General features: G+C 50.5%; 387 protein-coding genes, 8 tRNA genes and 1 other RNA gene (2 of these 396 running past the window's edge). 173 read left to right on the forward strand and 223 right to left on the reverse strand.

What is annotated here, in order from left to right; genetic code table 11:
* Window positions 1-242, reverse strand: the 5' portion of a protein-coding gene (locus tag QWY82_RS14900; protein WP_290263946.1) for a helix-turn-helix domain-containing protein. 160 nt of this gene lie to the left of the window's left edge; only the first 242 of its 402 coding nucleotides appear in the window; it begins with the start codon at window positions 240-242; its stop codon lies beyond the left edge, outside the window.
* Between the two features lie 63 nt (window positions 243-305).
* Between QWY82_RS14900 and QWY82_RS14905 the strand changes: the two genes are divergently transcribed.
* The gene (locus QWY82_RS14905) at window positions 306-1,013 is read left to right on the forward strand and encodes a J domain-containing protein (protein WP_290263948.1); all 708 of its coding nucleotides are present in this window, start codon (window positions 306-308) and stop codon (window positions 1,011-1,013) included.
* Here the strand turns inward: QWY82_RS14905 and QWY82_RS14910 are convergent.
* The 8 genes from QWY82_RS14910 to QWY82_RS14945 all read right to left on the reverse strand — a co-directional run bounded on the left by QWY82_RS14910 (window position 994) and on the right by QWY82_RS14945 (window position 6,436).
* Window positions 994-1,656, reverse strand: a complete 663-nt coding sequence (locus QWY82_RS14910; protein WP_290263951.1) for an HAD family hydrolase — start codon at window positions 1,654-1,656, stop codon at window positions 994-996. The two genes, QWY82_RS14905 and QWY82_RS14910, sit on opposite strands and share 20 nt — an antisense overlap.
* 8 nt (window positions 1,657-1,664) lie before the next feature.
* The gene (locus QWY82_RS14915) at window positions 1,665-3,056 is read right to left on the reverse strand and encodes an ATP-binding protein (protein ID WP_290263954.1); all 1,392 of its coding nucleotides are present in this window, start codon (window positions 3,054-3,056) and stop codon (window positions 1,665-1,667) included.
* A complete protein-coding gene (locus QWY82_RS14920; RefSeq protein WP_290263958.1) occupies window positions 3,049-3,750 on the reverse strand; it encodes a response regulator transcription factor in 702 nt (233 codons plus the stop codon). Before QWY82_RS14920 ends, QWY82_RS14915 begins: the two co-directional genes overlap by 8 nt.
* Window positions 3,751-4,017: a PepSY domain-containing protein gene (locus QWY82_RS14925; protein WP_290263960.1), complete on the reverse strand. Its 267-nt coding sequence runs from the start codon at window positions 4,015-4,017 to the stop codon at window positions 3,751-3,753. It lies immediately after the preceding gene.
* Between the two features lie 52 nt (window positions 4,018-4,069).
* Entirely contained in the window at window positions 4,070-4,531 is a 462-nt protein-coding gene (locus tag QWY82_RS14930; RefSeq protein WP_290263962.1) for a hypothetical protein, read from the reverse strand.
* A 13-nt stretch (window positions 4,532-4,544) separates the two neighbouring features.
* Window positions 4,545-5,066, reverse strand: a complete 522-nt coding sequence (locus QWY82_RS14935) for a glycine zipper 2TM domain-containing protein (RefSeq protein ID WP_290263965.1) — start codon at window positions 5,064-5,066, stop codon at window positions 4,545-4,547.
* 114 nt (window positions 5,067-5,180) lie between these two features.
* Window positions 5,181-5,993, reverse strand: coding sequence for a methyltransferase domain-containing protein (locus QWY82_RS14940; protein WP_290263966.1), 813 nt, complete (start codon window positions 5,991-5,993; stop codon window positions 5,181-5,183).
* 161 nt (window positions 5,994-6,154) lie between these two features.
* The gene (locus QWY82_RS14945) at window positions 6,155-6,436 is read right to left on the reverse strand and encodes a hypothetical protein (RefSeq protein WP_290263968.1); all 282 of its coding nucleotides are present in this window, start codon (window positions 6,434-6,436) and stop codon (window positions 6,155-6,157) included.
* Window positions 6,437-6,591: 155 nt separating this feature from the next.
* Between QWY82_RS14945 and QWY82_RS14950 the strand changes: the two genes are divergently transcribed.
* Together QWY82_RS14950 and QWY82_RS14955 are read left to right on the forward strand one after the other, a co-directional pair.
* Window positions 6,592-8,022: an ATP-binding protein gene (locus QWY82_RS14950; protein ID WP_290263970.1), complete on the forward strand. Its 1,431-nt coding sequence runs from the start codon at window positions 6,592-6,594 to the stop codon at window positions 8,020-8,022.
* A gap of 7 nt (window positions 8,023-8,029) precedes the next feature.
* On the forward strand, window positions 8,030-8,722 hold the full coding sequence (locus tag QWY82_RS14955; RefSeq protein ID WP_290263972.1) for a response regulator: 693 nt from the start codon (window positions 8,030-8,032) through the stop codon (window positions 8,720-8,722).
* A 3-nt stretch (window positions 8,723-8,725) separates the two neighbouring features.
* Here the strand turns inward: QWY82_RS14955 and QWY82_RS14960 are convergent, their stop codons facing one another.
* Window positions 8,726-9,043, reverse strand: a complete 318-nt coding sequence (locus QWY82_RS14960) for a nucleoside triphosphate pyrophosphohydrolase family protein (RefSeq protein WP_290263974.1) — start codon at window positions 9,041-9,043, stop codon at window positions 8,726-8,728.
* On the opposite strand from QWY82_RS14960, the gene QWY82_RS14965 reads away from it, so the two are divergent.
* Complete coding sequence (locus tag QWY82_RS14965) at window positions 9,042-9,320, forward strand: GIY-YIG nuclease family protein (RefSeq protein WP_290263976.1); 279 nt, start codon at window positions 9,042-9,044, stop codon at window positions 9,318-9,320. The two genes, QWY82_RS14960 and QWY82_RS14965, sit on opposite strands and share 2 nt — an antisense overlap.
* Here the strand turns inward: QWY82_RS14965 and QWY82_RS14970 are convergent.
* Window positions 9,298-10,035, reverse strand: a complete 738-nt coding sequence (locus QWY82_RS14970; protein WP_290263978.1) for a DUF599 domain-containing protein — start codon at window positions 10,033-10,035, stop codon at window positions 9,298-9,300. The two genes, QWY82_RS14965 and QWY82_RS14970, sit on opposite strands and share 23 nt — an antisense overlap.
* A gap of 166 nt (window positions 10,036-10,201) precedes the next feature.
* Here QWY82_RS14970 and QWY82_RS14975 point away from each other — a divergent pair, with 166 nt between their 5' ends.
* Window positions 10,202-13,114, forward strand: a complete 2,913-nt coding sequence (locus QWY82_RS14975) for an insulinase family protein (RefSeq protein ID WP_290263981.1) — start codon at window positions 10,202-10,204, stop codon at window positions 13,112-13,114.
* 37 nt (window positions 13,115-13,151) lie between these two features.
* Window positions 13,152-13,550 (forward strand): acyl-CoA thioesterase, encoded by a 399-nt coding sequence (locus QWY82_RS14980; protein ID WP_290263984.1) that lies wholly within the window; start codon window positions 13,152-13,154, stop codon window positions 13,548-13,550.
* Window position 13,551: 1 nt separating this feature from the next.
* On the opposite strand, the gene QWY82_RS14985 is transcribed toward QWY82_RS14980, so the two are convergent.
* Window positions 13,552-14,607, reverse strand: coding sequence for a fibronectin type III domain-containing protein (locus QWY82_RS14985; protein WP_290263986.1), 1,056 nt, complete (start codon window positions 14,605-14,607; stop codon window positions 13,552-13,554).
* A gap of 206 nt (window positions 14,608-14,813) precedes the next feature.
* Here QWY82_RS14985 and QWY82_RS14990 point away from each other — a divergent pair, with 206 nt between their 5' ends.
* The 4 genes from QWY82_RS14990 to QWY82_RS15005 all read left to right on the forward strand — a co-directional run bounded on the left by QWY82_RS14990 (window position 14,814) and on the right by QWY82_RS15005 (window position 17,276).
* Window positions 14,814-15,653 carry a 23S rRNA (adenine(2030)-N(6))-methyltransferase RlmJ gene (locus QWY82_RS14990; RefSeq protein ID WP_290263988.1) on the forward strand — a complete coding sequence of 280 codons (840 nt, stop codon included), beginning with the start codon at window positions 14,814-14,816 and terminating at the stop codon, window positions 15,651-15,653.
* Window positions 15,650-16,306, forward strand: a complete 657-nt coding sequence (locus QWY82_RS14995) for an RluA family pseudouridine synthase (protein WP_290263990.1) — start codon at window positions 15,650-15,652, stop codon at window positions 16,304-16,306. Before QWY82_RS14990 ends, QWY82_RS14995 begins: the two co-directional genes overlap by 4 nt.
* 78 nt (window positions 16,307-16,384) lie before the next feature.
* Window positions 16,385-16,672, forward strand: a complete 288-nt coding sequence (locus QWY82_RS15000) for a YebG family protein (RefSeq protein ID WP_290263992.1) — start codon at window positions 16,385-16,387, stop codon at window positions 16,670-16,672.
* Between the two features lie 100 nt (window positions 16,673-16,772).
* Window positions 16,773-17,276 carry an outer membrane beta-barrel protein gene (locus QWY82_RS15005; RefSeq protein ID WP_290265711.1) on the forward strand — a complete coding sequence of 168 codons (504 nt, stop codon included), beginning with the start codon at window positions 16,773-16,775 and terminating at the stop codon, window positions 17,274-17,276.
* Window positions 17,277-17,374: 98 nt separating this feature from the next.
* On the opposite strand, the gene QWY82_RS15010 is transcribed toward QWY82_RS15005, so the two are convergent.
* Window positions 17,375-19,570, reverse strand: a complete 2,196-nt coding sequence (locus tag QWY82_RS15010) for a TonB-dependent receptor (RefSeq protein WP_290263994.1) — start codon at window positions 19,568-19,570, stop codon at window positions 17,375-17,377.
* Window positions 19,571-19,797: 227 nt separating this feature from the next.
* Between QWY82_RS15010 and QWY82_RS15015 the strand changes: the two genes are divergently transcribed.
* The 3 genes from QWY82_RS15015 to QWY82_RS15025 are packed head-to-tail and all read left to right on the forward strand — an operon-like array spanning window position 19,798 to window position 26,602.
* Window positions 19,798-21,099: a GntP family permease gene (locus QWY82_RS15015; RefSeq protein WP_290263996.1), complete on the forward strand. Its 1,302-nt coding sequence runs from the start codon at window positions 19,798-19,800 to the stop codon at window positions 21,097-21,099.
* Window positions 21,100-21,108: 9 nt separating this feature from the next.
* On the forward strand, window positions 21,109-23,151 hold the full coding sequence (locus QWY82_RS15020) for a 3-hydroxybutyrate oligomer hydrolase family protein (RefSeq protein WP_290263997.1): 2,043 nt from the start codon (window positions 21,109-21,111) through the stop codon (window positions 23,149-23,151).
* Window positions 23,152-23,179: 28 nt separating this feature from the next.
* Entirely contained in the window at window positions 23,180-26,602 is a 3,423-nt protein-coding gene (locus QWY82_RS15025; RefSeq protein WP_290263999.1) for a hybrid sensor histidine kinase/response regulator, read from the forward strand.
* Here QWY82_RS15025 and QWY82_RS15030 read toward each other — a convergent pair.
* The 4 genes from QWY82_RS15030 to QWY82_RS15045 form a co-directional block, all read right to left on the reverse strand.
* Window positions 26,599-27,270: a response regulator gene (locus QWY82_RS15030; RefSeq protein WP_290264001.1), complete on the reverse strand. Its 672-nt coding sequence runs from the start codon at window positions 27,268-27,270 to the stop codon at window positions 26,599-26,601. The genes QWY82_RS15025 and QWY82_RS15030 overlap by 4 nt on opposite strands.
* Complete coding sequence (locus QWY82_RS15035; protein ID WP_290264003.1) at window positions 27,267-28,076, reverse strand: 3-hydroxybutyrate dehydrogenase; 810 nt, start codon at window positions 28,074-28,076, stop codon at window positions 27,267-27,269. Before QWY82_RS15035 ends, QWY82_RS15030 begins: the two co-directional genes overlap by 4 nt.
* Window positions 28,077-28,160: 84 nt before the next feature.
* Window positions 28,161-28,862, reverse strand: coding sequence for a sensor histidine kinase (locus tag QWY82_RS15040; protein WP_290264005.1), 702 nt, complete (start codon window positions 28,860-28,862; stop codon window positions 28,161-28,163).
* A gap of 6 nt (window positions 28,863-28,868) precedes the next feature.
* Entirely contained in the window at window positions 28,869-30,482 is a 1,614-nt protein-coding gene (locus QWY82_RS15045) for a response regulator (RefSeq protein WP_290264006.1), read from the reverse strand.
* Between the two features lie 151 nt (window positions 30,483-30,633).
* Between QWY82_RS15045 and cmoA the strand changes: the two genes are divergently transcribed.
* Both cmoA and cmoB read left to right on the forward strand, forming a co-directional pair.
* Window positions 30,634-31,368 carry a carboxy-S-adenosyl-L-methionine synthase CmoA gene (gene cmoA, locus QWY82_RS15050; protein ID WP_290264008.1) on the forward strand — a complete coding sequence of 245 codons (735 nt, stop codon included), beginning with the start codon at window positions 30,634-30,636 and terminating at the stop codon, window positions 31,366-31,368.
* Complete coding sequence (cmoB, locus tag QWY82_RS15055; protein WP_290264009.1) at window positions 31,365-32,342, forward strand: tRNA 5-methoxyuridine(34)/uridine 5-oxyacetic acid(34) synthase CmoB; 978 nt, start codon at window positions 31,365-31,367, stop codon at window positions 32,340-32,342. Before cmoA ends, cmoB begins: the two co-directional genes overlap by 4 nt.
* A 5-nt stretch (window positions 32,343-32,347) precedes the next feature.
* Here the strand turns inward: cmoB and QWY82_RS15060 are convergent, their stop codons facing one another.
* The 3 genes from QWY82_RS15060 to QWY82_RS15070 form a co-directional block, all read right to left on the reverse strand.
* Entirely contained in the window at window positions 32,348-32,824 is a 477-nt protein-coding gene (locus QWY82_RS15060; protein ID WP_290264012.1) for a methylated-DNA--[protein]-cysteine S-methyltransferase, read from the reverse strand.
* Window positions 32,821-34,179: an Ada metal-binding domain-containing protein gene (locus QWY82_RS15065; RefSeq protein WP_290264014.1), complete on the reverse strand. Its 1,359-nt coding sequence runs from the start codon at window positions 34,177-34,179 to the stop codon at window positions 32,821-32,823. Before QWY82_RS15065 ends, QWY82_RS15060 begins: the two co-directional genes overlap by 4 nt.
* Window positions 34,180-34,325: 146 nt before the next feature.
* On the reverse strand, window positions 34,326-34,868 hold the full coding sequence (locus tag QWY82_RS15070; RefSeq protein ID WP_290264016.1) for a flavodoxin: 543 nt from the start codon (window positions 34,866-34,868) through the stop codon (window positions 34,326-34,328).
* A 373-nt stretch (window positions 34,869-35,241) separates the two neighbouring features.
* Between QWY82_RS15070 and recQ the strand changes: the two genes are divergently transcribed.
* Entirely contained in the window at window positions 35,242-37,365 is a 2,124-nt protein-coding gene (gene recQ / locus QWY82_RS15075) for a DNA helicase RecQ (RefSeq protein ID WP_353958711.1), read from the forward strand.
* A gap of 215 nt (window positions 37,366-37,580) precedes the next feature.
* Here recQ and fghA read toward each other — a convergent pair whose 3' ends face one another.
* Together fghA and QWY82_RS15090 are read right to left on the reverse strand one after the other, a co-directional pair.
* On the reverse strand, window positions 37,581-38,414 hold the full coding sequence (gene fghA, locus QWY82_RS15085) for an S-formylglutathione hydrolase (protein WP_290265715.1): 834 nt from the start codon (window positions 38,412-38,414) through the stop codon (window positions 37,581-37,583).
* Between the two features lie 29 nt (window positions 38,415-38,443).
* Window positions 38,444-39,550 (reverse strand): S-(hydroxymethyl)glutathione dehydrogenase/class III alcohol dehydrogenase, encoded by a 1,107-nt coding sequence (locus QWY82_RS15090; RefSeq protein ID WP_290264018.1) that lies wholly within the window; start codon window positions 39,548-39,550, stop codon window positions 38,444-38,446.
* Between the two features lie 232 nt (window positions 39,551-39,782).
* Between QWY82_RS15090 and QWY82_RS15095 the strand changes: the two genes are divergently transcribed.
* On the forward strand, window positions 39,783-41,243 hold the full coding sequence (locus QWY82_RS15095) for a M28 family peptidase (protein WP_290264020.1): 1,461 nt from the start codon (window positions 39,783-39,785) through the stop codon (window positions 41,241-41,243).
* A 68-nt stretch (window positions 41,244-41,311) separates the two neighbouring features.
* On the opposite strand, the gene ltaE is transcribed toward QWY82_RS15095, so the two are convergent.
* The 7 genes from ltaE to QWY82_RS15130 all read right to left on the reverse strand — a co-directional run bounded on the left by ltaE (window position 41,312) and on the right by QWY82_RS15130 (window position 46,162).
* The gene (ltaE, locus tag QWY82_RS15100; protein ID WP_290264023.1) at window positions 41,312-42,322 is read right to left on the reverse strand and encodes a low-specificity L-threonine aldolase; all 1,011 of its coding nucleotides are present in this window, start codon (window positions 42,320-42,322) and stop codon (window positions 41,312-41,314) included.
* A 231-nt stretch (window positions 42,323-42,553) separates the two neighbouring features.
* The gene (locus QWY82_RS15105; RefSeq protein WP_290264026.1) at window positions 42,554-43,411 is read right to left on the reverse strand and encodes a hypothetical protein; all 858 of its coding nucleotides are present in this window, start codon (window positions 43,409-43,411) and stop codon (window positions 42,554-42,556) included.
* Window positions 43,412-43,462: 51 nt separating this feature from the next.
* Window positions 43,463-43,966 (reverse strand): DUF3106 domain-containing protein, encoded by a 504-nt coding sequence (locus QWY82_RS15110; protein WP_290264028.1) that lies wholly within the window; start codon window positions 43,964-43,966, stop codon window positions 43,463-43,465.
* A gap of 35 nt (window positions 43,967-44,001) precedes the next feature.
* Window positions 44,002-44,325, reverse strand: a complete 324-nt coding sequence (locus tag QWY82_RS15115) for a hypothetical protein (protein WP_290264030.1) — start codon at window positions 44,323-44,325, stop codon at window positions 44,002-44,004.
* Complete coding sequence (locus QWY82_RS15120) at window positions 44,315-44,668, reverse strand: DUF3619 family protein (RefSeq protein ID WP_290264033.1); 354 nt, start codon at window positions 44,666-44,668, stop codon at window positions 44,315-44,317. The genes QWY82_RS15115 and QWY82_RS15120 overlap by 11 nt, the downstream gene beginning before the upstream one ends.
* Entirely contained in the window at window positions 44,668-45,195 is a 528-nt protein-coding gene (locus QWY82_RS15125) for an RNA polymerase sigma factor (RefSeq protein WP_290264036.1), read from the reverse strand. Before QWY82_RS15125 ends, QWY82_RS15120 begins: the two co-directional genes overlap by 1 nt.
* Window positions 45,196-45,280: 85 nt before the next feature.
* Window positions 45,281-46,162, reverse strand: a complete 882-nt coding sequence (locus tag QWY82_RS15130; protein ID WP_290264038.1) for a hypothetical protein — start codon at window positions 46,160-46,162, stop codon at window positions 45,281-45,283.
* Window positions 46,163-46,493: 331 nt separating this feature from the next.
* On the opposite strand from QWY82_RS15130, the gene QWY82_RS15135 reads away from it, so the two are divergent.
* The gene (locus QWY82_RS15135) at window positions 46,494-47,030 is read left to right on the forward strand and encodes a glutathione peroxidase (RefSeq protein ID WP_290264040.1); all 537 of its coding nucleotides are present in this window, start codon (window positions 46,494-46,496) and stop codon (window positions 47,028-47,030) included.
* Window positions 47,031-47,161: 131 nt separating this feature from the next.
* On the opposite strand, the gene ytfE is transcribed toward QWY82_RS15135, so the two are convergent.
* Together ytfE and QWY82_RS15145 are read right to left on the reverse strand one after the other, a co-directional pair.
* Window positions 47,162-47,896, reverse strand: a complete 735-nt coding sequence (ytfE, locus tag QWY82_RS15140) for an iron-sulfur cluster repair protein YtfE (protein WP_290264042.1) — start codon at window positions 47,894-47,896, stop codon at window positions 47,162-47,164.
* Between the two features lie 111 nt (window positions 47,897-48,007).
* Window positions 48,008-50,374 carry a nitric-oxide reductase large subunit gene (locus QWY82_RS15145; protein WP_290264045.1) on the reverse strand — a complete coding sequence of 789 codons (2,367 nt, stop codon included), beginning with the start codon at window positions 50,372-50,374 and terminating at the stop codon, window positions 48,008-48,010.
* Between the two features lie 129 nt (window positions 50,375-50,503).
* On the opposite strand from QWY82_RS15145, the gene QWY82_RS15150 reads away from it, so the two are divergent.
* Complete coding sequence (locus QWY82_RS15150; protein ID WP_290264046.1) at window positions 50,504-50,950, forward strand: RrF2 family transcriptional regulator; 447 nt, start codon at window positions 50,504-50,506, stop codon at window positions 50,948-50,950.
* Between the two features lie 427 nt (window positions 50,951-51,377).
* The gene (locus tag QWY82_RS15155; protein WP_290264049.1) at window positions 51,378-52,829 is read left to right on the forward strand and encodes a pectin acetylesterase-family hydrolase; all 1,452 of its coding nucleotides are present in this window, start codon (window positions 51,378-51,380) and stop codon (window positions 52,827-52,829) included.
* Between the two features lie 30 nt (window positions 52,830-52,859).
* On the opposite strand, the gene QWY82_RS15160 is transcribed toward QWY82_RS15155, so the two are convergent.
* Window positions 52,860-53,489 (reverse strand): hypothetical protein, encoded by a 630-nt coding sequence (locus QWY82_RS15160; RefSeq protein WP_290264052.1) that lies wholly within the window; start codon window positions 53,487-53,489, stop codon window positions 52,860-52,862.
* Window positions 53,490-53,921: 432 nt separating this feature from the next.
* Here QWY82_RS15160 and QWY82_RS15165 point away from each other — a divergent pair, with 432 nt between their 5' ends.
* Window positions 53,922-56,438, forward strand: a complete 2,517-nt coding sequence (locus QWY82_RS15165) for an acyl-CoA dehydrogenase (protein ID WP_290264055.1) — start codon at window positions 53,922-53,924, stop codon at window positions 56,436-56,438.
* A gap of 633 nt (window positions 56,439-57,071) precedes the next feature.
* On the opposite strand, the gene QWY82_RS15170 is transcribed toward QWY82_RS15165, so the two are convergent.
* Window positions 57,072-57,148, reverse strand: a tRNA-Arg gene (locus tag QWY82_RS15170).
* 269 nt (window positions 57,149-57,417) lie between these two features.
* Here QWY82_RS15170 and QWY82_RS15175 point away from each other — a divergent pair.
* From QWY82_RS15175 to QWY82_RS15200, 6 genes are read left to right on the forward strand one after another with little or no spacing between them, the layout of a single operon-like run.
* The gene (locus tag QWY82_RS15175) at window positions 57,418-57,942 is read left to right on the forward strand and encodes a gluconokinase (RefSeq protein WP_290264056.1); all 525 of its coding nucleotides are present in this window, start codon (window positions 57,418-57,420) and stop codon (window positions 57,940-57,942) included.
* A complete protein-coding gene (locus tag QWY82_RS15180) occupies window positions 57,939-59,198 on the forward strand; it encodes an ABC transporter substrate-binding protein (RefSeq protein WP_290264058.1) in 1,260 nt (419 codons plus the stop codon). Before QWY82_RS15175 ends, QWY82_RS15180 begins: the two co-directional genes overlap by 4 nt.
* A 2-nt stretch (window positions 59,199-59,200) precedes the next feature.
* A complete protein-coding gene (locus tag QWY82_RS15185; RefSeq protein ID WP_290264061.1) occupies window positions 59,201-60,082 on the forward strand; it encodes a carbohydrate ABC transporter permease in 882 nt (293 codons plus the stop codon).
* On the forward strand, window positions 60,079-60,951 hold the full coding sequence (locus QWY82_RS15190; protein ID WP_290264063.1) for a carbohydrate ABC transporter permease: 873 nt from the start codon (window positions 60,079-60,081) through the stop codon (window positions 60,949-60,951). Before QWY82_RS15185 ends, QWY82_RS15190 begins: the two co-directional genes overlap by 4 nt.
* Window positions 60,952-60,954: 3 nt before the next feature.
* The gene (locus QWY82_RS15195) at window positions 60,955-62,028 is read left to right on the forward strand and encodes an ABC transporter ATP-binding protein (RefSeq protein WP_290264064.1); all 1,074 of its coding nucleotides are present in this window, start codon (window positions 60,955-60,957) and stop codon (window positions 62,026-62,028) included.
* Window positions 62,029-62,038: 10 nt separating this feature from the next.
* Window positions 62,039-63,367 carry a GH1 family beta-glucosidase gene (locus QWY82_RS15200; protein ID WP_290264066.1) on the forward strand — a complete coding sequence of 443 codons (1,329 nt, stop codon included), beginning with the start codon at window positions 62,039-62,041 and terminating at the stop codon, window positions 63,365-63,367.
* On the opposite strand, the gene QWY82_RS15205 is transcribed toward QWY82_RS15200, so the two are convergent.
* From QWY82_RS15205 to QWY82_RS15215, 3 genes are all read right to left on the reverse strand, one after another.
* Complete coding sequence (locus QWY82_RS15205; protein ID WP_290264067.1) at window positions 63,364-65,748, reverse strand: Lon protease family protein; 2,385 nt, start codon at window positions 65,746-65,748, stop codon at window positions 63,364-63,366. The genes QWY82_RS15200 and QWY82_RS15205 overlap by 4 nt on opposite strands.
* A 197-nt stretch (window positions 65,749-65,945) precedes the next feature.
* A tRNA-Ser gene (locus QWY82_RS15210) sits at window positions 65,946-66,033 on the reverse strand.
* A 176-nt stretch (window positions 66,034-66,209) separates the two neighbouring features.
* The gene (locus tag QWY82_RS15215) at window positions 66,210-66,776 is read right to left on the reverse strand and encodes a nitroreductase family protein (protein WP_290264070.1); all 567 of its coding nucleotides are present in this window, start codon (window positions 66,774-66,776) and stop codon (window positions 66,210-66,212) included.
* Window positions 66,777-66,932: 156 nt separating this feature from the next.
* Here QWY82_RS15215 and QWY82_RS15220 point away from each other — a divergent pair, with 156 nt between their 5' ends.
* Window positions 66,933-68,123 carry a hypothetical protein gene (locus QWY82_RS15220; protein WP_290264074.1) on the forward strand — a complete coding sequence of 397 codons (1,191 nt, stop codon included), beginning with the start codon at window positions 66,933-66,935 and terminating at the stop codon, window positions 68,121-68,123.
* Window positions 68,124-68,296: 173 nt separating this feature from the next.
* On the forward strand, window positions 68,297-69,658 hold the full coding sequence (locus tag QWY82_RS15225; protein WP_290264077.1) for an adenylate/guanylate cyclase domain-containing protein: 1,362 nt from the start codon (window positions 68,297-68,299) through the stop codon (window positions 69,656-69,658).
* Between the two features lie 25 nt (window positions 69,659-69,683).
* On the opposite strand, the gene queF is transcribed toward QWY82_RS15225, so the two are convergent.
* From queF to QWY82_RS15240, 3 genes are all read right to left on the reverse strand, one after another.
* Complete coding sequence (gene queF / locus QWY82_RS15230; protein WP_290264080.1) at window positions 69,684-70,526, reverse strand: NADPH-dependent 7-cyano-7-deazaguanine reductase QueF; 843 nt, start codon at window positions 70,524-70,526, stop codon at window positions 69,684-69,686.
* A 90-nt stretch (window positions 70,527-70,616) separates the two neighbouring features.
* Window positions 70,617-71,390, reverse strand: a complete 774-nt coding sequence (locus tag QWY82_RS15235) for an ABC transporter permease (RefSeq protein WP_290264082.1) — start codon at window positions 71,388-71,390, stop codon at window positions 70,617-70,619.
* A complete protein-coding gene (locus tag QWY82_RS15240; RefSeq protein ID WP_290264085.1) occupies window positions 71,390-72,313 on the reverse strand; it encodes an ABC transporter ATP-binding protein in 924 nt (307 codons plus the stop codon). Before QWY82_RS15240 ends, QWY82_RS15235 begins: the two co-directional genes overlap by 1 nt.
* Before the next feature lie 101 nt (window positions 72,314-72,414).
* Between QWY82_RS15240 and QWY82_RS15245 the strand changes: the two genes are divergently transcribed.
* A complete protein-coding gene (locus tag QWY82_RS15245) occupies window positions 72,415-72,807 on the forward strand; it encodes a PA2817 family protein (RefSeq protein ID WP_290264087.1) in 393 nt (130 codons plus the stop codon).
* 96 nt (window positions 72,808-72,903) lie between these two features.
* On the opposite strand, the gene QWY82_RS15250 is transcribed toward QWY82_RS15245, so the two are convergent.
* The 4 genes from QWY82_RS15250 to QWY82_RS15265 all read right to left on the reverse strand — a co-directional run bounded on the left by QWY82_RS15250 (window position 72,904) and on the right by QWY82_RS15265 (window position 73,366).
* Window positions 72,904-72,979, reverse strand: a tRNA-Gly gene (locus tag QWY82_RS15250).
* 5 nt (window positions 72,980-72,984) lie between these two features.
* Window positions 72,985-73,060 (reverse strand) — tRNA-Glu (locus QWY82_RS15255).
* A 151-nt stretch (window positions 73,061-73,211) separates the two neighbouring features.
* Window positions 73,212-73,287, reverse strand: a tRNA-Gly gene (locus QWY82_RS15260).
* A 3-nt stretch (window positions 73,288-73,290) separates the two neighbouring features.
* Window positions 73,291-73,366: transfer RNA gene (locus QWY82_RS15265), tRNA-Glu, on the reverse strand.
* A 352-nt stretch (window positions 73,367-73,718) separates the two neighbouring features.
* On the opposite strand from QWY82_RS15265, the gene QWY82_RS15270 reads away from it, so the two are divergent.
* Window positions 73,719-74,486 carry a hypothetical protein gene (locus QWY82_RS15270; RefSeq protein WP_290264088.1) on the forward strand — a complete coding sequence of 256 codons (768 nt, stop codon included), beginning with the start codon at window positions 73,719-73,721 and terminating at the stop codon, window positions 74,484-74,486.
* Window positions 74,487-74,534: 48 nt separating this feature from the next.
* Here QWY82_RS15270 and QWY82_RS15275 read toward each other — a convergent pair whose 3' ends face one another.
* Genes QWY82_RS15275 through msrB form a run of 3 tightly spaced genes read right to left on the reverse strand, consistent with a single transcriptional unit; the run spans window position 74,535 to window position 76,378 of the window.
* On the reverse strand, window positions 74,535-75,266 hold the full coding sequence (locus tag QWY82_RS15275) for a DUF1499 domain-containing protein (protein WP_290264090.1): 732 nt from the start codon (window positions 75,264-75,266) through the stop codon (window positions 74,535-74,537).
* 9 nt (window positions 75,267-75,275) lie between these two features.
* A complete protein-coding gene (locus tag QWY82_RS15280) occupies window positions 75,276-75,947 on the reverse strand; it encodes a DNA-3-methyladenine glycosylase I (RefSeq protein WP_290264092.1) in 672 nt (223 codons plus the stop codon).
* Window positions 75,944-76,378 carry a peptide-methionine (R)-S-oxide reductase MsrB gene (gene msrB / locus QWY82_RS15285; RefSeq protein WP_290264094.1) on the reverse strand — a complete coding sequence of 145 codons (435 nt, stop codon included), beginning with the start codon at window positions 76,376-76,378 and terminating at the stop codon, window positions 75,944-75,946. The genes QWY82_RS15280 and msrB overlap by 4 nt, the downstream gene beginning before the upstream one ends.
* A gap of 90 nt (window positions 76,379-76,468) precedes the next feature.
* Here msrB and QWY82_RS15290 point away from each other — a divergent pair, with 90 nt between their 5' ends.
* Both QWY82_RS15290 and QWY82_RS15295 read left to right on the forward strand, forming a co-directional pair.
* Entirely contained in the window at window positions 76,469-77,689 is a 1,221-nt protein-coding gene (locus tag QWY82_RS15290) for a pyridoxal phosphate-dependent aminotransferase (RefSeq protein ID WP_290264095.1), read from the forward strand.
* Window positions 77,686-78,150 carry a hypothetical protein gene (locus QWY82_RS15295; protein ID WP_290264097.1) on the forward strand — a complete coding sequence of 155 codons (465 nt, stop codon included), beginning with the start codon at window positions 77,686-77,688 and terminating at the stop codon, window positions 78,148-78,150. The genes QWY82_RS15290 and QWY82_RS15295 overlap by 4 nt, the downstream gene beginning before the upstream one ends.
* Window positions 78,151-78,173: 23 nt before the next feature.
* On the opposite strand, the gene QWY82_RS15300 is transcribed toward QWY82_RS15295, so the two are convergent.
* The 4 genes from QWY82_RS15300 to QWY82_RS15315 form a co-directional block, all read right to left on the reverse strand.
* On the reverse strand, window positions 78,174-79,121 hold the full coding sequence (locus QWY82_RS15300) for a class I SAM-dependent methyltransferase (RefSeq protein ID WP_290264099.1): 948 nt from the start codon (window positions 79,119-79,121) through the stop codon (window positions 78,174-78,176).
* Window positions 79,114-80,277, reverse strand: coding sequence for an ATP-NAD kinase family protein (locus QWY82_RS15305; protein WP_290264101.1), 1,164 nt, complete (start codon window positions 80,275-80,277; stop codon window positions 79,114-79,116). The genes QWY82_RS15300 and QWY82_RS15305 overlap by 8 nt, the downstream gene beginning before the upstream one ends.
* An 82-nt stretch (window positions 80,278-80,359) precedes the next feature.
* Window positions 80,360-81,496 (reverse strand): 4-phosphoerythronate dehydrogenase, encoded by a 1,137-nt coding sequence (locus tag QWY82_RS15310; RefSeq protein WP_290264102.1) that lies wholly within the window; start codon window positions 81,494-81,496, stop codon window positions 80,360-80,362.
* A 49-nt stretch (window positions 81,497-81,545) separates the two neighbouring features.
* Entirely contained in the window at window positions 81,546-82,421 is an 876-nt protein-coding gene (locus tag QWY82_RS15315; protein ID WP_290264104.1) for a 5'-3' exonuclease, read from the reverse strand.
* Window positions 82,422-82,766: 345 nt separating this feature from the next.
* On the opposite strand from QWY82_RS15315, the gene QWY82_RS15320 reads away from it, so the two are divergent.
* Window positions 82,767-83,465: a hypothetical protein gene (locus QWY82_RS15320; RefSeq protein ID WP_290264106.1), complete on the forward strand. Its 699-nt coding sequence runs from the start codon at window positions 82,767-82,769 to the stop codon at window positions 83,463-83,465.
* Here the strand turns inward: QWY82_RS15320 and tusA are convergent.
* Entirely contained in the window at window positions 83,462-83,722 is a 261-nt protein-coding gene (tusA, locus tag QWY82_RS15325; protein WP_290264108.1) for a sulfurtransferase TusA, read from the reverse strand. The genes QWY82_RS15320 and tusA overlap by 4 nt on opposite strands.
* 102 nt (window positions 83,723-83,824) lie before the next feature.
* Here tusA and QWY82_RS15330 point away from each other — a divergent pair, with 102 nt between their 5' ends.
* On the forward strand, window positions 83,825-84,106 hold the full coding sequence (locus QWY82_RS15330) for an antibiotic biosynthesis monooxygenase family protein (RefSeq protein ID WP_290264110.1): 282 nt from the start codon (window positions 83,825-83,827) through the stop codon (window positions 84,104-84,106).
* A gap of 25 nt (window positions 84,107-84,131) precedes the next feature.
* Here QWY82_RS15330 and rlmM read toward each other — a convergent pair whose 3' ends face one another.
* The 4 genes from rlmM to QWY82_RS15350 are packed head-to-tail and all read right to left on the reverse strand — an operon-like array spanning window position 84,132 to window position 86,982.
* Complete coding sequence (gene rlmM, locus QWY82_RS15335) at window positions 84,132-85,190, reverse strand: 23S rRNA (cytidine(2498)-2'-O)-methyltransferase RlmM (protein ID WP_290264112.1); 1,059 nt, start codon at window positions 85,188-85,190, stop codon at window positions 84,132-84,134.
* Between the two features lie 25 nt (window positions 85,191-85,215).
* Window positions 85,216-85,875, reverse strand: coding sequence for an alpha/beta family hydrolase (locus tag QWY82_RS15340; protein WP_353958712.1), 660 nt, complete (start codon window positions 85,873-85,875; stop codon window positions 85,216-85,218).
* A gap of 48 nt (window positions 85,876-85,923) precedes the next feature.
* Window positions 85,924-86,172 carry a YheU family protein gene (locus QWY82_RS15345; RefSeq protein WP_290264116.1) on the reverse strand — a complete coding sequence of 83 codons (249 nt, stop codon included), beginning with the start codon at window positions 86,170-86,172 and terminating at the stop codon, window positions 85,924-85,926.
* A 3-nt stretch (window positions 86,173-86,175) separates the two neighbouring features.
* The gene (locus QWY82_RS15350; RefSeq protein ID WP_290264119.1) at window positions 86,176-86,982 is read right to left on the reverse strand and encodes a class I SAM-dependent methyltransferase; all 807 of its coding nucleotides are present in this window, start codon (window positions 86,980-86,982) and stop codon (window positions 86,176-86,178) included.
* A gap of 135 nt (window positions 86,983-87,117) precedes the next feature.
* Here QWY82_RS15350 and QWY82_RS15355 point away from each other — a divergent pair, with 135 nt between their 5' ends.
* On the forward strand, window positions 87,118-87,657 hold the full coding sequence (locus QWY82_RS15355; RefSeq protein WP_290264122.1) for a glycine cleavage system transcriptional repressor: 540 nt from the start codon (window positions 87,118-87,120) through the stop codon (window positions 87,655-87,657).
* A gap of 23 nt (window positions 87,658-87,680) precedes the next feature.
* Here QWY82_RS15355 and QWY82_RS15360 read toward each other — a convergent pair whose 3' ends face one another.
* The 16 genes from QWY82_RS15360 to QWY82_RS15435 all read right to left on the reverse strand — a co-directional run bounded on the left by QWY82_RS15360 (window position 87,681) and on the right by QWY82_RS15435 (window position 104,152).
* Window positions 87,681-91,301 carry a LamG domain-containing protein gene (locus QWY82_RS15360; protein WP_290264124.1) on the reverse strand — a complete coding sequence of 1,207 codons (3,621 nt, stop codon included), beginning with the start codon at window positions 91,299-91,301 and terminating at the stop codon, window positions 87,681-87,683.
* Complete coding sequence (locus QWY82_RS15365) at window positions 91,298-91,699, reverse strand: hypothetical protein (protein WP_290264127.1); 402 nt, start codon at window positions 91,697-91,699, stop codon at window positions 91,298-91,300. Before QWY82_RS15365 ends, QWY82_RS15360 begins: the two co-directional genes overlap by 4 nt.
* A 46-nt stretch (window positions 91,700-91,745) precedes the next feature.
* On the reverse strand, window positions 91,746-92,525 hold the full coding sequence (locus QWY82_RS15370) for a PulJ/GspJ family protein (RefSeq protein WP_290264129.1): 780 nt from the start codon (window positions 92,523-92,525) through the stop codon (window positions 91,746-91,748).
* Entirely contained in the window at window positions 92,525-93,007 is a 483-nt protein-coding gene (locus QWY82_RS15375; protein WP_290264131.1) for a type IV pilus modification PilV family protein, read from the reverse strand. Before QWY82_RS15375 ends, QWY82_RS15370 begins: the two co-directional genes overlap by 1 nt.
* Window positions 93,004-93,450: a pilus assembly FimT family protein gene (locus QWY82_RS15380; protein WP_290264133.1), complete on the reverse strand. Its 447-nt coding sequence runs from the start codon at window positions 93,448-93,450 to the stop codon at window positions 93,004-93,006. The genes QWY82_RS15375 and QWY82_RS15380 overlap by 4 nt, the downstream gene beginning before the upstream one ends.
* A 3-nt stretch (window positions 93,451-93,453) precedes the next feature.
* Window positions 93,454-93,867: a type II secretion system protein gene (locus QWY82_RS15385; protein WP_290264134.1), complete on the reverse strand. Its 414-nt coding sequence runs from the start codon at window positions 93,865-93,867 to the stop codon at window positions 93,454-93,456.
* 198 nt (window positions 93,868-94,065) lie between these two features.
* Window positions 94,066-94,614 (reverse strand): type II secretion system protein, encoded by a 549-nt coding sequence (locus QWY82_RS15390; RefSeq protein WP_290264136.1) that lies wholly within the window; start codon window positions 94,612-94,614, stop codon window positions 94,066-94,068.
* Entirely contained in the window at window positions 94,611-95,834 is a 1,224-nt protein-coding gene (locus QWY82_RS15395; RefSeq protein ID WP_290264138.1) for a type II secretion system F family protein, read from the reverse strand. The genes QWY82_RS15390 and QWY82_RS15395 overlap by 4 nt, the downstream gene beginning before the upstream one ends.
* Entirely contained in the window at window positions 95,831-97,570 is a 1,740-nt protein-coding gene (locus QWY82_RS15400; RefSeq protein WP_290264139.1) for a GspE/PulE family protein, read from the reverse strand. Before QWY82_RS15400 ends, QWY82_RS15395 begins: the two co-directional genes overlap by 4 nt.
* A gap of 15 nt (window positions 97,571-97,585) precedes the next feature.
* Window positions 97,586-98,986, reverse strand: coding sequence for a UDP-N-acetylglucosamine--peptide N-acetylglucosaminyltransferase SPINDLY family protein (locus QWY82_RS15405; RefSeq protein ID WP_290264141.1), 1,401 nt, complete (start codon window positions 98,984-98,986; stop codon window positions 97,586-97,588).
* The gene (locus tag QWY82_RS15410; RefSeq protein WP_290264144.1) at window positions 98,983-99,894 is read right to left on the reverse strand and encodes an ExeA family protein; all 912 of its coding nucleotides are present in this window, start codon (window positions 99,892-99,894) and stop codon (window positions 98,983-98,985) included. Before QWY82_RS15410 ends, QWY82_RS15405 begins: the two co-directional genes overlap by 4 nt.
* A gap of 3 nt (window positions 99,895-99,897) precedes the next feature.
* A complete protein-coding gene (gene mshL, locus QWY82_RS15415) occupies window positions 99,898-101,622 on the reverse strand; it encodes a pilus (MSHA type) biogenesis protein MshL (protein ID WP_290264147.1) in 1,725 nt (574 codons plus the stop codon).
* Between the two features lie 9 nt (window positions 101,623-101,631).
* On the reverse strand, window positions 101,632-101,886 hold the full coding sequence (locus tag QWY82_RS15420) for a hypothetical protein (protein WP_290264149.1): 255 nt from the start codon (window positions 101,884-101,886) through the stop codon (window positions 101,632-101,634).
* A 67-nt stretch (window positions 101,887-101,953) separates the two neighbouring features.
* Window positions 101,954-102,616 carry a hypothetical protein gene (locus tag QWY82_RS15425; protein WP_290264152.1) on the reverse strand — a complete coding sequence of 221 codons (663 nt, stop codon included), beginning with the start codon at window positions 102,614-102,616 and terminating at the stop codon, window positions 101,954-101,956.
* Window position 102,617: 1 nt separating this feature from the next.
* Window positions 102,618-103,226: a PilN domain-containing protein gene (locus QWY82_RS15430; RefSeq protein WP_290264154.1), complete on the reverse strand. Its 609-nt coding sequence runs from the start codon at window positions 103,224-103,226 to the stop codon at window positions 102,618-102,620.
* On the reverse strand, window positions 103,223-104,152 hold the full coding sequence (locus tag QWY82_RS15435) for a type IV pilus biogenesis protein PilM (RefSeq protein ID WP_290264156.1): 930 nt from the start codon (window positions 104,150-104,152) through the stop codon (window positions 103,223-103,225). The genes QWY82_RS15430 and QWY82_RS15435 overlap by 4 nt, the downstream gene beginning before the upstream one ends.
* A 271-nt stretch (window positions 104,153-104,423) precedes the next feature.
* On the opposite strand from QWY82_RS15435, the gene trmL reads away from it, so the two are divergent.
* The 3 genes from trmL (at window position 104,424) to fldB (ending at window position 106,153) form a co-directional block, all read left to right on the forward strand.
* Window positions 104,424-104,888: a tRNA (uridine(34)/cytosine(34)/5-carboxymethylaminomethyluridine(34)-2'-O)-methyltransferase TrmL gene (trmL, locus tag QWY82_RS15440; RefSeq protein WP_290264158.1), complete on the forward strand. Its 465-nt coding sequence runs from the start codon at window positions 104,424-104,426 to the stop codon at window positions 104,886-104,888.
* A 300-nt stretch (window positions 104,889-105,188) separates the two neighbouring features.
* Entirely contained in the window at window positions 105,189-105,635 is a 447-nt protein-coding gene (locus tag QWY82_RS15445) for a flavodoxin domain-containing protein (protein ID WP_290264160.1), read from the forward strand.
* Window positions 105,632-106,153: a flavodoxin FldB gene (fldB, locus tag QWY82_RS15450; protein WP_290264163.1), complete on the forward strand. Its 522-nt coding sequence runs from the start codon at window positions 105,632-105,634 to the stop codon at window positions 106,151-106,153. The genes QWY82_RS15445 and fldB overlap by 4 nt, the downstream gene beginning before the upstream one ends.
* 48 nt (window positions 106,154-106,201) lie before the next feature.
* Here fldB and QWY82_RS15455 read toward each other — a convergent pair whose 3' ends face one another.
* Window positions 106,202-106,600 (reverse strand): MAPEG family protein, encoded by a 399-nt coding sequence (locus QWY82_RS15455; RefSeq protein ID WP_290264166.1) that lies wholly within the window; start codon window positions 106,598-106,600, stop codon window positions 106,202-106,204.
* Between the two features lie 132 nt (window positions 106,601-106,732).
* On the opposite strand from QWY82_RS15455, the gene mnmC reads away from it, so the two are divergent.
* Both mnmC and QWY82_RS15465 read left to right on the forward strand, forming a co-directional pair.
* Entirely contained in the window at window positions 106,733-108,805 is a 2,073-nt protein-coding gene (mnmC, locus tag QWY82_RS15460; protein ID WP_290264169.1) for a bifunctional tRNA (5-methylaminomethyl-2-thiouridine)(34)-methyltransferase MnmC2/FAD-dependent 5-carboxymethylaminomethyl-2-thiouridine(34) oxidoreductase MnmC1, read from the forward strand.
* A gap of 55 nt (window positions 108,806-108,860) precedes the next feature.
* Complete coding sequence (locus tag QWY82_RS15465) at window positions 108,861-109,187, forward strand: late competence development ComFB family protein (protein ID WP_380736129.1); 327 nt, start codon at window positions 108,861-108,863, stop codon at window positions 109,185-109,187.
* Here QWY82_RS15465 and QWY82_RS15470 read toward each other — a convergent pair.
* The gene (locus tag QWY82_RS15470; protein WP_290264173.1) at window positions 109,184-109,816 is read right to left on the reverse strand and encodes a DUF502 domain-containing protein; all 633 of its coding nucleotides are present in this window, start codon (window positions 109,814-109,816) and stop codon (window positions 109,184-109,186) included. The two genes, QWY82_RS15465 and QWY82_RS15470, sit on opposite strands and share 4 nt — an antisense overlap.
* Before the next feature lie 26 nt (window positions 109,817-109,842).
* Between QWY82_RS15470 and QWY82_RS15475 the strand changes: the two genes are divergently transcribed.
* Entirely contained in the window at window positions 109,843-110,658 is an 816-nt protein-coding gene (locus QWY82_RS15475; protein ID WP_290264175.1) for a glutaminyl-peptide cyclotransferase, read from the forward strand.
* 22 nt (window positions 110,659-110,680) lie between these two features.
* On the opposite strand, the gene QWY82_RS15480 is transcribed toward QWY82_RS15475, so the two are convergent.
* On the reverse strand, window positions 110,681-111,775 hold the full coding sequence (locus QWY82_RS15480) for a GGDEF domain-containing protein (protein ID WP_290264177.1): 1,095 nt from the start codon (window positions 111,773-111,775) through the stop codon (window positions 110,681-110,683).
* A gap of 153 nt (window positions 111,776-111,928) precedes the next feature.
* On the opposite strand from QWY82_RS15480, the gene trhP reads away from it, so the two are divergent.
* The gene (gene trhP, locus QWY82_RS15485) at window positions 111,929-113,242 is read left to right on the forward strand and encodes a prephenate-dependent tRNA uridine(34) hydroxylase TrhP (protein ID WP_290264179.1); all 1,314 of its coding nucleotides are present in this window, start codon (window positions 111,929-111,931) and stop codon (window positions 113,240-113,242) included.
* Window positions 113,243-113,312: 70 nt separating this feature from the next.
* Here the strand turns inward: trhP and QWY82_RS15490 are convergent, their stop codons facing one another.
* On the reverse strand, window positions 113,313-114,977 hold the full coding sequence (locus QWY82_RS15490) for a phytoene desaturase family protein (protein WP_290264181.1): 1,665 nt from the start codon (window positions 114,975-114,977) through the stop codon (window positions 113,313-113,315).
* 155 nt (window positions 114,978-115,132) lie between these two features.
* Here QWY82_RS15490 and QWY82_RS15495 point away from each other — a divergent pair, with 155 nt between their 5' ends.
* The gene (locus QWY82_RS15495) at window positions 115,133-115,672 is read left to right on the forward strand and encodes a PadR family transcriptional regulator (protein WP_290264183.1); all 540 of its coding nucleotides are present in this window, start codon (window positions 115,133-115,135) and stop codon (window positions 115,670-115,672) included.
* The gene (gene cobB, locus QWY82_RS15500) at window positions 115,659-116,423 is read left to right on the forward strand and encodes a Sir2 family NAD+-dependent deacetylase (RefSeq protein ID WP_290264185.1); all 765 of its coding nucleotides are present in this window, start codon (window positions 115,659-115,661) and stop codon (window positions 116,421-116,423) included. Before QWY82_RS15495 ends, cobB begins: the two co-directional genes overlap by 14 nt.
* On the opposite strand, the gene QWY82_RS15505 is transcribed toward cobB, so the two are convergent.
* The 14 genes from QWY82_RS15505 to QWY82_RS15570 form a co-directional block, all read right to left on the reverse strand.
* Window positions 116,404-117,285 carry a glycerophosphodiester phosphodiesterase family protein gene (locus QWY82_RS15505; RefSeq protein WP_290264186.1) on the reverse strand — a complete coding sequence of 294 codons (882 nt, stop codon included), beginning with the start codon at window positions 117,283-117,285 and terminating at the stop codon, window positions 116,404-116,406. The genes cobB and QWY82_RS15505 overlap by 20 nt on opposite strands.
* 80 nt (window positions 117,286-117,365) lie before the next feature.
* Window positions 117,366-118,439 (reverse strand): acyltransferase family protein, encoded by a 1,074-nt coding sequence (locus QWY82_RS15510; protein ID WP_290264189.1) that lies wholly within the window; start codon window positions 118,437-118,439, stop codon window positions 117,366-117,368.
* Window positions 118,440-118,511: 72 nt separating this feature from the next.
* Window positions 118,512-119,828, reverse strand: a complete 1,317-nt coding sequence (locus QWY82_RS15515) for a sugar MFS transporter (protein ID WP_290264192.1) — start codon at window positions 119,826-119,828, stop codon at window positions 118,512-118,514.
* Window positions 119,829-119,868: 40 nt separating this feature from the next.
* Window positions 119,869-122,226: a beta-N-acetylhexosaminidase gene (locus QWY82_RS15520; protein WP_290264194.1), complete on the reverse strand. Its 2,358-nt coding sequence runs from the start codon at window positions 122,224-122,226 to the stop codon at window positions 119,869-119,871.
* A 25-nt stretch (window positions 122,227-122,251) separates the two neighbouring features.
* Complete coding sequence (gene nagK / locus QWY82_RS15525; RefSeq protein ID WP_290264196.1) at window positions 122,252-123,127, reverse strand: N-acetylglucosamine kinase; 876 nt, start codon at window positions 123,125-123,127, stop codon at window positions 122,252-122,254.
* Window positions 123,128-123,422: 295 nt separating this feature from the next.
* Entirely contained in the window at window positions 123,423-124,922 is a 1,500-nt protein-coding gene (locus QWY82_RS15530) for a tryptophan halogenase family protein (protein ID WP_290264197.1), read from the reverse strand.
* 17 nt (window positions 124,923-124,939) lie between these two features.
* Entirely contained in the window at window positions 124,940-126,496 is a 1,557-nt protein-coding gene (locus QWY82_RS15535; RefSeq protein WP_290264199.1) for a tryptophan halogenase family protein, read from the reverse strand.
* Between the two features lie 20 nt (window positions 126,497-126,516).
* On the reverse strand, window positions 126,517-127,221 hold the full coding sequence (locus QWY82_RS15540) for a SapC family protein (RefSeq protein ID WP_290264201.1): 705 nt from the start codon (window positions 127,219-127,221) through the stop codon (window positions 126,517-126,519).
* An 81-nt stretch (window positions 127,222-127,302) separates the two neighbouring features.
* Complete coding sequence (locus tag QWY82_RS15545; RefSeq protein WP_290264203.1) at window positions 127,303-129,906, reverse strand: TonB-dependent receptor; 2,604 nt, start codon at window positions 129,904-129,906, stop codon at window positions 127,303-127,305.
* Window positions 129,907-130,089: 183 nt separating this feature from the next.
* Window positions 130,090-131,043, reverse strand: a complete 954-nt coding sequence (locus QWY82_RS15550) for a substrate-binding periplasmic protein (protein WP_290264205.1) — start codon at window positions 131,041-131,043, stop codon at window positions 130,090-130,092.
* Window positions 131,044-131,065: 22 nt separating this feature from the next.
* Window positions 131,066-144,199 carry a filamentous hemagglutinin N-terminal domain-containing protein gene (locus QWY82_RS15555; protein ID WP_290264207.1) on the reverse strand — a complete coding sequence of 4,378 codons (13,134 nt, stop codon included), beginning with the start codon at window positions 144,197-144,199 and terminating at the stop codon, window positions 131,066-131,068.
* A gap of 25 nt (window positions 144,200-144,224) precedes the next feature.
* A complete protein-coding gene (locus QWY82_RS15560; protein ID WP_290264209.1) occupies window positions 144,225-145,514 on the reverse strand; it encodes a ShlB/FhaC/HecB family hemolysin secretion/activation protein in 1,290 nt (429 codons plus the stop codon).
* Window positions 145,515-145,528: 14 nt separating this feature from the next.
* The gene (locus tag QWY82_RS15565) at window positions 145,529-146,206 is read right to left on the reverse strand and encodes a POTRA domain-containing protein (RefSeq protein WP_290264210.1); all 678 of its coding nucleotides are present in this window, start codon (window positions 146,204-146,206) and stop codon (window positions 145,529-145,531) included.
* 26 nt (window positions 146,207-146,232) lie between these two features.
* Window positions 146,233-148,809: a bifunctional serine/threonine-protein kinase/formylglycine-generating enzyme family protein gene (locus QWY82_RS15570; RefSeq protein WP_290264212.1), complete on the reverse strand. Its 2,577-nt coding sequence runs from the start codon at window positions 148,807-148,809 to the stop codon at window positions 146,233-146,235.
* Between the two features lie 323 nt (window positions 148,810-149,132).
* On the opposite strand from QWY82_RS15570, the gene tagH reads away from it, so the two are divergent.
* The 14 genes from tagH (at window position 149,133) to tssH (ending at window position 168,892) form a co-directional block, all read left to right on the forward strand.
* Entirely contained in the window at window positions 149,133-150,728 is a 1,596-nt protein-coding gene (gene tagH / locus QWY82_RS15575) for a type VI secretion system-associated FHA domain protein TagH (protein WP_290264214.1), read from the forward strand.
* 9 nt (window positions 150,729-150,737) lie between these two features.
* The gene (gene tssJ, locus QWY82_RS15580; RefSeq protein ID WP_290264215.1) at window positions 150,738-151,226 is read left to right on the forward strand and encodes a type VI secretion system lipoprotein TssJ; all 489 of its coding nucleotides are present in this window, start codon (window positions 150,738-150,740) and stop codon (window positions 151,224-151,226) included.
* Between the two features lie 43 nt (window positions 151,227-151,269).
* The gene (gene tssK, locus QWY82_RS15585; protein WP_290264218.1) at window positions 151,270-152,607 is read left to right on the forward strand and encodes a type VI secretion system baseplate subunit TssK; all 1,338 of its coding nucleotides are present in this window, start codon (window positions 151,270-151,272) and stop codon (window positions 152,605-152,607) included.
* The gene (gene icmH, locus QWY82_RS15590) at window positions 152,607-153,431 is read left to right on the forward strand and encodes a type IVB secretion system protein IcmH/DotU (RefSeq protein ID WP_290264220.1); all 825 of its coding nucleotides are present in this window, start codon (window positions 152,607-152,609) and stop codon (window positions 153,429-153,431) included. The genes tssK and icmH overlap by 1 nt, the downstream gene beginning before the upstream one ends.
* Window positions 153,432-153,493: 62 nt before the next feature.
* Entirely contained in the window at window positions 153,494-157,024 is a 3,531-nt protein-coding gene (gene tssM, locus QWY82_RS15595; protein WP_290264221.1) for a type VI secretion system membrane subunit TssM, read from the forward strand.
* A gap of 10 nt (window positions 157,025-157,034) precedes the next feature.
* A complete protein-coding gene (gene tagF, locus QWY82_RS15600) occupies window positions 157,035-157,724 on the forward strand; it encodes a type VI secretion system-associated protein TagF (protein ID WP_290264223.1) in 690 nt (229 codons plus the stop codon).
* 209 nt (window positions 157,725-157,933) lie between these two features.
* A complete protein-coding gene (tssA, locus tag QWY82_RS15605) occupies window positions 157,934-159,172 on the forward strand; it encodes a type VI secretion system protein TssA (protein ID WP_290264225.1) in 1,239 nt (412 codons plus the stop codon).
* A 39-nt stretch (window positions 159,173-159,211) separates the two neighbouring features.
* Window positions 159,212-159,727, forward strand: coding sequence for a type VI secretion system contractile sheath small subunit (tssB, locus tag QWY82_RS15610; RefSeq protein WP_290264227.1), 516 nt, complete (start codon window positions 159,212-159,214; stop codon window positions 159,725-159,727).
* 3 nt (window positions 159,728-159,730) lie between these two features.
* Window positions 159,731-161,221 (forward strand): type VI secretion system contractile sheath large subunit, encoded by a 1,491-nt coding sequence (gene tssC / locus QWY82_RS15615; RefSeq protein WP_290264229.1) that lies wholly within the window; start codon window positions 159,731-159,733, stop codon window positions 161,219-161,221.
* Between the two features lie 66 nt (window positions 161,222-161,287).
* The gene (gene tssC, locus QWY82_RS15620) at window positions 161,288-162,814 is read left to right on the forward strand and encodes a type VI secretion system contractile sheath large subunit (protein WP_290264231.1); all 1,527 of its coding nucleotides are present in this window, start codon (window positions 161,288-161,290) and stop codon (window positions 162,812-162,814) included.
* Window positions 162,815-162,818: 4 nt separating this feature from the next.
* Complete coding sequence (gene tssE, locus QWY82_RS15625; RefSeq protein WP_290264233.1) at window positions 162,819-163,298, forward strand: type VI secretion system baseplate subunit TssE; 480 nt, start codon at window positions 162,819-162,821, stop codon at window positions 163,296-163,298.
* Entirely contained in the window at window positions 163,298-165,127 is a 1,830-nt protein-coding gene (gene tssF / locus QWY82_RS15630; RefSeq protein ID WP_290264235.1) for a type VI secretion system baseplate subunit TssF, read from the forward strand. The genes tssE and tssF overlap by 1 nt, the downstream gene beginning before the upstream one ends.
* A complete protein-coding gene (gene tssG / locus QWY82_RS15635; protein ID WP_290264237.1) occupies window positions 165,091-166,236 on the forward strand; it encodes a type VI secretion system baseplate subunit TssG in 1,146 nt (381 codons plus the stop codon). The genes tssF and tssG overlap by 37 nt, the downstream gene beginning before the upstream one ends.
* A gap of 10 nt (window positions 166,237-166,246) precedes the next feature.
* Window positions 166,247-168,892 (forward strand): type VI secretion system ATPase TssH, encoded by a 2,646-nt coding sequence (gene tssH / locus QWY82_RS15640; protein ID WP_290264239.1) that lies wholly within the window; start codon window positions 166,247-166,249, stop codon window positions 168,890-168,892.
* 64 nt (window positions 168,893-168,956) lie between these two features.
* On the opposite strand, the gene QWY82_RS15645 is transcribed toward tssH, so the two are convergent.
* The 10 genes from QWY82_RS15645 to QWY82_RS15690 all read right to left on the reverse strand — a co-directional run bounded on the left by QWY82_RS15645 (window position 168,957) and on the right by QWY82_RS15690 (window position 179,059).
* On the reverse strand, window positions 168,957-169,721 hold the full coding sequence (locus QWY82_RS15645; RefSeq protein ID WP_290264241.1) for a hypothetical protein: 765 nt from the start codon (window positions 169,719-169,721) through the stop codon (window positions 168,957-168,959).
* A gap of 153 nt (window positions 169,722-169,874) precedes the next feature.
* Entirely contained in the window at window positions 169,875-170,165 is a 291-nt protein-coding gene (locus QWY82_RS15650) for a PAAR domain-containing protein (RefSeq protein WP_353958713.1), read from the reverse strand.
* Window positions 170,166-170,173: 8 nt separating this feature from the next.
* Window positions 170,174-170,758, reverse strand: coding sequence for a DUF6931 family protein (locus QWY82_RS15655; RefSeq protein WP_290264244.1), 585 nt, complete (start codon window positions 170,756-170,758; stop codon window positions 170,174-170,176).
* Window positions 170,759-170,766: 8 nt separating this feature from the next.
* A complete protein-coding gene (locus tag QWY82_RS15660; RefSeq protein ID WP_290264246.1) occupies window positions 170,767-172,653 on the reverse strand; it encodes a type VI secretion system Vgr family protein in 1,887 nt (628 codons plus the stop codon).
* A gap of 150 nt (window positions 172,654-172,803) precedes the next feature.
* Window positions 172,804-173,292, reverse strand: coding sequence for an Hcp family type VI secretion system effector (locus QWY82_RS15665; RefSeq protein ID WP_290264249.1), 489 nt, complete (start codon window positions 173,290-173,292; stop codon window positions 172,804-172,806).
* A 445-nt stretch (window positions 173,293-173,737) separates the two neighbouring features.
* Window positions 173,738-176,422 (reverse strand): DUF2339 domain-containing protein, encoded by a 2,685-nt coding sequence (locus QWY82_RS15670; protein ID WP_290264252.1) that lies wholly within the window; start codon window positions 176,420-176,422, stop codon window positions 173,738-173,740.
* Window positions 176,423-176,467: 45 nt separating this feature from the next.
* Entirely contained in the window at window positions 176,468-177,037 is a 570-nt protein-coding gene (tadA, locus tag QWY82_RS15675; protein WP_290264254.1) for a tRNA adenosine(34) deaminase TadA, read from the reverse strand.
* Between the two features lie 5 nt (window positions 177,038-177,042).
* Window positions 177,043-177,861: a putative RNA methyltransferase gene (locus QWY82_RS15680; RefSeq protein WP_290264256.1), complete on the reverse strand. Its 819-nt coding sequence runs from the start codon at window positions 177,859-177,861 to the stop codon at window positions 177,043-177,045.
* Entirely contained in the window at window positions 177,861-178,106 is a 246-nt protein-coding gene (locus QWY82_RS15685; protein WP_290264257.1) for a DUF1653 domain-containing protein, read from the reverse strand. The genes QWY82_RS15680 and QWY82_RS15685 overlap by 1 nt, the downstream gene beginning before the upstream one ends.
* Window positions 178,107-178,282: 176 nt before the next feature.
* A complete protein-coding gene (locus QWY82_RS15690; RefSeq protein ID WP_290264259.1) occupies window positions 178,283-179,059 on the reverse strand; it encodes a ferredoxin--NADP reductase in 777 nt (258 codons plus the stop codon).
* Between the two features lie 134 nt (window positions 179,060-179,193).
* Here QWY82_RS15690 and QWY82_RS15695 point away from each other — a divergent pair, with 134 nt between their 5' ends.
* On the forward strand, window positions 179,194-180,081 hold the full coding sequence (locus QWY82_RS15695; RefSeq protein ID WP_290265719.1) for a LysR family transcriptional regulator: 888 nt from the start codon (window positions 179,194-179,196) through the stop codon (window positions 180,079-180,081).
* Here the strand turns inward: QWY82_RS15695 and QWY82_RS15700 are convergent.
* The 5 genes from QWY82_RS15700 to purU all read right to left on the reverse strand — a co-directional run bounded on the left by QWY82_RS15700 (window position 180,066) and on the right by purU (window position 184,910).
* The gene (locus QWY82_RS15700) at window positions 180,066-180,446 is read right to left on the reverse strand and encodes a hypothetical protein (RefSeq protein WP_290264261.1); all 381 of its coding nucleotides are present in this window, start codon (window positions 180,444-180,446) and stop codon (window positions 180,066-180,068) included. The two genes, QWY82_RS15695 and QWY82_RS15700, sit on opposite strands and share 16 nt — an antisense overlap.
* A gap of 117 nt (window positions 180,447-180,563) precedes the next feature.
* On the reverse strand, window positions 180,564-181,046 hold the full coding sequence (locus tag QWY82_RS15705; RefSeq protein WP_290264263.1) for an Lrp/AsnC family transcriptional regulator: 483 nt from the start codon (window positions 181,044-181,046) through the stop codon (window positions 180,564-180,566).
* Between the two features lie 3 nt (window positions 181,047-181,049).
* On the reverse strand, window positions 181,050-182,567 hold the full coding sequence (gene nhaC / locus QWY82_RS15710) for a Na+/H+ antiporter NhaC (protein ID WP_290264264.1): 1,518 nt from the start codon (window positions 182,565-182,567) through the stop codon (window positions 181,050-181,052).
* A gap of 125 nt (window positions 182,568-182,692) precedes the next feature.
* Window positions 182,693-183,898 carry a pyridoxal phosphate-dependent aminotransferase gene (locus QWY82_RS15715; protein ID WP_290264267.1) on the reverse strand — a complete coding sequence of 402 codons (1,206 nt, stop codon included), beginning with the start codon at window positions 183,896-183,898 and terminating at the stop codon, window positions 182,693-182,695.
* A gap of 148 nt (window positions 183,899-184,046) precedes the next feature.
* Window positions 184,047-184,910 (reverse strand): formyltetrahydrofolate deformylase, encoded by an 864-nt coding sequence (purU, locus tag QWY82_RS15720; protein ID WP_290264270.1) that lies wholly within the window; start codon window positions 184,908-184,910, stop codon window positions 184,047-184,049.
* 189 nt (window positions 184,911-185,099) lie between these two features.
* On the opposite strand from purU, the gene QWY82_RS15725 reads away from it, so the two are divergent.
* Entirely contained in the window at window positions 185,100-185,870 is a 771-nt protein-coding gene (locus tag QWY82_RS15725) for a gamma-glutamyl-gamma-aminobutyrate hydrolase family protein (protein WP_290264271.1), read from the forward strand.
* Here QWY82_RS15725 and QWY82_RS15730 read toward each other — a convergent pair.
* Window positions 185,867-186,409: a DUF924 family protein gene (locus QWY82_RS15730; protein WP_290264273.1), complete on the reverse strand. Its 543-nt coding sequence runs from the start codon at window positions 186,407-186,409 to the stop codon at window positions 185,867-185,869. The two genes, QWY82_RS15725 and QWY82_RS15730, sit on opposite strands and share 4 nt — an antisense overlap.
* Before the next feature lie 225 nt (window positions 186,410-186,634).
* Between QWY82_RS15730 and QWY82_RS15735 the strand changes: the two genes are divergently transcribed.
* From QWY82_RS15735 to QWY82_RS15810, 16 genes are all read left to right on the forward strand, one after another.
* Window positions 186,635-187,912: an MFS transporter gene (locus QWY82_RS15735; protein ID WP_290264275.1), complete on the forward strand. Its 1,278-nt coding sequence runs from the start codon at window positions 186,635-186,637 to the stop codon at window positions 187,910-187,912.
* 438 nt (window positions 187,913-188,350) lie between these two features.
* The gene (locus QWY82_RS15740; RefSeq protein WP_290264278.1) at window positions 188,351-189,670 is read left to right on the forward strand and encodes a tetratricopeptide repeat protein; all 1,320 of its coding nucleotides are present in this window, start codon (window positions 188,351-188,353) and stop codon (window positions 189,668-189,670) included.
* A complete protein-coding gene (locus QWY82_RS15745; protein WP_290264280.1) occupies window positions 189,667-190,944 on the forward strand; it encodes a hypothetical protein in 1,278 nt (425 codons plus the stop codon). Before QWY82_RS15740 ends, QWY82_RS15745 begins: the two co-directional genes overlap by 4 nt.
* A 2-nt stretch (window positions 190,945-190,946) precedes the next feature.
* Window positions 190,947-192,119 carry a hypothetical protein gene (locus QWY82_RS15750; RefSeq protein ID WP_290264283.1) on the forward strand — a complete coding sequence of 391 codons (1,173 nt, stop codon included), beginning with the start codon at window positions 190,947-190,949 and terminating at the stop codon, window positions 192,117-192,119.
* 96 nt (window positions 192,120-192,215) lie between these two features.
* Entirely contained in the window at window positions 192,216-193,661 is a 1,446-nt protein-coding gene (locus QWY82_RS15755; RefSeq protein WP_290264285.1) for a tetratricopeptide repeat protein, read from the forward strand.
* Window positions 193,662-193,712: 51 nt separating this feature from the next.
* A complete protein-coding gene (locus QWY82_RS15760) occupies window positions 193,713-195,830 on the forward strand; it encodes a PEGA domain-containing protein (RefSeq protein ID WP_290264286.1) in 2,118 nt (705 codons plus the stop codon).
* Window positions 195,827-196,090: a hypothetical protein gene (locus QWY82_RS15765; RefSeq protein ID WP_290264289.1), complete on the forward strand. Its 264-nt coding sequence runs from the start codon at window positions 195,827-195,829 to the stop codon at window positions 196,088-196,090. The genes QWY82_RS15760 and QWY82_RS15765 overlap by 4 nt, the downstream gene beginning before the upstream one ends.
* A gap of 26 nt (window positions 196,091-196,116) precedes the next feature.
* Window positions 196,117-196,917, forward strand: a complete 801-nt coding sequence (locus QWY82_RS15770; protein ID WP_290264292.1) for a MotA/TolQ/ExbB proton channel family protein — start codon at window positions 196,117-196,119, stop codon at window positions 196,915-196,917.
* 8 nt (window positions 196,918-196,925) lie between these two features.
* Window positions 196,926-198,239: a hypothetical protein gene (locus tag QWY82_RS15775; RefSeq protein ID WP_290264294.1), complete on the forward strand. Its 1,314-nt coding sequence runs from the start codon at window positions 196,926-196,928 to the stop codon at window positions 198,237-198,239.
* A complete protein-coding gene (locus tag QWY82_RS15780) occupies window positions 198,229-199,311 on the forward strand; it encodes a vWA domain-containing protein (RefSeq protein ID WP_290264296.1) in 1,083 nt (360 codons plus the stop codon). The genes QWY82_RS15775 and QWY82_RS15780 overlap by 11 nt, the downstream gene beginning before the upstream one ends.
* Entirely contained in the window at window positions 199,311-200,318 is a 1,008-nt protein-coding gene (locus QWY82_RS15785) for a vWA domain-containing protein (protein WP_290264298.1), read from the forward strand. The genes QWY82_RS15780 and QWY82_RS15785 overlap by 1 nt, the downstream gene beginning before the upstream one ends.
* Window positions 200,319-200,346: 28 nt before the next feature.
* Window positions 200,347-201,036, forward strand: coding sequence for a hypothetical protein (locus tag QWY82_RS15790; protein WP_290264299.1), 690 nt, complete (start codon window positions 200,347-200,349; stop codon window positions 201,034-201,036).
* Window positions 201,033-201,683, forward strand: coding sequence for a hypothetical protein (locus tag QWY82_RS15795; RefSeq protein WP_290264300.1), 651 nt, complete (start codon window positions 201,033-201,035; stop codon window positions 201,681-201,683). The genes QWY82_RS15790 and QWY82_RS15795 overlap by 4 nt, the downstream gene beginning before the upstream one ends.
* A gap of 15 nt (window positions 201,684-201,698) precedes the next feature.
* Entirely contained in the window at window positions 201,699-203,141 is a 1,443-nt protein-coding gene (locus tag QWY82_RS15800; RefSeq protein ID WP_290264301.1) for a M48 family metalloprotease, read from the forward strand.
* A gap of 152 nt (window positions 203,142-203,293) precedes the next feature.
* Window positions 203,294-204,925, forward strand: coding sequence for a long-chain-fatty-acid--CoA ligase (locus QWY82_RS15805; RefSeq protein WP_290264302.1), 1,632 nt, complete (start codon window positions 203,294-203,296; stop codon window positions 204,923-204,925).
* A 98-nt stretch (window positions 204,926-205,023) separates the two neighbouring features.
* Window positions 205,024-205,725, forward strand: a complete 702-nt coding sequence (locus QWY82_RS15810; protein ID WP_290264303.1) for an esterase/lipase family protein — start codon at window positions 205,024-205,026, stop codon at window positions 205,723-205,725.
* Between the two features lie 400 nt (window positions 205,726-206,125).
* Here QWY82_RS15810 and QWY82_RS15815 read toward each other — a convergent pair whose 3' ends face one another.
* Entirely contained in the window at window positions 206,126-206,560 is a 435-nt protein-coding gene (locus QWY82_RS15815; RefSeq protein WP_290264304.1) for a hypothetical protein, read from the reverse strand.
* 583 nt (window positions 206,561-207,143) lie between these two features.
* Between QWY82_RS15815 and QWY82_RS15820 the strand changes: the two genes are divergently transcribed.
* On the forward strand, window positions 207,144-209,969 hold the full coding sequence (locus tag QWY82_RS15820; protein WP_290264306.1) for a collagenase: 2,826 nt from the start codon (window positions 207,144-207,146) through the stop codon (window positions 209,967-209,969).
* 93 nt (window positions 209,970-210,062) lie between these two features.
* Here QWY82_RS15820 and QWY82_RS15825 read toward each other — a convergent pair whose 3' ends face one another.
* Together QWY82_RS15825 and olsF are read right to left on the reverse strand one after the other, a co-directional pair.
* Window positions 210,063-211,412 (reverse strand): DUF4397 domain-containing protein, encoded by a 1,350-nt coding sequence (locus QWY82_RS15825; RefSeq protein WP_290264308.1) that lies wholly within the window; start codon window positions 211,410-211,412, stop codon window positions 210,063-210,065.
* Between the two features lie 278 nt (window positions 211,413-211,690).
* Window positions 211,691-213,403, reverse strand: coding sequence for a bifunctional ornithine lipid synthase OlsF (gene olsF / locus QWY82_RS15830; protein WP_290264310.1), 1,713 nt, complete (start codon window positions 213,401-213,403; stop codon window positions 211,691-211,693).
* A 164-nt stretch (window positions 213,404-213,567) separates the two neighbouring features.
* On the opposite strand from olsF, the gene QWY82_RS15835 reads away from it, so the two are divergent.
* Window positions 213,568-214,614 (forward strand): methyltransferase domain-containing protein, encoded by a 1,047-nt coding sequence (locus tag QWY82_RS15835; protein WP_290264311.1) that lies wholly within the window; start codon window positions 213,568-213,570, stop codon window positions 214,612-214,614.
* A gap of 78 nt (window positions 214,615-214,692) precedes the next feature.
* Here QWY82_RS15835 and QWY82_RS15840 read toward each other — a convergent pair whose 3' ends face one another.
* Window positions 214,693-216,270 (reverse strand): aldehyde dehydrogenase (NADP(+)), encoded by a 1,578-nt coding sequence (locus QWY82_RS15840; RefSeq protein WP_290264313.1) that lies wholly within the window; start codon window positions 216,268-216,270, stop codon window positions 214,693-214,695.
* Between the two features lie 392 nt (window positions 216,271-216,662).
* Between QWY82_RS15840 and QWY82_RS15845 the strand changes: the two genes are divergently transcribed.
* Both QWY82_RS15845 and greB read left to right on the forward strand, forming a co-directional pair.
* Window positions 216,663-217,025, forward strand: a complete 363-nt coding sequence (locus QWY82_RS15845; RefSeq protein ID WP_290264315.1) for a DUF3192 domain-containing protein — start codon at window positions 216,663-216,665, stop codon at window positions 217,023-217,025.
* Window positions 217,026-217,170: 145 nt separating this feature from the next.
* Window positions 217,171-217,677, forward strand: a complete 507-nt coding sequence (gene greB, locus QWY82_RS15850; RefSeq protein WP_290264316.1) for a transcription elongation factor GreB — start codon at window positions 217,171-217,173, stop codon at window positions 217,675-217,677.
* A gap of 105 nt (window positions 217,678-217,782) precedes the next feature.
* Here greB and QWY82_RS15855 read toward each other — a convergent pair whose 3' ends face one another.
* The 8 genes from QWY82_RS15855 to QWY82_RS15890 form a co-directional block, all read right to left on the reverse strand.
* Window positions 217,783-219,984, reverse strand: coding sequence for a xanthine dehydrogenase family protein molybdopterin-binding subunit (locus QWY82_RS15855; protein WP_290264319.1), 2,202 nt, complete (start codon window positions 219,982-219,984; stop codon window positions 217,783-217,785).
* Window positions 219,984-220,499 carry a (2Fe-2S)-binding protein gene (locus QWY82_RS15860; protein WP_290264321.1) on the reverse strand — a complete coding sequence of 172 codons (516 nt, stop codon included), beginning with the start codon at window positions 220,497-220,499 and terminating at the stop codon, window positions 219,984-219,986. The genes QWY82_RS15855 and QWY82_RS15860 overlap by 1 nt, the downstream gene beginning before the upstream one ends.
* Complete coding sequence (locus QWY82_RS15865; protein ID WP_290264323.1) at window positions 220,487-221,119, reverse strand: nucleotidyltransferase family protein; 633 nt, start codon at window positions 221,117-221,119, stop codon at window positions 220,487-220,489. Before QWY82_RS15865 ends, QWY82_RS15860 begins: the two co-directional genes overlap by 13 nt.
* On the reverse strand, window positions 221,116-222,192 hold the full coding sequence (locus QWY82_RS15870) for an XdhC family protein (protein ID WP_290264324.1): 1,077 nt from the start codon (window positions 222,190-222,192) through the stop codon (window positions 221,116-221,118). The genes QWY82_RS15865 and QWY82_RS15870 overlap by 4 nt, the downstream gene beginning before the upstream one ends.
* A 27-nt stretch (window positions 222,193-222,219) precedes the next feature.
* A complete protein-coding gene (locus tag QWY82_RS15875) occupies window positions 222,220-222,477 on the reverse strand; it encodes a Rho-binding antiterminator (protein ID WP_290264326.1) in 258 nt (85 codons plus the stop codon).
* 635 nt (window positions 222,478-223,112) lie between these two features.
* Window positions 223,113-225,845, reverse strand: coding sequence for a polysaccharide lyase 6 family protein (locus tag QWY82_RS15880; protein ID WP_290264329.1), 2,733 nt, complete (start codon window positions 225,843-225,845; stop codon window positions 223,113-223,115).
* Between the two features lie 539 nt (window positions 225,846-226,384).
* A complete protein-coding gene (locus QWY82_RS15885) occupies window positions 226,385-226,804 on the reverse strand; it encodes a hypothetical protein (RefSeq protein WP_290264331.1) in 420 nt (139 codons plus the stop codon).
* A 24-nt stretch (window positions 226,805-226,828) separates the two neighbouring features.
* Window positions 226,829-227,380, reverse strand: a complete 552-nt coding sequence (locus QWY82_RS15890; RefSeq protein ID WP_290264332.1) for a GbsR/MarR family transcriptional regulator — start codon at window positions 227,378-227,380, stop codon at window positions 226,829-226,831.
* Between the two features lie 295 nt (window positions 227,381-227,675).
* Between QWY82_RS15890 and QWY82_RS15895 the strand changes: the two genes are divergently transcribed.
* Window positions 227,676-228,581 (forward strand): class I SAM-dependent methyltransferase, encoded by a 906-nt coding sequence (locus QWY82_RS15895; RefSeq protein ID WP_290264334.1) that lies wholly within the window; start codon window positions 227,676-227,678, stop codon window positions 228,579-228,581.
* 39 nt (window positions 228,582-228,620) lie between these two features.
* On the opposite strand, the gene QWY82_RS15900 is transcribed toward QWY82_RS15895, so the two are convergent.
* The 5 genes from QWY82_RS15900 to QWY82_RS15920 form a co-directional block, all read right to left on the reverse strand.
* Window positions 228,621-229,670, reverse strand: coding sequence for a sensor domain-containing diguanylate cyclase (locus QWY82_RS15900; RefSeq protein ID WP_290264336.1), 1,050 nt, complete (start codon window positions 229,668-229,670; stop codon window positions 228,621-228,623).
* 537 nt (window positions 229,671-230,207) lie between these two features.
* Window positions 230,208-230,564 carry a DP-EP family protein gene (locus QWY82_RS15905; protein WP_290264337.1) on the reverse strand — a complete coding sequence of 119 codons (357 nt, stop codon included), beginning with the start codon at window positions 230,562-230,564 and terminating at the stop codon, window positions 230,208-230,210.
* A gap of 10 nt (window positions 230,565-230,574) precedes the next feature.
* A complete protein-coding gene (locus QWY82_RS15910; protein WP_290264339.1) occupies window positions 230,575-233,724 on the reverse strand; it encodes an nSTAND1 domain-containing NTPase in 3,150 nt (1,049 codons plus the stop codon).
* Window positions 233,725-234,269: 545 nt separating this feature from the next.
* A complete protein-coding gene (locus QWY82_RS15915; RefSeq protein WP_290264340.1) occupies window positions 234,270-235,733 on the reverse strand; it encodes a succinate-semialdehyde dehydrogenase in 1,464 nt (487 codons plus the stop codon).
* A 156-nt stretch (window positions 235,734-235,889) separates the two neighbouring features.
* Window positions 235,890-236,789: a LysR family transcriptional regulator gene (locus QWY82_RS15920; protein WP_290264342.1), complete on the reverse strand. Its 900-nt coding sequence runs from the start codon at window positions 236,787-236,789 to the stop codon at window positions 235,890-235,892.
* A gap of 196 nt (window positions 236,790-236,985) precedes the next feature.
* Between QWY82_RS15920 and QWY82_RS15925 the strand changes: the two genes are divergently transcribed.
* From QWY82_RS15925 to QWY82_RS15960, 8 genes are all read left to right on the forward strand, one after another.
* Window positions 236,986-237,687, forward strand: a complete 702-nt coding sequence (locus tag QWY82_RS15925) for a CoA transferase subunit A (protein ID WP_290264343.1) — start codon at window positions 236,986-236,988, stop codon at window positions 237,685-237,687.
* 11 nt (window positions 237,688-237,698) lie between these two features.
* Window positions 237,699-238,355, forward strand: coding sequence for a 3-oxoacid CoA-transferase subunit B (locus QWY82_RS15930; protein WP_290264345.1), 657 nt, complete (start codon window positions 237,699-237,701; stop codon window positions 238,353-238,355).
* Window positions 238,356-239,514: 1,159 nt separating this feature from the next.
* Window positions 239,515-239,928, forward strand: coding sequence for a hypothetical protein (locus tag QWY82_RS15935; RefSeq protein ID WP_290264347.1), 414 nt, complete (start codon window positions 239,515-239,517; stop codon window positions 239,926-239,928).
* Window positions 239,929-240,019: 91 nt separating this feature from the next.
* Window positions 240,020-240,574: a hypothetical protein gene (locus QWY82_RS15940; protein ID WP_290264351.1), complete on the forward strand. Its 555-nt coding sequence runs from the start codon at window positions 240,020-240,022 to the stop codon at window positions 240,572-240,574.
* Window positions 240,575-240,720: 146 nt separating this feature from the next.
* The gene (locus QWY82_RS15945; RefSeq protein WP_290264352.1) at window positions 240,721-241,326 is read left to right on the forward strand and encodes a DUF998 domain-containing protein; all 606 of its coding nucleotides are present in this window, start codon (window positions 240,721-240,723) and stop codon (window positions 241,324-241,326) included.
* Between the two features lie 19 nt (window positions 241,327-241,345).
* Window positions 241,346-241,807, forward strand: a complete 462-nt coding sequence (locus QWY82_RS15950; RefSeq protein ID WP_290264354.1) for a hypothetical protein — start codon at window positions 241,346-241,348, stop codon at window positions 241,805-241,807.
* A gap of 137 nt (window positions 241,808-241,944) precedes the next feature.
* A complete protein-coding gene (locus QWY82_RS15955) occupies window positions 241,945-243,033 on the forward strand; it encodes a serine hydrolase domain-containing protein (protein ID WP_290264356.1) in 1,089 nt (362 codons plus the stop codon).
* Between the two features lie 177 nt (window positions 243,034-243,210).
* On the forward strand, window positions 243,211-243,729 hold the full coding sequence (locus QWY82_RS15960) for a hypothetical protein (protein ID WP_290264358.1): 519 nt from the start codon (window positions 243,211-243,213) through the stop codon (window positions 243,727-243,729).
* Between the two features lie 336 nt (window positions 243,730-244,065).
* Here the strand turns inward: QWY82_RS15960 and QWY82_RS15965 are convergent, their stop codons facing one another.
* From QWY82_RS15965 to QWY82_RS15975, 3 genes are all read right to left on the reverse strand, one after another.
* Window positions 244,066-244,395, reverse strand: a complete 330-nt coding sequence (locus tag QWY82_RS15965) for a hypothetical protein (RefSeq protein WP_290264360.1) — start codon at window positions 244,393-244,395, stop codon at window positions 244,066-244,068.
* A 75-nt stretch (window positions 244,396-244,470) separates the two neighbouring features.
* Complete coding sequence (locus QWY82_RS15970; RefSeq protein ID WP_290264362.1) at window positions 244,471-245,481, reverse strand: hypothetical protein; 1,011 nt, start codon at window positions 245,479-245,481, stop codon at window positions 244,471-244,473.
* Window positions 245,482-245,637: 156 nt separating this feature from the next.
* Window positions 245,638-246,072 carry a MarR family winged helix-turn-helix transcriptional regulator gene (locus tag QWY82_RS15975; protein ID WP_290264363.1) on the reverse strand — a complete coding sequence of 145 codons (435 nt, stop codon included), beginning with the start codon at window positions 246,070-246,072 and terminating at the stop codon, window positions 245,638-245,640.
* 120 nt (window positions 246,073-246,192) lie between these two features.
* Between QWY82_RS15975 and QWY82_RS15980 the strand changes: the two genes are divergently transcribed.
* Both QWY82_RS15980 and QWY82_RS15985 read left to right on the forward strand, forming a co-directional pair.
* Window positions 246,193-246,903: a siderophore-interacting protein gene (locus QWY82_RS15980; RefSeq protein ID WP_290265721.1), complete on the forward strand. Its 711-nt coding sequence runs from the start codon at window positions 246,193-246,195 to the stop codon at window positions 246,901-246,903.
* Window positions 246,904-247,496: 593 nt separating this feature from the next.
* Complete coding sequence (locus QWY82_RS15985) at window positions 247,497-248,531, forward strand: 2-dehydropantoate 2-reductase (protein ID WP_290264367.1); 1,035 nt, start codon at window positions 247,497-247,499, stop codon at window positions 248,529-248,531.
* Between the two features lie 123 nt (window positions 248,532-248,654).
* Here QWY82_RS15985 and QWY82_RS15990 read toward each other — a convergent pair whose 3' ends face one another.
* Entirely contained in the window at window positions 248,655-251,696 is a 3,042-nt protein-coding gene (locus tag QWY82_RS15990; RefSeq protein WP_290264369.1) for a DUF5060 domain-containing protein, read from the reverse strand.
* 334 nt (window positions 251,697-252,030) lie between these two features.
* Window positions 252,031-253,215 (reverse strand): beta-ketothiolase BktB, encoded by a 1,185-nt coding sequence (bktB, locus tag QWY82_RS15995; RefSeq protein ID WP_290264372.1) that lies wholly within the window; start codon window positions 253,213-253,215, stop codon window positions 252,031-252,033.
* Window positions 253,216-253,360: 145 nt separating this feature from the next.
* On the opposite strand from bktB, the gene QWY82_RS16000 reads away from it, so the two are divergent.
* Entirely contained in the window at window positions 253,361-254,422 is a 1,062-nt protein-coding gene (locus QWY82_RS16000) for a substrate-binding periplasmic protein (protein ID WP_290264375.1), read from the forward strand.
* Window positions 254,423-254,442: 20 nt separating this feature from the next.
* On the opposite strand, the gene QWY82_RS16005 is transcribed toward QWY82_RS16000, so the two are convergent.
* A complete protein-coding gene (locus QWY82_RS16005) occupies window positions 254,443-256,032 on the reverse strand; it encodes an ABC-F family ATPase (RefSeq protein ID WP_290264378.1) in 1,590 nt (529 codons plus the stop codon).
* A gap of 323 nt (window positions 256,033-256,355) precedes the next feature.
* Between QWY82_RS16005 and QWY82_RS16010 the strand changes: the two genes are divergently transcribed.
* From QWY82_RS16010 to QWY82_RS16075, 14 genes are all read left to right on the forward strand, one after another.
* Window positions 256,356-258,893: a cyclic nucleotide-binding domain-containing protein gene (locus QWY82_RS16010; RefSeq protein WP_290264381.1), complete on the forward strand. Its 2,538-nt coding sequence runs from the start codon at window positions 256,356-256,358 to the stop codon at window positions 258,891-258,893.
* 2 nt (window positions 258,894-258,895) lie between these two features.
* On the forward strand, window positions 258,896-259,825 hold the full coding sequence (locus QWY82_RS16015; protein ID WP_290264384.1) for a hypothetical protein: 930 nt from the start codon (window positions 258,896-258,898) through the stop codon (window positions 259,823-259,825).
* A gap of 9 nt (window positions 259,826-259,834) precedes the next feature.
* Window positions 259,835-261,595, forward strand: a complete 1,761-nt coding sequence (locus tag QWY82_RS16020; protein ID WP_290264388.1) for a cytochrome c3 family protein — start codon at window positions 259,835-259,837, stop codon at window positions 261,593-261,595.
* Window positions 261,592-263,616 (forward strand): heme-binding protein, encoded by a 2,025-nt coding sequence (locus QWY82_RS16025; RefSeq protein WP_290264390.1) that lies wholly within the window; start codon window positions 261,592-261,594, stop codon window positions 263,614-263,616. Before QWY82_RS16020 ends, QWY82_RS16025 begins: the two co-directional genes overlap by 4 nt.
* The gene (locus QWY82_RS16030; protein WP_290264393.1) at window positions 263,616-265,505 is read left to right on the forward strand and encodes a hypothetical protein; all 1,890 of its coding nucleotides are present in this window, start codon (window positions 263,616-263,618) and stop codon (window positions 265,503-265,505) included. Before QWY82_RS16025 ends, QWY82_RS16030 begins: the two co-directional genes overlap by 1 nt.
* Before the next feature lie 46 nt (window positions 265,506-265,551).
* A complete protein-coding gene (locus tag QWY82_RS16035; RefSeq protein WP_290264396.1) occupies window positions 265,552-269,388 on the forward strand; it encodes a multiheme c-type cytochrome in 3,837 nt (1,278 codons plus the stop codon).
* The gene (locus QWY82_RS16040; RefSeq protein WP_290264398.1) at window positions 269,385-270,680 is read left to right on the forward strand and encodes a multiheme c-type cytochrome; all 1,296 of its coding nucleotides are present in this window, start codon (window positions 269,385-269,387) and stop codon (window positions 270,678-270,680) included. Before QWY82_RS16035 ends, QWY82_RS16040 begins: the two co-directional genes overlap by 4 nt.
* 135 nt (window positions 270,681-270,815) lie before the next feature.
* A complete protein-coding gene (locus QWY82_RS16045) occupies window positions 270,816-271,754 on the forward strand; it encodes an FHA domain-containing protein (RefSeq protein ID WP_290264401.1) in 939 nt (312 codons plus the stop codon).
* Between the two features lie 140 nt (window positions 271,755-271,894).
* The gene (locus QWY82_RS16050) at window positions 271,895-273,415 is read left to right on the forward strand and encodes a serine/threonine-protein kinase (RefSeq protein WP_290264404.1); all 1,521 of its coding nucleotides are present in this window, start codon (window positions 271,895-271,897) and stop codon (window positions 273,413-273,415) included.
* 32 nt (window positions 273,416-273,447) lie between these two features.
* On the forward strand, window positions 273,448-275,112 hold the full coding sequence (locus tag QWY82_RS16055) for a caspase family protein (protein ID WP_290264407.1): 1,665 nt from the start codon (window positions 273,448-273,450) through the stop codon (window positions 275,110-275,112).
* A 34-nt stretch (window positions 275,113-275,146) separates the two neighbouring features.
* Window positions 275,147-276,616: an autotransporter outer membrane beta-barrel domain-containing protein gene (locus QWY82_RS16060; RefSeq protein ID WP_290264409.1), complete on the forward strand. Its 1,470-nt coding sequence runs from the start codon at window positions 275,147-275,149 to the stop codon at window positions 276,614-276,616.
* A 44-nt stretch (window positions 276,617-276,660) separates the two neighbouring features.
* A complete protein-coding gene (locus QWY82_RS16065; protein ID WP_290264410.1) occupies window positions 276,661-281,850 on the forward strand; it encodes a fibronectin type III domain-containing protein in 5,190 nt (1,729 codons plus the stop codon).
* Between the two features lie 480 nt (window positions 281,851-282,330).
* Window positions 282,331-283,860, forward strand: coding sequence for an autotransporter outer membrane beta-barrel domain-containing protein (locus QWY82_RS16070; RefSeq protein ID WP_290264412.1), 1,530 nt, complete (start codon window positions 282,331-282,333; stop codon window positions 283,858-283,860).
* 65 nt (window positions 283,861-283,925) lie between these two features.
* The gene (locus QWY82_RS16075) at window positions 283,926-284,789 is read left to right on the forward strand and encodes an alpha/beta fold hydrolase (protein ID WP_290264415.1); all 864 of its coding nucleotides are present in this window, start codon (window positions 283,926-283,928) and stop codon (window positions 284,787-284,789) included.
* Between the two features lie 59 nt (window positions 284,790-284,848).
* On the opposite strand, the gene QWY82_RS16080 is transcribed toward QWY82_RS16075, so the two are convergent.
* From QWY82_RS16080 to QWY82_RS16185, 22 genes are all read right to left on the reverse strand, one after another.
* Window positions 284,849-285,607, reverse strand: a complete 759-nt coding sequence (locus tag QWY82_RS16080) for an MBL fold metallo-hydrolase (protein ID WP_290264417.1) — start codon at window positions 285,605-285,607, stop codon at window positions 284,849-284,851.
* The gene (locus QWY82_RS16085; RefSeq protein ID WP_290264418.1) at window positions 285,607-286,776 is read right to left on the reverse strand and encodes an NlpB/DapX family lipoprotein; all 1,170 of its coding nucleotides are present in this window, start codon (window positions 286,774-286,776) and stop codon (window positions 285,607-285,609) included. The genes QWY82_RS16080 and QWY82_RS16085 overlap by 1 nt, the downstream gene beginning before the upstream one ends.
* 50 nt (window positions 286,777-286,826) lie before the next feature.
* Window positions 286,827-287,699, reverse strand: coding sequence for a 4-hydroxy-tetrahydrodipicolinate synthase (gene dapA / locus QWY82_RS16090; RefSeq protein WP_290264419.1), 873 nt, complete (start codon window positions 287,697-287,699; stop codon window positions 286,827-286,829).
* An 86-nt stretch (window positions 287,700-287,785) separates the two neighbouring features.
* The gene (gene nadA, locus QWY82_RS16095; protein WP_290264422.1) at window positions 287,786-288,841 is read right to left on the reverse strand and encodes a quinolinate synthase NadA; all 1,056 of its coding nucleotides are present in this window, start codon (window positions 288,839-288,841) and stop codon (window positions 287,786-287,788) included.
* A 123-nt stretch (window positions 288,842-288,964) separates the two neighbouring features.
* A tRNA-Lys gene (locus QWY82_RS16100) sits at window positions 288,965-289,040 on the reverse strand.
* Window positions 289,041-289,096: 56 nt separating this feature from the next.
* Window positions 289,097-289,172, reverse strand: a tRNA-Lys gene (locus QWY82_RS16105).
* A gap of 106 nt (window positions 289,173-289,278) precedes the next feature.
* Window positions 289,279-289,956, reverse strand: coding sequence for a 7-cyano-7-deazaguanine synthase QueC (gene queC / locus QWY82_RS16110; protein ID WP_290264424.1), 678 nt, complete (start codon window positions 289,954-289,956; stop codon window positions 289,279-289,281).
* A gap of 31 nt (window positions 289,957-289,987) precedes the next feature.
* On the reverse strand, window positions 289,988-290,836 hold the full coding sequence (locus tag QWY82_RS16115; protein ID WP_290264426.1) for a substrate-binding periplasmic protein: 849 nt from the start codon (window positions 290,834-290,836) through the stop codon (window positions 289,988-289,990).
* 26 nt (window positions 290,837-290,862) lie between these two features.
* Window positions 290,863-291,513 carry a 7-carboxy-7-deazaguanine synthase QueE gene (queE, locus tag QWY82_RS16120; protein ID WP_290264429.1) on the reverse strand — a complete coding sequence of 217 codons (651 nt, stop codon included), beginning with the start codon at window positions 291,511-291,513 and terminating at the stop codon, window positions 290,863-290,865.
* Window positions 291,514-291,607: 94 nt separating this feature from the next.
* Window positions 291,608-292,360, reverse strand: a complete 753-nt coding sequence (gene ybgF / locus QWY82_RS16125) for a tol-pal system protein YbgF (protein WP_290264431.1) — start codon at window positions 292,358-292,360, stop codon at window positions 291,608-291,610.
* A 146-nt stretch (window positions 292,361-292,506) separates the two neighbouring features.
* Window positions 292,507-292,989: a peptidoglycan-associated lipoprotein Pal gene (gene pal, locus QWY82_RS16130; RefSeq protein ID WP_290264434.1), complete on the reverse strand. Its 483-nt coding sequence runs from the start codon at window positions 292,987-292,989 to the stop codon at window positions 292,507-292,509.
* A 27-nt stretch (window positions 292,990-293,016) separates the two neighbouring features.
* Window positions 293,017-294,288: a Tol-Pal system beta propeller repeat protein TolB gene (gene tolB, locus QWY82_RS16135; RefSeq protein ID WP_380736097.1), complete on the reverse strand. Its 1,272-nt coding sequence runs from the start codon at window positions 294,286-294,288 to the stop codon at window positions 293,017-293,019.
* 17 nt (window positions 294,289-294,305) lie between these two features.
* Window positions 294,306-295,067 (reverse strand): cell envelope integrity protein TolA, encoded by a 762-nt coding sequence (gene tolA / locus QWY82_RS16140; RefSeq protein ID WP_290264437.1) that lies wholly within the window; start codon window positions 295,065-295,067, stop codon window positions 294,306-294,308.
* 5 nt (window positions 295,068-295,072) lie between these two features.
* Window positions 295,073-295,498 carry a protein TolR gene (tolR, locus tag QWY82_RS16145; RefSeq protein ID WP_290264438.1) on the reverse strand — a complete coding sequence of 142 codons (426 nt, stop codon included), beginning with the start codon at window positions 295,496-295,498 and terminating at the stop codon, window positions 295,073-295,075.
* A 34-nt stretch (window positions 295,499-295,532) separates the two neighbouring features.
* Window positions 295,533-296,219 carry a protein TolQ gene (gene tolQ / locus QWY82_RS16150; RefSeq protein WP_290264440.1) on the reverse strand — a complete coding sequence of 229 codons (687 nt, stop codon included), beginning with the start codon at window positions 296,217-296,219 and terminating at the stop codon, window positions 295,533-295,535.
* Between the two features lie 39 nt (window positions 296,220-296,258).
* Window positions 296,259-296,678 (reverse strand): tol-pal system-associated acyl-CoA thioesterase, encoded by a 420-nt coding sequence (ybgC, locus tag QWY82_RS16155; RefSeq protein ID WP_290264442.1) that lies wholly within the window; start codon window positions 296,676-296,678, stop codon window positions 296,259-296,261.
* On the reverse strand, window positions 296,671-297,681 hold the full coding sequence (ruvB, locus tag QWY82_RS16160) for a Holliday junction branch migration DNA helicase RuvB (RefSeq protein ID WP_290264444.1): 1,011 nt from the start codon (window positions 297,679-297,681) through the stop codon (window positions 296,671-296,673). Before ruvB ends, ybgC begins: the two co-directional genes overlap by 8 nt.
* A 20-nt stretch (window positions 297,682-297,701) precedes the next feature.
* Window positions 297,702-298,322: a Holliday junction branch migration protein RuvA gene (gene ruvA / locus QWY82_RS16165; RefSeq protein ID WP_290264446.1), complete on the reverse strand. Its 621-nt coding sequence runs from the start codon at window positions 298,320-298,322 to the stop codon at window positions 297,702-297,704.
* A 104-nt stretch (window positions 298,323-298,426) separates the two neighbouring features.
* Window positions 298,427-298,942 (reverse strand): crossover junction endodeoxyribonuclease RuvC, encoded by a 516-nt coding sequence (ruvC, locus tag QWY82_RS16170; RefSeq protein ID WP_290264447.1) that lies wholly within the window; start codon window positions 298,940-298,942, stop codon window positions 298,427-298,429.
* A gap of 79 nt (window positions 298,943-299,021) precedes the next feature.
* Entirely contained in the window at window positions 299,022-299,768 is a 747-nt protein-coding gene (locus QWY82_RS16175; protein ID WP_290264450.1) for a YebC/PmpR family DNA-binding transcriptional regulator, read from the reverse strand.
* A gap of 95 nt (window positions 299,769-299,863) precedes the next feature.
* Complete coding sequence (gene aspS, locus QWY82_RS16180) at window positions 299,864-301,645, reverse strand: aspartate--tRNA ligase (RefSeq protein WP_290264453.1); 1,782 nt, start codon at window positions 301,643-301,645, stop codon at window positions 299,864-299,866.
* 94 nt (window positions 301,646-301,739) lie between these two features.
* On the reverse strand, window positions 301,740-301,988 hold the full coding sequence (locus QWY82_RS16185; RefSeq protein ID WP_290264455.1) for an FmdB family zinc ribbon protein: 249 nt from the start codon (window positions 301,986-301,988) through the stop codon (window positions 301,740-301,742).
* A gap of 265 nt (window positions 301,989-302,253) precedes the next feature.
* Here QWY82_RS16185 and QWY82_RS16190 point away from each other — a divergent pair, with 265 nt between their 5' ends.
* Both QWY82_RS16190 and QWY82_RS16195 read left to right on the forward strand, forming a co-directional pair.
* Window positions 302,254-303,345: an HD domain-containing phosphohydrolase gene (locus tag QWY82_RS16190; RefSeq protein ID WP_290264457.1), complete on the forward strand. Its 1,092-nt coding sequence runs from the start codon at window positions 302,254-302,256 to the stop codon at window positions 303,343-303,345.
* A 323-nt stretch (window positions 303,346-303,668) separates the two neighbouring features.
* A complete protein-coding gene (locus tag QWY82_RS16195) occupies window positions 303,669-304,091 on the forward strand; it encodes an HU family DNA-binding protein (protein WP_290264459.1) in 423 nt (140 codons plus the stop codon).
* 150 nt (window positions 304,092-304,241) lie between these two features.
* Here the strand turns inward: QWY82_RS16195 and QWY82_RS16200 are convergent, their stop codons facing one another.
* From QWY82_RS16200 to ffs, 3 genes are all read right to left on the reverse strand, one after another.
* On the reverse strand, window positions 304,242-306,086 hold the full coding sequence (locus tag QWY82_RS16200; protein WP_290264461.1) for a DUF885 domain-containing protein: 1,845 nt from the start codon (window positions 306,084-306,086) through the stop codon (window positions 304,242-304,244).
* A gap of 130 nt (window positions 306,087-306,216) precedes the next feature.
* A complete protein-coding gene (locus QWY82_RS16205; RefSeq protein WP_290264463.1) occupies window positions 306,217-306,951 on the reverse strand; it encodes a FadR/GntR family transcriptional regulator in 735 nt (244 codons plus the stop codon).
* A gap of 296 nt (window positions 306,952-307,247) precedes the next feature.
* Window positions 307,248-307,344: signal recognition particle sRNA small type (gene ffs, locus QWY82_RS16210), an RNA gene on the reverse strand.
* Window positions 307,345-307,869: 525 nt separating this feature from the next.
* Between ffs and QWY82_RS16215 the strand changes: the two genes are divergently transcribed.
* Window positions 307,870-308,817: a hypothetical protein gene (locus tag QWY82_RS16215; protein ID WP_290264465.1), complete on the forward strand. Its 948-nt coding sequence runs from the start codon at window positions 307,870-307,872 to the stop codon at window positions 308,815-308,817.
* A 94-nt stretch (window positions 308,818-308,911) separates the two neighbouring features.
* Here QWY82_RS16215 and QWY82_RS16220 read toward each other — a convergent pair whose 3' ends face one another.
* On the reverse strand, window positions 308,912-309,550 hold the full coding sequence (locus tag QWY82_RS16220; protein WP_290265726.1) for a flagellar brake protein: 639 nt from the start codon (window positions 309,548-309,550) through the stop codon (window positions 308,912-308,914).
* Between the two features lie 197 nt (window positions 309,551-309,747).
* Between QWY82_RS16220 and QWY82_RS16225 the strand changes: the two genes are divergently transcribed.
* Window positions 309,748-310,656 carry an alpha/beta hydrolase gene (locus tag QWY82_RS16225; protein WP_290264467.1) on the forward strand — a complete coding sequence of 303 codons (909 nt, stop codon included), beginning with the start codon at window positions 309,748-309,750 and terminating at the stop codon, window positions 310,654-310,656.
* Between the two features lie 72 nt (window positions 310,657-310,728).
* On the opposite strand, the gene QWY82_RS16230 is transcribed toward QWY82_RS16225, so the two are convergent.
* Window positions 310,729-311,436, reverse strand: a complete 708-nt coding sequence (locus QWY82_RS16230; RefSeq protein ID WP_290264469.1) for a peroxiredoxin family protein — start codon at window positions 311,434-311,436, stop codon at window positions 310,729-310,731.
* A gap of 60 nt (window positions 311,437-311,496) precedes the next feature.
* Window positions 311,497-312,231, reverse strand: a complete 735-nt coding sequence (locus tag QWY82_RS16235; protein ID WP_290264471.1) for a DsbA family oxidoreductase — start codon at window positions 312,229-312,231, stop codon at window positions 311,497-311,499.
* Between the two features lie 418 nt (window positions 312,232-312,649).
* Here QWY82_RS16235 and QWY82_RS16240 point away from each other — a divergent pair, with 418 nt between their 5' ends.
* The 6 genes from QWY82_RS16240 to QWY82_RS16265 all read left to right on the forward strand — a co-directional run bounded on the left by QWY82_RS16240 (window position 312,650) and on the right by QWY82_RS16265 (window position 316,428).
* Complete coding sequence (locus tag QWY82_RS16240) at window positions 312,650-313,588, forward strand: MBL fold metallo-hydrolase (RefSeq protein ID WP_290264473.1); 939 nt, start codon at window positions 312,650-312,652, stop codon at window positions 313,586-313,588.
* Between the two features lie 287 nt (window positions 313,589-313,875).
* Window positions 313,876-314,271, forward strand: coding sequence for an NINE protein (locus tag QWY82_RS16245; protein WP_290264475.1), 396 nt, complete (start codon window positions 313,876-313,878; stop codon window positions 314,269-314,271).
* 52 nt (window positions 314,272-314,323) lie between these two features.
* On the forward strand, window positions 314,324-314,584 hold the full coding sequence (locus QWY82_RS16250; protein ID WP_290264476.1) for a hypothetical protein: 261 nt from the start codon (window positions 314,324-314,326) through the stop codon (window positions 314,582-314,584).
* A gap of 161 nt (window positions 314,585-314,745) precedes the next feature.
* Window positions 314,746-315,057, forward strand: coding sequence for a hypothetical protein (locus QWY82_RS16255; RefSeq protein WP_290264478.1), 312 nt, complete (start codon window positions 314,746-314,748; stop codon window positions 315,055-315,057).
* Window positions 315,058-315,150: 93 nt separating this feature from the next.
* Window positions 315,151-315,840 (forward strand): spermidine synthase family protein, encoded by a 690-nt coding sequence (locus tag QWY82_RS16260; protein ID WP_290264481.1) that lies wholly within the window; start codon window positions 315,151-315,153, stop codon window positions 315,838-315,840.
* Between the two features lie 90 nt (window positions 315,841-315,930).
* Window positions 315,931-316,428, forward strand: coding sequence for a hypothetical protein (locus tag QWY82_RS16265; protein WP_290264483.1), 498 nt, complete (start codon window positions 315,931-315,933; stop codon window positions 316,426-316,428).
* A gap of 65 nt (window positions 316,429-316,493) precedes the next feature.
* On the opposite strand, the gene QWY82_RS16270 is transcribed toward QWY82_RS16265, so the two are convergent.
* Complete coding sequence (locus QWY82_RS16270) at window positions 316,494-317,360, reverse strand: RluA family pseudouridine synthase (protein WP_290264486.1); 867 nt, start codon at window positions 317,358-317,360, stop codon at window positions 316,494-316,496.
* A 181-nt stretch (window positions 317,361-317,541) separates the two neighbouring features.
* Here QWY82_RS16270 and QWY82_RS16275 point away from each other — a divergent pair, with 181 nt between their 5' ends.
* The 6 genes from QWY82_RS16275 (at window position 317,542) to QWY82_RS16300 (ending at window position 323,664) form a co-directional block, all read left to right on the forward strand.
* The gene (locus tag QWY82_RS16275) at window positions 317,542-318,564 is read left to right on the forward strand and encodes a DMT family transporter (protein WP_290264489.1); all 1,023 of its coding nucleotides are present in this window, start codon (window positions 317,542-317,544) and stop codon (window positions 318,562-318,564) included.
* A gap of 214 nt (window positions 318,565-318,778) precedes the next feature.
* Window positions 318,779-319,450, forward strand: coding sequence for a hypothetical protein (locus tag QWY82_RS16280; protein ID WP_290264491.1), 672 nt, complete (start codon window positions 318,779-318,781; stop codon window positions 319,448-319,450).
* Window positions 319,440-320,348: a hypothetical protein gene (locus tag QWY82_RS16285; protein WP_290264494.1), complete on the forward strand. Its 909-nt coding sequence runs from the start codon at window positions 319,440-319,442 to the stop codon at window positions 320,346-320,348. The genes QWY82_RS16280 and QWY82_RS16285 overlap by 11 nt, the downstream gene beginning before the upstream one ends.
* Window positions 320,349-320,384: 36 nt before the next feature.
* Window positions 320,385-320,666 carry a hypothetical protein gene (locus QWY82_RS16290; RefSeq protein ID WP_290264496.1) on the forward strand — a complete coding sequence of 94 codons (282 nt, stop codon included), beginning with the start codon at window positions 320,385-320,387 and terminating at the stop codon, window positions 320,664-320,666.
* 39 nt (window positions 320,667-320,705) lie between these two features.
* A complete protein-coding gene (locus QWY82_RS16295; protein WP_290264499.1) occupies window positions 320,706-322,088 on the forward strand; it encodes a M28 family peptidase in 1,383 nt (460 codons plus the stop codon).
* Between the two features lie 172 nt (window positions 322,089-322,260).
* Entirely contained in the window at window positions 322,261-323,664 is a 1,404-nt protein-coding gene (locus QWY82_RS16300) for a serine/threonine-protein kinase (protein WP_290264501.1), read from the forward strand.
* 355 nt (window positions 323,665-324,019) lie between these two features.
* On the opposite strand, the gene QWY82_RS16305 is transcribed toward QWY82_RS16300, so the two are convergent.
* Complete coding sequence (locus QWY82_RS16305; RefSeq protein WP_290264504.1) at window positions 324,020-324,301, reverse strand: peptidylprolyl isomerase; 282 nt, start codon at window positions 324,299-324,301, stop codon at window positions 324,020-324,022.
* A gap of 87 nt (window positions 324,302-324,388) precedes the next feature.
* On the opposite strand from QWY82_RS16305, the gene QWY82_RS16310 reads away from it, so the two are divergent.
* Complete coding sequence (locus QWY82_RS16310) at window positions 324,389-324,796, forward strand: glutaredoxin family protein (protein ID WP_290264507.1); 408 nt, start codon at window positions 324,389-324,391, stop codon at window positions 324,794-324,796.
* Between the two features lie 142 nt (window positions 324,797-324,938).
* Here the strand turns inward: QWY82_RS16310 and QWY82_RS16315 are convergent, their stop codons facing one another.
* Together QWY82_RS16315 and QWY82_RS16320 are read right to left on the reverse strand one after the other, a co-directional pair.
* The gene (locus QWY82_RS16315; RefSeq protein ID WP_290264509.1) at window positions 324,939-325,589 is read right to left on the reverse strand and encodes a vWA domain-containing protein; all 651 of its coding nucleotides are present in this window, start codon (window positions 325,587-325,589) and stop codon (window positions 324,939-324,941) included.
* Entirely contained in the window at window positions 325,586-327,037 is a 1,452-nt protein-coding gene (locus QWY82_RS16320; protein ID WP_290264512.1) for a hypothetical protein, read from the reverse strand. The genes QWY82_RS16315 and QWY82_RS16320 overlap by 4 nt, the downstream gene beginning before the upstream one ends.
* Before the next feature lie 146 nt (window positions 327,038-327,183).
* Between QWY82_RS16320 and QWY82_RS16325 the strand changes: the two genes are divergently transcribed.
* The 3 genes from QWY82_RS16325 to QWY82_RS16335 all read left to right on the forward strand — a co-directional run bounded on the left by QWY82_RS16325 (window position 327,184) and on the right by QWY82_RS16335 (window position 331,359).
* Window positions 327,184-327,966, forward strand: a complete 783-nt coding sequence (locus QWY82_RS16325) for a response regulator (RefSeq protein ID WP_290264514.1) — start codon at window positions 327,184-327,186, stop codon at window positions 327,964-327,966.
* An 84-nt stretch (window positions 327,967-328,050) separates the two neighbouring features.
* The gene (locus tag QWY82_RS16330) at window positions 328,051-329,739 is read left to right on the forward strand and encodes a sensor histidine kinase (protein ID WP_290264517.1); all 1,689 of its coding nucleotides are present in this window, start codon (window positions 328,051-328,053) and stop codon (window positions 329,737-329,739) included.
* 177 nt (window positions 329,740-329,916) lie between these two features.
* Window positions 329,917-331,359, forward strand: coding sequence for a 2OG-Fe(II) oxygenase (locus QWY82_RS16335; protein WP_290264518.1), 1,443 nt, complete (start codon window positions 329,917-329,919; stop codon window positions 331,357-331,359).
* 142 nt (window positions 331,360-331,501) lie between these two features.
* On the opposite strand, the gene QWY82_RS16340 is transcribed toward QWY82_RS16335, so the two are convergent.
* Both QWY82_RS16340 and QWY82_RS16345 read right to left on the reverse strand, forming a co-directional pair.
* The gene (locus QWY82_RS16340) at window positions 331,502-332,962 is read right to left on the reverse strand and encodes a M23/M56 family metallopeptidase (RefSeq protein WP_290264522.1); all 1,461 of its coding nucleotides are present in this window, start codon (window positions 332,960-332,962) and stop codon (window positions 331,502-331,504) included.
* A complete protein-coding gene (locus QWY82_RS16345; RefSeq protein ID WP_290264525.1) occupies window positions 332,955-333,356 on the reverse strand; it encodes a BlaI/MecI/CopY family transcriptional regulator in 402 nt (133 codons plus the stop codon). Before QWY82_RS16345 ends, QWY82_RS16340 begins: the two co-directional genes overlap by 8 nt.
* Before the next feature lie 456 nt (window positions 333,357-333,812).
* Here QWY82_RS16345 and QWY82_RS16350 point away from each other — a divergent pair, with 456 nt between their 5' ends.
* Both QWY82_RS16350 and QWY82_RS16355 read left to right on the forward strand, forming a co-directional pair.
* Window positions 333,813-334,814 (forward strand): YHYH protein, encoded by a 1,002-nt coding sequence (locus QWY82_RS16350; RefSeq protein WP_290264527.1) that lies wholly within the window; start codon window positions 333,813-333,815, stop codon window positions 334,812-334,814.
* Window positions 334,815-334,852: 38 nt separating this feature from the next.
* Window positions 334,853-335,431, forward strand: a complete 579-nt coding sequence (locus tag QWY82_RS16355; RefSeq protein ID WP_290264529.1) for a hypothetical protein — start codon at window positions 334,853-334,855, stop codon at window positions 335,429-335,431.
* A gap of 78 nt (window positions 335,432-335,509) precedes the next feature.
* Here QWY82_RS16355 and QWY82_RS16360 read toward each other — a convergent pair whose 3' ends face one another.
* The 8 genes from QWY82_RS16360 to rnhB form a co-directional block, all read right to left on the reverse strand.
* Complete coding sequence (locus QWY82_RS16360; protein WP_290264530.1) at window positions 335,510-337,267, reverse strand: TIGR03545 family protein; 1,758 nt, start codon at window positions 337,265-337,267, stop codon at window positions 335,510-335,512.
* A gap of 10 nt (window positions 337,268-337,277) precedes the next feature.
* Complete coding sequence (locus QWY82_RS16365) at window positions 337,278-337,766, reverse strand: TIGR03546 family protein (RefSeq protein ID WP_290264532.1); 489 nt, start codon at window positions 337,764-337,766, stop codon at window positions 337,278-337,280.
* Window positions 337,767-338,773: 1,007 nt separating this feature from the next.
* Window positions 338,774-339,118: a hypothetical protein gene (locus QWY82_RS16370; RefSeq protein ID WP_290264534.1), complete on the reverse strand. Its 345-nt coding sequence runs from the start codon at window positions 339,116-339,118 to the stop codon at window positions 338,774-338,776.
* Between the two features lie 171 nt (window positions 339,119-339,289).
* The gene (locus QWY82_RS16375) at window positions 339,290-339,751 is read right to left on the reverse strand and encodes a hypothetical protein (protein ID WP_290264535.1); all 462 of its coding nucleotides are present in this window, start codon (window positions 339,749-339,751) and stop codon (window positions 339,290-339,292) included.
* 366 nt (window positions 339,752-340,117) lie between these two features.
* Complete coding sequence (locus tag QWY82_RS16380; protein ID WP_290264537.1) at window positions 340,118-340,456, reverse strand: hypothetical protein; 339 nt, start codon at window positions 340,454-340,456, stop codon at window positions 340,118-340,120.
* 553 nt (window positions 340,457-341,009) lie between these two features.
* Complete coding sequence (locus QWY82_RS16385) at window positions 341,010-341,957, reverse strand: acetyl-CoA carboxylase carboxyltransferase subunit alpha (RefSeq protein ID WP_290264539.1); 948 nt, start codon at window positions 341,955-341,957, stop codon at window positions 341,010-341,012.
* 204 nt (window positions 341,958-342,161) lie between these two features.
* On the reverse strand, window positions 342,162-345,776 hold the full coding sequence (dnaE, locus tag QWY82_RS16390; RefSeq protein ID WP_290264542.1) for a DNA polymerase III subunit alpha: 3,615 nt from the start codon (window positions 345,774-345,776) through the stop codon (window positions 342,162-342,164).
* Window positions 345,776-346,396: a ribonuclease HII gene (rnhB, locus tag QWY82_RS16395; RefSeq protein WP_290264544.1), complete on the reverse strand. Its 621-nt coding sequence runs from the start codon at window positions 346,394-346,396 to the stop codon at window positions 345,776-345,778. Before rnhB ends, dnaE begins: the two co-directional genes overlap by 1 nt.
* Window positions 346,397-346,556: 160 nt before the next feature.
* On the opposite strand from rnhB, the gene QWY82_RS16400 reads away from it, so the two are divergent.
* From QWY82_RS16400 to lpxB, 3 genes are read left to right on the forward strand one after another with little or no spacing between them, the layout of a single operon-like run.
* Complete coding sequence (locus tag QWY82_RS16400; RefSeq protein WP_290264546.1) at window positions 346,557-347,495, forward strand: Gfo/Idh/MocA family protein; 939 nt, start codon at window positions 346,557-346,559, stop codon at window positions 347,493-347,495.
* Between the two features lie 25 nt (window positions 347,496-347,520).
* Window positions 347,521-348,615 carry a DegT/DnrJ/EryC1/StrS family aminotransferase gene (locus QWY82_RS16405; protein ID WP_290264547.1) on the forward strand — a complete coding sequence of 365 codons (1,095 nt, stop codon included), beginning with the start codon at window positions 347,521-347,523 and terminating at the stop codon, window positions 348,613-348,615.
* On the forward strand, window positions 348,612-349,763 hold the full coding sequence (lpxB, locus tag QWY82_RS16410; protein ID WP_290264549.1) for a lipid-A-disaccharide synthase: 1,152 nt from the start codon (window positions 348,612-348,614) through the stop codon (window positions 349,761-349,763). The genes QWY82_RS16405 and lpxB overlap by 4 nt, the downstream gene beginning before the upstream one ends.
* Before the next feature lie 84 nt (window positions 349,764-349,847).
* Here the strand turns inward: lpxB and lpxL are convergent, their stop codons facing one another.
* From lpxL to rpsB, 15 genes are all read right to left on the reverse strand, one after another.
* Window positions 349,848-350,765 (reverse strand): LpxL/LpxP family Kdo(2)-lipid IV(A) lauroyl/palmitoleoyl acyltransferase, encoded by a 918-nt coding sequence (lpxL, locus tag QWY82_RS16415; protein WP_290264551.1) that lies wholly within the window; start codon window positions 350,763-350,765, stop codon window positions 349,848-349,850.
* Window positions 350,765-351,532, reverse strand: coding sequence for an acyl-ACP--UDP-N-acetylglucosamine O-acyltransferase (gene lpxA, locus QWY82_RS16420; protein WP_290264552.1), 768 nt, complete (start codon window positions 351,530-351,532; stop codon window positions 350,765-350,767). The genes lpxL and lpxA (QWY82_RS16420) overlap by 1 nt, the downstream gene beginning before the upstream one ends.
* A gap of 14 nt (window positions 351,533-351,546) precedes the next feature.
* Window positions 351,547-352,317 carry an acyl-ACP--UDP-N-acetylglucosamine O-acyltransferase gene (lpxA, locus tag QWY82_RS16425; protein ID WP_290264554.1) on the reverse strand — a complete coding sequence of 257 codons (771 nt, stop codon included), beginning with the start codon at window positions 352,315-352,317 and terminating at the stop codon, window positions 351,547-351,549.
* Between the two features lie 52 nt (window positions 352,318-352,369).
* Window positions 352,370-352,807 carry a 3-hydroxyacyl-ACP dehydratase FabZ gene (gene fabZ / locus QWY82_RS16430; protein ID WP_290264556.1) on the reverse strand — a complete coding sequence of 146 codons (438 nt, stop codon included), beginning with the start codon at window positions 352,805-352,807 and terminating at the stop codon, window positions 352,370-352,372.
* Between the two features lie 31 nt (window positions 352,808-352,838).
* Window positions 352,839-353,861 carry a UDP-3-O-(3-hydroxymyristoyl)glucosamine N-acyltransferase gene (gene lpxD, locus QWY82_RS16435; protein WP_290264559.1) on the reverse strand — a complete coding sequence of 341 codons (1,023 nt, stop codon included), beginning with the start codon at window positions 353,859-353,861 and terminating at the stop codon, window positions 352,839-352,841.
* Window positions 353,862-354,002: 141 nt separating this feature from the next.
* Window positions 354,003-354,518 carry an OmpH/Skp family outer membrane protein gene (locus QWY82_RS16440; RefSeq protein WP_290264561.1) on the reverse strand — a complete coding sequence of 172 codons (516 nt, stop codon included), beginning with the start codon at window positions 354,516-354,518 and terminating at the stop codon, window positions 354,003-354,005.
* A gap of 65 nt (window positions 354,519-354,583) precedes the next feature.
* Window positions 354,584-357,229: an outer membrane protein assembly factor BamA gene (bamA, locus tag QWY82_RS16445; RefSeq protein WP_290264563.1), complete on the reverse strand. Its 2,646-nt coding sequence runs from the start codon at window positions 357,227-357,229 to the stop codon at window positions 354,584-354,586.
* A gap of 50 nt (window positions 357,230-357,279) precedes the next feature.
* Window positions 357,280-358,620, reverse strand: a complete 1,341-nt coding sequence (gene rseP, locus QWY82_RS16450; RefSeq protein WP_290264564.1) for an RIP metalloprotease RseP — start codon at window positions 358,618-358,620, stop codon at window positions 357,280-357,282.
* Between the two features lie 2 nt (window positions 358,621-358,622).
* Window positions 358,623-359,831 carry a 1-deoxy-D-xylulose-5-phosphate reductoisomerase gene (ispC, locus tag QWY82_RS16455; RefSeq protein WP_290264566.1) on the reverse strand — a complete coding sequence of 403 codons (1,209 nt, stop codon included), beginning with the start codon at window positions 359,829-359,831 and terminating at the stop codon, window positions 358,623-358,625.
* Entirely contained in the window at window positions 359,828-360,661 is an 834-nt protein-coding gene (locus QWY82_RS16460) for a phosphatidate cytidylyltransferase (protein ID WP_290264568.1), read from the reverse strand. The genes ispC and QWY82_RS16460 overlap by 4 nt, the downstream gene beginning before the upstream one ends.
* A complete protein-coding gene (gene uppS / locus QWY82_RS16465) occupies window positions 360,654-361,349 on the reverse strand; it encodes a polyprenyl diphosphate synthase (protein WP_380736098.1) in 696 nt (231 codons plus the stop codon). Before uppS ends, QWY82_RS16460 begins: the two co-directional genes overlap by 8 nt.
* Window positions 361,350-361,408: 59 nt before the next feature.
* Window positions 361,409-361,966 carry a ribosome recycling factor gene (frr, locus tag QWY82_RS16470; protein ID WP_290264572.1) on the reverse strand — a complete coding sequence of 186 codons (558 nt, stop codon included), beginning with the start codon at window positions 361,964-361,966 and terminating at the stop codon, window positions 361,409-361,411.
* Window positions 361,963-362,709, reverse strand: a complete 747-nt coding sequence (pyrH, locus tag QWY82_RS16475) for a UMP kinase (RefSeq protein WP_290264574.1) — start codon at window positions 362,707-362,709, stop codon at window positions 361,963-361,965. Before pyrH ends, frr begins: the two co-directional genes overlap by 4 nt.
* Window positions 362,710-362,829: 120 nt before the next feature.
* Window positions 362,830-363,705 (reverse strand): translation elongation factor Ts, encoded by an 876-nt coding sequence (tsf, locus tag QWY82_RS16480; protein WP_290264576.1) that lies wholly within the window; start codon window positions 363,703-363,705, stop codon window positions 362,830-362,832.
* A gap of 105 nt (window positions 363,706-363,810) precedes the next feature.
* Window positions 363,811-364,554, reverse strand: coding sequence for a 30S ribosomal protein S2 (gene rpsB, locus QWY82_RS16485; RefSeq protein WP_290264577.1), 744 nt, complete (start codon window positions 364,552-364,554; stop codon window positions 363,811-363,813).
* 346 nt (window positions 364,555-364,900) lie between these two features.
* On the opposite strand from rpsB, the gene map reads away from it, so the two are divergent.
* The 4 genes from map to nth are packed head-to-tail and all read left to right on the forward strand — an operon-like array spanning window position 364,901 to window position 370,240.
* Window positions 364,901-365,674, forward strand: coding sequence for a type I methionyl aminopeptidase (map, locus tag QWY82_RS16490; RefSeq protein ID WP_290264579.1), 774 nt, complete (start codon window positions 364,901-364,903; stop codon window positions 365,672-365,674).
* On the forward strand, window positions 365,671-368,352 hold the full coding sequence (locus QWY82_RS16495; RefSeq protein WP_290264581.1) for a [protein-PII] uridylyltransferase: 2,682 nt from the start codon (window positions 365,671-365,673) through the stop codon (window positions 368,350-368,352). The genes map and QWY82_RS16495 overlap by 4 nt, the downstream gene beginning before the upstream one ends.
* A 35-nt stretch (window positions 368,353-368,387) precedes the next feature.
* Window positions 368,388-369,578: a succinyldiaminopimelate transaminase gene (gene dapC / locus QWY82_RS16500; protein ID WP_290264583.1), complete on the forward strand. Its 1,191-nt coding sequence runs from the start codon at window positions 368,388-368,390 to the stop codon at window positions 369,576-369,578.
* Window positions 369,578-370,240: an endonuclease III gene (nth, locus tag QWY82_RS16505; protein WP_290264585.1), complete on the forward strand. Its 663-nt coding sequence runs from the start codon at window positions 369,578-369,580 to the stop codon at window positions 370,238-370,240. Before dapC ends, nth begins: the two co-directional genes overlap by 1 nt.
* On the opposite strand, the gene QWY82_RS16510 is transcribed toward nth, so the two are convergent.
* Window positions 370,237-370,677: a hypothetical protein gene (locus QWY82_RS16510; protein ID WP_290264586.1), complete on the reverse strand. Its 441-nt coding sequence runs from the start codon at window positions 370,675-370,677 to the stop codon at window positions 370,237-370,239. The two genes, nth and QWY82_RS16510, sit on opposite strands and share 4 nt — an antisense overlap.
* 282 nt (window positions 370,678-370,959) lie before the next feature.
* On the opposite strand from QWY82_RS16510, the gene QWY82_RS16515 reads away from it, so the two are divergent.
* Complete coding sequence (locus QWY82_RS16515) at window positions 370,960-371,298, forward strand: Spx/MgsR family RNA polymerase-binding regulatory protein (protein WP_290264588.1); 339 nt, start codon at window positions 370,960-370,962, stop codon at window positions 371,296-371,298.
* Window positions 371,299-371,336: 38 nt separating this feature from the next.
* Window positions 371,337-372,353 carry a 2,3,4,5-tetrahydropyridine-2,6-dicarboxylate N-succinyltransferase gene (gene dapD / locus QWY82_RS16520; protein ID WP_290264590.1) on the forward strand — a complete coding sequence of 339 codons (1,017 nt, stop codon included), beginning with the start codon at window positions 371,337-371,339 and terminating at the stop codon, window positions 372,351-372,353.
* Here dapD and QWY82_RS16525 read toward each other — a convergent pair.
* On the reverse strand, window positions 372,350-375,310 hold the full coding sequence (locus tag QWY82_RS16525; protein WP_290264592.1) for a PAS domain-containing protein: 2,961 nt from the start codon (window positions 375,308-375,310) through the stop codon (window positions 372,350-372,352). The genes dapD and QWY82_RS16525 overlap by 4 nt on opposite strands.
* Window positions 375,311-375,410: 100 nt before the next feature.
* Between QWY82_RS16525 and dapE the strand changes: the two genes are divergently transcribed.
* Complete coding sequence (dapE, locus tag QWY82_RS16530; RefSeq protein ID WP_290264593.1) at window positions 375,411-376,544, forward strand: succinyl-diaminopimelate desuccinylase; 1,134 nt, start codon at window positions 375,411-375,413, stop codon at window positions 376,542-376,544.
* Between the two features lie 165 nt (window positions 376,545-376,709).
* Here the strand turns inward: dapE and QWY82_RS16535 are convergent, their stop codons facing one another.
* Genes QWY82_RS16535 through QWY82_RS16545 form a run of 3 tightly spaced genes read right to left on the reverse strand, consistent with a single transcriptional unit; the run spans window position 376,710 to window position 379,393 of the window.
* Window positions 376,710-377,831 carry a DUF2855 family protein gene (locus tag QWY82_RS16535; RefSeq protein ID WP_290264595.1) on the reverse strand — a complete coding sequence of 374 codons (1,122 nt, stop codon included), beginning with the start codon at window positions 377,829-377,831 and terminating at the stop codon, window positions 376,710-376,712.
* A 10-nt stretch (window positions 377,832-377,841) separates the two neighbouring features.
* Window positions 377,842-378,765: a haloalkane dehalogenase gene (locus QWY82_RS16540; protein WP_290264597.1), complete on the reverse strand. Its 924-nt coding sequence runs from the start codon at window positions 378,763-378,765 to the stop codon at window positions 377,842-377,844.
* Window positions 378,766-378,808: 43 nt separating this feature from the next.
* On the reverse strand, window positions 378,809-379,393 hold the full coding sequence (locus QWY82_RS16545) for a TetR/AcrR family transcriptional regulator (RefSeq protein WP_290264600.1): 585 nt from the start codon (window positions 379,391-379,393) through the stop codon (window positions 378,809-378,811).
* 139 nt (window positions 379,394-379,532) lie between these two features.
* Between QWY82_RS16545 and hemN the strand changes: the two genes are divergently transcribed.
* From hemN to moaE, 4 genes are read left to right on the forward strand one after another with little or no spacing between them, the layout of a single operon-like run.
* Window positions 379,533-380,945 carry an oxygen-independent coproporphyrinogen III oxidase gene (gene hemN, locus QWY82_RS16550; protein ID WP_290264602.1) on the forward strand — a complete coding sequence of 471 codons (1,413 nt, stop codon included), beginning with the start codon at window positions 379,533-379,535 and terminating at the stop codon, window positions 380,943-380,945.
* Window positions 380,946-380,990: 45 nt separating this feature from the next.
* On the forward strand, window positions 380,991-381,485 hold the full coding sequence (gene moaC / locus QWY82_RS16555) for a cyclic pyranopterin monophosphate synthase MoaC (protein ID WP_290264604.1): 495 nt from the start codon (window positions 380,991-380,993) through the stop codon (window positions 381,483-381,485).
* 58 nt (window positions 381,486-381,543) lie between these two features.
* Window positions 381,544-381,792 (forward strand): molybdopterin converting factor subunit 1, encoded by a 249-nt coding sequence (gene moaD / locus QWY82_RS16560; RefSeq protein ID WP_290264606.1) that lies wholly within the window; start codon window positions 381,544-381,546, stop codon window positions 381,790-381,792.
* Window positions 381,793-382,245, forward strand: coding sequence for a molybdopterin synthase catalytic subunit MoaE (gene moaE / locus QWY82_RS16565; RefSeq protein WP_290264608.1), 453 nt, complete (start codon window positions 381,793-381,795; stop codon window positions 382,243-382,245).
* Between the two features lie 28 nt (window positions 382,246-382,273).
* Here moaE and QWY82_RS16570 read toward each other — a convergent pair whose 3' ends face one another.
* From QWY82_RS16570 to QWY82_RS16595, 6 genes are all read right to left on the reverse strand, one after another.
* Window positions 382,274-383,764: a tryptophan halogenase family protein gene (locus QWY82_RS16570; RefSeq protein ID WP_290264610.1), complete on the reverse strand. Its 1,491-nt coding sequence runs from the start codon at window positions 383,762-383,764 to the stop codon at window positions 382,274-382,276.
* Window positions 383,765-383,776: 12 nt separating this feature from the next.
* A complete protein-coding gene (locus QWY82_RS16575; protein ID WP_290264612.1) occupies window positions 383,777-384,790 on the reverse strand; it encodes a cupin-like domain-containing protein in 1,014 nt (337 codons plus the stop codon).
* Window positions 384,787-386,316, reverse strand: coding sequence for a tryptophan halogenase family protein (locus tag QWY82_RS16580; protein WP_290264615.1), 1,530 nt, complete (start codon window positions 386,314-386,316; stop codon window positions 384,787-384,789). The genes QWY82_RS16575 and QWY82_RS16580 overlap by 4 nt, the downstream gene beginning before the upstream one ends.
* 118 nt (window positions 386,317-386,434) lie before the next feature.
* Entirely contained in the window at window positions 386,435-389,386 is a 2,952-nt protein-coding gene (locus QWY82_RS16585; protein WP_290264618.1) for a TonB-dependent receptor, read from the reverse strand.
* Window positions 389,387-389,878: 492 nt separating this feature from the next.
* The gene (locus QWY82_RS16590; RefSeq protein WP_290264620.1) at window positions 389,879-390,883 is read right to left on the reverse strand and encodes a LacI family DNA-binding transcriptional regulator; all 1,005 of its coding nucleotides are present in this window, start codon (window positions 390,881-390,883) and stop codon (window positions 389,879-389,881) included.
* A 53-nt stretch (window positions 390,884-390,936) separates the two neighbouring features.
* Window positions 390,937-392,265, reverse strand: coding sequence for a glycoside-pentoside-hexuronide (GPH):cation symporter (locus QWY82_RS16595; RefSeq protein ID WP_290264623.1), 1,329 nt, complete (start codon window positions 392,263-392,265; stop codon window positions 390,937-390,939).
* Between the two features lie 221 nt (window positions 392,266-392,486).
* Here QWY82_RS16595 and QWY82_RS16600 point away from each other — a divergent pair, with 221 nt between their 5' ends.
* Window positions 392,487-393,824 (forward strand): GH1 family beta-glucosidase, encoded by a 1,338-nt coding sequence (locus QWY82_RS16600; protein ID WP_290264626.1) that lies wholly within the window; start codon window positions 392,487-392,489, stop codon window positions 393,822-393,824.
* A gap of 148 nt (window positions 393,825-393,972) precedes the next feature.
* On the opposite strand, the gene QWY82_RS16605 is transcribed toward QWY82_RS16600, so the two are convergent.
* Both QWY82_RS16605 and QWY82_RS16610 read right to left on the reverse strand, forming a co-directional pair.
* Window positions 393,973-395,664 carry a cellulase family glycosylhydrolase gene (locus tag QWY82_RS16605; protein ID WP_290264628.1) on the reverse strand — a complete coding sequence of 564 codons (1,692 nt, stop codon included), beginning with the start codon at window positions 395,662-395,664 and terminating at the stop codon, window positions 393,973-393,975.
* 267 nt (window positions 395,665-395,931) lie between these two features.
* Window positions 395,932-401,319, reverse strand: coding sequence for a di-heme oxidoredictase family protein (locus QWY82_RS16610; protein ID WP_290264630.1), 5,388 nt, complete (start codon window positions 401,317-401,319; stop codon window positions 395,932-395,934).
* A 785-nt stretch (window positions 401,320-402,104) separates the two neighbouring features.
* Between QWY82_RS16610 and QWY82_RS16615 the strand changes: the two genes are divergently transcribed.
* From QWY82_RS16615 to QWY82_RS16635, 5 genes are all read left to right on the forward strand, one after another.
* Window positions 402,105-404,603, forward strand: a complete 2,499-nt coding sequence (locus QWY82_RS16615) for a glycoside hydrolase family 3 protein (RefSeq protein WP_290264633.1) — start codon at window positions 402,105-402,107, stop codon at window positions 404,601-404,603.
* Window positions 404,604-404,676: 73 nt separating this feature from the next.
* Window positions 404,677-406,815, forward strand: coding sequence for a glycoside hydrolase family 16 protein (locus QWY82_RS16620; protein ID WP_290264636.1), 2,139 nt, complete (start codon window positions 404,677-404,679; stop codon window positions 406,813-406,815).
* A gap of 670 nt (window positions 406,816-407,485) precedes the next feature.
* Window positions 407,486-410,485 (forward strand): TonB-dependent receptor, encoded by a 3,000-nt coding sequence (locus QWY82_RS16625; RefSeq protein WP_290264638.1) that lies wholly within the window; start codon window positions 407,486-407,488, stop codon window positions 410,483-410,485.
* 102 nt (window positions 410,486-410,587) lie between these two features.
* Window positions 410,588-412,105: a tryptophan halogenase family protein gene (locus QWY82_RS16630; RefSeq protein WP_290264640.1), complete on the forward strand. Its 1,518-nt coding sequence runs from the start codon at window positions 410,588-410,590 to the stop codon at window positions 412,103-412,105.
* On the forward strand, window positions 412,102-413,616 hold the full coding sequence (locus QWY82_RS16635) for a tryptophan halogenase family protein (protein WP_290264642.1): 1,515 nt from the start codon (window positions 412,102-412,104) through the stop codon (window positions 413,614-413,616). The genes QWY82_RS16630 and QWY82_RS16635 overlap by 4 nt, the downstream gene beginning before the upstream one ends.
* A gap of 22 nt (window positions 413,617-413,638) precedes the next feature.
* On the opposite strand, the gene QWY82_RS16640 is transcribed toward QWY82_RS16635, so the two are convergent.
* A complete protein-coding gene (locus tag QWY82_RS16640; protein WP_290264644.1) occupies window positions 413,639-415,144 on the reverse strand; it encodes a tryptophan halogenase family protein in 1,506 nt (501 codons plus the stop codon).
* Between the two features lie 161 nt (window positions 415,145-415,305).
* Window positions 415,306-415,845, reverse strand: coding sequence for a dihydrofolate reductase family protein (locus QWY82_RS16645; RefSeq protein ID WP_290264647.1), 540 nt, complete (start codon window positions 415,843-415,845; stop codon window positions 415,306-415,308).
* 228 nt (window positions 415,846-416,073) lie between these two features.
* On the opposite strand from QWY82_RS16645, the gene QWY82_RS16650 reads away from it, so the two are divergent.
* Window positions 416,074-417,462 (forward strand): L-serine ammonia-lyase, encoded by a 1,389-nt coding sequence (locus QWY82_RS16650; protein WP_290264651.1) that lies wholly within the window; start codon window positions 416,074-416,076, stop codon window positions 417,460-417,462.
* A 34-nt stretch (window positions 417,463-417,496) separates the two neighbouring features.
* Here the strand turns inward: QWY82_RS16650 and QWY82_RS16655 are convergent, their stop codons facing one another.
* From QWY82_RS16655 to QWY82_RS16665, 3 genes are all read right to left on the reverse strand, one after another.
* A complete protein-coding gene (locus QWY82_RS16655) occupies window positions 417,497-418,078 on the reverse strand; it encodes a hemerythrin domain-containing protein (RefSeq protein WP_290264654.1) in 582 nt (193 codons plus the stop codon).
* Between the two features lie 73 nt (window positions 418,079-418,151).
* The gene (locus QWY82_RS16660) at window positions 418,152-419,585 is read right to left on the reverse strand and encodes a cryptochrome/photolyase family protein (RefSeq protein ID WP_290264656.1); all 1,434 of its coding nucleotides are present in this window, start codon (window positions 419,583-419,585) and stop codon (window positions 418,152-418,154) included.
* A 91-nt stretch (window positions 419,586-419,676) separates the two neighbouring features.
* On the reverse strand, window positions 419,677-420,633 hold the full coding sequence (locus tag QWY82_RS16665) for a YbgA family protein (RefSeq protein WP_290264657.1): 957 nt from the start codon (window positions 420,631-420,633) through the stop codon (window positions 419,677-419,679).
* A gap of 94 nt (window positions 420,634-420,727) precedes the next feature.
* Between QWY82_RS16665 and QWY82_RS16670 the strand changes: the two genes are divergently transcribed.
* Window positions 420,728-421,000, forward strand: a complete 273-nt coding sequence (locus tag QWY82_RS16670) for a hypothetical protein (RefSeq protein ID WP_290264659.1) — start codon at window positions 420,728-420,730, stop codon at window positions 420,998-421,000.
* Here the strand turns inward: QWY82_RS16670 and QWY82_RS16675 are convergent.
* Together QWY82_RS16675 and QWY82_RS16680 are read right to left on the reverse strand one after the other, a co-directional pair.
* On the reverse strand, window positions 420,987-421,808 hold the full coding sequence (locus QWY82_RS16675) for a class I SAM-dependent methyltransferase (protein ID WP_290264661.1): 822 nt from the start codon (window positions 421,806-421,808) through the stop codon (window positions 420,987-420,989). The genes QWY82_RS16670 and QWY82_RS16675 overlap by 14 nt on opposite strands.
* Window positions 421,809-421,890: 82 nt before the next feature.
* Entirely contained in the window at window positions 421,891-423,108 is a 1,218-nt protein-coding gene (locus QWY82_RS16680; protein WP_290264664.1) for a M24 family metallopeptidase, read from the reverse strand.
* A 212-nt stretch (window positions 423,109-423,320) separates the two neighbouring features.
* Between QWY82_RS16680 and QWY82_RS16685 the strand changes: the two genes are divergently transcribed.
* Window positions 423,321-424,667, forward strand: a complete 1,347-nt coding sequence (locus QWY82_RS16685) for a substrate-binding domain-containing protein (RefSeq protein ID WP_290264666.1) — start codon at window positions 423,321-423,323, stop codon at window positions 424,665-424,667.
* 100 nt (window positions 424,668-424,767) lie between these two features.
* On the opposite strand, the gene QWY82_RS16690 is transcribed toward QWY82_RS16685, so the two are convergent.
* Complete coding sequence (locus QWY82_RS16690; RefSeq protein ID WP_290264667.1) at window positions 424,768-425,277, reverse strand: hypothetical protein; 510 nt, start codon at window positions 425,275-425,277, stop codon at window positions 424,768-424,770.
* A 77-nt stretch (window positions 425,278-425,354) separates the two neighbouring features.
* Entirely contained in the window at window positions 425,355-426,005 is a 651-nt protein-coding gene (locus tag QWY82_RS16695; RefSeq protein WP_290264670.1) for a YiaD family glycine zipper/OmpA-like lipoprotein, read from the reverse strand.
* Window positions 426,006-426,213: 208 nt separating this feature from the next.
* Between QWY82_RS16695 and QWY82_RS16700 the strand changes: the two genes are divergently transcribed.
* A complete protein-coding gene (locus QWY82_RS16700) occupies window positions 426,214-426,735 on the forward strand; it encodes a leucine-rich repeat domain-containing protein (RefSeq protein ID WP_290264673.1) in 522 nt (173 codons plus the stop codon).
* A 76-nt stretch (window positions 426,736-426,811) separates the two neighbouring features.
* On the opposite strand, the gene QWY82_RS16705 is transcribed toward QWY82_RS16700, so the two are convergent.
* Together QWY82_RS16705 and QWY82_RS16710 are read right to left on the reverse strand one after the other, a co-directional pair.
* A complete protein-coding gene (locus QWY82_RS16705; RefSeq protein WP_290264676.1) occupies window positions 426,812-427,084 on the reverse strand; it encodes a PilZ domain-containing protein in 273 nt (90 codons plus the stop codon).
* A 728-nt stretch (window positions 427,085-427,812) separates the two neighbouring features.
* Window positions 427,813-428,415 carry a peroxiredoxin gene (locus tag QWY82_RS16710; protein WP_290264678.1) on the reverse strand — a complete coding sequence of 201 codons (603 nt, stop codon included), beginning with the start codon at window positions 428,413-428,415 and terminating at the stop codon, window positions 427,813-427,815.
* A gap of 330 nt (window positions 428,416-428,745) precedes the next feature.
* On the opposite strand from QWY82_RS16710, the gene QWY82_RS16715 reads away from it, so the two are divergent.
* Both QWY82_RS16715 and bfr read left to right on the forward strand, forming a co-directional pair.
* Window positions 428,746-428,952 (forward strand): bacterioferritin-associated ferredoxin, encoded by a 207-nt coding sequence (locus tag QWY82_RS16715; protein ID WP_290264679.1) that lies wholly within the window; start codon window positions 428,746-428,748, stop codon window positions 428,950-428,952.
* A gap of 144 nt (window positions 428,953-429,096) precedes the next feature.
* Window positions 429,097-429,567 (forward strand): bacterioferritin, encoded by a 471-nt coding sequence (gene bfr, locus QWY82_RS16720; protein ID WP_290264681.1) that lies wholly within the window; start codon window positions 429,097-429,099, stop codon window positions 429,565-429,567.
* 87 nt (window positions 429,568-429,654) lie between these two features.
* Here the strand turns inward: bfr and QWY82_RS16725 are convergent, their stop codons facing one another.
* Window positions 429,655-430,080 (reverse strand): HIT domain-containing protein, encoded by a 426-nt coding sequence (locus QWY82_RS16725; protein ID WP_290264682.1) that lies wholly within the window; start codon window positions 430,078-430,080, stop codon window positions 429,655-429,657.
* A 79-nt stretch (window positions 430,081-430,159) separates the two neighbouring features.
* Between QWY82_RS16725 and QWY82_RS16730 the strand changes: the two genes are divergently transcribed.
* Together QWY82_RS16730 and QWY82_RS16735 are read left to right on the forward strand one after the other, a co-directional pair.
* Window positions 430,160-431,884: a proline--tRNA ligase gene (locus tag QWY82_RS16730; protein ID WP_290264683.1), complete on the forward strand. Its 1,725-nt coding sequence runs from the start codon at window positions 430,160-430,162 to the stop codon at window positions 431,882-431,884.
* Between the two features lies 1 nt (window position 431,885).
* Window positions 431,886-432,458, forward strand: coding sequence for a lytic transglycosylase domain-containing protein (locus QWY82_RS16735; RefSeq protein ID WP_380736099.1), 573 nt, complete (start codon window positions 431,886-431,888; stop codon window positions 432,456-432,458).
* Between the two features lie 423 nt (window positions 432,459-432,881).
* Here QWY82_RS16735 and QWY82_RS16740 read toward each other — a convergent pair whose 3' ends face one another.
* The 4 genes from QWY82_RS16740 to QWY82_RS16755 all read right to left on the reverse strand — a co-directional run bounded on the left by QWY82_RS16740 (window position 432,882) and on the right by QWY82_RS16755 (window position 437,961).
* A complete protein-coding gene (locus tag QWY82_RS16740) occupies window positions 432,882-434,171 on the reverse strand; it encodes an NAD(P)/FAD-dependent oxidoreductase (RefSeq protein WP_290264686.1) in 1,290 nt (429 codons plus the stop codon).
* Between the two features lie 76 nt (window positions 434,172-434,247).
* On the reverse strand, window positions 434,248-435,504 hold the full coding sequence (locus tag QWY82_RS16745) for a valine--pyruvate transaminase (protein WP_290264688.1): 1,257 nt from the start codon (window positions 435,502-435,504) through the stop codon (window positions 434,248-434,250).
* An 18-nt stretch (window positions 435,505-435,522) separates the two neighbouring features.
* The gene (locus tag QWY82_RS16750; protein ID WP_290264690.1) at window positions 435,523-437,052 is read right to left on the reverse strand and encodes a phospholipase D family protein; all 1,530 of its coding nucleotides are present in this window, start codon (window positions 437,050-437,052) and stop codon (window positions 435,523-435,525) included.
* 18 nt (window positions 437,053-437,070) lie between these two features.
* The gene (locus QWY82_RS16755; RefSeq protein ID WP_290264692.1) at window positions 437,071-437,961 is read right to left on the reverse strand and encodes a LysR family transcriptional regulator; all 891 of its coding nucleotides are present in this window, start codon (window positions 437,959-437,961) and stop codon (window positions 437,071-437,073) included.
* A 94-nt stretch (window positions 437,962-438,055) separates the two neighbouring features.
* Between QWY82_RS16755 and QWY82_RS16760 the strand changes: the two genes are divergently transcribed.
* Window positions 438,056-438,736: a histidine phosphatase family protein gene (locus QWY82_RS16760; RefSeq protein WP_290264695.1), complete on the forward strand. Its 681-nt coding sequence runs from the start codon at window positions 438,056-438,058 to the stop codon at window positions 438,734-438,736.
* 5 nt (window positions 438,737-438,741) lie between these two features.
* On the opposite strand, the gene QWY82_RS16765 is transcribed toward QWY82_RS16760, so the two are convergent.
* The 4 genes from QWY82_RS16765 to QWY82_RS16780 form a co-directional block, all read right to left on the reverse strand.
* On the reverse strand, window positions 438,742-439,353 hold the full coding sequence (locus QWY82_RS16765; RefSeq protein WP_290264696.1) for a hypothetical protein: 612 nt from the start codon (window positions 439,351-439,353) through the stop codon (window positions 438,742-438,744).
* The gene (locus QWY82_RS16770) at window positions 439,350-439,715 is read right to left on the reverse strand and encodes a response regulator (protein WP_290264699.1); all 366 of its coding nucleotides are present in this window, start codon (window positions 439,713-439,715) and stop codon (window positions 439,350-439,352) included. Before QWY82_RS16770 ends, QWY82_RS16765 begins: the two co-directional genes overlap by 4 nt.
* Window positions 439,716-439,783: 68 nt before the next feature.
* Window positions 439,784-440,233: a TlpA family protein disulfide reductase gene (locus QWY82_RS16775; RefSeq protein WP_290264702.1), complete on the reverse strand. Its 450-nt coding sequence runs from the start codon at window positions 440,231-440,233 to the stop codon at window positions 439,784-439,786.
* A 3-nt stretch (window positions 440,234-440,236) separates the two neighbouring features.
* Entirely contained in the window at window positions 440,237-441,601 is a 1,365-nt protein-coding gene (locus QWY82_RS16780) for a YihY family inner membrane protein (protein WP_290264703.1), read from the reverse strand.
* 144 nt (window positions 441,602-441,745) lie between these two features.
* Here QWY82_RS16780 and arsC point away from each other — a divergent pair, with 144 nt between their 5' ends.
* The 6 genes from arsC (at window position 441,746) to QWY82_RS16810 (ending at window position 446,293) form a co-directional block, all read left to right on the forward strand.
* Window positions 441,746-442,090: an arsenate reductase (glutaredoxin) gene (gene arsC, locus QWY82_RS16785; protein WP_290264706.1), complete on the forward strand. Its 345-nt coding sequence runs from the start codon at window positions 441,746-441,748 to the stop codon at window positions 442,088-442,090.
* Window positions 442,090-442,707 (forward strand): NAD(P)H:quinone oxidoreductase, encoded by a 618-nt coding sequence (gene wrbA / locus QWY82_RS16790; RefSeq protein ID WP_290264708.1) that lies wholly within the window; start codon window positions 442,090-442,092, stop codon window positions 442,705-442,707. The genes arsC and wrbA overlap by 1 nt, the downstream gene beginning before the upstream one ends.
* Window positions 442,700-443,122: a DUF2069 domain-containing protein gene (locus QWY82_RS16795; protein ID WP_290264711.1), complete on the forward strand. Its 423-nt coding sequence runs from the start codon at window positions 442,700-442,702 to the stop codon at window positions 443,120-443,122. The genes wrbA and QWY82_RS16795 overlap by 8 nt, the downstream gene beginning before the upstream one ends.
* Before the next feature lie 18 nt (window positions 443,123-443,140).
* On the forward strand, window positions 443,141-444,985 hold the full coding sequence (sppA, locus tag QWY82_RS16800) for a signal peptide peptidase SppA (protein ID WP_290264714.1): 1,845 nt from the start codon (window positions 443,141-443,143) through the stop codon (window positions 444,983-444,985).
* A 76-nt stretch (window positions 444,986-445,061) separates the two neighbouring features.
* Window positions 445,062-445,766 carry a glutamine amidotransferase-related protein gene (locus tag QWY82_RS16805; protein WP_290264716.1) on the forward strand — a complete coding sequence of 235 codons (705 nt, stop codon included), beginning with the start codon at window positions 445,062-445,064 and terminating at the stop codon, window positions 445,764-445,766.
* A 143-nt stretch (window positions 445,767-445,909) separates the two neighbouring features.
* Window positions 445,910-446,293 carry an MAPEG family protein gene (locus QWY82_RS16810; RefSeq protein ID WP_290264718.1) on the forward strand — a complete coding sequence of 128 codons (384 nt, stop codon included), beginning with the start codon at window positions 445,910-445,912 and terminating at the stop codon, window positions 446,291-446,293.
* Between the two features lie 146 nt (window positions 446,294-446,439).
* Here QWY82_RS16810 and QWY82_RS16815 read toward each other — a convergent pair whose 3' ends face one another.
* Together QWY82_RS16815 and QWY82_RS16820 are read right to left on the reverse strand one after the other, a co-directional pair.
* Window positions 446,440-447,921, reverse strand: coding sequence for an amidase (locus QWY82_RS16815; RefSeq protein ID WP_290264721.1), 1,482 nt, complete (start codon window positions 447,919-447,921; stop codon window positions 446,440-446,442).
* 334 nt (window positions 447,922-448,255) lie between these two features.
* Window positions 448,256-449,020: an enoyl-CoA hydratase gene (locus QWY82_RS16820; protein ID WP_290264723.1), complete on the reverse strand. Its 765-nt coding sequence runs from the start codon at window positions 449,018-449,020 to the stop codon at window positions 448,256-448,258.
* A 212-nt stretch (window positions 449,021-449,232) separates the two neighbouring features.
* Between QWY82_RS16820 and QWY82_RS16825 the strand changes: the two genes are divergently transcribed.
* The 5 genes from QWY82_RS16825 (at window position 449,233) to QWY82_RS16845 (ending at window position 455,399) form a co-directional block, all read left to right on the forward strand.
* Window positions 449,233-449,730 (forward strand): GNAT family N-acetyltransferase, encoded by a 498-nt coding sequence (locus QWY82_RS16825; protein ID WP_290264725.1) that lies wholly within the window; start codon window positions 449,233-449,235, stop codon window positions 449,728-449,730.
* Window positions 449,731-449,830: 100 nt separating this feature from the next.
* On the forward strand, window positions 449,831-451,903 hold the full coding sequence (locus tag QWY82_RS16830) for a S9 family peptidase (protein ID WP_290264727.1): 2,073 nt from the start codon (window positions 449,831-449,833) through the stop codon (window positions 451,901-451,903).
* A gap of 188 nt (window positions 451,904-452,091) precedes the next feature.
* Complete coding sequence (locus tag QWY82_RS16835; RefSeq protein ID WP_290264729.1) at window positions 452,092-452,499, forward strand: hypothetical protein; 408 nt, start codon at window positions 452,092-452,094, stop codon at window positions 452,497-452,499.
* Window positions 452,500-452,576: 77 nt separating this feature from the next.
* Complete coding sequence (locus tag QWY82_RS16840; RefSeq protein WP_290264731.1) at window positions 452,577-454,292, forward strand: amidohydrolase; 1,716 nt, start codon at window positions 452,577-452,579, stop codon at window positions 454,290-454,292.
* 63 nt (window positions 454,293-454,355) lie between these two features.
* Window positions 454,356-455,399: a COX15/CtaA family protein gene (locus QWY82_RS16845; RefSeq protein ID WP_290264733.1), complete on the forward strand. Its 1,044-nt coding sequence runs from the start codon at window positions 454,356-454,358 to the stop codon at window positions 455,397-455,399.
* A 278-nt stretch (window positions 455,400-455,677) separates the two neighbouring features.
* On the opposite strand, the gene QWY82_RS16850 is transcribed toward QWY82_RS16845, so the two are convergent.
* The 3 genes from QWY82_RS16850 to QWY82_RS16860 are packed head-to-tail and all read right to left on the reverse strand — an operon-like array spanning window position 455,678 to window position 456,994.
* Entirely contained in the window at window positions 455,678-455,920 is a 243-nt protein-coding gene (locus tag QWY82_RS16850; protein WP_290264735.1) for a DUF6868 family protein, read from the reverse strand.
* Window positions 455,921-455,960: 40 nt separating this feature from the next.
* On the reverse strand, window positions 455,961-456,620 hold the full coding sequence (locus tag QWY82_RS16855) for an SDR family oxidoreductase (RefSeq protein ID WP_290264737.1): 660 nt from the start codon (window positions 456,618-456,620) through the stop codon (window positions 455,961-455,963).
* 38 nt (window positions 456,621-456,658) lie between these two features.
* The gene (locus tag QWY82_RS16860; protein WP_290264740.1) at window positions 456,659-456,994 is read right to left on the reverse strand and encodes a DUF3088 family protein; all 336 of its coding nucleotides are present in this window, start codon (window positions 456,992-456,994) and stop codon (window positions 456,659-456,661) included.
* Between the two features lie 93 nt (window positions 456,995-457,087).
* On the opposite strand from QWY82_RS16860, the gene QWY82_RS16865 reads away from it, so the two are divergent.
* The 4 genes from QWY82_RS16865 to QWY82_RS16880 all read left to right on the forward strand — a co-directional run.
* Window positions 457,088-457,651 carry a hypothetical protein gene (locus tag QWY82_RS16865; RefSeq protein ID WP_290264743.1) on the forward strand — a complete coding sequence of 188 codons (564 nt, stop codon included), beginning with the start codon at window positions 457,088-457,090 and terminating at the stop codon, window positions 457,649-457,651.
* Window positions 457,652-457,660: 9 nt separating this feature from the next.
* The gene (locus tag QWY82_RS16870) at window positions 457,661-458,572 is read left to right on the forward strand and encodes a hypothetical protein (protein WP_290264747.1); all 912 of its coding nucleotides are present in this window, start codon (window positions 457,661-457,663) and stop codon (window positions 458,570-458,572) included.
* 25 nt (window positions 458,573-458,597) lie between these two features.
* Window positions 458,598-459,290 carry an aspartate/glutamate racemase family protein gene (locus QWY82_RS16875; protein ID WP_290264749.1) on the forward strand — a complete coding sequence of 231 codons (693 nt, stop codon included), beginning with the start codon at window positions 458,598-458,600 and terminating at the stop codon, window positions 459,288-459,290.
* Window positions 459,291-459,468: 178 nt separating this feature from the next.
* Window positions 459,469-461,373: the 5' portion of an extracellular catalytic domain type 1 short-chain-length polyhydroxyalkanoate depolymerase gene (locus tag QWY82_RS16880; protein ID WP_290264750.1), read on the forward strand. The gene runs 240 nt beyond the window's last position; the window shows 1,905 of its 2,145 coding nt (coding positions 1-1,905); its start codon is at window positions 459,469-459,471; the stop codon falls past the right edge of the window.

Below are 461,373 nucleotides of genomic sequence, written 5' to 3' on the forward strand. Positions count from 1 at the left end.
TTGACGGCAGAAAATTTTTCCGCATTAAATTTGGCATTGCTGTTATCGGTGGATTTCATCCCAGCGAAAAAAGAGTTGGTCTTGGCCGCAGCGCTAGGCGCTGGAGCTACTGCGGTTGGCGTTGGCGCCCGTGCTGTATCGGCGGGCATTTGCCCGGCGGCAGCCAATAGTGCCTCGTACTGGGCGTAGGGTATCACCGCCCATTCAGGCCGCCCGTCCTTCATGATAACCTGTACACTCATCATCTTTCTCGATATCAATAAAAGCGCAATTGTACGCAATCCTAAAGGCAGACCCAACACCTCATGTCACGCTTAATCCCTTTACTCCTCATTCTTCTGCTTGCCTACTTAGCCTATCGAAAGTATCAGCGCTTAACCCCTAGCGAAGGCAAAAAGTGGCTCTGGCAACTCGGCGTTGGCGCATTTTTGGGACTGGTGCTTTTCGCCCTGTTTACCGGGCGGCTCAATTGGTTGGGCGCTTTCATCATGGGCTTATTGCCCTTTGTCAAAAACATCGGTGCACTGGTTTTGCGCGGCATGGCGCTCATGGGTTGGTGGAAAAAAATGCAAAACGCCAAACCCATGGATTCGAGTAGCTTAGTGCTGACCCTAAAAGACGGTGTATTTGATGGCGATATTCGCAAGGGAACAAGAGCTGGGCAAAAATTATCCGATTTGAACGCCGAGCAGTTGGCGCAGTTGTTTGAAGAGTTTAAACACCAAGATGCGAGTGCGGCTGCCCTCCTTCAAATCTATATTAAGAATCGGTTTGGCGAGAGCTGGCAAGGCGGCCCACTGAATCAACAAAGTCCAAATGGCGACTTAAGCATCGCGGAGGCCTGTGCGCTGTTGGGCGTGGAGGCCAACGCCGATAAAAAAGCTATCATTGCCGCGCACCGGAAATTAATTCAAAAATTTCACCCAGACAGAGGCGGCAACGATTACTTAGCGGCGCGCCTCAATACCGCGAAAGACCTGTTACTCAAACACGTTAACAGCAGTGACGCCTAAACCACAGGAGAAATTCCAGTAAGTTTTCGACCCGGTGGCTTGCGCCCGAAAAATCATGGTGCGCCGAATAGTCGTTGGGGATCACACAGGTTCGTATACCCGCCGCCACCGCCGCACGCAAACCGGAAGCGGTATCTTCAACGGCAATACACGCATCCGCCTTAAGCCCCATAACCGTTAACGCCTGTTGGTACACATCCGGTGCAGGTTTATTATTGGCCACCTCTTCACCGCTGGCGATGCACTCGAAAAACTGCCCCAACCCTAAGCCGGTCAAATTCGCCTCCAAGGCAAAGCGCGCAGAACCGCTAACCACTGCCATACGTATCCCCAGCCCCTGCAACGCCAGCAGCACTTCCTCAACGCCTGGCATCAGCGGGTAAACCTGAGTTGCGTGAAACTGCTTAGCCTGGGCGCGCTTAGCTGCCACTAAATTTTCAACACTGTCGGTCAGGCCAAATCGCGTTTTGATGGCAATGGCCGTGTTCAATTCGCTCACCCCGGTAAAATGCAACCGGTAATCATCTTCAAGAAAACCAACGCCGCGATCGGCTAGCACGTCTCGCCAAAATTGGAAGTGCACAACCTCGGAATTTGCCAAGGTGCCATCGTGGTCGAACAGAACTGCTTTTATCGGCGTCATTTGCAAGCCTAAGGTTGAGATGTTTTAGCGGAGGGAAAATGAAACTTAACCTGTAAGCCACCCAGAGCGGAGGTGCCGAGACGTAATTCGCCGCTATAAGCGGACATGATATCTTGCACCAACGCGAGACCTAAACCCTGCCCGGCGTGTTTTTCATCGGCTCGCTGGCCGCGACTAAGAATTTTTTCGCGCAAATGATCCGGCACCCCGGGGCCGTCGTCATCGATGGTAAGAATGCTATATTGCTCACCCCGATATTTGTCAAAAGCAACACCAAGCTCGATCGTTTGGGCGCCGTATTTACACGCATTTTCCAAGGCGTTGCCTAAGAGTTCAAACACATCCTTTTCATCAATACGTAAAAACAATTCAACCTCAGGCACCTTAAATTGCACCCGTGGATACAGTTTACTTAAACTTTTTACGATGCGTTGCACAATCACGACAAGATCGATAGCGGTTAGAAAATCGCTGCGCGCTATTTGAGCACGCTGTAATTGATGGCTAACAATATCTTGCATGCGCTGCATTTGATCCCACAGCAATGGTTTATCTAATTCGGGCTCGCGCAAGGCATTTTGCACAACCGCTAAGGGGGTTTTTATGCTGTGGGCCAAATCTGCTAGGGTATTTCGGTAGCGTTCACGCAAGCCCTTTTCCGACTCGAGCAACGCATTCACATTGCGGGTTAAACCCCTTAACTCCATGGCAAACTCGCCCTGTACTTGGCTAGTTTCACCACGGCTAAACGCCGCAACGGACTGAGCCAGCCGACGCAAGGGCAACAGCCCCCAAACCAACAAGACAGATTGTGCCAACAAAGTAACGATGGCTATGGTTGCCATCCAGTAGATTAATTCGGCGCGAAAGGCGGTTAAGCCGCTATCGAAGCCGGCCTTATCCTGATAAACCGAAAACACCAAGGGTAAATGGGATTGATCATCGAGTTCCCAGCGCACGCGGTAATGTAGAATGAAAAATTGTTCGCTTTCGGAAAATTCTATTAACGCGCTAGAGAGAGTGTGAGCCGATTCTATCTGCAATTGTTGCGCATTCAGCCATTGCGCAGAACTCGAGCGCCAGCGCTCATCTTTACTGCTGAACTTACCGCCATCATCGCGATGAATAAAACCGTAGAGGCCGGAGCCAGGCTGGGAAAATTGTGGCTCGGTAAATACCTTGGGCATATTTATCTGGCCGTCATCAACATCCGCCGCTGCCAACAAAAGATAAACCTGCGAGGTTAAGCGCAACTTTTCAGCGGCTACGAGGCTCTGCTGAAACGCCCTATCTAAACCCAACCCAGTGGCGCCGATTAGCAAGGGCAACAAGAGGAGGCTCGCCAACAACAAGCGGCCCATGATCGATTGCAGCAACCATTGGGTCGAGAGTTTAATCAACGCGCTTACCCGTTCCAGCATCGGCGGCAATGGAGAATTGGTAACCCTGCCCGCGCACGGTACGCAGCGGTTGCAGCTTGCCGTCTGGGTCCATTTTTTTACGCAGGCGCGCGACCAGCACCTCGATAACGTTGCTATCGCGATCGAAATCCTGTTCGTATATGTGTTCTGTCAATTGGCTTTTTGATATTACTTTGCCATTGTGCAGCATTAAAAATTCGATCAAGCGATATTCAAAACTGGTTAAGGTCAAGGCCTGCTTATCTCTTGCCAGAGACTGAGCGCTGGTATCCAACGCAAAAGGCCCGGCGTTTAACACCGACGTCGCCTGCCCTGCAGCGCGCCGGGCCAAGGCATTAACGCGGGCGAGTAACTCTTCCGGCTGAAACGGCTTGGTTAAATAATCATCTGCGCCCGCCTCTAGGCCCTCAACTTTTTGCTGCCAATGATCCCGCGCCGTGAGTATAAGTACCGGCACTTTATTGCCCGCTTGGCGCCACTGCTTAATCACATCCATGCCGTTCAGTTGCGGTAGGCCTAAATCCACAATCGCCACATCGTAGGGGTTCTCGCGGCCTAAATACGCGCCCTCCTTTCCATCGCCGGCGATATCGACACTCCAATGCCGCTGGCTAAACAGTTGCCGAACTTGTGTTTGCAGCGCCGGTTCATCTTCGATAAGTAGCAATCGCATTTATTGCCCCTGAATGGTCACTTCCTTTACCCGACCATCGTCGAGTAAAAGGCGAACTTTGTATTTGCGTTTTTTGCCTTCACCTTGCGCCTGTACTTTCAGCACCTGACCACCAAAACGATCGCGCGCTATTTGCGCCGCTTCGCTGCTCGAACTCGCCTGGCCATCTTGCATAGGCCCCTGGTGCCAAACGGCCGCCTCTACCTGCGGCAGGTAAAGCGACACGCTGGCAAGAGCCAAAATGAAGGTGAATATGATAAAACGCATTGTTTGCTCCCCTAAAGGCGCCGAAGCGCCCAGTATTTAACGGTTTAGCCGATCAATCACCATGGCGACGATCCTTACCACCGCGACCTTTATCGTGCCTATCGCGATCCTGCCCGCCGCGGTGATCACCCTTGCCCCGATGGTCGTCGCGACGGTGGCGGTCATTACCGTGCCTGCCTTTGCCATGGTGGCCATCATACCGATTCTGATGGCCGCTGTGATGCCCCTTTCCATGGTGCTTGCCATGATGGCCATCGCGATAACGGTAACCGTGATGGTAAGGAACTGGCTTACCCCAGTAGCGGCCATTCCAATGGTGGCCGCAATTATGCCCGTGCCTATGGCCATGGCCGCTAATATAAGGGCTGAAATTACGGTAGTGCACATCGGTATAAGGCGTGTGAAACACCACCGACACACTACTGTGGTCGTGGTCTCTATGCCCCGCCATGACCGGCAAGGCCACACCCACCAACAAACCGACACAGAGTATTTGATTGAGTAATCTATTCATGTGACTTTCCTTCTTAGTAGATAGGCGTTACAGAAACCGCAACTTTGATGCGCTTACCAGGGTCCCTGTCCATGCGGGTGGTATAGGTATCACCGTTGTAGCGATAGGTGACGTCATAACCCATTAAGCGATCTTCGTAGTGCTTAACACTGCGTGTTTCACAGCGCTCTTCATCGCGATACTCAACCTGTTTGCTACCCCCATTTTTGCCTACATCGTGACCGATACTGCCACCTAAGACCGCGCCAATGGCGGTGCCGGAGCGGCGATCGTTTTTACCAATGGCGTGGCCTATGGCACCGCCGATCACGGCGCCGAGTAGCATGGGTGTGGCAGACTTACTGCGGCTATCGCGCTCGTAGGCTACCGTCTCTACCCAGCACTCTTGCTGCGGACGGCTATAGGCAACTTGTTCGTAGATGGGTGTAGCCGATACAACCTTGGCAAAATCTTGGCGCTCGTTGTGACCTGCAAACGCAGGTTGCATCAGCAACGCCGAAACACACCCAAGAGACACTAAAAGACGGTTGTTCATGGTACTTCTCCTTAACGGTTTAGAGGTCTTTTCCGACCTTGAAACCAGAATACAGAGGTGAAGCTGAACCGAAGCTGAACCGAAGTGAACAACCTAACTAGGCAAAGAAAAGATTTAACGCTTTTGTAAAATGACGTGTTGATAGCGCCCTAGGCTGCGAAACGGCTCTTCACGCGACAGACGTAACTCGAGATCGAGCAGGGTTTGCGCACTCATAAGGCGGCTTTCGGGGGTCAACTGGTAATCTTGAAACACGCGTATGCCGCTGTGGCAGAGCAACTGCCAATCGGCTTCCAGCCAGGCCAAAACCTGTGCCGGATCGAGCGGCCGGTTCGGCGTGAGGCTACCGCGATGAGGGCGAAATTCGCCCGTGAGAATGGGCGGCGCTTGGCCGCGCAACAAATTCTTCATAACTAAACCGTGCCGATTATAAAAGGTCAACGACAGGTAGCCGCCCGGCTTTAAGAATTGGCCTAGTGCCTTCAATAACCCCTCCTGATCGACAACCCACTCGAGCACGGCGTGGCACAACACCAGGTCGTAACACTGGGTATGCCGAGCCTGCTGGGCAAGGTCTTGGACGCTAGCGTGGATAAATTCAACCTGTGCGGCCGCCATGGCCTCGGCTTGCGCCTTCGCCAATGCCAACATTTCGGCCGATATATCACACAGCGTGAGCTTGTGCCCGGCCTGCGCGAGGCTTAGACCAAACTGGCCCTGGCCACCGCCGGCATCAAAGATATCAACGCCTGTGGCTTGGCCTAACAAGTGATCTAGATGTTGTCCGAAATCGCGCTGCAATACCGCCAAGCGCAGCGCTCCCTTGGCGCCACCGTAAACGTTGCGGGCAAAGCGCGGCGCCAAATCATCGAAATTTCTATCGGAATTTAAAATCGGAGGGCGTTTACTACCAGGTGGCTTGTGCATGGTTTTCGCTAAGACGGGAGACAATCGCCTATGTTAATGACCGAGCGATCCCTTGTCACCCGAGCTAGATGGATATTGCGAGCAAACTGTCTCTGCCACCAAGCCAACGCAAGCGCAACATTAAAAGCCACCCAGCAAGGCTGGGTTGCTACCCATTAATCTTACTGCGTTGCGTCGTCAGGTCGGCCCTTACCGCCTCGCCCTTTATGACCCTCTGGCACCGCGACCAACTGTTCATCGATCAACACACAAGTTGCGTTAAGCGTATCGCCACGCGGGCTGGTAAAGCTGACAGAGGCGCCCTCACTCTGACTCTCGCAGGCCGCAATAGCCTCTTTCGGTGGTTGGCGTTCGCCATTTCCCTTGCTCGACTTTTGCGCGAGAGCCACACCGCTCAAACACAACAGGCTGGCGCATACAGTAACAATCAATAAGCTTTTCATACAGAGATCCTCTTGGTTAGATTGCAACAGGCTAATGAAGCAATACGCACAAATTAGGTAGAAAATGTGCAAAAAATAAGGATTTGCAGCGGCACCATTAGGCGAGCTGCTAGGAAAAAGCTAAACTCCTATAAAATCCAATCAGTGCGCGCCCAGTGTCTATCAGCAGTAAACTTTTTTTAACCTTACTTTTATCCTGCCTCATTGCCACCTCTGGCATGCTGTTGACAATGCGCTGGAGTATTTCCAGCGGCATGGATAGCTTTCAGTTGGCTAAACAACAGCAACAACTGCAGCCCCTGTTACAAGCACTGGGTAACTTTTACGACAAGGTCGAAGGCTGGAACCTTTCGCAAAAAAATGAACGGGAGTTAATGCGGCTGCTGCTTAGCAACATGCCAAACAAAACTGAAATAAAGGCACCAAGGCCGCCACATCCGGGCCCCAATTTCCGAGGCGATTTTCCATCCCGCTTCCCGCTGCGCGATTTAGCGTTGCTAAACAAAGCCAAAGAAACGCTGTTTCCGCCTCGTGGCAGGCCCACAAACGATCAATCCAACTGGGTCGAGTTCCCTATTTACTCGCAACAAGATCCACAGGAATTAGTGGGCTGGATACGATTAAGAAAGCAACCAGCCATTAACGAAGCCTATGAACAAGTTTTTTTTGAATTCTTGCAAACAACCCTTTGGTTAAGCGCTCTTGCGGTATTTATATTAGCGGGGGTTTTAGCGACCTTGTTATCAAGGCATTTTCTAGCACCACTACAACAACTCGCTGAGCGAATTTCACTGCTGGCCCGAGGCGACTATTTAACCACCGTTCAGCACGGCACACGAGCAGATGAACTGGGGCAGCTAGGGCGCGACATAGATGACTTGCGAGCATCCCTAGCCAGCACCGACAATGCGCGAAAGCGCTGGCTAGCAGACACTTCGCACGAGCTTAGAACACCGCTCGCCATCGCTCGAGCACAGCTAGAGGCCATGCAAGACGGAATCAGGCCGCTAAATAAAGAAAATGTCAACGCGGTACACGAAGAAATTCTGCAATTACAGCGTTTAATCGAAGATTTAAGTGAACTGGCCAATAGCGACATTGGCAACCTACGCTATCAAAAAAACGCCATTAACTTTTCGCAACTGTGTCAACACGCCATCGATAAAAATATTGACCTGGCCGAAAGCGCTGGCTTGACATTAATATCCACCATTGCGCCCAACTGTTGGATCTGGGGTGATGCCGCGCGACTAGAGCAACTGCTTGCCAACTTATTCAGCAACAGCCTGAAATACACGGATAAAAACGGCACCGTCCAACTTCAATTGCGAGAAGATAACCAACAGGTGCGATTGAACCTTGAAGACAGTGTGCCGGGCGTTAGTAATGAGGAGTTGCCGCTACTATTCAACCACCTCTACCGGGTAGAAAATTCAAGAAACCGAAAAACCGGCGGCAGCGGCCTAGGCCTCACCATTGCCAAGCGTATCGCACAAGCACATGAGGGCGAACTCATGGCAAAAAATTCATCCTTAGGTGGGCTCAACATTGAGTTAACCCTGCCCACAATAGCCCCTCAGAGCTGATTCAACAATGACGCAATATTGTATTCTAATCGTCGAAGATGAAGAAAAACTTGCCCAGGTTCAGGCCGAATACCTGAACCACGAAGGCTTCAGAACCCATCAAATTCACGATGGCAACTTAGTCCTTGATTGGGTTAAAAACCATCAACCAGATGCCATCACACTGGATATTATGCTACCTAATGTTGATGGTCTCACGCTGCTCAGGGAAATTCGGAAATTCAGTAATATCCCAATTATTATGGTGACCGCGAAGGTGGAGGAAGTCGACAGGCTCATAGGCCTAGAGCTGCAGGCGGACGATTACCTATGTAAGCCTTTTAGCCCGCGAGAGATGGTGGCGCGGGTAAAAACCATATTGCGGCGCACCGCTGTACAAAAAAAGGCCAACATCGAACCTGTGACAAACTCACCGAGTCTAGAATTAAAAGTACGGGAACATAAAGTTAGCTGGAAAAATCAGGTACAAACCTTAACCACCGTGGAGTGCCAGCTGCTAGAGCGGCTAATGAACCACCCAGGGCATATTTTTTCCCGCAGCCAACTGATGGAAAGCATCTATAATGATCATCGCATTGTCAGCGAAAGAACTATCGATAGCCATATTAAAAAATTGCGCAAAAAACTCGCAACAATCAACCCAGGAGTGGAATTCATCCACTCCATTTACGGCGCGGGTTACAAATACGAACCGGAGTAAATACTAGTCCTTGGCCACACCGAACCTTTGTTCATTCAATTTTTGTTTAACCTCAATAGCGTCATCCAAATCTAGCCCGAGAGCTTCGCATAGGGCAAATAGATAGAGTGCAACGTCAGCTACCTCACTACCTACCTTGGCGAGTTTGTCAGCCGTTAATTCGCAGGACTGCTGATCGGTCAACCATTGAAACTCGGCGCATAACTCGGCAGACTCTTGCAACACGGCTTGGGCTAAATTTTTAGGGGTATGCAAATCGGCCCAGCCATTAACCTCAGCAATGGTTTTAAACGCGTTATGATAGGAACGATAATCTAACATGGCTACAACTCCTGTGAACACACAATCAACCTGGGTTGTTTACATCATACTGGCGAGTGATAACAGCCTTTACACGGGAATATGTACGGACTTGGATCGGCGTTTTAACGAGCATGCCAATGGCCAGGGCGCGAAATATTTTCGAGGCAGAACACCACTGCGCGTATGTTTTCAAGAAAACCATCCAGATCGCTCAACGGCCTCTAAACGAGAGTGGCAAATCAAAAGACTCAGCAGAACAGAAAAACTGCGCCTTATTGATCTTCGCGAAGAGTAATTTGATTCGAGTCTTCGGTAACTTGAACGAGCGTTTTTAAGGCCTTGGAATGAAATTCCCGATGATAAAGCACCGCCACCACCAACAGCACCGACAAAGCGAACAGTACCGGGCTCACCAGCCACGCTAAAAAAGACATGGCGAAATAATAACCGCGCAAGCCCGCATTATAACTGTGGCCAGCCTGATCGATTACCCGCGCTGTGTTAATCGCAAAACTATCTCGAACCGATTGTTCGACATTTTCTTCCACCAGCGGAAAGGCACCCACCAACACCGCACAAAAGCCGTATTTGCGCATGGCCCAGGTGAAACTAAAAAAAGCGTAGGCAAAAATGACAAACAACAACATCAACTTAACTTCCGCATCGTGGGGCGACGCAGGCGTGCTAAACGGCAGCGAATTAAGTAAGTTAGTGGCTTGGCCAGCACTGCCTAAGGCAGTCACAATACCGGCCATTACCAGTACGGTGATATTGGCGAAAAAACTGGCATTGCGCTCGAGACTAGCCAGCAGGGAGGAATCGGTCACACGATTATCTCGCCGCATGACCCGCTTCATCCACAAGATTCTAAAGGCGTGCAATTGCGACGCTAAGCAGTGGGTTCTTTTGGCCCGATAGCGCGCAAATTGTGCATAACTTACCCAAACAAAAAACAACCAAAAAGTACAGGCGATAAGCGCTCCGTAAGTCTCAAACCACGCTGGTAACATCGCAAGCCTGCCCTTTAGCACTATTTAGCCTTAACACTAGCGTGAGCCAGCTATTTCTGTCTAGTTTTCTATCATGTCGGTACGTTTTTTAACCAAGTCGTGCCTCGCACAGAAGTCAAAGCGGGGTTACAATGTCGCAAACCCCAACAGGCCTAGTAGCAAACCCATGAATGCCCACTCCACTTTCGAGTTCATCCGTCGCCAGCCCGTCAATTCCTTAAACATCGTGCTTGAAGAGTATCGGCACCGAAAAACTGGCGCACAGCACATACATATCGCCTCCGACAACAACGAAAATGTATTTTTGGTCGCACTGCGAACAGTGCCCAAAGACTCAAGGGGTGTGGCCCATATTTTAGAACACACGGCACTGTGCGGCTCGGAAAAATACCCTGTGCGCGACCCTTTCTTCATGATGATTCGGCGCAGCCTAAATACCTTCATGAACGCGTTCACCAGCTCCGATTGGACCGCCTACCCTTTCGCCAGTCAAAACAGCAAAGACTTCAACAACTTGTTGGATGTCTATCTCGACGCCGTATTTTTTGCGCGCTTAGACCCACTCGACTTTGCCCAGGAAGGTCACCGAGTTGAATTCGAAAAGGCTGACGACGTCGAATCGCCACTGGTTTATAAGGGCGTGGTGTTTAATGAAATGAAAGGGGCAATGAGCTCTGTGCCTTCGCAACTTTGGCACACTCTATGCCACAACCTCTTCCCTACCACCACCTATCACTACAACAGTGGCGGCGACCCTAAAGATATTCCCGATTTAACTTATGAGCAGTTAACCCAATTTTATAAAAGTCACTATCACCCAAGTAACGCGATTTTCATGACCTATGGCGATATGCCCGCCGCTGAACTGCAAAAGCAATTTGAAGACAAGGCACTGAACCGATTTGAAAAACTTGACAGCGTCATTGCCGTCGAAGACGAACAGCGCTTCAGCCAGCCCATTACCGCCGCCCATACCTATCCTTTGCCTGCGGAAGAGGATGTAAAAGATAAAACCCACATCGTAATGGCATGGTTGCTGGGTAAAAGCACCGATTTGGATGACACGCTGGAAGCACAATTGTTATCGAGCTTGCTGTTTGATAACAGCGCAAGCCCCCTGCAGCACTTACTTGAAACTACGAAGCTCGGTAAGTCGCCGTCGCCACTGTGCGGATTGGATGACTCGCAAAAAGAACTCGCCTTTCTCTGTGGCATTGCCGGCAGTGAAGCCGAACATGCCGAAGCATTTGAAGCCGAAGTACTCAATATTTTTACCACCATAGCACGCGACGGCCTAGCACAAGACCAAGTAGAGGCTAGCCTGCATCAGTTGGAACTACAGCAGCGCGAAATTGGAGGCGACGGCTACCCCTATGGCTTGCAGTTGATATTAACGGCGCTCACGTCGGCAACCCATCGCGGCGATCCGATGACGCTATTGAACTTAGAGCCCGCGCTGGCCGAGTTAAGAGAAAAAATTAAGCAACCCAACTATGTGCAGTCGCTGGTAAAAAAATGGTTGCTTGATAACAACCACAGAGTTCGCTTAGTGATGACACCCGATCACGGCCAAGCTGAGGCAGAAGCGGTCGCTGAACGGCAAAAGCTAGCAACCTTAAAAGCCAGCTTAAGCACAGCTGAAAAGCAAAAAATCATCGAACAGACCCACGCCCTGCTAGCAAGGCAAGACCAGGAGGATGACCCCAGCTTACTGCCGAAAGTTGGTTTAGAAGATGTACCCGCACAGATGCATTATGTGGCGCCAAGCGCGGTGGATAAAAGCCAAACACCATTGACACAATACGCTGCTGGGACCAACGGTATTGTTTATCAGCAACTCATTATGCAAATGCCGGCACTCACGCAGGCTGAATTTGACTTACTACCTATTTATACCTTTTGCACCACGGAGCTCGGCGTCGGCGAAGACGACTACCTGGCAACACAGCAGCGCCAGTCGCGAGTACTGGGCACCTTGAGCATGTTTAGCAGCTTGCGCGCCGGCACAGATAACGTCGACGGTATATCGGCAAATATCACCTTGTCCGCTAAGGCCTTAGCCTCTAATCAAGCGGCTACCACGGCACTCATGCACGACACCCTTAACCGCGTGCGCTTTGATGAAAAAGATCGGGTGCGCGAATTGGTTGCGCAAATGCGCGCTAGGCGCGAACAATCCGTGACCGGCCAAGGCCACTCCTTAGCAATGACGGCGGCGAGCAGCGGTCATTGCACCGCCGCGCATTTAACCAATCAACTCTCTGGATTGGTGCGCATCCCGTTCATTAAACAACTCGACGAATCGCTCAGCGACGACCAAGCGATTAACCAATTGCTTACCCAACTAGCGTCCATTCACGAGAAAGTAAAATCCGCACCTAGGCAATTTTTGCTGGTTGCCGATCAACAACATTTACCGCCAATGATCGATGCGCTTAATTCATGGCGACAGGAAAGTGTGCCCACACAATTCGAAAACTTTAGCTGGGGTAGTATCAACGAAACCGTGGCGCAAGCCTGGATCGCCAATAGCCAAGTCAACTTCTGCGCAAAAGCCTATAAAACCGTACCCATGGAGCACCCGGATGCACCGGCGCTCTCCGTTCTAGCCGGTTATTTACGCAACAATTACCTGCACAAGGCCATCCGCGAACAAGGCGGCGCCTACGGCGGCGGCGCTAGCCATGATAGCAACATAGCTTCTTTCCGGTTTTATTCTTATAGAGATCCACGCTTAACGGAAACCTTAAAGGATTTCGATAATTCACTAATTTGGCTCGCCAAGCAAAAAGAAGATCCGCGTTTAATTGAAGAATCTATTTTAGGGGTTATCAGCTCTATCGATAAGCCTGGCTCGCCTGCCGGCGAAGCTCGGCAAACATTTCACGCCGAACTGTTTGGCCGAACACGCGCCATACGGGAAAATTTTCGCAAGCGCATTTTGACGGTGACCTTTAGCGACATCAAGCGCGTGGCCAACACCTATCTCAAACCAGAGCTGGCTAGCACCGCGGTGATATCCCATAAGGCCAAAGAAGATGAACTTAAGCAATTGGGCTTAACGATTCACTCATTATAAGCCCAGAGAAAGGTTCACTTAAGGAGCAACCTAGCCCATGTTCGAGAAAATTATTCAGCCGCGCTTTTCTGAAACCGATGCGCTAGGCCATATCAGTAACACCACCCTTCCCGTGTGGTTCGAGGAGGCGCGGCAACCGGTGTTCAAGATATTTACGCCCACCTTAGCGATTCAAACCTGGCCGCTCATTTTGGCCAGGTTTGAAATCGACTTCACGGCGCAAATTTATTACGGGCAAGAGGTATTAATTAAAACCGGCATTTCAAGAATAGGCACAAGCTCGTTGAATGTTTATCAGGAAGCTTGGCAGAATCAGCAGAGGGTCGCTATAGGCACCACAACATTGGTGCACTTTGACTATGAAACACAAAAGCCAAGCCCAATCAGCGAAAGTCAGCGCGACGCCCTCGCCGCGCACGACTTTCAGCCCGCGTAATTTACGGCTCGTTTACGCGCCCTGGAACAAACTGGCTGTATAGTCCGTTGGTATCGTAGACGGCCACTTGGAACTCGTAGCTACCATAGAGATCACCAATGTACTTTGCGGTTTCGTAACCGTCCTCAATCAGCACGTAAGTAAACTCCGTCTCGCCCGCTAAGCGATAGCGTACTTCGTAACCGCCAAGTTCCGACGCATCTAAGGCATCGCCATTTTCACGCGCCGTTGGCTGATCCCAATTTACCGTCACGGGGCCAGACACAGTAACCGGACCCGTGGGGGTTGGCGTCGGGGTTGGCGTAGGCGTCGGGGTTGGCGTCGGGGTTGGCGTAGGCGTCGGGGTTGGCGTAGGCGTCGGGGTTGGCGTAGGCGTCGGGGTTGGCGTAGGCGTCGGGGTTGGCGTTGGTGTAGGTGTTGGCACAGGCGTCGGTGTAGGCTCGGGAGTTGGTGTTGGCACAGGTGTTGGCGCAGGCGTCGGTGTTGGCACAGGCGTTGGCGCAGGCGTCGGTGTTGGCACAGGCGTTGGTGTCGGCACGGGTGTCGGTGTGGGCCCTGGCGGCACGGGAATTGGTGTTGGCGTAGGTGTCGGCACTGGCGTCGGAGTCGGTGTTGGCCCTGGCGGTATAGGAATAGGGGTTGGCGTTGTTGTCGGCGTCGGTGTTGGCGTCGGTGTTGGAGTCGGTGTTGGAGTCGGCGTTGGTGTATTCGTCGGCGAAGGCACTGGCTGCTGAATAGCAGACTTGCCCGATTCACCCGACCCACCGCCACCACAAGCGGTATTCATTAGCGGTGACGCCAGCACCATGAGCATGGCGGTCTTCCGTAACACCAGCTGCCAGTTCAAATTACGCCTTAACTGCCAGCGGTTAACATAGCCTAACTCGATTAAAATCGAGCCCAACGCGTGGCGCTTATAATCAATGATGCCAGCAGCAACATCTGCTGCCCTGCGCTCTTTCTGCAGGCGCATAGCGGCCTTAAGCTGGCTGCTATTTATATAACCCTTTTCTAATAAAAGGTCGCCCAAACGGACATTTTGCTGGCTGTGTATCATCTTACTTCTACCTCTGCTGACATCTTCAAACAGTCTAGCCCTTTAAATTACACCGCTGGCTACCAGTTAATTATGTCAAACAGCAACAACTAGTCCGCTCAGATATAAGCAGGCAAACCCCTTCACAATTTAGCTAAATACGCTAAAAGTTCTGCAGCGCAAAGGGTTAAGGTAAACTAGCGCCCTAGCCTCTAATTCGAGCCATCATGCTTAGCTACAGACATGCCTTTCATGCCGGCAATTTTGCCGATTTACTCAAACACACCACATTGGTCGCCATTCTCGAACACTTGTGTGAAAAACCCGGTGCCGTGCATTACATCGAAACCCATGCCGGCGCGGGAAAATATCGCCTAGATAGCCAAATGGCCCAAAAAACCGGTGAGTTTAACCAAGGTATCGGCAGGCTCTGGCACGCACCCGCACTGCCTGGGTTGCTGGGTGATTACCTCCGCGCCGTTCAGGCTGTGAACCACGGCGAGCTGCTTTTCTATCCCGGTTCGCCGCTATTTGCCGCCCAAACCCTACGCCAACAAGACCGCTTACACCTGTGCGAACTCCACAACACCGATTTTCCCTTGCTGCAGCAAAGCCTGCAAAACGACCGGCGCGCTACCTGTTACCACGAAGATGGCTATAAAAAGAGCCTCGCACTGGTGCCGCCATTATCCAAACGCGGCCTCGTGATGATTGACCCCTCCTATGAGGTTAAAAGCGAGTATCAGCAGGTTGTCACGCAGCTTAAGCAGCTGCACAAGCGCTTTGCCACCGGCGTTTACGCACTTTGGTACCCGGTCATCGACGCCACCAGAGTCAACGAACTTAGCCGCGCGCTAAAAAACTCGGGCATTAAACGCATCCAACGTTTTGAATTTGGCCTAAGTAAAAACCACGAAACACCCGGCATGAACGCCAGCGGCATGATCGTAATCAACCCACCCTGGCGCCTTAAACAAGAACTCGAGGAGAACTTTACTTGGCTAATCGACAAGGTTTATCGCGATACCCAAGCCTATTGGCTAGCTGAAGAGCTAGTGGGCGAATGATCAAGTTTCACTACACTCCACCACCGGGCCTGCCTGAACTCTTGTTTCAGGACGATCATCTTATCGTGGTCGCCAAGCCTTCCGGCTTGCTGTCCAACCCCGGCATAGCGCCCGAAACCAAAGATTGCCTACTGTCGAGATGCCAAGCGGCCTATGGCGAACTGTACCTAGTGCACCGGCTCGACTGCGACACCTCCGGTATTCTGGTACTGGCAAGAACAAAGGCGGCCGAGCGCCACCTCAAAATCCAGTGGCAAAATCGGCAAGTGAAAAAGCGCTATATCGCCGTAGTCGCGGGGCATATAACGCCAGAACAAGGGCTAATCGATAAACCGCTGGCGGCCAACACCGAGCAGCCGCCCTTGCAAAAGGTGTGTTATTACACCGGCAAACCAGCACAAACCGAGTACCGGCTACAGGCGCATCAAGGACCGAACAGCAAACTTGAACTCTACCCGCTCACCGGCAGAACCCACCAACTACGGGTACATTTGTGCGATCTAGGTCACCCCATTATTGGCGACACTTTTTACGGTCATGATCAAGCCCCAACGAACACGAATAACCGACTGCTACTACACGCCAACCAATTAACCTTCAGCCACCCGGTGAACAACGAAATACACACCTTTTCTTGCCCAGAAGATTTTTAAATCAATAAAATACTGTTTATTTGTACAGCGAAATAGCGTAAGGTGTGGCACACCACCCACCATGGAGAAAACACCAACATGGCTATCGAAATTGTTTATCGTGTGATCAAGCGCAATGGCGAACAGGCAGGAGAGTATATGGACAAGAAATTGGCGGACGCCCACGACCAAAGGCTCGATTGCGTTTACACCATTGTCGACCTCATCAGCGCCGAAGAAACCGGTTTAACGGAGGCGGCCATTGAAGCCATAGCCGAGCGCTTGATTGAAAATCGCCAAGATTTAATGACAGCATTAAAAAAGGTAAAGGATTTACCGGTAGAGGAAGCTGACAGCAATATCACACCGCTGTCTGAGGCGAGTTAGCGCATTATTGCCACCCGTATCCCCACACAGTAGAATCACTGAGAGCGCCCTTAGGGGCGTTTTTTTATTTACACTACTTTTGGAATCGCCTAAAAAGGAATTGAAAATATTATTACGAACTTTCACCGCGCTTGCTATCAGTGTTTGCAGTTCAACAACTATGGCTGAAGACAAAGCCTCCAACTACTACTTGGGGATTTCAACGGGAACGGTAGTGCTAGAAAACTCCACGAAAGACCCCATCAACGCCGCAGTAAATATCGGCTACAACTTTTCAGAAAAATGGGCTTTAGAGGGACAATACACTACCTCCATTCGCGACGGAGAATATGACTCCAAGAAAGTGAATAGCGTCAATGGTGATTTTAATTATCAAATTGAATCCCTGAGTGCCTACGGTGTTTTTCGCTCCGGCGGTAAAGTATATGTTAAGGGCAAAGCCGGGCTCGCAGACGATATTAATTCGGAAGGCAAAAGACTTACTTGGGGCGCGGGTATTGGCTATCGAGCAAGCGAAAACCCTGCAACTAATATAGAACTGGAAGCAACAGCACTTGATAGCGGTGCAACTTACTATTCACTTGGCGTTAATTTCGGTTTTTAATAAGATAAAAAAAGGCCCGCAAAGCGGGCCATCAATTGTACTAGAGAGAGTAACTAAGGGACAAACAAATGGGCTGAATAACCTACAGCCCAGATTCTTTAAAAGCTGTAATTCGCTACTACAGCAACAGTCGCTGGCGCCCCGTAGAAGCCGGTCACGAACGCGCCGCCAAAATTATAGCCAGCAATGCGGTACTCTTCGTCGGTTAAGTTTTTACCCACTAAGCCCACCTGCCATTTGTCATCAGCACTGTAAAACGTCGCGCTGATATCAAGCAATGTGTAGGCTTCTTGATCGATTACGCTGGGCGTTTCGAAAATTTGGGTATCAGAACGGTAAGCAAGCGTTGGGTTAATCACAAACCGAGCACCGCTAGCGAGCGGGTAATCATAATTCAGCTGAAACATTGCTGTAGTGTCTGGCGTGTTCTGCATATCAACGTCATCTGCAACGTCTACACCTGCGGTAATGAATTCTACGAACTCAGTATCGATAATGCCCAAGGTTAAGTTGGCACGTAGGTTTTGTGTCATGGCGAAAGAGCCTTCTAGCTCAAAACCTTGAATCTTCGCTTTTCCCGCGTTCAATACTGCACTTGAGAAACCACCGGTAGTATTAAACTCTTGTACGGTTACCTGCATATCATTGTAATCCGCGTAGAAAGCTGCGGCATTTAAACGCAAACGATTATCGAACACTTCAGTTTTCACACCAAGCTCGTAAGAACTTACAGTTTCCGGATCGAAGCCATCCACCGTTGATGGCAAGGTGCTGGCGTCACCGCGCATATCGAAACCGCCACTTTTGAAGCCAGTACTGTAGGTAGCGTAAAGCATGGTGTCTTCAGTAACGGTGTAGTCTATACCCACATGTGGTGTAAATTCACTCCAGGTATCGTCATTCTCGTAATCGGTCAGCGTATTCAAGTAAGTAGCTGCCGGTTGACCGGAATTATACTTTTCCGCAAATAAAGGACTATATTTCCCAAGGAAGTTTGCCTTATAAACATCGGCGTCCTTCTTATCTTCTGTGTAGCGGCCACCTAAGCTCAAGTTCCAATCAGATGACAATTGCAAATTATAGTGGGCATAGGCCGAAACACTTTTGGTATCGACAGAACCCGCAACCTGTTGCGTTAATCCTGCGCCGGCAAATTGAAAGCCAAGCACTGCATCAAAAGCACCTTCCGCATGACCAGAATAATAATACAACCCAGCCACTAGGTTAGAGTTTTCGCCATCCCATAGGAGCTGAAACTCTTGTGTGGTTTGATCATCTTTATAATAAGCCGGCACATCGAAATCAGGACTGTTAACACTATCAAAATCAATCGCTGTTTCGGTATCGCCCTGGCGGTAAGCCGTGGTTGATTTCAACATTACGCTTTCAGACACTTGCCATTCAGCCGTCAGTGAGGCACCGCTAGATTCCACCAAATTCTCGTGCAACATGTTTGACTCAGTGTCATAGACACTATCAAGTACGGGTGCTGCGGTTAGAGAGGGATTCATGCGGTAGCCATGCTTTGGTGATGACTTATCAACCGTTTGGTCAGCAGCTACGCGAATCCAAAGTGTATCAGTGGGCTCAATTTCTAAGCCAATCCGTGCAGTCAATACATCTTTATCGTACTGGTCTTTGCCGGTTAGTACATTTTCACCGTAACCGTCGCGCTGAAAACTTGCGACCGCACCGCCAAGATAAACGCCGTCCGCAATTTCAGCAGAACCAGCAACTTTTACATCCTGTTGATTATAGCTACCTAAAGCACCACTCATGGTCAGACGATCTTCGTTACCGGCCATTTTCTTCGTCACATATTTAACGGCACCACCGATGGTATTTTTACCATAGAGAGTACCCTGTGGGCCGCGTAACACTTCCACGCGCTCTACATCGAGAATATCCATTACTGCGCCCTGCGGGCGACCGATATAGACATCATCTACATAAATTCCCACACCGGGTTCAAAACCCCACAATGGATCTTGCTGACCAATACCACGAATGAAGGCGGTCAGCGTTGAGTTAGTACCGCGGCTCTGCTGAAGCGTCGTGTTAGGAGACAACTTTTGAATATCTGTTAAGTCACTGATGCCATTTTGCATCAGCTGATCTTCACTAATAGCCGTAACAGCAACCGGCACATCTTGAATAGATTCTGCGCGCTTCTGCGCGGTCACAACGATTTCCTCTAGAGCAAATTCTTCTGCAGAAACGTTCGTATTTAGAAAACCACCGGCAACTGCGATAGTTAACGCAAGAGGGCGGACATGGAATTTATGACTGGACATGTGATTTACCTGTTTATCTATTTTTATGGACTCACGCAATGCTCTAAAACAAAGGGCTAGCCAATGTTTCGATAACAGTCTACCCAGCAATTACCCATTTGACTGCACGACCAAGGTATGACGCTGCACCATACCTTGGTCTACTTTCACTTGGTGGTGTAACCCCGATAATGGCTCGATCTTCAAAATAATGTTAATAAAGCACACATTTAAAGGTGGAATTGCCTATGTTCAGCTTATTGGGTTTGTTGTTTGCCCTGAGCTTACTCATTTACCTCACCATTCGAGGTATGAATTTACTTATTGCAGCGCCACTTACCGCTATTATCGTCGCCCTGTGCGCAGGCTTGCCACTGTTGCCGAGCGAGGGTGAATCTGACTTTATCAACGCCTATATGGGTGGTTTCACCGATTTTATTAGCTCTTGGTTTTTTATGTTCCTGCTCGGCAGTTTGTTCGGCAAACTCATGGAAGCCAGTGGCGCTGCCGATCGCATCGCATCGGATATCGTTGGTCGACTCGGCATGAAACACGCTACGGCCGCGGTGGTACTCGCCTGCGCCCTACTCACCTATGGTGGCGTCAGTGTTTTTGTAGTGGCTTTCTCGGCCTACCCAATGGCGGTGAGTCTGTTTCGCCAAGCGGACTTACCGCGCCGCTTTATTCCGGCAGTCATGGCCTTTGGCTCGGTAACCTTCACCATGACCTCGGCCGGCAGCCCAGAAATTCAAAACTGGATTCCCATTAAATACCTTGGCACTTCGCCTTACGCGGGTTGGCAAGTCAGTTTAATTGTGGCCATTTTTATGGCCAGTTTAGGCTTCGTTTGGCTAAACGCCATGATGCGACGAGCAAAAGCCAACGGCGAAGTTTTTCACCGCCGCAGCGACGACCCAAGCCTAGAAGAAAAAGTACTGCCCTCGCGCTGGGCATCCTTTAGCCCAATCTTAGCGGTGCTGGGCGTTACCTTCTTTTGTCATCAATATTTTTCCCAGTACGCGTTGATTTTAGCGCTACTCGCCGGTTGCTTAGTCACTTGGGCCTTCGCCCTGAAAAAGATAGACGGACTAGAGGCCATCATCAGCGCGGGCACTACCGGTGCCTTATTAGCCATTGCCAACACCGCCGCCGTAGTGGGCTTCGGCTCGGTGGCTAAGGCTTCCCCCGCTTTCGATATCGCCGTGGCCAGCATCACATCCCTACCCGGAAACGAGTTGATCGGCGCCGCCATCGCCGTAACCGTGATCGCCGCCATGACCGGATCTGCCTCTGGCGGCCAATCTATTGCGCTGCCTGAACTTGCGCCGCATTATTTGGACGCCGGCGTCGATCCCGATGCGCTGCACAGGGTGGTCGCTATTTCCTCTGGCGCACTGGATTCCCTGCCGCACAATGGCTACGTGGTTACTACCATTCGCGCCATCTGTGGCGAAACTCATAAAGCCGCATATGCGCCTATGGCCGCCCTCACCGTTGCCGTGCCGCTGCTAGGCACTGTGCTTGCGCTGTTTCTTTTTATCGTTTTTTAAGGTGCCACCATGCAACCGATGATCTCTATCAGTTTACTTAGCCTGGCCGTTGCGCTAGCGGCCTGCACCGATAATGCAAAGAAAGAAATAGATCTACCCTTAGAAGCAAAAAAGCCAAGTTTTGCCATCGATCAGATAAGTGAACTTCAAGTCGATGGCATTAACGACGATCTAGTCAGTGCCGGCTTAACCTTAAATCAATTGCGTACCAAACTCGCACCAGCCGAAGACAGCGCTAACCCGACCGCTTCGGAACTCAGACGCGGCGCCTATCACCAAAACTATCAATCGCTGCTAGCGCTGGCAGAGCAAGATGGCTACGGCCAGGCCTACGCACAGGCAATGCAAACCGATAACTTAGTGGCCGGGAGCGAATATTTGTTACCCGTGCGCTACAGCGATCACAGCATTGCCGCCATGTTAATGGTGCAAGTCCCGACACATTTCGATGGGAAAAATCCTTGTTTGGTGGTGACGGCTTCATCCGGCTCGAGAGGTATTTACGGCGCCGTTGGTGTCGTCGGCGCATGGGCGCTACACCAAGGCTGCGCCGTGGCAAGCACCGACAAGGGAACCGGCACAGGCTTCCACTGGCTGACGGAAAACCTCGCTCAATCGACAACCGGGCAAGTAAAAACTGGCTCTGCCATAGACAGCCACTTCCACGCCAAAGGGTCTAGTAAACTCGACGCACTTATCGACCAGTACCCGCATAGGATCGCCACCAAACACGCTCACAGCGGTAAAAAAATCGAACAGGAATGGGGTCAATTTACCCTGCAAGCGGCGCAATTGGGCTTTTATGTTCTGAATCAATACCATCGAGACAAACAACAGGCTGGCTATTTCACTCGAGCAAACACATTGACCCTTGGCGCCGCTATTTCGAATGGTGGCGCAGCCGTTTTACAGGCAGCGGAACTAGATCAAGACGGTTGGCTAGACGCTATCGTGGTATCCGAACCCAATGTATTTCTGCCCAGTAACTTTTCCTATCGACTTAACGGCGCAACCAAAACTACACGCTCGCTGCCGCACAGAGCAATCGAATACGCCCTCTATGGCGCCTGCGCCAGTCTTGCAGAAACCGTCGACTCACCACTGAGTGCGATGCAACTGCCCTACTTTACCGGCCACTTTGCCAACCGCTGTGAGCAGCTCAAAAACCTCGGGCTCATTCAAGGCGAGGATCAACAGGCACTCGCCCAGGCAGCGCTGGTGAAAATGCAACAAGTGGGATTAGCACCCGAAGCCCACACCTTGCTGATGACCTCCAGCGCCATTGGCTTATGGGAAAGCATTGCCGTCAATTACACTAACAGCTACTTAGGCAGCTCGGTAGAAGATCACCTTTGCCAACTCAGCTACGCCTTTGTCGATCAAACAGGCCAGCCCATTGCCACCCCCGAGGCAGTTCGAAATCATCTATTTGCGAGTAGCAGCGGCATTATTCCGACCAGCGGCTTGCACATCATTAACGATCAATCACAAGAAGGCCCTAGAAGCCTGTACTTTTCAAAAAACCAAGCAGGCCAGTTAGACTACGGCTTAACAAACATGCTTTGCTTGAAACAGGCTATTAACTCCCCAGATTTTGACGCACAGGTGAACCAACTCGCTTTCTCGGGCGATTTGCACGGCAAGCCTGCGTTAATTGTGCAAGGCGGCTCAGATAATTTAATTGACCCGAGTCAGCACAGCCGCGCCTATCTGGATTTGAATTATCACGCCGAGGGCAACAAGAGCCAGTTGCGTTACATAGAGGTAGACAGAGGCCAACACTTTGACGCATTTCTCAACTATCCCCCACTGCGCACTTACTACACGCCCTTACATGGTTTCTTCGAGCAGGCGCTCGATATCATGCTCGCGCACCTCAACAGCGCCAAGCCGCTGCCGCCCAGCCAGCGTATCCTGACCGAGCCTTTAGACGATATGAACCAAAGCCTTGCTAAGCAGCCCGACATTGCATTAAATGGTGCTAGCCTTAACGGTCTCAGGTCACACCGCGCCATAACAATCGATAAGTCCGGTGTGACAATTTCCGAATAGATTCGGCTACTCATAAAACCGACAAGCGATGCTCAGTTATCTAGAACTGCTTCTAATTTCCTTAGCCTATTTGTTGATACTCTTCGCCATCGCTTGGTGGGGGGATCGACTGGCCGAGCGCACGGTTCAAAAATTCAAGCCCTACATCATCGCGCTGGCGACCACGATTTACTGCAGCGCCTGGAGCTTCTACGGAACCACGGCACAGGCGGCTTATAACGGCTGGTATTTTCCGCCCACCTTTCTCGGCTCCATCATACTGCTCATTTTTTTTGCTAAGCCGTTAAAAAAATTAATTGACTCGGCAAAGCAAGGCAACGCAACCTCAATTGCCGATTACCTGGCCATGCACTTTAATCGGTCGCGACCACTTGCGGTGATTGTCGCCGTCATCTGCCTCATCTTATTGATTCCCTATATTGCGCTCCAGCTCAAAGCGATTACCGAAAGTTTTCATGTACTCACCGACAACCTCGTACACTCCCATTATTTACTCGATCAACCGCTGATTCAGGACACGGCTTTTTATATTGCGCTTATTCTCGGCCTATTCTCCATCGCCTTTGGCACCCGCCACTTAGACGCGCGCGAGCACCACAACGGCCTCATGCTCGCCATCGCCTTCGAAGCCATGATAAAAATTACGGCTTTTGTGGCTATCGCTTGGTTTGTGACCTACACGCTGTTCGATGGTTTTAATGACATCGCACTACAAGCAGCGCGCAATGATGCCGTCGCGCAAATTCTACAAAGTCACGATGCCGATCAAGGCTTCCTTGCCGCCACGGTGTTGGGTTTTATCGCCATCTTATGTTTGCCGCGGCAATTTCATGTGCTCATTGTCGAAAGCGAATCCTCTAAAGACCTCGATACCGTGCGCTGGGTACTGCCCGTCTACCTGATCCTTTTTGGCATTTGTATTTTACCCATCGCCTATGGCGGACTACTAAGTTTTCACCACCTTGATATCAGCGCCGAACATTTTGTCCTGCGCCTGCCCTTGGCGAACGGCCGCACTGATCTTGCCCTACTCGCCTACCTAGGCGGGCTGTCGGCGGGCTCGAGCATGGTGATAGTCGCCTGCGTTGCCATGGCGACCATGATCAGTAACGAGCTTGTTGTGCCGCACCTACTCAACAGTCGCTGGCTAAAGCAACACCCGCAACTGGATGTGAGCACACAATTGCGCACAGTGCGACGCATTATTATTTTAATGATCATGGGCTTCGCCTATGGCTACTACCATTTATTCGCCAATAACAATGCTCTCGGCGCTATAGGTCTACTATCCTTCGCACTGGTCGCACAATTTGCACCGGCCCTGTGGCTCACACTGCACCAATCCCACCGCGATGTTACCGCTGTCATTAGCGGCATAGGCGTCGGCTTTCTGTTTTGGTGTTACACACTTTTACTGCCTATGCTGGCGCGCGCCGGCTGGATAAGCCTTACCTTTGTCGACCAGGGATTTGCCGGCATTGAATGGTTAAGGCCCACGGCACTATTCGGCCTTGAGGGCTTATCGAGCATTAGTCACGGCGTATTGTGGAGTTTAATAGCCAACATCCTGACGGTATTTGTGGTTATTCGAATTCGCCACCAAGACCCGGCGCCGCCAACAGTTGAAAGTAAAAGTTTGCCTGTGCATCAACTGCAAGCACTGGCCAGCCGGTTTCTTGGTGTTGAACAAGCCCGGTTAGCACTTAGGCAATACAGTGAACATCAATTTCCGCAATCCCAAGCGGAGCCCGACTATATTGAATTTGTCGAAACCCTATTAGCCGGCGTTATTGGCTCGGTGTCGGCGCGCCATGTTATTGAACACGCTTCCAGTTCAGAGCCGGCGCCCTTGCTGGACGAAACATCGGAAATTTACCATTTTTCCCGGGAACTGCTACAGGCCAGCATTGATAACATTAGCCAGGGCATTAGCGTTGTCGATAAAAATTTACGCTTAGTGGCGTGGAACCGGCCCTACCTCGAAATTTTCGACTACCCAACCAACCTGGTTCACGTTGGCCGACATGTTGCCGACCTACTGCGCCACAATGCGATCAATTTAGAAGCTACCGAAACATCCGATGTCGAAGCCTTCGTCGAAAAACGCCTGCAGTATATGGCCGAAGGCAGCCCTTATGTGGTTAAAAGAACGCACAACAAGCGCGTGCTCGAACTGCGTGGCAGCCCAATGCCCGGCGGCGGCTTTGTCACCACCTTTACCGATATCACCGATTACCAAAAAAACCTGGAGGATTTACAAGAACATCGTAACCTCTTAGAACAGCGGGTAAATACCCGCACCGCTGAATTGCAAGAGTCTAATCAGCGCCTTGAAATAGCCAACTCCAGTAAAACACGTTTCTTAGCCGCAGCCGGTCACGATTTAGTTCAGCCACTCAATGCCGCAAAACTGTTTACCAATGCCCTATTACAACAGGCCTCGGCCGAGCCAGCCCTACCGCAAAATATCCAAAAGACACTGATGCAGTTAGATGCATCTTTGCATGCCGCAGACAATATTATTAGCGAGTTACTCGCCATCGCCAAACTCGATGCCGGGGCTATAACGCCAAACCCAGAGGCCTTTAAAATTGGCGAGCTACTGCAAAGTCTACAACAGGACTTTCAGCTACAAGCTACCCTCAAGGGCTTGGCACTCAACAGCCGCTACCGCAATGACGCGGTGTTAACCGACTTCAAATTACTCAGGCGGATATTACAGAACCTGTTGTCAAACGCGATTCGCTATACCGATAAAGGCCGCATTTTAATTAGCGCACGAAAAATAGCTAACCAATTAAACGTCCAAGTTTGGGATACCGGTGCTGGCATTGCGCCCGAACATCAGCAATCTATTTTTGTGGAGTTCAAGCGCATAAACCCCGACCAAAACGACGGTGGTTTAGGCCTAGGTTTGGCAACGGTAGAGCGCCTATGCCGGCTACTCAATATTACCATCGCACTGACATCACATCCCGGTAAAGGCAGCTGCTTCACTCTAACTCTACCTATTACGTCGCAGCCGACGAAAGTGATTACCCCTAGCTCGCACACTAAACAACAGCGCCTTTTCAACAATATCCGGGTGCTATGTCTAGACAATGAACCGGCCATACTCGCGGCCATGGGTGCACTACTAAAGCCTTGGGGCTGTGAGGTAATAGAAGTATCTAACAACGCGCAGGCGATAGAGTCTGCAATAGCACAGGCGCCAGACTTGATTCTCGCAGACTATCACCTAAACAATGACGAGCGCGGCATTGACACAGCGGCAAGCATTCACAAGCGACTTGAAAGGAAGATCCCAACGATCATCATATCCGCAGACTATGACGACAAAGTGAAAGCGGAGGCAACTAAGCTGGGCTACTACTTTTTGAAAAAACCCGTGAAAATTCCCGCCTTGCGCGCCCTGATGAACCGGCTATTAAAACAGAGCGGCAAATTTTAATTGGCCAACTTCTGCGCCAGCAATATAACTTCCGTGCGCTTGCGCACACCGAGCTTTCGCATAATGGCGGTGACATGAGATTTAACTGTGGGCTCGGCGATTTCCAACTCGAAGGCAATTTGTTTATTTAACATGCCTTCGCAGAGCATGGAAAAAACGCGAAATTGATGCGGTGTCAAATTGGCGATACGCTCGGCCACTTCATCCACCTCAGGCGAGTCTTGTGCCGCAACCTTATCGAACCACAAATCCCCCGCCAACAAACGGCTAATAGCCAAGGCAAGTTCGGCCGGCGCCAAAGATTTTGAAATAAAGCCAGATGCTCCAAGTTGCTCGGCTCGAGTCACTCGAGCCATACTGTCATCACCGGACACAATCGCGACGGGTGTCTCAGGAAAACAACCACGCAAACTGGCTAAGCCGGCAAAACCCAAGGTGCCGGGCATATGCAAATCCAACAAAATTAAATCCGGCTCAAGCCCCTCTTCCAACAACTTTTGTACTGCGGAAAGACTCTCACACTCAACGCACTCGGCATCAATCACGAGGTTTGATTGCACCAAAGTCTGCTTTAGCGCTGCGCGAAATAAAGGGTGATCGTCGGCAAGTAACAGTAATGGCATAGCGTTACCGGGTAAGGTATTGGATAACGACATCATAACTGTCATTGCGCGGTCCAGCCACCATCCATTGGAATCGCCGAACCGGTCATGGTGGCCGCACTATCGCTAGCTAAAAAGGCCACCAGGTCAGCAATCGCTTGAACGGAGGTCATGTGGGACATAGGTTGTTTTTCGGCTACCAGCTCGCGACGCGCCTGCTCGTCACTGATGCCCTGCATCTTGGCTTTTGCCTCAATTTGCTTGGCGACGATAGCCGTATCCACCCAACCAGGGCAAATGGCATTACAGGTAATGCCTTGCTCGGCGTTTTCTAGCGCCACAACTTTGGTTAAACCAACCAGCCCATGTTTAGCGGCCACATAAGCGGACTTTTCCTTAGACGCCACCAAGCCGTGAACAGAGGCGATATTTATAATGCGGCCAAATTTTGCGCTTTGCATAAAGGGCAAGGCCGCCTTAATGGCGGTAAAACAAGCCGTTAGATTAACCTCTATCACTTGACGCCATCTATCAATCGGGAAATTTTCAACCCGAGCGGTGAATTGAATGCCGGCATTATTCACTAGGATATCCAACCGCCCCAATAGAGCCTGAGCCCGAGTCACAAGCGCAATAACAGCCTCTTCGTCAGCGAGATTACCCGCGACAAAATAACAATCCACATTAAATTTAGCCGCCAAGTTCGCAGCTAGTTGGTTGCCCTCCTCGTCGCTCACCAGCCCGTGAATAACAAGGCTCGCGCCTTTAGCCGCCAAGGTTTGGGCACAGGCCAAGCCGATACCGGACGTACTGCCAGTAACAAGGGCGGACTTTCCAGATAATGGCAAAGAAGATATTTGGGCTGACTGCATGGGAAACCTTATCACTGTGAAAAAAGCAAGGTTAGCAAGTCAAGTAACCGCTGGCACTAGTACCTTAGTCGCATGACAGCCACATTAGGGCAAATAAAGATGAAATTCGCCACCGCCGAGGTCACCGCCATTTGAGAGTGAAATTGACCCACAAGCGAGTTTAGTTTTATGTAAAGCGGCAACGGTTTGCGCAAAATATAAGCCCAAATTCGTACTACCAGATTCAAAGGAAACACGGTTTTTCATATTAACCGGTTGATCCAACATCAGCTTAGGGTAACCGCCGCCATCATCGGAAATTTTGATATGCAGGCCATTATCTTCATAGGCCACTACTTGCAACTGACTGCGCGTATAACGAGCGCAGTTGACCAGTACATTATGGATCACACCACCCACGAGTTCAGTGTCAAAGTACCACATTAAATCATCGCTACACTGGTAATCGACATTGAGCCTACGACTAACAAACAAAGCATCGTTGCGCGCCAATTGTTCATCGAGCATATCGCGCACGTAATTTTCCTCCACCATAATGGGCATCGCCTGATGATCCATGCGATACAGCGATAACAACTGAATCAATTCGCCATTAATACGTGAGGCTTCGTATTGCAAGGTCGCAAAGCGTTGTTGCTGGGCGGGGGTTTTGGCGGGCATTTCCTGCATGGTTTCTTCGAGTGAATTTAATAACATGCCCAAGGAGTTTTTCATATCGTGTACGCTAGAGGCCAACACCAAGGAAAAATCCACAACCTTATCATCTCGATCTTGCTTGTTATTCATAAGTGTTTAACTCTTTTTCAATTTCTTGGTTTTACGGTCTAGCTCCACCTGACGCACCATATCCTGTAACTGGCGATAGCGTTGAAATTGGGCATGAGTTGCATTAATGGATGACTCGACGCCTTTTAAACAGACAAGGGCAACATTCATCCACTCATCGGAATCGTCGCCGGTGTTCATCTGCCCAACCAACGCCTGCACTAAATTTAATTGAACCCCCAAATGCATGGGAAATAATCGCTTGGCGCGCTGGAAGCATTCAATCGCCTTTAAATAGGCTTTCTGTTCATACAGGCGAATGCCTTCTTTGTTGATTTTCGCCACCTGCTGCCGGCTTTCTTCACTCACAGGCTCATCTAATAAACGATCTATTTTACGCAGCGCCGCCTCGTCATCTTTAAAGGCGACAATTAATCCTTTTAAGCTATCCCTGGCCTTGTCAAACTGCTCGAGTGCCTGCATGGTAAGCACGCGATCTAGCTCGGTGTCGATATCGCGCAAGCCGGCAGCATCCATTTCCTGGCTGGACGCCAGGAACAATTCCGTTGCACGCTTTTTATTGCCCTGCTTTATCTGTAGTTGCGCCTCGATAAGTTGCAATTGCAAATGCCGAGTGTCGTCTTTGCCAAATTTGTGTTCCATTTGATCGACCACAGCTAAGGCATCGCGCAACACATCGCGGCCGACACTTTCGTCTTCGCTAAATACCGCTGCCGCCGCGCGGCTAAAGGCCAAATGATTTTCGACCTTATCATGCACAGAGTTTTCGGAAAGTTTGATTACTTTTCTATAGGTTTGTGCGGCGATAACTTTATCGTTGTTGTTAACCGCAACTTCCGCTAAGGCCTGTTGACGCAAGAGTGCCACGGGTGATACTGCAACGGCGTGTTCCAACACCGATTGTCTTAGATCATCCTTATTCTGGCGCTGATGGCAGTCGGCAAGTTCGTCGTAGGCCAACATACAAAGCGGGTGCTGTTGCACAATTTGCGTTAACCATTCAACCGCTGTATCCAAGTCGCCCTGCGCCTTTTTGATTTGCGCCATGCCCACCTGCGCCCAATCCATCTCCCGCACTTCCAAAACCTGTCGGTATACGGCCTCGGCTAAATCGTATTGCTCGGTTTTCAAATACAAAGCGCCGAGCATTTTTTGGCATAGGGTTGTGTAGCGGCTACCTTCATCGAGTTGCACCAAGCACAGTACAATGGCCCGGTCGATATAATTATCTTCAATAGCGCGAAAAATAGGCTTCATGGTTTGGCGCTGATGTAGCAGCCGGTCTAAGCGCTGGCGCAAGGTTTTAGCAGTAAAAGGCTTGGTCAAATAACCGTCGGGCTCGTAGTCGGATGCCGCTAGCACGATATTGCGGCTGGACTCAGCACTCACCAGCAAAAAGAGATTGCTGCGCCGCAATAATTGCTTAAAGCGCAATTCCTCTAAAACCTGCAAGCCATTGCGACCTTTGCCCAAATTGAAATCGCACAGAATCAGATCGTAGTCTGTCTCCACGCACAGTCTCATTGCCTCGGCACCGTTGACAACGGTATCCACCTGCTTGCAACCAAAATCGAGCAGCATTCGGCTAACCGCCATACGAAAGCTATCGAAGTCGTCCACAACCAGCACTTTAATTGATTTGTAGTTAACCAGCGCCTTGCTCCTCGCCTTTATAGTAATGGGGATTTTAATCGCTAAAGCTTAGTTCAGTTTTATTGCCTGTGTAGCCCTAGGCCGCTAGAATTGGCGGTTTTTACGGCTGTAGTTCGCGATGACCCAACCCAAAGATGATTTGTATGCTAATCCGCTTCAAGATTTAGCCAGCTTTCGCTTCGATCAGGGCGTAGTGAACGTATTTCCCGATATGATTAAGCGCTCGGTGCCGGGCTACACCACCATCATTAGCATGATCGGCGACCTAGCTGAACGCTACGCTCAGGCAGACTCCACCTGCTATGACTTGGGCTGCTCTCTTGGTGCCGCCACCTTGGCTATGCGGCACCGCATTCGCAGCGCCAACTGTCGCATCGTTGCCATCGACAACTCGCCAGCCATGATCGAGCGCTGTCAGCTGGTGGTACAGGCCGATAGCGGCGAGGTGCCGGTTAGCCTGCTCTGTGGCAACCTGCAAGAGCTGCAACTCGAACCCGCCTCAGTGGTGGTATTGAACTTCACCCTGCAATTTATCGACCTAGCCGAACGCGAACAGATACTGGCGAAAATTTATCGAGCCCTGCTGCCCGGCGGCGTACTCATACTGTCAGAAAAAGTCGCCTTTAACGACACGCCCCACCAGGATTTAATGATTGAGCTGCACCACAATTTTAAGCGAGCCAATGGCTATAGCGACCTCGAAATTGCCCAGAAACGCACCGCTTTGGAAAATGTACTGATTCCAGAAACCTTGGAAGTGCACCGAAACCGCTTAAAGCGCGCCGGTTTCGGCAGCAGTGATGTTTGGTTTCAGTGTTTTAATTTCGCCTCCTTGATTGCCATAAAAGCATGAATTATCTAGATCTATACCAACCTCTGCTCAGCTTTCTAGCGAGCGATACTCGGTTCGAACACTGGGCAAAAAAATTACCCACTGACATAACCGAAGGCCTATCGGAAACGCGCTTTGGCGATCTGGCCCAGTGGCGCGATAGCTTTTTAAAATTGCCAAACCTAAAAGCTAAGACAACAGTATTTGATAGTGAATTTTTGATCGACGCCGATATTGCTCAAACGGAAAAAGATCGCATAACCCAAGCACTAAGAGAATTAATTCCCTGGCGCAAAGGTCCTTTTTCAGTCTTTGGCACGCACATCAATACCGAGTGGCGCTCCGATTGGAAGTGGGACAGAGTTAAACCGTTTATCGACGACTTAACTGGCCGACATGTATTGGATGTAGGTTGCGGCAATGGCTACCACTGTTGGCGCATGTACGGTGCCGGCGCGCGACGGGTTATCGGCATAGATCCATCACCGCGATTTGTCATGCAATTTTACAGTCTGAAAAAATTTATTGGCGACGCGCCGGTAGACGTACTGCCCATTGGTATTGAACATCTTCCCGCCAACCTAGGCTGTTTCGACACCACCTTCTCCATGGGCGTTTTTTACCATCGCCGCTCACCGATGGACCATCTGCGCGAACTTAAAGAAACCTTGCGCCCCGGCGGTCAGCTGGTGTTGGAAACGCTAGTGATTGAAGGCAAACTGGGCGAGGTGTTAGTGCCCGAGGGCCGCTATGCCAAAATGAACAACGTATGGTTTTTACCCAGCGCGCCCACCATGCTGTCTTGGTTAACAAAATGCGGCTTTAAAAATCCACGGCTGGTGGAAATGAACATCACATCGTTAGCCGAGCAACGCACCACCGATTGGATGCTCTACCATTCACTCAATGATTTTTTAGATCCCGTGGATAAAACCAAAACCGCCGAGGGTCACCCAGCGCCCATTCGCGCCACCTTTATTGCCGAAGCGCCCTAATTCGATTATCCCCTGCGAATGTTTGCTTCGTGCGCCAGCAGCCACTGTTTACGGTGCAAACCGCCGTTGTAACCGGTCAGGCTACCGTTGGCGCCGATAACGCGATGGCAAGGCACCACAATGGCGATGGGGTTGCGGCCATTTGCCGCACCCACGGCACGCACCGCCTTCGGATTCTTAATAGCACTGGCAATATCGCTGTAACTGCAGGTGTCAGCGTATTGAACATCGAGTAACGCACGCCACACGGCGCGTTGAAAATCTGTACCCACGGGTGCCATTGGAAAATGAAATTGTGTTAGCTTACCGGCAAAATATCCCTGCAGCTGATCGATTGCCTCGCACAATAGGGGCGAGTTAACCGCTTCGCTTGCGCCGTCGCGAAAAACGATTTCAGCAACCCCGTCATCCTGCGCACCAACCCATAAATTACCAATGGGTGTGGCCAAATGGTTATACGCTAAGGGCGATTCATTTTTCATAATTGACTCCACATTTGCACCGTTAGATAACTTCGCCAAGGTTGGGCTAGGCTGTCGTTAACAGCGCCGAGCTTAGCCAAGCTATGTTTCACACCTAGGTCACCACTCAACCAAATATCCGTGTCGCCTTGGCCACGCATACAGGCATAATCCACTGTCCAAGGGCCAATCCCCTTAAGCGCCAACCAGTCGCGCGCATTGGCGCTGGGCTGCTCAACACAAAACTGCGCCAGCCGGCGCAACGTATCGCGCCGCTGCCCCGGCATTTTTAGAAAATCCAAGCTGTGTTCGGCTAAACGTTCGGGCAATGGAAACCAATGCAGCTCGCCATCGCGCTCGCCCAAGTTAGCCACCACCTGCGCCACTAAATTTCGCGCGGCCGCAACAGAGACCTGCTGCCCTAACACCGCCCGCACACCCGCTTCGAAACAACTCGGGAACTGGGGAATGCGCAGACCTGCGTTTAGTACAATAGTCGGCGCTGCGCTGGCAAGCGCTTGATCGATAAAAAAGCTGTTGGCGTTTAAGTCTAACATCCTGCGAATTTTATCTACGGCTGCAATTAACAAACGCCAATTGCTCAACTGAATTGTCACCTGAAACTGACACTGCTCGGTCTGATGCAGTGCCACAAAGGACACTTTTTCTGCACCGAGATAAAATTGCCGCCCGTAGTGTTCAGCGCTCACAGTTTCTAATCCAACGATCGCTCTGGCGCGTAAAAAGTCGCACACCCAGGGCCAATTGTAGGGCGGCCTATAACTCAAATTTAACGTCAAACTTGGCTGGTTTTTTGCGGCCGTTTGACCTGAATCTTGCGCGCGCACAGCAGACGGCGTCAGCTTTAGTTGCTGGGCAAAACAATCGTTAAAACGCCGCACACTCTCAAAGCCGCTGGCAAAGGCAATTTGCGTGATCGGCAAGGCGGTTTGATGCAACAGTTGTTTCGCCAGCAAACAGCGCTGATACAGCTGGTACTGTTTAGGCGCAACGCCAAGCTCAGTGACAAACAGCTTGCGTAAATAGCGATCCGAAATCGCTAATTGCTGGGCCACTTGTACAACAGACGCACCGGCATTTAGCTGCCCCATGGCCGTGGTTAAGGTCGCGCTCGACGCCGGCGCCGGTGCTGCGTCCGGCTTGCAGCGCAAACAAGGCCGATAACCTTGCTGAGCGCAGGCGGCGGCCGAGGGGAAATAACGAACATTGGCCTCTTTCGGCGGCCGGGCTGGGCAAATAGGCCGGCAGTAAATGCCGGTGGTTAGCACCGCGGTATAAAAAACGCCGTCAAAGCGGCCGTCGCGGGCGAGCCGTGCGGCTTGGCATTGTTGTGGCGTCAGGGGCATAACCGACATGAAATGACCTGTGCAGTGCTATGTAAAGAAGCTGCAATCTTAACCCATAGGCGGCCGAGTACTAGCCAGAATCGGAACTGACCAAAAACAGCGGAATTTGAGGCTGGGTAGAAGCCGGTGTTGGGTAAGCCGGCCTCGCGTGGGCGTCAGTCGTCCAGCGGGCTTAGCGCACCGTCAAAACCAAGGGCGGTATGAACTTGCTGGCACCAACGGTTCAAACGCTCACACGTGAGATTCTCTTGCTGGTCTTGATCGATGGCCAAACCCACAAATTTCGCCTGCCCTGGCACCAGGGCTTTAGAAGCGTCGAAATCATACCCAGTGGTAGGCCAGTGGCCGACGATGTTGGCACCATTTTCCACAACGACGTCGTGCAACATACCCATGGCATCGAGAAAGAAGTCGCCATAGCCGAACTGATCACCGAGACCAAATAGCGCCACTGTCTTACCGGTAAAGTCTACCGCTGAAATATCGCCCCAGAAATCTTCCCAATCCGACTGGATTTGACCAAAGTCCCAAGTGGAAATACCGAGCATAATTACGTCATAGTCTTCGAAATCGAGCACCGTCACGTCGGCCACATCGTGCACATCTAGGCGGTCTGCACCAAACCGCGCTTGAATGCGATAGGCAACAGCTTCCGTATTGCCTTCGTCGCTGCCAAAAAACAAACCAATCTGTGCCACAAAAAACCTCAATTTACCGACGTTAGGCGTTTAGTGCCCATTTTTATCGCTGATTAAAACCAATAGCCGCCATCGCGGTAACCTTGAACATCGAGCCGCGCAACCAGCCTACCGCGCGCCACAATGCGGTGATTTCGAATCACCCAACCTACTGCTAATCTCACAACTACCTCTACCTATTGACCCTTAAGCTACAGAGCAAACCGCGCCAACCTAGGGGCATACACACCTAAAACCGACTTTCCGCGGCCGCGCATTATACCTAGTTCCGCTCAAAGATTAAGCGCCAATCAGCAATTCGGCTGACTCTCTAGTCGTACCACTTTGACTAACTAAGTGCGGCAATTTAATCGCCGTTACGTATAATGCCCGCATGAACCAAGCAGCCCTTAGCATACTCAATACTACCTTCGGTTATGCCAGCTTCAGGCCACCGCAGGATGCCATCATCGATGCCCTGATAGACGGCCAAGACGCCCTAGTCATCATGCCCACGGGCGGTGGCAAATCGCTTTGCTACCAAATTCCCGCCATGGCGCGCCCAGGTTGCGGGGTGGTGATTTCGCCCTTGATCGCCTTGATGCAAGATCAAGTCAGCGCCCTAGAGCAACTCGGCGTTAAGGCCGGCTTTCTCAACTCAACCCTGTCCGCTGCCGATACGCAAAAGATCGAGCAACAGCTCATGTCCGGCGAGCTCGATCTGCTTTATATAGCACCGGAACGCCTAAACCAAGCGCGCACCATTAATTTACTGCACCAAGTGCCGCTAGCACTCTTCGCCATTGACGAGGCCCACTGTGTTTCCCAGTGGGGCCACGATTTTCGCTCGGATTATCTACAACTCGGCTTGCTCGCCGATCAGTTTCCCGACGTACCACGCATCGCCCTAACTGCCACGGCCGATAGCCGAACCCAAGCGGAAATTATTCAGCGCTTACACCTGCAAAACGCTAAGCAATTTGTGGTCGGCTTTGACCGCCCTAATATTCAATATCGCATCACGCCAAAAAATAACCCGCGCAAACAAGTGTTGGCTTTTATTCGCGCGGAGCACAGCGGCGACTCGGGCATTATCTATTGTCTATCGCGCAAAAAAACCGAAGAAACCGCAGCCTTCTTATGCGCCGAAGGCATGACCGCACTGCCCTACCACGCCGGCCTACCGGCTGAAACTCGAGCGGCAAATCAACGTCGTTTTTTGCGCGAAGACAACATCATCATGGTTGCCACCGTCGCCTTTGGCATGGGTATCGATAAACCCGACGTTCGCTTTGTTGCGCATTTAGACCTACCCAAAAGCATAGAGGCCTACTACCAGGAAACCGGTCGCGCCGGGCGCGATGGCGCACCGGCCACCGCATGGATGGCCTACGGTTACCAAGACGTGATTCTACTCAGCCAAATGATGAGCCAGTCTGAAGGCTCGGCCGAACACAAGCACGCCGAGCGGCAAAAGCTCGATGCGATGCTCGGCCTGTGTGAAATTACCAGCTGCCGCCGACAAACCTTGTTGCGCTATTTCGGCGAGCAAAATCACGAGGCCTGCGGCAATTGCGATACTTGCATCAACCCCGTCGCAACCTGGGATGGAACCGACGCCGCGCGCAAGGCCCTCTCCTGTGTTTATCGCTCGGGTCAACGTTTTGGTGTATCGCATCTCGTCGATATTTTGCTGGGTAAGGAAAATCAGAAAATACAGCAGTTCGATCACCAGCAGTTGAGCACCTTTGGCATTGGTAAAGACCTGGACGCCAACCAATGGCGCTCTGTCTTCCGGCAGTTAGTGGCGCGCGGCTACCTCGCTGTGGATAGCACGGGTTTTGGCGGTTTACGGCTGGAGGAAAGTTGCCGCGATTTACTCAAAGGCGATGAACGCATTCAATTGCGGCGCGATGTGAAAGATGTAAAAACCAGCAAATCAAAACACAGCCAAGCACTTGCCCAAGCCGATACAGCGCTCTGGGATGCCTTGCGCGCGTGCAGAAAACAACTTGCCGAAGAACACGGCGTACCACCCTATGTGGTGTTTCACGATGCCACGCTAATGGAAATGGTGCGCTATCGCCCCACGTCGGAACAAGCCATGCTCGCCATTAGCGGCGTGGGCCAGTCCAAGTGGGACAAGTTCGGCGAGGCGTTTATCGACGTTATTTTGCGCTTCGACAGCGAAGCGACAAACAACCAAGATAGCGCAACCTTAGACACGACGGCACAATTGCTACAAGCGCAAATGACCGTGGAGCAAATTGCCAGCCATCGCGGTCTCACCGTCGACACCGTGTACAACCACGTGGCCAATCTGCTGCAGGATAAACGCATTGCCTTATTAGACGCCATCGACCTAGACGAGCGCGAGCTTGGTCAAATTCAAGATGAGATTTTGCAATACGATGGCGGTGAAGACGGCTTTCGCTTTAAGCCCGTGTTTGAAGCCTTGGCTGGCAACTACCCCTATGGCCTTTTGAAATGCGTGCGCGTGGCGATGCTTAATCAATAAACTTCGCTACGCTACATCAACATCACTGGTCACTGCTGTCCCGTTAACTTTAATACAATACTTCCGGACCTAAGTATTTATTGGGATTAGGATGACCAAAGTGCCAGACATGAATTGCGCACTTATGCTGAAGACGCGCCGTATATACGTCCTTGTAGGCTCGTCACCAGCACAAGCACCCAATTCATGCTTGCAGAGTTAACGGGGCACAGTGATCACTGGTTTAAAAATTCTGCGTGAAACCTAATATGCGCCTCGATAAAACTGGCGATAAAAAAGTAGCTGTGATCATAGCCCTTGTGTTGAAGCACCTGTAGCGGGTAATTTTGTGGCGCAGCCGCTATCAGTTTTTCAGGCATCAACTGCGTCGTTAAAAAGTTATCCGCCAAACCTTGGTCAACCCGAATGGGGATCGATTTTTTGGCCGATGCCAAGAGCACACTGGCATCGTAATCTTGCCAAGTAGATCTGTCTTGCCCCAAATAATAACCCAAGGTTTTTTCACCCCACGGGCATTGGCTTGGCGCACAAATAGGCGCGAAGGCCGAGATGGATTGATAGGTGTCGACGTTACGCAAACCAATCACCAGCGCGCCGTGGCCACCCATGGAGTGCCCCATAATACTCATGCGTTTGAGATCTAACGCTTGCACCTCGCGCGCCAGCAGTGCCGGCAACTCCTGCACAATATAATCGTACATTTGATAGTGTTCAGCCCAAGGCGCTTGTGTCGCATTGACATAAAAACCTGCGCCCATACCCGCATCGTAAGCCTCGTCATCGGCCACACCTTCGCCGCGTGGGCTGGTATCGGGCGCGAGCAACGCTATGCCTAACTCGGCTGCCACTCTTTGGGCACCGGCTTTAGTGACGAAGTTTTCATCTGTGCAGGTTAAACCCGACAACCAAACCAACACTGGCACCTTGGCGTTTTTTGCTTGCGGCGGCAAAAATAACGAAAAATGCATGTCGCAATTAAGCACCAGCGAAACGTGTTTAAAGCGCTGTTGCTGGCCGCCAAAGCACTGCACATCCGCAACTTTTTCTATCGATAAATTTGTCATCTCACCGCTTTCCATTAGTAGAGGACGACCGAGCGAATACTCTCGCCACTGTGCATCAAGTCAAACGCTTTATTGATGTCATTGAGCGGCATGGTGTGGGTAATTAAATCATCAATTTTTATCTTGCCCTCCATGTACCAATCGACAATTTTCGGCACATCGGTGCGCCCACGGGCGCCACCAAAGGCAGTACCGCGCCAGCTTCTACCGGTCACTAACTGAAACGGCCGAGTGGAAATTTCTTGCCCCGCCCCTGCGACACCCACAATACAACTTTGGCCCCAGCCTTTGTGACAACACTCTAACGCGTCGCGCATCACTTTAACGTTACCAATACATTCAAAACTGTAATCCACACCACCACCGGTCATTTGCACAATGGCATCCACCAAGTTCGGGTGATCTTTCGGGTTGACGAAATCCGTCATGCCAAATTGCTTGGCAAGGGCAACCTTGGCAGGATTGGTGTCGACACCAATGATGCGCGTCGCGCCGACCATTTTCGCGCCTTGAATCACATTCAAGCCGATACCGCCTAAACCGAATACCGCAACCGTAGAACCCGGCTCTACTTTCATCGTGAAGGCCACGGCACCGATCCCGGTAGTGACGCCACAACCGATGTAACAAACTTTATCAAAAGGTGCATCTGCGCGGATTTTTGCCAAAGCGATTTCAGGCAGTACGGTGTAATTGGAGAAGGTCGAGCAGCCCATGTAATGCAATATAGGCTGGCCATCTAGGGAAAAGCGACTGGTGCCGTCGGGCATTACGCCCTTGCCTTGGGTGGAGCGAATGGCTTGGCACAAATTTGTTTTCGGGTGCAAACAGTAATCGCACTCGCGGCACTCAGGCGTGTACAGCGGAATCACATGGTCGCCTTTTTTAAGGGATTTTACACCCGGCCCCACGTCGACCACCACACCGGCGCCCTCGTGGCCGAGAATGGCGGGAAAGGCGCCCTCCGGGTCATCACCCGACAAGGTAAATGCATCGGTGTGACACACGCCCGTGGCTTTAATTTCCACCAACACTTCGCCCGCCTTAGGGCCTTGTAAATCAACCTCGTGAATCTCAAGTGGCTTTCCAGCACCAAATGCAACAGCGGCACGTGTTTTCATGGGTATTTCCTTTAAATATAACGAAATGAGGCAGCTACCAAGAGCGCAAATCTAACGCCCACCCTAACCAATAGAGACAACAAAATAAAGTTTAATGGGCTGCGTAAACTCGGCGCTGAAATTTATCTGTTTAATTCGGTTAATTATTCGTCAATCATACGAGCCGGCATTACGCCATTTGGCACTAGCTTAGCTCAACCACATTCTGCCAACTAAAAAAATGGATACCCCTATGATTCGCGCCACATCCATCCAGCCGCTTGGCTGGTTGCTCGCAACCTCCTTTGCCGTCATCTTGCCACTGCGTGCCCTGGCCGCCGAAGCGGTGCCAAGCTTTAGCAAAGCCACCCTTGCCCATGCAGAAACCATTCGCCTCGACGCGCCCGAAAACAATCACGCCATGAAAATATTGGAGTCATTAACCACCGAAGTAGGCCCGCGCCTGGCTGGCGGCCCAAATGACGCCCGCGCCGTGGCTTGGGCCAAGGCCAAATTTACCGAGCTTGGCTTTGATCAAGTCTGGCTAGAGCCGGTTAGCTTTCCAACTTGGCAGCGCGGCGTCGAGACAGCCGAAGTGCTTAGCCCCTACCCGCAACCGCTGTCCATCACTGCCCTCGGTAACAGCATTGCGACTCCAATAGATGGATTGACCGCCAACATCATTGAATTCGCCACCCTGGCCGATTTAGAGGCAGCAACAAAAGCCGACGTGACCGGCAAAATTGTTTTCATCAACAAGGCCATGAGCGCCCATATTGACGGCGCCGACTATGGCCCCACCGTGGGCGCACGTAGCCGTGGCGCGAGTGCAGCAGCCAAACTAGGCGCGGTCGGTTTGCTGATTCGATCCATAGGCACCGATCACAACCGTTTAGCACACACAGGCTACAACGGCTATGAAGACGGCGTAGAAAAAATTCCTGCCGCTGCCTTGTCGGTACCCGATGCCATTCTGCTCAGCAATATGCTAAAACGCAGTAAACCTGTGTCGGTAAAAATGAACCTAGGTTCAGGCCCTGGCCCGGAGTACACGTCCTACAACGTCATCGGGCAAATTAATGCCAAAAGGAAAACCAATAAATACGTATTGATTGGTGGCCATTTAGATTCTTGGGATCTCGGCACCGGCGCTATTGATGATGGCGCCGGCTGCGCCGTTACCATGGCGGCAGCGGAATACATTGCCCGTAAAAAATTACCCATCGAGCACAATATTCGCGTGGTGTTATTTGCCAACGAAGAGCAAGGTCTATTTGGCGGCAATCAGTATCGGGATGCCCATAAGGGCGATGTGAAAAACATTATTGCCGCCGCCGAATCAGACTTTGGCCAAGGCCCAGTGTATGCACTCAACTCGCGGGTCAAACCCGAGGCGCTGCCACTGGTGCAGCAAATGCAAAAAGCCATGAGTGGCTTAAATATCCAAGCCGGCCACAACGACGGCAACGGCGGGCCAGATTTAATCGCGCTCGGCGCTGAAGGCGTTGCCCTGTTCGGCCTAGCGCTGGATGGAACCGACTATTTCGACCTGCACCACACCGCCAACGACACCTTCGATAAAGTTGAAGCCAAGCGCTTAAATCAAACCGCAACAAGCTTCGCCATGTTCGCCTTTTTAGCTGCGAACGCACCGAGCGGCTTTGGTTCGGGTGAGTCCTATTTAGTCGAAAAAGCAAAAAGCACAAAACATTAAAACTAACCCGGGCCTTTAGTTAAAAGGCTCGCAATACTCTCCGCGACGGGTATTGATAAAAACGGAGATTATAAACAAGCACGCCAGGCGGAAATGAGCCGGTCGATACTCGACCGGCTCACATCTAAATGCGTCACCAAGCGCATACCTTGATAGCCCGGCGAAATTAAAATGCCCTGGGCTTTTAATGTCGACGCCAGCGCTTGAATAGCCACCGTCTGATCGACATTCAAAAACACAATATTGGTTTGCACGCTGGCCTCATCGCAGCTAACACCCGGCAGGGTATTTAACTGCGCGGCGAGATAGCGCGCGTTGGCGTGATCTTCAACTAGCCGAGACACATTTTCCGCCAGCGCCAATTTACCGGCCGCGGCTAAAATACCGGCCTGGCGCATACCGCCACCTACCATCTTGCGCAAGCGTCGAGCCCGCGCAATAAATTCCTGGCTACCAAACAACAGTGAGCCCACCGGCGCACCCAAGCCCTTCGACAAACATACTGTCATGGAATCAAAGTGCTGGGCAATCTGTGTAACATCAACATCTAATGCCACCGCTGCGTTATACACCCGAGCGCCATCGAGATGCATCGCCAAACCCTGGCGCTCTGCAAAACCGCGCGCCTGCGCTAAATAAGCCATGGGCAACACCTTGCCACCCATGGTATTTTCCAAACTGAGCAACCGGGTTTTGGCAAAGTGGTTGTCGTCGGGCTTAACAGCTTTTGCTAACTTTGCTAGATCCAGACTACCGTCGGCCGAGTTTTCGATCGGCTGTGGCTGAACCGAGCCCAATACGGCCGCACCGCCGGCTTCATATTTATAATTGTGCGCGTCTTGACCACACAGGTATTCATCGCCGCGACCACAATGGCTTAAAATACCGAGTAAATTCGCCTGAGTGCCGGAACTGGTAAACAGCGCGCTGGCAAAGCCATGCCGTTCCGCCGCCCAGGTTTCCAAGTCATTTACCGTTGGATCGTCGCCATAGACATCATCGCCTACTTCTGCCTGCGCCATTACTGTTCGCATTTTTTCACTCGGCCGAGTCACGGTATCTGAGCGGAAGTCGATCATCTAAATTCTCCTTAGGCAAGAAAGCCTCATGCTAACCCAACATCGGAAATTTAGAAAACAAAGCCTTCGCGTATCTGCCAACTTCCAAGCAACAACCAACCGCCAACCAACCACCAAGAACCAAGAGCCAAGAGCCAAGAGCCAAGAGCCAACAACGAACTTCTGAGCCAGACGTAGAGCAAATATCACGATAGGCCAAGTCCAGCCGGCACTCCGAATACAGGAAGCGGATTAAAAACTCAACAACACCGATGCATCAACGGAGGAATTTGGATAGTAAACGGAATCTTCATAGCCCTTTACTTGCACCTTAAACAGCAACGCATCTTTTGCTCGCCACTGGCCAAAGGCTCTTGCACTGGCAATAGGCTCCAAGCTGTCATATTGGTAATCAACACCCAGCCCAAATACCCAGGGTTTATCTTTTGGGCTGGAAATTTCCGAGCCCACATAGCTGTAGCTATCGTATAAATCAGCGTTCACGCCGCCCAGTAAATAGTTATAACCGACGAGAAATAACAGCGATAAGCTTTCGTAATCCTTAATCGCCACAAAATCTAGATACATGTCGCGGGTACCGCTGCCTAGTTGCCGCGCTTCGTCGGCGTTATCGCCATCGTAACCCAAGGTCCACATCCAATAGCCGTTCGTATTAGCGAAAGCGCGCCCATAGCTGGCATAAACATTGACGTCGCCTACGCCTTCTTCGGTATTGTTTTCTTGGCTTAGCGTGGCACAGCGTGCCACCAACCTATCCCGATAAGGCTCCAATCTTGGAGGTAACTCTGTACCGCTCGCAATCAACTCACAATTGCGCTCTTGCTGGGCACTACCGCGAAAATTAAACACACCTTCAACCCGCTGATAAGGCAAGTCAACACCTAGAACCCAATTATCATAAAGCACATAAGGTGATAGCGTTGTCGACCACAAACTCGCGTCGCTGCCACTGTATGTTTGCGTTTGGTAACGAAAACTTAGATCGATGGCAACCTCGGCCGGCCCGCTTTCTGCGCCATGAAGCGCAACAGGCGCAAAAAGCAACACGATCGGAAGCACGCTTCGTGTCAACAAGCGAAATAAAACCATAAATTAAATCCTTGAGCTTACAAAACAGTGATTAACGGGAAAAAGCAAGCATTAACGCCGTTGCCGCGCCCTTTTCTGCATAAGCCGATCGCGCAAAGCCTGGCGCTGCTCAGGCGTGGCCGAGCGCAATCGCTCGCGTAAAGCTGCTCTTTCTTCTGGGCTCATGTCTCTAAGGTTGGATTTCAAATTTTCGCGCTCCGCTTCGGGTAATTGCTGGAACCACTCAAAGCGTTTACGCAAAGCGTCTTGCTCTTCCTGCGGAAGTTGTCGAAAGCGCTCATAGCGTTGTTTTAGCACTTCCCGCCTTTCCGGTGCTAAGCTTTGCCAGCGCTGAAATCTAGCTATCACTCTTTGGCGTTGCTCGCTCGTCATCCCTTGAAATTTTTCCGCCCTATTCAGCAATTGCTGACGCTGTTTTTCATCCAAATTGGACCACTGTTGCGCAAACGGCTGCAACAGCGCCTGTTGTTCAGCGCTTAAAGTTTCAAACCTTTGCGCGCTAGAAAAGGCGCTCATTAACAATAGCCAGGTTAGCAATAGCATCTTAGCAATCACTCGGGCCCCTAAAACACATGGATAGACACTGCGCCTCATAACTCCTCCTCTCCGACTTGAAAGCTAGAGCTATCGCGCCCTTGATCGGCCTTTTCAGTTTCATCATTCATCGTTGTTACATCTTCCGTCGATCCTTCCTGCACCACAGCATCTTGTCGCTGCATCAGTTGATCGAGATCCTCTGGGTCAAAAACGCTACCGTTACTGTCGCCATACTGGCTAAACCACAACCAAAATTCAGCTTGCTGAATCACCGGGTTAACATCTGGCTCGATGGTTTCGGCATTCAAGCGCACCAGCGGTAAAACACTCACCGCACTCAACAAAGCTACCCAGCGATTCATCGATTTAGAGCGCACGCATTTCTCGCTCTGCCAAGTCCTCGACCGCCCACAATAAGTCCATGGTTTCCAGCAGCTCGGGCTCAACATCGTACAGACTATGGGCGTCCAAGCTCGGCTCTATAGGCGCGTGAGTAGGTACTGTTAAACTCGGCAAAATAACAATCGCCAAGAGTGCGGCCGCCAAGGCCGGCCAATAAACTACAGGGCTAAACACACGCCAAGTGGGCCGCTTGGGCTCCGGTTGCGGCGCCAAGGCCGCACGCCGCGCGGCGGCAAGTTTCGCACTGAGCTCGGGCTCTAACTGCTCGACATTTTTATCTAATTGTTTGCAAACTTGATGGGTAAACTTTTCAGCCATCACCCTAGCTCCTGTAAATTCGAACGCAGCGTTTGTAGTGCACGAAAATAATGGGTTTTAATACTGCCTTCACTGCAACCCATGATGTCCGCCGTACTGGCCACATCATAGCCCTCCCAAGCGCGCAGCAAAAACGTTTGCTGTTGGCGTAAAGGCAAGCTTTCGATCGCCGCCATCACCTTTTCCATGTTCATCGCCAGCACCCAACTATCTTCGGGCTCCTCAATACTCGGCGCCGCAAGGGTTAAACTGATATCTTCTTCATCCAGCGCCGTCGGCTGCCAAAACCAACGTCGTTGTTTTGATTGATCCCTGTGCCATTGGGCAATTTTGTGTTGCAAAATCCGATGAAACAAAGGCCCCCACTCACCCGATGGCTTACCTCGGTAGTACTGCACCAGTTTCAGCATGCTGTCTTGTACAATATCGAGCGCGTCGCTCTCTTGTTTAGTGGCGAAAAGCGCCATGCGAAAGGCACGGCGCTCCACGCTCGCTAAAAAGCTATCCAAGTTCTGCGGCTCAACCAACCCTAACTCCCTACCTCGAGATATCTCGGTACACTAAACGCCGCCGCAACTTGGTGCAAGTGCATCGCGCTACCCAACGCGTTTGTTATTGGCCAGACCTATCAGTACTCACCTCAACCGTACGCGTGGTCGATTCACCCTCCGCGTTTACGCGGGTAATTTCTTTGCTCACTACACCTTCGTCCCTATCTACCGTTGCCACCACAGAGCGAGATTGGGTTTCGCCTGCACCGTTGGTGCGCTCACTGCTTCTGATGTAACCCGTCTCGGTTTTTTGTTTAACGCTAGAGGAAGAAAAACTGTCGCCGGCAAAGTTTTGACCCGAGCTGATTCGCGTGACCGATTGATTTTCCGCATCGCGAGTAACCTGCACATCCCGATTCGCCATCTGTCCATCGGCGTTGATACGGCTACTGCTACTGGTAAAACCATTGTCAGTTTTCTGCTTGACCGAACTAGCGCTGTAGCTGCCGCCATCAAAATTTTGCCCTGTGGTTGTACGGCTTATGGTTTGCGATTCGATATCGCGGCTGACTTCAGTGCTGCGCGATGCAACCTCGCCATCGGCATTGGTGCGCGTCGCGTTTCGGGTATAGCCTGAATCGGTCTTTTGCACCACGGCGCTGCCACTGTAATTTGAGCCATCGAAACGCTGGCCGGTGGTGTCACGCGTAAGACTTTGCGACTCCGCATCTCTCGTCACCACCGTGTCGCGGCCCGCCACCTGACCTTGCGCATTAGTCGCCCTGGTGCTGCGGGTAAAACCAGTGTCCGTTTTCGCTCTGCTGATCTCCCGGCTAACTGCGCGCGACTCGCCATTGGCGCGCATCGCACTTTGGCGCTGCACCCTATCAACCCGATGTTGCTGACTGCTAGCCCGCTCGGTAACGGACGACGCGTTTCTATCGGCTAAACTCAGTGCGGGAACAAGTGTTAACATTGCCAAGGTTAAGAGCTTCATCTTCATTGTTATATCCTTTAGTAGACTCGGTGTTAATGTATTTACACTGTCTACAACGGGCCTGTAGCCATTTGGTTGACACGGCCTAGAATATTTTTTTGCCCGAATGGGCCAAACGCGGCCTATGCTATAGCGCTAGGCATCATGAGCGCTTGCAGCTTGTAGGGGGCGGCCATCCGCCTTGCAGCTTGCAGCTTGTAGGGGGCGGCCATCCGCCTTGCAGCTTGCAGCGATCATAACCCCACCTAGCCTCTTGGCAACCCAGCCAATACTCGCCATTATCATCCAACCTGCCCGGCGACACGTAGAATCGCCACTAACCATCAGGAAACCCACTATGACAGCAAAACTATTGGCCAGCGCCACATTATTGATCTCAGCCGCCACGCACGGCGCCTGCCCAGACTTCCTCAACCAAGACTATCGCAAGCTGCACAGTACGGAATCTATTAATTTATGCGAGGCATTCGAAGGTAAAAACCTGTTGATTGTGAATACCGCAAGTCACTGTGGTTTTACACCCCAATTCAAGGCACTCGAAGCCGTGTATCAACAATACAAAGATCAAAATTTTGCGGTGATTGGCTTTGCCAGTGATGACTTTAAACAAGAAGACGCCAAAGAGGCCAAAGCCGCCGAAATTTGCTACATCAACTACGGTGTTACCTTTACCATGCTCGCGCCCACAGCGGTAACAGGCGCCGATGCCAACCCGACCTTCAAAGCCTTGGCGGCTGCAACGGAAGCGCCGGGCTGGAACTTCAATAAGTATGTGGTCAGCGCTGACGGCAAACAGATCAGCTACTTTGGTAGTCGCGTGAAGCCCGATGATGTAAAACTCACTCGGGCCATTGATGCCTTGGCAGCACCGTAGACGATAAAATAGTTTACTAATCAGGAACGCAGCTTTACGTGTATTGAAAAGCTGCGTTTATCATGATGACTGGGCCAGCATTGCGCCGAACCATTTTACAGTACTTCCATCTTTTCAAAGAGCAGCCAACATTAAGCGCCGCCACAGGAACCACAGCACACGTCCACACCATGGGCTTGTTTCGCGCCTACATCGTCAAACTGGGCACTAGATTCTGGTGTTTCGAACAGAATATTATTTTCAAGATGAATGTGCTGCTTTAAATCGTCGACAAAAGCTTGCAAACCCGCAAATAGCGCGCGCCAGGTATTGCAGGCGCCCTTGGGCAAGGTTATGTTATCAGTTAGCGCATAAAGCTTATCCAAAGCGCGAGCGTGATCGTCATGTTCGTGGCGCATCACACGAATGGGCCCCTGTGCCACGACGCGCTGGCCGGTCTTAAGCATAGGAAACAAAATTTGTTCTTCTTTTTGCATGTGACTGTTAAGCTCTTCGTCCATCAGCATTAAGTGCAACGCTAAACCATTTGGACATTCGGGCTTATCGCCGTGCACATGCTCAACGCGATTAGCCAAGCGAATAAGTTCGGTGAGCTGCTCGCGGTGTACGTCGTGGTAACGGGTGAGAATATGATCAATCAGCTCTGCTTCTGATGCGCTCGACCAATCCTTTTCATCGCTGCCGCGCGCAGCCAAGCTATCTAAGGCCGTGATAACTTGCACCTGATCGAGATTGTGTTCAGCTAGCGCTTGCTTAAGCTTAATGTTACCACCGCAGCAAAAATCTAAACCTAGTTGATTAAACAGAGCGGTTGCACCGGGAATTTGGCGAGCTAATTGGCCGACAGTTTTTTCGAGTAAGGGCATGGCATTTACCTGCTGAGTGTTTTACAAAGATGTAAATTAAAAGAATCTTTTAGACCAGTGTACGCCCGCTTTGCGCGGGCGACATCTAGCCAAGGGGGTTAGGCTTTCTACCTATTTATCAGTAGTCGTGGCGCTATCGCATTGACCGCAACAAATACCTTCCCGTGCCAAGGAATCAGGGCTAGCTTCACACCAAGCTTCGGTTAATCCGTGCGCTGCTGTAGGGCGAGGCCAGAGAGCAATCCACACCTGCCACGCCAAGGCTAAAGCGCCAACAATAAACACCACGTCGCCAAAGGTGCGAACCCAACGCAAGGTCACCAAAAGATCTGACTGCATAAAAGATTCACTGCGGGCATACCAAAACCCTTCTTGCGCGCTGGCGATAAACTGGATGATGCCAACCGGTAATAAGCTGGTAAACAACATCAACGCCAAGCCCACATTTAGCCACCAGAAAGCGGTTTTCATGAGCCTTTCACTAAACATCAAGCTGGGCCGAATATAGCGCAAAATCAACAAACAGAACCCAAGTGCAAGGAAGCCATAAACGCCGAATAACGCTGCGTGTGCATGAGTCGCCGTGGTGTTAAGGCCTTGAATATAATAGAGCGCAACGGGCGGATTAATAGAAAAGCCCAACACCCCTGCGCCCAACATATTCCAAAAGGCTACAGCCACGAAAAACATCACAGGCCATTTTAAATTGGCCATCCACGGTGCACGCTGTTGCAACTTCCAATGTTCCCACGCTTCGTGCCCAAGCAATATTAAAGGCACCACTTCAAGCGCTGAAAAGACCGCACCTACTGCCATAACCGGTGTTGTTGTGCCAGAAAAATACAAGTGGTGAAACGTTCCCGGCACACCACCTAACATGAACAAGGATGCCGAACCTAAAGAGGCCACAGTCGCTAAACGTTTAGAAACTAATCCTAGTGAACAAAAAATAAAAGCGAGCGCTGTAGTGGCAAACACCTCGAAGAAGCCTTCCACCCACAGGTGTACAATCCACCAACGCCAGTATTCCATGACCGAAAGGTGTGTGCGTTCGCCATAGAAAAACCCAGCGCCATAAAACAAGCCAATAGCGGCTACAGATGCCGTCAGTAAGGCCAGTAAGTTTTTGTCACCGGGCTGACGGAGAGCCGGAATTACGCCACGCAACATCAACACCAACCACAGGACAATGCCGGTAAATTTTCCTATCTGCCATAGACGGCCTAAGTCCACGTATTCATAACCTTGATGACCGAGCCAGAAATTAAGCTCTGGTGGTAACCATTGGGCTATAGCCAGATAGCTGCCTATAAAAGTACCGCCCACAACCACAACCAACGCCCAGAATAAAATATCGACACCGAGTTTTTGATATTTGGGATCGCGACCGCCATTAATAATGGGCGCGAGAAACAGCCCTGCGGCTAAGAAGCCCGTGGCAATCCAAAACATGGCGGCTTGGATATGCCAGGTACGAGTCAAGCTGTAAGGTAGCCACTTGGACGTCTCTATGCCATAAAAGCTTTGCCCTTCAACGGTGTAGTGAGCGGTAAACCCACCAAGAAATACTTGCAAAACAAACAGCCCCATCACCACCAGCACATATTTGCCTAAGGCCTTTTGTGAAGGTGTGAGTTGAATGAGGCTCAAAGGGTCGTCCGCTGGCGCCGCTGGCTCGACCTCGTCTTCACGTTTCATAAACGCCCAAGCCCACACCAAACTGCCAATACCAGCGATCAGCAAAACCACACTCACCACCGACCAAACGATATTTTCCGCGGTAGGTTTATTGCCAATGAGCGGTTCATGTGGCCAGTTATTAGTATAGGTAGCGCCACTAGGTTCGCGTTCGGTTGCGGCGGCCCAAGCGGTCCAGAAAAAGAATTCCGTCATTCGTTTGCGCCGCTCTGGATCGGGCAACGTTTGCTCTTTCATGGCATAGCTAGCGCGGGTTTGCTGTAACTCAGGGCTGCCGCCGAAAAGACGGTGATAATAATCAGCCGTTTGCTTCATGGCCGCCAAGCGTCTAGCGGAGATGATGAGGGTGCCGGTTGCGACGTCATAGCTATTGTGGCGATAAGCCTTTTGCAACCAGCTGCTCACCAACGCTTTCTGGTCGTCATTCAGCTCTTGATAAGCCATGCCCCACTCATCTAACGCGGCAAGTTCACGCCACGCCACGAGCTCGCGATGTAGCCAGTCTGCTGTCCAATCTGGCGCTTGGTAGGCGCCGTGCCCCCAAATGGAACCTAACTGCATACCGCCAACGGATTGCCAAGCACTCTGGCCATCCAATATGTGTTCTCGGTTGCTGAATAGCTCGCCACTAGCCGTCATGACCTGCTCAGGAATTGGCGGAGCGGCCCGATACACTTCTCGGCCAAAATAGCCAAGAACTCCGAAAGTAAGCGCCAGAATGCCAATAAGCGTCCACCATAGTCGGTAGTAGCTCGCCGTATTTCCTGTCGTTGTGTGCATAGTTAATATCTCCAAGGTCATCGCATACCGTTCATTCTTTAAGATGCATTAAATATGCATCTTTTAAAATACTAGCGCATCCCCCATAAACATGTAAACTAAATACATCTTTATTAATGTAAATATTTAATGCCTATGCACGTAACCCGATTTACCGACTATGCCTTGCGCGTGCTCATGTACCTCGCAGCGCGCGAAAACAGGATGTGTACCATTGGCGAAATTGCTGGTGCCTATGGCATATCTAAAAATCATTTGATGAAGGTGGTGCAAGAGTTGAGCGCCCAGAACCTTGTTGAAGCCACCCGCGGGAAGAATGGCGGCCTAATGCTCGGTAAGCCCAGTAGTGAAATTTCAGTGGGTGCCCTAGTGCGAAGCATGGAACAAGGCATTGCCTTGGTGGAATGTTTTGGCGATAGCAATGCTTGTGTGATTACCCCCGCTTGCCAACTAAAACACGCCTTCAATGAGGCGCTCGAGGCGTTTTTTCAGTCTTTGGATAGATACACATTGACCGATTTGGTACCCAACAAGCGTTACACGGAGCTGCAACAGTTATTAGCAATTCCGGTCTAGTGTGCACTTAAAAAAATTAACCCTAGGCAGCCATTGGGATGACTCAGTACGGCTGCTAGATACACCTCAGTAGCCGCCAAACTTTTTAGCTATAGTAAGCCATAAATCGATGGAATGAAGTTAAGTGCGGCTCAGTATTCGGCATGAGAAAGCCATAAAGAAACGCTCCTAAACTCTCCCGCGGCATTCACGCTAAGGTTTGATATTTCACAATGCAAGGATGACCGACCAGTCGTATAAGTAATTGATTCTGGACGGATCAGCCAAGCCTGACTAGCCTGCTATCTCATAATTGTCGATGGATGTCGTGCAATTCGCGCCGTAGATTTCAGCCGCCGGCTGTGCCTTAACTCCCCTGCGACGCCCCATTGTTCAGTAGTCTTCCTGCAGTTTCGACGGCCTAATAACTTAGCGCATGGGGAAGACAATGAGAGCATTCTTAATCGCTGCTTTATGCAATTTATTTCTATTAATGTTACCAATACACCAAGCCGCTGCAGAACCGGGTGACTACGGGTTTTGGACGACATTAGGAAACTTGATCAAACCGGAAAAGGCCAATGACCCCGTCTCATTTGCCGAAACCCAAGGCATGTACCCACTCAATCAACCCGTGTCCGGATTTAATGATGGTTTCTCGCCAGGTAGTTACGATAAATGGCAAAAGGTCGACGTACCCATCAGCACCGGCGCCATGTGCGGCAACGGCTCGCCGTTTAAATTTTTCGTTTATCGTGTGCCAGATACCAACAATACGATTTTCTATTTTGAAGGTGGTGGCGCCTGCTGGGATTATGCCAGTTGTTCAGGTCAAACCGGCATTCGAGGCGCGCGCAACCCCAACGGCATTCCCAATAACTATGTGCAAAACATAAACTTATTGGATTTCCAAAACTCCGCCAATTTAGGTACAGCGGCGGCAACACCGCTTATCTATACCCATCACCCCTACAACCAATTTAAAACCGGCGAGTGGAACATTGTTTATGTGCCCTACTGCACCGGCGACATCTACGTGGGCGACAAAACGGCAGTCTATGAAGATCCCGCCGGTGAAAACCCGCCCTTGGTTTGGCATCATAATGGTTTACGCAATGTTCAAGCCGTGACCTCGTGGGTGAAAAACAATTTAAAAAAGCCGACACAACTAGCGATAGCTGGATGTAGCGCCGGCAGCATTGGTGCCCTACTCAACTACTCTAAAATGCGCGCCCATTTCGACAGTAACTACGGTTATTTGGTGGATGATTCAGGCCCCATTTTTAACGCCCCGCTGTCCAGCAACGACACCAACAGCTACCCGTCACAACCACTACACCGAGAGGTACTTAACTCCTGGACCATGTTCAGCGCAGGCGGTGATCCCGCAGCGGAAAACCCCATCAATATGTTAGATCAGATCACACCAGGGTTCGAGTCTGACCGGCTGGCGAGTTTGTACGCTGGCTTATCGGCAAAATTTCCCAGCGATAGATTGGGTATGACGCATTTTTTAGCCGATGGAAATTTCAGCTCCTATTCCTACGAACGCTTTTATAGCGATATTGAAAATGACCCGAACGCGGCATCGAAACTGGCGAAACTACGCGCCAAATGGCAGCAAGATACCGCCGACAACTTGATTCCACTCTTGGCCAGCACGGGTAATTGGAGTTACTACTTCCCCATGTATCGGGATTTTAACGAGAGCCACTGCACCTCGGTGCTCGATTTCCGCTACGGCGAAATCGAAGAGTTGGGTTTATCCTTGTACGACTTTATGAACAACGTGGTCAATTATCGAGGCGGTGCTCCGCTGCGCGCGGTGGAAACCGATGCGAGTTCCGACTTTATCAACAATCACGATTGGTTTTACGATTTGATCGACGGTCTATTGTAGAAAGCAAGGGCTGGCGGTATCCCGCTGGCCCTAGTTTTCAGCTCCTTCGCCATAGGCAGCCATGCGTGCGGCCAACAGTTTTTCTCTTAAGTAGGCTTCGCGAGTTAAACCCCTTGGAAAAGTTTCCATCTGGTTAACGGCCCGAATTATATCAAGCTCCTGCGCCTTGTAGCTTTTAAATTCTGGCGTATTTTCAGGATTGTATTGCGCGGCAGCTACTTGTGACTTTTCTTGATACTGCGCCAACAGGTCTTTTGCTTTTGCCTCAAACGCAGCGCGGTCGGTGCTATTTTTCTCCAGCCAGGCCATTTTCAGATGCAGTGCTTCAAAGCCAAGCACCCCACCCTCGGCTTCTAACGCCTCTATCTGCAACCAAACAGCCTTGGCCTCGTTCGTATCATTATCAGGGTTGTTAAAATAGTCTTGCAGCGCTTGTTTATCTGTTTGACGTTTTAGATACTGCTGAACCCTGTCATGGTTTAACAACAATTGCTGTTGTAAATTTTCCTGGTCAGACGTAGGGGCATCATCTGCTGTATGCCTGCTATTACTTGCGACAGGCTCATGGTGCGCAACGGGTGAATAGGAGGGTTTAAACAAGAACCAAGTGCCGGCGATTAAAGCCAAAAACAAACCTATTCCAAACCCTATTTTGTACATAGTACTTTTCCCCAGCGGCGGCTAACAAGCAACTATTATAGTTCACTAAATGCAGACAGGTACTCTCTGACAGCGCGCTACAGCCGACAATTCAGCATTAACCAATACTCAATAAACCACAGCATTGGCCATTTAAACATTAATTAAAGCAACAACTAACGATAAAGTATGAGCTCTACCTACTAAACTAACAAATTCTATTTAGTACTGCTAAGATGATGACCACCGCCTCTGACTTATAGAACGACCTAACCACCCAGATTGCTGCGCGTGCACTTACAAAACGCATCATTTTAAAACACATTAAACGCCCCTTAACTATCCATTACATAGCGCGAATTAAGACATACTTAACATCAATAACCGCGCGGTACTTTACAGTTATTTTTTACGATTACGCTTACAAACACTCCAACTCGAAGGACAAGAAAAATGATATGCGTACTTTTCTTCATCAGCGTTTTCTTGCTTATCTATATTGGTGTCAGCACCCTAACTGCCGCCGCGCTCTTAACCTGTGCCACCCTGCTGGGCCTATACCTGGGCGGCTGGCAATTTTCCAGTGTTTTGGCGGGCGGGCTAATGTTAGCGATAGCCTACACCCTCCTGTTTCCGAACCCCTGGCGAAAAAGAATACTCAGTGCGCCGTTACTCGCTTGGCTTAAAGGTCGGCTGCCCAAACTTTCAGACACAGAATCCGAGGCATTAAAATCTGGCAATGTCGATTGGGACGGCGAATTATTTTCCGGCCGGCCAAACTGGAACAAACTTTTGGCATCAGTGCCAGCTCGCTTGTCCGCAGAAGAGCGGGCATTTATTGATGGCCCGGTTGAAGAACTGTGCGCCATGCTAGATGACTGGAAAATTACCCAGGAAATATTTGACCTACCTGAAAACGTTTGGGCGTTCATTCGCGACAAGGGTTTTTTTGGGCTAATGATCCCAACAGAAAGAGGCGGCAAAGGCTTTTCCCATTCAGCACACTCCGAAATTGTCATGAAGATTTCGACCCGAAGCGTATCCGCCGCCGTAACCGTTATGGTACCCAACTCACTCGGCCCCGGTGAACTGTTGATGGAGTACGGAACAGATCAACAAAAAGAATTTTACCTGCCCCGTCTTGCACAGGGTAAAGAGACCCCCTGCTTTGCACTCACCTCGCCGGTGGCAGGCTCGGATGCGGGCGCGATTCCGGATAAAGGCATCATTTGTCGCGGCACCTGGCAAGGCAAAGAAGTTCTGGGGTTGAACGTTACCTGGAATAAACGCTACATCACACTCGCACCCGTGGCCACGTTGATTGGCTTAGCCATCAAAGTTTACGACCCGGACAAAATATTAGGTAACGCAACTGACATTGGCGTGACCTGCGTACTTATTCCCCGCACTACCGAAGGTGTCAACAGCGGCGCCCGCCATCTGCCGATGAATACGGTATTTATGAATGGGCCTACTTGGGGCACAAACGTATTTATACCAATGGATCAAGTCATCGGCGGCCAAGCCATGCTCGGTAAGGGCTGGACCATGCTGTTGGAATGCCTGTCTATTGGGCGCTCCATCTCCTTGCCGGCACTAGGCGCTGGCGCCGGTAAACTCGCGTGCTTGGCAAGCGGTTCATACGCCTTCACCCGAGAGCAGTTTGGTCGCTCGATCAGCCAATTCGAAGGCGTACAGGAAGCACTGGAACCCATGGCCGGCTTCACCTATATGATGGATGCCGCGCGACTACTAACAGCGGGTATGCTCGATCGCGGCATTCGACCCGCCGTACCCTCGGCGTTGCTTAAATACCGCAACACAGATCTCATGCGCAAGGTCATCAACCACGCCATGGACGTAACCGCCGGCCGCGGTGTCATTACCGGGCCGCGTAACTTTCTGGCAAACGCCTATCAGGCTGTGCCCATCGCCATCACCGTCGAAGGCGCAAATATTTTAACCCGCAGCTTAATGGTATTTGGCCAAGGCGCGATACGTTGCCACCCGTTTATCGGCGCAGAAATTGAAGCCGCGGGCTTAGAAGATAAAACCGCAGCCGTTGAAAAATTTGACGCCCTCTTCTATCGACACCTCGCACACACCAGTCGAAATGCTCTGCGAACCTTTGCTCTGGGTCTTACTAACGGCTTGCTACAACCGGCAATTAGAAAAGGCGGAATTGGCAAATACTACCGACAACTCAGTCGATTTTCGTCGGCCTTTGCTGTCATAACGGATATTACACTCATCTCCATTGGCGGCGGCCTAAAGGCACGGCAACGGCTGTCCGGCAGAATGGCAGACTGCTTAACCCACCTCTACTATGCCTCTGCAGTGATTAAATTTTGGCACGAAGAAAATTATGCCGAAGATCAGCGCCCACTTGTTGAATGGTGTTTGCAAACCTGCCTTAGCGATCTTCAAAAATCACTTTACTCGGTGGCCTGCAACTTTCCGGTTTCGGCTTTGCGCTGGCCGATGCGTGCACTTATTTTTCCGTGGGGTGCGCCAAACCTGCGCGGACCAGATGATAAGCTGGCTGCGCAAGTAGCCATGACTATCGTCAACGACTCGCCGATACGAGAGCGCCTCAGTAGAGGCTGCTACATAAACCCCGCACCGAAAGACGTTTTAGGGCGCGTGTTAAATGCCTATCGTCTGGCGAATGAAACCCAAGCAATGCGCGACCGCCTACACCAGGCGCTAGCCAAATCAGACGCTGAAAACCTAGGCGACATCTCCCTACGCATGGGCCATGAGCAGCAAGCTTTAGTCGATTGGGCCTGCGCCCAAAAGGTCATCACGCAAGCCGAATCCGAAAAACTATTGGAAGCCTTAACAGCCCTCTATGACGCACTCAGGGTTGATGCCTTTGATCAAGACGAACTTAGAAAAATGGCCGAATGTTCGGTTGGCACACGAAAAGTGGTGGAGCGCCCGGCGGATAAAAAGGGGGCGGAGGGATAAAAAGAAATTATCGCCCGAAGCATGGTGCGCTCTGCTAACAAACAAAGGCCCAAGGATGGGCTATGTCCAGTTTAACCAGGACAGCCACGCTAATAAAACACTACCATCCGCCACAATGCAATTCATGCTAACTGGCTGTAAGCGACATGCTATTTTGCGCGTGTAACTAATTCAAAACCGCTACCGGTGATCAGGGATGACTCAAGCTAACCGGACACCCACACTAATAACTTATTATTAGATCAAGGGCTAGATGACGACATCCAAATTATATGGTTTTACGATGGATGCCTCTGTAATTTCCGTAAGGCTGGACGCCACACCCCATCCGCGACCGCAAAAAAGGCGCGGCCAGCGAGGCCCCTAGGTTTTCACATGTGCAAGCTTTTACATCGCAAAGAGCTTCAAACTTAGTAGCTGGATGGACTTGTAGCAGCCTAGGGGCTGAAACAACCCTGCGGGCGCCTGCCGGCGGTCTAAAATGCTGGCGCATTTTGTCGAACCCGAGGGGCTCTTGATGCACAGGGACGTGCGAATGTCGCGAAGGCAGGACGCCGAGAGCGACCATCCCCATCCGCGGCCATACAAAACAAAAAGGCCCCATGCTTTCACATGGGGCCTTTTTGTTTTGTATGGCGCGCTTGAAGGGATTCGAACCCCTGACCGCCTGGTTCGTAGCCAGGTACTCTATCCAGCTGAGCTACAAGCGCGTGTTCCGACGTGTCGTCTGGAGGCGCGTATAATATGGATGCCCCCCAATTGAGTCAAGCCCTTTATTACGAAAAATAGTAATTTTATTCAAAGGCTTAGCGCTCGGCACTGGGTTGCTTAATAAAGCATCCATTTGCCGTTTATTTGTCTGACCCTTGCGCCCTTATGGTCTTTGTGACACTATCGTGCATACACCAGTCTAGGGGCTGCAGCGCAGTTCAGAAACAGGTAGCATCCCAATAACGATAATTAAAACAGAAGCGAGTGCATGGATAAGCCGAGCATCTTTATAGTGATGGGCGTCTCGGGCTGTGGCAAGTCTAGCCTTGGCGCAGCATTAGCTGAGGCCCTAGCTATCCCCTTCTATGAAGGCGATGAGTTCCACCCTCAGAGCAACATCAATAAGATGGCCGAAGGCATCCCGCTACAAGACGCGGATAGATGGCCGTGGTTAATGGCACTTCGAGACGTCATTAAATCCCACTTAAAACAAAAACACGCCATGGTACTCAGCTGCTCGGCATTGAAACGTAGTTACCGCGATTTGCTAGGCCGCGAACCTGCCGTTATCTACATCTGCTTACAACTAGACCAAAATGCTTTGCATAACCGCGTTGACACCCGCACAAACCATTTCATGCCATCGAGTTTAGTGCTCTCCCAACTGCAGGCGCTTGAGCTGCCACAGCAGGACGAACGCTCAATCACATTGGATGCCACCCAGCCACTCGCTAAGCTCGTGCAAACAATATTCGAATCGCTGGAAACCAAGATGTGTGGGGCCTCCGCATGAATCCGCTAATTTCCGGCCTTATTATCGCGATAGCTTGTGGCACCTTAGCGCTTGCTGCTGGCCCGGCCAAAAATACCGAGCAAAAGCCCTTAACCGCAGAAGTTGTGCACTGGTGGACCTCCGGCGGAGAGTCGGCGGCTATTCGTATCGTCGCCGATGATTTCAATCGCCGTGGCGGGCATTGGGTAGATACCGCCATTGCCGGCGGCTCAGCGGCGAGAACCACCGTTATCAACCGAATCTTAGGCGGCTCGCCTCCGACGGCCATGCAGTTCATTACCGGCAAAGAATTGGATGACCTAATTCATGCGCGCATGGTTAATCACATCGACGGCGTCGCCAAGCGCAATCACTGGGATAAGGTATTACCACCGCTTTTGGTTAGCAGCGTCACAAGAGAAGGTAAGTTTTATGCCATTCCGGTTAACATTCACGGCGCCAATTGGCTTTTTTACAATAAAAAGCTGTTCAACAAGCTAGGGCTTTCCGAGCCCCGCTCTTGGGATGATTTTTTTCACGCCGCCCGCGTATTAAGAAAGAATGGCTATATCCCGCTAGCCTTTGGCGGCCAAGCTTGGCAAGAGCGAACCACCTTCCTAAACGTGCTACTCAGTTACGGTGGTAAGGAGCTCTATCTCGATGCCCTCTCCAATCAACGCCCCGGTGCCATCACCAGCCCGGAAATGGAGAACGTGTTTAGAGCCTTCGCCCGGCTTAGAGATTTCGTCGACGCAGGCAGCCCAGGCAGAAACTGGAATGACGCCACCAACATGGTGATTACTGGCAGAGCCGGCATGCAATTCATGGGCGACTGGGCCAAAGGTGAATTTCTCGCCGCGGGCATGGTGGCCGAGCGCGATTACGGGTGTGTGTTAAATTTAGGCAATCAACCGCTGTTGATGGTGGGTGGCGACGCCTTTGGCTTTTCCCGCTCGGACGACCCCAACGTTATCGCCGCGCAGGAACTGTTGGCGGAAACACTCATGAACCGCAACACCCAATTGGCCTTTAATCAAGCGAAAGGTTCACTGCCCTCGCGAACCGATGTGGACCCCCAACAGTTAGATGCCTGCAGCCAAAAAGGCCTCAAGGCGCTGCGCGATCCGGCCAAGCAGGTGCCCGATGTTGTTATGCTCATGACGCCAGACCAAAAAGGCTTACTCACAGATATTGTGACTGAGTTTTGGAACAGGCCCTCCATGACACCCGAAGAGGCGACCGAAAAATTAGCCGCCGCGCTAGCTGCGGTCATTTAGCCATGGGAAAAATACGACCGAGAAGAATTAACCCCGGCGCTGCCGCCCTCTCCCCCGCCATGCTAATTGTGCTAGTGGTATTCGTTTTCTGTGTTCTCTATTCACTAGCGCTGTCGCTAACGGACTCGAAGCTCGTACCTACCTACAATTTTGTCGAATTTAAACAGTATGCGCGGCTATTCGTCTCCTCGCGCTGGATGACTTCGCTGCAAAATTTAATGGTTTTCGGCGTGGTCTACATTTTGGGTTGCCTAACGTTAGGGCTGTTACTTGCTATAGCGCTCGATCAAAAAATCCGCGGCGAAAATGTTTTCCGAACCATCTTTCTATACCCTCACGCACTGTCCTATGTGGTGACAGGGCTAGCCTGGCAATGGTTTATGAACCCAACCTTTGGCTTGCAGGAAATTGTCCGAAGCTTCGGCTTTGCCTCATTCACCTTTGATTGGCTAGTCAATAGCGACACAGTCATTTTTGCCATTATCATCGCGGCGCTTTGGCAAGGCAGTGGTTTCATCATGGCGTTATTGCTCGCTAGCCTAAGAGGCGTAGATCAGGAAATATGGAAAGCAGCAAAGATTGATGGCATTCCAACTTGGCGCACCTATTTACATATTGTACTGCCCTCGATAACACCGATGATTACCTTCTGCGTCGTGCTGCTAGCAGTTTCCGTGGTGAAAAGCTACGACCTAGTGGTTGCCATGACCGCAGGCGGCCCTGGCATAGCCAGTGAGCTACCAGCCAAGTTCGTGGTCGACAACTTATTCGAACGCAACAACATTGGTCTGGCCATGGCCGGTGCCGGCATGCTGTTAGTGTCGGTAATTTGCGCGGCTACCCCGCTATTGGTTTTACAGCTGTTGCGGAGTAAAAATCCGTGAGAAATAATAACTCGCTTATCTTTCCAAATGTAGGTCGCATCGGCCTCTATTTTTTTCTATTTATTGCCGCCTTATATTTTTTGATTCCGCTGTATCTCATTTTGGTAACGTCCTTTAAATCTATGGCGGAAATACGTTGGGCTAACATCTTAAGCCTGCCACAAGAAATCAATTTCGAGTACTGGCAACACGCCTGGTCGGCAAGCTGTACCGGCTTAGACTGCCAAGGCTTACAGGTTGGCTTTTGGAACTCCGTGCGCATACTCATTCCTAGCGTGGTCATCTCGGTTTTATTTGGCGCGTTAAATGGTTACGCCATGAGTTTTTGGCGGCCGAAAGGCGCTAACCTACTGATGATAGCGCTTATTTGCGGCGCGTTCATTCCCTATCAAGTCATGCTCTACCCGCTGGTGAGAATCACCAACACACTGAATATCTATGGTTCACTTACGGGCATAGTTACCATTCATGTCATATTCAGCCTACCCATGACCACACTCATATTCCGCAACTACTACTTAACACTGCCAATGGAACTCTTCAAAGCAGCACGCGTAGATGGAGCGGGTTTTTGCCGAATATTTATATCCATTGTATTGCCGCTCTCGGTACCGATTATCGCCGTAGCAACTATTCTACAGGTCACAAATATTTGGAACGACTTTCTCTTAGGCATGATTTTCGCCGGTAAAGAAAATTTACCTATGACGGTACAATTAAATAACATCGTCAACTCTCAGCTTAGCGAGCGCACCTATAACATCGACATGGCGGCAACCCTATTAACCGCTGCCGTCCCGCTAGCGGTCTACTTTTTATCCGGAAAATATTTTGTTCGCGGCATTGCCTCCGGCGCCGTGAAAGGTTAACTCATGAATAATACTGTTATCGTCAAAAACTTAAAAATAGAACGCGATCACACCACCGTTATCAAAGACTTATCACTAACCGTTGATAATGGTGAATTCGTTGTATTACTTGGCCCTTCCGGGTGTGGAAAATCCACCTTATTAAATGCGATAGCAGGCCTGCTCAATGTGAGTTCTGGCAGCATTAGTATCAGCGATCGGGACGTCACCCACGCCGAACCAAAAGACCGCGGCTTAGCCATGGTTTTTCAGTCTTATGCACTCTACCCGACCATGACAGCATACGAAAACCTAGCCTTTGCTCTGAAGGTCGCTGGCGCGAAGAAAGCCGAAATAACGGCACGTGTAAAAGAAACGGCGAACACCTTACAGATAGAATCACTGCTTGATAGAAAGCCCCATCAGCTTTCCGGCGGCCAGCGACAGCGGGTCGCCATAGGCCGTGCACTGGTGCGACAAAAAGGTGTTTTACTGTTTGATGAACCGCTCTCAAACCTAGATACAAAACTTAGAACCGAATTGCGGCTAGAAATAAAACGCCTGCATCATAAGTTCAATAACACGCTTATCTATGTCACCCACGATCAAGTGGAAGCCATGACACTGGCCGATCGAATTGCCGTGATGCACGCAGGCGACATAGAACAAATTGGCAGCCCGATGGATATTTATCACAACCCACAAACTCGATTTGTGGCTGAGTTTATCGGATCGCCAGCAATGAATTTTATCCAGGGTCATATTGAGCTAGGCGACGCTAAAATCGAGTTTGTGTGCGAAACATTGCGCTTGGACATTAGTAACTACCAAGCAAAACAACCGTTAACACAAGGCCAAGCCGTTTGCTTTGGCATCCGCCCTGAGGCATTAACGGTAGGTAAAAAAAGCGGTCCTTACGAACTCGATCTGATCGAACAAATGGGCGCCGACTGCGTGGTTTGGTGCCATGGCTTAAATCACCACTGGGTGGCCAAGGCTCACGGTGACTTCACTGCCGAGGTTGGAGCGGCTTTAGACATAGATTTCGACTGCCAACAAATTTCACTATTCGACCCAGTAAACGGTCAACGCCTGTAATGGAGTAACTATGCGTTCGCAATTTGAAGACAATTTTTTATTTGGTGCGGCAACATCGGCCTATCAGATTGAAGGAGCCACTGACGCCGACGGTAGAGGGCCAAGCATCTGGGACAGTTTCTGCGCCAAACAAGGTACCATTGTCGATCGCTCTAACGGTGACATTGCCTGCGATCATTACAATCGCCTAGGTGCAGACGTACACCTCATGAAAGAGTTGGGCCTGAGCGCCTATCGGTTTTCAATCGCATGGCCGCGCATTCAAGCGAGCGGCCGAGGCAGCGCAAACCCGAAGGGCTTGGCCTTTTATGACCGCCTGCTAGACCAATTATTGGCGCACGGTATTACGCCTTACGCCACACTTTACCATTGGGATCTTCCTCTCGCGCTGGGTGAAAAAGGTGGCTGGGAAAATCGCGACACCGCGGAACTTTTTGCAGATTACGCCCATTGCGTGAGCAAACATTTTGGCGACCGCATTGCCAACTGGGCAACTTTTAACGAACCTCGTTGCGCGGCGTTCGTGGGTCACTTAGAAGGCCGGCACGCGCCAGGCTTAACCTCTCTGAAAGCGACACTAGCAGCGGCCCACCATATGCTGGTGGCGCACGGGCTAGGCATTCAAGCCATGCGCAGCAACACCAAATCGAAACTCGGCATCGTGCTGGACATGAAGCCTTACCATCCGATCGACGACGATCCAGCGAACGAAATTGCCGCGCGCCATGGCGACACTATATTCAACCACTGGTTTGCCGACCCGCTGTTTGGCAAGGGTTATCCTGCCGATGTTGTCGAGGCGTTTGGCGAAGCTATGCCGACCATTCAAGATAATGATTTAAAAACCATTGCCCAGCCCATCGATAGTTTGGGGATTAATTATTACACCCGCAACCTAACGCGCGCCAATCACAAGCTACCATTCCCCCATGCCGAAGAGGTAAAAAATCCAGCGGCTCGCTATTCCGATATGGGTTGGGAAGTTTTTCCTTCGGGCCTAACAGAAATCTTAACGCGCTTGCATCAGCGCTATAACGTGCCCGACTACTACATAGCGGAAAATGGCGGCGCCTTCCCCGACAAGGCCAACGACCATAACTTCGTTAACGATGCCGATAGAATTTATTACATGGAACAACACCTACAGGCTGTCGCGAAAGCAAAAGCGCAAGGTGTGCCGGTGAGCGCCTATATGGCTTGGTCGCTATTAGATAACTTCGAATGGGGTTTAGGTTATACCAAGCGCTTCGGTATTGTACGGGTTGACTATCAAAATCAAACCCGCACACCAAAAGCCAGTGCCCATTGGTACAGAGATTTTATTCACGGTAAAGCTTAAATCCTAGCCAGTGCCGATAGCGCTTTCAATCGTGTAAGCGCTTGCCCGTGCACTGAGCCACTGGGGTAACCCGCAGCGGCATCGAGCTCGCCTGCGGGAACACCTAACAATATTTCCAGCGCCTGATCGATATCGTCCACTGCATAAATAGTAAATTTACCATCGGCCACTGCGTGCACCACATCGTCGTCCAACATTAAGTTAACTTGATTCGTTTTGGGAATGATAACGCCCTGAGTGCCGGTTAAACCACGCTCTTGGCAGAGCCGAAAAAAGCCCTCAATTTTTTCATTAACACCACCAATGGACTGCACCTCACCGTGCTGATTGATAGAACCAGTTACCGCAAGCGACTGATCAATGGGTAATTGTGTCACCGCAGAGATAAGCGAGCAGACCTCAGCCAAAGACGCGCTATCGCCATCAACTTGCCCATAAGATTGCTCAATCGCAATATTTGCCGAAATCGATAACTGAAACTGTTGGCCATAGGTGTGCCCGAGGTATCCGGTTAATAACATCACACCCTTGGAGTGAATGGCGCGGCCCAGCTCTGCCTCGCGTTCAATATCGGTTACACCTTGCTTGCCCGCATACACGGTCGCGGTAATTCTGGCAGGCGTCCCGAAACTATTATCTCCCACCGAAAACACTGTCAAACCGTTTATTTTACCAATAGCTTGCCCTTCAGTACTGATTAAAACCTGACGCTCCTTAATTTCCTCCAGCATAATTTCGCTGATACGCCCGGTCCGATTTTTTTTGTTATTGCGCGCCCCGGTAATGTGACGGCCAAGTAAACTGCCACTACTGCCTTCTTTACGCCATAAGTAGCATGCCTCATCTAACAGCTCATTCCACTGCTGAATATTGGCCGATATTTTGTGTTGATGCTCGGCGTGACGCATCGCCATCTTGGCAAGCAGAGCTACCGCCTCATCGCTGATATCCGGATAGCCATGGCGCTTACCGCGCTCGCGAATAAGTGCGGCAAAGGATTGCACGTTGGCATCAGAGGGCTGAATGTAGCGATCAAAATCCGCCAACACTCTAAACAGCTCGGCAAACTCCTCATCATACTGCTGCAAGGTGTAATAAATTTCGGGCGAACCCAAAAGCACAACTTTTACGCTCAGCGGGATTTTTTCAGGTTGCAAATTATAGCTACCACCCGGTGTCAATTCAGACATTGGATGATCAATTTGAATCTGCTGGGTTTTCAACACCAACTTGAATTGCTGCCAAATAGCTGGCTGCGTAAGCAACTTTTCCGCATCGAGCAACAAATACCCACCATTGGCTCGATGAAAGGCCCCAGCTCTTATCATACGGTAGTTGGTTTGCAAAACACCCTGGGCCATATTGTAGTCAACGGCTCCAAATAAATTTTGAAACGTTGGGTTTTGCTCATAGACGACGGGTGCGCCCTTTGAGGCATCGCGAGATTCCAAAAAATTCGGTAGAAACTTCCGCTCAAGCTGGTGACGAAACTTTCGATCATCGGGATTCTCCTCGTCTTCATTGGCCAATATATCCAACAAAGTATCGGCAATATGATCGCGAATTTCCCGCAAAAATTTCTGCACACCAAGATTATTGCTGTATTCACGCCCAAGCTCTTTTAATAATGGCCGCACCACCTGCTCGATCGTTTCATACTTCAACTTACGCAGTTGATCAACAGCCTCCCGCTTCCACACCGGCAACTCCAAAAGCTGCTCGGACAACATTTCTTCTAAATTAGCTAAGAGTTGATAGTAGTGGTTACGCTGCTCATCAGTCAGTGCGGCAAACTGCGCATCGTCGATAGCCTGCCCTTCAACCAAGGGCGCAAAAGTGACCGAGCCATCTTCCTCATACAAGCCAACATTGTTTGCCAGCGCATCTTGCTCCACCGAGGCAATAGCTTGTTCGTATTTTTGTGCGAAATTCCGATCAATGATTTTCTTTTTGCGCTGATAGGATGGGTTTTCAAAAACTTCTGGGAATAACACCAACAGTTCATCAATAAATTTATTCATGCGCGAGGTAAGAACTTTGCCCTCGCCTGGGTTAAGCCACAGGGCCTGTGGCGCATGGCTATTTTCAAAATTGTTAATGTAGCACCATTCCTGACCAGCGGGTTCTTGCGCCGCGTGTGCAGCTAAGGATTGGCTAATAAGGGTTCGACGACCAGTACCAGTATCGCCTACTGCAAAAATATTAAAGCCCGGTATTGCCATAGACAAACCAAACTCAATTGCATCGCGCGCGCGCTGGTGGCCGATGACGCGCAAGTCCGCGGAAGCCTGTGAGTTTGCAACCTCGCCACATAGTGCAGCATTAATTGATGTGGTCAGTTGATCTGGGGTCAAAGCGCTGGAGTGTTTGGCCGTGGGCATGGAAAATCCCTTGATGCATGCAATTGGGTTTAGCATACACCCAAAAACAACCAAGGCTAAAGCGCTGATTTTGGACAAGTTCGGCACAACAATAGGCGAGCAAAAAGCGCACACACAGGGTGCTTTTTAAGCAAGGCGGCCTAGTGTTGAAAGTTTTGAACAAAAAAAAGCCTGTCTTTAAGACAGGCTTTTTATTATGGCGGTGAGGGAGGGATTTGAACCCTCGATACCTTTCGATATACACACTTTCCAGGCGTGCTCCTTCGACCACTCGGACACCTCACCATAAAACTGATCACGGATTGTTCGTTTGCGTATTGCCAACGTCAGGGCCGCAGCCTGTATGCTCTTGGTCAAAGCATTATGGCTTTCATAATCTCAAAATCAGAAACCAGCGATTTTTAATGACGTCTAATTTTGAGGGCGCAACTGTACACAATGCCCCTAGCAAAAACAAGAACTCAAATAGGCTTTGGCCAGACTTCAAAAAAATCAGTAGGATTCAATTCAGGGGCTTGCTTGATGGGACCATCAACATGACCTAAATAGAGAAACCCGACAATCTCCTCCCCCGCATTCAAGCCAAGGCCTGTTGCCACTTGGCGATCAAGAGCCATCTCTCCAGTGCGCCAAAAAGCACCGAGCTCCATCGCAAAGGCCGCGTTAAGCATATTTTGTACCGCACAAGCTGCGGATAACAATTGCTCTTCTCGCGGCACCTTTGGATGTGCCTGGGTCTTTGCAATAGCCACAACAATCATCGGCGCACGCAAAGGTAAACTTCTAAGACGAAGCTGCTGCGCATCATTTAAGTCTGGGTTAACAAGAAGCCCGGCGTCCAAATACAAGGCGCCTAGCGCCTCCAAGCCAGGCCCTGCCACTTCGAGAAAGCGCCAGGGCCGCAAGTTGCCGTGATCTGCGGCCCGAAGTGCCGCCCTGCGAATGCTGTCCAACTGATCTGCTGAAGGCGCAGGCTCAATCAACTTAGGTGCGGATACCCGTTGAGTTAGCGCTGTAATCGCGTCCATAAATAGATACCTTGCTATAAAAACGTCCATTCTACAGACACTTACACCATTAAAAAGACGTAAAAGTCGCCTAAATGCACCTTGTCGCCCATAATGTAAGCAATCAAAAGGCATAAATTCAAATAGGCTTATTTCAAATTTTCTCGAGAGCGCTTGATGGAATTTTCAGAGTGGGTCGTATACACCGTTGCCGAAGTGCTTTTAGTGCTCACCATCGCCTGCCTGCTATTATTTCTGCAAACCAAAGGATTGAAGGCTCTTATCAGTAGCTTGCAAGGCAAGCTAACGAAAGCCATAGGAGAACTGCGGGAAGCAAAGGGCAAGCAGGCTTCGACCCCTGAGGGTCCGAGCTATACCGAGCAAATTGCGGTGCAGATTCAGGCCACTGAAAAATACCATGCCGAGCAAGATTCGGATCTATCCATAGAGCAGGACATCACGGCGAAAACACCTAAAGAGCGACTCGTGGCCGCCATGAGGTATCGTTTTTTACGAGCTGAGCAAGATGGGCTAGCCGAACACGCCGACTTACCGGATTGGCCCCGTATTGCCCTGCACTATGACCAGCTCCCCGCCCCCCAATCACAAATCGATCCCCAGCCGCCAAGCACACCAGAAACGGCACTAAAACTCTCTTACGATGAGCAAAGAGACGAAATTGAGCGGTTTAAACGGCTTTTCACAACAATGGAGCGCCAATGGCAAATAGCAAAAGCCAAGGCTCAAGACTACTACAACCAACTGCTCAGCCTAATTGGCGACTCCTCGGACCCAACCCACCTAACCTTGAAGAAATTGGCGCAAGAACAGATTGCCCATATCGATAAAGCCGCCGCCAGCATTAACGCCCCGCCAAGTAATTCAGCCAACCGTCAGGACGTCGACAAGCTCAAAGCAATTAACGAGCGTCAAAAAAATGAAATTGCGGCCCTTCAAGACAAGCTGGCAAACGCGTCGACAGACCAGCAACGCTTAGCCATTACAGCCGACTTTGAACGGCAGCTGGCGCAACAACAGCAATTCATGAAGGAATCTGAAGTCTGTATCGACCTTCTTGAGCGCGAGCTTGAAGCCGCCAGCCGGCGCATTGAGCAACTGGAAGCGCAAAAGCCCGTGGCGGGCTCGTCAGAACAAAATGCCCTATTAAAAGACAAACACACCCTGAATAAGCAAATCCAACAACTTCGAAGCGAGAATGAGCAACTGGTCAACCTTGCCGAACACGCAGAAGCAGAACAAAGGCGGCTTATCGCCGTCAAGAACAAAGAAGTTGAAGCCATCAAGGGTAAATTTGCCGAGCTGGCAAAGCGCTACAAAGCCTTGGCCAACACGCACAAACGAACCTAATTACTTGAATATCTTATAAAAAAACCATTATATTGCACCACCCAATAGACAAAAGGGCGCGAAACTCATTTAATGGCCCACATAACCATGGAATGTCGCGCAGCTAGGGATCAGCTTATCAACAGGGAATGCAGCGCAAACAACAATAAATAGGATCAACGACTAGGCAGTCCATGACCAGTTCAGAATCAACCCCCTTATTTCAATACTACTTTCGCGCACTGATCTGCTTTGCGGCTGCAGGCACCTTAGCCGCTGATATCGACTGGGATCACCTGCGCTTAATACAACCCCTGTTCATTATCGTACTACTCGGCTATACCTACGCCGCCTATTACTTATCCAAACGCCTAGGCGGCGATCAGCTCATTCTGCTGACCAAGATTCTCGCTTGGACAGATGCGGGCTTGATCGGCGTGTCCTTAAGCTTAATCGACTTCAGCCTACTGCCCTGCATCCTGTTTTTGACCATGATCCAATTCAATGCCCTATTGAATGGCGGACTTAGAAAGTGGGGCGAAGACAACGCTGCTTTTTTAGTGGGTATATTACTCAGCTTTTTAATTTACGAACCCAAGTGGATGCTTTCCGGCCGCCTAGAAATCAGCGCCGCGAGCTTGATCGGCGTTATTACCTATTTTTGCGCCTACGCCCTTTTCACCCACGCGCGCATGAGCAAGCTCAACTTAGAAGCTAAACGCCTCGACCAAGAACAACAACTGCACAAAATGCGTACCTATAAGCTGTCCCGCTACCTGCCACCACCGGTTTGGAAAGCTATCAACGAAGGTCGCGATAAATCGCTGCAAACCGAGCGCAAACGCCTCACCGTCTTTTTTTCCGATATTAAAGATTTCAGTGAGCTGGCTGAGGAGATGGAAGCCGAGGCGCTGACGGACCTACTCAACACCTACTTAACCGAAATGACTAAAATAGTGCACCAATATGGCGGCACTATCGATAAATTTATGGGTGATGGCATCATGGTCATCTTTGGTGACAGCAGCTCTAAGGGCGTGAAACACGACGCCTTGCGCTGTTTGTCCATGGCCTTAGCCATGCGCAAGCGCATGAAAACCCTCCAGCAACACTGGCACCATCAAGGCATCAAGCGCCTACTGCAAATACGCATGGGCATCAACACAGGCTATTGCACCGTTGGCACTTTCGGCACCGCTAATCATTTAGATTACACGGCCCTAGGTGCGCACGTGAATCTGGCCAGCCGCTTAGAGTCAGCCGCTGAACCAGGTGAAATTTTGGTTTCTCATGAGACCTGGGGCCTAGTGAAAGACACCATTATGTGCCGCGATAAAGGCAACATCCTAGTGAAGGGATTCAGTCACCCCATTAAGGTTTATCAGGTGGTTGATTTGCGTAAAAACCTCGGTGCCAATCAAAGCTACTTCGAGCAAAACCTCGATGGTTTTACCATGTACCTCGATATGGACAAAATTCGCAACTACGACAAAGAGAAAGTACTGCAGTCGTTAGCGGAGATTTCTGAAAAGCTCAGAGATAAAGTAATCCAATAAAAAATACCGCCGAAAGGCGGTTTTTTTATTGGCGCACTAAGCGAAGTCTTGGCGGCTTATCGGCACAATTTGTGCGGAAGGGGTTGATATCTAGCCCGCCTCTTCGCGTATAACGGGCATACACAGTCAACGTCTTGGGCTGACAGCGCTGCATGATATCGATGAAAATGGACTCTACACAGTGCTCGTGAAAATCTCGGTGATGGCGATAAGAAACGATATAGCGCAAAAGCGCCTCTCTATCCATGGCCGGCCCGGTGTAACGAATCGATAAACTCGCCCAATCGGGCTGACCAGTCACTGGGCAATTAGATTTCAACAGATCGGAACAGAGGTGCTCAGAAACATTCACACCGCCCGATTTTAGTTGGAGTATATTGGCATCTGGCTCATAGGCCGTACAGGGCGCCGCCAGAGCATCAATATTTTCGCCGCCAAACGCTGCAACAGTAAGTGCTAAACCTTCCTGCAACGTCATCAACCGGACCACGACAGCGGCCTGCGTCAAGACAGATAGGTCGCGAACTAACACAGCCTGCACCTCGGTCCAGCTGGCAAAAACACTTTGATTAAAGGAGTTCAGATAAAGCTTGAAGGATTTCGACTCGACAATCGCTTGCGAGTTATAGGGGAATTCAAATTCGGCCATCGCCACTATCGGCTTGCCTAGAACATCGAGCCAAGAAATTTCGTAGGCCGTCCACACATCCACACCACTGAAAGGCAACGCCTGCCCTGCCGTGGTTAAAGATGCCCGCGCTAGGGATCGGGGAATAGGATCGAGCAATCCGGCATCGTATTGATCGGCATACAGCGTTGCCTTACCTAAGTGCACAGGCCCATGTGTTTCGACGCTATTTTTTGACATACTTAACACCTTCACCCTTGTCCATTTACACTTTCGCCTTTATTTTCTCATCTTCAATACAGGCACTAGCACTAGCAGCGCAATGTTACGCTAGCTTCTTAAGCGCTTACCGTGATTCAACAGCCATAAACTCAAGCTAAACAAGGCAATAATAAATACCATAACACCCACAAGTGCGACACCCACATCGATATCGCTGACACCCAACACGCCATAGCGAAAGGTATTAACCACATACAAAATAGGGTTCAACTTTGAAACGCCTTGCCAAAACTCAGACAGTAAGTCTATAGAGTAAAAAACGCCCCCCAAGTAAGTTAACGGCGTTAATACAAAAGTCGGCACGATGGAAATATCATCGAAACTGTTGGCAAAAACAGCGTTAATCAACCCCATCAAACTGAATAAAATGCTGGTCAGCAACACGATCAACAAGGTCACGGACAAATCGTGTATGTGCAATTTAGTAAAAAATAGCGACAACAAGGTGACGATGAAGCCAACGGCTAGCCCTCGGCACACCCCGCCCGATATGTAACCGGCCAGGATAATGTAATTAGGTGTGGGCGACACCAATAACTCTTCAATACTGTGTTGAAACTTTGCCGAGTAGAAAGACGACACCACGTTCGAGTAAGAGTTGGTTAAGACTGACATCATAATGAGGCCTGGCACTACAAATTCCATATAGGAAAAGCCGCCCATGTCACCAATTCGACTACCGATTAACGCGCCAAAAATAACAAAGTACAGCGCCATGGTGATCGCCGGTGGCACCAGCGTCTGCACCCAAATCCGAGTGAAGCGCTGAATCTCTTTGCGCACGATGGTTTGGTAAGATATCCATTGAGCCATCAGTTCCATTATCTTCCCGCCTCGCTATTTTGTATGAGAGAGACGAACATCTCTTCGAGTCGATTAGCCTTATTGCGCATACTCACCACCTGAATACTGGCAGACTCCAAAGCATTAAATACCGCGTTTAAAGACTGGCCTTTTTCCACCTCCACCTCAAGCGTATGATCATCAGTCTGGGCCACTTGATACGACCTGATATCAGGTAGCGACGCAATTGGCTCCAAGGTATCAATCACAAACACCTCTTTGTTTAGCTGCTTCAGAAGCGCCTTAACACTGGTCTTCTGGATGATTTCACCATGATTAATAATGGCAATATTACGACAAAGACTTTCAGCTTCTTCAAGGTAATGGGTCGTCAGAATGATGGTCGTACCGGCGGCGTTAATCTCTTTAAGAAAATCCCACATCGACCGCCTCAATTCGATATCCACGCCCGCCGTTGGCTCATCGAGAATCAATAAACGCGGCTCGTGTACAAGCGCTCGAGCAATCATTAAACGACGCTTCATACCACCCGAAAGGTTGCGCGAAGGCTGCTCTCTTTTATCCCACAGGCCCAACTTAATTAGATATTTTTTTGCCCGCTCTTTTGCCAGCGCTTTTGGAATACCGTAATAACCCGCTTGATTGACAACAATATCTTCAACCTTTTCGAACTGGCTAAAGTTAAACTCTTGCGGAACAATACCTATTTCACGCTTAGCGGCTGAGAAATCCACATCGATATCAATACCAAATATGTGAACGCTGCCCGAGGTCTTTCGCACCAATGACGAAAGAATACCGATAGTGGTCGATTTTCCGGCACCATTAGGCCCTAGCAACGCAAAGAAGTCGCCCGGCTCGATACTTAAACTCACGCCTTTCAGCGCCTGAAAGCCGCCTGCATAGGTTTTTGCGAGATTTTCAATCTGTAATGCTTTCATAGGCTCCAGACATTTTAGTGGATAACAATAACCATACATTTCTCAGACAGAATCCGTAGGTTACAATTGCAGTTTACAGGTATATCAGTCTTGGAATTAACATGAGCACCAGCAGCCACCTCGAATATCACCTCGCGCTACTGAAGGAGCTAACCGACACAGCATCGAAATTACATGTCATGGATGCATTTGTTGAAGAGCAACACGACATCATTCACGACGCTTTGCGCAACCTTTGCGAGATGCCAGCAGACCAACAATTTTACGAATTAGGCCAAGATACCCTCTGTAAAATTGTCGCCGCCTGGCCTCAATTAACACCGATGATTGCGCGCGACTTGTTTTGGTTCTTCGGCGGCGACTGCCTTCAGTACATGCCAGACCATGAAATCGCAAACTATCAAAGGCTCGACGAAGCGCGATATGAGGCCGAATCACAGGGTCAGCACTTTGATTTTGCCGCCGCGAAAGGTCAAATATTTGGGCTACATTAATTAAATCAAGGCAAAACCCATTTTTTCGTGCGAGAAAACGGTAGAGACAAAAAATGATCGAAAAAAAAGGCCCGTGTAAGCACGGGCCTTTTAATTTGGAGCGGGAAACGAGGTTCGAACTCGCGACCTCAACCTTGGCAAGGTTGCGCTCTACCAGCTGAGCTATTCCCGCAAAAATGGCGTCCCCTAGGGAAGTCGAATCCCTGTTACCGCCGTGAAAGGGCGGTGTCCTAGGCCTCTAGACGAAGGGGACGGAAACTTTGCTTCCTATCCTAGGAAATAAAAAACGCAGCTTACAGTCTGCTGCGCCTTTACATCTATCTCGGTAAAATAACCGAATAAAGCCCTCATGTACATTCGCTACGCGATTCAGATGCCACTCTGATGTACCTGAGATCATAATTTGGAGCGGGAAACGAGGTTCGAACTCGCGACCTCAACCTTGGCAAGGTTGCGCTCTACCAGCTGAGCTATTCCCGCAAATGGCGTCCCCTAGGGGAGTCGAACCCCTGTTACCGCCGTGAAAGGGCGGTGTCCTAGGCCTCTAGACGAAGGGGACCCGGACCCTCATCAGCAGTTGTGCTGCCGTTGAAGTGGGGCGCATTCTAAGTAGAGGCAGGTGGAGTGTCAACACCTTTCTAGTGTTTTTTACACTTGCTGAAACAATGACTTAGCGACATCGAGCCACTCCCCCGCCGGCCCATTCTCTGGCCAAGATCTGGCCCTGAAAACGCCACTTCCACAAGGGCCAGTTTGGCACAGTTTTTGTGGTACCAAGCGCCACAAGCGCTATACTGCCTAAATACGCTATGCCAACAAGCGTCGCATGATAAAAGCCAGCCTAAGTACGATTGGTGTGCGAGCAATATAAGCGATGACATATTCCTATAAATGAGGCCAGCCCCGACTCTATGTCTGCCATATACACAGTTGCCACGATCATAGCCCTACTGGGCGCATTCATCTGTTATGTGTTTATCACTCAATCACTTGAGAAGAAGCGCAAGCAAAAGCAGCGCCTCACCCAGGCGCTCAACCAAAGAGCCAAAGTGTTTCGCTACATTCTCAGCGGCTTTCCTCCTAACTTTCTCACCCGAGAACTGACACTACTGGTTCAGCGCTGCCTGACTGACGTACTGCAACAATTGGCGCGGCTAAACCCTAGCGATAAATCACATGTTGAAGAGCTAGCACTCGTCGCGGGCCAAATACAGGCCACCCAGCAACGGGACGATGGGCACAAACGCCCATCGCTGCAAAGCCCTCAGCAAGTTAAAGATGTCAAAACCCATCTGCAGGAACTGTTTAAATTCTTAACCCACCTGCAGCGAAAAGGCACGATAAAAAAAGTTGAAGCCGATGACTTTGGCCAGCAAATTAAACAATTGGTTTTACAAATTTCCATAGACTCTTACGTTTTACAGGCCAAACAAGCCCGCCAAGCAGAAAAGCCTAAGCTCGCCATTCACTACTTTAGCCTCGCCCAAAAACTCATTGAAAAAGATGAATCAGGGCAATACGCTAAACAATCAGCGAAGCTGAGCCAGATTATTCAAGCACTCGAAGCCGACGCTGGCGAGCCGGCGAAAGCGCCAGAACCTGATGAAGCTGCGCAAGATAAAGAGTGGGAGGAAATGGAAAAACCCGATAGCTGGAAAAAGAAAAACATCTACGATTAACTCTCGCCACATCCATGTGGCATATTGGCCTCAATAGCTCTCAGGCTGCTATTGAGCACTGGATTTAATGGCCGCTAAAATGCGCTCGATACGCTTGGCGTTCGCACCCAAATCACTGCGCCCAACCCGCGACACAGAGCGCAAATCAATTTGACTGCCAGCCTCCACGGGCATAACCCGAATCACCACATCATCTTTAAATCCAAAAAACAGCGTTTCTTCTATGGCCTCTATGTGGCCCGTGGATTGATCTGAATGGGTAACCTCCAGACCAAGGCCTTTGCAAGCGGCCAATGCCAGTTCAAAAGACTGCGCCGGTGTATGCGCCAAGGTTAGGCTGCCAAGCTGAGGGTAATAATCACGCTGCATGTCGCGCACCGCGTCGCTCGGCGCATCCAAACTGTTCAAGCCTTCAGCACGGTTTTCATAGGCCAAAACAAATTCAGGCGGGTTTTGTAGATCCGTGGTGATGTTGTGTATCGCTGGTACCTTGAGCCCCTGCCCTACTATCGCCAACACCATAAGTACCGGCGCCAGCCCCAACAAAACGGTGAACAAAGCTGGGCGAATGGAGGCAGTTTGTTTTCGCCACCAAGCAACGATCAAACCCACCAGACCTAGCGCACTGACTAGGATGACCACTTGAATAGCTTTGTAAAAGGTGAGAAATGCCAGCTTAAATTCCACCAAGGCAAATTTGTTAGCCAACATACTCAGCAAGAGCACAACCAACAACCCGACTTGTATCCACAACAACCAACGCATCCAAGGCTTATTCATTTAATACTCCTAATCGAAAACAGTGAGAGATAAGGTTTTACTGATAAACGCCAGTGGCAAGCCGCTTTCTCGCTGCCAGTGGTTAAACGCTTCCTGTACCCGCGCTAAATCTTTTTTTGCGGTTGGCATTTTGTTGACGATGCCATCGTGCTTAAGTGCCGCAACCACATCATCGGTTAAGATAAAGGTGTCTTTTCCCACCATGCGTAAAAACCTTGCCCCCGAGTGGCCACCCATTTGATTGCCCTGCTTCTTAAGCCACGCCCATAGACCAATAATGTCTTCGCCCGGCCAATCCGCGATAAATCGGCCGAAACTGCCGTGCAGCTTAGCCGTTTGCACCACCATCGCCGCATTGGCCCGCACCGAGCGAATTTTGCCCAGATGGCGAATAATGGCGGGGTTGCTGGCCAAGCGTTCGAGCTGCTCGTCTGACATTAATTGCACTTTTTCCGGCACAAAACCCCAAAAGGCCTGCTCAAAAGCCGGCCACTTAGCATCGACCATGGCATGCTTCAGACCCGCCCGAAACACACGACGGGCTAGTTCAGACAAATACCGGTCATCACTCAGCCCAGCCAGCACTGCTGGGCTGCTGACCTCGGGCATTAACGCCGCCACGGCCCGGCGGCCGCCCTTGTGCAGTTCGGCGATGGCACTAATCTCTTTGAAAGACCTCACGCCTCGCCCTCTCCGTCTGGCGTATCAAGCTTGGACAGATCTTTCTCATGGGTAATGGACGCCGAGTTAATGCAATAGCGTTCGCCGGTGGGCTGTGGGCCATCTGGAAACACATGCCCCAAATGACAGCCGCAATGACGACAGGTGACTTCGGTACGCACCATGCCATGGCTTGAGTCCATCACCTCTTTGATATTGCCCTTGTGTAAAGGCGCGTAAAAGCTGGGCCAACCGCAACCGGCATCAAACTTAGTGGCCGCATCAAATAGGGGCTCGCCGCAGCACTTACAGGTATAAAGACCCGGGCGCTTTTCATCCCAGTAACGGCCGGTAAACGGCCGCTCGGTGCCCTTTTCTCGGCACACATAATATTCCTCTGGCGTTAAATTGGATCGCCAAAAGCCGTCGTTATTTTTACTGTCATCTGACATAATCGCCCCCCTAAAACAACAAATGCGCTAAATTTGCGCTTTTTTATTACATTCGTTCCACAGAAACCTGATACGGGCAGTCTACTGCATATGGACCACATCTATAAATCCAACAAATTGCACGGCGTTTGCTACGAAATTCGCGGCCCAGTGCTCGAGCATGCGCATCGCCTTGAAGAAGAAGGCCACCGCATTTTAAAACTCAATATCGGCAACCCAGCGCCCTTTGGCTTTGAAGCGCCCGATGAAATCATCTTGGATGTGATTTACAACCTGCGCAACGCCCAAGGCTATACCGAATCGAAAGGCCTATTCGCCGCCCGTAAGGCTATCATGCAAGAGTGCCAAACACTCGGCATACCGAATGTCGACATCGACGATATTTACCTCGGCAACGGCGTGTCTGAGCTGATAGTGATGGCCATGCAAGCGCTACTCAATAACGGCGATGAAATTCTAGTGCCGGCGCCAGACTACCCGCTGTGGACAGCGTCCGTGAAGCTCGCCGGTGGCAACCCTGTACATTACTTATGCGACGAGCAAGCCGATTGGTATCCAGACATCGAGGATATCAAGGCCAAAATCACCAATAAAACCCGCGGCATTGTCATCATTAACCCAAACAACCCAACCGGTGCTGTGTACAGCAAAGACATGTTGGAGCAATTGGTAAAACTTGCCAGCGAACACAAGCTGATTATTTTTGCCGATGAAATTTACAGCAAAATCTTATACGAGGATGCCGAGTTCATTCCCGTCGGGCGGTTAGTTGAAGACGTGCTGTGCTTAAGTTTTAACGGCCTATCAAAAAACTACCGGCTAGCCGGATTCAGAGCTGGCTGGATGGTACTGAACGGCGCAAAACACAAAGCTAAGGGCTATATCGAAGGCTTGAACATGCTCGCGTCCATGCGTTTATGCGCCAATGTACCGGCGATGTATGCTATTCAAACAGCGCTGGGTGGCTATCAAAGTATCAAAGAGCTCATCGCTCCCGGTGGTCGCTTATACGAACAGCGCGAAGCGGCCTATAACACCCTAGCAAAAATCCCTGGTATCAGTTGCGTGAAACCCAAGGGCGCTCTCTACATGTTTCCCAAAATCGATCTGAGCCAGTGCAGCATTAAAGATGATCAACAGATGGTATTGGATTTCCTATTGCAGGAAAAAATACTGATTGTACAGGGCACCGCCTTCAACTGGCCGACGCCCGATCACTTCCGCGTGGTATTCTTACCCCGCCAAGATGAGATCACTAACGCCTTAACGCGTTTTGGAAAATTCATTGGACGCTACAGCCAAGACACATGAGTGATATCCATATCGATGACTTCTACAAGGACAGCGCCCTCGTTTTGAGTCAGCTGTTCGCGTTCTTTCCACGTCCAAACGCCGTGTATGTGGAAGATATTGCCGGGGCCGATCACACAGATGATTTTGGTCTACATAGCCAAAGACACATGGCCTGTTTGGGCGCCATGCTCTGGCTAGCGCAGGCCGGTTACCTGCATTATGCCGACACCATTCGGCAGGAAGCCATAGACCAAGCCGTACTCAGCCATAAAGGCTTCACGCTGCTATCCTCACCCTGTGAAGATGCCGCGAGTCTTGCCCTCGTGGCAAAACTGGCACCCGCGGCAGATCTACCGCCCTCCGTTATTCAGGAACGCTACTCCAATATTAATGTCATGCGAACTTTGGTCGCCCAAGCTACATCGGGGGATATTCGCCAGTTTATGACTTACCTGATGAATTGCTCGCGCAACCATTAATCAACCGTTCACAAGAAACACGGCTAGAGCGAAAAATGCAGCAGCTTGAGCGCTTTTTCGGCATCGGTATCGGGAAAATCACCACTAGCAGGCAATCTTTCAACAAAGTTTGCCTGCGGGCAATAGGCATCAAACTGTTGGCGTAAAAAACTAACTTCTAATTCCGGCGCATTCAAACACGCCAACACATCCCCACCCGGCACCAACAACTCCGGCAACCGGCGCAGTAGCTTCGCATAATCTTTTTCTGCCACAAAACTGCCGCGCTGAAAGGACGGAGGGTCGAGAATCACAATATCGTAGGGGCCCGATTTTTTGATGCGGCCCCAAGACTTCAGTATATTTTCGGCCAGAAATGACACGCCGCGCAGCGGCAAATTATTCAACCTATGATTTTTACGGCCACGGTTAAGCGCGCTACTACTCATATCGACATTAAGCACAAAAGCGGCGCCCGCAGCCTCAGCAACCACCGAAAATGCGCAGGTGAAGGCAAATAAATTTAACACGCGCTTACCGGCGCAGCGCCGCTCTAACCACAAACGCCCCGGCTCCATATCGAGAAAAAAGCCAACATTTTGCCGATCGCCCAAGCTCAGTTCAAATTTGAGGCCCTGGCGCTGGGCGTAACAACTTTCTGGTAATTCACCACGCACAACTTGCGTTGGCGTGTCGTGTAGGTAGCGGTGCTGAAGTAAAACGCTTGCAATATTGTCCCCTTTCGCGCTTGCGGCTAGAACCAAAAGCAGATTATTGAGCCAATCTTGCGCTGGCTCTTTAAACAAGGTCACCAATAAAACCGGTGCGTACCAATCCACCGTTACCATATTAAGATCTGGATATAAATTGCCCCGGCCGTGAAACACACGGTAGCTATCTGTAAATGAACACGTCGACGAATCTTTCGATGGTTTTGGCGCACTTAACTTATCTGTCAGCAGACTAAGCTTTTCACGTAAAGGTTCAAACATCTTGCGCCCCATAACCCAAGGGATAGAGCACAGAGTCGCGATAACCGGTGATCACGGGAATATAGCCTTGCCACTGTGCATCTAACTCTGGATCATTACTATCGATCAACAAAGGCCGGCCCGCCAAGGCTTCGAGTTTTGTTTTGGTCGCCACAACGATCACATTATCCCTACCAATTTTTTTCAACAATGCCGGTGATAGCTGCTGATTGCCGCGGCCAATGATGTGCCCTTGGCCGCCAATGGCCGTGATGATTAATTTAACTGGGCCAGCATGGGATAATATCGCTTCTTGTAGCGCTTTCGCCCCGAGATCCTTAGCCATTAACTGCTTATCGAGCACTATATCCACGCCCAACAAACTTGCCTCCAAGCCCAGCGCCTCGGTAATCGCAAAGGTCGTAGAACCCGGTGCGAATAGATACAGGGTGTCGGCTTCCATAGCCTCTATGACGTCGGCAGCTATGTCGTCGAGCACTAAGGCTTCGACTTCTCGCCCACCCTGCTTTACCGCTTGCACATAGCGCGGCTCCGAGGGCACCAATAGCTCACCAAAATATTTCGATTGCACCTGGCCTTGGCGAAACAGCGCCTCGTCAATATCGCGCACTTCACACAAAGCTAAGGAAACCAATTCACCGCGATTAAGCTGGATAATAACTTGCGCTGCAGCCTCGGGTGCAATGGCATAAACCCCCGAATGCATTTTCACCCCACTCGGCAAACCCAACACCGCTTGGCTCGAACCAACGGCCTCGAAAATATTGCGGGCTGTGCCATCGCCACCCACAAAAAGAATCAGATCGACACCTAGCTCATGTAACCTCATGGCCGCCGCGATCGTATCTGCTGCCGTTGAAGGCGTTGACGACGGCTGGCCAACCACCACTGGGGTTAAGCCAGCAGAAATGGCAGCATCTTGCCCCAACTCCCCGGCAAAACAAAAAATCTCAATGGGTAAACCTTGGAGTAGTTGTAAGGTTCGTTTAGCACGGGCCGGCGCGCGAAACTCTGCCCCCCGCTCAAACGCGGCTTCAACTGTCGCGCTGCCATCACTGCCTTTTAAACCAACTGAACCACCAAGGCCTGCATAGCTGTTGACAATGAGCCCTAATCTAAATTTTCGGTTCAATATCAGCGGAAATTGAGATTGCATCAATACCTACTTTCTATCTGAATAATTAATGACTGGCGCTTAAGCCGGAATGCTTGAGAGCTATAGGTTGATATCGCGAGCATTATAAAAAGGAGAAGCCTAAGGTTTCTAAACAGCGAATAGCCGCCGGGTCTGCGGGCTTAACAATCGGCTGCGAAAAACGAAACTCCCGGCGTTCGGGATAATGTCGACGCAATACATCAAAGCCACGTTCAATCTCTTCTTTACCCTGAGCTTTGGCAACCATGGCACGTAAACGTTGATCATCGCCGGCGATATTGTAACTTTGCAAAATCGCTTCTCGCACTTGCTGCCAAGCGTCCGATGACATTGGCAGGGGCATGAGCTGATTGGATACAGCCGCGCCCAACTCAGCTTCGCTTGGCACAGTGCCGCCCCAAAAGTGAGCCAGCGCCTCGGCGATCATACGCGTACCGGTGACCTTGCCATCCCAAGAGTAACCGGCAATATGCGGTGTTCCAATTATCACTTGCGCCAACAGCGCTGGGCAAACCCATGGTTCGTGCGCCCACACGTCCAACACAAGCTTTACATCGGGGCGTAGCTTTTTCACGGTCAGTAGAGCTTCATTGTCAACCACAGCACCGCGCCCCGCGCTGATCAATAATGCCCCAGGTTTCAACTGCATCAACTCAGCTTCAGCAATCACATGATGAGTTGGAAACTCGCCGACGCGGGTTAAAGGTGCATGAATACAAATAACATCACGCGTTAGTACTTGGCTTAAACTGCCCATGTTGGGAAAGGCCTGTTGGTCAATCAGCGGATCGTAAGCCATGACATCAGCGCCTAAGCTGGACAAGGCCCGATATACGCTGCCACCCACATTGCCACAACCAATAATACCGAAACTGAGATTTTGCCAATCCACCTCGGCATAGGCCAAGGCCGCTATAACATACTCCACCACCGAATTTGCATTGCAACCTGGAGCACTGGAAAAGCCGAGGCCCTGGCTTACTAGCCATTGCTGATCAACGTGATCAGTACCAATAGTGCAGGTACCCACAAACTCAACTTGACTGGCAGACAACAGCGAGGCATCTACCTTAGTCACAGAGCGAACGATTAACGCCTTGGCATCACCGATATCCCGCGCTGATAAATTGCGACCAGCAAAGCGTTGCACCCGTCCTAAAGGGCCAAAATACAACTCCGCCTCAGGGATATTTTCATCGACAAGGATTAGGGGTTTCATCGCGTGACAGCTTCCAGACGTTAGTTAACAATAATGTTGATCAAGCGGCTCATTCAGACCCTAGCTTATGAGCGCGCATTAATTTTTTGTTCAAATTTTTAATTCCCAGCTGCTCAAACAGCGCTTGCGCCAAGTCAATATCCATAGGTTTGAGCTCTAACGCCGTAGCGCTAGCCACCAAGGGGATATCGCAAACAATCTTGGCTAAACGTTGTGCCAGTGAAATTTGCTCAGCATATGCGCTTATTTTCGCAGCGAGTTGCTTTGCGCCTCGAACATTCACACACGCCAACTCAATCGGGTTTAACTGCCAATAGCTGAGTGCTCGGCCATTGGCTAACAGAGTTGCGGCGGTTTTTTTGCCAACCCCAGGCACACCGGGAATATCATCGCTGGCATCGCCAACAAGCGCGAGATAATCAACCAACTGTTCGGGCCAGACGCCAAATTTTTCAGCAACATCGGGTCGAAAGCCTCGAATATTCGCGGCATAATCCCAAAGGTAGTCTTGCTCGCGAAGCAATAATTGACTGAGGTCCTTATCCCGGCTGAGTATTGCCACCGGCTCAAGATCGGCATGCAAGCTGGTTAACAAAGACCCGATCAAATCATCTGCTTCATATTCGGTGCTAGAAAAGATCGAAAAGCCAAGTGCTGCCGCCACCTCTTGGCACATCAATAATTGAAAGCCCAGAGCTTCATCGGGTAGCGCACGACTGGACTTATATTCCGGGTAAATTCTATGCCTAAAGCCCGTTTCCAAACTTTCATCGAAACAAACGGCCACATGGCTAGGCTGGCCAATGCGTAGATCTAATAAAAAGTTAGTAAAGCCATAAACCGCTTCGGTATCGTAGCCACTTTTGCTTTGCCAATTCGGCGGTAGGGAGAAATAAGCTCTGAAGATGTAGATAGACGCATCCACTAACCATCGCCGAGAGAACGGCTTAGAATTATTTGTTATATTCATGAAAGTTATAGTGTGCAGCTGTTACCGCAGAGTAAGAGGCTGAACACCTCTCCCGCTAGAGTGTTAAAACCGAGTCAAATATCCACCAGAGCGCTCGAATTTTAACCTAATATTCTCCGAACTCTGCTTGCTTAGACAAAGTTGGAATATTGAGAGTATGGCGCAAACTTCCCCTCTTGTGTACCCGCCCGATAGGATTTAACGTATGGGCAGATATAAGGTGCTTTGCAACGTTCTACTGACTCGGTTTCAGTAGCCCATATCGCGCCCGAAGGGCTTATTGTCTCAGGAGGTCATTTTATGCGTTCCTCATCTGACCAGAGCAACCACAACGTTTTCGACTTCTTCACTGGCAAACGCCTCGACGATGCGCGGCGCGAACGCTTTATCCGTATATCCCCAGAACTCGATGGCCTCGAAATACTCTATGCCAACGATTCCGATAGCAATAAATTATTTAGTTTGAAAATCCTCTGCTGGGCACTGCGAGAAAACGGCGAAGTTGTCGGGCTAGTCCCCTGGCTTAACAATATTGTCGCCTGCCCCGAAATTAACGACCCCCTGAACGGCAAATTCGAAGGTTACTATGACCCAGGTTTGGAGGAGATTTTCCATCACGCCCCCATTCATAAAATTGTAGAGTTAGAATCGGCGGCAGAGTATTACGAAAGTAGCGCCGACAGCCCCGATGCCATAGTGCAAGAAATACCCGATACCATCGGTACCCACGCGGTATTATCTAAGCGCGGTTCACACAGCCTCACCCTGTCAGAGGTAGTGAGCTGGCGTCTACATTTTGACGGCAGTATCAGCGGTATGTTGGTCGACCCGGAGCAAGTTGCCAGCACCCCAGTATTACCCGGCGACAGCTGTTTATTTGCCGCCGACACCTGCGATAGCTTTCGCTATTATTTTCAACACCAAATTGCCAATAAAATTAAATCCCAAGACCCTGAAGCCATGGCCGCAATATCGGCGTTGGTTGACGAAGGCAGTTAACTCGCCTTCGCTAGGAGATAGCAATATTTTCCATCGTGCTCACCGCTGGCGATGAGCAGATGGCTAAGGAACTGGCAAAATTTAGGAATGTCCCTCACTGTGGAGGGATCTGTTGCTAGCACCAGAATCTTGTCGCCCGGTGCGGCATCTCGCACCACATTGTGTAACAACATGACGGGCTCTGGGCAAAACAGCCCGCTCGCATCAAGCGTATGCTTTGCCTGCGCCTGTAATTCAGCCCAATCTAGCTCTGACATAAATAATTCCCTGAAATCAATTCTCATTAATCGTTAGATCTTGATATATCTTAGCAATCGCCGTTAAATTGACGACTTTGCTATTGCTGAGAAATATTTACCATGATTCATGTATTAATTGAACGCTTAATCGCACACGACATGCCGGAAACCTATGAGTTGGCTGCACGAAGTACCTTACATCAAGCGTTTCAAGCGCAGGGTTTTATCCGCGGTGAAACCTTCACCGACATTGAAAACCCCTTGCGCCGCTTCGTCATGTGTAAATTTCGCACCTTGCGCGACTGGCAAACTTGGGCCGAAAGCGACGCGCGTCGCGATATGATGAACCATATCAACCCCACCTTGGCCGAGCCAGAAAAAGTCACACTACTGGAAAACTAACAGGCCAAAATCTCGCCGGCACGACTTAATGCGATACTCTTCGCGCAATCACTGTTATCTCTTCGCGATCGTGATAGAGCTGCCGCGCGCGTATCGCAACCGGCGTGGCCGCGGCTTCGCACTCAGATTCAATACGCAACAATAATTTTTGCACTTCTTGGTAGCGCTGCTTCATCGGTAGCTTCAAATTAAATATGGCCTTGTGGCAGTTACCTTGCACGAACCAGCGCACAATCATCGCCGCCACGCGCGCCGGCTTATCGACGATATCACACACCAACCAATCCACTGGCTTTCGAGGCTCGAACTGAAAGCCGTCGACCTGATGGTGGGTTACCTGGCCTGTTTCCATCAGTTCATGTTGCATAGGGCCGTTGTCCACCGCCTCCACGAACATACCGCGCTGCACCAACAGCCAAGTCCATCCACCGGGGGCAGCACCTAAATCCACGGCTTTCATACTGCCTTGCAATTCCTTATCCCAATTATCGCGAGGAATAAATTGGTGCCACGCCTCCTCAAGTTTTAAGGTGGCGCGGCTGGGTGACTCCTTAGGTAATTTCAACCGCGGTATGCCCATAGACCAGGGTGATCTATTCGTTTTAGGACTAACCCCTAAATAAGCCGATCCGGTTGAGGTAAACAGTAAATGCAGGCAGTATTTCCCCTTGCGCTGAATCATATTTTTCTTTTCAAGCGCGCGCGCAAGCGGCGTCGAAAACTTTTTTGCCAAACCGGAAAGCTCTTTGCCTTCATTGGTATCAACAGTTTCGACCAACCACTCGCTACACAAAGGCAATTCACGTGTTGCAGCTAAAATTGGCGTGAGACGATCCTCGACTGGCAGCTGAGTTAACTCACCCCGTGTAACGAACCACTGCCGAGTAAAAATCAGCCGGTCAAAGGCCAAACTATCAATAAGCTGCAAAGCGCCTTCGGGTTCGTTGGTCACAAAAATCACACAGGCGCTATGAGCCTTCGCTTTGGCGTAGCCAAATATGCCTAATTCGCTTGCCTGCTCAGAAATCTCTGCAGCGCACTCACCTTCAAATCCACCGCGACAATGTAAAAACAAATGATTCATTCTAAATCTCTATTGGATTAAGGCTTTAATGGGCGATCAAATCTGAGGTGAAATTGGCGATAAGCTGGGCCGCTCGTTGCATGTGGTCGATATGGCTAAGGCCGGATTTCACTCGGGGCTTCAAATCGTGATCGCCATCCGCCAGCCAGTGCAGCACAACACTTTCAGGCAATGCTAAGGCCTCGAATTCAGCTCTATTTCCCAGTAAATCTCTATCGCCCTGAACGACTAGCAGTGGACACCTGCGCACCAGCAGCGGCTCAAGCCTGAGCTTCTCTGGCTTGCCCGCAGGGTGAAGCGGGTAACCTAAGGCAATAACAGCGCGAACCTCGGGCAAGTCTAACATGGCCGCGACGCGGCCTCCCATTGACTTGCCGGCAACAAACAAAGGTAAGTGATCAAAGGCTGACCAGGCCCGCACCTGTTGCGCTAAGAATTCTAATAATTGCGGCATGGGGTTAGGCGGACGGCGCTTACCGGTTTGCCGGCGCTCGGCCATATAGGGGAACTCAATACGCACCACATCCAGACTGTAGCCACACAACAGTTCAGTCATGGTATTCATAAACGCGCTGTCCATGGGCGCGCCGGCCCCGTGGCAAAAAAGCACACGTGCCACTGGTTGTTTAGGGCTATTGCGCAACGCGCCCGTAGGTACTTTATTCGACATCAACCAACCACACATAAAAAGAGGGGCATTATAGCCCCTCTTCCCTCACCAACCCCAACATATCTAGTCTACGGCCTGCACCTGCCTTTGCAGCTCCTCGTACTGTTGCCGGGTGAGGATATTGGCCTGCTCGTCTGCTAGGTTATACACAATCAAAACCTCTCGCCGCTGCAATTGAGACTTCACTTGGCTGACCTTTTGGGCAAGATTCATCTCCTCCTGACCATAGTCTGTGCCGTCGCGGGTGACAAACTCCTCGATTAAGCCTTGCAATGCGTCTGCTGGTAGTTGATCAACAGGGATGACGATCATAGATTACTCAGGCTTACGAAAGCGCAAGGTCATGCGATCGCTCTCGCCAATCGCGAGGTACTTATCTTTATCTTCGTCCTGCAGAGCCAAGGATGGCGGCAAAGTCCAAACACCTTTAGGGTGATTGGCCGTATCCTTGGCATTGGCGTTCACCTCACTTTTAGCGTCCAAGACAAAGCCGGCTTTTTCAGCCAGACGAATCACTTCAGCCTCGGTCACATAACCCGACACTTTCATGGCTTCGAGCGTAGTGCCCGCTTTCGCGCGATGCTCTACCACACCTAAAACGCCGCCTTTAGCTAACATGGCGTAAAAGTCGACAAACGCCTGCTCGCCGCTGCCGGCCTTTATCCAATTATGCACATTACGAAATGTTAGCACCTTGTCTGCGCCGCCCAAGGGGCCTGCAGCCGCTGGGTTGCCAGGGATAAATTCTGTCACCTTGACCTTGTCATAAACGCTAGGCTCGGCGGCCAACTTCTCCAAAAAGGCCTGCCTGGAACGCTGGTAGTAAGGGACGTCTGTTTGCGCAGGAAAATGCGCCGCGTAAAGTTCACCATTTTGATACAAGGCCGGCGCCAAAATTTCCGTGTACCAACCGCCACCTGGCGAAATTTCGATCACCTTATCCGTCGGTTTGAAACCAAAAAACGCAAGGGTTTCAGCTGGATGACGCGCTTCATCACGCGCACTGGATGCCTCGCTGCGATGTTCGCCCGCAATAGCAGCCTGTATTGACTCGGCCGAGCCAAACATAGGCAAAGTAGCCAATAGGATAACCGAACCCATTTTAATAATCCGAGACAGCATGGTATTCCCTCTTTATTTAATAAATGACGTTATGAGAATCGTCGACTAGTTAAACCGACTCACTCCAACAAGTCAAAGCCCTGAAATGTAACACAGCTTAGGTTACACTCGATCTATCTACTGTAGGAGCCCATTATGAAGCAGCACTTAATCGTCACTATTATTGCCAAAGACAAACCAGGCATCATCGAAACCCTGGCTCAGGTTGTCAGCGCCCACGATGGTAACTGGGAAGAAAGTCGCATGGTAAACCTGTGTGGCAAATTCAGTGGCCTAGTACTTGTGACCGTAGACGACGAAAACTTAGAAGACCTTAAGGCTGACTTAGCCGCTCTTACCGCTAAGGGCATCCGAACCTTAGTCGATGTCGCCGACACTGAAGAAGAGCCTCAGAGTTATAAAGAAATTCGTTTTAATCTCATTGGTAACGACAGGCCCGGTATCGTTAAGGAAGTGGCTCAAGCGCTAAGTGCTCGAAATATAAATGTCGAAGAATTGGCAACAGATTTTAGCAGTATGCCTTGGTCTGGCGAACCTTTATTCGAAGCCAATGGTATTTTACAAATTCCCATGGACAGTGACGTGGACGAGCTTGCCGAAAAGCTCGATCAAATTGCCGATGAGCTGGCCGTCGATATCGAACTAGAAATTCCAACGCCCACCACTACCCACTGATGGCAAACAAAATGAACGGCTAATCACAGCCGTTCACGCCAAAATATGATGCGATCATGGCCGCGGTAGCTGGCAAAGTTAATATTGAACTGCGGGTGTGACACATCGCCATAATTCCCGTCGCCATTCCAGTCAAACCGTAAATAGGGATAATTGGCAAGGTTAATTTGCACCGGAAAAGTCACTATTGCATTGGTCGCGCCGTAAAAGCGACCCGCGTAGCCTGCACAAAAGCCCACGCCGGTGGCCGTCATGCAAGTCTGCACCCCTAGCGGATCAGCAAAACTAAAGCTTGAGGTTACGCCGCCCAAGGTCACCGCAACAGATTGCGCCGCCGCATTGATAGCAGTTGTAGCGCCAACAAAATTTATTTGACTGAACGCCAACTCGGTACAACTATCGCTGCCATTGCGCACAAACTGGGTGCCATCGAAATACTCAGCTTGCCAAAACATAGGAATATTAGTGGACTCCGGACCAAAAGCATCCTTGGCATACAATCGGCCAAATAACTGCCGTGTTTGCCCCAGCAACCCATGATCACCTAAGCTATCGCCGTCAACATCTAAATCTAAACTCGCACTACTGAGGCCAACACCATCCGCATCCGTAACCGCGATACCCAATTCAAGATTGTTTAAGGGGCCGTCTGGGGAGCTGTTTGCCTGCCGCATAAACGTAATTGGGTCAACCACCACAGTACCCACGCCATTTACCCAAGAAATGGCATTTGTCGCGCCGGCAACGCGGCTGGATAGATCAACACCTAAACTCTTAGCGGCATAATCAAAACTGCCCAAACCAGTACCTAACTTGGCAAATGTGCCCTGATAGTTTTGCGTTGTTTGCGGGCTTGCTAATCCATTCTGCGCCGTCAGGCGATAGCTCAGATCAAAAGGCTGCTCCATATAGGTAAAACTCGAGCAGGCTTCGTTAACCGAGACGGGCGTTAATGAAAAGGAGGCGGGCGTGAAACGGCCAACGTAGGTAGAACCTAAAATTTTTGCGGTGCGCGCAGCCGAGGCGCCAAGATAACTTGTACCCAACAGGCGTGCATTTAACTCAATGGCCCCGACCTCGGGATAATAAATATTACCGCTTTGTATTGCGCCATTACTAAAACCCGCCACAACTCGGCCATCACCACTGGACTCGCCGTTACCTAAACCCGGGTCATTGCCACCTGAGGGCGCAACCAATACGGCGCTTAGCAAGCTACCTTCACTTGGCGACTCTTGACCAAAGCGAATCGCTGCAGGATTATTTGCCAGGTTGGCGCCGGTCGAAGCATCGCCGTCGGCGTGGCCGTCAGGCATACCGTCGCCATTGTTATCGTCAGCGGCTTGCCATAACACAGCGCGCAGATCTGCCACAAAGTTTTGACCGGCTGCTCCGAATACTGCGCCCGTCGCGGTAACGCCCTTAGGATTTCCCGGAACACTAACATCAAAACCAAATGGCCTGACGATAACCGTGCCACTATCACCAAGAATCGGTTGATCTGAAAAGCCACTGCTATCGTCTTTAAAGTAAATGGTGTATCTACCAACATCCGTCGTCGCTAGGCTGAAGGTCGAAGCGCCGCTGACAAAAGGATAAGTCACATTCGCTGCGCCGGGTTCAGTTAGGGGTAAGGTCACAGCGTTGATATTGGGCGCTGCACCGCTGGGGTCTTGCGCGTGCCGCACCAACCATGTTTTTATACTGCTGGCAGCATAATTCGACGCCACTGCGCAATCGCCGGTTGTGGAATCACGCCGATACATCTGAACGCGGAAGCCGTGATCTCTACCTGCCACAACATCGTCGTTAAGTGAATCATTAAAACTAACCACAAACGCATTGGCCGAAAACGTTAAATTACTGCTGAGCGAAAAAGTACCCGAATTAGGAAAAGTTTCCGTGACTCTAACCCTGAGCGTTTGCGCGTGCTGATTACTTAAATTCAGTTGTACCTGCCCCGCATCACTCGCGTTAAAAGTAAAACTCGCCTGACCACTATCATTAGCTCCCGCGACAAATCGCGGCGCTACAGAGCCATTCACCACGCTCCAATCGCCATGGTTCGTGGTGGTTTGGATATTTACCGTACCTGTATAGCCGGTGAAAACATTATTATTGGAATCGCGGGCCGTAATAGTCACTTGCTTAGGCGAACACACACTTGCGCTGCCGCCACCCACATCAATGTCAAAACTGCCTAAGGTTGGTGTATTTTGACAAGGATGGGTTCTGTTCATGAGGCCGACAACTTGTAAAGCAGTCAGCTTTTCCCGAAACAGATTCACCTCATCTATACGCCCAACAAAGTTTCGACTATCAAAATTCCAATCCGTACCAATGAGTAAGGGGTCGCCATTGGTAGTCATATTGCCATTGTAATTGGTTGCCGCGCGCTCAACGCCGTTAATATATATTTTCTGTTCGCCTAGCTGATAGGTAATGACGACATGGTGCCAAGTATTGAGCGCCAAATTCAATCCACTTGTAGCTAAAGAACGCGAACCGCCACCCCACCACCAAAATATATTGCCACTACTATTTAGGTGAAATTCAAAGTTTTCATCTTTAGAGACAATAGTGTGTAAACCGCCACCAGATGGCAGAGCCGTTGGATAAATCCAAACTCCTACCGTCAAGCTAGTCGGCAAATCCAAAGCATTGCGGTCTTCAATGCGCAGGTGACCACTCGAGGCGCCGTTAAAAATACCATAGCGGCAACTGCCGGGGTCGCCTGAAATTGCCGGCGTCGTATTTGAAGATCCGGGGTAACTACCACCGTAGCTTATTGCCCGCCCGTTAAAGCCACTGGGACTACTATCAATCACTTCATTTGCAGCACCAGCCCAGGTTGTGGCTTCTAGTCGATACTCAGCAAGCGCTGTTGGCAACGTCGCCGTGTTAGTACAAAAAGTTCCGAAGTCAGTGAGCGCTAGTTTATTTAGGTTGTAAGTAACAAAGCTTGAACTGCCCATGCTGATATTACGCCTTGCCGTGATACCACCGAATATTTGCGCCTGATTATTCAGGGAGACATCTCGGTTTGCATAAATAAAAGCATAAACCGTCGACGAGGAAACCAAAGTAACATTTTCTTCACTGTATAAAAAAATGTGACGGCTTAAACTGTTAACACCAATCGATGATTGATTAGCCACACTTATAGTATCTTTAGCCCATATTCTCGCGCTACCATCGGAACTCAATCGAACGGCGCTCAGGTAGCCTGTGCTTACCGTGCCGCTAAAAGTATAATCACCGGGCGACAATAACAAAGTAGATTCGGAGTTCATCAATAAATTACCGTAGGCGCCCGGCGCCAAACTCAGGGTCTGCTGGTAATTTAGGGTAACATTAGACCCGCTAGGTATCGACTTGGGATTACCCGCCGGTACAACATTGTTTGACTTGGTACAAATAACCCCATTACAGCTCAAGTTGTTATAGTTCGGCACAGATAGAGTTCGGGTATCGAGAATATTGTCCGGTGAATTATAAATAGTAGATCCATTGCCAAGCGTAATACCCCCACTATCATTACTGTTCGAAGCGGCATCGGGAAAAATGGACTCACAGGTCTGCGCATCAACTCGCCAAGAAAAGCTCAGCAATAAAATTGATAAAAAAAACAATAATTTTTTCATTTCATGAAGGCCGATAGTTCAACGGTGCGCTGCGCAAAAATAGGCGCATTACCACACGCTGCAGCGCTGGTTATGCGGTAGTAACTAATAGTATTGCTGCTATCGACATCAATAACACATTGAAGTTGCGTGCTACAATTTTTTAGGCCAACCACATCGAAGCTCACGCCTTGACCCGCTAGCGCAGTGCAATTAGCATCCACGGACGCGCGCGATATAGCACCCGAGGTGTTATAAAATAATCTATTCATTCCCCACTGAGCGCCGGTATCTGCCGCGTAAAAGGCTTGAATGGAAATCATAGTTTGTGTCGCACTAGAGTTAGTTTGCGACGTTGTTCTTGCCATACCCAAGGCGAAACCTGCCATGCTAACGATGATAAAAATCGCCAATGGCATTAAAAATCCAGCCTGCCGCTTTAATCCATAAAGCTTGTATCTAGAATTAAGGGACATTGCGCACCTGCACCTGATGCTGAATATTCATAGTCTCACCCTGCCGGCTCAAAGCGAACTGAATAGCGACGAGGGTATTTCGCGATTCGGTGGCGGGAGATAAGGAAAATACCGGCGCTATTGCGCTTACATCATCGCTCATCACTGCGCTATCGCCCATCGGAGCGCTATCGCCAAGTGTGCCCGTATCCAAACCATAATTACTGTAATGCAGCATTTGCCCTGCACTGACGCAAAACCGTTCAGGCGAGTCCATCACGTAAGCTCGGCTATTAATGGAATTGCGCAGAAAAGTATGCGGCTGCGAAAGATTTATTTGGCTGATGGGCGCCCCTGCGAGACTAGCAATGGTGGCACGTGACGCGATAGCAGAGGTCGTATAAATTTCGCTAGCATGCATAGCCCCAACAGCTAGATGTACACCCGCACCTAGCGAAAGCTCAAAAGCTGATACCAGAATACTTGAAGTTGCTGCGGCGCCATTAGAAGAATCAGGTAAAATGCCTTCGTAGTTAGCGCCGCCCGTTAGCTGCATAAACTCAATGCAGTTTCCACTCGCGCTAACTCGCAAAGAATAAGGTAAGGCAATACGGAGCTGGCGCGAGATGCGTTCAACCACCGCCCGGCTTCTCTCCACTAGTTTATTGCGTTCCGCCGCCTGATTGTAGGCCGTTATAGATGTAACAACAAAGCTGCTACCCATGGCAGCAATAATGCCAAAAACCACCAGCACCACAACAAGCTCAATGAGTGTAAAACCTTTACTCATTAGAAATTCACCTTATAGCTGGCCAGCTGTATAGTCTCGCCATTCGGCATGGCAACTGCCACGGTAATTCTTCTCGCCTGGTCAGCCGCCAAACCTAAATCTGCACCGGCATTAACTACGCTCGTGGTCAACGTATAACCAGTAAGTGGCGATTCAACTTGACCATCAAAGTCACCCACATCGTCATATACACCATTGGGTGAAATACCCGCGCAGGCAACGCTACCCGGCTCTGCCGATCCACAGGCAGGCACGCCACCGGTGGGACTAGCGGCATCGAATTTACGCGCCAAGATCTCATCCATTTTGGCTTGTGCTAATTCGATGGCTGATATCTGAACAATGGGGTTCACCGAGTGGTACATCGAACTATTAAATACCGATAAAATGCCCACCAGCGATACACTCACTACAACAATAAATACAATCAACTCAATTAATGAGGCACCTAATTGATAGGGTTGCGGCCCTGCCCTATTCATCGCGCATACCCGGCTGCCGAAACATTTACCACTGCAGTATCACTGCCGCTGGTCAGTGTAATTGCGGAACTAGTGGTTTCGCCCAAACGATTAAAGGAAAAACTAGCACTGGAGACCGCGACCTCTAAAATCAGGGGGTAGGTTACCGATCCAAATGAAGCAGGATTACCGGCAACCAAAACATTAATCGTATTTCCTGAAGTCAAAACCGAGACGCTCTCCGTTTGATCCATGGCCTTCTGCTGGGCAAACTGTAAGGCGGCTAGGATATCGTCGCGGGAGGTTTGCAATTTTCGGCTATTCTCATCGGCAAAGCGCCCGATAAAACCCGCGCTCAATATACCAATTAAAATCATCACCGCGACCAACTCAATCAACGTAAACGCCAATTGAAAACGGCGCTTAAAAGCGCCGTCATTCCTTAACACTGAATCCAAACGCATATATCAATCAACGACGTGAATATTTACAATGACAGTATTGCTGCCAGCAACGGTGCTAATGGTGCAAGAATCGGTTGTTACTGGATCAGAAACCGCAGCAAGAGTCTTAGTTTCTATCGTGTAAGAAGTAGTATCTACCGCTGTTTGCAACAGACCAGTTATAGCCGCCGTACAAGTAGCTCCAGCAGTAACAAATTGCTTAGCCGTTGTACTCAATCCAGCCTGGTCGGTGTAATAAGCCGCCAAATTAATCGCCGACGAGCTCTCAATTCCGCCTTTCAGGCCATTTAATGCCGCGACAGCCGCCTCATCTTGCAAATTGATAAATCTTGGCACAGCGGTTGCCGCCAAAATGCCTAAAATAACGATGACTGCAATTAACTCGATTAGAGTAAAACCCGATTGCATTTTGTTCATGGACGCTCTCCAAAATTTCACTGATTGTCATTGGCACACGGGGCCAACTGATTCCAACACCTAAGGCTATCGGCCTTCCCAGCCCTATTGCACTCAATTCACGCAAGTTTAATAAGCATAGCGTAAGTTACAGCACATTCCATATAACTTAAGAGTTTACATTAACAAGGGCCGCTAACCAATTAGCGAGCCTATAGTTCACTCCAATTTTTGACCGGTCACCACATCAACACTACCGTTGATCACACTATAGTCGAAGTAATGCAGCAGATTGCTTGGCGACAGCATTTCAAAGCGGCAAACAGACCCGTCCACAACGCTGACACTGAGCGTGCCGTCTGGCCTTAACCCTGCGCTATCCTTAATGCGAATATCGCCGGCATTTTGCATGATTAAATCCCACACTTGCTTACAACCCAGCGCCGATAAAGGGCGCCCATGTAAGCTCTTCTGGCTGTGGGTTGGCCAGCCGAACTTATTCACAAATAGTGGCATGGTATCGATAACGACCGCGCCATCAGCCTGATCAGACGCCTGTACAACATTCACACCTTTAACCAACCAGCTCCAATGCACCTGCGCAACAACGGCGGTAAATGCCCTAGCCTGGGTTAACAACGCGACCCTGCGACTGTCATCCATGATTTGGCCATAATATTTTACCCCTGCCGCCGCCAGAACGCCGACGATAGTAACCACCAAAATCATTTCAAATAAGCCAAACCGGCCGGATAAATTAACACTCATCCTTTTTGCACACTGTACATTTCCCACATGGGGAGAAAAATACCTAAGGCCAAAATCAACACAAAACCAGCCATTACAACTATCAATAGCGGCTCTATGCGATCGCCAACTTTCTTTAAGTCGTAATCGACTTCGCGCTCATAGTAAGACGCAACCTCAGCAAGTAACTGATCGACCTGCCCGCTCTCTTCGCCCACCGATATCATTTGCATTACCAAAGGCGAGAATAGCCCGCTGGCATTGTGCGTTCTGGTAAGCGAATCGCCGCGCTCAATCCCCGATCGGATGGCCTTAATTTTTTCTCCAATATAGGGGTTATCGACCGCCCGTGAACACAACTCGATCGCTTGAACAATGGGCACACCGGACTGCAGCATCAAGGCAAAGGCACGACAATAACGTGCAATCGTCGCCCGCTCTAAAATATCACCCACCACCGGCAACTTAAAACTCCACTTACCCCAGTTTTTTGCGCCTTCCGGAGTCTTGAAGTATTGCCGAATACCGACGGCCAACAGGATTGAACACACCAGCAGATAGGGCCAGTAGAGAACGAAAAAGTCCGACACGCCAACTAATATACGCGTCGGCAAAGGTAGCTGTGCCGAGAACTTCGCAAACATGTTTGCAAAGGCGGGAATCACCCAAATGTTGATTACCACCATTGCCACGGCCAGCGCCAGCAAAACAAAGCTTGGGTAACGCAACGCCGACTTCACCGACTTACTGGTTTCTAGGTCTCGCTCTAAATAGAAACTCAACTGATCAAATACTTCCTCAAGTCGACCGCTGGTTTCTCCCACCACAATCATGGCTAGAAAAAGTGAATCGAAAATATCGCCGTGATGACGCATGGCCGCCGACAACTCAACCCCAGATTCCAACCGCGTGACAATATCCTCCAGCGCGCGCTTAAAATGGCGGTGACTCATAGATTTAGACAAACCCTGCACACCCTTAATTAAAGGGATGCCGGCTTTAGTAATGGTATACATTTGCCGGCAGAACATGATCAAATCTGCCGGCTCGACACGTTTGCTCGCAAGAAAGTCATCTATCGTCTCTTGCCAATCCTCCGTCTGAGATGACGCGTGAATCTCTATTGGTGTTAAACCGCGATTAAGCAGAGCCGTAGCCACCGAATCAACAGAAACGCCCTCGAGATTGCCCGTAACCTTGTTGCCCTCGGCATCGCGCCCAATGAACCGGAAAGCTGTCATTGTGCCTCCAGCACAATGTCTGCTACTTCATCTTCAACTTGAGCCGAGACCCGCATAACTTCTTCCAACGTGGTAATGCCTTGCATGGCAAACTCTAGCGCGCTATACATCAACGGCTGGAAAGTCGGATTTTTGTGCACAACATCGTTAAAGGCGCGAACGTTGTTGTCCCTGAGCGCATCTGCCATGGCGTGATTAACCTCGAGCAACTCAAACACACCTATGCGCCCACGGTAGCCGGTATTGAAACAATGTGGGCACCCGGAACCCCTGCGCAGGTTACTACCTTCGAGGCCAAATCGCTTTTTACCAAGCGCAATTAATTGCCGCTCATTAGCGTTGGGCTCATAGGCCTGGCTGCAGCTTTCGCACACTTTCCGAACTAGTCGCTGCGCCACAATAGCTTTTAAAGACGCGGCCACTAAATAAGGATCGACACCCATATCTATCAAACGCAACGCCGAAGTGACCGCATCGTTGGTATGCAAGGTAGATAAAACCAAATGCCCGGTCATCGCTGCACGCAAACCAATTTCCGCCGAACCACTATCTCGAATTTCGCCAACCAAAAGTATATCCGGATCTTGACGCAAAGTTGCCCGCAATACCTTCTCAAAGTTCAAGCCAATTTTTTCATGTACTTGAACTTGCTGTACTCTTGGGAGCCGATATTCCACTGGGTCTTCTACGGTAATGATTTTCTTATCGGGGGTATTTAACTCCGACAAAGCACCGTACAAGGTAGTGGTTTTACCGCTACCCGTTGGGCCGGTAACCAATATCAAACCATTGGGTCTTTGAATCAACTCGCGAAACTTAACAAGTAGATCTGCGGGAAGACCAACTTCGTCTAGGGAACGTACGCCGTCGGTATGATCCAGCAACCGCATAACCACCGACTCGCCAAATTGAACCGGCATAGTTGACAAACGAACATCTATGTTGCGCCGCTTTACGCGCAAGTTAAACCGGCCATCTTGAGGCAAGCGCTTTTCAGAAATATTTAAACTCGACATTAATTTCAAACGAACCACGAGTGCTGCAGCAATACGGCGCTCATTCATCACCTGCTCGCTTAGCACACCATCAATGCGCAAGCGAATACGCAACACCGCTTCGTCTGGCTCAATGTGAATATCCGACGCTTTAGCGTTAATTGCGTCTTCAAAAATCCTTTGCAACAATTTAACAACCGGCGCATCCTCTTGACCTGCATCGGTAATAACATCGGCGAGATCAACAGCAGTATCTTCTAATTCGGTATCCAACTCCTCGGCAAGGGACGCTATTTCCTGCTTATGGCTATAGGCGATATCGAGCACATCCAGCAATTCAGACTCTCGCACAACCGCTGGATGTAGAGGCTTATTAAAGACTTTTTGCAATTCATCAATGGAAAAAATATCGGTCGGATCTGCCATTCCCAACAAAATACCGTCGGCACTTTCCTTTAGCGGCATTACCCGATAACGTCGCGCCTGGGTTTCTGGGAGTGTCTGTATTAAATCGCGATCGAAGCGGAACTGCTTTAATTCCACGAAGGGGATTTTTAGCTGAGTAGATAATAAGGTTAGCATTGCGTTTTCATCCACGTAACCTAAGTCGACCAGCGTTCGACCGAGCTTTCTACCCGAGAGTTTTTGTTCTTTAAGCGCTTGCTCCAATTGAGCTTCGCTAATCATTTGATTGCTAACTAAAAGGTCGCCAATTCTGATTCTTTGCCTTGGTTCGCTCACAACAGTCTCCGCTTATTAACCGCCGCCAAGTTCTCTGACCCGCTGCTCGACATATTGCCGCGCCGCATCTTGAGCAGGCAGAGTTAAGGTCGCCTTTTTAAACGCACCTAATGCCTTAACATTGGCTTGCGCATCTAGCGCCACAGCATAGCCAAGCCAGTAGCTGCCGGTTTCTGGCGCAACAGCTAGTAATTTTTCATAGGCCTGCTCGGCGTCAGCATAGCGTTGCACTCGGTAGTACAAGCCTGCCAACAATCCGTAGTAACTACTATCTTGTTCGTAGCTTGGCAAGTTCTTTTCGAGTACCGCAATGGCCTCTGCAGGCCGACCGGACTGAATAAACTCTGCTGCCTGCATTTTTGCGATGTGGTAACTCGGTAACGTGCCCTGTAAGGTCACCCTTAGCTTCAACGCTTCTGCACTTTGATTGGAGTTCAAATAAGCTTGGTGCAATAGCTCGACAAACTCGCCATCAGTTGCACTCTGGGGCATGAAGCCACTCAGCAGAAGTGCCGCATCGCGAGCCTGCCCTGCCGCGATATATTTTTTAGCAAGAAACTTAGCGTCATCAGCTTTACCATTGGAGGAGCGCACCACACTCGATTTTACTTGCGGCGACTCAATGGCTGCCTGCGTAATATCTCTATCGCGTTCAATAGCGCTGTTCGGTTCTGAGGCATGTGCAGCTGGCATTTGCGCAATTAAATCCCCCAAGCCGATTCTTTGAGGCGCAACTGTTTCAGCTCTTTCCAGCATTTGCGCCGCTGCTGTAATATCACCTTTTTTCGCAAGACTTATCGCAAAGGCTTTATAGCGCTTTGCCACCTGCTGCAAGCCGGCTAGCGCTCTAGGTTCCGTTGCATCAAGATCCAACATGGCCTGAAAGTAATGCACGGCATTATCTGACTCAGGTGTCATCAATCGATCCTTAGACAACGCAATAGCAGCGTTTTTATACAAAAGGTCGATCTGCTGCTGGCGTAACAAACTTAACTCTCGCTCCTGCTCGGCCTGCAGCGCCAGCGCCTTAGTCTGTTCCAACATTGCCTCTTGCGTTAACTGCGGGTCCGATTCTGCTAAAGAGTTTGGCGGAAGCATAATTGGTGATTGACTGGCCGCCACTGCCTGCTCAAGGTTCGAGCCAGCTGATGGCACATTGCCTTGCTCATTCATCGCAAGCGTCTCAACAACGCCAGGTGTTTGATCGGTAAGCTCGCCTAAATCGAACAAATAGAATTGATGGGCAGAAAAAGCAAACAGAAAGGTAAACAACCCGGATAATTTTAACCACCTAGCCAATGGCGTCGCGCTAACGAATTCAACCGAGTGCACATAATCAACGGCTGGCAAAGGATCGCCCGAACTGTCGCTCTGAGCCCTTTGCAGTTGATGTAATGTAGCTTGCGTTTCTGTCATGACATAACACTACCCAAATAAGCCGACAACAAGATACCACCGGCACCACCAGCAACAGGCCAGAGCCAGTTAACGCCCTGAGCAACGAAGCGCCCAAGCCGTCGCGCCTCGGGGGTATTGTTGATTGCAATAGCCAAGTGTTCTGAGTTCACCGACGTATCGCCAGCATTAAACGCAGCGATTAAGGCTTTATGAGCCAACAAATTTACCAGCCGAGGAATGCCACCGGAGCTCCAGTAGAGATACAAAAGCGCGGATTTAGAAAACACCAACCTATCGCAGCCGGCCGAACTCATTCGATACCCCACGTACTCTGCAACGCCCTCGGAGGTTAACGGCTGTAATCGTGCAGTAAATACAATTCGTTGTTTTAATTGTCGCAGATCAGATCTTTCGAGCGTTTCATCCAACTCGGGCTGACCAATCAACACCACCTGTAACAGTTTTCGTTTTTCCGTATCAAGATTAGTCAAAAGGCGCAAAGACTCTAAGGTATCGCGAGGCATGGCCTGCGCCTCATCAACAATTAACACCACCTGAACACTATCTTTTACCAACTGTAAAAGTTTGCGGTAAATCGAACCCATCAGCTGGTAAGCAGGCATATCTGCCGCGAACTCTGCACCTATTTCCGCAGCTACCAGCCCTTTTAGCTCATTGGGTGTTAAATAGGAGTTGGGGATATAAATAACCTTAAATTTGCCGTCTAACAGTGACAATAATTTACGGCAAAGCAAGGTTTTTCCTGTGCCAACCTCACCAACAATCTTGATAAAACCTTCATTATTCTGAACCGCGCCGAGCATAGTGTTAAGCGCGGCCCTATGGCTTTGCTTATTAAAAAAGAACTGGGTATCCGGCGTCAGCGAAAAGGGTTTTTCTTGCAGGCCGAAGAATTCTGTGTACAAGCGTTACTCCTTACCAAAGATTTCGCGATAAGTAACACCTAAGTCCTTAACGCGCTGATTGCTTGATTCAACATCTTTCAGGTAGGTGTTTGCGTCGACGACAGTTGGCCGCAACAGTATTACCAGTTCAGTTTTAACTTTTTTATAATTACGGGTATTGAACATGCCACGCACACCGGGAATATCACCCAACAGCGGGGTTTTTCCGTCAACTTCTTGCAGAATTTCCTGCATCAAACCACCAAGCACAACCACCTGACCACTCTCGGCTCGAACAATACTATCGGTTTCTCTAATATCCCTCACTGCCAAAGGTAGGGAAAACTTCTCATCACCTATTGTCAGGTTCTTTTCCTGATCAGAAACGCTACTGACCACCGGATGAATATGCAAAATAATATCGCCCGTGGCCGCGATCTGCGGAGTGACATCAAGCGCAATACCACTGAAAAAACTCGCCAAATCAATATTTGGCGTACTGGTGGTAGAGGAGGCATTAGAGGTTGTATTGCTCGACAGACCCGTCACGAAAAACTCATCTGTGCCCACGCGAATCACCGCTTTCTGATTATTCACGGTAGAAATTCTTGGACTACTCAACACTTGCACATTGCCCTGCTGCTCTAGCAAGTCTAACAGCTGGCTAATATCATTGACCTTCAATAGCGACGAAAATAGCTCGCCAGTTTCGGCACCTACGGTAATATTATTTGGCAACTCGAATTCAGACACATTGCGCGCCATGATTAATTGACCGCTGATTGCACTCCAGTTAATTCCAGCGGCAAACTCGTCACTTAATTTTACTTCGAGAATTTTGGCCTCGATAACCACCTGACGCTTTACGGTCATGTCTGATCGCTCGAGAAACTCCCGAACCGAAAACAGCTCGGCTGGTAGCGCCTTGACGATAACCATGCCCGCTTGCGGCGATATCATCACGCGACGCTGATCCGATTCACCGCCGATGATTGCGATAAGAGTTTCCCTTAAAGATGACCAAAAATCTGTCTTTGACAAAGTTTGGACTTGAGAACCTGCAGAAATTTGACCGGAGGAGGATTTATTATCTTCAGCGCTGCCAAACATGCCAAGTAAGTTGGGGTTAGAGCCGCTATTTGATCCACCTGAACGTGAGTTTCCACTGCTATTGCTATTACTGTTATTGCTGTTATTTGAATCTAGCCGACCGACCGGAACCGATGTATCGGAAATACCAACGCGCCGAACGTCCAAGTAATCAATCGGGAACATTTCCGTTCGATACTCCAACGGGTAGATCGTATAGATGCCGTTACGCTCTTTAAATTCGTAGCCATAAATATCGCGCGCCACTTCGAGCACCTCAAGCACAGTAACGTTTTTGAGGTTTAACGATAACTGCCCAGCAACCGCTGGGTGCACCACGACATTTGTACCGGTGCCATCAATAAGCCCGAGAAAAAAATCTTTCGCATTAACGTTGTGAACGGATACATCAAACCTAGGCACCACCGCGACAGCTGGCGCAGACTGGCCTAGCAAAGTGTTATTCACGCTATCAGGTACAGCCTTAGGCGCGGCAACCTTTTCTGCCTCAACGACCTGCGCCATTTCCTTTTCAATAGAAAAATCTGCTTCGCGGGTTGAGGATGTGCAACTCACAAGCAACGTCAATAAACACGGTAATAACCAACTTGGCGCAATCGCGCGCTCGCCCCGTAAATGTTGTTTCAACATAAGCTCCATCAAAACATCCTATTGAGTTGCACTATTCTTTTTAATTTGGCCATGCAACGCTAAGCGTTGTACACCGTCTTTGGTTTCTACCGCAACTTCTGCATCGCTAATCGCGAGTATTTTACCGCCGTTAACCCAGTCACCCACTTTAACCAATTTACCATTCACAATGGCTTTAGACTGAGTTGCAGATATAAAAATCGAATTCAAGGTGAAAGGCTGTGCCTTCGCTGACTTTTGGTTAAAACCTAAGGGCGAGGTTGGATCGGACAAGGGAACTTCCGCTCCGGTTCTAGCGGCACAAACCAGCAAAAGTAAACAAGTTAAGATTTTCACAGGTTTAGCCACCGACAGCACCTCGCTCAGTCGACAAGGTATACACCTTCAGCTCAATGTCGGCTTGCGGATACGAACTCACCTTGTAATCCAAGCTATCCCAATAAAAACGCCATGGTAGCGCCTCTAGGGTTTGTAAATATTCATTCAGGGCAAAATAGCCACCTTGAAGCGTTAATTTAACTGTATGACGGTAAACTCCTGTTGTCGGTGTGGTATCGGCTTGATCTTGCTGGGTGCTAAGCTGCAGCTCTTCAATGGGTAAGGTTTGAAGACCAACTAAAGACAGTTTTCCGGTTTTCAATAAGACGCTCTCTAAGATTAGCGGCAATTCGTGCGCGGGTACTAAGCCGACCGACATTGCAGCGAGTGATTGATCCAGCTGTTCGATGTCGCGCGCCAATTGCACTGCTTCTTGGCGCAATAATTTATCGGGATCTTGCTGTTGCCTTAACGCCAAACTGGCTAGCTCTGCCTTTTGGCTAGCAACCTTCGCATCCAAATCAATCTGCGTTCGCTGTAGCAATTTAGTCTCAGCGTCAATTTGCGCGCCAATAGCGAGCGACCAAATTAAATAAACCAAAGCTAAAACAACCAATAATACGAGCGCTCGCTCGCGCGTTTGCAGCTTCTCAAATTTTTCACGGTAATTTTTTATGGCTGACATGTTAACGCCCCGCCTTTGAAACTTGTGCGTCGCGGCTCAAACTAAAGGTAACGGTGCTGCCTTGCGAGCGCTCTAAAACTAAATGGCCGAAGCGACTATTTTTAAATGAAGCCTCAGATTGTAACCGCTGGAGATACTGTGGCACAGCCTGAGCAGATGCGGCGCTACCGCTAAAATTAAACTGTTTACCACCAGCATTGATCTGAAAGGCTTGCACTGAGATATTTTTCTGATGCTGCCTTGCCAAGGCCAATAGCTGGCTGGAAAAACCTTCGCTATTGCCTAAATTTTGCTGATTAATCAGTTGATAAATTCGCTGGCGCCGCTCCAAATCCAAACGCAGCTTGTCCACCTCTTGCTGCACCTGTGCCGCTTGGCTCAATGGTAATGCGGCTTTAATTGCAGTAATTTCCTGCGCTTGCTGGTCGAACTGCTGTTGAATTGCTTGGGTTGAGGTTAACAACTGGCTATTTTCAACCTTGCCAACAACGCTCAACAGGATTAATAACACACAGACAGCAGCGCACAGATATAGCGCCGCATTAAAACTTAACACTTCGTCCTTGGGCTTAAGCTCGGGTAGGTAAAGATTGACCTGCTGCCAACTCATGGCGCAACCTCTTGACGCAAACTGGCGCCGACGGCCGAAGCACACTGTTGCAGAATAGCTTCGTCAAATTGCTCGCTCGGCGCGACTAAATCGGTTAAGGAAAGCACGCCAAAATTGACGCCAAAGAAAGCACCGCGCAGTTCTTCGGTTATTTTATCGGCGCTGACATGTTCACCAAACAACCAAACATGAGCTGGAGGCACCTGCCCGAGTTGCCGCTCGTAGTAGTCAAAGGAACGCTGTAACTCGAGTACCAACGCTTCTACCGGCAGGTCATCTAACAATCCGGCCTGATAATTAATGGAAAAATTGCGGGATAAATACAAACAGTCGTTTTTAACCAGCGACAAACTGCCCTTTCCAGCACTTAAATGCACCAACGCAGCACCTCGGGGTCCACTGGATGCCACTCCGGCGAGGTTGCGGGCAGACATCTCATCGATATCAATGCTTTCTAGGTGCAGCTTAGCGTTTGCAACCGTCTCGATAGTGGCAAGAATGAGATCTTTTTTCGCCACGACGGCATAAACCAATTTTTGCCCAGAGCGGCCACAATCGTCGGCCAATGGTATGACATCGACCACGGCTTGCTCGAGCGGGTAGTTAATCAGGTCTTTCACTTTCCATTTAACGGCATCTCTCAACTCTTCCTCGGGCACCTTAGGCGCATCCATCATAAACAACTGGTATTGATCTTGGTTGAGTACCACGTTGCAACCTACGCCCGAAATACCCAACGCTTTAACGCGCTCGCCCAGTAATTGGCTCCGCTCGGGCCAGCCATCGCTAGACGCCAAAGATTCGCAGGCTTTCAAGTGAATTTGATCTGGGTTTCGCAGTGTGTAGACAAGGTTTATCTCGCCGCCATTAAACTGGAGGCCGCAGCGACCATCAGGTTGGGTGCGAGACCACAATTTTTTCAGCAAACCGCGTTCTCCTTGATAAGGCAGCAGATGGCGTTATTCCCTCTGGCCGACATAGAGGCTATCTGCCAGCGGTGAGGAAACTTAAACCAGTGATTTGACCGTGGCTATGGCCGGCAAAAAACGCAAAACCCCATGAGTTGTGCAAGTAATTACCGTAACATACCCGACTAGTTGTTATAACTGTAGTTTTATCAATAACTTCCCGCAAGGTTATCAGGCAAATACTCAACATTAACAACGCCAGTAAATTTGGCCCTGATCGGACATCAACATGATCAATATTGTACTTTACGAACCTGAAATTCCGCCCAACACGGGCAATATCATCCGCCTGTGTGCCAACATGGGTGCTAATTTGCACCTCATTGAGCCGTTGGGGTTCGAGTTTGACGACAAGAAGCTGAGAAGAGCTGGCTTAGATTACAGCGAGTGGGCTCAGGTAACGCACCATAAACACTGGCAGGCCTTTACCGAGATTGCCAATCACGAGCGACTGTTCGCGCTGAGCACCAAAGGCCAGCGAAGCCACAGTAAGGCGCAATTCCAAGCTGGCGACTGGCTGGTGTTCGGGCCCGAGTCTAGAGGCTTACCGGCCGATATCCGCGAATCGCTGGTGCCCGAGCAGGTATTGCGCATCCCCATGGTGGCCAACTCGCGCAGCCTAAATCTATCCAATGCTGTGGCCATAATGGCCTACGAGGCCTGGCGTCAGCTGGGTTTTATTGGTGCCGCTTAGGCACTAAACTAGGGCCTGCTCACATTTTTTGATTGTCACTGCTGGAACCGCACTTTCGTGTCCAGCAAGACCGGTGTAGCGAGTTACATAAGCGACTGACAACGCAATGGGACGCGAAAAAAGGCCAGCCCTTCGGATTGTGGCTAAAAATTCGCCAGCCATCGTTACTCATCACTTATTTGGAATAACACCATACCGCGCTCTTCGCGCTAAAAATGGCTGTTTTTATACCGCAACAGCGACAGGCAACATAGAGTAGACAGGCCCTAACCCCAAAATTACCAGCAACCGAGTTTAGTCATGGCAAATATTATTATCTTTGTCGGCACTGTCATGGGTACAGCCCAAGGCGTTGCCGAAGCAATCTCGAGGCAACTCAACCAAGATGGCCACACGGCCAGGGTGGAGATGGCTCCGAGAGCGATCGATCTCACTGAAAACAAGTCGGCACTTTGGCTATTTTGCACGTCCAATACCGGCGCCGGCGACTTGCCGGACAATATCCAGCCTTTTTATGATCAACTCACCACTGAATTTCCCGCCATTGCTGGCCAGCATTACCGCATGATTATCTTGGGCGATAGTTGCTACCCCACCTTCGCAGAAGCTGGTCACCGCCTAGATGCAGCCCTGGCCGATATTGGCGCCGTGCGCGACGGCGAACCCCTAGTTATTGATGCCATGGACGGTGACGACCCACAAGCTCAGGGCTTGGCCTGGCTCAAGACTTGGATAGATGACGTATGAGCCACGCACCCATTGGCCTGTTTTACGGTTCGTCTACCTGCTACACAGAAATGACGGCTGAAAAAATCCAACGCTATCTTGGCAGCGACCTTGTGGACAATCTCAACATTGCCGAAGCGCCGCTGAACCTTGCCAATCAATACACCTTTCTGATCCTTGGCATACCCACTTGGGATTACGGCGAGATCCAGGAGGACTGGGAAAACCTATGGCCCGAGCTAGAAGGTATTGATTTTCACGGCAAGCATATAGCCTTGTTCGGCCAAGGCGATCAGGTGGGCTACCCCGAGTGGTTTCTGGACGCCATGGGTTACTTGCACGACAAGCTCGTGGCCGCCGGCGCCCTTCCCACGGGCTATTGGCCTGTAACCGGTTACGAGTTCGAGGCCTCGCAGGCACTAACAGCCGATCAACAGTGGTTTGTTGGCTTAGCGCTAGATGACGAAAATCAATTTGAGCAAAGTGAGGCGCGGATACAACAGTGGTGTGACGGGCTAAGGCGTGACTGGGCGCTGTAGGGTTTGGCACTTCACCGAAGCGCCAAACCCAAGCAGCAAGGAGCGAGGTTAGGGCAATAGCAACTTCCAAAGAATCAAAATGGAGGTTGCTAGCATCACGATCCAGTTGACTAAAATGCCGATTTGACGAGGTTTAGTCGGCCCGGCGCTGTGACCTAGGCCCCAGATATGTAGCAGACGAGCGACAAACAAAGCGCTCCCCGCGGTGTGAATCAACCAAGCGGCGCCGCCGGTGGCTTCCAGCGCAACAATAAGCAATAAGCTCATGGGCACGTATTCAACGGCGTTGCCGTGCACGCGAATTATCCGCTCTAAATCAGCGTGACCGCCCGAGCCAACGCCAACACGGTATTTCAACCGAGCGCGCACCACTAACATGGCGAGCACTAGAATTAATAAACCACACAGTGCGATGTACAAAGGTGAAACAATTAAGGGGTAGGTCATAATGTCCTCAAACGCTTTATAAGTATTATGGCAAGAGCGAGTTAATGGCGTGAATTTACCCCATTAGACGTAAAATTGCAGCTTTACCACAGCAAAACTCCTGAGCTAACCACAAATCCAGTGACCACAACCTTGAACGCAAATCCGCCGATACATACGCCTCACACCTTAAGCTGGTCCGAGGGGCTACCCTTTTCCACCCAATTCGGCGACGTTTATTTTTCCATTGACTCTGGCTTAGAAGAGAGCCGCCACGTGTTTCATCAACACAACAACTTAGCGCCACGCTGGCAAGCGCTTCCAGCCCAAGGCCAGTTTGTTATTGGTGAAACGGGCTTCGGCACTGGGCTCAATTTTCTCGCAGCGGTTGAGCTTTGGTTGCGCACCGCGCCGGAAGATGCCCGCCTCTATTATCTTACGGTGGAAAAATTTCCCCTCAGCAAGATTGAACTGCAACAGGCACTGGCGCTCTGGCCGGATTTATCGGCGTTGAGCCAAGCGTTAATTGCCGCCTACCCAGACCAGCTGGAAACGGAAATTTATCCCCTCAGCCTGTTTAACGGACGAGTGCAATTACTACTGACGATTGATGATGCGACAGCAGGCTTCAATCAACAGATACATCGCCAGCACCCGGACTTCATCGTCGCAAAAACGGCCGTGGATGCATGGTTTCTCGATGGCTTCGCGCCCAGCAAAAACGCCGACATGTGGTCTAGCGAACTTTTCGCGACACTGGCTTTACTGTCCCATCCTGAAACAACCTTCGCCACCTACACCTCTGCAGGGATGGTGCGCCGCGGCCTCGCTCAAGTCGGTTTTGCGGTTGCCAAACAAAAAGGTTTTGGCCGTAAACGGGAGATGTTAAGTGGGCGTTTCCGTGGCCCACCGCCGGCCGAAGATGAGAAAAAAAATACCGCCGATTCTGCTCATATACGGCTAAAGAAAACGACCCCCTGGCAAGCCTTTAAACTCCAACCAAGCGGGCGCCGCGCCTGTGTTATCGGCGCCGGTATTGCCGGTTGCCACACAGCGCGCGCGCTGGCGGAGCTGGGCTGGCAAGTGACGCTGGTGGAAGCCAAGGCGGCACCAGCACTCATGGCTTCAGGCAATGCGCAAGGCATCGTCTACGCAAAGCTCTCGCCAAAACGTCACCCTCAAGGGCGCTTTAACATCACCAGCCTTAGCTATGCGCAAGCCGCCTATCGTGCATTTTGGCAAGCGCGACCCGATCACGGTGACGCCTGTGGGGTTTTGCAATTAGCCGCCAAAGATGAAACCGCGGAACAACAAAGCGCCTCCGCCGCCACCCTAGCGCCCTCCCTTGCCCGCGAAGTAACTGCCGAACAGGCGAGCGAACTGGCTGGCCTTGCATTGAACAACGGCGGATTATATTTACCCAATGCCGGCTGGTTGAATCCGGCCGAACTGTGCGCGTGGCTAATACAGCACCCAAATATAAACAGCCGATTTCACACCAACATAGAAACATTTGAAGCCACGGGTGACGGGCGCTGGCACATAGCCTCGACAACTCATACTCAGGTGACCAGTCAGACAGAGTGTTTTGACACCGACTTACTGGTGCTCTGCTGCGCCGACCAAGCCAAACACTTCGCCCACACCCAACACCTGCCACTTAAGCGCATCCGCGGGCAAGTGACACAACTACCGGCCACCGAAACCAGCCAACAGCTGAAAACAGTGGTCACACAAGAGGGCTATCTCGCGCCCGCCTTTGGCAATAGTCACTGCGTTGGCGCAACCTTTAATTTGAAGCTCGATGACCCAGCACCAAGGCACGAAGATCATCGCGCCAACCTCGCATTTTTAACCAACCTGAAGGATTTTTATGGGCAAGCACTACCCGATGCCTCAACCTTAAGCGGCCGCGTAGGCTTCCGATGCACCTCGCCCGATTACCTGCCACTGGTGGGCCCAGTTGCGAAGGAAGATGAGATGGCTGAGGCTTACGCGCTGCTGGCCAAAAATGCCAAAAGAGTGATACCGAGCGCTCACCACTACTGGCCCAATCTGCTGGTCAACCTCGCCCATGGTTCAAGAGGCCTCGCTTACACGCCCATTTGCGCACAATACATCGCCGCCCTCGCCAACAACCTTCCGGTTCCCATCCGACAAGACCTGTGCGCTGCACTGAACCCGGCGCGCTTTTTAGTCCGCGATATCGCCAGAGGTAAGCGCTAAAGCCAAGGCTCTTCTACACTGTAAGGATTCATCGCGGTCAACCAAAGGTAACCCTATGCTATTGCACGCCGGCAGACGCAGACAACAACTGCAACCTGGAACCGATTCCATACATAACTTTTACGAGGCCCAGGTTATGGACGAAATCATCAATCGTAGCGAGCGAGCCCAAGAGGATGCCGACTTTCTCGCCGACGTCGCCTGTGTCGCACTCAATCACCTACCACCCCGTTACATCAGGCACGATGTCGATATGAGCTTCTTCCTCTCGCCGCAGGAGCAAGAAGAAATGCAAAAGAAAGTACGCAAGGCAGTCAAAGACGCGATCAAATACGTGAAGTCGCGGGAGCAAGAAGCCGAGATAGCAACAGACGCTACTTAAACAGCGCTCGATTGAACATCGACCGGCCGCGTGAGCAACTGAGAGCCAGCACCACAGGCAATCACCGTTTTCATCGCCGCCTCCACAGACACATGGGGCAACAAAATAATGCAAGAAGCAGGCAAGTGGTACACGATACCCGAGGTTGGAATGGGGGCTGTTGGCATGAACACAGAGTAATCACCATTATCGTGTTTAGCCGTCACAATGACGGTCACAGTCACCGGTGATTCAGGGCCATAAATTTTAGCTAATGCCACTTGCCCCGACAGCAGCGAGCTCGAGGAGCCACCGCCTAGGAACTGCCCGACAACATCACTAATAGTCTTATAGCCGGGCGCAATGCGCTTCAGCACGCGCTCTATTTGGCCCAGCAACCAAGCCCCAACGCGGGTTTTAACCAGCAGACCGATTAAACAAAACACCACCAGCAAGCAGCCGATCACCACGGCATCCACTAAGGTTGCCGATAGGCCTAAATGCGGCCGCAGCGCCGCAGTCACTGGCGCGATGAGTGCACTGATAACATCGTAAAACCAGGTAAACACCAGCAGAAAAATGCTGATTGGCAACACCACGGTTAAACCGCCTAGCAGGGTCAACCAGATAAATGATTTAATACGCTCCAATGATTTTCCCCCGAGGAATGATGTGCGTGCGTAATGTAATCGCAATGAGCTCAATTGTCATGGTTATGTTGTTGACCTCAACAACACTCGTGGCGGCCAGTCGCAGCGAATCAACGCCAAGTAACTTAGCATACCAACAGATCGGCACCCGCTCTCACCCTAACCTTGCCTTCACCCAAGGCTTAATCATCGATCAGCAAGCATTCGTTGAATCGAGCGGCTTGTACAAACAAAGCTTTATTCAACGCTACCCCATCAAAGAAGGTTCTAATGCGCCAAGCCTAACAAAATTATTATCGAAGTCAGACTTTGCCGAAGGCTTGGCGTCTATTGGTACGCATCTTTGGCTCATTACTTGGCAACAAGGCATTGCCCGTAAATTTACCAGCGACACGTTAAAACAAGTAGAAATAGCGCGCTACCGGGGCGAAGGCTGGGGACTGAGCTTCGACGGCAAGCACCTGATCATGAGCGACGGCTCAGCCAAGCTACAATTTCGCACACCCGATGATTTTGCCCTGCAGCGCAGTCTCGAGGTAACCCTGAACAACCAACCGCTAAACGCCCTCAATGAACTCGAAGTGGCGCGCGGATTCATCTGGGCCAATGTCTGGTTTGACCCTCGCATTTACGCTATCCACCCGGGCACGGGACAAGTCGTGGCGATGATCGATTTATCCACCATCATCGAGCAGGAAAAAAAACTGCATAGTTTTGGTTTACAAAGGGATTCGGTCGCCAATGGCATTGCCTATGACGCCGAGGCGGACGCGTTGTGGGTAACCGGCAAGCGCTGGCGGAAACTGTATTTGATTCGGCCAATCGAATGGCCGAGACCCTAATCTTTAGGCAATTTGTAGCCGATTAACCCACCACCAAGGGCTGCCAACGCACGCCATTGCGACCTGCCTTCTTTACCAAATACATGGCCGCATCGGCCTGACGCAATAAAGCCGCGCCCAGCTCGACAATAGGAATTTTATGCTTGCGCGGCTCCCAACTGCTGACGCCAATCGACGCCGACAACGGAATGGGTTGTCCGGCGCTGGTTTCAATCGCCATGCCCTCTATGGCGGCTCTCACCCGCTCGGCCGTTTCCATCGCCTGCTCTGCATCGCAAGCCGGCAACAAGGCAACGAACTCTTCGCCGCCAAAGCGCGCCAACACATCGGTTTTACGCAATTGCTCTTGTAAAACGCTCGACACTTCGCGCAACACCATATCGCCATTGGCATGGCCGAAATTGTCATTAATTTTCTTAAAATGATCGAGGTCGACAAAAACGCAACTCACCGGCAAACAACTTCGTTCTGCGCGCGCTAACTCTAGTGCAAGGTCTTGCTCAAACGCCGCCCGGTTGCCCACTTGGGTGAGGGGGTCTTGCCGGCCTTCACGGCGAAGCTGCTCTTGCGCGACACAATGATCAATACACAGCGCTAGGATTGCCGCCATGTGCTGAATAAAATCCACCGCCTTATCAGGGGTAAAGCGCTCGGCCGTTTCGCTGGCCAAATGCAAGCTCCCCTGCAAAATACCTTTAGAGTAAAGCGGAATTAAGGCCGTACTCGCCACCGTGCCAGCGCCTGGGAACAAGCGCCCGTGGGTTAGCGCATCCAGCTCACCCAAAATAGGCTGCGTCGCCTGCCCCAATAACTGGTCAAAGAAATCCTGCCGATGGCGCAGCTGCACTTTGGGCACCCAGTGCTTTAAGTCCAGCGCTTCGAACAGCTGCTCGAACACATAATCTGGGTCGAACAACACCAAACTCATCGCTTTTAGTTTGAAGTGATTTGGCCCCTCCTTAATTAGCACCTCGAACAGCTCAGGTAAACTGGCAGCCTCGAGTAACCTGAACTCGAAGTCATGAAAGCGCCGCGCTATTTGTTGATTTTCATCAATCCGCAGCACCAGCTTTTCGATCAGCCCCTGTAGCCGCTTATTTTCAGCTTCGTGATCCAAAGGTCCTCCTGAGCACAGCCACCTCTCCCACAGCGTGTATACCGGTAAAAACTACCACGTTTAAGTTACCCCAAGGATATCGACCAAATCGCTGCCGACCCAAGGCGATTACGGTAGAATAGCCCGCAATTGGTAATTACGACTGAGACACCCATGACTGAACTACTCTCCCCAGCCGGCACACTCAAAAGTATGCGCTTCGCCTTCGCCTACGGCGCCGACGCAGTCTACGCGGGCCAACCGCGCTACAGCTTGCGCGTGCGCAATAACGAATTCAACAAAATCGAGAATTTGGCCTCCGCCATCGAGGAGGCCCATGCCATGGGCAAACAGTTTTACCTAGCCAGCAATATCGCGCCCCACAACGATAAGGTTAAAACCTACATTAGAGACCTAGAGCCGGTCATCGCCATGGGCCCTGACGCCCTGATCATGTCGGACCCAGGTCTGATCATGATGGTGAAAGAACAGTGGCCTGAGCAAGAAGTGCACTTATCCGTGCAAGCCAACGCCATTAACTGGGCCGCGGTTAAGTTTTGGGCCAAACAAGGCATTTCCCGCGTCATTTTATCGCGCGAACTTTCACTCGATGAAGTGGAAGAAATCCGCCAGCGCTGCCCTGAGGTTGAGCTCGAAGTCTTTGTTCATGGCGCACTTTGCATTGCCTATTCAGGCCGCTGCTTGCTCTCTGGTTATATGACGCACCGCGACCCGAACCAAGGTGCTTGTACCAACTCCTGCCGCTGGGAATACAACAGCCACGAAGCCAAAGAAAATGAACTTGGCGATCTGATCGCGGTAGAAAAACCCCAGCTCTTCGATCCAAACGACGAAGTACAACCCGTGCTGTTACAAGAAAAAAGCCGACCGGGCGAATACATGCCTGCTTACGAAGACGAGCACGGCACTTATATTATGAACTCTAAAGATTTACGCGCCGTGCAACACGTCGAGCGCTTAGTCAACATGGGTGTGCACTCTTTAAAAATTGAAGGTCGCACCAAGAGCCATTACTACGTGGCGCGCACGGCGCAGGTCTATCGCAAAGCCATCGACAATGCCCATGCCGGCATCGCTTTTGATATGAACATGATGCGCGAACTGGAGCACCTGGCAAACCGTGGTTACACAGAGGGATTTTACCGTCGCCACGTACCCAGTGAATTCCAAAATTATACGGCGGGCAATTCAACCAACGTCAATCAACAATTCGTCGCCGAGACCTTATCGGCGCAAGACAATTGGTTAACCGTTGATGTGAAAAACCGCTTCGAAGTGGGCAACACTATGGAGCTGATTACGCCACAAGGTAACCACCGCTTTAACATCGAACACCTCGCTAATAAAAACGGTGCAGCTATCGATTGCGCGCCGGGTAGCGGCCACATTGTAAAAGTAAAAATTCCAGATGAGATTGCACTCGGCGAACAAACCGATTTCGCTATGCTGATGCGCTATATGCCCTAACGACTGAACAAAACACTAGGCAGTGTGCCTAGTGTTTTACCGCGACTCGACAAGGTTCAACAATTGCGCGCTACCGAGATCGTGGCTTCAGAAGTCGGCCAATTTTATAACCCTGCCAACCCAGCATACGGGTAGCTGCCATAACGCCGCCCATTAAAGCCCCACCGACACCGGCGGTGACAACATCCGAGCCGGTGAGGTAGAGGTTTTTGATGGGCGTTTGTGGGTGCAATTTCGTTTGTTTAAAACGTGCCGGCGTGTGATCTAGGCCGTAGATTTCTCCCACTTCGTTCCATTGAAACCACTGAGTCGACAGCGGCGTTGACAGCTCTGAAAAATCGAGCGCGTCGCGCAATTGCGGCCGATGCTGGTACAAAATTTCCAACAAGCGTTCGCTGATCTCCTGTTTTAGGGCATCGTAATTATCGCCCCGCTTACTCCATTGCGTGCCTGTCCAGGCCATAAATTGATCGAGGCTACCGGTGGTCACAATCTCTACCGTACTTTTGTTTGGATAGTTTTCATCCCATTTCGGATCTTTGGTGGAGGGAAAGGAAATATAGATCAATGGAAATTCGCTATTATTGCTCGCCTTCGCCTTTTTCACATTGGTGTCGTGATCGGCATTTGGATAAATCCACAAATTGGTGCTATCCAAACCTAGCGCTTTAGCATCGCCCTTAAAGCCAGCATAAAGGCACAAATGCGCGGAGCTTAAGGGTATCGTCATTTTATCGGCCGCAAATTTTGGCTTTGCCGCCTCGGGCAGCAACTTGTTGACCGTTGGCCAGTAACCCGTATTACTCACCACTTGGCTCGCTAAAATTTCATCGCCATTGTTCAAGCGCACGCCAACTGCTTGGCCGTTTGTCACCAGTACTTGCTCGACGCCGGCGTAGGTAAACACCTCGCCGCCGGCTGCTTGAATCACCGGAATAATGCCCTGCGCTATAGCCCAGCTACCACCCACTGGGTAAGCGGCGCCGGCCAGGTAGTGCTTGGCGACCATGGCGTGCATGAGAAAACTCGACTCACAGGGCGGTAAACCGTAGTCGCCCCACTGGCCCGTTAACACGCCGATTAATTTTTCATTTCGAGTGAAGGTTTCCAACACTTGACGCGTGGTTTGAAAAAAATAGGCCGGGAAAAAACGCGGCCTTAATCTGTTGTAGAGTTTCGCAATACCGAAGGGTAGCGCTTGACCGGCGAAAAACAGCGGTACTTTGCTACTCACCGCTTGCAACAGCGCCACGTAATCTCGAATAGCCTTTTCCTCGTCCGGAAAATGCTGCACCAAGCCGCTAATAAAATTATCTTTACCGGCGACAAAATTAAAAGTTTCGTCACCCAAAATGATGCGGTCATAGCATTTGTTCATCGCCGCCCATTTGATATTGCCATCACTGATAACATCAAAAATACGCCGCAAAATCGACCAGCGCTTATGGACTTCGCCAATGTAGTGGACGCCAACATCCCACTCGTAGCCGGCGTTTTCATAGCTGTGGGTGTAACCACCGGCGGTATAGTGTTGCTCTAACACGCAGACCTTTTTGCCTGCCTTGGCCAATAGAGCCGCCGTGCACAGGCCGCCTATTCCAGAGCCAATCACAATGACATCGTAGTGCGTTGCCGCTCTGCCGGTTCGATAGCGTTTACCTGTTCTCACCGAGCGCTTGGCCGAGCGCTTCGCACCAGGTTCTTGGTTCGATGTCGCCTGAGTGTTAGCTGTCACAGCAAAATCCTTATCCGTTAGAGACCGAAGGGAGGCATAGCCACCACCACGGAACTATGCAACAATTTGCATAATGTACGCCACACCGCCAACATATGCAATAATTTGCATAACCGAACCAAAACGTCACATCAACACCCCGTTTGAGACCAGCCATGTCACTTAAACACAGCCTACTCGTTATGCTCGCGGAACACCCGGCGTCCGGTTACGATTTAAGTCAGCATTTTAAGGGCTCGGTGGGCTTTTTCTGGAACGCCAGCCATCAACAAATCTACCAACAATTAAAGGCCCTTAGCGAGGCTGGCTGGGTGCGCTTTAGCACCGAAACACAAGCCGACAAGCCCGATAAAAAAATCTATGAACTTACCGCCGAAGGTCGGCAAGCCATGACGCAGTGGTTGCGCGAACCCGCGGAAGTCAATAAATACAAAGACGCCCTGCTCATCAAGGTCTACGGTGGAGCACATATTGAAGCCGAGGTGTTACAGGCCGAAATCCAACGCCACCAACAGCTACACCAAAAAGGTCTCGCCAAACTTAAAGCCATAGAAGAAGAATACCTAGGCCTGAACCGAGACCAACAAAAGGCCATGCGCCTGCCCTACCTCACCTTAAAATACGGTATCAGTGCAGAAGAAAATTGGCTGCAGTGGGCCAACCAGTGCCTGGAGGCGATCAATGACAATACCTGAATCGAAAACGCTTAAATCGAAAACACCTAAATTGAAAACACCCAAGGTAGTGGTATTAACGGGTGCAGGCATTTCGGCCGAATCCGGTTTAAAAACCTTCAGGGATAACAATGGCCTATGGGAAGACCACAGGGTTGAAGACGTGGCCACCCCCGAAGCCTTCGCCCAGAATCCCGCCTTGGTGTACCGCTTTTACAACCTTAGGCGGGAAGGATTACTGGATGCAGAGCCCAATGCGGCACATTTAGCCTTGAAGGATCTCGAACACGCACTCGGCCATTCATTTTTATTGATTACCCAAAATGTCGACAACCTGCACGAGAAAGCCGGCAGTCGACAACTACACCATATGCACGGGGAGCTGACCAAGGCGCGCTGCACCCACTGCCATCAAGTTTTTAAATGGCAGCAAAATCTCGATGAAACCGATCACTGCCCGGCCTGTAATAGCCAAGGCAGTCTAAGACCGCACATTGTATGGTTTGGAGAAATGCCGCTATTTATGGATGAAATCTACCAGGCCTTAAGCCAATGCGAGCTCTTTATCGCCATTGGCACCTCGGGTAATGTCTACCCGGCGGCTGGCTTTTTTGACCTTGCCCGTCAAAACGGCGCCAAAACCGTCGAGCTAAATTTAGAACCGTCACTGAATGCCAGCGCCTTTAATGAAGGCCTCTACGGCCCTGCAACACAAGTCGCACCCGATTACGTGCAGCGGCTCATCAACACACTTAGTCCGTCGTATTGCTAATAAGCGTATGCAAGCGATCTGGGTAGTCGGTGATGATACCGTCCACACCCATCTCAATAAGCTCTCGCATTTCATCCAAGCTATTCACAGTCCAAATTTGAACCCGAACGCCGCGCTGTTTCATATCGCGTAAAAAGGATTCGGTAACCACCGTGATAGCGCCCGAGCGCATGGGCACCTGCAAGGCAACACCGGGCAAATCATACAAGTGTGATAAACCCATTTTTTGAAGAATGACGAGCTTCGTCACCTCCTCTTGCGACATAGACGTTGCCACCGAAGGACAATGCTGGCGAAATGTCTCCAAGGGCTCAGTGAAAAAGGAGCCCACTAAAACCTGCCCCTGCATATTGCGCTGCTGAATTAATTCGCACAGAGATTCAGCAATACTCGGGCTCAGCTGCTTAATCTCAATGATGTAGCGAGCGCCCGGCAGCGCTGTGAAAACATCTTGTAGTGCCGGTATTTTTACCCCGGTACCCTGCAGCGGTGAGCCGCTTAGTTTTTTAAAGCCCAACGCCGCGTCTAAACTTTGCAATTCTTCAAAAGTCTTATCTTTTATAAAACCCGTACCGTCGGTCATATCGTCAACGGTTTCATCGTGACTTAGTACCAACACGCCATCGCTACTAGCATGAATATCAATTTCAATAACATCAGCAGCGAGCTTATGGGACAGCAACGCCGCCTCTAGGGTATTCTTTGGCTGCAAGCCTTGGCCAGCGCCGTGTGCTATCACCTCAAAGCCAACATCTTGGTAAAAAGGATGATGAGTGGGTGCCGCCGAAACAAAAAAGCGCAACCCGGCATAAACTGCTAACAGAGCCACTAAAACCAGTGCGATTTTCTTCATAATTCCCATGGGTATCTGCTGTTCAGACTTGAAAGGCGCCCATGCTAACGCCTTAGCTAGCCATTGAACAAGCCTTCACCGGCGCGCATCTAGAGCTTTATGTAGATTTTCCGGCTGTGCAGCCACCAAGCCAACAGCCACAACAGGCCGAGATGCAAGAGGGCAAACACGAGCGAGGCTAGTTTAGCCGGCATGGCTAGGGCCAAGCACAGAAACAGCGAATCATATAAGGTGCCGTCTTCTGTAGCTACCAAACTGTAGCTTCGCACCCAAAGCCAAGACAAGGCGTAGATAAACAAGGGGTTTTGCCCCAGTATGGAAAACGGCTGCATTACCCAAGCGCCTAGCCTACCCCGCTCAAGCACCAATAAACCGGCTAAAAATAGCAACGCCAAACCACCGGTTAACAGCACGTATGCTGATGTCCAGAGGGATTTATTAATGGGCTCGGGTAAGCCATACGCCACAACAACAGAACAGATACCAACCACAACAAGCCCCAACACCAGCCGCCAAAACGACTGCCCCGATCGCAACCAGCGCGCGGCTTCAAAGCCGATTAGCACCGTGGCTGTTGCGGCGACAGTGCCCAATAAATTTTCCGGGTCAAACGCCAAGCCTTTGCCCGCCCACAGATGCGACTCCCCCAAAACCGCGAGATCAAAAGCGCGAAGAATATTGCCCTCTAACCCGTAAGGGTCGCTCGCACACAAAAGTAACGCCGAGTAAAGCACCAATATCGCCGCGATTAACACAAGGTTCCAATGCGGTCGAATGAACACCTGTATATAAGCCGCTAACGCGTATGCAAGACCGATGCGCTGCAAAACGCCGGGCAATCGCAAGCTTTCTAAATTCGTTAAAAACGGGTAGTACTCTAGGAATACACCTAGGGCCACCAACATAAACGCCCTGCGGGTGATTTTTTTACACTGCTCGAAACGCGTTGGCTGTGCGGAAGCCTGCCGGCTAAAAAAAAGAGCCGCACCCACAATAAATAGAAAAAATGGAAACACTAGATCGGTAAACGTCCATCCGTGCCAATCCGCATGCAAGAGTGGCGCATAAACAGCAGACCAAGAACCCGGGGTATTAACCACGATCATCAAAGCCAAGGTTAGGCCTCGCATAGCATCCAAGGCAATATAGCGACCTTTTGACATCAACCACTCCGTTGCAAAATAAAAAAAGGGCACACAAAGCGCCCTAAAGAAAACTGAAAAACATCAACCAAATTACCACTGACGTAGTTTGTGGCCTTTCAATGCATAAAAAAGAATAAAAATATAACAGGGAATCATCACCCAATAGGCCATCTGCGGATTTTCAGACACGGAAGAGAAGTGACCGTAGGCCAAGGGCAATAAAGCGCCACCAGCTATTCCCATGATTAGGAGTGCAGAACCAGTACCGGTGTATTTACCAAGCCCTTCGAGTGCCAGTGGCCAAATGGCAGGCCACACCAACGCGTTGGCGAACCCCAGCAAAGCTAAAAACATCACCGTATTGGGTACTGTGGGAATACCTGCCCAGCCAAATAATACGCCGCTAATTAAATCCGACGACGGGGAGGCAAACATAACACCGGCGGTAAACACAAGACCCAGCAAAGCCGACATCAACAAGGCGCGCTCTTGACTCAAATATTTAGGAATAGCAACAACCCCCAATATATAGCCAAGCACCATAAACGACATGGTATAAGAGGTTAGCGAACCAAAGTGCGCCACACCTAAACTGCGGCCGTAAAGGCCTATAGTATCGCCGGCAATCACTTCCACACCCACGTACATGAATAATGCCAATGCGCCCAAAATAACTTGTGGAAACGCTAAAATGCCAAGCTTATCTTCTACCTGCTCAGCTTCTTCCTCTAAAGTTAATTCCGCCAGGGGTGAAAGCTTCACAAACGCCGCTAAGCCCAACAGCGCAATAGCCATATAAATATAGGGCGGCACTAAACGGGACGACAGCTCTGCGAGGCGGGTTGCGCGCTCAGACTCAGTCAAGGATGCCAATACAGCGTCATCAAACTGATCCATACCAGTTAGAATCCACGCGGTAAACAGTATCGGCACTACGATACCGGCAGCCTTGTTGACCAACCCCATCACGCTGATGCGCATCGCCGCACTCTCACGCGGGCCGATACAAACGATATAAGGGTTGGACGCCGTTTGCAGTAATGTTAGGCCAGTGCCTAAGATAAACAGCGCGGCTAAAAAGAGCGCGTAATGACTCGTTTGGGCCGCCGGAATAAACAACAAAGCCCCAACAGCCATCACGACCAGGCCAATGACCATACCACTTTTGTAACCTGTTTTTTTCAGGATCATGGCACTGGGTAGCGCCATAAAAGTATAGGCTATGTAAAAAGCAAAGGTTACAAACAGCGCTTGAAACTCGTTGAGCTCGCAAACAATTTTTAAAAAGGGAATCAACGAACCGTTAAGCCACGTCACAAACCCAAAGATAAAGAAAAGTATGCCAATGATGAGCATGGGCACAAAGGTACTTTCTTGCTTCTGAGAAACCACAGCTGAGGAGCTCATATTACACCTACTCTTATATTTTTTTAGTTTTTAAACGTTACTATTGAACAATAATTTCATCGATATACAAGGTTACAGGAACCATTTTACTGTCTTCTGTAGAAAATCGCTGCGCTTGATTTTCTGCTTTCACCTTTAAATAGCGCATGCGCGTCGGCTCAAATTTTAAGCTTGCTGAAACCGACTGCTCATCAATTTCTGCAGCTGTGGCACTTGCCAGCGCCGACCAGTTCTCACCATCCTCAGACGACCATAACGCTAAGGCAGTCGGCCCATAAAAATGACGAAACCTGCCAGCATTAAACCCGAGATTAAACAGTGTTGCTTGAATGGTTTCAGGAAATTCTACGATGGCTTCGAAAGATTCACCTGGAAAAGTGGCCCAGTCATCCAACTGAAAAATTTGATCGCGTGCTAAAACACCATCCACTAGCGAAACTTCAGGCTGCGTGTTCCAAGCTCTATCGGCATCAACCTTAAGGGTCACCTTTGCGCCAACCGCCTTATGTGATTGCAGAGTCAATCGACGCTCTAGATACATCTCACCGGTTAGTTTGCTCTGTGCTCTGGCACGAACGATTGCACCCTTAGGTAGCAATAGCGGTTCAATATAGAGCTGAGACTGGGCGTTAGGTAAAGAGCCGTCTAACGTATAAAAAATATTAACCTCAGGCATATCATTCGACAAATGCACCCTAAAGCCCGCTGCCGAATGACTTACCTGTGCATTCACGACATAAGTACTTTTGGCAACATTCAAACCTTTGGTAGAGAAACGCTCCATTAACGCAGGCAAACGTTTAGAAAAGTCTTCCCAGCTGCGCTTAGAAACATCAGTCCAAACAACTTCTGCCAGTGCACTCATACGCGGCAGTACCATGTATTCCGCTTTCGCTGGCGAGCGCACATACTCAGTCCAAAGATGGCCCTGTGCGCCCAATATTCTTTTCGCCGCATCAGTGTTTTGCAATTGTTCAGGGATAACCTCAAAACTATAGGTTTCCCGAATCGGGGTTAATCCATGAATCGCCAAAGGCTCGTCAATTGAGCGCGACTGATAGTGATCAAAATACAAATGCGAGCCAGGCGCCATAATGGCATCATGCCCCTCTTTGGCCGCGTGTATTGCACCTTCGATACCACGCCAGGAGGTGATAGTTGCGCTAGGTGCAACATTGCCTTCGAGAATCTCATCCCAGCCGATAATTTTACGACCCATTTTGTTGATCGAGGCCTCAACGCGGCTTATGAAATAACCCTGCAAGGCTAGATAATCTTTGAGACCTTTTTCCGCCATGATGGCGCTGCAATCTGCACAGCTCTGCCACTGCTCGGTTTTGACTTCATCTCCGCCTACATGAATATAGGGCGACGGGAAAAGCGCTACAACTTCGCTGAAAACATCGTCTAAAAAGGAAAATGTTTTTTCAGTAGGACAAAGTACTTCAGGAAAAACACCAAAATTCTTCTGAACGCTAAATTCCTTACTGACGCACCCGTACTCAGGGTATGCTTTGAGAATCGCCGACGCATGACCCGGCACATCAACCTCAGGAATGATAGTCACCTGACGCTGCTGCGCGTAGGCTACGATATCTCTAATCTCGGCTTGAGAGTAAAAGCCACCGAGTTTCTGGCCGTCATATAACCCATCCCGATCGTAGGTATGTCCCACCACGGTTTCATCTCGCCAAGCGCCAACTTCTGTGAGGCGGGGGTATTTTTTAATCTCAATACGCCAACCCTGATCATCGGTCAAATGCCAATGGAAGTAATTGAGCTTATGCATCGCCAACAAATCGATGTATTGCTTGATAAAAGACACCGGGAAAAATGTGCGGCTCACATCGAGATGCATGCCACGATATGAAAAGGCGGGCTGATCTTGAATATCGACCGCAGGAAGTGGCCAGGCGTGTTTATTTACCGGCGCATTCAGCTCAATATCACTGCCAAATAACTGCCGCAATGACTGTACGCCCCAAAACAAACCAACGGCCGTTGACGCCTTAATTTGTACACCTTGCTCGGTTACAGTTAGCTGATAAGCCTCTTTTGCATAGGTTTTATCGTCCAGTATCAAGGCAATAGCATTATCAGCCGTTTGATTAGAAACAATAGGAAAACGATAGCCCGTAGCAGGCCCAAACTGCGATTGAATATATTGTGCAATCGGTAACGCATCTTCCGTTGCTACAATTACCGTTTGCGCATTGACCGAAAACTGCCCTTCAAGCCGTTTTACCGACGCGGGCAATGGAATAATACGAGGGGGTTGTGGCTCCTCGCTCTGAACAAAATCGCCATTCACAGCCACATTAACTGGCGGCGCAAAAGATTCAGATTTGCCACAGCCAGAGACAAAAACAACAAGTAGTAATACGTAGGCTAACTTCACAAATGACCTCGTCATCAAATTATTATTAGGCGGTTTTGTCTAGACTCAACAGTTCTCGCTTGGCAAATAAAACGGCACCGAATTCAGGCTGCATTTGCGCCTGTGTTAAACGGGAAACCACATCCGGTGACATCCAGCGCTGTAATCGCTCTGAAACACCTCCAATCATGGAAAGCCGTTTTGCACCTTGCGTTAAAAGCTTTGTCGCTACGGCCGAAATATAATCAGCGCCATCTTGTACCATGGCTACACACACAGGATCTCCCTGTTCGGCAAGATCCATCACTAGGGGTGCCAGTTGGGCATATTCCTTCGACGTTGCTCCCACCATTTTTCCCACAAGATCAATGCCTTTTGCCTTAAGGCTGTTTTCAACCTTAGCTTTCAATGGCGAGTCATCGGCCAGCCCGTCCGAGGCGAGTAACGCATACTTTAACGCCTCCAATCCAAACCAGGCACCACTGCCCTTGTCGCCAAAGGGAAAGCCATGTGCACCGACAATGAGTGACTTACCTTTAACTGTTGAGTAACCACAGCTACCAGTACCGGTAATAATGACCGCACCATCCGCGCCAGAATGAGCGCCCAAGCAAGCAATATGCAAATCAGTGGTGAGGAAAAACTGGGCGAAAGGGTGATCCCATTCAGTCATGATCTTGAACAGATCCGGTAAATTCACCCCAGCGAGCCCCGCTCCAACGACCAAGCGAGAGAGCTGACTGCGCGCTATGCCCGCAGACTCCAACGCAAGCTCAGCGGCGAGGGTAATTGAAGTAATGGTTTGCTCTACACCGTGCAGCGGGTTTGCTGCGCCAGCAATACCTTCACCCAGCAGCTGATTTTTCTCATCTACAAGAATGGCTTTGGTTTTACTGCCACCACCGTCAATGCCAAGGTACATCACACCCTCTCCGATTGGCACCTGCCCCATCACTCACCTCAGCTTATTCACTTATTATTAACCGATAAACAGCCGATGCTGCCTGTTCCGAATTCATACCTCAATCGCGCTAAAAAGAAGGGTTGGGACTGACAGGCCACCAACCCGCAAGAGAGCATAGCTACGAGAGGAAAGAGACAAAGGTGTGTGCGGTTGCGAAGCAGCACGCCTTTGAAACCCACGCTAGCAATGGCCTAAGCCAAGGACAACGTTGTCTAACAGTACCCACTTGGGACAACGTTGTCAACGAGTGTTTTTACTTTCTGTATTCTGAAATTAAATCCTTATGGGGAACCGCCTGATGACAGATTTCCGCGACCTTTTTGTCGTGAGCGTCCCGGGTGCGCTCCAATTCGGCGACATCAACATCGAGGCTTAAAGACGGAAAATGTCCCATTCCATATAAGACATATCGATAGTTCTCATCGGTGAAGGTCGTGGTATAGCCACCGGCTAAATCAAGGTACTCGCAAATCTTGGATCGCCATACCCCGAGTTTTTCACCTAAACTTGGGCAACCATTAACTGAGGCCTGAGCCTTGCGCCAAAAGGCATTATCATCGCGATCCGTTAAACAGTAATGCAAAACGATAAACTGCTTTAAGTCCTGATAAACACCCGACATAGCCTTGTTATATGACAATCGGACATTGTTATTCAGGTCTGAACTCGAAAGATGGGTAGACAGTAGTTTTGCGCCAATATTTATAATGTGCAGCCCCGTTGATTCCAAGGGTTCAATAAAACCCCCAGACAATCCCACCGCAATACAATTACCAATCCAGAATTGCTTCCTACAACCTATCTTCATTTCCAGATGCTTAGCTGTACATCCCTTGCTGGCTTCGCCAATATGAGCTCTTAATTCGCGCTCAGCATCCTCTTTAGAGAGCAGCGAACCATCATAGACATAGCCAGTACCACGCCTATTGGCCAAATCGATTTCCCAAGCCCAGCCATAATCCAAGGCAGTGGCAAGCGTATAAGGTTTAATGTCAGTCTGCTCCGTATAACCAACCTGTATCGCCACAGCACGATTACACGGCAACACATCTTCAAATGACTCCCAGTTTTCAGCCTGCAGTTGATCAATTAACAAACCTTTGAAACCGGTGCAATCGATAAAGATATCCGCTTCAAGCATCTTACTGTCGGTAAAAACAGCTGTCACCGAGCCCTTTTCGGTCTTAACCTTGGTGACTGTATCAACAATATGCAAGACACCCGCTTCTGTAGCCTTGCGACGCAGGAAGCGAGCCATCAACACAGCGTCTATGTGGTAACCATATGGGACTAAACCGGAATAAGGCCGAGAGTTTTTCGACTTAGGGCTAAGGTGGGATTTTATCAGATGGGATGAGGCGCAAACCCCTTCATCATAACGTTCAGACTGAAATCGCTCGCCTAGCATCCAATGTGTGGACACATCAAACCGATCTGTTTGATCGTTTGGCTCAAACGGATGAAAATACTCATGCGTCTGACCATTTTCTGGTTTCATCCAATTTTTGAACATTATCCCTGTTTTATAAGTGGCGTTAGTTTCTTCAATGAGCTCTCGTTCATCTAACCCCATAGCAGCAAAAAAGAATCGAATACTATGAACCGTAGCCTCACCAACGCCAAGTATCCCTATATCATCACTCTCTAAAACAGTTATCTCAAAATTACTTCGGTTTTGATTAAAGTATCTATTGAGATAAATAGCTGTCATCCAACCAGACGAACCACCACCAACGATCAATATCTTTTTCATATGTTAAACCAAAAAATTTAGATTTTCTGAATTCCATATCGATGAATTTTGTCTATAAGCTGCCTATGAGGAAGCAAAGTCTTTTTCTTGCTGTCCAGAGTTTTAGACATATAGGCACTAAAATTTAACATGGAAGAAATGTATTCATTTGATATACATTGCCCTTTCAAGCTAGGATTGAAACCCATACCATAAAGAACATACTCAAAATTCTCTCGATGAAAAATGCCGAATTGATCACCAAAATCAAAATCATTTGGTGCACGCTCTGACCAAAGAGAAAGCCGATCTGACAACCTATCAGGAACTGAGCTAATATCTCTATTATCCTGCCAAAATGAAGTATCTGATCGGTTTGAGATACAATAATGCAGTTTCACAAAGTCAATAACCCCCTCCCATGCGAATGCTACACGATCGTTAAATCTATTAGCGGCAGCCGATATAAGAGTGGGATCGCAAGGTAATAAGGCTGCAAGCATTTTTGCCGTCACATCGAACATCAACAAGCCAGTTGCCTCCAACGGCTCAACAAAGCCTTGCGCCAAGCCTATAGCGGCGCAATTTTTAATCCAAAACCTATCTCGATAGCCGATTCTCATATTAATGGTTCGAAAATCGCTAATTAACGCATCATCACCAATGTGCTTAGCGAATACGTCTTCAGCTCGCTCAGAGGAACAGTGCTGAGAGGAGTACACATAACCTAGCCCTCGCCTATTAGATAGACCTATGTCCCAGATCCATCCCTCCGATTGAGCTGTGGCAATAGTTGAACAAGGTATTTCAGAATTAGCCTCAGGGTATTTAGTTTGTGCAACAAGCGCTCTATCAGAAAACAGTATTTGTTTTTTATCAACGAAGCGCGCCCCCATTTCCCCTTCTAAAATGGCTGCAGAAAAACCAGTGCAATCAACAACAAAATCAACGGCAATATCACCTAACGCATCAGTTTTAAGCTTTTCTATGTACCCATCCTCTGATTTAACAACACCCAATACATTGGCTCTGTAATGAACCACATTAAAGCCTTCGATCGCCTTATCTTTCAATAAGGTTGAAAATTTTCCTGCATCAAAATGATACGCATAACTAGCCTCGCCCTCGTACTCCCTATCGGTTACTTTCTTTGGCCCCAGACCCGCGTCACAAAAGCCCGCTTGAATTGACACACTATGCGCAAAGCTTCTACCTTCACAATGCCCGTATAGCCAATACGGCACAGTATCTATTGGGCTTACAATCGGATAATCAAACAAATGATGATAATAATGCGTACCTGCAACATCTGGATTATTCTGCCAATTTACAAACTTAATGCTTTGTTTGAAGGTTGCATCACACTTTAATATCAAGTCAGACTCAGGTATCCCAAAAGACGCCAAGGATTGACGAATAGAGGGCACAGTACCCTCACCTACGCCAACGGTAGGAATATCTGGAGATTCAATTAGGATGACTTTAACACTACCATTACCGTTCGAGCTTTTTTCTTTGGCGATATGACAAGCTGCGAGCCAACCTGCCGTCCCTCCACCAACAATTGCTATGACATTTACTGGCTTAATATTCAAGATAAAAACCCACTAATGATTTAGGAAACTGCCAAATTAAGGCGAGCTAGTTCACGCAACTTTTGCATTGAAAGTAACTGAGCGTAAACAGCCGTTAGAAAACCACGACGCCTCAGCTCAATAAACTTATCATCAGCTAACTGTGATAACCTTTTCATATCTACCTGATAGACGCCACCGATAGAAACACTTTCAGAGCCCACTAGGTCAAGCGTGAGATTCTGCTCCGCCAATAGATCAAACTCTAATAAGGTTTCTAGGTACCGAGCCGTAGTTTCCTGCTTACTTTTATAATCCAGTAACTTTTTTACGATGCTCATAAGATATTCGGTCTGATCACCACTCGCTTCAAATAGCGGCTGCCCAATATGAGCATTAAACTGATCAGAACTCTCATCGACACACAATACGTACTTATCCTCTTCAACGCTTGCCATTACAAAAGGTAAGTTTTGTACACAATATGGAATATGGATACCTCGCCAAACCCCATTATCAAAGAAAACATTGCTATCTACTGAAAAGCCCATGAGTGCAACAAGCTCAAAACTTCCCGTTTCTGAGTTTTTGACGAAAAAAACCGGTAATTCTGCTGCGATACTCGCTAATTCGCTAACAACAACGGTGACCATGTTAGTTTTCATCAAGCTCCTTATTGAGCCTTCTGCATTGACCCTCATGTGGCCGTGTTGCTCGAAACTTAACGGGGTCCAATGACTAGCCATAGAAACAACCTTAATAACATTTACTAGAATGCAAAAAAGGGGGCAAGCCCCCTTTTTCTACTTACCTAACACATATCACGGTTAGAACTTTACGCTTGCACCGAGAACAATGCGACGCGCTTGCTCATACTCATACAATGGGAAGCCTTCGGCAAAACCACTGTAATTAGTTTGGTAGTTATTATTACCATATTGATGTGAAGATTCACCCGTAATATTAATAACATCTAATTTTAAATCAATATTATCGGTCACATGCATTGATGAACTGAAGTCTAGAGAACCAAAGTCATCATGCAGACGATTACCGTACGAACCTACTTCGCGAATCATATACTCAGAACGCCAATTGTACGAAAGGCGAGCTTGGAACATATCATTTTCATAATAACCGGTAAGGTTATAAGCGTGCTCTGAACTATCGCTCAGCTGCTCATTTCTATCGGTGTATGAATCTTCAGACGTAGTCGCATCCGTATAGGTGTAGTTCACAATGGTACCGAAACCGCTATCCCACGATTGCTGGTATTGCAGCTCGAAACCACGGATATCGCCTTTGTTGCCATTTGCTTTACGCTGCACTGTCCACTCGAGTTCATCTGGGCGAAGCGTTCCGCCGAAACCGGGTACAGGCAGATCATCAGTCGCAACATTTTCTTCGTTAGAGAAGGTTACAAAGTTGGCCACATCTTTCTTAAATAGTGCAAATGAAACCATTGCACTGTCATCAAAGTACCACTCCAAACCAACATCATACTGATTAGCAACGTATGGTAACAAGCCAGGGCTACCCAAAACATAGAACTGGTTCGATGGCAAATCGTCATTGGCGCCGCGTACATCTGGATTGTAATACATATCACCATACTGCGGGCGTGCCATAACACGGGCTGCAGAAGTACGTAAGATTAATTCATCCGTTAAATCCATCTTGACGTTTAAGCTTGGCAATACTTCAGAGTAATCACCTGACTCAGTGCGACGCTCGGTACCCACATAATAGATAGATGACGCTTCTGTTTGAACATAGCGAACACCAAAGTCACCGCTGATGCCGTCAGTTTCAAAATTGGCCATTACATAAGCGGCCGCATTATCTTCTTGCACGTTACTATAGGAACCTAGACTCTCTTCACGGCCAGTAATCGAGGCGCGCGCCAAATTTTTCATGGCGCTATCACTCACGTGGAGAATTGAGTAGCCACCTGCGCCTACGTCGAGAGTGCTCGTAATACCACTGGTATCTAGAACCAAGTTCGCCGTTGGGTCTTGAGTGAACTGAAATTGACGACTGGTTGTTTCATGCTCAGCATAACGAGCACCTGTTTTAATAGACGTGATCGGACCAAGGTCTACATCAAACTCGATATCACCTTGCAGGTAATCTTCGCCATCGGTTTTTGGTGTAGCATTAAAGGCCGAACCAGTGCCCATTACGATCGAACCAGGGTTATATTCAGATAAGCTCGCACCCTGAATACCGTTCGGCAGATCCCATGTTTGACCACCGCCGGTAAAATCATAAGTCCCGCCAACAATCGGCGTGCCACCTGTACCATCATCAAAGACGGCTTCGAAGTCTGTACCACCCGTGGAGTTCGTACTTCCAACCTGCGCATGAACTTGGAAGCCGTCACCATGAAAATTCATTTCCAGATCAACCACATCAGAATTCATGGTCGCTTCGCGTGGACGAGCCTGATAATAAGCAACATTCAAAGGCCCAGCGGCTTGAGTTCCGTCGATCCAATCTGTTGTGGTGCCACTTCCCCAGCTTGTATCTGCCTGCGTCAACCACAATGCGTAGTTGGTATTGTTGGCTTCCATCTGCATATCCATTACGTTTAATGCAAATTCAAGCGAATCCGTAGGCTGATACTGAAGTGTCGCGGTTAAAGCCTGACGCTTACGATCATTGGTAAAAGCAACTGGGCCTGCGCCCCACTCCCAAAAGGCCTCATTACCTTGACGCTGCAAAGCGCGCTCTTGGTATACAGCAGAAACCATCACGCCGATTGTTTCTTCGTTGTTTTTGAAGCTATACATGCCAGAAAGCATTGGGTCCCATTGCTCTGAGTCGTCGCCATAGCCCCCTTCTATGGATGCATATGCAGTATTTGCATCGAGATCAAGCGGTTTACGCGTATTAACAACAACGGTACCACCAACGCCGCCCTCAAGAAGATCTGCTCGAGACGATTTGTAAACTTCCAGGTTACCCACGAGCTCAGAAGGGAGCAGCTCGTAATTAAAGGAACGCCGTGCTTGATCGAGCACGAACCAACCGGTTGATGCTACGTTTTGACCATTTAACGTGGTCAGAGTCAAATCCACACCAGCACCGCGGATCGAAACGGCGGCACCCTCGCCAAATTGGCGCTGAATTGTTACACCCGGTACACGCTGAAGCGATTCGGCGACGTTCTTATCGGGAAACTTACCCATATCTTCTGCAGTGATAACGTCAACAATTGACTTGCTATCACGCTTTACATCCATAGATTTTTGGATCGAGGCACGAATACCCAACACCTGCACTTCTTCAATTGAGTCAATCGCGGATTGTTCTTCGGCACTGACCTGCGCCATTGCAGCCGTACTCATAAACGCCATCGCACCCAAAGATCCGCAGGTGATCAGGGCGCGATTGACTGTTTTGATCGCATCGCTAAGTTTTGTAGACATGTATGTCCCCTTCTGTTCTAACTTGTTATTTGAATGACCTAGAACTTCCTAACAACCGCCGTGAGCCTCTTTGAGCCTTGAAGACAACGTTGTCGGTAGGCTGACATTATGACGTTTGGACAACGTTGTCAACAGCTTTTGGTGTTTATTTTAGATAACAAAGAAATGCAACTGGAGATACCGCTAAGGGTATATCAGCAGCCACTGCTGGCTCTGGGCGTTAAAGAAGCCTGAGTCTTTATAGGCTTGCTCGATCTCTCCGCTTTTACGCATCTCTTTAAGGCCAATTTGTAAAGCCGTAAACAGAGCTTGGGAAAAGGGTGTGTTTTTACTCACAGCAAAAGCGCGCTCGGCCGGAAATGCAACCTTCACACCCGGAATAGGCTCTAAGTAACGCCCGTCACCGGCATCTATATTCAGCGAGGGGCCCGAGGGGAATGGCGCCAAGACAAAATCTGCACGACCCGCTAAAACCATCCGCACCATAGAGTCCCAACTGCCGGCATATTGAAGCTGTCGATAACCCATTTGCTCTAAAAGACTCCAGTCCATCTTCCAATTACGGTTGGTCACCGGTGTCAATTTAAGCAATTCAGGCAGTGTCTGCGATTGTAAAACGGCGGTATTGCGTTCCCGCGTATACAGGCCCACCACAAACTCCCCCCGGCGCACCATGGCATCGCTGACCCACATATCCTGAACTGACTCTCTCGCGTCGAAGTCCCACACAGTGGTGCCGGTGACCGTGATTTTGCCTTCAGATAGCTGCTGAAGGATGCGTAAATACCCATCCACAGGCCTTATTTCAATGGCTTGGCTAAACCCGCCGAGCACCAGCGCTCGTTGCAGAAGGAACAACTCGACTACATCGCGGCGAGAGTTTGGGTGAGCATAACTAGGTCTGGTATAGAAGGAAGACGGCTCTACGAGCAGATAATCTTGATAAACGTCTGTTGGAACGCCGATAAGCGCACTACTCACCGCCGGCTCAGCAGATGCAAAAAGGCTATTTGTTAGATAGAAAACAAATAGATAAACGATGAGATGCCTAACCACATAGTTTCTCCCACTCCCACAGTGGAGTTTAGCAGCTAGGGGGAGCTTAACTTGAAAAAGAGCATTTAGACGATCAACCATCGTCTAAATGCTCTTTTCTGCGCTAAATAGCCGGCGCTACGAGGTTGGTATCCAACCCGCCAAACCCAGAGCTCGCCAAGGCTATTACAGGGTCTTTTTGTTCGGGCAGGGGTTCGAACCGAATGGTCAAAAACGCCTTACCGTTAATGATGATCACTTTGATAACGTCCCCCGGGTAAATTAAGTTGGGGTTTTTTACCTTGGGGTTTTGCTGCCAAAGCTCAATCCATTTATAAGGGTCTTTAAGAAACTTCTCTGCGATATCCCAAAGTGTATCGCCTTCTTTAATGTGGTAGCTTTCACTATATCCAGGTTTTAACTCCGGTAATGCCGCTTCTTCCGGAAATAAAATCGGCGTAACCGCATTGCTCTCTGCTTCATCGGCAGGCTTTTTCTTGCCCTCCTCTTCGTCAGTTTCCGCGCCAGCGGCGGTAGCATCAACAGGTAATAAAACCCCGGCAACGAGACGATATTCACCCGTGGCAACCGCATCCGCACTGGCACTATAAGGGCTCACGGCCTCAAAAATAGCCGGGTCGACTTGTGAAAAATCTTCCACCGCCGTTTGCACAGCACTCTTAACCCCCTGCCCCGCCTGCTCGCCATAGACCGACTCAATTCGATCACCGGTAAAGCTAGAGGTTACAGGCACAACACCCACATACAAAGGCTCTACAAAACTCAAGCCAACAAAATTTACACTCTGGCTAACATTCATTGTCACCGGTGCAAATTGATCGCCGATCGCAAGGAAAGGTTCTGTATTGGTACCTAATACTAAATTTGCGGCGGTGAAATTGACTTTGTTTTCAACAACTGACAGGTTGCCAATGCCTTCACTTGCTAAATCTATATCGCCTGAGCCGGCATTAATTGAATTAATTTTTATATCATCTTTAACGACTAAGGCAATATCAATGCCTGTAGATTGGGTATCAATGCTTATCAAATCTACATCCGTATAGATATTGACATCGCCCGCAGACGTGATGCTAACGTCGCTAACGCTCACGTCGCCACTCACCGCACTCTCAGATGACGAATTAACGGTAAGCGCGAGTGTATTAGCGTTGCTAAACTCTAAACTCATACCACCCGTCATCAAGCCAGTGCCCGTCAATTGTGTATCGGCGAGGGATTCAACCTGAAGATTTTCGCTACTATCGAGTAGAGCCTCAAACTGTGCAAAGACGTAATTGCCCAAGCCGCTTTCACCCTCAGCAGTGGCCGCCAAATCCCAACCCAATCCGGCAACGCCGGACGCTAAAGTATCATTGCCTAAGCCACCACTTAAACTCGCTGGAGCAAATTCATGGCTTAGTATATCGAGCCGGTCATCACCAACACCTAAGTCTAAGGTTTGCAATCCACCCGTTTGCAAACTCACGCTGTCATCGCCGCCGCCAGTATGCATCGCCGTTAAGCTTGCGCCATTGACAACAACAGAATCGCTACCGGCTCCAAGCTGTAACGCATCTATTCCAGCAAAAGAAACACTGGATGCTTCGTTACTAAAGCTTGAGCTACCTGAAATGAGGTTCCAGCTTAGGTCTACATCTGCCCCAACCAAGGTGTCAGCAGCGCCATTAGCTTGTAAATAATTTAAGCCATTAAACGTCATGCCTGCATATTGCAATTGGTTTACATCGGTAAATACATATTCACCGCTTAATGCAGCCCCATTGAAGCGACCCGTATTATTGACGCTTTCTAAATTCGTGAATAACACCGACACAGAACCTAAGTTTGCCAACGCAGTTCGCTCAGCCAATTCACCTTCGATAACAAGCGCGCGCCACTCGGCACCCTCGTTCATTACCAAATCGCTACCGCCTGCGCCATCCACCTGAGTTACACCAGTAAAAACCATGCCAGCAGCTGCAATGTCACCGGCAGCACTTAAGTCGAATTGATCAGCGCCAACGGTGCCAATTATCCGATCACTACCGGTACCAGCTAGAATCTCAGAAACACCGGCAAAATTGACACCCGCTACAGCTAACGTATTAGCATTAATACCCAACTGGAATTCATCTTCTACATCAGTACCACTCAGTACCAGAGCCTGTCCGCTAACGTCGCTCATGCCAGTGGCAAGCAAACTAGCGATTTGTACTTGACCAAAGGCATTGGTCAGCGCAAGAGACTGTCCAGCGCTGAGGCTCAATGCGTCTTCACTACCTGCTATTAACCTAGTGACACCAGAAAAATCTACTCCCGCGACAGACAGCAATGCACCCTCAGCACTCACGTCGAATAATTCGGCAACCCCGGTGGCATGGATTAAGCCCGCATCCGTTGCCGTAACCAATTCCACTTGCTTGAAATTTACACCACCAGACTCAAACTCGCCGCTACCGAGTAACTGCCAAACTTGACCGTCAGCGCCGATCAACTGATCTTGCCCAAGCCCTGCATCCAATTCACTCAAGCCCGAAAAGCTTACACCGCCGAGGCGCAGGCTGTTGCCAGCAATCAGTTCATAGGTTTCATCAGAATCGCCGGTAGAAAAGAGTTTCTCAGCGCCGGAAGCGAAGCGCATCCCCGTGAATTCAACGCCGCTATTTGTCAATTTTTCGTTGCCATCAATAAGCCAAGTTGAGTTCACCGGCGCTTGCACCGCATCCTCACCACCACCCGACGCCACGGAGGCTAAACCTGAAAAGGTCAGGCCCGAAACACCAATTTCTCCATTTTCAAAGAGCACATAATTCTCAACGCCAGTGCTACCAATTAATGTATCCGCCTGAATAAACTCTACACTATCTAGGTTATAGTCAGCTGCGGTAAATTGAGTCCCGCCCAGCAAAACAACAGCACCTGCGTTAGCGATGCTATCTTGGCCGCCCGCGCCATTAATAGACACAAGCCCTTCAAACTCTATCAGTCGAGCGGCGATGTTAGAATTTTCTAGCACCGTAAAGCTATCATCGCTCTCCGTTCCGCTTAAATTTGTCGCCAATACTTTGTCAACACCACTTATTAATAGGGTTTCGACCCAGATAGATTGGTCGCTATTCTCAAGCTTGACGTTATCTGCACTAACTTCATTAGCCCCAACACCAAGATTGAGTTGCGAAAATCCACTGACGGCCAGTGACGTGAAGTCAATATCCTGTAATCTGAAATGCGCCGCATCGGTAACCGAAACAGTATTTGAATCGGCAACACTTGAAATGACATTTGCCGACGTTTCAACACGCTCAATAGCGGAAAACTCAATGCCATCTGCAATGGCAACCCCGGGCGTATTGAGTAACTGCCAAGCGCTACCACCAGATACGGAATCGAAAACGTTAGACCCAAAGAATTGAGTTGCGCCAGAAACAGTCATATCGCTAACAGTAATCTGATTGTTACCATTAATTGCAACGGAGGAGCCACTTGCATCAGCCAAAACTGTTTTAGCATCTACCAACTCAATGCGACTAAAAGTAGACTCAGAAACTTTGCCTTGGCCAGACACCGAAGTGAGCTGAAACCCATAAGAATCATCTACAATTAACGTATCTTGACCACCCATACCATCAACGGTGGCGAGCCCAGCGACTGCGCTAGAGCTATACAGCACGCCATTATGCGAAACACCTGCAGCATCGATAGAAAATAGATCGTCATCGACAGTTCCAATTAGCGTATCAAAGTCGCCGCTCACCTTTTCTAAGCCGCTGAATACAATACCCGCGTGTTCGGATTGCGCGGCATTTAAGGTTTCCCATTGCGCACCCGCCAGACTGATAACCTCATCGGCATCCAGCACAGACTCGCCAGCAGTAAGACTAATCAAATTATTGAAATCCATTTGATTAACGCGAACATTGCCCAGACCTTGAACAACAAATATTTCACTCTGTTCACTACCAATTAAATGCCCGCCGTTGATAGTCTCAACGCTGCTAATTGCTAAAGAAAGAGCATCGATAGAAAGCCTACCAACTTCATCCGTCAACGAATATTGGGTTTCCGAGAAGCCGGTGAATACATCGGCACCAGATCCGGCGTGCAGTGCGTGCAATCCATTTTGAAATTTAACGTCCATATTATTTGCACGTAAATTTCCATTTGACAGCAAGCTAAAGGTATCGCCTAACGCACTTCCGAATATTTCTGCCGAACGGCTAACGATATATTCAATATCAGTAAAAATTTGCGCCATATTTCGGGCAGAATTGGAGCCTAAAATAGTCCAAGCTTCATCATTTTCACTGGTCACCGTATCGTAACCACTGCCACCAGAAATACCATTAGCATTGGTTACATCTAATCCGCCTGCAGTAACCTTACCATCCACATCGATAATAAAATTAATACCCGCTTCACCACCTATAATATTGCCATTTTCAACCCGCTCGACGCTTAGGAAAGTAATTCCATCGGTAATAACACTCTTATCTTCGGCTAATAGCTCAAATGTTTGGCCATCTCTCGCGCCAACCACATCGTCCCCGCCCAACATATCCACACGGCTCAAACCAGCGGCTGCGGATGATTCCAGCGTCATGTTATAGGCAGATATCTTATTGGGTGCAATTACGTTAACAATGTCGTCATCAGCAGACATAAAGGCACTCGTTGCAGCACCCGATAAGGCTTCAAAACCAAAGAATTCCGTGGTGTTATAAACAGCGTGCTTATTCCCGATTAATGACCATGAAAAGCCATCGGCTCCACTTGCAGAATCTTCCCCGCCTAAAGCATCGACGGACAAAAAGGATTCACCGCCAACAACCGTAAAATCAATGTCATTAGCTGTGATGATATTGCCATTGATTGAAAAAATATCAGCACCGCCGGAACCAACAAGTACTCGAGAACTACCTTGAGCCGAACCAATATGGCTGAAACGAATATTCTGACTTTCAGCAATTGCTATCGAAGGATCAAGGTCATCCCAATCTAGAGTCCAGCTTGCACCACCAGACACACTATCACCGCCCGCTAAATCCCCACCATCAACTTCACTCACACCAGTAAACTGTATCGATTTCACGACCAGTGCTTGATTGCCAGTAATAATAAATTGATCGACACCCGTCGAACCAAAAATACTGCCCACCTGAACAGCCGCGAGATCTTCAAAAAGGGTGTTACCCCAAAGCACTGCATTTTCATCACTGACTAAAGTAACCGCTGCAGCACCAGCAAATAGCGTGTCACCAGTGGTACTACCACCACCCAAGACCTTTTCAAACTCACCACTATTTTTACTAAATTTAATTCCTTGGAAAGTTACCGAGCTACCACTAACATCCGTAAACTCATCATCGAGCGCCGAACCAGTTAAGATAGCTGCATCGGTATTGGCCGCATCGAGGCCGATAAATTGAATGCCGCTGTTGGTAGCGCTATTGGCTGCAATGTCTGTCCAATCGCTTGCGCCTATACCTGTAACCGTATCACCGGTATCGGTGCCAAGATCAATCGCGCTAAAATTACCGCCACCCGCAACATTGAAGGTAATGTCCCACGCCTCAATACTGTTAGCGGCGAGTACGTCGACAATGTCTGCCGCGGCTGAACCTTTCAGCGTTGTGAGCGCCGAATTCGCAAACTCTATGTCCTCAAAATCAATGCCGTTGTTGTGGGCACTATTGTTACTACCCAGCATTGTCCATTCGCCAATGCCATTAACTGTGTCCGCATCTGAACTGCCGGCCTTAACCTTTGTTAGACCACTGATTTTGATACTGGCCACATCAAGAATATTGACGTCATCAAAGGCATAAGTACGAGCAACACTACCATCGTCTACCAGTGCGGCCGCCGTCATAACATCAATGCCGGTAACATTAAGTGCGTCAAATACCCTTACACTTTTTTCACCTGCATTAAGCGCGACAGATAGGCCCGTTGCACTAAGCGTATCCGTATCAGCACCCGCGTCAATAGTGGTAAAATCACCCCCGCCCGTGCGGGTAAACTCTATGCTGTTAGCCGTTACTTTTGCAGCACTATTTGAAAGGGTGAACACGTCATCAGACGCCGAGCCCGTTAAAACACTCAATGAGCCTACGGCTGTATCCAGTCCAGTAAAAGTAACACCGCGACTCTCGGCTTGCTTAACCGCATTACCACCGATTAACGTCCAACCCGCACCACCGGTCGCTCTATTTACGCCGTTGGCATCGCCGGTTAACACGGTCGATACAGACGTAAAATCGATAGCTTTAACGGTTAATGCGTTATTTTCAGTTAATGCGAAGGTCTCACCGGCATCTGTTCCTTGAATGACCGCGCCATCGATCAGATCCAATCCGTAAAAATCGATGGTTTCAAATACAACATTATTATCGGTGCCCCTTAACGTTACTGTGCCACCCTTCGCATCTAGCTCGTCAAAGGTATCACCACCGGCGTTAACTACCGTAAACTTCGACGCGCCATCAGCTACGGTAAAGCGAATGCCGTTGCCAATAACGGTATTACCCTCGAGTGAAAAACTGTCTGCATCGACGGAGCCGGTAAGTACACTACTGATACCATCGGCAGAGTAGATGTTTTTAAACTCAACCCCACGGCTTTCTGCGGCTGCCGTGGCGTTATTCCAACCCAAGGTCCATGCATCACCGTTTATGACAGTGTCATTTCCACCTTGCCCATCGACCTTGCCGACGTTGGTGAAATTTATTCCATTAACCTTGAGTGCATTATCGTCAGTGGTCGACAGCGTAAAGCTATCAACGGAATTGGTACCGGTAATATCCGCGCCAGCAACGGAAAATAAGTTTTCGAAGCGGGTATTATCCAAAAACACATCGTTTGAGCCGTCGGCAACCAACGTTACATTGACTCCTGCAGCCGTTAAGGTATCTTCTCCGCCTGCGCCGACCACATTAATAAAGTCACTCGCCGACGTTGTAAATTTGATGCCGCTAAAGGTGACTGAATTACGAGAAACGTCAGTGAAATTATCGTTGCCGGCGGTGGCGGTTAAGGTCACTGCATCGGTTTTTGCTATATCTAAGCCAGTGAATTTAATACCCGCGTTAGTGGCGCCCTTGCTTTCGGTAATGTCAATCCAATCCTCAGCGCTCAGACCGGTAACTTCATCTAGAATGAACTTTCCGTCAGAATCTACATGATTACCCAAATCAACCTGAGTAAAATCGTTGCCACCCGTAACATTGAAGGTTATATCCCACGCTTTAACACTGTTAGCGGCAAGTACGTCGACAATGTCTGCGGCGGCTGAACCTTTCAGCGTTGTGAACGCCGAATTCGCAAACTCTATGCCTTCAAAATCAATGCCGTTGTTGTGGGCACTATTGTTACTACCCAGCATTGTCCATTCGCCAATGCCATTTACTGTGTCAGCATCTGAACTGCCGGCCTTAACCTTTGTTAGACCACTGATTTTGATACTGGCCACATCAAGAATATTAGCGTCATCAAGAATATTGGCGTCATCAAAGGCATAAGTACGAGCAACATTACCATCGTCTACCAGTGCGGCCGCCGTCATAACATCAATGCCGGTAATATTAAGTGCGTCAAATACCCTTACACTTTTTTCACCTGCATTAAGCGCGACAGATAGGCCCGTTGCACTAAGCGTATCCGTATCAGCACCCGCGTTAATAGTGGTAAAATCACCCCCGCCCGTGCGGGTAAACTCTATGCCGTTAGCCGTTACTTTTGCAGCACTATTTGAAAGGGTGAACACGTCATCAGACGCCGAGCCCGTTAAAACACTCAATGAGCCTACGGCTGTATCCAGCCCGGTAAAAGTAACACCGCGACTCTCGGCTTGCTTAACCGCATTACCACCGATTAACGTCCAACCCGCACCACCGGTCGCTCTATTTACGCCGTTGGCATCGCCGGTTAACACGGTCGATACAGACGTAAAATCGATAGCTTTAACGGTTAATGCGTTATTTTCAGTTAATGCGAAGGTCTCACCGGCATCTGTTCCTTGAATGACCGCGCCATCGATCAGATCCAATCCGTTAAAATCGATGGTTTCAAATACAACATCATTATCGGTGCCCCTTAACGTTACTGTGCCACCCTTCGCATCTAGCTCGTCAAAGGTATCACCACCGGCGTTAACTACCGTAAACTTCGACGCGCCATCAGCTACGGTAAAGCGAATGCCGTTGCCAATAACGGTATTACCCTCGAGTGAGAAACTGTCTGCATCGACGGAGCCGGTAAGTACACTACTGATACCATCGGCAGAGTAGATGTTTTTAAACTCAACCCCACGGCTTTCTGCGGTCGCCGTGGCGTTATCCCAACCCAAGGTCCATGCATCGCCATCCAAGACAGTGTCATTCCCACCTTGCCCATCAATCTTGCCGACGTTGGTGAAATTTATTCCATTAACCTTGAGTGCATTATCGTCAGTGGTCGACAGCGTAAAGCTTTCAACGGAGTTGGTACCGGTGATATCCGCGCCAGCAACAGAGAATAGATTTTCGAAGCGGGTGTTTTCCAACATTACATCGTTTGAGCCATCGGCAATCAACGTCACATTGGTTCCTGCAGCCGTTAAAGTATCTTCTCCGCCTGCACCGACCACATTGGTAAAGTCACTCGCCGACGTTGTAAATTTGATGCCGCTAAAGGTGACTGAATTACGAGAAACGTCAGTGAAATTATCGTTGCCGGCGGTGGCGGTTAAAGTAACAGCATCGGTTTTTGCTATATCTAAGTCAGTGAATTTAATACCTGCGTTAGTGGCACCTTTACTTTCGGTAATGTCAATCCAATCCTCACCACTCAGGCCGGTAACTTCATCTAGAATGAACTTTCCGTCAGAATCTACATGATTACCCAAATCAACCTGAGTAAAATCGTTGCCACCCGTAACATTGAAGGTTATATCCCACGCTTTAACACTGTTAGCGGCAAGTACGTCGACAATGTCTGCGACGGCTGAACCTTTCAGCGTTGTGAACGCCGAATTCGCAAACTCTATGTCTTCAAAATCAATGCCGTTGTTGTGGGCACTATTGTTACTACCCAGCATTGTCCATTCGCCAATGCCATTTACAATGTCCGCATCTGAACTGCCGGCCTTAACCTTTGTTAGACCACTGATTTTGATACTGGCCACATCAAGAATATTGGCGTCATCAAGAATATTGGCGTCATCAAAGGCATAAGTACGAGCAACATTACCAGCGTCTACCAGTGCGGCCGCCGTCATAACATCAATGCCGGTAACATTAAGTGCGTCAAATACCCTTACACTTTTTTCACCTGCATTAAGCGCGACAGATAGGCCCGTTGCACTAAGCGTATCCGTATCAGCACCCGCGTCAATAGTGGTAAAATCACCCCCGCCCGTGCGGGTAAACTCTATGCTGTTAGCCGTTACTTTTGCAGCACTATTTGAAAGGGTGAACACGTCATCAGACGCCGAGCCCGTTAAAACACTCAATGAGCCTACGGCTGTATCCAGCCCGGTAAAAGTAACACCGCGACTCTCGGCTTGCTTAACCGCATTACCACCGATTAACGTCCAACCCGCACCACCGGTCGCTCTATTTACGCCGTTGGCATCGCCGGTTAACACGGTCGATACAGACGTAAAATCGATAGCTTTAACGGTTAATGCGTTATTTTCAGTTAATGCGAAGGTCTCACCGGCATCTGTTCCTTGAATGACCGCGCCATCGATCAGATCCAATCCGTTAAAATCGATGGTTTCAAATACAACATCATTATCGGTGCCCCTTAACGTTACTGTGCCACCCTTCGCATCTAGCTCGTCAAAGGTATCACCACCGGCGTTAACTACCGTAAACTTCGACGCGCCATCAGCTACGGTAAAGCGAATGCCGTTGCCAATAACGGTATTACCCTCGAGTGAAAAACTGTCTGCATCGACGGAGCCGGTAAGTACACTACTGATACCATCGGCAGAGTAGATGTTTTTAAACTCAACCCCACGGCTTTCTGCGGCTGCCGTGGCGTTATCCCAACCCAAGGTCCATGCATCACCGTTTATGACAGTGTCATTTCCACCTTGCCCATCGACCTTGCCGACGTTGGTGAAATTTATTCCATTAACCTTGAGTGCATTATCGTCAGTGGTCGACAGCGTAAAGCTATCAACGGAATTGGTACCGGTAATATCCGCGCCAGCAACGGAAAATAAGTTTTCGAAGCGGGTATTATCCAAAAACACATCGTTTGAGCCGTCGGCAACCAACGTTACATTGGCTCCTGCAGCCGTTAAGGTATCTTCTCCGCCTGCGCCGACCACATTAATAAAGTCACTCGCCGACGTTGTAAATTTGATGCCGCTAAAGGTGACTGAATTACGAGAAACGTCAGTGAAATTATCGTTGCCGGCGGTGGCGGTTAAGGTCACTGCATCGGTTTTTGCTATATCTAAGCCAGTGAATTTAATACCCGCGTTAGTGGCGCCCTTGCTTTCGGTAATGTCAATCCAATCCTCAGCGCTCAGACCGGTAACTTCATCTAGAATGAACTTTCCGTCAGAATCTACATGATTGCCCAAATCAACCTGAGTAAAATCGTTGCCACCCGTAACACCGAAGGTAATATCCCAAGCTTCAAGTTCTGAACTCGAAACAATAGTCACGCTATCAGCAATTTCAGAGCCTTTAAGAACCGTTGCTTCTGACAAGGCATATTTAATACTGCTAAAATCAATATCGCTATTCCGTGCACTGCCACTAGCACCTAATAACGTCCACTCGCCAATACCTGTTACTGAGTCATCGCCCTCTCCGGCATCAACCTCGCTCAACCCAGTAAATTCGATTGAAGCGGTATGAATCCCGAGACCTGTAGCTAAATCATCCAGCTCTATTGCGTCATCATCGCTAGTTAACACAAGCCTGCGAGTATTATTTACCGCTGCAACGCCCTTGAGATGAAAACCACCAGTACCGCTACCATCACCACTGATAACAATCTGACTATTTTTGGCGCCGGCGCTTCCGCCTGTCTTTTCTACGAGCCCGAAAGCGTAGTTTGAAGGGTCATTTGCATCCGAAACGTCCACACTGACATTTACTTTTTCACCCGTAAAATTGACCGTGCTCTCGCCATGAATCTCTGCATAGACAGACAAGCCTTCTGCGTTAACCTTAAGTGATTGAACATCTTGCCCGCCATCGTTCTTAATGACGTAATCAGCGCTAGGATTTGAACTGTCAGTTTCAAACGAAAAAGTAACTTTTCCACCTAAAGCATAAGCCAGGATAGATGCAGCATTAACCTGACCTAGCTCAGCGAGTATCTCAGCATCACTCAGATCAGTACCGGCGAGCAACTCGTCACCAACTTCAATAGTGACAGTTCCTGCACTGGTAATTACTCCATTATTTTCAAAACCACCACCAGAACGACTACTGAAACTACTTACCTCAATTTCACGATCCTTCGCGACCACCACATCACCAACAGCTGTGGCGTCAAGTGCGCCGGCGCCAAGGTTAATATCGCCATTGAATTCAATATCTTTATTTGAAATAAGTGTTAGATTGACGTTGGCATCTGCTTCACTCGTGATATTTCCATTTAATTCAATGCCGAGAGCATCACTAGAATCCAAGGCGCCATCAGCAATTAACGTCAGCGTGTGACCAGCAGTACTTTCAAAATGTAAATCAGCCGATAACTTTATACCCGTTCGCTGGCTATTTTCGACCGGGGGTAAATAAGTACTTGACTCTATAATTAAATTATTTTCAGATAAATTTTCCTGAACCATGCTAACCGAGATTTTATTTTTATTTTTAGTTGAATCAGCATCTAAAACTGAAACAATCTCTAACCAATCGGGATCAATCAACCAGGCACCAGCAGCTGCGCCACTGGCGCCTCGAGTGGAAACAGTTATTTCATTGAGGTAGATTGAACGCGCAGAGGTTTCGATAAAGCCACCACTGCCAGTGCCCGCGCCGTTCGCTTCAAATCGTCCGGAATAAAAACCTTCAGCATCAGCCCAGGCCACAATGGTGCCGCCGCTACCGTTATCGGTCGCAGAGGCGGCAACCCTAGCACCTTTCTCCACAATTGATTTTTCAGCGTGAACAAGGGTTCTATCTTGACCTTTGTAGCTACCACCAATACGGATATCGCCACCACCAGTCGCACCAAGTGCGTCGACCGAGCTGCCCGAGAGAAGCGCTACTTGCTCGCCCAATATATCGACAGCGCCTGCTTTCCCAGCAGCTGAGTTAGCCCTTACCTGGCCCGTCAACTCAACGTGATCGCCTTCAATATGCACCAAACCACCTTTTAAGGCGTCACCGCTAGCATCCAAGCTGCCGGCAACCTTTACCGCGCCGCCGGAACCAAAAAGCCTAATTTTTCCACCGCTCGTATCTATGCCCTGCGCCTTAATAGAGCCAGTGTTATTCACCGCTGCATCAAATAAATCTTTAGATACAGATGCGTCCAATAAAACCTGCTTGCCTTCGATGGTGCCGGCATTTAATACGGCATTTTCCACCCCGGCCTCTTTCTCGAGAACTGCCTTGGAGATTTGCACACCAATAAGCCCATCGGAATCAAAGGTAACTATCGCCTCGTCCGCCGCTGACAGGGAAACAACATCAGCCTTTATGAGGCCGTGGTTTTCAACACGCTTTCCAAGCAATGCAGCACTAGAGGCGTTAATCGTACCGTAGTTGATAACAGAACCTGACTTCCCCACTTCACCGCTTAACTTATAATCCCCATTCATAAAATCATTGGGATTAATATCTAAACCGGAAACCGCAATACCACCGACGTTTACACTGGCAGATTCAGTGAACAACACACCATTCGGATTCACCAACAAAACATGGCCATTCGCGTCAATCGAGCCGCGAATAGTGCTAGCGTTATCGTCTAAAATCCGATTTAACACCAAAGAGGATGACGACGGCTGAACGAATAGCACTTTTTCATCGGCAGCCAAATTAAAAGATTGCCAATTCACGGCCATCAAATCAGTAAATTGATTGACCTGCGTCACTTTATCGTCATTTGGTGCATCAATAGACCCTGAGCCACCCACCACCACACCACCCTCGGGTGCAGCAGCCACCAAACTTGAAAACCCCATTACCGAGCTGAACAATCCACCCACTAATAACGTATTCAAACTAACTGAACGCGCTAATAACGTAGACACGAACAACGAGCAAGCTTTGCCTTTCACTTCTGTGGTGTTAGCGTTCATAGGTATATCTCTGTAAAATTCGAATCTATTTGAAGAAAAATGTAAAATCCGCAAAAACTTGTGCGGAGTTAGCGTCATCACCCAATCCTTCGATTGAAGACTCAGACATCAAAGGGTGAGAAACAGAAAACTGAGCTGCAAAAACTTCTTCCCAACTAAACTTCATGATCACACCGGCGCCTGCCAGCCGAGCCCAAGAGTTTGATTGATCTTCATTGAAGTTAACAACGCTGCCGTAACCCGCATCCGCTAACAGACCAAATTGCAAGACATCATTAAGACGGGTTCCCGTCGCGATTGTGGGATTCAGCGCTGCAGGAAAATTGAAATACCACTCGCCGCTGATTAGGGCTGCCTGATCGGCGGAGTAATCGCGTACGCTATACGCTCTAACGCCGTTTGCACCGCCTAAAGACAACTGTTCAAACGCTGGCAACAAGCTATCGCTATACTGCCAGCGCGATTTCAACACCAAGCGCGAACTCAAATCGGTAAACGGAAGGGGCACAAAAAACAAACTATTGGTATCGAGAGCAAACTTGTAGAAATCATCCCCACGACCTTCGGCAACCTCATTCTGATGCTGCCCATACTGAAGCTTGACATTGGCGATATTTAACATTTGCGTACTCGTTCCCAGTGCATCGACATAGAACCCGAGCTCTGCACCACGCACATGATCGCCACCACGATAGGTTTCAACCACAGAATCCATATCGGTCTCTTTATCCGTTAGACTGAAGCCGCTGGATAGGTTGAAGTCTCGCGAGCGCCGCCATTTATGATCAACACTCGCGGCATAGGTTTTATTGACCCCGGTTAACTCCAACCTATTGATAATGTCCTCACCGTCATCGGTAAGTTTGAATTGGTTATAGTCGGCTGAAAACTCGAAACGTGTACGAGGACTAAGAGCTGGAAAGCTATATCGAATCTGACCGAGGTTAGAGTTACCTGGAGTATGTGATTTCAAGAAGCCGAGCGTTAGGGTGTCACCGTAACCTAGGGGATTCAAAGCATCGAAAAGCGCATAGGTTCGCTTGTCACCAGTGAAGGTAGAGCCATGATTATCCGCACGCAACGCTAACTTCCAACGCCGCTCCTCACGCACTTTAAGGTTCAAAGCTGTTTCACCGGGGTTATCGCCGGGGGTAAAATAACCGGTAACACCCAACCCCGGAAGGTCATTAAGAAGGTAAAGCCCTTCCTCTACGCTGACATGATCAACCAGTTCGCCAATGTTGTCTTCAAAGGGCGCAGCCAATCTACTTTGGCTGTAGTTTTTTTGGTCATGGGCGACAACTTTGCCTAACACGCCCTCCTGCACCGTCAGCGCAACCACCCCCCCTCAACTTCCTGAGCGGGAATTTGCACCTGCGCCAAAAACAAACCTTTACGTCGATAATAAGCTGTCACTTCTGCAGCAATTTCTTCGATATCCGCATAGCTCATACCTCTATCGGCATTTTGCTGCTTAACGATATTCACCAATCGTTGCAAGTTCTTTGGTGTTACTTGCTCGGGCATTTCCCGCGCCCCAATCTCATTGAGGTAGGCGGCCAGCTCCACCAAATTATCCTGAGTAAAACCGTGAGCGAGCTCCTGATCTTCCTTCATGTATTCACGGCGTAACTTCTCAGTCATTGCCTCAATGTCTGCTTTTGTTATACCCAATTCTGGAAACTCTTCCAATCGAACATAAACAAATTTCTTGACGGAAATGCGCGGGCCTTCCTCGCGCATACTTTGCACGGGAATATCTGTATTCAATTGAGGATCATTAGTTTCGATAGTACGCAACAAAAACTCTTTTGTTACATCCTGCTCCGCTATTGGTGTTACATCATTTTCGAATGCCGATCTAACTGAGCTCCGAAAACTAGACTCCCCGTCGGAAGCCTGGGCTAACACAACACAGGGAGCACTAACACAGCCAATGAATAGCACTGAAGTCATCGCATTGAAAAGCGGCTTCAAACTCGATTTCATATTTTCCATAATATCCATCTATAAATTATTTCTTTGCCTATGCACTACTTCAGTGCTGCATCCCTAACCACACGAAAACCAACCAGCTGCCGTGATGTTTCGCTGTAAAGCCGTTTTGTCGTTGCGAGACAGGCACTCATGGTATCTGAGTGATGACCTCCCACCTCCAATAGCTCGCCGCCATCGCCAATAACTATCTCACTCGCATTACCGACATGATTCACCAAACCAAACTGGTTAGCCTTGCCCAGCTCCGTGGCAATAAAGTCACCACCCTTTTCTATCCCGCCATATTTTAAGTAGCAATTTCTATCTGGCTGTTCGCGCTCGCCATTGGCACTGGCTGCACCGAACCATTCACGATAGGTAGGCAACCGATATTGATACCCAGACTGCTGAGACAACCAAGCTAAATATTGCTGCACCAGCTCAACCGACATACCCACGGCAGGAAGATTCTCACCCGATGAAACCCAGCTACCGCAAGACTTACTGGCCTGACAAAACAAGGAAAACTCTTTACCCGAAACCTCAAAACGACCTATGGCAATCTGCGCTCTAGCCTCGCCATTGACGCGAACCAACGCTGGACCATCCAGCCCATTAAGCAAGCGATCCGAGCAAGAATAACGAGCACCCTTACCACCAGAGCCAGCCTCTAAATGACCGCAATAATCGACTTTAAATTTTGCAATGGTCGCCTGAGCGGGCAGTAGTGATTTGGCGGCATCGACTAAGGGTTGCGCCCTGGAGGGATTTTCCAGCACGAGCGTTTTCAAACAGGTTTCTATTTCCTTGGCCACAATCGGCCGAATCTGCAATGACTTTTTATTATCTAAAGCCTTCAATTCGGCTAAAGAGGCGCTTAACCCAACGCCAATATCCATACTAAAGCCGCAGCGTAATTGACGCTCAATCTTGCTAACGACAAGGTCAATTTTTTTTGCATGCTCTTTTTCTTGTGCTAATTTTTCAGCGCGTCGCTCGGCTTGCTCAAGCGCGGCTAAACGAACCTTCTCGGCATGTTCTTCCTGAGCAATACGCTTCTCTAAATCTGCTTTCTCGGTGAGTAACTGTTGCTTTATCGCCTCGTAATCGTCACCACCTTGCTGCCACGCTTCTGATCTAGCCAGCGCGCGCTCGCCATTACTGAGTTCGGCGGCAGCAATGTACTCTCTTGCCGACGCAAGAAATAACTTAGCGACATCAACACTAACCTGCGACGTAAAATCAGTATCAGCGGGTGCTAAGCCTTGATATTCAGTTAGCTCTAAACGTAAATCCCGCTCCCAATCCACGCTTAGGCTCGCCATAGATAGAAGCCGGGCTATAGACTGCTTTTTATCCGCTATCCGGGACTGTAACAGCTCAGATTGAAGCTTTTGCTCAAGCTCCGCTTTATATACCGCGTCCACAGCCGCTTGCTCTCGATATTGCACAATGAAAGCTGCAGCCAAAGCCGATAAAGACACCACAAGCACCGCGGCGCCGAGCAGCAAAGTTCTTTGACCACCAAAAAATTCGCGCTGAAATGCGGCCGCATCAACCGTGCGCCTTTCCCGAGAAAACTCTAAGGCACGCTCCAACGCCTTCCACTGGCGCCTTGATAGCTGACGAATTTTCCGCGGCCGCATTTTCTGCTGCTGCGCTTTATCTGCAGGCGTCTTGTTAAACGGATGGCGGCCGGTGAACAATTCATAGGCCACACAACCTAAGGCATAGACATCGTCACTCTGGCAAGGCTCCTCACCCTTAAGCATTTCCAGACTGGCATAGGCCGGTGTTAAAGCGCCTAGCGTGCCTGCATCAAACAAGGTTTTTTCGCCTACGGCATCCGTCATGCCGCCAGAGACGGCGCGAGCAATGCCAAAATCAAATACTTTAGAACCTTTCGATTTAGTTACGAAAATATTTCCCGGCTTAAAGTCTGAATGCACAATCCGTTGTGAATGCGCATGCATTAGCGCCGCGGTTACATCTCTTAAGATTTTATGCGCCGTTTCTGGATCTAACCCCTGCCCAGCATTTCGGCGAATTATTTTATCGAGTGGCGCGCCCTCTAAGAACTCCATGGTCATGAAAACCATATCGCCGTCGCGGTCGAAGTCGTAAACCGTCACGATATTTGGGTGCGCTAAGCTCTGAGATTTTCTAGATTCGCGCTGAAGCGAGATAAACGCGTCTGGGTGCTGCTTAAAATCGTCATTCAACAATTTCACAGCCAAATAAGGGTCGCTGTCGCTGGCCTCCACCTTACGCCTATCCAAAGCGCGATATACTGCCCCCATGCCACCCACACCCAGCAAACTAACCAATTCAAAGCGATCTTTAATTAGCGTTTTGCTACTGGGTGGCGCAACCTCCACTGCCGCACCACCAGGGGATGCGAATACAGTTTTATCGAGAGATGTAATAGAGGCAGCGGAATGCTGCTTGGAAGCGGAGGCTTGACGAGATGCAGGCACCCCGACGAACACAGTCGAATCTACACCAGACATAGCCGTGCTGAGGGGCACCCTCGGTGGCATATTGGCTGCGTGCGCCTCGACTTGGGTCGGCTTATCGCCTTTGCGCTTGGCCGCAAGACTAGGAACAACGCGGGTTTTATCTTCAATATCCATATTTTACTCACGCATAACAGCGAGCCCATCCAGGGCGTGACCAGCATCACTCGACAAAGCGCACTAGGTACACTCGTACCCGGTAAGCCAAAGGTTTTTTCGAAAAAAATATGTTACTTGAAATCGAGGGCAACCCCCAAGAAAGTATTAGTAAATTTTCTTCAATAAATACGGATGTACCAAATCATGTCTAATTCAATCCAATTAGCGCGTTTTTTCTCAAAGCGTGAAACAACCAACTACTAAAGAACGAGTAGCTGCGTTAGAATTCGCCGACTCGAACTACTCACCCGAAAATTCTGAACGAGTAAAACGGTATAAAAATGGATTTAATACTGACGGTAATTGCTGAACCCGCCAGCACCAACATGCTAAACCACACCAAGGTCTTTTCCCAAAAAGGCGGTACGCTCGGGCGAGCCGAAAGCAACCAATGGGTGCTTCCCGATCCTAGCCGCGTGGTTTCCTCACAGCACTGCCAAATTAAATTCGACGCATCTAGCTACCTACTGCTAGACGTGAGTACCAACGGCCTGTTCGTCAACGAAAGCGAGCAAGCACTGGGGGCAGACAAGCCTCATGCCCTTAAAGATGGCGATATTTTTACCTTAGGTGACTATAAGTTACGCGCTAATTTGCGCGCCGTGAAAGAGAGCACTAAGTTACCAACGGGTCTCGGGGCGGTGGATTTTCTTGATGCATCAGACAAGACGACCTTTAGCGCAGGCATGGAACCTCAGCTTGAAGCGCAAAAAAATGCTCAACAGTTTGACAGCTGGCTGGACGGCAAAGGCCCTAGCCCAGCGCCTAGCAGCGATGAATGGGGATACAACCACGACAACGCCAGCTCACCCCTAACCAAGCCCGACACCCCAGCTGACCCGCTTGACTACTTTAATCAAGCACCCCAGCCTCATATTGATCCCTTAGCACAGTTCGGAACGCCCTCTGTCTCTCAATCGGCACCAAAGTGGGAAGACGACTGGTGGAAAGAAGGCACAACGGATGATCATGCAGAGCCTCTTAGCCACAACATTTCAACGCCAAAGGCGAAGTCAACGATCCCAGCGCCCTCTAACGAATTTGGCGCACCTAGCATAGCGCCCATCGTTAACCGCACACCGGCAATCCCACCTGCGCCCGTTAACCCAGCACCACAAGAGCATTCGGCGGCAGCAGAGCCAAATCCTTTTGCGGCCTCAGCAGAGTTATTACATGGGTCTACGGCGCCCAATACAGCAGCGCCCAACAACCCAATTCCTGTGCAACAGCCGCGCCCGAGGTCTAATCCAGAACCGCAGGCACCAAGCACCGTACAAACTCCACCGCCTAAAGGCCTAATTGAAGAGCTGGGCCTACAAGAGCTCCCAGCCGCTCAGCAAAGCAAAGCACTCAGCACCTCAATGGGCGTTGTGAAAGAAACTATCGCCCGGTTGATCGATTTATTACGCGCGCGTAACAGCATTAAAAATGAGCTGCGCGTACAGCGCACCATGATACAGTCGGTCGACAATAACCCTCTGAAGTTTTCCGCAACCGCTAACGACGCTATACGCACCATGTTTAGCGGCCAAGGCACAGCCTTTATGGGGCCAATAGAAGCCGTACAAGATAGCTTCGATGACCTGTCAGACCATCAAGTCGCTGTATTGGCCGGCATGAGAGCAGCTTACCAAGCCATGTTTAAACATTTTTCACCGAAAGCGATGGAAGCTAGGTTTGCACAATCAGGTGGCCTTTTAAGTAGTAAACAAGCAAAAAACTGGATTGCTTACAGCGAGTACTACCAATCCCTCACCCGCGATAGCGAGCGCACATACGATGATTTATTCGGTGAAGAGTTTGCTATCGCCTACGAAAAGCAACTTGCTGACCTAAAAAATGCCCGCGCTATGGCAAACAGATCTCGAAAACCGTAATCAGAGGAAATGATGATTTTTTCAAAGCTTAAATTAACTGCCTTTTTGCTACTTTCTGCAGCCGTTATCCTGGGCTGCCAAACAACCCGACGCACGCTGAATTTTGATACCACGGCAAACTTACACTTGCATGCAGCCGGGAAAATCAATCCAGATCAGGATAATCGCTCATCTCCTTTAGTCATTCGAATTTTTAAGCTAGCTGACGCTCGCCAATTCGGCCGAGAAGACTTCTTAAATCTTTACGAAGATGCAGATAACCGCCTAGGTAAAGACCTTATCGACACGATTATCCTGAAGGAACTTGCCCCGGGCGAAACACGCATAGAAAAAATTTCTCTAACCCCAGAGGTCAAATACTTGGGCATCCTTGCGGAGTTCGTGCAATACCAGGACGCCGAAGCCATTGCGCTGGTGGAAATCATTGATCACAAAACAAATGATATCTATTTGGAAATAAAAGGCGCTGAAATAGATGCCTCTAAGCAAAAGCCTTAATGCACTAATAACCCAATAGATACACTGGCTGGAAGGGAAATATATGTCAGCAATGAACAAGGTGGTTTGGTCTGAGGGAATGTTCTTAAGACCGCAACACTTTCAACAGCAAGATCGATACTGGGAGCGATACATCGACGGCCGCCTTGGCGGGTCGAGCGCTTATAGCTGGGGCATTCAAAGCCTAGCGATAGACTCGGAACCACTCGATCTTGGTAAGATTTCCATTACCGAAGTTAAGGCGGTCTTTCCAGATGGCACGCCTTATTGCGCGCCCGATATTGAACTGACGCCTGAGATTCTTGAAATACCTGAAAACACACAAAACCAAATCATCTATTTATGTGTCCCACTAAAACGACCAGGTAACCAAGACTCCATCAGAAATGAGGAAGATTTACCTCAGGCGCGCTACCAAACATTCAACTACGACATTCGCAATAGCACATCGCAATCCAGTGAACCTGCGCGCATACAGATTGGCAAATTGCGCGTCTGCTTGAAATTAGGCTCCGATGATTTAAGTGGCTATGCGGCAATCGGTATCGCTCGGGTCATCGAACGCATGGCTGATAAACCAATTAAATTAGACCGCGAGTTCATTCCACCGATGATGCTTTGCAAAGCATCATCTGGCATAAAAGCCTACTTGGAAGAAGTTATCGGTTTACTCAAGCAACGCGGCGACGCATTAGGGCATAGATTGGCCGACAGTGGCCGAGCCGGGTCCGCCGAAATAGCCGACTATTTATTGCTACAGGTGATTAATCGGGTACAACCTTTGCTGCAACAGTATGCACACCAAGATCAACTACACCCGTTTACGCTATACAGTGAATTGATTCAACTTGCCGGCGAGCTCGCCACCTTTACCGCCGCCTCCAAGCGAGCACCCCAGCTTAACGCCTATCAACACGACAACCTACGAAACACTTACGCAGATCTATTCAATGCCCTGCGGCAATCGCTTAGCACGGTGCTTGAACAATCTGCCGTTTCCCTGTCACTGGTCGAACGAAAATATGGGATTCATGTTGCTCCGATCACTGATCACAGCATGGTGTCCAGCAGTACATTTGTATTGGCGGTAAAAGCCGATGTTCAAACTGAACTGCTGCGCTCTAGGTTTCCCAGCCAGGCAAAACTAGCGCCAGTTGAAACGATACGCGAACTGATAACAACCCAGCTTCCAGGCATACAAATTCGCGCCTTACCTGTTGCGCCAAGGCAAATACCTTACCACGCAGGATTTATCTACTTTGAGTTAGACAGATCCAGCGCACAGTGGAAACACATGCAACAATCTGGCGGTTTCGCTGTTCACTTAGGTGCGAACTTCCCTGGGTTAATTATGGAACTGTGGGCCATTAGGAACCAATAATGAACAATTCTCATCCCCCATCCAATGGCGATAGAACCATTATGATCCCAACGCCTGGGGCTAGACGCGGAAACGCGCCAGCACCCAGCCCCGCACGCGCTTATGCAGCGGCACCGATCACCGATAAAATATCGCTGCGCAAAGGGTTAAACCCCTTAGTTAACAGCGCCATTACGCTGCTAACGTTGGCGATAAAGCTGCGCGTTACGCTGAGTCACGACAAAGCGCCAGAACTGCATAGAAAGCTGACCGAAGAAATACGCAGCTTTGAACAAAAATCACGAGCCGCACATATTCCAGAGGACTCTGTGGTGACCGCGCGCTATTTACTTTGCACCGTGGTCGACGAGATAGTGCTTAATACGCCCTGGGGCGCCGCTAGCGGCTGGAGTCAACACTCGTTGTTAAGCCTATTTCATCACGAAACCTCTGGTGGTGAAAAAAGCTTCACCATTCTGCAGAAGTTGCTGGAAACACCCGGTAAACACGCCGACCTGTTAGAGCTCTTCTATCTCTGCCTGAGCCTTGGCTTCGAAGGCAAATACCGCCTCGAAGCACGAGGACACGAACAGCTAGAAATTATAAGAGACAACCTCTACAAAACCATCGAAAGAATCAGGCCAAATCCGGAACAAGACCTATCGCCACATTGGCAAAGTGACGCTATCCGGCCCAAGCGGCGCATGGATTACTTTCCCACATGGGTTGTAGCTGCCTGCTTCGCCACAGTTCTATTACTGAGCTACAGCACAATGCGCTGGTGGCTCGCGGATACAACTGCACCCATTGCGAATCAAATTCTCGAGCAAGCAGAAAGCAAATAGGCCGAGTGCAACTTATCCACATTTTAATACTCGCGTAAAAATACGTACCTAGGGAGAATGCCGTGAATCGTCTGGCAGCTTTTTTTACCCATAAATGGACTTTGGGAATAATCGGTTTAATTGCTGTATCAATCTTAATTTGGTACGGCGCCGACTACATTAAATTTGGTGCGGACAATCATACGATTGCCTACGGCACGAGAGCCATTTTCATTTCGGCAATATGGCTAATCTGGCTTGTTTGGAATATCAGTAGCTGGCTTGTGGAGCGCAAACAAAACAACGCCTTGGTGGAATCGCTACAACAAGAAAGCGAATCAATATCGCCAGACGAAGAACGCAGTAAAGACGAGCTAGATGCAATAGCAGCGCGTTTTAAAGAGGCTCTTGAAACACTGAAAAAAGCGCGCTTTAAGCGCGGCGGCAGCACAAAATCATTATATCAACTGCCTTGGTATATCATCATAGGCCCACCTGGCGCAGGGAAAACCACGGCCCTACTCAATTCTGGGTTAGAGTTTCCACTGTCTAATGCGCGAGAACAATATTCCCTTGGCGGTGTTGGCGGCACTAGGAATTGTGATTGGTGGTTTACCAACGATGCCGTTTTGATAGACACGGCCGGGCGCTATACAACACAAGACAGCCATCGCACTATCGACAACTCGGCCTGGCACTCTTTCATAAGTCTACTCAGGAAGCACCGCAGAAGGCGCCCAATTAATGGTGCCATACTTGCTATCAGCCTGCAGGACCTTATGGTGCAAACCGCCGAGCAACGGGCGCACCAGGCAAAAACACTGCGGACGAGAATTAACGAACTGCAACAAGAACTGGGTATTCGATTCCCCATCTACCTGACCTTCACTAAATGCGACTTAGTAGCTGGGTTTTCCGAGTTCTTTGCCAATCTATCGCAAGCGGAACGCGAACAAGTTTGGGGCACTAGCTTTCATTTCGACCAAGACAAGGGTTTAAGAGAAGACATTGATAATTACCCTCAAGAGTTTGACAACCTGATAGACCGGCTAAACCACAGATTACTCTGGCGTGTACATCAAGAGCGAAATATAGACAGGCGCTCGGCGTTACACGGTTTTCCCGCACGTATGGAAGCCTTGTCAGAAGTATTAAGTGATTTCATCAAACAAACATTTAGCGAAAACCGCTACGATACACCGCCATTACTAAGAGGCGTGTATTTCACCAGTGCGACCCAAGAAGGCAGCCCTATCGATCGCATGATGGCATCCGTTAGCGCCGACTTTGGCCTCGAGCGGGACATGGGCAAAGCGCAAACAAATACTGGTAAAAGCTTCTTTTTACAGCGCCTTCTAAACGATATTATTTTTCCAGAGTCAGAGCTTGTCGGCGTAAACCGGAAGTTCGAAAACACCTTGATCTGGGGCCGACGCGCGGCATTTGTAACTCTTGCTCTATGCACCTGCGCAACCTTGTTCTTGTGGTTTGGCAGCCTCGCCAACAGTAAGCTCTCAATTGGCGAAGTACAGAATCACATAAAGGATTATCAAGCGCTCGAAGCCACGATCAATACCGAGCCACTCAACCTCGATCAACTAGCCAAAGCTTTTAACGCATTAAAATCGGCCAGTACCGTTTACAACAAGGATGACCACCCCTGGCTTAGTAACCTCGGGCTCTATGATGAATCGATTGACCAAGCGGCCGACCAGCTATACAACAAGAAGCTGAACAACGTTTTTTATCCCTTAATGGTTAGAGCGATTGAGAGTGACTTACAACAGTATCGCAACGATGACGACGCGCTGCTAAAGTCGCTGAAAGCCTACCTTTCGGTATTTGACTCAGCAAAAATGGACCCGCAATTACTGACCAACTACATGGGCGAAAAATGGCAGTTACAACTCAGCGGTAAAGCAGATCTGCAGCAAGATCTAATCAGCCACCTAAGCCAAACATTGGCCCAACCTAAACCAGACAGTCTGACTGCAAACACATCGCTCATTAACGTCAGCCAACAAAACTTACGCCGCATACCGGTTCCGCAGCGACTATTCAATCAACTAAAGGCCAGTGAAACTGGCCAGAAAAAAGTCAACTTAGTCGATGTTTTAGGTGCAGCTAACGCACAAGATATTGGTTTAAGTTATGAGTCAGAAGCGAGCCAAATACCACTTCTTTATACCAAGCAAGGTTACAAAGACATTGACTTTGGCGCCGACTCGGACCTATTAAATAAGCTCGCTGAAGATAGATGGATTTACGGCCAAGATAGCGACAGCGAAAACTTTAGTGACGCAGACAGAAAACAAATTGCCGAGAATGTTAAAAAGCTCTACATGGCCGCTTACGCCAAACAATGGAAGGATTTGATTAACTCGGTACATCTTGCACCTATGAGCTCAACGTCAGCTGGCATTGCACAACTTGAACAACTGTCAGACCCCATTTCCTCTCCGCTACTGGCATTGGTGCAACTGACGGCCGAAAACACAGCGCTAACGCCAAAAATAGAAGTCTCCTTGGATGGTGCGCCTTCAGCCCTAACAAGCGCTGGCGGCCGTACGGCGTCACTCGGAATGAGCGCGGTAAACGCCTTAGGTAGCCAAGTCCAACCAACGCCAGTTGACAGCCAATTTCAGGACATTCAGCACTTAGTGCAGTCTTCAAATAACCGGCCTGCACAAATTCAAGAATACCTCGCCTCTATCCAAGCACTAAAAGAAATGCTCATCGAAATTGACAATGCGCCGGATAGTAATGAGGCTGCTTTTAATATTGCTAAGCAGCGTTTTGATACCGGCGGTGCCGGGCCAATAAAGCAGGTAAGAGTAAAAGCGCAAAGTGCACCCACGCCAATAAATGAATGGCTAAATGATCTAGCTGATGCCACCTGGTCACTCGTGCTCAGAAAGACCAAGCTGCACATTGATCAAGCGTGGAAAGATCAGGTGTACGCGAGCTATATCAACAACTTTAGCAATCGCTACCCCATGGAATCAGCTAACGATTATGAAACTCCCGTGGGAGAATTTAATCGCTACTTCAAACCTGGCGGCACGGAGCAAAGCTTTGTAGCTAGTTATCTCGCCCCGTTTATAGATACGCGCCGCTGGCAAGTACGATCATTGGAAGGCAACAGCGTTGCATTTAACCAAGCAAGCCTGCGCCAATTCCGACGCGCTGACGATATCCGCCGCGCATTTTTTGCAGGCACCTCATCGGCCAGCATTAAATTCAAAATTGAACCCACCAAGCTAGACTCTGGCGTGCGCCTGTTCGCTTTGGAGCTTGGCGATAACAGAGTAAACTACTCACATGGCCCGCGAACGTTAAAAAACATGAATTGGGTTGGCGGCGAAGCCATGCGGGTGCGAATTATTTTTGAAGACTTAAATGAAACGGTACATAGAAAGCACTACGAAGGTGACTGGGCTTGGTTTAGATTGCTAGATGCATCCACCATTGAATCGACGTCTAACGACAGCATTAAAAACATTGTCTTTAAAGAAAATGGCCGCAAAGCTGAATTCAAGTTGATTGCCAATACCGGAGTCAATCCATTCGATCGCAGCTTGCTGTTAAATTACAACTGTCCACAGTACCTGTAGCTAGCCAAGTATGAACAACACCTATGAAATAGGCATTTTTGGAAAGCTGCCTGCCCATGGCGACTTTGTAGAAAGAAACTTGCCGCGGGCATTTGTATCCGTATGGGACGAGTGGTTACAACGCTGCTTGGCAAGCAGCCAAGATAGCGCCGGTGAGCAATGGCTAGACTATTTTCTCACCAGCCCGGTTTGGCGGTTTGGACTGGGCCAGGGTTGCGTCGATAGTAATGCCTGGGTTGGCCTACTTGTACCCAGCGTAGATTCCGTAGGGCGCTACTTCCCCATTACCGTGGTCATTAAGCTGAGCGATCGCGCTGACCCCTTTGACACCCTACTTAACCAAGGTCATATCCTCGATGAAGCAACTGACTTATTAGTGGAGGCGCTTCACACCACTATTGATGTCGATACACTCTGGCAACATTTGAACAGTCTAAAGAACCATTACAACGTAACAAGCTCAGACCAAAGTATGTATTTAGAGCAGCATGGTATTAATCTCTGCCAAACTCATCAGGGTTCAGACGAGAATCGTGCCGCAAAGCTTATCTATCCGCTATCGCGCCTCAACAACGCAAGCTCTAGCTTGTGGATGTGCGATGGCAATGAAGAAATAATGCCCACTATCTTCACAGCGGCAAATCTACCCAATCCTGAGTGCTACCTACCCATGATCACGAACGATTGGAGGCCAATCTAGATTCTCAACGGCAACGGAGAGTCGAATCCAATTTCATACATGAACGAAAGTGCCAAGTACGGAATAATTTCTGTTCTATAGTCGCGAAATGCGGCCAAAAGGCTTCTTAAAAATACGAGACCGGTGTAGTCTAGCGAACCTTACGGAAATTAACTTTTAGCAAACGGTTTCCGACAAGGACGATGGAAAAATCGAGGGAAACGATACAGATGTCATTAGATCACGTTATTGACTTAGATAGCCTCCAAAAGCCAATTTCTGAGGCTAGCCCACAAGGCGCAGACCTACGCACCGATAGATCCCCCACCTCTGCATTCTACGCCATTAAAGACGCCCGCAATGCTGCGCGAGCCGCCGAGAGATCGGCGTTATTTGACGACAATGTAGACTTACTGGCGCCATGGAAAGATGTGGCCCGTCTCGCCCCCGACATTTTAGCCAACATCAGTAAAGACCTAGAAGTCAGCGCTTGGTATACAGAGGCGTTAATTAGATTGCACGGTCTCGCTGGCTTACGGGATGGCTTAGCACTGATTAAGCACTTAGTAACAGAGTACTGGGATGGCCTCTACCCTCAGCCCGATGAAGATGGCATGGAAACAAAAGTTGCGCCTTTAACCGGGCTAAACGGCGATGGCGGCGATGGCACCCTACTGGCCCCGCTTAGAAACATGCCTATTACGCTCGAAGATGCCGGCGGACTCTTCTCCTTCTGGCAGTACCAACAAGCTAGAGATGCTGATCGAATCGTCGACGAAGATGAAAAATCCGAGCGCATCGACGCTATGGGTTATTCACTAAAAAACATAACAGATACGATTTTAAGCACATCTGTAAACGATAGTGTTGCTATTGTCGACACGCTTGAGGAGTGTTTAGATTACTTTAAGTCTACCCAAGCGGCTCTGCGTCAGAACTGTGATAAATTTGCACCGCCGAGCACAAATATTTCTAATCTCCTAGAGGAATTGCTCCGTACCACGCGATTCATGTACAAGGAGAAGCTGGAAGAGAACGAAGCACTCGTTAACGCATCGAATGCAACGGAACAGGAAAACAGCGCCGAGGGAGCCCCTGACATGGACACTGGAACTCCTGGCGTGAAAGTTGTTCAAGGGCCTATCGCCGACAGAGAAGACGCTCTACGTAGGCTCGAAGAGGTTGCCGCCTACTTTAGGCGCTATGAGCCCCACACACCGATAGGCCCAAGCCTAGAGCGCCTAGTCAGCTGGGGCCGAATGACAGTATCCGAGCTCATGATGCAGTTATTACCAGAAGAGTCAGCGCGAGGGTTATTTTCGCAGTTAACCGGTGTAAAGTTAGACGGTAGCGATACCAGCACCTACGTTGCACCACCAAAAGCAAAACCTACAGTCAGCACTGAAAATAAACCCGCGGTACCAGCGTCACAGCCAGCGGAACCTGAAACAGGTAAAATGGGCTGGTAATTTTTTACGAATTTATTTCTTACGGAAAGGAGATCCCAAATGTCCGAAAGCATTCACAGCAAACTAAAACGCGTACGCAAGCCTCGTGTACATATCACTTATGATGTAGAAACCAATGGCGCTGAAGCTAAGAAAGAATTGCCTTTCGTAGTCGGCGTTATGGGTGATTACTCGGGCGACAATGCGGAAAGCCGAAAAGCTTTGAAAGAGCGCAAGTTTGTCCAAATTGACCGCGACAACTTCAACGACGCTATGGCAAAGGTTAATCCAAAGCTTGAGTTACAAGTTGAAAACACACTCGCTGGTGACGGCAGCAAAATGGCGGTAAATCTCGACTTTAAAAACATGGATGCTTTCAGCCCCGAAGCCATCGTCGAGCAAATCGAGCCACTCAAGCAGCTGCTAGAGGCTAGAAATAAATTAAGAGACTTGCTCAGCAAAGCAGACCGCTCTGAAGAGCTGGAGAAAGTACTCGAAGACATACTTAAAAACGCAGATAACGTCACCAATATCTCAAAAGAGCTAGGTATTGGCGACGCTGAGAAGGGAGAATAATCCATGAGTACAGAAGCGGCAGTCGATAGCAATGCAGCAGAAGCCAGCGAATCAACCGTTAGCCTGCTAGAGCAAGCCATAGGCCACACCAAGCAAACCTCACGCGAAGAAGCTCAAGATCTGATCAGTAATTTAACCAAGCAAGTTCTGCAGGGAACTGTATCTTGGGATAAGAACTTAACTCACACTATTAGCTCTGCGGTCAAAGCTATTGACGCCGCAATGTCCAAACAAATCAGTGCAATTTTGCACCAAGAAAAGCTGCAAAAACTAGAGGGCTCATGGCGCGGCCTTAACCACCTAGTTATGAACAGCGAAACAGGTAAAACGCTTAAAATACGCGTATTGAACCTGTCAAAGCGCGAGCTATTTCGCGACCTAGACAAAGCCGTTGAGTTTGATCAAAGCCAGATCTTCAAGAAAATGTACGAAGAAGAATTCGGCACCGCAGGTGGCGAACCTTATGGCGCGATGATTGGTGATTTCGAGTTCAGCAACCACCCAGAAGATATCGAGCTGCTGACTAAAATGTCGAATGTTGCGGCTGCTGGCTTCTGCCCGTTCATCTCTGCCGCGGGCTCAGAAATGATGGGTTTCGATAGTTTTACCGAGCTGTCAAAACCACGCGATTTAGGCGGCATTTTTGAATCAGCAGAATACATTAAATGGCGCAGCTTCCGCGACAGCGATGACTCCCGCTTTGTAACGCTAGTAATGCCTCGCGTGCTATCACGCCTTCCTTATGGGGCCAGCACCAAACCTGTCGAATCATTTAACTATGAAGAGTTCGACCAAGACGACTCGGGCATGTCAAAGTCTGCGAGCCATGACGATTACTGCTGGATGAACGCCTCTTATGTGATGGGCGCAACGCTAACTAAGGCGTTTGCGGAAAACTCTTGGTGTACAGCGATTCGTGGCGCTGAGGGCGGCGGTAAGGTTGAAGGTTTGCCGACCCATTTATTTAAGAGCGATGACGGCGACACAGATATTAAATGCCCCACTGAAATCGGCATTACTGATCGCCGAGAAGCAGAGCTATCTAACCAAGGCTTTTTACCACTTTGCCACTACAAAAATACGGATTACTCGGTATTTTTCGGTGCCCAAACCGCACAAAAGCCCAAGGTTTATGACAATCCAGATGCAACCGCGAATGCATCAATTTCTGCACGCCTGCCCTATCTGATGGCCACCTCGCGTATCGCACATTACCTGAAAGTAATGGCTCGCGATAAGGTCGGTTCATTTATGGAGGCCTCTGACTGTGAGCGTTGGCTGAACAAATGGATTGCTCAGTACACCAACTCCAACCCAGAAGCGAGTGCGGAGATGAAGGCTAAGTACCCGCTAGCCGAAGCGCGCGTTGAAGTTAAAGAAATTCCAGGCCAGCCCGGTTCATATAGCGCGATTGCGTATTTGAAGCCATGGTTACAAATGGAAGAGCTGACAACTTCCATGCGTATGGTTGCAAACATCCCAACACCAAGCTAACTGGTCGCCGGGCCGCCTAGGCGGCCCGGCTGTTCCCCGGTAAAAATCTCATTTAAAGGTGACCTTGTGTCTGCGCTTATTGATTCAATACAGAGCACGGCACTTAATTCCAATACCCAAAAGCCCATGGATCAAAATCACTCACCATCCATGTCAAGCGCGCTAGATTCATTTCTAAACGAATCAAGCCTAACGGAATCATTCAGAATCTGGCTCGGCTCAATCACCCAGATTAAGCCAACGCTCAACCACACTGCCCGACATATCCTGTGTCAACAAATTGCCCAGATTGATGAACTTATCTGCGACCAGCTCAACCAGGTAATTCACGCCGCCCCACTGCAGGCGATGGAAGCACGCTGGACGGGATTATGGCAGTTAATCGATAGCGCGAGCTTGGCGGAAAACGTCAAAATTAAGCTGTTAGATGTATCTTGGAAGGAATTAGTCAAAGATATAGAGCGGGCACCAGATATAGATCAAAGCGCCTTGTTTCATTTAGTGTACAACCTTGAATTTGGCACACCCGGTGGCGAGCCTTTCGGTGTATTGCTCGGCGATTACGAAATTAGCCATAAGTCTTCAAGCAGTCACCCCTATGACGATGTACACACACTTCAAGGAATTAGCAGAACTGCGGCCGCAGCATTTGCTCCGTTTATCTGCGGTGCCGCGCCGGAACTTTTCGGCCTAGACAGTTTTGACACCCTAGGTATGCCGCTACGCTTGCAGGAAGTATTTAGCCAAAAAGAATATATACGTTGGCGAGCATTGAGAAAGCAAGAAGATAGTCGCTTCGTCGGCATCACACTGCCTCGAGTACTGTTGCGAAAGCCTCATAGCACTAAGTTTAGCGCGCTCAATGGCATAAAATTTAAAGAAGAATCAGGTAAAGGCAACGACAACTACCTTTGGGGTAATTGTTGCTTCGCCCTCGGCACTGTCCTCATTCGAGAGTTTACAGAGGTCGGCTGGTTTGCACATATACGCGGCGTGCCCAGAGATTACCTTGGCGGTGGTTTAGTTACTCGCTTTCCATCCTTAAGTTACGCCACCGACACCAAGGCTGGCCGTACAAAAATGATCACCCAAGTACTTGTCACAGATTTCCAGGAGCGAGAGCTGAGCGAACTGGGCCTGATCAGTCTATGTCATAGCTACGACACGCCCTACGCTTGCTTTAACTCAACGCCTTCATTGCAAGCTGCGCGAGAGTATGAAAAAAGCTCTGCCAACGCCAACGCTAGAATCAGCGCTATGTTACAGCAGGTACTTTGCGCGTCTCGATTTGCACAGTATATAAAAGTGATGATTCGCGATAAAGTTGGCGCCTACATCCGCGATAAAGAGTGCGAGCGATTTATTCAAAAATGGCTCGATCAATACACTACCGGAAGAGATGACCTATCTTGGGAGATGCTCGCGCGCTACCCGCTGCGCGAAGCCAGAGTTGAGGTGAATGAGGAACCGGGGAAGCCCGGCGTATACCAAAGCATCATTTATCTGAAAACACACTACACAGTGGATCAATTGGTTTCTGAATTAAAATTAACCACGTCGTTAACGTCGGCGGGTTTTGGGGCAATAGGATAACATCGTGTACTCAGATACCGACAAAAAGCTGCTATCTCCTGTATTAGACCGTTTACTTGGTGGAGAAAGCTCGGCAAACGCCAATCAACCACATCAAATTTTGAAACAGCTCAGAGAGAGCGTGCGCAGAGACCTCGAAACGCTTTTTAATACTCGATATCGCTGCATATCAACCCCTGCAAACTGCGTAGAGCTAGAAACAGCTGTTATAAATTTTGGCTTGCCCGATATATCGACTATCAATCTATCCGCGCAGGAACATCGCTTAAAATTTTGTCGCGATATAGAGAAAACTATACTGGCCTTCGAACCAAGAATTAAATCTGTAAAAGTTCAGTCAAACCATAAAATCGACCCAGAAAACCCCTGCGTAAAATTCAGGGTTGAGGCCATTTTGCACACAAACCCTGCACCTGAGTTAATCATTTTTGATTCAGCTCTCGACCTGGTAACTCAATCCGTCGATGTATCAGAGATAATGTAATGAGCGACGAACTGCTTCTTCAATACGAAAGAGAACTAGCCTTCATTAACCAAACGTCTGGTGAGTTCGCCAAGAAATATCCGTCAACGGCGTCCAGACTTCAGCTTTCAAGTGATACAGTTGACGACCCACTCGTGGGCAAACTCCTGTCTGGCTTTGCCTACCTGAACGCAAGAGTGCAACAGAAGCTCAACGATGATTTTCCTGAGCTAACGGATGCCATGCTAGACACCCTCTACCCTCACTACCTTCGACCCTTCCCTTCAGCCTGTATCGTTCAATTTGAAGCTGAACCTCAGTTAGATGAGATTGTGAGAATTGATAGAGATTTTTTGCTTGAATCCGATAGTTTTCAGGGCAACAGCTGTAAATTCACCACCTGCTATCCTGTTGACGTATCACCCTTTTCTGTCACGAGCGCAAGCTTGATGTCTCGACCATTTATCGCACCCGGCTCAAACGATATATCCGGTGCCGGCGCGGTCATTAAAATCACGCTCAAAACCGATGATAGCTCTATCGCATTTTCAGAGCTGGCACCCGATAAAATACGTTTTTTTCTGAAGGGGCTACCACAACACATCCACCCACTATATGACTTAATTTTCACCAAAGCACTAAGAGTGGTGATAGCAAAGAGTGAGATGGATCCAAAACCCATATTCTGTACGACGTCTATGATAAAGCCAGTTGGGTTTGACAGCACAGATAGTTTAATTCCCTACCCAGATACTTCTTTTACTGGCTATCGCTTGCTGACAGAGTATTTTTGCTTTCCAGAAAAATTTCAATTTATCGAGTTCAGCGGCGTTAACGAATTACTCGGTGATAATTACGGCGATGAGCTATCGCTTTATATCTATTTAACAGAATCAGATTCTGAGTTAGAGCACCAACTTAATGCCGATATGTTTGCACTTGGCTGCACCCCGGCGATCAACCTCTTTAAGCAACCAGCCGACCCAATTCCTCTTACTCAAACCGAATACGCCTACCACATCGTTCCGGATGCTCGCCGTACGGAAGCACTAGAGATATATTCTGTGGACCGTGTTACCGCCATTGACAGCAATGGCCAAAGCACAGAGTTTAAGCGCTTTTACGGAATTGATCACAAACAGTCAAACGCCAATGCTGCCTATTGGTTTAATCGACGCTATCCCGTTGTAGAAGGGGAACATCTAAATGAATCTGCCAGTGAGATGGATATCACCCTTGTGAACTTAGGTTTCTCGCCTTACAGCGCGTCGGATTTAACACTGGATATTGCACTAACCTGCACAAATAGAAACCTACCTAAAAGACTACCCGTTGGTGGCGGTAAACCTTTGCTTACCGTGGTTGAAGGAAGTGCGCCGGCAAAGCAAATATCTTGCGTTGTAACACCAACCCAAACTATTCGTTCAGACCAACGAGAAAGGGCCTATTGGCGCTTAATATCCCACCTAAATTTAAACCACCTTTCCTTAAGTTCAGGCGGTGGGTCTACCGAGGCGCTTAAGGAGATACTAAGGCTATATGACTTCAAAAATTCAGCATCGAGCCGAAAAATTGTTGAGTCAATAAGTCGAGTACGAACGGCACCCATGACAGCACCTATTCAGGTAGAGGGCATGGTGTCACTTTGCCGTGGAATGGCCATTGACTTAGAGCTGGACCCTCAAATGCTACGGGGCGTAAGCAGCGTGATGTTTGCCACTGTATTGGAGAGTTTTTTCGGACTTTATTGCTCGATAAACTCATTCACGCGCTTAAAGGTTTCACACACAGGACAAGATAAGGAGTTTAAGAAGTGGCCACCACGCGCCGGCGAAAAAGCCTTACTCTAGTCGACCAATTAAAAAGCGAGCCCAACCGCTTTGAATTTTTTCAAGCGGTAAGGTTGCTTGAAACCGCGGCTGCTCAAGATCATAGCGGGCAGTATGCACGCGCTCCGGTTGCTATTCTCGCGCAACCGAGTAAAGAGTCTATTCGCTTTAAGAGCAATAACCGATTAGCATTCTCTGGTAGCGATATTTTATCACTCGCGACCGAGCCAAACGGCTTAATTAGCGACAGCGGTGAACAGCAAATACGCTGGGTGATGGACCTAAGCTTTATCGGTCTGACCGGGGCCCAAGGCGTACTCCCTTACCGTTATTCTGAACTTGTATTGCAGGAAATTAAGGACAAAAATTCCGCGCTAGCTGACTTCCTAGATCTTTTCAACCACCGCAGCGCCTCCCTCTATTTCCAAGCATGGCACAAATATCGCCTGCCTGTTAATTACGAAAGAAATAGACAGTCCGATAAAGGTGGCATTGATAAATTCACTGACGCCTTATACTCACTCGCCGGCATTGGCACCTCAGAGCTTCAATATCGCCTGCCTTTTAACGACGAAATTATTGCTGGCTTCTCTGGCGGCTTAGGTCGCAATATAATGTCAGCCGATGTTCTAAAAGGCATGATAAAGCAGCTCTTCCAACTCAACGTCGACATCGAACAATTCAAAGGCCAATGGCAACCGCTCGACCCTGAGGTTGCATGCCGTCTACCGGGCGAAGAGTGTTTGGATGGCGTTAACAACCAGCTAGGCGTCAACAGTATTATCGGTAGTTACTGCTATCACGCTCAAAGTAAATTTAGCGTGGTTGTCGACCCCCTTCCCTACAAACGCTTTATGGAGCTTGCACCAGGGACAAAAAAATTGGAGGCACTCAGATCGTTTATTCGATTTAGCGTAGGCATCGATCTAGAGTTCGACATATCCATCACCACCGCGCAAAATCAAGTTCCGCCCACACGCCTTGCCAACGAATGCGACTATCAACCCGCACTCGGCTGGAATACCCACCTCTACGCTCAAGATGAAGTTGAAATTGAGTCGATGAAAATCAACCTATCACAAGAAACAGAGTCTCCCGAAGAGGGTTTAAAACTCATTACATCGCAATAAGGATATTCATATGATAAACCTAAACTTAAAATCGCTAGTCGATAAAATGGCGCCACAGATGCGCGACTCCTTAGAAGGAGCCGCTGGGTTTTGCCTTGGGCAAAGCCATTACAATGTTGAAATTGAACATTGGATGCTAAAAATCCTTGAGCAACGCGATTCGGATTTAGCCGCCATATTGGAAAAGTTTGAGGTTAATTTAGCTGAGTTTGCAAAAGACTTAGGCACCGCCGTTGCAAAATTTAAATCAGGAAACACCAGGCCCGCATCACTGGCTCCAAACTTGGTAGACGCAGCTAAATACGCGTGGATGCTCGCCTCCGTCGAGTACGGTCACAACGCCATAACGACTGGGCACTTACTTACCGCCGTACTTCTCGATGAAAAGTTGCGCGATCAAGTATTTTCTAGCAGTAAACAAGTTCGCACCATTGCTCCAGAATCAGTGCGAGAAGTTGCACGTGGGTTAATAGGTGCGGGTACTGAGCTTCCGCAAACCAGCGGCTTTAACGCTGAAAGTTCTGTTGCCAACGCAGGTTCTACGTCTAAAACACCGTCTCTCGATAAATACACCGTTAATTTAACGGAACGCGCTAAGCAAGGGACCATCGACCCTGTTTTAGGGCGAGATGAAGAAATTAGACAATGTATTGACATATTGACGCGGCGGCGACAAAACAACCCCATACTGACGGGTGAGGCCGGCGTTGGTAAAACCGCCGTGGTGGAAGGGTTTGCATTGCGAATTGCCAGCGGCGACGTGCCCGAACCGTTACGCAACGTGACTGTGCGCACCCTTGATCTCGGCCTACTTCAGGCTGGCGCCAGCGTAAAAGGCGAATTTGAAAATCGCCTCAAATCTGTTATCGAAGAAGTCCGGGCCTCACTTTCGCCGATTATTCTATTCATTGATGAAGCCCATACAATGATTGGAGCCGGTGGAAAAGAGGGCCAAGGCGACGCCGCCAATCTACTCAAGCCCGCGCTTGCACGCGGGGAGTTACGCACTATTGCGGCGACTACTTGGGCCGAATACAAAAAATATTTTGAGAGAGATCCTGCGCTTACCCGCCGCTTTCAGGTTGTCAAAGTAGAAGAACCTGAAGAAGAGAAAGCAATCGACATGATGCGCGGAATCGCAACCTCCCTCCAAGAGCATCACAAGGTTCGCATACTCGATGAAGCCATTATTGCGTCAGTGCGCCTTTCGCACCGTTATATTCCAGGACGTCAGCTGCCAGATAAATCGGTAAGCCTATTGGATACCGCCTGTGCGCGCGTGGGGTTAAGTCAATCGGCAACGCCTGGAGCCATCGAAGATACAACCCGTATTATTCAGCGCTGCGACACGACTTTATCCCGCCTCAAACGCGAACATGCTGCATCAAACGCACAACAAGACGATATATCGGCAATTGAAGCGGAAAAAGCCGCAGCTGAATCTAAGCTACTGGAGCTCGAACAACAACTGAAAAAAGAAACGCAGTTAGTCGATGAAATTAGAGCAGTTCACCAAAAAATTGACGACAGCTTTTCAAATAATACGGCAATCGACGACGATGCGTTAAGATCATTACAAGAAAATCTAGCAACACTCTCCAGCCAACTTAAGGAAATTCAAGCTGACGCGCCTCTAGTGCAGGCCGCGGTAGACGAACAAGCCATCGCCGAGGTTATATCTAACTGGACCGGCATCCCTGTTGGCAAAATGGTCAGCGATGAAATTAGGAGCGTGCAAGCACTTGCCTCACGTATGGGTGAGCGCGTCATTGGCCAACCACATGCGCTGGAAGCTGTGGCGCAAGCCATTCGCACATCTCGCGCAGGCCTAACAGATCCACGAAAGCCAGTTGGGGTATTTCTGTTTTGCGGCACCAGCGGTGTGGGTAAAACTGAAACCGCACTGGCACTTGCCGACGAACTTTTTGGTGGCGAACAAAATATCACCACAATAAACATGTCGGAGTTTAAAGAAGAGCATAAAGTGTCTATGTTGCTTGGCTCACCTCCGGGTTATGTTGGTTTCGGCGAGGGCGGCGTATTAACAGAAGCCGCACGGCGCAAACCCTATTCAGTAATATTGCTCGATGAAATGGAAAAAGCACACCCTGGAGTTCAAGACATTTTCTATAGTCTTTTCGACAAAGGCACGATAAAAGATGGTGAAGGCCGAGACATTGATTTTAAGAATACGGTCATCATCATGACTTCCAATGCCGGTGAAGAAGCGATAAGCGCAATATTTAATCAAACTGAGGAAAAGCCAGAGCCCGATGTACTACTGGACAATATTCGCCCCTACCTATTAAGGCATTTTAAATCTGCATTTATGGGGCGGGCTAACGTCGTTGCTTACTACCCCTTGGATGATGATGATCTAATGAAGATCTCAGCAATCAACCTTAGGAAAATTGAAAAACGCCTGGCCAGTCATTACGGCGCTAAATTTAGCTACGATGAAGATGTACTGGTACATATTGTTGCTCGCTGCCAAGAATCAGATACCGGTGCACGCAATATCGAAAACATCCTTAACCGCACACTATTACCGTCTATGGCATCAGAATGTTTAGATAAGCTCGCTGACGGCTTAAAAATCAACAATGTGCACGTAGGTGTGACCGAAGAAGGTGAATTCACTTACCAGGTTTCTTAATCAGCTAAAAAGGGCTGCAAACGCAGCCCTTTTTTATTGTATCTATTTTAACTCGGGACATAAGTCACTCAACACAACGCTTGGTCATTACTTGCGAAGGCTGTTCACTGAGCTTAAAGCTGCCGCAGATGGCATTTATAAGGGGTCTTACCGCTTTGTATCGCTCGGCGTTGGTCCAAACATAAACAGTATAAAACTGTTTTTTGCACTCAAAAGTACAAATTTGATACTGTACGTTAGTTACCCCAACCTTACCGGCAATTTCCGCTCGAAAATATCGCCCTACCTCATTGTAAACAGCAGGCATAACCAACTTCGAATGAGCCACCCAACCTAAGGCTGCATTAACAATAGCGCTGGCATAACTCTGTAGCCTTACTACCGCACCAAAGGAATGCTTGGCTTGAGCAATGACTATAAGGTAAGTTTCATCTTGGTCTCGGCCAAGCTGCATTAAGGCATCGGCATTCAAATGGGATTTGAGCTCCCACGTCAGTGGCACACATAATGAAACGGCTCTATTCTCCGAATAAATACGTTTAAGGCTTACCGTTTGATTGCCATTAACTGATTCTCCCACTGAAGTGACGAGCTTACCTAAACCATTCGCGCCTGCAGCAAGCTTCGCTGTTCGAGCGCTGTTATTTGTCCCAGCATTGCTAGAAAACACACGCTTTTTACCTGCGAACAAATCCACATGCCAGCCGGCCGCCAAAAACTTTTTCGCGGTAGCTTCAGCTTGAGATTGGGTCAAATTTTTAGCAACGCGCACAGGTGCTTTTCGATACAGCGAATTTGCTTTTTCAGCAACACCGCCACACAATCTCAATAAGCCGACCGATAGGTCTTTCTTAGACTTTTTCTCGCGACACTGGCCGGTAAAGACAACACTTAGGTCGCACCGTGCACCTAAACCCTCTGAATTCATAGCTTACATCCCTGCGTTAGCTAATGTGACTAGACGTGAAACCTAAAGATAAAACTAACCCATAATCACGGTTGGGCAACCCAACACGATTTTTCCGCCATGTGCTGTGCTATCGCCCATTCGAGCAGCGGGCTTTTTTGAAATCATTACAGTTGTACTACCTGTAACGACAGAATCCGGCGGACCAACGCAAACGCACATACTTCCCACCGTGGCCGACGGCAGCCCACCGATAATGACCGTTGGCCCGCCCGGCGATAATATTGGCCCCCCAACGTGGGGCACAGGCCCGGTAGACATTGGACACACATGCATGTCGGTAATTCTTGACGCTGGCTTTCCCATTATTATTCCTATTGTGTTTCCGCTGAACCGTTTCCACCCTTGGCCAAATCAATACCCTGGGCCAGAAAATGCTGGTAGAGAGCCTCTGGTTCATCGGGATTTCCCAACACAGCGGCCAATGAAACACTGCCCGCTACGGCGTGAGCATAGAGGTATTCAGGTGTTTGAATTTCAGGTTCACCGGGTTCACTCAAACTGCCGGTACTCCAGGATGCCGCCGTGGCAGCCCAACTCGCCGGTGTTTTGTGGCCTGTTTTCACACCCATAGCCCTAGCTCTAAGGCGATTATCTTCTGTTGGCTTTTTTGCCCACGCCTCTGCGGCGATTAACGCATCAATGTTATTTTGATCCGTTTCTGGCGTTTGAATTTTACGTGCAGCCAAACACGACCACCACACAGCTTCACGCTTCGGCAAACAATGCGCCAAAAGTTTCACTGCGTCTAAGAAAAAGCCATGTTCTATTAAGCGCTCAATACTGATACGCGGTGTTGTATCAGCAACAATACATTCAGCAGCACCCTCTTCGCTGAGCTCAAACTGCTCCAGGAGCTCTTGTGCCGTCAAGGCCTTTATTTTTACCCAATCACTCATAATCAATACTAGTTAATTAATGTAATCCCACCTTTCAACGTAAGGCTTGCACCCGCTTTAACTTCGGCCGTTGCATCGCCCTTACACGACAAGGTTGTTCCTTTTATCGTAATTCCCGCTGGGGTCATTTTAATCGATGAACCACCCACTTTTAATTCAATTGAGGTCTTCGAGGTGATCTTAATTGCACCCTGCACATCTACCGTTTGAGTGCCTTTAGAGACTTTAACCGTTTGATTACCCGACTTCACCGTTATGCTCTGATCACCCTTACCAATGGTCTTGGTTTCATTGCCTTCGGTAACATCAATGGTGCGATCTTTAACAACCTCCAAGGTTTGGTTGTTTTCGATTTTACCGGTTTCGTCGTTATGGATGAGATAATTGTGATCTTTCCCTGCCTCGAGATATATTTCTTCCGAGCCCTTCTTGTCATCAAAACGAAATTCGTTAAATTTACTTCCTTCAAATTCTGTTTTCCAGCCGGATTGCGTGGCCGTGTAATTTGGCCCGCCATTTTGGTTGTTATAAACTGCGCCCGTGACAATCGGCCTATCGGGATCGCCATTTATATAGGAAACAACCACTTCTTGGCCAACTCGCGGAACAAAATTTGCCCCCCAGTTTTTGCCTGCAAACACCTGCTGAACACGAACCCAGCATGAATTCTGCGCCGTGTTCCATGGGAACTTAACTTTAACTTGGGTATAAATATCATCAGAACCATCAGCGGTTGTCGCTTTTACTTCTAGCACTTTAGCCAGCTGTGCGTGACTAACCCGCCTCGCAAACGCTGTTGGGTCTGGGCGTGGAATAACGGCCGCAGGTACAGCTATAAATTGATTGGTAAAATGCGTATCAGAACCGTTGCCATCTGCGGCGCTCATTTGCACTCGCGTTACTAAATACTTACCCTTTTCGGTAGCTAAGGTGTGGTCCAACTGGAATCGCCCACCCGCTGTCAACGATGCACAATCACTGCTGGCATTTGCCACATCAAAACCAGACTCGATAGTTTCCATCATACGAGTGGCGATATCTTTATTAGACGCATCGGTAATCTTGTGGGTTTGATCCTTGTCCGGCTCCAAAAGGTACTTTCCAAAATCACGAATTTTATAAGCAGAGGCATCATTCAAGCTGGTTTTCGTTTTAACCTCTTGCTTATGATCCTTGTCGGACGAAAACTCACTGTAATCTTTATGTTCCACACCGCCAGTATGAAAGCAAAAACTTCTCGACCATGCGTGCACCGTACTTTTCGTGGGGTGACTGCCACCGCCATCATATTCAATCGGTTCAGCGCTACAATCAAAAAATCCTTGGGCGTCATCGGTGAGCACCAATTCGAGTTTGCCATCGCCATGGATGAAGTAGTAGGCGATGCCCTCTTCCGCCATTAAGCGGCAGGCAAATGCGAGGTCAGTCTCTTCAAACTGAACACAATATTCTCTTGTTTTATAAGAGGCATTAAGCTTAAGACTGAGCTTTACAACCTTACTGTACTCACCCAATACTTCTTCAATAATTGCCTTAGCCGTTTTCCGGTGAAAGACTCGGTTGTTACTACTTAATTGCGCGAACCAAAGGCCGGGCACAATGACCGCTCGATAGGCACGCAAACCTTCAGCATTGACATCAAACAGCGATAACTGGCTTACATAGCCGTGAATGTGTCTTAACTCTTCCTTACCATCACGATTGATGGTAACGGTGGCGGGCTTACCCACTAGATCTTTCTGGGTAACCTCGTGGTTGGTCGACAGTAAATCCACCTCATAGCGAAACAGTTTAGATACGCTTTCATCACCCGCTAATCGAGTGGCAATAAAGTGATCCTTACCGAGGGCGGTATTGATATGAAGAAGTCGATGCTTTTGATTGATACTAGCCATGACTGAGTACAGATCCTTGTAAATGTCCGCTACGAATAGATTAACACCTTGTCGTTTTTAACAATGTCGCCAAAAAGCCGCTTATTAAAAACGCCAAAAGGCCGGAGCCACTGCAAAGCAGTGACTGCCGACCTGAAGGTCTGTAAAAACTTACAGAGGGGTCGCAGTCGTGAGGTCGTAACCAACACGCATATTCTTGGTGTTCTTGTTGGTTTTGTCCGCGTGGGTCAAATCCGCTTCAACTTTTGCGAAGCTCAAAGAGATAGACTCTTGTGGAGCACCGCCAGCAGATGCACTAACGCTGTAAGAAGAAATGATCACTTCTTCCAAAGTGTAAGTCGCGTACTTCTCTACTTTAGTTGCGCCAGTTTGAACAACGTGGATCTCAACTTTAACACCAGAGTCACCCGTAACTGAGGCTTTGAACAAGCCGCCTGAGGCAGAGTCCATTGGCTTAGTAACGGTAACTTCACTGATGCTTGGACGCGATGCTTCACGGTTAGCCATTGCACCAGCTTCCATGGTGATAGCACGGCCAACACCAAAGTGGAAGTTATCAACTTCAATCCAGTTTGCATAACCTTCTGCCGTTACGTTACCAGCAGGTGAATTGCCATTAAAGTTCATGTAAATCGCCATGATTGAATTCCTATTTCTAAAGTGGTCGATGAAATTTTAATTTACTTTCCAGCAGTCCCTCGTGGAATTAAGCAACTGCATACCTTGCTCTTCAGCAATTGAGATGCATTAAAACAAACCAATATGAAATTGATAACCCCCGAATAACAACTTTAATATCCACTCCGGCACGAATTAACTTATCCACTCCGGTACTAATTTATTTGTCGCACAACAGGTAGTGAACCAGCGCACAGTTTTATCTGACTAGGGGGCCGTGGCGCAGAAATGACATAATTAATAAGGATTTAACCATTTGGCCGCCTGAATGACTCTGACACCATTTAGCCAAAGATTTTTATATGAAATACAGGTAAATCAAAAACGTTAGTACCAAGTAGCCGTAAAACTACTTAACTCAGCCAGCCTAAAGACAATATCTCCCGTCACTAGGCTGGTAAAAACCTTAGTTTGCAGCCTGTTGTATTTTTTGGTGCATAAATGCGACGCCCAACAACGCCAGCCCTAACCCCATGAACGACGCTACACGCCAAAGGCCCTCTAAATCGGCTAGGTCGATTAAAAATATTTTGAGGATCACAAAGGCGAGTAATGCCATGCCGGCTCGGTACACCGATCGACCAAAACGCCAACTGCCTGCCAATAACGCAGTAACGGCACACAAAAGCCAGACAACGCTGTAGGTGTACATTTCACCGGTTTTCACCGCGTGACTCAAACTCAAACTGCCCTGCCATAGATGGCGAATCTCCAGGGTTATGAACAAAAAGCCTGCAACAGCCGTAAACCAGAGCGCCAGCTTTCTAAAGGCGGGTTCGTAATACTTGGCAACCAGTAACGCCATCAATATTGGGGCGCCCAAGGCGAGTAAGGCAAGGTTGAAAATGGGCCGACTACTGACCGACGCCCAAGCCCATGCATTACTCGTCAAAATAGCCAGCACTATGACGAGATAATTTATCAGCGCAAAACTCAGTTGCAGGCGCCCATAAAACTGGTACCAGGCAGCCAAATTGGCGCTCATGCTAGCTTTGTAGTGATACACCAATGCCAACGCTGAAAACAGCAAACTATTAAGCACCGCTTCCACAAACTCAAAACGCTGACTAAACGCATTACCATCGTGCAGCCAGTACCTCGCTTCAGACCATACCGTAAGCACAAAAAGATGAAGCGCCGCCGCCTCGGTCCAGCGCGCAAGCGAGGGGAAGCCGCGCAGAAAGTAGGTACCGACAACACAACACAAGGTTGCGCCGCCGTAAGTCCACAGCGACCAATGGGTATCGTAAGCGTAATCCGCCAACCAAGGGTTTAGCGTCAATCGGATGACCACCAACACGACCACTGTTTTCAACAGCCAGCTAAGCTCAGGTACCTCGAAACGCTTAATAATCCACGCTATGGAGATAATCTGAGCAGCGATTGCCAAGGTTAAGCTGGCCTCGTCGAGTACCCAGGCAGCGGCCAGCGAATAGGCAAAATGCCCAGCCAGCAGCAACCACACCTGCAACGCTTTCTGCCAAGCCTTGGCGCTTGCCACAGCCCCCAACCAAATGTAAATGGCACCCATGCTCACGGCCAAAAGCGCCCAGCGCCACTCCCTTGTGTAGTCAGTTGCCAAGCAGTAACACAGAAGCAAACTCAGCACCGGAACCATCGTCAACAAGGAGGCCCACCAATTAGGGGCAGCGCTCCCTTTGAGATTGCGCAGCGCAAAAAAGCCGTAAAGGCCTGCAGTCATTAAGCTATACAGCAACAGGGCCGGCTGGCTTTCCAGCGCCAACGAATCAACGTTAAATTGCCCCTGCCGCTCATTGACTTGCGCCACGAATATCGCCAGCCATTGGCCTAAAAAGGCCAACCAAGGCAGCACGCTCAAGCGCCCTTGAAAACCACAAGTCCAAAGTAGCAAAGCGGGTAGCAGGCTCCAGTTTAACCACTGCCCCTGCCAACCGAACTGCCAAAGACTCACCGTATTAGCCGCCAAAATCAGTAAAAGACTCGCGGGTAATAACGACGTATCTTTAGTTTTTTCTAAGCTCGACTCAAAAGGCCAGAGTGCGCCTTCAACCTTAAACATTAACAGCCAGTTGCTGGGCACTACCGCGATTAGACCGTAGGCAAAAATCGCTAAATACCAGCCGCGCAAGCCATCGGCTTGATGCCCAGTTAACGAAATTGCCCACCAGAGCAAGCCGCCGGACATAAGCCCCCACCACAACCAGGGCCGGTAAACATAGCGCAACAACCACAAGACGGATGCAGAAATTACGAGGGCGTAAATCATTGCCGCTACAATATTGCCGCTACCTGTAGAAACCAGCAATGGCACGCTGTAAGCGCCAATCATGCCGATCGCCGCTAGCACAGGACCGTGCAACAAGGCCATCCACAAGGTCAAAAGCGCTACTATCGCAAGACACACAAAAACCGTCATAGGGCTAAACATTTGGTAGAAATGTAACGCCGCTAAGAAAGCTGCAAATAAGGTGATACTGCCGCCGCCTGCAAGCGCTGCAAAGGATGGGTGATTACCCTGTTTTGCTCGTAGCCAAAGCGCCGCCAGATGCAAGCCCACACCGGTTAATACGCCACTAATAACACGCGCCGTAGGTCCTAATAAACCTTGCTCTATAGAGTATTTAGCCAAAAAGATACCGGCCAAACCAACGCAGGCACCGCCAAGCCATACCATCCACTGAGCTTGTAATTGATCCCAAAACGTGGATGTTTCAGCCACGGGTTGTGACGCGCCTTTTGACGTTGAATTTGAAGTTGAGATAGACGTTTGATAACGCGCCCGCTCATCGGCCAACAATTGCGCTGCAGCATCGTCAGCGGCTGCTTTTTTCCCAGCGCTACCTAAGCTAGATTCATCCAAATCCAAATCAAGCTTATCGAGTACTGGCTCGGTAGACGCGGGCTGTAGGCTCGCATGCGGGGAAGCTCGTTCGGAAGCGACAGGTGCGGCGGTATTCAACATCGAGCCAGATAGTGCCGCAACTTGTTTTCTCAGGTTATCGACATCAACCGCCAGTGCGCGCACCTGGTTAAACGCCACAATACCCATGACCAAGCCTACGAATACGCCGATTACTATCGCGAAACCTATCAGTGCAAGAACTTCCATGCCACACCTACTCCAGTCGTCAAGGGTGTATTGAACTATCTTTGATTATTCTTCTGCGTCAAAATTTTCTATTAGTTTTTGCTTATCGCTTTTTTTCTGCTCGCGCCGCTGCTGAAAAAAACGACTCAACAATTGCGAAGCCGCTGCAGCGCCAACGCCATTTTCAACAGCAACGCGATGATTTAAATAGCTGCGCTCGAAAAAGGCTTCCTGACTATGGGCCACACCGGCCTTGGGTTCGAAGGCCGCATACACCAACCGCGATACTCGCCCGTGCACCATTGCGCCTGCGCACATAGCGCAAGGTTCCAATGTAACGTAAAGCGTTGCATTGGGTAGCCGGTAATTGTTTAATTTTTCCGCCGCGGCTCTCAAGGCCACAACCTCCGCATGAGCGCTTGGATCATGACTTAAAATAGGTTGGTTAAAGCCTTCGCCGAGCAACACATTATCCTGAACAACAACGGCGCCCACCGGCACTTCACCTAGACTGGCTGCAGTCTCAGCGAGCGCTAAGGCTCTGGCCATCCAGTGCGCATCCCATTGCGGCTGAGACCAATCGGCAGTGTCGGCGTCTAACAAAGTAGGAGCGCTAGGAGGCGTTTCTCTATTCATCAATTTTATTCATCATTAGGCGCCTTTTGATACACAGATATCAAAAACTCGGCCTGCACCGTAAAGCTTTTACGGGCTAATAAACCTTCGCGTACTTTTGCATCCAGCTTATAGACGAAGGGCGTCATAGCGAGGAGATTTTCCAAATCCTTGGCGTTAGCGAACACCATAGGGAACTGAACCGTTTCTTGCTGATAGAGAACAAATCCAAGCGGAGTTTCCGCCAGCTCGTGCAGCTGCGCCTGCTGGTAAATTTCGGCCTTTAATTCATGCAGGTGCTCGGCTCCCGGCGTCACCAAAATAAATTTGCCTTGATCCTTGAGCAGACGATGAATCTCGGCTGCATCTATCGGCGCGAACACCGTAACAATTCGATCAAACAGCCCGCTGATTAACGGGATTCGCTTGCTACTTGCAATACCAAGCTGCGCCCTAGCCATTTTACGCTTACCGGCTAGGCGTAAAGCTTGGCGCGAGATATCGATGCCGGCACCACGCCACTGCGGCAAGTGCTGGAGTAAATAGTCAAGGTAGTAGCCCTCACCGCAGCCGATATCTAACAACAAGCCTTCATCGCCGCCAGCGGCGCATTGCGCCAAGATTTCTTCGGCCAAAGGTTGATAGTAACCTGCCTGCAAGAAGTCGCGCCTCGCGCTCAGCATATCGCGGTTATCGCCCGGGTCTGCACTGCGCTTTTGGTTAGCCAACAATAAGTTAGTGTACCCCTCCTTCGCGCGATCAAATTGATGCCCGGATGAACAACACAGCCCTGTCTCTATAATATCCAACGGCGCTGCGCAAACAGGGCACTGCCAAATCCCCATCACACAGCTCCAACCAACTGATCCAAACTCTGCCCAACCTCGATAAACTCAAACCTCGGAACACTTTCACCAGCTATTTCTACTTGCTCTGCAAACATAGCCGCGGGGCGCGTCCACCAACTGTAATCGCCGTAAAGACAGCGATAGACAACTTGCAACTCCTCGGTTTCACTGTGCGTCACCAAACCAACAACTTGATAATGCTGGCCTTTATAGTGGCGATAAATTCCGGCTTTGATAGACATAGCCCTACCCTGCAATTCGACAAAGCGGGGATTTTATCAAATATCGCGGGGCTATGACGGTTTATTGCGAAGTGAGTAGGCCAAGAACGGCAAATAACCATTGAGCGGTAAAATCAGGCAATGAAATAAAAAAGGCCGGTATCAAACCGGCCCTTGTTGCTGTAAACCTACGCACATCACTGCTCGACAAAAGCGCGCTCGATAACGTAATGGCCAGGGTTTGAACCGCGAACTTCCGCAAAGCCCATGCCATCCAATATCTGACAGGTATCTTTCAGCATACTCGGGCTGCCACAAATCATAAAACGATCATCGTCCACATTAACCGGCGGCAACCCTAAGTCTTGAGCCAGCTTTCCCGAGACCAATAAGTCGGTTAAACGGCCTTGGTTACGGAAGGCCTCCCGGGTCACTGTCGGGTAATAAAGCAGCTTTTGCCTAACCTCTTCGCCGAAAAATTCGTTGTTCGGCAACTCTTCCACGATGTGTTGCTGATAGGCAAGCTCAGACACCTCGCGCACGCCGTGGGTCAATATAACTTTGTCGTATTGGGCATAAACCTCTGGGTCTTTAATGATACTCATAAAAGGCGCCAACCCAGTACCCGTGGCAAACAACCACAGGTGCTTGCCCGGCAGCAGGTTGTCAGTCACCAAGGTACCGGTGGTTTTGCGGTTGATCACGATCTGATCACCGGGCTTTACCCGCTGTAATTGCGAGGTCAGAGGGCCGTCCTGAACCTTAATGGAAAAGAACTCTAGTTGATCTTCATAATTGGCACTGGCAATACTGTAGGCACGCAGCAAGGGCCGCCCACCGTCCTGCTCTAGGCCCATCATCGTAAAGTGGCCATTTCGAAAGCGAAACCCTGCATCGCGGGTGGTTTTAAAGCTAAACAATGTGTCGTTCCAGTGATGCACTTCCAACACCGTTTCTTTAATCAGGTTACTCATTGCCCACTCCTATTAACGATGAGGCGTAGCATAGAGCGAAACTTACTATAGGAAAAACGGGATATTTTGATATAGTTAATCGGTAAAGCAGATATAAAACCTATTCACCTTGTTGAGCCCAGCCAATGAAGCCACTGCACTTCTCTCTCAAACAGCTGCAAGTGTTCCTCGCCGTTGCCCATCACCGCAATGTCAGTCGCGCCGCCGAGCAGCTATCTATGTCGCAATCGGCCTGCAGTAGCGCGCTGAAAGACCTCGAAAGCCAATATGGTTTACAGCTGTTCGACCGCGTCGGCAAGCGCCTACAGGCGAACGAACTCGGCGACTACCTAAGACCGAAAGCCGAAGCTCTTCTCGCGCAGGCCCAGGAGTTTGAACAGGCGCTGAGCCAACAGCCAGATGCCGGCGAACTTCGCGTCGGCGCCACCCTAACCATCGGCAACTACCTCGCCGTTAGTCTTATCAACCGCTACATGCAAGACAACAGCACGGGCAAAGTAAAACTGGAAGTGGCCAACACCGAGCAGATTACCGAGCAGCTACTGAATTTCGATATCGACGTGGGCATGATTGAAGGTGAAGTGCAGCACCCGGCGCTGTCGGTACAACGCTGGCGCTCAGATGAATTGGTTTGCTTTTGCGCCCCAGGCCATCCACTAGCCACTCACCCACAGGTCACTGATGCCGACTTAAAAGAGGCCGTCTGGATTTTACGAGAACAAGGCTCAGGTACTCGACAAACCTTCGATCGAGGTATGCACGGTTTACTCTCCAACCTGCATATCTCTTTAGAGCTGCAACACACTGAGGCGATTAAACGTGCGGTTGAGGCAGGCTTGGGAATTTCTTGCCTCTCGCGTATCTCCCTAGAAGACGCCTTTAAACGGGGCTCACTGGTGCCACTTCAAACGCCACAGCGCGATTTTTCCAGAGATTTATACCTTGCAACCCATACGCAAAAATATCGCGGGGTAGGTTTAAATCGCTGGCTGAGCATCTGTGAGGACTATGCAAACAGCTGAGTTTTTAAAGCTTCAATTTCCACCTGATCGCTTTTAGCTTTGCGTCGATAAGCCGCCAGCTGAGCCTCGAGATCGGCAACGCTGAGCTGCTGCTCCTCGAGCGCTTTTTTGGTCAAGAAATGACTCGCCTGAACCAGCGTTAGCCTTTCCCTAGTAGCGCGCAGTTGCGTTGCCAACTCCTGATTTTCCGAAACAGTTTGACACAGGGTTTGCTCAAGGTTCTCCATACGCTCACGCATGCGTATCAACGCTTCACGAGTCCGTGAACCCACGTTTTTTGCCTGAACCGATAAACGATTCAACGCACTGACAGGACCGAGGTTCGGCTGCGTAGCGGGAAGGCTGGTTTGGCTATTTACGTTCATTTGAAGCCTCAAGTGATTGATTAACACAATGAGGCCAGTTTACGGCAAGCAGATGTGAGTAGAATCCACCAAGAGACCTAACCCGATGGCCTAGGCCAGGCGCTCTATAATAGAAGTCTACTCGTCGTCGAGTTCAAACAACTCATCCAATGGTAAGCCGCCAAACGGCTTCGCATCTTCAATGACTAGCTGTGAGTGCATCTTCTCGATGCCCAAATCTTGCTCCAACAAACCTTCACTCAAGCTATTGAATTGCGCGGCATCAACACATAGAAATTCCAAGATGTAATCGTACTCGCCGGAAATTTTATAGCAGCGGATAATTTGCGGCAGTGCGGCAACGGCGTGTTTAAAGTCCCGATTAACTTTTGGATCTTGGGATATCAGCGATACGTTAACCAAAAAATGCACGTGGCGCAGCTTGGTTAAATTAATGGCAGCGCTATAACCGGCGATCCACTTTTGCGTTTGCAGTTTTTTCACGCGCGACAGGCATGCCGATTCGGATAAACTCACCCGCTCAGCCAAGCGCGCGTTAGAAATTCGCGCATCCAGCTGCAACTCATTCAATATTTTTAAATCCAGTTTATCGAACTTCATAGGTTAACTACGTGCACCTTCGGTTAAGTGGTGGTCGACATCGTCTGGAAAGTGTTGCTGCAACTCTTCTTGCAATTCGGCGCGCTCCTCAGGCGTTATCGGAATAATTTTAAACTGGCTATAGCCATAGATAGCCGAGACCAAAGGGTTAATTAAATTGAAAAAGCAATACGGCAGGTAGGCTAAGGTAGCCACCCCCAAAGTGCCAGCCATGTAGGCGCCGCAGGTATTCCAGGGAATTAACGGCGAGGTGATGGTTGCGGAATCTTCTAGTGTTCTGGATAAATTCAATGGACTGAGACCACGCTTGGCAAACTCCAATCGAAACATTCTACCGGGCAGCACGATGGCAATGTATTGATCAGCGGTGACAATATTGGTGCCGATGCAAGTCAAAATTGTCGACACCACCAAGCCACCGGTGGATTTTGCAAAGCGTAAAATGGCTTTAATTAACGCTTCCAGAATACCCACACGCTCGATCACGGCACCCATAACCATGGCAGTCATAATCAACCACACCGTTGTTAACATCGAACTCATGCCGCCGCGAGATAGCAGACTGTCAATTTGCTCATGGCCGGTGTTCGCGCTATAGCCATCGGAAAAGGCTATCCATACGCCCTTGAACAAGGCCAACGCTGGCGACAAGTCGGGCGAGTTAGCGAACTTAGCCACTGCCTCAGCTTGAAAAATGAGTGCAAAAACGCCACCAGTCATCGCTCCCAAAAAGATACTGACCATGGCGGGTACTTTTTTATAGGCCAGAAAAAACACCAACCCTAGCGGCAGCAGTAACCACAGGTTAACGTTGAAATTATTATCCAGTAAGCTCAGCATCGCCTGCATTTGCGCATCGGATTCTGGCGCCTCCACATTCAAGCCAAGCACCAAAAAAATAATCAAGGCAATCAGAATGGAGGGCGTTGTGGTCCATACCATATGGCGAATGTGAGCGAATAAATCCGCACCCACAACAGCTGGAGCCAAGTTAGTTGTGTCACTTAGTGGCGACATTTTATCGCCAAAATAAGCTCCGGAAATAATGGCACCCGCAGTAATTTCAACCGACAAACCCAAGCCTGCTGCCGTGCCTATTAAACCAATACCGATGGTCCCAGCCGTGGTCCAGGAGCTACCAATGCTGACGCTCACCAAGGCGCAGACTAAACAGGCCGCTGCGTAAAACCAGCTTGGGTCCATAATCTGTAGGCCGTAATAGATCATCGTCGGCACGGTACCGGCTAAAATCCAACTGCCAATCAACATGCCCACCAACAATAAAATCAAGATCGCACCCAGGGCAACAGTAATACCCTTGAAGATAGCCGCCTCTAGCTCCTTCCAACTAATGCCTGCGCGCAAACCCATTAACGCCGCCACAGCAGCACTGAGTGACAAGGCTATCTGGTTAGCACCTTGTGATGAGCTGTCGCCAAAAAGGTAAACGGAAAGTCCAAGCAGGGTAAAAAGCGTGAGGGTTGGGAAGGCAATTTCCCAAGCGGCCAGAGGTCTCGACATAAAAGGATCACTTTTCCAGTTATTATTTTACCGCGCCAGCTTTTGGCCAGCGCGGAGGATTTTAGATGGTCACATGGTAAACATTGATGCAGAGAAGTGCCAGCTCGGCTGGCGGTGATTGGGGCTTAGCGAGCAATTTGCGCCTTGGGCGCACCCAGCATTAGCGCCATTCTATCCATGGCCTTGGTCAACACACTAATCGGTTGAGCCAAGGTGATGCGCACATAATTGGCGGTTACATCGCCAAAACCTGCCCCGGGCACCACAGACACGCCAGCTTCATCGAGCAGACGTTCAGCAAAAGCCTGGCCACCCTCGCTTACCTCGCCGGTGTACATCATGACAAACATGCCGGCATCGGGGCTGACACAGCTGACGCCAGGCATTTGATTGATGCGCTCGACCAGATAATCGCGGCGCTTCTTGTACTCTTCCCGCATTTGCGCGACGTAAAAATCATCGTGACGCAGGGCAAATGCCGCGGCATCCTGAATAAACTGCGGGCAACCAAACACGCTGGCACCGGCTAAATTAGTGAGGTGCGGCACCAGGGTCGAAGGCGCAACCACCCAGCCGATACGCCAGCCGCTCATGGCGTGAGATTTAGACAGCCCATCCACCATAATGACATTATCCAGCTCGGCGGCGGCAGCGCGTAAACTCACGTGCCGCTGCTTAAAGGTAATCATCGAGTAGACTTCATCGGAAATCAGCCAAATACCTTTTTCGCGGGTAAAGGCCGCCAGCTCCGCCAACTCCTCTTTAGACATCATATTGCCGCAAGGATTGCCCGGTGTATTCACAATAACGGCCTTGGTTTTATCGGTTACCGCCGCCTTGATCGCGGCAATATCAACGGCGAAGTTTTCCTGCACCAGTAACGGTACAGGCACGGCGTTAACACCCACCGCATCCAGTACGCCGCAATAACCCACATACATTGGATCGGGTACGATGACCTCGTCACCAAGGTCACAGATACAACTAAACACGCTATACAGCGCATTGGTTCCGCCAGGGAAGATAACGACGTCGTCTGCGCTACAGGGGTGGGGTGAGGTTTTACTCTCCAACTCAGCCACCGCTTGGCGCAGACCCAGCTCGCCTTGAGCCGGTGAATAATGGGTGCGATCGCGCTTCATGGCCGCCAAGGCCTGATAAAAAATCGGCTCAGGCGTGGGAAAATCTGGGTCGCCCACGCACAGTAAAATCACATCTTCGCCAGCCGCTTTCATGTCTAAGGCGCGGTCGTGTACGGCCCACACCTCGCTGGCTTCACCGTCGAGACGCTTAGCTAAGGCACTGATTGATAATGAGGTTGGGCTAGACATAAAACACCGCGCGGCTACAAATTAAAGAGTAACCAGCTTAGCGGCTGTTAGGAGCAGAGATTATTTTTATCGCTTAAGCGGGCAAGCCAGCCTGCGGTAAACACGCTGGCTTTGCGTGGATTCTGCGCCCGCAAGGGCGCGTGCAAGATTAGCGAGAAAAAACCACAGTTTTGTTGCCGTTTAATAAAACCCGGTGCTCCGCATGCCAGCGCAGGGCGCGATTGAGCACTACGGATTCTATATCGCGGCCAATTTCCGTTAACTCTTCCGGCGTATTCACATGGGTAACCCGCTCTACCGCTTGCTCAATGATAGGGCCTTCGTCCAGGTCTGCAGTGACGTAATGGGCCGAGGCGCCAATCAACTTCACGCCGCGTTCAAACGCCTGGTGGTAAGGCTTGGCGCCTTTAAAACCGGGTAAAAAAGAATGGTGTATGTTGATGGCGCGCCCGGCCAGCTTGTCACACAGGTCGTTCGAGAGTATCTGCATATAGCGCGCTAGCACCAAACAATCAGCAGAGGCTTGCTCCATTAACGCCAGTATCTGCGCTTCTTGTTCAGCTTTGTTGGCTTTGGTCACAGGTAAAAAATGAAACGGCAATTGATACCAGTCCACCAAATCTCGCTGTACTTCGTGATTCGATACAACGCCCACAATATCCACCGGTAAACTGCCCTGTTTCCAGGCGTTTAACAAATTGTGCAGGCAATGGCCCCACTGGCTAACGGCCACCAGCACTTTGGGCCGCACATCGGCATCGACTAGCTCCCAGTCCATACCATAGCGCTTGGCCACTGGGTAAAAGGCACCGTGTATTTGCTCAAGGGTGAGCTGCTGATCGGTCGCATCCAGTACCGTGCGCATAAAAAAGCGTTGCGTTTGCACATCCTCAAACTGCTGGGATTCGCGAATATTGAACCCCTGAGCGGCAAACAAAGCGGCCACATTGGCAACGATGCCGGGCTGATCCTCACAACTGAACTTTAAAATTATTTCCCTAACTGCGGTCACGCTACCCCCTAAAACCAGCAACACAAACAATAGTTGTTCATCTTTTAAGCCATTGCGCGACTTAATAGCGCAAAGGCCGGTATTCTACACGAGCCACAAGCATTCATCGCCACTTACCTGCTTGGGTTATGCGCGCACCTCGCGTTTCGGTTTACACTGGCGCCATTAGCCCCCTATTACGAGGTTTTTATGGGTCGCCCTGTCATTGCAATAACCGCCGAAACGCTCGACAAGCACAAAGATCAAGATACCACCCGCTATTACCAAGTCATGGCCAAGTATGTGGCGCCCGTGGTGGAGATCATGGGTGCCCTGCCGCTGATCTTGCCGCCGCTGGCCGATAAGCTAGATGTGGAAACCCTCTTAAACCGTGTAGACGGGGTACTGCTTACCGGTGGCGTGTCGAATATCGAACCAAGTCACTATCAGGGTGGCGCAAGTTATGAAGGCTGCCCGCACGACCCCAATCGCGATGCCACGGTATTGCCATTAATTAAGCAAATTGTTGCCAAGGGCATGCCGCTGTTTGGTATCTGCCGCGGCTTCCAAGAAATGAATGTCGCCTACGGTGGCAGTTTGTACCAACAGCTGTATAAAGAAGGTCAATTCGAGCTGCATTCAACCCAGGTGGATTTCGATAGCCCTGTCGATAGCCTCTATGCCGATGTGCACGATCTTAACCTCAACCCCGATGGCGTGCTCGCGAAGCTGTGTGACGGCTTGGTGCAGCGGGTGAACTCCATTCACGGCCAAGGCATAAAAACCTTGGGCACTGATATTCAAGTAGAGGGCACCAGCCCAGACGGCATTGTCGAAGCCTTTAGCATTAAGGATGCCCCCGGTTTTACCTTGGGCGTGCAGTGGCACCCCGAGTGGAAACCAAGAAATAACCCCATGTACCTAGCCATGTGGCAAGCCTTTGCCCGTGCCGCCCAAGATTACGCCAACAGCAAAGCTTAAAAGGCACTACCCGGCTCCTGTAAAAACGCAAGTTCCTCGGCCGTCGATGGGCGGCCGAGAATTTTATTACGGTGGGGGTAGCGGCCAAATCGATCAATAATAGCCTTGTGCCGCAATTCAAAATCTTCCGGATTATCGCCATCCAAGCTGGCAAATAATTTTACCGCTTCAACATGGATGCTGGCATCTTCGCTGTGCATATAGGGCATATATAAAAAATGTCGCTGGGCATTCACCAAGCGTTGATCAAAACCTCTCGCCACAGCAGATTGCGCTACGGCTAAAGCTTGCCCGTCAGCGGCAAAGGCCTCGGTTTGGTCGCGATAAATATTGCGGCTGAATTGATCTAAAACAATAATCAACGCGAGGCAACCCGCGGCCGACTCACACCAATGATTCAACTCGCCACGGCGTGCGGCTAACAACACAGGTTCAAAACGCTGGCGAATGTCGGCATCAAAATCGGCTGATTTGCGCCACCAATCTTTCGGCGTAATCTCCTCGAACCAAAATTGCAAAATCGTATTTGCCTCAACCATCATCACTCTCCTTTAACGCATGGATAAAAGCTTGCGCATTCCAAATATCGCCAAGGCTAATATGCAGTGGCTATCGCGAGCCGTCAAAAAGCCAAAAAATACAGATTATTTATAGGCAGGGCACGATTTTATCTTATTTCTATCGCTATCTCGGCGCTGAAGGTGGGATAAATCTTGCCGAGCGGCTAGACTGCCAGATTGTGAATCATCCAAGTGGAGAAAGTTGTGCGGAAAAAACTCACCAGTATTTGGCCCCTATTTTTTGGCGTGATGCTAATTGGGCTATGCGTGGGCGCTCAGGGCACCTTAATTAGTTTGCGCGCAGCCCTAGAAGGCTTCCCCAACACCATAACCGGTTTAATTATGTCCGCTTATTACATGGGTTTTTTACTCGGCGCTAGCCGGGGCCAAAAGGTCATTAAGCGTGTCGGCCACGTGCGCACCTTTGCCGCACTCACCGCCTTGTCGTCATTGTGCGTGCTCATGCATTCGCTCTATGTCAACCCTTGGGCATGGGTTGCCACGCGTTTTCTCACCGGCTTCGCCATGTGCGGCATTTATTTAGTGGCAGAGTCTTGGCTCAACCAAGCCGCCGATGACAGCAACCGCGGCAAAATATTGTCCCTTTATATGATCACACTTTTAGGTGGCATTTTAGGCGGCCAGTTTTTATTGAACCTAGCCGACCCACTCAGTTTTGAGTTATTTAGCTTAATCTCAATTCTAATGAGTGCCGCCGCCATTCCCATTCTCGTAACCGCCACACCCACGCCGGTGGTAACGCCAGCGCCGAGTATTAACCCCTTGCAACTGTTCCAGTGGGCGCCGTTCGGTTTATCCGGCATTTTTCTGATTCAAATGTGCAGCGCGATGATATTCGGTATGGCGCCTGTCTACGCCAACATGGTGGGCTTTACGACTCAGCAAGTGGCTTGGCTAATGGCCGCCATAGTGGCCGGCGCTTTGTTATTCCAGTGGCCATTGGGTTTGCTGGCCGATCGTTTCGATCGCCGCTTAGTCGCTACCAGCCTCACCGGCATCGCGGCTACGCTCGGTATTCTAGCCGGTTTGCTTAGCGATTCCGCTTTCGTTTGGCTGCTCTGCTTAGTGGGCTTATTTGGTGGCTTCGCGCTTCCGCTTTACGCCGTTTTTTCAGCGCTGGTAAACGATTTTATGAAACCGGAAAAAATCGTCGCCGCAAGCAGCACGATACTGTTAGTTGGCGGTATTGGCGCCTCGTTGGGCCCGCTTATTATTGCGCCAATTTTGGATCTAGCCGGCCCGAAAGGCTTTTTCTGGGGCTGTTCGACAACGCTGGCCTGTATAAGCCTATATGGCCTGTACCGCATATCGCGCTTCCCCTATTCGGCGCGCGAGGATTTACACGAATTCAGCATGCTAGCCGGCGCCAATATCGGTACGGGCTTGATTGGCATCGAAGACATTGCCCAAGCCCATGCCGTGGCCGCGGAAATCAACCAAAACCCCGAAAATGAAAAGTAAGCATCTAATCACTTGTTTCGATTTTTTTAGAATAGCGCGCGCCTCGCTTATGAACGCGCCCTATATCACCAAGCCTTGAGCAAAAAACAATCAAATGGGAAGCCGCGCAAATACTGGGCTGGCGCAGAACGGCTTGCTGGGAGCGTTGACCCTATCACGAAAATTCGCCTTGGCTAGCCGGGTGAAGCCTACTTTTTGACTATACTGAAGCTAGACGTGCGATAGTTTTCAAAATTGTTCAATTTTGCGATAGTCGCAACACGACGTCTCTTGCGGCCTAAGCCCGCTCCGCGCTAGTCTGAACGTTTGAAAGTGATGGTCAACAGACAACGTTGGACCGTTGATCTCAGCCGAATGTGCTGAAATCCCTTTGGGCAAACTGCCGCTAGGTGTTTTATGAAGTCGCACCAAAGCCCTTCATAGCACACCACCGGGTGAATGTTCGAAGTTCAACTTACTGACATGGGCGGCGCAACTGTGATTAAGTCTTTCCAATGTATTTGCCTCTGTGTGTTCAGCTTGAGTTTTTGCGTCGCAACAACGGCACAAGAACCGGCAAGCGACTACTTAATATCGCCTGACAATTCCGGTGAAGATAACCTCACACCCATTCAACGAACGAGCCCAGAACCTAAACCGTCGGCGCGCAACTACCTCAATGCCATTGAAGATATTGAATCCGATTATGGCGCCTACGATTTACAGTTATCACAACATTTATATAGCTTGGGCGAGCAATATCAGAGCTTGGGTGAACACGAAGAAGCCATCAATGTGTTTACCCGCGCCATGCATGTGCAGCGGATAAACTTGGGCCTGTACGATATGGGCCAAGTGCCAATTTTAGAAAACCTCATTGAAAGTCAGATAGCCCTAGGCGAATGGGAAAGTGCCAACGAGCGCTATCAGTACTTGTATTGGTTACACCGCCGCAATTACGGCAACGATGATCCAAGGCTACTGCCCATCATCAACAAATTGAGCAACTGGCACCTTAATGCCTATGCGTTAAATATCAGCGGCGGTTTGTTTTACCATCTCATCAACGCCCACAATCTTTATCAAATTGCCGCCGATATTGTGTCTAACACCTACGGTAAAAATGATTTACGCATGATTGACCCACTCAAAGGGCTCACCGCATCGAATTATTTTCTCGCCACTTATCAGGTCGAAAATCAAAACAAGCTCTCTGTTGCCAATGGTTCAATGCCAGCTAAGGAAGACGAGCGGGCGCGATTGCAACAGTACATTATGAATAGCTATAACAGCGGGCGTTCAGCCATCAACCGCATGGTGACCGTGTACAGCAATAACCCCGACGCCCCACCGGCTTCCGAATTTCAAGCCCAAGTGGCGCTAGGTGATTGGTATTTATTGTTTGGCAAATGGCACTCTGCGATGGAAATCTATCAAGACACCTATCGAAAGCTGGCCGCAAACGATGAGCACAAGGCGCTACTCGAGGCGCTATTTCATCAACCCGTGCCACTCCCAGATCTTCCCTTAATTGATATGGGCAAAAAAACCTCGATCAACACCGAGCATTTTGTCTTGGCAAAATTTGAAGTCAGCGCCTATGGGCGCGCCACCCATATTGATATTATCGACGCCTTCCCGGAAGATAATAGCCGCATGCAATCACGGGTTCGGAGAACCCTAAAACAGGCAAAATTTCGCCCTCGGTTTGATAACGGTGAAGCAGTAGACACCCAGGGCATAACCCATCGCTACCTTTTTTCGGATGAAAAACCATGAGCCTCGGGAAGCATTCAAGCGCGACACTTTTGGCCATAGGCTTTTCTAGCCTGTTGGCGCTGGCGGGCTGCAAGCAAGAAAGCCAGCAAAGCGAGCAGGAGCCACCACCGCCGTCGCCCAGCAGCTCCAGCGGTCAGCCGAGTTCTAGCTCAAGCTCGCAATCGTCCAGCTCGTCCAGTCAATCATCACCCAGTAGCGCTCCCTCGAGCAGCAGCTCATCCCCAAGCCAAGCTAGCGCCAAGGGCAAGAGTGACTCGGAATCGACTACCAGCCCATCCACTCGCAGCGCCTCTAGCTCCTCTAGCCAACAGGGCAAAGGGCAATCGGGGTCTGAGGTTTTTAGCCAGCCGCAAAACCAAACCGGCCAACAAAGCGGCGACGGCAGTAAGGGCGAATCTCAGGCACAAGCAGACGCTCAGCAATCCCAAGCGCAGTCGCAACAACAAGGTGCTGGCGCCGAGCAGGGTGAGAGCAAGGATATAGATTTCTCAGAAGAACAGGCCGCTGCCTCGGCGTCATCGAGTAGCGCGTCTCAGTCCACCGGTGGCGCTCAGGCCAATGCTCAAGCCCAGGGCCAACAAGGTGGGCAGCAAAGCCAAGGGCAACAAGACGGACAGCAAAGCCAACAAGGTGGCGGCCAAAACCAAGGGCAGCAAGGTACTCAACAGGCGCAGGGTCAAGGTGACAAGTCAGCTGACCAACAAGCGGGCTCCGCAGCCAATGGCGGCGCTCAATCAACAGCGGCAGCAACGGGCACCAGCGCCTCGGGCACAAACAGCAGGCCCAGCGTTGGCGAGCTAGAGGGCCAGCTTGAAACAACCATGGCCAGCTACGATGGCATGATTTTGCGCGAGCGCGACTATGTTGCCAACCGGCGCAACGAACAGGGCAGCCAAGATAAGGTGGCGCAAGTTACCGGCCCTATTTTCGATGAAGGCGATTTATCCGACAGCGGCGAACAAGGCCAAGCCGGCGGCTACGGCCAAGGTGGCAGTGGAAGTGGCGGTTCCGGCCAACAGCAAGGCATCCCCGGTCAAGGCAATGGCAGCGGCAATGAACCCGTGGGCGCTGGCACAGAGCGTCAAGGCGACTATAGCGGCAATACCACCGCTGCCGTCGCTACCCCCGCAGATATCCCCTCGGGTGACGACGATGACGTGGTCGCTCGGCAAATTCGAGAGGCGGCGATGCGCGAAAAAGATCCTAAGCTGAGAGAAAAGCTCTGGGACGAATACCGCAAATACAAAAATCAAGCTGCCAAGGATGCTTCATAAAGATGACCAATGCCCTGAGATACCTAGGCCTGCTTGGGCTTAGTTGCGGACTGCTTTTAGGCTGTAACAGCCACACGGTCAAAACCACCAATCACGTTCCTGTCGAGCGGGTCAGCGATGAAATTCCCGAACACCTACTGCTCGATGTGGGGGTGCAATTGTTTGACCCCGGCATCGATGATGCGGCCGACGCCGACTCGCTAATTTTTCCCGAGGTGCGCAAGGCAGAGTCTCGCTATATGCCAGTACGATTGGTGGAAACCCTGCAGACCTCCGCTGCCTGGGGCGCGGTCAGAGTCGTGCCACCGGCCAATACCAACAGCGATATTTCCGTGCGTGGGAAGATTGTTCAATCCGATGGCGAGGTCTTAGAGCTCGAAATCAGCGTCTCGGATATCTCTGGCGAACCCTGGTTTGAACGCATTTATATCGAGAATGCCAGCCACTATGCCTACAACGAAAGGCTGATCAAAGGCGCCGACCCCTTTCAAGGCATTTACAACCAAATTGCCAACGACATCTTGGCGCATAAAAACAAACTGTCGGACACCGAGATTCGCAACCTGCGCACTATCGCCGAGCTGCGCTTCGCCCGCGACTTCTCCCCCAGCGCCTTTAGCGAGCACTTAAGCCAATCAAAAGATGGCCGCTACAGCGTGCTGCGCCTGCCCTCGGACGATGACCCTATGCTCAACCGCGTGCGCCGCATACGCGAGCGAGATTACCTTTTTGTCGACACCCTACAGGATTATTACGGTACTTTCGTGCGCGATATGGAGGGGCCCTACCAAACCTGGCGCGCCGAAAGTTACGACGCGGTGATAACCCAAAAAGAACTTGAGAGCCAGGCGACCATGCGCACCATTGCTGGTATTGCCGCTATCGTCGGCGGCATTGCCGCCGCGGGAAATAACAGCGGGGCCGGGCGCGCGGCCGGCCAAGTGGCCATAGCCGCCGGTGGCTACATGGTTAAGAGCGGCTTCGACAAGCGCGAAGAGGCAAAAATGCACAGTGAAACGCTGATCGAATTAGGCGACTCGCTGGAAGCGGCAATAGAACCCCAGATAATCGAACTCGAGGACCGCACCATTACCCTCTCCGGAACGGTCGAAGGACAATACGACCAATGGCGAGAGCTATTAAAAGAGATCTATAAGGCCGAAACCGGCTTATAATAAAAACCATGGCTACCCGCAGTTTTTATAATGCGGGTTTATCAAGACCAATGCCCTCAGCGCTTGCGCTGTGGCCGAACTCAAGTAAGTTGTGGCATGAACGACCAAACAAGCTCACCTTGGTGGCAACATTCACGCAATCAAACCATCGCTATTGGGTTATTGGTGGGGGTGATGCTCTTCGTGGTATTTGCCCTACCCAACTTGGTGGAGCCGGTACAGATTGACAGCAAAACGCTGACCAAAGACGCCCCCAGCGCCAGCACAAAAACCCCCGACTCGCCCTTTGCCGACGCCCAATTGGCACGGGAGCGAAAACAAGCCCAGGAAATTTTAGGCCAAGTGCTGCAACTGCAAGATCAGCTCGAGGGTCAACAGATCGACCAATGGGGCGCGCAAGCTTATCAGACCGCGCTGGAAACAGCCGCGAAAGGCGATGAACTCTATCGCCAGCGAGAATTTTCACTGGCGCAAGAAAACTATAAAAGCACGCTCGCGCAACTGCAGAAATTGAAGCAAGACGCCGATATCGCTCTGGAACAGCAGCTACAACTTGGCCAAGCGGCGCTAAACGAAAAAGATGCCAACACCGCAACACAGGCCTTCACCCTCGCCCTCGCCATAGACCCCAATAGCCAAGTCGCTCAGGCGGGCATTGAGAGTGCCAAGGTGCTGGACGACATACTCGCACTCCTGCGCAAAGGTCGGCTGGAAGAGAAAACCAACCATTGGCGCGACGCACTCGAAAGCTACCAACAGGCATTGAACCTCGATAGCCGCTCGGCCATCGCGCAAACGGCGCACTCAACGCTCAAAGCAAAAATTCGCGAACGCGATTTTACCGATGCCATGTCTAGGGGCTACAAAGCCTTAGATCAACAAGACTTCACCGCCGCCAAAAGCGCCTTTATGCGCGCCGGTGAGATTAAACCCGGTGATACCTCCGTAGCTTTGGGTTTACAGCAAGTCGAAAGCCAAAGTATTCACACGAGTATCCAGAATAAAATAATTGCCGCAAGAAAAGCCGAGGCGGACGAGCAATGGCAGCTTGCAAATAACCTTTATATCGACGTGTTAGCGACAGACAGCACCGTGGTTGACGCCTTGGTTGGCAAGCTGCGCACCGATGCCCGCGCCGCGCTAGAAAAAAGGGTGCAAACGATATTGGCAAATAAACTGGCGCTCAATAAACCCGAAAATTTGGCCAACGCACAAACAGCTCTGGCGGAACTCGAGGCGCTTGGCAAGGTCGGCGCGCGCACTGTGAACCAGCGGGAAAATTTGCGCAGCTTGATAGAACAAGTGGAAATTCCACGCCAAGTACTTTTACAGTCCGACAATTTAACCCAGGTAACTATTTACCACGTAGGCCGCATCGGCGCTTTCGACGAACACACCCTAGCGTTAAAACCGGGTAAATACGTGGCCGTTGGCATACGCCCAGGCTATCGCGATGTGCGCGAGGAATTTGTTGTCGAACTGGATGCAAATTCCGTGGTGGTATCCGTGAGGTGTACGGAAAAAATAGCACTTGGCGGCTAGCGGTCAGCGCGCTAACAGCTCAACTCTTTACCGCATGTTAACGAGAACACTATGACTGAAAAGGATCTCAAGCAGGACGATCCCAGCTCGAACCCCAATTCACCACCCGCGCAATCGGTCATCGAACCTATTGCCTTTACCCCCCATAGAACTCAAGTTAACAAACGCCGCTGGCAACCGAGCCGGCAACAATGGCTCATCGGTACACCTCTAGTGCTTGGCTTGCTAATTGTTGTTTTTCTATTGACCTCGCGCTCGGTCAGCATCGTCACCATTCCGGCAAACGCTCAATACGACATTTCCGGCGGTTTACATTTTAAGCTAGCTAATGCTTGGCTGCTGTTTAACGGGCAATACCAACTCGACTTAGAACACCCGGGCTACCAACCACTAAAAACTGCTTTTACCGTTACCGACGATGCCGAGCAACAGTTTGTTTTTGAAATGGACAAAATGCCCGGCCGGCTCGCGATAAAACTTAATAACGCCGATATCAGCGCCGACGTCTTCATCGACGACCAACCCGTCGGTACAACGGATACCGAGATTGGCCAACTCTCTCCTGGCCATCACACGCTCAAGCTGAGCCATCCGCGCTATTTAAGTCACACAGAAAGCCTGACCATTGAAGGCTTAGATAAGCTACAAACTCTGGAAATCACGCTTAACCCCGCATGGGCCAACGTGCAAATCAATACCGAGCCGGCGGGCGCCACACTTGCCATTGGCGAAACAGAACTCGGCACCACGCCGGGTAACTTTGCCATACTAGAGGGCGAGCAGCAGCTGTCCTTGCGCTTAGCGGGCTATAAAATCTGGCAAGACAACTTCGAGTTTCAAGCCGGCGAAGTAATCGACATGCCGCTCATCAAGCTACAGAAATCCGATGGTGTGATCCAATTACAAAGCCAACCCAAGGGTGCCAGCGTCACCGTCAATGGAAGTTTCTTAGGCCAAACACCGCTGGCCTTATCACTGCGGCCAAACCAACAACATACCGTTAAACTTTTCAAAGAAGGTTATGTTGATAAGCAAGCCAATGTGAGCATTGCCTCCGGCGACAGCAAAGCGCTGTTAATCTCACTGGTACCCGCGTTAGGAAAAGTTGCCCTCAGCAGCGACATCGACAACGCCGAGCTGTACGTGGACGGCAGGCTTATGGGGCGCCCCAATCAAACACTCGAACTACCTGCGAGACCCCATGTCATCAGAGTAGAAAAAGCTGGCTTCGAACCCTTTGAAGCCGAGGTAACGCCAAAGCCAGAGCTGGCGCAGCAGCTCAAAATCAGATTGCGCACGCTCGATCAAGCCAAGTGGGATAAAATTCCCGCGCGGATAAAAACGGTTACCGGCCAACAGCTCACACTTTTTAAACCCAATGCACAATTTACCATGGGCTCCTCTCGGCGCGAGCAGGGTCGACGCTCAAATGAGTCGCTTAAATCGGTGTCGCTCACTCGGGCTTTTTATGTATCGCCGCTGTTGGTCAGCAACAGTGATTTTGTCCAATACGAAAAGTTTCACTCGTCCAACCATGTCAACGGCAATAGTTTATTTGGCAATGATCAACCCGTGGTCAACGTCACCTGGGAACAGGCGGCAAAGTACTGTAATTGGCTGTCAGCGAAACAAAAGCTGCCCGCGTTTTACCAAGAGGCGGATGGAAAAATTATTGGCTTTAATGCCGATGCAACGGGCTACCGGCTGCTAACAGAAGCCGAGTGGGCATGGTTGGCGCGGGTGCAGGGCAAAGATGGCCTACGCAAATACCCTTGGGGCGATCAATTACCGCCCCCCAAAAACGCCGGCAATTATGGCGATCGCAGCGCCGCCGCCCTACTCGGCATCGTTTTACTAGACTATAACGACGGCTACCCCGTCACCTCGCCCGTGGGCAAGTTTGCCGCTAACGACAAAGGTCTCTACGACATGGGCGGCAACGCGGCGGAATGGGTGCACGATTTCTACAGCGTCGGAACCGGTCTATCCTTAAAGACAGAAACAGATTCACTCGGCCCAGAAAAGGGTGATTACCATGTTATTCGCGGTTCGAGTTGGGCCCATGGCGGCATTACCGAATTGCGCTTAGCCTTTCGCGATTACAGCGCCGAGAAACGCAATGATGTGGGCTTTAGAGTTGCCCGTTTTGTAGAGGCGAAAAAACCATGATGCGTATCCTTAACAGGTTCCTTTTATTAACTTGCGTGCTCACCCTACAGCTACCTGCGACGGCGCAAGAAAATGCTGAACCAGCCAAGGCGGCTAGTGCCGGTGAAACTGTCGCCGATGACACCACAGCACCTGCACCCACAGCGGTTGAAGACAAAACCCGTAAAAACGCCGAAGCAACGGTAAAGACACCGGCGAGCTACAACCCCACGGAAGAAATTTCCGATGATTTATCCGTATCCTTCCCCGTCGATATTTAATAATTTTTGAGACCTAAGGACAGATTATGAAACGCCACACCGGCTCAGAATTTATTTTCCAACTCTTCGCACTATTGCTCGCCATTATCATCGTGCACGCCGTCTACGTATCGCTCATTCGCCCCACAGCCAATGCGCTGCTGGAAGAGCAAATGGCGCTGCAAGCGTCGGGTCAGGCCTATGTGGCGCAACGCTCTATGTATGTAGTGCTGCGCGACTACGAGCAAGAAGCCTGCTTTATTCTCATGCTGTGGGCCATGGCCATTATGGGTTTAAAAGCGCGCAATGGCTTCGTGGAACAAAAATTATTAGACCAACAACTTTTACCCATAGATAGCAGCACCAGCGTGCTGCCAGAAGACACCCGCGCCCTGTCGCGCAATATCGAAAACTTGCCACCCAGCCAACGCTACCTACTGGTGCCACGGGTACTTTTAGCCGCGCTACAAAGATTCGGCGCCACCCACAATATCGGCGATACGGCGAACGTGGCCAAGGAAGTTTGCGACGCCGAATCCGATCGCCTCGATAGCGAGCTGGCCATGGTGAGATATATTGCTTGGGCTATTCCGTCAATCGGATTTATCGGTACGGTAAGGGGAATCGGCGAAGCCTTGGGTCAAGCTCATCGCGCCGTTGAAGGTGATATTGCCGGTGTTACTGTCAGCCTAGGGGTCGCCTTCAACTCCACCTTTGTCGCCTTGGTAATCAGCATTGTCATTATGTTTTTCACCCATCAACTACAGCTGTTGCAGGAGCGGCTGGTGTTAAATGCACAAAATTATTGCGATGAAAAATTACTTAAACAATTAAAAGCCGACAAATAGATAACCCTATGAGCTACGGTTTACTGAATTTAAACGATCATTGCATTGAATTATTCGAGGGTGAGCGGTGCGCCCTTAAAACCTCAGCGCATGTTCTGTTTCAACCCAGAGACATCATTACCGGCGACAGTGCCCAGGCTCAAATACGCATTAACCCCACACTCGCCTACAGCAAGCACTGGTTGCAGCTAGACCAAGCGCAACGAAAATTACCTAACCCCAACTTTCGCCACCACGCAGACATTGCCTACTTTCAACTCGGTCAATGGCTAGAAGGCTTTCAACAAAAGCCGCTATTGGTTGCCACAAGCTACAACTACAGCACCGAGCAATACGCGCTGCTGGCCGGCTTATTACAGGCACACAATCAAACCCCGCTAGGCTTTTGCGATAGCGGTTTGTTACAGGCAAGCGGTTATATTGCGCTTGAACAAAGCGCAGACACCCTTCTTTACTTCGTCGACTTCTCGCTCCACTCAGCCCGCCTGTTGGCCTTTCACCGGCAGCAACATCAGCTAGTGCTAGCGCAACAGTGGGATTTCCCCAACGCTGGCATTATCGAGCTACAAAACGCTTGGCTCAAAGTCATTGCCCAAACCTGTATTAAACAAACCCGCTACGACCCCTTACACAGCGCCAGTAGTGAACAACGACTTTACGCGCAACTAGCTGCAAGCTTTCAATCGCTAGCCCGCGCAGACGCAGTGGAACTGGATATAGATGGCAAGAAAATCGAGCTACAAAAGATCGACTTACTCCCTTTAACAGACAGTTTTAGGCAGGCCATCGCCGCTCAAATTGGTGCCGCGCCGTTACTGCTTAGCCAATCGGCGCAAATCTACTCAGGTTTATCGGGCATCAACCTTAGCGGCCAGCACCTACAAAGCGCTGTACTCGCCCATGAAGATTTTTTTAAACAACAAACCAGTCTACAACACCACAGCCACTTGCCGATGGCTGGCGCCCACGACATACCAAGCGCGGCACTCAATAAGAGCGATAGAAACGCGAGATCAGAGGTACAGGTCAGCCATCTACTCGATCAACACCTAGCACATCCCTTGGCAGCCCCCGCCTACCTATATCAACAGGGCGAAAAGCTCAGCCTTACAACGCAAAATGTATCGCCAGAAAATTGTGCGGCTGAGCTGGTAAAAACGGCACAGGGCTGGGAGATACGCCCAACAGCCACAGGTGTTACCTTAAACAACGCGGTGCTCACTAGGCCAGTGGCTTTACAGCTAGGCGACAAGATTGGCAGCCCGAACCATCACTACCATTTCACCTGCATCGGCTTAGTGGGTGCAAACAATGGCGCGTAAAAAGCGAGGCTTTTCTACCTTCTCACTTTCGTTCCTCGACATCATGTCCTGCGGATTTGGTGCGGTTGCCCTTATTTTCCTCATCATTAAGCACGATGTCGATACGCGCGCCGACCTACAAACAGAAAACACCAACGCCGAAGTGACCATGCTGGACGAGGAGATTCGCATCGGCAAAGAGGGTCTGGTTGCGCTCCGCAACACCCTATCGGCGCTAGACCAAGAACACGCAGAAGCACAAGGCTTAGCGCGCCGTATTCTCGAAGACGTCAATCTAACCCAAGGTAAACTGGACGAGTTTTCTAGCCGAGACATCGAAGCCGAGATACAGCGTTTAAAAGAAGAAAAAGAACAATTGCAAACCGAGATAGAGAAGCTCAAAGCCGAGGATCAGCAACGCGGTCAAGATGCACTGCGCTATACCGGCGATGGCGACAGACAATACCTGACCGGCCTCAAATTGGGTGGCTCGCGTATTTTAATACTGATCGACAGCTCGGCCAGCATGCTCGATGAAAAGCTCATTAACATTATCCGCACCCGGAATATGAGTGATGAGGTAAAGCGCGAGGCGCCCAAGTGGCGCCGCGCTACCGCGACAGTGAAATGGCTAGCCGCCCAACTACCACAGCAAAGCCAATATCAAATATACCGCTTTAACACCGACGTAAACCCCGTACTGGAGGGCACCTACGGCCAGTGGCTAAAAGTCTCAGATCAAAAGCAATTGGAGCTCGGTATTTTAAATTTGCGAAAAGTAGCGCCGACTGGCGGCACCAGTTTGGAAAAAACCTTTCACGCCGTGAATGGGTTAAACCCCCGCCCTGATAACATCATTCTTATTACCGACGGCCTGCCCACCCAAGGCATGAGCCAGCCGAAGCGCAACACAATTACCGGCCCCGAGCGAGAAAAACTGTTTAAAAGCGCCGTCGATTTGCTGCCCAAGGGCGTGCCCATTAACGTGATTTTAGCGCCCATGGAGGGCGACCCCATGGCAGCGGCGCATTTTTGGTACTTGTCACAGATCACGCAAGGCTCTTTTATTAGCCCCTCGAAGGACTGGCCATAATGAAACGCAACCGCCGCGAAACCGACGAGTTTAACGTCTCATTTTTAGACGTTATTTGCTGTGGCTTTGGCGCGATTGTTTTGTTGCTGATGATTACTAAAACTGTACCGCCAGTGGTGCTCGAACAAACCGATAGCGCGCAGAAAGGCCAAGTGGCAGACCTACAGCGTCAGCTGTTTGAGATTCGCGGTGAAACCGCTATTTTGAACCGCGATCTGAACGCCAAACATGAACAACTCGATGCCGAAACCAAGCGCATCGCCATATTGCGCGGCAAACAGCGAGAGCTAGAAGCGCGCTATGCCTCCCTCGCCCGTCAAGCGAGTAGTGAAGATAACGAACTGGGCAAACTCGCCAGAGCAACCCAAACACTGTCGGCGGAAATGCAGCGTTTGCTCGGCAATCGCTTCGAGCGAAAAAATGACATCATCGGCGGGATTCCCGTCGACAGCGAATACATTATTTTTATCATCGACACCTCCGGCAGTATGTTCAATTACGCCTGGCCGCGAATGATGGATGAGCTGATTTCGGTGCTGGATATTTACCCGCAAGTTAAAGGCATTCAAATCCTAAACGACATGGGCGGCTACATGTACACCAGTTACCGCGACGACTGGATTCCCGATACGCCTTCGCGCCGACAAGCCATTATTTCGCGTTTAAGAACCTGGAACCCTTTTAGTAATTCCAGCCCGGTCGAGGGCATTCAAAAAGCCGTGCGGAGTTTTTACGACCCCAACAAACAAATTAGCATCTACGTATTTGGCGATGAGTTCACCGGCGATTCTATCACCCAGGTGGTGAATATCGTCGACCGGCTCAACCACCACAGCGATGGCGGCGAACCGCGCGTGCGTATTCACGCCGTGGGCTTTCCGGTCCAGTTCGACGCGCGCTCGTCAAACCAAATTACCGGTATTCGCTTTGCCGCCCTGATGCGCGAATTAACCTATCGAAACGGCGGCACCTTTGTTGGACTCAACGACTATAGACGCAGACGCTAACCGGTGGCTGTGAATAAGGAGATGTGCAGTGATAAGAATTAGAATGCATCTACCCATGTTAACCCGGCTAACGGCACTTGGCTTGGCGTTGCTGTTGGGCGCCTGTGCGGGCAAGGTGGAGGTGGAAGGCGATATACCTAAACCGCTGGTGGATCAAAAAAATCTAACTGTGGCAGTGGTCAACAATACGCGCTTCCAAACCTTCCAGTACGAAGAAAAAAGCAAAGACCGATTACAGTGGACCATCGGCACCGGCGGCGCGCAACAGAAATTGCTCACAACACTGCTAGACGCCATGTTTAGCCAAACCACCTACATTGAAAATCTACCCGAAGCCGGCGAAAAGGTTAATGCCGATATTATTTTGCTGCCCAAGGTTATCGATTTCCAATATGCCATGCCCAAGGAAACCAAAGTTAATATTTTTGAGGTATGGATAAAATACAGCATTCAAGTTTATAACAACCAGGGCGCCTTAATTGCCGACTGGGTAATGCCAGCCTACGGCAAAACCCCAACCGCCTTTTTGAAGTCGGAAGACGATGCACTCAACCAAGCGGTTATGATGGCACTGCGCGACGCCGGCGCCAGTTTTATTACCGGTTTTGACCGCGTTCCGGAAATTAAGGCGTGGCTGGAACAACGACCCGCGCCAACCAAGGCAGTGCCTAGCACTGAAGAAAAGCCACTGGATTTCGACGAGGAGGCGGCGCAATGAAAGCCCTTTATTTCTGCTTGCTCTGTTTATTGCTAAACAGCGGTTGCACCTCGGTCACCGTCGACGAGTTCAAGCGCGGCAATGCCAATCTCGACGCCACCGATAGCGTGGTCGTGCTGGGTCGGCGCCATTCCAGCGACTATGAAACCGAGCCAGATTTAGTCGAGTGTATTGGCGAGGAGATCGCCTCGGGCAGTGGCATAAAAGTCATAGGCGAGCGCGAGTTTGTCGACAAACTCTACCCTTGGTTCGAACCCCGTTTAGCACCCATGTCTATTCGCAGCCTACACCGAACAGCGCAAAGAGATGACGTCGCGCACATACTGCGCGACTACGACATTCACTATATTATTTGGATAGACGGCCACACGGAAACCACCAATAGCGCCGGCTCCATTGGCTGCTCTGTGGGCCCTGGTGGCGCTGGTTGCTTCGGTTTCGGCACTTGGGATAAAGAGTCCGCTTACGAAGCCACCATTTGGGACTTCGACAAGGGGCAAGTGGTCGGCAAGATCAGCGCCGATGCCTCTGGCACCTCCTATATGCCAGCGATTATTGTACCCATACCGCTCATTGCGCGAGTGCAAAATGGCGCCTGCGAAGGCCTCGGCACACAATTGCGAAAATTTTTAAAACCCGATAATTAAGTTGAGGAAACCACCATGACACTTCAACGAACCCTACTCGCAGCGCTCGGCTTTATAGGCGTGCTCGGCGCCACCAGCTGCGCCATAAACCCTGCCACTGGCACGCCAGATTTTGTTTTCATGAGCGAAGACAGCGAAATAAGCAAAGGCAAGGAAATACACCAACAAATTATTGCCTCAACACCGGTATACCAAGACCCGGCGTTAAACGCCTATGTCAACGAAGTGGGCCAGCGCTTGGCAAAGGTTGGCGACAGACCTGAACTCACTTACACCTTTACCATCATCGATAGCCCCGATATCAATGCCTTCGCCCTTCCCGGCGGTTATATTTATATCAACCGAGGCTTGATTGGCTACCTCAGCAATGAAGCGCAGCTCGCCGCCGTACTCGCACACGAAATTGCCCACGTCACCGCGCGCCACACCGTGCGCCAAGATGCCGCGCGCAAAGGTGCCGGTGCGGTATCCGTCGCCACAGTCATCACCACCGGCAGCATGGTCGTTGCCGATGCGGCAGACTTGTGGACGGGTGCCGCCGTATCCGGCTACGGCCGCGATATGGAATTGGAAGCCGATAGTTTTGGCGCGCAGTATTTATACCGTGCCCACTACGATCCAGAAGCCATGATCGATGTCATCAGCATATTGAAAGACCAAGAGCGCTACGCCCGCTACCGCGCAAAAGAAGCCGGCAAAAAGCAGCAGAGCTACCACGGTGTTTTCTCCACCCACCCACGCAATGACCAACGCTTGCAAGAAGTGATAGCGACGGCCGGCACATTGCCAGAGGATGCCGATAAACAACTTAACACCGACATCTTTCGCCAAAAGACCAACGGCTTGGTGGTGGGCATTAACTATGACATGGCCTTGCCCGGCCAAGAAAATCGCTACATCCATGCCAAGCTCGGCTTTACTTTTGTTCACCCGGAGGGATGGGCCGTTGAAAATCAACGCAGTGCCTTGGCGGTAAAACCGGCCGATGCTCACACCCAACTCACTCTGGGCATCGCTATGTTAAAAGTGCCCATGGAGCCCAGCGCCTATTTACGCGATGAATTAAACATTGGCTTGCTAACGCAATCGGAACCGTTAAATCAATTTGGCTTGGTGGGTCATATGGGCGTTGTGAGCGCCAAGGAATCACAACCCGCCACCCGTGTCGCCGTGCTCTTTCAAGGCAATCGCGCTTACAATTTTTCCGGTGTCATTACCAAAGATGAGGACGATGATAACTTTAAAAAGATCATCAGCACTTTCCAGCCCGCCAAGGCGCCACCGAAAGGCGCCTCGAAACATTTACGCTATGTTAAGGCGAACGCCAACACCACCTATCAGGCTCTGTCAGACCACGGTCGCCTGGGTCAACATGGCCCAGATCAATTGCGCCTGCTCAATGGCGACTATCCCCGTGGCGAACCCACACCAGGCGAATGGATTAAAATTGTCGAATAACCCAAGCACCTTTGTTGACCTTCAACGCCAATTGATCAAGGCGAGCTTGCCAGTCGGGAACTAAGGCTTTAGGTTGGAGGTCAACACAGGCACGCTTGCCACAGTATCGAATCGGACAAAAACATAAGACTAAGCCAACGAGAGGATTGCGCATGTTAGGGCAAATGATGAACACCCCTTTAACCACCACCAGCATCATGCACTTTGCTGAAAAGGTCTACGCCAACAGCGAAATTGTGAGCGTTACCGCAGACAACCCGAATCATCGCTACACCTATGCCGATGCCTTTAAACGGGTGCGCAAGCTCGCCAACGCGCTGGCAAAACTGGGCGCTAAAAAAGGCGACTGCATCGCGACATTGGCATGGAACGACTATCGCCACTTTGAGCTCTATTACGGTATTTCCTGTTCGAGTATGGTGTGCCACACCATCAATCCGCGTCTGTTTCCCGAACAGCTGCAATACATTATCAATCACGCCGAAGATCAGTTTCTTTTCATCGATGTGATGTTTATTCCGCTGCTGGAAAAGCTGGCACCAAGCCTAACAAAGGTAAAAGGCTTTATCGTGTTAACCACAGCCGAGATGATGCCCAAACAAACAACCTTAAAAAATCTCCATTGTTACGAAACCTTATTGGCGAACGAAGCGGACACCTTTGACTGGCCAGCTATAGACGAAAACGATGCCAGCGCACTGTGTTATACCTCGGGCACTACGGGCAACCCTAAAGGTGTTTTATACTCGCACCGCGCCACCATATTGCACACCTACGCCACCGCCATGCCCGATGTCTTTGGTATTTCAGTGCGCGATGTGGTGTTGCCCATTGTGCCCATGTTTCACGTCAACGGCTGGGGTTTGGTGTACACCTGCCCGATGATTGGCGCAAAGCTGGTTATGCCGGGGCCGAAAATGGGCGACGGTGAAACCCTGTGCAAACTGATCAACCAGGAAGCCGTCACCGTATCCGCGGGTGTACCGACTGTGTGGCTGGCGCTGCTAAATTATTTAGAGCAAAGCCAACAGCAAATTCCCACCCTTACCCGTGTCGTTACCGGTGGTGCGGCTTGCCCGCAGCCTATCTTCGACAACTTTCGCGAGAAGCACGGCGTAGAAGTGCACCAAGCATGGGGTATGACGGAAATGAGCCCGCTCGGCACTTACAACACGTTGAAGCCGCACATGGTCAATTGGTCGGAGCCAGAAAAAACCAAGGTGCGGTTAAAGCAAGGCCGCCCGGCCTACGGTGTCGAATTGAAAATCACAGACGATCACAACAACGAATTACCCTGGGATGGAAAATCGTCCGGCGCCGTAAAAGTGCGCGGGCCGTGGGTTATTCAGCGCTACTTCAAAGCAGAACATGACGCCTGCGACGCCGACGGCTGGTTTGAAACCGGCGACGTTGCCGTGATGGATAGCGAAGGCTATATGAACATCACCGATCGCACAAAAGACGTGATCAAATCCGGTGGCGAATGGATTTCTTCTATCGAGCTCGAGAATTGCGCCATGACCCACCCGCAAGTGCTCGAGGCGGCCGTGATAGGTATTAATCACCCGAAATGGACTGAGCGACCACTGCTCGTTGTAGTCGCTAAACCAAACCAAGTTATCGACAAAGCTGGACTGCTAAAATGGTTCGACGGAAAAGTGGCTAGCTGGTGGATACCGGAAGCGTGCGAACTGGTAGACGAACTGCCCCACACAGCCACAGGTAAAGTCAGCAAAAAAGATTTACGGGTTACCTTCGAAGGCTATGTCTGGCCATCAGTCTAATCAATACGCATAATTTTGACAAAGACGCCGGGTAATACTGGCGTTTTTTATTAAAACTGTTGCAGCAACAACGCTGCTTGGTAATGAATTCTCCTCCCATGATAAAAGTTATTACGCTCTTACTCGTTGGTATGGTGCCAACACTGGCCCAAGCCGCCTGTGTCATTTTACTGCACGGTCTCGCCCGTTCACCCAGCTCTATGGAAAGCCTTGAACAGGCGCTCACCAGCGAGGGGTTTAAGGCCGTAAATCTTGGTTACCCATCGCGCCAATTTGCCATTGATGAACTTGCAGAACTTGCCATTACACCCGCACTTGAACATTGCGCTAAAGAGGATGACATTCATTTTGTCACCCACTCCTTGGGTGGCATTTTGGTGCGCCAATACTTAACCGAATACAAAATAGACAATTTAAAGTATGTGGTGATGCTGGGGCCGCCCAACCAAGGTAGCGAAGTTGTCGATAAACTCGAGGCAGTGCCCGGCTTTCACTTCATCAATGGCGACGCCGGGCTGCAGTTGGGCACCGGCGCGCTCAGCGTGCCAAATAGTCTCGGCCCCGCTAATTTTAATGTGGGTATTATTGCCGGCAGCAAAAGTATCAATTGGATACTCTCAGCCTTAATTCCGGGCACAGACGATGGCAAAGTTGCTGTTGAGCGCACCACACTCGAGGGCATGAACGACCATGTCGAACTGCCCGTAACCCATCCGTTCATGATGAACAATGATCAGGTTATTAGCGAAGTAATTTATTATCTTAAACGTGGGCAGTTTAGTGCGCGGGAGGGGAAGTAGTTTTTAGCGGCAAGCAGGATGGCCTGCCCTTGCAAGCTACAAGCTACAAGCAGGATGGCCTGGCCCTGCAAGCTACAAGCTACAAGCTACAAGCTACAAGCTACAAGCTACAAGCTACAAGCTACAAGCTACAAGCTACAAGCTACAAGCTACAAGCTGCAAGCTGCAAGCTGCAAGCAGGATGGCCTGCCCCTGCAAGCTACAGGCTACAGGCTACAGGCTACAAGTAGGATAGCCTGCTCCTACAAGTAGGAAAGCATGGCCTTTAAAGCGATTAAGATCACCGCCCGCAGCAGTTTCAGGGCTTCAACAATTTAAACGGTAGGACGCACCAAATTAATGCGCACAGAAGCTGTGAGCACCAATTTAATGCAATAGCTCAAGCGTCTTTCTCTACAACTTACTTAGCTTGTGCGAACAGCATTTGGTATTCGCGCATGGAACTTTGCACGATTTTGGCAAAGCTTTCTGCATCCAGATGGGCTATTTTATCGTGTGTTCGCTCACAGATAAGTGCCACATGGTCGGCCTTTTGAACTTCTGGTTTAGGCAGCCCAGCAAGTCCTAAACTGTAGCTAGATTTGGCTCGTTCGATAAACCGGGTAGTCTTAACGGGCGCACTTTCTTGGCGTAACTGCGCCAGCTGACGTAGGGCTTCGTAGAGTTGCTCCATGTTCTTCGCCCCCATGTGTTCGCAGTTATCAACGCTGTTTTCATAGCGCAACAGCACCAAGTCAGCGGTGAGCGACAGCGCCTCCTCCTCGCTTAGCCCCTGCCCAAGGGTGAGCGAAGAAAAACCAATAAGTACAAAAAAAATCGCAGCAGACTTGATCAAAACTCGGCACATATTGTTATATTCCACATCCTCATGTCGCCCTCGTGAACGACTGTAACAAGTTCAATACAAATAACGCGCCAATAGACAGTAGTCGCACGAAAATAGAAACAAGGGTAAATAATCGCCCATTACTTCAACGTCCACTTCGGTTAAATAACCCGTTAACAAATACCCACGCACCAAACTCGCTGCCACAACAGGTATACAACGCCTAGGCGAAACCCATAGCCCCCCCCTACAACACCGCTTCATCAAACAGCTGACGAAATCAAAATCTGGCTAAGACACACCTCAATTTAGAGAAAATACTGCTTAGGCAAATCCAGCTAATAGCAAATTGAAATAAATAACGAAGGGAAACACCACTAGGTTCACGGATTTGTCACATATACGGTAAATTTCACGCCAAGACTATTGTATACAATATATCAATAAACTAGAGTGGCTAGCGGTCGTTTAGGTAACGCGGCCATAACCTATCGATATTTGTTAGCCATTAATGGACAGCTATCCCTTGATAACTCTTCGTCAATAACAAGGCAAAAAGGCAAGTATCGGTCACTTTTAATGAGAGGACCCCATGAAAATTAATAAAAACCGTGGTCTGCTATCGCTATCTCTTGCTCTATCGCTTCTAGCATCCGGCGCGAGTATGAGTAGCAATGCCCAGCAAGCCCCCCTGTCCCAATCTGTACCCATTACCCCGAACAGCCAAACCCATCATGCGCCGGTCGAGCCAATGCCCGATAGACTTTCGCCGCAGACCCTGTCACCGCAAACCCAGACGCTACAAACGCAAACCCAACACAATCAAAAGCTCGCTACGACTATGGCGGCGCTTGCCACCTGCGATACCAACGGCTATGGCACCAAAACTGGCCAGAGTTTGGTGGACCATATCCTGGTGCAAGATATCGGTTGTATTAATGATTTATACACCGCCAACAGCACCAGCTTTGCCGCCTTTCAGAACAGCAAAATGATAACGGTTGCCAACGCTGCAGCAACTATGGCCGCCAGTTATAGCGCCAGTGGCGGTAGCAATAGCATCAACAACTTGTACTATTTTTTGCGCACCGGTTATTACCACGAGTACTACAGCCCGAACGACGTTGGCCCCTACGCCGGCAGCGTGCAAAACGCCGTGCGCAGTGCATTGGATAATTTCGTCAATAATCCAGACTTCTACGCGAATTCCGACCAGCATGGCAAAAACATTAAGGATGCCATTATTCTGATCGACAGCGCCGGAGAAAATGCACGCTATCTGCCCATGATTAAACAATGGCTGAGCCGCTGGAACGCCAGCTATGCCACGTCATTTAATATGCGCTCATCAGTGAACGGCATTTTCACGGTTTTATTTCGCGGTCACTATCAAGCAGATTTCCAAGCCTTGGTAAAAACCGACACACAGCTGGCGCAGCAACTGGGTAGTTTTGCTCGCCAAGATTGGATGCTGGCGACGGATGCACTTTATCTGCAGGAAAACGCTGCCGGAGAATTGGCGCGCTTTCTGCAATACAAAACCTCAGCTGCCTACCCCACCATAAAAGCGGAAGTACAGGCGATTCTCAATCGCTACAGCTTAAATGGTACAGGCAGATCTGTATGGCTACGCACGGCGACGGTGGTTGACTACCAAGGTCAATGCGCAGATTTTAACATCTGTGGTTTCAAAGCTGATTTGGAAGCCCAAGTGCTGCCACTCACGCACACCTGCAGTAGTTCACTGGTTATGCGTGCAGAAGCCATGACCAACGCACAATTCGCGGATTCCTGTGATCAACTTTCAGCACAGGAAAGCTACTTCCACGATAAATTAGCCACCAGCTATAACCCGGTAGCCGACGATTTAAATACCAAATTGGAAATGGTGGTGTTTAATAACAGCGCTAGCTATCAGGAAAACGCCGGTGTGCTATTTGGCATAGACACCAACAACGGCGGCATGTATTTGGAAGGCAACCCAGCCGATGCCAACAACCAAGCACGCTTTATCGCCTACGAGGCCGAGTGGCTACTGCCTGAATTCCACATCTGGAACCTAACCCACGAATACGTGCACTATCTCGATGGCCGGTTTAACCTAAAAGGCGATTTTGGTGCGGCCAGAACGGGCACACACAAAACCGTTTGGTGGATCGAAGGGTTAGCGGAATACATTTCTAAGAAAGACTATAACGATACGGCGATTAATCTCGCCCGCACCAAAGCCTTCACCTTAGGCACCATTTTTTCAAATGATTACAACAGTGGACAAGATCGCGTCTACCGTTGGGGCTACTTAGCGGTGCGCTTTATGTTTGAGCGCCACCCCAGTGAAGTCAATCAAATGCTGCAATATTTCCGCGCCGGCAATTACGATGGCTACCTCAGCTACATCAACAGTATTTCAAACCTTTACCAAAGTGAATGGAACACCTGGCTAGGTACCGTACAAAGTACTAATACACCTACGCCACCGGTAGACGACAAACTGTTAAGCAACGGCCAGTCGCGCACCATTGCTTCGCCAAGCAATAATAGCCCGCTGGAGTTCTACATTGATCTACCCACCAACGCCACCAACCTATCCTTCGTGATATCCGGCGGTACCGGTGACGCCGATATTTACGTCAAACGCGCAACGGCGCCTACTAGCAGCAGTTACGATTGCAGACCCTACCGCACAGGCAATGCCGAAACCTGCAGCTTCGCCACGCCAGCCCCAGGCCGTTGGTATGTGCATGTTTATAGCTACGCAACTTTCGCCAATGTTAAGTTGGTTGCCAGTTACAGCGCCGGCGGCAATAGCAACGCAGCACCGACTGCCGTTGTTAATGGCCCTTACACCGGCACAGCACAGCAAAGCGTGAACTTTAGTAGCAGCGGCTCAGTAGACAGTGATGGCAGCATAGCGAGTTATGCTTGGAGCTTTGGCGACGGCAACACCAGCACCCAGGCTAATCCAACACACACCTATGCCAGCGCGGGAAACTTTACGGTGAAATTAACCGTTACCGACAACCAGGGCGCAAGCCATTCAGCGAGTACCACAGCCACCATCGCACAAGGTGGCGGCAATGGCTTAACCAATAGTTGCCTCACCCAAGCTGCAACGGATTATGTATCCTTGAGTTCGCAACAGCCGGTCTGCGTTACCACCAAAACTAACGGTACCTTGTACTTTTATTTCTACGTCAATAACGCAACGCAACTGACCTTGCGCACAGGTTTCGGCACCGGTAATGCAAACCTGTATTACAGCAACAGCAGCTGGCCTTCTACCACGCAGTTTAGTAAGTCCTCTACAAGCGCCGGCAACAGCGAAACCATTACCGTGAACAACCCCAATACAGGTTGGCACTATGTGATGATTAGCGGCAGCCATGCTGGTTTAACACTACAAATGGATCAACAGTAAACTTTCGTTAACCCATTAACAGGAAAACAAGGGCGCCTAGGCGCCCTTGTTTTTTTGTTCAGTAGCTTATTCACTAAAGCGACTTCAATCTCACTAAATAGGCGCCAAACCGTCGAGCCCAATAACACCCAGAGGCGTGGTCAAGCCAACACCGTCGCGTGCAATTGCCGTGTAAATACCGCCGTTTTCTAAGCTCACTGATACTCGAATGGCCTCTGTCGTTGTTCCTGTAGGCGTAATCACAACATCGTAATCACCAGCGGCTAAGCTCACGTAACCGGTATCAGCTTTAAACGGAATATCAGAGAAAGCTGGCGATGCCATGCTGATATCTGCCAACTGCTCGACCACATAAATATCCACATTACCGGCAAGGCTCGACCCATGAATCAATCGCACACGCGCTTCAGTGGCAACACTGCGTTCGTTATCGGTTAACACCAAAGGTTCAATATTAGCGAGTTGATTCAGCGCAATAACAGTGTATGAAGCTCCATTTGCCAACGCGACACCGTCGGCGTTAATCACCGCCGATGTGGTGTTAGCGGCTGTTACTTCAATGTCGTAGTCACCAGCGGCGAGATTGACATAGCCAACGGCATTAGGAAATTCCAAATCCTCAATGGCCGGCATTGCGGCATCATTCAAGTAGACATCAACCGCCGGGGCATCGGCTGAATCGTGCACCACACGTAAATTTGCACCGTCATTTTGGTCGTGCAGAATGGCTACCGCATCGCCATCAAGTACCGCCAACTTAATCGGCGCATCGTCAGTTCTAAACGTTGGGATAGCACCTACAAGAAGGTCTTTACCGGCGGATAAATTAACGGTGCCAGAATCATATACCAACGTATCGTCAGCGAGCGTGACTCTAATTCGATAATCGCCAGCGGCCACTTCTACCGGTCCTAACACCTCACCGAATGAAAAGGTACCAAGCGGATCTAAACCGGTAATATCATCGGTCGGCGCTGTAACAAATACGTTTACGGCTGGTGCAGTTGCCGTTAAATGAGCGACTCTCACTCGAACTAAGCTGGCATCGCTTAAGCTGCCGCTATCGGAAATTACAATGGGTTCTATGTCGGCTACAGCATTTGCCGCAATAACATCATAATGGGTATCACCCACCAAATCCAAATCTACAGGACCAATAACAGTAACATTGCCTGCGGGCACAATACCCTCCACAGCAACGGTATAGGTACCTTCATCAAGGGTCAACACACCTGTAGATTGTGCATAATCTAAACCGGCTGCGGCTTCGCCACCATTAACCAAAAGGTTTACCGCGGGCGCATCTGGTGATGCATGAAACACTCTCACGCTGGTGGATAAAACTTCCGGCTCAACGATAGGATCATCATCGTCGTCATCAAATGGGCAGCCAGCCAATACCAACGGCAACAAGCCCACTGCAGCAAGGGTTCTAATATTCATCTCAGTCATCCTTTTTTGGCGAAGTGTTTGTTTAAAATTGCACCGGTGTTACGGCGCCAAACAGGCAAAGGACTGGAAAATAGTGATTGAATTTTTAAATGAATCCAATAGCAGTGAAGCGTGCGTATAATGCTGTTTTAGTCAATAAATGAAAGTATATGGATAGCAAAGCACGGAGGCTATTGAAACGCTTGCTATCCCACTGGACAGCAGATAACGAGGCGAAAACGCCCTGGCATCTGCTTTCGGGGAGGTAATTAATTATTAGTTAGGTATTTTTAAGAACCTAAATAACGTTTGCGCTTAGCGGCTTTTAAGGCGTGTAGATCGGCAATGAATAAACCGTCAACACAATGGCCAAACTCAGCGTCCACGCCAAAATCCATGAGGGTAAAACCACCCTCTTCAAACAATGCTGCATACTGCTTAAACAGCACGGGCATCTTACAGTCTTCCGCTGCGAAGGCGGCCTGCAATCGCTTAAAGCTCACCTCTCTGTCGCACTCGCCTAATTCTAAATCCAAAGCCTCTTGAATGTGTGGCTCCAAGACGAAAGGTTGATGGCTTAAGGCCAAGAGCTGCTCACTGGCATGGAAGTTTTGATAATGGTGCACCAGCCTATTGCGTAAATGTTTCGGAATATCGGCACTCATTGACACGGGGCCAACTAAATAGCGAACATCGGGTCGGTGCTTTAAAAACACACCCAAGCCCTGCCATAAATAATCCAAGCTATTTTTACCCCAGTAATAAGGCGAAACGAAGCTACGCCCCAACTCTACAGCTTGGGATAACAATGGCATTGCGGCCGCTTGATAGGTGAACAACTCAGCCGTGTATAAGCCCTCGACGCCCTGCTGCTCAATAATTTGGCGACAGTCGCCTAGGCGATAACCACCGGCAATGGCCAAACGCTGGTTATCCCACAGGATCAAGTGTTGATAGGTGCGATCATAGTTATCCAAATCCCGACGCGAACCAGTGCCCTCGCCCACCTTGCGAAAGGTTGCTTCGCGCAAGCGCCCAAGCTCGCGCATGAGTGGCGAATCTTCCAAATACTGCGCCAGATAGATTTGATTGCTATCGCGTGTTGCACCGAGCAGTGTTTGAAAGCTCAGCTGCTGTTTTAAAGCGTTGGCATTTTCTGGGTGCGCTAAGGTCTTTTCGGTGACGAAGCCATTGGCATTGCCCTTGCCCATTTTGTAGATATACTTTTTTAAGCGCGCCGCCACCGATCTATCGGCAACTTGAAGCGCTTCAAAGCCTTTTGCCGGCAGTGGGTCGCCGACGCGAAACTTTATATCTGTATGGTTTTTATTAAACATCTCGCGCGCTAACCACAGGGTACTGAGCGGCTTGTAAATCATCGACAAGCTGTAAAACAAGGCTGAATTACGGGCTTCGATATGAACAGGTAAAATATTGGCGCCGGTTTTACGGGCAAAATGTAGGAAGCCCGTCTGCCAGCGCCCGTCGCGCACACCCACAGGGCTAACTCGGGACACCTCACCCGCCGGAAACACAATAATCGCACAGTCGTCTTCTAACGCTTCGATTACCGCTCGGTAACTTTTGCGGTAGGACGACTGGCCCATATTATCGATGGGGATCAGAAGCTCGGATAATTGACTGAAAGAAGCCAACAAATCATTGGCGACTATTTTAACATCGGCGCGAATCTCGCCCACGGCGCGCAGTAACGCTAGCCCATCCAATGAGCCTATTGGGTGATTGGCCACTATAACCACGCGCCCCTCTGAGGGAATATTGGCTCGGCTCTTTGACGACAGGCTGTAGCTAAAATTGAAATACTCAAACACTTTATCGATAAAGCTAAAGTTTTTAAGGTCTTTATGCTCGAGTAAGAAATTATTAATTTCGTCTTGGTGTACCAGCTTGCGAAAGACTCCCAATGCTGACTGACGCACAATCGGAGAGCTGGTGCCCAACCAAGGTAACTTCGTAGCGACAGATTGTTCAACATTGATCATCATTTTCACCTTAAATTTGCTATCTTCCTGAGCAAGTTAACGCTCTGGCGTGACAAATTCGTGGCAGAGATGTGACAAAAATAAGACCATTCTGTAACAATAGGCACCCACGTAGCTCAAACTGCCCTACGACAATGGCACACTTCTTTCCTTTGGGGATATTCATGCGCGAAGATGTTAAGACCTACTACGGCGAAACCCTGCAACAATCTTCAGACCTACAAACCAACGCCTGTTGCACCGGCGAACAGCCACCTGAATATTTAAAACCCATATTGGCCGCCATCCACGATGAGGTGCACGCTCGCTACTACGGCTGCGGCCTAGTGCTACCCGAACACATTGAAGGCCTGCGCATATTAGATTTGGGATCAGGCGCCGGGCGAGATTGCTATGCCCTATCGGCGCTGGTGGGGGAACAAGGCTCTGTGATTGGCGTGGACATGACTGAGCCGCAACTGGATGTAGCAAGGCGCCACATCGACTATCACCGCGGAAAATTCGGCTATAAAATCGCCAACGTCACTTTCCTGCAGGGGGAGCTCGAGCATCTCGATCGGCTCGACATTCCCGACAATAGCCTTGATGTTATCGTGTCTAACTGCGTGATCAACCTATGTACCGACAAAGCCGCCGTGCTAAAGCAAGCCTACCGGTTACTTAAGCCAGGTGGCGAAATGTATTTTTCCGACGTTTATGCCGACCGGCGTATGCCCGCGCAGCTAGCGCAAGACCCAGTGCTATTTGGCGAGTGTTTATCGGGCGCTTTTTATTGGAATGATTTTCACAATACGGCCAAAGCCTGCGGCTTCTTAGATCCGCGCTTGGTAAAGGACGCGCCTATCAGCATCGAAAACCAAGCATTAAAGGCGAAGTGTGGCGACATTCAATTTTTTTCCGCCACTTACCGGTTATTTAAGCTTGCCGAGTTAGAGCCCTTCTGTGAAGACTATGGCCAGGCCGTCATCTATAAAGGTAGCATCGAACATCACCCTCACAGTTTCACCCTAGATAAACACCACCACATTGCCACGGGAAAAGTCTTTCCCGTGTGCGGTAACACCTGGCGCATGTTGCACGACACGCGCTTCAACGCGCATTTTGACTTTATTGGTAACTGGGACAAACACTTCGGCATTTTCGATGGTTGCGGAACCGCCCTACCCTACGATACCGAGGCTGCCACCAATAGCGGTAGCGCCTGCTGCTAATCATGTCAGCGAGTTTACCGACGAGCTTGGCACTCACAAGCTCGCCGTAAACATCAATCAATAAAAGCGCCGAAGGTATTAACCCCTCACGCCATCCACAAGGCGCTGTAAATTATCGGGGTTAGCGTCTTGCAATGCCGCGGGTAAAAAGTCATCGGGCAAGGCCTGATAGCAAACCGGCCGCAAGAAGCGCATGATCGCGGCCGTGCCAACTGAGCTGGTGCGGCTATCTGAGGTGGCGGGAAAAGGCCCGCCGTGCACCATGGCGTGACACACTTCGACACCCGTGCCAAATCCATTCCAAATAATACGCCCAACTTTCAACTCCAAGGTCGCAATAAGTTGCCGCACCAATTGGGGATCATCATCGCCGTCTGCATGAATGGCGCCAGTTAATTGACCTTGTAGCTGCGCCAGCACATCAAACAATTGCGCTTCACTATCGCACTCGACCACGAGCGCCAAAGCGCCGAAGACCTCCTCGTGCAATTGAGCATTGGCCATAAAATCTGCACCACTCACCCGGTATAAACCCGCTTGGCACTGATAGGGTTGTGCTGAATTTTTACCGCGCGCCACTTCGCTAACGCCCGGCGCCTGACTTACTCGTTCAAGCCCAGAGAGATAGGCCTGATGAATAGCCGGCGACAACATGGTTTGACTAGCAGCGGACACTAAACATGCGGCCGCGTGATCGAAATAGCGGTTCAGCCCTTCGCCCTTGACGGCAATGACCAAACCTGGGCTGGTACAAAATTGTCCAGCGCCCATAAGCATGGACGCTACATGAGCCTCGGCAATGGTTGCGGCGCGATGGTTCAACGCTTGGGGCAACAGAAAAACCGGATTGATCGAGCTCATCTCCGCATAAACCGGAATGGGTTCTCGGCGCTGCGCGGCGATCGTCATCAACGCCCTACCGCCAGCCTGAGAGCCGGTAAAACCCACAGCTTTGATGCCGGGGTGCGCGACTAAGCTTGCCCCCAACTGCGGGCCAGTGCCAAACAACAAAGAGAATACGCCTTCTGGCAGGCCACAGACTTGCACTGCTGCTCGCACAGCACGACCAACGAGCTCGGAGGTACCGGGATGAGACGAGTGCGCCTTGACGATAACCGGGCAACCGGCCGCCAACGCGGATGCGGTATCGCCCCCCGCCACCGAAAACGCCAAGGGGAAGTTACTGGCGCCAAACACCGCCACAGGGCCCAAGGCAACCTGGCGGTAGCGATGGTCCGCACGGGCCAGCGGCGCGCGCGCCGGTTGCGCCGGATCTATGCGCGCATCTTGGTAATGACCCTCGCGTACCACCTGGGCAAACAAACGCAACTGCCCTACCGTTCGCGCCCGCTCGCCTTCAATACGCGCCTGCGGCAAGCCGGTTTCGGCCATGGCCCGCTGCACTAAGGTGTCGCCCAAGGCCATTATCTGCTCGGCTATAGCATTTAAAAAATCGGCCCGCTGGCGTAAGGGTAAATGGCGATAGGTATCAAAAGCATGGGTCGCCAAGCGACAGGCTTGCGCCACCTGCTGCTCGCCGCCGCAGCCAAAGGCGGGCTGCAGCTGCTCCCCGGTTACGGGGTTCAGCGCAAAGATCGGCGCTTGACTGCCCATGACATCACTGGCACCGATCAACATCTGCCCGCTCACTTTCATATGTCACCTCAAGATTGAATAACTGCGGCAAGCCCGCAACTGGTATTTAAACCATACCAGAAGCTACTGGTACGGTAAATAGACCAGATTTCAGGTGACAATCTTTTAAGACATGGGTGCCGAGCTAGCATTGCCCAGACGCAAAGTTCAGCCTCATAGTACCGGCGATTTGCACAGCGGCTTTACTCGCGCTGGCTCGCGCAAAAGCTGCGCAAAACCCGCACAAGTGTGCGGCAGGCTCCAACCGGAAAAGCCATTCACCTCAGATAAGCATCACGCCATCTCGGCAACACGACACAAGGAATTTTATCTGCGCTCAATTGGGCTTCATAAGATAAAAAATAACGTTAGGATGCAGCCATAACATTTCATCCAAAAAAGGACGCCATCACATGAAGCTTACCTCCCTCCTTCTCGCCACGGTTACCGCAAGCCTGCTTAGCGCGTGTATTTACATCAATAAAGGCGGCGATTCCAACAGTGACTGGGAAAAAACCGAGCGCGAGAACAAAGCGGTTATTTCCAGCTTGCAAATTAATACCGCCGAAATGGACATTCGTAGCCGCTTAGGCGAACCAGACTTTAGCGAAGGCTACACGGATAACGATGCCGATGTTCGCGTTTTGTTTTACCGTACCCAACGACAAAAAGAAGATGGCATCACCAGCAAAAATGAATGTACACCGCTGGTATTTCGCAACGGTAAACTGATCGGCTGGGGCGATAAAGCTTATTCCTCACACCAGAATCATTAACAGACGCACGCCGCCCAGCCGAGGCCGGCGCTAGGTTCGGCAGCCAAACTATTTTTTGACTGCCGAAATTTCATGATCTTTTTACGCCAGCAGATCCATTCCGTGGCAAAATAGCCGCTCTAGAACAATTCTTTTCGGAGCTATCATGGGTCGCTGGCGCCCCCCTACTCGCCGAGGTTCGGCCTATATTACCCCTGCCGGTGCGCGCGCACTGCAAGCAGAGCTCACGCAACTTTGGAAAGTCGAGCGACCCCTGGTCACCAATACCGTGCACGAAGCAGCCAAAAATGGCGACCGCTCGGAAAACGGCGATTACATTTATGGCAAGCGTCGATTACGTGAAATAGATAGCCGCGTACGCTTTCTGAGCAAGCGACTCGATGAGCTAACCGTGGTCGACCGGCTGCCCGACGACCAAGACAAAGTCTTCTTTGGCGCCTGGGTTACGCTAGAAGATGCCGACGGCAAGGAAAAGCGCTATCAAATTGTGGGACCAGATGAATTCGATGTGAGCGCCGGAAAAATCAGCATGGACTCACCGCTGGCCAAGGCTGTACTGGGCAAGCGATTAGATGACGAGGTATGGATTGTAATTGGCGAACAAAAAAATCTTTGTTGTATTACCCAGGTGGAATACACAGCGTATGAGTAGCAGATAACAGCTAAGCGGATGGCCTGATCCGACACTTCGGCCCCCAGCTAACAGCTAAGAATAAAAATATAGCGACGAAAGTCGCTATATTTTTATGTTTTAGGGTTATGGGTTTAACCATCGATTAATCGGCAACTGGCGGATACGCGGGCCACCGGCAGCGACGATGGCGTTGGTGATACTGGGCGCCACAGGCGGTACACCCGGTTCGCCAACACCTGTGTGTTTTTCATCGCTATCAATCAAAGTCACGACGATTTTTGGGCATTTATCCATGCGCAACAGCGGATAATCGTGAAAATTAGACTGCACCACGGCTCCTTGTTTAAACGCAATGTCGCCATAAAGCGCCAGCGATAAAGCAAAAATGACCGCGCCCTCCATTTGCGAATGAACCCGATCCGGATTTACGATTTGACCGCAATCGAGTGCAATGTGCACCTCCTCCACAGACAGCGCCTTATCCTTCAAGGTCACTTTGCTCGCCACCGCCACGTAGCTAAAAAAGCTGTAGTGTTGTGCTAGGCCCCAGCCTTGATTAGGCACGGCCTTGTGCGGCCAACCGCAACTCTTTTTCACCACATCCATCACGGCTAACAGGCGATTACTTTTAAAGGGGTGATCGCTATCTTTGCCAACAATACGGTCTTTCCCAATTAATTTCTGATGGAACACAAACGCATCTTGTTTGGCTTCGCGCGCTAATTCATCGAAAAAACTATTAACGCCGAAGGCATGATTGATATGAAATACCGATCGCATCCAACCAATACGGGTATGGGCCGGAGTATGGGCATTTTCAATCAATTGATTTTCGATGTTATAGGGTAAATTTGAAAAGCCTTGGCCCGCTTCCCACTCCTGTAAATAGCCACTATCGGGACCAAATAAACTCATGATGGTGGGCGAAGCCACACAGGATTTAATGGCCATCAATTGGTTTTTCTTATCCAGCGCTGCCGCGAAAGTTTGCACACTTGAGGCATGATAATAGCCGTGCTTAATGGCGTCCTCGCGCGTCCAGGTTACCTTCACGGGCTTGCCCACGGCCTTCGCAATCAACGCCGCTTCGGCGGCGAAATCCGGCTTAGATTTCCGCCCGAAGCCGCCACCCAATAAAGTCACATTGACGGTGACTTGCTCGGGCTTAAAACCGATGGCGCCGGCAATCACATCTCTTGCCCGCACCGGGCTTTGCACACAAGCCCACACTTCACAGCGATCACCCGAAATACGCGCTACCGCAGCCGGCGGCTCCATGGTGGCGTGCTCCAAATGCGGCACGCTGTAGGTTGCATCGATAACACGGGCGGCCGATGAAAAGGCGGCATCGGTATCACCTTGCGCTAACAAGGTTTTGCGCTGCCCCAGTTTTCCCGCAGCCATATCGCGCAAGTCTTGCGCTGAATCGTAGCTGCGGTGAGCACCTAAATCCCACTCAACCTTCACCAATTTACGTGCCGTTTGCGCGGCCCAGGTATTGGTTGCCACAACGGCAATTCCGGCGTGGGGGTTAAATGCCGCCGGTGTTATACCACCGGCTATTTCCACCACTTGTAACACCCCTTTAACTTTTAACGCCGCGCTGGCATCAAAACTTTTCACCTTGCCGCCCATGACGGGTGTGCGCTCAATGCTGGCGTACACCATGCCGGGCAGCTCGGTATCAATACCAAACTGTGTGGCGCCAGACACCATGGCTGGCAAGTCGACAATGGCGACCGGCTTGCCAATATATTGGTAATCTTTTTTGGCTTTAAAAATCAGGCTATTGGCCGCAGGTGCCGGTAGTGCCGCTGCGGCTGCGGCCAACTCGCCAAAGCGCAGCACCCGACCGCTAGGCGTGTGACGGCAGGTGTGATCGATGGCTACGCACTCCTCTAATTTTACTTGCCAGGTTTGCGCCGCCGCTTGACGCAACATCAATTTTGCCGCCGCGCCAATTTCGCGCATGGTTTGGAAAAATGTACGCACACTGCGCGAACCATCGGTATCTTGATTGCCGTATTTTTCATCGGCAATGGCTTGAACAATATTCACCTTGCGCCAATCCGCTTCCATTTCATCGGCCACAATTTGTGGCAAACTGGTGCGGATACCTTGGCCCATTTCCGAGCGGTGCGCGATGATGTTGACGCTATCGTCCGGTTCAATGGATACAAAAAGATTTAACGCCAAGGCCGCCTTACCTGGGTGCGGGCTGGCGAGTACATCGGTGGCGAGTGTTGCCTGCAACACCAAACCGGTGGACGCTAAGCCTGTGGCTTTAAGAAAGCTGCGCCGGTCGAGAATCGTTAACTTAGCCATTATGCTAAACCTCCCTTCGCGCCCACGCTTTGCTCGACACTAGCTTGTTTTTTTGGCTCGTGTATTTGCACCCCGGCAGCCGATTTTATCGCCGCTTTAATGCGCGGATAGGTACCGCAGCGGCAAATATTACCGGCCATCGCTTTATCGATATCGGCATCGGACGGCTTGGCGGTTTTAGATAACAATGCCGCCGCACTCATTAGCTGGCCCGACTGGCAGTAGCCGCACTGGGGCACATTGTGACTTGCCCACGCCAGCTGCAAGGGATGGCTGGCATCGGCAGACAAGCCCTCAATGGTGGTAATTTTTGCACCTTGCGCCGCTGATACGGGTGTCAGGCAAGAGCGCACCGCCTCGCCATCTACATGCACAGTACAAGCGCCACAAAGGCCCATACCGCAGCCGAATTTGGTGCCGGTTAAATGCAACAAATCTCGTAGTGCCCACAGCAAAGGCATGCTCGGGTCGGCGTCTAGCTTGTGCACTGCGCCGTTAATGGTTAGTTCAAACATGATGGCTCCTTGCGTTCAGTAACATGATGTAGATCTTCCGGTGTATCGATATCAATGGCGGCATTGGGCAAACTCACGCTCACCACCGGTTCAGTCAACAATATTTTTTTCGCACCCTTATCGCCCTGCAGCGCCGCCAACCTAGGAAAATAGCGGCGTGGAAAAATAGCCGGCACGCCCAATTGCCCGGCGTAATGGGCGCAGACAATTTTTTCTTGACCGCTACCTGCAATAGCGCCAGAAGTTTCGCGTTGTTTCGTATAGCGAAGCCACAAATGTTCCAAGTCCGCGTCGCTTACGGCAATTTGATCCGCTAACAAGATCAACACGGCCTCGGCATCTGTCGGTAAATGTTGCACTGCAAAAGCGATACTCGCACCTATGCCCTTCGCCCAGTGCGGATGAACCCGATAGTTAACGCGCTGCAACTGAGGCATGCGCGACACAATGGTCTCGGCATGGGCGCCAAGCAAAAGCAACACACGCCCGGGCGCTAAGGTTTCCGCTAAGGTCAAGCTATGCGCCAATAGGGGCGCACCTTGGTACTGCGCCAACTGCTTGGGCTCGGCGCCAAAGCGCCGGCCTTGGCCTGCGGCTAACACCAGTACCGATAAGGTCATCGATACTGCTCTATGGTTTCAGCACCTACTCGCTGTAGCTGAGCCGCCTCTAATATTTGATGGCACTGCGCGAGTGCCGCAAGTGCGATCGATTCCGGCAGCTCGCCACCGAGATCAAGCCCCATTGGGCCGTGGATGCGGCTATCCGGTTTCAGCCCCGCTTTAATCAGGACGCGGTTTTTACGATGCACAGGACCTAATAGGCCAATGTATTGCACCTGGCTCGGCAACAAGACCGAGAGCGCGTCGGCGTCTAGCTGGACGTTATGAGTCATAACAAATGCCGCATCCACCGTGGATAAAGTTTTTATCACGTCGAGATGAGCGGCCGGTTGCCGAATTATCCTATCGGCGCCACTGAAATGTTGTGCCTGGGCATAGGCCACGCGATGGTCGATAAGCGTTAGCTGCCAGCCTAGGTTTTTTGCCATCTGAACCAAGGGCACGGCATCGACACCGCCACCAAAAATAGCGAGGTGACGGCGCGCCGTGAGTGAAATGGTTAACCAAGGCGGATTTTCAGCCTTGCCACCTTTGCCACCTTTGCCACCTTTGCCACCTTTGCCAACATAAGTATTGATAATCGACCTATTTGACGTTTGGTACGAACACGCCTCGGCAACAATATCGACGCGATTATTGGCAAGATCGGCAGTTTGTGGCAACGCCAAATTCACACAGTAGTGCACTTTCTGCCGCCCATTCAAAGCCGCAAATAACGCACACAAGTGCTGATACTGATTGGCCGCTAACACGGGCTGCAACAGAATGCGTACTTTGCCGCCACAGCCTAAACCAAGCTGCCAGGCCACATCGGTATCGCCGGTGGAATCAAACTCAACTACGCGGGCTTGATTAAAACTGATCACTTTTTTCACATCGTTGAACAGTGCTTTTTCTAAACAACCGCCGCTGAGCAAACCAAAAAATTCACCGCGATCATTAAACATCATCATCGCACCCGCTTTGCGATAACTGGAGCCTTCAGTATCGATAACCGTGCCAAGAACCCAGGTATAGAGATCGCGCTTAGGGTGCCAGTGCTCAAGAATATCTTGAATGTGATTGCCCATTAACTTGCCCTTAGTATTTGCTGTGGCTTATTCGCTACTGAGTTGCACGATAAAGTTGTGCGCGCTAACGAGGTTATCTCGGGCCTCGAGCGTTTTGATCCTTGTGAGATCGACGTTAACAGCACCCGCCTGTGTTTTTACCTGAAGGCACTCAATGCCGCCCACACGAGTAATATCTTCCGCTATACCCATCACTTGCGCTCCGGAATGCAGTAGCAAATGCACCTTTGACGCTCGCATGCATACGATTTCAACATAGTCGTGCGCCTGACAAGAGATTGGCATGAATCTAACACCTCAAGCAAGGGTTCAAACTGAGCCTAACCATAGCGTATAAAGCCGGGAGCAGGGAAACTTTCAGGCATAAAAAAGAGCCTAGGGAAGGCTCTCAGACGGCCGATGAAGTCGCGCATGACACAGATCGCACGCGGCAAAAAGGGCAGATATTTCGGGAACGCGTGAACACCCTTCGGCCCAGACACCAAGCATAATTTGGCGGCGTTTAGTGGCACGCAATAGGTTGTATTGCAAAGGCTTGCCTCACCCATGAAGCTCGACGGCGGCCCTTCAGGGCCAGCCTGCCAACATAGAATAAAGGCGTTTAACCGATGCCAAAGCCTCCTTCGCTCACAAACAGTAAAGCCCAAGCTGCCAACGCCCGGCAATATTTATTCTATCGCCGCGCTCACATTCAACCTTGGATCTTGGTTATTAACTTGAGTGCTTAAAGCAAGCTCTTTGATTGGGCATTCACTGGAACTTAGCATCAGCGGGGATAAAGCGACGGGACAATTGCAGGTTAATGTTAAACCTAACCTTTCATAGGGAGGGCATTGGAAGATTATTTGTCGTCAATGAAAAAGGGCCGGCCATAACGAGCGCCAGCCCAAAGATCTAGGGAGCGAAGCCCCTACAAAGACTCAATGTGAAACCAATCTAAAACTGTCAAACAGGGCAACACTGTCGACCGGAGGCGCACCGAGATAGGTCAAAGCCACATCATCCACGCGCACATCCGAGTTGGAATCACCTTCGACACCGCCGCCGCCATTGTAAATATTATTCACATTGTATTTGGCGAAAATGGTTAAACCAGTGTTGGCACCTGAGTTAAAGGTCAAACTGTCTTTGCGAAAGCTGTCGTCGCCGCTCGGAGCACCCGCGGCAACCAAGGCCTCGTAATCCACCACTTTACTGGCGACAACGGTTGTGCCGTCTTCGCCATACACGCCCATGGTTATGGTGGGAGAAAAGCTCGAGGATTTTTCCAACACATACATGCTTAAGGTGTGCTCTGTGTTGGGCTGAATACCGGTTAGCACCTGATGCACACTCGGCTCACCCACGTCGGCGGCAGTTTTGTAACGCAGCTTGACGGAACCGTCGGCGCCAGAGGCAGAATTGCTGGAACGCTCGGCGCTACCAATACCCGTGCCTTCGGTGTTTATCCAATCCACATCATCGGTATTACCCTGGTAACTGGTAAAATTTGGATCGACGATGGTCACACTATTTACCACACTGCTGGTGTTTTTGGCGCCATAAATCGTCGCACTGGTGGCAGCGCCCGAGTTAAAGCTAACGCTGGTCAACTTGTATTTGTTGGTTGAGTTCATCTCGGTACTGGTCACCACACCACCGACATCCACCGCAAGAACACCATAACCTTTAACGAAAGCGGTTAGGGTGTAGTCGGTATTGGGGGTTAAGGTCACTTGCTGAGACACGCGCGAATCCGCCGCCGTTAACTTAACGCTCTTTTTACGCGAAAAGGTTTCGGCTGCATCTTCCGTGATTTCCGCATTGAGCAAGGTCCAGCTAGACGCCGACGCATCGAAATCGTGATTGGCAATAGCCACTTGCGCCACGTGCAGTTCGGTCACCGGTGGGCGGTAGCTGATGGGGCCAACATCGTCGCGCGTTAATAAACCACGCAAAACGCTATCGCTACTGACATGATCGGCGCCTGCTTGAGTATCAACAGCGCGGGCTTGGCCATCCATATCTGTGTCGACACTAGCAAAACTGCCGATGGTCGACACAATAACCGCGGATAAATCCGGGCTATCAACGCTGGCGCGGTAAATACCCAAACTATCGGGCGCGAGTTTCGCATCGACAAAATCAATGCCGCTGGCACTGGTCAATGCATCGCTGTCGGAAAACGCCTGTCCAAAAACGATATTACCTTCGATGGTAGAGGTCGCCGGTAAACCATCGGCAGCCTGAGTAATTACCGGGCCAATGGCATCGGCAATAATATTATTTAACAGGTATACCGTGTTCGGATTGGTCGATTTACCACCGCCATCTACGTTCAAGCTGTTGACGCTATCGACAATGGTGTTATTGGCCACATACACATTGGTAAGCTGCTGATAACCGTTGGTGGTTGAGCCGTCTGAGCCCATTAAGACGATACCGCCATGGTGGGTTGTATCTTGATAGCGGGCACCGGCAATGTAGTTATTAATCACCGTGTGTCCATCGTCAATAATGCGTAAACCACCGGCATAAGGGTGGTCATCGCCCAATATAAAATTATTGGCGATAATCGTCTTGGCACCGTGGCGGGTTGTCACTGAACCATAACTATTGCGGATAGTGTTGTGCTCAATGCGATTACTGCCGGATTTGTTCGATATAACTTCCGCTTCACCCTGCATTGCTTCGAAAAAGTTATGCTCGACCACGGAAAAGGAATCTGCCATGTGCGAATCACTGGTGCCAATGCGAATACCCTCATTCTCATTGTCGCCACTTTCAGCATAGGCTTTGCCATTAATGGGTGGACGATCGCCAAAATAGTTGTGATCAATTTGCGTGTAATCTGGATCGGTTAACAGCGGGTCGTTACCACTCGCCACATAGCGATCGACAATCAACAGCGCACCAGGCGCGGTTTTGCCCGAGAACCAGTTGTGGTCGATACGGTTGTATTGGCCGTAAATATTGAGCCATTTTCCGCTGTCGGTTTCGCCTTCGTCCATATTAATAATGGCATTCTCGGTGATACGGCAGTGGTTACACGGCGTTGAATCATTACCGCGGGTCTGCAAGAAATCGCTGCTGCCACTGGTGCCGTCCTTAAAGATAAAACCTTGCAGCGTGACGTACTCACCGCTCATGCGAACACTCGATTCGCCGCCGATGACGACTTCGCCAGGATTTTTTGCCGCAACCACAATCGGCGCCGATTCAGTGCCGATGCCGCCAAAGTTCAATTCCAAATTGCTGTAATCGCCATCGTCCAAACACAGGGTAGTGCCGGCAGCTAGGCTCGTCGTGGCGGCGTCTTCTAGCGACGACACACTGGTAAAAGTCTCGGTGCAGACAACCGCGGGTACCGTGTCGTTATCACCTACAGTGCCGCGTGCGAAATTGCCGGCTGGTGTTGGCGTTGGCGTCGGTGTCGGTGTCGGCGTTGGTGTCGGCGTCGGTGTGGGCGTTGGTGTGGGCGTTGGTGTCGGCGTCGGTGTCGGCGTCGGTGTCGGCGTTGGTGTCGGCGTCGGTGTTGGTGTCGGCGTCGGTGTCGGTGTTGGCGTTGGCGTCGGCGTTGGTGTTGGTGTTGGTGTCGATTCGGAACCGCTACCGCCACACGCACTCAACAAGCCGGCAATTAGCATTAAAGCTAATAATTTCTTCTGTGACATCATTGTCTCCTGTCATTATTTTTATAATTTTGCTGAACTTTACCCCAAAAATTGATCAGATCAATTCCAATGAGAAATCGGCATTTATCGCTAAACTGTGTGACTGCAGCTCAATAAATCGCCATTCAAAGTCCGCTTAATGGGTTTTTATACCTAAGGCGGCAGAAAACTTAATCAAGAGAGGCAAGCGTGTCAACCATAAAATCAGATATATTGGGCGCCCAAATTTAGGGGCTAACCCCGAATCTAGCCAAACGACGAGGTACGCACGCAACGCATGCCTACCCGAACCCATTCGAGAAAACTGACGGCCCGGCGCGAAAAATGCCAGAGAAGGTCGATACTTGCGAGGCAACAAGCGCTAGCCAAGGGCTGGCCCAGCACAAACATTGTTCAATAGGTTATGCGTTGCTTGCCAACTTAGGCTGCAGCAACAGCGAGCCGTTATAGCGTTAACCTGGACAACGCGAGGCGCTATCACTTGGGCCGCTAAAACAGGGGGTTATTACAAGGTGGGCATAGTAATTCAGGGCGCAACATTACCAAGATGCAACATTACGAGGGCGCAGTAACAGAAGCGGCAAACCCAGGGCGATTGCCACAAAGCCGTTAATAAACCAGTGCCAATAAAGCCCATGGATACCCGAAATTGTCGAATCCAATAACAGCCAAACAAAAATTGCGGCGAAGCTCAACCACTTAATTTGTGCCTTGCCACTGGTGTAGTAATAATCCACGGCCAAACAAAATAAAATTCCCCAGCTGGCCACGGTTGGGCCAAAGAGTGAAAGCAACACTTTCACGCTAGGCTGATGAACATCCTGGCCAGATACCGTGTACGCCAAGTAATCGAGATAGGGCTTTACCAGCGCGGTATCGACCAAAAAAATCAATAAAACCCCGCCAACAGCGTGGGCCACACCCAGCCCTAACAACCAGGAATAGAACAATCTTTGCATGGCCAGCCTCCAGCGTTTGAACGATTATTTCGCCTTTTTCTTGGGCAAAAAATGAATTACCTTAGTACCCATTTTAATTAATGCCAAAAGCGATGAGCGCGGCAAGGTGGCAATTTGTTCATACCACTGCAACATACCGTCGAGAAAGGTGTGCATCTCGGTGATTTTTTTTCGCACATGGGCCGAGGTTTGCTTGTCCTGCCCCATCTCCACCTCGCATTGCCGCAACATGGTCATAATAGGGTCTAACTCGCGCCGCTTGCGCTGTTCGATGATGGTAAAAAAAGTATCCCAGGTATCGCCCACCACGCTGAAATGATCGCGCCTATCCCCCATCACATGGGTCACCTTAACCAACTCCCAGCTCTGCAGTTCTTTTAAGCTGTTGCTGACATTGGAGCGCGCCACCGATAGCAACTCAGTAATTTGCTCGGCGTTCAATGGCTCGGGCGATAAATACAGCAATGCATGTATTTGCGACACAGTGCGATTCACACCCCAGCGACTGCCCATCTCGCCCCAATGCAAAATATAGCGCTGCATTAGTGGCGTTAATTGAAAGCTTGGGTTGTCCATCGTTATCACCTTGGTTGCTGTTATTGCACCACTGACATCTATTGCAGGAATGACGTCATTAGCACACATTCACTAAATTTCAGGGCATATCGGCGTTAAAACGAACCACCGGTTGCCCCGCGCCACTAGCCAGATCTTTGCTCTAACCCGACCTAAGTTGACCTAAGTCGACTAAGCAAGGCTGCATCACGCTAGCCGAAAATTACAGTAATTTCTGTCTTTACAGAAATTACTGTAATAGCGTACTCTAACTCTGTCAATCACCGAAAGCCGCAAGGCGCGCAAGGAGACGACAATGACCAAGCCCTGCCCCGCAGCCCCCCTAGCACTGCCCGCTATCGACCAAGCGCATAAACCGCAATTAGATATCATTAATTATTATGTCGAAGCCGGTATGGACTACGAGCCCTGGAGCCGAAACTACAATATGCACTTCGGCTACTACCGCTGGGGCTTAAACCCTTTCAATTTAGAAACAATGTTGGAGCAAATGAATCGCGAAGTGCTGAATCGGCTCGAACTCAAGCGCGAGCAGGATAACCACCTGATTGACTTGGGTTGCGGTGTCGGTAGCTGCGCTCGCTACTGCGTAGAAAATCTCGCCCATACCGAAGTCACTGGCATCAGCATTGTGCCCACCCAAGTGGATCAAGCCAAAGCGCGCTGCAGCCTCAGCCCACAAGCGCATAAACTGCATTTCAAACTCATGGACTATCGCCGCCAACAGGTGCCAGACAACCACTTTAACGGTGCCTACGCCATTGAAAGCAGCTGTTATGACAAGGGCAAAGATAAATTAGCCTTTTTAACCGAGGCCTACCGCACCCTGAAACCCGGTGCCCGGTTAGTGGTGGCCGACGGCTTCACTAAAACCAAACAGACCTCGCGCCTGTTCAAGGCTTGCTACCGTAAGGTATGCGACGGTTGGGCACTGGAGGATTTTGCCAATATCGAGGATTTCGTCGCGGCCATGAAAAGCGTCGGCTTTCAGGATATTGTGGTGGAAGACGCCGCTTGGCGAGTGGCGCCCAGTATTGGTTTTGTGCCTTGGATTTCACTGAAATATTTTTTCAACAAAATCTTCCGCAGCACTGGCGATACCCGCATCCAATGGGGCCATTTTCTGGCCCCCATGTACGGCATTATTTTAGGTTTGCACCGCCAGCACTACAGCTACTTCTTAGTGTCCGCTAAAAAATAGCTGCGGGATTTGCGTGGCAGGCAAGTAAACGCTGGGCGATTAGGCGCAATTCACGCCGTCGCGGCCAGCGGATTTAGCGCGGTAGAGCGCCGTATCGGCGGAGCACAACAGCGCCGTGGCGGTGCGAAATTGGTGTTGGTGTTCGCATGCAATACCCTGGCTCACCGTCACCCGCACCAAGCTCGATAAACCTTGGTCGGAAAAATTCAATTGTTTGACTCGCTTTTGAATCTGGCGCGCAATAGTCGCAGCCATCTCGGCGGTGCAGCCAGGTAATATAGCCGCAAACTCCTCGCCACCGTAACGGGCCGCCAAGCAACGGCGCGAGGGCAGCGCCTGCTCAATCACTTCGGCAATTTTACGCAGGCAGTAGTCACCCTGAATATGGCCGTATTGGTCGTTAAAATGCTTGAAGTAATCCACATCGATGATAATCACGCTGAGCGGTAGGTTGTGATTAACGGCGTCGGTCCAGTTGCGCTGCAGTACTTCGTCAAAGGCGCGGCGATTTGCCAAGCCGGTCAGGGAATCGGTTCTGGCAAGGCGCCTAAGCTCCCGGTACTCCGCCTTGTGGGTGGTTAGGTTGTGAATGATACCGATAAACATCGGCTTCTCGCCCGGCAGGCAAGACCAAGACAGGTCGCACTCGATAAACTCGCCGTCCATACGCTTAAAGAGTACCTCCTTCGGCCCGTGGTTGAGCTGAGACTCCTTGCTTTTGCGCCAATCGGCAAACAGCGCTTCGTACTCTGCCTTGTAGGGGCGGCTGAGATGCCGCGTCCAAGTCTGCCCAATCAGCGCTTCACGCGGCGCGCCAATGAGCTGCGCGCCGGCCGGGTTAATCATTTCGATCACGCCACTGGCGTTGACCATCAATATGGCTTCGGTCACATGATTCAGCACCACGCGCAGCGCCTCAAAGTGCTCGTCGCCCACTTGCGCCGCCGGCGCATTGCGATGGCGACTGGGGAAAGCGGCAACCTTTTCTTCGCTTTCATTCAGGTTTTGGTCGCTCGACATGGCCTGCGCCAGCCCGGTTACCAGCGCCAACGGGTGGCTTAATCCAGCTAAGGTGCGTGTGATACTCATACTGTTCATCCCTAATAATTTTATCGTGTGCAAGTCGATGCTCGCTTAGGGTGAACTGTAGAGAGGCCGGCATTTTTAAACCTTCCGGTAACCTTCTGATTCTTAACCTATTGATTTTTATGTGCTTTATTTCAACAAAAAAGATTGCATTGGGTGTGATCAGCAAGCTTTTTGGCGCCTTGAAGGCGGATTCAGGTAGGAGCTAAGCGAGCAAAACGAGGTCAGAGAGGGCCGCGATCAGGCGCTTCGGGTCACATAACGCGATCCATTACCCGGCCGACGCTATCAACGTGAACCCGCAAGATAGCGTTGGAGGAAAGGTAGCGCTTAGGCATGTTGATGGCCGCCGCGTTGGTTACCTCTGAGATAGGTCACCTCTGAGATAGTCTGAGATAGGTCACTTCGGAGATTGGTCACCCCTGAGATTGGTTACCTCTGAGATTGATCACCCCTGAGAAATGGCGCTCGATGAAAGCTAATACGAGGGCGGTACAAGGCAGCCACGCCATCGCGCTTGCGCGGCTGCCATATCAACGATTACTGCGGTTTGGTATCGCGAATTTTTGGGTCTGGGCTGGTGATAACGCTGCCGTCTGAGAGCTGAACCTGCAATTGCATACAAATGGTTTCGGTATGGCTATCCACATCGGTCAGGGTCATAGTCTTACCGCCATTGGTAAAAACCACATTGGTGATATCCAGTGGCGTTGAGCTCGAGGGTGAGGTAACACTCAATAGCGGATGCATAAACACCATCTGTTCCGCGTTCTGCAGGGTGTAAACCAAGCTCGACGCTTCAGTCACGTCGATACTCCCGTCTACACCGACGCCCGGCCCGGCATAGGTAAATCCGCCGCTTAACGAGACGGTAACACTGACATTAATAGTACTCATGGTGTTGCTCCTAAAAAGTTAGACACTGTTGAGATTGTCTAAAGGGTTGTTGAACATTGGGTGAAAGGTTGACGTCACTGATCGCTTTCAAGCGATCAAAGGCCTTGGCACAGCCTTGTGGGTCCCAACCATTGCGTTGAGCCAGCAAGAGCAGTTGGGCCTGAATACCCAGCAGGTATTCATCGCTTTGATTCAATTCGGGCAATAGCGCCGATAACTGCTTGGCGAGCGGCTGCGCTAATTGCGGACTATTCACGCGGTCAAAGAGATCGATTAACTCCCACAGCCGCTCCGCATAAATCTCCTGCTGGCCCGGTGTCTCTTGCGGCATGTCGGGCAAACCCTTGAGCAGGGACGCGAGATCCGTGGGCCAGGTAAACCCAGTGTCGCTCTGCAAACTAATCAGCAAATTAAGCTGGGTATCCTTGGATTGCTGCCAGTGGCTATTTTTCGGATCTTCCAAGGCAATCACGTGGGCAAGCTTATAGGCTCTTTCAGCGTACAAGCGCGCGGCTTCCCTATCGCCCTGCCATTTCAGTAGGCGCGAATAATTGCGCAACGCGATCACAAGATCGTTGCGGCTATTAAAGTTGTAGGAGTTTTGAATGTCCGGTTGATCGAGCAAGGTAAAAATATCTTCGATGTATGTTTTCGCCTGGGCAATATCCCCTTGGGCCAGCGATATTCTGCGCAACCAAGATAGGGTATCGCTGTGATCGGCGATGGTTTGAGGATCTTTGGGTTGCAGACTTAGAAGTTTCGCACTTAAGCTCAAGGCCCGATCAAAACTTTTCTTAGCCGCCACATAGCGATGTTTATTCACCTCTAGGGCACCGAGCGAGCTGTGGGCGTAGAAGACTTCGCGCAAGGCATCGACTGAATCCGGCGCGAGCTCAAATAGCTGCAAGCTGTAAGCTAAATAATCTTCCAAATGGCTACGCGCTTCATCCCATTGATGTTGGTTGTAGGCAATCTGCCCCAGCCAAAACGCATTGGCGCCAACGAGGGTCAATAACTCGCTATTGCTAGGGTGCTGCATCAACAAGGCTTTTGCCACGCGATTGGCCTGCGCAAAGGCTTGACGCGCCTCGTCGATATTATTGCGCGACTGCGCCACCTCGCCCATGGCCGCCAAGGTTTGCGCATGCTGAAAACGCGCTTCAAAACTCAAGCCCTCATCAACATTGCGACTAAAATATTCCAGCGCCTTGTTGCTAATACCGTCTAACAAATCCATGCGACCAACGCTGCGCAATTTATCGGCAAAATCACCCACCATAAAACCCAACAAGCTTTCCGCCTCTGCGCGCTTTTGTTGCGCCAAATTTTGCGCCTGGATACTTTGGTAAGTCATAAAGCCGGCCAGTAAGGTCAAGGCAAGCAGCGACATAACCGTGACGCGCTTAAGCCACGTTTTTAGCATTGAGCGCCGGCTAGATGCGGCGATGAAGGCAAGCTCAGTCGCACTCAGACTAAATACCTTTGTCGCCAACAGGGTTTGCGCTTCGAGCAGCGGCTTGCCATCGGGCAGCAATAGCTCGGCGCTTTTTTGTTCGTCCAACCAGCGCTCGGTTTGTATTTGCAAGCGGCTGCGCACTTTCAGGCTGTCGCGATGGTACTCAATCCACTCGGTAACGCGCGGCCAACGCCGCAACAAGGCTTCGTGCGCAAGACTAAAGCAGGGTTCATTATTTTGTAGGTGCGAGACAAATAAGCGATTTTCCACCATGGCTTGCACCAACGTTCTTTCCGCCTCAGCACTCAACTCGTGCCAGCGCGCGGCGCGGCTGGTGATATTTTTTTCATCCGCACTCAGGGTAACCAAGAGCGATAAAATACTGGGCAGGCACTGGCGTTGAGCTTTCGGTAATTGGCTTAACAGCTGCTCGGCGCTTTTGCCAATCGAGCCTTCAATACCGCCGAGCTGATGAAACACCTCCATCAACAATTCGCCATCGGGGCTGCGCTGTAAATACAGTTCTTGCAAGGTGTATTGCAGCAAGGGCAGCGCATCGAGGTTATCGGCTGCCTCTTGCGCCAGCAAATCATCCAAGCTTAAACCGCTGGCGGCATCTAAACCCCAGGTTAAATTCGCCGCTAACGCAGGTAGGCGAATCATTTGTAGCAATTCAGCGCGGCTGGGCGCAGCCAAATCGAAGTGGGCGCCACTGGCTTTACCCGCCATTAAACTCGGAAACGCCACCAGCGCCGGATAAAAGTCATTGCGGCAAGCACACAAGACTAAAATCACACCGGAGCTCGCGAGTTGCTCCATCAGTGCATTCGCCGCTTTTCGCTCGGCATCGGAAAAAATAGGCGAAGCGAGTAGCACTTCCAAGCGATCGACAAAGAGTGCAAACAGCGGTTTGTCATAGGCGGCTGAAGACAAAGCGGCTTTACAGCGCGCAATAACTTGTTCAGGTTCTGCCACGAGTAACTCGGCCAATGCGCCAGCGCTGAAGCCATCGAATACCGGTTGCTCGTTAACCTCCCAGTCGAGCATGCCGCTGGCGATGTGTAAAAACAAATTGCCACTGGTCACGTCGGCCAAATCGAGCCGCGTGGCCGACACCACACCAATACCTTCGTGGCCGGCCTCGGTCATTAGGTTGGGCAAAATACCGGCGTTGATAAGCGAAGATTTACCGCTGCCGCTGGGGCCCAGCACCAAACAGAAGGCGCGGCCAAACACCACTTGTTGCGTGATGCGATCGAGCAAGGTGGCAATTTGTTGGCTGCGACCGAAAAATACCCGCGCGTCGTCGGCTTCATAAGCGCGTAAACCCGGAAACGGCGAGCCGCCCTGCCAAGCCTCGCTTTGAGCATTGGCTTGGTGACCCACAGGGTGAGTGATAGATGCCAGTGTGCGATAACCGCGCTTGCGAATCGTTTCTATATAGGTGGGGTTGCTCGCATTGTCATCCAGCGCTTTGCGCAACTGGGTGATAACTTTGTGAATGGGGTTATCGCCCATGGGCGTATTGGGCCAGCAGGCTTCAACGATAGCGTCGGCGCTAACCACCTCACCGGCGTTTTGGCACAAAAACCGCAACACATCCATCGCCTTGGGCTCTAGCTGGCGCAGGGTTGCACCATGGCGCAGGCTATTAGCCTTGGGGTTTACCTGCCATTGGCCAAAGTAAAAAAGGTTATCGGTCATATTGATCGCGTAATACTGGTTTATTGTTTTTATGAGCCTCTGCGCCCTGCACTCACTCACGTGCCCGCTAAACCCTATGCGTTGTAGGCAGGGATAATCGTATAAATGTTTTTCTTTATCAATTTATTTCTATTGATCAACAGAATCGCCGCCCAGCGAAAATGGCACTCGCGCTTAACATCTCACACTTAGATCAACACCTCGCGCTTCACATAGCTCTTTATTTAGCACTTCACATAGCACTTCACTTAGATCTTTGACGAGCTCTGTAGCTAAAGACGAAGGCAATGGGAAAATGCCCAATGATCAACTGAACAATAATCAAACAATGAACTCAGCTCGAACGAAATGCCTGCAGGATGACATGAGCGGATACAAGAATTTAACAATTCGGGATGTCAGTCATTACCAAGTGCTTTTACAACAATGAAAACACCGATACAAACACGTCGATCGGAAGCAGAAAGCGCAAGACTTGATTGCACAAAACAGAAAAGGCAGACATAAAAAAAGCCCCTCGCGGGGCTTTAGAATTTCCGGCAGAATTATTTATCTAAACCGCCCATACACATATATTTAATTTCCAAATAATCTTCCATACCGTACTTGGAACCCTCGCGGCCAGAGCCGGATTCTTTAACGCCACCAAAGGGCGCCATTTCATTGGAAATAATGCCTTCGTTTATACCGATGATGCCGTACTCCAAGGCCTCGCCAACGCGCCATACCCGGCCGATATCGCGGGTGTAAAAATAAGCCGCCAAACCAAACTCGGTGTCGTTCGCCATTTGAATGGCTTCGGCTTCGTCTTCGAATTTAAAAATCGGCGCCACCGGGCCAAAAATTTCTTCGCTAAAGACGCGCATATCGATGCTAACGTTGGTCAAAATGGTGGGCTCGTAGAAACAGGCTCCCAAACTCGATTTTTTACCGCCGAGTTTCGCCACCGCGCCTTTGGTTAGTGCATCTTGCACCATGGCATCCACGTCGTTAGCCGCTTTATTGTTAATCATTGGGCCAAGGTTGATGCCGGCCTGTTGGCCATCGCCCATTTTTAATTCTTTTACCGCGGCGGCGAGCTTATCGGTGAAGGCGTCGTAGACACTGGCTTGCACCAACATGCGGTTAGAACACACACAGGTTTGCCCGGCGTTGCGATACTTCGATGCCACAGCGCCCTTCACGGCGGCGTCGAGGTCGGCGTCGTCAAACACGATAAACGGCGCGTTGCCACCCAATTCCATGGAGGTTTTCTTAACGGTTTCCGCACACTGAGCCATCAGCACCTTACCCACGGGGGTGGAACCGGTGAAGGTCACTTTGCGCACGATGGGGTTACTGGTCATTTCACCGCCGATGGCGCGCGAACTCTTACCGCACACCATATTGAACACGCCCGCAGGAATACCGGCTTGCTCGGCCAATACCGCCAGCGCCAAGGCCGACAAGGGCGTTTCAGTGGCAGGCTTGCCGACAAAGGTACAACCAGCGCCCAAGGCCGGCGCCGCTTTGCGGGTGATCATGGCATTGGGAAAGTTCCAAGGGGTAATGGAGGCCACCACACCCACCGGCTGCTTCACTACCACAACGCGCTTGTCGCCAGAGGGCGCGGGAATGATGTCGCCATAAACACGCTTGGCTTCTTCCGCAAACCACTCGATGTAATTGGCGCCGTAAATAATTTCGCCCTTGGCCTCGGCCAGCGGCTTGCCCTGCTCTGCGGTCAAAATCAACGCCAGATCATCGAGATTAGCCAATATCAAGTTGTACCAAGTGCGTAAAATATTGGCCCGCTCTTTGGCCGGCTTACCCGCCCAGGCGGGCATGGCCGCTTCGGCTGCGGCGATGGCACGACGCGTTTCATCGACGCCACAGCTGGCGATATCAATAATGGTGGCGCCCGTGGAGGGGTTCAAAACCGGAACCGTCTCGCCATTATCGCTATCGACCCACTGGCCATTGATGTATGACTGGCCGCGCAACAATGCCGGATTTTTCAACGCTAACATGACGAATTCCTCTATTAAGGCCCACAAAAGACAGAGACTGCCAAAGGGCGACACATCGTAAAATCAGTAAAACCTGAATTATAGGTTAGGTTAGATCAAACTTTAGCGCAGCGGCCAAACCGCCAAGCCATATTCACACCTTCTTTAGCCATTGGTTTAGATCGGCTGCCCCTGGTAGTGCACTTTAAACACCTCAATCATGGCCAGAGCCGCTTGCGACAAAGGCCGCCTCGCATGGGTAATAATGCCCACTTGGCGGGTAATATCCGGCGCCTGCAAAGGCACACACACTAACCCCAATTCGCTCATTTGTTGCACGCAAAGCTGAGGCACGGCGCTAACGCCCAAGCCACTCGCCACCATGCGGCCGATGGTGGCGAGCTGGTTCGCCTCCAATTCAACATTTAAGCTTAAATCCAAGGCGCCGAGATGGCGCTCGATCAGCTCGCGTAAACTCGACGGCCGCTGTAAACCAATAAAAGGATGTGCGCAGAGAGCCGCCCAATGAAGTTTTTTGTTGGCCGCCAAGGGGTGATTGGGCGTAAAAACAGCGACAAAGTGATCATTAAACAAAGGCGTAAAGCTCAAATCAGCTTGATTACCTGGGTCAAAAGAAATCCCCAGCTCAATGCGCCCCTCCTGCACCTGCTCCACCAACTGCTCGGCAATCACCTCCTGCACGCTAATAGTAATAGGTGGAAATTGCGCTCGAAAGGCGAGTAGTACGGCGGGCAACTCGGTGCTGGCAAAAGACGGCATAGCCGCAATAGCCAGGCGCCCGCGCTGCAGCGCAAACCGCTGATGGGCACCGGCCAACACGCACTCCCAATCGGCCAATAAGCGCTGCACTTGGGGCAAGAGATCGGCGCCCTCGGGCGTTAGCGCCACGGCGCGGGTGGTGCGGGCGAACAATTGGCCACCCAGCTCTGCCTCTAGGTTCTTCATGGCTATACTCAAAGCCGGTTGGCTCAAATGCACACTGGCCGCGGCCTCGGCAAAACTTTGCGTTTGCGCCACAGCCAAAAAGCCGCGTAATTGCTTAACCGTGATATTCATGGCTATTATTCAATTTAATTTATCAATTGGTTAATTCTTTAAATTTGATAAATATATGGTAACCGCTCATGCTAGACAAATCCACCGACCAGTGAGTCACTTGGACGCAGCGGCCACCAGCGCGCAATGAAGCGTTAAGCATTGGGCATTGCCAAACCAGATACCAATAACAACAGTCAGGACACAGGAGTTCGCCATGAGCGGGTTTAACAAAGTGGTCAATAGCTATCAAGAAGCTATGGCAGGGTTAACAGACAATATGACCGTTATCGCCGGCGGCTTCGGCCTGTGCGGCATCCCCGAGAATCTGATCGCCGAAATTAAGAAAATGGGCACCAAGGGTTTGACCATCGTGTCGAACAACTGCGGCGTCGACGGCTTCGGCTTGGGCATTTTGCTAGAAGACCGGCAAATCAAAAAAATGATCTCCTCTTATGTGGGCGAAAACGCATTGTTCGAAAAACAACTGCTGGCCGGCGAGCTGGAAGTTGAACTTACGCCACAAGGCACCTTGGCGGAAAAAATGCGCGCCGGCGGCGCCGGCATTCCAGCTTTTTACACTGCAACCGGCTACGGTACACCGGTGGGTGAAGGCAAAGAAGTGCGCGAATTCAACGGCAGAAATTACATTCTGGAAGAATCCATCACCGGCGACTTCGCCATTGTGAAAGCTTGGAAAGCCGATCGCTATGGCAACCTCGTGTTCCGCCATACCGCGCAAAACTTTAACCCACTGGCCGCAACCGCTGGAAAAATCACCGTGGTAGAAGTGGAAGAAATTGTCGAGCCCGGCGATTTAGACCCAGCCCAGGTTCATACGCCCGGCATTTATGTGGATCGCGTGATCAAAGGCAGCTTTGAAAAACGCATCGAACAACGCACCGTGCGCAGCGCATAAGGAGAATAATCATGGCTTTAACTCGCGAACAATTAGCGCAACGTGTAGCGCGTGAATTACAAGACGGTTACTACGTCAATCTCGGCATTGGTATCCCCACCTTAGTGGCCAACTACGTGCCTAAGGGAATGGAAGTGATGCTGCAATCGGAAAACGGTTTACTCGGCATGGGCCCCTTCCCCACCGAGGCCGAAATTGATGCCGACCTAATTAACGCCGGCAAACAAACCGTCACCACCATCAAAGGCGCCTCCATTTTTAACAGCGCCGAGTCCTTCGCGATGATTCGCGGTGGCCATGTAGATTTAACCGTATTAGGCGCGTTCGAAGTAGACGTGGCCGGCAACATCGCCAGCTGGATGATCCCCGGCAAGCTCATCAAGGGCATGGGCGGCGCCATGGATCTGGTGGCCGGTGCCGACAACATCATCGTCACCATGACCCATGCCAGCAAACACGGCGAATCGAAATTACTAACTAACTGCACCCTGCCCCTAACCGGCGCCGGCTGCATCAAAAAAGTTGTTACCGATTTGGCGTATATAGAAATTGCCGACAACAAATTCTGGCTAAAAGAACGCGCACCGGGCGTTAGCGTGGATGAGATTATTAAGCTTACCGCCGGCGAGTTGGTAGTGCCGGAGGTGGTGCCAGAGATGGAGTTTTAGCAGGGTTAGGGAAGCTACAAGCCACAAGCCACAAGCCACAAGCCACAAGCAGGATGGCCTGCCCCTACAAGCTACAAAAAATTTAAAGTTCCGCACATTTGGCAGCCCTAGGGCTGCCTTTTTTGCCTACAGGATGTAGGTACACCCGACGGCCATGGATGGCCTTTGAGGGTGTTGTTCAAATTCACTGCCGAGAAGCAGCAAAGCTCCCATGAACGGCCTAAGAGGGTGTGGCGTTGGGATGTAGTGCATAAAATTGCTCCTGCATTTTATGCACTTCCGCCTTCCATGGCGGTCGTACACCCGGAGGCCATGGATGGCCTAGGAGGGTGTTGCTCAAATTCACTGCCGAGAAGCAACAAAGCTACCACTAGTCAGGACGGCCTAGGAGAGTCTGCCGTTCTGCAGCTACCCAAATAACGACGCATTGTACGAGGCCCTCTTCACCACATCCAAGCCGTTATCGCCCCACCACCAAAAGTAGTCACGCCCCACAAGCCCCCCACCCTATTTTGCACCGCACACCCGAAACATCAAACCGCCTAAGGAAGCCCCGTTGATATATGCCTCCAAGGCGCATTATTTTGCGCCCGATTTTTGAATTTATGGTAACTTCTTGAAATTAAAGGGGGAGTTAGGGCTGGCACGCCGGTTCCGCTCTGGATATATGCCTCGAAGGCGTAATATATTACGCCTCCAAGACACTGAATAATGCTGTTGTAAGGTAATATTTTAGTTTTGTAATCGCACTTGGTTAGTGTTGCGAATAAAAGCGTTTGCAGTTTCTACTACATTACCTGCCGTTCGGTCTAACTTGTGGTCGAGTGCTGAAAATTCACGTAGGTTTCACTACTGTGCTAAATTTATCGCAGTGTTAATAGAAATTGATTTTTACAGAATGGTTTTCGCGCTTGGCTACAGTTCCATCAAGTCCGCGCGTTGAAGTAAAAGTTTAAGTGTGGTTTTCGTAAAAGCTTTCACTTTGTAGCAGCAACTAACGTCCAGCTTACAACAAGGCGTTCAATGTTCGCGCACTGCGTGCGCTGGACAGTTTGTAAGTAGCGCGTTTAGCGAATCGCTGCGCGAAGTTTATCGCAACGCGCAACTTACAAACTGCCCATTAACTTAGCGTTATACGCTATGAGTATCAGGGATAGATATGTTACCTAAAAAACCAAATTACCTTATCGCTACCGAAAAATTAGGGTTTAAATTCCCTTTCGTTTGGTGCATAGCTGCACTTGTTATTGGTGCGGCTACTCAGGAAGTCTCCTCAACGTTATTTATTTCAATAGGTTCACTCTTCATCGTATGGCTGGCTTGCAAACTAGCGAGCTTATTTTTTAGCTTTCAACAACACAGTGGCATTCTCAAAAACAGTGTTTACGACAACGCCATGAAAACTGTTTGGTTTATTTCGCTAATCTGTCTGTTAATAAACGTCTTTAAATCCATATTTTTTCAACAAGGTAGCGCCTCATTTCTTGGTGGCGTATTCTCAATTGTTTACTTCAGCTCTATGCTTGCAGCAGCAAACAAGTGGGGGATGCACTACGTTGAAAAGCGCGTATAACAATCCAATTATTCCGACCTCAACTCGCTGCGCTCGTTTCGTCGGCATATTGGGGCGTTATGGCTTCCCTACATCCAAGGCATGAAGTTAGATGATACCCATAGACTTAGTCCACGAACTCTTACCTAATTTTGGAATTACTAGTCCCAGCAATCTTTATGAAAGACGGGTTAAAGATGATGGATTTGAGGAAGATGATGTGCTTGAACTATTGGAGGAAGGGCCGTTCATTGTATCAATAGATTGGAGGGCATGGTTACAAGATGAGCTCGAGGTGATATCTAAAATACTTTTAAAACTAGGCGCACGTCTAGAATTTTCTCTTAATGGCGATGGTAATGCCGGCCTAGTTAGGATTGGAGACAAAGAAAGTAATATTAAATATGAACCAAATGACGACGATGGGTGTTTTGATAACGCTATGCTGAGTATTTCAAAGGTACTGCCTTCAGACCTAGAAGTTAGATCCTCCGTCCACAATGGCCAAAATGACACTAGTTGTTACGCAATACTGCCAAAGAGTCACTGGGAAAAGGTAGATGAGATAGCTGGAGATCTAATTTCTACATATTTTCAAGCATTTGAAGTTAAGTATCAAAAAGAAAGCCTGCTCTCAATTGTTAGCTCTTTCTTTAGGAAAACTTGAGCAAGTAGTAAAAATACAGCCATAACAAGCGGCTCAATCCGACCTCCACTGCGTCGCTTGTTTTGTGCTTAAATAGCACAAAACAACCAACTCCGTTCCGGCGGCTTAGCCGGGCGTTAGCGACCTTTGAAAGCTCGGAGTAACCGTTGAGAAAAAATAATTTGTTACTGATAAAGCAAGCGATGCTCATTCCAGTATTCGCTTTTTATAATATATTCATTGGGCTATTTGTGTCTGGCTATAGCGTTACATCTCAACATATTAGTGAGTTAGCGCTGGAAGCAGAATTTTTTGCATACTCTCATCGATTGGCTGACATTTTAATAGGTCTGTCCATGTGCTTGTTTGCTTTCGCGTGCTTTTCAACTGCAAAAGCAAAGTTCACTTTTGTAACAATGTTTTCATTCGGAATGACATGGATATTTGCTGGGATCTTCATCCTGCATAACCCCTTGCATGATATTTACGGGTTAACAAACATCTTAATAGTTGTACCTGTGGTGTTCGCACTAGAAATGCGAGACTTCTATACATCAAAGAAATTTCAAGACTTTTCCATTTTAGTTACATTGGTTCATGTAATGTTTTTCTGGTTCTTTAACTACGGTTTTATGCCTGTTGAATATAAAGGCATAACTCAAAGAGTTTGGGTGGCAATTACTTTGGTGTGGTACGGCGTTGCTGCTTATCAAATGTATATAGCCGCTAACAAGCAAAGGCAGCCGACGCTTAACAGCGCGCGGCTGCTTTGAGCGTTAAATAACGATGAGAATGAAGTATTTATTGAGCGCCAAGTGGTTGGCTATTGCTTTGGTGGCAGCTTGCGCAGAGCAAACAGTCGCGCCTGTAGTTTCTCCGTATGAGGACAGCAAGTTGGTTGGAACCTGGTATGGAGAGTCCGGCGTCGAGGGCTATGACCAGAAATGGCTCATTCAGAGAAGGCCATCTGGAAACTATGAAATTGTATTCTTGCGTTGCAAAGAAGGAATCGCGCTTTACGTGCAAAAGGAATACGGACAGTGGGAGCATACAGATTCAGATTACACAACTAGAACTGAATTATTATCTGACGGTATGAGCAGTTGGAAGCCAGAAACCAGCAATGGCATTTACTTAGAGGAATATACCGTTGTCGAGCTTACAGCTTCAGAGTTTAGGTACAGAAATAAAAACAAAGAGAAGACTTACTCAGTTCAAAGGGTCGATGAAGGTTTTAGGATGTCGTGTGAATAATTCATTTAACAATCGCAGGCAGGCGACGCAAAATGCGCGCGCCTGCTGCGAGCGTTATAAGCCAAAGGCAGATTTGGAGTATCATCAGAAATATAAGAAAATTTGTACTTTAGGAAACGAAAGAGTAAAGGATAACAATGAAAAGCATAACTAAAACACTAACAACTTTAACGGTAATGATTTTTCTAACGGCTTGTAACTCCAACGGTAGTAATGAAACTATAAAAATACAACCAAAGCCTACCCTAAAAGAAACATTAGATACCGCGATTAATACTAATATTGCAGAAAGTGAGCCAGGAATGGCAATCATGATTCTGAAAGATAATAACGTAATTTATCAATACTCTAGAGGTCTAGCAAACAAATCCTCAAATATATTAATCAACTCTAGTACTGGATTCAGATTAGCCTCCATCAGTAAAACATTTACCGCATTAGCAATTATGCAACTTTATGAACAAGGAAGTATCAACCTTAATGATAAGATCACAGATTATATTTCTTTTTTACCTCAAGAGTGGAATGAAATTACAATCCACCACCTGTTAAGTCACCAGTCTGGAATACTAGATTATGCAAATGACTTTAATTACGACCAAATTTCTACCAACGAAATCACCAACACTAATATACTAGCGTTCTTGTCTGACCATAAAGAGTTAGAATTTGAGCCAGGGACTAAGGCTGAATACTCGAATAGCGGTTATGTAATACTTGCGGAGATCCTTGAAGTGGTTACTGCTAAATCATTGAATGAATATTTAAAAGAAAATATTTTTGATCCTCAGAGTTTTTCTAATACATATATTCTCGACGAAGGAATAATGATAAAAAATAGTGATGCGCAAAATCACGGGACAACTGATTTAATATTCAATCATAAATACTCTGCAACTGGCGGAGCAGGTCAAGTCAGCTCTCTGGAAGACATGAGGTTATTAAGCCAAGCACTATTAAACGATCAAATAGTTACTCAAGAGACTAAAGCATTAATGATAAAAAATCATAATGAAAACTTACCCGGTGATTTGAATTATGGTTACGGCTTTGTATTGAATTTGGAAGGCCCTGCATACGCTCATTCAGGAAGCCATGACGGATTTAAGACCTATTTCTTAATAAACCCAGAGACAAAAGTTACTGCGATTATTCTTGGTAACGGTGGAGATACCCTTCCAGACTATTTCTACCTACTAGAACTTGCTGGACCGTTTATGAATTAATATAAAAGATCGACTTTGTTTATTTTTTCACGCTGCAACTTACAGATTAGAAGTTGGCTTATAACAAGTCATTTCAGCAGGACAAAAAACAGCTGGTTTTTGCTCGTGCCTCGCTAATTTTAATCAGCTATTTTATTGCCTCTGAATGAGGCGTTAGCCTCAACATGAGTTCGAGGAATGGAAGCAAAAATATTAAATAGACCTCCACTGTCAGGAGATTATGAAGAACGCTCTTTCGTTGAGTCTGGAAACAATACTTTGTGGGTTAAATTTCTGGATTCTGAATATTTGGAATGGGTCGGCGTGTTTAGTCAAAGTGAGTGGAAGTCAACGAATTTAGTTATTCCGCTCGAAGATAAAAAGCTATTTTTGGTTGTCGCTGGCGGTCAGGGATATTTTGTAGATCCAGACGCAAGAGAAATATCGGCAAAAACGGATTGGGATATGATTGAAGAAATTGTATACAACCCCGAAACCAACAGCCTTGTAGCTACGGACGGTCTATGTTTGGCCGTAATCGAAGGTACTAGCATGGTGTGGTCAGGCAATCGCGTCTCTGCTGATGGCATTTCAATTGAAAAGCAAGAGGGCTCTGTTGTGTATGGAAAAGTCAATGATCTAACTGACAAAGGTTGCGAGTATAGTTTTAACATCAAAACTAAAGAATATATCTGTAGCTGGGAATGCTTTTTCTAGCTCCAAAGGCTAAATCGGGTAAGGAGGAGTTTCTAGCTCCCCCTCCCCCCACACCCTGCACAGAGACGTCGGACCGAGAGGTCCGCGCAAGGCGTTTCACTGAGAATGGTGAAGCTTGACGCAACCGCCACCTGTACGTGAACACATAGCCTCATAAGATTCCTTACTTTGGTTACGGATGGCCGCCCCCTCGCATTCGCCACAGTCGCTACGAGCCACAAGCCACAAGCCACAAGCCACAAGCCACAAGCAGGATGACCTGCCCCTACAAGCTACAAAGCAGTACAACCCCACCCTAAAAAATAAAAAACCCTAACCACCCACCTTCCAACCCAACTAAACCCCGTCCACTTTTTCAAAGACAAACGCAAAATACACACCCAAAAAGCCTAGCAGGCATAACGAGTAGAGTATTTCATGGGCATAAAATACATCAGGCAAAATGATACCAAACGTCAATTCCAGAAGAATCGCCACAAACAAAGGCGCAATTAAAACAGCAAACCAAACACCTCTACCACCCAATTTAACCGCCCCGGCACAATAGGGGCAGACTTTCACATTGCGTGAGAATTGATACCATCTTGGTAAAGGCTTTGCTGGCCTTTGGCCTAATTGATGCAGAGTAATTTTTGCCTCACACCATGGACAGACTTTTGAAAACACGCATTACCCCTCTCTTCCTTTGCGGTTAAACTAACACGTCGGCCACTGAACAGTCCAAAGCACTAAACACTGCCCTCAATCCGCCGTTAAAACTATCTCCAAGGTATAACGCCGCTGGCTCGCCGGTGCCGCCATTGCCAAACTTCCACCGTGAGAGAGTAAATTATCACTTTCACTGTGATACTTTAGCGTCAATTGGTTAGGCTCGGAAAGCCAACGCAAACCCGTATGTAAAAACGCACGCGGTTCGAGGTTGGCGCTGATTTTTTGCAATAAGGCGACTCTATCCATCCGCATTTGCTGATTCATTTCGGCAATCTCGGCGGGCAAACCCTCTTCCACCGGATAACTAATTCGCTGTACAACACTCATATCGGGCTCAGGAAAAAAACTTTGGCGCAGTGATTCTCTCTCGCAACATTCGGACTCAAACTCTTGCAAACTGCCACTTTGATGCTTGGCCTTTGTTTTAACAGCGCCTTCCATTTGGTAAGTAAAGGATATATCCAGCTCAAAGCCCTCACCCACCGATGAAGGCTGAATAAAATGCACAACCAGATCATTAAGTTCAGCCTGCGCCGAGACCTCTTCAACCAGAAAAGTGATATCGTTAGCCCGCGGCTTACGCACTTCCATGCGACCACTATAGGAAACCTGTCCCTCAGTAACTGGCGCCACATTGTCCAAAGGAATGTAGAGTTCTTCCTCAAGCGCGATGTGATCGATGGCGTCAGCCGTGTAGTCTGGCAAAGCCCGCGTAAAATCCGGTGGAATCATCACGGGAAAAGTTTGCGTGGCGGTTAATAAATAATCCCACTTGGCACTGGTTTTGGTGCCGCCTTGGCTGCTAGTTTCATCAACGCTGTCGCCGCTTTGGCTAATATTCAAGGTCATCATAAGCGTGCCTGGGCGCCAGCCTTCGGGGTATTGGCTTATAGACTCCGCATCTTCCGATTCGTAACTGCCCTGAGCCGCCTCCACAAAATCATTGCCTTGATCTTCCTCCTGCGAGTCATTGGAACACCCCATTAACGATAGTAATAAAACACCCAACGCCAACACCGTCACATTTCGGTATCTGTTCATTACATGCATCCTTGGCAAATGAAAAAGGTAAGTGCGGCATTTGATATCACTAAATACCTATTCGCGCAACTGGTACCGAGCAAGTGAATAGGAGGCGAGGTCAAGCAATCGTCGTAGATGAAAATGATTTATAGGCTATCGATCACGCCGCCTTGATCACCGATTAAATTTCTCAAGATTTGCGGCCATGAGGTCAGCCGTTTTGCTAAATTCATTCAGTTGTGCGGCCGTTAGGTTTTCCTGCATTTTTTTCATGACTTTAATTTGCGTCTCGGCAATTGACTTAGCTAATGCTCGCCCCTCTTCGGTAAGCGAAAGCAACTGACTTCGTTTGTCCTCGGGGTTAGCAACTTTGGTGAGCCAATTACGCTCAATCATCTCTTTTATCAATCGGGCAATTTGCGCCTTATCCCGTGCCAGCGCTGTAACAATATCGTTGGCGGTGCAAACGTCACTTTTATCAATAAGTGATAAGCACCTGACGTGCATAGCATTCAACCCGATTTCACCTGCATTCAACGATGAGCGCATAGCCAGTCGGTAGGATTGCACGATCCTGAAGACGATTTCGGACATAGAGCGTTTATCCATATAAATACCTTCTGTTAATTTAGTTGACATTATCAACAAACCGAGGATATAGTAGACTTTATCAACCTAACCACTGAAACACAAGATCAGGAGAGCGCCGTGAAACCTAGAAAGCCCAATATGCGATTAACCCATATCTCAAGTATCACCGACCTCTCCCCTCACCTGCGCCGAATAGTTGTTTGTGGCGACAGCTTGAAAGGGTTCCCAATAAAGATGGAGGGCTCCTATGTCAAAGTCGTTTTGCCACACCAGGGTGCAAAAATGCGCTCCTACACAATTCGCTCCTTCGATCCTAGCAGCCATGAACTCGCATTAGATTTTGTTGTTAACCGGCACACTGGGCCCGTCACAAACTGGGCGCAAACAGCAAACGTTGGCGACAGTGTTGGCATTGCCGGTCCAGGCCCCATGAAGATGACACACTATAACCACCACAGTTATTTACTGGTGGGCGATATTACCTCTTTGAATGCAATCAACGGCTATATACCAAGATTTGGGCCCGATGCAAACATAAGGGCCGTCATCGAGGTGCCCACAGAGGCCGATATTATTGCCATGGATTATGATAGCGCGACCAACACTCAGTGGTTTATAGAGCAGGAAAACCCCGCTGCGCTGGAGCAAGCCCTATTCGAAATCGCCGCAAAGATGCCTCTGGACACCCATGTTTTTCTAGGACTGGAAGCGCAAAAGGTACGCTCTCTCCGCGCCTTATTGCAGGACAGGCTGGGTTTCAGCAAACACAATATCTCAGCCGTGGGCTACTGGAAACGCGGCATAGATGCCGATGAATTTTCGCGCCAAAAGCAAGCCGATCCACTTTAAAGCCGGTCTACAGACCTAGACCATTAAAAAAGCTTGAGCCTTTGAGCGGGAACACCTAGATCCTAGCGAACCGCTATAAACTCGCGCACTTAAACTTATCGGCGCCGGAGTTTTCAATTGTCGAGCTCGAATGATGCAAACGGGGATACCGGCGCAAGGATTTAGCTCCGTAGGCATCAATATGAATGGCGTTACACCACCCAATATTCAACGATACCGGCAAACTATTTCTTTCGATGAATACTTCGGCAACGCTTTACTATATTCCCTATGACGTTGCCCAGACCAAACAACATCTCTATTCCATAGCACATCTCAGGCACCACCACTCAAGCACCATCATTCAGGCACCACCATTTACGGGGAATACATCAAGGACAGAACCCCTATAGACCGGCGTCTTGCAGGCTCAAAGCGCTCACCCGTTTGGCCGCTCGGTTTATTTTCACTACTGACAAGCGGCACACTACTATAAAGTAAGCCCATATCTCTCTAAAACATAAGCTTGCTAAAAACAAAACATTATCCGGCCGTGTGCTCGATATACCTAGAAAATGTAAACGTTAATACTATAAATACGATGGATTAGAACAATGGTAAACCCAAACATTGTGATATTTGGTGCAGGCAGTATTGGTTGCTATGTAGGCGGTTGTCTTCTAGCAGCTGGCGGCGATGTGTCTTTTATTGGGCGCTCGCGAATTCAACAACAAATACAACAGCACGGGTTTCACCTCACCGACTGGCGCGGACGAAAAAGCCTCATTAGCGCTGATAAAATTCGCTTTTCTTTATCCAATGAAGCCATCGCCAAGGCGGATTACATTTTGGTAACGGTAAAAAGTGCTAATACCGCCGAGGCAGCAGCGCAAATCGCACAATACGCCAAGCCTTCTGCCGTTATCGTAAGTTTTCAAAATGGCATCCACAATGCCGACACCTTACAGCAGGGGCTAGCTGAACACCGGGTGCTTAAAGGCATGGTGCCCTTTAATGTCATTAGCGCAGGCGGAGGCCATTTTCATTGTGGCACCGAAGGCAATCTGGCACTGGAAATCGACGACGGATCAGCGCAAGCCCTATTAAACGCCCTGCAATTAGCACAACTCCCGGTGCAAACCTACCGCGACTTAACCGGTATTCAATGGAGTAAACTGCTGCTGAACTTGAATAATGCTGTCAATGCTCTATCCGGCATGCCATTGCGCGATCAACTTTATGATCCACAATACCGGCGCCTTATGGCGCTCATCGTGCAAGAGGCACTTGAGGTTGTAAAAGCTGCCGGCATTAAACCCCTGCGCACAGGCAAAGTTGTGCCCGGCCTGCTTCCCACGGTTTTGAGGCTTCCCACCTGGCTATTTAAACGCGTGGCGAGCGCGCTGTTAAAAATCGACCCGGCGGCGAGATCGTCTATGTATGAGGATTTGCAACTCGGTAGAAAAACCGAGGTCGATTACATCAACGGCGAAATTGTTCAGCTCGCCAAACAATGTCGCATTGAGGCACCGATGAACAACGCGATTGTTAGGCTCATTAAAGACACCGAAGCCAAGCAGTCAGGCTCGCCCAAACTAAACGCTGACGCCCTTTTTGCTAAGCTAAAGGCGACTAAGATAGAGCGATAAACCTGAGGTGGCCAAAGATTGTGGCCACCTTAAATTTTATAACTGCCCTTAGATTTTATAACTGCCCTTAGATTCTATTGATGTTCTTTCATTCAATAGTTCTCGCAAGAAAACCATAAAGCATCAGTTTCGCGTTTCTTCATGGGTTAGCGCTTGCGCAACGTTGCTCGCCACACTTTCATGGCGGAAAACAATACGGTCAACTTTAAACAATTTAGATCGCCCTGAAAGCGTGAAGGTATAGATTTCACCCGCTTTTAGACTGTAAACCACTGGCCATTTTTCATGGTCTCGATCTAGCCGATCGCCGGTGGCCCAAACGAAGGCCATGTGATTACCGCCGAAGTATTTCGAATCGGTCATCAAATAATTTAACGGTGTTCGGCTGCCACTCTCATAGTCTCCTTCTAAGCGTATGTAGCCATCGTTGGCTACGTCGGTGCGGCCGTCCACGGTTTCGCGTGCAGCACGCACATGTAAATAGTAATTACCCTGTGTATTCACTTTGAATTGATAGGTTAGCGGCGAGTTTGCTGGGCCAAGCTCTACCTCGTTACCATTAAATTGCAGGTAGCCCGTTCCTGTGTAGCTGCTAATGTCGGTGAGCTTTGTCCACAAACCTAGGGGGCTAGTGGTATTTTCAGCCTCCATAACCACTAGGCCATCGGTTTCTTCATAGCCAGCCCAAGGTAAGCTTGTCTCGTTGCTAGGGGTAATAAGTACAGCCCAATCCTCCGACATCTCATTCGGAGCAGTGCCTATTGGACGCTGGCCAGGCCCTTGAATCAGATCGCCATCGTGGCGTACACCGGTACGCGGGTTGAACCACAAAATTTGGTAAACTTTGTTGTCCGGCAAGGTGATATTCGTCGTACCGCCATCGCGTAAAAATACGATGTACGCCTTACCTGGATCAGCTAAGACCCAATCAGAATCGGTTGATGTTAGCCCGTTATCACTGATTAAATCTTGCAGCTCAACACCCAACTCACGCTGGACTATATCGCGGAAAAATTTAGCAAAATAACCGCTTTGCTCCCAGTACTGATCAAATTCGCGCAAGTTTTCAACCGCTAAATCATAGGCGTGGCCGGCACCGTCATTTTTCAAATACCATTCGTAACCCGCTCCGCCAGACATGGCGCTGGCCCACATCCAAAACACGCGTTGAGTTTTATCCACCGTGGTGTTGGGCCTAGGCGCATTCGCACCCGACGCTTCGGTAAAGGTCACCACCCAAGGTTTGCCCGCCTCGGTGGATTTTTGCAGCCAGGTCTTTGCTGTCTCATAGACGTTATTAAGGTTAGTGGCACTGTTTGGAATATTGCCGAACTGCAGCGTTGGGCCATCGAATGCACCATAGCCGAGTAAGCCCTCGTATAGATTGTGCTCGTTTGGGTAAGTGTGCATGAGTACGGCATGCTTGTATGGGTCAGTTTGCTTGAAAAAATCAGCAAAACTTTTTTGTTGCGCCAAGGTATTGGAGTTTTCTTCACCCAAGTTCCACTGTAGGGCCGGATGATGGGCGAAGCGTGAAATGAGCTCGCGATAGTACAACTTGCGCTCTAGCCCAAGCTCGCCGCCATTAAGCAGCTGATCGTTTTCAGTTTCCTGAGTCACTAAATGAATCAGCATACCTTTATGTTCAATAAAGCGAAGCACGCGCTCCCATTGATCGAGCTTGCTTACGTCAAAAGTTTTTTCACTGCCGTCTTGATTGTACGTGACCCATGGATGCGCATCGCAGCCGTCGCCTTGCACGGTGTTGGCCATAATATAAACGCTGTTAACACCCCTACCGGATAAATAATTGATTAAACCGATAAGGGACTTACCCTTGCCGCTATTCCAGGTTGGATCGCCGGGCAACCAATCAGATTCATGGGGGGCGAAATCGTGTAGTAAGCCTTTACAGCTGCTAGCGGTAAAATACTTGCTGGTGTTATCAAACTCAGAATAACCGAAAATATTTTCGGGGCTATCTAAACCCGCCTGCACAAACACGGTTTTATCGCCACTAAAGCGCAAATAGCGCTCACCCTGCTGATGTGTTAACAGGCCTCTAGCTCGCATATCGGGCAGGGTTGCGGCAATATTTCCCACCGAAAAATTTCCACTTTTACCATCCAATGCCGCAACAGGCGTGCCGGCACTATCATTCGTGCTTACCGCAATATTGCTGCCACTGCGAAAGGAAACCTGATACTGCCAGTCTCCCACTGTAGGCGGCATAAAGTAGGCACGCCATTTATCGCCGGCAACAGCGCCGCTATCGGCAGCGTTGGCGTCGGCTGCAAAGTGGCCAGGCACCCGATAGATTTTAGTGCCTTGGGTGAAGGTCACGTTAAAACGATGATCGGTAAAGGTGCTCGCATCCGCTTCACTCGCGGTCAAGCCTTGGCACAGCAACTCTACCCGACCAAAACGATTGAGCTCACCGGTAATGGTACAACTACCGGTGACAGGCTCTTCAGGCTCAAGTACCAGGGCATCGCCGTCGGTACAAATTTCAAGGCTGTGCCATCGGCCTCTTGAAGTAGCGGTGCTATCACCTTCAACAACCAAGCCGTTACTGGCATTGTTAAATTCAACTTGTATTTCATCACCTGCTTTTAACGCGTAAAAGCGGTTATTCATAAGATGATTTTCAAGGCTATAATCCGCAATGCTCGTGCCATGGATACGACTATTCTGCTGTTCGCCAAGTAATACGCCGTTGACCCTAAGCGCATAGGTCGACTCGCCATCGCGTTCTTGCATCGCATTGATTTTAAAAATCACATTGGCATCAGCTCCCTGGTAAACCTCAATGGCCGCTGCCGTTGCTAGAGGCTGTGCAACTTGCAGCGCACTTTTGCCCAGTTTATTGTCTGTGGTTGCATCGCTAAAACCACTGATACCGCTATAGTAATCAAAGTTCACGGCCGCAAGCGCGGTACAATTTACCGCCAATGCAGCATCATTCGGCTCACTGCCAGAGCCAGCTCCGTCGCCTGAACCTGTGCCACCACCTGAGCCGTTACCCGTGCCATCACCAGAACCACTGCCAGCACCTGAACCCGAATCATCCGCCGCACCGCTGGAGCCTCCGCCGCCACCGCAGCTGACCATCAGCAAGACCAACAAACAGACCCAGACTTTCGATAAACCAGATAGATACTTCACATTCGTCCCCAAGCAGCCGCAGCAGCAGAAAATTTACGCGATTGTAAAAGGGGCGCGAAAACGAAAGCGTGATCTAGCTCACATGCAACGTCGGGCGGCCAAGTGGCCTTACCTTATTTTTATACGTGCTAAGCACAATCTATGGCTGCTGCCAGGCCGAGCAACGGCAACTGACAGATCCCAGAAAAAGAGACATATGACGGAAAATCTAAACGTCTGCGCCCTTTTTATGGGCTGTGTGTAGCAACAGAGGTGGTTTTTTGGGCCTGAGGCCACTCGCCTAGATATAAAAAAGGCCAGCGTGCGCTGGCCTTGATAAAACAATGGTGAAAAATTACATCCGCTCAAACAGGGCTGCAATACCCTGCCCGCCGCCGATACACATAGTTACCACCGCATAGCGGCTTTGGCTGCGCTGTAATTCGTACAGGGCCTTCACGGTAATAACCGCGCCCGTGGCGCCAATGGGGTGACCCAAGGAAATACCGGAGCCGTTCGGGTTTAGCTTTTCAGCGGGTATCTCCAGATCGCGCGCTACGGCAATGGCTTGCGCGGCGAAGGCTTCATTCACCTCCCAAACGTCGATGTCGGCCACTGTTAAGTTATGGGCTGCCAATAACTTTTTCACCGCCGGCACCGGACCTATACCCATGTACTCGGGCTCAACACCGGCGAAACTATAACCGACCAAGCGCGCCATTGGCTTCAAGCCCTGCTTTTCCGCCTCGCCGCGCTCCATTAACACCATGGCCGCGGCGGCATCGTTTAAACCTGAGGCGTTGCCGGCGGTGACTGTGCCATCTTTTTTGAACACCGGGCGCAGCTTTGCCATGCCTTCCAAGGTCGCATCGGCGCGCACGTGCTCATCTTGCTCGAAATTCACCACGCCCTTGCGAGTTTTCAGTTCGATGGGCAGGATTTGCGACACGAAACGACCTTCGGCGGTAGCGCGCGCGGCGCGCTGGTGGCTCTCTACCGCCAGGGCATCTTGGTCTTCACGGCTAACGCCCCACTTCTCGGCGACGTTTTCGGCGGTAATGCCCATGTGTACATCGTTAATGGGGCAAGTCAGAGCGCCGGTCATGGCGTCTACCATGGCGCCATCGCCCATGCGCGCACCGAAGCGCGCCTGCGGTAACCAATAGGGCACGCGACTCATGGACTCGGCACCACCGGTGACCACGGCGTCGCAATCGCCTAAGAGAATTAACTGGCTGGCACTCACCAGCGCTTGTAAGCCAGAACCACATAAACGGTTGACGGTAACCGCTGGCGTGGTTTCGGGTAAGCCACCCTTGATACCGGCGACGCGGCTCATGTACATGTCGCGACGATCAGAATGGGTGACGTTGCCAATCACGCAGTGGCCTATGGCCTCGGGCTTAATGCCGGCGCGCTTGACTGCCTCAGCAACCACTTGACCAGCCAGATCCGTAGGGGCGATATCTTTTAAACTGCCACCAAATGTACCGATTGCGGTGCGAACACCGCTTAACACGACCACTTCACGCTGACTCATATGCGATTCCTCTAGATTAATGACAGGCGCTAATTACGCAGGCTATGCAACATTCTGCCAAATTAAACGACCGTTTGAAACACTTATTCGGCATAATAGTGATATCAGGAAGCTTCACAACATCTGGATGCACACAGCAGAATTGATGCCATATCATCACCGCAATCACATCAGGACGCCACTGGACGAACGTATGAAGCCTGAGCGCCCAAGCCATCAAGCCCTAGACGCGGCTACAAGCAAAATACTCACCAGTCAGCGCGTCGAGCGCCGGTGCGTCCATTGGTGTTATATTCAACAGCGCTTATGGATTACGCTTAAGCCAATAATTTTATTGGGAATATTACCCATCAAAACGACCAGAGGTATGAATTTGGGGCGGCAATTAATAGCAATGTTACTCGGTATCGCACTAACAGCTGCGAGCCATGGGGAAACCCCCAAAGCACCGGTAATCGCAAAAATAGTCGTGCCCACCCGCGATGTGGCAACCACTGCTGACTCTGACTTTTTCTTCCCGTTGCTCAACCTTGCCCTCAGTAAAACCGTGGCAAGTGACGGGCCCTTCGAAACCAGCTACCACCCCTTGGTATTGTCATCGGCGCGGATACTTTCGAAATTAGAAAAAGGCGATGGCATCGATGTGATCTGGACCAGCACCAGCAGTAGCCGCGAACAAAGTTTTCGCCACGTGCCGGTGTCGCTCTTGCGCGAGCTGGCCGATTACAAAGTCTTGTTGATCAACGCCGAGGATCAGCCTAGGTTCAATCGAATAGCGTCGCTAGCAGATTTAAAAACCCTGCGCGCGGGCGTTGGCGGCCATTGGCCGGATGCTAAATTACTCAGCAATAACGGCTTTACTATCGCCACCTCTATTTACTATGAATCGCTATTTAAAATGCTAGCAGCCAAACGCTTCGATTTTTTCTCGCGTGGTTTGTTTGAAGCCTGGTACGACTTAGAGCAGCACCCAGACATGGGTTTCGCCATAGAAAAAACCCTGATGCTTTACTACCCAGCGCCCTTTTATTTCTTCGTGCGCAAAGACAACATAGCACTGGCAGACCGGCTCGAACGCGGTTTGAAAATAGCCCAAGCGGACGGCAGCTTCGACGCGCTACTCAACAGCATTCCCGCCTTTCGGCGCGGTAACGAGGAATTCAATCAACATAAGCGCAAGGTCTTTACCCTAGAAGCAACATACTAGGGTAAAGCCTTGCAAGACCCTTAGTTCATACCTTGGCTGCGCAGGTAATCATCATAGGTGCCGTGGAAATCGACGATACCGTTGGGTGTTAATTCGATAATGCGGGTCGCTAGGGAAGATACAAACTCGCGGTCGTGGCTGACAAACATCAGCGTACCGGCATAGTTATCCAAGGCCAAGTTGAGCGACTCGATAGACTCCATATCCAAGTGGTTGGTGGGCTCATCGAGCAGCATAATATTCGGCTTTTGCAGCATTAATTTACCGAACAACATGCGGCCCTGTTCGCCGCCGGAAATCACATCTACCTTCTTGGCGATATCGTGCTGGGAGAACAATAGCCGACCGAGGGTGCCGCGAATCACTTGTTCGTCATCACCCTCTTGCGCCCATTGGTTCATCCAGTCCACTAAGGTTTTAGGGTCTTTGAAATCGCGCGCATGGTCCTGTGCGTAGTAACCGATGTTGGCATTTTCCGACCATTTAATAGTGCCATCATTTGCCGGCACTTCGCCCACCAAGCACTTCAACAAGGTGGACTTGCCAATCCCGTTCGGCCCGATGATAGCGATGCGCTCGCCCACCTCGACCGTGAGATCTAAATCTCTAAATAATTTCTCATCGTATTCTTTCGCTAAGCCGTGCACCTCGAGCGCCAAGCGGTGCAGTTTCTTTTCTTGCTCGAAGCGAATGTAAGGGCTCTGGCGGCTAGAGGGCTTAACTTCCTCCAGTTTAATTTTATCTATCTGTTTGGCGCGCGAGGTGGCCTGCTTCGATTTCGAGGCGTTGGCCGAGAAGCGGCTGACGAAGGCTTTAAGATCGGCAATTTGCGCTTTCTTCTTAGCGTTATCAGCCTGCAAGCGCTCGGTAGCTTGGGTGGCAGCGGTCATGTATTCGTCGTAGTTGCCGTGGTAAACCCGCAACTCGCCGTAATCCAAATCCGCCATGTGGGTGCACACGCTGTTTAAGAAATGGCGATCGTGGGAAATAATAATCATGGTGCAGTTGCGCTGATTCAACACACCTTCTAACCAGCGAATCGCATTGATATCCAAGTTGTTGGTGGGCTCGTCGAGCAGCATGATATCGGGTTCGGAAAAGAGCGCCTGGGCCAACAGCACGCGCAGCTTCCAACCGGGCGCCACTTCGCTCATCAATCCGTAGTGCTGTTCAACCGCAATGCCCACACCAATTAACAGTTCACCGGCGCGCGACTCGGCAGTATAGCCATCCATCTCGGCAAATTCAGATTCCAGCTCGGCGGCGCGAATGCCGTCGGCTTCGGTCATATCGGGATTAGCGTAGATAGCGTCGCGCTCAGCCTTAATAGCCCACAGCTCGGTGTGCCCCATGATAACCGTGTCGATCACCGAATAGGCTTCATAGGCAAACTGGTCTTGCTTAAGCTTACCGATGCGCTCGTTGGGATCTTTCGACACGCTGCCCGCCGATGGCTCTAGGTCACCGCCGAGGATTTTCATGAAGGTTGACTTGCCACAGCCATTGGCGCCGATTAACCCATAGCGATTACCTTCGCCAAACTTTACAGAAACATCCTCAAAAAGCGGTTTCGCGCCAAATTGCATGGTGATATTTGCGGTCGATAACACAGTCAAGATCCAACGTCAGATAGGTGAAATAATAAGTAAGCTGCTCAGTTCGAGCAAAAAATAAGCGCCGCATTATGCCACAGACCAGCGCCTTACAACACTGAAACCGACCCAAGCTCAACATTGGGAGCTGGCTTCAGGCAAGGGATTGGGTAGATACGAACCAGAATCATTCAACTAGACCGACTAAGGCATGACCAATTACAGGCCTGTCTCAATAGGTTGTTCCCACTAGAACAAGCTATTGTTAGACTAACCCACACAATAATTAAGCTAGTTCATGTGTACCTAAAACTAGCAAAAACGTCAAAAGGACTTTAACAATGGCGCCCCGCTATCACACTGTCATTGTTGGCTCCGGCCCAGCTGGGCTTTCAGCCGCGGCTCGTGCCGCTCACTACGATAACGAAACGGGTTCAACGCAACCCACCCACATCTTGCTAGAAAGCGCGCCAGTACCAGCCAAGACCATTCAAGATTACCAAAAAGGTAAATTTGTTATGGCCGAGCCCAGCGCACTTAATTTGCGCAGTGACTGCCGTTTTGGTGCATCGTCGCGGGAACATATTCTCGACAATTGGCAGCAAGACATTGCCACGCAAAAAATTAATATCCGCTACGGCGCCAACGTTAACGCGATTATTGGAAGCAAAGGCGATTTCACGCTCAGCCTCGGCAATGGCGATACGATTTTGGCCGAACACGTGGTGCTGGCTATTGGCTTGCAAGGCAACCCTCGGCCACTGGGTGTACCAGGCGACAACGCTTCCATCGTGCAATACACCTTAGAAGATCCAGACGAATACAAAAACGAAACGATTTTTGTGGTCGGCGCGGGCGACTCCGCCATTGAAAACGCCTTGGCACTAGCGCGACAAAATACTGTCTATATCGTCAACCGGCGCGACGAATTTTCCCGCGCCAAAGAAGGTAACCTCAATGCAATTCTGAATGCCATTAACAACCCCAAAACCAACCTTGAATGCTTCTACCAAACCAATATAAAAGAACTGCTTGCGCCCGCCGATGACACTAAAAAATACACGCTAGTACTCAACACGCCCGAGGGCGAAAAGGCCATTCAGTGCGATCGCGTTATCGCCCGCTTAGGCGGCGTGCCACCGCGCGGTTTCGTGGAAAAGTGCGGCATCAATTTCAGCAGTGCAGCCGCAGACGCATCGCCCGAATTAACCGGGCAGTACGAAACCTCGGTGCCGGGCATGTATGTTGTGGGCTCACTCGCCGGCTATCCGCTGATCAAACAGGCAATGAACCAAGGTTATGATGTGATCGAGTATATTCTCGGTCACGACATCAAACCGGCTGACTACCCCCTGCTCACCTTCCAGTTTGCATTGCTACCCTACCGTCGCGACGCCGACGACATTCTGCGCTTGTTTCAACAGCGCATCCCCATGTTCAGCCAATTAAACGCCCTTGCTTTTCGAGAGTTAATTTTAGAAAGTAATATTTGGGTGGCCTATGAAGACGGCCCGGCCTACCAAGAAGCAGTAGAGATATCGGCGCGTGTCAGCCAAGAGGCAAGCCTACAAACACCGGCACCGCGCACCGGAAAGCTGCTAAAGATGGGCGACCCGCTTTTTTTACAAGGCGAGTACACCAACACCTTTTACACCATCGTGGAAGGCGAAGTGTATTTGGAATCGAACGACGATCCGGGGCAGCGCACCACCCTCAGGCGCGGCGAGTTTGTGGGTGAAAGTAGCTTAATTTCTGGCCGGCCAAGAGATACCAATGCCTACGTCGGCAAAGATTGTATTTTGGTCGAAACGCCTCGCCGCACCATGCTCAAATTAATGAACACCAACGAGCCGGTAAAAGCCGGTATCGATTGGATTTTCATTGTGCGCGCGATTCAAAAACATTTTGCACCTAAGGTCGAACCCAAGTCGCTCAGGCATATTGCCGATCAAGTAGAGCTAAAGGTCTACCGCGCCGGTGAAACACTGTTTAACCAGGGCGAAGAAGGCGACTGCCTATATCTGGTTCGACGCGGCTCGGTCAGCCTGTCGCGCCAATACGAAGGCAAGGACAGTGTGGTTTCACAACTACAGGCCGATCAGTTGGTGGGTGAAATTGCTTTAATGGGCGACCCCATTCGACGCGAAACCGCACGCGCGAATGTGTTGACAGAAACGATTGTGATCTACCGCGAAAGTTTTCTGGCACTGATTGCGCTCGACCCCTCGCGCGTGGAACAACTGCAGCAATTAGCCAGTGCCAGAGCCATCACCCTAACCACCATGGAAACCCAGCGCGAGTCTGGTCAGCTCATGTCTTTCCTGATGGATAAGGGCTTGGGCGAAGCCACTAACGCCATGGTTATTCACCAAGATTTATGCATCGGTTGCGACAATTGTGAGACCGCTTGTGCTGAAACCCATCAGGGCGTATCGCGGCTAAAACGCGCCGAGGGTTCGAGTTTTGGCAAGCTACACATTCCCGTCGCCTGCCGCCATTGCGAACACCCTTACTGCATGAAAGATTGCCCACCTGACGCGATTCACCGCGCCGCCAGCGGCGAAGTGTTTATCGACGATAAATGCATTGGCTGCGGCAACTGCGAACGCAACTGCCCTTACGACGCTATTAAGCTGGCCTACCCCGCACCGGAAAAACCTTCGCTCTGGCAATGGATGTTATTCGGTAAAGGCCCAGGGCCGGGCGAAGAGTTGGCTTACAAGGCCAGCGATAAAGCTAAAGAGGCGGGTAAAAAAGCCGTCAAGTGCGATGCCTGCATCGGCAGTAAACAAGGGCCAGCTTGTGTTAACGCCTGCCCAACCGGCGCGGCGGCCCGCATTTCGCCCGATGACTTTATCGAATTAATAGCGAAACAATAATCATGCATGAATCACTATTAACCTATCGCAAATCGCGCTTCGCCTATATTGCGCTTGGCGCCGTGTTGTTCAGCGGTTTTTTGTTCATTACCCAGGTCGCCGGCTTGCAAGACACGCTACTGAATATTTTTGGTGGCGCCCAAGTACCCAATGGCGGTAGCTGGCAAGGTTACACCTTGGGCGTCATCGCCTTGGGCTTAGTGATCTGGCTAACCGCGCTGGGAATTCGAAAACGACAATACCAAAGCACTCTGGGTAGCCTACAAGGTTGGACCTCGGCACACATTTACCTAGGTTTGGCCACACTCATTATCACCACCCTGCACAGCGCCGGGCAATTAGGTTGGAACGTGCACAGCTTGGCCTATGTGCTGATGGTTATTGTGATTCTCAGTGGGCTGGTTGGTGTCTACGCTTACATGCGCTACCCGAGGTTACTGGCCAGCAACAAAGCCGGCAGAACCACAGATGCCCTGTTCGCAGAATTAAATGAATTGAACGAGCGCGGTTTAAGCATTGCCAAACTGTGCGACCCAAGTGTCATGAGCGCCGTGGAAACCAGCATTGCCAGAACGGCCTTGGGCGGCAGCGCTTGGGCGCAATTAAGTGGCCAAGACAAGTCGCGCTGCCTGCTACCCATCACCACCAATACGGAGCAAAGCCAAGCTGGGCTAGTGGACAATAAAGACCAGGCCGCCGTCATCCATTTTGTCGCTAATGCGATACCGAGAGCGCGCAAGAAAACGGAAACATCTCATTTACAGCAACTGCTTACGATTACCTGCCGGCGTCAAACCATTCTCCGCCAGTTGCGCAAAGATATTCAACTGCGCGCCGGGCTCAAACTGTGGCTGGTTATTCACATTCCCGCTACGGTAGCACTCCTCATTAGCTTGGCAATTCACATCATTGCCGTTTTCTTTTTCTGGTAACGGCAAACTATGGATATTCTCTTACGTAAAAAAGTTGTCGATGAACAGCAGCAAACGCAGCTCACAGACTACGAATTACAGGCCGAAAGCATTCGCATGGGTAGCGCGCCCGACTCAGAGTTGCAATTACTGGGTCCCAAGATTAAGGGCGTTCATGCGCGCTTAAAAGTTAGCGATGACTGTTTCGAACTGATCGGAGAAAAGAATAGCCTCTTTATCCATAATGGCGAAGCGGTGAAACGCGCGGCGATTAATGTGGGCGATGAAATTATTATCGACCAACATCAACTAGTTATTAGCGAGCCACCACCCGGTTTTGATCTGGCCATTATTTGGCAACCCGCCGCCGTTGGCGGCGGGTTGCTGGCCAACGCCTATAAAACCAAACTTGCCCAAACAGAATTGCGCACGCGGCCCATAGCTTGGATGGCTTTCATTGTGATTTTACTGGTGGCAGGGTTACTGCCATTGGTCGACTACTCCGTTCGTTCTTTACAGCTCGAACCGAGTAACAAACAACCCATAACGCGCTATGTGGCCGATAGTTTTTGGAGCTCAGGCCCACTGCACTCGGCCCATAACGTCGCTATCGGCGAGCGCTGCGAATCCTGCCACGAACAGGCCTTTGTGCCGGTGCAAGATCAAGCCTGCACCCACTGCCACGGCGGCACCACAACCCACACCACCGTAGACAACCAACACGCCGCACTGTTTGCCGATCAGGCTTGCCAAAACTGCCACAAAGAACATAACGAACCACAACAACTCACCAACCGCAACGATGCCCTTTGCCAATCCTGCCACGCCAATTTAACCCCGGTAGCGACAGGCTTCAGCGCCAAGAGCCATCCCGAGTTTCGCGTTAGTTTATTGCAGCCCCGCGTCAGCAAACAATTGGGAAGCCTTTCTACCGAGTGGCAGCTGAACAAGATCGCAATCGCTGACATGGCCCACACGCAAGAAAATAGTCACCTTAAATTTTCCCATCAAGTGCATTTAGACGCGACCAAAGTGCGCGATCAACTAAACGATACGCAATTACAATGCAGTAATTGCCATAGTCTGTCCGCCGATCGGGAACATTTTCAGCCCATCACCATGGAGCAACAATGCATCAGCTGCCATGAACTTAGCTTCGACCCCAACCAACCGAAAAAACAATTACCACACGGCGATATCGCCAATATCTACCCCACCTTGGAAGCGCACTTTTTAGCCCTGGCCTTCGGCGATAACAGCCAAACAACCTTTGAGCGGCGCCGACTGCCCGCCAAAATCGATGCCGCCTCCGATTGCACAGGCGATGTGGTGTGCGCAAAACAAAAAGCAACCGCAGAAAATGATCGGCAATTTTCCCAGAGCGGCTGTGTGACTTGCCATTACATCGAAAAAATCGACGGAGTGGATGCGCAATCGCGCTGGCAACTGTTGCCGGTGCGGTTAACCTCAGACTGGTACCCCGCCGCACAGTTTGATCATCGCAGCCATTTAACCCAAAGCGGTGAAACCGAAAATCTATTGTGCGGCAGCTGCCACGAAGCGCAAAGCTCAACCACCAGCACCGACATCTTGATTCCCGCCATGGCTAACTGCAGCCAATGCCACAGCGATAACAAGCAAGGTAATAAAGTGCCCATGCAGTGCGTGTCTTGCCATCAGTACCATCCAAAAAGTTTACTCAACAGCACCCGCCGTAGTGTTGGCAACCAAGTGCCAACACCGATAACAGCGTTCATGGCAGAAACTGCTGAGCCTGGAGCCAGACCATGAAGCCCACAATCAAAGCCCTGCGTTGCCTGCCATTAGCGTTGTTAATCAGTTGCGGCGGCGGTTCCAATTCGAGCCCTAGTACCTGTGCCGGCGATTGCAATAACGGCGACTTTTTATCGATAACCGATGTCAAAACCGTTCTTGCCCAAGCCGCGCAAGAAGCACAAGCGCACAACAGCGCCGCAACCATTGCGGTGACCGATAGGGTTGGCAATGTGCTGGCGGTGTATCGCATGAATATCGCCGCGGCTCACAGCGTCACCCTTAGCACCAACACCGAAGCCGACGGCAATGCAAGCGGCAACCGCGGTGTGATAGACAGCGGCTTAGAAGGCATTGTGCTGCCAACACTTGCGGCGCCATTAAAAATTGACGACCTAGCGGCCATCAGCAAGGCCTTAACCGGCGCCTATTTATCTACCGAGGGCAATGCCTTTTCCACCCGAACGGCGAATCAAATTGTGCAGGAACATTTCAATCCCGGTGAACTTTTTCAGCCCGCCGGGCCCTTGTTCGGCGTGCAATTTAGTCAGTTAGCCTGCTCAGACTTTATGCGCCAGTTCACCGGCAGCGCCGATCCGGGCCCGAAGCGTTCGCCCTTGGGGTTATCAGCAGACCCTGGCGGTTTTCCGCTGTATAAAAATGGCACGGTGGTGGGCGGTGTTGGGGTGATGGCCGATGGTTTTTATGGGCTTGATGCAAACATCACAGACGACGACAGGAACCTCGACGAATTGATTGCCTTGGCCGCCACTTTTGGCTTTGAGGCACCTATCGATCGGCGCGCCGACCATATCACCGTGGATGGTAAAACTTTGCGCTACAGCGACGTCAGCACTGATCAGTTGTTAGCCGACCCAGCCCAAGCGATTAATTTTGACGCGCTCGACGCGATTAACAACAGCCTGGTCGCCACGCCGGGTTATAGCTTGGCCAACATTATTGCGGGTACGGTGTTCGGGCAAAATAATTCCGGTGTTCGACCGGCCACGGCCGCCAGTTTTACCGGGCTCGATAGCTTTGTCTTGGTGGACGAAAATAATATTGAACGCTTTCCAGTTATTAATGGCAGCGATGGCGTCAATGCCTTGCAAGCCAATGAGGTGGAAACCCTATTGGTAAAGGCGTTAGAAATTGCCAATCGCAGCCGCGCCCAAATTCGCCGGCCGTTAAATACGCCGGCGCGGGTTACCATTAGCATTGTGGACACAGACGGCAATATTCTCGGCGTTATTCGATCCAAAGATGCGCCAATATTCGGCGCCGATGTGTCCGTGCAAAAAGCCCGCACCGCGGCATTCTTTTCTTCGGCAGATGCTGCGGCGACCATTGCGCAATTACCCGATGCCCATTATTTACTGATCGACGACACCCAAGTGGCGATAAAGGCCTCGGTTAATCTCAACAATTATGTCACCGCCTTGCGTGCCTTTTTAAATGCACCCACGGCCTTGGCCGATGGCGCCGTGGCCTTTTCCGATCGCGCCGGCGGCAATCTTTCGCGCCCAACTTTTCCCGATGGCATAGACGGTGCCAACCCCGGTCCGCTAAGCAAAGCGGCCGGCTCTTGGAGCCCCTTCTCCACCGGCTTGCAACTCGACTTGGTTATCAATGGCATATTGCAGCATGTGCTGGCCACCGCCGGTGCCGGCGTACCGGACGTGAGCGCAGGCTGCGGCGGCATCGCCATTGCGGCCGACCTAACGCCAACAGTCTCCGCTTTAACGACAAAAAAATTGGCCAACGGCATTCAAATTTTTCCCGGCTCGGTGCCCATTTATCGCGGCAATCAATTAGTCGGTGGCATTGGCGTGTCGGGCGACGGTGTCGATCAAGACGATATGATTGCCATGCTCGGTTTATATGAAGCGGAACTCGCCCTCGGCGGCGCCATTAACCGGCCACCCATGGCCATGCGCGCCGATCAGCTCACGCCCCAAGGAGTGCGTTTGCGCTTTGTCCAATGCCCACAAGCGCCCTTTTTGGATAGCGCCGAACAAACACCTTGTGAGGGCAAATAATGTTAAAACTTAACGCCCAACCACTAGCCCGTTTAGCCGCCTATTTTACTCGCCCGCTGCTATGCAGTTTTATACTCGGCTTCAGCGCTGAATTATTGGCGCAAGCGGATTGCGAACAACAGACCACGAAACGCCGGCGCACAGGTCAGACCCAATGCATTCCCAGTAATGACGCAGAGCAATCACCAAACGCAACAGAGCAAACAGCGGACAAGCGCAGCGATGCTCGCCGACCTGGCGACGACGAACGCGCTGCTCGACTAGAAGCGCAGCGCCGCACCACCCTGCCGCGCAAAGCGACCACCCTATTGCGCCCTCAAGTTACCGATTTTCCCGATGCCATTCCGGTGCCCGACCGCTGGCGCATTGTCGACAGCCTCGGCTATCAAGAGCGCTGGTGGGACCCATACAACAGAAACCCACTCAAGGGCGACAAACCCTTGCATGACGATTGGTTTTTCGTCACCACGGTCATTTCCGACACGGTATTTGAACAGCGCGACGCTCCGACGCCAGTGGGCGCCATTAGCACCAACCACCCGAATCAATTAGATATATTGGGTAACAGTGCGCAGGATGTGTTGGTCGAAAACTTGGCCATGGAATTTGTCTACTACAAGGGCGACACCACCTTTCGGCCGCCGGATTTTGAATTTCGTTTCACCCCAGTGTTCAACTACAACCGGGTTGAGCTGGAAGAAATTCAAGGCGTCAATGCCGACCCGCGCGATAGCTATAGCCGCTACGATAATCACATCGGCATTCAGAGCGCCTTTGTCGACTACCATATTCGCAATGTGTCAGAGCAATACGACTTCGACAGTATTCGCGTGGGCATTCAGCCCTTCACCAATGATTTCCGCGGTTTTTTGTTTCAAGACAGCCCCTTCGGTATTCGCTTATTCGGCACCCGTGACAACAATATCTACCAATACAATGTGGCCTGGTTTCGGCGCTTAGAAAAAGATACCAATAGCGGTTTAAACGACACTAACCAAGCCTTGCGCGACGACGATATTTTCGCGCTCAACCTCTACCGCCAAGATTTTCCGCGCAAGGGTTTTACCTCGCAGCTGAGCCTGCTATACAACCGCAATCGCGAATCCGACACCTACTACGACAACAATGATTTTATCGCCCGCCCCGCTTCACTCGGGCGCGAAGTTGGGCGCAGTTACGATGTCACCTACTTAGGCTACAGTGGCGACGGCCATCTAGGTCGGCTCAACGCGTCGGTATCAACCTATGCCGCGCTGGGCAAAGAAAATGGCAGCGTGTTTGTCGACACCCACAACGACATTCGCGCATTTTTTGCCGCCACAGAGTTATCCATGGATTTCGACTGGATTCGCGCCCGCACCTCGCTGGTTTACGCCAGTGGCGACAAAGATCCCTTTGACGATGTGTCTACGGGCTACGACGCCGTGTTTGAAAACCCGCTCATTGCTGGCGCCGATAACAGCTACTGGATTCGTCAAGCGCTGCCGTTAATTGGCGGCGGACGCGTGGCGCTATCGGGGCGTAACGGTTTACTGCCGTCATTGCGCTCGTCCAAAGAGCAGGGGCAATCTAACTTTACCAACCCGGGTTTACGGCTGCTGGGTGTGGGTTTTGATCTCGATCTGTTGCCCGAACTGCGCCTTAGCGCCAACTGGAATTACTTGCAGTTCGACAACACCGCCGTGTTGGAAACTGCGCGCAATCAGGGTGATATCGACCGCAACTTGGGCCACGATATTTCCGCCGCGATTATCTATCGGCCGCTGAATAACCAGAATGTGGTGTTGCGTGCGTCGGTGGCAAAACTGATCAGTGGCGATGGCTACAAAGCGTTATATAAAGACGAAAATCCGAATTACGTTTTAGTTAATCTGATACTGACTTACTGAGTCACTGGACGCGAGCGCTATCACGATGACAGGACTTCAAATCGCAATGCCATCAGCCCGCAAGACAGTGCTGATGGCACATAAAAATACAGGCAGCGCCATGGCTATTCCGTTGTTCCATAAATTTTGCCGATCCAATCGGCTCGCCTTTGTGTTGGCGCTGAGTGTTGGCTTATTGGCAGCCCCAGCGAGCTTCGCTAGCAGCAGTAAATACGGCGACGCGGTAGCGCGCGAATACCAGGTGGCGCCGCCTTCACCGCGCTCGCAAACGCAACAACAAGCGCTAGAAAAAAGTACCGGTTGCGTGTCGTGCCACACGGCCAGCGATTCAAAAACCATGCACGTCAGCCAAGCCATCAGTTTAGGTTGCTCCGATTGCCACGGCGGCAATGCCAAAATCAGCTTAAGCCAAGGCGCCCAGTTAATTCGCCCCCTAGCCGGCGAGCAGCTCGCACTCATGCAACAGGCGCACGTGTTACCGCGCTTCCCAGACGCCTGGCCGAGCAGCCGCAACCCTGTGCAAACCTATGCGTTGCTAAACCAAGAGAGCCGCGAATTTGTACGCTTTATTAACCCATCGGATTACCGCGTGGCAGAGCAAGCCTGCGGCGCATGCCACCAAGAAATTATTGAAGCCTCCAAGCGCAGCATGCACACGACAGGTGCCATGTTGTGGGGTGGCGCTAGTTACAACAACGGCATTCTGCCCTATAAAAATTATATTTTAGGCGAGTCTTACGACGACAATGGCCAGGCGCAAGTCATCCTAGGCCCGGTGATTCCCGAGCACCTACAGGAGGCCGCAAAAGCCGCGGGTATTATCGATAAACTTTACCCGCTGCCGGCCTGGGAAACGGTTAAACCCGGCGACAATTTTCGCGTGTTTGAAGATGGCGGCAGAAATTTACTCAACCTATTTCCGGAAACGGGTATTCCCAACAGCCTCGGCTTAATTCAGCGCTTAGAAGAACCCGGCCGGCCCGACATTCGGCAATCCAATCGCGGCCCCGGCACCGGTCAACGCATTTCGGTACCGATACTAAACATCACCAAAACCCGGCTCAATGATCCACTCACTTGGTTTATGGGCACCAATGATCAACCGGGTGATTACCGTCACTCGGGTTGCGCCTCTTGTCATGTGGTGTACGCCAACGATCGCGACGAGCGCCACTCTGGCCCCTATGCAAAATTTGGCCACAGCGGTCAATCGACAACGACTGACCCCACCATCGATAAAACCGAATCGGGTCACCCGCTGACTCACACCTTCACCCGCGCCGTGCCGACCAGCCAATGTATGATTTGCCACATGCACCAACCCAATATGTTTATGAATACTTTTTTGGGTTACACCATGTGGGATTACGAGTCCGACGCGGCAATGATGTGGCCGAAGGAACAGCAGTACCCCAGCGCCGCGGAAATGCGCGAGGTGCTCGATCGCAACCCCGAAGGCGCGGCACCGCGCGGCAACTGGGCGAATTTGGATTTCTTAAAATCCGTATGGGAAAAGAACGATCAAATGCAAGACACCCAGTTCGCCGACTACCATGGCCATGGCTGGAATTTCCGCGCCGTGTTTAAACGCGACCGCAGCGGCAACTTACTCGATGACCAAGGCAGCATCGTCGCCAATGACGATCCGAAAAAATTCGATAAAGCGGTGCACATGTCATCCATTCACGTCGACGTGGGCATGCATTGCGTGGATTGCCACTTTGCCCAAGACAACCACGGCAACGGCTTTATCTATGGCGAAGTTGCCATGGCGGTTGAAGTCAGCTGCGTGGATTGCCACGGCACCGAGTCTGCCTACCCCAGTTTATTTACTTCCGGCCCGGCTGCACTGGAAGGCGGCACCAACATGAGCTTGATGCGCACCCCCGATGGCCGCAAGCGTTTCGAGTGGCAAGGCGATACATTATTCCAGCGCTCCATGCTCTACCCGGACAAAGAGTGGCAGATGAGCTTAGTGAAAGACTCGGTGAATGCGAACCACAACGGTTACAACGAAAAAGCCGCGCGCGCCAAGTTAATGCGCAAAGACACGGAAAAACAACATTGGGGGCCAGCGAACGCGGGCGAAAGCCAAGACTTGGCCCATGGCTACGACAATATGGAGTGCTACGCCTGCCATACCTCCTGGACTAACACCTGCGGCGGTTGTCACCTGCCCATTGAGGCCAACGCGAAAACGGAGCGGCATCACTACGAAGGCGGCGAGTCGCGCAACTTCGCCACCTACAACCCGCAAGTAGCGGGGGATCAAATGTATTTACTCGGCAAGCGCTCGCCGGCCAAAGGCGGCAAGGTGGCACCGGTGCGCTCCTCATCGGCCTTGGTGTTATCGTCCACCAATGCCAACCGCGAAAAAATTTACATTCAACAACCACCCGTTGCAGCCAGCGGCTATAGCTCGCAAGCGTTTAATGCCCACTACCCGCACACGGCGCGAAAAACCGAAACCAAAACCTGCACCGATTGCCATCTCTCTGCCGATAATGACAACAATGCCATCATGGCGCAGCTGTTAATGCAGGGCACCAATGCCGTCAGCTTTTTGGGTTACAACGCCTGGCTCGGTTCGGCCGGCGCCATTGACGCCGTCAAAGTCACCGAGTGGGACGAACCCCAAGCCGTAATAGGCAGCTACTTACAGCGCTACGCCTACCCGGATTACTTTGCCGCGCACCTAGATAACAAGCGGCAATTGCAAGATGCCAAACAGCACAGCGCCAACAACAGCCAGTGCCTACAGCTACGCGGCGAATATCTATTCAGCGCCGAGGCCGATGGCCTGAAGGTTTACGATGCCGCCAACATTGCCAACAAGGGCTTTTCACAGGCCTTAGTGAGCGCACCGGTGAGCCCGCTCGGGCAAGATACGCGCATAAAAAGCCGCGCCGCCACCTGTGTTGCCCTACCCAGCGTGCAACCCATCGCACCCGAGCGCAACCAAGGCGATTTGATGCGTATCGATAACCAAGAGCAACCCTTCCACCCGCTCTACCACTACGCGCTCATTACCGATGCCGAGGAAGGGTTGATTTTAACCAATGTGGATACCTTGGCCGACGGTATACCCACCAATAACTTTTTGGCGCGCGCACTGACCTGGAACGACGGCGGCATTCTAACTGGCGCGCGCCACTTAACGATTGCTGGCCACTTCGTCTACATCACCACACCTTCCTCGGTAGTGATACTAGACCTAGACCAACCCCTAAAGCCGAAACTGGCAGCGGTGCTACCGGTTCAAGATGCACGGGCAACCAGCCTGCAATTCAGGTACTTATTTGTCACCAGCGGCGCAGGCCTAAGCGTGGTTAACATCACCAACCCCTATCAACCCCAGCGGGTAGAGAAAGCATTCTTAGCGCTTAACGATGGCCAAAAAATGAGTATTTCGCGCGCCTACCTATATGTCGCTGCGGGTGAAGAGGGGCTTGTCATTGTCGATATTGAAAGACCCGAAGCGCCAAAGCTGCTGACCCGCTTTAACGCCGGCGGCAGCCTCAACGACAGCCGCGATGTGGTGGTCGCGGCCACCAATGCCTCGCTGTTTGCCTATGTGGCCGACGGCCGCAATGGCCTAAAAGTGATCCAGTTATTTTCACCGGCCAGCCAACCTAACTTCTACGGCTTTAACCCGGAGCCTAAACCCGAACTCATCGCCCACTACCCCACAGACACAGCGGCGCAGGCACTATCGCGCCCACTCCCCAGAGACAGAGGCGTGGATGAAACCGGCGGTCAAATTGCCGTATTTGGCCGCAAGGGCGCCCGGCCCTTTACCGCCGAAGAGGCGAAGAAGTTGTATTTAAATGCCAATGGCAAGCCCTGGACGGTGACCGACAACGCGAAAGGAGGCCAGCAATGACACGCCAACTTAGGCTGCAAATCCATGCTGCCTCCTTTTTCGGCCTGCTTTTAAGTCTATCGAGCTACGGGCAAGCCGCGCCACTCACGCCCGACCAAGCGCCGGCAGTTCATAACGGGGTTGCCAGCTGCGCTACCTCGGCCTGCCACGGCAAGGTGGCCGCCGTTGAGGGCCGCAATGTGTGGCTCAACGAATACCATATTTGGTCGACCCAAGACCGGCACTCGCGCGCCTATCAAACCCTTCTCACCGATAGATCCAAAGCCATGGCCCAGCGCTTGGGCTTGGGCAGCGCCCACACCGCCAAGGCCTGCCTCGATTGCCACGCCGATAATGTCGCCGCAGCGCAGCGCGGCCAGAAGTTTCAGCTCAGTGACGGCGTCAGCTGCGAGGCCTGCCATGGCGGCTCGGAAAAGTGGTTAAAATCCCATACTGAACCGCAGGTGAGCCATGCGGACAATATCGCCAATGGCCTATACCCTACTGAAAACGCCTTGGATAGATCGGCACTTTGCCTGTCTTGCCACAAGGGCACGGGCAGTAAATTTGCCGACCATACTATGATGGCTGCCGGTCACCCGCGCCTTACCTTCGAGCTAGACACCTTTACCGCGAATCAGCCAGGGCACTACAAAATTGATGCAGACTACCAAGCCCGGAAAGGTAAACCTGCGCCCGGCAGCCTTTGGATGCTTGGGCAAATGGAAAGTGGTAAGCGCAGCCTGGCGCTAATACAGCAACATGCCGGCACCCTAGCGGCAGAAAACTTGGCCATCTACGATTGCCATAGTTGCCACAGACCCATGAACCCGGCGCGCGGGCAAGCGCAGGATGACAGCAGGCAGTTGCCCGCGGGCAGCATTCGCCTCGAAGACAGTGCCCTCGATATGATCGCTGTGATCTTTAAGGTACTATGGCCAGAGCAATCTGGCGCCTGGCACAAGGCTGTGGCTGCACTGCATAAGGCCCAAGCCCAACAAGAATTAGCGCTCGCCTTAACCGATTTAGACAATCGCTTGGTCAGCCTCGAAGCCAAACTTCGCCAACAAGCAGCCACAGCAGCAGACCTAGCCAACATACGTCGCCAACTGATTAAACTCGGTGAACAAGGCGCTTACAAAGACTTTACCAGCGCCGAACAAGTGTTTCTGGCGCTAGAAAGCCTGTCCTATGACCTAGGCGACAGACAAACCCTACTACCAGCCTTAGACGCACTTTATAATAGCGTTGCCGATGAATACCGATTCGATCACGGTGCCTTTGTTAAGGCACTGGGTAAAATAAACAATTAAATAACTAATTAAATCGATAGATACAAAGATAGATAATTAGCTCTATCAATAACTCAGAACGAGGCACAGCACAGACTACATCTTCGATGTCGCACCCAAAGGCGATAGGCTGGATGAAGACGCAGAGTGAACACTATGAATACAACAACCTATAACTGCCAGTTGATTTCCGTAGCCGATAAACAAAGCTTTGCCGTCACCCAAGAAATGATAGTGGGCCGAGGCGATCAGTGCGACCTCATCATTAAACTCGGCCAGACCTCGCGTAAGCACGCGCGTTTAAGCCCTGGTGCGGAGGGCTTGTGGGTGGAAGATCTGCAGTCCTCCAACGGTACCTTTGTCGATGGCAAAGCGGTTATTGGCAAAGTACTCGCCAAACACGGCAGCCTGCTAAAGTTCGATACGGTTTGCTACAACGTAGTATTCGAAAGCCAACATGACAATGACATCAGCGGCGATGACACCACCGTTGTGGGCGATAAAAGCGAAGATGAATCGGCTAAACGCGCCAGCACCCTGCCGCCCTCTTGGGCCATGGAGCGCGAACAAGCAGTAGATGGCACGCAAATTTTAGGCGCCTCGGGCATTGCTGGCCTGCAGGCAAACCAGGCCACCAAGGTTGAAAAAGTTAGCATTGCAACGCTGGTCGGCCTGTCGGCACCTATTGAAGGCAAACGCTTCATCCTGAAACCTGACGTCGACGCCGACGCCGCAGAATGGAGTATTGGCCGTGGCGAAGCCTCTTTCGTTTGCATCGATCACCCCAGTGTGTCGAGCAATCACGCGCAACTGATTAGCGACGGCAACCGCTGGAAGCTGGTGGATTTAGTGTCCGCTAACGGCACCTTCGTAAATGGTAATAAAGGCTTAACTACCTTTCTAAAAAGTGGTGATAAAGTTTGTTTTGGTCAAGTAGAGTGCCAGATCCTGTTACCCATCGAAGTACAAGCGCGCCAAAGCACCACGGTCAAACGCGAGGCAACAACGAAAAAAACGTCACCGTTAAAGCCTCTTCTTATCGGCGCTACCCTGCTAGCAGCCATAGCGGTAGTCTTAGCCTTGGCGTTTAAGTAACCGGAAAAAATGGATTGAGTGAAAGCTCAGCAGCCAAACCCGCGCCTCTTGCGCCAAGCCAGCAGTTGCGGTGATACATTCAACAATTACGACCAACAGCGCCCAGTCTTAGTCGTTAAACATGGAAAAGAGCAGAACTAATGCCAAAAGTTGAGCCAATTAACACGCCCGCTGAACCGGATGACGACAAAACCGTCATTTCCCGTCGCCAGCAAGATGAGGCAACCGTGATTGTCGCTCAAAGCAATGACTCGCCCGAGCCAAAAACACAGGAACAAGAAACTGACGATAGAACGGTGGCAAGAAGCGCAACACCCGCCACGACTACCAGCACTGGAGAAACTACCTCTCCGACCCAGAGCGGCAACCGAACCCAAACGCTAAACCCGCTGACCAATACCCTGCACGTGCCCTACGCCGTCGGTGGCGACGTTATTAAAGAACGTTTCATCATTGAAAAAACACTCGGCCAAGGCGGCATGGGCATCGTCTGTAAAGCGGTGGATTTACGCAAAGTAGAAGCCGACGACCAGCAACCTTATGTGGCCATTAAGTTGTTGTCGCACGAGTTTTCCCAGCACGCCGACGCCTTTAAATCGCTGCAGCGCGAAACCAAAAAAACCCAGTCGCTGGCGCACCCGAATATCATCACGGTTTATGATTTTGACCGCGACAACGACACCATCTTCATGACCATGGAGGTGTTAGAAGGCCACCCACTCGACGACATTTTGAAAGGTAAGACCGATGTTGTGTTGGATAAGAAAGCATCCATTAAAGCGGTCAGGGAAATAGCACTGGCGCTCGAATACGCGCACTCAAAAGGTATTGTTCACTCGGATTTAAAACCCGGCAATATTTTCTATACCAACTCTGGCCAAGTAAAAGTCCTAGATTTCGGTATCGCCCGGGCTTTTAACGATGAGCGCAGTAAAGACAGCTTCGATGCCGGCGACCTCAACGCCATCACACCAAAATACGCTAGCCTCGAAATGTTTGAGCGCCAAGCCCCCGACCCACGGGATGACATCTATGCGCTTGGCTTAATTGCCGCCGAGTTACTCACCGGCAAACACCCCTACCAGGGCCGATATGCACCCGAAGTAAAAGAAGAAAAAATCAAACCGAGCTATTTAAAACCACCTGGATTTCTGTATGGCCGCTTACTTAGCAACGCCATAGCATTGCACAAAGAAAGCAGGACTCAAAGCGTAAGCCAATTTTTATCGCAGCTAAACTGGGCCGAAAAAGGAGCGCAGCGACTTTCGATTGCGGGGCTTGTGGTCGCGGCCTTACTGATCGCCAATGCCGTGATTATCGACTCCGTTAGCGATGAAGTCCCCTTATCAGATCTGCCCGAAGCTCAACAGATGATCGTGACATCCAATTTAGCCAATGCAAAGCAGGCTCTCGCCTTTAAAGATTACAATGGTGCGATCATCTATTTAGAAAAAGTATATGCCGTACATCCCAGCAATGACGACGTGGAAGATTATACCGCTGGTATTTTAAATGCACTTGAAAGCACATCAAAGAATATGGCCGCCGGTGAAGAGCGAGACTATCTAATCAGCCAGCTCGAGCAAATTGGCCAATACGAATTTATTCAAAGAAACGATCACTACAAACCCTTGCTGGAAAAGCTCACTAAAAAACTGTAGCGATCAAACGGAAAAATGATATGGAGATTAACGTGAAAAAAACATCGTCCTACCTAAGCTCAACTATTAGCCTCATCACCTATCCACTAATAGCAATCGGTCTTGCTGCCTGCGCCTCATCAGCTGGCGACCAAAGTAATATGTCGGCCACAGAACAGCGCACAGCACGTATCGCTGAACTTCAGGTAGTGGATTGTTCTCTACCAGGACAAACTCGCATGCTAGGCAATACGCCTTACATGACGCCACGCCGCCCCGCTACGCTCACCGCGGCAGAATGTCAGACCCGCGGCGGCGAGTATGTCGCCTATGATCGCGCCGATCTCAAAACAGCCTTAGCCGTTTGGATGCCGGCAGCGGAACAAGGTGACGCCGAGGCGCAAGTCAATGTCGGTGAAATTTTCGAAAAAGGCACAGGTGGTTCACCTAACTACGAAGCGGCCGCCATTTGGTACAAGAAAGCCGCCGACCAAGGCAATAAGCGCGGCCAATTTAATATTGGCACACTCTACGAGCAAGGCTTAGGGGTTGAAAAAGATCAAATTGCCGCCCTCGAATGGTACAGGCAAGCGTGGGGGTTACCGAAAGACGACTTGGTATTTCAATCCAGTGTGACGCGGCAGCAGGCTGAAATCACCGAGACACTAAACAAAGAGATCCGTAGCAAGAACCTTCAAATTAAGGCCATGAAAAACCAAATTGCCGAGCTAAACGCAAGTTTAGTCAAAGCAAATAACAGCGAACTCAAAGGCCAAATACAAGAGCTAAACGCCATCGTTTCACAACTCGAACAAGAAGCGAAAACGGCCCAGCAAAAAGTCGCTCTCTACCCACGCACCGACCAACTGGTTGTGCGCACGCCCACAGCAGCAACGGCGAGCGGGAAAGTGGCTGGCAAAATAGAATCCATGGGCAGCACGTCAGATGTTTCGCTGAAAAACATTAACTTTGGAAAGTTTTATGCACTTGTTATTGGCGTGCAAAACTATGAAAACATTAATAGCCTTGAAACCCCGATCAACGACATTAACGCCATAGCCGAAACGCTGACCGAGCGCTATAACTTTACCGTAACAAAAGTCATAAACGCCGACGATGTTGGCGTGATGGAAGCCATTAACAATATTAATGAAAAACTAACCGAGAATGACAACCTACTTATCTTCTACGCCGGTCACGGCGCGCGCTTAGCCTCAGGCGACTCAGAAGCTGGCTATTGGTTGCCAACCAATGCCGAAGCACCGCCACGCGATACTTACTGGGTAGCCAATGAATTTGTCACCCGCCATCTAGCGCGCTTTAAAGCAAAGCGTGTATTGGTTGTAGCCGACTCTTGTTACTCGGGGCTTTTATCCAGCGCACCAGGTTTCTTGATGATGGGCGAAGACGGCAAATACACCGACGAATACATTGCCTATAAAGCCGACAAACGCTCGAGATTACTGCTCACCTCAGGTGGCGACAATCCGGTATTGGATAGCGTAAACACCGGCCATTCGATCTTCACGCAAGCATTTCTTAAAGCGTTAAATACCAATAAGGAAATATTTTCTGCGCCCGAATTATTTCTGCAGCTAAAAGCTGAGGTAACCAAGTCGGCGAAAGCCGTGAAGTTCAGCCAAACACCTGAATATAAAACCATTAAAGGTGCCGGCCACGAAGTGGGCGATTTCTTTTTTATTCCGAAAAAGTCTTAGGCCAAGGTAACTGCAAAAAATAGGAAAGTCACAGATGAGCACATTTACCTTTAACAAAACGCCCCTTACGCTGGCATTAACGGGCCTGCTGGTTACACCGGTTTTTGCAGACCTCGGCGAACTAGAAGGCCAATTCCAGTCAGAGCTCGAAGAGTTGTCGGCGCAGACCAACCAGGCCACTTACACGCAATTAAAAGAATTAGGCTGCAACGACCAAGATCGCACCCCTACCGACACTTGCAGCGCGGGTGTTTTTATCGTTTGGCAAAACGTGCGTGAATTAGTTCATACCGCCAATGAAATAACTGGCACTGGGCCCACGGAATACAGCCTCGATACAGACTTAGAAGGCCTAGGCTTCGCCCTGCGCTGGACTGCCGGCGAAGAGTTTTCCAGCCAAGAGTCTATGACCAACAGCTTCACCAGTGGCCAACTTTCCAACCTAGCCTCTCGCGTTACCGCCTTGCGTGCGGGTGCACGTGGATTTGCCATCGCTGGCTGGTCTAATCCGGAGGGGAATAAATCGGCTTGGGCCGGCGGCCTAAATGCCGGGGACGACACAAGTGATGCATGGTCGCGCTGGGGTGGTTTTTTAAATGGCAGTTACACTTATGGCAATCAAGACCCAACAGAACGCGAAGATGCCTTTGATTTTGATGGCTCGGAAATCAACGGAGGCTTAGATTACCGTATTAACGAACACTGGATTGCAGGTGGTCTGGTGGGCCACCAAAACCAAGAAATTGATTTCGATTCGTCCTTAAGCATCGTTGATGGCGGCGTTACTATGAATGGCTGGTCAATCATGCCCTTCGTAATGTTTCAAGGTGAACACTGGTACGGCAGCTTATCGGTTGGCTACCAACGTGCAGATTTCGACACCGAACGCAGCATCAAATATCCCTCGCTTAACCCTAATGTGGCCAGTGTAAATACTGTAGCAATCAGCACCAATACCGCCACCACATGGACCGCTAACTGGGCCGGGGGTTATAGCTTTAACATTACCCAAGCGTTCACAATCGAGCCATCTATCGGTGTTAACTACCAAAAGGTTGGCATCAGTGACTACACCGAGCAAGACTTGCAAAACGATGGTTTTAATTTTTTTGTACTCGAACAGAAAATTAAATCGCTCGAAACTACTTTCGCCGTGAAAGCCCAGTATGTCGTCAATACTGCTTACGGGGTGTTTATCCCCTACATAAATTTGCAAGCTTTTGCCCAACATGAAACCGACGATCGCTATATTGATGCCATTTATGCCGATGCACTCTCTACCCTTACCGATAGCGCACGTTTTTCGCTACCCACTAATGCACCCGACAGCGATTACAAAATTTACGGTTTAGGACTTGCTGCGGTGTTACGCGGCGCCAGCCAAAAAACCTTAGATGGGCCAGCCAGCGGTGGCATTCAAGCATTTGTTAATTACCGCGAAGTTTTGGCAGTAGGCAACTACAAACAAATAATTATCGCGGGCGGCTTGCGCTACGAATTTTAATTTAATTTCAAGTTACTGCACACGCAATGGACAGAGTACACACCATGGAATCTACACTTCATAACATGCGTTTAGGCCTTGTAGCACTACCTTTAATCGCCTCTCTCAGTCTGGTCGGTTGTGGCGGCGATAGCAAAGGCAAGGTTGGCTACCAAGAAGACGACCTACCGCCGGTGGCGCAATTGTCCGTACTTGGCGCTATTGCCAAGGGTAGCAGCTACCGTGTGCGCTCAAACAGCGAAGTTGTGCTTACCGGTAAAGACAGTTTTAGCGACTATGCCCCCATATTGGAATACAAGTGGCGACAGGTTTCCGGCACCCCGGTAACCCTCGTGGAAAGAACCTCAAATGCCGTCGCTTTTACCGCACCACCAGTGAAAACCAATAATTTACTGACCTTTGAGCTTACCGCGATTGACGGGAACGACAATTCCGATACGGCGCAAATCCATATCGAAGTGTACGCCATCAACGATGTGGATCACTTTTTGGCAGACCCTGCCACGCCAGACCACAGCCTTCGCTTATTAGCCGCGCTGCAAGCGGGTAGCACCACCGGCAATGAACCAGAGCCAATTGCACTCGAGGTGGAAACTATTGCCCACTGGCAAAACCGCGACGGCGATTTAGATCAAATATCGGTATACACAGAGCAAGTTAACGCCCTATTTCCTGCTAACTTTTCGACGCCGGCTAACTACGACCCGTTAACTGAACCTAAAAACCCGAGTTTCACAATTCAACTAGCACGCCTTAATGCCGATGACATTAACAAAAACTTTGAAACTGAAAACCGCAACAGGCGGCTAGACCCCTACAACATCAGCACCGCCTATTTAGAAATTCAAGTTCGCGTGGTAAGCGCCAATCTGGGCTTCGAATTATTCGCCCTCGACAACGACGGTCAGACCTTAGTTGCCAGTGACCTGGAGCCAAGTTCAGGTGTTAGCTCAGCGCAAGCCACGTTAAAAGCGGCACAAGCTGGTCTAGCCAAAACAATCATTAATGCCAATCAATTGAGCGCACCTAGTAATAGCACAAACAACAATACCAACGGATCGCTACTGCAAACTTGGTTGGGCCAAAACAGCGTAAACCTATTAACCAACAATGTATTAAATCAACTGGGAATAGAAAATAACGTAACGGCCAGTAATTACTACGCCTTAATAGACCCAGAGGGCAATTTTGCCACACTGGACAACTGGCTAATTTACGCTGGCTTTAACGATGCCAACGGCAAAGCCATTTCAGACCCGAGTATTGCGCACGCACTCTATGTCAACAATTACGACCTCGGCTTCGGCCGCGATATGTATTTACGCAAAGCCGACAATGGCAATGTTTACTCTTACGTTACCAACTACCCAACGGTGGAAACAGGTTTAGAACAGCGACAAGAGTTCGCCGTTGTTGCCATGGAATACAGCGAAAACCCTGACCCAGCAGGAGCAAACCCTAAAATTGTAAAGTTCTGGTCCTTTATTCAAGACGAGCGCAGCGGCAAGTTCGTGCGCGTAAACAGCATGAACTTTGACGGCAGGGGCGAACAATTTTTACCGAATGTGTGTACGGCCTGCCACCAGAGCTACCCCGGTGTGGGCAAGCAATTTTTGGATCTAGCCGACGCTGACCTAGGCGCTACTTTTATTCCGTGGGATCTCGATTCCTTCCTTTATACCAAGGCGCAAGACCCAAATTTAGTTGAGCCCAGTTTAAAGGTAACAGAGCTAAACAAGGAAAAAATCGAGCGTTTTAGTCGCGAAAACCAAGAAGCCGAATTTAAAAAGTTAAACCTCGGCGCGCTAGCCACTTATCTTGGCGAACCCGAGCGACACGCGGCGGCCACTGCGCTGATACACGGCTGGTACGGCGATGAAGCGCTGGAATTACCGGTGGATCAACTACCGGAAGACAGCACCTTTAACGGCGCCTATACCCAACCGGGCTGGGCCGCCGAGCCGGAGCTTTACCACAAGGTGTTTGCCCGCAACTGCCGTATATGCCACACCCAGATGGCTAACGAGAAAACTAATTTCGACAGCTATGATGAGCTTTTTAACAACGAAAAACTTGTAGAATACACCTACGTTCAAGGCTTAATGCCCTTGGCGCGTTTGTCCATGGATCGCTTTTGGGTGTCCTATCAAAACGATGCGCAAGCGCCAGCCGACCTGTTGCGCGAACACATCATTGCGCGCGGCGATACCAATCTAACGCTAGACACCTTTCCCGGTACGCCACTGGCACAATTCACTGCAACCCCAGCTAACCCCAACATAGATCAAAGCGTCGTACTCGATGCCAGCGCCAGTAAATTTGCCAAAGATTTTCTTTGGCAAATTACCAACAAGCCAGATAATTCGATGACCAGCTTGGTGAACAGCACAGGCCTCACCAGCTCGTTTAACCCAGACACCCCAGCCGGAGACTACGAAGTCACCTTAACGGTCACCAATGCGGATGGCGAACAAGCCAGCAGCAGCCAAACTATTAGCACCCAAGACAGAACTCCCCTAGCCGATTGCATAGCGGCCAACACGTCAAGTTTAACCAATGAAGGCGCATTGCAAATTCCCGTGGTTGCCCGTATGACCGAGCTCGGCGATGGCCAGGTGCGCATTGCCACCCTCGGTCAAGGCAGTTTAGGTAGCGCAACCCTAAACAGCGACGGCCAAGGCTTTGACTACGCATTAAACGATCCATTTGTGCGCGGTGTGGATCAGGTAACCTTCGCGCTGCAAGACCTGAACGGCACAGCCTCACAACCAGGCGCGGGCTGCAGCGGTTTATCTGTCGTGCAAATAGACACCAGCACAGCGGGGACTTTTGCGCCTAGCACCCTAGCGGCAAGCGTACACCCGAGCCTTGATACCTCAGCGATTCAAGTTAACTGGCAAGCGCCCTCTGCCATTGCGCCAGATAGCTACAAGGTTTTTCGCGATGGAGTTGAAATTGCCGACCTGACCAGCACCAGCTTTACCGATACCGGCCTAACATCGGCAAGTAGTTATAGCTATACCGCGCGCAGTGTCGTGAATGGGTTTGTCTCGAACCCATCCAGTCAAGCGAGCGCCACTACCCTCGCCCTAAGCCCGCGCAATCCGGTGGCAACTGCTACCTCGTCCACCGGCGTTAGCGTGAGTTGGGATCTACCCCTAGGCAACAATGCCAACCTAGCTGATCCAACCCAATATTCGCTGGCACGCAGCCAAGCCAATTATCCCGCCACGCCAGCACTACCCAGTAGCATGGTTCAATCCAACTTAACCAGCACCAGCACTAACGACAGCGGGCTCACCCCCGGCACCAGTTATCGCTACGCAGTGGCGGCGCAAACCAGCCTTGAATCATCAAACCTGGTGGCAACCAGCAGTGTCACTACGCCGCCATTACCAGTCTCCAACCTTGCGGTTAACCCCGGTGATGACGCGCGAACCCAAGTAGTTGTAGATTGGACTGCTCCAACCGGCCATGTAAGCCATTACGTCCTAGCTCGCCGCGAAGGCAGTGGTAATTACGCAGAAATTGCCACACCAGCCACCACTCAATATGTAGATTTAGGTTTAAACGAGAGCAGTACTTACACCTATCAAGTAACCAGTGCGGCAGGCAGTGTTTACTCGAACACACAGAGCTCGTCAGACATCACCACGGCCTCAGCTGGCGACGGCCAACCGAGCGATTTTGCAGCAAATGTCAACGCGGCCAGCTACACCAATGCGTCACAAATTGTTCTAACCTGGACACCGCCGGTAGCCTTTACACCCGACAGCTACATACTGCGCCGAGATAATAACGACGGCAATTTTGTGGTGGTTGCCAGCTGCTGCTTGGGCAGTGCGAACAGCTACACCGATACCGGACTCAATCCGGCATCCACTCACAACTACCAACTCATCGCAGAAATCGGCGGTGTTGAATCGCCACTGGTTACCGACATCGCCAGCACGCTGGCGCTGGCGCCTAACTTTAACTCGGCAATCACAAACAGCAGCACCCAAATTACCTTGAGCTGGGGCTCACCGGCAGCCGAGGTAGAAAGCTACACCCTTTCGCGCACCGGACTTACGGTCAACAATGCCGTGCCGGGCTATGTAGACACGGGTTTGACGCCAGGCAAGTCTTACCTTTATACGGTAACGGCGTTGCAGGGCAGCAGCAGTGCTGCGTCCACACGCAGTGCCGCCACCGCCCCAACAGCGCCCAGCGCCCTGGGCATTAGCGCGATAAGCACCACCAGTTTGCAGCTTAATTGGACTGCGGCAACAGGCAACGACAACGACGGTGCCATTGTTTACGACATCTATCGCAGCGACGATGGCTATAGTTCCGCCATTGCCAGCAACGTTGTAAGCACCAGCTTTCTCAATACCGGTCTCACACCAGCCACTAACTATGGCTACCGCGTATTTGCCAAGGCAAACGCTGAATTATCGAAAACTTACACCAGCGCCAGCCTAAGCACTCTGGCCGCGGCGCCCACGCTAACCAGTGCGGCGGCAGTTAGTGGTAACACCAGCACTATCGTATTGAGCTGGCCAGCGCGAAGCAGTAGCGCCATCACCGGTTTCAATGTCTATCGTAGCGACGACGGCTACACCACCCCAGTATTGAGCAACGTGGCGGGTACTAGCACGGGCGCCACCAACACGGGCCTGAGCGTAGCGACCAGTTATAGCTACCGAATCACGGCCCTTACCAGCGGGGGCGAGTCGGCGGTATCGAACACGGCTTCTGGCGCAACTTACCCCGCCGTACCCACGGGCGTCTCGGCGACGGTAGACAGCACCAGCCAAATCACGGTGAATTGGTCAGCGGCCGGCAATGGCGCCAACGTGCGCTACACGGTGATTCCCTCTTCAGGAAGTCTGGTGAGTAATATCAACGGTGTCAGTCGCGCCATGACCGGTCTGACTAGCCACACCAACTACACCTTTAGGGTAACCGCGAATGCTAATGGCCTTAGTTCAAACGCGTCTAGCCCAAGCGCCAACGTGCGAACATTGACCTCCTATGCAGATGTTCAAACTCAAGTTGTGGATGTGGTTGGATGCACGAGCTGCCACCTGAGCACAGATGCAAATACCAAAACCCGTATTATCAATTTCCAGGCCTGTATCACTAACGATACAGACCTGAGCGATTGTTCAGCGAGTATGGTGGGCGTTTCAATCACCGGAGCACAGCGCCAATTGATTGTTGATTGGTTTACCGACGGCCAACAAAACTAACGAATACCTCTGGCGCCAAAGTCTGTTGGCGCCAGAGGCTTATTTACTGATGCCAAGTTTTTACACCATCTATCGACTAGTGTGTATCGGTTTTGATCAACCCAAGTAAGCCAATATGAAACGCCTCCCTCTCACAGCCTTTCTAAATAAGCTCTCCTTTGACCGCCTAGCTTAGCCTCACGCGCAGCGAAAAAAACCTTACCTGTCGGCACAATGAAAAAACATTGGGGGCATCAAACGACAACGAGCAGGCAAACCCATGTACCTCTTAACACTATCGTACGGTTTTGGCGGATAAAGTTCACAAATAGCCCTTCTGCACCCAAAAGCGCCTAGCCGGCAAGTTCTAGTGCCGGTAAAATGCGCGCTACAAGACTCGTGCCCGCGCCGCGACAACGCCAGACGTTAATAACTTACTAAAATAGAGTTTTTAACTCGGCGGTTAAGGCTCACTTACCAAACACCTCATAAGGAAATGACATGAAACACACATTACCACTCTCTATTTTAATCACCGGGCTCGGTGCCGCCGTAAGCCAAATTGCTAACGCTGATTTCACTAAGCTCGGCAGTCAATTTGAAACAGAACTACAACAGCGCGCTGCCGCCACGACGCAAGCCGTTTACGACCAGTTACTAGCTCAGGGCTGCGAAGAAAGTTTTGGCGAGTTCGAAACAATCCCCGAAGGCAATGGCACCGAGCCAACAGCGAGTTTCACAACAAACAAAAGTTTTATCGCCGGCGTAGGCGCCCAGCCAGTGTTTAGCTGCACAGGCAGTACCCTTGTGGTGTGGGAAAATGTGCGCAAACTGGTTCACACCGCCAATGAACTTACCAACAGCGGCCCGACGGATGCCAGCTTGAGTCTAGACATAGACGGTTTGGCTGCGGCCCTGCAGTGGACCGCCGGCGAGGAATACTCAACCCAAGAGTCCATGACCAAGAGCTTTAACAGCGCCCAACAAGCGAATTTGCAAACCCGCATTGCTGCCTTAAAGGCATCTAGCCCTGCACTCGCGCACCACGCCAGCGTCTCGGCCAGTGGATTGAATGCTGGTGATACCGCCAGTGATCAATGGTCGCCATGGGGTGGTTTTCTAAATGGCAGCTACAACACTGGCGAGCAAAAAATTAGCGCCCTCGAAAATGGCTTCGACCTAGACGGCTCCGAAATAAACGCAGGCCTAGATTATAGGCTCAACAGCAACTGGATAGTGGGTGGCTTAATCGGCTACCGCGAACAAGATATTAAGTTTGACGTCAATAGCGGTGCCGTGGATGGCAAGGTAAATATGCAAGGCTGGTCGATTTTGCCATTCTTACTTTTCCAGAATGATCAGTGGTACTCCAGCCTTTCTGCCGGCTATCAGTGGAATGACTTTAGCACCCGTCGCGACGTGCAATTTGACTCGCAAAATATTAACGTCGAGGGAGCAGACACCCAGGCTAAAAGTACCAATGATAGCAATACCGTCACGGCCAACTGGGCCGGTGGCTATAGCTTTCAGGTCAACGACGCATTCTCTATCGAGCCGTCCATCGGTATTAATTACCAAAAAGTATCCATTGGTGATTACACCGAGTCAGACGCGAATCAAGCCGGCTACAATTTATTTATTGAAGCGCAAACGATCAAATCTTTAGAGTCTTACTTCGCACTAAAAGCGCAATACGTCGTCAACACGGAACACGGTGTTTACATCCCCTACGTCGAGATTCAAACTGTGGGCCAAAAGGAAACGGACACGCGTTATGTCAAAGCGAGCTACGCCGAGATACAAGATTTTATTAGCGGCGATGCGCTTTTCTCTCTGCCCACCAATAGACCGGACAGCGACTACAAAGTGTTTGAATTCGGTGTTGCAGCGGTACTGCGCGGCGCCAGCCAAAGCACGCTTAACGGCCCCGCAGCCGGCGGTATTCAAGCGTTTTTGAACTATCGCGAACTGGCCGATATGGGCATTTACAATCAAAAGACCATCTCGGGCGGCATTCGCTACGAATTCTAAGCCAGCGGCAAAACTGACGACTATCGTGTTATCCTGATGGTCGTCAGTCCTCCCTACACCTATTTATGAACTCGATATTGCGCCGAAGCTTGCCACTCTTTGGATTGATTTCCACCCTACTCGCGAGCATCGCCTGCACCACTACCTCACCCTACGACCCCGAAAAACTCGCTCGACAACACCAATGGCAGCGTGAAATCATTGCCACCGAGCAACTTAATTTCATGGCCTTTTCGGCACCCGAAAAGCCAAGCAAAGCCCGGGAAAAAAACTTATTTATTTATCTTGAGGGTGATGGCCAAGCCTGGGCATCGCGCCACAGTGCATCGAGCAACCCTACACCAGTAAATGCCATAGGATTAGGCTTGGCGATTCAACATCAGGGCGGCAAGGCGGTCTACCTCTCGAGGCCCTGCCAATTTCTCGCGCCGAGCCAACTAAAAAATTGCGACATAAAACGCTGGACCAGCGGACGCTATTCAGAGCAGGTCATCGCGGCGACGCATCTGGCACTCTTGCAACTGAAACAAAAACACAACGCAGATAAATTGATTTTAGTGGGTTATTCAGGTGGCGGAACCTTAGCGGCTTTTGTTGCTGCGCGGGAAAAAAGCGTCAGCCAACTCATCACTGTCGCCGCGCCGGTCGATCACAAGGCCTGGACCAATTTACATCAGGTCAGCAGCCTTAGTGATTCGCTATCTATTCACGATTACAACGCAGCGCTCGCCCAAGTTCCGCAAATTCATTTCTCTGGTGGCCGAGATAACATTGTCCCCAAGCAACTTATCGAACAATGGGTGACGCAATTAAAGCGCAACTTTCCACAAGCGCCGATTACCACCGTGACCCTAGAGGACTTTGATCACCATTGCTGCTGGGTGGAAAAGTGGCCGGAGATAAGCAAACAATATCTACACGGGCTTTAGAAGTAAACGCGGTGCCAGTTTAAGCCGGCCTAAACCAACTTGAACCCTGCTAGCCGAACTTAAACCAGCTCAAGCCAATCAAAACCTTCTTCTTGGCAGGCGTAAATCACTTGTCGAGCGCCCTGACTCACCGCATCCAAAACCGACCTAGCCGCTTCGAGTGAATTATTTTTCTGGCTAATATGGGCAATAACCAAATGCTGCAACCGAGTGACATCGAGTTGAGCGAGGAAACTGGCGCTCTGTTGGTTGCTCAAGTGCCCCCAAGGGCCGCCCACCCGCTGCTTTAACGATTGTGGGTAGGCGCTATAGGCCAACATAACCGGGTCGTGATTGGCTTCTAAAACCAGCGCGTCGCAATGCTGGTAGCTCTCTTCAACATGGGCGGTAATCATGCCTAGATCGGTCAATATGCCCAGGGTTTTTCCGGCCGCGCTAATTACAAACTGCGCTGGCTCGCGAGCATCGTGTGGAACAGCCACAGGTTGAATGGCAAAAGCGCCGATACTGAAGGCTTGATAACCCTCAATAAAATGAATCGCAGGCATCTTACCCAGATCTTTGACTTTAAACGTACCCGGCGTGATATACACCGGCAGATTAAACTTACGCGCTAAGGCAGGCACGCCGCGAATATGATCGCCATGTTCGTGGGTGACAAGAATGGCAGTAATCTGATCCGCGGTTTTACCCAGCTTGGCTAAACGTAAAACCGCTTCCTTGGCGGAGAAACCACAGTCGATAAGCAAGACCTCATCGCCATACTCCACCAGTGTTCCATTCCCCTTGCTACCACTACCAAGGGAGGCGAAGCGCATTAAATAAGATTCCTACGAATAATACTCAGCTTCTCTTTTGCGTCGCGCTTAGTTAAGCGGTTGCCGTAACCATCGCGGATGCGAATATCAACTTGCGTCTCGGTTGCTAGCACAACCACTAAATAACCAGGCACTTCGGTCAACTTTTCTCCGACGGCAAAGCCCTCAACACCCGGGAAAATCGCCCGCGCCTCAGGTGAGTCGGGCACCTGTAAATTGGCCAACAGCTCCGCCAAACTATAAGGTGTGGTGGGAATAACCGCATCACTTGCACCGCCAAACCAACGGGTATACCAACTTTCCTCATCTGGATTTACTGGCTCTTCATAGCCAACGTAAAATACCCCCTCGTCTATCTCTAAATCAAAGGTCGTAAAACCCTGTTGGCGCAAGGCGTGGGCGATGGTGGCTCTGGCGCGCTCGTAAGACAGCGCCATGCGAAGCACCGGCTCACCGGCCAACATTTTTACCGAGATTTTGGGGCCGCCGCCGATACCTTGGGCCAGCAGCGAGGTAGATCCTGTACTCGCTTGGCTGGCTAAGGTCGCTGCTAACTCGTCCAGCATCCAAGCTTCGCGCTCTGGATTGATGGAAAGCTCGGGCCAGTCACCGGCCGCCACGGCATTGGCAACGTTGGCGGCATCGTGACGAATATGAATCTCGGTGGACTCAGGCTGCACGCCTTGCTCCACATAAACTCGGTAGCGGTCGCGAACTTCCGGCGAATCTTTGAACTGCAACCACGCACTATCAATCGTACCGGCGACCGCGTCTGAATCGGCAACCGCCACTTGGTTGGCGGCTAAAAAGTTTCGAATGCGCGGCCAAACTTCGCTCGGCGGCGAATTCACTAGAATCCAGCGCTTGGCGCCCAATTTTTGAATTTTAACGCTTTCCTCAAAGTTTGACGTTGCCAAAGCCTCTGGCCTGGGTGTTTCAAATGCTTCGGTTAGGTCAAAGTCATCGGTTTGAAGTGTCGGCACGACATACAACTCGTCGAGCGAATTAGCGTTATACTTTGATGGCACAACAATGGGTTTAATCGGCTCAGCCAATAAATAGTCGTTGCCGCGATCGCGAAAATCATTACCCATCCAGCTGCAGCTAACAACAAATAATGACAAAGGTAGCAACACAAAGCCGCGCCAGTTTGTTATAGGTTTTATCATGCACATCTCTTTTTGTAGTTCACCACTGAAGCGCTTCAGTGATTATGTATTTACTGTGCGGCTGCTTTTAAGGCGGCCTGCATCTGATCGTGAAATTGCTCGGACAGCGGCGTCAAAGGCAAGCGAATACCGTGCGCCGTAAGCCCGAGCGCAGACACCGCCCACTTAACGGGAATCGGGTTTGACTCAACGAACATCGCCACGTGCAAAGGCATCAACTTTTGATTAATGGCCCGCGCCGCGTCGGCGTCGCCGGCAATCGCCAATTCACACATCTTGGCAACGAGTTTCGGTGCTGCGTTAGCCGTAACGCTAATATCGCCCTTGCCGCCAGCCAACATCAACTCAACCGCTGTCTCATCGTCGCCGGAGTAGATTAAGAAATCTTTCGGTGCCTTGGCAATCAACAAACGCGCTCGCTCCAGATCACCGGTAGCCTCTTTCACGCCGACTATGTTGTTATGACCCGCCAAACGCAAAACAGTTTCAGGTTTCATGTCGACGCCGGTGCGGCCGGGCACGTTGTATAAGATTTGGGGTATATCCACTGCATCGGCAATGGCCATGTGGTGTAGGTACAAACCTTCTTGGGTGGGCTTATTGTAGTATGGCGTCACCAGCAAACAGGCATCGGCGCCGGCGCCTTTGGCGCGCTGGGTAAGCTCGATGGCCTCGCGAGTAGAGTTAGCGCCAGTGCCTGCAATAACAGGAATACGACCCGCTACCTGCTTAACTACAGCGGTGATCACCGCGAGATGTTCATCTACGTCTAATGTGGCCGATTCACCGGTGGTGCCAACGGCGACAAGCGCGTGAGTTCCCTGGGCAATGTGCCATTCGACTAACGTCGCGAGGCTCTGCCAATCTAGCTCGCCACTAGCCGTCATTGGGGTTACCAACGCAACCATACTACCTTGAATCATGACTCCACTCCGTTTGTGAACGCTCGTTTACGCGAGCGTAATGGTACTGATGCACCCTGCTAGGTACAAGGGCAGCAGACTAGGGATTATTGTTGGGTTTTGGTAAAGGCCAGCATCCGATTCAGCGGCAGCATAGCGCGCTCGCCTAAGGCCTTATCGACAAATATCTCATTACTGCCATCGCGCAATGTCTGCTCGAGGTTATCCAGTGCATTCATTGCCATCCAAGGGCAATTGGCACAACTTCGACAAGTCGCACCACTGCCAGCGGTGGGCGCGATGTGAAAGGTTTTATCCGGGCACAGCTGCTGCATCTTATAAAAAATGCCCTGATCGGTCGCGACAATAAACTCGCTATTGGGCAGCGTTTGCGCGGCTTTGATCAGCTGAGAGGTTGAGCCCACCACATCGCCCAGCGCCACCACGGCATCGGGCGACTCAGGGTGCACTAACACGGCCGCACCGGGGTGCCGGCGCTTAAGATCTTCAACACCTTGCGCCTTAAATTCTTCGTGCACGATGCAGGCGCCATCCCAAAGCAAAACATCGGCACCGGTCTGCTTCTGCACATAGCCACCCAAGTGCTTGTCTGGTGCCCACAGGATTTTTTGCCCTTGGGCATCCAAGTGCGCCACTACGTCTAGCGCAATACTGGAGGTAACCACCCAATCGGCGCGGGCTTTAACCGCCGCTGAGGTATTGGCGTAAACCACCACAGCGCGGTCTGGATGCTGATCGCAAAAGGCCGAGAATTCTTCTATAGGGCAGCCGATATCGAGCGAACAGGTGGCCTCGAGCGTTGGCATCAAAACCCGCTTATGGGGGGTCAGTATTTTTGCCGTTTCGCCCATAAATTTAACCCCAGCCACGAGCAGCGTTGTGGCGGGATGCTGGCTGCCGAAGCGCGCCATTTCCAAGGAGTCGGCGACGCAGCCGCCGGTCTCTTCGGCAAGCGCCTGAATCAGCGGATCGGTGTAGTAATGCGCCACCAACACGGCATTTTCGCGCACCAACAGCGCCTTAATCCGCGCTTTTGCCGCGTCGACTTGCTCAGGCGTAAGCGCGCTAGTTGAATCGCTGGCTAAATGGTCTTTCACCCACTGCCTTGGCGTTTGTTCAACGGGGGTATTTAGGTTGGTCATAGTTCTCTCAAGGTGCAACTCGCGGCGCGATTCTACCACATCTTAAGGCCAGTTAGCCCCCAAATGACAGCCATAAAAAAACCGCCCAAAGGCGGTTTTTTATGGCTCGGTAGAGCCTGAATATGGTGGGTCGTGCGCGACTCGAACGCGCGACCAATTGGTTAAAAGCCAACTGCTCTACCGACTGAGCTAACGACCCGAAAAACGGACTTTCGGCACAAACCTAGGTAGCGGGCTTGTACATATTCAATTAAGTGGTGGGTCGTGCGCGACTCGAACGCGCGACCAATTGGTTAAAAGCCAACTGCTCTACCGACTGAGCTAACGACCCCCTTAAGGAGGCGCATATAGTACTGATTTAATTGGAAAAGACAAGCGCTTATTGCGGTTTTTTAGTGGTCAATAAACAGCCAGAAACAGCAGCGATAACGCCCGAATTAACGGTACCGAGTCGGATCTTCTAGCCCAGCCGACTCAAACCCCAAGCGCCGTAAACGGCAGCTATCGCACTTGCCACAGGCGAGCCCCGACTCGGTGGCCTGATAACAAGACACGGTCATCGCATAATCCACACCTAAGCGCGTACCCTCGCGCACAATATCGGCTTTGCTCATAGCGATTAACGGGGTGTGAATGCTGAGTTTGTGGCCTTCAACACCCGCTTTTGTGGCCAGATTTGCCATCGTCTCGAAGGCGGCGATAAACTCGGCTCGGCAGTCGGGATAGCCGCTGTAATCCACGGCATTGACACCAATAAAGATATCCTTAGCCCCTAATACCTCTGCCCAACCCAAGGCAATAGAGAGAAATACCGTGTTGCGCGCCGGCACATATGTGACCGGAATACCCGCCGTTTCCTGCTCGGGTACATCGATAGCAGCATCGGTCAGGGCCGAGCCGCCAATGGTGCGTAAATCCAACTGCACCACTTTATGCGCCTTTACGCCCATAGCCTCTGCAGTTCGCTGTGCCGCCACCAACTCGGCCCTGTGGCGCTGTCCATAGTCAAAGCTAAGCGCGTAGACATCAAACCCGCGCGCCTGGGCCATGGCAATGACCGTGGTTGAATCCAATCCGCCAGACACCAAAACAACAGCGGAATTACCTAAACTCATAATGCACTCTCATATAAACACAGCCAGCGGGCTAGAAATCATTCATCGGCGGCTGCACCGCCTCGAGGCAGCGGCCACCGGCAAAGCAATAGGCCTGGCGCGGCCAAAGGTCGTGTTGGTAAAAAATCGCAGTCGAACTGCCATCGAGATTCATAGATTTTAACGCATCGCGCACCGACGCCACCCAAGCTTGACCCTCGCTGTGGCGGGACAAATAAAGATCTGCCCGGGCATTGCCAAGGGTTAAATGGGCGGCAAATTGCGACGCCGGAATACCGGTGATAAACATCGCATACAGTAGCGCCTGCTCGGTCGCCACTAGCGCATCCAACCTATCAGTGACCAACATACGCAAACCCTGCTCCACATTATTAATGGCGATGTGCTCAAACCCAGGGTACTCATCAAACCGGCGCCCATATTTAGAGCCGCGAATAAACCCGACGCGCTCGCCGTCCAAATCCTCCAATTTAGCGATCGGGTTATTGCGGTTAGCCGGCGCAATCAAAATAACACGCATGGTCACCACATGCCCTAGCGACACGCCAGACTGCTCGGCCAAGGGGCTGACAAACATCACACCCATATCGGCACTACCACTGGCAAGGTCGTGCACCACGCGCGGGTAAGGCCGCAACTCGGCATTGACAGCCAACTTGGCGCGCTTAAAAAGCTCGTTTTGGAAGTTAACTAACAACCCAGACTGCCGATCATCGGCGTCGTAAAACCCCCAGGGCGCGACGATAGGCACGACAATAGCAGGCAATGGCTTTGGCTCACCTGATAGCTCGGCACGCGCGGCAACACAAGAGACAAGAGCAACCAGCGTGAACAGAGCTCTGTAATAGCGGTTAATGCTAGTGTCTTTCGAATCCACCATCTAACCAAAAACTCCCACAGCTAAGCTCATCGTCCGGGCTCATCGCCCCACAAAATTTTATGTAACTGTAGCTGAAACCTAATGGGCAGGCCGCTCTCAATGACCCAGCCAGCCAGCTCTGCAGGGTTTACCTGGCCAAAGGACGGCGAAAACAGCACGTCGCCCACCTTGTCGCATAAATCCAACTCGGAAACCTTAAAGGCAGCCCACTCGAAGTCGGCCTTGCCGCAGATTACAAACTTAATTTGATCGTGCTGAGTTAAATGGGCGATATTGTCCCAGAGGTTGCGATGATTCTCACCGGATGCCGGGGTTTTAAGATCTACTACGCGACTAACCCGGGCATCCACTTGCGAAACATCGAGCGCGCCACTGGTTTCCAGAGACACTTGATAACCCGCGTCACACAAGGCCGACATCAACATCAAACTATTGGCCTGAGCCAGGGGCTCACCCCCGGTAACGCAGACATGAGTACTTTTATAACCCGCCACTTCCGCCAAAATATCCGTTATTTCCCGCCGCTCGCCGCCATGGAAAGCGTAGGCCGAATCACAATTGTGACAGCGCAAAGGGCAGCCGGTGAGGCGCACAAACACCGTGGGCAAGCCAATAGAGCGAGCCTCGCCCTGTAAAGAGTGGAATATTTCGGTAATCTTGAGAGTAGAGTCACTCATGCAGTGGCTTCCGCGGATCAAAAGCGGCGGATGATACCCAATTGCATCACCCAATGCGAACTGATGACCTCAGTTCGCTCCCATGCTGTACAGGCTAGTAGTTTTGCGCCAGAAAATCCTTGGCCAAGCGGGAGGCGTCGGCACTGCTACCGGCAACGGCCTGAAGCAATGTTTTGGCTTTGGCCTTGTCGCCGAGCTGGAACAGCACAGTGCCCAACTTGTACTTGGCATCAGGCGCCTTGCGATCCGAGGGGAACTCTTTGGTTACGCGCTCAAACCAAGACTTGGATTGCTCCAATTTGCCTTCGGCAAGGTATATCTCACCCAGCCAATACTGGCTATTGGCGGCGTATTGGCCCTTTGGATACAGATCCAAATAGGCGGTAAAACCCTTGGCAGCACCGGCCAAATTGCGCTGACGCAAATGCCCATAAGCCGCTTTGTAAGCCGCTTCTTCATCTGCACCTGCTCCGGCACCAGCACTCGCGCCAACAACACTCGAGCTACTATTGGACGAGGCTGCAGCGCTTGAAACACCACCACTTAAAGAGGCCAGGCGACGATCGAGATCCATATAATCATCGTGACGCTGCTGCTTGAGTCTATTCAGCTCGTAAGCTTGCTCCTCCACCAAGCCGCGCAACTCCAACACTTCTTGTTGCAACGCCTGCAAGCGATAAAACAAATCGGCCTGCTGATTGGCATCGGGCGTAACCGGGCCAGAAACTGTTGCCGCCTGCGCCGTGGGGCGAGACTCAACCACGGTAACCTGAGCTTGCGCCTGGGCTAACAAACCACTGATGAACAAGGCTGAAATAACGAAACGCAGCATAAGAAACTCACTCACTTTTTCTACCAACCGGGTAACCATTACCCAGCCTACTGGCTTGTTTTATACCCTCGCGGGTACAGAGGAAGTCAATATAAGCCGTTCTCCCCCCAAAATGCAAAAAGGCCGGTTAGACCGGCCTTTTTGTCGAAACCAAGAAGCGCTTATTTAACTTCGGCGCGACGGTTCTGAGAGTAAGAAGACTCAGTGCTGCCCATCGCTTGTGGACGCTCTTCGCCGTAGCTTACAACTTCAATCATAGATGCATCTACACCTTGAAGTACTAGGAAGTCACGTACCGCATTGGCACGACGCTCACCCAGAGCCATGTTGTATTCACGTGAACCGCGCTCGTCGGTGTGACCGTCGATACGCACGTTACGTGGTGTGGCTTTCAAGTTCATTGCATGCTTGGTCAGCTCGGCGCGAGCACCTGGCTTCAGAGCAGAATCGTCAAAGTCGAAGTAAAACACAGTTTCCAGTACTTCTACTGGCTCTGGCTCTACGGCTTGTACTGGTGCAGTTTCAACTGGCTGTGCATTTGCATTTGCATCTACATCGTCCTGTGAACCTGTTGAGCTACAGCCTGCTAAAACAGCCAGAACCATCGCTAAACCTAAACCACTCTTGAAAGTATTCATTGTCATAACTCACTCCGTTAGGAAATTGATGTTTTAGTCGAAAAAGGGTGACCAAGCAGGTTCCCGAACATCCCCTTGCTTAGACGGCAATCGGAACTTAACACCTGCGTCTAAAGAAACCGCCGCTAAGATGCCTTTGTTCTGAAAGCGAGTCGCATACATCAGCATGGCACCGTTAGGTGAAATGCTTGGCGATTCGTCCAAATAGGTCTCTGTCAAAATACGCAGATCGCCACTTTGAATGTCTTGAGTGGCAATATGAAAAACACCATTTGAACGGTGCACCATAACCAAACTCTTTCCATCAGGGGAAACACGCGCCCTGGCGTTATAATCGCCGGCAAAGGTTAAGCGTTCTACCATGCCAGTTGCAAGTGTTACTTTGTAAATTTGTGGTTTTCCACCACGATTTGACGTAAAAACTAGCGACTTTCCGTCTGGCGTCCAACTTGGCTCGGTATCAATGGCAAAATGTTGCGTCACGCGCGCGAATTGGCGGGTAATTAAATTCAAGGTATAGATTTCTGGATTGCCATCTTTGGATAAAACCAACGCCAATTTAGTACCGTCTGGCGAGAAGGCCGGCGCACCGTTTAAGCCCTTGTAATTTGTTACCTGCTCGCGTTTTGCCGTGGCCAAATCCTGAACGAAAATCGCCGCCCTTCCGGTTTCAAAAGAAACATAAGCCAAACGCTTGCCGTCGGCCGACCAAGTGGGCGACATCAATGGATGCTTAGATTCCAACAACAGGCGTGGACGTGCGCCATCGGCGTCGGCCAGCATCAAACGGAAGCGATCCGTTGGTTTACCTTGTTGGAAAGCTTCCACATAGGCAACCTGAGTGGAGAAGGCGCCGCGAATGCCGGTGATTTTCTCATACACCTCATCGCTAATGTAGTGCGCTAGGTCACGCAACTGCGCCTCGCTCCCCACTATGCTCTTTCTGAACAACTTGCGTTGACCCAAAATATCAAACAACTCAAAGGTCACCGTGTAGCGCCCCTGCACTTCTTTAATATCACCTGTGACCAAAAACTCGGTGCCCAAAATGCGCCAATCGCGATAGATAACTTCGGCCTCGGAGCGCGGGAAGGCGAGCATATCGCTCACCGGGATAGGGCGGAACTGACCGCTGAGCTTTAAATCGGCGCGCACTATGCCGGGAATATCTTCGGGTAAACCGCGCGCACCGGAGTAGCCAAAGGGCACTATGCCAATTACGGTAGGGTTGTCGACACCCTGGGTAATTTCAATCGTTAAATCCGCACGCGCTTGCATACCCAATAGCAGCACCATGCCAAACATCAAGCCTACGATTTTTTTCACTGCCTTAAGTCCCTCGGTTCAAAAACTAATTTTAACTGGCGAAAATTCTGCTCAAAGACGCGTGGGTCCATACCCACCAGCTCTGGGAAGCGCTCAGCCTTCTTCACGGCCTGCTCGGCACTGCGATCGAATGCAGGGTTGCCGCTAGAGGTCACCACTTTTACGTCAATCACCTTACCCGTTGGCACCAGCTGAATCGACAAAACGCATTTCATGCCATTGCGTGCAGACGGCGGGCGACTCCAATTCATTTCCACGCGACTTGAGATGGCGGCAATGTAACTTTGCGCCGCCTCGGCACTGGTTTTCTGGGACATAAATTCGTCCTCCTCTTCCAGCGCATCAAACAGTTCCGACTGGCGCCGGCGCTTGGCCTCTTCCTGCGCCTGTTTTTCCTTGAGTTCCTTATCTTTACGGGCTTTTTCTGCCGCGGCCTTATCCTTAGCCGCCTTCTCTTTTGCAGCTTTATCTTTCGCCGCTTTTTCACGGGCCAATTTCTGCTGCTGAACCTTTTTAGCCTCGGCCTCTTTCGCTTGTTTAGCCCGGCGCTGGGCGGCAACGTCGACTACCTTTTGCGGCTTGGCCTTTTGTTGTTTTGGCGCCTGTGTTTCCAACTTCACCAAGCGAGCCTCAACATAGTTTGGCGGCGCCAATTTTTTAGCCACAGGTGCAGATTCCCAGCCCCAGGACAATACAACCACCAAGGCGAGATGGATGGCAACGCTAAAAACAATGGGAAGGCGATAACCTTGCAACATAGGCGTCAAAGCACCGGTGGTTCAGTAACCAAACCCACAGAGGGCGCACCGGCAGTCTGCAAATCTGACATCAACGACACCACCAAACCGTATTGCGCCTGGTGATCCCCCCACACCAACACCGGCGTATTGGGCTTTTGGCGCAGGATTTTGCCCACGGTTTCGGTAATTTGCTTCAACGGTTTGGCCGTTTTTTGATCTGCACCCAGATTCAAATAATAAGTGCCATCCTGTTTCACCGATACGATCAAAGGCTCTTCGTCATTTTGCTCCATGGGTGTCGATGGCGCCTTTGGCAAATCCACTTTAACGCCCTGCATCAACAAAGGTGCCGTCACCATAAACACCACCAACAAGACCAACATCACATCGATATAGGGAACGACGTTAATTTCCGCCAGCGGCTTCTTTTTCACGCGCTTAGGGTTCATAGACGATCTCCGAATGAAGGATCAACGAAGCTAATCATGACTTGGCATGAACCTGGCGATGTAAAATCGCAATAAACTCATCGGAAAAGGTTTCGTAGGCTGCAGAAAGCGATTCGGCCTTGGCGCTAAATTTGTTGTAAGCCAACACCGCCGGAATAGCCGCAAACAACCCCATGGCTGTGGCCACCAGGGCCTCGGAAATACCCGGCGCCACTGTCGCTAGCGTGGCTTGATGGACGTTGGCCAAGCCGCGAAAGGAATTCATAATACCCCACACGGTGCCGAACAAGCCCACATAAGGACTAACGGATGCCACGCTCGCCAGAAACGGCAAATGCGCTTCTAGCTTTTCTTCTTCCCGCGCTAAGGCTACGCGCATGGCCCGCTGCACGCCTTCCATTACTGCGTCTGGGTCTGCCGACGACTGCTGGCGCAGGCGCGAAAACTCTTTAAAGCCGGCGCGAAAAATATTTTCTACGCCCTCGGTTTGCGTGTCTTTACCGCTACCCTGCCGGTACAGTTGATTCAAATCGCCGCCAGACCAAAAGTGCCGCTCAAATTCCTTCATCGCTTGGGCCGCACTATTTTGATAAATACCGCGCTGAACGATCATAACCCAAGAAACAATAGAGGCTAAAAACAACAGCGCCATCACCATCTGCACAAGTAAACTGGCATCGGCAATAAGGCTCCAAATCGACAATTGTTCAGGCGTATTCATTCAAGCACTTCTCTGTGAACGTTAATAAAGACGGCAGACTCAAATAGTATCCGCACTGTTTAGGTAGCCCTTCAGTTGCGCGTGCACAGCGACCGGCAAAGCAGCGGGGCGCATATCCGCTTGGCGCACACAGGCGACTTTTATATCCGCCTCACACAGCAGCGCCGCACCGCGATAAACACATTGGCGAAACACCACGTAAGTGCGCGCTAATTTACTGATCTCGGCACTAACCTGCAAGGCGTCATCCAGCGTGGCAGGTAATAAATACCGCGTATTCGCCGAGTGCACCACCAAAAGTAGGCCACCTTCGAGAAAAGCGGGCTTATCATAGCCAAGGCAGCGCATCAGTTCTGTGCGCGAGCGCTCCATATACTTCAGGTAATTGACGTAATAAACAATGCCGCCGGCGTCGGTATCTTCGATATAGACGCGTATAGGAATGGAAAAGTCAGTCACGCTTGGGCTCCGGTAAACCAAAGTGCCGATAGGCGTGGTTGGTGACCATGCGCCCGCGCGGCGTGCGCAACATAAAACCTTGCTGAATCAAATAAGGCTCGAGCACATCTTCAATGGTATCGCGCTCTTCGCTGATCGCCGCCGCTAAACTTTCTACGCCCACAGGGCCACCGCCAAATTTATCGATCATGGTCATCAGCAAGCGCCTATCCATATGATCGAAACCCTGCTCATCCACACTCAGCATATTGAGCGCCGCGTCGGCCACCTCGGCGGTGACGCGGCCGTCACATTTCACTTCCGCGTAATCGCGCACCCGGCGCAACAAGCGGTTGGCAATTCGCGGCGTGCCACGGGAGCGCCGCGCCACTTCGAAAGCGCCACTCTCATCCATGGCAATGCCCATCAACCGCGCCGACCGATTCACGATGTGGGTCAGATCCGGTACATCGTAAAACTCTAAGCGCTGCACAATACCAAAGCGATCGCGCAAGGGCGACGTTAAAAGACCCGCCCGGGTGGTGGCGCCCACCAAGGTAAACGGCGGCAAATCCAATTTGATCGAGCGCGCCGCCGGGCCTTCACCAATCATAATATCGAGCTGAAAGTCTTCCATGGCGGGGTAGAGAATTTCTTCCACCGCTGGGCTCAATCGATGAATCTCGTCAATAAATAACACGTCGCCTGGCTCTAAATTGGTCATCAAGGCGGCGAGATCGCCCGCTTTATCTAACACCGGGCCAGAGGTACTTTTCAGCGCCACCCCCATTTCATTGGCGATGATATTGGCCAAGGTCGTTTTGCCTAAACCGGGTGGCCCGAACACCAAGGTGTGATCCAATGCCTCTTTCCGATTCAATGCGGCGGCTATGAAAATTTCCATCTGCTCGCGCACTTTGGCCTGGCCGACATAGTCAGCTAGCTGTTTCGGCCGCACCGTGCGATCCAACAGGTCCTCTCGCTCAACGGCGACTGAACTGATGAGGCGATCTTTCTCTATCATAAAGTCACGTCTTTTCTAAACTAGGCCGGTATCATGGCTTTTAATGCGAGACGAATCAGCTCTTGACTGGGCGCGTCAGCATTCACTTTAACCGCAGCCGCGATAGCCTTGGTGGCCTCTGTGGGCTTATAACCCAAGGCAATCAGCGCCGATTCGGCGTCATCGCGCGCAGCCCTAGCCAATTTAGCCGAGCCACTGGCTTGCTCTAACGCCGCCAAAGGCAAGGTATCGGTGCCAATGCCACCCAGCTTATCGCGCAACTCAATAATTAACCGCTCGGCCGTTTTCTTACCCACGCCCGGCACTTTAACTAGGGCGCCAACATTTTCCTCGGCCACACAGCGAGCAATCACCTTGGCCTCCATACCCGACAAAATACCCAGCGCCATTTTTGGCCCCACACCACTGACTTTAATTAATGTGCGAAACAGGCTGCGATCGGATTTATGGGCAAAGCCAAATAGCTGATGGGCGGTATCGGAAATGGCGAAGTGGGTGTGCAAAACCGTTTGCGCCCCCACCTCTGGCAACACATAAAAGGTGGTCATCGGCGCTTGGATTTCATAGCCCACACCTTGCACATCAACAACCACGTAAGGCGGTTGTTTTTCGACAATAACTCCGGCAATTCGACCTATCATACAAAGCTCTTTGTTGGCATGCGCCGCTATTAAAAGCAGGCGAAATGGTTAACGTAAATACCGCAGCCCAATCCATCAACACCCATCACTAAATCTATTGGCTATCAGACAATCCGCCCGCGCCGAAAACTACCCGCCGCCACATTGCCCAACAGTGTTTTCGAATGGCTGTGGCACAGGGCGATGGCCAAGGCATCGGCGGCATCCTCTTGTGGCGAGGCAGATAATTTTAACAGCGACGTGACCATGTGCTGCACCTGCTCTTTGGTTGCCGCTCCGGTGCCCACCACAGATTGTTTTACTTTGCGCGCCTCGTACTCGGCCACCGGTAAGTTCGCATGCACAGCCGCCACAATGGCAGCACCTCTCGCCTGCCCCAACTTCAACGCCGAACCCGCGCTCTTGGCCATAAACACATGCTCTATGGCAAACTCATCGGGTTGGTATTCACCGATCAATTGCGTGATTGCATCAAAAATAATTTTTAACCGCGCAGGCAAAGCACCCGTGGGTAAGCGAATAACGCCGCTGGTAATGTAGAGGGGGTGTCGACTTCGGGTATCAATGATCCCAAAACCTGTCTTTAAGGAACCCGGGTCTATCCCCAGAATAATCGACATAAGCGAGTCTGTTTTGAAGGCGTTGGTGAAGTGTCACATGACATCCGCAGGAGAGCAAGGGAGCTATGAGGCTTATGACTCAACCCGCCATGGCCGCAAGGGTTTGCTCATCGATATCGGCATTGGTATAGACATTTTGCACATCGTCCAAATCTTCCAGCATATCCACTAAGGCGATAACTTTCTCGGCACTGTCGACATCGGCAATGGGCACTTGAATGGATGGCAGCATGGACAATTCCGCAGAGTCCGGGATAAAACCGGCGGCAACCAAGGCATCTTTTATCGCGTGGAAACTTTCAAACGCCGTGAGCACTTCGATACTGCCGTCACTGCCAACCACCACATCTTCAGCACCGGCATCGATGGCCTCCGCCATGATGGCGTCTTCATCGCCCTGGGCAAAGTGCACAATGCCCGTGCGATTAAACAAATAGGCAACCGAGCCATCTGTGCCTAAATTACCGCCGCGCTTGGTAAAGGCATGGCGAATATCGGCAACCGTGCGATTGCGATTGTCGGTCATGCACTGCACGAGGATGGCAACTCCAGCGACGCCATAACCCTCATAAGTACATTCTTCGTAGTTGTCGCCTTCGCCTGCGCCAGCACCGCGCGCCACCGCCTTATCGATGGTGTCGCGCTTCATATTCGCGCCCAGGGCTTTATCAATGGCGGTGCGCAAGCGGGGGTTATCTTCAGGGTTCGGGCCGGACTTGGCCGCTACAGTTAATTCGCGAATAATTTTGGTAAACACTTTACCGCGCTTAGCGTCTTGTGCCGCCTTGCGGTGTTTAATATTCGCCCACTTACTGTGGCCTGCCATCTTGACTCCTTATCCGTGCCGAGCGAACTCGGCACTTTTCACCCACTGATTGCCCTATCTGTACACAGAGCCTTCGCCACAAGGCTCACACAACCCTAGGCTTTTGGCGCGTCCTGCTTGGCTTCTTTCTCGCGCAAACGAATGTGTAACTCGCGCAGCTGCTTGTTATCAACTGCACCCGGCGCATCGGTCATCACACAGGCCGCTGACTGGGTTTTCGGGAAGGCAATCACATCGCGAATCGAGGAGGAGCCGGTCATCAACATGATTAAACGGTCTAAACCAAAAGCCAAACCGCCGTGTGGTGGCGCGCCGAATTTTAACGCGTCCAGCAAAAAGCCGAACTTCTCGCGCTGCTCTTCAGGGCTAATGCCGAGCAAGCGGAACACGGTTTGCTGCATAGACTGGTTGTGAATACGAATAGAGCCGCCACCCAGCTCAGTGCCGTTTAACACCATATCATAGGCGCGAGACAAAGCCGTTTCTGGGTTTGCTTCCAACGCCTCTGGGGTGCAGCTCGGCGCCGTAAAGGGGTGGTGAATAGCGGCCACGCCTTCGTCGGTTTGCTCGAACATGGGGAAGTCTACAACCCACAATGGCGCCCACTCACAGGTGAACATATTCAGGTCGGCGCCAATTTTGCAGCGCAGCGCGCCCAGCGCCTCGGTCACCACTTTAATGCTGTCGGCACCGAAGAACACAATGTCGCCATTCTTAGCGTCTAAGCGCTGCATCACCTTCATGGTGACATCGTCGCCCAAGAATTTAATGATGGGCGACTGTAAACCTTCAACACCCTTCTCGATTTCATTGACCTTAATCCAGGCCAAACCTTTAGCGCCGTAGATGCCAACAAACTTGGTGTAGTCATCGATTTGTTTGCGCGAAATCTCGGCGCCACCGGGTACCTTTAATGCCGTTACGCGGCATTTAGGGTCGTTGGCCGGGCCGGCAAACACTTTGAATTCAATATCTTTAAGCAGATCTTTAATTTCAACTAACTGCATGGGAATACGCAGGTCGGGCTTATCTGAACCGTATTTGTCCATGGCATCTTGCCAGGTCATATGCGGGAACTGACCGAGGTCGACATCCATCAACTTGCTAAACAGCTGCTGCACCATACCTTCGGCAATGCCCATAATCTGCGCTTCATTCATAAATGAAGTCTCAATATCGATCTGGGTAAATTCGGGCTGGCGATCAGCGCGCAAATCTTCATCGCGGAAGCACTTGGCCACCTGGTAGTAGCGATCAAAGCCCGACACCATCAACAACTGCTTGAACAGTTGCGGCGATTGCGGCAGCGCAAAGAACTTGCCATCGTGAGTGCGCGAAGGCACTAAGTAATCGCGGGCGCCTTCCGGCGTCGCACGGGTCAGAATAGGCGTTTCAATATCCAAGAAGCCTTCGCCGTCGAGATAATTGCGAATAGCGGTGGTTACCTTCGAGCGGAAACGCAGGTTGTGCTGCATTTCATTGCGACGCAAATCGATGTAACGGTACTTTAGCCGCACGTCTTCGCCGACGCTCACATGGGAATCCAACTGGAACGGTGGCGTTTCAGCGGTATTCAATATCTCCAGCTCTAAACCGTAAACTTCCACCTCTCCGGTGGACATCTTGGCATTAACGGTGGCTTCGCTACGGGCGCGAACCCGGCCTTTGACCTTCAACACATACTCGCTGCGGACTTTATCTGCCAAGGCAAAATGCGCGGAATCCGGATCAAACACCACCTGAACAATGCCGTCGCGATCACGCAAATCTAGAAAAATAACCCCACCGTGATCTCGGCGGCGGTCAACCCAACCGCAAAGGCTCACTTCGCGGTCGATGAAAGTTGCGTTTAAGGCGCCACAATATTCAGTGCGCATAATTTAAATCCCGTTATCTAAAATGAATGTCAAAGTCTCTCGCCCACCCTCGGTGGCCGAGCCATGGCCAAACTCACACTGCACGCGATGGCAGTTAGGAGCTGGCACTCGATTCGGATTTCGCCGGTGAGCCCGAGTCGCCGGCTAAATTCTTCTTATTGCCCGATTTATAATCGGTTTCGTACCAGCCACCACCTTTCAGGCGAAAACCGGCGGCAGAGATTTGTTTGGACAAACTGCTCTTGCCACAGGTTGGGCAATCGGTAAGAGGCGCATCGCTCATTTTCTGTAAGGCCTCCATTTGGTGGCCACAGGACCCACACATATATTCATAAATCGGCATATATGACCCTGAACTAGGTTAAAACTAACAACACCTATATACAGAGGCCTCGCGCCCACTCAGCGGAGCCAAGACCTACTGAAACCAAAAAACGGGCGATTATAGCCTGAGCTTGGCGGCGGATAAACCGGTGATCAGCGGAATAAGGTGAAGACTTAGCTAAAAAACCGCTTTAATCGCAAAAAAGCCGACACCCGAGGCATTCAGGTGCCTAGGCATCAACTAGGCTTCACCATCCCTTGCTCAAATAACGGAAAAGAGGTCTATGACAACGGCTCAATTCAGCAGCCCAGACGCGGAAATGGTAGCGGACTTCTTTAACGATTTTGAAGAGGCCTACCAGGCCTCTGAGCACCTGCTACTGAAGCTTGAGAAAGAGCCGAGCAATGACGCTCTACTGAACGACCTTTTTCGTCGGGTTCACACTATTAAGGGCAACCTTATCTACGTGGGGTTAGTGGACATTTGCCCGCTATTGCAGAGCGTTGAAGACGTACTAGAGCCACTCCGCAAAGGCCAGCTCCGCTATGACGACCTACTCAGCGACGTCATTTTACTGGCCATGGACACCACCCACGAACTGGTTGAAAACCGCCTACAGCAACAAGCTAGCAACCTCGGCGAAGCGCAGATGCAGTCTATCTGCGAAAAGATCAGTCGCATTGCCAACTGCGAACCCAGTCAGCGCACCGCTATTATTAGCCAAGCGATTAAAGCGCTAGACGCAGAGGCGGAGCTCGCCGCACCGGATTCAGAATTTTCCAAGCACGGGGTTGTACTAAATAACGACCTGCGCTTTTTTGCGCAGTTGTTACCCGCCATCGACCAGCGCTCGCCTTACTGGGCCGGCCGAACCCAACGCATCGCCGAGTTAGCACTTAATATGAATAGCGCCGCCGGCGCGCCTATTGATGCCAACCAACTGTTAGCGGCAGTTTATATGCACGATTTTGCCATGGCCTTTTTACCCCTCGAGCTGCTGCACAAGCCTGAAAAATATACAGCCGCCGAGCGATTGCGCGTGCAAGCTCACGTCAAAACAAGTGCAACCTTAATGCAGGAGATGGGAAATTGGGCGCAAGCGGCCAACATCATATTGCAGCACCACGAGCAATGTAACGGCGCTGGTTACCCCAACAAATTGACCGAAAGCGAAATTTGCGATGGCGCCAAGATATTGGCCATCGCGGATGCCTTCGATGCCTGCGTCAATAGCAGAGCCCATGTGGACCAACCTCAACGGCCACTGATTCGCGCCATCCTTGAAATTAACCGCTATGCGGGTAGCCAATTTAGCCAAGATTGGGTCAATATATTTAACCAAATTGCGCGACCCAAGCGCACCCAGTCTCATTAAAACATCGCCAAACGCGGTTTGATTAAAACTCAACCGCTGATTGAATTTTATTCAAGCTTATAACCAAAGCGATAATAAAAAGCAGGCAATACCGGTATTATTTCAAATACCCCTGTAAAAACAGGGCTTTTTTGCCTTTTTATCACTTAAGTTATTGCCCAGCTAGAAAGAATGCTTTATATATAGTGCCTAAGCGTTTGAGCGTGCGTTTAAGCCTATAAAACAAGGGCTTTTCAACCTCAAGTTCAGAGCAGGTAGCAACAACCTGCTCCGATCGCTTACCCCTTAAATTTAATAAAATCAACATCCAAAGGATTTTACGCATGGCCGCCAAAAAAGCACCTGCCAAGAAAGCCCCAGCAAAAGCCAAAGCCGCCCCAAAAGCAAAAGCAGCACCAAAAGCTGCCGCCGCTAAAAAGCCAGCTGCTTTGAAAGCCGTTGCCGAGCGTTTCAACAAAACTCAAATGGTTACTCACATTGCTGAGACAACTGAGCTGAGCAAGAAGCAAGTTAGCGCTGTTCTTGAAGAGCTGGGCAACGTCATCGAAGCCCACATCAAGAAAAAGGCCTGTGGTGAATTTGTTCTACCTGGCATGATGAAAATCATGACTGTGAAAAAGCCAGCCAAAAAAGCGCGCAAAGGCATCAACCCCTTCACCGGTGAAGAGACAATGTTCAAGGCCAAGCCTGCAAGCATCTCTGTTAAAATTCGCCCCCTGAAGAAGATGAAGGAAATGGCAGAGTAGTTTTTCTGCCCTCCAAACATAAAAAAAGCACCTATAGGTGCTTTTTTTATGTTTGGCGAAAAACCTACCGTTTACGTATATCTAGCTTGCAGGGCCCGAAGTGTCAGACCAGACCATCCGGGTTGTAGCTTGTAGCTTGTAGCTTAAAGCTTAAAGCTTACTAGCAATCCAACCATCCACCTCTTCGCTCAACAGCGTTAATGGCACAGAGCCGTTGGTGAGTACCACATCGTGAAACTCGCCATAACTAAAGTCATCACCTAACGCCTGCATGGCTTTGTCGCGCAACTCCAAAATGGTTAGCATGCCGATTTTGTAAGAAACCGCCTGACCGGGCCAAACAATGTAACGCCTTACTTCATTTTCTATATCGCCAAAGGTCATAGGCGTGGCGCTCAACATGTAGTCTTGCGCCTGCTTCTCGGTCCAGCGCTTGCTGTGAATACCCGTGTCAACCACTAAACGAGCGGCGCGAAACACTTCGTAGCTCAAGCGCCCAAAGTCTTGGTAAGGGTCGCTGAACTCGCCCATATCTTTACCCAGTTTTTCAGCATACAAGGCCCAGCCTTCACCATAGGCCGAATACCAAGTTAACTTTTGAAACATGGGTACATCTTGCAGCTCCTGCGCGATGGTGCTCTGAAAGTGATGACCTGGCGCACCCTCGTGATAAGCCAAAGACTCCATTTGATACACCGGCAACTCGCGCATCTGACTCAAGTTAACGTAGTAAGCACCCGGGCGCTTTCCGTCCAATGACCCCGGCTCGTAAAACGCGCCTGTGGCAGACTCTATGCGGTAAGCTTCCACTGCGCGAACGTCGAGCTCGGCCTTTGGCAGCGCGCCAAAATATGACGGTGCTTTAAGCATAATGTTATCGATGTAAGCCTTGGCTTCCGATAAATATCTCTGCCGGCCAGCCTCGTCATCTGAATAGTAAAACTCATCGCTCTCGCGTAGGTGTTTAAAAAACGCCTGCAGATCGCCGTTAAAATTAACGCGTTTAATGATGTCTCGCATTTCACCGTGAATACGCTCAACTTCCGCTAAACCCAACTGATGAATTTGCGCCGCTGTCATATCGTCGCGGGTGGTGTAGTTTGCCAACTGAGCTTCATAATAAGCTTTGCCACGGGGCAACTTCCAAATGCCATCTTCGCTGCCGGCCAATTTTTCATGGCTCTCCATCACCGCAATCAAACGTTGATAGGCCGGCTGCACCGACGTCAGCAAAGAATCTTTTGCTCGAGCCAACAGCGCTGTCTTTGCCGCTGAATCAATACCTAACGCATTCACCTTGGTTTTAATATCAGCCCATAAGGGTGAGTCTTTGTCACTGCTATCAAAGGGTTGCCCGGTAATCATGCCCTTACTGGTTTCTATCACCACGGGATAAGCAAAACGCGGTGGCAATACTCCCTTTGCGGCCCGGCTTTGCGCGATATCGATGTGCGTTTGTAGGGTTGGGCCAAAGCCCTCTAAGCGACTTAAGTAAGCTTCGGCCTGCCCGACATTTTCGACTTTTTGATAACCGATCAAGAGCGTGCTCATGTCGGAGTGAGGGCCGAAAAACTGGGTGAAAACATAGCCTTGGTCGTCAAACTCAGCCTGAGCCAGGGCATTAACGGCACTAAACTCTGCGAACTTGAACGACACCTGAGACTGATGAGGCAAGGCATGCACATCAAATAGTTCACGCATATCATTCAAACGCGCCTTGGTTAGGGCAACAGACTCAGCCTGAAAAGCTTCGCTTGGATCATTCCACCGGCCGTAGGCCACCAAATCATCGGTCATACCTAAGTAGGTCTTGTATTCAGGGTAGCGCTGCAGATCGGCTTCAAAGTTAGTTTGAAACCAAGCATTTAAACGCACCGCCTCGGCTGCTTGCGCCTCGCCGTCGGCTGCCTTAGACACACCTGACTCTGGTGCCGCACACGCCCATAACAGCGATGCCAATACCCAATAAATAACCCAACTCACTCGCTGAGGCATGAGAATCTCCATGAAAAATTAATATAGTAGCGCCGTAAGCTTTAGAGCTTAGGCCATAGCCAGACGAGAGAGCGGGATTTACCACCATAGCCTTGAGCCGAAACGACGTAATTTTTGGTCGACCCGACGCTCAAAGAGCGGTTTTGGACAAAGACAATACACTTTGTAGATGAACCAACATAGCCTCAGCCGCAGCATCCCCGTCGCCAGAACAAATGGCCTGGGTAATGTTGACGTGCTCAGCGTAGCTGTCTTCGACCATGCACTGGCCCTCTAACACCTCGCGGCGGAAATACAGACCGTAGCTGTACAGCTCTTGGGCATAGCGGGCCAGAATGGGATTGCCGGCAATGTCGGCAATCTTTTCGTGGAAGTGTTTATCCGCCAATTGAAAGTGGATTTTTTCATCCAGCAACGTGGCTTGTTGATCCAACAACTTATTAAGCGCAGCTTTACCCTTGCTATCAATTTTGTTCGCAGCTAAACGAGCAATGTTGGTTTCAACCACGATACGGCTCTCGAAAACTGACGCTATGGTGTAATGGCGAATATCCAGCGCGTCGAGCTCGGGCATCAACTGCGCACACAGCTGTAACTGCGCCTCAGTGCGCAGCACGCGCGTCTTGGCCCCTTGAGAAACGCTAAGCAAACCCCAACCGGCCAACACAGACAACGCACCGCGCACGGTTTCTCGGCTGACGCTAAACAGCGTAGAAAGCTCGCGCTCGGCTGGCAAAGAGTCGCCATCGCGCAACAGCCCTTGGTAAATCATCTCCAATAGCTTGTGCACCAAGTGGTCGCGCTTGGTGCGCCTTTGCAGGGGCGCCACGTGATTGGCCGAAAGATCAAATACAGGCTGCGTCATAAGGTTTGCGAAAGACCAAAGAGCGCCAAGATTAACAAACCTACTCTGCAAGGAATAGCGAAAAGCCAAGCAGGCAGTAGCGAAAAACTAAGACCTAAAGTGCCAAGCATAATAAAACCTAAGGGCGAAGGCTTAAGCGAGTGAACCGGTGGTACAACAGAATGCTTCAGGTTGCGCTGAATACAAGAGTGACGGAGCGAAAAACGAACTGGCACTTAGCCCAGCATTTAAAAGCTTAGAAATGATAACAAGGACGAATAGGCAAGCGGGGGTGTTCGGTTGTGTTAGGTGGCAACCCCAGTCAGCCGCATCCCGGCACACGAAGATTCTGCTACCGTTGCTCCCTTCCGGGCCTGGCGGGGTTTACAGGGCTTCATTGCGGGAGGACCGAAAGGGGCCGCCATAACAAGCGGCGCATTATGGAGAAGTTGGGTAGTGTTTGCAAGGCGCGAAAACCTAAAGCCTCAATGGAGCTTAACCAGCCTCAACGGAGACAATGTCGCCCTTTTCCCTAGTTGCTTTTAAGTGGCCAAAATTGCGCTTCAACAGCCATACTGTGTAAAAATCAACCAGCGCTTACCGAACCTTAGGGTCAATAAATTGTCTGCCGTTTTAACTGCCCGTGCACGCCCGCGCCTTGTTTACAGAGTGAGTAGCACACCAGTCAATACGAGCTATGACGCGCGCCCTGTGCAGGTACTAGCGCACCACATCAACGCCTATAACGGCCGCCATTTACTCGAACAAATCGCACTTTTACCCAGAGATAAAAGAATTTCACGCCAACTTTAGGCTCATACCGCTTAGTGTATTGGCATTACTCGGCGGGTGCGGTAAAAGTCTTTTTCAGTCGCCCTTCGCACTTTGCGTTAGGCCACCCATGGATATCCCCACGTACATCAGGATGAGGTTTCTAACGTGCCAATTTTCTTCTATCAATCCCTAAACTCCAATTCCAGCAACCAGCATGGCATAAGTGCCTCTAAGGCCCAGCGCTTCACACGCGACACACACGACGCGCAAGCAGCCACCAGTCAAGCGTGGAAGCTTTCCATGCCCACCGCACCGGGCGCGACGCCGGAAACTCCCGTGCACGGGCCTGCACAGTTGGTGAAATCAGCGGCGCAAGGCTACATGGGCAAAGGTCAACACAGCGATCACCAGTTTCTCGCCATGGTCGAGGGCAAAGCGCGGGATACCCACCAACACTTGGTCAGGCAGTTTGGTAGAAGCTGCGACCTCTTGGTCTATGGCGAGCTAGACGGCAATAACGCCGAGTGGAGCTCGATGCAATCTCACGCGGGTAACTTAGTTGTCGCCAGCTCAACCGGCAAAGCCTGCAACAGCTTTAGTGTGCACGCCAGCAATACCAGCAGCCACGAATTTTTAGGTTCAGGCATGGGCTGGATTGCGATAAAAAGCGGCAACGTCAATGCCGTATTTGTTCACGTCCCCAATGCCATTGCCAAATCAGAAGACGCAGCCGTTAGCTTTTATCAAACTATTAATCGCGAGCTGGTGGCTAAGGGGAAGGGGGCAATCGATATTGTTATGGGCGACACCAACCAAGCTAGCCCCGAGTTTACCCCAAGGGTTTTGTCGCGCGCCTTAGGGGCGGTTTGTCGCAATGCGACTAATCCCACCGACCTTACACCTATGGATAGCCACAACAGAAGTTTCAAAGGCACCAACAGCAATGCGACGAAAATGTACGACGTGGCTGTGTACAACAGCGCCAGCGTCAGCATTGGTAAAGAAGCCTATCTGTCGCAGAGCACCGCGGTCAGTAGCAACGAGAAAAATCTAGCTGCCGCGGTCACTGACCATATGGGCATTGCGATTGAGGTGACAAAAACCGCCTCTTAAAAAACACCCAGTGGTGTTAGCCACTGGGTGTCATCATCCAAATTTCGTTAGTAGCGCCTAGACTTAGATAGGCTCGGCGCCCTGCTCAGAGGCCTTAGGCCTGCCGTAGCTGATAATACACATAGGCGTGTAACACCAAACTAACCTCTTCACTTAATGTGTCAAACGCTAAACCGTAGCTACACACATCGGCATCGAGGTTTTCATTGATGACCACCTTAATTTCACAGGGCAGCTGAACAATACGCCGAGTGCCGGCCGCATCAACCTTGGTGACCATCACAAAACGATCGCCGGCAACGCCCAGAGGCTTTGACGACTCAATCCGGCAACCCGACGTACTCAAATCAACAATCGTCACCGAAAGGCTCGCCCCCGCTATTTTTACCGTCGAAATCAACTCCGTGGTCACCCTCACCGCCTTGCGAATTTCACCGGTGGCAACCGAAGCGGGATAGGATAGATAAAGCTGTGGGAAAGGTGACACGGTTACATGGGTTGTCTGGGTACTAAAGGCGACGGCCGAGTTAGCCTCACTGGAAAATAAGCGAATGTTCAATTGCTCGCCTATTTTTACCGGCCTTGAACTGCCATTAATTTGCGGCGTGGTCACCACTATCCCCTTATTCCGCAGGTAGCCAACCAATAGGGAACGCTCGCGAAGATCAGGCGTATGATGAAACTGGAGCTGTAAAGGGATACCGGGTAATAATTTAAGGCCTTCAAATTTCATAACCACCGACTGTTTCCTTCAAGCTTCATAGGCGACAGCAACAAGTCTAGTCGAGATAGCCAAAATACGCCGTCCCCAATACGAGGCCTACAGGCAACGTGGTTTAGGGCTCCAAGCCCTCGCGCACTAAGCTATTGCATAAGCGTAAAACAACGCATTCAATTCAACACACTTAACTAGCAAACACTGAGCTAATCATGAACTTAGATAAACTCTCTCCCCTGCTCGGCCTCCTTGCCCTGATGTTATTAAGCCAGCTGACTCTTGCGGTTAGCCTACAAGAACAAACGGTGGCAATGGATGACGGCCATCGGTTAATGCTGTACAGCAAGAGCGCGCCGCAACCTTGGGGCAGTATATTATTAGTCCACGGTCGCACATGGAGTGCGCTACCGGATTTCGATCTCGTTACGGAAGCTGAAGATCTGTCGATGATGAATGCTTTGGCGGCCAAGGGCCTGGCCGTTTACGCCATTGATTTGCGCGGGTACGGCAAATCCGAGCGCGACAGTAGCGGCTGGAACACCCCAACTCGCGCGGCTAAAGACTTGGCGACCACGCTAGACTTTATTCATAACAAGCACCCCGACCTAGGCGCAACAACGCTTTTTGGCTGGTCGAACGGTTCTTTAGTTGCCATGCTCACCGCCCAGCTCTACCCAAATAAAGTCGAGCGCTTAGTGCTTTACGGTTTCCCGCTCGATACCATTGCAGCCGGTAAAACGCCAACGCAACCGCCGCGCCTAGCCACCACGGCCGCAGCCGCCGCTGAAGATTTCATCTTACCTGGCACCATTTCAAAAAGCGCCGTTGAGGCCTATGTAAAGGCGGCATTAATGGCCGACCCCATTCGCACCGACTGGCGCGCTCTGGAGCAATGGAATCAACTCGACGCCACAAAGCTCACCCGCCCAACGCTGCTATTACAAGCTGAATCAGACCCATACATGAATCTCAATGCTGACGCCGAGCTGTTTAAAAAAATTGCCGCCAAAGACAAACAGTGGCTTATTTTAGGTAACGCCGACCATGCGGCGCTATTGGAGACTAGCCGTTTTAAGCTATATCATGCAGTGGTGAGTTTTATGCAATACAGAGACAACTAAAAATAGTTAACTCGTTCGCAAGGTTGAATCCATTTAGCCTTGCGAAATCGCTAACAGATCGCTCTTTCCATTTTATTTTTGCGCGTCAATAACACCCAACAGCTGAGCCACACTCGGCCGTTGTTTGTAATCTAGCGATGCGTGCGCCCACTTAACCTTACCTTTTGGATCGACAAGGAAGGCAGAGGCAACGGCAAATTGGTGGTGAACTCGACCGGACCACTGCTCAACATCAATACCGTATCCCTTGTAGGTTTCATAGAGCTCAGGCGTTAAGGACATAACCACACGAAACGCTTTGTGCGCCGAAAGGTCCGGATCAGAGAGTACGGGGAAAGGGATTTCGTAGCGGCTCTGGGCCAAGGCTGCAGCGTCAACCTCATCGGCGGAAATTAACACCGGCAATACCTTACGCTGCTTAAACTGACTGTAACTTTCTGTCAGTTGGCGAATCTGTAAATTGCAATAAGGGCACCAGCCGCCGCGATAAAAAATAATCAATAGCGTTTCGCCACCCGCCAGCAGCTCGCTGCTTTTGGCTGGCTCGCCGGTATGGCGTTGCAACACGAAACTTGGCATTGCTTCACCCACTCGCAAACCGTAACCCTCTGCAAGGGTACCCAATTGATCCTGAGTTGGCGCCGTCATTTTAGATGCATCCGGCAGATTCGGCAGAGTTAACTGCGTTTCGGCGGCCACCGCTACACCGGCAAACATCGCCATGCCAAACGTAAGGCAGATGCCACGGTAGAGCATATTTTTCAAACCAAGAGTTATCATGTTGCTTTCCTTTTATGAATTGAATGCATTTACTGAGCGACCATATAGGCCAAAAAACCGTTAATCACAACCATCGACATCACAGGCTGGCGCGTCACTCACTAATGAGCGGGATTTATTCGCCTCCTGCTCAGCGGCCTCTCGATGCACATCGCGAATCGCCTGCATCAAGGTACTGGATTCCTGTGCACCCGATACGCCGTAGCGGCCGATCACAAAAAAAGGCACACCAGAAATACCATACTGCTGCGCAAGCTGTTCATCTTGTCGCACTGCATCGGCAAAATCATCGCTAGACAAAACCCCTGCGGCCCGTGGGGCATCTAAACCAAGAGAATCTACGAGATCGACCATGGCCTGTGCCGAAGACAAATCTAAACCTTCACCAAGATACCCGCGCATCAAGCCGTCCGTTAACCGGTGTTGCGCACCGTCCGTTTCACCAGCTCTATCGGTAGCACCGGCCCACTGAATTAAGCGATGGGCATTAAAGGTATTGGCGATCTGAACCCGGCTAAAATCACAAGGGCCGCCCGCCGTCTGGATAGCAGCAGCCATGGTATCGAGCATTTCCTGCGCTTGGGCAATACTGCGACCGTACTTTTTCGCCAAGCGCTCCACATAAGGCGCGCCGTCCTTCTCCTTTGGCCTAGGGTCTAACTCGAAGGCACGCCAACGAATATCAACCTCAATACCTTCCGCCTTCAATTGATCCACCGCGACCGCTAGGCGCTGTTTGCCAACGAAACACCATGGGCAGGCAATATCCGACCAAACTGAGATATCGATTACCATAAAATTAACCCTCTAAGGCTCGGTGAATACGAGGTTCGCCTCCACCACCTACCCGTTGCTAAATAACTTGAGCCTACATAGAGTCAGGCTAAACGAATTTGTTGCAATAGATAATGCATTTATCCAATGCTTACCCATTCAATACTTACCTATCTACTATCTGCAACCTATGCGCGCAAGGCGGAAATGAATAGATGCCTAGAATAAACCACCCCTTTCTACGCTATTTCGCCCAACCAGATATAACTCAAATATAGGTCGCTTCATCCTACATTTAATACAAGCCGCATCGCGTTCCTTATAGTACCGCTGGCAACCACAAAATAGGCACGCCAAACCCCTATTGACAGCGATAAAAAGCTAAGGAATAAAAAAGGTAAAAGGAAAGCAAAAAATGCGCAGAAGCTATATAACGCCTTTGTTGATCGCACTGACCTACTCTACCCTCTCAACAGCAAAGACTGAGCGCGAGCCAAATACCCACATAGCTGTGCCTGAACCCGTCATTGCCAAAACTCAATGGCTACATGGGTCACCCAATTGCGCAAACAATCTAGACCCTGCCTTCGATATTTATAAACACGACTCGCAAAGTTATATTCTCCGGCAAAATAAATGCCTAACATTTGAAGCGCCTTTTATTTACGTGCTGATAGGGTCAAACCAAATTTTCGTGCTGGATACTGGGGCGCTGGATAGCCCTGAACACTCCTTACGCACACAACTTGAAGGTCTCATAGGTCTGGAGCAGACAACTAGTAAAGAGTGGATTATCGCGCATTCACACGGCCACAAAGACCACTACAAGGGCGACGCGTATTTTGACAACAAACCCAACACCACCCTAGTTCCCACAACAGAAACAGCGGTAAAAGCCTATTTTAAACTAGAAGCTTGGCCTAAAAGCGTGGCTGAAATTGACTTGGGCAACAGAAAATTGAGCATTATTCCCACACCGGGTCACCACAACCAAGGTATAACAATCTATGACCACCAAACGCAATGGTTGCTGACAGGCGACACCCTGTATCCGGGATACATCTATGTAAAGGATTGGAAGGATTACCGAGCAAGTATTAACAGATTAGCCAACTTTTCTAAACAGCATCCCATCTCAGCTCTACTAGGTGCACATATAGAAATGATGGATCAGGCAGGCACCTATTATCCCATCGGCACAAGCTACCAACCTGAAGAAGCTAGGCTTGAACTGAGCACAGCGCATTTACTTGAGTTAAATGAGAGATTAAAAACGGCAGCTAAAGCGCAAGAAATCCAATTCGACAACTTCATCATCAAACCCATGAGCGGGTTTCAAAAGGCGCTGAGTAGGTTGGTCGGGTGGATAGTTCAATAGCAAAATCAACGTCATTATTTTATACGCCCGATACGTCACCCGAACTTTATAGTCGCAGGGCTTTCTATAGCGATTTTGGTTCGCGCAATGAACGGATAACACTCAGGGCTGTGGCGAGTAGGACGTCCTTAATATTCCAGACAGCGAATCTTGGGTTACACCGCAAAATCTAATCACCTTGGCTTGCACTGGGTTTTCCCACCTCGGGCTTGTGATAATGTCAGGTCAAATTTGGTATTGGATTGACCAAATGATACGAATCGATTAACCGCGGAGAAGATCAGCACATGGAATACAAGGCAAATACCCACAGTAAAGCGATTGGCTACCTGCTTTGGATTTTTGGCTTTATGGGTGCCCATCGCTTTTATTATGGCCGCCCGCTATCGGGCACCCTGTACTTTTTTACCCTAGGGTTGTTCTTTATCGGTTGGATTGTCGATCTTTTTCTGATTCCAAGCATGGATGAAGCAGCCGATAGACGCTATGTTTCCGGTGAAATTGACTACAACATCACCTGGATTTTACTCACTTTTCTCGGTATTTTCGGCGCCCATCGCCTCTATATGGGCAAGTGGATTACCGCCATCATCTGGTTCTTCACCTGCGGCTTTTTCCTCTTAGGTTATCTGTACGATTACTGGACGTTGAACGAGCAGATCGATGAGGTAAACGCGAACTAGGCCGTCCTGGCGCAGCTATCGCCATAGCGAGCGCCAAGGCTATAATAGCGCCATGACACGGAATATCTTTCTCACCGCCAGCATCACACTGTCGATCTGGTACATTTTATTAGCCTGGGATTTAGCCGCTGGCCAAGCTCCCGCATGGTTGGCGCCGGCCATTAAAGAATTGGTGGCATTTCAAAACGGGGCGCTGTTACTCATTGCCGCCCTCGTTCCACTTATTCTCTTTTGGGCCTGGATACATAAATGTTTGGACTATTTTGCCTTGAAGAAACTGGCCCAAGAAATTCGCGCGAAACGCAAGCTGTAAAAATGCCGCTAAGATAATAGCCTGTGGGCGGATGAAACATTAACAACCGGCCAGAAAAACCTTGCCGGCCTAGTGCAGAATCTAGGTACTAAACTTTAGGCACTGAACTATAGGTACTAAACTACAGGCGCTAAACTACAGGCACTAAAAGGAATGTCATCATGCAACGCGTTATCGCTTTGGGCCTGATTCTCAACCTCGCTCTGCTAACGGGTTGTATTTCAGCCATCGCGATTCATAATCAGGACAATGAAAATTGTCAGCAAGTCGCGCATTGCAATGATATCAATGAGGCAATAGCAACCGACGTTGCACTGGCCACAGCCATCGCCGAGGAAGTCCTCTCAGCCATCGAAAAGCCCAAAACCCTGCCCCCTCGTCATCACGCCCTTTGCGACATAGATACAGAGCAAAAAGTATGCAGTGCTATTGATGGCTGCCGCTGTGCGCCACTGAAGCCATCTGTGGATTGACAGCCGGCGAGCGATCATTTCAATTAAGTTTTCAGCCATGCACCTAAGCCTGTGTGGTAGCATGCGCCACCCTAATTAAATCGACCTATAGCCATGACGCCTTGGACTCACCTCGACACAGCCATCATCCCCAATGGCGGTGGTGAACTTAAACTCTCCCGCCGGGGCGATGAATTTTCCATTCGCCTATCGGGTATTCGCGGCGAATTGATGAACAGCCGGGTCTTTGGCTCGGAGCAAGCGCTGGCCGACCTGGGTTGCGAAAGGTTTAAAAGCACGGCCAATGCCCGCGTCTTAGTGGGCGGATTGGGTATGGGTTATACCCTCGCCGCGGCGCTCAATACCGTTTCCGAGTCCGCCACCGTCACCGTAGCCGAACTTATCCCTGAAGTAGTTAAGTGGAACCAAGGTGATTTAGGCAACTGCGCCGGTCGACCACTGGACGATAAGCGCTCGCGTGTTTATCTCGGCGATGTCGCCGAACTGTTCGACAACAAGCCGGAATCTTTCGATGCCATTTTGCTCGATGTGGATAACGGTCCCGAGGGTTTAACCCAATCCGATAACCACTGGCTCTACTCGCTCGACGGTTTAAAAGCGATTTACCAAACCTTATCAAGCGAAGGCCGACTGGCCATCTGGTCGGCGGGCCCAGACTCTCTTTTTGTCACTCGCCTAAAAAAGGCTAAATTCAATGTCTCTGTACGCACAGTAAGAGCGCGCGCCGGCAAAGGCAGCCGGCACACAATTTTCCTTGCGCAAAAAGGTTTAGCCATTTTTTAACAGAACCATTTTGTTTTCTTAAGAAAATTATCATGACATAATATTTCGCAACTCATCATCAACGGATTAACCCTACTAAAAGGAATTACTATGAAAACACGTCTAAATGCCTTTTGCTTAAGCCTACTTTTGGTTGCCTCAGTCGGCTTTGCAGATGCTCCCATTCAAGTAAAAAAAACCATTAGTTTCTCAGCGGAATCTAATGCGCCACAAAAAGTTCAAGATGAATGCAATCTACAAACGCAGGTACCATCATACCTTTCTGCCTACGCTAAAAAGGTGGTGACCTTAGTGGATGGTGATTTCGCGGCTGCAGGCAAGCAATTAAAGCTGGAAATTACCAGTGCATTTGCTCCCGGTGGTGGCGCATGGTCTGGCGCTAAAAATGTGGAGGTAACCGGTGAACTCATCGAAAATGGCAACGTTATTGGCAGCTTTATCGGTTCGCGCTACTCAACTGGCGGTATGTTCGGCGGGTTAAAAGGCACCTGCTCAATCACCGCACGCTGTGCCAAGGCGATAGCCAAAGACATCTCCATTTGGTTAAAAAATCCTACCTTGGACGCCCGACTCGGTGACTCCAAATAATAAAACTATCGGGATCACTACACATTGGTGATCCCATCGTTTTTAAGTTTGATGAAAAGCTTGGCTTAATCCATTAGCTTTAAAAAATCCGCCGGCGCCGGGGTTTCAAATTCCAGTTTGATTCGACTGGTGGGGTGCACCAACTTCAGCCGTAGCGCGTGTAATCCTAAGCGATCGCCACCCTGACCGTAGCGCGGGTCGCCGATAACCGGGTGCCCGAGCCACGCTAGGTGGGCGCGAATTTGATGCTGGCGACCAGTTTCCAACTGTACATGCAACAAACTCCGGCCTTTTTGGGTTTTAGCGGTTTGATAGTGAGTAATAGCCGGCTTAGCATCTGGGTGCTCGCCCACGTGCATAAAGTAAAACTGCTCATCGAGTCGCAATGGCTGGTTGATGGTGCCGCTTTTTTGTTCCGGCTGGCCTTGCACCACCGCCAGATAGGTTTTTTCAGCCAAAGACCATTTTGCAATCACGGCCTCGCGTATTTCGCTCGAGGTGGCGAACAACAAAACACCCGAGGTATCTCTATCGAGACGATGCACCGGCCAGAGCTTTATCTCCCGGTCCCGACGCGACAGCTGGTGTCGTAATATGGCCAGCGCATTGTGCTTGTTATCGTCGGCGGTACTGACCGACAAGAGACCGGCGGGTTTGTTAATGGCCACCAAATCCTGATCTTGGTAAAGCACTTCAATGGGCTGGCTGCGCAATTGATGCGCTCTCGCCTCCGGCGATTTCGGCGCCGCATCTATCTCTAGCTGATCGCCACTGTTCACTTGAAAATCATGTTTCTTAACCGTATTACCGTTAACACTGATGCAGCCCGCCTTTAAACGCTGCTTAAGTGTCGTGCGCGACCAATCCGGCAGGCGCTCCACCAAGTAGGGAAGTAGCGCTGCCGTTCGATCGGCCTGAATTTTTTGCGACATAGTAATAACCTAAAGGGGCACGGCCAAGGGTGCCGGTGCGAGAATATGAGCGCTAGTTTACCGTCTGGCGCCCGCTCGACCAATAGATCGATTGGGGTTTTAGTTGTGCCGGTCGTTTCACCCTTAACCCCCGCAGGCTAAACTGGCCCTTTCCCACGATCTTTTTGGTTTTACATTCGCTATGGTTATCCGTTCAAACTCTGTTGCCCTCGCCCTGCTTATTCTTGTTTGCGCCATTTGGGGCATTGGTTTTGTGGTCACTGAGCACGCCCTCGGCAAACTCAGCACGCAGGCCCTAAATGCCCTGCGCTTTGCCATAGCCGCGCTTAGCTTAATTCCACTTTGGCTATCCCTCAGACACAAGGAGCCGGTAGACGATTGGCTCGGCTTGGCGCGCGGCAGTTTGAGTTTGGGCTTTCTGCTGTTCATCGCCTTTTACAGTCAAACCGAAGGTTTGCGCTTTACCAGCGTCTCCAACGCAGGCTTTATCACCGGCATGCTGGTGCCGTTGGTGCCGCTAATCAGTTGGCTCGGCTTTCGCCACAAAATCACCCGCGCCGGCTGGATTGCCGTGTGCCTTTCAACGGTCGGCCTCTATGGCTTGACCGGCGGCGCCGACACGGCGCTCAACAAAGGCGACCTACTGGTGTTACTTGGGGCCATCGCCTTCGCTAGCCACATAGTGCTCACCGGCCATTACGCACAAAAGCTGCCGATCGTTAGCCTCAGCATTTTGCAAATGCTCGCCGTGTCGCTCTATAGCCTGCTCGCCTCCTGGCTATTCGACCAAGACCCGAGCAAAACGCTCTTTTCCTTAGACCCGCAGCACTGGTTAACGCTACTATCGCCGGACATCATCGGCGCCTTTCTCTGGATGGGTTTACTGTCGACGGCTTTTGGGTTTTGGGTCCAAACCAGCTGTCAAAAAACCTTAGAGGCTCACAAGGTGGCCTTGGTATTCGCCTTTGAACCCATCTTCGCGCATGTGGCCGGCGCCATTTGGCTCGATGAACGGCTCGGCCTTCTAGGCTGGTTTGGCGCGGCGGCGATTATTGCAGGTATGCTGATTGCGGAATTAGGCGATAGAAAATCGGCCAAGCTACACCCGGTTGATCTGGTTGCGGCGCCCGATCCTTTACCCTATTCCCCAGCTGATGCCCAAGCCGATGCCCAAGCAACGAAAAATCAGAGCACTAAAACTTGAGCGCTAAAATACCGGCGCTAATAACAGGCAAATTCGCACAACCATCTGCTGAAAAAACAACAGCTTAGGCGGATCAATAGCGGGGGTATCGTTGGTGAAATTTACCGGCAACTAGGATAAAGTGGCTGTTTCCTGGCCCAAGAACTGAACGAATCAGCGCGACTTTCTAACTATTCAGCCGCCGGCTCAACCCATTAAACCACAAGGACGTCACATGTTAATTGGACACTACAGCGCCGCCTTAGCGGCAAAATCCCTCAAGCCCAAGCTGCCCCTGTGGCAACTGTTTATTGCCGCACAACTGGTCGATATTTTTTGGGCAATATTGGTGTTTAGTAATATTGAATTGATGCACATAGACCCTAGCTTGAAATCAAATCCCTTAGATTTGTATTACATGCCCTTCACTCACAGCCTATTGGCAACGGCTGTTTGGACTATCGTCAGCCTACTTTGTGTTTGGCTTGCATTTAAACAACGCTACGGTCACGCGCTCCTGTTGGCTGCTGTGGTGGGGTCGCATTGGTTTTTAGACTTTCTTGTGCACCGCCCAGATCTGTTACTGTATGGCGACATCAAAGTTGGCCTAGCGCTGTGGAACACGCCCCTGCTCGCCCTGTCAGTTGAGCTCGCGCTATTTACCCTTGCCGCGGTTTGGCTGCGCCAAACCCTGAAAAAATCTGAGTTAAAATACACTGGCGCCTTCACCACATTTTTTATTGCCATGGCAATATTTCTGATCGCCAACTATTTTGTTCCCATGCCTACCGACCAAACCATGGTATTAGCCAGCGCACTCGCGATTTATGCTCTATTACCGGCACTGGCCTACTGGTTAGAGATACATCGCTACAAAAATGCAAACGGAGAGCTCGTTGCCAATTAAACATCGCAACCGCAGTAATGGGCGCCGCCAGATAAGTCAGCTGGCGGCGCATACCTTGCTCATATCAAGCCTATTTTTTGCACACGCAAGCCTGGCAGCAGAAAAATCTTTCTGCTTTGCCATGGCTGAATCCTATTACGAACAGCTTTATTGTGAAATTCGAGCTAAGGGCGAAGGTAGCAATTTACCGGCTTTCTACCAGTTTAAAAACAACAACGAACAAACTCAGGCTCTGTTATTAAAGCGGCCGGCCGCAAAAATTGGCGTTGAGGTTAAAGCGCCAACGCTCAACAGTAGCGCCAAAAAATCCAACCACTCACTCAAGCCAAAAAAAGCCCCGAGTGCAACAAACAGCACCAACACGGCTCAACGCCCAACCACCGAGCCAGTGCCGTCAACTAAGAACACAATAGCCAACCTAGCCAACGCACAGGGCTGCAGGCTGAATAGCCAAGAAATTCTGTGTGGCTCGCAACGTTACCGGCTACTCACCAACCTACACAACAAACACTTAAGCGATTCCGCACTGGCACCCACCAGCAAAATGGCCCTACCGCGCTTTACCGGAAATATGCAGAATGAAGAACAGGTGCGAGACTATCTCTACCTAGCTTACGAACAATACCTGAACCAAATGCGCAGCATTGGCCTAGCCGGCGTCACCACCCGGTTCGGTAAGTTCAGCTATTTATTTTACGATTACCACGACAAAGGTTTAGACTTCGCCAATCGCTTTGAAACCCTTTTTCATTATTTGAAAAAAGATAAGGCGGCGCTCGGTGTATCAGAGCAACCAGCCGACAGCCAAGGCATGACGCTGGCGCAGTGCGCATGGCTGTCAAGCCAATACTATGTGTGCGAACACGGCAATAACAACCTTGTTTACGCTATCCAATAACGGCCTAATCAGGCCCAATATTCAAGTTGATCACCTATGAGCAATTTCACCAAACAAGACTTAGAGCGGGAAAGCCAATCCGAACTTGGTCAGGGCCACATGTGCACTAATAATATCCACCCGCACCATTTAAAAATTTACCGCATCAAAAAAATTGACGGCAAAGCGCAGCAACACTGGGAGCTGTTTAGCCTCTGGTTAGCCACCGCAGAAGACGTTGCCAATGGCGATGCCGAGCGCGAAGACGAGGTGCTAAATTTAAGCTCTATTGAAATCGAATTCTGCCCCTTTTGCGGCACTCAGCTAAGCCAGTCATAACTTTTCTACACTTACGTTTGCTCACCAAGGCCCGTAAACATGAAACTTTTTACCCCGTGGAATCTACTCACTTGCTTAACGCTAACGGCCCTACTGCTAGCGGAGGTTAGTGCCGCAACCTGGCAGGCGCCACCGAGTGAGCGCGCCGAACTCTACGCTATAGGCGTTGCCGCAGACGCCGCTCGGATCGAGCGCGACATCACCCAACTGGTTGGCTTTGGCACCCGCCACACCCTATCTGAAACGGCATCCAACAGCCGCGGCATCGGCGCTAGCCGGCGCTGGATAGAAGCCGAGTTTCGCCGAATCAGTTCAGCCTGTGGCGACTGTTTAGAGGTGATTACGGTGGCCGATACGGTTTCCGGTAAACGCATTCCAGAGCCCACTGAAGTGGTCAATGTGATCGCCATCCAAAAAGGCAAACGCGACCCGAAGCGCGTGGTGATGATGGCGGGCGATATCGATTCGCGTGTGACCGACCCCATGAATGCCAGCGCCGATTCACCGGGCGCCAACGATAACGGTTCCGGTGTTGCCGGCGTATTAGAAGCCGCTCGTTTACTGAGCCAATACAGCTTCAATGGCAGCATTGTTTACGCAGCCCTGTCGGGCGAAGAGCAAGGCCTTTATGGCGGCGCCATATTGGCCAAATATGCACAACAACAAGGGTGGAATATCGACGCGGTGCTGAACAACGATATGATCGGTAACATCGAAGGCATCAATGGCGTTATCGACAATCACACCGCTCGCGTGTTTTCTGAAGGCACCCGCTTCGTCGAAACCGCAGAAGAGGCAAACCAGCGGCGCTTCACCGGTGGCGAAGTGGACTCCGCCTCGCGCAACCTCGCACGCTTCATCAAAAAAGTTGGCGAACAGTATGTGCCAAATTTAGACATCATGATGATCTACCGGCTCGATCGCTTCGGTCGCGGCGGTCACCATCGCCCGTTTAATGAAGCCGGCTTTCCCGGTGTGCGCATCATGGAAACCTGGGAGCACTACGATCGCCAGCATCAAGATTTGCGCCGCGAAAACGGCATTAGCTATGGCGACAGCCTCGCCGGCGTTAACTTTCCCTACGCGGCCAAATTAACTGGCTTAAACGCCGTGGTTTTAGCGTCAATGGCTTGGGCGCCAGCGCCGCCAGCTCAGGTAGAAATTAGCGGCCAGGTCAGCGCCAACACCCAGTTGAGCTGGGCCGCAGCCGACCGCGCAAACGCCAAAACACTGGCCGGTTATCGCATCTATTGGCGCCTAACCACCGAAGCAGAGTGGAGCCACAGCCGCTATGTGGGCAAGGTGCAAAGTTTCACGCTGGAAAATATCGTCATCGATAATTACTACTTTGGCGTTGCCGCCGTAGGCCTAGATGGCTCGGAAAGCCCGGTGGTATTTCCCGGCCCCGCTGGCCGCTTTTAGCCGATCGAAGTCAGTTAGATAGCCAATGATCTAGCCGTTCCGGCGCAGCTTAGTTAGCCGCTCGCATTTTTTGCCAGCGGCCTTTAGTTCACCGTTAAAAGCCATTACCATGTCGCCTCCTTAAGCACGCCCTAAAAGCGCGTTAAAAACGACCATTCAAGCCAATGCCCGCATGATCTTCAAGCCCTTTACCGATATTTGCGCAAGCCATTTGCAACAGCTTAAGCTGTTGATACGCAAGCCCCTTGTGTTAAAAATGTGGCTGTTATCGGCACACAAGGCACAGCTAGCAGCGGTCTTGGTGCTGGTATTTATACTTGCTGGCGCACCCAGTGTTTGCGGCGCCTTAGCAGATGCGCTCTACCCGCCACCGGCGCAGTCTTTGGGTAAGCGTATTGTCAAAGTATTCGCACCCGGTGTGAGCCATAAGCACCCGCTCAGAGACGCCCGCTACCACGCTTTCTTAACTGCCTGCTACGGCCTTTTCGGCATACCCCTATGGTTACTGTTTAGCCACCTGGGCCCCTCCTTGCGCGCTGCACAAGCGCAGGCAGAGACCTATAAAAATTTGGCGCTTATTGCCCCTAACACCGCCACCAAACAACAGCATTTACAATCGGCGCTGAACTATAGCGTTACGCCTTTGCCATCGGCACCTCAGGGGCAAGCCACGCTGATGCGCGATACAGACGCCGAACAAACCCAGCACACCACGCTAATTCTCCCCGAAACACAACACCTACAAGCCACCAGCATTGGTGAAGATCAACGCTATCAAGTAGTAAAAGCACTGGCCAGCGGCGGTGCTGGGGTTGTCTATCAAGCGCTCGACACACGCCTCAAAAGACAGGTGGCCATTAAGCAACTGCTCACCCACAACGCCGACAATGCGGCCATGGTGGCGCGCTTTCGCGAGGAAGCGCACGCACTTGCCAACTTGAACCACCCTCATATCATTTCGATTTTTGATCTACTCGAACACAACAACCAGCTGTGGATGGTGATGGAATTAATGTCTGGCGGCACCCTGGCGGACAAAATTAGAGCTAAGGGCTTCTTCAGCTTTTCCGACGCCATTATTTTACTCAGTGATATCGCCGATGGATTAGCGGCAGCCCACAGCAACAACATCGTGCACCGCGACATTAAGCCTGAAAACATTCTGTTTACGGAGAAAGGGGTGGCAAAAATTGGCGACTTCGGCATCGCCAAGTCCGCGGCGCAAATCACCCAAACCCAGCATGGCTTAGTTCTTGGCTCGCCGGGCTATATGAGCCCCGAACAAGCGGCCGGCCAAAGCACCGATAACCGCAGCGACATCTATGCCTTGGGTATTACACTGTACGAAATGTTAACGGGCGAGCTACCTTTCACCGGCAGCACCACCCAAGTATTAACAAAACACATCACCCAAGCGGCGCCTTTGCTGTCTAGCTTGCGCTACGAAACCCCAGTTGCAGTGGATCGCCTGCTGCAAAAAATGCTCGAAAAAGAACCCGCGCAGCGCTATCAAAACGTCACCGAGTTGCTAACCGCAGTTAACACCATTCGATCGGAGCTGGCGCCAAAGGCCTGATAATTTTTAATCGGGACGGTGAAAAATTATTTCACATTGGCGCTAGACATTGCGCCCATAACCTTCTAAGTTATCAACGTGGTCGGCTGCCTCTAACGCCATCTCAGTTAGCCTCTCGCAGCCTTCTTGCCACGTTCGACTGTCAGTTCTTTATGTATGTCCGTTTAATTGTCTGTCCGTTTAAAAAGGCCAAGGCCTAGGAGCAAGTGCAATGAGCAAAGAATTAAAGAGCACCAAAAACACCAAGAAAAAGGCGTTGTTATCACCCAAAGAAAAGAAAGCCGCTAAGGTTGCTAAAAAAGCTAACCGCACCGGCCTGTTTGATTAAGCCCAACGCCCCCACCACGGCGCGCACCTAATCATCGCGATAGATGGTTTGAATGAGGTGAAAGCCAAATTGCGTCTTAATCGGCCCGTGTATTTCTAACACGGGCTTCTTAAACACCACATTGTCGAAGGCCTTAACCATCTGCCCGGGCCTGAATTCGCCCAAATCTCCGCCTTTCTTGCCAGATGGGCACTGCGAATGCTTTTTTGCCAAAACGCCAAAATCCTCACCCTTGGCCAGCTGTTGCTTCAACTTTTCGGCCTCGGCCTTGGTTTTTACTAAGATATGCCGTGCACTCGCGATAGCCATCCTCAATTTCTCCACAAAAAGCATTAATACCGGTTAAAGAATACCCTATAATGCGCGCCATTCTACGCCACCGACCCAGGAAGCCCAATGAAGTTGTTACTGAAGATTGTCCGCGAAGGCCTTGGCCGCGTTATCATCCTCATCGATTTTCTGACTCGTCCAAGCCCGATGAAACGCTCAAAGCCGGAACAAACCAAGGTAATGGCACAACTGGCTCATATGGCCTTATACCAATTCTATGCCTGCCCCTTTTGCATCAAGACCCGCCGAGCCCTGCGCCGCCTAAACCTGCCCATTCAAACCCGCAATGTGAACGAAGGGTCACCTTACCGCAAAGAACTGATTGAGCAAGGTGGCGATTTACAAGTGCCCTGCTTGCGCATTGAGGAAGGTGGCAAAGTGGAATGGCTGTATGACTCAAAGGCCATTATTGCGTATTTAGAGCAGCGCTTTGGCCCCGAGGCCATAGGCCAAGTGAATAGAGCCACGTCCTAAGCCCTGAGTTCTAAGTCCTAAAGCTTTGAATCCCCTAAGTGCATGACTGGCCGTACTTCACGCCGGTCTTTGCATCGGACACCCCACTAAAAAAGCGCTGCCATCCATGGCTGCGCTGGCAGAAACATTGAATCCACGCGACTTATCGCGCGGCAATGAGCGTATCGAGCCGCTCCAAATCGTTCATGACTTGCCACTGACCACCGCCGTCGACTACCCGCCGCTGCCATTGCTCTAGCCGCTTTAGATAATCCCGCGGATCGATATTGTCGCTGCGCAACTTAGTGACATTTAAGGCAACAACGCGAATGTCGGTTAGGGTGATCGGGAAATTTCTCACCTGGCCCTTAACTAAGTCCTCCTCTAAATCCGAAAAAATAAGCACCGTTTTTTCACCAGCGCCGGTTTCCGTTAAAAACTCTGTCGCCTGCAATAAACCACCTGTGATATCCGTGTTGCGACTTCCGGCAGTAACGCTTTTAACGTACTGATCCAAACTCAATTTAAAGCCGCGTTTCTGCTGGTTCGCCACACTCGGGCGCTCGTCAAAAGTCACCTTGGCAACAATGTCCTTCTCGCTAAAACTGCCGCTATCGATGCGCGCAACCGCAATGGAATCACCGCTGTCTAAGGTAGCGAGCAAGTAATTCGCGATGGTCTGCGCTTTCTCGAGTTCCTGGGTGTAGGTGCCAGACGTATCAATAAGAAAGTACACCGCGCGGTTGCTGGGCCGCTGCTCATCGCAACCCATGAGTAGTAGGGAAAATGCCAACAAGAAAATGCTCTGTTTCATAATTCTAATCCTCGGGCTTCATGGATCTCTGGTTCAAATACCGGCTGCGCGCGCGGCTTTGGCTGTTTTAAATTCGCGACCAAGCGCTCAATACTGAGCGGCACCATGATGACGAGGTCATAGAGATGAATAAGAATTTTAAAGCCGTGATTAAACAGCGAGCCGACTAATCGCGCGAGCACGGCGAGCAAGCGCAATAGTCCTTGTGCGATAAGCCCAAACACGGTGCGCGAGGCGTGAATAAACGACTCCAGCGGAATGGCGACAAAGGCCAACGCGAAAGGCAAAATAAAGCCCATGACCATCTGCCCCAGGGAGGGAATCCAGCGGAAATTTGCGTCGACCACGCTGGCCCCCGCTAACGATTGTGTCAAGGCCTCGCGATCCAGTGCTAACAGATCGCGCATATAAGCCAGAGACGCCTCGACAGTTGCAAGAATCGTTAAAATCACCAAGGTAATCACCATCATGCGGCGGCGAACTTTGTCATCCATGGAGCCAATAATGGGAAATAAATGGGTAATGCGCAGGGACTCGAGCAAAAATAAACCCATGGCAATTTCCACCAGAATAATCACCAGCGCGGCAATATCCGAGGTTTTCATAGCGCCAATGTAACTGGTGCCACCGACCATTTCCGACATAGGCATGGCAATTAACTGGAAGTTAATGAGCCCACCCATCACCGCAATAACCAACACTAAACCGGCTATAAAAAATTGCGTTAATGAGGACGACACCAGGGCGGATACAGCCCGAGCTTCCTGTTGATTAATTGCCTCGTAGCGCACCATATGTTGATCGATGACGCGCGCACTGTCTTCCAGGCTATCCACCTTGCCTTTCACTTGCCCCAAATCATCGATCACTTGGCGCCACAAGGGCTGCATCTTGCCGAGAATTTTGTGTGCTTGTTGGCTGCTCTTCAAATAAGCCCGCAATGTTTCTTCGTGTGCGGATTCAACCGTGTCGTGAATTTTATCCAAGATTTTTACGATGGCCGGATCACCGGTGCGTGGAATGGCCGCCACCGTGGCCACCACATCCAACCAAGCCGGCGGTGTCGGCGGCGTATCGATGGTAGCATCATAATCTTTCTCGATTTTGCTGACCGCATCGCTGATTTGCCGATGCAAAGTAGGATAATGACCCAAATCGCGCGAGATAATGCCATTAACGCGGACAAACTCTCGTTCAATCGTGCGCCGCGTACTCGCTTCACCACCGGCCAGCAATATTTCTTTGTTGCGTTTACTTAAACTGGTTTGCCAGCTATTTAAGGATTTAGCACAAAGCCGCATGGCCTGATGAGCGCTGAAGCCGGTTAAACGCAGCAATTGATGGGATTGGTGCCGGCCCAAATACATCACCAACACCAGTACGCCCAGCCAAATAGCCAAAGATATGGCAGGCTGGCTAGACCAAATCAGTAACAGATCATTAGACATAAGGTGTCTCCCGAGCGCTAATATCAAGTGGGTCAGCAGGTGCTACAGTAAGCTTTGCCGACATTGAGTATCAGTTATAAAAAGTCGCTGTGAAAAATCGGTGATAATTTCACTGAGCAAAACAAGAATGTGAACAGGATCACACTATGGCCACCATTTTCTGGGTTGAAGATCAAAGCCACTGGATCGAAAAATTTACCGACATACTGCAAAACACCGACTTCGACGGCCAACCCAACAGCTTACAGGTACACCGCTTAGCCGATGCCGCAAAACAACAAATAGCGCTAACCAATAAAGCCACGCCGCCGGATATTGCGGTATTGGATGCGCGCATGAACGGTAATGATGAAGCGGGGTTTGGTGTTTCTGCAGCGCTGCAAAAAAAATGGCCGAGGTTACCCATTATCTATTTGTCTGAGCACAGCGGCACGGAGATCGAAGCAACGGCGTTTGAGCAGGCGAGCACGCAAGATTTTATCGCCAAGCATCAGCGCAACGTCGAGCAAGTGCTGTGTTGGCGCATCAAGGCCATATTGCGTCAGCAACAGGTGACCGAAAGCCCGAGTGAGAACACCTTGGTATCCGGTGATTTAACCATCGATCTGGTTATGTGGAATGTGTATTGGCGCAGCGTAAAGCTCATGAACCCGAACAACCCAAAACGAGCCCTAGCGCCGACGCCGCGAAAAATATTAAAACATTTGGTGCAACGCTCTCCACGTGCAGTGACCACCTTTAGCATGGCTGAGGCGTTGGATGCCGATCTGGAAAAGTTCTCTTACGCAAATTATCGCCAGCATATTAAAACCTTGCGCCAAGCCTTCGACATCGCCGAGGGCGGAACCGGAAGCTTCTTATCCCGCTGCAAAGCCCAGCAAGGTATTGTTACCGCGGGCGATCAAGGCGCTTACTACTGGCAGCCTTAAAACAGCTAACTCACGCCAACCAAGTGCTAACGGGCGGCGTAGATTTCTTTCATCGTTGGAAAAATAAATAGACTAAGTGGCCCTATGAACAACAAGCTCGAAAGCCCCATGAAAATTCAACGCATCGCCTACCCCTGGCTGGGCAGTCTTCTCTTGCTAACAATGGCCTGTTATTTATTTATCGGCAATAGTCAGCTAACCTCGCATCTAGTTCAAACTCTGCCACAATTTTTTACGCCGCAATTGGAGTTGATTATTGTCGGCGTGGCTATGTTAACGTGGCTGCTAGACTTGCGGCTGTTTTACAACCGGCGCGAGAATTACATCAAGAACTCGCAAGCACTCAAGGCCCAGCTTAACGACTTAATCGAGAACAAACGCCAACTGCAACGCAAAGCCCACACCTACTCCAACCAAACTGAAAAATTAAAAGCGTTTATTGGCGACCGGCTACTCGAATACATTGAGTACGATGAAAAATTTCTACACTTCAAAGGCATTGCCGCCGAAGTTAGGCACAACGGCATCATTTGCTACGATAAGATTTTAAACGCCTTGCAATCTGCCGCTGACACGGAAGCCGACAACCCCATCTACCCCGAGGCACTTACCAGCCTCAGCTACCTATGGGACTTGTTGGACCTATCAACAGCCGACAATATCGCCCTGCACATCAACAACCATATTTGCGAGTGTGAGGAATACTATTATCAAATTCAACTGCAAAAGCAGCACCCCAACAGCCAAGCGGAACCCATCCCCTATACGCCCACTTTTCTCGCCCACAACGCGCTGTTAAGAGCCATTTTACCGCTGATGAAAATGCGCGAAGAGGCGGTGATTAACGAGAATACCGAGTTCCTCTTCCACACCCAAGCGGACAGCCAATTCCAATTATATCTAAGTAAAGATTGCGAGTTGCTTGGCAATGAAAACCACATTGTATTAGTCATCGAGAATTTAGTGAAAAACGCGCTCTACTATACCAATGAGGCAAGTATCGAGCTAAACACTGACGCGCAAATAAGCAGAGCCTATAACAAAGTCTCCCTGTCACTTACACGCGACGCGCAAAGTTTACAGATTGGTGTCTACAACCATGGCCCCCATGTACCGGCAGAGAGTGCCGAGCAAATTTACCAATTAGGCTACACCACGCGCCGCGCCAAAGATGTACACGGCAAAGGTTTAGGGCTCTATTTCGTCAAGCAAATTGTTACCGGCTACGAGGGAAAGATCAGTCATAAAAATATCAGCAACCAAGGAGAGAGCTATTCGCTGCGCTTAGAGCTTGAGGGCATTGGCTTCGAAGGCAATGAAATCCAAACCAAGGTCATTGAGACACGGGTCGATAGCGATAGTATTTTCTGCCAGAATAAAACCCTCGCAGCCAATGACGGCGAAATTCCCCCTCCCTTAGCCTGTATCGACTGGGCCTTTAAGCGGCGGTTGGTGAGCATTGAAATCACAGCCCACAGTAACGGCAAGACCTTCGCCTTTAACCAGCTGGACGCTTCAGATCTGCAAAAATTTATCGAACCTGGCCTGCGCTATGCACCGCGCTGGGCGCTGGAAGTAGAAAACAAAGCGGAATCCAGCCACATTCGCTTCCTGCCTCTGGATATTACCGGTGTAGAGTTTCAAATTACCTTGCCACTGGCCGAATATCAGTTCGAACAAGATGAAGCCCATAGCAACGGGCTAAGTGAAGATTACATCAGCTCGATTGAAGATCGCTTCAAGCCAATTGATCACAATGAGGCCGCGCAATAACCCAGCGCACCTAAACCGACAGTCATAACCCAGCCATAGAATCTATCAGACAGATTTCTATGGCTGCGCTGCCCGAATCTGCACTGAAAAAAGACTATCCAAGCCTATGCACTTCTAGGTACAGTTTACTCAGTGTAAAAATCTAATAAAAATTAACGCTGTATAAGTGGCTATGAGATGAAAACCCAATTTGACGAGAGCTGGCGCAACTGGATCAAAACCAACGTCGACGCTGGGCGCTGCAAAGATGGTATTTTTAAAATATTGCTCGACGAAGGTTACTGTGCTGAGGCCATCAGCCAAGAAATGCAATACCGGCCAGCAGTCGCTTTTAACAAATTGGTAAACCCCTTTAGATCGGCACAGGCGCAAACGGCCGAAGCGGCTCAGCAAAATTACGGCCAAGCCATCGCAGCCAACCATCTTTTTATACCCAATGCACAGCAGGTCGATTCAGACTTTCTCGAGCTCTATCAGCTTGAGAACTTTTTAACGGAGGCCGAGTGCGCACACCTGGTCGCACTCATTAAATCCCAATGCCGCCCCTCTACCCTTTCCAGTTTCGAGCAGGACTCGGCGTTTCGCACCAGTCAAACTTGCGACCTTGGTCAGTTGAATGACGCGCTGGTAAAAGCTATCGACCTGCGTATTTGCAAGCTGCTCGGCATTGCTCAGTCCTTTAGCGAACCACTACAAGGCCAGCACTATGATCCGGGGCAAGAGTTTAAGCCGCACACAGATTATTTTGAAAGCCATGAAATGGCGCAACATGCAGCCGTGATGGGGCAGCGCACCTTTACCGTGATGATTTATCTAAACACCGCGACACAGGGCGGCGAAACCCACTTTCCGAAAATTCAAACTGTGTGTAAGCCCACACAAGGGTTGGCCTTAATTTGGAACAGCTTAAACGCCGATGGTTCACCCAACCCCAATAGCCTACACCACGCTTTACCCCTTGCCAGCGGCTACAAAGCCGTTATCACCAAGTGGTTTCGCACTCGCAGCCACACAGGCGCAAACGCGGGAATGTTTACCAAGGAAGCTAATGAATTTATTCCAAATTACACCCAACAGGGTTTCTATAAAACCCAAATACCGGAAAAACTATTTACTGACATCAGTAGCTTTTACCAAACCGAAAGAGCTAGGGCGCAAGCGGAACATGTGGACGGTGGCTTTATTATTAACGCCAAGCAAGCAAAAAGCCCCAGCAGCCTGATACCACTCAGCACCACCTTGCGAGCACAGATTCACGACGCCATGAAACCCTTGCTAGAGGCCTGGTGTGGCCAAAGCCTGGAGCCAACTTACGTATACGGTATCCGCGAATACCATCGCGACGCATTACTAAAAACCCATCGCGATAGATTAGAGACCCACATCATCAGCGTTATTATTAATGTCGCGCAGCAAGTGGACGAAGATTGGCCGCTCTATATTGAAGACAATTATTATCGCAGCCATCACGTTCTACTAAAACCCGGCGAGGTCATTTTCTACGAAGGCGCCCGACTCACCCACGGCCGTCCAACCGCGCTAAAAGGCGAGAGCTTTGCCAATATTTTTTGCCATTTTAAACCGGTGGGTTATATACCGAAAAAAATGGCGGTCACTTAATATTGGAGCACTAGGCTTGCGCGACTAGCTGCGCAAGGCATTGGATGGGCTAGATCGAGCCTAACCGTGGCTGCGCACGATGCTATTCACATCAAATGCCTAGCCACTTAAATGGCCAATCAAAATTAAACCCCAGACCAGATTAAATCGCGGAGAGGCCGGAGCGGCGGACGAGATTTTTTGGTGTCGGTAAGCCAATAAACTGAGCTGGGTCTAGGCGGTTGTCGCCATCCAATATTTCGAAATGTAGATGCGGGCCCGTCACTTTACCGGTTTCGCCCACGGTGCCAATGAGCTGCCCTGCGGCGACAGTGTCACCTTTTGCTACCACGCGACTATCCAAGTGGGAATAAAGGCTGCGCAAACCATTGGCGTGCTCGATGATGATAATTTTGCCGTAGTTGACCTTATTGTCGTAAACATCGGTAGATACCAACACTCGCCCACCAGCGCTCGCAACGACCTTGGCACCGGTGCCGATGGCGAGATCGATACCGTTATGAAAGCGATCGGTTTTCTGGCCAAAACTCGAACTCACGCGCGCTGCCGGCACAGGGTTTTGAAATACAGTGGGGCTAACTTCCGCGGCAATTACCGCACTCGATTGGGCTAGAACCGCCACGCCGGTCAAGGTTACAAAACCACACAGCATGATTAAGCGCTGAGCCATGCTTAGGGAATAGGAATTCACGGGCTGTAATATAGTGGTAATGCGCATGCGAACACTCCGTTTTTGGTGATGGGTAAAGGTGACAAACTGTGTTTGTTGGCACTGGGAAATAAGCGATAGCACCGACACCATGGCCTTGGCATATTGGTGATTTTGCCTGGGCCTTTTTTGCAACACTTGGCGATCGCAACTTAGCTCGATGGACCAGTGCAGCCGATCGACAAGGCTGCGATAAAAAGGGTTGAACCAGGCCAAACAATTACTGAGCTGCACCAGCAATACCATGGCATAGTCATAGCGACGAATATGGGTGCATTCGTGCCGAACGATCAGTTTCAAGGCTTGCAATGGCAAGGTACGCACGACGTCTGACGTTAACACCAAGCGCGGACGCCACAGACCTAAGACGTAGGGCGAAACAGATTGCTCTGAAATAAGCAATTCAAGCTGCATTTTTTTCTGAACGCGCTCGAAGTAACGTCGGTGTTGGTTTGGCAAACCGAGGTAATTTTCGAGCGCTATGGCCTTTTTGGTTTGATAGTGCAAACCTATAATTTGGAGCAGCAATACGGCCAGCTTGACCATTGCGCCAACGACAAAGCCAAGAAGCAACAACCAAACCAAGAGCGTCACCGAGGACATTGAACTCGATAGTCCGGTCTCGCCAGCAACGCCAACAAGGCCGCCAGGGCCAGCCTCTAAAAGAGGCGGCAACACAATAATCGCCTCGCTAGGCGGAAAGGCGGGAAGAAAAAATAACACCAGGGGTAGCCAACAAATGCCCACTGCAGGCAACCAAAGGCTGCGCCACTGCGGCGAATTAGGCCAACACTTTTCCGCCAGCTGCGCCAGCCCAAAGACCAATCCACTAAAGCCGATAAAAACCACACAACACCAAAAGAAGGGAATAAAGAGACTAGATAATTCATTCATGGTCGCTGGCCTCCCCGCCTTCACTCTTCTCAGCGCTCGACAGTAGGCGCTCGAGATCTTCAATTTCTGACGCGCTCAATAATTCGCTCTGGGCGAACATCGAAACTGGAAGCGGCCCCTTTACCTCTAGCACTCGCTGGGAAAAATCCATCACAAAATTGGCCAGGGTCTGCACCTTACCCAGCTCGGCCCGAAAAACTTTGGTGCCGTGAACCTCTGTGGCACTGACGAAGCCCTTTTCCAACATTCGGTCGAGGGTTTTGCGGGTGGAAGAGAATGACCAAGCCAGCTCCGCCGCCACTTGCTCATGCACTTCTTTCGCGCTCAAGGGGGTTTTACGCCAGAGCGCCTTGAGCAAAATCAACTCTGTGGGAGAAGGTCGTTGCGTATCCATAGAGACATCCGAGATTAGTTAGTTCCGCCGGGGCAGAATCTAGGCCAAGCGATAAAATAAACATCATGTCGCAATAATGCGACACCAGTCGCAAAAATGTCAAGCAGCAGTTTCACGCACGGAAATTAGGACTGTAGTTAATCAAAGGCACTATCCAGAAGAACCTATCGCCGGCATCAACCCCTTGATTCATCATTATGGAAAATACCCAGAAAATCTCGGGCGCGGTCTGGGGCAACCGACTCTAGTCGCTCCTGCTCGCAGCCGAAGTGACCCGCTTTTACTTGACCTTTTTCAGCACAATCTAGTCATCTTTTTTGCACATTTTATCGTCAATCTTCACGGTGGTTACCTAGGTAATTGCTAATGCTTGTTTGCACCTTGATGCCTAGGCCCCGCGTTATTGCTTGAATGCGATCTTCAATGTGACATAAGACATAAATAGGACACACGCCAATGCTAAAGCAAACCCAACCCGCGCAATTTCTCACCCTCGGCGGCGGGCTTTTATTGCTAGCGCTGATGAACGCTTGCGGTGGCAGCAGTAACAGCGCCGACACCGCCACTACGCCTACTGATTCAAGCAGCGCCGATGCCGGCACTGGCACTGGCACTGGCACTGGCACTGAACTCAGTACAGCCGATACCCTGTGCGACTACGATGATACGACCCTTAACACCCAGCCATCGCTCAGCTATACCAGCTACGCCACCTGGACGTGCAGCGCCACAAGCCGCACCTTAACGGCCAATGGCATCCCCGATCACGCCGTCGGGACTTTCCCAAACCCAAACAACCCGAACACTATTTCCGAGCAAGATGTGTCGGCCAGCTACACGCTAACACCCGTTGAAACCGCAGCCAGCACCGAGCTCGGTGGCCCCCGTGGCGCAACCGGTTACGTACTCAATGGGGTAAAAATTGATGCCGGCACCGGCGGCTCTTGCAATGATTCAGGCAGCTACTGCAGCCTCGGCGATAATTCCGGCAGCTGGAGCATCGAAGCATTAGGGCAGTCAAATTTCGACTTTGGCACTGACGACAACAACGCCCATGTACAGCCCGATGGTGCCTACCACTACCACGGCATGCCCGAGGGCTTTATCACAAAGCGTGGCGGCAATAGCAACACCATGACCTTGATCGGCTGGGCGGCAGACGGCTTCCCTATTTATGCCCGCTATGGTTACAGCGATGCAAGCGACGCCAGCTCAACGCTCAAAGCCATGGCGGGAAGTTATCAACTGGTGAGCAGCGTCAGCGCCAATCGTCCATCAACCACAAACTATCCGCTCGGTACCTTTAAACAAGACTGGGAATTCGTAGAGGGCTCGGGTGATTTGGATGCGTGCAATGGCCGCGTCGGCGTCACACCGGAATTCCCCGCGGGTATCTATCACTACTACGCCACCGACAGCTACCCCTACTTTCAGCGCTGTGTAAAAGGCGACCTATAAACCCGGCGCAAGCCTTAAACCCCTATGGAGTTCACGCGATGGCAAACCCGTTCAAGAGGGTAAATAAACTGACCCGAGGTTTATGTTTATGCCTGTTGTTTTCACCCTTAGTCCAAGCCCATTTAATGGTTGCTCAGCACGGCACTCTCAACATTGTCGATGACGGCGCCTTCATGGTGTTATCTCTAGCCATATCTAGTTTTCAGGGGATCGACGACGACAATAGCGGCGACATAAATTTGCTCGAATTTAATCGGCATAGAGCCGAGATTGTGCAGGCGGTAAAGCGAGAAATCACCCTGCAGGATGCAGAGGGCCAATGCGCGCTAGAGGGCGTTATGCTGTCGCCGGTGACAGACCACCAAGCGCTTCAAGATACGACGACTCAAGTCGCTAATACCCAAGTTGCTAGTACCCAAGTAGCTATAACACAGGTAACCATCATGGGTAGATTTAGCCTTGCGGCGCCAACATCACCCCTAACCCTGCGCATCGGCTTGTACGGCAAACACCCGCTAGAGAAATTAATGGAAGTATCGGCGCGGCGTAAAGCAGCCATGGAGGTCAATCAATTTTCGCCCGAAAGCCCGCAAGGTAAGTTTTTTACATCGAATTGAGCAAGCGATTCTGTGAAAACCTAGAAAACACACGAAACCTAACGGGCCTATAGCCCGTAGGTTTCGAGTTATCCTGCATTAATTACCGCCCATCTTTTTCAATAAACTATCTTTAAGTTTATCTTTAGCTTGGCTTTCCACACCGGCGAGCTGGGCCGATAGCAATTCTTCAATGCTTGATTCCACACTGTCAACCTGACTCGATTGCGCCGATATTTGCGCCGCCCAATCGCCTTGGTTCGCAAGTGCAGCTTGGTATTTTTGTTCGAACTTTTCTTTTAGCGAGCTTTGGTATTGGGCAATTTTTTCTTTCGCTTTACCAGACACGGCATCGGCAAATAATTTATCGAGCGATGAGCTAACGCGAACCTTCGGCGCCTCAATACTGCCGCTAGCGGCAATCGCAAAGGGTAAAGTTTGCTGCTTGTTTAATACATCCACCAGCTGCGCCATCGCATCCCCACCCACTTTTTCAAAGGTCGGCTGCAGGAGTGTGAAGTTCGACTTCTGGGTAATTTGATCACCGAGCAAAGCTAAGGAACCCTCACTCGTAAGCGATCCAGCTAACAGCTGCAGACTGGTATTGCCCGACCCCAAAGCCAATTGCTCGAAGCCATAATCACTTAGCGCCCAAGTCAACTTACTTTTCAGCTGGTCGAGAATAGCCAGCTCACCGTTGAGGTTGAATGCCTTTAATTTCGGCAAGTTCGCTGCCTGCATGGTAAAGGTGGTTGGGCTGTTAATCAGCGCGTGCTGAGCGGTAATATTTTTGGCTTTCATGGCCACCTCACCGCCGGCCATTAACCAACTCACATTGGCCTGCTTAATTAAAAAGTCAGGGTAAGGCTGGTGCGGCAGTGGCAATAGTCGGTTGGGTAAAACTTGCTCATCGCCCGCTGTTTCGTCCGCCTGTGTTTTACCTGAGGCACCGCCTTGGTCGAGGTAGGGTTCAACCATCGCATAGAGCGCCTGCACTTGCGCTAACTTGCCCGCCCAAGCTTCGCCCAATAGAATTTGCGCGATACCAGCCAAACCACCGTCACTCAAATTTGCCAACTGCTGCGCTTTGTCCCAATCGCTATCACTGGCCGCTTTGAGTTCCGCCAGTGCCTGCTGCTGCTTGTTTTTACTGGCGACAATCTGCTTGGATAGCTGTTTAAGCTTGGCCTGTTCCTGTTCCAGTTGTGCCTTAATCGCCTTTAGTTCTTCCGTTTTTTTCGCGAGATCATTGGCATCTTTGATTTTGCTATCGGTGAGCGCTTTAATTTGCGCTTCATACTGTTTTAATTGCGCTTCACTCGGTAGCTGATTTTGCAACTGGCCCAAGGCCGCCATCTCTTCACTCGCCACATCCGCCAAAGCCTGCGCCTTAACCGGTGTTTTTAAATCCATGCGCGCAATTAATTCATCTTGATCTGGCAGATCTTGCGCACCAACGGTAAAGCCCTGCTTCGCTTCTTCATCTTTTTCTGCGCGATGATAAACCTCACCCGGCGACTTTCGCGCTAAACCGTAAGCCATGCCATCAACGCTTAACTCATCGACGATCCAATAACCCAGTAATGCAGGCCAAAGCTCAAGACTTGCGGCGGCGCGCGCAAAACTCACGCTATTGTGCGTGGGGTTGGCGCGGTCGGTTATTTGCAAACCCACAATTTCCAAACCCAAGGGGGCGAAGTTGAGGCTGACGCTATCAACATTAACCTCAGCTTGCACCGCCTCCTCTAGCGCACTCACCATGCCGAACTTAATCATTCGACCGGCAAATAAAACCACCGATAAACTCACAACCACTAGCATTGACAACAGCACTAGCCATCCAGATTTGCGTATCATAAATATCTCCTCAGGCCTGACTGTAAAGTTGCGCCAATTTGCTGGCTTTTAATAATTGCACAATGCGAAACTTCTGAACTTTGGTCATCACTTTCACGCGATATTGCCGCACCAACCAAACACTGGTGAATAACAGCGGCACGAACAACACCAAGCCCAAAATCAGGCCGCCAAAAGTTAAGGTGTGGTGTAAGTGTAAGAACTGCAAAAACTCGCTATCCGCTAATACCGCAAGCACGCCGGCATTTTGGCCCAGCCCCCAAGCCCACTGCTCGATCGGCGCCGCCAGTAACCAGACCAAACCTTTACTCAGCGTCCACACCAGTAAAAAGGTCGAGATATTGATGGTGAACAAACACACCAGTAAAAGAATGAGCAAGGTCAAAGCGCCAAAGGGCAACAAACCCGCTAACACCCCTAAGGCGACAGCCCAACCAATTTGGAAGGGCGAGGCCTCTGAATTAAGTACTTTTAATATTTTGGAGAATAGCGATAACATGATTCTTCCTTGGTGAGGGTTCATCGAGTTCTTATGGTGTTGTAATTCTAATCTAAATGCGGCTGTAATTAACTATAAATTGGCCGGTATAGAATGGTACTTACACAAGCTTCTCGACTCACTCCTAGTGGTGGTTAAAGAGGCTGCAGCAATGTTCTCCCAGATCACCTTGAAGGACATCTTTAGATGTCCTTACAGTCCCGGCCTTAACTAGAAAGAAAGACTGAAATTACCGCAAGTCTCAATCAAGACTTCTCTAGTCTTTAAAGCATGAATGGCTTCTTAAAGTCTAAATATTACCCAATCTTCAGATAATAACTGATCAATAGCAGACCTAAATCCTAAAAGATCAATGAAGCAAACTATTCAATCTTCGTAGCTCACAATCTTTCCGCAGCAACGTAATGCCCGTGGCAGTCGAGAGCGCTAGTGAGTCCCGCGCGATAGCTACGAATTGGTCACCGTTGCTAACTTTATTTGGTAAGCGTTTCAATGGCTAGCTTTCGATTCGCATAATGTAGCGGGTCAATTGTCACGATGACTTCGAATTCAGGACTCTTAACTCTGTATACTGTTGCCACTTTGGCTGCATGAACCAAAAACGCTTCATAATCATCCGCTAGCAGGCTACCCCATAACTCACTTCTACTTTCATCATACAAGCTGTACTGATTCAAACCGTGATCTACATAGTATTCAAAAAAACCAATTACACTTTTGAAATCATCGCCATTACTTGAATTAAGTCTCTTTATCTGAGCGACCCTTAACGCAGCAAATACTGTTATCTCAAGTGCTCCCCAATGCTCAACACTCTTCCAAAATCATACCACGCCGCCCCTGATGAGACTGCTAAAATTATTAATATGATAGTTACTAGAGATTTAACGCTCTTATTCACGGCACAGTTCCTTTGTAAAGTTAACGAAGCTGTAGAAAAAGGCTCTTAAGAAAACACCTATCCACAACAAAACTCCTATTATTTCCACCGATCGAAAATCAATCAATTAATTGTAATTTATTGGCTTATTTGTAATTTCGTACAAATAAACCTTGCCGCAATCATTAACCTTACAATTCAGATGGTGAGCCGACTGCCCTTTCAACCTGACTGTAATGTGAAACGGTGCATTTTTGTCAAAGCCTCCATTATGCATGGTTGCAGCGATCGTCCAATTTTTTTCGGTCATTTTGAATAACAGTTCTCTAGCGGCATGTTTACTGTGCCCGCTATGCTGCTTCAACAATTCATATATTCCTTCCGGTGTTAATTTTGCCCACTCACCTTGATATTGCCCTTTGTCTTTATAAAAATTCCGGACTACATACTCTTTTAACTGCGATTCTTGCATATAACGTTCCTTGTATTTGGTTGACGAACTCTGATTTGCACCTTGACACCGCGTTAACCGGCCGGAGTTGTGTTAATGGTTTTGTGGTAGCGTAGCGTGAAACCACGACGCGAGCAACGCAGCGGTGGTCTAGGCAGCGCTAGTTGCTGATGGCTGAACGCATTGTTATGCTTACCCACTATTCTGAGCAATCTTAACTAGTAAAGGGTATTCTTTAGAGTTTTCAATACGCCCCCTGGATATAAGAATCAATTCATTATTGCTAGGAATGAATATTGCCCATTCTTCTGGCGTTTTTTGTGAATCAGCCTTCACATATAAGACATAGCCAGACAAATAAAACCTATAATATCGTCTGCCCCACCACCGCTCCTGATGGGGGTCAAGCATTGTTTTTGACACCGTTCCGGTATCTTGAAATTTTGCTAGAACAAACGAAAACTCATCTACACTACCGATATCTTTATTCCAGACCAACTCTTTAACCTTATTTTCAAGAGGTCCTAATTTTACCTTTTTGTAGTAATAGGAATCGCTTATAGAAGCTCTCCACAACATACTCAATACAAATTGCTTAAGGAGAGAGTAGTCTATATTCCTAATTTTATAACCAACCACCTCACCTAAATGCATAAGTTCTACTATCTGATCATTATCAATTAAAATGGTCGCGGCATAATTATCAACATCCTGAAATTTTTTTCACATACCCCACATAGAATATTTTTATCATAAACCCCTACTGGAGCTCGCTTTGTATATTGACCCTCAACGTTTGTAAGTACTTTAAGCGTATTTTCAGTATTTCTAAGACTCCGGAAAAACGATTCGGGAATTACGTGTGCCTTAACAAGAGAAGCTTTTTTACCGCAACCTTTGCACGTCATCTAAATAGCCCCAATGAATAACGCCCGGTTTAGGCGCGGCTGGAGCGAAGCGTAAGCCGTCGCAGCCGCACGTTTTTTGTGCGGCGAACCTACAACCGCTTATTATGACTTATCAAACCTCGTCTTTGACTACGGTCATTGGCGGTATTACTGGGATACTGAATTGGATTCGGCTTACGTAGCTATTCTCGCCACCACCAGATATGTCTGCTCCTATCCCTATACCCATTACCTTAATAGCACCGCCAGCCTTACCGCCCGTTTTTTCAATCACTGTAACCGCAACGTCAAATTGGACTTCTCGGATATCCGATTTATTGGCTTCGCTAGCGGATTTCCATACTGGATTTATCACACCACTAGTATCGGCCTTCTTAACCAATCTCTGAGCTTCCTGAACCCCCTCTTGAATCTCGAAAAGAGTATTTGAAATGAAATCTTTAAGCTTCATACCATCTCCAATCTATAGAGGTCATAACAGTGTTAATTAGTGGATTATGTCCGTAATATATTTCGGATTAGATCCACAGATCCAGCTTGGCACCTTCGTACAGCACCCATTAGTTTTAATAACGTCAGTAAGTTACCACACTCCATACTAGCTATCCGCAAGGCAATACGCCTTTTATCCACCTATCAAATCGACGAGAGTTTGATCGGGCATTGAAAGCCGATAACTCCAGATCACCACGCATAAAACTCAAGCCAGCCACCCCCGCGGAACCTCGCGCCGCCTCTGCAAAAGCCTTTCCCCAGCCACTTCACAAGCCACAGGGAAGTGGCGAGAGCGAGTCAATATAGGACATATTGATTGAGCGGTGAAGTGGCTGGGGAAAGGGCTCGCGCACTAACCTCAATTATTGTACCCAACCCGCGCAAACCTAAACCTAAACCTAAACCTAAACCTAAACCTAAACCTAAAGCACTTTCCTAAATTAACTCAAAACCACCAGGCAAAAAAAAGGCCGCATTACGCGACCTCTTTTAAACACTTAACTCAAACGCTAATTACCGTAACTCATCAAACGCTTGTAGCGTTTGTCGAGCAGATCATCGAGACTAAGGGCGGAAAGCCTATCCACTTGATCGATCAACTTGCCTTGTAAGTTCATCGCCATCTGTTCGATGTTGCGATGGGCACCGCCTAACGGCTCGGGGATAGTTTCATCGACAATGCCAAGCTCTTCCAGAATGGTTGAGGTTACACCCATGGCCTTGGCCGCATCGGGCGCCTTTTCGACGGTTTTCCAAATGATGTTGGCACAGCCTTCTGGGCTGATGACGAAATAGGTGGAGTATTGCAACATATTGAGCTGATCACCCACACCGATGGCCAAGGCGCCACCAGAGGACCCTTCACCGATAACGGTGCAAATAATCGGCGTGCGCAGGCGCGACATAACGGCCAAATTGCGGGCAATAGCCTCACTGATACCGCGCTCTTCACTGTCGATACCAGGGTAGGCACCGGGCGTGTCGATTAAGGTTAATACCGGCATTTTGAAGCGCTCGGCCATTTCCATTAAGCGCAGGGCTTTGCGGTAGCCTTCGGGCTTCGGCATACCGAAGTTACGCATGACTTTTTCCGGCACCGAGCGGCCTTTTTCTTCGCCAATCACCATAACGGGCTTGCCGTCTAAACGGCCAACGCCGCCGATGATGGCGTGGTCGTCGCCGAAGTGGCGGTCGCCGTGCAACTCATCCCAATCGGTGAAGATGCGCGAAATGTAGTCTGAGCTGTAGGGGCGCTGCGGGTGGCGAGCGACTTTAACTACCTGCCACGGGGTTAAATCCGAGTAGATGCTGGCGGTTAGTTTTTTGCTCTTTTCTTGAAGTTTGCCGATCTCTTCGGTGATGTTTAAGTCGTTATCAGAGCCGACCAAACGGAGTTCCTCGATTTTGGCTTCGAGGACGGCAATGGGCTGTTCAAAATCCAGATAATTCAGGTTCATCTTCGCCTGTCTTTGGTTACGGGGCTCGCACCCTTGAATAATTCTACCCTTTTGAAAGGGCTCAAAATGCCGCTAAAGATACGCGAAAGGCGCACTCGAGTCACCCTTGACGGGCGTGAAAAAGGCCTATATCCATAGGCGTTTTGTCAGAAACGCCTGCCTTTTTAGTACTTTTAGATCAAACATCTGTTCGAAAATTGATTTTTAGTAAACCATACGCACTTTTTCAGCGCCAAAAATATCCCGCAGCGCCTCCAGCAACTCCTCCGAGGCATTTACCTGCCACTCGCTGCCAAAGTGTATGCGACCGCGCGCGCTGGTGTTGCGAAAATCCACCGTTACCGGGCAATTGCCGCCGCGGTGATTATTCAACAGGCCGCGCAATTGCGCTAAATGACCATCTGCAACTTGCTCCGCTTGCCACTCCATATGAATCCCCCGCGCCAAGCCAGACCGCGCCTCAGCCAGCGTGCTGACTGACTCGGCGCGCATTTTCAAGGAGCCGGAATAATCATCGTGGCTCACCTGCCCCTCGATAACCAGCAGCGCATCCTTAACCACCTTATCCCGGTAGTTATTGTAGGTATCGGAAAACAGCGCAATCTCGAGCCGGCCGGAACGATCGTCCAAAGACACAAAGGCCATGGTATCGCCGCGCTTGGTTTTCATCACCCGGAAGGCAACCACCAAGCCGGCAATACGCTGGTTGGATTTTTCCGGCTTCAAATCGGCGATACGGTTGGAGACAAGGTATTTGAGCTCGCGGTGATATTCATCGATGGGGTGACCGGTGAGGTAGAGCCCCAAGGTGTCGCGCTCACCCTCCAAGCGCTCGCGCATAGTGAAGCTGCGCACCTGGCGGAACTCGCTGTAGACATCGCTATTTTCATGACTCGCGGTTGGCACCACTTCGCCAAACAAATCCATCATGCCGGCACTGGCATTGGCGTGACTTTGCTCGGCGGCTTTTACCGCCTCGCCGAGCGCCGCCAACAATACGGCGCGGTCGTAATCTAAATTTTGCTGTGGGCCAATGCTGTCAAAGGCGCCGGAGCGCACCAGCGCCTCGAGCGCACGCTTATTCACTTTACGCGGGTCGACGCGGGCGCAGAAATCGAACAGGCTGGTAAAGGCCCCACCCTCGGCGCGGGCGGCGATAATATTATCCACCGGCCCCTCGCCCAAGCCCTTAATGGCACCTAGGCCGTACACTATCTGGCCTTGGGGGTTGACGTTAAACATGAACTCGCCGCTGTTTACATCGGGCGGCATCAAGGTCAGGCCCATCTCCCGACACTCTTCGATAAAAGTTACCACCTTATCGGTTTTGTCCATGTCGGAAGACATAGTGGCGGCCATAAAGTGGGCCGGATAATGCGCCTTTAACCACGCCGTTTGATAAGACACCAAGGCGTAAGCGGCCGAGTGCGATTTGTTAAAACCGTAGCCGGCAAACTTTTCCACCAGATCGAAAATTTTCATCGCCAGGGTTGGATCGATGCCCTGGCCGGCGGCGCCCTCTTCGAAGGTGGAGCGCTGCTTGGCCATTTCCTCGGGTTTTTTCTTACCCATGGCACGGCGCAACATATCGGCGCCGCCGAGGGTGTAGCCGGCCAACACCTGAGCGATCTGCATGACCTGCTCTTGGTAAACAATAACGCCGTAGGTGGGCTCTAGAATGGGCTTCAGGCTTTCGTGCTGATAGGTGGCATCTGGGTAGGCTACTTTCGCGCGGCCGTGCTTACGGTTAATGAAGTCATCCACCATGCCAGACTGCAAAGGGCCGGGGCGAAACAACGCCACCAAGGCGATCATGTCTTCCAGGTTGTCGGGCTGTAAGCGCTTAATGAGATCTTTCATGCCGCGCGATTCAAGCTGAAACACTGCCGTGGTCTCGGCCCGCTTTAACAACTTAAAGGTGGGCTCATCGCCCAGCGGTAAGGCCGAAATATCGAGCGGCGCTTCACCGGTCAGGCGGCGATCGCGATCGATCATTTTTACCGCCCAATCAATGATGGTGAGCGTGCGCAGGCCGAGGAAGTCGAACTTCACCAAGCCCGCGGATTCCACATCGTTTTTATCGAACTGCGTCACTAGGCCCGCACCAGTTTCATCGCAATACAGAGGCGCGAAATCGGTGAGTTTGGTGGGCGCAATCACCACACCACCGGCGTGCTTGCCAACGTTACGGGTAAGGCCCTCGAGCTTAACCGCGGTTTCCCAAATTTCCTGTGCCTCGCCGTCGGTGGCGAGAAACTCGTTCAACATGGGCTCTTCTTCAAGCGCTTGTTTAAGCGTCATACCCGGCGTGGGCGGAATCATTTTCGATAATTTATCGGCCAAGCCGTAACTCTTGCCTTGAACGCGTGCTACGTCGCGCACCACCGCTTTGGCCGCCATGGTACCGAAGGTAATGATCTGGCTAACGGCGTCGCGGCCGTATTTATCGGCCACGTAGGCAATGACCTTGTCGCGGTTTTCCATGCAGAAATCCACGTCGAAGTCGGGCATAGAAACACGTTCGGGGTTTAGGAAGCGCTCGAACAGCAAATCGTATTCGAGCGGGTCTAGATCGGTAATTTTTTGTGCGTAAGCCACCAGTGAACCGGCACCCGAACCCCGGCCTGGGCCCACCGGAATACCGTTATCTTTGGCCCACTGAATGAAATCCATCACGATAAGAAAGTAGCCGGGAAAGCCCATCTGCATGATGATATCGAGTTCGAATTTGAGTCGATCGATAAACAGCTGGCGGCGCTCGGCATAATCGGCCGCGTTTTTATCGAGAATGCGCGCGAGGCGCCACTCCAAGCCTTCGTAGGTAACTTTTTGAAAGAAAAAGTTTACCCGCAGCGCCTCCGCATATTCAGGCGTTTGCTCGCGCCCGACCCAACTCGAGGCCATGGCGTTAACTGCCTCGGTGCGCATAAAATCTTGTGAATAAATATCGAAAATGGGGCCCTGATCGAAATTATCCGGGATGGGATAGTCCGGTAAAAAATAGGTGCCAAGCTGTATATCCACGGTGCAGCGTTTGGCAATTTCCAAGGTGTTGGCCAAGGCTTCGGGAATATCGGAAAACAAATCCGCCATCTCCTCGGCCGAGCGCAAATATTGCTGCTCGCTGTAGCGCCGCTCGCGCCGGGGGTCGTCGAGCGCCCTGCCCTCGCCGATACACACCCGCGCCTCGTGCACCTCAAACTCATCGGCGTGTAAAAAGCGCACGTCGTTGGTGGCCACCACTGGGCACTGGCATTGGCTTGCCAACGCAATTGCCTGATGCAAATAACCCTCTTCGTTTTCCCGCCCGGTGCGGGTTAGCTCTAGGTAAAAACGGTTGGGGAAATCGCGCTGCCACGCTTGTAACAGTTCAACCGCTTGCGCGGCGCGACCGGCCAATAAGGCTTTACCTATGTCGCCATAGCGCGCGCCCGAAAGCGCAATTACGCCCTCGGCATGCTCGCTCACCCAACTGCGCTGAATTTTGGCAATGCCGTGGTGCTGACCGTGCTGCCAAGCGCGCGAAATCAACTCGGTAATATTTTTATAGCCTTGGCCATTCATGGCCAACAGCGTCAGCAACGTGGGGTTGCCATCTTCATCGGCCAATTGAAAATCGGCGCCGATGATGGGCTTGATGCCGCTGCCTTCACACTTGGTATAAAACTTAATCAAACCGTAAAAGTTGGTGAGATCGGTGACGCCGCAAGCCGGCATATTTAATTCTTTTAGGCGCGCAATTAAACCGCCGATGCGCACCACGCTGTCGGCCAAAGAAAATTCTGTGTGTAAACGCAAATGAACGAATGATGCACCCATTAAAACAAATCCAATTGTTCGATCTTCTTTTTCACCGGGCCAAAAGACTGGCGGTGATGCGGGGTGATACCGTGCTTTTCCAGCGCCGCTAAATGCACGGCCGTGGGGTAGCCTTTATGATCGGCAAAACCGTAATCTGGGTATTGCTCATGCAGCGCCACTAATTCGCGATCCCGGGTTACCTTGGCGAGAATAGATGCGGCACTGATCGCCTGCACGCGGCTGTCGCCCTTGACGATGGCCTCCGCCGCATAGCGCCATTTGGGAATCTTGTTGCCATCCACCCACACGTGCTCAGGCTGGGTGGGCAAGCCTTCTACGGCGCGGGTCATAGCCAGAAGGCTGGCCTGAAGAATATTAATTTTATCAATTTCAGCGACGCTGGCCCGGGCGATGCAAAAGGCCAAGGCCTTGTCCTGAATCTCAGAAAACAGGGCTTCGCGGCGCTTTTCGCTAAGTTTCTTCGAGTCAGCCAAGCCCGCGATCGGCTTGGCTGGGTCGAGAATAACCGCCGCCGCCACAACATCGCCGGCGAGTGGGCCGCGGCCCACTTCATCAACACCTGCGCCTAATGGGCCCTTATAAATACTGACAAAGGGTTCGAGGATTTTTTTGGTCATTATTTGATCAGCGCGTCGCCATAAAAGTGAAGCCCGAATGATAACATTGGCGCCAAGCATTTGCCCAAGGCTTGGGCTACAATAGCGCCCTTAAAAGCCATTGACACAGGTCGCTTGTCGACATCGCGCTTGCGCGGCTCCAACCAGAGGCACCCCTTGGATGAAAAAGCTTAGAACTGCCGTAATTGGCGTTGGTTACCTCGGTAAATTTCACGCCGAAAAATACGCCAGTTTACCCAATAGCGAACTGGTTGCCGTGGTAGATGCCAACCTGGCCAACGGCACCGCCATCGCGGAAAAAAACGGCTGCGAAGCGCTCACCCAATACCAAGATTTATACGGTCGTGTAGATGCCGTTAGCATCGCGGCACCCACGGTGTATCACTACCAGATTGCCAAAGACTGCTTAGAGCACGGCATTCACGTGTTGATCGAAAAGCCCATTACCGTCACGGTAGCGGAAGCCGACGAGTTGATCGCTTTAGCAAAATCCAAGAAGCTACTAATTCAAGTGGGCCACCTCGAGCGCTTCAACGCCGCGCTCTTAGCCTTAGGCGATCGCCTAGGTACACCAAGATTTATTGAATCCCACAGGCTTGCGCCCTTTAACCCGCGCGCCAATGACGTCAATGTGGTGCTGGATTTAATGATCCACGACATCGACATTATCCAGAACATGGTTGGCTCGCCGATTAAAAGCATCGCCGCCTCGGGCACCAAAGTGTTAACCGACTCCACCGACATCGCCAACGCCCGCATCGAATTTGACAGCGGTTGCGTCGCCAATGTTACCGCTAGCCGGGTGAGCTTAAAGACAGAGCGCAAGATGCGTATTTTTCAGGAAGAATCCTGCATCACCATCGACTTTCAGAATCGCTCGCTCAAGCTCTACAGCAAGGGCGAAAAGGAAATGTTCCCTGGCATTCCCGAAATTGAAAGCGAGGAAAGCATTTTTGAAAATAACGATGCCCTGAAAGTCGAAATCATTGCCTTCCTCGACAGCATCGAACAAGGCAAGGCCACTCAGGTGAGCGGTGAAGATGGCCGCCGCGCGCTAGCCACGGCACAAGAAATTTCCCGTCTCATGCAAGACGCTTAATTATTCCGATTTAGAGATAGCAGCTATGAAAGTTCCAATGGTTGATTTAACCGAACAATACCACCGCCTAAAAGATGAAATTGATGCTGGCATGCGCAATGCCATGGAAACGGCTGCCTTTATTCTCGGCCCCAATGTGCAAGCTTTCGAAAAAGAAGCCGCGGACTACTTAGGCGTGAAGCACGCCATAGGCGTGGGCTCAGGCACGGACGCGTTACATTTGGCATTGCTGGCCTTAGGTGTAAAAGCAGGCGATGAAGTGATCACCACGCCCTTCACTTTTGTGGCCACCGCCGAGGCAATTAAATATGTTGGCGCCACACCGGTATTTGTCGACATCAACCCCAACACCTTCAATATTGATTTAACCGAGGTCGAAAAAGCCATTACCGCCAAAACCAAAGCGGTAATTCCCGTGCATTTATTTGGCCAGCCGGTCGACATGCCTGCGCTTAAGGCCCTGTGCGATGCTAAAGGTTTAAAAATTGTTGAAGACTGCGCCCAGTCTTTCGGCGCCAGCATTAACGGCAAACAAACTGGCAGCTTCGGCGACCTAGGCGCCTTTAGTTTTTTCCCGTCAAAAAATTTAGGTTGCTACGGCGACGGCGGCATGGTCACCACTAATTGCGATGAGCTGGCCGCTACCGTTAAACAGTATCGAAATCACGGCAGCAAAGTGCAATACCACCATTCGCTGGTGGGCTACACCTCGCGCTTGGACGAGTTGCAAGCAGTGGTGTTGCGCGCCAAGTTACCGCTCATTGACGAATTTAATAACAACCGTCGTCGCGTCGACCAAACCTACAAGACCATGCTCGCCGGCACGGGCATTCAAATGCCCTTTGAAGACGGCGTGGGTAAACATGTCTTTCATCAATATGTTTGCTTACACCCCAAACGCGATCAAATTTTACAAGCCCTGCGCGACAATCAGATTGCCTGCGCGATTTATTACCCGGTGCCGCTACACAAACAAGAAGTGTTCGCCAAAGAGTGCGACGGGGTTTCTCTGCCGATCACGGAGTCCATCACCAGCCAATGTTTCGCGCTGCCGGTTTACCCGGAGCTGAGTGAAGAAAAAATCAAACTGGTTACCGATACTATTAAGACCGCACTATGAAGTCAGGATTTTCTGTCATGATCAGCGCCGGCGAGGCGTCTGGCGATTTGCACGCCGCCAATTTGGTAAAGGCGCTAAAAGTCTTAGCACCCGATACCCAATTTAATGGCATGGGCTCAGATCAGTTGCGCGAAGCGGGCGTCGATTTATTGGTGGACTGCGCCGATATTGCCGTGGTGGGTATTTGGGAAGTCATTAGAAACTACGGCACCATTAAAAAAGCCTTAAATCAATTGATTCAGGCACTTAAAGATTCGCCGCCCGATTTACTGATTCTGGTGGACTACCAAGAGTTCAACTTCCGCCTAGCGGAAAAAGCTAAGGCCATGGGCATCAAAGTGCTGTTCTATATTGGCCCGCAAGTGTGGGCTTGGCGACCGCACCGCGTCCATAGCATGGCAAAAAAAATCGATCACATGGCGGTACTTTTTCCCTTCGAAGAAAAGTTTTACGAAAATGCCGGCGTGCCCTGCACCTTTGTTGGCCACCCCTTAGTTGACGAAGTGCGCGCAACAAAAAGCCCCGAGCAGAGTTTAACGGATTACGGGCTATCTAAGGATGACGCCATCGTCGGTTTATTTCCCGGCTCGCGCAAAAGCGAAGTGGCACGCGTACTACCCATTCTTTTAGACGCGGCGCGGGAGTTGCGTAAAACCAAGCCCAAGCTACAGTTCGTATTGCCCAAAGCCAGCACCATCAGCGACCAAAATATTGCCCCGCTCTTGGCCCTATACCCAGAGCTAGAAGTGAAGGATGTGCGCGACAAATCCTATAATGTGATGCAGGTTTGCGACGCCATCATGACGGCCTCTGGCACGGCCACGCTGGAGATTGCACTCATGGGCATTCCCAACACCATTGTCTATCGCATTGCGCCACTATCTTATTGGATTCTCAAGCGCATGGTTAAAATCGACGACATTGGATTGGAAAACATTGTCGCGGAAAAACGTATCGTGCAAGAATTTATTCAACACAAGGCTCAACCCAAGCGAATTGCCGCAGAGGTTTCACGTTTATTGGACGACCAAGCCTATCGCGCCCAAATGATCACGGAACTGAATCAAGTAAAAGGTAAGCTCGGCATAGAGGGCGGTTCGGCCAATATTGCCAAATTGGCGCTGGATATGATGCAAGGCAAGGCTTAATCTGCGCCACTCAATTCAACAAAACTAACTACACCATAGTTTTGAGCTCGACGTTAAGCTAATTACTCACGCGAGACATGGATATCAATAGGGCCGCTTTTCACCTTGAGGCCGTGTTTTAAAACGCCGGTGCACCCACAGGTATTGCTCGGGGAATTCCCGTATCTGCGCTTCAAAAATATCATTGATGACTTGCGCGTCGTGCAACTCGTCGTCGCTAGGCACATTCGCCAGCGGTGGCGAGAGGATTATTTTATAGCCTTGCGCATTTGGCAAACGGAAGCAGTTCATGACGATCACCTTGGCTTTGCCTAACTTAGCGAAACCCGTGGTGGCGGTAACGGTTGCAGCCGGCACGCCAAAATAACTGGCCCAGACACCGTTTTTTATGCCGTAATCTTGATCCGGTGCGTACATTACCGATAAACCTTGGCGCAACAAACGCATCATTGTGCGTGTTTCTTTGCGCTCAACCACCGTGCCCTCTGGGCATAGCCGCACTCGGCCACGGGTTTGTAAATACTCTAAGGCGGCATTTTTATGGCGCCGATACATGCCGGCAATGGGCATGAACATCGACAGACCAATGGTGCAAACAGAGATGCAATTGTTGTGCTTGACCACGATCAATGCAGCTTGCTTACCCAAAGCCTGAATATGCTCCAGCCCCTCCACCTCGACGAGCTTGCGATAGCGAGCCTCAGGCATGAACCAACCAATGTTTTGCTCCATCAAGCCCATGCCGGTATCTTGCATGTTTAGCCGAAGTAACCTATCCCGCTCATCGTCTGTGAGGTCAGGAAAACACAAGCGCAAATTGGTGCACGCAATATGCTTGCGTTCTTTAGCGAAGCGATAAAACAACCGACCGATGCCGCGCCCCATGGCCATCTGCCAGGCGTAAGGTAATTGCGCACAGAGATAGAAAATACCCGCCGCCAGCCAAATAAACCAGTAACGTGGGTGTAAAAGGTTGCGGGTAAAGCGCGGGCGCAGCAACATTATTTAACAATACCGCGGGTTGATTGGGCGATAAAATCCACCAACAAATTAACCCCGGCGAAGGCCCGTAGGGGCTCCAATTCCTCGGCTATTTGTTCTGCGGATAAACGCTTGCGCACCATCAACTTATAGACCTTGAAAATGGCATCAATTTCTGTCGGCTCATAGCCCTTTCGCTTAAGACCGACTTTGTTGATACCAAAAGAGCGTGCATAGTTTCCAGAGACAATAACAAATGGCGGCACATCGCGATTGATCGCAGCGGCCATACTGGTAAACGCGTGCGAGCCGACGCGCGTAAATTGGTGCACCAGCGAAAAGCCGCCGAGAATACATTGATCGCCCAATTCAACATGCCCAGCCAATGACGCCGAATTGGCAAACACATTTTTGTTGCCGACGGCACAATCATGGCCCACATGGACATAAGCCATAAATAAATTATCGTTGCCGATAGTGGTGACACCACCACCCTTTGGCGTGCCTCTATTAAAAGAAACATACTCGCGAATAATATTTCTATCGCCAATCACCAAGCGCGTCGGTTCGCCCTTATAGCTTAAATCTTGCGGCTCTTCGCCCAGCGAGGCGAACTGAAAAATGCGGTTGTTTTCGCCGATGGTTACCGGGCCGTGAATAACCACGTGGGAGCCAATACGCGTGCCTTTACCAATCTCAACCTGTTCGCCAATAACGGCATAGGCGCCGATACTGACACCCTCGGCAATGTTTGCGGATGGATCAATAATCGCAGACGGATGAATCATGACGGAAGCCTAATTTAGCGAACGATGCCGCGCTCGGAACTACGCAGGGAATCTATGAGGGTAATGAGTGCAGGTTCAGCGATGGCCATTTCAGATAGAATTGAAAGCGCCTCTTCGAGCCGCAACCCGCGCCGGTAAATCAACTTGAAGGCTTTGTTAATAGCGGCGAGTTGATCCTTAGTGTAACCGCGACGCCTTAAGCCTTCCGTATTAATGCTCTTAGCCTCGGCAGGATTACCCGATACAGTAACAAACGCCGGCACATCTTTACCGATAGCGCTACCCATTGCAGTAAAAGCATGAGCACCAATTTTGCAAAATTGATGCACCAGCGTGTAACCACCAAGAATTGCCCAATCGCCAATGTGAACATGGCCGGCCAAGGCGGCATTGTTCACTAAAACACAGTTATTGCCGACAATGCTATCGTGACCCACATGCACATAAGCCATTAGTAAATTATCATCGCCGATGGTGGTTTCCGAGCGATCTTGTACCGTGCCGCGATGAATGGTGACACCTTCGCGAATCACATTATTATTGCCAATAACCAGACGCGTTGGCTCGCCTTTATATTTTAAATCCGGAGTAGATTCGCCCACCGTGGAAAACTGAAAGATGTGATTATTTTCGCCAATCGAGGTTGGCCCTTTAATCACCACATGGGATTCAACAATGCTTCCTGCACCTATTTCCACATTCGGACCAATTACACTAAAAGGCCCCACCTGCACATCCGCTGCAAGCTTTGCGGTTGGATCTATGACGGCACGAGGATCAATCAATATGTTTCCCTTCTCTAAGCTGGCCGAGGCGAATCATAGCAAGTTGGGGTTGCTATACCTGACGATCAGCGCACAGTATAGTCGCAGATGCCGCGAGCTGACCGTCCACAGAGGCGGTGCAGGCAAACTTCCAGATACCGCGCTTGGCAGACACCACTTTAGACTCTAAGCGCAACTGATCGCCGGGCACCACTTGGCGTTTAAAACGCACATCGTCGATACCGGCAAATAAATAAATTGAGCCATCGGAGGGGCGCTTATCCAAGGTTTTAAAGCCTAATATGCCAGAGGCTTGCGCCAACGCCTCGATAATAAGTACACCGGGGAAGATAGGAGCTTGTGGAAAATGACCATTAAAAACATCTTCATTTGCCGAGACATTTTTAATCGCCACAATATACTCGCCTTCAACTAGCTCGAGCACGCGATCAACCAATAAAAACGGGTAACGGTGCGGCAAGTATTCACGAATTTCTCTTACATCCATCATATCCAGATCCTTATTACCCTTACGACCGCGACTACGACTGTTTTTCCAGTTCGCGTACGCGCTTGGTGAGTTTTTCTAGTTGATTAAACCTAGCCGCTTGGCGTCGCCAATCACTGGTTGGCAACATAGGTGTTCCAGAAGACCAACTGCTGCCTTCCTGGGTAATCGATTTCGTCACCACCGTTGCGCCAGAGACATGCACGCCATCGGCAATCTCTATATGGCCGGTAATCGCCACACAACCGGCAATGGTACAGCGCTGCCCAATGCGGGTAGAGCCAGCTACCGCGGTGTGTGCAGCAATCGCGGTGTGGTCGCCAATCACGACGTTGTGGCCGATTTGAATGAGGTTATCCAGCTTAACATCATTGCCAATAATGGTATCGTCAAGCGCGCCACAGTCGATACAGGTATTTGCGCCAATTTCTACCTTATTCCCGATACGCACGCCGCCCAGCTGATGAATTTTCACCCAGCCGTCTGGACTTGGGGCAAAACCGAAGCCATCGGCACCGATGACGGCGCCGCCGTGTACGATACAATCTTGCCCCAGCGTGACTTGCCCATACAAGGTCACATTAGCAGCAAGGCGTGTGCCTGCACCGACAACACTGCCAGCACCCACCACGGTCGCCGCACCGATGACCACATTGGCTTCAATATGAACACCTTCTTCAATGACAACACGGGCACCAATGCTGGCGCTCGGGTGAATGGTCGCGCATTCTGCAACCACTGCGCTGGGATGAACACCAGCCGGCATGTCTTTCGACGGAGCAAACAATGCGGTGATAGCGGCATAGGCTCGGTAAGGGTCTTTGTGAACCAGTTTATTACCAGCGAATTGGTCGGCCATGTCTGGCCGCAAAATAAGCGCGCCGGCTTGGCAATCGGCCAAATGTTGAGCATAACTAGGGTTGGCCAAAAAACTCAGCTGCCCGGCTGCAGCCTTGGTTAAGGTCGCTAAACTAGAAATTTCGTAATTCGGGTCACCTAGTAATTCGGCACCCGCTTTCTCAGCTAAGACTTCAAGGGTAAAACAACAAGTAACCATCGTCAGACCTCGCCATCGAGTAATAGATTGGAAACCGAAAACAGTTAGCTTATATGGCAAAAAAGGCGCACCAAATAAAGGGTCGCCTTTTTGTCTAGCGCCGCTCTCACTATAACAACAAGAGCGCTTAGCTAAAAAGTATTACTTAGCTTTGTTAAGCTTTTCAGTCACTTTTGCAGTGATGTCCCGTGAAGGCTCAGCGTAATACGCCGTTTGTGTACTCAACACCAAACCAATGCCTTCCGCAGCTATGACATCCTTCAACACGACCTGAGCCTTAGGACCCAACTCTTCGAGAACACGCTGGGCCGTCGCTTTCTGCTCGGCCTGTAACTTTTTGGCAACCAGCTCGGCATCCGCGCGGGCGTATTCCATTTTTTTACGGTGCTCTGCAGCCTGCTCTTGATTCCAAGTTACGGCATTTTTTTCCGCATCTTTGGCCATTTTTTGCAAGTCATTACGCAGTGTTTCAAACTTTGCCTGCAACGCTGCAAATTCTGCATTAGCCTGCATATCCTGTACTTTCTTCTTCGCTAAATCGGTATTGAGAATGGCTGCCTGAAGATCAAAAACCACAACATCATTACCCGCTGCCATTGTCATTGGGGCGGTAACCAGTGCGATCGCTAAGATCATTGCTGTTTTAAGTTTTAACACGTTTTATCTCCACATTATTTTATTCAATCGGCACATTAAATGCCGACGGTTTTTCTATAAATGAATTAGAAAGCCGTTCCAAGAGAGAACTGGAAGGTTTCAATTTCATCTTCTGGGTTGTACTGGAATGGTCTGGACAAACTAAAGGTCAATGGCCCAAAGCCGCTAATCCACGTTAAACCAATACCATAAGAAGCGGACATTCTGCTCAAGTCCACGTCAAAACAGTTTTGCTGGTAAAAGCCACACTCGGTATTAAAAACATTACCGCTATCGATAAAGAAAGCGGTTTGTAACATACGCTGATCTTCGATGAACGGCAGCGGGAACAACAACTCGATACTGCCCTCTATCAATACATTACCACCAAAGGGCAAATCATCGGAACCGAAAACCTGTGCAACAGCTTTATCTTGCAGACACACTTCCGCCCCAGTCTTATAGATGACATCTTTTGATGTTTCGCATAACAGATAACCCGTATCAAACGTATCGTATTTACCGTCGCTATTTGAATCTTGGGCGCCAATAGTCACCGTCCTATAGGACGCTGCAGGCGTGCTTCGAGGCCCTAATGTATTGCGCTTGAAACCACGCACAGATCCGAAACCACCAGAGTAAAAATGCTCAAAGAATGGCAAGCCATTGGTATTACCATAGGCATCTGCATAGCCAAGATCAGCTCGGAAGCGCAGGGTAAAATCTTTATAGACTGGCTGAAAATACTGACCGGAATAGCGCAGTTTATAGAACTCCATATCGCTGCCGGGCACCGAAAACTCCAATGACAAGTTTTGCGAAGCGCCACGGGTCGCCAGCTGACCTCTGTTTAAGGTCGATTTAGCCCATGAGAGCGTAAATGGGAAACTATCAAACTGATCACCATTGGCATCAATAAAACCATCCGGATTATTGAGTGTATTTTCGGGGCTATCTAACAGTTCAGAAAAGTCCAAATCCGGTGCTGGGCCGATACCTGGGTTTAAACCAGCCTGATCGACCAAGCCGGTAAGAATTGCTAGATTTGATTCAGTAATATAGCGTGGAGCCAAACCTTCATACAGGTTTGGACTGCGCTTAATCTCCTGCACCGCACTGCTGCCCGTTTCAATTAGCATGTTGGTATAACCAATACCAAAACCAATACGCTCGACTTCCGAGATAGGATAACCGAAATTTAAATTGGCGCCGTAGGTATTAGTCGAATAGCTGGCGACGTTGATTTTACTAAAGTCGGTGGCGCGATAAAAAACACTGAAGCCACGGCTAACGCCATCAACGGTGAAGTAAGGATCTGTGTAGTTAAAGCTATAAACCTGCTGGTATTGGCTGGTATTCACAGAAAAGCCTACACGTTTTCCTGTACCCAGCCAGTTGTTCTGCTGAATATTGGCACCCAGCACAAGACCTGTACCCTGGGCAAAACCAACACTTGCGCCGATAGAGCCCGACGGCTGCTCTTCAACGGTGTACTCAACATCCACTTGATCTGAAGTACCCGGTACTTCTTTGGTTTCAACCACAACTTCTTTGAAAAAGCCCAAGCGCTCTAGACGAACTTTTGAGTTCTCGATCGCAATAGAAGCCGCAGAGGCGCTTTCCATCTGCCGCATTTCCCGTCTCAGCACTTCGTCCTTGGTTTTGGTATTGCCGCGAAACTCGACCCGACGCACATAGGCGCGCTTTCCGGGATCAATAAAAAAGGTGATGTCTACTAGGCCTGTTTCAGCATTCACTTCGGGAATACCTTTAACTTCGGCAAAGGTATAACCCTCGTTGCCTAGGCGCTTAGTAATATAATCAGACGTTGTGGTCATTAATACTTGGGAGAATGTTTGCCCTTCGCGCATCAAAACTAAACGTCGAATTTGATCCTCTGGCAAGACCGGGTCGCCGGCCAATTCCACTTTGCCAACTTTAAAGACTTCGCCTTCGGCGATATTTATGGTGATGTAAACAGATTCTTTATCGGGGCTCACCGAAACCTGGGTCGAAGGCATAGTGAACTTTAAATAGCCGCGATCCATGTAGAAAGATTCGAGGCGCTCGATATCACCGGTTAACTTTTCACGGGCATATTTGTTATCGCTGGTAATCCAGCTAAGCCACCCAGTGGTTCTCAGCTCGAACAGCTCAAGTAAATCTTCATCGGAAAAGGAGGTATTGCCCACCAGGTTAATGTGTTCGATAGAAGCCACCGAGCCTTCATCAATGGTGATTTGCAACTTCACCTGGTTGCGCGGCAAATCGATGACTTCAGTTTTTACGCTGGCGCTGTATCGGCCTTGAGCCACGTATTGGCGCTGCAGTTCTGAGCCCAAACCTTCAAGGGTGACGCGCTTGAAAATCTGCCCCTCAGATAAACCGTTATCCTGAAGCCCCTTCATCAAGTCTTCAGTTTTGATGGCCTTGTTACCTTCAAGCACTATCTCGCTGATGGCTGGACGCTCGGTCACGGTGATCACTAAGACACCTTCGTCGCGACCAATTTCAATATCGGAAAAATAACCGGTGGTAAAAAGTGCGCGCGACGCGTCTTGAATTTCCACCGTGTCCATATAGTCGCCAATACGCACCGGCAAGGCCGCGAAGACGGAGCCTGCGGATACACGTTGTAAACCATCGACGCGGATATCAGTTACACGGAAACTTTCTGCCATCACCACGGTTGTTAATGCGATGGAAGCGATAAATAAGGCAAGACGCTGCATAATTTCTGTTCTAATTTATTAAATTCGTGCTGCAAAATCGCAACGTAATGCTAATACAAACGCATAATGTCGTTATAAAAGGCCAACACCATAACGCCTAACACAACCAGCAGGCCGACTTGATAACCCGCCATTTGTATTTTTTCAGGGACTGGGCTGCCTTTTACCAGCTCAACCAAGTAATACAAGAGGTGGCCGCCATCGAGTACCGGAATGGGCAAGAGATTAAACACTCCCAAACTGACGCTCAATAATGCCAGAAACCCGACATAGTATGCCCAGCCAGCCCGCGCTGAATCGCCCGCCACTTTAGCAATGGTTATGGGGCCGCTCAAGTTTTTAGTAGAGATTTCCCCGACCAACAATTTTTTCAACGAAAGCAAGACAAAACCCGAGGTTTCCCAGGTTTTCTCCACCCCGACGACCAAACCTTGCAGTAGCGTAAATTGCTGCCTGCGCAGATGCGGCTGTAACGGCGACACGCCAATTCGCCCGATGGTGCGATCATCTATCTCAAACGCAGCAGGTGTCACCCAGAGCGTGAGCACTTCGACATCCCGCTCAAGCGTTAGTTCAATGGCCTGATCGTGCCTCGGTTCTATGTAGGCAACCAAATCACGCCAGCTGTCAATCAATTGACCATCGGCGGCGAGAATAAGGTCGCCGGTTTGTAGCCCAGCCTCGGCTGCCGGCGAGTCTTCTACAATCTGATCCAGCTGTGCTTTCAGCTGCACCCGCAGAGGCTTGATACCGATGCCCTCAAATACATCTGGCTCCTCAACACCCACTAACCACTGCTCGAGCTGAGCTTCAGATTCATAAGTGAGGGTCGAATCGGGGTAGCGCACTGTAAAGCCAATTGAGCCAGTCTCGCCCAAGCGCTCTAACAGACGCTGGTGCACCGCTTGCCAGGAATCCGTGCTTCTGCCGTCTACAGCAACAATTTCCTGACCTGCTTCAAGGCCTGCGCGCGCGGCGATTGAGCCTTCGGCCACCTCGCCCACCACCGGCACAACTTGCACCACGCCGGGCATGACCATGATCCAGAACAACAGGATGGCGAGCAGGAAATTCGCCACAGGGCCTGCAGCCACCACCGCGATGCGCGCCCAGACAGATTTGCGGGTAAAGGCTTGATCTAGTAAATGCGCAGGCACCTCGCCTTCGCGCTCATCCAGCATCTTAACGTAGCCACCTAAGGGGATGGCCGCGATGGCAAACTCAGTACCCTGCTTGTCATACCAGCTAACTAGCGGCTTGCCAAAACCCACAGAGAAGCGCAAAACCTTGATGCCGCAGCGCCGCGCCACCCAAAAGTGGCCAAATTCATGGATGGTCACCAAAATGCCCAGAGCCAAGACAAAAGAAATCAACGTTTGAAGCAATGCCATAATTACCTCTTGGCCGCCGTGTGCTGTAAGTCGCCGCGCAGCCTACCATGATCTAGCCATTGATGGGCGATTCGGCGCGCCTCCCGGTCGATTCGCAACACCTGATCGAGACTGCTCGGCGTTGTATCCACCAGTTGCTGCATAGCGTGCTCATTGAGCACGGCAATGCGGTCAAAGCCCAGTTTTCCGGCTAAGAACGCTTCTACGGCCACCTCGTTGGCAGCGTTCAAAACCGTAGAGGCGCAGCCGTTGCCGGCGGCCTCAAAGGCCAGACGCAAACAGGGGAAGCGGGCCAGATCTGGCGCTTCAAAATCCAATCGCGCCGTGGCAATGATATCGAGCGGCGCCACACCAGAAGCGATGCGCTCTGGCCATGCTAGGGCGTGGGCAATGGGGGTTCGCATATCCGGGTTGCCCAGCTGCGCCAACACCGAGCCATCCACATATTGAACCATGGAGTGGATAACGCTTTGCGGATGAATGACCACATCCACCTGAGCGGGCGTGAGGTTAAACAGCCAGCAGGCTTCGATCAGCTCCAGCCCCTTGTTCATCATTGACGCCGAATCGACGGAGATCTTGCGACCCATACGCCAATTTGGATGGGCGCAGGCTTGATCCGGGGTCACGCCAGCAAAGGCATCGAGGGCTAAGGTTCTAAAAGGACCGCCGGACGCGGTTAATAAGATTTTACTCACACCGGCGGCAGCGGCATGGGTGTAGCCGGCCGGTAGGCACTGAAAAATGGCGTTGTGCTCACTGTCGATGGGCAGCAAGGTGGCGCCGTTGTCGTGCACGGCCTGCATAAATAAATGGCCCGCCATCACTAGCGCTTCTTTATTGGCCAACAAAACTTTTTTGCCCGCCTCGGCCGCCGCCAAGGTGGGCAATAGCCCAGCGGCACCAACAATTGCCGCCATCACGGTATCGACATCTTTATGCGCAGCGACCTGCTGCAAGCCATCCACGCCAGTGAGCACTTGGGTCGCATGGGCGGCAAGCGCTTGCTCAAGCATGGGCAGGTATTGAGGGTCGGCAATCACGGCGTAAGTGGGTTGAAACTCGATACACAGGTCTGCCAGTTTTTGCCACTGGCTGGCCGCGCTAAGCGCAAACACTTGATAGCGATCGGAATGACGACGCACCACATCGAGGGTACTCAAGCCGATTGAGCCGGTCGCACCCAAAATGGTGAGCTGCTGGACACTCATAGAAAACTAAAGCCCGTAAACAATACACCGAGGGCCACAAAGGGCGCCGCTGCGGTAATGGAATCGATGCGATCCAACACGCCGCCATGACCGGGCAAGAGCTGGCTACTGTCTTTGATACCGCGGTGGCGCTTCAACATGCTTTCCACCAGATCACCCAACACAGACACCAAACTCGCCGGCACCACGATGGCCAAGAGCAACTGCCAGCTATCGCCGCCGAGCCAGAACCCAAGCGCGCAGGCCCACAGGACATTGACACCCAGGCCGCCCCAGAAGCCCTCCCAGGATTTGCCCGGGCTCACTTTCGGTGCCAGCTTGCGCTTGCCAAAGGCTCGACCAAAAAAGTAACCGCCAATATCGGCGCCGGCAACCACACCAACCACCAACACAATCAACCACTCACCGCCCGGCTGCTCGCGTAAATAACAAAGTCCGAGCCACGCCGGTACCAGCACTAGCCAACCCATCACCATGCGCGCAGAGGATGCGCCCCAGAGAATCGCACTAGAGGGGTAACCCTGAATCCAGAGCAGCGCTAAAGCCCACCAGGCGCCGCCCACCACCAGAACATTGCGCACCCACTCCGCATTCAGGCCACGACTTAATTCGGCAAAATAAGCCAAGGCAGCCATGGCCAACGCGGTGACAAAAACGTAACCGGCGCGCTTCAAGTATCCACTCAAACCCGCGAGATTTGACCACTCCCAAGTGGCTATCAATACAGCGGTGGCCAAGAGCAGCTGAAACAGCCCTACAGGTAAATAAAATAGCGCCCCACCAAGCACGGCAACTAACAATAACGCGGTAATAATTCGTAGTTTAAGCACGAGCAGCCTCTTCTATTTGATCGCCGCTTTTACCGAATCGACGCTGGCGCTGGAAAAATGTCTCTGCAGCTTCACACAGGGCCTGCTCATCAAAGTCTGGCCAGTAGCGTTCGCTGAAATACAATTCCGTGTAGGCAGATTGCCACAGCAAAAAGTTACTAATACGAATCTCTCCGCCGGTGCGGATTAACAAATCCAAGGTGGGAAACTCGGCCAGCTGAGTAAACAGATGCAGGGTTTCATCGGTGACATCATCGGCGCTTAAATCTCCGTCACGCACTTTTTCAGCGACCTGCTTAGCGGCGTTGGCGATGTCCCATTGGCCACCGTAATCCGCTGCTATCACCAGCGTTGTCGTGCCCGCTTCGGTTAATTTTTCTGCCGCGTCAATGGCGCGGCATATTTTTGCACTAAACCTATCGCGCCGACCAATCACCTTTAAACGCACACCTTCATCGCGCAGCTTTTTAGCTTCGTGTTGTAGATAAAGATGAAATAAAGACATTAGCGCCTCCACCTCTTTCGGTGGTCGCTGCCAGTTTTCACTGCTGAAAGCGAAAACGGTAAGCACTTCAACTTCGAGTTTTTGACAGGCACGCATGGCGTCGCGAATTCGCTCTACGCCTGCTTTATGGCCCGCGGCGCCAGGTAGATTGCGCTGCCTAGCCCACCGATTGTTGCCATCCATAATGATGGCAACATGGCGTAAACGGTTTGTTGTCACAAGAATCTCCCGACAATCGACAATTAGATTGCCATCAGATCCTTTTCTTTTGCAGCCAAGGCTTGATCGACTTCAGCTACGTATTTATCGGTTATTTTTTGCACTTCATCTTGCGCGCGACGGTCGTCGTCTTCACCAATTTCTTTATCGTTCAACAAACCTTTGATTTGCGCCAAGGCATCGCGACGAATATTGCGCAGAGATACCCGAGCATTTTCCGCTTCTGCCTTGGCTTGCTTGGTAAAGCCTTTACGAGTTTCTTCGGTCAGTGCTGGCATGGGTAAACGAATAACGCTACCCGCTGTAGACGGATTCAAACCCAAGTCAGATTTCATAATCGCCTTTTCGATCTCGGGAACTAGATTGGACTCCCAAGGTGAAACAGATAGGGTGCGACCATCCTCAACGGAAATGTTTGCCAACTGACTCAATGGTGTTAAAGCACCGTAATAGTTCACTTGGATAGAATCTAACAAACTTGGGTGGGCGCGGCCCGTGCGAATTTTATTGAAATTATTGCTCAATGCTTCCAACGCCTTTTTCATACGGCCTTCGGCATCTTTTTTAATTTCGTTAATCATTGTTCTTCCCCTTGTTGACCTTCTTGAATCAGAGTGCCTTCTTCATTACCTACTGCAATATTCAGTAGCGCACCCGCCTTATTCATTTTAAACACACGCACTGGCATGTCGTGTTCACGGCACAAACAGATGGCCGTTAAATCCATAACTTGTAACTTTTTCTCCAGCACTTCGTCGTAGGTTAACTGCTCGTACTTAGTCGCACTTGGGTCTTTCATTGGATCGGCCGTATATACGCCATCAACCTTAGTGGCTTTTAATACGATATCTGCCTCAACCTCAATACCGCGCAAACAAGCTGCAGAGTCGGTGGTAAAAAATGGGTTACCGGTACCGGCTGCGAAAATAACCACTTCGCCAGCTTTGAGGAAGCGAATGGCACGGCGGCGGTCGTAGTGTTCCACAATACCGCTCATGGGAATGGCGGACATAACGCGCGAGGAGATATTGCTGCGCTCGAGTGCGTCGCGCATGGCCAGGGCATTCATCACCGTGGCCAGCATGCCCATGTGGTCGCCAGTGACTCGGTCGAGGCCGGCAGCGCTTAAGGATGCGCCTCGAAACAGGTTGCCACCGCCAATTACCAAGCCCACCTGAACGCCAATGCCAACCAACTGGCCTATCTCTAAGGCCATTTTATCGAGCACCCGCGGGTCAATGCCAAAGCCTTCTTGGCCCATCAGCTCTTCGCCGCTGAGCTTTAACAGAATCCGCTTGTACTTCTTGTCCCGACTACTGGCCATGGTGTGCTCCGCGTGCAAAAAATTGGTGGCAGTTTAACAGCAAAAAGAGGTTGGGCGCGACACCCAACCTCTTCTTTAGAGCTACCGAACGCAGAGCTTGCGCCCGGTAAGATGGGCGGCTTAGCCCTTAGACGCTTGAACCTGCGCAGCAACCTCTGCAGCAAAATCCACTTCCGCCTTCTCGATACCCTCACCCACTTCGAAACGGGTAAACGCAACGATTTCAGCGCCAGCATCTTTCGCCAATTTGCCCACAGTCAACTCTGGGTTCTTAACAAAAGCTTGCTCGGTTAAACTGATTTCTTTCAAGAACTTGTTGATGCGACCCACCATCATCTTCTCTACGATTTCAGCAGGTTTGCCGGCCATATCTGGCTGCGCCTTGATGATGTCTTTTTCTTTCTCAACCACATCGGCAGACACTTCGCTGGTGTTAACCACTTGTGGGTTAACCGCTGCAATGTGCATAGACACATCTTTAGCCAACTCAACATTACCGCCTTTGAGCTGAGTAATTACCGCAATACGGTTGTTTGAGTGAACATAAGAACCCACACAACCCGCTGGCGCTTCAACCAAAACGATACGACGCACACCGATGTTCTCACCGATCTTTTGAACCAGCGCTGAACGTGCATCTTCCAAGCCACCAGCCATCAGGGCGGCAACGTCGGTGACTTTATCGGCAAACGCCTTGTCGACTACTTTAGCCACGAAACCCAAGAAGTTTTCGTCGCGTGCGACGAAGTCAGTTTCAGAGTTAACCTCAACCAATACGCCGTAGCTACCGTCGTCGGCCACTTTTACCGATACAACGCCGTCTGCGGCGGTGCGGTCGGCTTTCTTAGCGGCTTTCAGACCAGAGTCTTTACGCAGGTTATCAATGGCCAATTCGATATCGCCATTAGATTCAACCAACGCCTTCTTACACTCCATCATGCCGAGGCCAGTGCGCTCGCGCAGTTCTTTTACCAGTGATGCAGAGATAGCTGACATAAACCTATCCTCTTAATAAGTAATGAAAATTAATTGGTAAAAAGGGGGCTAGGCCCCCTTTTCGTTGAGCGACAACAAAGTGCCGCTCTATGACAAGCCGTTTACTTACTTAGCCGCAGCTTCGTTTGCTTCAACGTACTCGTCTTTGTTTACCACAGCAGCGCCGTTAGCAGCCATGCCTTCTAAGCAAGAATCGGCGGCAGCAGTCACGTACAACTTGATCGCGCGGATCGCATCGTCGTTACCTGGGATAACGAAATCAACGCCATCTGGGTTGCTGTTTGAATCCACGATACCGAACACTGGAATACCCAGGTTGTTGGCTTCTTGAATGGCAATGCGCTCGTGATCAACGTCGATAACGAACAAGGCATCAGGCAGACCGCCCATATCCTTAATACCGCCGATAGAATCTTCGAGTTTGGCCATCAAGCGAGTGCGCATTAGCGCTTCTTTCTTGGTCAACTTGTCGAAGGTGCCATCTTGGCTCTGGGTCTGCAGATCGCGGAAACGCTTGATCGACTGACGGATAGTTTTGTAGTTGGTTAACATACCGCCTAACCAGCGGTGGCTAACGAAAGGCTGGCCAGCACGTACGGCCTGCTCTTTGATCACCTTTTGCGCTGCGCGCTTGGTGCCAACAAAAAGAATTTTCTTCTTTTGGGCAGCCATGGTCTTCAGCGTCTCTAGGGCGCTGTTGAACGCAGGTACTGTGTGCTCAAGGTTGATAATGTGAATTTTGTTGCGGGCGCCGAAGATGTATTTACCCATCTTAGGGTTCCAGTAGCGAGTCTGGTGACCAAAGTGAACACCAGCCTGCAGCATTTCGCGCATGCTTACTTGTGACATAGTTAATTTCCTTTCGGGTTAAGCCTCCATGACCCCCACCGACCAACCCTAAACTACCCATTCCTTAGGAACGGCGCGGCTTTCGGGCACCCAGGTCAAGCGTGACGGACCATGTGTGACGTTGATTTTTAATCGCTAGATCATTCCAGCGGCGCGCTTTATACCATAAAGCCGGCAAAACTCAAAGCTAAAGACGTTATTTCAACCCTGCCGAAGCCTTGCATTTTGGGCTACAATGCCCGCCTTTACCTCATTCGAGGTAGTTTTAATTCAAGCTTTACCGGCTCTTGCGCCGCCACTGTCGACGCGCAGGCCCCACTACGGAACCGAAGGAAACCTCTTGCCCATGTCTGCATCTATTCGTACACCCGATGAAATCGCCAAAATGCGCGTTGCCGGCCGCATGGCAGCCGAGTGCCTAGAGCTGATTGAGCCCCACGTGGTGCCCGGTGTGACAACAGGTGAGCTGGATCAAATCATTCACGACCATATCGTTAACGTGCAGAAAGCCATCCCCGCCTGCCTCGGCTACAAGGGTTTCCCCAAATCCGTCTGCACCTCGGTCAATGAAGTGATCTGTCACGGCATTCCCTCGGACAAGAAAGTTTTAAAGAAGGGCGACATCGTCAATATCGATGTCACCGTGATCTTTGATGGCTATTTTGGCGACACCAGCAAAATGTATTTCGTCGGCGAAGTGCCCGGCCACGCTGAGCGACTGGTGCAAGTCACCCAAGAGTGTCTCTACAAGGCCATTGAACTGGTAAAGCCCGGCTGCCGCCTAGGCGATATAGGCGCCGTTATTCAACAGCACGCCGAGGCCAACTATTATTCTGTGGTGCGCGAGTACTGCGGCCACGGTATCAGTAACGTGTTCCACGAAGACCCGCAAATTCTGCACTATGGCCAGGCGGGCACGGGCATGGAATTAAAAGAAGGCATGACCTTCACCATCGAGCCCATGATCAACGCCGGCAAACCGGGTACTAAACTGTTAGGCGACGGCTGGACAGTGCTGACCAAAGATCGACGCCTGTCCGCCCAGTGGGAACACACCCTTGCCGTCACCAAAGACGGCGTAGAAGTGCTCACCGCGCGCAAGGAAGAATCTTTTTCGTGAAGCTGACTACGCCTTTTTTTGAACGCACCCCGTTTTTCTTCGATCAAAACCGCTTTCGCGAAAAGCTAGCCACAGAAAAACCCATTGCCACCTTCAAAGATGCAATGAACGCCGCCAACATTCAATTTGACGTGCGGTTTAAAGAAGGCGAAGACATTCGCACGCTCATTTATGAGCGCGCGCATTTTATCGATTTGATTTTGCACTACGCCTGGCACCAATTCACTTGGCAAACCGGCGTCTGCTTGATGGCCGTTGGCGGCTACGGCCGGGGCGAACTGCACCCAGCCTCGGATATCGATCTATTGCTATTGCTTGACAACGATGATGCGCGGGCAAACCTCGACGCCATCGAAGGCTTCTTCACCTTTCTTTGGGATATTGGTCTCGAGATTGGCCATAGCGTGCGCAGCCTTAAGCAGTGCGTAGAAATTGCCAAAGACGATATCACCGTCGCTACCAATATCATGGAAAGTCGCACGCTGATTGGCGACGACCAATTGCGCGATCAGCTAATGAACGCCACCGCGCCCGATAAAATCTGGACCCCCGACGCTTTTTTCCGCGCCAAGTGGGAAGAGCAGCAAGAGCGCCACAATAAACACAGCGACTCGTCCAGCAACCTCGAACCCAATGTAAAGAATGCACCCGGTGGCTTGCGCGACATTCAAACCATTTCCTGGGTCGCGAAACGCTACTTCAACGTGCGCACGATTAAACAGCTCGAGGGGCGCGGCTTTTTTACCGAAGGTGAATACGCCATATTGATGACCGGCGAAGAGTTTCTTTGGCGCGTGCGCTACGGCCTACACATGCTCGCCAAGCGCGGCGAAGAGCGTTTACTGTTCGATCACCAGCGCGCACTTGCCACCTTGTTTGGCTATAAAGATACGCCCGAGCGCTTGGCCATCGAACAGTTCATGCACCGGTATTATCGCATTGTGCAAACGCTGCAAGAATTAAACGATGTGTTGCTGCAATTTTTAAGCGAAGCCATTTTACCCAACGGTCAAGAACAGCAGCTCGAACCCATTAACGCGCGCTTTCAACTGCGCAACAGCTTTATCGAGGTTGCCTACACCAAAGTATTCCTCGAAGACCCAAGTGCACTGCTGGAAATTTTTGTGCTCATGGGCCGAGACAAACGCATCCTCGGTGTGCGCGCCTCCACCATCAGATTAATACGCGAATCGCGCCAGCTCATTGACGATGGGTTTCGAGCCGACCCGCGCAACACCGCGCTTTTTATGGAGCTAATGCGCTCACCCTATAGCCTGGTGCGGCAATTAAAACGCATGAAGCGCTACGGGGTATTAGGCCGCTACCTACCCGAATTCGATCGCATTACCGGGCAGATGCAACACGATCTGTTCCATATTTACACCGTCGACGAGCACACCTTGCGGGTGATGAAAAACATGCGCAAGTTCCGCCTGCCGGAAGCCCAGGAAAAATTTCCGGTGGCAGCGCATATTATGAATCGGCTCGCCAAGCCTGAGCTGCTTTATATCGCCGGGCTCTATCACGATATCGCCAAGGGCCGCGGTGGCGACCACTCGATGCTCGGCAAAGTGGACGCCGAAGATTTTTGTGTTCGCCACGGTCTTACCGGCCGCGAAACTCGGCTCGTGGTATGGCTGGTGGAAATGCATTTGCTCATGTCTGCGGTATCGCAGAAGCAAGACATCTCAGACCCAGAGGTGATCCACAAATTTGCGTTACTGGTTGGCGACCAGCTGCGCTTGGACTACCTCTACCTGCTAACTGTTGCCGACATTAACGGCACCAATCCAGACCTTTGGAACACCTGGCGCGCGAGTTTAATGCGCCAGCTGTATCTGGAAACCAAGCGCGCTTTGCGCCGCGGCCTGGAAAACCCCATAGACCGGCAAGAGCTCATTGTTGAAACCCAACAGGCGGCGATTCGCAAGCTGGAAGATAAAAACCTGTCGGAAAAACGTGTGCGCCAAATCTGGGGGGGCATGGGCGAGGATTATTTCTTGCGCGAATCGCACTTGGATATCGCCTGGCACACCGAGGCGATTAGTTGTCACCGCAGCGACGAGCCGCTGATTTTGATTCGCCAGAGCCGCTTTAATGGCATGGAAGGCGCCACACAAATTTTCGTGCGCACCAAAGATCGCAACAATGTGTTTGCCGCCTCGGCTAACGCCCTGTCTGGATTAAATCTCGACATTCAGGATGCGCGCATTTACAGCTCGCCCGACGGCTTTACCATCGACACCTTTTTTGTGCTCGACGAAAACGGCGAGCCGACCAAATACGACCGCTTCGATGCCATCCGGCGCGCGCTGCACGATGAGCTAGCCCTGGTCGATCAATACCCCGATATTATCCAGCGCCGAACGCCGCGAGTGTTGAAACATTTCACCATGCCCAGCCGAACGAGACTGAGCAATGACCTAGTGACCGGCAACACCATATTAGAAGTTATCAGCCCCGATAGACCGGGCTTGCTAGCGGCCATCGGCCGGGTTTTCTTGCGCTTTGGCATTCAATTACAAAACGCCAAAATTGCTACCTTGGGCGAGCGAGTGGAGGATATTTTCTTCATCAGCGATGCCAACGGCTTACCGCTGTCGGACCCCAAGCTATGCGAAGACCTGCAAGATAGTATTTGCAAAGCATTGGACGATATCGTCAGCCAAAAAAATTAATTCTGATTGAATACCTAAAACAATACGAGTCACAGATGAATCCCGATTTGCTGAAATTGCAAGCCTACCCTTTTGAACGCTTAGCGCAGTTGAAAGCCAATACCAATCCGGTCGATTTGCCACACATTGCCTTGAGTATTGGCGAGCCTAAACACCAGCCACCGCAATTCGTGCTCGACACCTTGGTAAAAAACCTCGATAAGCTATCAAACTACCCGGCCACTAAAGGCATCCTAGAATTGCGCACGGCCATCAGCCAATGGCTCGAGCAGCGGTTTAACTTATCGCCCAATCGGGTTGATGCAGAGCGCCAGGTGCTACCGGTTAACGGCACGCGCGAAGCGTTATTTGCCTTTGTTCAAGCCGTAATCGATAAATCAAAACCCGCATTGGTGGTTAGCCCAAACCCCTTTTATCAAATCTATGAGGGCGCGGCTTTTCTCGCCGGCACCGACATTCACTTTCTCAACTGCACCAAAGATAATGGCTATATCCCCGACTACGACGCCGTAGCACCCGAGGTGTGGCAACAATGCCAGCTGCTATTTATTTGCTCGCCGGGCAACCCAACCGGTGCCGTAACATCGAAACAGACGTTAAAAAAACTGATCGCGCTGGCCGACCAATACGATTTCATCATCGCCAGTGATGAGTGCTATTCAGAGTTGTATTTCGCTGCACCGCCACCGGGGCTATTAGAGGTTTGCGAAGAGATAGGACGCACCGATTTTAAACGCTGCGTGGTATTTCACTCGCTATCCAAGCGCTCAAATCTGCCCGGCTTGCGCTCCGGTTTCGTCGCCGGCGACGCCGAGATCCTCAAGCAATTTTTGCTATACCGAACCTACCACGGTTGCGCCATGCCGGTGACCAGCCAACTGGCCTCCATCGCGGCCTGGCAAGATGAGCGGCATGTCATCGAAAACCGCGCTCTCTATACGGAAAAGTTTGACGCCGTACTCGATATTTTGTCGGGCCAGTTAGATCTGTACAAGCCTGACGCGAGCTTCTACCTTTGGCCCAGAGTTGAGATGAGCGATACAGATTTCGCGAGAGAGCTGTTCCAGCGCACCCATGTCACAGTATTACCCGGCACCTTTATTGCGCGGCCGACAGCCACTGGCAACCCTGGCGCCCACCATATCCGCATGGCGTTGGTGGCAGGTAGGGCGGAGTGTGTTGAGGCAGCGAAAAGAATTCGATCTTTTTTAACGGCTGGCAGCTGATGGATAGCCCGAATAAAGCGGCGCGGGTGGAAAAAATCCTGCACACCTTAGAGGCGCACTACCCCAACCCACCCATACCGCTAGATCATACCGACACCTACAGCTTACTGGTTGCCGTATTATTGTCTGCACAGTGTACCGATGAGCGAGTGAATAAAATCACACCGGCACTCTGGGCGCTCGCCAAGACACCAGAGGCCATGATGGACGTTCCAGTAGAGACCATTCAAGCGGTGATACGCCCGTGCGGTTTATCGCCCAAAAAAGCCAAGGCCATATCCGAGCTATCGCACATTCTGGTTGAAAAGTATCAAGGCCAAGTGCCTGCGGACATGGCGCAGTTGGAACAGCTGCCGGGGGTTGGTCACAAAACCGCCAGCGTGGTCATGGCGCAGGCGTTTGGCGTTCCTGCCTTTCCCGTGGATACCCATATTCACCGCTTAGCACAGCGCTGGGGGCTCACCAGCGGTAAGAACGTTGTGCAAACGGAAAAGGATTTAAAGCGCCTATTTCCCAAGGAAAAATGGAACAAATTGCACCTACAAATTATTTTCTATGGGCGAGAGTACTGCACGGCGAGAGGTTGCGACGGCACGCGTTGCCCGTTGTGCCGTTGGTGCTACCCAAACCGGAAAAAGCCTAAACAGCTGCACAAACCTTAAAAGTGGCCGTTAACCTCGCGCGCTTCAAACATCGAGCGCCGCTCCGCCTTTGGTGCAGGCTTTACCTCTGGCAACTGATGCTCGATGGGCGCCAAGGACATTTGATCAGCGCTTAAGCTGGCGCGCATAAATGAGGGTTTCTGCCGCCTAGCCAACTCGCCTTCCAGCCGCACCAATTGATTTTTTTCAATTCTGCAGAGCCCGCCAATGGCTTCAATCGCTCGCACATAGGCGCGCGCTTGCGGCTCCGTTAGGCCTGACTTGAGCACCACCACACGGCCGCTGAAAAAGCGTTTTAGCTGCTCGTTTGAACGCAGTTTGAACAACTTGGCAAAGCCTTGCGCCAAATCGCTGCGCTCGACGCCATGGTTAGCCTGACCCCAAAAAACCACTTTGAAGTCTGTTGGAGAGGAAGGTAGGGAAAAATCTATTGTCATATTGTTGCAGCCACGTCCTGTGAACACCTCGAATACATTGGGCAAATACGGTTAAAACCTGCTCGGCACCACTGTAGGTGGCACTTTTTACGCGTTCATTAAGTGTATGTAAAGAATTGAGGCGCCATTAGACCAAGAAGATTTAATAATATGCCCAAAAGTTGGGTTTTTAGTGGCTTTTGATCTTAAAACCGCAATTTTGACCTTTTGCCGCGCCATGCACGCCCAGCACGAGTCTGGTAGACTTGCGCCCCAACATCAAAACACACTCTTTTAATTGCTATGAATACGCTTTTTGGTATTAAAAATTGCGACACAGTCAAGAAAGCTCAAGCTTGGCTCAAGCAGCACGAGGTGGCCTACAGCTTCCACGACTTCCGCAGCGACGGACTCACCGATGCGCAGGTGCGAGGCTGGCACAAGGAGCTAGGCGATGAACTTCTCAACCGCCGCAGCACCACCTGGAAGCAGCTAACCGACGCCCAAAAGCGCGAAGCTGAGGTAGACCCAGTGGCACTAATTCTAGCTAACCCCACGCTGATTAAACGCCCACTGCTCGATACGGGCGCGACTCGCTACGTCGGCTTCAAGCCAGCGCAATACGCGCAACTATTTCGCTAATCATTATTTATTACAACCAACTTACACTAGGATTTTCAATGACTCTGTATGCTCTGGGTTTCGGTGTCGGCACCCACAACAGCCAAGGCCAATGGCTTGAAGTTTTCTACCCAACACCGCGCGTTAAGGTTTCAGAAACACTGGCAAAAGCTGTGCACAGGGTACTGCCGGAGCTGGGCACACAAACCTTGAGTCAAACACAAGCGGCTGAGCTGGCCAAAGCCGTGGCCCAGGAAGATGCCTCACTGGCCGAATCTCTGAGTCAACTAAGCCAAAGCGAACGCCCCTTAGTTGCCGTGCTCCTAGGCGCAGACACAGCGCCAAGTTCAGTACCAGAAGCCTACTTAAAACTGCACCTATTGTCCCACCGCTTGGTAAAGCCACACCAAACAAAGCTCGATGGCATTTTCGGCGTCCTGCCAAATGTCGCGTGGACCAACCAAGGTGCTGTGGATTTAGCCGAGCTGCCGAGTCGACAGTTAGCCGCTCGCTGCAACGGCGAAACACTAGAAGTTGCTTGCGTCGACAAGTTCCCAAAAATGACCAATTACGTTGTGCCCGAAGGCGTGCGCATTGCCCACACTGCGCGGGTTCGCCTTGGCGCCTACTTAGGTGCGGGCACCACTATCATGCACGAAGGCTTTGTTAACTTTAATGCCGGCACCGAAGGGCCAGGCATGATTGAGGGTCGCATTTCGGCTGGCGTGTTTGTCGGTAAAGGTTCCGACTTGGGTGGCGGCTGCTCAACCATGGGCACCTTGTCTGGCGGCGGCAACATTGTTATTTCCGTGGGCGACAACTGCCTGCTGGGCGCGAATGCAGGCATAGGAATTCCCTTGGGGGATCGCTGCACTGTCGAGTCTGGCCTTTATATTACCGCCGGCACCAAAGTGCATTTGCTCGACGACCAAGGTAACTTGGTGCGCGATGTAAAAGCGCGAGACTTAGCGGGTCAAACAGACCTACTGTTTCGCCGTAACTCACTCTCCGGTGCAGTTGAATGCAAGGCAAATAAAACCGCTGTTGCACTCAATGAGGCATTGCACGCCAACTAGTTCTGAATGCGACAGAGCTTGTCGATAGCCTCGGCTAGCTCGTCTAGCGCCAACTGAAGTAAACGCCCTTGGGCTAGGAGCTGCGCGCCATCGCGCGGTTCCGCGCTGTCGGCAAGGAGTGATTCCAATGCCTGAGATTCTTCATAGACTTTTTTAGCGCTAAGATTTCCCGCGACGCCCTTGACTTGATGCACGAGTGCTTTGGCATCGGCAAAGCCCTGCTGCGCAATCAAATCGATACATTGCTGGCCTACCGTTTGGTATTGGGTAATAAAACTTAGCAGTAACTCTTGGTAGCGATCTTTACGCCCACGCAAACGCAATACGCCCTCATCTACATCCAGTGTCGATGCATGCAACGCCACTACCCTGTCATTTTCATTACTCGAATCACCGCTATTAATCGAATAATGTTCCGGCGTTTCAGGCCTGTGCGGTGCCCTAACTCGCTCCGGTAAAAAACGCCTCAGTGCGGCAACCAAAGCCCTAACATCAATGGGTTTTGCCACATGGGCATTCATGCCAGCCCGTTGACTCGCCTGCCTGTCTTCGCTCATGGCATTGGCGGTTAAGCCAATAATCGGTAGCTGGGTGTCACTAAACGTCTCGCGTATTTTTTGGGTGGCGGTGTAGCCGTCCATAACCGGCATTTGAATATCCATTAGCACCAGCGCAAAGTCCCGAGCCAAAACTTTCTGTACCGCCTCGGCTCCATTGCAGGCGGTAACAATGTCCAGATTAAAGGGCGCCAATATCTCAGAGGCGACCTGTAAATTCACCTCGTTATCCTCCACAAGCAAAAGCTTCGCACCTTGAAAATCGGGCACGTAATCAACCACGCTGGCTGCCGCTCGCTCAATAACATCCTCAGCGCTAGCACTGCCCACGTTTACGCTAAATTCAAACCGACTACCCTGCCCCAACACACTGGAAACCTTGACCTCCCCGCCCATCATTTCAACCAGTCGCCGACTAATGGTAAGACCTAAACCCGTGCCGCCATATTGTCTGGCAACGCCTGCATCGACCTGCTCGAAAGCGACGAATAACTGCGCCATTTGCGCTTCGCTTAAACCCACACCGGTATCCACAACGGCAAAACGTAATATATGCCGCTCGCCCATATCGACACTCATCCGAACCTCTAAAGTTACTGAGCCCGTATGGGTGAACTTAATGGCATTGCCGATCAAATTCACCAATATTTGATGTAAGCGCAGCGCGTCAGATTTTATGAAAGATGGCGTGTTAGGCAAGATTGTTCGATTAAACATCAAATGTTTCTGTTTCGATTTCATTTCGAATATGGAGCAAACATTATCCAGAAAAACCCGTAAGTCGAAAGCCTTTTCCTCTAACGTTAATTTACCGGCTTCAATTTTTGAAAAATCTAAAATGTCGTTAACAATGCCAAGCAAATTTTCCGCAGAAAAATGTATTTTAGTGAGATAATCTAATTGCTTTGTATCTAATGATGTCGCCAGCGCCAGCTGGCTGAAGCCCAAAATGGCATTCATAGGGGTGCGAATTTCATGGCTCATGTTCGCCAGAAACCGGCTTTTTACCGATGCGGCCTGCTCGGCTTTATTACGAGATGCTTCTAGTTCAACTTGCGCCATTTTTAACTCTGTAACGTCAGTTGAAACCGTTACCAGTTTATCGACTTTGCCACTCTCATCAAAAACGGGTGTCACATTGGCTATAAATGAGCGTCTACCACCTCGCTCAATGGGTACCGAATACTCTTCTGTTACTGGTAATCCTGTTGCCACTATTTGATCGCAGATCGCTGCCACAAGATCACCTTTTGGACCTTTAATGACTTCTTTTACATGCTTACCCACGACGTCCTTAGCCTTCAACCCCATGGTCGCTTCAAAGTAACCGTTAATGCGAAGAAAGCAGTAATGTCGATCGACAATGGTAATCATGGCATTGGAACTGTCTAAAATTTCCTGCATCAACTGGCGCTCTTTATGGGCGAGGGCCTCCATACGCCGCCGCACCGTAATATCTTCGTAGCTTCTGAATACCCCAATCACCGAGTCGCTATCGTCGCGCAGTGGCGCTGCATGACTTTTGATAAACCGCGTCCCCGCGGCATTCGGTAACTCAGTTTCTTTATCGACCAGCGTTTTGCGCTGGTGCAGAATGTCTTGGTCTTCGGCAATCGTGATGGCAACATCATCGCTCCATGCCAACTCCATATCGGTTTTACCAATGACATTTTCAGGGTTTGGCTCTTGCACAAGGTCGGCAAACTTTTGGTTGCAACCTAAATAAATACCGGCGCTGTCTTTCCAGCAAAGCGCAACCTGGGCGGTATCCAAAACTTGCTGCAACCTCAACTTAAGATCATTAGCCGATTGCTCGACCTGTCGACTTACCTTTTGTTGCAACTCCACCGGCTCATTTAATGGCGCATTCATTGCCGCAATAGCGCTAGGGTCCATATTGCGCTCGCTAATTTCTTCGAAACGGCCAAAGACAATCGATGCGCCACCCTGTCGATCCCACGCTAACGCCTTACCGGTCGCCTGCAACCAAAGCTTCACGCCTGCGCTAGCTTGCCCCCTAAACTCAACCGTTACCGGCTGTTGCCTCGCCACAAACGCCTTGGCAAACTGGCTCAATCGGACCCGATCATCGCTGTCTAGCAAGGCCATCAGGTCATCCAGCGACCGCTCGACCCAATGCCCTTCGAAACCCAAGTTAGTTAGGTTAGAGCCCACTAAACACAGGTGCCTGTTGGCCACATGCCAAAGCCAGTAGCCCGACACACGGGTACCAGGCCCTTCTACGGAGAAAAATTGTAAAAACCTCAGCAGCCAACGCCCTGCGCTGAAGCGTAACGAAGCCCACAGCCACAGCTGCGGCCAGCGAACCAAGGCGCCGACGAGGAGCGCAATTGAAACCAACGCCGCGAGTAGAAAACAGCCGAGCAGACTTAGCCACATAACAATCAATCACTAAAAAACTTAAATTGAGTGTAGCTGGTTGCGGTAAAATACTGAGTTTTTGCTAAAATACGCGACTTTTTGCCACAGGATGTAAACCATGACCTCTGCAACCCTACAACTCGCCTGCGCGTTAATTGAGCGGCCTTCGGTAACGCCACTGGATGACGGTTGTCAGGACATGATGATCGCCCGCTTACAGGCCATCGGTTTTACAATTGAGCGCCTACGCTTCGAAGATGTCGATAATTTCTGGGCGGAGAGAGGTGAGTCCGGCCCGTTAATGGCTTTTGCCGGACACACAGACGTGGTACCAACTGGCCCAGTATCGCAATGGCGCTTCCCGCCCTTTCAACCCACCATTGACGATGGCATGTTATACGGCCGCGGTGCCGCCGATATGAAAGGCAGCCTGGCCGCCATGGTTACCGCCTGCGAAGAATTTGTGGCGAAACACCCAAATCACCCGGGGCGCATAGGCTTTCTGATTACCAGTGACGAAGAGGGCCCAGCGGTTAACGGCACGGTAAAAGTGGTCGAATGGCTACAAGCGCAAAATAAACATATCGACTGCTGCTTAGTTGGCGAGCCGTCGAGCACAGAGCAAGTTGGCGACGTGATCAAAAATGGTCGGCGCGGCTCACTGGGCGCGAAGTTGACAATTAAAGGCATTCAAGGCCACGTCGCCTACCCGCATTTGGCCGAAAACCCCATTCACGCTTTCGCCCCCGCCTTAACGGAATTGGCCGCCGAAATTTGGGACGGCGGCAACGCGTTTTTTCCGGCCACCAGTTTTCAAGTATCCAACATTAACAGCGGCACTGGCGCAACCAACGTCATTCCCGGGGAACTCGAACTGCTGTGTAATTTTCGCTTTTCCACCGAGGTAACAGAAGAGCAACTGCGCGAGCGCACGGAAGCGATATTGCTGAAGCACGGCTTGAACTACCAAGTGCAGTGGAATTTATCTGGCCAACCATTTTTAACCAGCCAAGGCGAACTGGTAGACGCGATTGTTGGCGCTATTGCCGATGTGGAAGGTCGCAGCACCGAATTATCGACGGCGGGCGGCACCAGCGATGGTCGCTTCATTGCCCCCACCGGATCGCAGGTGGTTGAGCTCGGCCCCGTCAATGCCACCATCCATAAAGTAGATGAGTGTGTAAAAGTCGATGACTTGGATAAATTGCACAAAATTTACGTGCGCACCCTAGAGCGCTTACTCTTAAGATAAATCTTGGAGCTATTCAAATTTGGCGAAGGCGAAAACCGGGAAGGTACAAGTTTTTAATAGGGTCAATTTTTTCTAGCGATTAAAACTAATCACCCTCGCCTCAGGCTTATGAGGCGAGGTGTAGTATCAACTTTCTCGCTAACGTTTAACGGCCAAACCCTACAGTCAACTCAAGGCATCTTTCGAAAAAGCTAAAATATAGCCCTTATCAGGCGACTGTTTACCGGCTAGGACACGCTGGTAAACAGCTTCAATTTCCTTATTTCCTACATAGGTTTCAATATTTAACCAAGCGCGGGAAAAGATTTCAAATTGCGACCAAGCACTCGCCAAGCGTTGATAAAAGCCAGCCGTAGACCACTGACGCAAACGCTTCTCCGCCTGAGTGGGCGCAAAAAACAATTCTGGTTTCGGCACAATACTCAGCGGCTCCAAGCCCTGACGGTTATCCCAATGAGACACGCCCACCAAGCTAACATAGGTGAGCTTATCAGCAAGATGCTGCGCTACATCCGACAAAAGCTGACCATTGCCGGCAAAATCTATTACCGCGCTAGCGGCCTTAGGGTTTAACTCCGCCAACTCTTGATAACTCTGCACTTGGTCATAACAGCCAAGGCTTTCCACAAAGGCCTTATTGGCACTGGACGTTAAGCCTACGAGATGGGTTCGCTTTTCTTGCACCAACTTACCCGCCTGCAGCAACAATGCGGTGCCAATCGCGGTTTTACTCGACGCACTGGTTAACACTAATTGCTCGGCGCCGAAGTTGTCATTTTCATCAAAAAAGTCAGCTAATAAAAAAGACGTGGTAAATAATGGCCGCATTAGCATCTGCAAGCCTTCGGCGTCGGCTCGATATAACGGGTCTGTTTCGGTATTGGTATATTGGTTATAGATTTTCGGCAGCGATTTTCGATGGTGAGTCGCGTCGACAAAACCGTGCACTGAAATATTCGCAGGCTCCACCACCAAATGCGAGGCCATCGGATAGTAGCCATAAAAGCGCTCGCCTACATGAACACTCGCACAGCAGGAGGCCAAAACATCGGCAAAGCCCCATACGGGAATAATCCCCTTAGCTACATCGCCAGAAGGAAAAAAATTCCAGTAGCGTAACGTTTCACCCAAGGTTGCATAGGTCACATTGTTTGCGGTAAAACTAAAACAATCAATCGCCAGCAGCACCTGCCCAGCCAAAAGTGGCTGATCGACCTTCATTACTTGGGCGGAGATGTCTTGCAATGTTGCTTTAGAGACTTCAAATCGCGTTTGCGTAATATCCATGGGTACTGTCCTAAGCGCTAGACTGTGTAGATGTGTTTTTTACAAATTCAATAATGAGATCGGCCAATGTCTGGCTTTTATCTTCCTGTAAAAAATGACCGGCCTCAGCAACAATGGGATGTTGCAACCCTTGGGTACCAGGGATTAACTTTTGCAGAATCTTTTCCGCGCCAGCCGTAATCGGGTCTTTATCGCTAAAAGCCGTCAAGAAAGGCTTTTGCCATTGGCGCAATTGCTGCCAAGCCGCACGATTAGCCTGTGCCTCTGGGTCTGATGGCGTAACCGGTACGAGCTGCGGAAATATGCGCGCCCCCGCCTTATAGCGCTCGTCCGGGTAAGGCGCGTTGTACGCAGCAATAACCTCCGCGCTCAAATTCGTTACGGCGCCGCGATTCACAATATCGCCAACAGGTAAAACCGGCACGGTTTGAGCGTATTGTTGCCATTGTTCAAAGGCTTGCCCCGGCGCGAAATCACCGGTGGGCAACATAGTGTTGGCCGCCACCACGCGAGCAAACAAATGGCCCAGTTCAGCCACTAAGCGCAAACCAATAAGGCCACCCCAGTCTTGGCAAAACAGCGTGATATTTTTCGCCTCAACTTGGGTTAACCAATCTTTCATCCACGTAACATGACGGGCATAAGTATAATCACGGGTGTTAATCGGCTTATCCGATCGACCAAAACCAATCAGGTCTGGCGCCAGAACGCGAAACCCAGCAGCCACCAACAGGGGAATCATATGCCGATAGAGAAAACTCCAGGTCGGCTCGCCGTGCAGCAACAATATAACGGGCGCGTTCACATCGCCCTCATCCACATAGTGCAACCTTAGTTGCCCGCCTTCGGTATCGGCCACCTGAAGATAGTTTGGTGTAAAGCTGTAGCCCGGCAACTTGTCAAAACAAGCATCCGGTGTGCGCAAAAATTCCATGCCCTACTCCCTGTAAATTATTATTGTTAAGGTTTTTCTGTTTTTAGTTGGCTCGCAACAACTGGCGCACCGAGGCCATTGCCTCCGCAAGCCATTCACTAGCGCGCGCCACTTTACAATTGACCAGCATACCGCTGAGCAAAAGACCCAGCTGCTTAGCGCGCACAGCACTATCTACTGTCGCTGATATTAACCCCTGCTGTTGCGCGCGCACTAAGGCTTGCGCTAAACCCTGTTCAGCACAACGCAAACCCTGCGCGACCTTCGCTTTAGCTTGAGCATGAACGGCGCCCAATTCGGTGCCGCTGTTAATCAGCAAGCAACCAAAGGATAAAGCTGGCGATTGCGGTAAAAAACACTCGCGAAAATACGCCTCAATGCCGCGCAGCGGGTCGCCACGCAATAAATGGCGCTGCACCCGTGGCTGCACCACCTGAGCGATATACAGATCGAGCGCATTTAAAAACAACGCCTCTTTCGACTCGAAACAATGATAGAGGCTACTGGTCTTTAGGCCCGTTGCCTGCTCCAAATCTTTCATGCTGCTGGCGCCAAAGCCTCGCTGCCAGAAGCAATGCATGGCGGCCTGTAAGGCGCGCTCCTGATCGAAGGATTTTGGTCTAGGCATAGGTGCTCAAAACAATACTGTAGCGATCACTCTAAAACAAAATAACCGGCCAAACAACCACTCCTTGACCCATGTCATGTAAGCAGGCAAAGGGCTGGCTTAAGATAGCGCCACATTCACCATTGTATTTACCTCGCTCATGGCCACTCCTTCACTAACACCTGCCAATTCAGCTGAAACGGCACTTTGGGATAGCAGTCTCATCGCCCGCTACGACTTATCTGGGCCACGCTACACCTCCTACCCAACGGCGCCACAATTTCACAACTTGATCAGCGACCAAGATATCAGTGGGGCATTGGCCCGAAGCGATAACGCCGCTAGGCCGCTGTCTATTTATTGCCACATTCCCTTTTGCAATACGGTTTGTTACTACTGTGCTTGCAACAAAGTGATCACGGCCGATAAAAGCAAATCCATTCCCTACTTAGAGCGACTGTTCAAAGAAATGGCCATGATGGCCACTAGGATCGACCGCCATAGACCGGTGGATCAACTGCATTGGGGTGGCGGCACACCCACCTATTTATCGCTCGAACAAATGGCCGCACTGATGCAGGAAACCCGCAAGCACTTCAATTTGCACACGGATGACAGCGGCGAGTATGCACTTGAAATACATCCTGCCAGCGTCACACCCGAAACCCTGAAAGGCCTGCGCGCATTAGGCTTCAACCGCCTCAGTATTGGCATTCAAGACTTCGACCCCGCGGTGCAAAAAGCCGTAAACCGGTTTAACAGCGTGGAAGAGGTCTCAAGCTTAATAAAACAGGCGCGTAACAGCGCCTACCACTCCATCAGTATGGATTTGATCTACGGGCTGCCAAAGCAATCCCTAAACTCCATCGCCAGCACCCTTGAGGCCGTCATAAGGTTAAGCCCGGATAGGCTTAGCGTATTTAACTACGCACATATGCCGCACCTGTTTAAGGTGCAAAAGCAGATAGACGAAACCGCGCTACCAAGTGCGAACGCAAAACTCGATATGCTGCACTACATTATCGAGCGGCTGGACAACGAAGGTTACGTGTATATCGGCATGGATCACTTCGCCAAACCCGGCGATGAGCTTGCCCGCGCCCAGGCTGAAGGTAAACTACACAGAAACTTTCAGGGCTATGCGACTCACGGCCACTGCGACCTTTTAGCCTTTGGTGTTTCGGCCATCAGCCAGATAGATAACCTCTACTTGCAGAATCACAAGCAACTCAACCATTACTATCAAGCCCTAGATCAAAATCTAGCGCCTATCGCCAAAGGCTTTGCCATGAGCCAAGACGATCATATCCGCAAGGCCGTGATCATGGACCTTATCTGTCAGTTTCAAGTCACCTTCAGCGACATTGAACAGGCCTTTGGCATAGAGTTTAAACACTATTTTAAGCAGGCTTTAGTGCAGCTCATAAGCATGGAAAAGGATGGTCTACTGAGAGTTGATAACCAAGGCATAAGAGTTTTGGCTAAGGGGCGATTACTTATTCGCCGCATATGTATGGCCTTTGATGCCTATATAACGCCAGAAACTAAACAGAGTTTTTCCAAAATTATTTGATAGCTTTGCTATCATGGCAGCCTTAACTAAGGCGGACAGAGAGCGATGAGCCAACTCACACATTTAGACGATCAAGGCCATGCGCACATGGTAGATGTGGGCGCAAAGGATAATACCCAACGGGAGGCGCGAGCCGAAGCCTATATCACCATGGCTGCAGCGACGCTCGCACTGATTACAGACGGTGGCCATAAAAAGGGCGATGTGCTCGCCGTGGCCCGCATCGCCGGCATACAGGCGGCAAAAAAATGCGCAGATTTGATTCCCCTTTGCCACCCGCTGCTACTCACTCACATTAAAGTAGAACTGACACCCGAGCCGTTACACAACCGCGTGCGCATTGAAAGCTGCTGTCGACTAAGCGGCCAAACCGGTGTTGAAATGGAAGCCCTCGCCGCCGCCTCCGTCGCCGCACTTACGGTCTACGACATGTGTAAAGCGGTGGATAAAAATATGGTGATTGAAGGCACTCGAGTCCTGGAAAAATCCGGCGGTAAAAGTGGTCACTATGTTGCTGAGCTAGGTAGCCGAACTACGTGACTGAACTACGTGACTGCACTACGTGACCGAGCTACGTGACTGAACGACAGGAACAAACATGATCCAGATTAAATTTTTCGCCCGCCTACGCGACCAACTCGGCCAAGCGGATTTACAGCTGCCTTGCGATAATCTTAAAGAAGTGGCAGACGTACAAGCCGCGCTCATTAAGCTGCAGCCACAATGGCAGGAGATATTATCCGGCGCCAATATATTGGTCGCCGTAAACCAAACCCTGTGCCATAAACACAGCGCCGTTAAAGATGGCGATGAAGTCGCCTTCTTTCCGCCGGTCACGGGTGGTTAAATGGCCATCATCGTAAAAGTTCAAACACAGGATTTCGATCAGGCCGCACTTTACCACGAGCTGCGCCAAGCCTGCCCAGAGATTGGCGCCATCGTGACTTTCACCGGTCTGGTGCGCGACATGAATCTGGGCGATGGGGTCACGGGTTTATTTCTCGAGCATTACCCCGGCATGACGGAAAAATCCCTCACAGAGATTGCCGAGGAAGCAACGCGGCGCTGGGATTTAAATACAGTGTTATTAACCCACCGCGTGGGCCAACTCAACCCTTCCGATCAAATTGTTTACGTTGGCATTAGCTCAGCACACAGGGGCGACGCGTTTTCCGCCTGCGAGTTCATCATGGATTACCTAAAAACCCGCGCGCCTTTCTGGAAACGAGAAACAACCAAAGAAGGCGAGCGCTGGGTTGACGCGAGAGAATCAGATCAAGAGGCGGCTAAGCGCTGGTAATGCGGTAAAACCCACCTCTCAAACGGCCTTACTTTGCGCTCATCAACTCAGCCAAGTACACGGTGTGATCTTTTAAACCACCGACCGTATTATCGACATTATTTTTGATATGGCTTAAAAAATCTGTTAGCTCAGCTTCGCTCATCGTATCCACCAGGGGATGATATCGCTCCGGTACCAGACCTTGACCCAACATTACCTGTTGCCACGAGTCGACAAACAACTCACTCGACTCGCGAAATACATGGCCGGTTTCGCGAAACATATCTATTTTGGTGGCTAGCGTATCAGGCACTGACATTTGCCGGCAGTGACGCCAAAATTCCGTATCAGTGCGATCGGTAACCTTGTAATGCAAAATAATAAAATCGCGGATGCGTTCCATTTCAAAATCGGCCTGCCGATTGAATTCATCAACCTCCGTTTGATGTATACCTTGCTGTGGAAAAAAGCGGAGAAAACGTACAATGTTTTGTTGTATAAGGTGAATACTGGTTGATTCTAACGGCTCGAGAAAGCCACTCGACAACCCAACAGCTAGGCAGTTTTTATGCCACTGCTTGCGTCGCCGCCCAGTGCCGTATTTGATCAATAGCGGGTCGGCAAGTTGCTCGCCCTCAATATTGCCTAACAACTGTGCGCGCGCAGATTCATCGGACTGATAAGCGCCAGCATACACAAACCCATTCCCCACGCGATGCTGAAGTGGAATCCGCCATTGCCAACCACTTTCACGCGCGATGGAACGGGTAAAGGGAATGGCCGGCGCAATGGCTTTGGTTTGCACGGCAACAGCACTATCGCAGGGCAGCCAATGGGACCAAGATTCAAAGCCTGTATGCAGGGCCTTTTCAATCAGCAGGGCTCGCATACCGGTGCAATCAATAAAAAAATCACCTTCAACCTCTACCCCAGACTCTAATTTGAGCGCTCGGATATTGCCGTTATCGGGATGCAAAAGCACTTGTCCAATTTTACCTTCAACGCGCTTAGCACCGAATTTTTCGCTAAAACCCCTCAGATAGGTTGCATAGCGGCTAGCATCGATGTGAAAAGCGTAATTCAAGCCGTTATTCGGCAAGTGAGAAAACTTGTGGCTTTCCGCCGCACGGCGCTCCAGACAATAAGCGCCAAAATCTTCGGCAATACCCAGCTTTTGACCACGCAACCAAAAATGTTGAAAACCACAGGCCCAACAATCTTTGCCGGTAACGCCAAAGGCATGCAGGTAGTCCTTGCCAACGTCGCGCCAGTTTTCGAATCTAATACCTAACTTATAAGTGCCCTGAGTTGCGGATAAAAACTCCGCCTCATCAATACCCAACAAACGATTAAAGAACACCAGCGTAGGAATGGTAGCTTCGCCAACGCCAATAGTTGCTATCGTGTCTGACTCCACCAAGGTGATATCTAGACTTTTCCCCATCAGCTTCGCCATGGCTGCTGCTGTCATCCATCCAGCGGTACCGCCACCGGCTATCACCACTTTTTTAATGGGTTTATGGTTAGGTGATTGCATACATAAGTCTCGCTAGGTCAAAAATTTTTGTAGTCTCGACATTAAACCAGCCATCAGCTGAACCGCAGACTGGGCATTTAAGTCGGTCAAAATTCCGCGCTTTCCGGGCGGAATATGTGCAGTGGCTTGTTCGCGATTCACCACAAAGTGTTGAAAAATATGGCCCCAGGCCTCGCGCTGAGCTTTCGGCAGCGACCCTATCGACAAGAGTGCAAGGCTGATCGCATCTTGCGGCAAACCAGACCAAGCTGGTGTCGCCCTCCACCAAAAATTGATCAACATATTCACCTTGTCTAGTCCCTCTACCTGATGCCACCACATGCTAGGCACAAACAACACGTCACCAGCTTCCATATTCGCCACCAACGCTGAATTGAGTGCTTGGTCATAATTTGGAAATTGCACTGGATCAGGATGATAAAAATCCACCAAGCTAATGGCTTGACCGGCCGGGGTGAAGTCTAATGGCCCCACGTAAAGATTGCTAACTTGCTCAGGCGGGAACAGGGTAAACCGACGCCTACCGGCGACCACGCAGGCTAAGTTATCAGGTAAATCAAAATGTGCAGCGATGCGCGTTTTGTTGCCAAACCAAAGCGATATAAGCGGTTCAATCGCCCCAACACCTAAGTCTAATTTTTCGGTGAGCCCGGGAAAATAATACGGAATCGATGATGAGCCAACATAGTAACCACTGCCATCTAACGGGTGCGACTCGAGCAACTTCAAAGCATCTACCAGCAATGCCTGATCACGTGCAAAATTAAAGCCGCTAAAATTTTCATTATAGAAAACCCTACCCTCGTGCTTTTTATCCATGCGGAAAACAACGCCAGGCTTGCCACTGTCAAACTGGCTTAAGTAATTCGATAATTGCCCTTGGCGACCAGCCTCAACGATAGCCCAATGCTCAACGGCCCCCTTTAAAAGTAACGGCTGAATCCGATTTTTTAGCAGCGGCAAAATATCCTCGACCTGAGCCACTGTCATCGTTTCCACGCTGGGAATAAATTCAGGGTAAGTCACGAGGCTGCCAACCACTGATTAATAAAATCGCGATTACTAGGCAGGCCACCTAAATACTTCTGGCTTTGCATTGTCACTTCCGACAAAAGCTGTTGCGCACGCTGGCGGTTAGCATCCGGCCGCGGGCTACGAGAATAATCACAGCCAAAGCCAGCGCCTTGCAAGACATAGCGATAACTGGCGGCGGGAAACAGTGGCTTAGCTAATGCAAAGTCGGCTTGATTAGGCGGCCGGTGCTGCCATCGCCTCAATAGATCAGCCAGTGATTCGGGTAAAGATGTAGCCTGTCGATGTGCCTGCCAATAAGGGCTGTCACGCCTAGATACAAGGTAATGTAATTTTAAGAACTCGATCACTTGCTGCCACTGCTGCAGTGTTCGAGCATTATATTGGCAGGCAGCACCGGTCATGTTGGCGCGCTGCACGGGTAGCAAATCTCTGATCAAGGCTGCAGACTGCTCGACCATAGCGAGCGCCGATGCCTCAAGTGGCTCAATAAAACCCGCGGCCATACCCACCGCCACACAATTATTAACCCAAAAAGTCTCTCGATAACCAGGGTCAAATTTGAGTGTGCGCACAGTTAGCGATTTTACATCGGCAACTTGAGTCGAGAGATAGCGTTCAAACTCGACCTGAGCCTCGTCTTCAGAGATAAAATTTCGTGCAAAAACAAAACCCAGACCTCGCCGTGTGGGTAAGCCTATATCCCACATCCAGCCGTTGTTATGTGCACTTGCGCGTGTTACCGACGCGATTGACTCATCGGCCTGCTGATAGGGAACCTGTGTAGCCAACGCGCAATCGTTAAATAATACATCTCGCTGGCAACGCCAAGGAATCTGATAGTGTTTTGCCAAGAGTAAAGACTGACTGCCTGAACAATCAATAAAGAAATCAGCGGCTAGCTCTTCGCCTTGCCGTGTTTGAAGACTAGCGAGATCACCCCTTGCGCTCGCCTTGGTTTCCGTCACGTGCAATTGTTTATACACAACACCCAAACCGCGAGTACAGTGATCGCGCAGCAGCGCGCCAAATTTTCCGGCATCAAAATGATAACCGTAATTAACGACCGCTGCATATTCAGGTGTAGCCAACTGTTTTGGCGCCCGCGCAGCATCGCATAAAATAGGTTGTGCACTTACGCCATAAGCAAAAGGTTGATCGGTGCAGTAGCGCGCTAAATCCTGCTCAAAATAGCCATGCGGTAGCGTGAAAGGATGATAGTAACGATCATCAACCGCCCCTGTAGCCCAGCCATTAAATAAAGAGCCTTGCTTAAAAGACGCATCACATTCGGCAAACAAACGCTTTTCCGACAGACCAACCCTACGCAAGGTATCACGCATTGAAGGCCAAGTGCCTTCGCCTACCCCTAATGTGGGAGCGTCGGGGGATTCCACTAGCGTAATAACGCAGCTACCACCAACTGCCTCGCCATGTTCTGCTGCCAATATTGCTGCCGTGAGCCAACCGGCGGCACCACCACCAACAATTAAAATCTGTTTCAACTTCTCGTTATTCATAACGTCTACCGGACAACTTAAGGTCGATATTATAGATTTTATAAAACAATGGGTGCCCAAGGGCACCCATTGCGACGACCTACACTACTTAAAAACAGCAGTGCTTACTAGTTCAAACTTAGAAAGTATAACGCGCACCAAGATTATAACGCGCTCCTGTTTGGATAGCGCCAACCATCATATTTTCATGACGACCGTATAAACGCTGGGTTTCATTAGTGACGTTGATACCTTCGGCAAACACAGTGAAGTTATCATTGATGTCATAACTTACGTTCATATCCCATTGGCCGTAGGCCTCGGTGTAAATTGGGTTGCGCTCACCATTGCCATCAAAGGTACTATTTAGGAAATTATCGCGCCAGTTATAGGCAATACGCGCCTGTATGCCATGGTTATCGTAAAAGCCCACTAGGTTGAATGAGTCACTCAAGCCCAACACGGCAAATTGGTTATCGACACCCTCACCTTTATTGGTGTTGAAATCATCGTAACCGATGTCACCATTAACCGTGGTGAAGTTCACGATAGATCCAAAACCAGACTCACCAAACATATGCTGCCAAGCAATTTCGAACCCATCGATATTTGCCGTTTCAGCATTTACTGGCGTAATAACCGTAAACATCGCAGCGCTATCGCCCTCAGCTGCCGATCCGGCAAAAGGCGCTCCGTACAGAGCATCCAGATAAGGTCGTACAACGCTGGCATCGTCTGTGCCTAAGTCAGCAACAGCTTGCTCATAGCGCGGCCCTTGAACAGGGTGTGCTAAATCAAACGTGGCCTCCTGGAAAGACGTTTGTCCGATAAAGTTTTTAACCGCCTTTTTATAGTACCCAATAGACACATAGCTCGCGTCTTCGTAATACCATTCACCCGACAAATCAAAATTGGTAGAAACAAAGGGGTCTAAATCCGGGTTACCGAGGTTAGAGGTACCACCATTAAAACGGATAAGTTCATTGATGGTTTGACCACCTTGAATATCACCGTAGTTGGGTCGCGAGAGCGTCTTGCTAACAGAGGCACGCGCCAAAATGGAATCCGTGATTGAGATATCGAAATCTACATTAGGTAGCCAGTTGCTATAGGCACCTTCACGCTCTTCATAGGTGGTACCGCTGCGCTGCGCATAGAACTCGTTGTCGCCGTTCCATGTGATGGAGTCATAGGTTGGTACAAGAGCTTTAGCATCGACGGCAGTATCTTCGTAACGCAAGCCAATCGATAGATTCATTGGCATAGCGAGGTCATCCCAAGCTAAATTCAATTGTGCGTATGCTGCAGTTTGTTTTTCTATTGTGGTACGGTCAGTGGAGAAATCATCGCTGGCACACAACACCGTGCCACAAGGGCTGATAGTTTCGCCATTAGCCGTTGCAATGGCAGAAATCGCATCAATCATGCCTTGAAAATTCGCAGCATAGTAATAAGGCGTCATATCTGGGCTAGACGCGCTGCTGAACTGATCCAGCGCACTTGCCATACTTTTTGCAACGAAAAGACTATCGTCATAATCAGCAGCTGTGCCGTAGCCACCCCAGGTTTCACGCTGCGCATTCGCAAAAGCTGAGCGGTTTTCCGACTCTAGATAGCCAAGACCAAAATCAATGCTTTTAACAACCTTGCTGTCAAATTCAAAGCTACCATCAAACTTTGCCTGCTCGATGTCGTGCTCCATAATACTGTTGCGGAAGCTGCTACCAGAGGTCACCATTTTTGCGGGATCAAATTCACCGTCAGCATTGTAGGTAAAATTAACCGTGGGCAAATCGTGAGTATAGTTAACGGTGGTCGCGGCCCGATTGAACTGAGCGCCAGCCACATTATTATTCGAACCTCGACCATCCTTAGCGCCGTTATCAGCACCCGAATTGTGGTAATCGAAAATCAAGGTTAAGGCATCGGTGGGGCGCCACGCCAAATTCAAACCGAGAGATTTATTCTCGTTCTTCGTACCCCAATCACCGGCATTAAAGGTCACATCGTTACCAGTACCATCAGTGTATTCCGTGAGCGCAACAACCGAGCCGTTGCCCGAGCCTTCTGTGAAAGCACCACTAACAGGCACGCCGTTAAACCAGGCGCCCATCGCATTGTATTGCTGCTCTACATCTTGTGCAGAATAGGTGTAGTCCAGCGTGGCCTCTAAGGCGTCGGTCGGCGCCCACTGCAAGGTCAACTGCGCGTTGGTACGCTCGCGCTGTACTTGACCAAAGGTAAAGCCAATGCCGCGCGGCATCGCATAAATATCACCCGCTTGAGGCGGGTTTTCGAAGCTGGTGGAATCCGGTGCAACCGACCCCCAATCACCTTGACCACCTTGAATGGTGTACCAACCAGGGCCTGTCTCTGACTTAGCGTAACCGCTGTCGCGCTTCGAGTAGCTACCAGTTAGAGCCACACCAATCGTATCTTCAGCGAACTTGGTGCTGAAAATGCCCGACATTTCTGGGGTCCAATCGGAGCCGTTTTCGTTTGATGTATCGTGCATGGCTTTAACACCGACATTCGCCACCAGGCTATCCATCTCGAGCGGGCGGGCCGTGCGGATATTAATCACAGAACCAAGACCACCGGTAGTTAAAGACGCCTTGCCGGTTTTATAAACTTCAACAGCACTCACACTTTCAGCAGCCAGATTGGCAAAATCGAAAGAGCGAGCCGTTGATGCGGAACTCGCCTCGATATTCGCCGCCGGCATTTGACGACCATTCAAGGTCACGGCGTTATAATCAGGACCAAAACCACGCACGGTAACCCGACTGCCTTCACCATTCTGGCGATCAATCGACACGCCCGTAATACGCTGCAGCGACTCAGCTAGGTTGGTGTCTGGCATCTTACCTATATCTTCGGCGGAAATCGCATCTACGACACCACGCGCATCGCGCTTCATGTCCATAGAGCGCTGCAAGCTGCCACGAATACCCGTAACCACTATCTCTTCTAATTGCTCGGCATCCGCCTGATCATTGGTCTGTGCGAAGGCGGGTGAAAATGCGGCTGCGCCCAAGACCATCGAAATGGTGGCTGCTAGCTGTGTTCGCTTAAACGTTCTGTATTCCATAGCTCTGACCCGATTTGTCTGATTATTGTTGGAATTAGGTTCCATTCGTGTGGCTGTCTCGCCACTGTAAGCGCTTACATAATACCGTAAAAAAAAACCTTAATGGATAGTAAAGCGTAACTAAGATCCATAAATTTATAAATGTAAGCGCTTACAAATTAAGCCAAAGCCAACCCGGTGTCAAGCCGTATTAGCAAATTCAACAGTGCTAGTTTTTGCGCCACAATTGACCGAAACATGAGGTTACAAAATTACCCAAATGCCGTAACACATCGATAAATTAAACCGTGATTCCGGTGCGCAGGGAAAGGATATAACTATTACCGAAAGTACCAAGTGAGCAACGACGAGCGCAACTCAACGGCCCGCAGGCAGTAGAAAAAACACAACAACATCACAGTGAATAAGCGCCAGAAAGCCAAACGCCGTCGTTAAACGCCATGACCGAAATACACCCAACTCGACATTTGGTAGCAATGTTGGGTATTGATGTCAGCGCTTAAATTTACTCACAGAATCGCGCGTCACAAGGGTCGGTTCGAAGATATTTTGAATATCAAAGGCGTTGTGCTTATAAACATATTTCAAAACCCAATGTGCGGCCATATTGGCCATTTCACGAATGGGGTAGTTTATGGTGCACAGCTTTGGGTAGACGTAACGGGAGTAAGCGACGTTATCAAAACCCACCACAGAGAGATCTTGCGGCATAGCCAAACCTAAATCCCGCGCGGCGGTCATAGCACCTGCAGCCATTTCATCATTGGCGCATAACAAGGCAGTGAAATTTGCGCGCTGGGCGAGTAGATGGGTCAAGCCCTCAACCCCGCCCTCCTCTTGATAGGAACCTTCAAATAGCAGCTTTTCGTTAAATTTAACATTGTATTCAGCCAGCGCCCGCTTGTGACCAGCCAAACGCTCTTGCGCGTCGTCTTTCCATAGCGGCCCGGAAATATAGGCAATCTTGCGATGGCCATTCTCCAGCACATGCTTGCTCGCCAAATAACCGCCCAACTCATTGTTTAAACTGATGCAGTTCTTCGCGAGTTTGGGAATATTGCGGCCAATAATCACAATGGGCGTACCCTTCTTGGCCAACTTAACTAGGTATTCATCGGTAACGGATTCCACATAGAGAATGAGTGCATCGCAACGGCGACTCAATAAAAACTCAATGGCATCTTCTTCCTTGGCTGCGTCGCTGTGGCCGGCTGCGATTATGGCGTGCACATCGTGATTGCGCAGCTCGGTTTCCACTTCACTCATCATCATGCCGTAAAAAGGGCCGTGTAATTCCGAAATTAAAACTCCCACGCTGCTGGTGTGCTTTGACGCTAAGCCCTTGGCAATGGCACTCGGCCTATAACCAAGGGACTCCATTGCCGCAAGCACCTTTTGCTTGGTTTTTTCGCTGACTTGGGCATTCTTATTCATCACCCGCGACACGGTCGCAAGTGATACACCGGCAAGTTCAGATACATCGTAGATGGTTGCCATAAGCTTCCTAATTATTCCCTAATAACGCCGAGCCACTATCACATTGCGCTATCTTATGCGGTTTGAGGCCTTAGATCCTGCTGTAGTTTGTCCACAGTCACTTGATCCAGCTTGTAACTGCGCATAATCCAGGCCACGAGCAAAGACCCAAGCGCTGGCCAAAGTGTAAACGACAACCGAATACCCTCTTGCGTTTCAGGTGACTGAAGTACGTCGGCCTGGTAGCTGTAATAGGCCAACAACCATCCGGCAATTGCACCACCTAAGGCCAAACCGAGCTTAATGAAAAACACAATGGAGGAATACACCATGCCGGTAATGCGAATACCGGTCTTCCAGTGGCCGTAGTCCACCGTATCGGCCATTTTTGCCCACAGTAAGGGCGTTGCCATTTGTAAGAACAGGCACCAGAAAAAATACAAACCAAAGGCCAGCATCAATTGCTCACTGCCAACAAAATAACCGGCGCCGCACAGGACCGCGGCAATCAACTGCAAGCCGATATAGGCTTTCACCTTACAGATTCTTTTCGCTAAAGGCTGGGCCAAGGCACAACCAATGATATTACCAATCATGCCCAAGGTAACAAATTGGGTCACCAAGTCTTCGCGCAATAAATAGTATTTCACGTAAAAAATCGCCAAAGTGGAGCGAATCACCATGCCCGTTAATAAGAATAACGCGGCTAAACACAGCACCCGCCACTGGTCGTTTTGCCACAGCGAGCCCATATCGTCGCGGATACTGGTGCGCTGATCTTGTGGCGGCGCAATGCGCTCCTTAGTACCCGCAAAGCAGAGTAGAAACAACACCACGCCGAGCGCGCTCATGGCCATAATCGTACGTTGATAGCCCAGGGCTTTATCGCCATCGCCGAAATAGCCCACTAAAGGCAGCGTGCAAGCGGTTACCAAAAGACCGCCTAACATGCCAAATACGAAGCGATAAGATTGCACCGAGACACGCTCTTTGGGCTCGGCGGTCAAAACCCCGCCGAGCGCCGAATAGGGAATATTAATGGCGGTGTAAGCCAACATCAGCAAGGCGTAGGTACAAAAGGCGTAGACCACCTTGCCCTCTTCGCTCAAATCTGGGGTAGTAAAAGCCAACACGCTAATGAAGCCAAAGGGCAGTGCCAGCCACAAAAGGTAGGGACGAAATTTTCCCCAGCGGGTATGGGTCCTATCGGCCAAGCCGCCCATTAACGGGTCAGTTACCGCATCAAAAATGCGCACCACCAAAAACAGGGTGCCCACCACGGCCGGTGAAATACCAAAAATGTCCGTGTAAAAGAAGGTCAAAAACAACATGACTGATTGAAAAACGATATTGCTGGCGGTATCACCTAAGCCATAAGCGATTTTTTCTCGAATGCTTAACATAAAGCCCCGTCGATGAGATTCTGTTGAATAAGCGCGACCAAGTACTGATCCGAACGCAGCCCAACCTGTTTTTATTAAAATATTAACCCGTCAAGGTTGACCAACTTGCATCAAAGCCTTACCCTAAATGTAAGCGCTTTCATTGGATTAATCAACCACTGACTGACGCCACACACGTTAACAAGCTAACAAAATAGCTACAACCCACAAGAGTCGTTGTTGTGACGTTAAAATTAGCCGTACCTCAGACCTCAAAACTGAGGAAAAAAGATTTTATCTATGGTGTTGCCACGGCGGCCTTTCAAATCGAGGGAGCGGCCGAGTCTCGCCTGCCCTGCATCTGGGATACGTTTTGCGCAACGCCAGGCAAGATTAGCGATAGTTCAAATGGCTTAGTGGCCTGCGACCACCTTCGGCACTGGCAATCAGACCTAGAACTTATCGAAAGCCTGAATGTCGACGCCTACCGGTTTTCCGTGTCTTGGGGTAGAGTCATCAATGCCGATGGCAGCCTAAACGCCGCGGGGGTCGACTTCTATATCAAGCTGTTGGATCGCTTGGCAGAAAAAAACATCAACGCTTTCGTAACGCTCTACCACTGGGACCTACCGCAACATATTGAAGACCAAGGCGGCTGGCTAAACCGAGACACCGCCTATTTATTTGAGGATTACGCCGATAAAATAAGTCGCGCCTTCGGCCATCGCGTCTACTCTTACGCCACGCTAAACGAGCCCTTTTGCAGCGCCTTTTTAGGTTATGAGAAAGGCATTCACGCGCCCGGCATTGCCGATCTTGGCGCCGGTCGGCGAGCTGCGCACCATCTACTGCTCGCCCATGGTTTAGCGCTTCGTGTTCTTAATAAAAACAGCCCCCACAGCCTAAATGGGTTGGTGCTGAACATGAGCCCAACTTACCCCAAAAGTGATTGCGCGCGCGATATCGAAGCCGCGCAGCTCGCCGATGACTTTTTGTTTCAGTGGTATGCACAGCCCGTGCTCGCCGGCAGCTACCCGGAAAAAGCAATGGCTCATATTCCCGAACGTTTGCGCCCGCCCATAGAAGCGGGCGACATGGCGATCATTAGTCAACCCATGGACTACATAGGCCTGAATTATTACACCCGCGGTATTTTTCACGCCGACGCCGACAACGCCTTCTTAGAAACCGTGCCAACCGACGCCGAATTGACCGATATGGGTTGGGAGGTGTTCCCGCAAGGCTTAACGGATCTGTTAGTCAACTTACATAAACGCTATTCGCTACCACCGGTTTTTATTACCGAAAATGGTGCCGCCATGGCCGATAAAGTAGTGAACGGTGAGGTCAACGACGTCGATCGCTTGGCCTATTACCACAGCCACTTAAATGCCATTCACCAGGCTGTCGAACAAGGTGTGGATGTGCGCGGCTATTTCGCCTGGAGCTTGATGGATAATTTCGAGTGGGCTTACGGTTACGAAAAACGCTTTGGCATTGTGTACGTGGATTACGAAACCCAACAGCGCACAATCAAAGCCAGCGGCCACGCCTACGCAAACTTTATTGGCAGCAGGTGATAGGTAATAGGTAAAAACTTGTAATCTATTCGGATGCTGCACGCGCTGTGAAGCCATTCAGTACATCGAGAATCTGCGACTTAAAACTGAACAGGCCACTCACGCGAGCGGCCTGTTCTATTTAGCAAGATGCTTACATTTTATAACGCTAACAGTTCTTCACAAACGTCCAAGACGCATCACTGCCAGGCACCGAATTGGTGTACCAGTTGGCGCGATACAACTTGCCCTGATGTTGCATCTGCTCATTTTTTTCCAAATGGGTGTTTGGGCCGCCGTTGTAATCCGGCGTTGTCCAATTCGGATAGGTTGCCACACCGCTGCAGCTATCTGGCTGCGTGACGATTGCACAGCCATTGCTATCCACTTGGGTACCGGCCGGTGTATTGGGGCACTGATCGACGCTGTCGGCAACACCATCGCCGTCGCTATCGGCGGGTGCCGAGGTTTTGGGCTTGAACTCTATCCAATTAATGTTGAACGGCCCTTTGGCCACAGCGATGGTTAAATTTTGTTGGCCGGCGCTAAGGTTGATGGTGCGCTTCACGGTTTGCCAGTTTTGCCAACCACCGGTATTGGGCACGCTCACGGTATCGAGCACTTGGTTATTGCTGGATTTTTCCAAACGGAAAGACGCGCCCGACTGGGTGCTTGCCAAACGGAAAGACACATCGTATTGCCCTGACGATGGAAGATTAACTGCGTAGCGCATCCAATCGCCCGCATCAATCCAACCGACATTTTCGCCGCCGCCCACATCACTCGTCGCTTGGGTTTTTACTCCCTGCATAGCGCTGTAGTTTTCCGCTTGTATCTTACTGATGGTCGGGCAATTGTTGGTGCAGGGGTTAGGAGAGGAGCCGCCCCAATTGCGCACAATATCGCGCACTTTTACACCTGATTCCGTCAAGCTGGTCCAGCCGCCATTGGCGCTGGCGCCCGGCATCATCGCCGAAGCGCCTTCGGCTTTATCATTTACGGCCCAGTTAGCATGGCTTATATTGCGCTCTTTTAAGAACGTCATCCAGGCATCGGTATTGCCGTGGTTAACCCCACCGTCGCCATTGGCATTGACCGTGCCCCACTCGGTTACAAATAATGCTGCGTTATTATCCAGCGCTGTTTGCGCCCACCCCCGTAAATCGTCGAAATGGGTACCGGCGTAAAAGTGCAGCGTGTAGGCGATATTGCTGCCCTGAATCGGATTAAGCGCCGCTTCATCCACTCGCTGAGACCACTGCCGTGTGCCCACCACAATTAAGTTGTCTGGGTCTATGGCGCGAATAGCATTCACCACCGCCTGCGCGTAAGGCTTAATGGTTCCGGACCAAGACTGGCTCGTAGGTTCGTTGTAAATTTCATAAATAACATTGGGCGAATTGCCGTAGGTTTGCGCCATGTCTTTAAAAAAATTAATAGCCTGAGTTTGGTATTGCTCTGCGTTATGGGAGTGAAAGTCGATGATCACGTACATATCGTTGGCGATAGCGGCATCTACAACCTTTACCACTTTAGCGCGATTACCGACTGGGTCTTGAATATAACCACCGGACTCCTCAACCCCCATGGCGGCGCGCACGATGCTCGCCTTCCAATCGGTTTTAAGCCAGGCAACCGTATTGGCGGTGTAATACTTTTCCCCGCCCCAACCATTATTGCTCCAAAACAAACTTGCCCCGGCGAAGCTTTTTTCTTCTCCGCCGGCCAATACTTTATTGCCCGATACCGTTAAGGGCTCGACGGCTAGCGCCGAAGGTCCAATTAGCGTCGCACAAATCGCTGCGAGCGCTAAGCTCACGCGCCAATTGCGCCTTAACCACGATTGATTATATTTAGTCATTATTATCTCCCTGCTAGGAATGTATGTGTTTGCGCAAGTAATATCCCACAAACCACCAGCACCTTATAGTCAAAATAGATATCTGGCCACCTTACCAAGGTTTTAAGGCAGAATATGAATTAGGCAGAAGGTTTTAATTTCGTAGCTGAATTAAAAAGCCGAATGGCAAAGCACTTATGTACCAGTTGACTGGGCAGAAAAAATAAAAAAACGGCGCCCTAGGGCACCGTGCAAGCGACGAGAGAAAACGCTAAACGAGAAAAGGTTTTATAAACTTTTTAAGAAATCCATCAGTGCATTGCGATCAGCTGACGACAGGCTTTCGTAATTCAACCTAGTCGTCTCAGCTTCACCGCCATGCCAGCGAATAGCCTCATCAAGGGTGCGCGCGCGACCATCGTGTAAGTAGCTTTCAACGGGCGTACAGTACTCATGGCCATCTAAACCAAAGCTATCCCAGCCGTGCTGACCGGCTACCCCACCGGTTACGCAGGCAGACAATCCTAGGCCCCACAGAGGTGCGGTGCGCCACTCGGCACCGGTGGCTTCGCCCTCACCCAAGTTATCGGCCAAACCTGCGCCCATATCGTGTAGCAATAGATCCGTATAGGGGTGGATAGTTTGACTGCGCAACTCAGCCAGAGGATGAAACTCTGAGGTTTCAAAGGTCTCGGTGTGACAGCCTTGGCAGCCGATACTATTGAAAACCGCCTTGCCCTGAATCACGCTGGCGCTGTTGTAATCCCGCTGGGGCCTCACACCCAAGAGTGAAATATATTTCACCAAATTATCCAGGTGCTGATCGCCCAACTCGGCGCCTTGGTTGCCACAATCAAATTGATTGGCGCCGCAATCGGGCGCCGGCAACACCGAGGTCATAACCCCCATATCGGTATTAAATGCCGCCGCCACTTGATGTTTAACACTGCTGGCCGCCGCTTTGTAACCAAAGCGTCCTAAGCGGGTTGCACCCGTCACTGGATCGATCACTCTTTGTGCTCGACCAGAAATGCCATCGCCATTGGCATCGTTCTCATCGGCAAGATTTAGCACCGCTTGTTCGGGAATGGCTTCGAGTAAACCGATGCCGTTTAGTTGCGGCGCAATGCGCGCAGAGAAGGTATCTGGCACCACGCCGGTGAATTGGTAATTGGGTTTACGCAGGCCATTGGACTCGGTAAAGGATGCAATAGAGGGCGTGCCTTCGGTTGTAGCACTTGCGGAGCTTTTAGGTTGCAATACGCGGCCTAGATCCGGGTGAGAATTACCAAAAGCATCACCTACTTTAAACACCCACTTATCTAAGGGCTCACCAATTTCTGCAACTTCTGCGCGACCATTGCGCACATGACAATCGGCACAGCGTTGGTTGATGTAGTGCGGGCCAGCTAAACCTGACATCCCGGAAAAAATACCGTTTTCCGCATTTTCATCGTGGCTACCATCGACGAAAGAGGTATGGTGTACGCGGCGGCCTAGCACAAAAGGCTGGCCATTGTCGTAACCTAAGTTGGTCGCCATTTGTTGAAAATGGCCATCTGGCTCGGCGGTCATTTGCACATGCAAACTGGTGTCGCCACCTAAACGTGCAGAGGCTGGAACCGGAATAGTGTCGCGCTGTAACCGATTGCCGCCTTGAAACGCCACTTTATCGGTCACATCCCAAGGCACTATGCCCTGCCCAACGATGTATAAATAAGTGGTGCCGTAATAGTTAGAGCGACCGCGCGGCAAGGTGGCAGCATCTAAAAACTGGCTAATTTCAAATTCTAATTTATCGCCAATTTGAATGTTTCTGCCTTCGCGACAGTTATAGCTTTCCTCCTTCCAATAGTGGGTGTTATCCACCATGTTCATCACGCCGTTACCGCAATATTCCGCCAGCGTATTGAGGCCAATGTACCACCAGCGATTCTCCGCTTGTAAGTCATCGAGCTTATTTTGCGTCACCACATTCATGCGAATGCTGGAGCCACCTTTAGCCACATAATCAACAATTTCAATTGCCGCCGTGCGATCTTCCCAATAAAAGGTGAGGTAGTGATCGTAAGCTTGAAAATGGTTTTCTTTTGCATGTCGATCGCGTGCACGATCGGAAAAGCGGGTGACTAAGGCATCGCCGCGATCGTATTGGATCACTGGCTCAAGTGCGGTTGTCCCGTCGAATAATGGCGAAATATTGCCGAGGCTGGTACCGTAATCCACTTGCCACCAAACCCCGCCAACACCCTGCCCCAACGCTGAACCAGCGCTGCTATCAGCCGTATAGAAATACAGCGGCCGGCCATTGTAGGTTGCCTGCGTGCTACCATCCGTGCGTCCGACAGTGCCGAGACCGGCTACGCCACTGGCGCTGCCATCGGTCACCAACAGCGGCGGCCAGTTGGTGGCGCAATTGCCGTTGCAACTGCTGCCAGCGTTACCTTGATCATTGTCGAAAACATACAGGCTAAAGCCCGGTTTGGACGAGTCGACACCGCCCACTAATTTGCCATTGGCAACCGCCACTTCCATATTATTTGTCGGTGGCGCAACCACGGGGCAACCGGCAACATCAACAGCGGTGCCAGCCGGCGTACCGGGGCAGACATCGGCGCTGTCGGCAACGCCATCGCCATCGCTATCTTGCGTAGGATTTCCACCGCCGCTTAGGGTAAAACTCTGCTCAGCGCTATCGACGGCGTAACCTTTTTCCGTATCCCAATAGGTAAACGAAAAGGTTAGCGAAGCGCCTTGGGTTAAACCGGATAGGTTATAGCTGTTAACGCCGTTGACTTGCGTCATAGACACATTGATCTGGCCACCGCCGCCAACGCGATAATGCAAGTCGGCCCAACTGCTGGTGTTAACAAAAAAGCGCACGCTATCAGCACTGATTTGCTCGACGCCGTAAACACTCACTGGTACTGGGCAACCGTTAGCTTGAACCTCTACGCCCGCGCCGGTATTCGGACATTGATCGGCGCTATCTATTACGCCATCGCCGTCGCTATCTGCCGGTAGCGCGCAACCGTAGCTATCGACCGGTACATTGGCCGCGCTGCCCGGGCATTGATCACTGGCATCGGGCACGCCATCAGCATCACTATCGAGTACCGTAACGGAAGTAAAATGTAACCAGTTAAGATTGATACCCGGCGCATTGAACACAACACGCACCGTGTGCACGCCCGAGGTTAGATAAACTTGCCCGGCTGCTTGGGTAACAAAGTTTTGCCAACCACCGGTATTGCCGACACTGTTTGCGCCGAGATCTGAGCCATCCATAAGCACGGAATAACTGCCGCCCGTGGTGTTCGACGCAACGCGAGTCGACACATCGTAGCTGCCTTCGTTTAAAAAGACGCTGTACTCCAACCACTCGCCAGCGTCAGTCCAGCCCACATTAAAGCCACCGTCCACGTCCGTGGTTGCTTCGATATCCACATCGTCAGTGCGATAGGCGGCGCCGGTGTTGCCCGCCGTGGTGTCCAAAAAGTTGCTGTAGTCTTCTGCTTGCACGCGAACATTGTCGGTATTAATCAGCGCGCAACCTTGCGCATCCACAGCGACACCTGCCGGCGTATCCGGGCAATGATCATCGTCATTGTGTACGCCGTCTTTATCCACATCCGTGTCGATGGCGACGAACTTAATCCAATTTAAATTAAAGGCGCCAGCGCTCACATCCACGCGCAAGGTTTGCGTGCCTGCAGCGACCGTCACTTGGCTTAAGGTGTGGGTTTCGAACTGTTGCCAGCCACCGGTGGCAGCCACAGAATCCGTAGCCAAACTATTGCCATCGATACTCAACGAATAAGCGCCACCGCCTGGCGCCGAAGCGACGCGGGTGACCAAATCGTAAGTACCTGCCGCCAAATCTACCGAGTATTCCAGCCACTCGTTGGCGTCTATCCAGCCGACGTTATAGCCGCCGCCGGTATCGGTTGTCACTTCAATATCGACATCATCACTGCGGTAAGCACCACCGGTGTTGCCGGCGCTAAGGTCGTAAAAAGCACTGTAGTCTTCAGCTTCAACGTGTACATCAACACCCTGTGCCGGCAGTGCACAACCCGCGCTGTTGACCGGTGTATTGGCTGGTGTGTTTGGACATTGATCGAGGTCGTCGTTAACACCGTCGTTATCGCTGTCGGGTACAACAACGCCACCGCCGCCTTCCCAAACAATATCGTCAATGGCAAATTCAAAACTGTTGCTCGGCAAGGCACCGTCGACGCTGGCGATATAGAACATACCGGCGAGCGATTGCAGTGCAATTAAACTGCCGCGTAAATCAGCCACCGGAATACTGGCCTCGGCCCACTCGCCGTTGCGCACTAAACCATAGGTGGTTTCATAGGCCGGAAAGGTCAACCAATTTTCATTGGTGTAAGTGTCGGCAATACCAATTTTAAAACTGACATCGGCGGGAATCTTGATTTTAAATTTCATCACGCCGTCGACAAAATTACTCATGTCGCGCGCTTGTCGAGTTTGAATACCGCCGCCGAACCATTGGTTAGGGTTGACATACTGCCAGGCGATGACATTATCGCCCTCGGCTGGCGCTGTAGTTCCAGCAACCACTGAGTCTTGATTCCAAATGTAAATATCTGAACTAGCGCCCGCTTGTAATTTATTGGTGGTGGGCGTGGTATCGGTAAACACACCAAAGGTGCCGGTTTCCGCTTGATTAACGCTGCCGGTAAATACTTGCCCCATGCCGTCTAATTGATAAACGCGCACATAATCCACATACATTTTTGCGGGTAGCGGTGCCGTCACTTGGCCATTGCTGGCGGCGTCGGTGAAATTTCCGCCCACGGCTAAGTTCAACAAAAGATAAAAAGGTTGCTGAAGTTCGCTCGACTCCTCGGTGATGCCAATGGGCGCATCGTACATGTCGTACTCGACACCATTATCCACCACGGTAAAGCGCAACTCTGAATCGGTCCAGTAGGTGCGATAAGTAACGAAGCGATTACTTAGGGGCTGGCTCGCCACATAGGCGTTATCCGTTTGCCAGGCAGTCATGGCTGCACAAGTGGGATTTTCGGGAACGCATGCTGCATCAGCATAAAAAATCGCGTTGGCACCCACATAGCTGTTTATGTCGGCACCGGCGTGCCCAGCATCGGCCATGCCCTGCGCGCGGTGGCCCATTTCCATCATGTCAATTTCGCCTTTGGCAGGCCAACTGGCTGTGCTGGTGCCCAGCATCCAGGCCGCTGGCCACAGGCCAATGCCCACTTCCGGCACGCGCATTCGCACTTCGATCATGCCGTACTGCACGGCTAATTTATTGTGGCTATCCACCTTGCCGGAGGTAAAGGCCCGACCTTCTACCGTTTCATTGCGCGCTTGCAATACCAGCGCTTTATTACCGGGTTCATTGGGCACATCTTCGATGGCTAGGTTATTCGCGCTGTACCACTGCAACTCTTGATTGCCCCAGCCGCACAGGCCAATTTGACAACCATCGCCTTCAACTTCATTCCAATGCGCAGCATTGAAGGTACTAAAATTTTCTTCGAACAGTAAATTGCCGATAACCGGGTTGCTCACGTCGGCCAGGGAAATCTGTGATAAAAGCAACGTTGAGGTTGCGACTAATGCCGTTGATAGCTGGCGAGTGCCAGGCCAAATTGATCTGTTTCTAAACTTGCTTTTCATTTCTGGAGCCCACCTATTTTTATGTTTATTAGGGGCACGCAATCGCTTTAACCTCATACGCCAGCGCGCCAAGGATCAATTTCATGCAGAACATGGCGCCAATACTTCAACGCTGAAAATTGATCATTAACATTCGGTCAGCAGTAAATTATTGATATCAACATCACTCGCCGTTAACGGCGCGGACAAAGTTGGGCCGTCGCTGAAATCACAGATTTCAACTGCCAAAAATTCGCTTCAATAATTTACGCAAACACCTAGGACTAGCGTTTGCATATCAACTGCAATACTGACTTTCATCACACCCAATGACATGAATATGCCACTGGCTCGTCGCATGATTGACATCGCCCTATTGCGCTTATCTCGCCCTTTTCGGGCATTTATAATCTTTTTAACAGCAAAAAATGTAAGCGCTTACAATAAACTTAGTGCATTCGTTGTTTTTAGTCAATAGCGATGCATTCGCTGATGTGCGGTCGATCGCAGTAAAAGGGCTAATTTATCGAGACACGTCAATAAGTTACCCCTGCTGGAATGCACGATACAGTACAAACGTTCCAGCCTTGGGTTTGATTTTTTGGCGGCCACATAGATGGCAAGGGCTAAATCAGCCGCCCTAATTCGGCTTGACAATAGAACTATCATCCAAGATCATGTAAGCGCTTACATTGCTGGGTAGTACTTCGCCCCTTTATTACGAATTAACTGATGCAGCCCCCTTTTAACCACAGCAGAATCTGGCCCCACTAGCCAAACAAGGTCACACACTAGCGAGCGCTCCTATGACGATAAAATTTGCCCCACTCACCTTGTCCTGTTTATTGCTATTGAGTTGCGACAATTCCGTATCAACCCACTCAGCTGAAGCGCCAGAGAAAATGACCAGCCAAAACAACTTTGATGCCTCGCTATGGCCAACCAGACCTAAAGCGCCCTTGAATGCCGCGCTGGAAGGAAAAATTACTGGGTTGCTAAACACCATGACGCTGGAACAAAAGGTTGGCCAGATCATTCAGCCCGAAATTCGACATGTATCGCCAGACGATACGCGGGATTATTTTTTGGGTTCGGTGCTCAACGGCGGAGGCTCCTTTCCACAACAGAACAAACACGCCAGCTTGCAAGACTGGTTAACGCTGGCCGACGGTTTCTATCAAGGCTCGATGGACATTAATGCGCCAACAAAAATTCCCGCCATGTGGGGCACAGACGCGGTTCACGGCCACAACAATGTAATTGGCGCAACCTTATTTCCCCACAACATTGCCTTAGGTGCGGCGCATAACCCGCAACTCATTGAAGCCATTGGCGCCGCTACGGCACGGGAAATGGCCGCTACCGGCATCAGCTGGAGTTTCGCGCCCACCATTGCCGTGGCCAGAGACGACCGCTGGGGCCGCACCTACGAATCCTATAGTGAAGATCCGGCGCTGGTGAAAAAATATGCCGGCGCCATGGTCACAGGATTACAAGGAAAAAAAGGCAGCGACAATTTTCTAGGCAAGGGTAAAGTTATTGCCACCGCCAAACATTTTATTGGCGATGGCGGCACCCAAAAAGGCATCGACAGAGGCGACGCGAACATTAGCGAAGCCGAACTCATCAACATACATGCACAAGGTTATTTCGCCGCGCTCGACGCCGATGTACAAGTGGTGATGGCGTCCTTCAGCAGCTGGAATGGCGACAAGTTGCACGGCCATCGTTATTTACTCACCGACATTCTAAAAAATAAACTCAGCTTCGACGGCTTTGTCGTCGGCGACTGGGCTGGTCATGCGTTTATTCCCGGCTGTACCGACACCCACTGCCCAGCCGCCATCAATGCCGGCGTTGATATGTTCATGGCGCCCGACGCCAACTGGCGCGAACTTTTTACCAACACGGTTCTGGATGTGAAAGCCGAACGGATTAGCCAAGCGCGGCTAGACGATGCCGTACGCCGTATTTTGCGGGTTAAGTTACGCGCCGGTTTGTTCGACAAGGGCACGCCGTCTAGTTATCCCCTCGCCGGCGATACAACGTTAATTGGCCATCAAGAGCACCGCGCCATCGCCCGTCAAGCCGTGCGCGAATCAGTCGTGCTGCTAAAAAATACCAATCAACTACTGCCCTTAAAACCCAACCAAAAAATATTGCTTGCCGGCAATGGCGCCAACAATATCGGCAAGCAAACCGGTGGCTGGACGATCAGCTGGCAAGGCACTGGCAACGCCAATACCGATTTCCCCGGTGCGACGTCTATTTACCAAGCTATTGTATCCGCTGTTACGCCCGCCGGCGGCGATGTAATGCTAAGCGAAGAAGGCCAATACACAAGCAAACCCGATGTCGCCATTGTGGTGTTCGGTGAAGACCCCTACGCCGAAATGCAAGGCGATATTGGCGATTTAGGCTTTCGCTCTGAAACGGATTTGGCGCTACTGCAATCGCTACAAGCCGAAGGTATTCCCGTTGTTGCCCTGTTCATCACCGGTCGACCACTGGCAACCAATGCCTATTTAAATGCGAGCGATGCCTTTGCTGTTATTTGGCAGCCTGGCACTGAAGCTGGCGGTATCAGCGACGTATTATTTACCAACGCCGATGGCAGCCTGCGCTTCCCCTTTACTGGCAAGCTAAGCTTTTCTTGGCCTAAGCATGCCGATCAAATTGCGCAAAATATCAATACCGAAAATTACGATCCGCAGTTCCCGCTTTACTACGGCTTAACCAATGGCGAGGTAGACACCACTGTCTACCCGCTCCATGTGCAGCCCGGTGATCTATCCTCGAGCGCATCCAATCAGCAAGCCATTTTTCAACAACGCACCTTTAGCCCTTGGACTCTACGCGTTATCGACCAAGGCACACGCACAGATTTGAACGGTGCCAGCTTGGAAACCCCTAAGGTAACACTAAAAACCTTGGATCGCTTTGTCCAGGAAGATGCCATTCAGGTGCAGTGGAAGGGCCAAACCAGAGTGGCCTTCGAAAGCAATGAAGCGGTGGATTTAAGTCGCTTTAATAAGGGCCGCCTGGTATTCGATTTACAATGGCAAACCCCAGCGCCGGTTGCACTCGGTCTCGATTGTGCAAATGGCTGTTCAACCGTTGCGCTAAACGATTACGCACAGAGCGCAACAAAAGATTGGCAAGAAGTCAGTATTCCGCTCGCCTGTCTTGGAACTTCACTGGATAAAATCACCGCCCCCTTTGCACTCAGCGCAGATGGAAAAGCCAAGCTGACGCTCTATAACATGCGTCTCGAGGTAGGAGATGAGGTTTGTGAAAAACAATAGCAATGATAAAGGTTAATGAATAAACGTTGGCTCGAAATAAAATAATTAATAATAAGCAAAGTAGGGGAAAGTCATGAAACACTATCTAGTGCCGCTAGTTTTGAGTTTAGGTTTGAGTGCCTGTGGTGGTTCGTCGGGCGGGGGCGATACGGCTGTATCGCCCACACCCACACCCACACCAACGCCAACGCCAACGCCACCAGTGAGTGAAAACTGGCAGTTGGTTTGGAGCGATGAATTTGATGGCGTAGCTATTGATAGTAGCAAGTGGAGCCACGAAAAAAACTGTACCGGTGGCGGCAACAATGAATTGCAGTGTTACACAGACCGCGAACAAAATAGTTTTGTTGCCGATGGACTATTAAACATTGTAGCTCGGCAAGAGAGCTTTAGCGGTCAGAGTCAAAATGACGATGCACCGGATTACGATCCACTCGATACTAGCGCCACCCGCAATTACACCTCAGCGCGGCTGCGCACTAAAGCCAAAGGCGACTGGCGCTACGGGCGCATGGAGATAAGTGCCAAATTGCCACAGGGTCAGGGCATTTGGCCCGCTATCTGGATGTTGCCCACGGAGTGGAAATACGGCGGTTGGCCGGCCAGTGGTGAAATCGACATTATGGAGGCAGTCAACTCCAATACAGGATCTAGCCCAAACGATATTCACGGCACACTTCACTACGGAAAATTTTGGCCCGAAAATACTTACACAGGTGCCGCAAAAACGGTGCAAGGCAATGTGTGGGAAGGCCAACATATTTATGCCGTGGAATGGGAACAGAATGAAATACGCTGGTACCTAGACGGCGAACATTACGCTACCCAACGCCCAGCAACAGACTCAAGCACTGGCTGGTTTACCTACTATTGGCAAGACCAAACTGAAGGTTACAGTTACGGTACCCAGGGCGCCCCCTTTGATGAACAATTTCACTTAATACTAAATCTCGCCGTTGGCGGAAACTGGCCCGGAAACCCCAACGCCAACACTCAGTTTCCGCAAACATTGAGTATTGATTACGTGCGCGTTTATCAATGCGCGCCCGAGGGCGTTATCAGCGCCGATGGCAGTGGCTGCGGCACTAATATTGACGCCAACATTGAAGCGATAGGTGCAACTAGGCCTGCACAAAACAGCTTCACCTTGTATCAAAATGGTTTGCAAACACTTGCGCTAACAACCAATACCGGCACCGTAGAGCAGAGTCTCGATTTAGCTAGCTGGTCGGCGGTGGATGGCAATGTTGTGACAGAAACCCTTAGCGATGGCGACAATAGCCTGTGGCAAACCACCTTTTATGGTGCGGGCAATAGTTTTATACGCGCTAACGCAAGCCCAATCGCCGACACGGAAACCGGCCTACAGCTCGTCAACATGGCGCAATACGGCGAGCTCAAGTTTGATATTAAAGTCCTCAGCGCCGAACCTAACACCGAACTTAGGGTCAAGGTCGACAGTGGTTGGCCGCACCTATCTGAGTACACCTTGCAAGCGTTGCCGCACAACCAATGGACAAGTATTTCCGTGCCCTTGAATCAATTGCAAGCTAATAGCGTTGAAGCCGGCCAAGTGAATTTTGGCGCAGTGGTAAATCCCTTCGTCATCGAGGCGTCTGGCCCGGCGCAAATTCAAATCAACAATCTGCGCTTGACCTGTTTGGCAAATTGCAACCTTGCGCCACGCGCCAATAGCACCAGCGGCGAGATTACCGACACCGTGAGCATTTTTGATGATGCAGTAAATAGCCTCTGGAACCTCGGTATCTTGATCTGGCAGGAAGCTAGCCCCCATCTGGTGGTTGAGCTAGTGGATGCCGCAGACGGCGCGCGCGGCACGGTTATTGACGTCGCTTTTACCGGTGCAGATCGAAACGGACTGGTGTTTATTCAAACAGATACCCTTCAAGACATGAGCGCCTTTGCCGCAACAGGTTTTTTACAATTCGACATCAATGTCATCGACTATGCCGCGGCGACAGCCCTAAATATCAAAGCCGATTGCGTTCACCCCTGCTCTTCCGGCGACATCAATATCGGCCAACCCGGCATGCACGGCTGGGAAACCGTGCAAGTGCCGATCAGTGATTTAGTCGCTGGTGGTTTAGACCTAACCAAGGTCAACACTCCTTTTGCCCTGCTGCCGACCTGGGCAGAGCAGGAAGGCGTGCACCTTCAGTTGGACAATATCAGCTGGGAACTAAACCACTGAGATCGATCTACACGCCAACGCGCTGTTGGCGTGTAAACCCACCGCACTATGTACATGTACCTTTCGCATTTATACCTAACGCTTCAAAGGCCCAAGTATTTCGCAGAATGCTTGAATAGCCTGAGGTAATCTACCGCTTACCCACTCACCCAGCCCGCTCTATGCCCAAGGCAAACGAACGCCCCTAAGGCACAAGAGTCCGTGACACCGGCCAGAATGATGCAAACTAACGCTAAGCTCAAACCCCCGACGTGGGAGCTAACCCGCTCCTTACCGGTTAATAGGTAGATGGAGAAAATTAACTCACATTATTTTTTATAGTCATAATGACTAGAAAATAGATTGATAGGATAAATTTTACCTATTTTTAGCCTATTCCATAGATACAGAATCCTAAAAAATATTCATAAGTAGGATGAGCTTGACAAAACACACATTGGCCAACCACTTATATTCATATTGAACATAAGCTGTAATTGTAATATGGTTTGCCTAGATCCACTTGCTATCCTCCGTCGCATACCGGCGTGAAGTGGTTCTGAACTGATACAAAGCGAGATTCAACGCAACATCGTTGCCGTCGGATCTCGCACGCAGGGACAGAGAGTTGGAAAGCTGTATTACCCTACTCACCAAAAAAAATAATTATTTCCTAGATCAAGGGGAACAGATGAGCAAGTTTCATTCGAGGTATCAAAAAACATTATTAGCCACCAGTATCACTGCGATCGTGATGTCCGGTAGCGCCGGCTTTGCCATTGCCCAGGAGGGCATTGAAGAAGTTACTGTAACCGGCATCCGCAAGGCACAAGAAGACTCGGTCAGCTTAAAGCGCGACGCCGCCCAAGTGGTTGACGGTATCTCCGCGGAAGACATTGGCAAATTACCTGACGTTACTATTACCGATAGCCTGCAGCGCATTCCAGGTGTCTCTATTCGTCGCTCTGCCGGTGAAGGCTCTAGCCTCATTGTCCGAGGCATGCCCCAGGTGGGTAGCCAACTGAACGGTGAAGCCTTTATGAGCCCTGGCTCAATTACCACCGTTCAGCCCTCTTACGGAGACTTGCCCTCTCAGTTATTTAAAGGTGCCGACGTTTACAAAACCTCTTCGGCCAACCTAACCAACGCCGGAATCACCGGTACTATCAACCTGAAAACTCGCCGCCCCTTCGAATTCGATGACGGCTTTACCCTTGCTGCCAGCGCCGAAATTCAGCAAGGCGAAGAAACGCAAGAATCAGATCCCGTTGCCAGCGGACTGGTAAACTGGAAAAACGATACCGTTGGCGTCATGGTTTCCGGCTCCTACGCCAACACCAATCTGGCCAACTACTACAACGGCTTTAACACCGGCAACCCTGAAGGCGACGCCAGCTGGGTCAACGGTGTTAACGCTTGGGGTGGCAGCAACCCAGTTAACTACCTATCTCCGCAAGGCTTTGCCGCTTGGAACCAAGTCACCGAGCGCGAGCGCGCAGGCCTGAATGCCTCTTTCCAAGCTGATTTAGGCGAAGGATTCCAATTCACTGCTGATTACTTCTACACCCAGCAGGATGAGTACAACCGCAAAGTAGGTATGAGCGTTACCAATAAATGGCAGGGCTTAGAGTGGTTTAACGACGTGGATGGTCGCGATTTGGGCGTGCTCGACAACGGCCAACACTGGATGACTGTCAATCAATGGGATATGAATCCAAAACGTCTTAAATCCTTTTCTCAGAACGACAGTTACCTGACCGACTCTACTAACGTCAACCTGCAATTAGACTATGACAACGGCGGTAAACTTACAGGCTCTGTGCGTTACGCTCAGGGCGATGCCAGCAAAAAACGTCGTCACGGCTATAACGAAGGTGACCTCACGGATGGCACCTCAACAGGCATCGATCCCTTCTACCCAGCGGAGCTGTGCGGTAGTGCCACGCCGGTGGGTGACGACGGTGGTTGCTATGTGCCCCCGAACCCATTGGGCTACACCGACAACCCGCAGCTAACCCTTGATACAAGAGGCGCGCATTCAGTTTGGGGCGGTTTTGACAACCAAGTCGCAGGCGGCCTAGGCGCTGGTGCAACCATCCGCGACTACATGACTAATTTGGACAGCTACAACATCGGCGCCTTCTCCTCTGAGAACAACGCCGATAGCACCGGTGACTTCAAAGCCTTCCGCATGGACGGTAACTACGCGCTCGAAGAAGGCATGTTTATCACCAGCGTCGATGTTGGCTTGCGTAGTTCGCTGCGCTCAGTGGAAGAAACCCGTTTCCACCTATTTTCGCCCTTTTATGCCGGCTACAACGACATTAACGGCAACACGCTAGAAGAAGGTTGCGGCGTACAGTGGAAAGCAACTGACGTTGCCTTAGGCAATTCAGACGGCTGTACGGCAGGTGAAATGGTCAACGGCGATTTCGTTGGCTACACCGCGCTGCCGCCAACGGCCCTCGACGCCCACAACAATGTCAGCTTTATTACTGACTTTGGCCCGGTGAAGGGCATCCCTGGTGTGTGGGCAGTTAACCCTTCCGATTACGATGACCCAGAGGCCTTCCATAACCGCGTATTCGGCTCTACCCAGCGCATGATTATTCCCGGCACGTCTTACGCAGTAGATTTACAAGAAGATAGCTTTTACGTTCAGGGCAACTTTGAATCGGGCATCATGAGCGGCAACCTAGGTGTTCGGGTTATTGAAACCGAACTAACCGTGGTCCAAAACGTCGTCGGTCCAACGCCCATTCCCTACGGCAACACCAACCCCGATGACGGCGACAAAGTCACCAAGCGCTCCTACCGCGACGTGCTCCCAAGCCTGAACTTAGCTTTCGCCGTAACGGATGACATAAAAATACGTGCAGCCTACGCTAAAAACATGACACCGCTAGATCTAGCGTCTTGGGGCGATGGCCGTACCGTACAAACCTCGCTAGACGCAACCACCGGACAGTTTGAAGTCAACGCTGTGTCCGACGGCGGTAACCCAGCGCTAAATCCATGGCGCTCAGATAACTATGATCTGTCTGCGGAGTGGTACTTCGGCGATGCATCAATGGCCGCTATCGGCGCTTTCTTGGTGGAAGTGGAAAGCTTTGTTGCTGACGGTACCGTTGAGGAAGATTTCATCTTAACGTCTGGCGCAACCCGCACCATTAACGTGTCTAGCCCTGTGCAGGGCGAAGGCGGTGAAGTAAAAGGCATCGAAATCGGCGGCAAGCTAGCCATGTCTGACTTTACCGATGGCTTTATCAGCGGTTTCGGTCTCGATGCCAACTACACCTACTCGCCGTCTACGCAAGAAAGGCGCGACGTCAATGGCGATAAGTTAGCATTCCCGGAAAACAGCGAGGATCAATACAACTTGGCGCTGTGGTACGAAAACTACGGTTTCCAGGCCCGTATCGCCTACAATTACCGCTCTGACCGCTTGCATGAGACTTGGGGTGTCTTTGATACCGTTGACGAAAAACGCACCGCTGGCGTGTACCAAAAGGCTGTCGGCTTCGTCGATCTATCGGCTAGCTACGATATCACTGAGGAATTCACCGTTTACTTTAACGGCTCGAATATCACCGGCGAATACGAAGACTACTACGTGCAATGGGAAGACCAGTACGCTTACCAAAACTATTACGAACCGCGCTATACCTTAGGTTTACGCGCGCGCTTCTGATAATTTGATGATGTAAAATCTAAAAGGCCGCTGGGAGGTTTCCGGCGGCCTTTTTTTTAGCGGGGTTACCGGGCAAGATAGAAGAAAATAAAGACCATACTTATGAACAGTGAAGCGATAGAAACATTAATCATTGCCGGGGGCGGCACAGCAGGCTGGATGGCTGCAGCATCGCTCGCCAAACATTTTCAAAATACGCCACTAAAAATTATACTAATTGAATCTTCTGCGATAGGCACGATAGGTGTAGGAGAAGCGACAATACCCACCATTAGACGCTTCTATCGCCAACTCGGCTTAAGCGATGGCGAGGTAATACAAGCCACACAAGCCACCTGCAAACTCGGCATTGCCTTCGACGACTGGAAAACTGAGGGTCATAGTTTTATCCATCCCTTTGGTCGCTTTGGTCAAGATTTTAATCAAATACCGTTTCACCATTATTGGCTGAAATTACATCAACGTGGCAAAGCCGAGAACATCGGCAATTTTTCACTGCCAGTTAAGCTGGCCCGCGCCGGAAAGTTTACGCTACCCGCAGTCAAGCCCAGTAATTCCTTGGGTGTGTTCGATTGGGCGCTACATCTGGATGCCACTGCATTTGCGCAACTACTTAAAAAGAAGGCGTTAGAGATGGGCGTAACCGCCATTGACGCACGCATTGTCAAAACCTTGCGCAACCCTAATACCGGCTTCATCCAATCCCTGCAGCTCGATAACGAGCAAGAAATTAGCGGCGATTTATTTATTGATTGCACAGGTTTTAAAGGCCTCTTAATTCAAGAGTCTTTAGGCGTTGAGTTTGATTCTTGGCAAGATCAACTATTGTGTGACCGAGCCGTTGTGGTTCAAACCGAGCTGTCTACACCTAAGGCACCGCCCAGCTACACTCAAGCAAAGGCACATAGCGCTGGATGGCAATGGAAGATTCCATTGCAAACGCGACAAGGTAACGGCCATGTTTTTGCCAGCCGATATATCTCTGATGACCAAGCGACACAAACTCTGTTAGACCATGCAGGTGCCAAACCCATACAGGACCCCCGAATTATCCATTTCACCCCTGGCCGCCGAAAGCTCGCATGGCATAAGAATTGTATTTGCCTAGGCTTAAGTGCCGGTTTTTTGGAGCCGCTTGAAAGCACTAGCATCGCGCTCATCGAAACCGGGATAGAAAAGATAAAGCTGCTCTTCCCCACTAAAGCGTGCGACCCAATACTTGCCGATGAATTCAATGAAATGACTCGACTAGAATACGAGCGGGTTCGAGACTTCATACAACTGCATTACAGCCTCAATCAGCGCCACGGAGAGTTTTTTTGGGACGATTGCCGGCACCTCAAAACGCCTGAAACACTGACGAAAAAAATGGCGCTATTTAAAGCCCGAGGCCACCTTCTAAAATACCGCTGGGAAATATTTCAGAATCCCAGCTGGGTTGCGCTTTACACTGGCTTTGGATTTCTACCTAGCCACTATGATCCAGCCGCGGACAAAATTGATGATGACCAGCTTATTGCCATGTTCAACAGTATGGAACAAGGCCTTAAACAAGCCGTAGATCAAACACCTAGCCATATCGAGTTTTTAGGTTACCTGAACGAGGCAAACCCAACATGACACAGCCACATTGGGTTATCGTCGGTGGCGGCACAGCAGGTTGGATTGCAGCAAGCGCGCTGACCCATCAATTCAACGGCACGGGTATTCGAATTACCTTAATTGAATCCTCTAATATTTCAACCGTAGGTGTTGGCGAGGCGGTGATTCCCCCTTTCATGACATTTATACGCAATCTCGGCATAAACGAACAAGAATTCATCGCAAAGGTTTCCGGTACATTTAAACTAGGCATAGAATTTAGAGACTGGTCTAAGTTAGGCGAACACTACTTCCACCCATTCGGTAGCCTAGGGCGAAGCCTAAACGGCAATGATTTCTACCACTGCTGGCTAAAAGCGTCACATGAAGGCGATGCAGGTGATTTGCTTGACTACTCACCCGCAAAAATTATGGCTGCACAACATCGCTTTTTCCCACCCTTCAAAATGCCGGCACAATCAGGGTTTGAAACAGCAAATTACGCGCTCCATTTCGATGCCGGCTTAGTAGCAAAAGAATTGAGACACTATGCCGAAGCTAAAGGCGTTAATCGTATAGACGCGCAGGTAGCACAAGTCATAACCGACAGCACGGGAAAGATTACTGAACTCTTACTAGACAACGGCCAGCGAGTTAACGCTGACTTCTTTATTGATTGCACCGGCTTTCGCGGTCTACTCATTGACCAAGCATTAGCGTCCCCCTTCCAAGATTGGTCTGAATACTTACCCTGTAACAGCGCCATTGCCTTACAGTCTGAGCACACGGGAAGCACCCCACCCTACACTACCGCTAGCGCAAGAGAGGCCGGCTGGATCTGGCGCATTCCCTTACAGCATCGCATGGGCAATGGTTATGTTTATTGCGATCGCTTTTGTGATGACGACGAGGCGATTGCAACGCTACAGACACAACTAATAGGCAAACCATTACACGACCCCCGAGTGATTAAATTCACAACTGGTATGCGGCGCGCCTCGTGGAAAAAAAACTGTATAGCCTTAGGGCTCTCGGGAGGCTTTCTTGAGCCGCTAGAGTCAACAGCCATTCATCTCGTCACTCGCGGCGTTCAATTTCTACTAGAGCTTTTACCCGATCTCACGCTAAGCGATGAGCAGTGCGAGAGCCTTGCCGCTGAGTACAATCGCCGCTTGCTGCAAGATTATGAGGAAATACGTGACTTTCTAATATTGCATTACTGCCTAACAGAACGAGATGACACCGAGTTTTGGCAGTACTGCAGGTCGATGCAACTCCCCGATAGCCTCCAAGCGAGGATCGCGCTCTTTAAAGCGCGTGGCCAGCTACCGCCAGAGAAGGACGAATTATTTAAGAAAGACAATTGGCTTGCGGTCTTACACGGCATGGGTATCGCGCCCACTAGCTATCACCCATTCACAAATCAACTACCGAGCCACCAACTACAAAACGCCCTGCAGGCAGCCCGTCAACAATTACAAACCGGCGTGCAAAGCATTCCAACGCACGACGACTTTATTGCTCAGTTCTGTAAGAGCCCACTGGGCTAATAACTTGTCACGGCGACAAGCTTCAACTTGCGGCACAATGCTTCGCAATAAAGCTCGCATGGCTCATCGCTCCAGACACACCCTGCTGAATGCTCTCGCGCATCCCTCTCAATTGATTATCGAGTAAAGCTGTATCAAACTGATCTGCCGCTAAATCATACAGGGCAGGTTCTATATGAAAGCCGTTGTACATCGCTAACCAACTATTATTATCAAAAGATTCCAGTTCAAAATTAATCAGATGGCCACGGCTTTTAAATAAGGCGATTTTATTCTGCAGCGTTTCTGGAATCGACATGGCGCGGCAATAGCGCCATATCTCGCCATCATCCCGCTTGCTGGCATGATAATGCAAAATTAAAAAGTCGCGGATGCGCTCCATTTCAATGGCAAACAAACGGTTGGCTTCGTTCACCTCATCAGGTCTTACGCCAGTGATGGGGAAGAATTGCAACAGACGACTCAACCCCGTTTGAATTAATGCAATGCTGGTGCTCTCAAGCGGTTCGAGAAAGCCCGACGCCAAGCCCAAGGCAACACAGTTTTTATGCCAAAATTTTCTGCGTCTTCCGGTGGTAAACTTTAATGTTTTAGGTGTGGAGATTGCTGAGCCGTCTAAGTTTGATAGTAAATCTTCGCGGGCTTGGTCATCAGTTAACCACTGGCTGCTATACACATAGCCATTACCGACGCGACGCTGCAAGGGTATGCGCCACTGCCAGCCGCCGGTACGAGCGGTGGTGCAGGTGTAGGGCCCTGGCGATGGGTCGGCACTGCTCGCCACGGCAACGGCAGAATCTACCGGTAACCAATGGGACCAATCCTCGTAACCCGTGTGCAATGCCTGTTCTATTAACAGGCCGCGAAAACCGCTGCAGTCGATAAAAAAATCGCCGCTTATTTGAGCGCCAGAATCGAGAGTCAGCTGCTCAATAAAGCCATTGTCGCTATTTAACCCAACCTCAAGTACTTTGGCATCAATGGCGCAAACGCCTTGCGATGTTGCGCGCTGCTTTAAAAAATCGGCATAGGCAATGGCATCGAAATGAAATGCGTATTTATAGTCGGCCAGCGGGTTAAGCGCTGGCACCTGCGGTTGGGCAAAGCGATTTTGCTTGGCCATTTGCGCTGAAAAACAGTAATCCTCGTAAGCGCCGGGGTTCAAGCCCAGCTGCTTAACGCGGTGATAGTGATGATGAAAGGCAACACCCGCTAGGCTGACACCCGCGCCCGAAAAGGGGTGCATAAAGCTGTCGCCAATTTGGTACCAGTCTTTAAATTCGATACCCAGCTTAAACGTCGCTTGGGTGGCGCGAATAAACTCGAGTTCATCGATACCAAGACTTGCGTTAAAATTTCGAAGGCCGGGCAACGTCGCCTCACCAACCCCCACAGTGCCGATAGCGGACGACTCAATTAAACTGATGCTAATGGGTTTACCACGAAGATAATGCGCCAAGCTCGCGGCGGCCATCCAACCCGCCGTGCCGCCGCCGACAATAACGACTGATTTTATTTCACGATCCAACGCAACCTCCCCCTTACATTCATCCTATTTAATCAGTCTGACCTGATATGGTCACAATGTAAATAAGGGTATTTGATAGCCTGAATTGGCAGTGTGACTATCTACCACTGTCGGTTCAAAGGCTAGCCATGGGTTTATTGAATGTGGGTCGGATCTCTGTATCAGACCCGCTGATAATGACTCTGAACTAGGCCGTTAGACCAGGTAAAGGTTTTCACATGCCGCCAAGTGATCATCGCGTTGGGCTCTGATAGTTTGCCAAATAGGCTGAGCCCTTCGCCTATTAACACCGAAACGCGGGTGATGATTAGGCGTTCGATTAATTGCGGGCGAATAAACGCCTGTATGGTTTCTCCGCCGTCGATATAGGCGTGCCGAAATCCCTGCGAGGCCAACACACCGAGTATGGCAGCGGGCTCTCCCTGCATGAACTCAGCTTTTGCCTCCAGCGCTTGTGGCATTGTGCGCTTACTGTGGGAGAGTACCTTCACCGGCAGGTCATAAGGCCAATCGCCGAAACTTAACACTTTCTCAAAGGTATGCCGCCCCATCACCAGCACATCGACACTGGCGCTAAAGGTTTCGTAGCCCATATCGTTATCCGCCTCTGCTGACGGCAACCAATCGAGCTCACCGTCGAGGCGAGCGATATAGCCATCGAGGCTCGTTGCAATAAACACAGATGCGAGACATGGCTTCATATTCAGCTCCTCACTAGCGTTGAAGTGTAGATGAGGATAGCAGCAATGATCACGAGCTATTTTCCCTATATCGCTCTAAAAATTGCCTATTGGAAACTTAAGTTGACTATTGGAAACACGGAGCTTAGGATTCGCGACCAAGCAGTCGCAACCAGCTAGACTCAATCAAGACCCACGAATTCCGGCCGTTTTATTCCACATAAACAAGGCTAAGCAAAGAGATTCATCATGGCAATTTCGGTATTTGACCTTTTTAAAGTCGGCATAGGCCCATCCAGCTCGCACACTGTCGGCCCGATGATTGCGGCGCGACGCTTTTTGGAGGAGATTCCTGTTACCGTCACTAACGTAAACCGGGTCTGTGTGGATCTATTTGGCTCCCTCGCGATGACGGGCGAAGGCCACGGCACCGATACCGCCATTCTTTTAGGCCTCTCAGGCCAAGCACCCGCAACGGTTTTAGTGGAAGATATTGCACCAATGCTTAGCGCTATTGCACGCGACAAAAGCTTGTCGCTTTTAGGCCGACACGCGGTCGATTTTGATAGCGCAAAAGATATTATTTTCAACAAAGGCGCAAGCCTACCGCAGCACCCGAATGGCATGACCTGCCAAGCCTTCGATGCGGCTGGCGCAGTACTGTTTTGCAAGAGCTACTTTTCCATTGGCGGCGGATTTGTGTTGGCCGAGGATGAATTTGCCGACGCGGAAAACTCCGGTTTCGACGCCCCCTATGATTTCCAATCGGCCAAAGAGCTGTTGGCCATGGGTAAGCAATCGGGTAAAAGCATCGATCAAATGGCGCTGGAAAATGAGTTAGTGCTCAAGACTGAAGCCGAGGTGATCGACGGCGTTTATAAAATATGGAAAGTAATGGATGCCTGTATCGCGCGCGGCTGTGCCACCAAAGGTATTTTACCCGGTTCACTCGGCGTCAAACGCCGCGCCGCTGAAATGCACGAAGATCTACAAGAGCGATTAGAAAATGGTGTGCCCGACGCTTTGGCGGTGATGGACTGGGTGAGTTTATTTGCCTTGGCCGTAAACGAAGAAAATGCCGCCGGCGGCAAAGTCGTTACCGCACCCACCAATGGTGCGGCCGGTGTAATACCCGCCGTGCTCGCCTACTATGTGAAATTTGTTTACACCCCCGACATGGGCGGCCTGAAAAAACTGGTAGTGCGATTTTTACTCGCCAGTGCCGCCATTGGCATGCTATTTAAACGCAATGCTTCCATCTCTGCCGCAGAAGTTGGCTGCCAAGGTGAAATTGGCGTGGCCTGTTCCATGGCCGCCGGCGGCTTAACCGCCGTGATGGGCGGCACCAATGAACAAGTAGAAAACGCCGCCGAAATTGGCATGGAACACAACCTCGGTTTAACCTGCGACCCCATCGGCGGGTTGGTTCAAATCCCCTGTATCGAACGCAATACCATGGGCGCGATCAAGGCCATTAACGCCTCGCGCTTAGCTTTGCGCGGCGACGGCAGCCACCGCGTGTCGCTCGACTCGGTCATCGAAACCATGTTTCAAACGGGTATCGATATGCAGGCAAAGTACAAAGAAACCGCCGAAGGTGGGCTGGCAATAAACGCCGTTAACGTTGTGGAATGCTAAGCCAGGAAGGCAATTTACAATCGACAAACCCACATTAACCTTGGTTTTTTGACTGACTTAATTGTGCATCGCGAATGAGCTGGGCACCTAAATTTTGATATTGGGCGCGTTGTAAACTGCCAAACAATCCATCTTCGCGTTTAGGCAGTGCCTCGGCCACGTCATCCCAATCCTGATCCGTTAAATGACGCATGAGCAGCGGATACAAGCGCGCGTTTTCGCGATGAATGTGAGCCAACTGGCCATGCACAAAACCGCGAGTTTCCTCGATTACACGCTCGCGCGGTACAACGCTATCGGATGCAATATGCTGATAAACTTTAAGCGCCACTTTTGCCTGATGCTCTAGCATCTGATGCTCATCCATTAGCCACTGCACTTCACGCGCCTGGTCTACGCCTTTTGCCCTTAACTTGGCAACTAAGGCATCTTCCAGGGGGTGATGCCATTGCTGCGGATAGGTGTGTATATAATCCAGCACCTCAAGAATCATGCTGACATTAAAGGTGTGCCCCTCAACACCTTGATCTAATGCATCAATTTCACACTGAACGCAGTGCAGTAAACGCATAAAATTTGCGTGATCTTGGCGCAAGGTAAGCATTAACGCATGCATCTTACTAGGTTCCCGTTCACCCCATCGGATAAAACTAGCCTAGCCTAAAAAACAACGTCATGATTGATATCAACTAGAGCTCGGCGAAGGCCTCTATGGCCGAACGCCGAGACAATTTCAAGTCCACCAAGGGCGCGGGATACAAACCGCGCTCGGCCGAGGGCGGTTGATGGATATGTTTGTTATTGAGCTGCGCCAGCTCAGGTAGCCACGCCCGAATAAACTCACCCTGAGCGTCAAAGCGCTGGGATTGCAACACCGGGTTAAACACTCGAAAGTAAGGTGCCGCGTCTGTACCCGTTGAGGCGCTCCACTGCCAACCGCCGTTGTTCGCGGCAAAATCCGCATCCACTAGGCGCTGCATAAAATAGGCCTCGCCTAAACGCCAGTCGATAAATAAATTCTTGGTTAGGTAGCTGGCCACCACCATGCGCAATCGGTTGTGCATCCAGCCGGTTTGATTTAATTGTGCCATGGCGGCATCGACTAGGGGCACCCCCGTTTTTCCCTCGCACCAAGCGCTGAAGTCCTTCGGCGCCTTGCGCCACTGCACAGCCCGGGTTTTATCTTGGAAGGGTAAATTCTTCGAAACCTTCGGGAAATGCCACATGACATAGTAATAAAAATCGCGCCAAGCCAACTCGTTTAACCAGGTTTGCATGGCAGGCTCAAACCAATCGCCTTGCGCCTCGTTCAACCAGGCCGCTAGGCATTGGCGTGGGCCAATAACACCGGCGGCGAGATAAGGCGACAGAGTTGACGTGCCGGCAACGGCGGGGAAATCGCGCTGCGCTTGATAATCTCGCACCGAATGTTGCAAAAAATTATTTAAACGACGCTGCGCCTCGTCCTCGCCTGTGGGCCAAAGTGCGTGCAGGTGTTGATAATCGCCAGGCAATTCAGAGCTTAAATAAAGAGACTGGACATCCAGAGCGGCGTATTTTTTTGTCTTTTTGATCTTTTTGTCTTGCTTACCGACACTAGCTTTGGGCATTTGCCACTGCGCTATTAATGCCGACAACCAATTTTTTTTGAATGCAGTAAATACTTTATAAGGTGTGCCAGAATGCGTTAACACCTGATCGGGGTGCACCAGGCTACGGTCGTGATTGATATGGGCGTTTATACCTATGCCTGCCAGCTGGCTCGATACTTGGTCATCGCGCTGGCGTTCATCCCAACCACATTCAGCTTGCCAATATACGTCTGAAATTTGCTTGCCTGCGGCAAAGTCAGCTAGTACAGCAGGCGCGTCGGCAAACAGAGGCGCCTGCAATAACCTCAGCTCAATGCCATGGCTGGCTAAATCTGCGCTGAGTTGAACTAATTGTCGAGCGATAAAATCACGCTTAGGCAAACCTAGGTTATGGCCTTGCCACTGGCTTTGGCTAACCAAAAAGACCGCGTAGACTTCTCCGCCCGAGGCCTTTGCCTGCGACCAGGCTTTGCGCAAGGCGAAATTGTCATGCAGACGTAAATCGCTGCGTAGCCACACCAGTTGGTTCATAACTTTACTCAAAACTTAACATTCGACGTTCAAGGTTCTTCCACCGAAACAAAACAGAGCTTGCGCCCTGCAATGAATAAAACCGATCCCGCTAGATAAAACTGCGCAAGCCCAGTTCTGGGGCATGTGGTGCCCAATAGGTTTGATTGCGTAGATAGTCATCGCTGCTGCGTTTCAAGTGATGCTTAAACAAGGTCAGTGGCGCCACCAAGGGTGTCACCCCCAGTCGATATTGATCAATAGCGCATAACAACTCTTGCCTATCTTCAGCATCGACAAAGCGTTTGAAGTAACCGAGTAAATGCAAAAGTACGTTGCTGTGACTCTTTCTGTCAGCCAATTTTTTCAGGCCGTCCATTAATAACTCAATAAATTTCACCGCCACATTATCAACAGGCAGCCTTTCATGATTGGCCAGCAATTTACCGACCGCGCGATAGTGGCTTTGCGAATGTGCCATCAGTTGGTATTTATAAGGGCTGTAAAACTTAATCAACTTACCCATCGTCAGCGACTCGTTATTGAGTAAACGCCATTGGCGGTAAACGCTCAAGCGCACCATAAAATTTTCTCGAATGACGAGATCGTTAAGTCGGCCGGCGTCTTCAAAAGGCAGTAACGGATTGGCTTTTTGTACCGCTAGGGCAAACAGACCAACACCTTTTTTATCGGCTTGGTAGCCATTGGTTCGATAGGTTTTAACATTGGCGGGGCCACAGCTGGGCGAGTCGTTCATAAATACGAAGCCATCCAAATCGGGATGACGCTGCATAAAATTTCTGCCAACGTCGGTCAGCGCTTGGGCGTAATCTACGCCCTCAGAAGGCTCTTGGCTTGGAACCACTTTGATAATATCCTCGCTGCGCACTAAGCGTATAGCAGGCCTTGGTACTGGCAGGCCGATGGCCACTTCGGGGCAAATAGGTATAAAGTCGGCCTGTGTGGCCAACACTCGCTCGCAGAAATCACTGCGCTTGTGCCCCGCATTAAAGCGCACCTTTTGGCCCATCAAACAAGCGCTAATACCTACTTTTAATTTACTGGTCATAATTGCCTCCGATTTTCAGACTATACGCATAACACCAGCCATTGGATCAAAGGCAACTAGAAACCGAGGCTTAACATGAACTATATTTGTCGATATGAAGCTGCTACTCAACTTGAAAGATAGGCTCTACCAGCACTACAGCGCCCCGCTGGCGCAGTCCTTCGCCCAGTTTAAGCTGGGCGCCATGGTATTTTTCTTCGGTTTAGTGCTGGTTTATATGACCCAACAACTGATTGGAGCGTCATTGCGCCAAGAAGTATTAAGTGCCCTAGGGCTCGCGATTGCGGGAGTGGGGTTTGTCCTAGCCATGAGCGCCCATGTGCGCATGCTTATTAGCCGCCTGTTACATTTCTTTAAGAACCCATAATGGGGTCGAAATCCGGCATTAATTTGTCGGGCATTTTCTTGATGGGGTAAACATCAAACCGGCTCGACTTACCGGCTATCTCGAGCGCCGGCTTCTGCCCGGCCAAATAAGGCGCTTTGCGCGGGCGCTTCACCACCACTCTAAAGCGCGCGACCGCTAGGGCTTGGCTCAGCAACAAATCTTGATCCAGATCTTCGCCGACCAGATGATGAAATGCCGTCATTTCTTTTTTAACCGCGGCGCTTTTTTCCCGCGCGGGAAACATCGGATCTAAGAAAATCACGTCTGCGGCAGGCATCGCTTGGGTGGAATCGGTGTGTGCATCAATCAAGCACATACGCGAAAAAATAGGCTGCAACTGGCTATCGCCCGAAGCCACAGCGCGGGCTCGATTGAGGCCATCGGAAAGCAGCGCGTATACCACCGGGTTGCGCTCCTGTAAGAGCACCCCAGCACCTAGGCTCGCCAGCACAAAGCTATCCCCGCCTAAGCCGGCGGTTGCATCGAGCACCAAGGGGCAAACGCCGGGCTTCAAGCCCACTGCTTTGGCCACCATTTGGCCGCGGCCGCCACCAAATTGACGACGATGGTCCGACGCACCACCGGTAAAGTCGACCCAAATAGGCCCCGGCGCCTTGCGCCCGGTGTATTGCAGCTGCAGGCCCTCGGGGCTTAGCTGCAAGACTAACTCCGGATCGACTAAGGTTGCAGCGTCAGTCATACCGAGCAAGGGAAAGCCAAATTGACCCGCAAGCGCTTCGGCTTCGCTGGCTAGGCTTGCATCGGTAAAAATCAGTGGGCAGGTCACACAAACCTCTCAAATGTTATTTGCCCACCATTCTACTTGAGACCCTCGGGCGAACAGAAACTTTGTTCTCCCCGGTGCCTCTTCACGATAAACCAAACGGGTTTTCCAGCGAGGGCGAGGGCTCAGTAAACCAGCGCGGGCCGGCGTCGGTCATGTAGAAATGATCCTCTAAGCGCACGCCAAATTCGCCTGGCAACACCAGCATGGGTTCGTTAGAAAAAACCATGCCCTGTTGCAGTGGCATTTGATTGCCGCGCACGAGATAAGGCCACTCGTGAATATCTAGGCCGCAGCCGTGACCGGTGCGATGGGGCAAACCTGGCAGAGCGTAGTCGGCACTAAAGCCCTGCTCCGCCAAAACCTTGCGTGCCGCGTCATCGGGGGCGGCGCAGGGTGCATTAAGTTGCGCGGCATTAAATGCGGCCAATTGGGCGAGCCGCTCCGCTTCGAAGGCTTGTTGCTGGCGCGCCGTTATCTCGCCAAAGGCAAAGCTGCGGGTAATATCGGAGTTGTAGCCGTGCAGTTGGCAACCGGTATCGATCAACACCCAGTCGTTTTCCTGCAGAATCTGCGGGTTCTTAACCCCGTGCGGGAAACTCGATGCCACACCAAATAAGACGATGCAAAAATAAGAGCCCGAGGCCCCCACGGCGCGATGGGCGTCATCGATAAAGTTTTTCACTTCGGTGGTACTGATGCCGGCCCGCAAAATAGATGCCGCCGCTTTATGTACTTCAATGGTCATGTCTTTGGCGCGCTGCATCAGTGCAATTTCAAGCTCGGACTTTTGCATCCTGCAGCCTGCCGTGATGACATCGGCATTACACCAGAGGTAGGTGCTACAGGCTTTGGCAATACCATCGGTTATGAAGAAAGAGGCACTTTCATCCAAACCGATAAGGCCGTCGGTAATACCTATTTGCGCCAGCACTAGACCAAACAGTGCATAGGGGCTCTCGTGCTCTTGCCAACCGTGGAATGTGCCTGGTACGAGCATGAATTCATTCAAGGTATTTTCTTCAAAGGCCGGGCCGATAAACTGCAGCTCGCCTTGGGCCGGCAAAATAGCCCCCACCATGCGCTCACTGGCATACCACTGCATACCGGTAAAGTAGTAGAGATTGGTACCGGCATTTAGATAGATAGCGGCAATACCTTGCGCTTGCATCAAGCCTTGCGCACGTGCGATTCGAGCTTGAAACTCAGCCACAGGTACAGGTGCCACATCGGCATTCATTATCCGTAGTTTTGCCAGCGCCTGCTCGGGTGTTGAGCCACCCACACCTAAACACTTGGTCATAATTCACCCTCTTAATGTAACCGTGAACGGAGACTTTAAAATATTGTATACACTTTAAAGTTGCTGTGTTGAATTAGACTCTTGAACGTCATAATTCCCCATAAAATATAAAACCTATCTTTCACCCGTCATCAAACTGCAACATTACTGTCATATCTTGCCTCGCGCCTGAAAACGGCGGTATTAAGCCCCACACCCGAAAGGAAGTAGCAATGAGCAACAAGCCACAGCAGTTACGCAACCTAATATGTTCCGCTTTAGGTGGTATTTGGCTAACCTTTTCACCCCTCGCGCTCGCCGACAACCCGACGCTGGCACAAGGTTTACTGTTCACCGCCAAAGGCTCCAATACCGTGGGTGCCGAACTGGTGCCGCAAATGGCTGAACACTATTTGCAATCGAAAGGCTTGGTTAATATCAGCCGTCAGGCTCTCGATAAGGAAAACGAGTATCGCGTACTCGGCTTTCTCCCCAATCAAACCAAACCAAGTTACATAGACATTGCCGCACACGGCTCGTCTACTGCATTTGAAGGGCTAGACGATCACACTGCCGACATCGGCATGTCATCGCGTCGCATCAAATCTGAGGAGGTGCAAAAACTCAAGCCGTTAGGCGAAATGGAGAGCTTTGCCGCCGAAAAAGTGATCGCCATCGACGGCCTCGCCATCATCGTTCACCCACAGAATAGGTTGGATGCATTAACCAGCGAGCAAGTGGCGAAAATATTTTCTGGCGAGATTAGCCATTGGGATCAACTCGGTGCCGGCCAAGGTGAGATAGTGCGCTATGCCCGAGACGAGAACTCCGGCACTTGGGACACCTTCAAAAATTTGGTGCTGGGCAAACTACCATTGGCCAATGGCACGGCGCGCTTTGAATCCAACGACGAGCTATCGAAACAGGTGGCAAACAACCTCAGGGGCATTGGTTTTGTCGGCCTCGCTGCGGTGAACAAGGCCAAAGCCCTTGCTATTTACAATCAGGGCACCGAGCCGATGCAGCCCACCAAAATCGCCGTGGCCACCGAGGATTACCTCTTGTCGCGGCGCCTTTACCTGTATCTATCGCCTAATTCAAGCAACCCCTACATAAACGACTTTATCCATTTCGCCCAAGGCCAAGCGGGCCAAGCGGTGGTAGAAAATGTCGGTTATGTGTCGCAAAACCCAAGCTTGGTAAAACCAGACTTAAACAATATCGACGATCCAGATTATTTAGCGCTGGTGAAAGAGGCGCAGCGTCTATCGGTGAATATTCGCTTTAACGCCGGCAGTGCCGAATTGGACAATAAAGCGCTGCAAGACGTGGCGCGCCTAGTGGCCGTTATGTCGCAACCCGAGCAGCAGAATAAGCAACTGCTACTGATCGGCTTTGGCGATGCTAAGCAGACAACCTCGCGCGCTCTGATCCTGTCCAAATTGCGTGCTACCGCTGTGAAAATGGCGCTCTACAACCAAGGCGTGGGCTCGGCGCCGGTGGCTGGTTTTGGTGCCAGCATGCAAGTGGATGGGTCAAACAAAGAGCGGAATCAACGGGTAGAGGTGTGGTTACAGTAAAGCCTGTGCCCTCGCCCCGCTAAAAAATAACCTTCCTGTGTGGTGCAAAAAGCATCACACCAACGATTCCAACAAACCCAGTCAGGTAATGCGTTCGCTATCAATTAGCGCTTAGGTGCAGCGCTGGGTGCTGGCCTTGGCGCTGCTGATTCAACCGCGCAATGACTTTCTTGGCCGCTGCTTCAGTTGCCACGGTACAATCACTTTGCCATTGCTCAAGCATGGGCAAAGTGTCGCTGCTAAGGTCAGCGGTCGCTGTCGAGACGCCTAGGGCGGCTGGCGCGGATTGTAGGGGCAACAAATAACGCTGATCCGCTTTCAATAGGTGATCGCAGCCGCCCGGTGTGGTAACGCGAATATGTTGGCCCTTGACCAAGGTGCGATCGCCATTCCAGGTATCCACCACTTCCAACTCATAGCGCACGCGATCAACGCCCAGTGTACCGGGGTTCGACAAGCCAATGTTATAAAGAAACTCGCGCTCTAGCACCTTGGCTAAAACCTGCGGCGCCAGCGTCTTCGGCTCAGTCTCGACTGACTTGTCGGCCATGGCCACAGGCGCTATGTTCAGCCCGCAGAGAGACAGAAGTAATACAGAAAAACGCATCATTTTAAGGTGACATCCTAGAGCATGGTGCAGGTTAAAACACAGAAACGCGGCGCCCGGTTCAATGGGCGCCGACGAAATTACAGCGGCAGTAACTCTAACTCAACGCGACGGTTGCTTTCGCGCCCGGCGGCCGTCTCGTTACTCGCAATGGGGTAGCTCTCGCCATAACCCACGGATTGAATACGGGTAGCGGGAATTTGTTGACCTTGAAGGTATTGAGCCACGCTCGAGGCGCGCTGTTGGCTTAATACTTGGTTGCTGGAATCGCTGCCCACCGAGTCAGTGTGACCGGCAACTTTAATGGCGGTTTTGTTAAATTTCTTTAACACTTTGGCAACACTGTTCAGGGTTGGGTAAAAGTCACTGCGGATCTCATGACGGCCACTGGCGAAAGTAATATTACCCGGCATAATCAGATAGACCTTGTCGCCCTCTCGACGCACCTGCACGCCGGTGCCTTGCAACTCTTGGCGCAAAGCGGCTTCCTGTTGATCCATGTAGTAGCCAACACCACCACCGGCAACGCCGCCTATCACAGCGCCCGTGGCCGCAGCCTTGCCGCGATCTTTGCCCTTTTTCGCCGTGGCCGCGCCAAGAACCGCACCGGCAACCGCACCTACAGCCGCGCCCGTGGTGGCATTGCTGGTTTTTTCCTCACCGGTATAAGGATCAATTGTCTGGCAAGCCGCCATGGTCAGAGCCAAAAGAGCAATAATCAAAAATCGCATTGTGCACCTCAAAAAAGAGTCAAAAAACTGAAATAACGCCGTTAAGACCCAAGCGCGAACACTTAGTTCATTTAACGTGCGGCAGTATACAAGGGTTATTACGAGGGGATAAGTGGCGGTGATCTCATTACCAGACAGATTTATCGAAACTGGTTATTCACGCCCGCTGCCGCTATGCTCTGCGCCATTCGATACGGGGGCAACAAATATGACGGGCTATAAACTTCTTCTGCTGTTCTGCGCGAGCGGCGCCCTGCTTTGTGCCTGCAAAGGTTACGAGGTAACGCTGAACGAGCGCGAGATATACAAACCAGCGCCCGCGCTAACGCAATTCCACATGGCCGATAACAACCTGCAAACTTGTATCGACCAAACCATCAAAGATAAGAACATCACGGCCGTAGCACAGCTCACCCAACTGAGCTGTACCCATGCGGGAATTAACGATTTATCGGGCTTGAGTTACTTTTCGGCGCTTGAGGCACTTAACCTAGCCGACAATGACATACAGGCCATCGAGCCCCTGGCAAAGCTCAGTAAATTAAAAGTGTTGCGGCTGGAGAATAACCGTATCCAAGGCACAGATGCGGTGTTATCGCTACTCCAGTTACAAACATTAGATTTACGCGGCAACCCAGCGCTAGCCTGTGATGAATTAGCCCGCCTGGTAGAACAAAGCCCGGCGGACATATCCCTACCACAGCATTGTGCTAACCCAACACTGCCTTAGCCCAACACTGCCTTCGCGCACCACTGCCTTAGTCCAACGCGGCCCCGGAGATTGCCAAGAGTGACAGACGGGCCGGCTACTTAGAGCAAAACATCAACCCAATCGTGCTCTTTTCCTGGTGCATAACCTTCATGGCCACGGGGTCATCATTAATCTGCCCAGCAATTTTCTTAAAAATCACATGCACTAAGGTTCCTGGCGGCGGTACCTGCTCCGTTTCCAGCTGCACTGAGGCCCCGCCATCGGAAATGTCGCGGGTATAGCCCACCAAGGTACCAAAGGCCGGGTGCGTCATCTCTACTCGGATAGATGTTGCTTGACGCGCATACCTGCGACGGTCTGAATCCACAATATACTCCCTACAAACGTCTAAATTATGACCAACACATCGACGAAGTTAGCCGGCTTTGCCATTGCCGCGGCAACAAAATCGCTTTCAGTATAGGCGGCAAATCGAATGTAACCGGTCATTTTTAGAACCAAGTGCACGACTTACAATCGACAAGTTTTTAAATTCAAACTAATGTACTAACTAATAGCCAGAGCTCGATTAATTTTTAATCAGATTTCAGTTTTATCCCCACTTTCTGTGGATAAGTCTGTGCATGACCCTTTTGAAACAGCGCCAATTGCCCTAGTTATGCGGGGCAGATACGGATTGATTAAAATTTAATCAGCAAGAAAAATAGCTATCAAAAACAACAAGTTATATATGTCAATATGTTCAGGTGCCAATTTATTGTCGGCATCAATTAGGAGCCCAAAGCAAGTCAGCTTAGGGTGTGGAAATATATGACAGGTTAGACAGGTAGAAACTTTATCAGGCGTGAAGGGTTCACTAACTTGAAGCATCTTTCGGCATTTTTTAGCGTTAATGGGTATAAAAATAGCGACTTTGAATGACAAACTAATCTTAGATAGTGTGGTAGCTGTCACATTGGCGCCCTACACTCGCGCATCTTCTCTACCTAGCGCAAAGCATCAACACCTACTTGGCCAATAAATGGCTTTACTCTAGGGCAAAGTGTTGGCGAAAAAAAACCGCGCTCGAGGCGCGGCTTCCAAATACCCACAAACTTACAGTTTGTCAGCATTCTCTTTCAGGTAAGCGGCAACACCTTCTGGTGATGCAGTCATACCTTTATCGCCATCTTTCCAACCGGCAGGGCATACTTCGCCGTGCTCTTGGTTAAACGCCAAGGCATCAACCATGCGTAACATCTCATCAACGTTACGGCCCAATGGTAAGTCGTTCACTACTTGGTGACGCACTAAACCATCTTCGTCGATTAAGAAAGAACCGCGGAAAGCTACGCCACCCTCAGACTCAACATCGTAATCTTTACAGATTGAGTGGGTGATATCGGCAACCAAGGTATAGCGAACTGGGCCAATACCGCCTTGATCTACTGGGGTATTACGCCAAGCGTTGTGGCTGAAATGTGAGTCAATTGACACACCAATCACTTCAACATTGCGCTTTTTAAACTCCTCGATGCGGTGATCGAAAGCCAATAACTCAGACGGACAAACAAAGGTGAAGTCCAGTGGATAGAAGAACACCACGGCTTTCTTGCCCTTAATGCTCGCGGCCAAATTGTACTCATCAACGATTTCGCCAGATGCTAATACAGCTGCTGCGGTAAAGTCTGGAGCTTGCTTGCCTACTAATACGCCCATGTTTTATCTCCTTGTTCAATTCGAATACAGGGTTTGTAAGGGTAACGCGGTAAATTTCATGATTGACCCAGCATAGGCCGCTTCAACCAAAATTTCAGGTGATGCCAATTAGCCAGTGCAACTGCCGCCACCAAAGAAAAATCAGCGGCGCAATAGTAGCCTGCGCACGCCGCCTGTCTCATTGAGTTTCTATATGGTACCGATTGCAGTGGATTCAAGGGTAATCCAAACAAACAGTTATAAATAAGAATTATTCCTATCAGCTATTGACAATGATTCCTATTACCGTAAACTCCTCAACTGTGATTTAACCATCCAGTGAAGAACATTATGTACGTCTGCATCTGCAAAGGCATTACCGACTCTCAAATAACCGACGCTGTCGCGGGCGGTGCCACTAACCTGCGCAAAGTGCGCAAGGCCTTAGGTGTGGCGAGCCAATGTGGCAAGTGCAGTATGTTGGCGCAAGAAATCATTGATGAAACCCTGCAGATGCACACCGGCGGCAATGGCGACCTCTTTTACGCCGCGGCATAAACGCTAAGTATTCGTATTTTCAACTGCGCTACACATCTACGTCAACTCCTTATATTTCAAACACTTACAGCCTAAATTCTTGACAGATGTCTAACCGAGGCACACACTTGCTCACTTACACTTTCGAGCAAATGGAGCCCTTGTATGAAAGGCGACCCGCAAGTACTTGTCCATCTCAATAAAGCGCTTGGCAATGAACTCATCGCCATTAATCAGTACTTCTTGCATGCGCGCATGTATAAAGACTGGGGCCTGAAAGAACTGGCCGATAAGGAGTATCACGAGTCCATCGATGAAATGAAGCACGCCGATCTGTTGATCGAGCGCATCCTATTTCTCGAAGGCATTCCCAATCTTCAAGATTTGGGCAAGCTGATGATCGGCGAAAACGTGAAGGAAATGCTGAGCTGCGACCTTAAGTTAGAACTTAAGGCGATTCCCGATCTGAAAGCCGGCATTAAGTACTGTGAGTCTGTGCAAGACTATATAAGCCGCGACGTTCTGAAGCACATACTCGAGTCTGAAGAAGAGCACGTGGATTGGCTCGAAACCCAACTCGGGTTGATCGACCGAGTCGGCTTGCAGAACTACCAGCAGTCGCAAATGGAATCCTAAAAAAAGCCCGCTGAAGCCACTGCTGTCCCAGAAAAACGACGCGATCGCAGTGCCGCTGAAGCGGGCTTTTTTTTGTCTTTTTCAGCGCTAGGTTGCGGCGCTAAAGTTCTCGCCGGCCAGCGCATTGATGAGCTTTTCCCGGCGGCGCAACAATTTGTCAGATTCATAGGCCTTGCTAGCAACTTTACCCCACACAGGGCCAGGCCAAGCGGCATCCTGCTCAAAGCGCGCGATATGATGCACATGCAACTGCGGCACCATATTCCCCAACGCCGCCACATTGATCTTTTTTGGGTCGAACAGGCTTACCATCACCTCAGCCAGCAAGCAGGACTCATCCATCAATAAATGCCGTTCGCGCTCATTGAGATGGTGGATTTCAGTAATTGCTGCTCGCTCTGGAACCAGCAAACACCAAGGATAATTAGCGTCCAGACTCAATCTGACCTGACACAGGGCCATGCGCCCCAAGAGTACGGAATCTTGCTCTAATTGCGGATGAAGGGAAAACATAACCTACCTCATTGTGCCCATTGGCCTATGCCCCTTAGAATAGCCGGTTTGAAGTTCATGATCTATTAAAGAGAAATCCATGCGCGCTAGTCGTTTTTTGATTGCCACCCTGAAAGAAACCCCCAATGACGCAGAAGTCATCAGCCACCAGCTGATGTTAAGGGCGGGCATGATCCGGAAACTCGCCTCTGGTCTCTATACTTGGCTACCGCTGGGTTTACGGGTGTTGCGTAAAGTAGAAGCCATTGTGCGCGAAGAGATGAACGCCGCTTGCTCGCAAGAGGTTTTAATGCCTGTGGTACAGCCGGCGGAGCTTTGGCAGGAATCCGGCCGCTGGCAGCAGTATGGGCCGGAATTGCTGCGCATCACCGATCGCCACCAGCGCGCTTTTTGCCTGGGACCGACCCATGAGGAGGTCATCACTGACTTAGTGCGCAACGAAATCAAGTCTTACAAGCAGCTACCGGCCAGCTTTTATCAAATTCAAACCAAGTTTCGCGACGAAATTCGGCCACGCTTCGGCGTGATGCGCTCGCGTGAATTCATCATGAAAGACGCCTACTCCTTTCATGCCAGCCAAGCGTGTTTGCAAAAAACCTACGACACTATGCATCAGGCCTACTGCAATATCTTTAACCGCATTGGCCTAAAGTATCGTCCAGTACTCGCCGATACCGGTTCCATCGGCGGTGCTTTTTCCCATGAATTTCACGTCTTGGCCGCCAGCGGTGAAGACGCCATCGTGTTTAGCGACGGTTCAGATTACGCCGCCAATATCGAAAAAGCCGAAGCCCTTGCGCCGGCCGGTACTCGCCCGCCCGCGAGCCAACAATTAACCAAGGTGGCAACGCCTAATGTCGCCAGCATCGACGAGGTTTGTCGCAGCCTCGAAATCGATGCTGCTAAAACAGTGAAAACCTTAATCGTCTTAGGCGAAGCCGAAAAAGATGCACCGCAGCCACTCATCGCGCTGGTATTACGCGGCGATCACGCACTCAATGAAATTAAAGCGGAAAAGCTTGCCGGCGTGGCAAATCCCTTGGTCTTCGCCTCAGAGGAACAAGTGAAAGCCGCTCTAGGTGTTAGCGTAGGTTCGATAGGCCCAATCAAGTTGCCCATTGCCATGATTGTCGATCGCGCCGCCGCTCACTTAGCGGATTTCACCTGTGGCGCCAATGAAGACGGCTTCCACTTTACCGGTGCGAACTGGTCGCGCGATGCCGAGTGCACTCGTATAGAAGACATCCGCAATGTGGTCGCCGGCGATCCAAGTCCCGATGGCAAAGGCCAACTGGATATCAAACGCGGCATCGAAGTGGGCCACATTTTCCAACTCGGCACAAAATACTCAGAGGCCCTGAGCGCCAAAGTGTTGAGTGAAAATGGCAAAGCCGAAACCATGACCATGGGCTGCTACGGCATAGGTGTTACCCGTGTGGTGGCTGCGGCTATCGAACAAAATCACGATCAAAACGGTATCGTTTGGCCCAATGCCATCGCGCCTTTTCATGTGGCGCTTGTACCTATCAACATGAATAAATCTGAGGCCGTTCGCGCCGCCTGCGAAAATGTCTACGCCGAACTCAGCGCCGCTGGCGTCGAGGTTTTGTTTATGGATGAAGACAAGGCTCGCCTTGGCGTCATGTTGGCAAATGCCGAGCTCATGGGCATTCCTCACCGTATCGTTATCGGCGATCGCGGTTTAGAAACCCAAGAAGTTGAATACAAAGGCCGCCGAGACAGCGAAAGCCGTCAGTTGCCGCTGGCCGGCATCGTCAACTACATCAAGACAGAAGTTGCCTAAGATGCGCGCTTGGTGCTGTGTATTGCTAACACTTGTGCTTGGCTTAGTTAATAGCCATCACGCGTTAGCGAGCACGGCAACGCCTGAGATTGACGACGAATTAAGAACTTTACTGCTAAACGCCGTTAAATCTTCCGATAGCTTCGTCGATCGCTTCGATGCCGAAGCCTGGTTAATGCTGCAATCTAATAAGCTCAACCGGTTCGTCAAAGAACCGGAAAAACGCTTAACTATTTTGCGCGCAGTGCACAGCGAAGCGAAGCGCGCCGGCTTGCAACCGGAGCTAGTCTTAGCGGTGATTGAAATTGAAAGTGCATTCGATCGCTACGCCGTGTCGCGTGTCGGCGCCCAAGGCATGATGCAAGTTATGCCATTTTGGAAACTCGAGATTGGCCGTGCCGATGACAATTTAATCGACATGCATACCAATTTACGTTACGGCTGCACCATTCTAAAACATTACATAAACCGGTCTGACGGCCACTGGGCCGACGCCTTAGCGCGCTACAACGGCTCCTATGGTAAGTATTGGTACTCGGAGAAAGTTCTTAACGCTTGGCAGCGCTGGCGCTAATTTAATCATCGAATTAACCATGCTTAAATGAACTCGTCCATGACCACCGTGTTCTAAAACAATAAAAAGGCGCCGATAAGGCAACTGCTGTCCCATAGTTTTGTCGCGGGAGAGTTTGGTGCCCGTACTAGCGACCGTCACCCGCATGGGTTGATATCGCTAATAGGCAAAGCATGCTTTGCAGCGATAGCAACGCCCACAATGTGTCAATGTGGGCCGGTCCCAAAGGGCGGGTGTTGAGACTACATGGACGTATTCACGTCGTGTCGCTAGTACGGGCACCAAACTCATGCCAAACGTACACCGAGATGTCGAATCTATTGTGAGGCTTAAAGCCTAACGATGATCGCGCCGTTTTTGTGGAACACTAGTGTCGATCAGGCGCCTTTTTAGTCAAACAGCATTTCATTCATCGTTAGCAAATCAATGCAATTTTAACTTCGGCCGCACCGCCCTGCCTAATTTTTCGCTGAACGATATTAAAATGGTGCGCAACCAACCGTGGATAGCAATCTGATGCATACGGTAAAGCGAAATATACATCACTCTCGCCAAGCGGCCTTCGATCATCATCGAGCCTTTGGTGAGATTGCCCATCAAACTGCCCACGGTACTAAAGCGGCTCAAGGATACGAGAGAGCCGTGGTCGCGATAAGTAAACTCCTTCAACGGTTTGCTATGGGCGATGGCGAGTAAGTTGCTGTAAACCAAATCTGCCATTTGGTGTGCAGATTGTGCGCGCGGCGGCACATTGCGGCCATTGGGCATTTCTCGCGCGGCGCAATCACCAAGGGCAAAAATCCGATGATCGCGCGTGGTTTGCAAGGTGCTGCGCACCACCAACTGGTTGATACGATTGGTTTCAAGATCGGCAATATTGGCCAAAAAATCAGGCGCCTTTATACCCGCCGCCCAGACCATTAAATCTGCCGCAATCAGGTTACCTTCCGCCGTACGTAACCCTCCCTCCTCAGCTGCAGCAACACGAGTGCTGACCAACACTTCAACACCTAAGTTAACCAACTCGCGATGCGCTTTCGCGGAAATTTTTTCCGGTAGCGCCGGCAAAATACCCGGGCCCGCCTCCACCAGCGTCACTTTTAATCTATCGCGACTGATGTTGGGCAAGCCGTAAACGGATAACCACTGCGCGGCATTGTGCAATTCCGCCGACAATTCAACACCGGTAGCACCAGCGCCAACGATTGCAATACGCAATGCCGACTCGCCTTGACGCTCAGAGTCGACGCGAATGAAGCCGTTTAACATGCGCTGGTGAAAGCGCTCGGCCTGTTGCGGCGCGTCGAGAAAAATACAATGCTCACTAACACCAGGTGTGCCAAAGTCATTGGTCGATGAACCCAGCGCAACGACCAAATAGTCGTAGCCAATTTTACGTTCGCCAACGACTTCTCGATTACGATCGTCGGTGATGGCCGCTAGGGTAATTTCCCGCGCCTCTCGATCGATACCCGAGAGCGCGCCCTGTTGATACTGAAAGTGGTGACGACGCGCGTGGGCGCGATAACTCACGGCATCAATACCCGCATCCAACACACCGGTTGCCACCTCGTGCAACAAGGGTTTCCAAATATGGGTCGCGCTTTTATCTACCAAGGTGATGGTAGCGCGCTCTTGTCGGCCCAGCTTGCGGCCTAAACGCGTGGCTAGTTCAAGACCACCAGCACCGCCTCCTACTATGACTATATGCATCTAAAGTACTCCAAAGGTAAAAAACCGGGGGCGCGGCTGCGTTTGCAGTCGCGCTAAAAAATGATGGGTTAGCCGGTTAGCTCTCGGCATAGGCGCGCCTTACTTCTTCGCCAATAATATGAAAGCCGCGTTGAACGGTATCGGCATCTTGCGCATAGTTGACGCGCAAACACTCGTGCCGATGACGCCAATCGTCACTCAACCCAGGGAAAAAATAATGGCCCGATACAACCAAAACGCCTCGCGCTTTTAAGCGCTGGTAAAGCTCGGCGCTCGTGATCGGCAAATCGGGAAACCAAAGCCACAGGAAAATGGCGCCTTCGGGTTTGTGTACCCGGAACGGTGTGCCCGCTAAGGCGGCGCGACAAACCGCCAAGGCTTCAGACACTTTGCGCTGGTAGTGTGGCCCAACAACCTCTCGCCCCAATTGAATGAGTTCACCACTTTCCACCATCGGCTGCACCAGCGCCGGCCCTAAATTGCCCGAAGCTAAATTCAACACGGCATTGGCATTACTAAAGGCTCGAATAATTTTTTCACTCGCCACAACAATACCGGTACGGGCACCGGGCAAGCCGAGTTTCGACAAGCTTAACAACAAGATCGTGTTTTCATTCCACAGAGGCGTTGCTTGGGTAAATAGAATATTGGGAAAGGGCGTGCCATAGGCATTGTCGATAATAAGAGGAACGTTATGCGCCAGCGCCAGCTGATTTAACCCGGCCAATTCGGCATCGCTAATCACATTGCCAGTGGGGTTGGTGGGGCGAGACACACATATAGCCGCGGTTTCAGGGGTAATATTTAACGCCTTAAAATCTACGTGATATTTAAACAGGTTATAGTCCAATAGCTCGATTTCAGGCTTAGCTGCGTGGAAAAAATCAGCGCTTAAACCACTATCAGCATAACCTAGGTACTCGGGCGCCAAGGGCAACTGGATATAGCGATGGCTGCCATCATCCATGGTACCGGCGAAGAGATTAAACAACACAAAAAATGCTGACTGGCTACCGTTAGATACAGCAATGTTGCGCTCAGTTAGCTCCCAGCCCTGCTCGCGCTTAAGCAAGTCGGCCATGGCTTTGAGAAAGCGGGTGTCGCCCTGGGGTGATTTGTACACCCCCAAGGCGCCAAACAATTGCTCTGGGTAGTCGACCAGCGCCTGCATCCGCGCTTTAAACACCAACTCCATGGCTGGAATTCGGCTTGGATTCCCGCCGCCCATAAATAACATATCGGGGTTGTCGTTCAGCGCCGATCCCAGATCATCCATCAGGGACGAGGCGCCGGTTTGCCCGGCAAATTTCTGTCCAAATGCTGATAGTTTCATATTTTTATTCACCCATTATCAGAGCTGGCTTTCAATTGGAAAAAGCCCAATAAATGTAATCCAAACGCGATTCAAGAAACTTGTTTGCGGTTCGGTAGTAAAATCGGGTTCGCGGCCAAAGTTATCCGATTCAAACCACGCCACTCGGCCCTTATGTAAACGCAATTGCCAATAACGACCATCTGGCCCGCTGTTTATCTGCTCTAATAAATGCTTGGCCAATTTGGTGTCGTGAAATATAACGCCAGTTTCTGTATTGATCTCGATGGATCGAGGATCTAAATTCATTGAGCCAACAAAGGTGGTGTGCTCATCGACGATATAGGTTTTCGCATGCAAACTCGACTTACTCGAACCTAGCCAGTGCTTATCCGTCTTGCCCTGCACGGCCTTAATCTCATAGAGCACAACACCCGCTTCCAGCAGAGCTTGCCGATAACGGCTATAGCCGGCGTGCACGGCGCTAACGTCCGTTGCCGCTAAACTATTGGTAACCACCGTCACCTCAACCCCCTGCTTAACCTTTTGCGCGAGATATGCCACGCCTTGATCACCCGGAACAAAGTACGGCGACAAAATAAAAAGACTCTTTTTGGCGCTATCTAAAGAAGGTTTTAACATGGAGATGAGATAGGCATCTTTGTTTTTATCGAGTCGCTTATCTGGCGGGTCGGCATAGATATCGACACTGCCGTAGAACCAGCGCAACTGATTATCTTTGGCGCGTCGATAAAAATCAGTTTGCACAAGCTCCCGCACGTACTGCTTGGATTCAGGCGTCGTTAAACTATCGATTAACACTTGCTGTACAGCTTTTCGATCTTGCTCGGTTAAGGTGTTTAAAGGCACTAACTGTGAAATTGGATAAACTTGGTCGCTGTTCCAATATCGGTCAAACACGTTCGACAAGTCTTCCGTCGCGCTAGCTGTCACTAACATGTCCATATCGGCAAATTGCACACCGCCTTTGGAAAAATATTGGTTGCCTATATTGCGCCCACCGGCAATTGCCATTTGATTATCAACAATCAACGCCTTGTTGTGCATGCGGTGATTCACACGGGAAAAGTCAAACAAGAACTGCGTCGAGCGCAAGGCACCGCGAACTGAAAAAGGGTTAAATAATCTCACTTCGATATTTGGGTACTGATCAATAATGGCGAAGTCCTTATCGCGCCAATTAGTCGCCATATCATCCACCAACAAGCGCACTCTCACCCCGCGCTGACTGGCTTCAATCAAATACTGGGTAAACAATCGGCCAACGGTATCGTTATGGTACAGGTAATATTGCACATCAATGGACTTTTCCGCCTGTAAAATCAGTGCCAACCTCGCGACCAGGGCTTCGCGACCATCATTTAAGGGGATGAAGGCCTGTTGTGGCGGCGTGGTATCGGCATTGATATGCGCGGCCAATTCGCCCAAACGCGTCGCTTGGGTATTTTTAAAGCTCAACACCTCTGGCCTAGGTTCTTGCTCCGGCAGGCTAGCGCAACCAAGCTGAAAAATAACTAAACTAACCAGACTAAACAGCCTATAACTCACGCCCATTTCACCTGCCTCCTACTGCATGGGGGTTGCTAATAATAAGTTGCGCAGCCACTCGTTAGCGGCACTTTCATCATTGCGCCTATGCCAAAACAATTGCAATTCAAGCCCAGGCAATTCAAATGGTAAAGGCCTAACCTCTAAGCCAAATTTCTCTGCCAAAGGGCGCGGTAAGGTCCATACCAAATCGGTACTGCGCACAATATCCGGCGCAACTAAATAGTGCTGAACGCGCAGTTGTATATTGCGCGACTGCCCCAGCTGGTGCAGTGCGTTATCGATATAGCCAAAGCCGGTGCGCCGGCTCGACACATGTAAATGACGCAAAGCCAAATATTGAGGTAGATCGAGTGGTTGCTCTAGGGCTGGGTGGCCGGGCCGAAATGCGCACACATAGGGTTGCTGAAGCAGCGGCGCATGACGCAGGTCAGCCATGGGTAAAAAAGGAACGTCGATGGCAAAATCCAAGCTGCCACTGGCCAGCTCGGCAACGATTTCACGGCGCGGTAAATTCACGCTAGCGACGCTCATATCCGGTGCCAGCTGATTCACCTGTGCCAACAGCGGACCCAAGACTAAGGATTCCGCCAGATCGTTCATGGCGAACTGGAAATTTTTTTGACTGGTGGCTGGTTCGAACAGCGCCGGCGTTTCAATACTGGATGCCAATAGCCCCAATGCTTCTCGAACGCGCTCAATCATACTTTCCGCCACTGGCGTTGGCACCATGCCCTTGTGGGCGCGCTCGAATAGAGGGTCGTTCAGTTGTTCGCGCAAACGATTGAGCGCATTGCTCACGGCGGGCTGGGTAATGTGTAATTGCTTGGCGACGCGAGTTAGATTGCGCTCGCGATAGATCGCGTCAAAAACCACAAATAAGTTAAGATCTAGCTGTTGAAGACGCACTGGGATAACCCCATCTAACTATTAACCTAAATAATAAACTGCGCGGCCTACAATCAACAGTGGTTATAGGCGTTCATGGAAGGAAAATGTACAAATGACGGAAATTTTATTGGTTCGACACGGCCAAGCCTCTCTCGGAGGGCCAAGCTATGATCAACTATCGAGCCTCGGCTACCAACAAGCACAATGGTTAGCCGACTATTTACATGGCCAACATCAACAGGAACCTAAAACCTCGATGGTGATGAGCGGCGGCATGAAGCGTCAGCAGCAAACTGCCGAACCTATTCTGATGCTCCTAGGCCATACGGCGGCACAGGAACACGCTGGGTTTCGGGAATTTGATTTTGAACAGGTTGTGATGGCCTACCTAGAGTTAAACCCTGGCTATCCTCTCGCCGATAAACCGACTCACAAAGAACTCTATCGCCTGCTCTCAGCGGCCATGGAAGCTTGGGCGGAAAATGGGTTAACACTGCAACAAGACCAAGAAAGTTGGCCGGATTTTCACCAGCGCGTTGCCCAAGCTTGGGCGGAATTACAGCCAGTTCCGGCAGGCCGTTCGATCATTGTTACCTCGGCGGGGGTCATTGCCTCCATACTCAGACATCTGCTGCGCTTGGATAATCTGGCCACCATCCGGCTCAACTTACAAATCAAAAACAGCAGTGTGACGCGACTGTACTTTGATGGCAGCGATTACCACTTGAGCGGTTTTAACAGCGTGAGTCATCTGGAACATCCCGAGCGAGCCCACGCCATTACCTCGGCTTAACACGGCTATTGCAGAAGGATTTGATCTAACAAATCTAACAGGGGCTGATTTAAGGTTTCGGGAAATAGCAGCAATAAATCACAATTAAAATCACTACCTTCAAGTTGGTAATTAATCTCAACCGAGGTGACAAAATCTACCGACACCAAATCATCGAGCTGTAACGCATCTAGCGGTTGATGCATGGCCACAACAAACACAGGCTCAATTTTGAAGCTGCGTTCAGCCATTTCGGCTAGACTCGCGAGGCATGTGTCGCAAATGACGCCGGTCAGCGACTTGAGTAAATTCTGTTCCTGCTCGCTGCTATCCAGCGTTATTGCCCGCGCCTCAGCCAGCGTGGCGAGATCGTTATCGGCCACCACCACCATGGCGTAGGCTAGGCCCATTTCGGTGGCGAAGGACTGAGCGCAGGCCGAGACCCGCTGCGCACCCTGCAGACTGGCCACAGACTCAGACAATTTAGCGGGCTCGATATAGCGAATAACAGGAATGGGTAGCTCGACAAAGCCACCACAGTAAGCCGCCAAGGACTCGCCGGCCGCACCCATGGCGATATTGGCTAACTCTTGCAAACAATCGCGATAGGTTTCTGAAAACGGTAATGGGTGACTCATATCAGACCATACCTGCGTAGCACTTCCGCTAGCTTTTCTTTGTTGATGGGCTTCTTAATAAAATCGAGCGCGCCTAAGGCCATGACTCTATCGCGTGCCTCAGGTTGAATATCACCGGAAATAACGATGATGATACTCTTGTGCTTTTCTTGACGAATATGCTCGAGCACCTCATAACCATCCATTTCCGGCATGGTCAAATCCAAGAACAGCATCTCTGCCTTGCCGGCTCGAACCGCCTCCATCCCCTCCACGCCATTAGCAGCGTAGGTGATATCCACATCCCAGCCATCGGGTAGCGAGCGCGTAACTTGTTTACGCGCCATATTAGAGTCATCGCAAATTAACAAAGGAATGGCCATCGGTACTCTTCATCTCCGATCTAAAAGCGTATCTACTTAGTATAGACAGGCATACATACCTCGCCTCATTAGTAACCCGTTGTTTTTAGCGCAAACAGCAATGAATCCACTGATTGGGGGCCAATCAGGGTCATGGCTACCTCGCCGGCGGGGTTAATTAGGTAGGTTGTCGGCAAGACGCTGGGTTTCTCTAGGCCTAAATGCCTAGCATCCGAGGTTAACAGGGGAAACTCAATGCCCAGTTTATCGCGCAGAACTTGCAGTTGTTTAAGCCCCACCTGATCAAAATTAACCCCCAACACCATAAGGTTTGGCTCTGCTCTGGCCAGCGCATTGAGCTCGGGAATTTCGGTCACACAGGGCTTGCACCAAACTGCCCAATAATTAACCACCAACCAGCGCCCCGAACTGTTAAAGGGCTTGGATTGTTGGCCGATTAAGGCCTCGTGCCCCGCGTCACAGGCCGTCAAGAGCAGTAACAAACCGAGCCACAGAGCTGACAAAGAATTAGCTTTCATAGTCTAGGGCTTTGACCCCGCCACCTGACCGCTCTGCCATGGGTCGGTCTGCTCATCGTCCGCCAAGGCCGGTAGCGCCGTGTCGGTATCAGACAATTCACTGCGCAACATTTCCAGCCCCTCACCTTCGTTGTCGTACTCTGGGCGCTCTAATTGCGTGGCAAACAGTTCGGCCAAGGGCACATCGTATTGCTGCTCTGTATGTTGATCGACGGAGAGCAACCTGGGTGCCACCGCGCTAAACCAACCAAACTGCTGTAGGTAATCCGACACACCAGGCATTTGCGCTTCGACCTCGACGATATCGGCCAACTTGCGCAAACTTATCTGCGCCAAGTCGCGGCATAATACGTAATCGCCTTGGGCTGTCACGGCAATCACTTGGTGTTCTAAAAACGCATCGCGCAAGCGCTGCCACTGCTCGGCGCCAACGCCCACCGAGAGTAAATCGCTATCGGCGATGGATGCGCCGGAACCCAAGCGCTGGCGAAATTCCCAAAGCACAATTAGCGCTGCCACCAAGTCCGGGTACTTCACACTCAATGTGACGCGATTATTGGTGCTTAAAACCCGCACGAGAATCGCCCCGCCGAGCACCAAGACCCATGTGATATTCACCCAAATTAAAAACAGCGGCAAAAACGCGAAGGCGCCATAAATAACGGCAAAAGAAGACTTAGCCATAATAATACCGAACGCGCGCTTGAGCAGTTCAAACAAAATTGCCACTAACACGCCACCAATTGCTGCCTTTTTAATGGGCACTCTGCAATTGGGTACGGCCGCGAACAGCAACGAAAATAACAGCGCAGTTAACAACAGCGGCAAATAGCTCAGCAAGGTCGCCCATAAACTAAAGGAGTTCGCTCCCTCGGCGGCAAAAAATTTGAGCGAAAAAAAATAGGTGCTCATGGCAACACCCACACCTAAGGACAGGGGCCCCAAGGTTAAGATCGCCCAATAAATTAAAAAGTTCGAAATGCCCTTGCGCCCCTGCTTCACGCCCCAGATTCGGTTAAAGGTTTTCTCAATATTTTTTAACATTAAGTAAGCGGTTACCACCAGAAGCGGGACGCTGGCCAAGTTTAACTTGCGCGCCTGCTCGGTAAATTCCGCCAAATACTCGGTCACATCCGAGCCAGATTCCGGCAAAAAATTTGAAAAGATGAGCTGATTTAGCTGCGCATCCATACCTTGAAAGGCGGGGAAGAGCGAAAACACCGAGTAGGTCACCGTCATCATGGGCACCATGGCGAAAAGCGTCATGAAGGTCAGCGCCCCTGCGCTCATCTGGCAGTGCTTTTCGTTAAATTGGTGGTAGACTTCGGACAAAAGCCGCCAAAAGGTGCCAAACATACCGCCTGTCATACTGCTCCCCGAGTCAAGCTAGACCTTGATTAGTTGGGCCTGTGGCCTTATCTGTTTACAATACCTCTTTTCAGAACCTTTGATAACAGACAGGCGTAGACGCTCTACGTAATTTAGACCCTGCACACATAAATGGCACTACCTATGGTTACTCTGTACCACAATCCACGCTGCTCCAAATCGCGCGAAACCCTCGCTTTGTTAGAATCCAATGGCGTAACGCCGACGATCATCCGTTACCTAGAGCAACCGCCAACAGCTGCTGAACTGGCCGAGGTGCTGAAAAAACTCGGCATTGGCGCGCGGGATTTACTGCGCAAAGGCGAGGATGAGTACAAGAACCTACAACTAGCCAACCCGGCGCTCACCGAGGCCGAGCTTATTGCGGCCATGATCAAACAACCGAAATTAATCGAGCGCCCGATCGCCATCAAAGGCAAAAAAGCGATTATTGGTAGGCCGCCAGAGGCTGTGCTGGAGCTTCTTTAATGGCGACCGAAAGATCCAACAGCGATACCGAGCCGTACATTCTAGTACTTTACTACTCGCGCAGCGGCAGCACCCAAGCCATGGCCCAAAAAATCGCCAGGGGTATTGAGAGCGCTGGCATGGCGGCGCGTATCCGCACAGTACCAGCCGTATCGACAACGACAGAGAGCACAGAGCCTGAAATACCAGAACAAGGAGCCCTGTACTGCAGCCAAGAAGATTTGGCCCAATGTGCTGGCCTAGCCCTGGGAAGCCCGACAAGATTTGGCAATATGGCGGCGCCATTGAAATACTTTCTCGACGGCACCTCGGACCTCTGGCTAAACGGCAGTTTAATTAACAAACCGGCCTGCGCCTTTACCTCCACGAGCAGCTTGCACGGAGGCCAGGAAAGTACCCTGTTAACCATGATGTTACCGCTACTACATCAAGGTATGTTGTACGTGGGTATTCCCTATAGCGAGGCAAAATTGCATAGCACCCAATCCGGCGGCACGCCCTATGGCGCGAGTCATTGGGCCTTAAACCACTCAACCGCGTTAACTGACGATGAATCGGCCCTGTGTATGGCACTCGGTAAACGTCTGGCAACTTTGGCAAGTAAACTCTATGACTAATACCGAAACCACGGCGCCAGCTCCGGAAAACGGCGCAAAACCTATCCCTAACGTATATAACAAGGCGCGCTGGGGCTGGGCTTTAGCCCTCGGCGCTACCGCAATACTGCTATTGAGCGCGCTAGTCGAGTACTTGGTCGAACCCAGCGCACGCCTGTCGCTGCTGCTGTTACAATCAATACCGCTACTGCTGTTTGTTCCCGGTATGTGGGTCAAACACTACCGCACCTTCAGCTGGCTCTGTTTTGTGGTGCTGTTTTACTTTATCGTTGCGGTCACACAGGTAATGTCGCCTATGGCGAACGGTTACGGATGGGTTAATCTCATTGCCAGCGTGGTGCTTTTTAATGCTGCGATGATGACCAGCCGCTGGCTGCAATACATCGCCCATCAACCCAAAAAATCCACTATCTAGCTTTCATAGGAACCTTTAATGTCTCACGCTCAACCCGGTTTTTTGCGACGTCTTTTTGGTGGCCTTTGGGGCGCAGTTACGTGGCTTCGAACGTCACTCGCCAACGTCATCTTTATCCTCCTCATTGTGCTCGTTGTGGTTGCCATTACCGGCGAGGAGAAGTTTGAAATTCCCAATAAAACAGCTTTGCTGCTAGCTCCTCAGGGTTTTTTGGTCGATCAACTCACCTACGTTGACCCTATGTCTAGAGTTCTTAACGACGACAGTGGCCCAACGGAAACAAGGCTTAAGTCTGTGATTGATTCGGTCAATCGCGCCGCCGATGACGATCGCGTCACCACCTTGGTGCTCGACCTCAACTACATGGTTGGCGGTGGTATCAGTAAAATGGAAGAGTTGGGCGTTGCACTGGAAAATTTCCGCAGTCGTGAAAAACCCATCATCGCCTTTGCCGATAGCTACAGCCAAGACACCTATTACTTGGCAAGTTTCGCCGATGAAATCTATATCAACCCTCTGGGCGCGGTATTCATGACCGGCTACGGCAGTTACAGAAACTACTTCAAAGATGCCCTCGATAAGCTAGAAATTGACTTCCATGTTTTCCGCGTTGGCGAATACAAAGACTTTATCGAACCCTATACCCGCAACGACATGTCCGGCGCCTCGCGCGAGCACAATAGCCAGTGGTTGCACGAGCTGTGGAGCACCTACACCAGCCATGTTGAAGAGCGACGCAGCTTACCCATCGGCGCTATCAACAATTACATCAACTCCGCCGACGAACTGCTCGCCGATGCCGAGGGCAACAGCGCAAAACTATCTGTGAGTGCTGGCTTGGTCGATAAAGTCATGACCCGCATCGAGCTGAAAAACATGTTGGTAGAGCGCTTTGGCTACGACGAAGAGCGCGAAGATTATAGCGCTGTTGATGCCGACCACTACCTCGCCCTCACCGACGCTGAACAGCGCAGCTTTGACAAGAGTGTCGGTCTTATTGTGGCCGCTGGCTCCATTGTCGACGGCGATCAACCAGCCGGTAACATCGGCGGAGATTCCACCGCAGCACTGCTAGAAACAGCGCGCACCGACGACCAGATTAAAGCCGTTGTATTGCGTGTTGACAGCGGCGGCGGCAGTGCCTTTGCATCGGAAATTATTCGCCAGCAAGTGGTGGCGCTAAAGCAAGCCGGTAAACCCGTGGTTATTTCCATGGGCTCGGTGGCGGCCTCCGGTGGCTATTGGGTAACGGCAGGCGCCGATCAGGTTTGGGCAACGCCTACAACCATCACCGGCTCTATTGGCGTCTTCGGCGCCTTCCCAACAGCACAAAAAACCCTATCAAAATTAGGTATTCACACCGACGGCGTTGGCACCACAGAACTTGCCGGCGCCATTCGTTTTGATAGAGCGCTGCCGGAAAAAGCGGCGCGCGTTATTCAAATGAGTGTCGATCATATCTATCAGGAGTTTTTGGCACTGGTGGCGCAATCCCGCGGCACAACGCCCGAGGCCATCCATCAAATTGCTCAAGGCCGCGTGTGGACCGGTGCAACTGCACAAGATATTGGCTTAGTCGATCAGTTAGGTAGTTTAGATGACGCAATCAAAGCAGCGGCCGAACTCGCCAGCCTAACGGACTACGACGTACAAGAGATCACTCACCCCCTTTCGCCCGGCGAAGCCTTTATGCAAGAATTGCTCAACGACGTAAGCATTGGGCCTAAACATCTGGTGAATAGCTTGATACCATCGTCACTCAGGGCAAGCATTGAACCTTTGGTAAAACCCTTTGCCATGATGAGCGAAATGAACGACCCAAGAGGTCTTTATATAAAATGCAGTGAATGCACTGCCCCCTAAATATTTGCAAAACTCAAGGCCACTTTTAAGTGGCCTTTTTTAATTAACGCAACACCTCATTTCAAGGCATAACTAATTGACTATAAATATTGGCATAGTTGGCGATTTTGACAGTTCTGTGGTTGCTCACAACGCAATCAACCAATCCATAGACATAGCCAACACGTATTTTGCAAAAAGTCGTAACCGAAAGATCGTTGGCCATTGGCTGGCAACCGATACGGATTTCTATTCGCAGTTGCAAAACTACCAAGCGCTCTGGTGTGCACCGGCCAGCCCCTACAAAAATACCAACAACGCTCTTGCCGCTATTCGCTTTGCCCGAGAATCCAATCTGCCCTTTCTCGGCACCTGTGGTGGATATCAACACGCAGCCCTAGAATTTGCCCGCAACCTGCTCGGCTACCACAAGGCTGACAATGCCGAAATAAATCCAACCTGTGACATGCCGCTTATCAATGCACTCGTGTGCCCATTGGTGGAAAAAAGTGATCAAATAATTATCGCGCCCGGTACCAGACTGCAAGAAATTTACCTAACTCAGGGTGCGAGCGAAGCCTATCACTGCAGCTTCGGCATCAACCCAAAATACCTCGGTATTTTTGACCAGAGCGCCCTGAGTTTCTCGGCCTTTTCTACACAGCAGGAACCGAGGGCACTAGAAATTAAGGCGAATACATTTTTTATCGGTACAGCGTTTCAGCCAGAAAGGCTTAGCCTGAGCAATAGACTGCACCCCATAGTGGAGACTTTTTTTCGCACAGCAATAGAACAAAGGTAGCGGCGAGCAAGTTGCAGCAAAAGTGATACTTAACCCAACAATAGAAAGTACATACAAGCGCCATCGCATCAGCTAAGCTTGCACCACCTTAAAGCATCACCATAGAAGGTGCTGAATGAATCCTTTATTACAGTGAGCAAACTATGGAATATTCAACCGGGCTGATTCTTATCGCCATCATGCAGTACATGCTTTTCACTGCGCAGGTGGGAATGGCTAGAGGAAAATACGGCGTTGTGGCCCCCAGCACCACTGGTCACGAAACCTTTGAGCGTTTCTATCGGGTGCAAATGAATACCCTTGAGCAATTGATTGTTTACATTCCTGGCATGGTGGCCTTCGGACTTTTCGTGAGTGCTGTGTGGGTGGTCATTCCCGGCGCACTTTTTATCATCGGCCGCCAGATTTACGCCTATGCCTATGTCAACAACCCCAGCAAGCGCACCCTGGGTATGGTGATCGGTTTTTTAAGCAATGTCACATTGATCGCGGGTAGTTTTGCTGGCGTGGTGATGCATATCTTATAGGTGAGTTTTTAGCTGCACTTAAAAGATCGGCGCAACAGAGCGAACTTGGTTTGCATCATTCATATTTTGATATGAGCGTTAAACTCTAACCCCGACGGTGCCAAACAGTCGGGGTTAAGCACTTTATATTTACCGCGTAAAACAACTTATAGTAAAGGCCGGCGCTCAAACCAGGGCTGGGCAATTTCTAACTGCTTAGCCAAGCGCAGTAATCGCCCCTCGTCATTCAAACGCCCGGTGATTTGTGTACCCAGGGGTAAACCACTCGGCGCCCAATACAGGGGCACAGACATAGACGGTAGACCGGTCACATTACCCATCAGCGTGAAGGCCATACGCGAGAGTACGCGCTCAGACATTTTAAACAGCAAACCGGAATTCATCAGCAGCTTGCCCAATGGCAATCGGTGCCCAAGTTTCATTTGCAAGGCTTCGAATTTATTCGGTGGTATCACACCATGGGGCGCCGGCTCGGCAATTAAGGTGGGCGTGAGTAGCATATCGTAACGGTTTAAATACTCCGCCATGGCATAGCGCACTTTGTACCAGCCCTCCTTGGCCTGGGCGACGTCGGCACTGGAAAAGGAACGCCCGAGCATAGCCGCACTCAAGGTACCGGGCTCTAAACTGCCGGCAACTTTCGCACCCCAGATCTGTTTGATTTGCGCAACCTTAGCTGCCGTGTGGCCACTGATCACCACCATAAAATCCTGCCACATCTGCTCGGCATCGATAACCGGATCGGCCTCTTCGAGCTGATGACCGAGGCTTTTCAACAGTTTTACCGATTGTTCTACGGCTGCGCGCGCCTCGGGAGAAACCGACGCAGGAATCATCGGCTTCAGTGAATAACCAATGCGCATGGGCTTGATTGGCACCTTGAGCTGTTCCGAAAACGGCATTTTAGGTTTCGGCAATAAAAAGCTGGCGCCTAGCTCTGGGCCACACAGGGCATCGAGCATAGCGGCGCTGTCGCGCACAGATAACGTGATTGGGTGCCCGGCGATGGCGCCATCCCAACCCTCGGCTTCAAACGGCCCGGTCGGGTTCCGACCACGGGACGGCTTCAAGCCAAATACGCCACAACAGGCTGCCGGAAAACGTATTGAGCCACCGCCGTCATTAGCCGAGGCCATGGGCACGATACGAGCCGCTACTGCAGCGGCAGAGCCACCGCTCGAGCCGCCGGTACTATGGCCCATTTTCCAAGGGTTGTGAGCTGGGCCAAAGGCCTTTGACTCGGTGCTAATCATCAAACCGAATTCTGGCAAATTCGATTTCGCGAAGGGCACTAAACCCGTGCTCAAATAACGATTAACAATTTCGGCATTTTTCTCCGGCCACCATCGCACCTGTTCGGTGCCGAAGCTGGTGGGCTGACCAGTGAGATCATCCAGTAAGTCTTTGAGAATAAAGGGCACGCCTGCGAACACCCCTTGCGGCAACTTTTGCCGGATGCGCAATTGCGCCGCCTCTTTAAAACTATGAATCACGGCGTTGAGCTGGGGGTTAACCGCTTCAAGGCGCTGGCAGGCCACCTCTAAAAGCTCTGAAGGCGTTACTTCTCGCTTGCGCACCAGCTCCGCCAAACCAAGGCCATCATATTGCCAGTATTCCGAAAACTTCATGTTCTGCCCTCAGCCAGTGGAAAAGAAAGAAAACGTGAGCGCAAGATCACAGTTTTTTACACCTCCGTCAAATCCAAGCTGAGCGAAACAGACCTAGATCACGCTTTATCCGGTGCCAGCTTTGATTAAATCAACACGGATTAGAAAAACACCGCGCCCGCAACCGACGCTCAGTGCAACGGGCGTTAACAGCGCTGATACAAGGGTTAAACAGGTTTACGAAAACAAGGGAATGCAGCAATGGTGAAACGCCGGGCGTTAAACGTTTAGTGTTTCAACGATACCCCATCGCAAAGAGCCGATGGGGCAACACATTAACGCCCCTCGATGACCGTTAATTAAAGGCCGAGAAATCCGGCTTGCGCTTTTCTAAAAACGCCGTAGCAGCCTCTTTGAATTCGGCGCCCGCAAGGCCGGCACCGAAGGCTGCGAATTCCTGATCCATAACCGCCAAGGATTGTTGCTTCAACGGCTCGCGCATCAATGCCTTAGTGGCGCGCACCGCCGCTGGCGGTTGCGCAACCAAGCGCTCTGCCTGCGCCATGGCTTTTGTTAGAGCGTCATCACACTGTTCATTAACAATGCCAAGGCCACAGGCGGTTTCGGCGTTAAAACTTTCGCCCAGCAAGAACAACTCAGCGGCTTTTGCCTGCCCCATCAAGCGCGGAATTAACAGACTCGATGCATATTCAGGCACTAGCCCTAAATTGACGAAGGGCATTTGAAATTTAGCCGTATCATCGGCATAGACAAGATCACATTGCAGCAGCAGCGTAGTGCCGATACCCACAGCTGGGCCAGACACAGCAGCAACCACGGGCTTGGGAAAATTAAACAGCGCGCGCATGAATTGCGCCACTGGGTTTTCGGCGTTTAACTCGCCGCCGGCCAAAAAATCCTGTAAATCGTTGCCGGCAGTGAAGCAGTTTTCGCTACCGCTAAACAGAACCACGCGCACGTCCTTATCTTGCGCCGCATGATTCAGTGCCTCGGCCAGCGCCGAGTACATGGCGCGGGTAATCGCATTTTTTCGCTCCGGGCGATTAAATTGCAAATGCAGAATACGATTAGCGTTGGATATTTTAATATGCTCTGTCATGGTTTACCTGTCGTGGTTAATATTGATATGTAAACAGCCTACTGCTCCAGCCCAAGCGAACCCAAGCCACGCAAACCAGGGCGATACCGAAGTGTAGCAGTGTGGCAATTGGGGTCATTGGCAGATACGCCCATTATCAGTGGTAATATCGCCTGCCCTGAATCGCCAGCTAACGCACTTGCTGTTCGACGCTCAAATAGGACTTCATCTACGTGGACATTCACACAGCCCGACTCAGGTTGGAACCCTTAGATCTTAAACACGACGAACTCATTGTCGCGGTATTTAACGACCCCGACTTTCTTAACTTCGTCGGCGACAAAGGTATTCGCACCCTCGCTCAAGCACAGCAGTATCTGCGCGACGGCCCTATGGCCGAGCGCCAGCAGTCGGGCATCGTAAATTACGCCGTCATTGCGGCCCACTCGGGTGAAGCCATCGGCATGTGCGGCCTGTTGCAGCGACCCTACTTGCCCGAGCCCGACCTCGGTTACGGCTTTTTACCAAGCGCCCGTGGCCAAGGCTACGCCTATGAAGCGGCATCTGCCGTTCTTGCCTCGCTCAAAGCCCCAGGCACCCTTTGGGCCATGGTGAACCCTGCTAACGCTGCATCCCTAGCGCTTTTGCACAAATTGGGTTTTGTCCCCTACGGCGACGATAATATCGCCCTACCCCACAGCCCCACGGTGCTACTCACCCGGCAGAGCTGAATCTAAGGAGGCGAATTAGGGCCATTGCCCCCGAAGTTTTTGAGCGCAGGGCCAAGTTATCCGTTATTAAGGGAAATAATTACGCCAGAAGGAAGCCGCCATGACGCTCAAAAGCCTCATCTCAGCCATGACTTGCCTCGTCTTTATCAGTGTTTGCCAAACACCCCTGGCCAAACCCATGGCCCTCGACGATGTCTTCGACTTGGAGTTCGCCAGCGATCCACAGCCTAGTCCCGACGGCAAAATCGTCTATTTTGTGCGCAACTACATGGATATCCAACAGGACCGCGTGCGCTCTAACCTCTGGCAGGTCGAGACCCGCACCGGCCAAATGCGGCCATTAACCACAGGCCTCACCAACGATAGGTCGCCAAGGTTATCGCCCGATGGCAGCCGTTTGGCCTATATTTCCAGCCGCGATGGCAGCAGCCAGATCTATATGCTCTGGCTTGAAAATGGCAACACTGCCTTGATCTCGCAACTCACCGACGGCGCCTCGAATCTCACCTGGTCGCCCGACAGCAAGCAGCTCTACTTTACCCAATTCGTCAAAGCCCAAGCCAAAGCGCCGGTCACACTGCCGGGCAAACCCGAGAAAGCTAAGTGGGCCAAAGCCCCGGTGTTTATCGATAGCACCTACTACCGCGCCGACGGCGCCGGTTTTCTACCCAAAGGCTTTGATCAGATATTTACTATGGACGCCAACGGCGGCCACGCACGCCAAATAACATCGGCGGACATGGACCATTCGGGTCCTCTATCACTGAGCCCGAACGGCAAAACTCTGTACTTTTCTGCTACCCAAGACCCAGAGAATGACATCATCAACAGCGAGGTTTACGCCCTCGAGCTTGAGACTGGGCAAAGCAAAGCTCTCACCGATCGACAGGGGCCGGATAACAACGCCAAATTGTCCCCCGACGGTAAATTGCTTGCCTATACCGGATTTGATGACCAGAACCGCCTGTACGAGGTCACGCGCCTCTACGTCAAAGACCTAGCCTCAGGTAAGGTCAGCGCGATAACTGGGCAATTGGACCGCGATATCGGCACCTACTACTGGCACAAAAACAGCAAAGGCCTGTACCTGAGCTTCGACGATCAAGGCGATAGCGTCATTGCCTGGCAGCCGCTAAAAGGCAAGCACAAGGTGCTCACTCGCGCCCTTGGCGGCACTAGCCTCGGCCGGCCCTACGCCAGTGGGCAGTTTGCCGTCAACGACGATGTTTTAGCCTTTACCCATAGTCTACCCGGCCGGCCAGCTGAAATTGCCAGCATGGATGCGGACGGTGGTAAAGCCCGGGTGCTGACTGATTTAAATCGGGATTTCAGCGCCCGCGTCGCCCTCGGTAAGGTTGAGGAAGTAAATTTTAAAGCCAGCACCGACGGTCGAAATATCCAAGGCTGGGTGGTCTATCCGCCTGCCTTCGATGCCAGCAAAAAATACCCCCTGATGTTAGAAATTCACGGTGGCCCTGTGGCCAATTACGGCCCGAGGTTCAGCGCCGAAATGCAGTTGTTTGCCGCCGCGGGCTACGTGACCTTGTACATCAACCCGCGCGGCAGCGACTCCTACGGCCCCGAGTTCGTCAACCTGATCCACCATAATTACCCGTCTCAGGACTACAACGATTTAATGGATGGCGTCGATGCCCTGCTGGCCAAAGGCTTTATTGACCAGCAGAAATTATTTGTCACCGGCGGCAGCGGCGGCGGTGTACTGACGGCGTGGATCGTTGGCCACACTGAGCGATTCGCCGCCGCCGTGGTGGCCAAACCGGTGATCAATTGGTACAGCTTTACCCTCACAGCCGATGCCTACCCCTACTTCAGCCGCTACTGGTTCGCGAAAAAACCCTGGGAAGATAGCGCCCATTACCTGCAGCGCTCGCCGATACAATACGTGGGCAATGTGACGACGCCAACCATGCTGCTGACCGGCGAGGCGGACTATAGAACCCCTATTTCGGAAACCGAGCAATTTTACCAAGCGCTAAAATTACAGGGCGTGAAAACCGCCATGGTGCGCATCCCCGATGCCAGCCATAGCATCACGGCAAGGCCATCCAACATGATGAATAAAGTGGCCTATATTCTCTGGTGGTTCGCCCAACATGGCGGCCCGAGTGCTAAAGCGTCAGACACATCCACTAGCGAAAATAGCGAGCAGTAAGCGGCAACCTTTGCCGACAATGATGATTGATACGTCAGTGTCGGCTATATCTCTTGCCTCACTTATTGCTAATAAGCCTTACTCGTCACACCGGGAAATTGCTAAAATAACCGAGACTGTTTTAACAGTGTTTCATGGACAGAAGCTAACGCCAGATTTTTCTTGGCAGCCACCTAAGGAGTTGCTCTATGCCTCTAACCGCGCAAGCCTCAGGCTCAAGCCTACGACCGGAAGGTAAACCCAGTAGACTCGACGTGCTCTTTATCGATAAATATATTGATCCCGCTAAATCCTTGGAACTGCTCAACACGCTGCAGCAAAAATTTATGTTTAGCGATGCGGTAAAGCGCCAATTATCCAGCGGCGTTCCCGTGGTCATAAAACACGATACCGATGCTGAAACCGCACAAAAAATTGTTAACTACATCGCCAAGCTAGGTGGCGATTGCTGGGTGCAAACCACCTCGCCCGAAGGCTACACAGATCGCCGCGACCAAAACCGGCGCAACACCGTCGACCGCCGCCTGCTGCACCGCGGCTGGGCCATCATGCCCGACCGGCGTCGCTCGCGCGAACGCAGGGTCTTTTTCCATTAAACCCTAAGCTTTGCACCCTGCCCCCTTAGTCATTAGCCTGTTACACTGCGGGCTAATAACAAAAATAGGGGGCCGTTATGATCATCCTTTCACCCGGTATCTTGGTATCCAGATTCGTTAAAACAGGCGCACTCTGTGCCAGCTTTGTTATAGCAGTATTAGCCAGCACATCGAGCCTAGCCAGCGATCTACTGATCGAAAATATCAAAGGCTATACCTATACTGATTTAGCCCCCGTCGGCGCCGCACCTAGCCAATTCAATAAAATTTTAATTCGCGATAATAAAGTACTGAGCACCAAAAACGCGGTTATCGAACGTCTTATGAAGCCGGATACAACCCGTATCGATGGCCAGGGGAAAATACTGCTGCCAGGGCTCATCGACGCGCACGGGCATTTAACCGGCTTAGGTGAATTACTGTCGAGCGTCGATTTACGCGATAGTAAGAACGAGACGCTAGCCGTGCAGCAAGTACAAAGTTACATCGATAACACCAAACCCAAGAAAAATACCTGGGTGCTAGGGCAAGGCTGGAACCAAGCCAACTGGCCCAGTAAACAGTTCCCCACTAGCGCCAGCCTAGATGCCATTAAGTCGGAAAATCCGATTGCGCTAGCGCGAGTTGATGGCCACGCCGTTTGGTTGAATGCAGCGGCGCTTGCGCTCACCGGCATTAACGATGCAACGCCGAACCCTGAAGGCGGCCAAATTATTCGAGACGGCGACGGCAAAGCCACCGGTGTTTTAATCGATAACGCCATGTCTCTCGTCTATAGCAAAATGCCACAGATCACCGCACAACAACTCGATCAGCAACTGCAACGCAGTTTTGATCACCTGCTATCGCTCGGTGTAACCGGTGTGCACGATGCGGGCATCAACCAGCCAGTGATTGATGTATTAAAGCAACGCGCGGCGAAACAAAACTTACCCATCAGAGTTTACGGCATGCTCGACGGTAGCGATGCGAAACTCAGTCAATGGCTCAAAGCCGGCGCCTATCACGACGAGGCCGGTTTCTTCACCATCGCTGCAGTAAAGTTATATGCCGACGGCGCGCTCGGTAGCCGGGGCGCGGCGCTATTGGAGGCCTATTCGGACCAAGCCAACAATAAAGGCTTAGATATTACTGCGCCTGAACCACTGCTCGAAAAATTTAAACTCATCGACGATCATCAATTTCAAATCTGCGTACACGCCATCGGCGACCGCGGTAACCAACAAGTACTCGACGCCTTCGACGCGCTGTTCAGCACCGGCGGCAACAGTAGCTTGCGCCATCGCATAGAGCACGCGCAAGTGATCGCACCGGAGGATTTAGCGCGGCTGGAACAACTGGATTTAATTGCCTCTATGCAACCAACCCACGCCACTAGCGATATGCACATGGCCGAAGATAGGCTCGGGAAGGCGCGACTCACGGGCGCTTACGCTTGGCGCACACTGTTAAACAAGGGTACGCGCATGGCCTTTGGCTCAGACTTTCCAGTGGAATCGGCCAACCCCTTTTTTGGTATTCACGCCGCCGTCACACGCCAAGATCACAATAACCAACCGGTACCCGGTTGGCGTATTGAAGAGGCGGTGAGCGTTAACGAAGCCATCAGTTTATTCACCCGCGATGCGGCTTGGGCCGCCCATATGGAAACCACACAAGGCACACTGGAGCCAGGAAAGTGGGCTGACTTTATTCTGGTTGAAGACAATCCGTACAAGGTAAAGCCCGAACAGCTTTGGAAAATCAAAGTACTTGAAACCTGGGTTGCAGGTGAAAAGCGCTGGCCTAAATAATACACTTGGGCCAAAAAAATATATAACCATTAACCATTAAGAAACTAAGCATAAGAATTGAAGATGACCGTAAATGCAGAAACCACCCTGAACAACGATCGCCATATCGCCCAATGGCTTTTATTTTGCGCAGTCGCTATTTTCGTTATGATCGTGTTAGGCGGCGTCACCCGTCTCACCGAATCGGGCCTCTCTATCGTTGAATGGAAACCGGTAATCGGCACACTGCCGCCGCTGAACAATCTCGAATGGATGCAGGAGTTTGAACAATACAAACAATTTCCCGAGTATCAAAAAGTTAACAAAGGCATGACGCTGGATGACTTTAAAACTATTTTCTACTTTGAATATAGCCATCGCTTACTCGGCCGGCTCATTGGGTTATTTTTCCTACTGCCTTTTTTATTCTTCTGGTTCACCAAGCGAATAAAGGCCGGCCTTGGTTTACCTTTAGTAGGGCTCTTTATTTTGGGCGGCCTTCAGGGCGCTCTAGGGTGGTTTATGGTGAAGAGTGGCTTGGTGGATAACCCCAGAGTCAGTCAATACCGCCTCGCCGCACACCTAGGCTTAGCCGTGGTGATTTATACCTACATGCTCTGGCTAGCCTTCGGACTGTTTCAGCCCCGCAGCACTGGTCCAAGCGCATTTAACAAGCGCACATTAGGGCTCTGCGCGGTAATTTTTTTGATGATTTTGTCCGGTGCCTTTGTCGCCGGCACGCGCGCCGGTTTAGCATTTCCTACCTGGCCGCTGATGGGGGACAGCTTTATACCCAGCAATCTCTACGCCACCACGCCATTCTGGTTGGCCGCATTTGAAGACATAACAACCATACAATTCAATCACCGCATGTTCGCCTATGTCATCGTGGGTATTATTGCTTGGCTGGGCCTGCAGCTCTGGCGTAGCAACCCGAGCAAGCAAGTGAAGCTTGCTATTGTAAGCCTAGCTACAGCACTCACAACCCAAGTATGTTTGGGCATTGCCACACTGCTCCACCACGTCCCCGTCGCCTTAGCCGCCAGCCATCAAGGCGTGGCAGTCCTATTGCTGACAGCGGCTTTGTTTTTAGCCCATAGCGTAAAGCTACAAGCAAAAGAAGCTTAACTACTTATACAAAAAAAACGCCGCACCAAGCCACTGCTGTCCCACAAAAACGATATGACCTTCGTTAGGCTTTAAGCCTCACAATAGATGCGACATCTCGGCGTATACTTGGACATGAGTTTGGCGCCCGCACAAGCGACACGACGTGAATACATCCATGTAGTCTCAACACCCGCATCCATGCGGGTGACGGTCGCTCGTACGGGCACCAAACTCTCCCGCAACATAACTGTGGGACAGCAGTGGCGGCAAGCGGCTTTTTTTTCACTGGGCTGAGGCTAGATTAAAAACCTTAGCACCAGATAAGGCACCAAGTTAAACAAAAAAACCATCAGCTTATAAAAACCTAAGCCACCGTAATGCATCGCATTAAACTGTGTCGCTGAGATTTTAAACATCGCAGAATGCATTTTAAAAGTAAAATCGCGCGCGGCGGTGATAAATACCAACCAGATACACATGACAGCCCAATTAATAACAGTGCTCCAGCCAAAAAAAGTCGCCAACTGATCAATTGTCATCGCTTTCTCCGTGGTTATGTTCTACTCATTCACGCTCATACTACCATGGCAGCGGGTCGCCATTAGCATGGCGAAATTGACCTGAATCAACCAAGCTCGTTTCAGTAATTCGAGCCACTAATCGCTGTGCTGCGTCAACAGCGCTAATATCGCCTGCATGCCCCACCATATCCGTTTGTACAAACCCAGGATGTAAAATAGCAACCGCAATACCCTTTAGCGCCAAATCAACGGCTAGAGATTTACCTGCAATATTGAGAGCCGCTTTCGACATGCGGTAGCCGTAGTAAGCACCCGAGCTATTGTCGGCTACCGATCCCATGCGGCTAGTGATAAGCGCTATTATAGAGCCGGCCTTAAGTTGACTTAACAATGCATGGGTAACACGCAAAGGGCCGAGGGCATTGACTGCAAATTGCGCCTCAATGTCTGGCCAATGGAGTTGATCTAGGTTGTCATCGGCTAACAAACCGGCATTATTAATCAAAATATCGATTTGTTTCCCCTTTAGCGCGTTGGTCATTAGCGTTAAGGTGTCTGCGTCGCTAACATCAACCCCCTCAACAATTGTGGCGCCGGACGTCTTTAACGCATCAGAAGCACGTCGACAGAGCGCCGTCACCTGATGCCCTTGCGTTAAATAGATTTGCGTAAGCGCCAGCCCAATACCTCGGTTGGCACCAGTAATCACAACGTGCATAGATTTCTCCAACAATGTAGAGTTTCAATATAACTCTGTTAAGACGGCACCATGCCGTGAAATTGCTGCCCCAACCAACGGCAAATCGCTTTGCCATCATTAATATAAGCGCGCCCGGTTTGTTCGGAGCAGGCTAGGCCCATAGGTAAATCACCCTCAGCAAAGACCAGCGCTGGGCTATTTTGCAGTTCCACACCCAAAAGCTCTACCAAAGCAGCGCGCGGGCGGTCAAAATCAATATAGATAAACTCGACCTGCGCTTTTAAGTGCGGATGGTAAACAAAAAAGCCTTCCATCAAGGCGCAGTCCGGGCAGAACATATCCTTGCCAGCGCCGTAACCAGGTTTAAGCAGATACAATTGGGGTTTAGACATTGCCGTTTCGCTCCTACAATGCGCAGATCGATAATTGGCAATAGGCCAAATAGAGATAGCACTAATAGAGACACTTGAAGTGGAGATATTAACATGAACCTAACAAGCTTTTGCCTTATCTTGACACTGCTAACGGCCACTGCTGCGAGCATTGCGAACGCCGAAGAAAATACGACAGAAGCCGGTACCTATACCAGCTTAGCGCCAGAGTTGGAAAAATTTCGACCCTTTATCAACCGCACCTATCGGGGCGAATACCGCGATGAGAAGAGTGGTAAAGTCTCGATCGATATTTCACAGTGGCAACGCGCCTTGAACGGCCAAGCTATCCGCGTTATCCACTCGCTCGATCAGGGTAGGTACGGCGGCGAGACGCTATTCTTTTTCGATAAAAACCAGTCCTCTGTGCGCTTTTATTATTTCACCACCGCGGGCTTTTACACCGAGGGCAGCGTCAGCTTCGAAGGCGACACCTTGGTGAGCACCGAAGCCGTTAACGGCGAGGCGAGCGGCATCACCAGTGTCGTCTCAAAAGCCCAACTCAACCACAAGGGCGTTATGACCGTCGACTCGACTTATTTGAAAGGTGAGGCGACCGTCAATACTAGCCGCGCGGTATATACGCCCATTGCGCATCAGGACCCACAATTTAAATGAGCAACCTAGTTGGCTAAGACACATCCCATCCAAACCTTGGCACTGATAGCGACCCTGCTCTTCACCTTGCCGTTTTTTTTCATCGGCGGCCCTGACTGGCAAGCAGCACCACTCTACCGACAGGTTTGGAACGGCGGGCACATCGCATTTTTTTGCCTTAGCATTGTTTTGATTCGGCAGTTTATTGCGCTGAATTCACCACGGCACTGGCTAGTGGCGTCGCTAATGACCCTCGCCATAGGGCTGATCATTGAAACTATTCAACAGCGCGTTGGCAGACAATTTAGCTATACAGATTTGGCGTTTAACTTAGCTGGCCTATGGCTTGGTTTAAGCTGGACGCAAAGCCCCACTAAGTTTATCTGGCTCTTGCGCCTAGGCGCAGGCTTTTTGCTTGCGCCGTTTTTTTGGAGCCTTACACTGGCGAGTCAATTACAACTTAACAGCAGTTATCAATTTCCCACCATTACAAGTTTTGAAAGCCGTTCCGAATTGCTCAGAGTTTCAGGCCCTGCCCATCTATCGAACCAAATCGCCTCCGACGGTAAACAATCGCTAAAAATTGATTTCGACAGCGCCCAGTATTCTACCGTGAGCATCGATAAACCACTGGGAGACTGGCTCGGCTACCAATTCCTTGCGTTAGACATCTATAACCCCGACACTCAACCGCTACGTTTAGTCTTACGCATCTCAGATACCGAACACGACCGAGGCACGCAGGCGTTAACCGATCGCTTTAACATTGCAATAACGGTAACAAACGGCTGGAATAATACTGTGCTTAAGCTAGAGGACATTCAACGGGCGCCCTTAACCCGGGAATTAGACCTCTCGCAATTAACCAATATCGCAATTTTTTCGCAGGGCTTAGAAAAGCCTCGCACTGTGTATCTTGACAACATTCGTTTACAACAGTAGAAAAACATAAAATCAAGGGTAAACCATGAAGACCATAGGACTGATAGGCGGCATGAGCTGGGAATCGACCAGTCATTACTACGCGACCATTAACCGAGAAATTAATCGCAGGCTAGGTGGCTTTCACTCGGCAAAAATCCTTTTGGTAAGTGTCGATTTTGCCGACATCGAAAATTTACAAAGCGCCGGAAATTGGCAGGCCGCGGGCAATCTATTGGCTCATGCGGCCCTGCAACTTCAGGCCGCCGGCGCCGAATGCATTGTAATTTGTACCAACACCATGCACAAAGTTGCCAGCCAGATTGAGTTGGCGGTCAAGATTCCGTTATTGCACATTGCCGATGCCACAGGCAGAGCGCTGGTTGCCAAGCAGATAAAGCAGGTTGCGCTACTGGGCACCGCGTTTACTATGTCTCAAGATTTTTATAAGCGGCGCCTAGCAGACAATTTTCCTCTTAGCGTCAGCGTGCCGAATGCAGAAGATCAAGAGGCCATTCATCACATTATTTATCAAGAATTATGTCAGGGGGTTATTACCGAGGCATCGCGCGAAACCTATATAACGATTATGAATAAATTACACCAACAAGGCGCGCAGGCGATCATTCTAGGTTGCACGGAAATTGGTTTGCTGGTTAGCGCCGACCACACATCCATCCCCCTGTTCGATACCACCTTAATTCACAGCCTGGCCGCGGTTGATTTTGCGCTGAGCTAGCGCCCACACGATACCAAGGTCTAGTGGCCAAGTAATTTCAGCCTGCTAGGGTAGTTGTGCTACTAAAAACACAATAATCAGAGCAGATGACTGGACGCTAGCTATACGTCACAAGATAGCCAGCGGCACAGGAGTTCCGCCAGTATCGCTCTATAAAAATAATGAATGGGAGCAAGCAATGAAAATATCATTCGGCAAATTTATTTTGCCAATCGGTTTAGCTATGTCCGCAATTTGTACTTCCGCCTTTGCCGGCAGCTGGCAAAATAACGCCAGTATCGGCGGTTTTAGCAAAGTCCATATCTATACGCCCGATACAGTGTCCAGCATCGGCCAAGGTAAAGGCCTACTCATCGTCTTGCACGGTTGCACGCAAAGTATCGACGCCTTTAAAACCGCTAAATTGGAAACTGCCGCCGAAGCCTATGGCCTCGTTATTGCCGTGCCCGACGCGATGAACAAATCCGGCTTTAGCTGCTGGCATTATTGGGATAGCACTAAGTCGCGCAGCCACAAGGATTACAAAAACCTCATTAGCCTAGCCACAACCATGTCTGGCGACAGCAGCCGAAATATCGACAGCAACCAAGTTTACATCGCCGGGCTTTCCTCTGGTGCCGCTTTCGCCAACACCACAGCCTGTTTAGCACCGGACGTATTTGCCGGCATGGGTATCAGCGCCGGCCCGAGTATTGGCACTAGCTCCAGCGGCGCTATCTCCACCTGCGAGAGCGCCAACGTCACCTCCCGTTGCAACAGCTACGCCGGCAGCTATGCCAGCCACTTCACCACGCAAATTACTTCTATCGCGCACGGCGATGCCGACACAACGGTGAACACCTGTTACAACCAACAAAACGCCAGTGGTATGGCCGGTGTCTACGGCGTCAGCCAACTCAGTGGCAGCCAGGTGATTAGCGAAGGCAGCCGCAGCGCCGACCAAACTCTTTGGGCCGACGGCCGCGTTTCTATGTTGTGGCTTAATGGGCTAGACCACGCATGGTCCGGTGGCGCAGGCGCCTCGGGCAGTTACATTGGTAGCGCGAGCATTAACTACGCCAGCTATTTGGGTGAGTTTTTCAAAACCAACAACAAGCGCGTCAGTCGTAATCAAGCACCCACCGTTAGCAATTTGGTGACGAGCAGTAGTCAGGATTGGATTTTAGTGGACGGCGATGCCCAAGATACGGAAACCAGTGTCTCTAGCGTTAACATCGAGTTCAAACAATTGGGCTCCACTGCAGCCACGATCAATGTGCAAACACAAGTTGATGGCAGCGGTCACTTTAGCCTGAGCCGAAATGGTTTTGCCGATGGGCTTTACAACGTTTCTGTCACGGCAACCGATACCGAAGGCGCCGCCAGTGCGGTAGCGCAAAAGACCCAAAGAGTTGGCCCTGAGCCTGTCGCAACGGCGCCGACCTTGCAAAACATCACTGCGCAAGTAAACGGCCAGTGCGCGATTGTTTCGGGCGAAGTTTTTGATATCAACAACAATCTCGCACAGGTACAAGTGGCGTTTATTCAACAAAATATAAACGCCACAGTGAGCGGTACAAACTTCAGCGCACAGGCCTGTGGCTTGGCGGGTGGCGCACAAAATGCCACTGTTACAGCCTCTGATACCGGCGGCCTAAGTTCACAAGCTAGCGTAAGTTTTACCATCGACGCAGGTTCCACCGGTGATTACAATTTCCACATAAACGCCGGCCACATCACTTGGGGTAGTGGTTACTCAGCGTGCTATCTAGCCTTCAGTACCAACCCCTTCACCATGCGCGAAACCAGTGCCGGTAGTAACCAATGCAAATGGGTTGCCGATGGCCAAGCGTCTTGCGTGGGCCCTGCACAAACCTGTAGCGGAACAAGTACACCTGCCGACACAGATGGCGACGGCGTTGCCGACAGCGCCGACAACTGCCCGCTCATCGCCAATGCCAACCAGCAAGACAATGACGGCGATGGCCTCGGTAATGTGTGCGACAGTACGCCCAACGGCGAGCAGCAACCGACGGATTCCGATGGCGACGGCGTTGCCGATGCCCAGGACAATTGCCCTGCCATTGCCAACAGCAATCAACTC

This window comes from Simiduia curdlanivorans (genome assembly GCF_030409605.1).
GTDB lineage: Bacteria > Pseudomonadota > Gammaproteobacteria > Pseudomonadales > Cellvibrionaceae > Simiduia > Simiduia curdlanivorans.

Bases quoted from the DNA above. Each gene is read 5' to 3' on its own strand.
- QWY82_RS15355 (WP_290264122.1), top strand. From the start codon at position 87,118: ATGAAGCAGCACTTAATCGTCACTATTATTGCCAAAGACAAACCAGGC.
- QWY82_RS15510 (WP_290264189.1), bottom strand. From the start codon at position 118,439: ATGTCAAAAGGTCGCTATATTGCCTTGGATGCTATGCGAGGCCTAACC.
- QWY82_RS16235 (WP_290264471.1), bottom strand. From the start codon at position 312,231: ATGGTAATCGATATCTCAGTTTGGTCGGATATTGCCTGCCCATGGTGT.
- QWY82_RS15985 (WP_290264367.1), top strand. From the start codon at position 247,497: ATGGTAAACCCAAACATTGTGATATTTGGTGCAGGCAGTATTGGTTGC.
- queC (WP_290264424.1), bottom strand. From the start codon at position 289,956: ATGAGTTTAGGTAATTCCGCTGTTGTTTTGGTGTCTGGCGGATTGGAT.
- QWY82_RS16375 (WP_290264535.1), bottom strand. From the start codon at position 339,751: ATGCATTTAGGTGAGGTGGTTGGTTATAAAATTAGGAATATAGACTAC.
- QWY82_RS16860 (WP_290264740.1), bottom strand. From the start codon at position 456,994: ATGTCTAAACCCCAATTGTATCTGCTTAAACCTGGTTACGGCGCTGGC.
- bamA (WP_290264563.1), bottom strand. From the start codon at position 357,229: ATGCAGCGTCTTGCCTTATTTATCGCTTCCATCGCATTAACAACCGTG.
- QWY82_RS16850 (WP_290264735.1), bottom strand. From the start codon at position 455,920: ATGACAATTGATCAGTTGGCGACTTTTTTTGGCTGGAGCACTGTTATT.
- olsF (WP_290264310.1), bottom strand. From the start codon at position 213,403: ATGATCAATGTTGAACAATCTGTCGCTACGAAGTTACCTTGGTTGGGC.
- QWY82_RS16245 (WP_290264475.1), top strand. From the start codon at position 313,876: ATGGAATACAAGGCAAATACCCACAGTAAAGCGATTGGCTACCTGCTT.
- QWY82_RS16185 (WP_290264455.1), bottom strand. From the start codon at position 301,988: ATGCCGATTTATGAATATATGTGTGGGTCCTGTGGCCACCAAATGGAG.
- QWY82_RS15245 (WP_290264087.1), top strand. From the start codon at position 72,415: ATGAGCACCAGCAGCCACCTCGAATATCACCTCGCGCTACTGAAGGAG.
- QWY82_RS15755 (WP_290264285.1), top strand. From the start codon at position 192,216: ATGAACGACCAAACAAGCTCACCTTGGTGGCAACATTCACGCAATCAA.
- QWY82_RS15390 (WP_290264136.1), bottom strand. From the start codon at position 94,614: ATGAGTGTTAATTTATCCGGCCGGTTTGGCTTATTTGAAATGATTTTG.
- QWY82_RS16300 (WP_290264501.1), top strand. From the start codon at position 322,261: ATGATCTTCAAGCCCTTTACCGATATTTGCGCAAGCCATTTGCAACAG.
- QWY82_RS15235 (WP_290264082.1), bottom strand. From the start codon at position 71,390: ATGGAACTGATGGCTCAATGGATATCTTACCAAACCATCGTGCGCAAA.
- QWY82_RS16350 (WP_290264527.1), top strand. From the start codon at position 333,813: ATGCTAAAGCAAACCCAACCCGCGCAATTTCTCACCCTCGGCGGCGGG.
- QWY82_RS16310 (WP_290264507.1), top strand. From the start codon at position 324,389: ATGAAGTTGTTACTGAAGATTGTCCGCGAAGGCCTTGGCCGCGTTATC.
- QWY82_RS16875 (WP_290264749.1), top strand. From the start codon at position 458,598: ATGAAGACCATAGGACTGATAGGCGGCATGAGCTGGGAATCGACCAGT.
- QWY82_RS16400 (WP_290264546.1), top strand. From the start codon at position 346,557: ATGAAAAAGCTTAGAACTGCCGTAATTGGCGTTGGTTACCTCGGTAAA.
- QWY82_RS14940 (WP_290263966.1), bottom strand. From the start codon at position 5,993: ATGCACAAGCCACCTGGTAGTAAACGCCCTCCGATTTTAAATTCCGAT.
- QWY82_RS16020 (WP_290264388.1), top strand. From the start codon at position 259,835: ATGGATATTCTCTTACGTAAAAAAGTTGTCGATGAACAGCAGCAAACG.
- wrbA (WP_290264708.1), top strand. From the start codon at position 442,090: ATGGCGACCGAAAGATCCAACAGCGATACCGAGCCGTACATTCTAGTA.
- QWY82_RS15650 (WP_353958713.1), bottom strand. From the start codon at position 170,165: ATGGGAAAGCCAGCGTCAAGAATTACCGACATGCATGTGTGTCCAATG.
- QWY82_RS16775 (WP_290264702.1), bottom strand. From the start codon at position 440,233: ATGAAAGCTAATTCTTTGTCAGCTCTGTGGCTCGGTTTGTTACTGCTC.
- QWY82_RS15940 (WP_290264351.1), top strand. From the start codon at position 240,020: ATGATACCCATAGACTTAGTCCACGAACTCTTACCTAATTTTGGAATT.
- QWY82_RS16610 (WP_290264630.1), bottom strand. From the start codon at position 401,319: ATGAAAAGCAAGTTTAGAAACAGATCAATTTGGCCTGGCACTCGCCAG.
- bfr (WP_290264681.1), top strand. From the start codon at position 429,097: ATGAAAGGCGACCCGCAAGTACTTGTCCATCTCAATAAAGCGCTTGGC.
- QWY82_RS15295 (WP_290264097.1), top strand. From the start codon at position 77,686: ATGAGTGATATCCATATCGATGACTTCTACAAGGACAGCGCCCTCGTT.
- icmH (WP_290264220.1), top strand. From the start codon at position 152,607: ATGAACAATTCTCATCCCCCATCCAATGGCGATAGAACCATTATGATC.
- trmL (WP_290264158.1), top strand. From the start codon at position 104,424: ATGATCAATATTGTACTTTACGAACCTGAAATTCCGCCCAACACGGGC.
- QWY82_RS16735 (WP_380736099.1), top strand. From the start codon at position 431,886: ATGCGCGCTTGGTGCTGTGTATTGCTAACACTTGTGCTTGGCTTAGTT.
- QWY82_RS15275 (WP_290264090.1), bottom strand. From the start codon at position 75,266: ATGAATAAGCCTTGGATGCGTTGGTTGTTGTGGATACAAGTCGGGTTG.
- QWY82_RS15015 (WP_290263996.1), top strand. From the start codon at position 19,798: ATGTTCAGCTTATTGGGTTTGTTGTTTGCCCTGAGCTTACTCATTTAC.
- QWY82_RS15770 (WP_290264292.1), top strand. From the start codon at position 196,117: ATGAAACGCCACACCGGCTCAGAATTTATTTTCCAACTCTTCGCACTA.
- QWY82_RS15455 (WP_290264166.1), bottom strand. From the start codon at position 106,600: ATGACCTACCCCTTAATTGTTTCACCTTTGTACATCGCACTGTGTGGT.
- QWY82_RS15160 (WP_290264052.1), bottom strand. From the start codon at position 53,489: ATGTACAAAATAGGGTTTGGAATAGGTTTGTTTTTGGCTTTAATCGCC.
- QWY82_RS15685 (WP_290264257.1), bottom strand. From the start codon at position 178,106: ATGTCTATCAAAGCCGGAATTTATCGCCACTATAAAGGCCAGCATTAT.
- QWY82_RS15310 (WP_290264102.1), bottom strand. From the start codon at position 81,496: ATGAAACCCCTAATCCTTGTCGATGAAAATATCCCTGAGGCGGAGTTG.
- rlmM (WP_290264112.1), bottom strand. From the start codon at position 85,190: ATGAATCATTTGTTTTTACATTGTCGCGGTGGATTTGAAGGTGAGTGC.
- QWY82_RS15290 (WP_290264095.1), top strand. From the start codon at position 76,469: ATGGACCACATCTATAAATCCAACAAATTGCACGGCGTTTGCTACGAA.
- QWY82_RS16510 (WP_290264586.1), bottom strand. From the start codon at position 370,677: ATGACAATAGATTTTTCCCTACCTTCCTCTCCAACAGACTTCAAAGTG.
- QWY82_RS15820 (WP_290264306.1), top strand. From the start codon at position 207,144: ATGAAAATTAATAAAAACCGTGGTCTGCTATCGCTATCTCTTGCTCTA.
- tusA (WP_290264108.1), bottom strand. From the start codon at position 83,722: ATGTCAGAGCTAGATTGGGCTGAATTACAGGCGCAGGCAAAGCATACG.
- QWY82_RS15145 (WP_290264045.1), bottom strand. From the start codon at position 50,374: ATGCACACAACGACAGGAAATACGGCGAGCTACTACCGACTATGGTGG.
- QWY82_RS15130 (WP_290264038.1), bottom strand. From the start codon at position 46,162: ATGAAGATGAAGCTCTTAACCTTGGCAATGTTAACACTTGTTCCCGCA.
- pal (WP_290264434.1), bottom strand. From the start codon at position 292,989: ATGACAATGAATACTTTCAAGAGTGGTTTAGGTTTAGCGATGGTTCTG.
- QWY82_RS16685 (WP_290264666.1), top strand. From the start codon at position 423,321: ATGAGCAACAAGCCACAGCAGTTACGCAACCTAATATGTTCCGCTTTA.
- QWY82_RS15690 (WP_290264259.1), bottom strand. From the start codon at position 179,059: ATGAGTAACCTGATTAAAGAAACGGTGTTGGAAGTGCATCACTGGAAC.
- QWY82_RS15925 (WP_290264343.1), top strand. From the start codon at position 236,986: ATGAGCGGGTTTAACAAAGTGGTCAATAGCTATCAAGAAGCTATGGCA.
- hemN (WP_290264602.1), top strand. From the start codon at position 379,533: ATGGCCACTCCTTCACTAACACCTGCCAATTCAGCTGAAACGGCACTT.
- QWY82_RS15020 (WP_290263997.1), top strand. From the start codon at position 21,109: ATGCAACCGATGATCTCTATCAGTTTACTTAGCCTGGCCGTTGCGCTA.
- nhaC (WP_290264264.1), bottom strand. From the start codon at position 182,567: ATGTCGAGACCTCTGGCCGCTTGGGAAATTGCCTTCCCAACCCTCACG.
- ispC (WP_290264566.1), bottom strand. From the start codon at position 359,831: ATGAGTGTCCAGCAGCTCACCATTTTGGGTGCGACCGGCTCAATCGGC.
- QWY82_RS15105 (WP_290264026.1), bottom strand. From the start codon at position 43,411: ATGGTTTTATTTCGCTTGTTGACACGAAGCGTGCTTCCGATCGTGTTG.
- QWY82_RS16270 (WP_290264486.1), bottom strand. From the start codon at position 317,360: ATGTCGCAAAAAATTCAGGCCGATCGAACGGCAGCGCTACTTCCCTAC.
- QWY82_RS15185 (WP_290264061.1), top strand. From the start codon at position 59,201: ATGGGAAAAATACGACCGAGAAGAATTAACCCCGGCGCTGCCGCCCTC.
- QWY82_RS15360 (WP_290264124.1), bottom strand. From the start codon at position 91,301: ATGAAAAAATTATTGTTTTTTTTATCAATTTTATTGCTGAGCTTTTCT.
- QWY82_RS16000 (WP_290264375.1), top strand. From the start codon at position 253,361: ATGCCATATCATCACCGCAATCACATCAGGACGCCACTGGACGAACGT.
- QWY82_RS15845 (WP_290264315.1), top strand. From the start codon at position 216,663: ATGAAGCTTACCTCCCTCCTTCTCGCCACGGTTACCGCAAGCCTGCTT.
- QWY82_RS16570 (WP_290264610.1), bottom strand. From the start codon at position 383,764: ATGCAATCACCTAACCATAAACCCATTAAAAAAGTGGTGATAGCCGGT.
- QWY82_RS16665 (WP_290264657.1), bottom strand. From the start codon at position 420,633: ATGACCAGTAAATTAAAAGTAGGTATTAGCGCTTGTTTGATGGGCCAA.
- QWY82_RS16385 (WP_290264539.1), bottom strand. From the start codon at position 341,957: ATGAACCTGAATTATCTGGATTTTGAACAGCCCATTGCCGTCCTCGAA.
- QWY82_RS15385 (WP_290264134.1), bottom strand. From the start codon at position 93,867: ATGAACAAAATGCAATCGGGTTTTACTCTAATCGAGTTAATTGCAGTC.
- QWY82_RS15950 (WP_290264354.1), top strand. From the start codon at position 241,346: ATGAAGTATTTATTGAGCGCCAAGTGGTTGGCTATTGCTTTGGTGGCA.
- greB (WP_290264316.1), top strand. From the start codon at position 217,171: ATGGGTCGCTGGCGCCCCCCTACTCGCCGAGGTTCGGCCTATATTACC.
- arsC (WP_290264706.1), top strand. From the start codon at position 441,746: ATGGTTACTCTGTACCACAATCCACGCTGCTCCAAATCGCGCGAAACC.
- QWY82_RS16315 (WP_290264509.1), bottom strand. From the start codon at position 325,589: ATGAAACAGAGCATTTTCTTGTTGGCATTTTCCCTACTACTCATGGGT.
- QWY82_RS16590 (WP_290264620.1), bottom strand. From the start codon at position 390,883: ATGGCAACCATCTACGATGTATCTGAACTTGCCGGTGTATCACTTGCG.
- QWY82_RS16745 (WP_290264688.1), bottom strand. From the start codon at position 435,504: ATGAAACTATCAGCATTTGGACAGAAATTTGCCGGGCAAACCGGCGCC.
- QWY82_RS15570 (WP_290264212.1), bottom strand. From the start codon at position 148,809: ATGGATATTGAAGATAAAACCCGCGTTGTTCCTAGTCTTGCGGCCAAG.
- QWY82_RS15200 (WP_290264066.1), top strand. From the start codon at position 62,039: ATGCGTTCGCAATTTGAAGACAATTTTTTATTTGGTGCGGCAACATCG.
- QWY82_RS15370 (WP_290264129.1), bottom strand. From the start codon at position 92,525: ATGAGTAAAGGTTTTACACTCATTGAGCTTGTTGTGGTGCTGGTGGTT.
- tssJ (WP_290264215.1), top strand. From the start codon at position 150,738: ATGATGATTTTTTCAAAGCTTAAATTAACTGCCTTTTTGCTACTTTCT.
- QWY82_RS16855 (WP_290264737.1), bottom strand. From the start codon at position 456,620: ATGCACGTTGTGATTACTGGTGCCAACCGAGGTATTGGGCTGGCGCTT.
- QWY82_RS15555 (WP_290264207.1), bottom strand. From the start codon at position 144,199: ATGAACGCTAACACCACAGAAGTGAAAGGCAAAGCTTGCTCGTTGTTC.
- QWY82_RS16830 (WP_290264727.1), top strand. From the start codon at position 449,831: ATGACGCTCAAAAGCCTCATCTCAGCCATGACTTGCCTCGTCTTTATC.
- ltaE (WP_290264023.1), bottom strand. From the start codon at position 42,322: ATGATCGACTTCCGCTCAGATACCGTGACTCGGCCGAGTGAAAAAATG.
- QWY82_RS16700 (WP_290264673.1), top strand. From the start codon at position 426,214: ATGACGGGCTATAAACTTCTTCTGCTGTTCTGCGCGAGCGGCGCCCTG.
- QWY82_RS15405 (WP_290264141.1), bottom strand. From the start codon at position 98,986: ATGACAGAAACGCAAGCTACATTACATCAACTGCAAAGGGCTCAGAGC.
- moaC (WP_290264604.1), top strand. From the start codon at position 380,991: ATGAGCCAACTCACACATTTAGACGATCAAGGCCATGCGCACATGGTA.
- QWY82_RS15800 (WP_290264301.1), top strand. From the start codon at position 201,699: ATGACACTTCAACGAACCCTACTCGCAGCGCTCGGCTTTATAGGCGTG.
- QWY82_RS16290 (WP_290264496.1), top strand. From the start codon at position 320,385: ATGAGCAATTTCACCAAACAAGACTTAGAGCGGGAAAGCCAATCCGAA.
- map (WP_290264579.1), top strand. From the start codon at position 364,901: ATGTCTGCATCTATTCGTACACCCGATGAAATCGCCAAAATGCGCGTT.
- QWY82_RS15745 (WP_290264280.1), top strand. From the start codon at position 189,667: ATGAGCCTCGGGAAGCATTCAAGCGCGACACTTTTGGCCATAGGCTTT.
- QWY82_RS15305 (WP_290264101.1), bottom strand. From the start codon at position 80,277: ATGCAATCTCAATTTCCGCTGATATTGAACCGAAAATTTAGATTAGGG.
- QWY82_RS16580 (WP_290264615.1), bottom strand. From the start codon at position 386,316: ATGAATAACGAGAAGTTGAAACAGATTTTAATTGTTGGTGGTGGTGCC.
- tsf (WP_290264576.1), bottom strand. From the start codon at position 363,705: ATGTCAGCTATCTCTGCATCACTGGTAAAAGAACTGCGCGAGCGCACT.
- QWY82_RS16325 (WP_290264514.1), top strand. From the start codon at position 327,184: ATGGCCACCATTTTCTGGGTTGAAGATCAAAGCCACTGGATCGAAAAA.
- QWY82_RS15970 (WP_290264362.1), bottom strand. From the start codon at position 245,481: ATGAACAGATACCGAAATGTGACGGTGTTGGCGTTGGGTGTTTTATTA.
- QWY82_RS15380 (WP_290264133.1), bottom strand. From the start codon at position 93,450: ATGCGTTTGGATTCAGTGTTAAGGAATGACGGCGCTTTTAAGCGCCGT.
- cmoB (WP_290264009.1), top strand. From the start codon at position 31,365: ATGAATTATCTAGATCTATACCAACCTCTGCTCAGCTTTCTAGCGAGC.
- rpsB (WP_290264577.1), bottom strand. From the start codon at position 364,554: ATGTCACAAGTAAGCATGCGCGAAATGCTGCAGGCTGGTGTTCACTTT.
- QWY82_RS14965 (WP_290263976.1), top strand. From the start codon at position 9,042: ATGGCTACAACTCCTGTGAACACACAATCAACCTGGGTTGTTTACATC.
- tagH (WP_290264214.1), top strand. From the start codon at position 149,133: ATGGATTTAATACTGACGGTAATTGCTGAACCCGCCAGCACCAACATG.
- QWY82_RS15340 (WP_353958712.1), bottom strand. From the start codon at position 85,875: ATGTGTGGTTGGTTGATGTCGAATAAAGTACCTACGGGCGCGTTGCGC.
- QWY82_RS16760 (WP_290264695.1), top strand. From the start codon at position 438,056: ATGACGGAAATTTTATTGGTTCGACACGGCCAAGCCTCTCTCGGAGGG.
- QWY82_RS15465 (WP_380736129.1), top strand. From the start codon at position 108,861: ATGCTATTGCACGCCGGCAGACGCAGACAACAACTGCAACCTGGAACC.
- QWY82_RS15730 (WP_290264273.1), bottom strand. From the start codon at position 186,409: ATGGTTGAGGCAAATACGATTTTGCAATTTTGGTTCGAGGAGATTACG.
- QWY82_RS16200 (WP_290264461.1), bottom strand. From the start codon at position 306,086: ATGCCTCAGCGAGTGAGTTGGGTTATTTATTGGGTATTGGCATCGCTG.
- QWY82_RS16275 (WP_290264489.1), top strand. From the start codon at position 317,542: ATGGTTATCCGTTCAAACTCTGTTGCCCTCGCCCTGCTTATTCTTGTT.
- moaE (WP_290264608.1), top strand. From the start codon at position 381,793: ATGGCCATCATCGTAAAAGTTCAAACACAGGATTTCGATCAGGCCGCA.
- QWY82_RS16650 (WP_290264651.1), top strand. From the start codon at position 416,074: ATGGCAATTTCGGTATTTGACCTTTTTAAAGTCGGCATAGGCCCATCC.
- QWY82_RS15670 (WP_290264252.1), bottom strand. From the start codon at position 176,422: ATGGAAGTTCTTGCACTGATAGGTTTCGCGATAGTAATCGGCGTATTC.
- QWY82_RS16265 (WP_290264483.1), top strand. From the start codon at position 315,931: ATGAAAACACGTCTAAATGCCTTTTGCTTAAGCCTACTTTTGGTTGCC.
- QWY82_RS15700 (WP_290264261.1), bottom strand. From the start codon at position 180,446: ATGAACGTAAATAGCCAAACCAGCCTTCCCGCTACGCAGCCGAACCTC.
- QWY82_RS15840 (WP_290264313.1), bottom strand. From the start codon at position 216,270: ATGAAAGTGAGCGGGCAGATGTTGATCGGTGCCAGTGATGTCATGGGC.
- QWY82_RS16335 (WP_290264518.1), top strand. From the start codon at position 329,917: ATGAAAACCCAATTTGACGAGAGCTGGCGCAACTGGATCAAAACCAAC.
- tolR (WP_290264438.1), bottom strand. From the start codon at position 295,498: ATGAACCCTAAGCGCGTGAAAAAGAAGCCGCTGGCGGAAATTAACGTC.
- QWY82_RS16345 (WP_290264525.1), bottom strand. From the start codon at position 333,356: ATGGATACGCAACGACCTTCTCCCACAGAGTTGATTTTGCTCAAGGCG.
- QWY82_RS15660 (WP_290264246.1), bottom strand. From the start codon at position 172,653: ATGGCTAGTATCAATCAAAAGCATCGACTTCTTCATATCAATACCGCC.
- QWY82_RS16660 (WP_290264656.1), bottom strand. From the start codon at position 419,585: ATGAACCAACTGGTGTGGCTACGCAGCGATTTACGTCTGCATGACAAT.
- QWY82_RS14985 (WP_290263986.1), bottom strand. From the start codon at position 14,607: ATGATACACAGCCAGCAAAATGTCCGTTTGGGCGACCTTTTATTAGAA.
- QWY82_RS16115 (WP_290264426.1), bottom strand. From the start codon at position 290,836: ATGGTGGATTCGAAAGACACTAGCATTAACCGCTATTACAGAGCTCTG.
- QWY82_RS16175 (WP_290264450.1), bottom strand. From the start codon at position 299,768: ATGGCAGGCCACAGTAAGTGGGCGAATATTAAACACCGCAAGGCGGCA.
- QWY82_RS16025 (WP_290264390.1), top strand. From the start codon at position 261,592: ATGAAGCCCACAATCAAAGCCCTGCGTTGCCTGCCATTAGCGTTGTTA.
- QWY82_RS15010 (WP_290263994.1), bottom strand. From the start codon at position 19,570: ATGTCCAGTCATAAATTCCATGTCCGCCCTCTTGCGTTAACTATCGCA.
- QWY82_RS15205 (WP_290264067.1), bottom strand. From the start codon at position 65,748: ATGCCCACGGCCAAACACTCCAGCGCTTTGACCCCAGATCAACTGACC.
- QWY82_RS15865 (WP_290264323.1), bottom strand. From the start codon at position 221,119: ATGACCTTATCGGTACTGGTGTTAGCCGCAGGCCAAGGCCGGCGCTTT.
- tssA (WP_290264225.1), top strand. From the start codon at position 157,934: ATGTCATTAGATCACGTTATTGACTTAGATAGCCTCCAAAAGCCAATT.
- QWY82_RS15795 (WP_290264300.1), top strand. From the start codon at position 201,033: ATGAAAGCCCTTTATTTCTGCTTGCTCTGTTTATTGCTAAACAGCGGT.
- QWY82_RS16730 (WP_290264683.1), top strand. From the start codon at position 430,160: ATGCGCGCTAGTCGTTTTTTGATTGCCACCCTGAAAGAAACCCCCAAT.
- queF (WP_290264080.1), bottom strand. From the start codon at position 70,526: ATGTCAAAAAATAGCGTCGAAACACATGGGCCTGTGCACTTAGGTAAG.
- QWY82_RS16075 (WP_290264415.1), top strand. From the start codon at position 283,926: ATGAACTCGATATTGCGCCGAAGCTTGCCACTCTTTGGATTGATTTCC.
- QWY82_RS16045 (WP_290264401.1), top strand. From the start codon at position 270,816: ATGAATACAACAACCTATAACTGCCAGTTGATTTCCGTAGCCGATAAA.
- QWY82_RS15215 (WP_290264070.1), bottom strand. From the start codon at position 66,776: ATGGACGCGATTACAGCGCTAACTCAACGGGTATCCGCACCTAAGTTG.
- QWY82_RS16195 (WP_290264459.1), top strand. From the start codon at position 303,669: ATGGCCGCCAAAAAAGCACCTGCCAAGAAAGCCCCAGCAAAAGCCAAA.
- QWY82_RS15505 (WP_290264186.1), bottom strand. From the start codon at position 117,285: ATGGGAATTATGAAGAAAATCGCACTGGTTTTAGTGGCTCTGTTAGCA.
- QWY82_RS16515 (WP_290264588.1), top strand. From the start codon at position 370,960: ATGAATACGCTTTTTGGTATTAAAAATTGCGACACAGTCAAGAAAGCT.
- QWY82_RS14945 (WP_290263968.1), bottom strand. From the start codon at position 6,436: ATGAAAAGCTTATTGATTGTTACTGTATGCGCCAGCCTGTTGTGTTTG.
- QWY82_RS15540 (WP_290264201.1), bottom strand. From the start codon at position 127,221: ATGGCTAGTCATTGGACCCCGTTAAGTTTCGAGCAACACGGCCACATG.
- QWY82_RS16670 (WP_290264659.1), top strand. From the start codon at position 420,728: ATGAAGCTGCTACTCAACTTGAAAGATAGGCTCTACCAGCACTACAGC.
- QWY82_RS15725 (WP_290264271.1), top strand. From the start codon at position 185,100: ATGGGTCGCCCTGTCATTGCAATAACCGCCGAAACGCTCGACAAGCAC.
- QWY82_RS15890 (WP_290264332.1), bottom strand. From the start codon at position 227,380: ATGGACAACCCAAGCTTTCAATTAACGCCACTAATGCAGCGCTATATT.
- QWY82_RS15550 (WP_290264205.1), bottom strand. From the start codon at position 131,043: ATGGTTGATCGTCTAAATGCTCTTTTTCAAGTTAAGCTCCCCCTAGCT.
- QWY82_RS15870 (WP_290264324.1), bottom strand. From the start codon at position 222,192: ATGGGCAATCACATTCAAGATATTCTTGAGCACTGGCACCCTAAGCGC.
- QWY82_RS16060 (WP_290264409.1), top strand. From the start codon at position 275,147: ATGAGCACATTTACCTTTAACAAAACGCCCCTTACGCTGGCATTAACG.
- QWY82_RS16845 (WP_290264733.1), top strand. From the start codon at position 454,356: ATGACCGTAAATGCAGAAACCACCCTGAACAACGATCGCCATATCGCC.
- dapA (WP_290264419.1), bottom strand. From the start codon at position 287,699: ATGATTCAAGGTAGTATGGTTGCGTTGGTAACCCCAATGACGGCTAGT.
- QWY82_RS15040 (WP_290264005.1), bottom strand. From the start codon at position 28,862: ATGAATAACAAGCAAGATCGAGATGATAAGGTTGTGGATTTTTCCTTG.
- dapE (WP_290264593.1), top strand. From the start codon at position 375,411: ATGACCTCTGCAACCCTACAACTCGCCTGCGCGTTAATTGAGCGGCCT.
- QWY82_RS15300 (WP_290264099.1), bottom strand. From the start codon at position 79,121: ATGTTTGAACCTTTACGTGAAAAGCTTAGTCTGCTGACAGATAAGTTA.
- QWY82_RS15930 (WP_290264345.1), top strand. From the start codon at position 237,699: ATGGCTTTAACTCGCGAACAATTAGCGCAACGTGTAGCGCGTGAATTA.
- QWY82_RS15935 (WP_290264347.1), top strand. From the start codon at position 239,515: ATGTTACCTAAAAAACCAAATTACCTTATCGCTACCGAAAAATTAGGG.
- recQ (WP_353958711.1), top strand. From the start codon at position 35,242: ATGAACCAAGCAGCCCTTAGCATACTCAATACTACCTTCGGTTATGCC.
- QWY82_RS16320 (WP_290264512.1), bottom strand. From the start codon at position 327,037: ATGTCTAATGATCTGTTACTGATTTGGTCTAGCCAGCCTGCCATATCT.
- QWY82_RS16615 (WP_290264633.1), top strand. From the start codon at position 402,105: ATGACGATAAAATTTGCCCCACTCACCTTGTCCTGTTTATTGCTATTG.
- QWY82_RS16360 (WP_290264530.1), bottom strand. From the start codon at position 337,267: ATGATACGCAAATCTGGATGGCTAGTGCTGTTGTCAATGCTAGTGGTT.
- QWY82_RS16205 (WP_290264463.1), bottom strand. From the start codon at position 306,951: ATGACGCAGCCTGTATTTGATCTTTCGGCCAATCACGTGGCGCCCCTG.
- QWY82_RS16820 (WP_290264723.1), bottom strand. From the start codon at position 449,020: ATGACAGAGCATATTAAAATATCCAACGCTAATCGTATTCTGCATTTG.
- QWY82_RS15180 (WP_290264058.1), top strand. From the start codon at position 57,939: ATGAATCCGCTAATTTCCGGCCTTATTATCGCGATAGCTTGTGGCACC.
- tssK (WP_290264218.1), top strand. From the start codon at position 151,270: ATGTCAGCAATGAACAAGGTGGTTTGGTCTGAGGGAATGTTCTTAAGA.
- QWY82_RS16840 (WP_290264731.1), top strand. From the start codon at position 452,577: ATGATCATCCTTTCACCCGGTATCTTGGTATCCAGATTCGTTAAAACA.
- QWY82_RS15885 (WP_290264331.1), bottom strand. From the start codon at position 226,804: ATGCAAAGATTGTTCTATTCCTGGTTGTTAGGGCTGGGTGTGGCCCAC.
- tssC (WP_290264229.1), top strand. From the start codon at position 159,731: ATGAGTACAGAAGCGGCAGTCGATAGCAATGCAGCAGAAGCCAGCGAA.
- QWY82_RS15225 (WP_290264077.1), top strand. From the start codon at position 68,297: ATGACCAGTTCAGAATCAACCCCCTTATTTCAATACTACTTTCGCGCA.
- QWY82_RS15810 (WP_290264303.1), top strand. From the start codon at position 205,024: ATGATAAAAGTTATTACGCTCTTACTCGTTGGTATGGTGCCAACACTG.
- QWY82_RS15665 (WP_290264249.1), bottom strand. From the start codon at position 173,292: ATGGCGATTTACATGAACTTTAATGGCAATTCACCTGCTGGTAACGTA.
- QWY82_RS15920 (WP_290264342.1), bottom strand. From the start codon at position 236,789: ATGAATATCACGGTTAAGCAATTACGCGGCTTTTTGGCTGTGGCGCAA.
- tagF (WP_290264223.1), top strand. From the start codon at position 157,035: ATGAACAACACCTATGAAATAGGCATTTTTGGAAAGCTGCCTGCCCAT.
- QWY82_RS16380 (WP_290264537.1), bottom strand. From the start codon at position 340,456: ATGAAGCTTAAAGATTTCATTTCAAATACTCTTTTCGAGATTCAAGAG.
- QWY82_RS15030 (WP_290264001.1), bottom strand. From the start codon at position 27,270: ATGACAGTTATGATGTCGTTATCCAATACCTTACCCGGTAACGCTATG.
- QWY82_RS16595 (WP_290264623.1), bottom strand. From the start codon at position 392,265: ATGTTAAGCATTCGAGAAAAAATCGCTTATGGCTTAGGTGATACCGCC.
- QWY82_RS16220 (WP_290265726.1), bottom strand. From the start codon at position 309,550: ATGAAATTTGAAGGCCTTAAATTATTACCCGGTATCCCTTTACAGCTC.
- QWY82_RS15090 (WP_290264018.1), bottom strand. From the start codon at position 39,550: ATGAAAACACGTGCCGCTGTTGCATTTGGTGCTGGAAAGCCACTTGAG.
- QWY82_RS16740 (WP_290264686.1), bottom strand. From the start codon at position 434,171: ATGCATATAGTCATAGTAGGAGGCGGTGCTGGTGGTCTTGAACTAGCC.
- QWY82_RS16070 (WP_290264412.1), top strand. From the start codon at position 282,331: ATGAAACACACATTACCACTCTCTATTTTAATCACCGGGCTCGGTGCC.
- QWY82_RS15120 (WP_290264033.1), bottom strand. From the start codon at position 44,668: ATGGCTGAAAAGTTTACCCATCAAGTTTGCAAACAATTAGATAAAAAT.
- QWY82_RS15060 (WP_290264012.1), bottom strand. From the start codon at position 32,824: ATGAAAAATGAATCGCCCTTAGCGTATAACCATTTGGCCACACCCATT.
- QWY82_RS15860 (WP_290264321.1), bottom strand. From the start codon at position 220,499: ATGTTTGAACTAACCATTAACGGCGCAGTGCACAAGCTAGACGCCGAC.
- QWY82_RS15775 (WP_290264294.1), top strand. From the start codon at position 196,926: ATGAGCTACGGTTTACTGAATTTAAACGATCATTGCATTGAATTATTC.
- ytfE (WP_290264042.1), bottom strand. From the start codon at position 47,896: ATGCCCTTACTCGAAAAAACTGTCGGCCAATTAGCTCGCCAAATTCCC.
- QWY82_RS14980 (WP_290263984.1), top strand. From the start codon at position 13,152: ATGTTCGAGAAAATTATTCAGCCGCGCTTTTCTGAAACCGATGCGCTA.
- QWY82_RS15445 (WP_290264160.1), top strand. From the start codon at position 105,189: ATGGCAAATATTATTATCTTTGTCGGCACTGTCATGGGTACAGCCCAA.
- QWY82_RS15980 (WP_290265721.1), top strand. From the start codon at position 246,193: ATGCGATTAACCCATATCTCAAGTATCACCGACCTCTCCCCTCACCTG.
- QWY82_RS16080 (WP_290264417.1), bottom strand. From the start codon at position 285,607: ATGCGCTTCGCCTCCCTTGGTAGTGGTAGCAAGGGGAATGGAACACTG.
- QWY82_RS15545 (WP_290264203.1), bottom strand. From the start codon at position 129,906: ATGTCTACAAAACTTAGCGATGCGATCAAAACAGTCAATCGCGCCCTG.
- QWY82_RS16085 (WP_290264418.1), bottom strand. From the start codon at position 286,776: ATGATAAAACCTATAACAAACTGGCGCGGCTTTGTGTTGCTACCTTTG.
- QWY82_RS16725 (WP_290264682.1), bottom strand. From the start codon at position 430,080: ATGTTTTCCCTTCATCCGCAATTAGAGCAAGATTCCGTACTCTTGGGG.
- lpxL (WP_290264551.1), bottom strand. From the start codon at position 350,765: ATGTTGCTGCGCCCGCGCTTTACCCGCAACCTTTTACACCCACGTTAC.
- sppA (WP_290264714.1), top strand. From the start codon at position 443,141: ATGTCTCACGCTCAACCCGGTTTTTTGCGACGTCTTTTTGGTGGCCTT.
- QWY82_RS16635 (WP_290264642.1), top strand. From the start codon at position 412,102: ATGACACAGCCACATTGGGTTATCGTCGGTGGCGGCACAGCAGGTTGG.
- QWY82_RS16815 (WP_290264721.1), bottom strand. From the start codon at position 447,921: ATGAAGTTTTCGGAATACTGGCAATATGATGGCCTTGGTTTGGCGGAG.
- uppS (WP_380736098.1), bottom strand. From the start codon at position 361,349: ATGGATGGCAACAATCGGTGGGCTAGGCAGCGCAATCTACCTGGCGCC.
- QWY82_RS15195 (WP_290264064.1), top strand. From the start codon at position 60,955: ATGAATAATACTGTTATCGTCAAAAACTTAAAAATAGAACGCGATCAC.
- QWY82_RS16630 (WP_290264640.1), top strand. From the start codon at position 410,588: ATGAACAGTGAAGCGATAGAAACATTAATCATTGCCGGGGGCGGCACA.
- QWY82_RS15035 (WP_290264003.1), bottom strand. From the start codon at position 28,076: ATGCAGTCAGCCCAAATATCTTCTTTGCCATTATCTGGAAAGTCCGCC.
- QWY82_RS16710 (WP_290264678.1), bottom strand. From the start codon at position 428,415: ATGGGCGTATTAGTAGGCAAGCAAGCTCCAGACTTTACCGCAGCAGCT.
- fabZ (WP_290264556.1), bottom strand. From the start codon at position 352,807: ATGATGGATGTAAGAGAAATTCGTGAATACTTGCCGCACCGTTACCCG.
- QWY82_RS15165 (WP_290264055.1), top strand. From the start codon at position 53,922: ATGATATGCGTACTTTTCTTCATCAGCGTTTTCTTGCTTATCTATATT.
- lpxB (WP_290264549.1), top strand. From the start codon at position 348,612: ATGAAGTCAGGATTTTCTGTCATGATCAGCGCCGGCGAGGCGTCTGGC.
- QWY82_RS15065 (WP_290264014.1), bottom strand. From the start codon at position 34,179: ATGTCGGTTATGCCCCTGACGCCACAACAATGCCAAGCCGCACGGCTC.
- QWY82_RS15530 (WP_290264197.1), bottom strand. From the start codon at position 124,922: ATGAAAAAGATATTGATCGTTGGTGGTGGTTCGTCTGGTTGGATGACA.
- aspS (WP_290264453.1), bottom strand. From the start codon at position 301,645: ATGCGCACTGAATATTGTGGCGCCTTAAACGCAACTTTCATCGACCGC.
- QWY82_RS15095 (WP_290264020.1), top strand. From the start codon at position 39,783: ATGATTCGCGCCACATCCATCCAGCCGCTTGGCTGGTTGCTCGCAACC.
- QWY82_RS16040 (WP_290264398.1), top strand. From the start codon at position 269,385: ATGACACGCCAACTTAGGCTGCAAATCCATGCTGCCTCCTTTTTCGGC.
- QWY82_RS16715 (WP_290264679.1), top strand. From the start codon at position 428,746: ATGTACGTCTGCATCTGCAAAGGCATTACCGACTCTCAAATAACCGAC.
- QWY82_RS15785 (WP_290264298.1), top strand. From the start codon at position 199,311: ATGAAACGCAACCGCCGCGAAACCGACGAGTTTAACGTCTCATTTTTA.
- nadA (WP_290264422.1), bottom strand. From the start codon at position 288,841: ATGACCAACCTAAATACCCCCGTTGAACAAACGCCAAGGCAGTGGGTG.
- QWY82_RS15835 (WP_290264311.1), top strand. From the start codon at position 213,568: ATGCGCGAAGATGTTAAGACCTACTACGGCGAAACCCTGCAACAATCT.
- QWY82_RS14960 (WP_290263974.1), bottom strand. From the start codon at position 9,043: ATGTTAGATTATCGTTCCTATCATAACGCGTTTAAAACCATTGCTGAG.
- QWY82_RS15345 (WP_290264116.1), bottom strand. From the start codon at position 86,172: ATGATCGTCATCCCTGTTGATCAACTACCAGCAGACGCATTGCAAGGC.
- QWY82_RS15705 (WP_290264263.1), bottom strand. From the start codon at position 181,046: ATGAAGTTCGATAAACTGGATTTAAAAATATTGAATGAGTTGCAGCTG.
- tssF (WP_290264235.1), top strand. From the start codon at position 163,298: ATGAGCGACGAACTGCTTCTTCAATACGAAAGAGAACTAGCCTTCATT.
- QWY82_RS15430 (WP_290264154.1), bottom strand. From the start codon at position 103,226: ATGAGTTGGCAGCAGGTCAATCTTTACCTACCCGAGCTTAAGCCCAAG.
- tssB (WP_290264227.1), top strand. From the start codon at position 159,212: ATGTCCGAAAGCATTCACAGCAAACTAAAACGCGTACGCAAGCCTCGT.
- QWY82_RS16645 (WP_290264647.1), bottom strand. From the start codon at position 415,845: ATGAAGCCATGTCTCGCATCTGTGTTTATTGCAACGAGCCTCGATGGC.
- QWY82_RS15350 (WP_290264119.1), bottom strand. From the start codon at position 86,982: ATGCTGTCTCGGATTATTAAAATGGGTTCGGTTATCCTATTGGCTACT.
- QWY82_RS15495 (WP_290264183.1), top strand. From the start codon at position 115,133: ATGTCACTTAAACACAGCCTACTCGTTATGCTCGCGGAACACCCGGCG.
- QWY82_RS16280 (WP_290264491.1), top strand. From the start codon at position 318,779: ATGTTAATTGGACACTACAGCGCCGCCTTAGCGGCAAAATCCCTCAAG.
- QWY82_RS16050 (WP_290264404.1), top strand. From the start codon at position 271,895: ATGCCAAAAGTTGAGCCAATTAACACGCCCGCTGAACCGGATGACGAC.
- QWY82_RS15680 (WP_290264256.1), bottom strand. From the start codon at position 177,861: ATGGGGATTTGGCAGTGCCCTGTTTGCGCAGCGCCGTTGGATATTATA.
- rnhB (WP_290264544.1), bottom strand. From the start codon at position 346,396: ATGACCAAAAAAATCCTCGAACCCTTTGTCAGTATTTATAAGGGCCCA.
- ruvA (WP_290264446.1), bottom strand. From the start codon at position 298,322: ATGATAGGTCGAATTGCCGGAGTTATTGTCGAAAAACAACCGCCTTAC.
- QWY82_RS16780 (WP_290264703.1), bottom strand. From the start codon at position 441,601: ATGACAGGCGGTATGTTTGGCACCTTTTGGCGGCTTTTGTCCGAAGTC.
- QWY82_RS15365 (WP_290264127.1), bottom strand. From the start codon at position 91,699: ATGCCATTGGCGATTTTTATCATCGTTAGCATGGCAGGTTTCGCCTTG.
- QWY82_RS15915 (WP_290264340.1), bottom strand. From the start codon at position 235,733: ATGTTAGCGTTGAAAAATCCGGCATTGTTGCGCGGCCAGTCATACATC.
- QWY82_RS15395 (WP_290264138.1), bottom strand. From the start codon at position 95,834: ATGACAGCTTTCCGGTTCATTGGGCGCGATGCCGAGGGCAACAAGGTT.
- QWY82_RS16015 (WP_290264384.1), top strand. From the start codon at position 258,896: ATGCATGAATCACTATTAACCTATCGCAAATCGCGCTTCGCCTATATT.
- QWY82_RS15960 (WP_290264358.1), top strand. From the start codon at position 243,211: ATGGAAGCAAAAATATTAAATAGACCTCCACTGTCAGGAGATTATGAA.
- QWY82_RS16680 (WP_290264664.1), bottom strand. From the start codon at position 423,108: ATGACCAAGTGTTTAGGTGTGGGTGGCTCAACACCCGAGCAGGCGCTG.
- QWY82_RS15150 (WP_290264046.1), top strand. From the start codon at position 50,504: ATGCCTATGCACGTAACCCGATTTACCGACTATGCCTTGCGCGTGCTC.
- QWY82_RS16370 (WP_290264534.1), bottom strand. From the start codon at position 339,118: ATGCAAGAATCGCAGTTAAAAGAGTATGTAGTCCGGAATTTTTATAAA.
- rseP (WP_290264564.1), bottom strand. From the start codon at position 358,620: ATGGCATTGCTTCAAACGTTGATTTCTTTTGTCTTGGCTCTGGGCATT.
- nagK (WP_290264196.1), bottom strand. From the start codon at position 123,127: ATGTACCTTGGCATTGACGGTGGTGGCAGTAAAACCAAAGCCATTCTT.
- QWY82_RS16655 (WP_290264654.1), bottom strand. From the start codon at position 418,078: ATGCATGCGTTAATGCTTACCTTGCGCCAAGATCACGCAAATTTTATG.
- cobB (WP_290264185.1), top strand. From the start codon at position 115,659: ATGACAATACCTGAATCGAAAACGCTTAAATCGAAAACACCTAAATTG.
- QWY82_RS15000 (WP_290263992.1), top strand. From the start codon at position 16,385: ATGGCTATCGAAATTGTTTATCGTGTGATCAAGCGCAATGGCGAACAG.
- QWY82_RS16525 (WP_290264592.1), bottom strand. From the start codon at position 375,310: ATGTGGCTAAGTCTGCTCGGCTGTTTTCTACTCGCGGCGTTGGTTTCA.
- QWY82_RS14920 (WP_290263958.1), bottom strand. From the start codon at position 3,750: ATGCGATTGCTACTTATCGAAGATGAACCGGCGCTGCAAACACAAGTT.
- QWY82_RS15025 (WP_290263999.1), top strand. From the start codon at position 23,180: ATGCTCAGTTATCTAGAACTGCTTCTAATTTCCTTAGCCTATTTGTTG.
- QWY82_RS15155 (WP_290264049.1), top strand. From the start codon at position 51,378: ATGAGAGCATTCTTAATCGCTGCTTTATGCAATTTATTTCTATTAATG.
- QWY82_RS16695 (WP_290264670.1), bottom strand. From the start codon at position 426,005: ATGCGATTTTTGATTATTGCTCTTTTGGCTCTGACCATGGCGGCTTGC.
- QWY82_RS15875 (WP_290264326.1), bottom strand. From the start codon at position 222,477: ATGCCAATCTCTTGTCAGGCGCACGACTATGTTGAAATCGTATGCATG.
- QWY82_RS16340 (WP_290264522.1), bottom strand. From the start codon at position 332,962: ATGAATGAATTATCTAGTCTCTTTATTCCCTTCTTTTGGTGTTGTGTG.
- QWY82_RS14990 (WP_290263988.1), top strand. From the start codon at position 14,814: ATGCTTAGCTACAGACATGCCTTTCATGCCGGCAATTTTGCCGATTTA.
- QWY82_RS15805 (WP_290264302.1), top strand. From the start codon at position 203,294: ATGTTAGGGCAAATGATGAACACCCCTTTAACCACCACCAGCATCATG.
- lpxA (WP_290264552.1), bottom strand. From the start codon at position 351,532: ATGATTCATCCGTCTGCGATTATTGATCCATCCGCAAACATTGCCGAG.
- frr (WP_290264572.1), bottom strand. From the start codon at position 361,966: ATGATTAACGAAATTAAAAAAGATGCCGAAGGCCGTATGAAAAAGGCG.
- QWY82_RS15515 (WP_290264192.1), bottom strand. From the start codon at position 119,828: ATGAGCTCCTCAGCTGTGGTTTCTCAGAAGCAAGAAAGTACCTTTGTG.
- QWY82_RS16585 (WP_290264618.1), bottom strand. From the start codon at position 389,386: ATGGAATACAGAACGTTTAAGCGAACACAGCTAGCAGCCACCATTTCG.
- tssH (WP_290264239.1), top strand. From the start codon at position 166,247: ATGATAAACCTAAACTTAAAATCGCTAGTCGATAAAATGGCGCCACAG.
- QWY82_RS14975 (WP_290263981.1), top strand. From the start codon at position 10,202: ATGAATGCCCACTCCACTTTCGAGTTCATCCGTCGCCAGCCCGTCAAT.
- QWY82_RS15240 (WP_290264085.1), bottom strand. From the start codon at position 72,313: ATGAAAGCATTACAGATTGAAAATCTCGCAAAAACCTATGCAGGCGGC.
- QWY82_RS16030 (WP_290264393.1), top strand. From the start codon at position 263,616: ATGTTAAAACTTAACGCCCAACCACTAGCCCGTTTAGCCGCCTATTTT.
- nth (WP_290264585.1), top strand. From the start codon at position 369,578: ATGGATAGCCCGAATAAAGCGGCGCGGGTGGAAAAAATCCTGCACACC.
- QWY82_RS15135 (WP_290264040.1), top strand. From the start codon at position 46,494: ATGACAGCAAAACTATTGGCCAGCGCCACATTATTGATCTCAGCCGCC.
- QWY82_RS15760 (WP_290264286.1), top strand. From the start codon at position 193,713: ATGACTGAAAAGGATCTCAAGCAGGACGATCCCAGCTCGAACCCCAAT.
- QWY82_RS16305 (WP_290264504.1), bottom strand. From the start codon at position 324,301: ATGGCTATCGCGAGTGCACGGCATATCTTAGTAAAAACCAAGGCCGAG.
- QWY82_RS15855 (WP_290264319.1), bottom strand. From the start codon at position 219,984: ATGGCTAAGTTAACGATTCTCGACCGGCGCAGCTTTCTTAAAGCCACA.
- QWY82_RS14995 (WP_290263990.1), top strand. From the start codon at position 15,650: ATGATCAAGTTTCACTACACTCCACCACCGGGCCTGCCTGAACTCTTG.
- QWY82_RS16260 (WP_290264481.1), top strand. From the start codon at position 315,151: ATGACGCCTTGGACTCACCTCGACACAGCCATCATCCCCAATGGCGGT.
- QWY82_RS16230 (WP_290264469.1), bottom strand. From the start codon at position 311,436: ATGATAACTCTTGGTTTGAAAAATATGCTCTACCGTGGCATCTGCCTT.
- QWY82_RS16010 (WP_290264381.1), top strand. From the start codon at position 256,356: ATGGCGCCCCGCTATCACACTGTCATTGTTGGCTCCGGCCCAGCTGGG.
- QWY82_RS15955 (WP_290264356.1), top strand. From the start codon at position 241,945: ATGAAAAGCATAACTAAAACACTAACAACTTTAACGGTAATGATTTTT.
- QWY82_RS16065 (WP_290264410.1), top strand. From the start codon at position 276,661: ATGGAATCTACACTTCATAACATGCGTTTAGGCCTTGTAGCACTACCT.
- QWY82_RS16330 (WP_290264517.1), top strand. From the start codon at position 328,051: ATGAACAACAAGCTCGAAAGCCCCATGAAAATTCAACGCATCGCCTAC.
- QWY82_RS15715 (WP_290264267.1), bottom strand. From the start codon at position 183,898: ATGTCTAGCCCAACCTCATTATCAATCAGTGCCTTAGCTAAGCGTCTC.
- queE (WP_290264429.1), bottom strand. From the start codon at position 291,513: ATGAGTGACTCTACTCTCAAGATTACCGAAATATTCCACTCTTTACAG.
- QWY82_RS15765 (WP_290264289.1), top strand. From the start codon at position 195,827: ATGATGCGTATCCTTAACAGGTTCCTTTTATTAACTTGCGTGCTCACC.
- QWY82_RS16295 (WP_290264499.1), top strand. From the start codon at position 320,706: ATGAAACTTTTTACCCCGTGGAATCTACTCACTTGCTTAACGCTAACG.
- QWY82_RS15900 (WP_290264336.1), bottom strand. From the start codon at position 229,670: ATGAGTATCACACGCACCTTAGCTGGATTAAGCCACCCGTTGGCGCTG.
- QWY82_RS16795 (WP_290264711.1), top strand. From the start codon at position 442,700: ATGACTAATACCGAAACCACGGCGCCAGCTCCGGAAAACGGCGCAAAA.
- QWY82_RS16865 (WP_290264743.1), top strand. From the start codon at position 457,088: ATGAACCTAACAAGCTTTTGCCTTATCTTGACACTGCTAACGGCCACT.
- QWY82_RS16770 (WP_290264699.1), bottom strand. From the start codon at position 439,715: ATGGCCATTCCTTTGTTAATTTGCGATGACTCTAATATGGCGCGTAAA.
- bktB (WP_290264372.1), bottom strand. From the start codon at position 253,215: ATGAGTCAGCGTGAAGTGGTCGTGTTAAGCGGTGTTCGCACCGCAATC.
- QWY82_RS15565 (WP_290264210.1), bottom strand. From the start codon at position 146,206: ATGGATATTATGGAAAATATGAAATCGAGTTTGAAGCCGCTTTTCAAT.
- QWY82_RS15320 (WP_290264106.1), top strand. From the start codon at position 82,767: ATGCGTTCCTCATCTGACCAGAGCAACCACAACGTTTTCGACTTCTTC.
- QWY82_RS15175 (WP_290264056.1), top strand. From the start codon at position 57,418: ATGGATAAGCCGAGCATCTTTATAGTGATGGGCGTCTCGGGCTGTGGC.
- QWY82_RS16690 (WP_290264667.1), bottom strand. From the start codon at position 425,277: ATGATGCGTTTTTCTGTATTACTTCTGTCTCTCTGCGGGCTGAACATA.
- tolA (WP_290264437.1), bottom strand. From the start codon at position 295,067: ATGTTGCAAGGTTATCGCCTTCCCATTGTTTTTAGCGTTGCCATCCAT.
- QWY82_RS15220 (WP_290264074.1), top strand. From the start codon at position 66,933: ATGGAATTTTCAGAGTGGGTCGTATACACCGTTGCCGAAGTGCTTTTA.
- trhP (WP_290264179.1), top strand. From the start codon at position 111,929: ATGACTGAACTACTCTCCCCAGCCGGCACACTCAAAAGTATGCGCTTC.
- fldB (WP_290264163.1), top strand. From the start codon at position 105,632: ATGAGCCACGCACCCATTGGCCTGTTTTACGGTTCGTCTACCTGCTAC.
- ruvC (WP_290264447.1), bottom strand. From the start codon at position 298,942: ATGTCGATTATTCTGGGGATAGACCCGGGTTCCTTAAAGACAGGTTTT.
- QWY82_RS16810 (WP_290264718.1), top strand. From the start codon at position 445,910: ATGGAATATTCAACCGGGCTGATTCTTATCGCCATCATGCAGTACATG.
- QWY82_RS15750 (WP_290264283.1), top strand. From the start codon at position 190,947: ATGACCAATGCCCTGAGATACCTAGGCCTGCTTGGGCTTAGTTGCGGA.
- tolB (WP_380736097.1), bottom strand. From the start codon at position 294,288: ATGTTTGGCATGGTGCTGCTATTGGGTATGCAAGCGCGTGCGGATTTA.
- tadA (WP_290264254.1), bottom strand. From the start codon at position 177,037: ATGAATAGAGAAACGCCTCCTAGCGCTCCTACTTTGTTAGACGCCGAC.
- QWY82_RS15740 (WP_290264278.1), top strand. From the start codon at position 188,351: ATGTTCGAAGTTCAACTTACTGACATGGGCGGCGCAACTGTGATTAAG.
- QWY82_RS16190 (WP_290264457.1), top strand. From the start codon at position 302,254: ATGACAACGGCTCAATTCAGCAGCCCAGACGCGGAAATGGTAGCGGAC.
- QWY82_RS15780 (WP_290264296.1), top strand. From the start codon at position 198,229: ATGGCGCGTAAAAAGCGAGGCTTTTCTACCTTCTCACTTTCGTTCCTC.
- QWY82_RS14905 (WP_290263948.1), top strand. From the start codon at position 306: ATGTCACGCTTAATCCCTTTACTCCTCATTCTTCTGCTTGCCTACTTA.
- QWY82_RS16540 (WP_290264597.1), bottom strand. From the start codon at position 378,765: ATGGAATTTTTGCGCACACCGGATGCTTGTTTTGACAAGTTGCCGGGC.
- lpxD (WP_290264559.1), bottom strand. From the start codon at position 353,861: ATGGTTACTTGTTGTTTTACCCTTGAAGTCTTAGCTGAGAAAGCGGGT.
- msrB (WP_290264094.1), bottom strand. From the start codon at position 76,378: ATGTCAGATGACAGTAAAAATAACGACGGCTTTTGGCGATCCAATTTA.
- QWY82_RS16355 (WP_290264529.1), top strand. From the start codon at position 334,853: ATGGCAAACCCGTTCAAGAGGGTAAATAAACTGACCCGAGGTTTATGT.
- mshL (WP_290264147.1), bottom strand. From the start codon at position 101,622: ATGGAGCTTATGTTGAAACAACATTTACGGGGCGAGCGCGCGATTGCG.
- QWY82_RS15895 (WP_290264334.1), top strand. From the start codon at position 227,676: ATGACCAAGCCCTGCCCCGCAGCCCCCCTAGCACTGCCCGCTATCGAC.
- QWY82_RS15655 (WP_290264244.1), bottom strand. From the start codon at position 170,758: ATGAGTGATTGGGTAAAAATAAAGGCCTTGACGGCACAAGAGCTCCTG.
- QWY82_RS14970 (WP_290263978.1), bottom strand. From the start codon at position 10,035: ATGTTACCAGCGTGGTTTGAGACTTACGGAGCGCTTATCGCCTGTACT.
- tolQ (WP_290264440.1), bottom strand. From the start codon at position 296,219: ATGAATACGCCTGAACAATTGTCGATTTGGAGCCTTATTGCCGATGCC.
- moaD (WP_290264606.1), top strand. From the start codon at position 381,544: ATGATCCAGATTAAATTTTTCGCCCGCCTACGCGACCAACTCGGCCAA.
- dapC (WP_290264583.1), top strand. From the start codon at position 368,388: ATGAATCCCGATTTGCTGAAATTGCAAGCCTACCCTTTTGAACGCTTA.
- QWY82_RS16835 (WP_290264729.1), top strand. From the start codon at position 452,092: ATGCCTCTAACCGCGCAAGCCTCAGGCTCAAGCCTACGACCGGAAGGT.
- dnaE (WP_290264542.1), bottom strand. From the start codon at position 345,776: ATGGGTGCATCATTCGTTCATTTGCGTTTACACACAGAATTTTCTTTG.
- QWY82_RS16225 (WP_290264467.1), top strand. From the start codon at position 309,748: ATGAACTTAGATAAACTCTCTCCCCTGCTCGGCCTCCTTGCCCTGATG.
- QWY82_RS16250 (WP_290264476.1), top strand. From the start codon at position 314,324: ATGACACGGAATATCTTTCTCACCGCCAGCATCACACTGTCGATCTGG.
- QWY82_RS15825 (WP_290264308.1), bottom strand. From the start codon at position 211,412: ATGAATATTAGAACCCTTGCTGCAGTGGGCTTGTTGCCGTTGGTATTG.
- QWY82_RS16535 (WP_290264595.1), bottom strand. From the start codon at position 377,831: ATGGATATTACGCAAACGCGATTTGAAGTCTCTAAAGCAACATTGCAA.
- QWY82_RS16365 (WP_290264532.1), bottom strand. From the start codon at position 337,766: ATGTTATCGCTATTCTCCAAAATATTAAAAGTACTTAATTCAGAGGCC.
- QWY82_RS15330 (WP_290264110.1), top strand. From the start codon at position 83,825: ATGATTCATGTATTAATTGAACGCTTAATCGCACACGACATGCCGGAA.
- QWY82_RS16625 (WP_290264638.1), top strand. From the start codon at position 407,486: ATGAGCAAGTTTCATTCGAGGTATCAAAAAACATTATTAGCCACCAGT.
- QWY82_RS16035 (WP_290264396.1), top strand. From the start codon at position 265,552: ATGCCATCAGCCCGCAAGACAGTGCTGATGGCACATAAAAATACAGGC.
- QWY82_RS15905 (WP_290264337.1), bottom strand. From the start codon at position 230,564: ATGAGTACTATTAATGTCAGTGTTACCGTCTCGTTAAGCGGCGGATTT.
- QWY82_RS16765 (WP_290264696.1), bottom strand. From the start codon at position 439,353: ATGAGTCACCCATTACCGTTTTCAGAAACCTATCGCGATTGTTTGCAA.
- QWY82_RS16545 (WP_290264600.1), bottom strand. From the start codon at position 379,393: ATGCCTAGACCAAAATCCTTCGATCAGGAGCGCGCCTTACAGGCCGCC.
- QWY82_RS15880 (WP_290264329.1), bottom strand. From the start codon at position 225,845: ATGTCACAGAAGAAATTATTAGCTTTAATGCTAATTGCCGGCTTGTTG.
- QWY82_RS14935 (WP_290263965.1), bottom strand. From the start codon at position 5,066: ATGAACAACCGTCTTTTAGTGTCTCTTGGGTGTGTTTCGGCGTTGCTG.
- dapD (WP_290264590.1), top strand. From the start codon at position 371,337: ATGACTCTGTATGCTCTGGGTTTCGGTGTCGGCACCCACAACAGCCAA.
- ruvB (WP_290264444.1), bottom strand. From the start codon at position 297,681: ATGATAGAGAAAGATCGCCTCATCAGTTCAGTCGCCGTTGAGCGAGAG.
- QWY82_RS15910 (WP_290264339.1), bottom strand. From the start codon at position 233,724: ATGACCGATAACCTTTTTTACTTTGGCCAATGGCAGGTAAACCCCAAG.
- QWY82_RS14925 (WP_290263960.1), bottom strand. From the start codon at position 4,017: ATGCGTTTTATCATATTCACCTTCATTTTGGCTCTTGCCAGCGTGTCG.
- QWY82_RS16255 (WP_290264478.1), top strand. From the start codon at position 314,746: ATGCAACGCGTTATCGCTTTGGGCCTGATTCTCAACCTCGCTCTGCTA.
- pyrH (WP_290264574.1), bottom strand. From the start codon at position 362,709: ATGGCCAGTAGTCGGGACAAGAAGTACAAGCGGATTCTGTTAAAGCTC.
- QWY82_RS15270 (WP_290264088.1), top strand. From the start codon at position 73,719: ATGTCTGCCATATACACAGTTGCCACGATCATAGCCCTACTGGGCGCA.
- QWY82_RS15975 (WP_290264363.1), bottom strand. From the start codon at position 246,072: ATGGATAAACGCTCTATGTCCGAAATCGTCTTCAGGATCGTGCAATCC.
- QWY82_RS14955 (WP_290263972.1), top strand. From the start codon at position 8,030: ATGACGCAATATTGTATTCTAATCGTCGAAGATGAAGAAAAACTTGCC.
- QWY82_RS14910 (WP_290263951.1), bottom strand. From the start codon at position 1,656: ATGACGCCGATAAAAGCAGTTCTGTTCGACCACGATGGCACCTTGGCA.
- QWY82_RS16405 (WP_290264547.1), top strand. From the start codon at position 347,521: ATGAAAGTTCCAATGGTTGATTTAACCGAACAATACCACCGCCTAAAA.
- cmoA (WP_290264008.1), top strand. From the start codon at position 30,634: ATGACCCAACCCAAAGATGATTTGTATGCTAATCCGCTTCAAGATTTA.
- QWY82_RS15375 (WP_290264131.1), bottom strand. From the start codon at position 93,007: ATGAATAGGGCAGGGCCGCAACCCTATCAATTAGGTGCCTCATTAATT.
- QWY82_RS16605 (WP_290264628.1), bottom strand. From the start codon at position 395,664: ATGACTAAATATAATCAATCGTGGTTAAGGCGCAATTGGCGCGTGAGC.
- QWY82_RS15425 (WP_290264152.1), bottom strand. From the start codon at position 102,616: ATGTCAGCCATAAAAAATTACCGTGAAAAATTTGAGAAGCTGCAAACG.
- QWY82_RS16620 (WP_290264636.1), top strand. From the start codon at position 404,677: ATGAAACACTATCTAGTGCCGCTAGTTTTGAGTTTAGGTTTGAGTGCC.
- QWY82_RS14930 (WP_290263962.1), bottom strand. From the start codon at position 4,531: ATGAATAGATTACTCAATCAAATACTCTGTGTCGGTTTGTTGGTGGGT.